Genomic DNA, 334,542 nt, shown 5'->3' on the forward strand with positions numbered 1-334,542 from the left:
AAGAACTGGTACATTCTATTTTAGAGAAAAGCATTTAATTCTATTCAACCGCAAAGTTCACAAAGAATTACGCAAAGTTCGCTAAGCGTTGCGTTCCTTGCGCTAACTTTGTGATCTTTGCGGTTAAGAACGCAAACTTTTTTCATAAATTAGCGCCATCAATCCAAACAAAAAATTTGTATCATGTTTCAAAAAACGACACTTTTATTGGTCTTTGTAGCGCTTGCGTCCTGTAACAACAACGCGAACAAAAATGAAAAAATCAAAGCTTCGCAATGGCTCTTGGGCACTTGGACCCAGCAATCTGAACAAGGGATTTTAGAAGAAACATGGAAATCTGTAAACGACAGCACCTTTGAAGGCACTTCGTATTTTATAAAAGGGAAAGATACATTGCACAACGAAATTATTGTGTTGCAACAAAATGGCCCTCATTTTATTTACAAAGCCACCATCAAAGGTCAAAACAATGACCAAACCATTGCGTTTCCGTTAACTTCAGCTACAGATAAAAACTTGGTATTCGAAAACCCTAAACACGATTACCCTCAAAAAATAACATATCAATTAGCAAAAGATTCGACTTTGATCGCCAAGATATCAGGGATTCAAGCGGGGAAACCTTCGGCTGAAACCTATACCCTGAAAAAGGTAAAATAACACTATCCCTATTCTTTTCATACCTCGATTCTAAAAAATCGAGGTTTTTTTTATCCGTAAAATACTATTGTTGAAACGGATAGAAGACTGTATCTGTTTTATTTTTATTTATTCTAAATAAACTTTGATTTTACCAAAGAGACTTTTATATTTGCACTATTATTTTTAATTAATCTAAATAAAATGAACAAAATACTACTAGCCACAACCGCATTGTTACTAAGCAATGCTTTTTATGGTCAAATCACCGAAAAAGATACCATTAACAAATTAAAATCAGTAGAAATTAGCAACAAGTACAAATACAAAAGGGAGAAAAGTACGACTGTTGCTAAAATGCCACTGAATAATATCGAAAACCCACAAGTGTACAACACCGTTACTGGTGAGTTGATGAAAGAGCAATTGGTTACCAACTTTAATGATGCGTTAAAAAATGCCACAGGAATTTCTCGTTTGTGGGAATCAACCGGAAGAGGAGGCGATGGTGCTGAGTACTTTTCGATGAGAGGATTTGCTGTGCAACCCACAATGATTAATGGTCTGCCAGGGATTAATAACGGAACCATAGACCCTATAAACATCGACAATATCGAAGTGATAAAAGGACCTTCTGGAACTTTATTTGGAAGCAGCCTCATCTCTTACGGAGGGTTGATTAATGTAGTGACCAAAAAACCATTTCAAAACTTTGGCGGAGAAGTAAGCTATACTTCAGGATCCTACGGACTCAATCGAGTAACTGCCGATGTAAATATCCCATTAAACCAAGACGCTTCAATTCGTGTGACTTCGGCTCATCAAAAAGAGAATTCGTTTCAAGATGCAGGTTTTGCGAAATCCTTTTTCTTAGCACCTTCGTTGAGCTATAAGATAAATGATAAATTGTCTTTCTTAATTACAACCGAATTTACCAATCGCACTTCTGCCAATGCACCAATGATTTTCTTAAGCCGATTTGCGCCTTTGTCATTTAATTCGATAGCTATTTTTGAAGACAATTACAAAAAATCATATACTTCGAATGAGTTAACGATCAACAACAACAGTTTCAACTTACAAGCACAAATGTTGTATAAGCTTTCTGAAAAATGGACTTCACAAACTGTATTATCAAGAAATAATAGCAAAACAAATGGTTATTATTCCTATTTGTGGGATTCAGCCAATGGAAATGAATTCACCCGATTCATTTCAAAAAGAAATGGTGAAACCTTAGGCACGGACTTGCAACAAAATTTCATCGGAGACTTTAAAATTGGCTCCTTAAGAAATCGTTTGGTCGTTGGTGCTGATTATTTAAAAATCAATACCATCAACGGAAGTACTGGTTGGGTTGGCAATGGTAAAGTATCACTTGTGAATCAAACCGATACAGGAGATGTTACCCAAGCAGGCGTTGATAAGTTACTCGTGGGTTCTTTCGAAGGTAACACAGATGCACAAACCGAAGTCTTGAGTGCATATGCCTCTGATGTTTTAAATATTACAGATCAACTTTCGGTTATGGCAAGTTTACGTATTGATAATTTCAAATCGTCAACAGCTAATGAAAGTAATTCTCAAACAACTGTTTCTCCAAAATTTGGCGCCGTGTATCAAATCATTGAAAACAAAGTCTCTGTTTTTGGAAATTATATGAATGGATTTACCAACGTGGCTCCAAAAGAAGTTAGCAATGTTGACGGAAGTAATCCAAGAATGAAATCTTTCGACCCCGAACACGCCAATCAATATGAATTTGGATTAAAAACCAATCTGTACAAAGACATCATATCAGCATCGATTAGTTACTACAATATTGATGTAAAAAACAAACTAATGACCAATCCAAACAACATCAACGATTCTTTTCAGGGCGGTGAAGTGAATAGCAAAGGAGTAGAAATTAGTTTTACAGCAAATCCAACCCAAGGACTTAACATCATCGCTGGCGTGAGCAACAATAAAAGTGAAATAACCAAAGACAACCCTGGAGATGGTTATTTAGGATTTAGACCAGAAGAAGCGGGACCAGAAACATTAATCAATCTTTGGGCAAATTATACCATTCCATCTGGCGCATTAGAAGGCTTTGGCTTTGGTCTTGGCGGAAATTATGCTAGCGAATACAAAACATTAAACAGAAGTACTACAGGCACTTTTGCTTTACCAGATTACACCGTGTTGAACACTGCTTTGTCTTACAATCACGATAAATTCAATTTTGTTTTAAAATTAAATAACGTATTGAATGAGAAGTATTTTTCTGGTTGGTCAACGGTAACCCCTCAACGATTAAGAAGCCTTACCGCTGGATTATCATATAAGTTTTAGTTTTCATAATTGTTTTTGTTTAACAAAACTCCTCATTTCGATGGGGAGTTTTAATCATTTAAAATGAAAAAAATTAATTTTAAAAAAAGCATTCGACTACTGCATCTTTGGCTGGGCTTGGGTTCAGGAATTATTGTATTTATCATAGCTGTAACTGGTTGTTTGTATGCTTTTCAGGAAGAAATTCAGAACATTACACAAGAATACCGCTTTGTAGAAAAACAAAAAGCACCTTTTCTTTTGCCCTCGCAATTACTACCAATTGCTAAAAAAGAATTGCCTAACAAAGTCTTACATGCCTTAAAATACAATACTCCTGACCAAGCTATAGAAGCTATCTTTTATAATTATGAACCTACCTATCATTATGTGGTATACTTGAACCCCTACTCGGGCAAAGTACTAAAAGTAGCCAATATGGAAGATGGCTTTTTTAGATTTATATTAGATGGTCATTTCTACTTGTGGTTACCTCATGAAATTGGACAAGTTGTAGTTGCTTCTGCTACTCTTATCTTCCTTGTACTACTTGTATCTGGTTTAATTTTATGGTTTCCAAAAAACAAGAAAGCAGCCAAACAACGTTTTTGGTTTCGATGGAAAGAAGGTCTAAAATGGAAACGAAAAAACTACGATTTACATAATATTACGGGATTTTATGTTTCAGCAATCGGTCTAATCTTTGCCATAACAGGACTCGTTTGGGGATTTCCTTGGTTTGCTTATGGCTATTACAAAATAATAGGAGGAGAAAAGTCATTACTCTATGAAGACCCCGTCTCAAAAGAAGTAACACTAGCAAAAAAAATAGAGAACCCTTTGGACAAAGTATTTCTGCTCATGCAAGAACAATACCCGAAGGCCGCTTATATTGAAGTACATCCACCTGAAAACCGAAAAAGCGCTATAACTACTAATGCTAACTTAGAAAAAGGAACCTACTGGAAAACCGATTATCGCTATTTTGACCAAAATACATTAGAAGAAAAAGAAGTAACTCACATCTACGGAAAATTATCTAAAGCAGATACATCAGACCGATTACTGAGAATGAATTATGATATTCACACAGGAGCTATAATGGGATTAGCAGGTAAAGTTTTTGCTTTTTTGATTAGTTTATTAATCGCCACATTGCCCATTACAGGTTGCCTGATTTGGTATGGCAGAAAAAAGCTAAATAAAACAAATATTTCGCTTTAAATTATGAAACTCCATTAAACCTTTTGCCTTTATTTGCATCTAAACAAGCATATAAAAAACGGTGCATAAAAGACAAATAAATATTGGTAGCTAATTTTTTATTTTTACTTTTGCTATTATTTTTATTTATTCTAAATAATACTCTAACCCTATCGTTTTACTTTTCCAAATATGAAAAAATACTTTATAACTCCATTAGCATTTGCTGTTACTTTATTATGCAGTGCCCAACAAAAAAATAGCTTACTCGATCAGTCCTTTTGGAAAAACGCACCAGATGTTGCAGCGGTAAAAGCCGAAATTGAAAAAGGGAACAGCCCTGCAGCAAATAATGCAAACGCCTTTGATGTGACCACTATCGCTATCAATTCGAATGCACCCACAGAAACTGTCAAATTTTTATTAGAACAAAAAGGAAACCCAGTTACCAAGCTCACTCACGACAGCAGAATTTATCTTCATTGGGCAGCTAATAAAGGTAATATTGATATTGTAAACTATCTACTTTCAAAAGGATCCGACATTAATTTAGAGGATAGTAAAGGCGAAACACCTTTGACTTTTGCTGCTTCAAATGGACAAACGAATCCTAAAATTTATGACGCTTTCTTTAAAGCAGGAATCGATCCTAAACAAAAATATAAAGATGGCGTTACCCTACTTTTAAAGGCAATCGCTTCTGATACAAATTTAACACTTGCTGATTACTTAAGCACCAAAGGTCTTTCACTAAACGACACGGATAATAACGGAAGTACAGCGTTTGATTATGCTGCAAGAACAGGAAATATTCCTTTCTTGAAAACACTTTTGAGTAAAGGAGTTAAACCTACTGAAGCGGCCCTTTTAATAGCGGCGCAGGGTTCTAGAAGAGAAACAACACCTTTGGCAGCTTATCAATTTCTGGTAGAGGAACTAAAAATCAATCCTAAAGCTACAAACAAATCCAACGAAAACGTGTTGCATTTGGTAGCTAACAAATCCAATCAATTAGAAATTATCAATTATTTTACAGCAAAAGGAGTGGATCCGAATGCAAAAGATAATGATGGCAACACGCCTCTACTCCTTGCATCGGCTGGCAATGACATAGAAGTGGTAAAACAATTTTCTATAACTACTAACAACATTAATGCTCAAAACGCTAAAAAAGAATCTGCACTAACGTTAGCCGTAAAATCGGGTTCACCAGAAATTTTCAATTATCTACTAAGCAAAGGTGCTGATCTTTCGGTGGTGGATAAAGACGGATACACTTTAGGATACTATTTAATACAATCCTATCGTCCACAGTCAACAGAAAGAAGAGGCCCGCAAACTGGAAATGAGTCAAAATCGGATCCGTTTCAAGCTAAAATCACTATTTTTAAAGATAAAGGATTCAATTTGGCTAGTCCTCAAAAAGACGGAAGTACCTTATATCACTTTGCAGTTGTCAAAAATGATTTAGCTTTGATTGAAAAATTGGCCGAACTAAAAATTGACATTAATACAAAAAACAATGATGGCTTAACAGCTTTACACAAAGCCGCTATGCTAGCCAAAGATGAAACCATCTTGAAATACTTAGTTGCTAACGGTGCACAAAAAGACAGCAAAACAGAATTTGACGAAACTGCATATTTACTAGCTAAAGAAAACGAAACGTTAACCAAAAAGAACATCGATTTAGAGTTTTTGAAATAGTTGAGTTAGTACTTAGTGATTAGTCCTTAGTAACTAGCAAGTAAAGTCAACAACATAATTCATAACTCATAATTTACCCTCATAATGAAATCATTTTTAAAAATAAGTTTACTCATACTAATTAGTTTTTTATCGTTTCAAGCCACAGCCCAAACTAGCAAATACAAATGCATGTTGCAAATGTCAAATTATGTGGGTGAAGGAGCTTACATTGTTGTATCGTTAATCAATCCAAAAGGTGAATACGAAAAAACCCTTTATGTAATGGGTGATGATAAAAAATGGTACAACACGCTAAAAGAATGGCATAAATACCAATCAAAGAAAAAAGAAAACATTAGTGCCAAAACTGGAGCTTCTGTAACTGGTGGAGACCGTAGCATTACCACTATCGAGATAGAAGATGCTAAAATCAACAAAGGCTACAAACTCCGTTTTGAAAGCGCCGTAGAAGATAATAAATACTATGTTACCGATGCCGAAATCCCATTAACATCCGAAGGTTTAACAGTCAAAACAGATGGTAAAGGGTATATCCGCTACGTACGTTTCAATAAAATCTAAAAACATCTTGTAAAAAATAGGCAAAGTCATTTAAGATTGAGGAATAACCTTAATCTTATTTGACTTCGTTTTTTTTCATTTTGTACATCATAAAAACTAAAAGTCCTTTTCTATGACTCTTTCCTTTTGGCGCTACGCCCATTTGGTCCTAGCGATTTTCTCTTCTCTTTTTTTAGTACTAGCCTCCGTAACAGGTACCATTCTAGCTGTAGATGCCATTCAAGAAAAGATCCCTTCTTACCAGGTTAGTAACTTCGATAAAATTACGTTAGCAGAAACGCTTCCTGTTTTACGAAAAACCTATCCTGAAATAACAGCGGTAAGTGTAGATCACAATCAATTTGTTACTTTACAAGGTATCGATCAAGAAGGTAATGATATTAATGCCTTTGTAGATCCAACCAATGGTAAAATTCTAGGGAAACCAAGTCCAAAAAGCGAATTCATTAAATGGACTACGGCTTTACACCGCTCTTTGTTTTTAAAAGAAACTGGACGATTTATCGTTGGTTTTATTTCATTTTTATTGGCGCTTATTGCGCTTTCTGGATTGGCGTTAATCATTAATCGTCAAAGAAGCATTCGAAGTGTGTTTTCAAAAGTTGTAAAAGAAAACTTCGCCCAATATTATCACATTATTACTGGAAGATTAGCGCTAGTTCCAATACTTATCATTGCGATTACTGGTGCGTATCTTACCCTTGAAAAGTTTCATTTTTTTATAGAAAACGATGCTTCAGCAACCGAAACGGTAGCCCTGCCTTCGTCCAAAAAACAAAATACTTCTATATTCAACACCACACTTTTGTCCGATGTCACCAAAATCGAATTTCCTTTTTCGGATGATCCTGAAGAATACTTTATCATTCATCTAAAAGATAAAGAAATAGAAGTACATCAAATAACTGGAGCTGTAGTCACCGAAAAAGCAATCGCAACCACCACACAATTTAAAGACCTAAGTCTCGATTTACACACCGGCAGAACCAACATTCTGTGGGCTGTAATTCTTGGTTTGGCTAGTATCAATCTATTGTTCTTTATTTATTCTGGATTTGCGATGACGTTGCGACGCAGAGCCAGTCGCATCAAAAATAAATTCAAGACCAAAGACAGCGAAATCATTCTCCTTGTAGGTTCCGAAAATGGAAGTACCCTGCGATTTGCTAATGCCGTGCAACAGCAATTTATTGCTCTTGGCAAAAAAGCCTATCTCGCCGAGATGAATTCCTATACCCTGTTTCCAAAAGCAGAACAATTGCTAGTTTTTGCTGCAACTCACGGTATGGGCGATGCTCCATCTAATGCGAATCAATTTATTGAATTACTGAGCAAAACTACACAAAAACAAAAAATCAAAACCGCTATTATTGGTTTTGGGTCTAAATCCTATGCGGATTTTTGTGGTTTTGCTTATGATGTAGAAGCTGCATTAGCAAAACAAAATTGGAGCGAAACCATAGTGCCGTTACATACCGTAAACGACAAATCTACAGAAGAATTTGTGGCTTGGATTCAGTTATGGAATACCGCAACTTCCTTACCGCTCGCTACTACTCCATCGCTATACAATGCAATACCAAAGGGTTTACAGACTTTTGAAGTTGTGTCCAAAACACAAGTATCAACGGACGAAGACACCTTTTTGGTCAGCTTCAAATCCTCTAGATGGAACAAATTCCAATCGGGAGATTTGTTAGCCATCTATCCTGCTAACGACAGTAGAGAACGTTTATACTCCATCGGTAAACACGAAGGACAACTACAATTGGTGGTCAAATTACACGAATACGGATTAGGTTCGGGTTATTTGAATCAACTTGAAATAGGTACCAAAATAAAAGCACGAGTAATCACGAATACCGCTTTTCACTTCCCTAAACAAGCTACCAAAGTTGCTTTAATTTCTAATGGAACTGGAATTGCACCGTTCTTAGGAATGATTCAAGAGTCGACACCCAAAACGGAAACGCATTTGTATTGCGGTTTTAGAACCGAGACTAAAAGCGTTACAAGCTATACAAAACTCGCACAAGAAATGATGAACCAACAAAAGCTCCAAAGCTTTAATTTGGCCTTATCCAGAACAGTAAACGGCTGTCGTGTGACACAGTTGATAGAACGTGATGCCGCTTTTTTCAAAGCGCTGTTGAATGAAAATGGCGTTATAATGATTTGCGGTTCTTTGGCGATGCAAAAAGATGTAGAAAAAGTGCTCGAAACCATTTTAGAGGAATCCAATAGAAGCGTTTCAGATTATAAAGCCAAAGGGCAAATTTTGACCGATTGTTATTAGAATGCCTCACCCTGACCCTCTACAAAGGAACGGGAGAAGTTATTTAAAGATTAATCGTTTTGTAACAATTTCCTGCAAAGTTTTCAAAACCTTGTAGGTATCTTTGTTTAATTGAAATACCTACAAGATCAAAAAAAGACCTTGCAGGAATACAAAAAATAAGGAGCGTCTATGATAGTTTTTAGCGCTTTACATCGTCCCGTTTTTCGATACAATTCGAATGGTTATCAACTCATTTTCTTTAGGAACGGTTGTGTGAGGGATGGTAGTGGAGCTCTTTTTTGAGCATTTTTTTTGCTCAAAAAAAGCGGGAACGTACAGCCCGACCCGACCTTTTCGGGAGGGGCACACCCAAAATCAATATATTTATCTGAAATAAAAAATATGTCACTCAAAAATCTTTTCCTTTTGCTACTCGTTTGGAGTGTTTCGTGTCACAGTCAGGTGCTACGAAAAAAAACGACTTTGCTTATGGGCGGGCGTTTTGACATTACGATTGTTGCCCAAGATTCGGCCACGGCAAAAGAAAATATCGATGCTGTTGTTGCCGAAATCACTCGTATTGAGCATTTGATTTCGGACTGGAAACCCACTTCTCAAGTTTCGGAAGTGAATCAAAATGCGGGTATTCGCCCCGTAAAAGTCGACAAAGAAGTATTTGAATTGACGCAAAGAGCGCTTGAATTTTCAAAGATTACCAAGGGTGCATTTGACATTAGCTTTGCGGCTATGGATAGGATTTGGAAATTTGACGGGTCGATGACCGAGATGCCAACGGCAGAAGCCATTAAAAAATCGGTTGAAAAAGTGGGCTACCAAAACATCATATTAGACTCCGTTCAATCGACCATTTTCTTGAAAGTAAAAGGAATGAAAATTGGTTTTGGCGCTTTGGGCGAAGGCTACGCCACCGATAAATGTCGCGCTATGATGCTTGCAAAAGGCATTCCCGCTGGAATCATTAATGGCTCTGGCGATATGAGTACGTGGGGAATACAGCCTAATGGCAAACCTTGGAATATTGGCATTACAAACCCTTTTCGTCCCGAAAAAATTATGGCAGTTGTTCCCTTAAGGCAAGAAGCCGTAACCACTTCTGGGAGTTACGAAAAATATGTCGTTTTTGATGGCAAACGCTATTCACACATTATTAATCCCGCCACGGGATATCCTGCTTCGGGTTTGTGTAGCGTAACCGTTTTTGGTCCCAATGCCGAAACTGCGAATGGTTTGAGCACTTCGCTTATGGTTTTGGGACAACAAAAAGGATTGCTTTTGCTCGAAAAATTCGCGGACTACAGCTGCATTATGATTACGGATAACGGAAAAGCGATTCGGTCCAAAAACTTCAAAAAGAAATTGAAGACGCGATTGTAGCCATTTTCATTTCAATTAAGCATTAAAAAAGCAATCTTTTATCATAAAAAAGAGACATGACGTTACTATAAAATTCAACTCAACAAAGAACACAACCTCACAAACTGTTACTAATCAGTAATTTACATATTTTTTAAGTTTTTATTGATATTTAATCTAAATAAGCTTTGTGATTTCATAGAAGGAGTTTATATTTGCATAGTTATTTTTAATTATTCCAAATAAACAAAATGAAATATATTTTACTCCCCGCAATACTATTAAGCTATTTTGCTAGTAGTGCACAAGATACAAATCAAGCACAGGCTACTACAGCCGATAAAAAAACTGAAATTGAATCGTACGAGTTTGAAAATGATACGGTAAAAAACAAGAAAGGTGGTACTTTGAACGAAGTTATCGTTACGGCACATAAACAAAGAAAGCCCATTTCTGCTATCCGTTCGGGTTTAAAACCTATGGATAATCCACAAACGGTACAGGTAATTGGAGCCGAAATTATCGAGCAGCAACAATCCATTCGTATGAGTGATGTAATCAAAAATGCTAATGGTATTTATGTTGGATCAGCACGAGGCGGAGCACAAGAGTCATTTTGGTCCAGAGGTTATGATATGACCGCGAACAATATGTTCAAAAACGGATTCAGATTTAACGGCGGATCTATACCAGAAATTTCAGGACTTGAAAAAGTAGAATTCTTAAAAGGTGGTGCAGCTCTACTTTATGGCAATGTAGCTCCAGGCGGTATCCTAAACATGATTACCAAAACACCAAAATTTAATGAAGGCGGGGAATTCTCTATGCAAATGGGAAGCTACAATTATTACAAACCAGCCTTTGATGTATATGGTCCTTTGAATCAATCCATCGCCTATCGCTTCAATGGTTCTTATGAAAAATCAGAAAGTTTTAGAGATTTTGTGACTAATGATAGAATTTATTTTAATCCTTCGTTCTTGTTTTTACTTTCTGAAAAAACACAAATTACATTACAGGGAGATTATCTAAGTGCCGATTGGACACCGGATTTTGGAACAGGATTGGTTGGAAAAGAAATTTTAGATTTACCAAGAAATCAATTCTTTGGCGCCAAATGGTCCAATGGAAATACGAAATCCTCAAGTGCTTCTGTTTTAGTAGAACATGATTTTAACAGCAATTGGAAATTGAATTTCAATAGTTCCTATCAAACCTACAGAAGAATGCAACTATCTACAGCTCAAATGTCTGGTTTAGTATACACTACAAATGCTGCTGGAGTAAAAGAAGTAAATTGGAAACGTGGTTTAACTCGCTTAGATGCTTCAGAAAATATATTTGGAAATCAATTGAGTTTACAAGGAACATTTAAAACAGGAAAAATTAAACACCAAATTTTTACAGGTGCAGATTTCGAAGACTCAATGGCACCTAATTATACTTTTGGATTCTTTAACCCTTCAAAACCTGCTGACTTAATAACAACTGAATCGACTGCTATTAATATCTTAAACTACGATTACAATACTCAAAGTAGAAATGTACCTTACGACAGCAGAATTACACAGCTAGCTACAACCTTCACTCAACGTTTTGGTGTTTATGCGCAAAATTTAATCACGATTAATGATTATATTAAAGTTTTGGCTGGAATTAGATGGTCATGGCAAGAAAATTATGTTACGACTACCAAAGAAACTATCGAAAAAATAAACAATGTTAATACCATTACCACCTCATACCAAAACGCAAAACCTGTAGAAGGCGCAAAAACAATCAACACGGCATTTTCGCCAAAAGGTGGTATTGTAATTCAACCTAACAAAACAACAAGTTTGTTTGCTAGTTATTCCAACTCCTTCACAACAAACACTGGTACGACAGTAGATTTAAAACCACTTGATCCTTCAATTATTGACCAATACGAGGTTGGAATCAAAAAAGACTTTATGAAAGGTTTAATTACTACAAATGTAACTGCTTACATTATAGAAAACAATAATCTAGCGCAAACTGCAGCATTTGGTTCAGATGGTGTTACACCAAACGTAAATACCAATTTAAAAGAATTAGTTGGTGGAACTAAAGGAAAAGGAATTGAAATTGATATCAATGCCAATCCGATGAAAGGACTTAACTTGATGGCAGGATACAGCTTTAATGAAACAAAAATCACCAAAACTTCAGGCACAAGTGGAAGTTTAATAGAGGGAGATTTATTAACCAGAACTCCAAAGCATACGGCTAATTTTAGCGTTTTTTATAAAATTCAAGAAGGCTTTTTTAAAGGTATAAGCTTAGGCGCTATGGCCAGCTATATTGGTGACCGTGTAGGAGGTTGGAATGACCGTTACGTATGGACTGAAAACAAGCCAGCAACAAATCCAAAATCCTATACTGTTACTATCGAAGATAGAGATATTCCTTTGGAAGGTTATGCTACCGTAGATTTATCGATAGGATATGAATGGAAAAAAGTTTCATTGTTATGCAAAGTATCCAACATCACCAACGAATTGAACTACACCGTACACGAAAACTATAGTATAAATCCAATTGCGCCAACTCAAGTTATGGCGACCTTGAAATACAGATTATAACAGTTTTTTATATTAAAATTTAATGCCTGCGGTTTTTGCTGCGGGCATTTTTTATGTCAAAAAAAGAGTAGAGCACAGCTTCTGAAATATTTTTAAAAAAATTACCAAAATATAGTACATTTGATTACGTTATCTCACAATAAAACAATGACCACTATGAATTCATTTAGAACGTTACTTTTATTCGCATGTAGTCTTACTCCTTTTTTACAGTACGGTCAATATACTGATCAAATTAACTCCAATCGTCCTGGCGAAACCATGTCGGCTTATGGCGTAGGAAAACATGTTATTCAAATAGAAACGGGTGTGTATGGTATCACTTCCAATCATAGTTTACTAAATTATGATGTAAATGGATTTGGTATAGATGCCACTCTACGTTGGGGAGCTTTTTTAGAACGATTAGAAGTTATTGCTGATATACAATACCAAAACGACCAATATGTGACTAATTTTAGCACGATCAACCGAGCCAATTTCAGACAAACCAATTTAGGAGCGAAATATTTAATTTATGATCCTTTTAAAAACTACGAGAAAAAAATAAATTTATACAGCTGGAAAGCCAACCAACGATTTAATTGGAGGCAATTAGTACCTGCAGTTTCCGTGTATGCAGGCGCCAATTTTGTGTTCGAGGGAAATCCATATGCTTTTTCACTGGAATCTGGCATTTCTCCAAAAGCCATGCTGATTACTCAAAATCATTTTGGCGATGGTCGTTGGGTTTTTGTAACTAATATCATTGCCGATTACATAGGTACAGACTATCCAAGTTATGGCTACGTAGTCACTTTAACTCGTGGATTCAGTAAAAGATGGTCCGGTTTTATTGAGAATCAAGGCTACAATTCCGATTTTTATAGCGACATGATTGTTCGTGGTGGAGCAGCGTATCTAGTGAACAACAACTTCCAAATTGATGCCTCTGTAAGCACCACTTTCAAAGACACACCTTCCTTTGTTTATGGTGGATTTGGGGTTTCTTGGCGTTATGATGGCTTTTACAAAAAAGCAGAAGCAAAAGACCGAAAAGAACACCTTTCTCAAACCAAGAAAAAAAAATCACAGTTTAATTAATTCAAAAGCCCTAAATAGGGCTTTTTTTCAAGAACAAAAAGCTATATTCGCAGTTGCACATTACATTAAAAACACATGATTACGATTCACGAAGCCAAAAGCAAAAAAGAAATTACCAAGTTTATCAAATTTCCTTTTTCTCTGTATAAAGACAACAAATATTGGGTACCACCACTAATTGCAGATGAATTAGAAACTTTTGACAAATCAAAAAATCCTGCTTTTGAAAATGCCGAAGCTTATTTTTTTGTAGCCAAAAGAAACCAAGAAATTGTTGGAAGAATCGCTGCTATTATCAATTGGGATGAAGTCAATAATCAACAGAAAAAAAAGGTGCGCTTTGGTTGGTTTGACGTTATTGACGACATAAAAGTAACCCAAGCGCTACTTGAAAAAGTGTATGAATTGGGGCGCAAAACCAACCTAGAATACGTAGAAGGCCCAATGGGTTTTTCTAATCTAGACAAAGTGGGCGTACTAACTGAAGGCTTCGAAGAAATTGGCACGATGATTACTTGGTACAATCATCCTTATTATGCGCAACATTTTGAACAATTGGGCTTCGTTACCGAAAAAGAATATGTAGAAAACAAATTCCCTTTTTCGAATGTAAAACCAGAAACTTTCGAGAAAGCAGAGGAATTGATTAGAAAGCGATACCAATTAAAAGCCATCAATTTTACCAAAACCAAAGATGTACTTCCGTATGTAGACAAAATGTTTGATTTATTCAATGAATCGTATGCCAAACTTTCCTCGTTTGTAGCGATTACAGATATTCAGAAGGAATATTTCAAAAACAAATACATCAACTTCATCAATCCAGAATATATCAAATATGTAGAAGACAAAGACGGAAATCTAGTCGCTTTTGCCATAGTAATGCCAAGTTTTTCAAAGGCGCTACAAAAAGCTAAAGGCAAATTATTTCCTTTTGGTTTCATTCATTTATTACAAGCAAGAAAAAACAGCAAAGACGTTCTTTTTTACTTAATTGGCGTTCATCCCGACTACCAAAACAAAGGAGTTCACGCTATTATTTTTAAAGAATACCATACCACTTTTACCGAAAAAGGTATTCAAAACTGCATCCGCACTCCTGAATTGGCAGACAATCTAGCCATTCAATTGCTATGGAAAAACTTCAACCCCACCATTCATTGTAGAAGAAAAACGTTTAGAAAAGAACTTCTTTAAGAAAAAAGTAGTCAGTTTTCAGTCCTCAGTGGTCAGTTTTAACCTCAGTAAAACAAAAAAAATCCATTCGCCAAAACGAATGGATTTTCTATATAAGTGAAAACCTAAAAAAATTAAGCTTCCATATCTACTGTAGTGCGTGCTGCAATTTCTTTATACGTACCGTTAACCAATTTCTCACGAATCGCTTCGAAAGCAGCCAAGGTTTCTGCAATATCTTCTAAAGTATGAGAAGCCGTTGGAATCATACGTAATAAAATAATGCCTTTCGGGATTACTGGATACACAACAATCGACAAGAAAATACCGTAGTTTTCTCTCAAGTCGTTCACCATCACCATCGCTTCTGGAATACTTCCTTCTAAGTAAACAGGAGTAATACAAGTATTAGTATCTCCAATATTGAAGCCTTTTTCTTTTAATCCGTTTTGCAACGCATTTACGTTTTCCCACAATTTATCTTTAATCGCAGAAGACTCACGCAACAATTGCAAACGTTTCAGCGAACCAATAGTTTGGATCATTGGCAACGCTTTGGCAAACATTTGAGAACGCAAATTGTATTTCAAATAATCGATAATGTCTTTATCTGCTGCAACGAAAGCACCAATATTCGCCATTGATTTAGCAAACGTAGAAAAATACACATCAATTTCGTCTTGACAACCTTGCTCCTCACCTGCTCCAGCACCTGTTTTTCCAAGCGTTCCAAAACCATGTGCATCATCAACCAATAAACGGAAATTGTATTTTTCTTTCAAGGCTACAATTTCTTTCAATTTACCTTGTTGTCCACGCATTCCAAAAACACCTTCAGTAATGAACAAAATTCCTCCACCTGTTTCTGTCGCCATTTTAGTAGCACGTTGCAGGTTTTTCTCCATACTTTCTAAATCATTGTGTTTGTAGGTAAAACGTTTCCCCATATGCAAACGCACCCCATCAATAATACAAGCGTGTGAATCTACGTCATACACAATGATATCGTTTTTAGTCACCAAAGCATCAATAATAGACACCATTCCTTGGTAACCAAAATTCAACAAATAAGCCGATTCTTTCATCACAAAAGCAGCTAATTCTTGCTCCAACTGCTCGTGATATTTCGTGTGTCCACTCATCATACGCGCACCCATTGGGTAAGCTGCACCGTAAGCGATAGCAGCATCCGTATCTGCCTGACGCACTTCTGGATGATTGGCCAAACCTAAATAGTCGTTCAAACTCCAGTTCAATATATTTTTTCCTTGAAATTGCATTCTTGGTCCCAATTCTCCTTCTAGTTTAGGAAAAACAAAATAACCTTCTGCCTGAGAAGCCCATTTCCCTAAAGGCCCTTTATTGTTTTGGATTCTTTCGAATAAATCTTTTACCATAATATAATGACTTAATACTACATTTTTATTAATGCGCAAAATTAAATATTTAAAATTTATAATTACTCCCTAACTCCTTTTATTTTATTTAAAAAAAAAGCTTAATTTAAGAAACCTTTTTATTTAACAATAAATTTTTACCCCATATTATCTATATAGAAAATACTCTTATTACAAATAATTAATCGTAAGAAATACCCTTGGATTATACTACATAAAAATTCATTCTTCAAACCACAAATTATCTCCTTTTTTAAATTAAAATACTAATAATAAATTCCATTATATTAAAAATTGGAGTTCCAAAAAAAACAAATGCAACTTTAGAGAATTTCACATTTATAAAATTTTATTTACACAAACAACCTAATAGTTTGCATAAAAAAAGGCTGTCCTTACTATTGGACAGCCTAATCAAATTAATCTATTTTCGTTCAATGTAACAATATTAAATTTTAAAAATTGTCAATTCATAAAATTTTATATAGCCATTAAGCTAATTAAACAACCATGCTTTTTTCTAAACTCTCTCCAACGGCATCTCCTTCCGCATCTATTGGAGTTTCTATAACAGTCACTATAATATCTGTAGTATTACCTCCAGCATATTCTCCGTAAGTATAATAGCTAAAAGTTTCATTTCCTCCTACCAATGTAATTTCTACAAGCCCTGTGTACGATAACTTACAATGACCACTATAGTAACTCATTTCAAGTGAAACAGAAGTGTATGGAGGAACAATTACTGGATAGACTGAATTTACTTCCTTGGTGGTAGATTTTTCTGTGCTTTCCATAGTCTCGTATGAATAAACCCAACTAGCTGTAGCTTCTGCACCAACTTCAAGCTCGGGCACTTCAGCAGAAATAGATACTGAATAACTTTGTTCAAAACCACTATTTGATTCCCAACTATAGCTATCATACTCAGTATAAGAATAGCTATACTCATACTCTTGTGGTTCAGAGGTGTCATTATTATATGTAATATTTGTTAAGTCAACATTATTAGGTTCCGGAAGCTCTTTTTTCTCATAAATCACATCAGAAAGTTCAAGAGCTCTTGCATCTTTAATAAGATAAAAACCTAATTTATCTAAAGCATTCCCAGATCTTCCTGCAACACCTACAACCGCTCCATATCCTACATTCAAAACATATTCCTTATGCGAACTGGTTTTTTCCTTTGGATAAAAAACATTACCCAAAGAAGTTACCATTTTAAATGCACCAACAAATGTATTACCATCCCATTTTGTATTCCAAATCGAAAGTGATTTAATCAATTCACCTGGTTGAAAGATAAAACTACCTTGTTGTCCTCCTGCTTGTTGTCCAAACATAAAACTCTCATCACTATCACTGTATCCATTCCTTGAATTAGCATAATAAATTTTAATCCCACGCATTCGATTATCGTTTGCGGCTATGCGAAGTGCCTTCTTTCGCCGCTTCACTAATGATAGCTAAAATAGCCAAATTTTTTAATTTGTACTATTTTTATCTAAAAAAGCGGAAGGCATTTTGCATAGCCGCTGTTGGGGGTAGTTACTTAATTATGCACAACCATCGCTTAATTAAGTAACGGAGTTGGATAGACTACTCCTCTCTTTTTTTTTCAACACAATGCTATTCAATGAAACCAATTATTTATTGCGCTTAGCAAGCCTGCTAGGCGAAGTCAATAATAGGGGTTTTAGGGCTCTATTTTCTTGGTGATGTTTAAGTTAGCAAAAATAAATATAGTATTGACTTTGTCATTTATTTTCGATAACTTAGCCAAGTCTTTTACGTTGTCAAACGTATTGAAAGTGAACTTTCTACGATTCCCAATCGAAAGACTTGAAGCCTAAATGCTTTATTCTTCTAAACATCCCAAAAAAATATCCCGAAAATTCATTGTGAAAAAACGTCGTAGTCTAAGTGGCACGGTCCAATTACCTCCAACATCTGCCCAGGTATCAATTCGAGAGATAAGACTTCCATCTTCTTTGAAGTTGTCAAATACTCCTCCCCCATCACCTCCTACTAATTGGAGATCAATGCATTTTGTTTTTGTAAAATCTTCCATAGTGTTTTTTTTTAAGGTTAATTAAATAGATTTGATATTATATTTCAAAACTAAAATTTAAACTACAAACACAAAATAAGTATAATTACCTGATTTACAAATCAAAAGAATTAAGATTACATTAAAAACTATTCTTCTTTTTTTTGTATCCGATAATTTAATTTCAAAATCAGTATTTAAAAATTTTATCTGTTCGAACCAATCAACAGAAAGCACCAACCATAAAGTTTGTATCTTTGAACACCAAAGCATCAAAAATGTCAAACAACACCAAAGAATTAAAACTAGCCGTCCTTATTGACGCCGACAACGTTCCGTATAGCAACATCAAAGGTATGATGGAAGAAATCACCAAATACGGCACACCAACCACCAAACGCATCTATGCCGATTGGACAAAACCCAATTCTAATGGATGGAAATCGGTCTTATTAGAACACGCCATTACACCTATTCAACAATATAGTTATACCACGGGAAAAAATTCCTCCGATTCCGCTTTGATTATTGATGCAATGGATTTATTGTACTCCGATAAAGTTGATGGTTTTTGTATTGTTTCAAGTGACAGTGATTTTACCCGTCTGGCCATTCGGTTACGAGAATCAGGTATGAAAGTCATTGGTATAGGTGAAAAGAAAACACCAAATGCCTTTATTGTGGCCTGTGATCGTTTTGTCTTTATAGAAGTTTTAGAAGGCGCTACCAAAAAGAAAAAACCAAAAGCTACTACCACTACCACTCCATCTGACACCAAAAAAGTAGTAGAAAAAGAAACGACTATCAAAATAGACAATCCAACTATTGACCTTATTGAAGATGCTATAGACGCCATAAGCGATGATGATGGCTGGGCATTTTTAGGCGATGTGGGAAATCTAATCGTCAAAAACAAACCCGAATTCGACCCTAGAAGTTATGGCTTTAGCAAACTTACCCCAATGCTCAAATCCCTAACCGACATTCTCGAAATCGACGAAAGAGATTCTGATAAAAAAGGAATTAAACACGTCTATGTAAGGCTTCGTTATTAAATCATTATAAATCTTAACCCAAATGAAAATAGTATTCGCCACCAACAACGAAAACAAGATCAAAGAAATCCAAAGTATGCTTCCCGATAACGTCACGATTGTGAGTCTTGAAAGCATTGGTTGTTTTGAGGAAATTCCAGAAACGGCAGAAACTATCGAAGGAAACGCTATTATGAAAGCGAATTACATCACCGAAAAATATGGTTATGATTGCTTTGCTGATGATACTGGCCTTGAAATAGAAGCTTTAAACAACGAGCCTGGGGTTTATTCTGCTCGTTATGCCGGAGAACAACGTTCCGCTGAAGACAATATGAACAAAGTATTACATCTTTTAAATGATAAAAGTAACAGAAACGCTCAATTCAAAACGGTGATTTGCCTGAATCTTAAAGGAGAACAATATTTATTCACTGGCATTGCCAAAGGAAACATTACTTCAGAAAAAAAAGGTGAGGGTGGTTTTGGATACGACCCTATTTTTCAGCCTGAAAATTACAAAGAGACTTTTGCAGAACTTTCACTTGAAACTAAAAACAAAATCAGTCACCGAGGTATCGCCACACAATCCTTACTTACTTTTCTGAACACAACTCATTAACAATCAAAATTGTACCTTTTTTTATAACATTTTTTACAATTTCTTGCTGTAATTTCACATCTAAAAAGACTATTAAAACATAAAAATCAAAAATCAAAAAGCTAACTTTCTGACAATCAATTTATAATAATTCATTAAAACTTAAAATAGCATTAGTTAATCTGATAAATTAACACTAATTTTGCACCCTATTTTAAAAATACATAATGAACAAATTTGAACAATTAGGATTGAATGAATCGTTACTGAAGGCGATTTTAGATCTAGGATTTGAAAATCCGTCAGAGGTACAGGAAAAGGCGATTCCCCTATTATTGGAAAAAGACACAGATATGGTTGCGTTGGCTCAAACAGGGACAGGGAAAACGGCAGCTTTCGGTTTTCCGCTAATCCAAAAAATTGATGCCGACAACAGAAATACACAAGCATTAGTTTTATCGCCAACACGCGAACTTTGCCTACAGATTACCAACGAGTTAAAAAACTACGCAAAATACGAAAAAGGTATCAACGTAGTAGCTATTTATGGTGGAGCTAGTATTACAGAGCAAGCTAGAGAAATTAAAAGAGGAGCACAAATTATTGTAGCTACTCCAGGAAGAATGCAAGACATGATCAATAGAGGTTTGGTAAACATCAAAAACATTGATTACTGTGTACTTGATGAAGCAGATGAAATGTTGAACATGGGATTCTACGAAGACATTTGCTCTATTTTATCAGATACTCCAGACGAAAAAAGCACATGGTTATTCTCTGCAACCATGCCAGCCGAGGTAGCAAGAATTGCAAAACAATTCATGAGCAGCCCAGTTGAAATTACAGTGGGAACTAAGAACTCAGGTTCTGCAACAGTATCACACGAATTTTATTTGGTAAACGCAAGAGATCGTTACGAAGCCTTGAAACGTTTAGCCGATGCTAATCCAGACATTTTCTCAGTAGTATTTTGTCGTACCAAAAGAGATACGCAACAAGTAGCTGAAAAATTAATCGAAGACGGATACAGCGCTGCAGCATTACACGGAGATTTATCACAAGCACAACGTGATGGGGTAATGAAATCGTTTAGAGGAAGACAAATCCAAATGCTAGTAGCTACCGATGTAGCAGCACGTGGAATTGACGTAGACAACATAACTCACGTTGTTAACTACCAACTTCCTGACGAAATCGAAACCTACAACCACCGTTCTGGCCGTACCGGTCGTGCTGGTAAATTAGGTACATCGATTGTAATTGTTACCAAAAGTGAATTGCGCAAAATTTCTTCTATCGAAAGAATCATCAAACAAAAATTTGAAGAAAAAACAATCCCATCTGGAATTGAAATCTGCGAAATTCAATTATTGCACTTAGCCAACAAAATCAAAGAAACGGAAGTAGATCACGAAATTGACAACTACCTTCCAGCAATCAATGATGTATTAGAAGGCTTGAGCAAAGAAGAATTAATCAAGAAAATGGTATCGGTAGAATTTAACCGTTTTATCAACTACTATAAGAAAAACAGAGATTTATCTAGCCAATCATCAGGCTCAGACCGACGTGAACGTGACGATAGAGACGGTGCTTCAAGAGAAAACAATAGCGGTGCTACTCGTTACTTCGTAAACATCGGTTCTAGAGATAACTTTGACTGGATGACTTTGAAAGATTTCTTAAAAGAGACTTTAGACTTAGGTCGCGATGACGTATTCAAAGTAGATGTAAAAGAAGGATTCTCTTTCTTTAATACTGATGCTGAACATACTGATAAAGTAATGGACATCTTGAATAATGTACAATTAGAAGGACGTCGTATCAATGTAGAGATTTCTAAAAATGATGGTGGTGGAAGACGCGACCATAATGGCAGAAGTTCTGGAGGTTTTGGCGGTAGAAGTGCTGCTCCAAGAAGAGAAGGTAGCTTTGCTCCAAGAAGAGAAGGATCAGGCGGATTCCGTAGCGACAGAAACTCAGCTCCAAGAGAGGGAGGATTCAGAAGCGAAAGAGGAAGTGCTCCAAGAAGAGAAGGTGACGCATCAGGAAGAGCCCCTAGAAGATCTGAAGGTTTTGGCGACACACCACGCCCAAGAAGACCAAGAAGAGATTAATAATGCATTGTTAATTTTCTTATAAATATCCAAGAAAACTACAAAATATTCAATTGCGATTTACTACTTTTAAAACTTTAAATTCGTATATGAAACATTTTGTAGTTTTCTTTTTTTTATTACTTACCGCTATCGGATTCGGACAAGAATCTAATGAATCTTTAAAAGTTTCTGGAACTATTGTGAATGACAATACCAACCAACCTTTGTCGTATGCCAACATCATCAATGTCAACAAAGTAAAAGGAACAACTACTGATACCAAAGGAAATTTTGAAATTGAGATTTCAGTCAGTGACACAATACACGTTTCGTTACTTGGTTTTCAATCCATTAAAGTTCGTGTTACTAACGACTGGGTAAAAAACAAAACTACAACCATCAAACTTACCGAAAAAGCGATTGCTTTAGAAGAAGTAGTCATACGCCCTTTTAACCTAACAGGATATTTAGAGGTGGATTCTAAATTAATACCCATCAAAGAAAACTTCAGATACAGTATCTCAGGACTAACTGCAGGATACGAAGGAGGCCAATACTCACCAGATGCCTTTGGAAAAGTACTCGGTTCAATTTTTAATCCAGCAGATATGCTGTATAATTTTTTCGGAAAAAAACCTAAAGAATTAAAACGTCTAAAGGAACTAAAAAAGGACGATACCGTGCGCAAAGCTTTGGAATCCAAATATGATCGCGAAATGATCGCTACATTATTAGGGATTGACAAAAATGAAATTCCTGATATTTTGAAGCGTTGCAGTTACTCAGATTCATTCATACAAACTGCTAACGACTTACAAATTATGGATGCTATAAGTGGTTGCTACGAAGAATATAAAATACTCAAAAAAAAGTAATTACTCCCCCACTGCTTTTCGCAACTTCTTAATTCGTTTTGCTACTTTTTTAACAGCATCTACCACTGCTGTTTCACTAAATGGCTTAAGAATAAAATCAGCAGGATCATACACCTTAGCTTTAAAAAAATAACCTGGAAATGCCGTAGCAAAAACAATTTGAAAATCAACTTCTTCAAGTTGATCTAATAACTCAAATATCTGTTTTTCACGGATATTAATATCTAAAAAAACAATATCAGGCTTTTTTTGAGTGATTTCAAGCATAGCAGTTTCAATTGTTTTGGCTGTTCCAACAATTTCAAGTTTTAAACAATGTGTGGATATTATCTTTTTTAAAATTTCAATGTTGATCATTTCATCATCAACAATAACTACAGAATAGTGATTCATTTTTTATATGGAAATAAAGTGTGGTATTATTTATTTTGAGCTAAATTTAACCAATTTATCTATCAATAAAACATAAGTACTATATCATTTATTAAAAACTTATTGTTAATATAATTGTAATTTTCACTCGCTCAAAGTATTAAAGTTTTAGAGGTCAATATTTAGTTTCATATCTTTGAAGTCAACAAAAAAGCTTTTTTATGGATATTTTTAAAGGACAAAACCTCATAGAGTTTGCTGAACGCTTCAAAACAGATGAGAATTGCAAAGAATATTTGTCTGTTTTGAAATGGGAAAATGGGTATACTTGTCGAAAATGCGGTCATAAAAAGAGTCAAATCCGTAAGGATTTTTCAAGAACATGTAACATATGTAGTGATACAGAATCCAGTACTGCAAATACCTTATTTCACAAAGTAAAATTTGGTTTACGAAAAGCATTTTTCATTTGTTTTGAAATGGGAACCACCACAAAAAGTCTTTCGGCAATGCAGATGAGTGTGCGCTATGGTGTTCAGGAAAGTACGGCCCGATTATTTATGCATAAAGTAAGAGAAGCTATGAAATCCAGTGGTAATAATCCCATTGATGGGATTGTTCATGTAGATGAATTTGTGGTTGGAGGATATGAAGAATCTAAACAAGGAAGAAGTTACGATAGTAAAAAGAAAAAGTCCGTTTGTGCAGTAGAATTAACCCCTGAGGGGAAAGTGAAACGATTTTATGCTTTAAAAATAAACGATTTTTCGGCAAAATCACTCAGAAAGATATTCGAGAATCACATCGGTAAAGAAGCAAAAATAACCACTGACAATTGGAAAGGGTATAGACCGATTGCAAAGGATTATAATATCACACAAATCCCGAGCGAATCAGGTAAAAACTTCAAAGCTTTACACACGATGATACATCAAATTAAAACTTGGATAAGGACAACATATTCATGGGTTAGTGAGGGAAATATTGAACGCTATTTCAATGAGTTCTGTTATAGAATAAATCGTTCACAAAACAAAGACACAATATTCAATAACTTAATCAAAAGAATGGTCAAGTCTGACAATATTACACATAAGCAAATTATATGTAATTAAATATTGACCTCTATAAAGTTTTTGTAAAAAAAATTTTGTTTTCTAAATTGTTGCTCTACATTTGCGCCATAATTATTCCATCTTTTGCAATTGAAAAAAATTGGCGTACATCTTTTAACTCTTACATTGCTATTCCCTATTTTTGGGAATCTAGCAATATACACCCAATTTAAAGCCAATCAAGAGCAAATCATCAAAACCATTTGTGTACAGCGAAAATTAGTCAACAATACTTGTAATGGTCGTTGTGAATTACAAAAAAGCCTAAAAAAATTTGATGAGAATGAGAAAAAAATGGAAAATATTCTGAAAGAAAAAGCAGATTTCGTTTATCTCATTCATTCAACACCTACATCATTTGTAAGTAACACTCTGATAACTTCAACAACCAAGTTGAACGTTTTTCATACGTCTGGAAAAACCATTTCCAAAACAAATTCAACTTTCAGACCTCCCTCCTTTTTACTATAATCTTATTCAACATTCATTTCAATCTCAATTGAAATAGATCGCCTTGTATGAAAATACAATGTCTCGCAATGATTGCCTCTGAAAGATTTCATGCGTTTTAATTCGAAAATGCGCTATAATCATTTCAAAAAAGAACATATATCAAGTTCTTTTTCAATACAATCATGCAAAAAAATAAATGAATATCATAATAGTAAAAACCAACTCATGAAAAAATATATTTTAAAAGCAGCTTTAGCTTTAGCAGCAATAATTACAATAACAGCTTGTTCTAACGATAACGACGAAGCAATCACAGGAACAGGAGCTTTAACACTTGAATTTGATAACGCTTTCAAAGCAAATGACCTTATTCTAACTTCACAAGCGAATACAACAGCCAACAACGAAGTATTGAAAATCAGCACAGTAAAATACATCGTTAGTAACATTGTGTTGACCAAAGAAGACGAAACAACGTTCACATACCCAAAAAGCGAAAGCTATTTCATTATAGACGAAGCTACTCCAGCTAGTTTAGAAGCTCAATTAAAAAACATTCCAGCTGGTAACTACACCAAAGTAAAATTCGGAATTGGAGTAGACAAAGCACAATGGGAACTTGGTGCCACAGGACAAGGCGATTTCTTAGCCAAAGCACAAGCAGCAAAAATGATGTGGAGCTGGACTGCAGGATACAAATTCTTAGCTTTCGAAGGTACTTTTACTTCAAGTACAGTAACAACTCCTACTTCGTTTATGATTCACACTGGACAAACAGGAACCGATTACAACTACACTGAAATCACTTTGGATTTAGCTACCAAAGCATTAGTGAGAACCAACATTACCCCTCAAGTACATATCATCACAGATATCTCTAAAGTGGTAGACGGAACCAACACCATCAAATTGACAGACAACAATATGGGTGGTATGGGCGCTATGATTATGAGTGGTTCAAAATTAGCTTTAATCACCGCTAATGTTAACCAAATGTTCAAAGTAGATCACGTTCATAACGACTAATCCACTTCACAAAAAGCGATTGAAAGTCTTTATCTATTAAGAATAAGGAGCGAATCATCAGGCATTTTTGTCAACAAGATTCCCGCCATCATTCCAAAACTTGTGAGCTGAACGCCAGCTCACAAGGTTTTTCCCTTCTGTCGGGGCTAGAAGACCAACATTTAGGATGTTTTGGAAACATTCAAAAGAAAACTGCTTTCAATCGTTTTTTCACCAAAATCGCTAACCCAAGTTATCGAGATTCCCTTTTTAACAACAAAATGTACACATACAAATGAAAGCAAAATACCTATTGTTGTTCATTTTTCCTATTCTTTTGAGTTGTTCCAACGACAACGACGAAGACTATCAAAATGTACCTATCGACTTCAAAGTCCCCTCCAACTTTCCGCCAGTTGCCTATAATTTTGCCAATAATCCATTGACAAAAAAAGGATTCGAATTAGGAAAAAAATTATTCTATGACGGACGATTGGCTTCAGACGGAATCGTTTCTTGTGGTTTTTGTCACGAACAAGAAACAGCGTTTACGCACCACGGACACACCGTAAGTCACGGAGTAGACGGCGCTGTAGGCACACGAAATACGCCTTCCATTCAAAATTTAGCCTATCAAACTACCTTTATGTTTGATGGCGCTACCAATCATTTGGACTTACAAGCCATCATCCCTTTTACCAGTCCAATAGAAATGAATGGCGATTTCAACAAAGCGCTTGCAATGATGAAAAATGACCCTGAATACCGAAAGTTATTCAAATCCGCTTTCACTGACGGATTAATTAATGCTGAAAATATGCTAAAAGCCTTGGGACAATTTATGGTAATGGTTACCTCAAGCAATTCAAAATTTGATAAATTCAGAAGAAATGAAGGAGGCATCACACTCAGCACGACCGAAAAAGAGGGCTATGCTGTTTTTAATGCCAAATGCGCCTCTTGTCACGCTACAGATTTAATGACCGACCATTCTTTTAGAAACAATGGCCTACCCGTAAATCCAGCAGTAAACGATGTGGGACGTTACCGAGTGACAGAACTAGCCACCGATTTATACAAATTCAAAGTACCAAGTTTAAGAAACATCGAAAAAACAGCACCTTATATGCACGACGGACGCTTTGGTACACTAGAAGCCGTTTTAGATCATTATGCCAATGGAGTCGAAAACGCAACAACTTTGGATCCTATTTTAAAACAAAATGGAAAAATAGGTATCGTACTTTCTGTTCAAGAAAAAGAACAACTTATTGCCTTTTTGAAAACATTAACCGATTACGAATACCTCACCGACAAACGATTCTCGGAATTTTAAAAAGTTAGTAAAAATTGTCAACACACATAAAAACACCCCATCAAGAATGAAAAAAATATTCCTATTACTTCTTATTTTATGCCATCAAATAGGATTTAGTGCAACGACAGAAGACCCAATTTCGGGATTTACTTTTCAAAAGAAGCTCATAGAAAGCTATGATGATTTTTGTGATGCTTGTGGCTGTTCAGCAAGTGGTGGAAGTATGGGCTTCAGTTCTATGCTGAACTCTAATTTTGTAGGAATTCGGTATTTTTATCAAAGTTACGCTAGCCAAGACGGCATATTTGCTAATTCGCCTTGGGTAGACGAACACTTTAATACCCTTCAAATTTGGAGTAAAATTCCCGTTACAGAGCAATTACAACTTTCGCTATTGGTTCCGTACCAATTTCACAACAGAGAGAGAACCACTGGCAACGAATCCATCAAAGGTTTGGGCGACATCACCCTTATGGGATTGTATACTATTTATAAAACACACAAAGACAGCACTCTTTTGATTCATAAATTACAGCTTGGAGGTGGGGTAAAAATGCCCACTGGGAAGTTTAATGAAACTAACAATGCTGGAAATATCAACCAAAGTTTTCAAGTCGGAACTGGAAGTTGGGATTTTTTGTTTGCCACAGAATACATCCTCAAAAAAGGGAAATTAGGATTGCATACTATGGCCAATTATACCGTAAAAACAGAAAACAAAAAGCAATACCAATTTGGAAATCAGTTCAATTATGGCAGCACGCTGTTTTATTTATTTGATACTTCCACTGTTCAATTTGTACCACAATTAGGAATTGCAGGAGAAGTTTATGCTACCAATAAACAGTATGGGTTGAATTTACCTAATACTGCTGGAGACGTTTTGTTTAGCAAACTTGGTGTAGAACTAGGAAAAGACAATTTTTCTCTTGGAATTAATGCTATGCTCCCTATCAATCAACACTTGGCCAATAGTAAAATGGAAGCCAATTATCGTTGGAGTATTCACTTGAATTATAGTTTATAAAAAACATAACCATAATTACATTTACAAAAAATTTCTTTCCCAATCTCATTTTCAAATTAGGTTCTTCTTAATCTGTACTAACTGCACTAAATTAACCTACCTTTACCTGATTCACTAAAGAAAGTAATTATGGCAAAAAGTCTAAATGCTAAAAAAACAGCAAAAAAAGAACCGCTAAAAACGGCTAAGGAAAAGAAAGAAGAAAAACGAGATAAAAAAAATAGTCCCAAAAGGGACTAAACTAGTGTTCAGTTATCAGTTTATAGTGTTCAGCAATTCACTGAACACTATACAACTGAAAAACTAATTATTTCGCAGGAATAATTGCTAAAATTTCTAAGAAGAATTTCCAGAATTTTTGAGAAGAAGGAATACTTGCTCTTTCGTCTGGCGAATGGGCTCCGTGAATCGTTGGTCCAAAAGAAATCATATCCATTTCAGGATAATTGGTTCCTAAAATTCCACACTCTAATCCTGCGTGGCAAGCCACTACATTAGGTTTAGCATTGTTTTGTTTTTCATAAACACCAACCAAAACATCCAAAATTTCAGATTTTGGATTAGGTGTCCATCCCGGATAAGCTCCAGAAAACTCTACTTCGCATCCCATCAATTCAAAGGCAGAACGCAAAGCATTCGCTAAATCCATTTTAGAAGACTCAACAGAAGAACGGGTTAAACATTGTACAGTTAACTGTCCTTCGCCTACAATTACTTTGGCAATATTGTTAGAAGTTTCTACTAAATTGTCAAAATCAGCACTCATACGATACACGCCGTTGTGCGCCGCATACATCGAACGTACAAAATAAAACTGCGCTATAGAAGGCATTACTTTGGCAGGTACCTCAGTCAATTTTTCAAAAACAATTTCTAAGTTAGGCTCAGTCGTTTTGAACTCGGTTTTAATCTCATTCACGATTTGTTGCATATCAAAAACAAAGGCTTCGTCATAAACTGCAGCAATAATCACTTTGGCAACACTCTCTCTTGGAATCGCATTACGCAAACTTCCTCCAGCTATCGAAGCAATTTGTAATCCGAAGTTATCAAAGCCGTCAAACAACAAACGATTCATTATTTTATTAGCATTCCCCAACCCTTTGTGAATATCCATACCTGAATGTCCGCCTTGCAAACCTTTTACCGTAATACTATAGCCAACAGAACCCTCTGGCGTATCCTCTTCGTCGTATTCGGCTGTAGCGGTTACATCGATACCACCTGCGCATCCAATGTCGATTTCGTCATCTTCCTCGGTGTCTAAATTCAATAATATTTGACCTTGTAAAATCCCGCCTTGCAGGTTCAAAGCACCTGTCATTCCTGTTTCTTCATCAATAGTAAACAAGGCTTCAATAGCAGGATGTGGCATATCAGTACTTTCTAAAACAGCCATAATTGCAGCTACACCCAAACCGTTATCGGCTCCCAAAGTAGTTCCTTTAGCACGAACCCAGTCGCCATCAACATACATATCGATTCCTTGAGTTTCGAAATCAAAAACGGTATCATTGTTTTTTTGGTGTACCATATCCAAATGACCTTGCAACACGATAGGTTTACGGTTTTCCATTCCTGGAGTAGCCGGTTTGCGAATGATTACGTTTCGGATGTCGTCTTCAAAGGTCTCTAACCCCAAACGATTCCCAAAATCTTTCATAAATTGGATCACTTGCTCTTCTTTTTTAGAAGGTCGTGGTACGGCATTCAAATCAGCAAATTGATTCCAAAGTGCTTTAGGCTCTAAATTTCTTATTTCTTGACTCATTATTTTGTAGTGTTACTTATTCGATTCCCTCTATCCTATCTTTAAAAACATTGACTAATTTGTGAGCAGCATTCATTTCTAGAACGCTATCCCAAACTTTGCTAATGTTCTCGTGAAAATCTTTCATCTTCATATTTCCAAATCGGATATGAATTACTTTTGGAGGAGGATTGTTTAACATTATTTTATTGGAAAAATCAACATCTTTAGTAATTATAGTCAGGTTGTTTTCCTTAGCGTATACCCAAATTTGTTCATCAAACCATTCATCGTTTATATTCTTTTGATGAATAAAATTATCCGAATTCCAAATGGACAGGTGGTACGGTAGATTGACGTCTATTAAAAATTTTAGCATTTAGGCAACCTCTTTAATAGTAAAATTTCTGTTCATTAATTCGGATGCAAATTTAAGACAGGCATCAATATCTTCGTTTTCGAGGCTTGGATATTGCAACAAAATTTCTTCTCTAGAATCTCCAGAACTCAAAAACCCAAGAATAGTATTAACGGTAATTCTCTTGTTTCTTATGGTAGGTTTTCCGTTGCAAATTCTATCGTCAATTGTAATTCTATCAGCAATAGTTTCCATAGTGAAGTATTTTAAGGTTCAAATTTACAAAAAAAGAAAGTGCACGACGGATTTAATCCTTATTTTTATGCCAAAAGTCAAGCCTTGAAAAGAAAATACCTTTTACCGTTATTCCTCGTATTTCAGATTGTAGTACTAAAAATCATCCGATTTTTTCCAGAATTCATCGAACGTTGGTACAGCAATAGCCTCTATGTCTTTATCTCGAATAGTTTACGAATCAGTTTAGGGAAAGTTCCTTTTTCGTTGGGCGATGTTTTGTATGCTTTGCTAATTATTTGGGCAATTCGTTGGTTTTGGTTGTTCAAAAAAAATAAAACCATACAAAGTTTAGCACCAAGACAAAAATGGAAAGCCATATCGCTTTCTATTTTAAGTTTTTTATCGGTGGTTTATTTTCTTTTTCATTTGCTTTGGGGACTCAATTACTACAGAGAACCACTATATGAAAAAATGAAAATTGAAAGAGAATATTCTGATGCAGATTTAGCATTTTTTACTCAAAAGCTAATTACCAAAACCAATGCGATTCAGTTGAAACTAATGAAAGACAAAAATCGTAAAGTAATTGTCCCTTATTCCAAATCTCAATTGTTTCAAATGAATACGAATGGATACCAAAACTTGGCTCGAGAACATTCGATGTTTCGATACAGCCATTTGAGTATCAAAAAATCGCTTTTTAGCATTCCGCTGACGTATATGGGATTTGGTGGTTATTTGAATCCGTTTACCAATGAAGCGCAAGTGAATGGTTTGGGCCCTTTGTACAGTTTTCCGATGACTGCGAATCACGAAATGGCGCATCAAATAGGTTTTGCCAGTGAAAGTGAGTGCAATTTCATTGGTTTTTTGGCTTCGATTAAAAATGAAGATGCTTACATTCAATATTCAGGATACAGTTTGGCCTTGCGCTATTGTTTGCGAAATTGGCAAGCACGTGATGAAAAAAAAGTGGCGCAATTTTTAAAAACTATACATCCTGGAGTAGTAGCCAACTTTAAAGAAAGTGAAACCTTTTGGAAACAATACGACACTTTTATCGACAAAGGATTTCATATTTTTTACGACAACTTCCTAAAAATGAACCAACAAAAAGACGGTATGGAAGGCTACAGTAAATATGTGGATTTGATGGTTAATTATTTTAAGCAGCATTCGTTGTAACTCGTATTTCTTATGAAAACAAAATGTTCTAACCTAGCCCCGATAGCAGTGAAAATCCTCTAGTGCCAGGGTATGGCACTAGAGATTGTAACGGATAGCGGGACGACTCGTTTTTGTACTCCTAAAAGTTGTGCTCCTACTAAAAAATTTTTTTATTTGTAACAAAAATTGGTTTTGAACCACTAATGTTTATATGGCCGATAATTTAGAACAATCCTTTGTGTCGCAATTGCAAGCAAACCAGAATATCATCCACAAGATTTGTAGGTTGTACACGTCTGGTGAGGATGCGCATAAGGATTTGTTTCAGGAAATTACCATTCAGTTATGGAAAGCTTTTCCAAAGTTTAGAGGCGACAGTAAGTTCTCTACTTGGGCATACAGAGTCGCTCTTAATACCGCCATTACGCTGTATCGAAAAGACAAAAGAGCAGTGACTACAACAGAATTTGAAGCAAGGCAACATTATACTCCAGAAGTTGAATATGACTATGAAGAGGAAGAACAATTAAAATTAATGTACCAAGCAGTTTACCAATTGAACGATATCGAAAAGGCTTTAATCTTTATGTATCTTGAAGACAAAGATTATACTGAAATATCCGAAACATTGGGAATTAGCGAGGTCAACGCAAGAGTAAAAATGAATAGAATTAAAGGAAAATTAAAAAAAATACTAAATCCATTAGCCTAATGAAAGAACTGGATTTGTTAAAAAAAGACTGGCAAAAGAACGAAGCTTCTTTTGTACAAGTTAGTGAAAAGGACATTTACAACATGATTCATAGAAAATCTTCTTCAACTGTAAAGTGGATTTTGATATTGAGTATTTTGGAACTGGTTCTATGGTCACTCTTATCTATAGGCGTTAATATAGATGACTATTTCAAAAAAATGAAACACGAAGAATTCACATTGTATTTTAAGATGTATGATTATTTCGATTACTTTGTTTTATTGGTATTTATTTATCTATTTTATAAAAATTATCGCACTATAACTAGTACAGCATCTACCAAACAGCTGATGCTAGACATTATTAAAACTAGAAAAACGGTCAACTATTACGTATATTACAAATTGGTTCAAATAGTTTTAGCATTCTTCATTGGTTTTTATATTGCTTTCAAATACAATCCAGAAACGATTGAACTCACTAACAAAATTGGAAACAACATGACAATCACGATAGTTACATTCTTATTTTTAATACTTTTTGTCGCGCTATTTTTGGTCGTTTTTTGGTTCTTGTACCGAATTATATATGGACGATTATTGAAACGATTACTAGATAATTACAAAGAATTAAAGAAAATAGATTTATAAAAAAAAGCGGTCAAAATTTTGACCGCTTTTTTTATATTAATATTCCCATTTTCTCAATTTGTTCAACTCGTTTTCCGCCTCTAACTCCTCTGCGGGTATTACTTTTAAGAACGATGGATGCTGTTCAATGGCATATTCAACTTTTTCTACAATTTCATCAATGGTTTCGTTTTCATAATCAATTTCGAGGGGCTCTTTGATGATAAACGATTGTAGGATGCCTTTCTTTTTTAATCGCAACCCTTTTTTGTCGAAAGAACGTCGAAAACCGTCAATCACAATGGGTACCACAATAGGTTTGTGTTCTTTAATGATATAAGCAGTGCCTTTTCGAACAGGCTTAAAAGATTTGGTAGTGCCTTGCGGAAAAGTAATCACCCAGCCATCGGCCAAAGCAATCTTTATATTCTCTGTATCATTAGGATTTACTTCTCTTTTTTCTGTCACATCTTTCCCTTTAGCTCTCCAAGTGCGTTCTACGGTTATCGCACCTACATAAGCCATAATTCTTGGAAGAATACCTGCTTTCATGGTCTCTTTGGCAGCTACATAATAAATATTCATTTTGGGTTGCCATAGATACCCCACATTAATAATACTATCATCTCGACCACTTAAACTAGCATTGAACACATGAAACATGGCTACAACATCGGCAAAATAGGTTTGATGATTAGAGATAAAAAGCACATTTTTATCGGGTAAATTGCGAATAATTTCAGAACCTTCAATTTGCAATTCATTAAAACCTCTATATCGTCGGTGGGTAATAACCCCAAAAATTCGAATTAACCATTTCTTGATAAAAAGAATGTGACCAAAAGGATTTCTCTTAAATAATCCCATTATACTTTATTTTTAAAATTGGAGTGCAAAGATACGACATATTTTCTTAACGTTTAGAAAACGCTAAACTTGCAATAAATTTACAATAAATCAAGAAAAACAGCGCTTATTTATGATTTTTTAAGCACAAAACACAAGACTTCTTTTAACTCACTCAGCATCATAGCTGTAGCTCCCCAAACGATATGGTCATTGATTTTGAATGCTGGAATTGCAATATTAGTAGCATAAGAAGTCGTCAGTTTAGTCTCATGTAAAAGCACATCACTTAAAAAATCAGACAAAGGTAATTCGATAACACTAGCTACTTCCTTGGAGTCTAAAGTAAATTGCAAAGGTTCTACGGCAATACCTAAATAAGGATGCACTAAAAAATTACTAGGCGGGATATACAAAGGAGAAAAAGGTCTGATTACTTCTACTTGCTCACGCGATACTCCAATTTCTTCTTCGGACTCTCTCAAAGCTGTAGTTTCGTATTCCACATCTTCATTTTCAAACTTACCACCAGGAAAAGCAATTTGAGCCGAATGAACGCCTTCATAAGAATTTCTTTCAATCAATACCAAATGCGTTTGCTCTTGTTTTGGGTACAACAACATCAAAACCGCAGCTTTTCGTGGATTTTTATCTGTATAACTAAACGCTTTCAACGATTCGATTCGTTCTTTTGGCGCCATTTTTATATGTGAAGCAAAAGCAGGAAGCGGAGCCTCAAGTATTTGAGGGATATATTGCTGAAAATCTTGAAAATTCATAGGTAAAACTTATTTTTGCAAGCATTCCAATAAATATACTATAGTTTTGTTTGGAATACAAACCAAACTTTCTAAATTCAATTCAAATGTACAGTAAAGCAGAAAATCAGCGGTTAAAACACGATTTTTGGGTAGCCTTCGCCGAGAAATACCCCAGAAAATGGGTATTGTATGATACAAAAATTAAAGATTTCTCTTTTAAATTTTTCGCAGATAACAAAAAAGCCCAAGTACTCATTGATATCGAGCATCGAAATGATGACTTACGTTCTCAATATTTCGAAAAACTTGAAGCTTTGAAAGCTATTTTGGAAGATGAATTCATCAAAGATTTGGTTTTTGAAAAAGACTACACTTTAGAAAATGGCAAAACCATCAGCCGCATTTGGGTTGAAAAAAATGGGCACAGTATAAGTAATCGCAATCACTGGGACTACATTTTTGACTTTTTCTTCGAAAAAATGAATGCTTTAGAACTTTTCTATCTCGAATATGATGAGTTTATAAAAGATATTGAAAAAGGGTAAAGGGTTTTGGTTTGTGGTTTCTAAGCTAATTACTATTCACTAATGACTAATTACTAATTACTATTCACTAATAACTAAGGACTAAATATTATACAAATAAATCCTATTCTCATAATTGATATACAATTGCTTGCGATTGTCTTGTTGTTTGCGAGTAATAATCATCAAAGTGCAGGCATCACCATTTTCGTCTTTGCATTCAAAAGAATAAATGATATCGGTTTTGTTTTCTTCAATTTCTGCATACGAAAGAATGTTGTACAATTGAAGCATTGGGGTATAGACCACAATTCGATGTTTAGATGTATCTAACGTAATTGGAATATTGATTAAATCCAATTCGGACCAATCTCCCCATTTTCCTTTTTCATTTTTCTGTAGAACACTGTAACCCGAAGTTTGAAACTTATAGGTTTGAGCATTCGACAGCTGAAAACAAAAAAACAGGACAAAAGACAAAAATAAAATAGTAGGTTTTGACATGGGAGGCGTTTGGGGTTGGAGTTAAAACTGGAGTTGTCCGATTTCAATTTGGGCTTGCTTGAACTCGGAAATCATAGTATCAATAATTTCTTTTACAGGTTGAATTTCGGTAATTAATCCCGCAATCTGACCAATTTCTAATTCGCCCTCGACCAAATCACCTTCAAACATCCCGCGTTTGGCTCGAGCTCTACCTAACAAAGTAACTAACTCTTCTTTGGTAGGACATTTTGCATACAATTCCTGAACGTCATTATAAAACTTATTTTTCACCAAACGAACAGGCGCTAATTCTTTTAATGTCAATTGGGTATCCCCTTCTTTTACATTCACAATTACTTCTTTAAAATTATCATGAGCTGATGATTCAACCGAAGCAGCAAAACGACTTCCCACCTGAACACCATCGGCGCCTAAAGCCATTGCCGCAAGCATTCCCCTTCCTGTGGCAATTCCACCAGCAGCAATCAACGGAATACTGATTTTTTGCTTCACCATCGGAATCAAAGTCAATGTCGTTGTTTCCTCTCGACCATTGTGTCCTCCAGCTTCAAAACCTTCGGCAACAACAGCATCTACTCCTGCATCTTGTGCTTTCAAAGCAAACACAGAACTACTCACCACATGCACCACTGTTATTCCTTTTTCTTTCAAAAAAGCGGTCCAAGTTTTGGGATTTCCAGCTGAAGTAAAAACTATTTTTACACCTTCTTCTACAATGATATTCATTATTTCTTCCACATTCGGATACAACATTGGAACATTCACGCCAAAAGGCTTATTAGTCGCTTTTTTGCATTTTTGAATGTGTTCCCTAAGTACGTCAGGATACATAGAACCAGCACCTATAATGCCTAATCCTCCCGCATTGCTAACGGCACTTGCCAATTTATAACCACTGTTCCAAATCATTCCTCCTTGAATAATTGGATATTGAATGCCAAAAAGCTGTATAACTGAATTCATTGAATTGTAAATTAATATTTGATGATTTTTCCTTGAGCTGAAAAATTTCCTCCTTGAATAGTGTACAAGTATACTCCATTCCACAAGGTTTCTACAGAAAAAGAAGGTGTTGATTTTGAAAAAGGCACCTCCATTATTTTTTTTCCTAATAAAGAATAAATTGTAAGCTGCACCTCTTCTACTGTTGAAGGTAAAGTCATATAAACCGTTCCCTTGCTAGGATTGGGGTACAACGAAAATGAAACATCTTGATTGTCTATTGTAACTAGAAGCCCTTTATTTACTGCCGCACTAAAATCCGGAATTCCATAGCCTAGTTGTGGCGTTGGTGTAAAATATTTATCAGCAGATTGAATAATCAAATCTCTAATTTCTTTGTTGGTTTTATCGGGTAAAGCTTGCCATAAGCACGCCACCATTCCAGCCAAAATTGGACTCGAAAAAGAAGTTCCGTCGGCTGTACCAATATTTCCAAATTCATTAGAAACCACAGAAGATTTTCCTTGTGCCATAACTTCTGGCTTTACCCTACCATCAAAAGAAGGGCCAATTGAACTAAATACAGCTCTAGTTTTCGAAGCATTAACTGCACCTACCGTAAGAACAGAAACCGCATCTGCTGGTGCAGCAATATTGGGATTAGTTGTGTTCCCCGAGTTTCCTGCAGAAGCCACTACAAGCATTCCTCTACTAAAAGCAATTTCGGCCCCACGGCTGATAAAAGTTGTAGTGCCATTCATATCGGCATAAGTATAGCTATATTTAGAATTATCAAAATCAAAGTAGCCCAACGAACTATTAATGATATCTACACCCAAACTATCCGCTTTCTCTGCCGCTTCTACCCAAAGCGTCTCTTCAACAGGATTTTCTGAAGCATCATTTTCGGTAACAAAAAGATAGTAAGACGCATCTGGAGCCGTTCCGACCAAAGCTTGGTCTTGATTCCCTCCCATAGTCGAAAGCACTAATGTACCGTGATTGTCTCCAATATAGTAATTCGTACTTCTGTTTACATAATTATAACCGCCCAAAATCTGATTATTATCTCTCAATTTTTTAAACGGTAATTGGGTATCCACGCCAGGAAAACCCGCATCTAAAACAGCAATGATTTTACCACTCCCCGTATAATTTTGCTGATGCAATAAATGCCCATTCAACATCTGGATTTGATTGGCTGAAGCGCCATAATTATAAGTAATTGCGGTGTTGTATTTTTTTTGAACCTGCTGATTTTTTGACACAGCAGTTGTCTTTTCTGTCGCATTTAAGGACTTATCTGCGAAGCTAATTTTAGCAACAAAAGCTAAATTTTTTAAGGAAGTAATATCCACTTGAGTACCGCGAACATGCAACGCATTCAACCATTTTGATTGCCCCATAACTGTAATTCCAGCGGACGCTTTTACAGCTTTTATATACGAAGCCGGAATGGGAACATCTTTACTGTCCAAAGCGATTTTTTGTCGCGTTCTTCTATCAATAGCGCGATGTGAGAGCATCAATTGAGGGTTGTCCAAATAGTTCTGAACATTGGTTTTATCCACAAAATACACCCAAGCATCTTGTTGTGAAAAAACCAAAAAAGATTGGAATAAGAAAAATAAAAAAACTATTTTTTTCATGCCGAAATGTACTCAAAAAAACATTATAAATTATAATTTCAAGCGTTTTTAGGAGCACAAAATTTGGGATTTCATCACGTTTGCTCCCGCTGTCCTTCCTATCTTTTTATCCCGAAAAAGGATAAAAAGGATATTCCCTCCCATCGGGGCTAGGCGACACTATCTTTTTTTTCAGAAGATTTTTTTATAGTTTTTACTAAAGACCAATCACTAAGAACTAAAGACTAAGAACTAAAGACTAAGAACTAAAGACTAAGAACTAAAGACTAAGAACTAAAACTAAGCTATAACCCCAGAACCTAACAACTCGTCCTCTTGGTACCAAGCCACAAATTGTCCTTCAGTAATAGCCGATTGCGGTTCGTCAAAAATTACATACATTCCTTTTTCTTCTTGATGTAACCTAGCTTTTTGCAACGGCTGACGGTAACGAATTCTCGCCATTACTTCTTTAGACTCACCCACTGACAAGGCTAAATCGGTACGAATCCAATGCGTTTCAGAAGCATCAATAAACAATCCTCTTCTAAACAATCCCTGATGATTGCTAGATAAACCAGTATAAATTGTATTGGTCACCACATCAGTAGCAATAACAAATAATGGATCAGTAGTTCCACCTACGTTAAGCCCTTTTCGTTGACCCACCGTAAAATAATGAGCGCCTTGGTGCTTTCCAACTACCTTGCCCATATCTGGAGTATAGGTTATTTTATGAGACAAAGAAGCTAAAGTTTCAGCTTCATCTGTTGAAGTATAAATAGGATGATTTTTATCGATTTGTATAATTTGACCTTCTTTGGGTTGCAATTTTTGCTGTAAAAACTCTGGCAAACGTACTTTACCAATAAAACATAAACCTTGAGAATCTTTTTTTTCTGCAGTAACCAATTCCATTTCAGTTGCTATTTCACGAACCTGAGGTTTCGTTAATGCACCAATTGGAAACAAGGATTTAGCCAACTGTTCTTGCGACAATTGACATAAAAAGTACGATTGATCTTTGTTAGTGTCAGCACCTGCAATAAGGTGATACAACGGTTTACCGTCAATTTCAGTAGTTCGCTTTTGGCAGTAATGACCAGTGGCCACATAATCTGCTCCTAAACTCAACGCAATTTCTAAAAAAACAGCAAATTTAATTTCGCGATTACACAATACATCAGGATTTGGAGTACGTCCTTTCTCATATTCACTGAACATGTAATCCACAATTTTTTCTTGGTATTGTTCACTAAGGTCAACCGTTTGGAAAGGGATTCCTAATTTTTCGGCTACCAACAAAGCATCGTTGCTATCTTCCAACCAAGGGCATTCGTTGGATATCGTTACAGAGTCATCGTGCCAATTTTTCATAAATAGCCCAATAACTTCATATCCTTCTTGTTGCAACAAATAAGCTGCAACACTAGAATCTACACCACCTGATAGACCAACAACCACTCTCTTTTTCATCAGAATCCTTTTTTAAAATAGGGTGCAAAGTTACAAAAGATTTAGTTGAGAAATTATCCAAGCAAAAGTTAATTCGTTTTGCGATTAGATAGTGGCTCTTGAAAACTCATATTTCGTTTTTTTATCAACTTATCTTTTTCATAAAACTCCCAAACCCCTTCTTTTTTACCCCATACAAAATTCCCTTTGGAAGCAATAAAACCATTAGTGTCCCTAAAAATAGCTGGTCCGTTATACTGCCCCTTTTGATACACTGTTTCTTCTAAAACAATACCTTTATCTGAATAAATCTTACTACTTCCATCCTTTAGCCCATCAACATAATGGGTCTCTTCAGCCACTTTGCCATCAGGAAAATAAACCGTTTTCAATCCTGATAATTTACCAATTTTATACAACTCTTTCGTCATTATTACTTTCGACTTGAAATGATAATAAATCCATTCTCCTTCAAAAAGTTTATTCACCACCTTGCCTTCGCTTACCTTAAATTTATTTTGATTGTAAAAAATAGTATACGCCGAATTGTCTTTTTCGTTAAACTCTCGAGTGGCAATCACATCGGCTGCTTTCGTATCATCAAAATACTTAAAAACGCCTACTTCTTTACCGTGTAAAAAAGTTCCTTCATAACGCAACCTTTTGGATTCTTCATAATAGCCTCTCCAAAGCCCATTTTTCTTACCATCACTATCAACTTGATTTGTAATCGCAGTTTGCGCTAACAAAGCTGAAACCTGTATAAAGAAAACCAAAAGCCATACTTTCTTAATCATACTATTTAAAATTTATTGTAATGTAAAAAAATCAATTACTTCAAACATCAAAAATACAAATTCATATTTTCCAAATGAACGCAAAGGTACAACTACTTTCTTTCCTAAAAATTATTCAGATGAAATGAAATAACAAAACCAACCTTTGTTCTAAGATTTGTTTAATACTGACACTATTAAGTTGAACAAAAAAAGCTTATTCAATGCATTATCAATCCATTATACCAATTCAACAAATTATAAATATTTTTTAAAGGTAATTTTGTTTAGTCTTTTGTAAATATATTTGAACAACAAAAAAACATTAACTGTAACTCAATTAAAAAAAAACGATTATGAAAATTGCATCAAAATTAAAAATGGCTTTGGCTTGTATTGCATTTTTATCATTCGCAGTTTCTTGCGACGATGATGATAATAATGATCCAAAACCGGTAGACAATACTATTACTGGTATTGCGGTGAACAATTCCAACTTAAAAATTTTAGTACAAGCGCTAACAAGAGCTGAGTTAGCCGCTACTCTTCAAGGCGCTGGTCCTTTTACTGTATTCGCTCCAACAGATGCAGCTTTTACAAAATTTTTAACCGATAACAAATTTGCTTCTGTTGCTGATGTACCAAAAGATGTTTTGACACAAATTTTATTAAACCATGTAGTAAGTGGTACTGTAAAATCAACAGCATTGACTACTGGATACGTTAAAACATTAGCAAAAAGTACGGCTTCAGGAAGCAATACCATGAGTATGTATGTAGACCTTACTTCGGGTGTGAAATTGAATGGCGGTGCCAAAGTTACTACAGCTGATGTAATGGCTTCGAACGGCGTGATTCATATCGTAGACGCTGTAATCAATCTACCAACCATTGTTACGCATGCTACTGCAAATCCAAACTTTACTACATTAGTTGCTGCTCTTACTTTTAACCCAGCTTCTGGTTTTGCAGCAACTTTATCGGGTACAGCTAGTTCACCTTTCACCGTTTTTGCACCTACAAATGACGCATTTGCATCATTTTTAACCGAAACTAAATTTTCTGGTCTAGCTGCAATACCTCCAACTCTGCTTGAAACTGTATTGAAATACCATGTTGTTACTGGTGCAAACGTTTTATCAACGCAGTTAACAAACGATCAGGTAATTAATACTTTTGCCGGTCAAAATGTAACGGTAAAATTTACTCCAACTCGATTGCAAGATGCAAGTGCAAGAAACTGCAATATTATTGCTGTTGACGTACAATGTTCAAACGGTGTGATTCACGTATTAGACAAAGTGTTGTTGCCAAAATAATAAAATTAGTTGCAATACTTATTAAAATGATTTATACAAAAAGAGGCTGTCCTAACTTGGACAGCCTCTTTCATATACAAAAAAATTTATACTATATTATTTTTTCTTTTGCTGAGCTGCTTTTTGAGCTTCAGCTTGTTCCATTGCTTCTTGCAACTTTCTTTGAAACTTACCTTGTTTTTTAGGTTCTTTCAATTTATTTTCTTGAATTTGTGCGTGAATTTTATCGCTATCAATGAAGTAATTTTTGATGACCAACATGATCAAAATTGTTACCAAGTTAGAAATAAAGTTATACAAACTCAATCCAGCGCCATAGCTATTGAAAAAGAATAACATCATCAATGGCGAAACATAGATCATAATCTTCATCATTTTCGCCATATCAGGCATCCCTTCTTGTTGTGGAGCTGCCATTTGTTGATCACCTGAAGTCATTTTCATGTAAAAGAAAATTGCGATGGCCGCCAAAATTGGAAACAAACTAATATGATCTCCATACAATGGAATATGGAAAGGCAATTTCACGATCTCATCAAATGAAGACAAATCATCTGCCCAAAGGAAACTTTTTTGTCTTAACTCAAAAGCCGAAGGAAAAAATTGAAACGAAGCCATTAAGAACGGCATTTGGATCAAAGCTGGAATACAACCTGCCATTGGATTTACACCGGCTTTGTTGTACAACTTCATCGTCTCTTGTTGTTTTTTCATTGGATCTTTGGCGAATTTTTCACCCAACTCAGTAATTTCAGGACGCAATACTTTCATTTTGGCTTGTGACAAGAATGATTTGAAAGTAATAGGCGACATTGCCAATTTGATTAAAATAGTAAAAAGAATAATCGCAATACCATACGCCATGAAAGAACCTAATAAACCAAATAAAGGCACAAAGATAAAACGGTTGATCCAACCAATAATACCCCAACCCATAGAGATGATTTTCTCAAGATTTTGATCATAATTATTCAAAGTCTCATAATCAGATGGCCCTAAATACCAACTTAATTTATGATCCAACTCACCATTGGTAAAAGTCAAAGGTAAATTCGCTTTGAATGATTTTGTAAAAGTAGTATCCACTTTTTCATCATTCATAAGATTAGTTGAAACCAATTGTGCTTTTTCAAAAGGCGTTTTGGATACTAAAATTGAAGCAAAGAAATGCTGTTTAAAAGCTATAAATGTAGGCTTTTCAAGAGTTTCTTCTTCTTTTGCACCTAAGCCAGCGTAATCAACCTTACCTTCTTTATGTTCAAAATAAATCTCAGTGTATTTATTTTCGTAAGATATGCTTTTTTCATTTCTGAAAGCTTTCAAATCCCATTCTAAATCCAAAGGCTTAGCTGTATTCAATACTTGGTTCAAGCCTTGAGAACGCAAATCAAAACCAATCATATAATCGTTTGGCTTCACTATGTATTTATATTCCAAAAATGAATTTGGACCCGACTTTAACTTCATAGACAACACTTGATCCGCTCCTATTTTGGTTAAAGTAGGCTCAAAAAACAAGTCTTTGGTATTTAAAGTTCTGTTGTCATTGGTTTGCAAAACAATATTCAAATTAGCATTATTGTTTTTTATCAATTCTACCAACTGACCAGAACCTTTTTTAAACTTTTCAAAGTTTTTCAAAGTTGCCTCGGCAATGTATCCCCCTTTATTAGCAATTTTTAATTTTATCACTTCATTTTCAATCGTAGTAAAATCATTTTTTGCAGAAGGCAAAGTCGCAGAATAAGCAAAATTTCCTAATGTTTTTTGCAAAGCAACCAATTGAGTAGTATCACCTGTGGCAACAGCAACAGTTGCTTTTTCAACTGCTTTATTAGCCAATTCTTTTGCTTTTTGCGCTTTTAAAACCAATTCCTTTTGGGCTTTTTCAGCAGCCACCACTTTAGGATCAGGTTGGTTTTGGAACATAATCCAAACCAAAATACCAAAAATCAGTATAAAACCGATAATTGAATTAATGTCAATCTTTTTTTCTTCCATTATAATCTATCTTCAAAATTCAAAACAGGAGTAGTTTACCCCTGCTTAGTGTTAGAATCTAACTCAAATACTTTGTTACAGCTATTGCACTATTTCTTTTTAGCTTTTACCGCCGCCGCTACAAAACTCACAAAAATTGGATGCGGATTAGCTACCGTACTTTTGTACTCTGGGTGGTACTGAACACCAATAAAAAACGGATGATTTTCAATCTCAACGATTTCTACCAAACCAGTATCAGGGTTCACTCCAGAAGCTATCAAACCTGCTTTTTGCAATTGCTCTACATAAGCACTGTTGTACTCATAACGGTGACGGTGACGCTCCGAAATTTCGGTTTTACCATATATTTTATGCGCTAACGAGTCTGGTTTAATTTCACACTTCCAAGCACCTAAACGCATGGTGCCACCTTTATCCGTTACTGTTTTTTGATCTTCCATCAAATTCACAACTGGATGAGGCGTATTCTCATTCATTTCAGTAGAATTGGCGTCTTTGTAACCCAAAATAGTTCTTGAATATTCTATAATTGACATTTGCATTCCTAAACAAATACCAAAAAATGGAATGTTATTTTCGCGAACATAACGAACCGCTTCTATTTTACCTTCGATTCCTCTTTCACCAAAACCTGGCGCCACTAAAACCCCATCCAAACCAGCTAATTTCTCAGCAATATTTGAAGGGTCCAAATGCTCTGAATGAATCGAAATCACATTTACTTTTGTTTCATTTGCCGCTCCTGCGTGAATGAAGGCTTCCAAAATAGATTTGTAGCAATCTTGCATTTCGACATATTTACCAACCAAACCAATATTTACGGTATGCTTAGGATTTTTTAAACGTTTCAAGAAGGTGTTCCAATTTTTTAAATCTGGCGCTGCTTTTTTAGGTAAGTCTAATTTCTTTAAAGCTACTACATCTAGACCTTCTTCTAACATTAAATTAGGCACTTCATAAATAGTAGAAGCATCAATAGATTGAATAACTGCTTCTCTTTTTACATTACAAAACAAAGCCAATTTGTTGCGAATTTCGTCTGAAATTTCATGCTCAGTTCTACACACCAAAATATCAGCTTTGATTCCGCTTTCCATTAGGGTTTTTACAGAATGCTGTGTTGGTTTCGTTTTTAACTCACCAGCGGCAGCTAAAAAGGGCACCAAGGTTAAGTGAATAACGATAGCATTGTTTTCTCCTAAATCCCAAACCAACTGACGAACAGACTCGATGTATGGCAAAGATTCGATATCTCCTACAGTTCCACCAATTTCTGTAATTACAATATCATAATCGCCAGATTTACCTAGCAATTGCATTCTGTCTTTAATTTCATTGGTGATATGAGGTACTACTTGAACCGTTTTTCCTAAAAATTCTCCTCTTCTTTCTTTTTCAATAACCGAAAGGTAAATTCTACCCGTAGTAACGTTATTCGCTTGAGAAGTAGGCACGTTTAAGAAACGTTCGTAGTGACCTAAATCCAAATCTGTTTCGGCTCCATCATCGGTAACATAACATTCCCCATGTTCATAAGGATTTAAAGTACCAGGATCGACATTAATGTAGGGATCAAATTTTTGAATGGTTGTCCTGTAGCCTCTTGCTTGTAATAATTTTGCCAATGAAGCTGCAATAATTCCTTTTCCTAAAGAAGAAGTCACACCGCCTGTAACAAAAATATATTTCGTTTGATTCATTCTGTTGTATTTGTAAAGTAGTTGTGTAAAAAACGTGGCAAAAGTACAAATTTAATTGGAATACACTAGCGCTTGTTTCAGTAGAATTTCAAAAGCCTTGTTTGAACCAATCATTAGAATACTTTGCAAATATTCAAAACCGTTGCTCCTAATAGTAAGATCACGGTTTTGGATATTTCTTTTTGATATTGCGAATTAAATCTTCGAGACCGTTGAGTTTTAATTCATAAATTAATTGCAGTTGTTCGCCTAATTCTCCTTTTGGAAAACCTTTATTACTATACCAAACGATATAATATTCTGGAATGTCAATAAGATGCCAGCCTTCGTATTTACCAAAAGGCATTTTGGTATGAGCCAACTTGATGAGTTGTTTTTGATTTTGATCCAAAACGATTAATTGGCTTGTTTGATGGTCATATCCGCATCATAATAGAGCATGTAAACCCCTTTATTATTATACGCTCCACCCTCATTTTTAGAGTAATCAAATCGATTTTCTACTTGTTCCGTTGCCGTACTCTCCATAGTTTCTTGGAAAGTTACATCTTGCGCCATACGCATCAGTGTATCAAAAGTCACATCAAATCCACGAGTAGCAAATGAACTAGGATAGACATTGTTTTCTTTACGGTATTTTTGTGCAAAAACTTGTGCTTCATCCGAATTATTTTCTCTAATTGCAGAAGGATACAACAATTGCAGCTTTACTAAATTTGCAAATGAAATTTCATCCGTATCCAAAGTAGGGTTAGGTTCCAAGATCACCAATTGCACTTTATGGGTTTTCATTACTGAAATCATGGCAGCAATTGTCGCCCTAATCATAGTTGTACTGCCGGTTTCAAGAATTACATAATTCATGCGATCCAAACTCAACAAGCTTTTCAGTGCTTCTACATTCACACCTCCTGTTGGAGTCAAAGGTGCAATTTTGACGTCTTTCTGTTGTTGAGCAAAATAAATCCTAGACGATTCTTTTTTCTTATCAATAACTGCGATCATATTCCCGTTTTTCTTTTTCATAAAATCAAAAGCGGTATTTTTCAATTCATCAGAAGAAACAATAGATTGGTATAAATTAGCATACGATTTACCAAATTCCTTAGACAAAGGAGAGATCACTGCTATATTATCATCCAGCAATAATTCAGCTGCTTTTTCAACATTATTCTGATAAAACGGACCAATTACTACTTGCGCTGTGTTAATTGAATGGTTTTTTATTAACGTAGGAACTTGAGAACTGTTTTTAGTTTCTTGAGAATCAAAAACTTGTACATCAACCTGAATTCCCATTTGTTTTGCTGAGTCAATTGCCATCAAAGCGCCAGCATAAAAATCCAAAGTCATGTTTAAAAACTTATCTTTTTTCAAACGCTCAATACTTGAATTTACGGTGTCATTTGCAATTTTAGCGGTATTAAAAGGCAATAACAACACTATTTTTTTAGCAGTTCCTGCATTTTGCACACTCAATTGAGTCTTGTTTTTTTGAATCAACGGAACCGTTTCAAGTTTTACGTTCGAAGGCAATTTTAAAAGCATGCCTTCTTGTACTCCATTTTTCAAATCAGGATTCAAAACTGTTAATTCCTCTTGCGACAACCCTGTTAATTTGGATAAGCTGTAGAAGGTTTCTTTGGGCTTGACCGTATAATTTTGATACACTAAAGGGCTTGTGTTTTTAGCATCGATATCATTTTTTTCTGGTTCTATTTTAGAAGCAGTAACGGAGACATCTTTTATTTCTTTAGGTCGATTCCCTTTAATTAACAAAGTAAATCCAATAGGAAGATTTGTAGCTACTTCAGGGTTTTTTTTCTCTAATTCTTCAATAGTAATATTATACTTTTTAGCAATAGAGAATTTAGTTTCTTGAGCTTGTACTACATGCAAAACAGGAGCAACAACTTTTACTGTGGCTGGTGTAGCAGCTTTAGCCATAACAGCATTAGGAATCAACAACTTTTGACCTATTTGCAAGCCGTCTTTTTCTAAAAAGGGATTTGCTTTAAACAAAGCAGCTTCAGAAATGTCATATTTTTTTTGAATACCGAATAACGTTTCTTTTGCCACAACCTCATGCATGATTGTTTTGGTTGCAACCATTGGCTTGGCAGTAGTTTTGGAATCATTTTTAACGGCTGCTTTTGAAATCAACAATACCATATTGGTACTAATTCCGGACTGTGCATCTGGATTCAATTGATAAATTTCATGAGGACTCACTTTGTACTTTTGTGCAATTTGAGTAATAGTTTCTCCCTTGGCTACTTTATGAGTAATCACCTTCTCTTGAGCAAACACAGCAGTGCCAAAAAACACACAACTTAATAAAAAAGCAAAAAAACGATTCATTGGATTACATTAAAAAATTAAAGACTTTCAAAGATACGAAACGGTGCTAGATTTTATATAAATCTAACACCGTAACTGTATTTAAACAACTAAATTATATAGTGGTAAAAAAGAAAAACTTTTTATTCCCACTCAATTGTGGCCGGCGGTTTCGAACTAATATCGTACACCACTCGATTCACTCCTTTTACTTTATTGATAATATCATTAGAAACTTTCATCAAGAACTCGTAAGGCAAATGAACCCAATCTGCCGTCATACCATCGGTAGATTCAACCGCTCTAAGCGCCACTACTTTTTCGTAAGTACGCTCATCACCCATTACACCAACACTATTTACAGGCAACAAAATAGCTCCTGCCTGCCAAACTTTATCGTATAAGCCCCAAGATTTTAAACCGTCAATAAATACTTTATCAACATCTTGTAAAATTTGTACTTTCTCTGGGGTAATATCGCCTAAAATACGAATCGACAAACCTGGCCCTGGGAAAGGATGTCTTCCCAAAAGTTCTGGGTCGATTCCTAAAGTAGCACCAACTCTACGTACTTCATCCTTGAAAAGCATACGCAAAGGCTCTACTATTTTCAATTTCATATAATCAGGCAAACCACCTACATTATGATGTGATTTGATAGTTGCTGATGGTCCTTTTACAGAAACCGACTCGATTACGTCAGGATATATAGTTCCTTGGGCTAACCAAGTAACATCTTCAATTTTGTGTGACTCATCATCAAAAACTTCGATAAAGGCATTCCCAATTGCTTTTCTTTTTAATTCTGGATCAGTAACTCCAGCCAAGGCATCATAAAAACGCTGAGAAGCATCTACTCCTTTCACATTCAATCCCATTCCTTCGTATTGATCTAAAACGCTTTGGAACTCATTTTTACGGAGTAATCCGTTATTTACGAAAATACAATATAGATTTTTACCAATAGCCTTATGTAATAAAACCGCTGCTACTGTTGAATCTACTCCTCCTGAAAGTCCTAAAACAACTTTGTCGTTTCCGATTTTCTCTTTCATTTCCGCTACGATTTCTTCAACAAAAGCACCTGGTGTGAAATTCTGAGGGACCTCAGCAATTTTTACCAAGAAATTCTCTAGCATTTTGGAACCATCGGTCGAGTGAAAAACCTCTGGATGGTATTGAATCGCATAAGTAGTTTCGCCTTCAATTTTATAAGCCGCAAATTCAACATCGTGCGTACTTGCTAATTTAACACCGTTTGTAGGCAAAGCTTTGATACTATCACTGTGGCTCATCCACACTTGGCTGTTCTCAGAAACGCCTTCAAAAAAGACTTCATTTTCTTTGATATAAGACAAGTTGGCTCTACCATATTCTCTTGTATTTGAAGCAGCTACTTCACCTCCGCTAAAATGCGAAAGATATTGTGCTCCGTAACATACGGCAAGCAAGGGTAGTTTTCCTCTAATTTGAGATAAATCAGGGTGAGGCGCATCTTCTGAACGAACAGAAAATGGGCTACCGCCAAGAATTACTGCTTTGTAAGGAGATAGATCACTTGGAAAGTGATTGTAAGGGAAGATTTCGCAGAATATGTTTAATTCTCGAACTCTTCGCGCAATAAGTTGAGTATATTGCGATCCGAAATCTAAAATAAGTACGTTGTGTTGCATGCGCAAAAATACTTTTAAATTTCGGAAATGAAAAGTTGAATTTTGAAAATTTTTATTTTTTTAGAAAACCACAAAAATTATTCTTTTACCAAAAGTATAGTTCCTTTAAAACCAGCCGCTAAATTGTCCCAATAGTTTTTAGAAAGTACTTTTTTCTGATCGTCAATTATGATGATTTCAGCCGTATTTCCACCACTTGTCCCTGTATTGAGTGCTTCAAAATCCAATTTATTAAAGCCCTCGCCTAATAAAATTTTTATTTCCGTGTAATTGCCACCCAAATACACCTCTTCTTTTAATATAGTAGCATTTTGGTAAATACGCAGCAAATCACCATCTACATAAATATAATCTCTCACCTTCACAATCACATATTTCGATTTGGTATGGATTTGTCCAAAATCAAAATTACGTCGTAATAACGGCATGTTATTTTCGTTCAAGGTTTTATCTACATCCTTTTGCATCTTCTTGAGATATTCTTCTCCAGGATTGATGAATTTTTCTTTTGGAAACATCGACACATCATTTGATTTCGATATAGTCGTAGATGTTTTAGTAGGATTTTCAGGTGAATTAAAAACGTTGGGTTGATCAATTTTAGGCAACTCAGCAGGAGGAATTACTTTTTTCTTAGGAGCCGCAGGAAACTTTGCTGGAGGAATAGGTTTAAACTTAGGTCCAAATTCCACTTGTGCATAACCGTTGGAGGCCAATACAAATAATAAAAAAACGAATATGATTTTCTTCATATACTTTACATCTTTAATCATTACTGAGCTATTCATCTAAAAAAATATGACATAACCGTCTACAAAACTAATCTATTTCTGATTTTATACTAATGGATTAGAAAATACTTAACATTTTAACAGTTCTAACACTCTAACGAGAGAAAAAAACATCAATCCTACTACACCACGAATAAACTCCATTATAGAATTCAAAATCAACGCTTTTGAATGCCCATTCCCTACTTTCTAGACGAAAAAAAACAGCTTTAAAAAGCATTAACAAAAAATTATAAAAAGTAAGAAGTCCAGAAGTCCAAATCAACAATTTATTGAAACAAAGCAAAATACACTCACAAGTATTATACCACCCTATAAGTAAGACAAAAAATTCTTGAAATTGATGTTTTTTCAAATTCAGCCCCCTTAAAGAGCCCCTAAACAAAAATCGAACCTTTATTAATAAAAATCGAAAAACCGAAACAGATTAACTAATATTTAACCACTTTGAAATTGTACACATTTAACGAATTATATACCTTTACAATGTGAAAAAAGCAAAAAAAATAGCGATTTTAACCTTAATATTTTCATATTCCTTAATATGGACAATATGCTCTTATTTTGAACTCACTAATAAATACCAATCTGAATGGTCTTTTAGTGGTGAAACTAATTCGGAAAAAGAACTTGAAACATTGTACATTAACGGAACTGAATCACTTTTTGCTATTGGATACCATTTAAAAGAAGAGCAAAAGCCAATCGCTTTTTGGAACACATTACAACTAACAGGTATACTCCTAAAAAAAGATGATCCGCCACCGGAAAGAAAAGGAAACAACACGCAACACTTATTTAGAACAAAAAAATATACATAACTCAATACATATAATACAATGAAAAATTTTATCACATTTTTATTCTTTACTTTCTCATTAACAGTAATGGCTCAATCACATGTTATAGTTAAACACAACGGTGAAAAATTAAATGTTAATTACATCAAAAACGAAAACAACACGCTTTATTTTAATTCTGGAAAAGATCAAGTAGAGCAAACTATAAGTGCTTTTGCTGTTGCCGAAATCATTAACAACGCAACTAATGAATCTACTAAAGTTTCAGATAAGATTGTAATTAATGGTGAGCAAGATTACAACAAAGTAATGGTAATTGCCCCTAAAGCATCTACTGGATTAACGACTACCAAAAATACTGTAGTATCCAATAGAATAAAAGGACAAACACCTCTATCAGTTCAACAACAAAACATCGTTGCACTGAAGAGAAAAGCAGCTAAAGAAGGACTTCCGTTTGTTGCTATCGTTGAAAAAAACAGATCAGAATCAAGCGCAACCATGTACGCTTACTAAATACCACATTGTTTTCAATAAAAAAGCCGTTTCAGTTTTGAAACGGCTTTTTGTATTATAAATAATTCGTCTTAGCTTTTTGCTGTAGCTGCAACTACTGTTCCTTTGATGGTTAATACTTTTGGAGTCGCTTCTGCATTAGAAGTTACAGTAACTGTTTTGGTAAAAGCACCCATAGCTGCTGCATTGTAAGTAGCTGTAACAGTTCCTGATTTACCTGGAGCGATTGGTTCCTTAGTATAATTAGTAGCTGTACATCCGCATGAACCTTGTACATTAGTTAAAATCACAGGCGTTTTTCCAGTGTTTTTAAACTCAAAAACAATCGGTTTTGGTGTTCCTTGAGGAATTGAACCTACATCAATCGTTTCTGATTTCCAAACCAAAGCGCTAGCATAACCTGCCACTTTGCTTACCATAGATTGTACCGGAGCACTAGTAGTGAAGGACATTAATCCAAAAGCTACTGCCATTAAGGAGATTTTTAAAATTTTCATAGTTTTAATATTTAATTGTTTAATATGCTATTTTTATTCGATTCAAATATACTCACTCTATTTCATGTGGCTGTTAAACACTTTCAAATGATTGTTAACGACTTGTTAATGGCCAAATTTAAATATAATTTTACTTAATATTACAGCAGAATTAAAAAATCATTTGTGAAAATCAATCACCTTAATAGCATCATTGTAATAGGATTACTAGCCATTATTGGTATTTTATTGGCGCAATTGCTATGGACGAAAGAAGCCTTTAGAATTGAAGAAAAAAAATTCAATCAAAAAGCCTATATCGCACTTTATGAAGTGGCCAAAAAAATATACAAAGGCAACAACCAAGAAATCCCTGTGCAAAATCCGGTTCAAAAAATCGCAAATGACTATTATATTGTCAATGTTGAGAATGATTTCGAAGCCTCCATTTTAGAATTTTACCTCAAATCAGAATTTAAAAAAATTGGCCTTACTACCGATTTTGAATATGCCATTTACAATTGTCAAAGCGACGAAATGGTTTATGGCAACTACGTTTCTTTGGACAACAAAGACCGTTCTACGCACTCCATTCATTTTTCTAAGCACAAAAATTTAGTATACTACTTTGCCATACGTTTCCCCAACCAAACTAATTTTTTATTCAGTTCGTTAAAATTTTGGTTTGTGTTATCATTAGCGCTCATCTTGATACTTTTGATCTATGTCTATTCGATTTACACACTTTTGCAACAAAAAAAATACTCCGAATTGCAACGTGATTTCATCAACAACATGACTCACGAATTCAAAACACCATTGTCATCCATCCTAATCGCTTCGAACTATTTAAAACAACAAAAACCCATTACAAACGATCGAAAATTAGAACAATACACCCAAATCATCATTGAACAAAGTAACAAACTCAACCAGCATATCGAGAAAATTTTAACGGTTGCAAAATCGGATGCTACTCCGTTACAACTTCAAAAAACTAATTTTGATTTTGTCCCTATCGTAAAAGAAATCATCGAAAATTACCAACTTAAACATCCTAAAGTGGTGTTTCGATTAGACAATCAAAGTTCCAAAAATCAACTAAATGCAGATGTTTTTCATTTTTCGAACCTCATTTATAATCTATTCGATAATGCCATAAAATATTGCGAAAAAACACCCGAAATCACTCTTCGTTTTACCGATACCAAACAGCATTTACAAATAGACTGCATCGATAACGGAATCGGTATTGAACCTCAAAAAATTCCTTTTATTTTCGATAAATTCTACCGTATTCCATCCAAAAAAAGCAATGAAATCAATGGTTTTGGACTCGGATTGTATTATGTGAAAAAAATTTGCAACTTGCATCATTGGAAAATAAGTGCCCACAATAACGAGCCTTTTGGAACAACCATAACTTTACTATTGCCAATCAAAAATGAATAATCCAAAAATTTTATATGTCGAGGATGATGCTACTTTGGCTTTTTTGACAAAAGACAATTTAGAACAACATCAATACCATGTACAACACTGTAGCGATGGAGAAATGGCTCTGGAATACTTTCAAAAAGAATCTTTTGACTTATGCCTTTTGGATATCATGTTGCCCAAAAAAGATGGCTTTGAATTGGCCGAAGCCATACGAAAAATCAACACTCATATTCCCATTATTTTCCTTTCGGCCAAAACGCTCAAAGAAGACCGCATCAAAGGACTGCGTCTAGGCGCCGACGATTATTTGGTGAAACCTTTTAGCATTGAAGAATTATTGCTCAAAATTGAAGTTTTCTTACAAAGAAGTCGAAAATCAACGCAAACCAAAAAAGAGCAATATCACCTAGGAAAGTATGCTTTTGACACCAAAAACTACTTGCTTTGGAATAGTACTGAGAAAATTAAACTAACCCAAAGAGAAGCCGAACTATTGAAGTATTTTTTAGACCATAAAAATGTTATACTGAAAAGAGAGGAAATTCTGAAAGCATTATGGGGCAATGATGATTACTTCATGGGCAGAAGTTTAGATGTATTTATATCTCGCTTAAGAAAAATTTTAATACACCAAAACAACATTACTATTGAAAACATCCATGGTATAGGATTTAGATTTATGGATGAATAAATTCAATTGTTCGATTTTTTTTTGGAAATTTGGAGATTAACAGCACAAAATCCCTCTAATGATGCCATTTAAAAATAACATCTTGTTTTTATTCCTAGCTGCTCAACTGCTATTTTTTTCTTCCGAAAGCATTGCTCAATCTACTGCTAATATGGAAATTTCACCTTTTACTTCGCTACAAAAAGGATTGGCATTTATAGGAATTACAGGAGGTGCCAATACCAGATCCAGTCAAAACGAAAATTTCTTAATCACCAATGTCATTGATAAACAAAAAGATGGATTCAATATTCAAGCTAATGGTGGTTATTTTTTAAGTAAAACATTTGCCATTGGAACTGCCTTGCGTTATGACTGGGCCAAACTCAATCAGATTTTAGAAGACACAGATGGCGTTCAAACCTTTGTCAAAGAAGCCAAAAGTAGCCTTGGCGGATATTTCTTCATTAAAAACTATATCCCCATTACTCCCAACGGGCGATTTAATCTTTTTAATGTGGTGAGCCTTGGAATGAACAAAGAGAATAAAGTAACCGAAAATACCAGCAATGATGTATTAACCCGTTATTATGCTGTTACCAACAATTACAATCTTGGAATCAATCCTGGGATACAAGTATTTATCATTAAAGGTTTTGCGACTGAAGTAGGAGTAAATCTAGCAGGACTTTCGCATACCTATAAAAGGACTACAATAAACGAAGTAGAAAACACAGTTATCAAAAGCAATGATTTAGATTTAAAACTAAACATTTTATCGTTAAACATTAGCTTTTTTTATTTCTTCAAATCCTAGCCATATGAGAACAAAACTTTTATTCTTAACCCTAATTTGTCTTGTTTTGTCCAACTGCGTCTCAGAAGATTATTTTGGAAATTCAGATCAAAAAAAAATATTGAGCTTCGTTTTGATGAACCAAGTAGGCAATACCATTATAGAAGAATCTACGGGAGTTATCAGTATAAATGTTGCCGCTACTGCAAATATCCAACAACTAAAACCTCAAGAAATTGTACTCTCTACCTTTGCTACAATTAGCCCAACTATCGAGGAAACAGTAGATTTTACTAACCCCGTAAAGTATACAGCAACAGCCGAAGATGGTTCTACCAAGACCTATACTGTAACCGTAAAACAAGAAGGAAGCGAACCTCAACTGGAAAACAGCACTTTTGATGATTGGTATATGACACCGAAAAACTATTACGAACCCGGAAAAGACGCCAACTCCGTATGGACTAGCGGAAATGCTGGAGTTACAACATTAGGAAATGCAAATGTTAGTCCTTTCACTATTAATGGAACCAATTTGGCAGCTAAGTTGGTTACCCAAGATATGGGAAGTTTAGCAGGATTAGTCAACCAACGAATGGCTGCTGGCTCCATGTTTACGGGTAAATTTGAATTAGATCTATCGAATCCAATAAATTCTGCAAAATTTGGAATCCCATTTGCCGCTAGACCTAAAAAATTCTCTGTGGAATATGCTTACAGCCCAGGAACACCTTATTTAGATAGAAAGGGACAAACTTTAACCACTAAAGATGCTTGCGATATTTATGTTTTATTAGAAAACAGAAGTGGAACAGAAGTCAAAAGAGTAGCTACAGGTTGGTTTCGTTCAGAGGAAAAAGTAATCGACGCTTTTAAAACCATCACCATAGCAATAACCTATGGCGAATTAAATAGCTCTTTCCCAGCCTATCAAAAACCTAAAAACGGTTTGTATGCGAATGCAAACGAAGCGGTCACTCACATTTCAGTAGTTTTCTCATCAAGCTTTAATGGTGACCAGCTAGAAGGAGGCACAAATAGTACCTTATTGGTCAACAATTTCAAATTGATATATTAATGAAAAATCCAAAGCTAAGGAAAAAAGTAGCTTTGGATTTTTTACTAATAAACGCTCACAATTGTAATCTTTCAAACAAAACATTACAACGGAATATTGCCGTGTTTTCTGTCTGGTCTGTTGACTGTTTTTCCTTCGAGCATACTGAAGGCTTTTAACAACTTTCGACGGGTATCTTCGGGAAGAATAACCTCATCTATAAATCCACGTTGTGCTGCGGTATACGGATTGGCGAATAATTCCGCATATTCAGCTTCTTTTTCTAATAACTTCGCTTCGTGGTCTTCGGCTTCGCTAATTTCTTTTTTGAAGATAATTTCAGAGGCTCCTTTGGCACCCATAACTGCAATTTCTGCCGTAGGCCAAGCAAAATTCATATCGGCACCAATGTGTTTTGAATTCATTACATCATAAGCACCTCCATAGGCTTTTCGAGTAATCACCGTCACTCTTGGCACGGTCGCCTCACTAAAAGCATATAATAATTTAGCACCGTGTACAATGATTCCGTTCCATTCTTGGTCGGTTCCTGGTAAGAAACCTGGAACGTCTTCCAACACCAACAACGGAATATTGAAACTGTCGCAAAAACGAACAAATCTCGCAGCTTTGATAGAACTCTTCACATCCAAACAACCTGCTAAAAACATTGGATTGTTGGCTACAATTCCGATACTTCTTCCTCCCAAACGGGCAAAACCAACAATGATATTTTCGGCATACTCTTTATGAATTTCATAAAAAGAATCGGCATCAATAATTCCTCGAATCACTTCGTGCATATCATAGGGTTTGTTGGCACTGTCTGGAATAATTGTAGCCAATTCCATTCGTACTTCATCACTCAAAACATAAGGAACTTTTGGAGTCGTTTCTTTATTATTTTGTGGCAAATAGCTCAAAAGATTTTTAATACTGTTCAACAAAGCCACTCCGTTGGGAGCTGTTAAATGTGCCACTCCCGATTTGGAAGCGTGCGTTACGGCTCCACCTAAAGCTTCTGAAGTTACTTCCTCATTGGTTACCGTTTTCACAACATTAGGTCCTGTAACAAACATATAACTGTTGTTTTCTACCATCATAGTAAAATCGGTCATCGCTGGGGAATACACCGCACCACCCGCACAAGGTCCCATAATCGCAGAAATCTGAGGTATAACCCCAGAAGATTGTACGTTGCGATAAAAGATATCAGCGTAACCTCCCAGAGAACGGACACCTTCTTGAATTCGGGCACCTCCAGAATCGTTTAGTCCAATCATTGGCGCACCCACTTTGAGGGCCATATCCATCACTTTGCAAATTTTCTCGGCGTGCGTTTCGGACAAAGACCCACCAAAAACAGTGAAATCTTGTGCAAAAACATACACCAATCTGCCATTAATAGTTCCGTAACCCGTAACTACACCGTCACCGTAAATCAAGTCCTTCTCCATTCCAAAATCGGTAGTTCTGTGGGTAACCAACATCCCAATTTCTTCAAAAGAACCTTCGTCCAACAAATACATAACACGCTCTCTTGCGGTTAGTTTCTTACTAGCGTGATGTTTATCAATTCGCGCTTGGCCACCGCCCAATTGGGCTAGTGCTATTTTTTCGTTTAATACTTTAATTCTAGATTCCATACTTTTCTGTTGTTATTAAAATGTACCTATCGCCTATTTAATTAGGCAATCGAAGCACTTTTTGGTCCTGTAAATACTGTTTCAACGCCAATTTTGCTGCAATCAATGCTTCTTTTTGGGTTTGCTCTTTTAAAATTTCAGGATTGTAATATTTTTTCACAAAATTGGTGTCAAAATCTCCAGAACGAAAGGCCTCGTGCTGCATTACAAAAGCACCAAATGGCAAGGTCGTTTGCACACCCACCACTTTATAATCCGCAATAGCTTGCTCCATACGCTGAATAGCTTCTTCACGAGTAGCTCCGTAAGTGATTAATTTGGCCAACATCGGGTCATAATAAATAGGGACATCCATTCCTTGAGCATATCCGTTATCCACTCGGACACCTTCGCCTTCGGGCAATTGGTACACTTCTAGATTACCTACACTCGGTAAAAACCCATTCAAAGTATCTTCGGCATACACACGTAATTCTACAGCGTGACCGTGAATTTTCAAATCTTCTTGTTGCAATGTAAGCGCTTCGCCTCTCGCCACACGAATTTGCATTTCGACCAAATCAACTCCAGCAATAATTTCAGTCACAGGATGCTCTACTTGCAAACGCGTATTCATTTCTAAGAAATAAAAGTTCAGCTGTTCATCCACCAAAAACTCAACCGTTCCTGCACCTAAATAATCACAAGATTTGGCTACCAATACCGCGGCTTCTCCCATCTTTTTTCGAATTTCAGGCGTGATAACCGCAGAGGGTGCTTCCTCCACTACTTTTTGATGACGACGTTGAATACTACATTCTCTTTCAAACAAGTACAACACATTGCCGTGACTATCCGCCATCACTTGAATTTCGATATGTCTTGACGACGCCACATATTTTTCAATAAAAACCGCTCCATCTCCAAAAGCAGCCACTGCCTCGCTAATGGCGCGGTTCATTTGCGCTTCAAAATCGGCTTCATTATCCACCACACGCATTCCTTTACCTCCACCTCCTGCAGAAGCTTTGATTAAAATAGGAAAACCAATTGCTTTCGCAGTTCGCTTAGCCTCATCAATATCAATAATCGCGTGGTCCACTCCTGGAACCATTGGAATATCGTATTGTAGAACGGCTTCCTTGGCGGCCAATTTACTACCCATTATTTGAATGGCTTTGGATTTTGGACCAATGAAGATGATGTTGTTTTTTTCGGCTTCTTCGGCAAATTCAGCATTTTCACTCAAGAAACCATAGCCTGGATGAATGGCATCAGCTTGTACCGCTTTGGCCACTTCAATAATTTTATTTCCTAACAAATAGGACTGGTTAGATGGCGCTTCACCGATACAAACGGCCTCATCTGCAAAGGCTACGTGAGGTGCATTTCGGTCTACAGTAGAATACACCGCTACTGTTTTGATTCCCATTTTTCGAGCAGTTTTCATCACGCGAATCGCGATTTCTCCTCTATTGGCAACTAGTATTTTTTTCATATAATTATTTTTTTAGAAGAAAGAAAATAGAATAGAGAACAAAGACAAAAAGGAAGAAGCTTTGAGAACATTACCAAAGAAAAACATTCAAATCAAAAATATATTTTCTATGCTCTTTAATCTTAATTCTATTTTCTATGCTCTATATTCTTTATTCAAATTCTACCAACAATTGTCCTTTATCTACAGCATCGCCAACAGCTACAGCAATCGATTTGATTACTCCATTTCGTGGCGATTGAAAACTGTTTTCCATTTTCATCGCTCCCAAAATGAGTAAATTATCGTTTTCTTGAACGGTTTGTCCCACACTCACATTGATTTCTAAAATTAAACCTGGCATAGGTGCTTTGATGGCATTTACTTTTTGTACCGTGCTGGTATCAAATCCCATTTCTTTAATCAAAAGGTCCAAAGCGTCAGCAATGGCGACAGTATACACTGAATTGTTCACTTCAATAGTGTATTCCTTCTTATGAAAATCAGCAGCTATAATCTGAGCTTGATACCGCTTGTTTTCACTTAAAATATGAAATTGATTGTCAGTTGTCGCAACCACATCTAGCGCATTGGCTGAGGCTGCATCGCATTCGAAATGAAAAGTATCATTTACTTTTAGTTGATAACTACTACTCATGTTTACGTTTTTAGTACTGGTAAATGTAATTAAAGAAAACGTTTTCGTAACACAGTTGAAGTAAGTTTTATACAAAAAATACTAAGTAGCAAACTGTTTTAAAAGAAATAATGAAAATTGGTTTTTCTAACGATAGATTTCGAAAGAAAAATGTAAATAAATTACAAAATTAATAATCCAAAGGAGTATAAAACAGAAGATACAAAACTACCTGCTTTGTTATTATAAGTTCAACACAGAGAATTTTTAAGTAGTTCTTTTTTTGTAATTATCTAAAACAACTTACCCTTATAAGTTCCATTTTCTTTTCAATTTACTGAACTAAAATTTGCTTTGACTTTCTATATATAAAAATAATTTACTAACTTTCAATAACTTAAAACCAAAATAAACATGAAAACCATCCTTTCCACTTTTGTTTTTTGCTTTGTTTCGTATTTTTCAGCTAGTCAGACCGCGAATTCAGAAACTTCAAAAGCGACTATCGATGGCATTCCGATTACAGAATTAAAAGAGCTCTGTAGAAATGATACGCCAAGATTGGAGGCTATTTTTAAAGATTTACACAGCAATCCAGAACTTCCTTTTATGGAAGTGCGAACCTCAGGAATTATTGCTAAAGAGTTAAAAGCATTAGGTTTTCAAATTACAGAAAAAGTTGGCAAAACTGGCGTTGTTGGTGTCCTGAAAAACGGTAATGGACCAACGATTATGTATCGTGCTGACATGGATTGTATTGCAGTCGAAGAAGCAACAAATCTTCCCTACAAAAGCATCAAAAAAGGAAAAAATGAAGAGGGTAAAGATCTACCAGTAATGCATGCTTGCGGGCATGACGCTCATGTCACTTGGATGCTAGGCATTGCCAAACAAATGGTAAAGTTAAAAGACAAATGGAAAGGCACCCTCGTATTAGTTGGACAACCCGCTGAAGAAAACGGATTTGGTGCAATAGCCATGGCAAATGAAATGTATACCAAAGGAGTCCCAGTTCCAGACTTACTTTTAGGTATGCACACAGGCCCTGCCCCAGTAGGAGTGTACTTGAACAGACCGGGTGAGCGAATGGCAGGTGCAGTACAATTAGATGTTACCTTTTTTGGAGTTGGCGGACATGGATCGACGCCCGAACAAACTAAAGATCCTATCGTTATGGCAGCTAATGCTATTCTTCAATATCAAACTATTGTAAGCAGAAACTCCCACCCTCAATTTCCAGTAGTATTAACGGTTGGCGCTGTTGAAGCAGGAATAGACAACAATGTAATCCCTAATAAAGCGTTATTGAAATTGAACCTACGTTGGTATAGACAACAAGACAAAGAACTTCTATTAAAAAGAATTAGTGAGATAAACGAAGGTATCGCCGTTGCCAATAATCTTCCTAAGGATCTATATCCCAAAACAGTAATCAAACAAAACCTTGGCACGTTGAAAAATAATGAGGCATTGACAGCTAAAATTAACGGTGCGCTAGAGAAAATGGCTGGACCGAATAAGAATTTATCCATTCCGCCAGTTATGGGATCGGAAGATGTTCAAGAATTACTAAAAGACCATCCAGAAGTACCTTACAATTACTTTATTGTTGGTATTGCTAATCATGAAGTTTTTGAAAAGGCAATGAAAGAAGGAAAACAGTTCCCTTTTTCGAATCATAATCCAGATTTTTGGGTAGATTTATCTGCAATTCCTTTTGGTACGACCCTCGGATTAGCGGCTGTTTTAGAAGCGTTTGCCCAATAAGAGAAATCAAATAAATAACTAAACCAGCAGCAGTTTTATATCTTTTAATTTGATTTGAAAAAATCGCCGTCATTTTCGTGGTAGCAAGGAAACTGCTTTGATTGGTATGGGTATATATAATAGATTCAAAGGAAAAATGTTCTCTCTATAAAATCAACAATCCAAAGGCACGCAACGTTTGCATCGGCTTTGAGTACCAAAACAACTCAAAATCGGGTAAATGTTGTTCAAAATCAGTTTTAATCTCTTGAAAAGAATACACTTTGGATTGTGAAACCGCAATTTTATCTAAAATAGCAACCAACCATTCGCCTTCCGCTTTATTGGTTTGAATAGCAAAACTTTCTTTTTTATCGTGAAAAGTCAATTTAGTGAGTTCCCAAGAATTGCCTTTTTTGGATTTAGTAAAATATTCAACCGAAGGTTTTCCTCCCAACCAAACTACTTTGGCTGTAGGTTTTGTGGTGAAATTTTCTTCTTCTTGAAGTGCATTAAAAATAAAATCAGGGTGAATTTTGGTTTTTGGAATCTTAAAGTCAAACCATTCTTGCAGCTCAAAGTCGAAACAAATACCATGCATAAAATTGAACAACGATTTCTTCAGTCCGAAACTAAATTTTTCGTGGTCAATACCTGTTTTGTCGGTATAATTAATGTCATTGATGGCAAAAATTCCTTTCTCTGAACCTTGTAATGGAAGGAGTTCTGGTGTAACCTCAAATTTTTCTGGATACAATCCCACGGGGCTGTGGGCAGTCATGGCAAACTGATGCCAAAATCCGGATTGCAACACTCCCGCTTCAAACAATTGACGCACCATTTCGAGACTGTCTATCGTTTCTTGAACCGTTTGGGTTGGGTACCCGTACATCAAATACGCATGCACCATAATACCTGATTCCGTAAAATTGCGAGTCACTTTGGCCACTTGCTCAACCGTTACTCCTTTATCAATTAATTGCAACAATCGGTCAGAAGCTACTTCCAAACCACCCGAAACCGCTATACAACCTGAAGCTTTGAGTAATCGACATAAATCGGCCGAAAAACTTTTCTCAAAACGGATATTCGTCCACCAAGTAACCGATAATTTTCGGCGTAAAATTTCGAGTGCTAAAGCTCGCATTAAAGCTGGTGGGGCTGCTTCGTCAACAAAATGAAAGCCATTCTGACCTGTTTGTGTCATCATTTCTTCCATTCGGTCGCACAACAAATTGGCAGCTATAGGTTCGTAGATTTTGATGTAATCCAAAGAAATGTCACAAAAAGTACATTTGCCCCAATAACAGCCATGCGCCATCGTCAACTTGTTCCAACGCCCATCGCTCCACATCCGATGCATCGGATTTACCACTTCGATTACCGAAATGTATTTATCCAACAGCAAATCCGTATAATCTGGAGTACCAACTTGCGATTGTTTATAATCAGGTCTTGAAGCATTGTTTTTATAAACTACTTTTCCTTCTTCTAGAATAAAAGTTCGTTTGAATTCTTTGGTATTTGGATTTTGAATATTAGAAATTAGTAATTCAACCGGAAGCTCCCCGTCATCTAAAGTAATAAAATCGAAAAACTCAAACACTCGAGCATCAGAAAGCGAGCGCAATTCGGTATTAGGAAAACCACCTCCCATTGCAATTTTGATATTCGGATAGTGCTTTTTCACCCACTGTGCCGAACGAAAAGCACTATACAAATTCCCAGGAAAAGGCACAGAAATCAGAAACAATTCAGGCTGAATTCTGGCTATTTTTTCTTCCAAAATAGATAGTAAAATACCATCAATATAGCTAGGTTCCTTTTGCAAAGCCTCGTATAATTCGTCGAATGAATTGGCGCTTCGACCCAAACGCTCGGCATAGCGACTAAAACCAAAATTTTCATCGACACATTCCACTATAAAATCCGAAATATCTTCAAGGTACAAAGTTGCCAAATGTTTGGCTTTATCCTGTGTTCCCATCGTACCAAAAGCCCAATCCAACTCCTCCAATTGCGCAAAACGTGACGCTTCTGGCAAATAATCTTCTTGACAAATTTGCAAAGCCAAGGTTGGATTTTTGCCTTGCAAAAAAGCAATCACTGAATCTATGGTTTTGAGATATTCGTCTTGTAGAGCAATTATACGTTGACTGTTTATGGTTTTTGGTTTATGGTTTGTTGTTGCTTGAGCAAAAACTCCTTGCAATCCCTCTCTCGAAAACAATTTCAAAATCACCTCAATACCCAAATCCGCTTGCTCTGAGGGCACTTCAAAGGTATTCAAAAATCCTTTGATATACGCCGTCGCTGGATATGGGGTATTCAGTTGCGTAAACGGTGGCGTGATGAGGAAGAGTTTTGGTTTCAAGACGGTATTATTTTGATGCAAAAGTAAGAGCAAAAAAGCAGATAGCAATGCAATGAAAACCTAACTTTTCATAAAACTAAACTTTATCTGACACTAAAACTGATGACTTTTTCTAGAAATCATAAAAAGAGAACCTAAACTCAACAAAGCAGCCCCCGTCAAATAATACCCTACATACGAAATATCATAATCCGTAGCCAGCCAAATGGCAATCATAGGAGCAAAAGCGGCACCAAATATTCCTGCTAAATTAAAGGTCAAGGAAGCTCCTGAATAGCGGACTTGTGTGGGAAACAACTCCGACAAAAAGGTGCCTAAAGGGCCATAAGTGAATCCCATCAACGCCATTCCGATACAAACAAAAACAGTTACTAGTACAGCACTTCCTGAACTGAGAAAAAATTGGAAGAAAAAACCAAAAACAGCTATGGCAATAGTAGCCAAAACCAGCATTTTGCGACGCCCAATGGCATCTGCAACCACTGCAGAAACAGGAATAAACAGCGCAAAAAAGAGCACAGAGAACAACTGAGTCAACAAAGCATCTCTTTTTGTGAAACCTAAATCAGAAGTCGCCCAACTTAACGTAAATACCGTCATTAAGTAAAAAACCAAAAAAGTAGTCACTGCCGCCAATGTTCCAAAAATCAATTGATTCTTATAAGAAGTGAGTAACGTAAGAAATGGGATTTTCACTTCTTTTGCTACTTTTTTAGCCTGTTCAAAAGAAGGTGTTTCAGAAATTTTAGTCCGAATATAAAAACCAACCACTACCAAAAGTGAACTAGCGATAAAAGGAATTCGCCAACCATAATTCATAAAATCATCGTTGCTCATACTGTCTGTTAAAAGCAAAAAAGTAGCTCCCGAAAGCAACAAACCTATAGGAGCACCTAACTGTGGGAACATTCCGTACCAAGCTCTTTTATTCGGTGGCGCATTTTCGATGGCTAGTAAAACAGCACCACCCCACTCTCCTCCAAGACCAACGCCTTGCCCAAAACGACACAGCATCAACAACAAAGGTGCGGCAATACCTATACTAGCATAACTTGGAAGAAAACCAATAGCAACAGTAGAAACTCCCATCGTTAGTAATGCGGCTACCAAGGTAAATTTACGACCTATCTTATCCCCAAAATGTCCAAAAAAAGCAGAACCCAAGGGTCTTGATAAAAAAGCAATAGAAAACGTAGCTAGTGACTGCAACGTAGCCATAGTAGCATCTGTGCTCGGGAAAAAAAGTTGGGGAAACACCAATACCGCGGCATTAGCATAAATATAAAAATCAAAAAACTCAATGGTCGTTCCTATCAAACTGCCAAAAAGTACATGTTTTAACGAGTTTTTCCGACAATGTTCTGGTTTCAAATTCATATGATAAAAAAAATAACAAAATTTAACATTAAAAAAACTTCTAAAACCTAATCAAAAGTAATAATAAAACGCTCCATCAATAAAGCTCCAGCCTAAATAGTTGTTTATGCTAAACTATGTTATTAAAATCAATTACAAAAGCACTATTGCAGACACTATTAATAAAACAATAATAAATTAGCAGTATTACTATTATTAGTATTAGAAAAATATATTATTTTAAATTACAAACACACAAAAATAGTTTAATTTGTGTTTTTTTGATATTAATTGTATTATTACAAAATATTAACAAAAACCTAACACTAAATACTAAAAGTAAAATTGAAATCAACCACCGAACATATCAAAGAAATTGACGATGCAATAGTATGGAAACAATTAATTAATGGCAATGAAAAAGCTTTTTCAACTCTGTTTGATAAATACTTTAACCAATTAGTTTTGTACGGAAATTCCTTTTCTTCAAATGAAGAAAAAGTAAAAGATTGTATACAAGACGTTTTCGTTGATGTTTGGTTGTACAGAAACTCTTTAAATGAAAATATTGCTCCAAAAACTTATCTTTTATCTTGTGTACGCAAAAGAATTGCTAGACAACACGGACGTGATAGAATTTTCACAAAAGCTACTTCTACAAAAACATTAGAATTTCTATTCGACTTTTCTGTTGAACACAAGCTAATTATAGATGAGGATAGTAAAAACAAAGTAATTCAATTAAACAAATTAATAAACCTACTTCCTTCAAAACAGAAAGAAGTTTTATACCTTAGATATCATCAAGAACTAAGTATTGATCAAATAGCCGAAATTTTAAATATCAACTATCAATCAACAAGCAATTTACTACATAGATCGCTACTCAAACTTCGTAAAGATTGGAGTTCCATTATTTATACTTTACTCATTTTCTCAAAAATTTCTTCTCTTTTGTAAGAAAAAGAGACTCTTAAATCCTTTAGTAAAAAACATTTGATATTAAAAATTCAAATCAAGATCTTATTGTTTTAATTTAAAAAAACTAGAAAAGGTAAAATCTTTATCAACCAAATATCAGTGTTTTCCTCAAAAAAAACCTATCTGCAACAACTTCTCAAAATAATATTATTTTTTTTGTTTTTTTTCACAATTTGATGAGTATATTTTAAAGATATTACCCTTTATGTATTAGTAACTATATTTCACTGATGCAAAAAAGAGACTTTTATACTGAGATTGATGATTTTTTAATGGACGAATCATTCAAGTTATGGGTACATAACAACCAAGACAATAAAAACTGGGAAGAATGGACTTTAGAAAACCCAAAACGAGCCAAATTAGTAGAAGAATCTAGGCTTTGGATTTTAGCATTAAAAACTAATGAACAAAAACTGACCCGAGAAGAACTGCAATCTGCACTACTTTCTACTTGGGACAAAATTGAAATAAAAGAGAAGCAAAAAAAAGGCAAAAGAACCTTCAATATACAACATATTAAATGGACACAATTAGCAGCATCCCTTTTACTTTTCGTTTTTCTCGGATACAGCTTTTACAATTTACATCTTAAAAATACTGCTTCAAAAATCGATAATGTTTTAACAAAAAACATTCATGACGGCATTATTGTGCAAATTAACAACAGTAACAAACCTCAAATCATAACATTATCTGATAAAAGTTCAGTATTACTACAGCCCAACAGTAAACTAAGCTATCCAATACATTTTACTGGAAATGAAAGAAAAGTTTATTTATCGGGTGAAGGTTTTTTTGAAATTAGTAAAAATCCCAAGAAACCCTTTCTTGTTTTTGCTAATGAAATTGTTACAAAAGTTGTCGGGACAAGCTTCAGAATTAGTGCTTTTGAAAACCAACCCAACATTGAAGTTTTAGTTAGGACTGGTAAAGTAAAAGTGAAGTCACAAAAAAATAGTACTATTAAAAATGAAGAAATCACTTTATTACCTAATGAAGCAGTTCGTTTTACTAAAAAGGATGCAACATTTAACAAAGTTACTAATATCATTAAAGACAAATCTTTATTTCAATCTAGTACAAATATTGAACAACTAAGTTTTGAATTTAATGACATTCCGGTTTCTCAAATCTTCAACACTATTGAACAAGCTTATCAAGTTAAGATAGTCTATCCAAAACAAAAACTTAAAGATTGCTTTCTTACCACATCCCTTAGCGACGAACCATTGCAGGAAAAACTTAAGATTATATGCAATGCATTAGGAAAAAATACCAGCTACGTAATGAATGAAAATCAAATAATCATAACAACCGAGGGTTGTAATTAAACTAATGCCTATGTGAAATTTTTATAAAAAAAAGGTGCCAACATGCTGTAACATTTTGACACCTGTTAAAAAACTAAATTACTTTCTGTAAAAAGTAATTAAAAGAGTTTAAAATACCCGTAATAAGTACTAATAAAAACCCAACCAAAATTATGAAAAAACCTGTTGTTAAACAACGATTACTTTATCGAATCATGAAAATAACATTATATCAAATCCTGTTAGCATTTGTGTTTTCAACAATTACCCTTGCAAATAGTGCTAAAGGACAAAAAAAATTAGACACTAAGATTTCTGTTAGCCTAAATAACATGAACTTAAACAGAGTAATTAAGAAACTAGAAAAATCCGCCAATGTAAAGTTTTCATATAATTCTAGAATTAGTCAACTTAACTCTATAGTAAATTACCAAGCAACAAATGAGTCACTTTCTAGCGTACTAAAAAATATTCTAAGTCCTCTTGATATAGAATACTTTGAGGTCAGCAATCAAATCATCTTACAAAACAAACCACAAAAAGTAAGTTCAACTGAATTTGAAATATTGAATTCGACTAATCAAGATAAGCGAACCATTAAAGGAAAAGTTGTAGACGAAGACCAAAACCCTCTACCTGGAGCAACCATTCTAGTTAAAGGAACTAAAATTACAACGCTTACCGACTATGATGGTAAATTTGCGATTTCAGTACCTGAAAACAACACTACACTTGTCATTTCATATATTGGAATGGAAACAAAAGAAGTAAGCATAAACAACTTACCTCCAACTATTATTCTAAAAGAAGTTGGTGAAAAACTTAAAGAAATAGTTGTAACTACAGGATACGAAAAAACATCTAAAAGAACATTTACTGGTGCAGTAAGTAAAATCACTGAAAAAGAATTATTAGTTGAAGGAGTTGTTGATATCAGCAGAATGATTGAAGGAAAAGCAGCTGGTGTAACAGTTCAAAACGTAACTGGAACTTTTGGAACTGCTCCAAAAATTACAGTTAGGGGATCTTCATCTATTTTTGGTGACACAAAACCACTTTGGGTAATTGACGGTATTGTTCAGGAAGATATTGTGAATCTATCTTTTCAAGACCTAGCTTCTGGTAACTCAGAAACACTACTAAGCTCTTCAATAGCTGGATTGAATCCTAATGACGTTTTGAGTATTGAAATTTTGAAAGATGCTTCTGCAACTTCTATTTATGGTTCAAGATCCTTAAATGGTGTAGTTGTAGTTACCACTAAACAAGGAAAAAGAGAATCTCCATTAAACATAAACTATTCGTTAGAACAAACTGTAAGAACAGTACCTAATTATAGTCAATATGACATTTTAAATTCTCAAGAAACTATGAGTATTCTTAAAGAGATTGAAGCAAAAGGGTTCCTAGACTTACCTTCGACTTCTCAAGGCCGATATGGAGGTGTTTATAATATTCTTTCTAGAGCAATTAATACCTACAACACAACTAATGGTACTTTTGGAGTTAAAAATGATGCAGCAGGCAGAAATGCTTTCTTACAAAAGTATGAATTAGCAAATACAGATTGGTTCGCCGCTTTATTCAGACCTTCAATTACACAAAATCACTCTTTGAACTTATCTGGAGGAGGTGTAAACAATTCTTATTTTGCATCACTTGGATTTTACAATGATCCTGGATGGACATTAGCAGACAATGTAAAACAATTTACTTCAAACATTAAAAACACTTTTTTTATTAATGATAAATTAAGTCTTACATTATCAACACAAGCCTCTTTGAGGAACCAGTCTGCGCCAGGAAGTTATGACAGCCTCAGAGATGGCGTAAGCGGAAGCACAACAAGAGACTTTGATATCAACCCATTTAATTATGTATTGAATACCAACAGAACTTTAAGACCATATGACGAAAATGGTAATTATGAGTACTATAGAAACAACTGGGCGCCCATAAATATAATTGAAGAATTAGAAAACAATTATATGGACATCAAGGTGAAAGACATTCGTTTTCAAGCAGATTTAGAATACAAAATAAGTCCAAAATTCACTTACAATTTCACAGGAAATATTAGAAGTGCTAATACAACAAGAGAACATAATATTTTAGAAAAATCTAATATAGTTGGTGCTTATAATGCTCAAGAAACTACTATTGTAAGAGATCAAAACATCTTTTTGTACCAAGATCCAGACAACTTAACAGCACCAAAAGTTTCAGTATTACCAAATGGAGGAATATTAAGAAAATTTTCTAATGATTTAACCTCATTTAATATTCGTAATAGCTTTAGCTACAAAAATGTGTTTAATGAGATTCATGAATTTGATGCTTTATTTGGTCAAGAACTTAGATCTGTTGATAGAAATAGTAACAATTTCACATCATACGGAATACAATATAATAAAGGTTTAACCGCATTTACAGATCCTAGAATATTAGAAAAACTAATAAATGGTGGCGAATCATATTTTGGTTTTAATGAAGAAAGAGAGAGAACCGTTGGTTTCTTCGGAAAAGTAGGATACACTTACGATAGACGTTATACAGCATCTATCACAGGAAGATATGATGGTTCTAATAGACAAGGAAATAGCGGTTCTTCTAGATGGCTGCCAACCTATACTTTTAGTGGAAAATGGAATATTAAGGAGGAATCCTTCATGAAAAATATGGAAAAATTGAACACCCTAAGCTTAAGAGGTTCATATGGTTTAACTGCTACGGCTGGACCAGCAACAAATTCATTAGCTATCTATAGAAGTTTTGTAACTGACCGTCTTAATCTTGGAGATAGAGAAACTGGTTTGAATATTGATGAACTTCAAAACGGAGACTTAACTTGGGAAAAACAATTTGAAACCAATATTGGTTTAGACTTGGGTGTATTTAATAATAGAATACAATTCACAACTGATGTTTACAGACGTAAAGCGTTTGATTTAGTTGATTTTGTTACTACTTCCGGTATTGGAGGTCAAAAATTAAAGCAAGGAAATAATGCCAATATGGAAACTAAAGGTATCGAGCTTGCCATTACAACAAGAAACTTAAACAATACTAGACTAAAATGGTCAACTTCTTTTAATTTCTCCATATTTAATCAAGAAATTACAAAATTACAAAACACACCATCAGTATTAGGTTTAGTAGATGGAACTGGAGGAAACACAATAGGTCATCCAAGAAATGCCTTGTATTCTTATCAATTTACAGGATTAAACAGCCAAGGATTGCCTACTTTCATCATGCCTGAAGGTCAATTAGATAATGTATCTGGAGCAAATTTTCAAGATTCAGATAATGTAACTAAGTATTTAAAATACGAAGGATCCATTGAACCTAACAAATCTGCAGGTATATCCAACACCTTTACTTATGACAATTGGTCTTTAAGTGTTCTTATTGTTGCAGCAGGAGGAAACAAAGTTCGTTTGAATCCTATATACTCTGACAGTTATGACGATTTAACTGTTTTTACTAAAGAATTCACAAATAGATGGATTAATCCAGGTGATGAAGCATTAACAACAATTCCAGTTATTGCTGACAAACGATTAATTGCCAACTATGCGGCTGAATCAAAAGATTTAACAAGAGCATACAATGCCTATAACTTTTCTGACGAACGTGTTGCTGATGGTACTTTTGTAAGATTAAAAAATGTAGCAATTAGCTATGAATTCCCTAAAGATTTAAAGAAAAAATTAGGACTTAATATTTTTACCATGAAAGCATCAACTGCTAACCCTCTTTTAATCTATTCTGACAAAAAACTAAACGGACAAGATCCTGAATTTTACAGATCTGGTGGAGTATCTCAGCCGATAACTAGCCAGTATACATTCTCTCTTAACGTATCTTTTTAATAAACCAAAAAAATGAGAAAACTAAATATAACACTAAGTCTCTTATTGACATTAGTACTTTCAACTAGTTGCGATGATTTCCTTTCTGAGATTCCTGACAACAGAACACAATTAAATACACCAGAAAAAATATCTGAAATATTAGTTAATGCATATCCACAAGCCAACTATATGGAATTTGCTGAAACAATGACGGATAATGTTTTTGACAGTGGTGATTTAACACTGACAACTATAAAAAATAGTCAAAATTACAACTGGGAAATGCAGGATGATATTCAAAGAGACACTCCTTCTTTTTATTGGGATGCTTGTTATGATGCTATTGCACATGCCAATCAAGCACTAGATGCCATAAAAAAATTAGGCAACCCAAGTAATTTAAATCCTCAAAAAGGAGAAGCACTTATTGCCAGAGCTTATTCTCACTTTATGCTTGTTAGCTTTTTCTCTCAAAGGTATAATCCTGCAACAGCAAAAACTGATTTGGGAATACCATATGTATTAGAACCCGAAGACGTATTGATAAAAAAGTACACTAGGAATACCGTAGAAGAAGTTTTCAATTACATTAAAGCAGATTTAGCAGAAGGCCTTAAATATGTCAATAGTGATTACAAATTGCCAAAATTCCACTTTAACAAAGCTGCAGCAAACACTTTTGCAAGTCGTTTTTATGCCATTACAGGCGAATGGAATAAGGTTTTAGAAGTTTCTAATGAATTATCTTCAAATAAAATTGATCAATTAAGAAACTATCAATCCTATTTAGATGTTGATTTTGAAACAGGTACAAGAAAATATTCTCAAGAAAGTGAAAACACTAACCTATTGATTGTTTCTGCTTCATCTACTTACTCTAGAAGTTTTAGACGAAACAGATATCAATTAACAGGCGCCAATAGAGACGAGCTTTTTGGAACAACAACGAATTTAGTAAACAAAGAATATTTATATCGCCCGTTATCGTATAATGGTCAAATCACTATTTTCGTTCCTAAATTTACTGAATACTTCAGATACACCAATGCAAATGCTGGAATTGGTCTTCCGTTTACCGGTCTTGTATTATTAAGTAATGACGAATTGTACCTCAATCGAATCGAAGCACTGATTATGACGAATCAAATCGATTTAGCCAATCAAGAATTAGATTATTTCATGTCTATTCGTGTAAAAAATTATAATGCCACTACTGACAAAATTACACAAGCTAAAGTTATAGCCAAGTATCCGGTCATAGAAAATGAATACACTCCGTTTTACTCACTAACTCCAATACAAACTTCTTACATAAAAGCAATTGCTGAAATTAGAAGAAGAGAGTTTATTCACGAAGGCTTAAGATGGCTTGATATTAAAAGGTTTGCTTTAAAAGTAACCCATCAATCATATAATCAAGCGGATAATATTTTAACAAAAGACGATAAACGAAAAGCTATTCAAATCCCATTACACGTATCTAATACAGGAATCGAAAAAAATCCACGTTAACAAAACCACAGAACTATGAAAATATTAAAACAAGTAAAAAAAATAGCATTACTTACTTTAGTAGCGCTACTGTTTAATGCCTGTTCAAGCGAGGAAGGCCTTAAAGAAAGTCAATTAGATTTGTCAACACCCGCTAAATCAGAATTAGACAACTGGATTGATACTAATTATTTGAATACATATAACATTAATATTATTTATAAATGGAATCAAAACGTAGTCGATAATAATCGTTTTTTATACCCTCCTTTGCAAACAAAAGTACAACCTGCACTAGAAATCGTTCAAAAAATCTGGTTGGAAAGCTATAAAGCCATCGCAGGCCCTGATTTTGTAAAAAAAATAGCTCCAAGAGAGTTTGTGCTTGTGGGGGAATTAACTTAAATACTACAGGAACCATAACACTAGGTTTAGCTGAAGGTGGTCAACGCATTACATTATTTGAAACCGACAATGTCAACAAAAAAAATCGTGAAAACGTGAAACGTTTTATTCATACAATACAGCATGAATACATACATATTCTCAACCAGACTAAACCTTTTGATGAAAAAACATTTTCAAAAATTACACCTACAGGATATACCTCTAACTGGTATGCGACTTCTACAGCTGTAGCTAGAGAACAAGGTTTTATAACAGATTATGCAAGGTCAAACATTAATGAAGATTTTGCAGAAATGGCATCTATTATGTTGGTTAACTCAAAAGCAGAATACGAAGCTATACTAAATGCCATAACAAGCAGCACTGCAAAAGCTAGTATAAAAAGTAAAGAAGCTGTTGTAGTAAAGTATTTCAAGGATGCTTTTGGTATTGATTTCTACAAACTTAGAGATGAAGCTGAAAAAAACACTAATGCGGTAATTAATGGATAATGTTAGTTTCTAAACACAATTTGTTTAACCAAAAAACATATTTCAACTACACAATTTATAAATATAAATTTAAAAATTATGAAATTAAAGAAAATATTTAATCACTTATTGGTTGCTTTCTTAGTATTCCAATTTCTTTCTTGTGATAATAAAGAATCACTAGATTCTCCATTTAACGCTACTCCATCGGAACGATTAAATGCACAACAAAAAGAGCTTAATGACCTATTAGAATCCGCACAATATGGATGGAAAGCTGTTTATTTTACAGATACTACACAATTGGGAGGTTACACACACTTATTTAAATTTAAACAGGGAAAAGTAGACATGGCCTCAGATTTCGATAGCGATACTGGAACGTATTCTAGCGAATACAGCATCGAATTAGGAAGTACAGTAAGTCTTGTTTTTACAACAAAAAACAGAATACATTTATTGTCTGATTCTAACAATTATCCTGTAGCAAGTTTGAGAGGAAAGGGGTACAAAGGAGACTTTCAATTCCTTTATTATGGTAAAGAGAATGATCAAATCATTTTCAAAACGAATAGAAGTTTTAAAGAATTGCGTTTTGTAAAAGCTACGGCCGAAGACTGGTCAAACTTAGCTAAAAACATCGCTATGATCCCTAATGTTATTGGTAGTAACACAAGACCTCTATTCAGGCTTCTCGAAACTTTCGATGGTTCAAAAACAAGTCAATTTGATTTTAATTTCACTGGAGCCACTAGGTATGCAACAGCTAATTCGATAGAATCAGGTTCTAACATGACTAGTAATATGGGTATCGCTTACACGCCAACTGGTATTATTGTAAGTCCGCCTGTCAAAGTTGGTAATCAAAAACTAACCGACTTTACTTATGATAGTGCGAGCGGAGCCTTTACTGCCACAGGAACAAACAATGTTACTGCAACCATCAAGTATAGTAACAAACCATTAATAATAACAGATGATTACAAAAAGTTATTAGCAGGAAATCCGAATAATGTATATGCATATATTTACGACTTAACAAATACTGCCTCAACTAATTCATTACTATTCAATACCATTTTGACCGAACTTAAATTAAGTTTACCAGCCGGAGCTCAACTAACTAGAATACAGCCTTGGTTTAATAATCCTGATGGTAGTAACTATATTGAATATCGTTTTGGAAATGCTACAGGAGCAACTATTGCCAGATATTACCATTATTTTACTGTTAAAGAAGACGCTACAAATAAAGTTATTATCCTAAATCCTTTACAATGGAAAACTAGTACACTGGGTACTGCGCCTGTAATTACAGCACCTGCTTTTCTAAAAAAACTAGATGACCAATTAATGAATCCAAACGGTTTGTATTTTATTAAACAAGGTGGACTACCTTATCCTGCATTTACGTTGACTGGATTTAATAGCACTTTTAGAATGACGGTATATCCATTTCAATAAATTATAATCTTAAATAAAAAATTATGAAAAAAATAATCTTAACAACTAGTATCCTAATTTGGATAAATTCTTTTGCTCAACAAACTAATAATGACTCAAAAGATTGTCTTGCTTTTGATAGAGAAAAAGCAGAATGGGTTGCTGTTAAATGCTCCGAATATGGATTCTTAATGAAATCAAATACGGGGTTCGGTACAAACTCAACAAAACCAAATCAATATCTATATCCGCCTGAAGAGTCTAAAATTTTGGAATATTCACCTTCAGCTGAAGAAGTTGAAGGACTAAGCCTTTTACAAATTTTAATTTTACGCTTTGGGGGCAATCCAGGATGGAGTCCTTTAATATTTTAAAATGTTTAGCATATAAAAATCAAAAAAGGTGATTAAAAAGTATTAAGCTTTACTTTTTACTATGATTATTTTTTTTAAACTTTACTGCTAAAAAATAAAAAAAACATAAGCTCGCAAAAATAAATTTAATATTTACGGGCTTATTTTTACAAATGTACTAATACACATAAAGCAACTCAAATTGAGTTGCTTTATTATTTTAATCTTATCTGATGAATCAATTTTTACAATTTATAAAACTTAACTTAGAAGAAGCAACTTCACAGTAAACGATTCAAATAAATATTCATGAATTAAAATAAGCACTCCTATTAAAGAGAAGTTTTTTACAATGTCTTATAATATTTTTTGATATTTTAGCATCAAATAACAATATTATGCCATCCGACTGTATCAGCTTTCAAAATTCTGGGTATTTTTCCTCATTAATCAATGACTATTTAGACCAAAAACCAAACGTACAGCCTTTGTACCATCGATTCCCAACTCTTGAAAACTTTGGCACTCAAATAGATGAAAAGAAAGCCAACTTTGATGACTCTAAAAGAGCTGTTTTAGTTGCTTCTCTAGAATCCCAATATGCCAAAATAAATGCTTCTGAGACTACGCTTCATAACATTAAACTGTTAAACCAATCGAATACGTTTACGATTACAACAGGTCATCAACTGAATTTATTCACTGGGCCTTTGTATTTTCTATATAAAATCATTTCAACCATCAATCTGACTAAGGAATTACAACAAAAATATCCTGAACAAAATTTTGTTCCAATATATTGGATGGCTACCGAAGACCACGATTTTGAAGAAATCAATTACTTTACTTTTAAAGGAAAAAAATTCTGTTGGAACAAAGAAAGTACTGGACCAGTAGGCCGATTATCTACAGAAGGTCTTGAAGATTTTTTAACCATTTTTGCGCTAGAATTAGGAAGCAGTACCAATGCCGAAAAGCTAAAAACACTATTTCAAGAAGCTTATTTGAAGCATCCCAATTTAGCTGATGCGACCAGATATTTAGCCAATGCTCTATTTAGCGATTACGGATTAGTCATTTTAGATGCTGATGATGCCAATCTAAAAAGACAATTTATTCCGTTTATTAAGGAAGAGATACTTAATCAAACGGCTTTTTCAAAAGTGAATGAAACTATCCATCAAATGGGTAATTATACCGTTCAAGTCAATCCTCGTGAAATCAATTTGTTTTATATAGAAGACAACTTGAGAGAGCGTATTATTTTTGAAGACGGATTGTACAAAATAAACAATACTAAAATTCAGTTTTCAGAACAAGAACTACTCGCTGAATTGGAACTCCATCCTGAAAAATTCAGCCCCAATGTAGTGATGCGTCCTTTATATCAAGAAGTTATTCTACCAAATCTAGCCTATATTGGTGGTGGTGGAGAAATAGCGTATTGGTTAGAATTGAAATCATTTTTTGATGCAGTAGAGGTGACTTTTCCAATACTCATTGTACGTAACTCCGTAGTATTGGCTACTGAAAAACAGCTAAAAAAAGCCGATGCCTTAGCCTTGACTTGGAGCGATTTATTCCAAAAACAAGCGCAATTAATCAACAACAAAACCAAACAATTATCCGAATTCGCCATCGATTTGAGCGATTTGAAACAGCAATTACAACAGCAGTTTCAAGCTCTCAATGAACTCGCTTACAAAACCGACCGAACTTTTGAAGGCGCCGTAAAAGCGCAAGAAGTAAAACAAACCAAAGGACTAGAACAACTTGAAAAACGATTGCTAAAAGCACAAAAACGAAAATTAGCCGATAGTTTGAGCCGAATCACAGCACTTCAAAATGAACTTTTTCCTAACCAAAGTTTGCAAGAACGTCAAGCTAATTTTGCTGAATTTTATTTAGAAAATGGTGAACAACTACTTCCAAAACTGATCCAAAAAATACAGCCACTAGCAACGCATTTCACAATAATAACATTCTAAAGCATATAGATTGTTAATTAAATTCGTCTTTTACTAATCGGAATTGATAAAAAAGTATATTTTTGCTCCGAATTTAAAAAAAACCAAATAATGACTACGAATAGAACATTCACAATGATCAAACCTGATGCTGTAGCAAACGGACACATCGGAAACATTTTAGCAATGATTACCAATGCAGGTTTCAAAATTGTTTCTTTGAAATTAACGCAATTAACAGTTGCTGATGCAGAAGCTTTTTACGCTGTACACGCTGCAAGACCTTTTTACGGAGAATTAGTAGCATTCATGTCTCGTGGTCCTATCGTTGCTGCCATTTTAGAAAAAGAAAATGCAGTGGAAGATTTCAGAACTTTAATCGGAGCGACTAATCCAGCTGAAGCTGCAGAAGGAACTATCCGTAAAGCTTACGCAACTTCTATCGGTGAAAATGCTGTTCACGGTTCTGATAGCGACGAAAATGCTGCTATCGAAAGTGCTTTCCACTTTGCTGGAAGAGAGCAATTCTAAATCAGTGTTCAGTAAACAGTTTTTAGTGGGCAGTAAAATGCACTAAAAATAATTATCTCATAAAAAAATCCCATTTTGCTATAAACAAAATGGGATTTTTTATTACCTGAAAATTATAATTCAATAAAGAGTATATAGTCGCTACAGCAAACTGAATACTTATTACTGACCACTGAACACTCACATTCTACCTCAACACCACATCTCTAACCACATCACGACGCAATTCCTCATTAATCATGGCAATTATTTTCGATTTCCCGTGACTCAATTCCTCCCTCAGTACTGAAGACGTTAAGGCAACATATAATATATTACCTTTCAAAACCACATCTTGAGTATATGAATTTACACCATTGCCCATCAAATTTTTCCAAGCCTCACGAACATCAATCTGATTAAGACCTGTTTGCAATTTATTCGCCTCAATAATATGCTTCAACACATCCCCTACCGTATTCTGATTATTTAGTCGTTTTGCCATTGTCAATAATTTTTATCGGACCTGTTTTTTTATAGTGATACTCTTTTTGCTCTGCATTTTTTAAGACCAATTCCTTTGCATCAATCTTTATCAATTCCTCTGACCATTGCGCAAAATCAGTCTTGAAATCTAGAAAAATTTGATCATTTTTCTCTCGAACACGAATCGTTTCTACCAAATCATTCGCCTGAAACGTACCGTCCAATTGCGGCATTACTTTCTTTCTAAATCCAGTATCGCCTTTTATTTCAAAATAATCAAAACTATCATTGCTCGGGTATTCTTTATCCGCACCCTCTTCAAAAACCACCTTCTCAATCTCCCAATACCCATTCAACAAAGTCACCGATTCTTTCTCAACTTTAGATTGACACCCTAAAAAAAACAAACAAAGGGTTACTACTACAACTACTTTTTTCATAGAATATTTTTAATTTTTATAAGGAGCTATTTCCTGCTGTCCACTATATCTTGTCGTCCCGAACCCCGGGACCACAAGGATGCCGTTCCCATCAGGGCTAGAAAAACAGTGTACAACAACACGTCTACTCTAATTACAAAGTACGCGTAAATCAAGTAAAGAAACAAAGAAAAACAGTTCGCATTCCACATTTTAAAACAAAAAGGAAAGCAACTAAAAGAAAATTAAAAAGATGGAAAAACAATAAATTAGTATAGAAAAAGCAAGGAAAAATCAGCTTTTATCAAATTTTACTTAGCACTAAACTTCTTGTAAATACCAATTAAAAAAAGAACCCCGCCAGCTCCTAGAAAAAAGCCATACGCATAATCCATTTTACCTCTAACAAAATTAGCCAAGACAAGACAAATCATACTGATGAAGTACAAATATAAAGGGCTAAAATTTTTCACATCAAACTATTTAAAGAAAGAATCTACGAACTCATACTTATTAAAGACTTGTAAATCTTCAATTCCTTCACCTACTCCAATATATTTTACTGGAATCTGGAACTGGTCCGAAATACCAATAACAACGCCACCTTTGGCCGTTCCGTCTAATTTAGTAACCGCAAGAGAAGTAACTTCGGTAGCAGCCGTAAATTGTTTGGCTTGTTCAAAAGCGTTTTGACCTGTAGAACCATCTAATACCAAAAGTACATCATGAGGCGCATCAGCAACCACTTTTTGCATCACACGTTTCACTTTTGATAGCTCATTCATTAAATTGATTTTATTATGCAAACGTCCAGCGGTATCAATAATCACAATATCGGCATTTTGTGCCACCGCTGATTGCAAAGTATCAAAAGCTACAGAAGCTGGGTCACTTCCCATCTCCTGACGCACTATAGGCACTCCAACACGATCTGCCCAAATTTGTAACTGATCGATAGCTGCCGCACGGAAAGTATCCGCCGCTCCAAGAACAACATTGTATCCTGACTTTTTAAACTGATAAGCCAATTTACCAATAGTAGTGGTTTTACCCACTCCATTTACGCCTACCACCATCAATACATAAGGTTTAGTATTGATTGGTACTACAAATTCTGAAGCTTCTCCGTTATTAGTTTCAGATAACAAGCCAGCAATTTCTTCTTGAAGAATCGCATTTAACTCATCAACCCCTAAATATTTATCTGCTGCAACACGATTTTCAATACGTGTAATAATTTTCAAAGTAGTAGCAACTCCAACATCTGAAGCTACTAAAATTTCTTCTAAATTATCAAGCACATCATCATCTACTTTTGACTTACCGGCAACAGCTTTTGTTAATTTTGTAAAAAAATTAGTCTTTGTTTTCTCGAGTCCTTTATCTAAAGACTGCTTCTTATCGGAGGAAAAAATACGTTTAAAAAAACTCATTTGGGTTAGTTTAAGTAGGTCATGAAAAAAATCACTGCAATATTTGAAAGCGTAAATATAAAAAATAAAAAAGCTACTTCCGAAAGAAAGTAGCTTTTATATAAATTGTATGAAAATTATTTCTTTTTCAAGAATTCATCAACTGCTTCAGGAGCCATAATAGATTCTACGAATGTATATGCACCAGTCTTAGGAGATTTCACCATTTTAATGGCTTTTGATAATCTCTTAGAAGCGGTTTGTAACGATGCTACGGTTTTCTTTGCCATGATTCAAATGTTATTTGTATTTTAAAAATCTCTAATTAAACAATTGAGACTTTAAAACCACTTGTTATTACTTAATTTCTTTGTGAACAGTTACTCTTTTCAAGATTGGATTAAATTTTTTAATCTCTAATCTGTCTGGAGTATTTTTTTTGTTCTTTGTTGTGATGTATCTTGAAGTCCCTGCAACACCAGTTGTTTTGTGCTCAGTACATTCTAAAATTACTTGGATTCTATTACCTTTCTTTGCCATCTTGCTATATAGTTATTATTGGAAAAAGATTATTTGATAAATCCTTCTGATTGCGCTTTTTTCAATACAGCAGCAATTCCATTTTTATTAATTGTTTTTATCGTAGATGCTGCTACTCTAAGAGTAATCCATCTATCTTCTTCTGGAAGATAAAAACGCTTTTTCACTAAGTTTACAGAAAACTTTCTCTTAGTTTTATTCATAGCGTGAGAAACGTTATTTCCTACCATCGCTCTTTTACCTGTAAGGTCACAAACTCTTGACATTATCTTATCTTTTATCGTTATTCAAAATCAGGGTGCAAAGAAAAGAAAAATAAACGGATGAAACAAAAAATTATTACACATTTTTTAAAATTTCTTTTTGCATCATTTCCAAACTCTTAGTTACCGCTCTATCGATAACTTTCTCACGGGGCTGACCAAAATTAAACGCTTCCACTAGTACACCATTTGGTGTAGCCAAGGCAATAAAAACACTACCAACACTAGCCTCAGAGTCACCTTTTGCTGGTCCAGCATTACCAGTAGTCGCAATAGCATAATCCGTTTGGAATATTTTTTGAGCATTCACCGCCATCTCTTTTGCCACCTCTCCACTAACCACACTATGCTGTTCAATCGTCTCAGGACACACTTCCAACAACTTAATTTTCATCGCAGTAGCATATGCCACCACACTCCCTTTATAGTAACCAGAAGCACCAGGAACACTTGCGATTAATTGTGCTATTTTACCTCCCGTACAACTTTCAGCCGTAGCGATTGTCCTATTTTTTTGAACTAACATACGACCAACAACAACTTCCAAAGTTTCTTCCTCATCAAACCCCACAATAATATCACCAATAAGATTTTGTAAAGATGCCAACAAATCGTGCAACGCCGCTTCCAAAAAATGCTTATCTTTTCCTCTTGCCGTCAACCGTAAACGCACCCGACCTGGAGCTGGCAAATACGCTAAGCTCACAAAGTTAGGCAAATCATCCTCCCATTGCTCAATGCGTTCAGCCACCAAACTTTCGCCTTGACCATAAGTAAGCACCGTTTTATGTATAATAAAGGGACGCTCATATTCGCTAACTATTTTAGGTACCACTTGATAATCCACCAAATACTTCATTTCATAAGGCACACCAGGCAGCGATACAAAAACGGTATTTTCTTTTTTGAGCCACATTCCCGGAGCCGTACCCACTTCATTATGCAATACCGTAGCCTTCGAGGGCACCAAAGCTTGGTCGATATTCATTTGCGAAGCTTTTCGCTGTAATGCTTTTTCAATTAAAGCTACAACATGCAACTCAACCTCAACATTACGAATAAGCGTATCTTCAAAATAATCACAAATCGTTTTTTTAGTAATATCATCTTTTGTCGGCCCTAAACCACCAGTAATCACCACCAACTCCACCTTATTCTGCAAAGAAGCAAACGTATCCAAAATAGCTTTTCTATCATCACTAATAGAAAGCATCTCTTTAACCTCAACCCCTATTCGATCCAGTGCTTTTGCAATGTAAGCTGAATTGGTATCAATAATTTGCCCAATAAGAATTTCGTCACCGATAGTAATTATGGCTGCTTTCATATACTAATAAAATTGAAATGAATATCCTTTTCGAATCAGCTGTTACAAGTCAAAATCCTTTTTGATTTCCTTAATAGCATCTTTTACTCTTTTTTTGAGGCTCTTGAAAGTTTCTATAATATCTTTTTTTCGACCTTCGGTTTTAGTCCAAGCTTCTATTTGAAGAATTTCTTCAAATGCGACATTTAATCCGATTAAATCAAGAGTAGGTTTGGTCTTGTGCGCGTAGGCGTATGCTAATTTATGATCGCTCTCATCAATTCCTTCTTTGATTTTTTTCAAATCTTCTGGAACTTCAGTAACAAAAAGAGTTAAAATTTGCAACACAAATTCTGGATCATTGTCCGAAAGCGCATACACTTTGGAAAGGTTGTATTTTAAAGCCATTATTTTACTTGTATTCTAAATAATTGTTGTCCTTCTAAAAATCCTTCTAAAACATCATTGGGTTGCACAGCAGCAACTCCAGCCGGTGTTCCCGTAAAAATGATATCTCCTATTTTCAACGTAAAAAACTGCGAAACATAAGCAATCAACTCATCAATAGACCATAACATATGACTAGAACAACCTTTTTGAACGCTTTGTCCGTTATTAGTTAACTCAAATGTAAGATTTTCAAGTGAACTAAAGTGAGTTTTAGGCAAAAAATCTCCAATCACTGCCGAACCATCAAAAGCCTTTGCTTTTTCCCAAGGCAATCCTTTTTGTTTTAGTTTTTCCTGTAAATCTCTTGCCGTAAAATCGATTCCAACACTAATTTCTTCATAATATTTATGTGCAAACTTAGGTTCGATGTATTTTCCAACTTTACTAATTTTTACAATCAACTCAATTTCGTGATGAATATCCTCTGAAAATTCTGGAATCACGAAAGGATGCTGCTTTAGCAAAATAGCCGAATCAGGCTTCATAAAAACCACTGGCTCCTCTGGACGTTCGTTTTTTAACTCTTCAATATGGTTGACATAGTTCCTGCCAATGCAAATTATTTTCATAACTTAAGTGAATAGTAATTAGTAAAAAGTAATTAGCAAACACATACTATTCACTAATTACTTTTCACTAATCACTCTATTTTGTGTTTAACCTTCTTAATTTAATGGCTGTAAGTACTTTTTTGGTATACAAAGGAAAATCAGCGTTTTGAATCCAGCTAAAATAACCAGGCTCCGACTCTAATACCTTTTCAACCTTAACACCTTTATGCTTTCCAAAAGTAAAAATCTCTTCATCGTCTTTATCAAAAGCAATCATTCCAGCGAAATCGGCTATTTTTTTTCTTGTCGTAAATTCGGACAACACTTTCATATCGTTTTCCAACTCAGGATAGCGATCCAATTGTGCTTTTAAAATTTCGTAAGTAGCCATCGTATCTGCTTCGGCTGAATGAGCATTTTCGAGTGAATTACCGGTGTAAAATTTCAATGCCGCTGCTAGCGTACGTTCTTCCATTTTATGAAAAATAGTCTGTACATCCACAGAAACTCTATTCTTCATATCAAAATCAACTCCCGCTCTCAACAGTTCCTCAGCCAATAAAGGAATATCAAAACGATCTGAATTGAATCCAGCCAAATCAGCATCCTTTATCAAATTGTATACCTGCGAGGCCAATTCTTTGAAGGTGGGCTCGTTGGCTACTTTTTCGTTAGTAATCCCATGCACCGCAGTTGTCTCAGCAGGAATAGGAATGGTTGGATTGACCAACCAGGTTTTACTTTCTTTGTTTCCGTTGGGGAAAACTTTAAAAATTGAAATCTCTACAATGCGATCTTTCCCAATATCAATACCTGTTGTTTCAAGATCGAAAAAACAAATGGGTCTATTTAATTTCAGTTCCATTTCATCCTATTATTTACAATTGCAAATATACTTTTTTAAGCAGGACTAAAAAGACTTCTCTTTAATAAAATGGAACAAACAGAATGAAATCCAAATCTTTACAAAAAAATTAAAATAAAAAAACCGACATAAAATACATTATGTCGGTTTTGGATTGTTAGTTTTTTATTAAAAATCCCTATTTGGATCAAATGCCTCTAAATATTCTGCTACCCTTTTCACAAAGCTTCCTCCTAATGCTCCATCTACCACACGGTGATCATACGAATGAGACAAGAACATTTTTTGACGAATTCCAATAAAATCACCTTCTGGTGTTTCGATTACCGCTGGCACTTTTCGAATAGCCCCTAGTGCCAAAATACCTACTTGTGGCTGGTTGATAATCGGTGTTCCAAAAACAGAACCAAAAGTTCCCACATTAGTAACTGTGTAAGTTCCTCCTTGTGTATCGTCTGGTTTTAATTTTCCAGCTTTCGCACGATTTCCTAAATCATTTACTGCTTTCGCCATACCTACCAAATTCAATTGATCGGCATTTTTAATAACAGGAACAATTAAATTTCCGTTTGGTAAAGCTGCTGCCATACCCAAATTGATGTTTTTCTTTTTGATAATAAAATCACCATCCACCGAAATATTCATGCCTGGAAAATCTTTCAAAGCTTTCGCCACAGCTTCCATAAATATAGGAGTAAAAGTCAATTTCTCACCTTCTCTCTTTTCAAAAGCAGTTTTTACACGATCTCTCCATTTTACAATATTCGTCACATCAACCTCAATAAATGATTGTACGTGAGCCGAGGTTTGAACAGAAGCTACCATATAACCCGAAATTAGCTTACGCATTCTGTCCATTTCTACAATTTCGTCTCCACCATTAACAGAAACTGGAGCAGCTTTTGTAGCAACAGGAATTGGCGACACAGACGACACTGTATCCACCATTAATGATGGTGTAGCAACCACTTTAGGTTGATTCCCTCTATTTTTAATATACTCTAAAATATCAACTTTGGTAATTCTACCCTCTTTACCTGTTCCAGAAATAGTTTGTAATTCTGCAACAGAAATACCTTCTTCTTTGGCAATATTTTTTACCAAAGGAGACAAAAACTTATCCGATTCCGTAAAATCTACTGGAGCAAGCACGGCTTCTTTAGCCAATTCAATTGACTTTTCGATTGCTACCACCTCTTCTGGAACTGCATTAGCAACAACAGATTCTGCAACTGCACCACCTTCGGTTTCAATAATAGCAATGGTTTGACCCACCTGAACCAAATCATTAATTTGAAACAATTGTTCTACTAATACCCCTGAAACTTCACTAGGCACCTCGCTATCCACTTTGTCTGTAGCAATTTCTAATACTGCTTCGTCTGCTTCAATTGTTTCCCCTACTTGTTTCAACCAATTGGTAATGGTTGCTTCTGCAACACTTTCTCCCATTTTTGGAAGTTTTAATTCAAATCTTGCCATATCAGTAACCTAAACGGTGTTTTTTATTTTCTGTTTGCGAAATTAACAAATAAATCGAATGTAAATTACATTTTATATAAATTATTCGGAATTTTCAAAACCGTACCTCTTTCGTTATTATTATCACTTCCTATTAAAAAATTAGAACTTTTAGGAAGAATTTTAAAAGCAAATCCTCTATTCTTTAGTAATTCCAAAAAAGCGATGCATTCTTGAAAAGAAATATAATTATTATCCAGAAGTATTTCGATTCCTTTTTCCTTTATAAAAGAAGACGAATTTACCATTTTTTCTCCTTTTAAAGCATGAAACGCCACTTTTTTTCCCAAAGCCAACTGTAATTCCTGCGCCACTTTTTCATCTTCAGAAAAAAGACAATAGGCATTGAATTCTTTTTTATGTTTTGGTTTTCCTTGAAACATTTTCAAAATGGAAAACAAAAAAATCCCTAACTCCATGAAAATTTCAAAGAAAATGGAAACTCTAAAATGTTTTTGATAAAAAAAACGCATGGCTTCTTGAAAGCGCTTCATGTAAGTACCATCTTTTACGGTACTTTCGCCTTTGTAATGCAAGACTGTCGTTTCGTGAAAATAAAAATTGTCTTTTCCTTTTTGTAACACCTGATAGGATAGGTCAATATCGTCAGAGTACATAAAGCAATTTTCATCAAAACCACCCACTTCTAAGTACAATTCACGAGAGAGGAACATAAAAGCACCCACTAAAATATCGACTTTACCGGTTTGATCAGGCTGTAAATGTTGCGCATAATACTTCGTGAAAATTGAAACAGAAGGAAACCATCTGTACAATCCCATGACTTTTGTAAAAGCCACCCAAGGCGTGGGAACCCCTCGTTTGCTTTCGGGTAAAAAATTCCCAGAACCATCAATGAGTTTTACACCAACAATGCCGAGATTTTTTTGAGCTTTGACAAAAGCCAATACCTTCTCAAAAGTATCTTCGGCTACGACGGTATCGGGATTCAAAATACAAAGATAGTCCCCTTTGGCGGCAGCAACTCCAATGTTATTGCCTTTTGAAAAACCCAGATTCTCTTTATTTTGAATCAATTGTATGGCTGGAAATCGGGTTTGCATCATCGCGCAACTATCGTCAGAGGACGCATTGTCGACCACAATAATTTCGCCATCGATATTTCCTAACGCTTTTTGAACACTAAGTACACATTGTTCCAAGAAATAGCGCACGTTGTAATTGAGAATGATAACAGATAATTGCATGATGCAAATATAATGAGATAAAATGCTTTCAAAAGCGTTACCAATCCTTCTTGTTATTAAAAGTCTATTACAACTATATTTCCGTATTTTTACCTTTCCCTTAGCATCAATGTTTATGAAATTCTTGTTGTACTTACTGTGCTGTTTTTCGTTCGTTTACCCTCAAACGAATAAACTTAATGATGTTGCTATCCTAAAAAACAAAAAAAATAAGCACTCAAGGATCAAAACAAAACACTTGCATTCTGCTCCACTATCCGATTCCTTAAAAGAAACTTCTGGGTTAGTATTTTTTGAGGGTTTATTTTGGACACACAATGACGACCACGACACCACGCTTTATGGTTTGGACGCCTCAGGAAAAATCAAAAAGAAAATCAAACTGCACGGAGTAGTGAATCAGGATTGGGAAGAAATCACTCAAGATAGTTCCTACCTATATATAGGAGACTTTGGCAACAACAATTCTGGGAATCGAAAAGATTTGAGTATTTTAAAAATAGAGAAGACATCCTTTCTGAAAGAGCAACCTCATATTGAAACCATCACTTTTTCTTATAGTAACCAAACAGATTTTAATCCACAAAAACCCAACACCACCGAGTGGGATTGCGAAGCTTTTATAGCAACGAAAAACAGTATCTATTTGTTCACTAAAGTATGGAAAACTTCGACTACAAACCTTTATGCTTTGCCCAACACCACAGGCCACCAAATGGCACAACTAAAAGCTTCTTGGGATTGCAAAGGCTTACTCACTGGCGCTACTTATTTGGAGCGTGAGAAAAAAATAGTACTGTGTGGCTACACTAAAAAAGGAAGCCCTTTTTTATATCTTTTGTCTGATTTTACGGGAAATCAATTTTTTTCGGGTAGCAAAAGAAGGATCAATCTAAAAATGCGATTTCATCAAATTGAGAGCATTGCTACGATGGATGGCAACACCTTTTATTTAACCAATGAAGCTTTGGTCAGAAAACCTTTTTTGAAGATTCCTCAACAATGGCATGTGGTAAAGCTGAAGGATTGAAAGAGTAATAACACGAATAACAACTACAATTAAGCACTACACTTTTTAAGTCACATCGAGCAGTTTATTCTGAGCGAAGTCGAAGTACAGTCGAAAGGCACTATTGGTTCTCGACTGCGCTCGAACTGACAAATCAGACTAATGTATAAAAACCATTGATACTCCTTAACACGAATGTCATTAAGTTAAAAGATTTTTGATTGAAGAGTAACGATTTTTGATTTTGGTCAAGTAAATAAAAATCAAATGATTTTCAGTATTTTTTACATCAGCAATCAAAAATCATTAATCAAAAATCAGCAATCATTTCCTCGTTTAATCTTTAACTTAACGACAGCGGGACCCATGTTTCCTGACAATGCCTTTTGCCGATGTCCCTAAAAACAACCTTAACCCTTTGAGAAATAATTCGCAAATGGCTATAGAATAGCTTACTTTTGCAAAATGTTACGATTCTTAAACCAATCCTAACCCATAACTCATAACCCATACCTTATCAAGTGAATTACTTATCTGTCGAAAATATCTCTAAGTCTTTTGGAGAAAGAACCCTTTTTGAAAACCTTTCGTTTGGGATTAATAAAGACCAAAAAATTGCCTTTATTGCCAAAAATGGTTCAGGAAAAACCTGCATCATGAAAATTATTAATGGCGAGGACGAACCCGATACGGGACAAGTGGTGATTCGTAAAGACATTAAAATGGCGTTTTTGTCGCAAGATCATAATTTGCAAGACGAATTGACGATTGAGGAAAGTATTTTCGCTTCGGATAATGAAATTTTGAAAGTGATTGAACGCTACGAAAAAGCGTTGGAAAATCCCGAAGATGAGGAAGCCTACCAAAAAGCGTTTGATCAAATGGATCAATACAATGCTTGGGATTTTGAAACGCAGTTCAAACAGATTTTGTTCAAACTGAAGTTGGAAGACTTCAAGCTGAAGGTCAAAAATTTGTCAGGTGGACAGAAAAAAAGATTGTCTTTAGCTATCATTTTAATCAATCGTCCTGACTTGTTGATTTTGGATGAACCTACCAACCACTTGGATTTAGAAATGATTGAATGGCTGGAAAGTTATTTTGCCAAAGAAAACATTACGCTGTTTATGGTGACGCACGACCGTTTCTTTTTGGAGCGTGTGTGCAACGAAATTATTGAATTAGACAACGGGAAATTACACCAATACAAAGGCAATTATTCCTATTATTTGGAGAAAAAAGAAGAGCGTATTGCCTCTGAAAACGCTAGTGTGGACAAAGCGCAAAACTTGTTTGTAAAAGAATTGGAATGGATGCGCAGGCAACCTAAAGCCCGAACCACCAAGTCGAAATCGCGTCAAGACGATTTTTACATCATTAAAGAAAAAGCCCAAAGTCGCCGTCGAGAGAACAAAGTCGAGCTCGAAATCAACATGGAGCGCATGGGCAGCAAGATCATTGAGCTGCACAAAATCTCGAAAAAATTTAAGGATCATGTGATTCTGGATAACTTTAGTTTTGATTTTCAACGTGGTGAACGCATCGGGATTATTGGAAAAAACGGGACAGGAAAATCTACTTTTTTGAACGTTCTAACGGGTACTTTACCTCTGGATAGCGGAAAAGTAATTGTGGGTGACACGATCAAAATTGGCTATTATACCCAATCCGGAATCAACCCAAAACCCAATCAAAGGGTTATAGATATTATTAAGGAATACGGAGAATACATTCCACTAAGCAAAGGGCGCATTATTTCGGCTTCGCAATTGCTAGAGCGCTTTCTGTTTGATGCCAAAAAACAATATGATTTTGTAGAAAAATTAAGTGGTGGCGAATTGAAGCGTTTGTATTTGTGTACCGTTTTGATACAGAATCCTAACTTTTTGATTCTAGATGAACCTACCAATGATTTGGATATTGTAACCTTGAATGTGCTCGAGAGTTTTCTGCTAGATTATCCTGGATGTTTGATGGTGGTGTCGCACGATCGTTATTTTATGGATAAGATTGTCGATAATTTATTTGTATTTAGAGGACAAGGCGAAATTGAAAACTTTCCCGGAAATTACTCTGATTTTAGAGCCTATGAGGACAGCGCTGATGTGGCACAAAAAGAAGAAAACAAAGCCGAGAAAAAAGATTGGAAACAAAACAATCCAACAGGTAACCTGACTTTTAACGAGCAAAAAGAATTTCAAAAAATTGAAAAAGAGATCAAAGATTTGGAACTGGAAAAAGCAAAAATAGAGCAGCTTTTTGCCGATGGCCAAGTGGTTGAAATTGAGAAAAAAGCGAAAGAATTAGAAGTTATTATTCAGAAAATCGAAACCAAAGAAGAGCGTTGGTTTGAACTTTCGGCCAAATTAGAAGGATAACACTTTTAAAATTTTCTTAAAGATTCTTGCTTAAAATAATGAATGCTTATTTTAGCGACTATTAAAAATTACAGTAAAAATGAAAAAATTAGCATCAGCATTTATGCTCCTAACCTTATTTGTTTCTTGCAGCTTGGATAAAACAGAAGCTATTGATTACAGCGCACAAAACGAACAAGAAATTAAAGATTATTTGACCAAAAACAACCTAAAGGCCGAACGCACTTCATCAGGCCTATATTACATCATCAATGAAGAAGGCACGGGAGAACATCCTAAAGCCACTTCTAATGTTACGGTAATTTATAAAGGATATTTTACTGACGGAAAAGAATTTGACAAGAGCAAAGACGAAGGCGCAACTTTTGGATTAAATCAAGTGATAAAAGGATGGACAGAAGGCATCCCTTATTTTAAAACAGGTGGTAGCGGACAACTGTTTGTTCCTGCACATTTAGGATATGGCAGTTTTGGATACGGTCCAATTCCGGGTGGATCCGTTTTGATTTTTGACGTGAAATTACTTTCGATTAATTAATTTGTAAACAACATTTATAAATAAGCCATACTACTTTTTTTGTTATGGCTTATTTTTTTTATCAACTTTAGCAGTAGCGTTGTTGTTTTTATTGCTACTTAATGATGAAAATAAAAAAGCACCCAAGCTTCGTTTATAGCCCCGATAGCAGCGGCATCCTTTGCTTTTTTTTTCAAAGCAAAGATATAGCGGATAGCGGGACTTTGCTAGTAAATAAGCTTTTTGTGGGTTGCTTCAAAAAAAACCAATAGTATGTTTTTTCAACTCAAATCGTACCTACACTTTCTATGGCTCTCCAAAAATGAACACGGGGTACATTCGCCTTTTGTGTTTACTTTGGTTACGCAATGCTTTTATGACAAAGCAAAACATGCTGATTATGCCGTTTTAAACCAATACAGATCGTCTCTTTTGGCCGATAAAAACGCGATTGAAGTGACGGATTTCGGCGCGGGATCAAGAGTTTTTAAATCTACTACTCGGAGCATTGCGCAAATTGCGGCAACGGCTGGGATTTCGAAAAAACGAGCGCAATTACTGTATCGAATTACCCGTTACTTTGAGCCCCACTCGGTTTTAGAACTAGGAACATCCGTGGGTTTAGCAACCGCTTCAATGGTGTTAGGAAACAAAAAAGCCCAAATTACAACGCTTGAAGGCTGTCCTGAAACGGGAAAAATAGCCCAACACCAGTTCAAAAATTTCCATTTCCATCAGATTGAAGCGATAACTACTCGATTTGAGGATTTTTTACAGCAAGAACAATTGGCTGCCAAAAAATATGATTTGATTTATTTTGACGGAAATCATGCCAAAGAAGCAACTGTAAAGTATTTTGAGCAATTACTCCCTACGACTCACAATGAAACGGTTTGGATTTTTGACGACATTCATTGGTCAAAAGAGATGCAAGAGGCTTGGGAAATGATACAAAATCATCCTAAAGTAACAGTAACTATTGATACGCATCAATGGGGTTTGGTATTTTTTAGAAAAGAACAAGCCAAAGAGCATTTTGTAATTAGGATATAAATGTAAACCAACAACTTTGGTTTAAACAAGAAACGAAGTGAATAGCCGAGATCTAATCACGATCGAAATAAAAAATAAGAGCATGAAGATTGAACAACTTTTTAAAAATAACAAAGAATGGATCCAAAAACACTTGAAAGATGATCCTGACTTTTTTGAAAATTTAGCTAAAAAACAAACACCCGAATTTTTATATATTGGATGTTCCGATAGTCGAGTAACGGCAGAAGAACTGATGGGTTTGCGCCCGGGAGAAGTTTTTGTGCATCGCAACATTGCCAATTTGGTACCTAACAACGATTTGAACTCCATGTCAGTGATTAATTATGCTGTAAATCATTTGAAGGTAAAACACATTATTGTGTGTGGCCATTATGGTTGCGGAGGGATTGCTGCCGCAATGCAACAGTCGGATTTAGGCTTATTAAATCCGTGGTTGAGAAATATTAGAGACGTGTATCGATTGCATTTTAAAGAACTCGAAGCCATACCTAATGAAGAAGCCAGAAACCGAAGATTGGTAGAACTTAATGTACAAGAACAATGCATTAATATTATAAAAATGGCCGAAATACAGCAAGCCAATTTGGAGCGAAAATTAGTGGTCTATGGATGGGTCTTTGATTTAAAAACAGGGGAATTGAAAGATTTAAAAATTGATTTTGATGCCATTTTACAAAGAATTACCACTGTTTACAATATCATTAAATAGATTTTGTAAGTCTATAGCTATTAGATGGTGTAACAAAAATCAGCTTTTGGATACTTATACTTTCAAAAATACCTTTTACATTTAGGGAAAAATAAAAGTCACTCATTCTAATATACTTTCTAATGACAGAACCACTTATAAAAATCACCAACATTAAGCGAAATTTTCAACTAGGCAACGAAACGGTTTATGTATTAAAAGGCATTGATTTAGAAATAAACAAAGGCGAATACGTGGCCTTAATGGGACCTTCGGGATCAGGAAAATCAACTTTGATGAATCTTTTGGGTTGCTTAGACACCCCAACTTCTGGTACTTACATTTTGAACGGCAAAGATGTCAGCAAAATGAAGGATGATGAATTGGCCGAAATTAGAAACAAAGAAATTGGCTTTGTGTTTCAAACTTTTAACCTCTTGCCAAGAACAACCGCACTAGACAATGTAGCTTTACCAATGATTTATGCAGGACATTCAAAAACGGAACGCACCACAAGAGCCACCGAAGTATTGAACCAAGTGAATCTTGGCGACCGCATGGATCATCAACCTAACCAACTTTCGGGAGGTCAACGTCAGCGTGTAGCCATTGCTAGAGCCTTAGTCAATAAACCATCGATTATTTTAGCCGATGAGCCCACAGGAAACTTAGACAGTAAAACATCAGTAGAAATTATGAAATTGTTTGGAGACATTCACGCCCAAGGCAATACCGTAATTTTAGTAACGCACGAGGAAGATATTGCTGCCTACGCGCACCGCGTGATCCGTTTACGAGACGGATTAATCGAAACCGACACCACTAAATGATTAAAAGATTGAATAATTAAACGATTTAACCATTAAACTATAAAAAAAAGCCACTAACCCAAAAACCATAAACTATGTTACAAAAAACCCTTTTTTCCTTATTCATTTTATGCAGCGTAGCCTCAACGGTTGCGCAAGATCAAATAGAATGGAAAGAAACTACTAGCAATGGATATACGTATAAAACAGTAACCAACGACCCTACCAAAGCCCGTTTTTATACCTTAAAAAATGGGTTAACGGTAATTTTGAGTCCTACCAAAAAAGACCCTCGTATCCAAGCTTACATCGCTATTAAAGCCGGAAGCAAAACCGATCCCGCTACCAATACTGGATTAGCGCACTACTTAGAGCACATGCTTTTTAAAGGAACAGATAAATACGGAACCTTAGATTGGGCTAAAGAAAAAGTTGAATTAGACAAAATTGATGCTTTGTATGAGCAATTCAATCAATCCAAAGACAGTGTAGAAAGAAAAGAAATCTATAAGAAAATCGATCAAACTTCAGGAGTTGCCAGTAAATATTCCATTGCCAATGAGTATGACAAAATGATGTCTGCTATGGGCGCACAAGGAACGAATGCTTTTACCTCTTTTGAGCAAACAGTATATACGGATGATGTTCCAAGTAGTTCTTTGGATAAATACTTAGCCGTACAGGCGGAACGTTTTAGAAATCCAATTCTAAGAATTTTTCATACTGAACTAGAAGCGGTTTATGAAGAAAAAAACAGAACACTAGACAATGATGGTCGAAAAGTTTCGGAAGCTTTATTTTCCAACTTATTCAAGAAACACAATTATGGTTTACAAACCACTATTGGAACAGTTGAGCATTTAAAAAACCCTTCGCTAATTGAGATTCGAAAGTATTTCAACAAATATTATGTACCCAATAATATGGGAGTAATTATGTCAGGCGATTTTAATCCGGATGAAGTAATTGCAAAAATAGACAAGGCTTTTGGGTATATGCAACCTAAAGCAATTGAAAAATATACTTTTGAACCAGAAGCACCAATAACAACACCAATAACTGTTGAAATTGTTGGCCCAGACGCAGAGAGTTTTGCCATCGGTTACCGTCTTCCTGGCAACAAAGATAAAGATGCTTTATTGGCAAATTTAGTGGGGCAAGTGCTTACTAATGGCAAAGCTGGTTTGTTGGATCTTAATTTAGTTAAGAAACAAAAAATGCTTCGCGCGAGCGCATTCAACTACAGCCTGATCGATTATAGTGTTCTGTATTTATCAGCAGCACCTACTTCTGGTCAAACCTTAGAAGAAGCCAAAGCATTAGTCTTAGCTGAGATTGAAAATTTAAAGAAAGGAAACTTTGATGATGATTTAATCCCTTCGATTATCAATAACATTAAAAAAAGTAAAATCTACGAAACTGAAAAATACGGAGATCGCGCTAGCAATTTGATGAGCAATTTTACCTCAGAATTAGACTGGAGAGATCAAGTTGCCTATGTAAACGATTTGTCAAAATTAAAAAAAGAAGATATTGTAGCTTTTGCTAATAAATATCTCGGCGAAAATTATGTAGTGATTTACAAAAGAAAAGGCGAAAACAAAAACAAGGTTAAAATTGAAAAACCACAAATTACTCCTGTGGAAACCAATGCGGACAAACAATCTGACTTCTTAAAACAAGTCAATGCTATTCCAAGCATTGCTTCTACACCAGTATTTTTAGATTATAACAAAGACATTCAGAAATCGAAAATTGAAAAAGCGGAAGTGCTTTATGTTCAAAACAAAGACAACTCTATTTTTAGATTAAAATACCGCTACAAAATTGGTACACTAAACGACTTAAAACAAGCTTTAGCCAGTCAATACATACAATTTTTAGGCACAGATACAATGACAGCCGAACAAATTTCAAAAGCATTTTATAAAATTGCTTGTAGCTTTAACATCAACACTAGCGAAGAATATACAACCGTAAGCATTGAAGGTTTACAAGAAAATTTTGAAAAAGCAGTTCAATTGTACGAAGAAGTGATTGCAAAGACCAAGGCAGATGAAAATGCTTTGAAAGCTTTGAAAGCTAGAATTGCAAAATCTAGAAAAGATTTAAAATCGAATAAAAATGCTATTTTGCAAGGACTAACCAGCTATGCTACGTATGGGACTGTAAATAAATTCAATAACATTCTAACTACCGCTGAATTAGAATCATTAACAACAGAGGACTTAATGAGTCGTTTGAAAAACTTAAATAATTACGAACAAACCATTATTTATTATGGACCAGCACCGTTAGTTACTTTTGTTAATCAACTTAAAACATTACATAAAGTTCCTGCCACTTTTGCTGCTACACCAACCACGAAAGTTTTCAAACCTTTGGCACAAACCCAAAATCAAGTATTTTTCACTAATTATGACATGGTACAAGCTGAAACGCGTTGGGTAAGAAATTCGGAAACCTATGATGCCAATAAAAACACTATCATAAACGTATTCAACAATTATTTTGGCGGCGGTATGGGATCTATAGTTTTTCAAACCATCAGAGAAAGTAAAGCTTTAGCTTATAGCACCTATGGATACTATGTAGAACCTCAAAAGAAAGAAGACAACTATCTTGTTTTAAACTATGTAGGAAGTCAAGCAGACAAATTCAAAGAAGCTTCGACTGCCATGAATGAACTTTTGAACAAATTACCCGAATTAAGCGAAAATTTAAATTTAGCCAAAGGTCAAGTTAAAAAAGACATTCAAACCGAAAGAATCACCCAAGACAATATCATCTTTAATTACTTAGCCGCCAAAGAACTTGGACTAAAAGAGGATGCAAGAAAAAAAATATTCTCAACCGTAGATCAAATTTCTATGACTGACCTCAAAACTTTTCACAACAACTTCATAGCCAACAAACCTTACAGTTATGCGATTGTAGCCTCTGAAAATAAGATTGATATGAATGAAATGAAAAAACTAGGAGAAATAAAGAAAGTATCGTTAGAAGAAATTTTTGGCTTCTAACATTCATTTAATAACAAAAAAAAGACTGCTTTTCGGCAGTCTTTTTTACATTTACAGCGTTTAACAAACATTGTTATCCTCAATACATTTAGCACTATTCCATCAAAATGAAAGTATATACTAAAACCGGTGACTCCGGAACCACAGCCCTATTTGGCGGTACCCGTGTACCGAAAGATCACGCTCGCATCGAGTGCTACGGCACTGTAGACGAACTCAACTCATACATAGGCCTAATTCGGGACCAAGAAATGGACAATCACTACAAAAACACACTCATCGAAATTCAAGATCGTTTGTTTACTATTGGAGCGATATTGGCAACGCCACCCGAAAAAGAGGTACTTAAAAATGGTGAATTGCGCCTGAAAAAACTAGGTATTGTAGATCAAGATATTGAATTTTTAGAAGTTGAAATTGACACCATGGAAGCGCTTCTTCCTCCTATGACCCATTTTGTATTACCTGGCGGACATACAACCGTGTCATATTGTCATATCGCACGTTGCGTATGTCGACGTGCCGAGCGGTTGGCTGTGCATTTGAGTCACAATGAACCCGTTGCTCCTATTGCTATTCAGTACTTGAACCGACTTTCTGACTACCTTTTTGTGTTGGCACGAAAGTTGACTCTAGATTTAAACGCTGAGGAAGTAAAATGGATTCCTAGAAAGTAAAAACTTTCTTAAAATTCCAATTTAAATCCCAAATTCCAATCCTTCAAAGTTTAAATTTAGAAATAGGAATTTGTTTCTTGGAATTTGGATTTTCTTTCTTGGAATTTGGATTTTCTTCTTTAGAATTTTAAAAAATAACGTTCTTAACTTTACGCAAAAATAAATTACTTTTTACTTGTTTTATTCCGTAAAAAATTTATTTTTGCACAAATTAAATCGACAAAATATGTATTGGACATTAGAATTAGCATCTTATTTAAGTGATGCACCATGGCCTGCTAACAAAGACGAACTTATTGACTACGCTATTAGAGCTGGTGCTCCATTAGAAGTAGTAGAAAACCTTCAATCTATAGAAGACGAAGGCGAGATATATGAATCAATGGAAGAAATTTGGCCAGACTATCCAACCGACGAAGATTATCTTTGGAACGAGGATGAGTATTAAAAAACAACCCCAAGAAAAAGTCTCCAAAAAGAGGCTTTTTTTTTGTTATAAATAACACAAAAAATAAAACAGAAATACCGATAAATCATGAGTTTCATAAACAGCATACTAAAAGTATTTGTAGGCGATAAATCTCAAAAAGACGTTAAAGCATTACAACCTTATTTAACTAAAATAAAAACTTTTGAGAGTAGTTTACAGGCCTTGTCACACGATGAATTAAGAGCTAAAACCGCTTTCTTCAAAGAAAAAATCAAACAAGCTAGAGCCGAGAAAGATGCCAAAATCACTGCTTTGAAAGCAGAAGTAGAAACCATCTCAGATATCGACAAAAGAGAAGATATTTATATCGCTATAGATGCTTTAGAAAAAGAAGCTTATGATATTTCTGAAAAAACCTTAATGGAAATTCTTCCTGAAGCTTTTGCAGTAGTAAAAGAAACAGCTAGACGATTCAAAGAAAACACTACCATTAGCGTTACTGCTACTCCAAAAGACAGAGAATTATCCGCTACTAAAAGCTATATCAACATTGTGGGCGATACGGCTAATTGGGCTAATTCATGGAATGCCGCTGGTAAAGAAATCACTTGGGACATGATTCATTACGACGTTCAGTTGATTGGTGGTATGGTCTTACACCAAGGTAAAATTTCTGAAATGCAAACGGGTGAAGGAAAAACGTTGGTAGCAACACTTCCATTGTATTTGAATGCTTTGACTGGAAATGGAGTACACTTGGTAACTGTGAATGATTACTTAGCCAAACGTGATAGCACTTGGAAAGCGCCTTTATTCGAATTTCATGGTTTGACGGTAGATTGTATCGATAATCACCAACCGAATTCTGAAGAAAGAAAAAAAGCATACGAAGCGGATATTACTTACGGAACTAATAATGAATTTGGTTTTGATTACCTAAGAGATAATATGGCGCATTCGCCAGAAGACTTGGTACAACGCAAACACAATTACGCCATAGTCGATGAGGTGGATTCTGTTTTAATTGATGATGCTAGAACACCTTTGATTATTTCTGGTCCAGTTCCACAAGGAGACCGTCATGAGTTTAATGAATTGAAACCAAAAATTGAAAACTTAGTTAGTTTACAACGTCAATTGGCTAATGGATTTTTGGCAGAAGCTAAAAAATTAATCAAAGAAGGTAACACCAAAGACGGTGGTTTCAATTTATTGAGAGCTTACAGAAGTTTACCTAAGAACAAAGCATTGATTAAGTTTTTGAGTGAAGAAGGTATCAAACAATTGCTTCAAAAAACCGAAAACCAATACATGCAAGACAACAATCGCGAAATGCATATTGTTGACGAAGCTTTGTATTTTGTAATTGAAGAGAAAAACAATCAAGTAGAATTGACGGATAATGGAATTAAATTCCTTTCTGGTGATACAGATGCAGACTTTTTCGTTCTTCCAGACATTGGAACTGAAATTGCCGCCATCGAAAAACAAAAACTAGACAAAGATGCTGAAGCGGAAGCTAAAGAAAAATTGTTCCAAGATTTTGGAGTAAAAAGCGAGCGTATTCATACTTTGACACAATTATTAAAAGCCTATTCTCTTTTCGAAAAAGATGTAGAATATGTGATCATGGACAATAAAATTCTTATTGTAGATGAGCAAACCGGTCGTATCATGGATGGCCGTCGTTATTCTGATGGATTACACCAAGCTATTGAAGCCAAAGAAAATGTAAAAATTGAAGCAGCCACTCAAACTTTTGCTACTGTTACGTTGCAAAACTACTTCAGAATGTACAACAAACTAGGTGGTATGACAGGAACAGCTGTAACAGAAGCAGGAGAGTTATGGCAAATCTACAAACTAGACGTAGTTGAAATCCCTACCAATAGAGGAATGGCTAGAATTGACAAAGACGATTTGATTTACAAAACGACTCGTGAAAAATTCAATGCCGTAATCGAAGATGTTACTGAATTATCTAAAGCTGGAAGACCTGTATTAATTGGGACAACATCAGTAGAGATTTCAGAGTTATTGAGTAGAATGCTTAAAATGCGTGGTGTAACGCACAACGTATTGAATGCAAAAATGCACAAACAAGAGGCTCAAATTGTTGAGGAAGCAGGTAAACCAGGTGTGGTAACTATCGCTACCAACATGGCGGGTCGTGGAACGGATATCAAATTAACACCAGAAGTAAAAGCAGCTGGTGGATTGGCCATTATCGGTACGGAACGTCACGATTCTCGTCGTGTGGATCGTCAGTTACGTGGTCGTGCAGGTCGTCAAGGAGACCCAGGAAGTTCTCAATTCTATGTTTCGTTAGAAGACAATTTAATGCGTTTGTTTGGCTCAGAAAGAGTAGCCAAAGTAATGGATAGAATGGGCTTACAAGAAGGTGAAGTGATTCAACATTCTATGATGACCAAATCTATTGAACGCGCACAGAAAAAAGTAGAAGAAAACAACTTTGGTGTTCGTAAACGTTTGTTAGAATATGATGACGTAATGAACGCACAACGTGAAGTAGTGTACAAACGTCGTCGTCATGCTTTACATGGAGAGCGTCTAAAACTAGACATCGCCAATATGTTGTATGATACTTGCGAATTAATTGTTTCAAACAATAAACTTAGCAACGATTTCAAAAACTTCGAATTTGAATTGATTCGTTACTTCTCTATCACGTCACCAGTTAGCGAAAGTGATTTTGCCAAACTGAATGAAATGGAATTAACTGGAAAAGTGTACAAAGCTACTTTGGATTTTTACACTGAAAAAACAGCAAGAAGCGCTAGAGAGGCCTTCCCTATTATCAAAAGTGTATATGAGGACCCAAACAATCAATTCGAACGTATTGTAGTGCCTTTCTCTGACGGAATCAAATCATTGAATGTGGTAACTGATTTGAAAAAAGCTTACGATTCTGAAGGAACTCAATTGGTAGCTGATTTCGAGAAAAACATCACTTTAGCGATTGTAGACGAAGCTTGGAAAAAACATTTACGTAAAATGGACGAATTGAAACAATCGGTTCAATTGGCAGTTCACGAACAAAAAGACCCATTGCTTATTTACAAGTTAGAAGCCTTCAACTTATTCCGTTCTATGTTGGATAATGTGAATAAAGAAGTGATTTCATTCTTGTTTAAAGGTGACTTACCTGCTCAAGAAAACCAAAGAATTCAAGAAGCCAAAGAAGTAGAACGTCCAAAAGACGATTACCAATTGAATAAAGACGAAATCGAGAACAGCGAAAGTATCAATCGCGAGGCAGGGCAAACACAAGCCCGTCAAGTGACTGAAACTATTGTTCGCGACCAGCCTAAAATTAATCGTAATGACACGGTAACTATTCAAGAAGTAGCTACTGGTAAAACAGAAACGATGAAATACAAAAAAGCTGAAAGCTTATTAGCAGCTGGAACTTGGGTTTTAGTAAGCTAAACCCAATTTATATAACATAACAAAGGCTACCTTTCGGGTAGCCTTTGTTATTTTGGTAAAGGTAAAAAGTCAAATTCTATACCGATTGCTATCGGGACCAAATTCCAAGGCTAACAGCTAAAAGCCAAATGCTATTTTTTCTCCTCAAAATAGCGCGCCTCGATGCGTTTGATATCTTTGATGGATTTTCGTGTCCAATCGAGTCTTTTTTCGAGAACTTGGGCTTCGGTTAATTGCCAAGGAATATCGGAATTGCGTAATCGATTGGTTAGATTTTGCAAAATAATTGCTGCGGATACTGAAATATTCAAACTTTCGGTGAAACCTACCATAGGGATTTTGAGAAATCCATCGGCTTTTTGCATGATTTCTTCGGATAAACCTTCTTTTTCGGTACCAAAACAAAAAGCACTAGGTTTAGAAATATCAAAATGGTCTAACAAACAATCATCAGTATGTGGTGTGGTAGCAATAATTTGATAGCCTTTATTTTTTAACGTATCAATACAATTTCCTACCGAATCAAAAGAGTTGATATCTACCCATTTTTGAGCGCCCATAGCAATTTCCTTGTCGATACTTTTACCATAGCGTTGCTCAATTACGTTCAGATTTTGTACGCCAAAAACTTCACAACTACGCATTACAGCACTAGCATTGTGCATTTGAAACACATCTTCGACTACTACTGTAAAGTGATTGGTTCTTTCTTGAAGTACTTTTAGGAATTTTTCTTTTCGGTTATCGGTCAAAATATTTTCTAGAAAATGGAGATAGTCTAAATCGATCATGTAACGTTTTTTTTATTTGGACAAAAATAAGAAAAGAATGGTCTTAAGTGGGAAGTGAAAAGTGAAAAGTGAGAAGTGAGAAGTGAAAAGTGAGAAGTGAGAAGTGAAATGTGAAATGTGAAATGTGAAATGAGAAAAGTGAGAAGTGAAAAGTGGTTGAAGAATAGTATTTGAAATTTGGTTCTTGGAATTTGGATTTTGAGTTTTGAGTTTTGGAATTGGGAATTGGGAATTGATTGAAAAAATGATTTTATTTGAGTAATGATTTTATTTGAGTAATGATTTTTTTTTGCGTGAGGGATAGGAATAAACTACCGAAGTAGTATGGATAGCCCGGCCGCAGCTTCGCAAAGGGGCGCCTAACACAGTTGCTATATGCCCCTTTGGGGAGATGGGGTCACGCCCAAATAAAAATTAAAGAATAACTTATATGAAAAAGAAATTAGTGATATTAACAGGAGCTGGAATAAGTGCTGAAAGCGGCATAAAAACCTTTAGAGATAGCGATGGATTGTGGGAAGGGCACGATGTAATGGAGGTAGCGACGCCAGAAGGATGGCGAAAGAATCCGACCTTGGTTTTGGACTTCTATAATCAACGTAGAAAACAATTGTTGGAAGTACATCCTAATTTGGCGCATCAGGTTTTGGTGGATTTGGAACAGGATTTTGAAGTTCATATTGTCACACAAAATGTAGATGATTTGCATGAACGTGCGGGAAGTCAAAACGTATTACACTTGCACGGTGAGTTGCTTAAAGTACGAAGTACGCGAAATGAATCCTATGTTTTGGATTGGACAGGTGACTTGCAACTTGGGGATTGTGATGCGAACGGAGCCCAATTGCGTCCGCACATTGTATGGTTTGGTGAGGCAGTTCCTGCACTAGAAGCTGCGATTGATTTGGTAGAACAAGCGGATTATATCGCGATTATTGGGACTTCATTGCAAGTGTATCCTGCGGCAGGGCTGACGGATTTTGCTCCAAAAAATGTTCCTATTTTTTATATTGACCCAAAAGCGACCAAGATTTCGAATGTAAAAAATCCGCTGACTTGTATTGCAATGAAGGCTACTGAAGGAATTCTTGTATTGCAACAAAAGTTATTGAATTTAGAGAAAAAAAACTAAGTCTTGAAAACTGAATACTGAACACTTATGCTTATTTTTGTGCCTTTCGAACAAAAAACACAACAATGACTACTTTAAACGAATTGAATGCCATTTCTCCTATTGACGGAAGATATAGAAATAAAACAATTGCATTAGCGCCTTTTTTCTCAGAAGAAGCGTTGATTAAATACCGCGTTTTGGTTGAAATTGAGTATTTCATTGCTTTATGCGAACAACCTTTACCACAATTAACTGGAGTAAACCCAAGTGTATTTGAGAGTTTACGCAACATCTACAAAAACTTTAGTACTGAAGATGCGCTTTGGATTAAGGAAACTGAAAAAGTTACTAATCACGACGTAAAAGCGGTAGAATATTTTATAAAAGATGCTTTTGAAAAATTAGGGCTTTCGGCTCACAAAGAGTTTATTCATTTTGGATTGACTTCTCAGGACATCAACAACACGGCTATTCCGCTTTCTACAAAAGAAGCGTTTGAAAAAGTATATATGCCCTCTTTAATTGGTTTAATCGCCAAATTGAAAGAGTTAAGTCAAGAATGGGCTCACGTTCCTATGTTAGCACGTACGCACGGTCAGCCTGCCTCTCCTACTCGTTTAGGAAAAGAGCTTGGGGTTTTCGTTGAACGTTTAGAAGAACAAATGCGTTTGTTGTTCAACATACCTTTTGCGGCTAAGTTTGGTGGTGCTACTGGAAATTACAACGCACATCACGTAGCGTATCCACAAATTGATTGGAGACAATTTGGTAAAAAATTCGTAGAAGATATTTTGGGATTACACCACTCTTTTCCAACGACTCAGATTGAACATTACGACCATTTTGCTGCATTTTTCGATGCTTTAAAAAGAATCAACACTATCATTGTCGATTTGGACCGTGACATTTGGACGTATGTTTCGATGGAGTATTTCAAACAAAAAATCAAAGCGGGCGAAATTGGTTCTTCGGCTATGCCACATAAAGTAAACCCTATCGATTTTGAAAACTCTGAAGGAAATTTAGGCATTGCCAACGCGATTTTTGAGCATTTGTCTGCCAAATTACCTTTGTCAAGACTACAACGTGATTTAACAGATAGTACGGTTTTGAGAAATATTGGTGTACCTATGGGCCATACACTTATTGCTTTTGAAGCGACTTTGAAAGGATTGAACAAATTACTATTGAACGAAAGTAAATTCCACGAAGATTTAGAAAACAATTGGGCAGTTGTAGCAGAAGCTATTCAAACGATTTTACGTCGCGAAGCCTATCCAAATCCTTATGAAGCGCTAAAAGGTTTGACCAGAACGAATGAGGCAATTACTAAAGATTCTATGCATGCATTTATTGCTACGTTAGATGTTTCTGATGCTATAAAAGCTGAATTACTACAAATCACACCAAGTAATTTTATTGGGATTTAATCGTCCAAAAAAATATTTTTACCTAAAGAAGCTATCCTAATCGATAGCTTTTTTTTAGTTTTAACTTTTTGTTGTAGCTCAAAAACAGGATTTCAAAAACGATTTTTGTAAATTAGCAAAAATAGAGATTGTATAACTTTGAAAATAAAAAACAATGAGTGCAGTTGCAGAAGCATCAACCCATCTAGAACCATTGATTACGGATTTGGGTTTAATACTCCTGACTGCTGGAATAGCAGTACTTATCTTTAAAAAACTAAAGCAACCTTTAGTATTAGGATATTTAGTAGCTGGTTTTTTGGCTGGCAATCACTTTGATTTTTTTCCATCGGTTCAAGATATTAAAAGTGTCGAAGTTTGGGCCGAAATTGGTATCATCTTTTTGTTGTTCAGTTTAGGACTTGAATTTAGCTTTAAAAAGCTTATAAAAGTTGGCGGAACCGCCTCGATAACGGCACTAACGCAAATAGGCTTTATGGTCTATTTTGGCTATACCATAGGCGATTTAATGGGATGGTCCAAAATGGATTGTTTGTTTCTCGGAGTGATATTATCAATTTCATCTACTACCATTATTCTAAAAAGTTTTGACGAATTGGGAGTAAAAGTACAACGCTTCGTAGGAAATGTAATTGGCTCGTTGATTGTTCAGGATATTGTGGCGATTTTGTTGATGGTTTTATTGTCCACCTTAGCTGTAAGCGAAAATTTTTCTGGTGGTGAGTTATTACAATCCATATTAAAGTTAGTTTTCTTTTTAGTGTTGTGGTTTTTGAGCGGAATTTTCATCATTCCAACCGTACTTAAAAAAGCAAAACACTTGTTAACCGACGAAATGTTACTAATCATCTCGATTGCTTTATGTTTAATGATGGTAATTTTGGCTGCAAAAGTTGGATTTTCTCCTGCTTTGGGTGCTTTCATTATGGGATCTATCATTGCCGAAACTACTCAAGCTGAACATATTGAACATCTACTAAAACCCGTAAAAGATTTATTTGGTGCCGTATTTTTTGTTTCGGTCGGAATGTTAATAGATCCAAATACGCTAGTAGAACATGCAATACCCGTACTTATTTTATCAGTAGTAACCATATTTGGACAATCCATAAGTTCAACCATTGGATCCCTTATTTCAGGTCAGCCCTTAAAAGAATCGGTACGAACTGGTATGAGTTTGTCTCAAATTGGCGAATTTTCATTCATTATAGCCACCTTAGGAATTACCTTAAATGTTACGAGTTCATTTTTGTATCCAATAGTCGTTGCTGTTTCGGCGATTACTACATTCACGACTCCCTATATGATTAAATTTTCTGGTCCGTTTTCTGAGTATTTAAGCTTAAAATTACCTCGAAAATGGCTAAAACGAATCGAACGATACAGTGCAAGTACGCAAGCCATCAAAACGGTAAACAACTGGAAAACGGTAATTAATGCTTATTTAATGCAAATTATTGTACATTCCATTATCATTATAGCTGTAATACTGCTATCGTCTTCCTATATTTTACCTTTGGTAAAAACTTTCCCTTTTGGTTCCGTTTTGGGTGCGCTTATAACGCTGCTGTTTTTAGCTCCTTTTCTTTGGGCTTTATCGCTAAGAAGAGTGGCGATTGCTGAAGTAACGCTATTATTGGAAGATCGAAAATCAAGAGGACCGATGGCAATGTTGTTCCTGCTACGAATCCTAATTGCGGTGGTTTATATTGGTTTTTTACTTAATATTTTCTTTTCTCCGAAAATTGCATTGGTGGCTTTTGTTGTAGCGATTACCCTTTATTTTCTGTTTCAAAAAAGATTAAATCATCACTATCACAAAATAGAAAATCATTTCTTATCCAATTTAAATGATAGAGAAATAAGTCTCGCCAAAAGAAGCCGAAGCGATTTATCACCATGGGACGGACACATGGCTATCTTTGATATCGCGGCTGAGTCGAATATAGCTGGAGAAACCTTAAAAAACTTACAATTAAGAGAAAGTATCGGAATTAATATTGCTTCCATAAAAAGAGGAGAAATTACCATACATATTCCTGATGCTAATGAGCGCTTGTTTCCTGGCGACGAAATCAACGTTATTGGCACCGATGCTCAAGTACAGGAATTCAAAAAATACTTGGATCAGCACGAAATTGAAGCTTCTCCAGAAATCTCAGAACCCGATATTGTACTACGACAAATTGAACTTAAAAACCATGTTTTTATTGGCAAAAGTATCAAAGAATCCAAACTCCGAGAAAAAACCAAAGGACTTGTAGTGGGAATTGAAAAACGAGGCAAACGTTTATTAAATCCAGAATCGAATATTGTACTTGAACAAGATGATATTCTTTGGATTGTTGGAGATAAAAAACTACTTGCCGATTTAGTTCATGAATAAAAAATTCAATCCATAAAAAATGCCCTCATGATGTATTTCAGAGGGCATTTTTATTGTTTTGAAAAAGCTACAAGCTTGTCACTATAAATTCACTTCTTCTATTCATTTGATGTTGCTCTTCGGTGCAGTTAGACTGGTTTGTTGGTTCGCAACCACAGTCGTTTACCAATTGTGATTCTCCGTATCCGCGTCCGGTTAATCTGGATTTGTCGATACCTTTTGAGACCAACCAAGCAATTGTTGCTTTGGCTCTGCGTTCAGATAAAGCCATGTTGTATTTGGCTGTTTGTCTGCAATCGGTATGGGAACGGATGTCTAGTTTCATCGTTGGGTTTTGTTGTAAGACATCAAGTATTTTGGCCAAATCCAAAGCCGCTTCACTACGAATATTGGACTTGTCTAAATCAAAATAAATCATTTTGATCCCAAAACATTTCCCTAAATCATCGCCAATAGCGACTTTGCATATAGCACTTTCTAATGCCAAATTCACCATACTTTCACCTGATGTGGCTGGGATTTTTATCTTGCTTTCATTGGTTTTATAGTCGGTTTTACTTGCTCTTACGCTGTAGGTACGTCGACACTCAATGGCAAATGTATAATTACCTTGATCATCTGAGGTGGTGGTGCCAATGACTTTGTATTGCTTGTTGAGCAACGTAACTGCTGCTCCTGCTAAAACTTCTCCAGTATCGCTATCGGTGATTTTTCCTTTTAAAACTTGTTGACAACGACTCTTGCTGGTAAAGCGATAAATATCATCGGAACCCATACCACCTTCACGATTCGAGGTAAAAAATCCTTTATTGGTCTCGCTATCGCGGTAATATGAAAAATCATCTTTGGGAGAATTCACCTCTGCTCCATCATTCTCTACTTCGCCAAAAGTTCCATCAGCATTGATTTTGGTTGTAAAAATATCCAAACCTCCCAATCCAGGATGACCGTCTGAAGCAAAATAAAACTGATTATCATTGGTCACAAAAGGAAACGTTTCTCTCCCCTCGGTATTGATCTCGGGACCTAGATTGATCGGTTCACCAAAAGTTCCATTGCTATTAATAGCTACTTTATACAAATCAGATTGTCCAAGAGTACCTGGTCTATCTGAAGCAAAATAAAGGGTTTGCTCATCAGGACTCAACGCTGGGTGAGCCGTACTGAATTGATCGCTATTGAAAGGCAATTCGGTAACATTGGTCCATCTTTGGTTCACTAGCGTGGCTTTGTATATTTTAAGTAGTGTAACCTTATTGGCATCTTTACCTTTTTTACCATCCAAATAGTTGTTTCGGGTAAAATACATGGTGTTCCCATCTTTGGTAAACACAGGGGTAGCTTCATGAAATTTAGAATTCACATTCGCATCATAGCGTTGTGCAAGGGTTGGCACCAGTTCACCATCTACGGCTGCTGCGTACAAATTGGTAAAGTGTTCTCCGGTCCAAGCGTGTTTGTGTTGGCCTACTCCGCCGGTATCTCTAGCTGATGCAAAAACCAATTTATTGTCCACAACTGCACTGCCATAATCTGAATATTTAGAGTTGATACCCGCATTGGCAATGGTATACATTCCCACATTGGCTTTGATGTCTTCTAAATAATCCGTGTTATTTTGTAAGCGCTTGGCGCGGCTGTCGTTACTAGCTTTTGCTTCAAATTTGGATAAAACTTGCGCTGCTTCTTTGGTCTTGCCCACGGCCTTTAACGATTGTGCATAACGATAGTAATATTCTGGCGCCAATTCTGTTGCCATTTCATACAATTGTCCATACCATTGAGAGGCTTTCTCAAAATCAGCATTAAAATAATAGGCATTCCCTAATTTCTCGAACATCTCGGCAGATTGATATCCTTTGTTAGCTAATCGCTCGTAGGTTTGAATAGCATCTACATAGGCATAGTTACCGTAGTTTTTGTTGGCCGAAGAAACTTTGGCTTTTTGAGCATAACTTACGCTACTCAAAACAGTGGTTAGGACTAAATAAAAAAGTACTCTTTTTCTCATGATCTAATGGTATAAATCGGGTGTGTTTATTTTTTGTTTTCGCTTTGTAACAAAGCTTCATATGTTGCTAATAATTCTTTAGATCTTTTCTCTTGCCCTATGTTCTTTAAGGCCATGGCATATCTAAAGTAATATTCAGGTTTAATCTTTTTGCCAATTTTAAAGAACTCAAGATAATATTGAGATGCTTTTGTATACTCATTTTTATAAAAATATGCATCGGCTAGTTGACTCAATAATCCTGCTGAACGTATTCCCTGATCTACCATTCTTTCATAAGTATCCAAGGGATCAATGGATATCGTTTTTACAGCATTAACTTGTTGATCCACAACAAGCACAACTTCTTTTATTTCTTTTGTTTTGTAAATAGATTCTTGATCTCTACTTTTTTTCTTGTACACTATGATTTCTTTAACTTCTCTAGTATTATTGGGTCCCAAATCATTAGTATTAATCAAGTTTTTATTACTCACCGTATACATGACTTTGGTACTTCCAAATCCAGAATGAATGGTCTCTGTTACTTCATACCTTTTCGACTTAATTTCTTTATCGGAATGGATCGTTGGGACTAGATTGTTTTGACCACACAACAACATGGGAGCTATGAGTATAAGAACCGTGACTTGTGATGGTCGTAATCTCATAGGGTAAAGTTTTTAAAAGAATCGAGGCGTTAGTATTTTGTTACTGTTCTTAAAAATCTCGTAGCGTAAAAATATCTCATGAGAGCCTGAATTGTAATTCTCTAAATTGGTCGTTTCTAAATCATAACCGTAGCCAATATACATTCCATCGCTAACTTGAAAACCAACCATGGCACTCATGGCAGCGCTCCATCGGTAAGCAACTCCAAGCGTAAGTTTTTCAACAAACATAAAGTTGGCAGAAACATCCACTTGCAAAGGCGAACCTTCTACTACTTTGGTTAAAAAAGCGGGTTTGAATTTGATATCGTTCGACAAATCAAAAACATAACCTCCAATGAAATAGTAATTTATTTTTTCTTTGAAAATCGCTACTTCATTATCATTATAGCGATTGGTTTGAATGAAGTTTGGAACCGAAAGTCCCAAGTAGGCTTTGTCGGAATGGTAGTAAATCCCCGCTCCTACGTTAGGAGTAAATACATTTCGCAAATTTTGAAATTGTGCATCGCCTTGGTTCACTGGATTCAATTTACTCACGTTCAAATTAAACAGATTAGCCGTAGCTTTCATTCCAAAAGACAATTTGAAATCCGCTGATGTTTGAATGCTATAGGATAAATCGGCTGAAATGGTGTTTTCATTGGTTGGTCCTATTTTGTCATTCACAAACGACACGCCCAATCCTAAATTGCTATTGCTAATTGGAGTATTAATCGAAACGGCATTGGTCGTGGGTGCTCCATCAAGTCCTACCCATTGGGTACGGTGCAAGGCAAAAATACTCATGGCACCACGACTTCCTGCATAGGCAGGATTGATGTTAATGGTATTGTACATGTATTGGGTAAACTGTGCGTCTTGTTGACCATAGCTCGCCGCCGCTACTACCAATAAAATGAAAGAGGTTAATCTTGTTTTCATATGCTTTTATTTTTGGCCTGAGAGCAAGCTCTCAGGCTCTTTTTTCTTTTTTTTGAGTTAACTATCGTGATAGGTAAAGGAATCCTGCTTTTTGCTTCATCACGCCACTAAGTGGTTTTTTATATTTTACCACATAATAGTAGGTACCATTAGGCAAGGCATCGGCTTTGTTTACCGTTACACGACCTTCGGAAATTCCGACAAACACTTTCGATGTATTGTCATAACCCTCTACTTCAAAAACCAATACACCCCAACGGTTGTAGATCTCTACGGTATTCTCTGGATAGTTTTCTATACGATCAATAGTAAAGACTTGATTATCCCCATCATTATTAGGTGAAAATGCATTGTGCACTAAAATATCACAAGAACTATCACTGTCATCAAAATCACACGGATCTTTCACTACAATAGTTACTGTTGCCGTAGCACAATTGTTTGGATTAATGACATCACAAATACTATACGTTAAAACATATGTCCCAACCGGTGTGCCTACTGGAATAGTGATTTTTCCTTGTGCATCTACACTTACGCCTGCTACTCCATTACTATCAACAATACTCACTACTACTTGAACTGAATTAACCGATCCGTTGTTTATTCTATCATTAACTAAAACATCTAAAACAGCTCCTTTGGATGAATTAATAGGTTGGTTGCTGTAATCGTCGTTGGTTGCTGTAATTATAGGTGCTACTACTGTGATTCTGACTGTGGCTTGATCACAAACAATAGGAGATTTTTTAGTACAAATTTCATATACGATAGTATAAGTATCGGCTGGCATTCCCTTCTTCACTTCTATTGATCCATCATTACGTAACGTAAATCCTGCTGGAACGGATATAGGTGTTAAAGTAATGGTATTATACGTTTCTGGAGTCAAAACAACACCATCAAGAGTATCATTCAACAACACACTAGCTATAGTTTTGTCAAACAAACTTTCCATCTCATATAATCCATCATCTGCAGCCTCAATTGCAGCAACTTTTATTGTAACTATAGCTTCATCACAAACTGTTGGATTGATTTTATCACAAATAGAATATGCTATAGTGTAAATACCAGCTGGTGTATTCTTTGGAACTTCTACATTACCGGTTGTTGTATTCAAAACTGGAACCAATGCTCCATTCACAACAGGCAATGCTGGACTTACAATCGAAATATTTACTAAACTAGTAGTAGCTGAAACTCCATTAATTGTATCAAACTTAGTCGAATTAGCTTCTAATACATTTCCAGCATTTGATGAACCAATTGTTCCAATTACAGTAGGTAAAATATCATCCTCAGCTTTAACTACTGGGTTTTTAACCGTAATGGTTATAGTTGCATCAGAGCAATTCGTTGGATTTAATTTCTCACAAATCGTATAGAAAATGGTATAAACTCCTGCTGGTACACTTGCTGGAATTACAATTTCTTTAGTAAGACTATCAACCTTTGGAACAGGAAAACTTTGTCCACCAGGTAACACTATATCTGTTACTGTAACAGTAATTTGATCAAAAGTAATTGACTTACCATCAAGTGTGTCAAATCCATTTCCATAATCCGAATTGAATGGCCTAAACTTAATCTCTTTTATGGTATTATCAACTGTAATTTCATCATTTTTTGCAATTATTTCTGCCACTCCAACAACAACAATACTGGTTACAATATCACAATTTAATGGATTATTCACCTCACAGATTTTATACTCAACATTGTAGTTTCCTGCTGGAGTATTAGGATCAACAGTTACTGTACCATCAGCATTCAAAGTCAATCTTGAAGGAACATTTACTGAAGTTAATGTTACTTGACCTGGATTCGTTCCAATCACTACTGGATTGCCATTTACTGTATCATTTGCTAACAAAGTCGCTGTAGTTCCTCCTGGTAAGCCGTTGATAACTACAGTCGTTTCGGTTACGGCATCGATCGTTGGTGCAGTAACAGTTAGCGTTACGGTTGCTGATTCACAATTCGTTGGATTTAATTTTTCGCAAATTTCATATACAATTGTGTAGTCTCCTGCTGGTGTGTTTGTTGGTACACTTACTTGTCCTGTCGCAACATCAATACTTGGTACTGGTGCTCCAAGTACTTTTGAAGCTGCTGGTGTAGTTACCGTTAGGTTTACTAAACCAATAACTACTGCGGTCCCATTTAAGGTATCTGGATTGGTTGGATTATTACCTAATACATTACCTGCATTTGATGTTCCTGTCGTTCCATTACCACCTGAAATAGTATCGTCTTGTGCAACTATTGTTGGAGCTTCAACTTTTACCGTTACGGTAGCTGATTCACAATTCGTTGGATTTAATTTTTCGCAAATTTCATATACAATTGTGTAGTCTCCTGCTGGTGTGTTTGTTGGTACACTTACTTGTCCTGTCGCAACATCAATACTTGGTACTGGTGCTCCAAGTACTTTTGGAGCTGCTGGTGTAGTTACCGTTAGGTTTACTAAACCAATAACTACTGCGGTCCCATTTAAGGTATCTGGATTGGTTGGATTATTACCTAATACATTACCTGCATTTGATGTTCCTGTCGTTCCATTACCACCTGAAATAGTATCGTCTTGTGCAACTATTGTTGGAGCTTCAACTTTTACCGTTACGGTAGCTGATTCACAATTCGTTGGATTTAATTTTTCGCAAATTTCATATACAATTGTGTAGTCTCCTGCTGGTGTGTTTGTTGGTACACTTACTTGTCCTGTCGCAACATCAATACTTGGTACTGGTGCTCCAAGTACTTTTGGAGCTGCTGGTGTAGTTACCGTTAGGTTTACTAAACCAATAACTACTGCGGTCCCATTTAAGGTATCTGGATTGGTTGGATTATTACCTAATACATTACCTGCATTTGATGTTCCTGTCGTTCCATTACCACCTGAAATAGTATCGTCTTGTGCAACTATTGTTGGAGCTTCAACTTTTACCGTTACGGTAGCTGATTCACAATTCGTTGGATTTAATTTTTCGCAAATTTCATATACAATTGTGTAGTCTCCTGCTGGTGTGTTTGTTGGTACACTTACTTGTCCTGTCGCAACATCAATACTTGGTACTGGTGCTCCAAGTACTTTTGGAGCTGCTGGTGTAGTTACCGTTAGGTTTACTAAACCAATAACTACTGCGGTCCCATTTAAGGTATCTGGATTGGTTGGATTATTACCTAATACATTACCTGCATTTGATGTTCCTGTCGTTCCATTACCACCTGAAATAGTATCGTCTTGTGCAACTATTGTTGGAGCTTCAACTTTTACCGTTACGGTAGCTGATTCACAATTCGTTGGATTTAATTTTTCGCAAATTTCATATACAATTGTGTAGTCTCCTGCTGGTGTGTTTGTTGGTACACTTACTTGTCCTGTCGCAACATCAATACTTGGTACTGGTGCTCCAAGTACTTTTGAAGCTGCTGGTGTAGTTACCGTTAGGTTTACTAAACCAATAACTACTGCGGTCCCATTTAAGGTATCTGGATTGGTTGGATTATTACCTAATACATTACCTGCATTTGATGTTCCTGTCGTTCCATTACCACCTGAAATAGTATCGTCTTGTGCACATATAACATTTGAGATAACAATAGGATCTGATGCTAAAGAAACACAACCTTCACTTGATTTAGCTGTTACTGAATAAGTTCCAGCAGCAAGCAAATTGAATACTCCAGTAGTGTTGGTATAAGTTGATCCATCAATACTATAAGTCATACCTACACCTGTAGGAGCAGTTATGGTTATTGTTCCAGCTACTACAGCACAAGTTGGTTGCAAAGTTGCAGAGGCAGTTGGTTTAGCTGGCAACGCATTTATAGTTAAAGGCGTTGTTACTTTTGTTGAACATCCTGAAGTGGTAACCGTATATTCTACCGTTACTGTTCCAGCCGTTACTCCTGAAACTACTCCTGAGGCATTGATTGTCGCTGTTCCTGTTCCATTTGCAATAGTCCAAGTTCCGCCTGCTGTTGTATTGGTGAATGCAGCTGTTGTTGCTCCAACACATACCGTAGTAGCTCCTCCTGCAATGGCTGCCACTACTGGCAACGCATTTATAGTTAAAGGCGTTGTTACTTTTGTTGAACATCCTGAAGTGGTAACCGTATATTCTACCGTTACTGTTCCAGCCGTTACTCCTGAAACTACTCCTGAGGCATTGATTGTCGCTGTTCCTGTTCCATTTGCAATAGTCCAAGTTCCGCCTGCTGTTGTATTGGTGAATGCAGCTGTTGTTGCTCCAACACATACCGTAGTAGCTCCTCCTGCAATGGCTGCCACTACTGGCAACGCATTTATAGTTAAAGGCGTTGTTACTTTTGTTGAACATCCTGAAGTGGTAACCGTATATTCTACCGTTACTGTTCCAGCCGTTACTCCTGAAACTACTCCTGAGGCATTGATTGTCGCTGTTCCTGTTCCATTTGCAATAGTCCAAGTTCCGCCTGCTGTTGTATTAGTGAATGCAGCTGTTGTTGCTCCAACACATACCGTAGTAGCTCCTCCTGCAATGGCTGCCACTACTGGCAACGCATTTATAGTTAAAGGCGTTGTTACTTTTGTTGAACATCCTGAAGTGGTAACCGTATATTCTACCGTTACTGTTCCAGCCGTTACTCCTGAAACTACTCCTGAGGCATTGATTGTTGCTGTTCCTGTTCCATTTGCAATAGTCCAAGTTCCGCCTGCTGTTGTATTGGTGAATGCAGCTGTTGTTGCTCCAACACATACCGTAGTAGCTCCTCCTGCAATGGCTGCCACTACTGGCAACGCATTTATAGTTAAAGGCGTTGTTACTTTTGTTGAACATCCTGAAGTGGTAACCGTATATTCTACCGTTACTGTTCCAGCCGTTACTCCTGAAACTACTCCTGAGGCATTGATTGTCGCTGTTCCTGTTCCATTTGCAATAGTCCAAGTTCCGCCTGCTGTTGTATTGGTGAATGCAGCTGTTGTTGCTCCAACACATACCGTAGTAGCTCCTCCTGCAATGGCTGCCACTACTGGCAACGCATTTATAGTTAAAGGCGTTGTTACTTTTGTTGAACATCCTGAAGTGGTAACCGTATATTCTACCGTTACTGTTCCAGCCGTTACTCCTGAAACTACTCCTGAGGCATTGATTGTCGCTGTTCCTGTTCCATTTGCAATAGTCCAAGTTCCGCCTGCTGTTGTATTGGTGAATGCAGCTGTTGTTGCTCCAACACATACCGTAGTAGCTCCTCCTGCAATGGCTGCCACTACTGGCAACGCATTTATAGTTAAAGGCGTTGTTACTTTTGTTGAACATCCTGAAGTGGTAACCGTATATTCTACCGTTACTGTTCCAGCCGTTACTCCTGAAACTACTCCTGAGGCATTGATTGTCGCTGTTCCTGTTCCATTTGCAATAGTCCAAGTTCCGCCTGCTGTTGTATTGGTGAATGCAGCTGTTGTTGCTCCAACACATACCGTAGTAGCTCCTCCTGCAATGGCTGCCACTACTGGCAACGCATTTATAGTTAAAGGCGTTGTTACTTTTGTTGAACATCCTGAAGTGGTAACCGTATATTCTACCGTTACTGTTCCAGCCGTTACTCCTGAAACTACTCCTGAGGCATTGATTGTCGCTGTTCCTGTTCCATTTGCAATAGTCCAAGTTCCGCCTGCTGTTGTATTGGTGAATGCAGCTGTTGTTGCTCCAACACATACCGTAGTAGCTCCTCCTGCAATGGCTGCCACTACTGGCAACGCATTTATAGTTAAAGGCGTTGTTACTTTTGTTGAACATCCTGAAGTGGTAACCGTATATTCTACCGTTACTGTTCCAGCCGTTACTCCTGAAACTACTCCTGAGGCATTGATTGTTGCTGTTCCTGTTCCATTTACAATAGTCCAAGTTCCGCCTGCTGTTGTATTGGTGAATGCAGCTGTTGTTGCTCCAACACATACCGTAGTAGCTCCTCCTGCAATGGCTGCCACTACTGGCAACGCATTTATAGTTAAAGGCGTTGTTACTTTTGTTGAACATCCTGAAGTGGTAACCGTATATTCTACCGTTACTGTTCCAGCCGTTACTCCTGAAACTACTCCTGAGGCATTGATTGTCGCTGTTCCTGTTCCATTTGCAATAGTCCAAGTTCCGCCTGCTGTTGTATTGGTGAATGCAGCTGTTGTTGCTCCAACACATACCGTAGTAGCTCCTCCTGCAATGGCTGCCACTACTGGCAACGCATTTATAGTTAAAGGCGTTGTTACTTTTGTTGAACATCCTGAAGTGGTAACCGTATATTCTACGTTACTGTTCCAGCCGTTACTCCTGAAACTACTCCTGAGGCATTGATTGTCGCTGTTCCTGTTCCATTTGCAATAGTCCAAGTTCCGCCTGCTGTTGTATTGGTGAATGCAGCTGTTGTTGCTCCAACACATACCGTAGTAGCTCCTCCTGCAATGGCTGCCACTACTGGCAACGCATTTATAGTTAAAGGCGTTGTTACTTTTGTTGAACATCCTGAAGTGGTAACCGTATATTCTACCGTTACTGTTCCAGCCGTTACTCCTGAAACTACTCCTGAGGCATTGATTGTCGCTGTTCCTGTTCCATTTGCAATAGTCCAAGTTCCGCCTGCTGTTGTATTGGTGAATGCAGCTGTTGTTGCTCCAACACATACCGTAGTAGCTCCTCCTGCAATGGCTGCCACTACTGGCAACGCATTTATAGTTAAAGGCGTTGTTACTTTTGTTGAACATCCTGAAGTGGTAACCGTATATTCTACCGTTACTGTTCCAGCCGTTACTCCTGAAACTACTCCTGAGGCATTGATTGTCGCTGTTCCTGTTCCATTTGCAATAGTCCAAGTTCCGCCTGCTGTTGTATTGGTGAATGCAGCTGTTGTTGCTCCAACACATACCGTAGTAGCTCCTCCTGCAATGGCTGCCACTACTGGCAACGCATTTATAGTTAAAGGCGTTGTTACTTTTGTTGAACATCCTGAAGTGGTAACCGTATATTCTACCGTTACTGTTCCAGCCGTTACTCCTGAAACTACTCCTGAGGCATTGATTGTCGCTGTTCCTGTTCCATTTGCAATAGTCCAAGTTCCGCCTGCTGTTGTATTGGTGAATGCAGCTGTTGTTGCTCCAACACATACCGTAGTAGCTCCTCCTGCAATGGCTGCCACTACTGGCAACGCATTTATAGTTAAAGGCGTTGTTACTTTTGTTGAACATCCTGAAGTGGTAACCGTATATTCTACCGTTACTGTTCCAGCCGTTACTCCTGAAACTACTCCTGAGGCATTGATTGTCGCTGTTCCTGTTCCATTTGCAATAGTCCAAGTTCCGCCTGCTGTTGTATTAGTGAATGCAGCTGTTGTTGCTCCAACACATACCGTAGTAGCTCCTCCTGCAATGGCTGCCACTACTGGCAACGCATTTATAGTTAAAGGCGTTGTTACTTTTGTTGAACATCCTGAAGTGGTAACCGTATATTCTACCGTTACTGTTCCAGCCGTTACTCCTGAAACTACTCCTGAGGCATTGATTGTCGCTGTTCCTGTTCCATTTGCAATAGTCCAAGTTCCGCCTGCTGTTGTATTAGTGAATGCAGCTGTTGTTGCTCCAACACATACCGTAGTAGCTCCTCCTGCAATGGCTGCCACTACTGGCAACGCATTTATAGTTAAAGGCGTTGTTACTTTTGTTGAACATCCTGAAGTGGTAACCGTATATTCTACCGTTACTGTTCCAGCCGTTACTCCTGAAACTACTCCTGAGGCATTGATTGTTGCTGTTCCTGTTCCATTTGCAATAGTCCAAGTTCCGCCTGCTGTTGTATTGGTGAATGCAGCTGTTGTTGCTCCAACACATACCGTAGTAGCTCCTCCTGCAATGGCTGCCACTACTGGCAACGCATTTATAGTTAAAGGCGTTGTTACTTTTGTTGAACATCCTGAAGTGGTAACCGTATATTCTACCGTTACTGTTCCAGCCGTTACTCCTGAAACTACTCCTGAGGCATTGATTGTCGCTGTTCCTGTTCCATTTGCAATAGTCCAAGTTCCGCCTGCTGTTGTATTGGTGAATGCAGCTGTTGTTGCTCCAACACATACCGTAGTAGCTCCTCCTGCAATGGCTGCCACTACTGGCAACGCATTTATAGTTAAAGGCGTTGTTACTTTTGTTGAACATCCTGAAGTGGTAACCGTATATTCTACCGTTACTGTTCCAGCCGTTACTCCTGAAACTACTCCTGAGGCATTGATTGTCGCTGTTCCTGTTCCATTTGCAATAGTCCAAGTTCCGCCTGCTGTTGTATTGGTGAATGCAGCTGTTGTTGCTCCAACACATACCGTAGTAGCTCCTCCTGCAATGGCTGCCACTACTGGCAACGCATTTATAGTTAAAGGCGTTGTTACTTTTGTTGAACATCCTGAAGTGGTAACCGTATATTCTACCGTTACTGTTCCAGCCGTTACTCCTGAAACTACTCCTGAGGCATTGATTGTCGCTGTTCCTGTTCCATTTGCAATAGTCCAAGTTCCGCCTGCTGTTGTATTGGTGAATGCAGCTGTTGTTGCTCCAACACATACCGTAGTAGCTCCTCCTGCAATGGCTGCCACTACTGGCAACGCATTTATAGTTAAAGGCGTTGTTACTTTTGTTGAACATCCTGAAGTGGTAACCGTATATTCTACCGTTACTGTTCCAGCCGTTACTCCTGAAACTACTCCTGAGGCATTGATTGTCGCTGTTCCTGTTCCATTTGCAATAGTCCAAGTTCCGCCTGCTGTTGTATTAGTGAATGCAGCTGTTGTTGCTCCAACACATACCGTAGTAGCTCCTCCTGCAATGGCTGCCACTACTGGCAACGCATTTATAGTTAAAGGCGTTGTTACTTTTGTTGAACATCCTGAAGTGGTAACCGTATATTCTACCGTTACTGTTCCAGCCGTTACTCCTGAAACTACTCCTGAGGCATTGATTGTCGCTGTTCCTGTTCCATTTGCAATAGTCCAAGTTCCGCCTGCTGTTGTATTAGTGAATGCAGCTGTTGTTGCTCCAACACATACCGTAGTAGCTCCTCCTGCAATGGCTGCCACTACTGGCAACGCATTTATAGTTAAAGGCGTTGTTACTTTTGTTGAACATCCTGAAGTGGTAACCGTATATTCTACCGTTACTGTTCCAGCCGTTACTCCTGAAACTACTCCTGAGGCATTGATTGTCGCTGTTCCTGTTCCATTTGCAATAGTCCAAGTTCCGCCTGCTGTTGTATTGGTGAATGCAGCTGTTGTTGCTCCAACACATACCGTAGTAGCTCCTCCTGCAATGGCTGCCACTACTGGCAACGCATTTATAGTTAAAGGCGTTGTTACTTTTGTTGAACATCCTGAAGTGGTAACCGTATATTCTACCGTTACTGTTCCAGCCGTTACTCCTGAAACTACTCCTGAGGCATTGATTGTCGCTGTTCCTGTTCCATTTGCAATAGTCCAAGTTCCGCCTGCTGTTGTATTAGTGAATGCAGCTGTTGTTGCTCCAACACATACCGTAGTAGCTCCTCCTGCAATGGCTGCCACTACTGGCAACGCATTTACGGTTACTGTCACAAACGCTGCCGCTGCTGATTCACAATCTACTCCATTCAAAGTAGAAACGGTTATACGTCGGTATTGAGTGGTTGCAGTTAAACCTGTTGGCGCATCATAAGTTGCTAAAGTAGCTCCTGATATTGTATTCCAAGTACTAAATGGACTTACAGAGCTCTCCCAACGGTAACTGATAGTTCCGAATCCTGTACCATCTGTAGTGCTAGTAAAGGCTGCTGGGTTACCTGAATTACATATTATTTCGTCTTTTGAAATTGCTCCCGCAGTAGGAGGACAACAAATATTAACTAAAGGATTTTTACTATCTCCAAGAGCTTGAGGAGAGCCAGCTTTAGTCGGCACCCCATTAGCATTGACAACATTACCTAAATTACTTTTAATAGGCAAATTATATGTACCAGATGTTGCTCCTACATTACCTCCAGAAATAGTTGAAGTAACAAGATCCGAACCTGTAAAATTAGCTGCGCCTTCTATAGCATCTGGGCAACCATCATTATCTGTATCAAGATCTAGATAATCTGGAATACTATCACCATCTGTATCAATAGCCGTAACACAAGTTCCTTTTGAAACTATAATATTATCCGTGTATTCATCAAACGAAACACCTATAGCTGCATTGGACAACCAAGGATAATTACTAGCAGGACCAAAATTAATTCCATTAGCAGTATATGAAGTCTCTGGAACACCAGCGGCAGAGTATCTATAAGACTCATTATCAGCGTAAAGGGTTAAAATCCCTGAAGCATTTGGTCTTATATAGTATGATGTTTTTTGATGAAACCATCCTGCTACTCTTGAAGGAACACTAATAGTAGACAAAGCTGAATTAGGCTCTCTAATTAACGGCGCCATTGTATTATTTGTATCTGAAGATGAGTGACCATATATAAAAACAGCATCTGGAGCACCTACATAGTCATCTGCCCAAACGAAATCTTGCCCTGAAGCACCTAATGCAGTTCCAAATTCATTATTATTATTAGAACCGTCACTTTGAAACAAAGAAAAATCGCCTTCTACAGTATATTTAGCTCCATCATAAAGATTTAAACCTTTATAGACTACAAAGGAGGACATTGCTAGATTATCACCAAAATCAGTTCTATTGGCAAGAGCAACATTGGTAAGTGCCCCATTATAACCAGCTACATTAGCAAAAATTCCCGAATAAGAAGAGCTAGCATTATCTGGATCCGAATTATATCCTTCCAAAAAACCTTCTGTACCGGTAACTCCAGAAAAAGAACCTTTTGGAATACCTACACCAACAACGGCGTTTTCAAAAGCACTTGATTTAATAACAACCGATGATGAAGGAATACAATCATTCTCTAAAGCATCCAAAATCCCATCATTATCATCATCTAAATCACAGGCATTTGAAATTCCATCACCATCTGTATCTAATCCTAAAGCAGGATTCGAAGTTACAACCACATTGGCAGATGCAGCAGAAACACAACCTCCCGAATTAGTAACCGTATAAGAATAAGTATTTCCTGCTACTAAACCCGTTATAGTTTTTGTAGTGCCAGTTCCCGTAATTCCTCCTGGATTAATGGTCCAAGTTCCAGTAGTTGGCAAACCATATAATTCTACACTTCCTGTTACCAAAGCACAAGTAGGCTGAGTAATTGTCCCTATTATTGGAGCCGCTGGATTTACACACGAAGAAACCCCCAAAGTAAACACATCACCAGAGTTGAAGGTAATGTTATTAAATACAGCTTGGCTACCAACAAAAGAACTTACTGGTACTCTAGTTACTGTACCTGTCGTAAAGTCTCCATTACCGTCGGTATCAATCAATAAAACCAAATTAGAAGCGGTAGCACCCGTTAAAGTGATCCCAGTAAGATTAAAATTCAAACTTACATTTGAGATATTACTACCATCCGTATTGCTTAACTGCGTTTTCCATTCCCTATTTAATCTAGTGGAAATTGAAGATGGCAATTCTGTTCCTTGCTGTACAGGAAGGGCAGCACTACCCGTGTTGTTGGCAATAAGCATAAATTCTTTATCGCCGTTTATGGCAGTTCGGGCAGCATCCAGATTTAAACTAGTTAAATCCGAGTTGGTAGAAACAGTTAATATTGTGTTGTTATTTATACTTTTTGAAATGCGTTGATTCAATCCATAAAGATCATCACTCCCTAATCCAAAGACATCATATTTATAAGTTGCATTTGATGTCCAAACATCAGATCCTGCAGAATTTACATAATTATATGACAAATTCCCTACCGTAGCACCCAATACGTCAGTCCCCCCCGTAATGGTTACTCCATATTTAATAGCTAAATATGATTCTACAATCTTTCTTTCAGCCTCTGTTAAAACCCTATCGTAAACTAAAACTTCTGCAATTACACCATTTAATTTACCTTCTACACCACTAGCAGAGAAATGTTTTCCCAACCTTACCATAGAAGGCAATGGTCTACCTGATCCAGTATTTGTAATATTAACCACTGCCTCATCTGTAGAACCATTTGCATACAAGCTATAAGTAACTGAACTTTCACCAGCGACATTTCTTTTTAAAACCCCTATCGAAGGCAATGTAAGCAAATTAAAATCGCCTGGGTTATAATAATCGCCTTCAGATCCTCCACCAAAAGAAAGTCTTCCGGTAGAAGGCACTCCCAAAGACATATCCGAATTAGTAGTCGCAGAACTACCACTAGGGTCGGAAATATCACCACCATACAACAATCCCGTAGAGTATTGACTAGAACCTACACCCGCAGTTTTAAAAACAACAAAAACGGTTTGGTTATTTAATGCCGGTGTACTCATCTGTACGGCATTACCCGCGCCCACGTTATTAACAAATTGAACAACCGGATTAAAATTGATATTATTATTACCTGCATCATAACGATAGGTTGGCATCGTTGGCAGAGGAGGTTCAGCATTTTCTCCTGGATGCTTTGTGGCAGCCACTCCATTTTGAGCGGTACCTCCCGACAGATCGTACCAAGTAGTAAGAGTTGTTCCTGTTGCTGGAACACCAGCTAGAGAATTTACCCCCTTATCCCCCTTAAACCATAAAACATTGTTTGCAACTTGAGAAAATAAAAAGGTTTGATAAAGAAAAACAAGAGAAAAAAAGAAAATTCTCTTGAGAGAAAAAGTAGTTTTTGGCATAATTAGATGATATTATCCTTAGTATTAGCATTTTAACCAAAACAATGATTTAAAAGAAAGATCAACACAATGTTTAACAATGTTTATTGTGTTAAAATATTTAAAATACTTAATTGGCGGCGCAAAAATAAATATTAATATTTTAAAATTGCTTTAAATCATTAATTATTAACCAAATCGCATGCTTTTATCGATATACTACACATTTAATCGATGAAATACACTTTATCAACTTCATAAGACTAAAATATTTCATGTTAAATAACTTATATCACATAGTATTAGACATGTTAATTACTACTAAAATTGTAGTAAACAATTGTGAATAAAAAAGAAGGGAAACAATAATTTTAATGAAGAATATTCTTTCTTTTTAATAAAATATAAATCACAATCATTATAACAATTCCAGACTTTAAAAAAGAAAAAAAATAAAGCATTCCTGCCTTAAAAAAACACAGCGGAAAAATATATTGCATTTTTAAAAACCAACTCCAACAACAAAACAATTTGAAATCTAGTCCCTATAATTTGTAACTAATCCACTAAAACTAACCTTCTAATAGACAAGGTTAAAATAACTTTCAAATAAAAAAAATGCATTGAAACGAATTTCAATGCATTTTGAAGGGAATACTATTTTTGCTTTTTTCTATACTCTTTACAGAAAAAGTAAAACTATACTATCTAGAATAATTAGGCGCCTCTTTAGTGATCGTTACGTTATGAGGATGACTTTCATTAATTCCACTTGCCGTGATGCGAACAAAACGACCTGTTTCTTGTAAAGTTGGAACGTCTTTTGCACCGCAATATCCCATACCTGCACGAAGTCCACCGATGAATTGTTGCATGCTTTCGTTCAACTCGCCTTTATATGGTACGCGTCCAACAATTCCTTCTGGAACCAATTTTTTCACATCGTCTTCTACGTCTTGGAAATAACGATCTTTCGATCCTTCTTGCATGGCTTCAACAGAACCCATTCCTCTGTAAGATTTGAATTTTCTTCCTTCAAAAATAATAGTCTCACCAGGAGATTCCTTGGTACCTGCTAATAATGAACCTAGCATCACACAATCCGCACCCGCTGCAATGGCTTTAGGAATATCTCCTGTGTAACGAATTCCACCATCAGCAATAACCGGAACACCAGAACCTTTGATAGCAGCTGCTACTTCAAGCACTGCAGAAAACTGAGGAAAACCAACACCCGCTACAATACGAGTCGTACAAATCGAACCAGGGCCAATACCTACTTTTACACCATCTGCACCATTTTCTACCAAGTACTGAGCTGCTTCTGGTGTTGCAATATTACCAACAATAACATCAATTTGTGGGAACTTGGATTTTACTTCTTTTAATACATTAACCACTCCTTGGGTATGACCGTGAGCCGTATCAATAATAATAGCGTCTACTCCAGCATGAACTAAAGCTTCTGCTCTTTGCACTGCATCTCCAGTAACACCAATGGCTGCTGCTACTCGTAAACGACCATAAACATCTTTATTAGCGATAGGTTTTTGAGTCAACTTAGTAATATCTCTAAAAGTAATCAAACCCACCAATTCGTACTGATCATTTACTACAGGCAATTTCTCGATTTTATGACCTTGCAAAACCACTTCAGCTTGTTCTAAAGAAGTTCCTTCAGCAACCGTAATCAAATTATCTTTGGTCATTACCTCAACAATAGGTCTTGAACTATTTTTTTCAAAACGCAAATCTCTGTTGGTAACAATTCCTTTTAGAATTTTATTTTCATCAACGATTGGAATTCCTCCAATACCATATTCTTTCATAGCCATTTTAGCATCGGCAACCGTAGAAGTCAACGGCAAAGTTACAGGATCAATAATCATTCCTGACTCAGCTCTTTTCACTTTTCTTACTTTGGCTGCTTGTTGCTCAATAGTCATGTTTTTGTGCAACACTCCAATACCTCCTTCTTGAGCCATAGCAATAGCCATAGCACTTTCGGTCACTGTATCCATAGCTGCAGATACAATAGGTACATTTAAAGTTATGTTTCTTGAAAATTTGGATTGAATACTCACTTCGCGAGGAAGAACGCTGGAGTAATTTGGAACTAATAATACATCATCGTAAGTTAAACCTTCGCCGATAATCTTGGAATTGTGTGCTTTCATGGTGCAATTTCTAGTTGAATTGCGTGCAAATATAGACAATCTTAAGCAAAAAAACAGACAAACCCACTATTAATTAATTAAATTAGCATGGGCTAACAAACTTGTAGCTATTTTTTTTCAATACTAAAAACAACACTTATTAATTATAATCATGTTCGAATCCAGTTCAACCTCTATCCAAGGGCTTTCTTCAGAAAAAGTTATTGCCTCTAGAACAAAAAACGGTGCCAATTCAACCGAACATCAACAAAAAAACAACTTTTTGCACTCGCTCTTCGAATTGATTAAGGAGCCTATGTTCATATTATTACTCACCGCTACGAGTGTGTATTTTGTAACTGCAGATTATAATAATGGAATTTTTATGCTTTTGGCTATTATTTTGGTCGTATCCATTTCCTTGTACCAAGAATCAAAAAGTAGAAATGCCATTGAAGCGCTGTCTAAATTAACACAACCCAAAAGTAAAGTCATTAGGAATGGAATTGTTGTTGAGATTCCGAGTGAAGAAATTGTTTTGGGCGACTTAATACAGACGGAAGAAGGCACTTTTGTTCCCGCCGATGGAATCATCATCCAATCCAATGACTTTTCGGTCAATGAATCCATATTAACAGGAGAATCTCTATCGGTTTCAAAAAATGAACAATCCGAAAACAAACAAGTGTATCAAGGAACCATAGTCGCAAGTGGACTGGCTATTTGCCAAGTTACCGCCATTGGAAGTCAAACACAATTAGGAAAAATTGGAAAAAGTCTAGACAACATCGTCGAAGAAAAAACGCCATTACAAATTCAAATTAGCAATTTTGTCACCTATATTTCTTTGATTGGTTTGGTTGCTTTTATCATTGTCTGGGGAATCAATTATTGGAATTCAAAACTAATTTTAGATAGTTTGCTTAAAGCATTAACGCTTGCCATGAGTATCATCCCAGAAGAAATTCCTGTAGCTTTTACCACTTTTATGGCACTTGGTGCTTGGCGACTACTTCGAATGGGAATTATTGTAAAACAAACTAAAACAGTTGAAACTTTAGGAAGTGCCACCGTAATTTGTACCGATAAAACAGGCACCATCACCGAAAACAAAATGAGTCTTGCCGAATGGTTCACTCTTGATGCCTCAACTGTTACAACAAATCATTCCAACTTAAACCCCAAAGAACAAGAACTAATTAACTCTGCGATGTGGGCGAGTGAACCCATTCCGTTTGATGCTATGGAAATAGCATTGCATGAAGCCTACACCAATTCCATTGCAACTGACGAACGTCCTCAATATAAAATGATACACGAATATCCTTTGAGTGGAAAACCACCTATGATGACACATGTATTCGAAAACAAAGAAGGACATCGAATTATTGCAACAAAAGGAGCACCAGAAGCCATTATTGCCTGTTCTAAACTATCTGAAACTGAGAAAGAAAAAATCAACACGGCTTTTCTCGCTATGACCAAAAAAGGATTTCGAGTATTAGGCGTTGGGACAACCGATTTTAACGGAACCTATTTCCCTAAAACACAGCAAGAGTTTGAACTAGATTTTAAAGGTCTTGTTGCTTTTTATGACCCTCCAAAAAAGAACATCAAAGCAGTTTTAGAAACTTTTTATAAAGCCGGAATTGCCGTTAAAATAATCACAGGTGATAATGCCGAAACCACCGCTACGATTGCTCAACAAATTGGTTTTAAAAACCCTGAAAAAATACTCAATGGAGACGAACTAATGCAAATGAGTCCAGCTAGATTGAAAGAGAAAGTAATGGAAACTACTATTTTTACTAGAATGTTTCCTGAGGCTAAACTCAAAATCATTCAAGCGCTAAAAGACAATAATCAAATTGTAGCTATGACTGGTGATGGAGTAAACGATGGACCCGCTTTAAAATCAGCACACATCGGAATTGCTATGGGCAAAAAAGGGACAGAAATTGCCAAACAAGCCGCGAATTTAATTTTGGTTGACGATGATTTTTCTAAAATGACCGACGCCATTGCTATGGGAAGAAAAATCTATATGAATCTCAAAAAAGCCATTCGCTACATTATCTCTATCCATATTCCTATCATTTTAATCGTGCTTATTCCATTAGCTTTGGGATGGATGTATCCCAATATATTTTCACCAGTCCACATCATTTTCTTAGAAATGATTATGGGTCCCACCTGCTCTATCATTTATGAAAATGAACCGATGGAAGACAATTTGATGACACAAAAACCAAGGCCATTGAGTACCACTTTTTTCAGTTGGAAAGAAATCACCATTAGCTTAATTCAAGGACTATGGATAACTGCAGGATTGTTGTTCATTTACCAATTTGCCATAGCCAATCAGTATAGTGAAAGTAGTACACGAACTATGGTGTTTTTGACCTTGATTTTCTCGAATGTGTTCTTGACATTAGCCAATCGCTCTTTTTATTATTCGGTTTTTACTACTTGGAAATATAAGAATAATCTTGTAGTGCTCATCATCGGAATCACGCTTTTCATTACAGCATTACTGCTTTTTATTCCACCATTATCTAAATTTTTCTTATTCGAAAAAATCACTTTACTTCAAATAGGATGGTGTACTCTGGTAGCTATAATTGCAGTCTTTTGGATTGAAATTTATAAATTCTTCAAAAGAAGAAAGAGCTAAAAAACACAAATTTCAAGAATAAAAAATCCCAAATTCCAACTATAACTTTGGAATTTGGGATTTACTATTTAGGATTTGCCCTTCGACTGCGCTCAGGATGATAAATTGGATTTTGGATTTTGTTTATTCCATTCTTATTCCCCATCCTTTTTCTCAGCAAAAATCAGATTAAGTCCTAATTGAAAAGAGGCACTTTGCGCCTTGACAACATCTCTAAGTTCTAACAAATTATCTGCCATCAAATAAAAATTTACAGGACCTATTTGTGTCGACAAACCCAAACCAATATTCTTACTCGAAAAAGAATCTACGGTATACGTAGCTTTGGCTTCTAAACCCGTGAAGAGTTTCTTTCTATAAAAAGCCGTCAACGCCATCATTGGAAGTCTTGGAGTAGACATAGCAAAATATTGCAATCCAACAGAGTTATTATATTTTGCAGTACCATCACTGGATTTACAATTGCAATCTTCTTCTTCGGTTTGCCCGAAAGAATATTGTGCAGAAGCATTAAATTTCACCGGTCTCCACGAAGTATAACTTCCTTTTAAGGTATCTCTAGGAAAAGCATCTTCAAATTCTTGCGACACATTATTGCCTCCTGTTCCTGTAAAAAAATCTGGAAGAATACCTTCATAATTATAAATCCCTTTCGCACGATAGCTTTCTACTTCTTTTGAATGACGAATAAAACCAACATCAAGCACACTCGCGGTAATTTGAATGTCTTTTTTGGGATAATACGTGATTCCAGCATCAAAACCCAAACCTAAATTACCTCCTAAAAATGCTCTTTTTTTGATGTCTTTAGCCACATCCGAGTCGTCATCTTTATCATCATATTTTGCAATTCCAGAGGTATTCAATAACATGTCAGCCGAGATCACTTGGTCATAAATACTTGCATTGTCGACAGAAGGAATGGTGTACAAATAACCAGAGTTTTTAGTAGAACGAGCATCGAAAATACTAGAATAAATCTTTCCTCTCACTCCCCAAATCAATTTTTCGCTTTGTCGTTTATTGTACCCTACATGAAAAACGGTTAACATTTCGGCACGAGCATTCAAATCACTCAGATTAAAATATTTTCCTAAATAATTTTGATTTCCGTCTAATGCCAAAAGAGCAAAATCTTTTGGAACATAACTCAATACATCTAATTCTTCATACATTCCAAAAGAAATATATGCAGTATTGTTCCAATCACCAACTTTAAATCCTCCTTGAAAAACCTCTGCTTGTTGGTTTACACTCACTTTATCATTTCTTGAAGTTGAAAAAATGACCTTGCGTAATTTGGCATTAAAATCAACGCCATCATCTGCAAACAAATCATAGGCAGAAAAGCCCGTAGAGCCTACATTTGCTGAAAATCCTGACAATAACGGAATTCCTGCATACCATTTATAGGTAACATCAGCTCCAGGATTTAAAGATAATGATTGAGGAATTGCCGTAAAATTATATAAAACGGCTTTGTTTTGAGCGAAAAAAAAGTTGCCTACTGAAAGAAGTACAATCAAAGTAATTTTTCTCATTTAATATCAAAATAGGCGGTTATACTAGAACGTAATTTCAAATTTCCAACACTAGCAGCGCTCAACGGAGGGCCTGGCAATAGTGTAATTACAAAGGCAATTTTTTTGGATTGCTTTAGCAAATCAAGATTCGCTCCTTGATAGACTACTGTTCGTTTGGTAACATTAGAAGTTCCAGCATAAGCCGGAATATCCATTCGAATAGAACTTACGGGTGCATTGGCATTATCCAAAAAGAAAAGTTGAAGTTCAAAGGCTCGATTAATCGTGTTATCCACTTCAAAAAACAAATCCGTTTGGATTAGATTTTTTTTAAAAAAAGTATCATCAAAAACTCCTAATTCTGGAGTGTCAATACTCACTGTTTGTTCCAAACCATTATTTACAAACTGATTTGCTACAAGATCAAAACTCGCCAAATTTCCAATAACTACAGGGCGAAGTTCAATATCATTGGCTTGGTCAAAATCAAGATCGCTGCTACAAGAAAAAGAAAACAGTATCAAAAAAAACACGAGTAGGGTTTTGTAGGCTTTCATTGCATTCACATTTTAATTATGGTTAAAAACGTATGTCCCTTTATTTTAGTATTCTAGATTAATGAAACTCCCCAAACAATTTAGAGGCTTCGTTGTAAGCACTCTCAAAACTCATCGCGCTCAAATTGGTGTTTTCCTTTTTAGCGGTAAAAAAAGAGAGTAGTTTTTCCGTAGGCATATTTCCAGTTAAACGATCTGTAGCCATTGGACAACCACCAAAACCCTGAATCGCTCCATCAAATCGTCTGCAACCAGCATGATAAGCGGCATCAACTTTTTCAAACCATTTATCTGGAGTAGTATGCAAATGAGCCCCAAATTCTATCGCGGGATATTTAGGAATCAAATTAGAGAACAAATGCGTAATAACTTCGGGGTGGAACTACCAACCGTATCGGACAAAGAGAGAATTTTTACCCCCATTTGCGCCAATCGTTCTGTCCATTCGCCTACAATTTCTTCATTCCAAGGATCTCCGTAAGGATTTCCAAATCCCATAGAAAGATAGGCAATCACTTCTTTTTGGTTTTGGTCGGCAATTTCGAGGATTTCTTGTAAGGTAATTAATGATTCTGCAATCGTTTTGTGCGTATTTCGCATTTGAAAATTCTCAGAGATCGAAAAAGGAAAACCCAAATATTGAATCGGTTGATGCGATGCGGCATCTTTAGCTCCTTTTACATTAGCGATAATTGCCAAAAGCTTACTATCGGTTTTGGACAAATCCAATTGTGCTAAAACCGCAGCGGTATCCTGCATTTGAGGAATCGCCTTAGGAGAAACAAAACTCCCAAAATCAATACTATCAAAGCCTACTCGCAACAAAGCCTGTAAATAGGAAACTTTCCGAGCCGTAGGAATCCATGTTTTGATTCCTTGCATCGCATCACGAGGGCATTCGATAATTTTTATTGGCTCCATATGCTTCAAAGATAGCAAAAGGAATTAAAGTTCAAAATCGAAAAATAAGAAAGTAAGGGACTAATTAGTGATTAGTAACTAGTCCTTAGTTACTAGTTATTTATCGACAGCCAATAGCTAAAAGCCAATTAGTCCTTTAACTAGCTTTTATGTGCTTAGTTTTAAATAATTTTCAATGACATTCAAAACATAATATAAATGTTTTGATTTCAGAATTGATCCAAAAAGGCACTATTTCATTTTCTTCAAAATCGCTTTATTGATCGCCTTAATCAAAGCGGGACCTTCATAAATAAATCCAGTGTACAACTGAATCAAACTCGCTCCTGCGTCTAATTTTTCCAAAGCATCTTCTGCAGAATGAATCCCTCCTACTCCAATAATTGGAAAAGCATGGTTGCTTTTTTGTGATAAAAATCGAATCACTTCCGTAGATCTTTTAGTCAAAGGCTTACCGGACAAACCACCCGCTTCCATTTTGGCTTCAGAAACCAATCCTTCTCTAGAAAGTGTAGTATTGGTAGCAATCAAACCTGCAATTTTGGTTTCGGCCATGATATCAATGATATCCAATAACTGATCATTGGTCAAGTCTGGCGCGATTTTCAATAAAATAGGTTTAGGATTAGCTCTTTCTAGATTTTTATTTTGCAACGTTTGCAACAATTGAGTCAAAGGCTCTTTATCTTGCAAAGCTCTTAAATTTGGCGTGTTTGGCGAACTTACATTGACCACAAAATAATCCACATAATCAAACAAAGCTTCAAAACAAATTTCATAGTCCGAAGTAGCGTCTTCATTGGGTGTCAACTTATTTTTTCCAATATTACCGCCTATCAGCACATTGGTATTTGATTTTAAACGCTCTACAGCCTCCAAAACACCTCCGTTATTGAATCCCATTCGATTAATAATGGCTTCGTCAGAAATCAATCTAAAAATTCGTTTTTTAGGATTCCCGTCTTGTCCTTTAGGTGTTAAGGTTCCAATCTCAATAAATCCAAAACCAAAATTTGAAAACTCTTTATACAAACGAGCTTCTTTATCAAATCCAGCTGCTAAACCAACAGGATTTTTAAATTTCAATCCAAACACTTCTCGCTCTAATCTTGGATCTTCCACACAATATATCATTCTGAAAAGAGCAGAAAAACCAGGAATTTTAGATATGAATTTGATAAAAGCAAAAGTAAAATGGTGCACTTTTTCGGGATCAAAACAAAAAAACAAAGGGCGGATGAACAATTTATACATGTGAGGTAGGATATAATTATTTTGAACTGCAAAAATAAAGAATTGATTTCAGAAAGCACTTAAGTATCCCAGAAATGAAAACAAAAAAACAAGTCGAAATATGTACCTTTGCTCAAAAATTAAGTACCATGCAACATATTATCGATCGTTTTATTAGTTATGTAACTGTTGATACAGAATCTGATCCAAATTCTGAAACCACCCCAAGTAGCGCCAAACAATGGGATCTAGCCCACCAACTTGTGGCTGAATTAAAACAAATAGGATTACAAGACGTTACTATTGATGACAAAGCCTATATCATGGCCACGCTGCCAAGCAATATAGACAAAAAAGTGCCAACCATAGGATTCATTTCGCATTTTGACACGACTCCTGATTTTACAGGCGCGAATGTAAAACCACAAATCATTCCGAACTACGACGGCAAAGACATCGTACTCAACGAAGCACAAAATATTGTGCTTTCGCCAAAATATTTCAAAGATTTATTGCAATACAAAGGACAAACCTTAATCACCACCGACGGAACTACGCTTCTTGGTGCCGATGATAAAGCCGGAATCACCGAGATTGTTTCGTCAATGGAATTTTTGATTCAAAATCCGGATATCCAACACGGAACCATTAAAGTTGGTTTTACTCCAGATGAAGAAATTGGTCGAGGCGCACATCATTTTGATGTAGAAAAATTTGGAGCCGACTGGGCTTACACTATGGACGGCAGTCAAGTAGGCGAATTAGAATACGAAAACTTTAATGCAGCTGGAGCCAAAATCATTTTCAAAGGAAAAAGTGTTCACCCTGGTTACGCTAAAGGAAAAATGATCAATTCAATGCTTCTTGCCAATGACTTCATAAGTGACTTACCAAAAGATCAAACCCCTGAAACCACCAAGGGCTACGAAGGTTTTTTCCATGTACATCACTTAAAAGGGAGTATAGAAGAAACCGTTTTGGAATTAATCATCAGAGATCACTCTAAGACTAAGTTTGAAAAAAGGAAAGAACGCATTGAAAAAATGGTTCGAAAAATCAATAAAAAGTTTGCCAAACAATTCGGAGAACCTATCGCTATTGCCGAAATCAAAGATCAATACTCTAATATGAAGGAAAAAGTACTTCCTGTAAAACATATTGTAGATATTGCCGAAGAGGCTATGAAACAAGTTGGCGTAAAACCAATCATCAAACCGATTCGCGGCGGAACGGACGGTTGTCAACTTTCTTACAAAGGATTGCCTTGCCCAAATATTTTTGCAGGTGGCCACAACTTTCACGGAAAATACGAATATGTTCCCGTAGAAAGCATGCAAAAAGCAATAGAAGTTATTGTAAAAATTGCCCAACTTACCGCAAGCACCGATTTTGAAAATCCTGCCCCAAAAACAAAACGCAAAAGATAGGTAACAGCCCATTTGTAGTCCGCAATTTAAAGAGTCTTGAAAATTAATACCTCCAAAAAGTCGTTCCACTTTTTGGAGGTTTTTTTATGTTCAGTTTCTAATTCAAGTTCAACAAAAAACTTAACATTGAAATTGATTAATGTTTGATATATTTGTTAACAATAAATAAACAATTACTTAACATTAACAAATAAGTCAATAAAACCATAATTAACAGCCGACACAATGATAGACAAAACAGAAAACCATAACACTCCAGAGGCTACACCTCCAACACCAGAACAAGCAAAATCGGAAAAGCCGATTGTAAGAAGAACGAGAACAACAAAAACAGCAACACCTGCTGCAAAAAAGGTCACACAAGAGACTACAAAAACAAGCGTTGCTAGGCCAAAAGCAAGAACACGCAGCACAAAAGCAATCACTCCCTCTTCTACTACTGAAGAAAGTATCAGCCCAGAAATTGAAGAAACTGTAACGGTAGAAAAAACAGAAATCACGGCACTTGATCTAATCCCTACTAAAAAATCAAAGGACAAAAAAAAGAAAAAAAACAAAGTAAAAATGAGCGAAAAGGAAAAGAAAAAAACCAAAAAAGCTAAGGCAAAAGAGAAAGCCAAAGCAAAAGCCAAGAAAGCTAAAAAGGCCAAAAAAGAGAAAGCAAAAAAAGCAAAACTTAAAGCGAAATTAAAAGAGAAAAAGGCCAAAGCCAAAGCTAAAAAAACCAAAAAAAGCAAAAAGAATAAGAAAAAATAACCCGATTGTTCCAAACTAAAAAATCCCAAATTCCAATTAATTAGGAATTTGGGATTTTTTGTATTCGATTAGTAAAACTACTATTTCTTAGCTAAAGCTGCACTCATTTCCATTGAAATAGCAGAACGCTCCATTTTCAATTTTCCTGACATAGTTTCGATAATAACTGTCGTTTCAGCTAACTCCGCAACTTTTCCGTGTAAACCACTTTTAGTCACGATTTTATCTCCAACTTTTAAACTGCTTTCAAATTCTTTTTCGTTTTTAGCACGTTTTTGTTGTGGTCTAATCATGAAGAAATAAATCACCACAAACATCAATAAAAACGGCAAAAACTGTTGTAATTGTTCCATAATAAAAATCTTAATTTGTTATTCTTAGTTTTGTTTTAATTCTGTTTATTAATTACTAAAGACGATCGGCGACAACACCAGCACTATAGCAATCCTCTTCCTACTTTAACCAATTTCTTGCTTTCAGTCAATTCTTTGACCAAGTTATCTAAAATTCCATTGATAAAAATACTACTTTTTGGAGTAGAATACTCTTTGGCAATCTCTAAATATTCATTCAAAGTTACTTTTACTGGTATCGATGGAAACTTCAAGAACTCACAAATTGCCATTTTTAAGATGATCGTATCGATTTCTGCAATACGATCACTGTCCCAGTTAGGTGTTTTATCGTCGTAAGTTTTGGCCAATTCCTTTTCGTTCAAAAGGGTTTTTCGGAATAAATCGCGAACATATTCTTTATCTTCGGTATCCTTGTATAGTTTTGGCACTCTAAAATTATCCTCTTCAAGTGGTTTTAAAGCTTTTAATTGCTTTAAAATATGAGTATTCACCATCGGAATATCATCAATCCAAGTCAACTTATCATCTTCCAAATATTCATACAATTTCTCGTTTGGAACAATAACCTCTTCAAAAATTGCTGCAATAAAATCGCGGTCTTCCTCAAAAGTATTCACCGAATTTTTCATGTACTCTGCATACAGCTTACTTTGTTTTACCGCATTCAACAAAATGATAATATAATCATCATTTAAAGTCCAATTGTTGATTTTGCGATTTTCCATAGCAATACTCAAAGAATTATTCTCTGCCAAAATCTGAAAAACAGCATTTTTGATAAATTTTTCGTTAGGATTACGTTCTTGGGCAGTTGCTAGGTGTTTTTTACTGGAGAGGTGTAAAAAAACTTGTTCTTTTTTACATATTTCTAACAAAGAAGAAACCATTGTTAGATATAAATCTAGAATGCTATCAATACTGTAAAAAAGAAATTTTTCTTCTTTTTCAAGCGTATCCGAACCATTTTGATGGATTGCATAAATGGATTGCATGACTTTAACTCGAATGTGTCTTCTGTTTACCACCTTGTAAGAACTTTAAAAATTAGCTGGCAAAATTAAGAATTTCATCTCTTAAATGAAAATTTGCAAGGTATTTTATTTTATAAATAAAAAAGCGCCCCAATTAATGAATGACTCGAAAAAACATTCACTAATTGAAGCGCTGTACAATCACAAAATTCTTATTTGCTGTTAGCTAACTTACGCTCTGCAATACGTTGCTGTGCGATAGTTAATGCCGCCTGATGAGTTGTCATTTTATTTGCTAATGCAAAATCAAAAATTTCTAAAGTAGTATTATAAATATTTTCAGTTTTAGCCATGATTTCTGCTTTTCCGTAATGTGCTAATTCCGCATATACATTGATGATTCCACCTGCATTGATTAAGAAATCTGGCGCATACAAAATACCTCGTTCTTGCAAAATTGCACCGTGAACCACTTCATTAGCTAATTGATTATTGGCTGCGCCAGCAATTACTTTGGCTTGTATTTTACGTACTGTATCATCGTTAATTGTGGCTCCCATAGCACATGGCGCGTAAATATCTACTGCTTCTGAATACACATCACTACCTGTATACACCGTGGCATTGTATTTTTTTCCTACTTCATACAAACGCTCTTCATTAATATCTGTAATCGTCACCAAAGCGCCTTCTTTAGTCAAATATTCTACCAAAGCTTCTCCTACGTGACCAATTCCTTGCACCAAAACCTTCTTTCCAGTTAGCACATCCGAACCAAATTGTTGTTTTGCTGCAGCTTTCATTCCCATATACACACCAAAAGCAGTTACTGGCGATGGATTTCCAGCTCCACCTCTTTCTTCTGAGATTCCTGTAACATAAGGAGTCACATCTCTCACGATGTCCATATCGGCAGTTTCCATTCCAACATCTTCGGCTGTAATATATCTTCCACTTAATGAATGTACAAATTCACCAAATTTACGCATCAATTCTGGAGTTTTTTGCGTTTTGGCATCACCTATAATTACCGCTTTTCCTCCACCAATATTTAACCCTGTAATGGCCGATTTAAAGGTCATTCCACGTGACAAACGCAAAACATCATTTAAAGCTTCCCACTCATTGGTATAATTAAACATTCGTGTACCTCCTAAAGCAGGCCCCATTACCGAATTATGAATACCAATAATTGCTTTTAAACCTGTATCTTTGTCATTGCAAAATACAATTTGTTCATGGTCATCAAATGAGATTTGTCCAAAAACTGGGTCCATTTTTTGAATTTCCTTAGCGGTTGCTAGTGTTGCATTCATAAGAAAGTTGTTTTTTTTGATTTTATAAATATGATAAAATTTCGATTCAAAAATATAAAATAATTAAACATAACCTAATTTTATAGCTACATTTTAAATATATCATAATTATACATCCTTCAAAACTTTCATAAACTTCTTTTTATTATCAAAAAACATTCAGACAGCACCTTATAAAAATGAAAGAATTACGTTATTTAGACAAGTACTTTTTAAAATACAAATACAGCTTTTCACTTGGAATAGTTATTACAATAGTAGCACAGATTTTTTCATTGTTTACTCCCAAACTAATCAGTAGTTCTTTAGAAGCCATTGAAAAATTTGATCAACTTTCTAGTATTGAAAAAGCCCCTACACTGGTTATTCGTGATTTCAAAGAAGAACTCATTCACAATGTGCTGCTGATCATTGCCACCACGATCATTGCGGGATTTTTGACCTTTTTAATGCGTCAAACTTTAATTGTAATGTCCCGCCATATCGAATTTGATTTAAAAAACGAGGTGTTTCGTCAATATGAAAACCTATCCCAAAACTTCTACAAACAAAACCGCACCGGCGATTTAATGAACCGTATTAGCGAAGATGTCTCCAAAGTACGAATGTATGTTGGCCCAGCGGTAATGTACTCGATCAATACTTTTATTCGTTTTGCTATCGTGATCGCTTATATGTACAACGTTTCGCCCACGCTTACGCTATACACCTTATTACCATTACCACTTTTATCTTATGCCATTTTTAAAGTAAGCTCGGAAATCAATAAAAGAAGTACTATTTTTCAGCAATATTTATCCAAAATCTCCAGCTTTACGCAAGAAATATTCTCAGGCATACGCGTCATCAAAGCCTATTCCCTAGAAAACCAACAACAAAACAACCTAGTGGATCTTGCAGAAGAAAGCAAAAGCAAAAGCTTGAATCTCGCACGTACGCAATCCTTATTTGGCCCTTTAATGCTAGCACTAATTGGCGTTAGCAACTTGGCTGTTATTTATTTTGGAGGAATGTTGTACATAGATGGCACCATAAAAAGCATCGGAACAATAGCCGAATTTATACTATATGTCAACATGCTTACTTGGCCGGTAGCCTCTTTAGGATGGGTTTCATCCATGGTACAAGAAGCCGAAGCTTCTCAAAAAAGACTCAACGAGTTCTTAAAAATCGTTCCAGACATTCAAAATAAAAACGAAAACGCTAGCAAAATAGAAGGCCATATTGCTTTCGAAAATGTAAGCTACACCTATCAAGACACCAATATCGAAGCCTTACAAAACATTTCATTTACCGTAAAAAAAGGAGAAACACTTGCCATTTTAGGTAACACCGGTTCCGGAAAGTCAACAGTACTAGCCTTGATTTCTCGAATGTACGACGTAACCAATGGACAACTCAAAATAGACGGAAAAGAAATCAGTCAATTGAACTTATTCGATCTTAGAAACAGTATCGGAATTGTACCTCAAGACGCCTTCCTTTTCTCTGACAGCATCAAAAACAACATTAAATTTGGTAAAGAAAACGCATCTGACGACGAGGTATTCCAAGCCGCGAAAAACGCGGTAGTTCATGATAATATTGAAGGCTTCAACAAAGGATATGACACCGTTCTTGGAGAGCGAGGCATCACACTCTCGGGCGGACAAAAACAACGTGTATCTATTGCTAGAGCCATCATTAAAAATCCAGAAATATTATTGTTTGACGATTGCTTATCTGCCGTTGACACCGAAACGGAAGAAGCTATCCTCAATAATTTATTCGAAATTTGCAAAGACAAAACCACCATTGTGGTAAGTCACCGCATTTCGTCAGCCAAAAATGCTGACAAAATTATCATCCTTGAAAACGGCAAAATCATACAACAAGGAACTCATAATCAATTAATAAACCAAGAAGGCTATTATGCAGCCCTATATTTAAAACAACTTTCAGAAAAAGAATTACTCTAAATGTTGCTAAATAGATAATTTTTTATCATTTTTGATTACTATTAATAAAAGGATCGAAAGAATTATGAGAGAAAATGACATGCTAGAAAAAGAAGAAATTTACTCTAAAGTGCTTCGCGCTGGAAGAAGAACCTACTTTTTTGACGTAAGAGCCACCAAGGCAGACGATTACTACATTACCATTACCGAAAGCAAAAAATTCACCGAAGAAGATGGGTCTTTCCACTTTAAAAAACACAAAATTTACTTATACAAAGAAGATTTTGCTGCTTTTGAAGAAATTTTAGGCGATATGACTTCATACATTTTGAACCATAAAGGCGAAGAAGTAATTTCTGAAAGACATCAAAAAGATTTTAAACGCGAATTCAATACCGAGACAACAGAGCTTGAAACCACTCCAAAAGTATCCAGCTTTACCGATATCGATTTTGACGACATTTAAGAAAACAAACTACAAAACGAGTCCAAAAGTCATTTGATTTTTGGACTTTTTTTTTGAAGCACCTCAACCCTTTTTTACCAGACAATCCCTCCTGCTGTACACTATATCTTGCTCGGCGAACCCCGCCAAGCAAGGATGCCGTTCCCATCAGGGCTATAAAAGAAACCCTCTTTTTCATAACTTTTTAACTCCATAAAAACACAAAATTGAGTATATTTAGGTTTTAAAAAAAACAGCATGAAAAAAACACTTGTACTACTCCTATCACTATTAATTTATTCCGCCAACTGGGCCCAAAAAACCGAATACGTTCAAATCAACAATCTTCCCTATTACCCGAATACAACACCAAACAAGATGCCTACCTAAAAGAAAGATGTGTATTGGACTTGTATTACCCCAAGAATACCAAAAATTTCGCTACCCTTATTTGGTTTCATGGCGGCGGGTTAACGGGGGGAAATAAAGAAATTTTAGCAGGCTTAAAAGAAAAAGGGTTCGCAATTATTGGCGTAAACTATCGTCTTTCCCCTAAAGTAAAAGTCAAAAATTGCATTGAAGATGCCGCAGCAGCAATAGCATGGACTTTTAAAAACATTGAGAAATATGGCGGAAACAACGCACTTTTATTTGTTTCAGGACATTCTGCAGGAGGCTATTTGGCCATGATGACAGGCTTAGATAAAAAATGGTTACAAGCACACAACATAGATGCCAACAAAATCGCAGGACTTATTCCACTTAGTGGCCAAGTCATCACCCACTTCGAAAACCGAAAAGAGAGAGGCATACCCGAAACACAACCATTTATTGATGAATTCGCTCCTCTTTATCATGTTCGAGCAGACGCACCACCTTTACTATTGATTACAGGTGATCGCGAATTAGAACTGCTAGGCCGCTACGAAGAAAACGCTTACATGATGCGCATGATGAAGATCAAAGGCCATTCCGCCACCACACTATACGAACTGGATGGATACGATCACGGTATGATAGAACCTGCTCTACCCTTGGTCATAAAAGAAATCAACAAAAGAAATCAATTCCTATCTCAAACCAAATGATACCACATTTTCTTATACTCTCAGGCCTTGGCGACTCAGGACCAAAACATTGGCAAAGCTATTGGCTCAAACAGCTACCAAATACCACCAAAATAGAACAGGACAATTGGGATAAACCTCAGCTCGACGAATGGCTGGATCGGCTTAACCAAACCCTTCAAACTTTGGAACATCCTACAATTCTTATTGCACACAGTTTGTCTACAATTTTAGTAGCGCATTGGACTCAAAAATACCAGCATCCCAACATCATCGGAGCATTACTAGTAGCACCGGCCGATGTTGAATCTGTAAATCATACGCCTGAAATAATTTGGAACTTCGCTCCCATTCCAAGAGAAAAAATGCCATTTCCTACAATTGTAGTTGGTAGCGAAAATGATCCTTACATGACCTTACCCCGAGCCAAACAACTTGCTAGTACTTGGGACAGTGAATTTATTAACATAGGAAAGAAAGACCACATTAACTCAGATTCTAACTTAGGCGATTGGGAAGAAGGCAAAAACATAGCCTTCCGTTTGACTGAAATGGCCCTTACAAAATTCTCAAACCATTCTCCACTTTAAAATCCGGAGCTAATAACACCACATCACCTGAGTTTCCTACAGCCCCAAAACCAAACATTCGCTCATAAACTTACCAATTTGTTTTTTGGGAAAGTTAACCACTGCAACAACTTGTCGTCCTACCAAATCCTTTTTTTGGTAACGCATCGTAATTTGCGCCGAAGATCTCCTAATACCTAATTCAGTGCCAAAATCAAGAATAAGTTGATACGCTGGTTTTTTGGCTTCAGGAAAATCAAGGACATCTATCACTGTAGCTACCCTCATTTCTACCCGTTCAAATTCCTGCCAATTGAGCGGTGTTTGATTTTCAAAATTCATAACCTCTTATTTTTATAATAATCAATACTACAAAAAAAATCTCAAAACAGTACTGCTTTGAGATTTCTAATTTATATCAGATGAACTGATTACTTATAAGAAGTTCACTAAAAACTATTATTTCACGTCCATCAATTCTACGTCAAAGATCAAAGTAGCGTGTGGTGGTATTACACCTCCTGCTCCACTTGGTCCGTAAGCCAAATCAGACGGAATTACAAAACGAGCTTTATCACCTACTTGCAACAAAGCAATACCTTCGTCCCAGCCTTCAATTACTTGTCCTTGACCTAAACGAAATTCGATTGGTTTTTTTCTTGGGTAAGATGAATCAAAAACTTTTCCATTTTCAAGAGAACCTTCATAGTGAACCGCTACCGTTTTTCCGTTTTCGGCCTTTTTTCCAGAACCTCTTTGAATGAATTGGTAACGCAATCCACTAGCTGTTTTCTCAAAACCAGCAGCTAATTGCTCCATTTTCGCTTCTGCTTCAGCTTTCAAAGCTGCTTCACGTTGCATTCTTGCTCCTTTTAAACTAATAAACGCTTCGATTGCATTCCAGTTTTTAGCCTCATCCCCAACACGAATAATCTCTAAAGTCTCTAGTTGATCACCTTGAGCTACTGCATCCACAACAGACTGACCTTCTATTACATGACCAAATACGGTATGTTTATTATCCAACCAACTTGTCGGAACGTGTGTAATAAAAAACTGAGAACCATTGGTACCTGGCCCAGCATTAGCCATAGACAAAACCCCTGGACGATCATGTTTTAATGAAGGATGAAACTCATCATCAAATTTATACCCTGGATCCCCTGTACCTGTACCTTGTGGACAACCACCTTGGATCATAAAATCAGGAATTACACGGTGAAAAGACAAACCATCATAGTATTTTACGCCTTGAGGCTTTACTTTATTTTCCATGTTTCCCTCTGCCAAGGCAACAAAGTTACCTACGGTTCCTGGAGTTAAGTCATGCGTTAATTTTACTAGAATTTCACCTTTTGAGGTATTAAATTTAGCGTATATTCCGTTTTCCATTATTCTTTTTTTTTATTGAGCAGCAAATTTACAAAATAAACTCGATATCAATTTCTACAAATTCAAATTAATAGTTACAACTTACTCCTACTGCATTTCATTAAAAATAAATTTTAAATCTTTTTGCATTGGAAAAAAAACAACCATTTCAAGATCTAAATCAATTATTCCCTCTTGCATTTGCCCTATTACCTCCAGCTGGTCGCGAAACAGGATTTGATGCCGGTCTAGCTGCGGGTCTAGTTACTGGACGACTAGAAGAACTAGCGGGTCTAGTGGTAGGCCTAGTAGAAGGTGTACTCGGTCTTGTACTTGGACTTACCGGTCTAGTAGAACCCGTATTTTGATTGGACGGTAAAGTAACGGGACGATTTGCGCCTGTATTAGGAGCAGTAGGTCTGTTCGTGCCAGTAGACGGCAACGTAGTAGGGCGATTCGTGCCTGGGCGATTCGTGCCAGTATTTGAGCCAGAAGGTCTATTTCCTGTGGTAGACGGCAATGTAGTAGGTCGATTGGCTGTAGGTCGATTAGAACCACTAGGACGAACACCCGGATAAACCGGTTTTTTATACACCTTGCCATTGTAAGTAGATCGATATAAACCATTGACACGGTTATTGACTACAATAGGTGAATACACTCTACGATTGGAATAATAGGTGCGATAGTATGGCGCCCTAAGTATAGCTGTACGACGATAATAATAATGATTATGATAACGTCTGTGATACCCCCAATAATCGTAATAATATACTGGTCTCCAAGGTCTCCAATACGAAGGATAATAACCCCATCGCCAAGGAGAATGCCATGCAATGAAAAATGGTGAAAACAAATGGATAATTACTGGCCAAGCACTCACCGTGGTACCCGAATCAGAAGAATAGTTATTCGTTGTATTGTTGATAATTGTAGTGCTATTCCCTGTATACCCAGGATTAGGGGTATCCAACCTTTGCGAGACATCATTTGGCTCTACAATGTAATTTTTGCCATACAATTCCTCATCACCAATAATTTGAACAATAATTTCGCCTTTTTTATTTCTTTCTACTTCAATAACGGCAACATCTTGTTTTTGACTTTGATTCACAGCAATTTGCAAAACGATAAAGTGGGTGTTGTCTTTTTTTTCACTTACCACCTGAATGTAGTCAATTGTGTTATCATTATTCAAATCCAAATTATTGATTTTAGTTTCAGGATTGTTGATGGCGGTCTCAAAATCCTCTAATGTTTTCGATTTTTGAAAAACATCCAAAACCGCAACTAAATTCAAATTATCTCCCGGTAAATCCAAAGCTTCTGGCTCATCTGCATACTGAGCATAACCAGAAAAACTGATACTACTGACAAAGACAAGAGTAAGAAAAGTGAAGAAATGTTTCATTTTATAATGTTTTAAAATGTTTATGAATGTCTAAGATAAAAAAAACACTCCTAGGTTTAATGCAAATACCATGTTAAATACAAAAAAAATACTCGCATTTTTAGTAATTTTACGGAACAACAAACAAATTCAATGCCACTTTTTATATCAATTTGAAAAAAAAACTATGAAAAAATTGATTTTTGATCCGTCAACATTCTTTCGGATTACAAAAAACGTTCTTTTTTATTTAGGCTTTACTTGGGCTAGTTATGGGCAAATTACCGTTTCTACAAGCTTAAATGAAGCCATCAATCAAGCATTAGAAAAAAATTACGCGCTAAAAAACAAATCTTTAGAAATTGAAAGATTGCAGCTTCAAGAAAAAGAAATCTGGAACAAGTATATTCCCAAAATTGAAGCAAGCGCGCTATACTCTTATTTTGACAATAAACTAACCGTTGATTTGCCTACTACACAAGTACCAATAGTCAACTATCCTCTATTTGACGGTAAAACTAGCTTTAACAACTACGGAAACCTTTTCAATGGTAGTGTAATGGCCAAAACGATACTGTTTAGTGGTTTTCAAATTCCAAATGCTGCAAAAGCCATTAAAGCAAAAACTAAAGGATCAGAGTACTTACAACAATCCGAAAAAAACAGCATTATCAAAGAGGTCATCAATACTTTTGACCAACTAGTCCTTTTAAAAACCATAGAAAACCTAATTAACGATAGCGATCGTCGACTTGAAACCGAGAACAAAAGAATCTCTAAGGCTATCGCCCAAGGTTTGGCCATTCCCTATGATAGAGATAAAATAAAACTAGCTTCGCTTGAATTAGAATCTAAAAGAATAGAATTAACAGGCAAAAGAAAACTAGTCTATAAAAAAATTGAACAATTGACCGGTTATACAGAAGCCGAAATTGATAAAGTCATATATACCTTGTCTCCGTTCCTACTTTCAGACATTAGTTTAGGCATTGAAAACAAAGAAGAAATTAAAGCTTTAGAGTCCTTTAAAACGGCTTATGAATTTTTGTTAAAGAAAGAAAAAGGCGCTTATTTACCCACACTAGGTGCATTTGGAGGTGTTGCCTACTCTAGTCTGTTTGATGCCAAAGCAACAACTCCTGTTATTACTGGAATTAACGAAGCTTTGTATTTAGGACTTAATGAACTAACCATTAGCAATAATTGGATGATTGGAGCAGCACTAAAATGGGAAATTTTTGCCGGATTTGAAAGAGAACACAAAGTACATGAAGCCAAAATCAACATTAAGCAAGTTCAGAATCAAATAGATGATTCAAAAGAAAAATTAGGCTTATTACTAGAAAACAACCTAGTAAACTACTCCGTTTTGAATCAAAAAATCAATATTACTTCACAACAAGAAAAGATAGCTTCCAATAACCTAATACTAGCCGTAAAACAATACAAAGAAGGCCTAATTACCATATCGGAGCGTTTAGAAGCAGAAAATGATGTATTCAAAAGCGCGGTAAGCAAAATCAACACCATCATTGAACAACGACTAGCCACTATTGAAACTATAATCACAACAGGAGACTTGTCTAAAAAGATCAAGACACAATAATTTATTATTTGAGACCTATTATTATGAAAAAAATAGCTACACTATTACTTTTGACCCTTACATTTTTTAGCTGTCAAAAAACAAAAAAAAATACAATTATTCAAGGCAAGGTAGAATACGAACAAATTGCTGTGGTCAGCAAGGTGCCTGGTAAGATTGTCCGCTTGTTTGTAAAAGAAGGAGATTGGGTCAAAAAAGGAGATACATTAGCGCAATTGGACATTCCAGAAGTTGACGCAAAGAAAAACCAAGCTAAAGGAGCCGTAGTGAGCGCTAAAGCACAATACACAATGGCTTTAAAAGGAGCGACAGACAATCAAATGAAGCAGTTAGAGGCCAAAAGAATGGGACTAAAAGAACAATTTGAATTCGCTCAAAAATCCATTCAAAGACTAAAAAACATGCTCAAAGACTCCTTAGTTTCCCAGCAAACCTACGACGAAACTTTTGCCAAATACCAAGGCGCTTTAGCACAATATAATGCAGTACAAGCCGAAATAGACGACGCTAAAAAAGGCGCAAGAATAGAGCAACAAACCATGGCCTTAGGACAACAAGAAAGAGCCTATGGCGCATTATTAGAAGTAGAAACTGCAGAACAAGAACGCTTTGTTATTGCGCCACAAGATATGTCAATCGAAACCATAACATTAAGTTTGGGCGAATTAGCTTTACCAGGCTACACCCTTTTTAATGGCAACATCAAAAACAGTGTTTCCTTTCGTTTTACACTGCCTGAAAGTAAATTGAACCTATACAAAAAAGGAGAAACAGTTAGCGTAACCATTCCGTACTCTAAACAAAACATTCAAGGTGTTGTAACATCTATAAAACAATTAAGTGCTTATGGAAATATTGCAACAGCATATCCAGATTATGAATTACAAGAAAGTCTTTTTGAAATTAAAATCACCCCTACCAACCCTTCTGAAACCAAAGACTTAATTTCGAAAACCACCGCAACCATAGCTCTTAAATCATGAAAAATTTCCTTTTTTTATTCAAAAGAGAATTTGGATTGTTTTGGCAAAACAATATTCTCCGAATGCTATTTATTGGGGCTCCATTACTTTATGCCATCTTGTTAGGATATGTCTATAGCAAAGGAAAAGTAACCGACTTACCGATACTCGTAGTAGACTTGGATCAATCTGAAATGAGCGCCAAAGCCATTGAAATGTTTAACGACGACGAAGTCATAAATGTTGCTAAAGTACTTTATGACCAAAACAACCTATCCGATCATGTCATTGAACTCGAAGCCAATAGCGTTGTCATTATTCCAAAAGGATTTCAAAAAATGGTGTTCACCAAAAAATACCCCGAAATCACTACTATTGTCAACACGGCCAATATTTTAACAGCCAATTATGCCTCAACAGCCATACAAGTGTGCTTAGGAACGTTGAAAGCTGGCGTTCAAATGGAAACGTTGCGTAAACAAGGAATCCCCGAAAAAGCCATTAGCTCACAATACGAACCATTCAAAACTACCTTTATAAAAAAATTCAACCGTAGCACCAACTACATGTATTACTTGTGGCCCGGAGTATTGGCTGCAGTATTACAACAAGTCATGCTTTTGGCATTAGCCTTGTCTTTTGCTTCAGAATTTGAAAATGGAACGTTTTCTTTTTTAGTACAAAAAAGCAATTCTATAATACAAATGATGGTGATCAAAATACTCCCATATCTAATCATGAGTTTTGGCGTGTGGCTGATGTATTGGTTTTTTACTTTTTATTTCCGAATTCCCTTCTTTACTAACTTACCAGAACTGACACTAGTCGCGGGAATTTTTATACTTTCGGTTTCTTTTATTGGCATTTTGGTCTCCATATTGATCCCAAGTCAACTAAAAGCCACCGAAATTCTAATGGTCATTGCCACACCTAGTTTTATTTTGAGTGGTTTCAGCTGGCCGCTAAGTCAAATGCCCAATTGGGTTCAGGGTGTTGCGAATGTAATTCCATTAACCCACTTTTTAAAAGCTTTTAGAACCTTAATCATTGAAGAAGGATCGCTCTACCAAGTACGAAGCTCCATTATAAACATGATCATTATTGGGCTCGTCTGCTCCATATTATCTTTCATTGCCTTGTATTTCAAAAGCAAAAAGGTAACACAAGCAGAATCATAAAAAACACAAAAAAGGCAAGTGAACGAACCACTTGCCTTTTTTTATATTTTAGAAAAACTAAATTATTTCTTTTCGATTTCTCGCATACTATCCATTTTCTTATGAGCAAGAAAACCTTTGATGTCTTCAAAATGTTCTATCACTCGTTTGTTTCCAAACTCGAAAACTTTTGTGGCCAATCCGTCAAGAAAATCCCTGTCGTGCGAAACTAGAATTAAAGTTCCGTCAAAATCACGCAACGCATCTTTAATAATATCTTTAGTTTTCATATCCAAGTGATTGGAAGGCTCATCCAGAATTAGAAGATTTACGGGTTCTAATAACAATTTAATCATGGCCAAACGCGTTTTTTCTCCCCCAGAAAGCACTTTTACTTTCTTTTGAATATCATCTCCTTGAAACATAAACGCGCCAAGAATATTTTTTATTTGAGTTCGAACATCACCAACTGCAATTCTATCAATGGTTTCAAATATGGTAGCATTTTCATCTAACATTGCTGCTTGATTTTGAGCAAAATAACCAATTTGTGCATTGTGCCCAACTTCTACAGAACCTCCATTAATTTCAATTTCTTTCATAATGGCTTTAATCATCGTAGATTTACCTTCACCATTTTTACCTACGAAAGCCACTTTTTGTCCGCGCTCAATGACTAAATTGGCATCTTTAAAAATCAATTTATCACCATACGACTTTTCCAAATCTTTAACAATAACTGGATATTGACCTGAACGAGCCGATGGTGGAAATTTCAATTTTAAAGCCGAAGTATCAATTTCATCTACTTCAATTGGAACAATTTTCTCTAACATTCTGACACGAGATTGCACGGCATCGGTTTTAGAAAAAGTACCGCGAAAACGCTCAATGAATGCTTGATTATCTGCTATAAATTTTTGTTGCTCATCGTATGCCTTTTGCTGGTGAACGCGTCTGTCTTTTCGCAACTCTAAATAGTGAGAATATTTGGCTTTGTAGTCGTAAATTCTTCCCATTGTCACTTCGATCGTTCTATTTGTAATATTATCTACAAAAGCTCTATCGTGAGAAATTACCATTACCGCTTTGGCTTGATTAATCAAAAAGTCTTCCAACCATTCGATACTATCCATATCCAAGTGATTGGTGGGCTCATCGAGTAGAATCAAATCAGGTTTTGTCAAAAGAATTTTCGCCAATTCAATTCGCATTCTCCAACCACCAGAAAATTCTTTGGTGGGACGACTAAAATCTTCTCTTTCAAAACCTAAACCTTTTAATATTTTTTCAACTTCAGCTTCATAATTAACCTCTTCAATAGAATAATACTTCTCCGATAATTCTGAAACTCTTTCAATCAACTTCATATACTCATCACTTTCATAATCCGTACGAATCGTTAATTGCTCATTGATTTCGTCAATTTCTTTTTTCATATTTAAAACACCCGCAAAAGCTTTGGATGTCTCTTCCATAACAGTACAATTATCTTCCGTCAATAAATGCTGTGGCAAGTAAGCCACCACCGCATCACTTGGCGCCGAAATAATACCGCGAGTAGGCTTATTTGCACCTGCAACGATTTTTAACAAAGTAGATTTTCCTGCTCCATTTTTACCCATAAGGGCAATTTTATCGGTTTCATTGATAGCAAATGTAACTTCGCTAAACAGCGTTGTGCCACCAAATTCAACGGCAATATCGTTTACTGTAATCATTAATTTAAAAATAAAAGGTTAGAGGTTAAAAATCAGATGATTTCGAACGCCAAAATTTTGAAGGTGCAAAGATAGCTTAAATAAAGAATTGCGCAATTGCTAACCTGATTATGTACAATAAAAAATGCCTCTCCAAAACGAAAAGGCATTTTCTATAAATAGTTGAAGCGCTAACTATTCTTTGCGATATTTTTTGGTCACTTCAAAAACATGTTCTAAAATAGCTGCTTCTTTTTCATCAAAAGCCACATTGCGACGCGACATGACCAATCGTGCAGTTTCAAAAGCTTTTTTGGTCAAATATGTCGTAAATCCAGAAGCTCCTCCCCATGAAAAACTCGGAACAAAATTTCTAGGAAACCCACTGCCAAAAATATTAGCACTAACTCCTACTACAGTCCCAGTATTGAACATAGTATTGATACCACACTTACTATGGTCGCCCATCATTAAGCCACAAAACTGAAGCCCTGTTTTTGCAAAACCCTCAGTTTCATAGCTCCACAAACGAACTTCTTCATAATTATTTTTAAGATTTGAATTGTTACTATCAGCACCAATATTACACCATTCTCCCAAAACCGAATCTCCTAAAAACCCTTCATGGCCTTTATTGGCGTTGGCAAAAACAACCGAATTTTTAACCTCTCCACCTATTCGAGACCCTGGTCCTACTGTGGTAGCACCGTACACTTTTGATCCCATTTTTACTTGTGCCTTTTCACATAAAGCGAAAGGGCCACGAATCACAGAACCTTCCATAATCTCGCTATCTTTACCAATATAAATGGGCCCAGACGAAGCATTCAACGTCACAAACTCTAATTTCGCACCTTCTTCGATAAAGACATTCTCGGGAGCAATGACATTGACACTTTTAGGTATTTGTTGCGATCTTCTATCTTGAGTCAAAAACTCAAAATCTTCTCGAATAGCAGCATCATTTTTTGAAAAAATATCCCAAGTATTTTCAATAGTAATACAATCGTCGTTGTATTCTATAATTTCATACGTATCAAAATCGACTTCTTCTTGATTTTCGGATGTATAAAAAGCAATGATTTCATCTTTCTTAAAAATGGCTTGATTGGCTTCAAGGTTACTCACTAATTCGGCCAAAATAGCATTAGGCAAAAAAGACGCATTGATCATGACATTTCCTTCTAATTCAACCATCGGATATTTGTCCGATAAATACTCTTCGGTCAAAGTTGTGGTAGTCGACCCAAGGTGCAATTCCCATTTTTGACGAATGGTCATAATACCCACCAGAATATCTGCAACGGGTCGGGTAAAGGTAAACGGTAACAAAGCATTTCGAGCGGGTCCGTCAAAAAGTATGTAGTTCATAAAAATTTAATTTGGCTATTGTTTTATTTCGATTTGGTTATCGCGCACAAAGTTAAATTATTTTATGGTATAAACTAAAGACGCCAGGTCTGTAAACCGAATTGCGATCACAAAAAAAAGCCTCTCTATAAAGAAAGGCTTTGCTGAATTTAAAAACGAGTTAAAATTATTTAACGTGTTTTGCGTATTTAGTTTTGAATTTATCAATACGTCCTGCAGTATCGATAAGTTTAGATTTACCTGTGTAAAAAGGGTGAGAAGTTCTAGAAATCTCCATTTTTACTACTGGATATTCAACGCCTTCGTGAATAATTGTTTCTTTAGTTTCTGCTGTAGATTTAGTAATAAAAACATCGTCATTTGACATGTCTTTGAAAGCAACTAATCTGTAATTCTCTGGGTGAATACCTTTTTTCATCTTAAATCTTTTTTTTATTAGTTCAATTATAATTTGTTTTGCAGCTTTTCTTCTGAGTGAAAAGGTATAAACATCTTATAACTTTTTATTTACACTATTATTTTTGAGTGTGCAAATTTACACTTATTTTTAGAATTACAAACCTTTACTTTGTTTTTTTTTAGCTTTTCCTAGGAAACATTTTTTAGCCTCAATAAAAGCAGAATTGCTATATTTGTGGACTAATTAAAAACCAAACCACTATGATCAACGAAATTATTAAAAAAAACGGTATTACTTTTGGCATTATCAGCGGGATTATCTCATGTTTAACTATTGCAATAATGTACGCAATAGATTTAAATTTATTTCTTAATTCTTGGCTTTTCCTTATCAACATTACCATTTCGTTGACTCTATCTATCATTTTACTTACCAAAACCAAAAAAGAATTACAAGTTGACTTTTCATTTAAAGATGCTTTTACCACCTATTTTATTTATACCGTTATCGGTCTTTTGATCGTGACACTTTTCAACATCGTACTTTGGAACTTCATAGATCCTGCGGCCAAAGAAACGCTAGAAGAAATGACCATCAAATTCACGGTAAATATGATGAAAAAATTTAACACACCTGCCACCGCAATAAACGAGGCAATCAAAGGCATGAAAGAAAATAGTCAATTCAGTATTGCTTCGCAATTTAAAGGTCTTTTTACTAATATTGCCCTAAGCTCTATTTTCGGATTACTTATGGCTGCCTTTTTCAAAACAAGAAAAACACATCAAGAATAAAACAATTAAATGAATTTAACTATCCTAATACCACTTCTTAACGAAGAGGAATCCTTACAAGAATTGTACACTTGGATCCTAAAAGTGATGCAATCCAATAATTACTCCTATGAAATCCTTTTTTTAGATGACGGAAGTACCGACAATTCTTGGACTATTATTGAAAATTTTGCCGCAACAAATTCCAACGTAAAAGGAATTCGTTTTATGAAAAACTTTGGTAAATCGCAAGCACTACATGCTGGATTTGCTCAAGCCAAAGGCGAAGTGATCATCACTATGGATGCCGATTTACAGGATAGTCCTGACGAAATTCCAGGATTATACAACATGATTACCGAGCAAAAATACGATTTGGTATCAGGATGGAAAAAGAAACGTTATGATTCGATAGTTGCTAAAAATCTTCCTTCTAAATTATTCAACTGGGCGGCCAGAAAAACTTCTGGTGTACAACTGAATGATTTCAACTGCGGATTAAAAGCGTATAAAAATGTAGTAGTCAAAAACATTGAGGTTTCTGGCGAAATGCACCGATATATTCCAGTTTTGGCTAAAAATGCTGGATTTGGAAAAATTGGAGAAAAAGTTGTACAACATCAAGCTAGAAAATACGGAGAAACTAAATTTGGAATGGACCGTTTCATTAATGGCTTCTTAGATTTGATTACCATTTGGTTTTTATCGCGTTTTGGCAAAAGACCTATGCATCTTTTTGGCGCTATTGGCTCTTTAATGTTCATTATCGGCTTTTTTGCAGCTGCTTATATTGGTGTTTCAAAACTGTATCATTTGTATAACGACATGAAGTATACTTTGATCACCAATAATCCTTGGTTTTACATTGCTTTAACTACAATGGTTCTAGGAACTCAACTATTTTTAGCAGGTTTTCTGGGTGAAATTATTTTGAGAACCAAAAACAATGAAGCGCGATACAAAATTGCAAATCAAATTAATTTATAATTGAGTTACACAAAAAAGCAATCACAAATTATTGTTTCATATAAAATCAATAAAAAATGAATATCCCACAAAACATTCTAGACGCACTAAATATCTGGCTTACCCCAACCTTTGACACCGCTACTCAAGATGCTGTAAAAGAATTAATGACTACCGCTCCAAAAGATTTAGAAGAGAGTTTTTATAAAAATCTAGAATTCGGAACCGGAGGAATGCGCGGCGTTATGGGCGTAGGTGACAATCGAATTAACAAATACACCTTAGGAAAAAGCACGCAAGGATTGTCTAATTACTTGAAAAGTGTTTTTCCTGGTGAGCAAATAAAAGCAGCCATTGCTTTTGACTGTCGTCATAATAGCAAAACACTAGCAAAAGTTGTAGCAAATGTATTTTCTGCTAACGGAATCGAAGTGTTCCTTTTTTCGGATTTACGTCCTACACCAGAATTGTCTTTTGCCTTAAAACACCTGAACTGTCATTGTGGAATCGTACTCACTGCCTCTCACAATCCCCCAGAATACAACGGATACAAAGTATATTGGCAAGATGGCGGACAAATTGTTCCTCCTCAGGATGGAGCCATCATCGATGTGATTGAAAATTTAAAATACTATGAAATTAATTTTTCGGCTAACGAAGATTTGATTCATTTTATAGATACTGAGTTAGACCAAGCCTTCATTCAATCCTCTATTGAAAACTCTAGTTTTAACACTCCCGCAGCCGCAAAAGAAAACTTAAATATCGTATTCACTTCTTTGCATGGAACATCCATAACGATCATCCCAGAAACATTAAGCAAAGCAGGCTACACTAACGTTAATATAGTTGAAGAGCAAGCCATTCCTAACGGAGATTTTCCAACGGTAAAATCTCCAAATCCAGAAGAACCAGAAGCTCTTACTATGGCTTTGGCATTGGCCGATAAAACCAACGCTGACATTGTGGTAGGAACAGATCCAGACTGTGACCGTTTGGGAGTTGCTGTTCGCAATAACGAAGGAAAAATGGTATTGCTAAACGGAAATCAAACCATGATTTTGATGACCGCCTTTTTGTTAGAAAAATGGAAACAAGCCGAAAAAATCAACGGTAAACAATTTGTAGGTTCTACCATAGTTTCCACTCCAATGATGATGGAATTAGCCACTGCTTATAACGTAGAATGCAAAGTGGGCTTGACAGGATTCAAATGGATTGCCAAAATGATCAAAGATTTCCCTGAACTACAATTCATTGGTGGTGGAGAAGAAAGTTTTGGTTTCATGGTAGGCGATGCTGTACGAGACAAAGATGCTGTAGCTGCTACCCTATTGGTATGTGAATTGGCTGCTCAAGCCAAAGCCAAAGGAAGCTCTGTTTACAACGAATTGATTCAACTTTATGTGGATCACGGTTTTTACAAAGAACATTTGGTTTCATTGACCAAAAAAGGAATGGACGGCTTGCAAGCCATTAATCAAATGATGATTGATTTGCGCGAAAATCCTGTAAAAGAAATCGACGGACAACGTGTAATCATGGTGGAAGATTACCAATCCTCAATTGCTAAAAATTTATTATCTGGTGAAGAACTGGCTATGGATATTCCAAAATCTAATGTGCTAATTTATTATACTGAAGATGGTTCGAAAATTTGCGCAAGACCAAGTGGCACAGAACCTAAAATTAAATTCTATATCAGTGTAAATACTACACTAGAAGCTGTGGAAGATTTTGTGGAAGTAGAACACATTTTAGATCAAAAAATAAAAAATATTATTGCTGCAATGCAATTAAACTAATGGATAAAAATTTAATAAAATTACTACCTTATACAAAAAAATACCAGTCAAACATTGTTTGGAACGTGACGTATAATATTTTGTATGCCCTATTTAGTACCATTTCAATGCTGACTTTATTACCAATGCTGGAAGTATTGTTTGGCAAAAATAAAGCAATAGAAAAAGCTCCTGTTTATAAAGGAATAGGCAATATAATGAGTTTTGGAAAAGATTTATTGTATTATCAAATTTCAGAAATTACCAAAGATAGTGGCAAACAATTTGCTTTATTATTAGTGGTCTCTTTAGTAATTACTACCTTTTTATTAAAAAATATTTTTAATTACCTAGCCTCTTATCACATCATGCACCTTAAAAATGGGGTATTAAGGGATTTGAGAAAAAAAATGTTCAACAAAATAATTGAATTACCCATATCCTATTATTCTGAAAAAAGAAAAGGCGACGTGATGGCCAGAATGTTGGGAGACGTTAATGAGGTACAAAATTCTTTTTTTTCTATTTTAGAATTAGTTGTAAAAGAACCACTAACGATAGTTTTTGCATTAGTAACCATGTTTGCTATTAGTGCTAAACTAACCTTATTCGTTTTGGTTTTCATTCCGCTTTCTGGGCTAATTATATCCAAAATTGGAAAAAACCTAAAATCAAAATCATTAAGAGCTCAAAACGAAAGTGGGTTATTGATCTCAATTGTTGAAGAAAGTCTAGGGGGCTTGAAAGTAGTAAAAAGCTATAATGCCGAACCAGCTTTTAAAAAGAAATTCAATGATTCGATAACAAGATTACTTAATTTATCCAACAGCATAGGAAACAAAAACAACCTAGCCTCACCTTTAAGTGAATTCATGGGCATTACTACTATTGCTGTTTTACTTTGGTACGGAGGAAATTTAGTTTTGGTTGATGAAACGCTAGATGGTGCTTCTTTTATAGTTTATCTAACATTAGCCTACAACATACTTACACCTGCAAAAGCGATCTCTAAGGCATCATATTCTGTAAAAAATGGTTTAGCCGCCGCAGAACGAGTTTTTGAAGTATTAGAAGTAAAAAATGAAATAACTTCTAAAGAAAATTCGATACAAAAAAACACTTTTGATGATAAAATAAGCCTTCAAAATATCAACTTCCGATATGAAAACGAAAATGTACTTAAAAATTTCTCTTTAGAAGTAAAAAAAGGACAGACGGTGGCTTTGGTAGGACAATCGGGTAGCGGAAAAAGTACGATTGCCAATTTACTGACACGCTTTTACGATGTGAACGAAGGCATAATTTCTATTGACAATCACAACATCAAAGATTTTGATTTGCATTCGTTAAGAAGCCTAATCGGACTCGTTACTCAAGATAGTATATTATTTAACGATACTATTAAAGAAAACATAGCACTTGGCAAACCTGACGCAACCGATGAAGAAATCATAGAAGCTTTAAAAGTGGCGAATGCTTATGAATTTGTAGTTACCTTACCAAAAGGAATTTACACTAACATTGGTGACAGCGGAAACAAACTTTCAGGTGGACAAAAACAACGCTTATCTATCGCGAGAGCAGTCTTGAAAAATCCTCCTATAATGATTTTGGACGAAGCTACCTCAGCTTTGGACACTGAAAGCGAAAAATTTGTTCAGGTGGCACTCGAAAATATGATGCAAAACAGAACTTCGATTGTTATTGCACACCGACTTTCTACTATTCAGAAAGCTGATGTAATTGTGGTAATGAAAAAAGGAAAAATAGTAGAGCAAGGAACTCATGAAGAATTAATCGCTATGAATGGCACTTATAACAAATTAGTAACCATGCAATCCCTTGAATAGCCTGAAAATTTTGTATCTTTAAAGTAGTTTACTACTCTTTAAATTTTACAAATGTACCTTGACAATCCCAACATACAATTACCCGAAGATCCAGAAACTATAGTATGGAAATACCTAGACTTGTCTAAATTTTTAGATTTATTATTATCTAAAAAATTATTCATGTCTAGGTCGGATAAATTTGAAGACCAATACGAAGGCACCTTTAGCGAACCAACTTTTGAGGAAATCAGAAAATTATCCAAAGACAAGCCTGACTTTTTAAATTACTACAAAACCCATCGTGAAAAGGTAGCCATTAGTAGCTGGCACATCAATGAATATGAATCGTTTGCGATGTGGCAAATTTTTACGCAAAACAGTGAAGGTTTAGCCATCCAATCCACAATTGGCAGATTACAGAAAGCATTGGAGCCAGAGCATCATTTTGATCAATACATTGGAGAGGTCAATTATATTGACTACAAAAAAGAATACATTCCGTTTGACGATTTGTTTTTTCCTTTTTTATACAAACGGAAAAGTTTTCAGTACGAACGCGAAGTCCGTATTATCAGTGATGTTAGTCAAAACAACATCAAATTAAATGACGGCTTAAAAATCAATGTAGTTGTAAATGAATTGATCGAAAAAATTTACATCCACCCAAAATCAGAGAATTGGTATAAAAATTTAGTGATTGAATTGGTGGATAAATTAGGCTATCATATCGACATTGAAAAATCGGATTTAGAAAGTGATATTTTGATTTAAACTAAAGTGTTATTCGAATCGATATTGCGTTAGGGATTACTTCACTCATACTATTTTCATAGGAGTTCAGTGAACTTCGTTTGTAGTGAAAATCCTTTTTGAGGCTTTTTCGGCCTCAAAAAGATTGTAACGTAAAGCCCGCCCCCTGTGGTAACGCCCAAAAAAACTATGTCCCTTAATTTGTTGAAACTCGAAACGTTCGGAAATTAAATAGGGGAATATCTTACTACTTCCCAACTGGTTTTGGTCAAGTCGATGTAATTGTAATGCACTACATCTTTGGGGTCAAATTGGCCATTTTTATTGGTGTCTTCGATGGTTCTAAAATAGAGCCTGTTCATAGATTCTATCAACTCCCAATCGATTAATTCTTCCAAATCGGCCGACATTTTAGTAAATTTCTTTCCACTAATAAAACTCAAATATAAGGTATTGATATCGTTGGTATCGAGTTTTCCGTCTTTGTTGGTATCGGCATCGACCATGGTGTAGACCATGATTTGTTTTTGAATGCGATCTGAAACGGATTTCAAATAAGTTGCTGTTTCAATCACAATCGGCTCAGTGGATAAGGGACGTAGAGAGTCAGAATTTGTTTTTTGGAATTTTAAATTTTGTAAAAAACCGGTGATTTCATTTTGTGCTACATTGCTGATGGTAAAACTCACATCATTGACCGCTGATGAACCAAACTTGGATTTTTGGGCTCGATCAGAAACACGTAAATCTCCCACGGGATGGATCAAATAATCCGTTCCTTCCATTTGAATTGGCAAATCAGCTATGGCTACTTTTGAAGAATCTCTTCTAGTCTCCACAGTTACTTTTGGAATGGTATCATAGATCACTTTGGGTTTTTCGGCTTCTTTTTGACAACTTACCATCAAAAGAACACTTGACACTAAACCAACGATTGTTTTATTTTTCATGCTAACATTATTTATTCAAAAGTAATCATTTCTATTAAATTCGTACTTGATAAGTTTTAAAATCGAGCATTCAAGGTAATATTAAACACACGAGTTGTCATATAATTTGGAATTCCATACTGCGTTTTGGTATACACATCGCGAACCCAAGTATTGGTAATGGCGTTTTGATTATTAAAAATATTAAAAACCTCTAGCCCTAGAGCCAACTCTTGAAAGCTATTGGCCCATTTTCCATATACTTTATTAGAGCTTTTATCGATTAAAACTTTAGAAAAACCAACATCGGCACGACGATAATCTCGTAATCTGTTTTGATACAAATAAGGATCAGCATAAGAAGGCGAACCTCCTGGTAAACCAGTATTATAAACCAAATTAAGATACAATTTCACACTTGGAATATTGGGCATATAATCCTGAAATAGCATGGCAAACTTTAAGCGTTGATCGGTGGGACGAGCAATAAAACCTTTATTATCGGCATTTTCCTCGGTTTTCAAATACCCAAAACTAATCCATGATTCGGTACCAGGAACAAACTCACCATTCCATCTTATATCGACTCCCTGCGCATAGGCTACCGCATCATTAGTAGCGGCATACCGAATACGGACATTATCAATGGTATAAGTATTGACAGCTGTAAGTGATTTATAGTACAACTCGGTCACTAATTTAAATGGTCGATCCCATAAAGAAAAGCTGTAATCATTACCCAAAACAACATGTACAGACTGCTGGGCTTTAACATTGGGTCGTACCACGCCATCAGCTCCTCTGAGTTCGCGATAAGAGGGCGGTTGATGATAGAGCCCACCCGATAAACGAAACAAAAGATTCGCATTACCATTGGGTTTTATACTGAATTGCGCTCTTGGACTGACCGTCAGCTGGGAATCTCCTGCAACAGAAGCACCCAGTACTTGCCAACTATGCATTCTAACCCCAAAATTATACCAAACAAGACTTCGACCAATAATGTCTTTGCGACTCCATTGTGCATAGCCCGAAAAACGATTAACAGTATTAAAATTAATCGCTCTTACTTCTTGATACGGCACTAACGGCCCATTGAAAACAGTATACGGCTCATCTTTGTTGGGTAAAAATTTAGGCGGATTGATGGGAAATCCAGCCGAATCAATCACTTCCCATTCGCTAATTCTGTCTCGAATAGATTCTCGAGTGTACTTTACACCCCACTCCATGATATTATTGTTCCAATTATGAATACCTTTTACTTCGGCATTAGCAATCAGAGCATCTAAATCATTGCGTGCATGATTCAATTGCGACCCAATACCTCTTGAAAAAGAAACATCACCCAAGCTTTCGGACCCAATATTGGTATCTATTTCAGCCAAACGATATTCTGCCAAAATATCAAAATGTTCTTGCTCTAGTGTATGAAAAACAGCACCAATAAATTTGTAGGTTGAGACATCTGAAGTCTTAAATGTAGTTTTCAAAGACCCAAAAAAGGTTTGATACTGATCGCGTTCCTGCCCTTCATAAAAAACTAATAAGGCTTGAGGATTATCAATCGTGCCAAAATTTGTCTGTCGTGTTAGAGGCTCATAATTGTATTTATTTTGAGAAATATTTCCTAAAAAACTCCATTGCCACTTTGAAGAAGCTTGGAAATTTACAGCAGTTTGAACATCAACAAATGAAGGCGTAAAATTAGTCTGTGTTTCTTGACTATTGACCAATAAACTATTATTTCTGTAACGAACGCCTGTAATAGCGGTCCATTTTTTGTCTTTAGAAATAACATCCATGGCAACACTTCCTCCTAAAAAACTAGCGTTGACACTAGCTCCAAATCGTGTAGGTGTGCGATAGGTAATATCCAAAACAGACGATAATTTATCACCAAATTTAGACTGAAAACCACCTGCTGAAAAATCAATATTCTGTATCAAATCGGTATTCGTAAAGCTCAATCCTTCTTGTTGCCCCGAACGAATCAGGAAAGGACGATACACTTCCACTTCGTTTACATATACTAAATTCTCATCATAATTTCCACCTCTAACAGCGTATTGCGTACTCAATTCATTATTAGAATTGACTCCTGCCAAAGATTTTAATACATTTTCGATACCTGGATTAGCGCCTGGAATATTTTTTAACGTTTTGGGATCCATCGTCAATATGCCTTGAACACTTTTTTTATTATTGGCACTCACGATCACCTCTCCCATTTGTTCTTCTCTTTCGTTCAAAACCAAATTAAAATCGACGACTTCGTTTGAAGCGACATTCAATAATAACGTTGCTTTTTTGAACGTAACATGACTAAAAATTACTTTTAAATCAACATTAGCAGACAAGTCGATCGAATAAAACCCTTTTTCGTTAGACTTCGTCGTAAAACTAGACACTGAAACATTAACATTCTCTATTGGCTTATTCTTTGTGTCAAAAATATAACCTTGCATTTTGGCCTTTTGAGCATAAAATGGAGCTAAAAAGAAGAAAAAGGCTAAACAAAAAAAGTATTGATATCGTTTCAAAAGAAGAAAATTTAAAAATTAACGTTTGTAAAAACGTGTTTCAAAGATAGAGGAATTACCCATTTGATCTACCACTATCACTTTGAGTTGATTGGAACCGTCTACCAACTTCCCTTCATTAACCGCATGTGTTAATAGCTTGGTTTTATTATCGTATTCCATCAAAATCCATTGATCATTTACAAAGGCATTGTACGATTTAATTCCCGAAAGAGTATCATTAATTTTGACTTGAATAACGTCATTTTCACTAACTGTTTTACCAGCAAGAGGTTTAATCATTGTAATCACGGGAGGAACATTGTCTAAAAAAAGCCCATATTTACCTAAGGTTTTAACTTTGGTCGTCAACACATTCTCTTTACGGTACGTTGAATTGTAAACTACACGTCCTCCTTCGATTCTTCCAATAAAGATTTTTTCCAATTCCTCATTGGTATGAATGGAATCAACGGCTTGAATCGAAAAATTGCTATGAACAGGCACTGTATCATCATGAAGCGTTAGTACTTTATTGGCTACAGAAAAATTAATATCAAAATCATTATAAAACGTTTGGGCTGGAAAAGTGACCGTCCAGTTCTCTTTTTCAAAAATCGCTTCTTTTTTGGCTTTAATAAAATAATTAGATCGAATAGCTTCTTTTGGAACTAGGACTGGCTTTGTATCGTAGGCAATTGGAACCGTAATTACCGTTTTGTTCTTAAAAAAATCAGCTATTTCAATATGATAAGTACCTGACAAATTGGGCACAACAGCTATCGCACCATTATTCTGATCGGTTTTGATGATGCTTAAATCAAATGGTTGGGTTCGAAACAAGCGCTGAATACGTTGTTGTGATTTTTTATATCTTGAATAATCAATCAAAACGTTGATGTAACGCATTTCATCGAACGAATAAGTATCAAATTGAAACGCATAAGTTGGCGTCCCGTTGTAAAAAGATTGCACATCATACACCCCATTTTTGTTAAAGGAAACATCATCCGAATCGGTAGCAATTATTCCAAAACCTATTTTTCCATTCGCCAAAACTCGATCAGCAAGGTAAGATCCGTCTTTTTGCAATGTCACATTAATGGGAATGGGACGCAAAGACTGATTTACGCTAGTTTGGTTATCCAATGGAAAAACATAAACCGCTGAAACCAGTGGCCTTTTAGTATCTTTCAAAAAAGCATCAAAACCAAAAAACAAAGGATTGATGATGAATTCTGTTTTAGAATCTCTAATTTCAAAATGAAGATGTGGTCCCTCAGAAGCTCCAGTATTTCCAGAAAGAGCAATTTGCTGTCCTTTGGTTACCACAAGCTCATTCGGTTTTAAGAAAATTTCGACTTCAAAGGATTTCTCTTCATATTGTCTACTTTTTATCAATTCTTGAATAGGCCCAACGGCCTTTTGTAAATGTGCATAAACTGTTGTATAACCATTGGGATGCGTGATATAAATAGTCTTTCCATTCCCGAATGTAGAGATTTTGATTCTAGAAATATAACCGTCAGCAGCGGCATAAACTGCTAATCCTTCGCGTTGTTGTGTTTTATAATCCAAGCCCGCATGAAAATGATTGGGACGTAATTCACCAAAATTACCCGACAACTGCATCGGAATATCCAATGGTGCTCTAAAATAATCTTTAGGGTACTGAGACTGAGCCATCAAAACATGACCGAAAAACAACAAAAAATAGAATACCTTCATTTTAATCTTTTTGCTAAGGTAACCAAAACTGTTAAAAAGCAAAAAAAGATTTTATTTTCACAAGTATCTATTTATCAATTATTTAAATAATTTAGCACAAAAAAACAAATAAAATATTGTAATAATAAAAAGGAATACTAACTTTGTAAGATTAAGAAATGAATTGGCCCAAAAATGAGTGTAATTGCAGAAATAATTGATACTCTTGAAAATAAGATTGCAAAACTTTTTTCTAAAATACAATTTCTAGAGAAAAACAATCATGAATTAGGAGCAAAATTAAACCATGCAAGCCAAATCATATCGCAGCAGTCTCAAGAAATTGAAGTGTTGAAAAAACAATATGAGGCACTCAAATTAGCCAACACATTGCTAGGCAGTGAAGACAACAAAAGAGATACAAAGCTTAAAATAAATTCATTAATTCGCGAAATTGATTACTGTATAGCCCAGCTATCAGACTAAAAAATGGAAGAAAAGCTTAAAATAAAGATATCGATTGCAGATCGAATTTACCCGCTAACGGTTGATGCGAATCAAGAAGAAGGATTGCGAAGTGCATCCAAAAAAATAGATATCATGATTAAGCAGTTTGAAGAAAATTATGCTGTTAGAGACAAACAAGATGTACTGGCCATGTGTGCCCTACAATTTGCCTCACAAGTGGAACAAAAAAGTATTGATAACGCAATGAATGGTAGCGAAACTATCGATCGTTTACAAAAAATCAATACATTACTGGATCACTATCTCGATTAACGTTCATACAAAAGATTAAGATACTGCCTACATTAGTTCTTATTTGGTAAACTCAACACTAACAATTTAGAATGAGCAAATCATCGTTACTATAGCAAGCCAATTCAGTTTGGAAGCTTGAACAACGAGTTAGCTCAAAACTTGTCTTTTCGAGTTTATACAATCCCACTAATGTAGGTTTTTTTTATATATAATTTAAATACAAAATGGATAGCACACTACTAATAATTGTTTCAGGTATAATAGGTATTGCGGCTGGTTTTGGAATTGCCAAAATCATAGAAAAAAGCAATATTTCTAATTTAATAAAAAACGCAAAAAAAGAAGCTTCTTCTATTTTGAAAGATGCCAATTTAGAGGCAGAAAACATTAAAAAAGATAAAATTCTTCAAGCAAAAGAAAAATTTATCGAATTGAAATCGGAGCACGAGCAGGTGATTTTGGCTAGAGATAAAAAAGTAGCCGAAGTTGAAAAAAGAGTTCGTGATAAAGAATCTCAAGTTTCGAGTGAATTGTCTAAAGCAAAAAAAATCAACGATGATTTCGAAGCAAAAAAAGCTGAATTTCAAGCCAAAATTGAAGTTCTAGACAAGAAACAAGTAGAAGTTGAAAGATTGCATAAAAGCCAATTACAACAACTTGAAGTAATTTCTGGATTATCTGCTGAAGAAGCTAAAGAACAATTAGTAGAAGGATTAAAGGCTGAAGCTAAATCAAAAGCGATGTCTCACATTCAAGACACTATTGAAGAAGCCAAATTAACTGCGCAGCAAGAAGCTAAAAAAATCATCATCAACACTATTCAACGTGTTGGAACAGAAGAAGCTGTTGAAAATTGCGTGTCTGTTTTCAATATCGAATCCGATGATGTAAAAGGTAGAATTATTGGACGTGAAGGTAGAAACATTCGTGCACTAGAAGCTGCTACAGGGGTTGAAATCATTGTAGACGATACGCCAGAAGCGATTATTCTTTCTTGTTTCGATCCTGTTAGAAGAGAAATAGCTCGTTTATCGTTACATAAATTAGTAACTGATGGACGTATTCACCCTGCAAGAATTGAAGAAGTTGTAGCCAAAACCACCAAACAAATTGATGACGAAATCATAGAAGTTGGTAAACGTACAGTTATTGATTTAGGCATTCACGGATTACATCCTGAATTGATCAAAGTAGTAGGACGTATGAAGTACCGTTCTTCTTATGGACAAAATTTATTGCAACACTCTCGTGAAGTTTCTAAGCTTTGTGGAATTATGGCAGCCGAATTAGGCTTAAATGTTAAACTAGCCAAAAGAGCTGGCTTACTTCACGATATTGGAAAAGTACCAGATGCAGAAAGCGATTTGCCTCACGCCTTATTAGGAATGCAATGGGCTGAGAAATATGGTGAAAAAGAAGAAGTATGCAACGCCATTGGTGCTCACCACGATGAAATTGAAATGAAATCGTTGCTATCACCAATCATTCAAGTTTGTGATGCTATTTCAGGAGCTAGACCAGGAGCTAGAAGACAAGTTTTAGACTCATACATACAACGTTTAAAAGATCTTGAAGAAGTAGCTTATGGCTTTAACGGTGTTAAAAACGCATACGCCATTCAAGCCGGTAGAGAATTACGTGTGATTGTAGAAAGTGAAAAAGTATCAGACGATAATGCAGCGACTTTATCTTTTGAAATCTCACAAAAAATTCAAACTGAAATGACCTACCCAGGACAAGTAAAAGTAACAGTAATTAGAGAAACTAGAGCGGTGAATATTGCAAAATAACACCAATCTATATTCATAAAAAGGCTTCTATACGGAAGCCTTTTTTTATGCAATTAAAACAAGCCTCACGTTGTTTTCTTGAAATAAATTTTAAATGTAGACCCCACGTGTAAAGTACTTTCTACCTCAATCTTACCTCCCATATTTTCAATTTGATTTTTAGTAAGATACAGTCCCACTCCTCGAGCGTCATTGTTTTTATGAAACGTTTTATACAGTCCAAAAATAGAATCCTTATATTTATTCAAATCGATACCCAAGCCATTATCTTTGATGTTTAAAATAATAAAATCATCGTTTTCTTCAGAGGTGAAAATAATTTTAGGAACTTTTTTACTGTCCGAATATTTAATAGCATTGGTCACAGTATTTAGAAGAATACTTTCCAAATAAGCAGGCAAACAGTCTATAGTTACACTCGTTTGAATGTAATTCAACACCAATATATCTTTTTGCTTAATAGAATCATGCAGTACATCCAAAACTTTATTGATGTATACATTCAAATTCAATTCTTCTATCTCCTTATCTTTTACGGTGTGTATATTGACCAACTCATTCAAATTCTCAATGGTAGAAAACAATTCATCAGAAACAATTTGAATATTACTCAAGGTATCAGCGTCCGAAAGTAAATCTTCCTTATGTAAATCCAATAAAGATTTGATATTACCACTATGCGTACGCAAATTATGAGACACAATGTGAGCAAAATTGAGTAACTTATTATTTTGAATATTCAAAATTTCAAGCATTTTTGCCAATTCCAGTTCTTTTTCTTTTTGATCAGAAATATCAGTATGTGTACCAACAATACGCAAGGGCTTACCCTCAGCATCTCGCTCAATGACTTTACCTCTATCCAAAATCCATTTATAACGACCGTTACATAAAACTCTATGACAGGTTTCGTAGAATGGAATTTTATTTTCAAAATGCAAATTTATATTTCCATAATACTCCCCTCGGTCGTCAGGATGCACTCGTTCGTCCCACTCTTCTGGACTAGCCACCAAATCCGATTCGGTGAGCTCTAAAATTTTCATAGACTCTGAGGAATAATACACTTTTCCTGTAACCATGTCCCAGTCCCAAACCCCACGATCAGAAGCTTGAACGGCAAAATGATATCGTTCATCAGCTACTTTCATTCTTATTTCTTGTTCTTTAACATCCGTAACATCCGAGATTAATCCATAAAAGACGATCTCGTCAAGTTCATTTTTCTTCGGAGTGGCTTCAATTCGGATCCATTTATAACTACTATCAGGCAATAATAATCTAAATTCAACATCCCAAACTTCAATGTTAGCCACTGAACGCTCATAGGATTCTAAAAAACCTTTAAAATCAGGTTCGTAAATCGTGTAATTGGACAAATTATTAGCATCTTCCAGAAATTCATTAAAGGAAAACTCATTAAAAAAATCAATAGGTTTACTCAGAAAATCAATCGCAATTTTACGATCAGCATTAATACGGATTTGAAAAATAATATTAGGCAGTTGCTTGATTAAGCTTTCGTATAATTTATTTAAATCTTCGGGATTTCTGTTTTTTGTAAATATCATCTTTGCACAGCTTACATTTTGATAAAAATAGTAAATGTTTTCCTGAATCCAGCATTCAAAAAACTATTAGTGTAAAAACAGTAACAGACTACTTATCGCCTAGGATGATAGGTTTGCATTACCTTCTTTAAAAAGGTACGATCCAAGTGTACATAAATTTCAGTAGTAGTGATCGATTCATGTCCTAACATTAATTGAATCGAGCGCAGATCTGCTCCATTTTCAAGTAAATGTGTGGCAAAAGAATGCCTAAAAGTATGAGGGCTAATTTTTTTATTCAACTCTATTAAAGCAGCTAAGTTTTTAATTATGGTAAAAATCATAGCTCTAGTGAGTTGTCTACCTCTACGATTTAAAAACAAAGTGTCCTCATGACCTTTCTGAATAGGTAAATGTACCCGAACGGTTTCTTTATAGATTAAAATATACTGCTGAGTGTGTTCTCCAACAGGAACGAAACGTTGTTTATCTCCTTTACCACTGACTTTGATAAAACCTTCTTCAAAAAAAAGATCTGAAATTTTTAAACTAATTAATTCGGTTACCCGAAGACCGCAGCCATATAAGGTTTCAAGCATAGCTCGATTGCGTTCACCTTCGTTCGAACTCAAATCAATAGCCGAAATTAGATCATCAATTTCTGAAACCGACAAAACATCCGGCAATTTCCTGCCCAATCTAGGCGATTCAATCAACTCCATAGGATTATCGGTACGGATGTCCTCAAAAATTAAATACGAAAAAAAGCTTTTTAACCCCGATATGATTCGAGCCTGAGAACGCGCATTTACTTCTTTAGAAATGGCATAAATAAAAAACTGCACTGTTTCCTCAGAAATTGTCAGAGGTGTTTCCTCAATTCTTTGCTCGGTCAAAAACAAGCACAAGCGTTCCATATCAAAAGTATAATTGGCTACAGTGTTGACTGACAGCCCTCGCTCAATCCTAAGATAGGACTGGTACTGCTTGATATAATTACTCCAACTCATACCACAAAGAAACATAATTTTAAGGCATAAAAAAACCTCCTTTTTAGGGGAGGTTTAATAATTGAAATACAATAATTACAATTTAAAAGCTACTCCAAGATTTAAAGATGATAATGTTCCATTATTGGAAATTCCTTTGTATCCTAAAAACAATTCTGTCTGACCGAAAGAATAACCTACTTTAGGTTGATATAAGAATCCTCCTTCGCTTCCACTAGGCGCAACAGCAAGTGCATATCCTAAATCTAAGCCAAAGAAAAAGTTTTTTGACAAAGAGTATTGCGCTGTACCATAAACAGGAATAACACTAAAATCCTCAATATCAAAACTAAAAAAACCTACGTCAACAGATTCCCCAAAATAGTGTGAGTAACCAGTACCTACACCTGCTTCAAAATTATCCGCTACTTTCCAAGTGTAAACTGCATCAACTCCAAGATTTAAAGAATAACTATCTTTTATATCTCCTGTAGGCAAACCAACATGAGCACCTAATTTAAGACCACCATCTTGTGCATTAGCAAATGCAAATCCAAATACTGCCACAGCAGTTAACATAATTTTTTTCATTTTTTGTTTTGTTTATTAAGATTACACAGCTAATATATACACATTGAATGAATTAACAAAAAAGTATAAATGAAGAATTTGCAAACAAATACCTCTAAAACCAAGAAAAAAAGAAGATTCACAAACACAACTCTCTATACAACAAGTTGTTAAAAACTACTCCATCACTAAATTCAGGTATTTTTCACACAGAACAAAAAAAAATATATTTAACCTGTTTTTTCTGAAAAATAAAATTGTAAAAAAGCATTAAAAGTGCTTACTTCGCACCAAAATTTAACAGAAGACAATCGCCCTTTTTGAACTATACTATTGCAACAAAAACAGCGTTATTTGTCTTAAAATCTATACATCATGAAAAAAATTATTATTGTTGCAGCTTTTGCCTTGCTAGGCACATTGGACTCACAAGCACAATTATTACGTTTAGGAGCAAAAGCGGGTATTAATTACGCCAACCTTACCGGATCAGACATTACTGTTAACAAACAAAACTACAAATCAGATGCTATTACAAGTTATCATATTGGTTTATTAGCAGAGGTGAAGTTAACCGAAAAACTTGGCATACAACCTGAGTTATTGTATTCAACACAAGGAGCTTCTTATAAAAATGCCATTAAGGAATTCACTAATGAATTGGGATATTTATCTATTCCTGTCATGGCCAAAATTTATTTAAACAATACTTTTAGCTTAGAATTAGGACCTCAAGCTTCTTTCCTTTTGAGTGAAAAGAAAAATGTAGATTTTGAAGATTCCAAAACATTTGACTTTGCCATTGCAGGTGGTCTAGGAGTAAAAATTACCAAAAGTATCTTTGTTCAAGGGCGTTACGGCTTAGGTTTAACTGAAGTTTCAACGAATGCAAAAGCAAAAAATTCGGTAGTTCAAGTATCTGCTGGATTTATGTTTTAAGAAAAATAAAAAATCAACCTTAAAACCGTACTAGTATTTAGTACGGTTTTTTTATTTTTACCAAAAACAAAAATCATGAAAATTGCTATAATTAACGGACCCAATCTTAATTTACTCGGAAAACGCGAACCCGAAGTGTACGGAACCGCTACCTTCGAAGACTACTTTGAGACCCTAAAATCAACGTTCCCGAAAGTTGAATTCACTTATTTCCAAAGTAATATTGAGGGCGAATTAATTGACAAAATTCAAGAATTTGGCTTTTCTTATACCGGAATCATTCTCAATGCTGGCGCTTACACCCATACCTCGATTGGTATTGGCGATGCCGTAAAAGCCATCACTACCCCAGTTATCGAAGTACATATTTCTAACACATTTTCGCGAGAAAGTTTTAGACATCAATCTTATATTTCCGGCAATGCCAAAGGAGTCATTCTTGGCTTTGGCTTAAAAAGCTACGAATTGGCTATTCAGTCCTTTTTATAGTTTTTTAACCAACACCAAATAAATTAACAAAATTTTAAGGTGTAAGTTTTTTCACATATGTATTTTTACAGAAAAAACATATGAAACATTTGTACTTGATTGCCTTTGTATTAATTAGCACTTCCTATACCGCTCAAATTAAAGGAATCGTTAGTGATGAAAAGGGTAATCCATTGCCTTTTGTTTCTGTTATCATTCAAAATTCCTATTCAGGAACTACTACCAACGACAAAGGAAAATACGAACTGAACCTCAAAAAAGAAGGTGATTACACCCTATTATTCCAGTTCCTTGGTTACAAAACCGTAAAGAAACCGATTCATTACGAGAAAACACCAATTACAATTGACATTCAATTATCTGAAGAAAATTACACCCTCAACGAAGTAGTCATCAATCCAAAAAATAATCCTGCCAACGCCATTATCAAAAGTGCGATTGCAGCACGAAAAGAAAACGCTGAAAAAACAGCTCGATTCACCGCCGATTTTTATTCACGTGGATTATTCAAAATCAAAAATCTACCTAAAAAGATTTTAGGAATGAAAATAGAAATGCCAGACGAAATGACCACTGGCTTAGATTCAACTGGAAGCGGTATTTTGTACTTATCTGAAACCGTATCAAAACTAACCTTCGAAAAACCTAACAATTATAAAGAAAGAATTATTGCTTCTAAGATTTCGGGCAACGACAAAGGCTTTAGCTACAATACCGCACGCTCTTCATTTTACGATTTTTATGACAATACAGTCGATTTTGATGTAAAAATGATTTCGCCCATAGCTAGCAATGCCTTTCAATATTACAAATACAAACTCGAAAGCACTTTTTTTGACGAAAGCAATCATCAAATCAACAAAATTAAAGTCATTCCAAGACGCGACAAAGAACCCGTTTTTGAAGGTTACATTTATATTGTAGAAGACAGTTGGGCGATTTATGCCGTTGATTTCGACATCAAAGGCTATCGCATGCGCAATGAATTCACCGAAGTGATGACCTTAAAACAGAACTTCAATTACAATTCCAAAACTAAAATTTGGAGTAAAAATGCTCAAAGTTTAGCTTTTACAGCTGGTGCTTTCGGAATCGGATTCTCAGGTACTTTCAATTATGTGTACAGCAATTATGAATTCTTTGATGCTTTTGATAAAAAGACCTTTGGCAATGAAATTGTTAGTTTTGAAAACAATGCCAACAAAAAAGAAGATACTTTCTGGGAGAGCACAAGACCCATTCCACTCACCGAAGAAGAAAGCAAGGATTATATCAAAAAAGATAGCATTCAAACCATACGCTCGTCCAAAACCTATTTGGATTCTATCGACCAAAAACGAAACAAATTCAAACTATTAGACCCAATAACAGGCCATAATTATAGGAACACTTTCAAAAAATGGTCGTTCGATTATGCTGGATTAATGGACATAAGCTCACTAACTTTCAATACGGTTCAAGGTTTCAATCTAGACTCTGGCTTTACTTATCGCAAATGGGATGATGAATCTGGAAAAAGCACAGCCATTGCAACTACTTTCAATTATGGTTTTTCAGACGAACGTCTTCGAGTGGTCGGAAATTTTAGTCACCGATTTAACAATCAAAATTATGCCACAATTTGGGTTTCTGGAGGAACGGCGGTTAAACAATTCAACGAAAACAATCCAATTTCCCCTTTTATCAATTCGATAAGCACGCTCTTCTTTAAAAACAATTTTATGAAATTGTACAACAAAGAGTTTTTCAATGTGGCTTATTCACAGAATATAGCCAACGGTATCAACTTTACCGGAAAACTAGAATACAGCCAACGCAAACCTTTATTTAATACTACTAACTATACCTTTATCAAAAATGACGACCTTTATTCTTCAAACAATCCTTTGGATCCTAATGATTATTCAACTGCTGGTTTCTCAACTCATCAGTTACTAAAAGCTAATTTGAACTGGCGCATTAACTTTGGCAACCAATACATTTCGCGCCCTGACGGAAAATTCAACCTCCGAAACGACAAGTATCCAACCGTGCTTTTAGGCTACGAAAAAGCCTTTGCCGCTAGCCAAAAAAACTACGAGTACGACTTAATTAGTGCACGTGTTCTGTATGACCTTCCATTGGCCAACAAAGGCGATTTGGGTCTAAATCTAAGAGCGGGCAAATTCTTCAATGCCGAAAATATTGCCTTTATGGATTACAAACATTTCAATGGCAATCAAACACGAATTGGCCAAACCGAACGCTATTTAAACGTTTTCAACCTGTTACCCTATTACAGCAATAGCACAAACGATGCGTACTTTGAATTCCATTCAGAGTACAGCGACAATGGCTTTATCATGAACAAAATACCAGGACTCAACCTTTTAAAAAGCAGTTTAATGCTCGGTTTTCACAACTTAGCCATTCCAAATCGCAAACCTTATCAAGAAATCAGCATAGGACTCGATAACTTAGGAATCGGGAAATTCAAACAGTTCAGAGTAGATTATGTCCGCTCTTACCAAAATGGTTTTCAAGGTGATGGTGTGATTTTTGGACTAAAGCTTTTGAATATTTTAGATTAGGAGCAGAAAGAATAGGCTTTCTTGTGGGCAAAGTCCCGTCATCCGCTATATCTTTTTTTAATACCCCAAACAAAACCCTTCTAGAATTCAAAACTCCAGAAGGGTTATTAAAAAAAGGATGCCGCTACTACCGGGGCTAAAAGGAAGCATTCTACCTTTTTGCTTTCGTAGTGACTTAAAATTAATTAGGTTCTACATGAATCAAAACATGTCCCAAAGAGGGGATTTGCGCTCGAAGGGTATCTTTTAAGTCATGCGCAATATCATGTCCTTCTCTCACTGTAATCGTACCTTCTACCCTTGCGTGCAAATCAACATGATACTGCATTCCTGCTTTTCTTATAAAACATTTCTCAGTATCTAGAACTCCTGGAACCGTTAAGGAAACAACTCTAATTTCCTCAACCAATTCATCATATAGATGTTCATCCATTATCTCGCTCAAAGCGGGTCTAAATATTTTATAGCTATTGAATAAAATAAAACCAGAAGCAAAAAGAGCCGCCCAATCATCGGCAGATTCGTATCCTTTCCCAAAATAAAGTGCAATAGAAATTCCCAAAAAAGCCGCTACCGAAGTGATAGCATCGCTTCTATGATGCCAAGCATCGGCTTTCAAAGAAGAACTATTGGTTTCTTTACTTCTTTTCATCACCAACTGAAACGAATACTCTTTCCAAATAATAATGGCTCCCAAAATATAAAGAGTCCAAGATTTGGGCAAATCATGAGGTGTCCCAATGTTTTGAATACTCTCATAAGCAATGATAGTAGCCGAAGTAATCAAAAAACCGACCACTAGAAAGGTAATCAAAGGTTCCGCACGACCATGACCATAAGGATGATTATCATCGGCAGGTTTATTAGAATATTTGATACCAAAAAGCACCAAAAAAGACGCAAAAATATCAGTAGTAGATTCAATCGCGTCGGCAATTAACGCATAAGAATTACCGAAAAAACCTGCCAATCCTTTTACAATAGCCAAAGAGGTATTACCAATAATACTGAAATAAGTTGCTTTTATCGCCGTTTGTTCTTTAGACATAAGTAGCTATTAGTGATTAGTATTTAGCAATTAGTCCTTAGTAGTTAGTCTTGAAAAAGAACTAATCACTAAGGACTAAACTATAGGTTAAAAAAAATTAAGCTCTTACAATATTGGCTCCGATAGCTCTTAAACGCTCATCAATGCGCTCGTAGCCTCTATCAATTTGCTCAATATTTTGAATAGTGCTTGTTCCTTTGGCAGAAAGTGCAGCAATCAATAACGAAATACCCGCACGAATATCTGGTGAAGACATCGTAGTAGCTTTCAATTGGGATTTAAAATCATGACCAATAACTACCGCTCTATGAGGGTCACACAAAATGATTTTTGCTCCCATATCGATTAACTTATCTACGAAAAACAAACGGCTTTCGAACATTTTTTGGTGTATCAACACATCACCTTTAGCTTGAGTCGCTACTACCAAAACAATACTCAATAAATCTGGAGTGAATCCAGGCCAAGGAGCATCAGCAATGGTTAAAATAGAACCATCAATATCAGTTTTAACTTCGTAACCATTCACGTGAGCAGGAATGAAGATATCATCTCCTTTTTTCTCTAGTGTAATCCCTAGTTTACGGAATACATTTGGAATAACTCCAAGATTTTCCCAACTTACATTTTTTATAGTAATCTCAGATTTAGTCATTGCTGCTAATCCTATCCAAGAACCAATCTCAATCATATCCGGAAGAATACGGTGTTCACATCCACCTAATGCTTCTACTCCTTCAATAGTCAACAAATTAGATCCAACACCAGAAATTTTAGCTCCCATGGCGTTCAGCATTTTGCATAATTGTTGCAAATAAGGCTCACAAGCAGCGTTGTAAACTGTAGTTGTACCTTTAGCCAAAACGGCAGCCATTACGATATTTGCCGTACCTGTAACAGAGGCTTCATCCAATAACATATCTGTACCTGTAAGTCCATCTGGAGCTTCTACTCCATAGAAATGATCTTCTCTATTGTATCTAAACTTAGCACCTAAATTGATAAATCCTTCAAAATGGGTATCCAATCTTCTTCTTCCAATTTTATCTCCACCTGGTTTCGGAATATAACCTTTACCAAAACGAGCTAATAATGGACCAACAATCATAATCGAACCACGCAAAGAACCACCTTCTTTCTTAAAGGCTTCAGTCTCTAAATAGCCCATATTTACTTCATCCGATTGAAAAGTAATAGAACTGTTGCCGTTTTTTTGAATTTTAACTCCTAGATTGCCCAACAAAGTGATTAACTTGTTGATGTCAATAATATCTGGAATATTATTGATTGTTACTTTTTCTGGAGTAAGCAATACAGCACATAAAATTTGTAATGCCTCGTTTTTTGCTCCTTGTGGGGTGATTTCTCCTTTTAACTGGATGCCACCCTCGATTTTGAAAATTCCCATTTTACTATATTTATATTGTCCAATAATTATCGTTAGATCAATTACTGCTGTTTTCTATTTTGATTTTTATGCATGGGTGTTTTACCCGTTTTTATTTTGTTATTCTGATTTTTCTGTTGATTGGAAGGAGTGATTTTATTCGACATTCTTTTATTGGTTCGAAGCAAATCTGTAGTTCCCAAAAGCTCTTCATTGCTTTGCAACAAATTCAATTTTCCGCCAGAGAGTTCATACAAGTGCTCAAAAATAACATCGTCTTTTACGGTGTCTTTATTCCAACTCAAGTAGGATTTTTTCATATGATTGGCGATTACCTTTACCAAAGCACTTTTCATTTCGCCTTCTTCCCATTTATTGGCCACATCTATCATGTACTTAATATTATTTCCATAATACCTGTACTTAGGATAGTTCTGAGGATATTGCAAAATCTCAGGTTTCAATTGCAAAACTTCACGAGAAGGGATAGGATATGGAGAGTCTACCGCCAAACGAAAATCGGACATAATAAACAACTGATCCCATAACTTGTGCTGAAAATCAGGCACATCACGCAAATGAGGATTTAAACTTCCCATTACTTGAATGATGTATCTAGCAGCTTTGTTACGCTCTTCATCATTCTCTATAATGGTTGCTTGTTCAATCAATTTTTGCAAATGACGACCGTACTCAGGAATGATTAAATGTTTTCTTTCAGAATTATATTCTAAATGATACACTACATCATTGGCGATTTCTTTTTTATACTTTTCGATCATATTTATAGGGAAACAATACCTTCAATTGTAGATAATTCTTGGTATTTTTCAATAATTTCTTGTGAGTTTTTCATGGTAACATCAACAGAAACACTTGTAAACTTGCCCGTTTTCGATTGTGTCGTTTTAATCACGGCGCCCATACAATCAAATGCATCTTGCACCTTTTTCACATTACCTTCTACCGATGGAACAATAAATTTAAACAAATATTCTGCTGGCCAACTGTTGCTTTTATCCAACTCAACTTGCAATCTTTCGTAAAAAGCGGCAATCTCTTTTTCTTTGTCTTTATCCATTACTAAATTAAAATAAACGCAAATATACATTTTTGAACGCAGATTATAGAATTTAGTTCTTGGATTTGATGTTTTTTAGCCCGATTACTACTCAAATAAAGTGTATTCTGAACAAAAAAAGCAAACACAAAAAATCTCTTAAAAATGATTACCACTAACGATAACGATAAAGTAGCGAATAACCTTTAAAGAGAAGCACTCCATTGACAAACAAAATCAACTTCAAAAAGACCTGAGCAAAAAAAATGTTTTAGAAACCAATAAGTTTCGGTAAATTTGCATTTTTATTTTCAAATCGTGCAAAAAGAAATCATCGTAATAATAGGCGGCCCAGGAACAGGAAAATCAACCCTTATTAACCAACTAACATCATTAGGACATTGCTGTTATCCAGAAATATCCCGACAAGTTACCGCCGAAGCCCAAAAATCAGGAATAGACCAATTGTTTTTAACTGACCCTCTTTTGTTTAGTCAAAAACTTTTAGAAGGAAGAATTCAACAATTTAAAAGTGCGAAAAATGAAAATCATGCTATGGTTTTCATTGATCGTGGGATACCTGATGTTGTGGCTTATTTAAATTATATCGGAGACCAATATCCATCTCATTTTGAAGAAGCTTGTTTGGAACATACCTACACACAAATATTTATGCTTCCACCTTGGGAAGAAATTTACATAAGCGACAATGAACGCTATGAAGATTACGAACAAGCACAACAAATTCATGTACATTTGAAAGAGACTTACCAAAAATACGGTTATGCTATTACTGAAGTTCCAAAAGATACGGTAGACAACAGAATTCAGTTTATATTAGACAGAATTAGCTCTCGATAAACCCTAAACCATCGCTGCTTTTATTGAACAACAAAATATTTATCCATGGAAGAGGCCTTAGCTATTTTAAGTAAGTATTGGAAACATGATCGTTTCCGCTCTCTCCAAAAGGAAATTATTGAGTCAGTAGTTAACGGAAAGGACACGCTAGCCATACTTCCAACAGGTGGAGGAAAATCAATTTGCTTTCAAATTCCAGCTTTAATGAAAGAAGGAATTTGCCTTGTAGTGTCGCCATTGGTAGCCTTAATGAAGGACCAAGTCAACAATTTACAACAACGCAATATAAAAGCAATCGCACTTACTGGAGCCATCGGTACGGAGGAAATGATTGATTTATTGGACAATTGTCAATATGGCAACTATAAATTTTTGTACCTTTCGCCTGAACGTTTACAATCTGAATGGATTTTAGATCGTATAAAAAGTTTACCGATCAACCTAATCGCAATTGACGAAGCACATTGTGTTTCGCAATGGGGGCATGATTTTAGACCGGCTTATTTAAAAATAAAACAACTAAAAACGCATTTTCCAAACACCCCTTTTTTAGCGTTAACCGCCACTGCAACTCCAAAAGTTAAAGACGACATCATTAAAGATCTCGATTTAAATGCACCTACAATATACCAAAAATCATTTGCCAGAGAAAATTTGGCCTACATGACTTTTGAAACCGAAGACAAGTTGTATCGCGTACAGCAAATTCTCAAAAAAAATCCTGCTCCTTCTATTATATATGTAAGAAATAGAAAATCGTGTTTAGATATTGCAGCACAACTTAATGCTTTGGGTTTTAATGCAACCTATTACCATGGCGGTTTACCTCATAAAGAAAAAGAAAAAAACATGCAGCGCTGGATGCAAGAGCAAGTGCAGGTAATGGTCGCAACCAATGCTTTTGGGATGGGAATCGACAAAGCAAATGTAAAAACAGTTATTCATATTCAATTTCCTGAAAATCTTGAAAACTATTATCAAGAAGCAGGAAGAGCAGGAAGAGACGGCAATAAAGCTTTTGCAATTTTACTCTACAGCCCGTCCGATACTGCACAAGCCATCACACAATTCACCAATAATCGCCCAGATCGATCTTTTGTAAAAACAATTTTCATTAAACTCTGTAACTATTTTCAAATTGCTTATGGAGAAGGAATCAATGAGAAGTTTACCTTTAACTTAAACCATTTTTGTACAAAATATACTTTTCCTATTTTAAAAACCTACCATGCCTTACAATTCCTAGACCAACAAGGCATCCTTAACTTATCACAAGAGTTTTCAGAAAAAGTAACATTGCAATTCCTTATCTCATCTAAAGAAGTCATGCGTTTTATTAGCCTCAATCCAAATGACGAGGGAATTATCTTGACTATCCTTAGAAACTACCCAGGAATATATGAACTTCCCACAGCGTTCAATCATTCATTGATTGCAAAAAAAGCAAACGTTAAAGAGGAAACTGTTCATGCTGTTTTAAAAAAAATGGCCGAAAAAGAAATCATATCCTACCAAGCAAAAAATAATGATGCCACCATCATCTTCAATGAAGTAAGAGAAGACGATCGTACCATAAACCGTGTAATCAAACACTTAGAACAACAAAACCAACTAAAAGAAAAACAATTACAGTGTGTTATTGAATACATTAACAACAAAGAGCAGTGCAAAAGCCAATTACTACTAGCCTATTTTGGAGAAAAATCAAGTCAAAAATGCGGAGTTTGCTCCTACTGTATTGTAAGATCCCAAAAAAAAGCCACACCTGAACATCTAGCCAGTACAATACTTTCGCTCTTACAAGACCAAGATTTAAACTCTCGAGAACTCGAAAAAGTGACTAAAAATAAGAGTGAGGCTATTATCTTTGCACTACAACAATTATTAGAGCAAAACAAAATTAGCCTTCAACCCAATAATAAATACACTATACTATAAATGGAAAAATTACGCATCGTTTTTATGGGAACTCCAGAATTTGCAGTAGGCATTCTAGATACAATACTCAAAAATAATTATGAAGTAGTTGGCGTAATCACAGCTGCAGACAAACCAGCCGGAAGAGGTCAAAAAATCAAACATTCCGCTGTAAAAGAATTTGCCTTAGAAAAAGGACTCACTATATTACAACCCACCAATTTAAAAGACGAGGGATTTCTTCAGGAATTAAAAGACCTACAGGCCAATCTTCACATTGTAGTAGCTTTTAGAATGCTACCAAAAGTAGTTTGGGACATGCCAAAACTAGGCACCTTTAATTTACACGCATCACTATTACCAAACTATAGAGGCGCAGCGCCAATTAACTGGGCGATCATTAACGGCGAAACTAAAACCGGTGTAACTACTTTTTTTATCGACGATAAAATTGATACTGGCGCCATGATTCTGAGTAAAGAAACAAACATTGAACCAACAGAAAACGCGGGTCAATTACATGACAGGCTCATGCATCTTGGTAGTAAAACCGTCATTGACACACTACAACTCATCGCAGCTAATGAAGTGAAGACAACCACACAAGAAGACAATGAGAAAATAAAAACAGCTTATAAACTCAATAAAGAAAATTGCAAAATAGATTGGCAGGCCTCAGCCACCACCATTCACAACCTGATTCGAGGACTAAGTCCCTATCCTGCTGCATGGTGCCATTTTAAAGACGATAAGGAATATAATATCAAAATTTTCGAATCTAAAATAATCGAAGAACCGCACACAAAACCTATTGGAAGTATTATATGTAGCAAAAAAGAAATTAAAATAGCTGTTAGAGACGGATACATTCAAATTTTAACCTTGCAATTCCCAGGAAAAAAACAAATGAAAGCAGCAGATCTCTTAAATGGAATTGTTTTTTCAGAAAAAGCAATAGCCCTATAAAGTCAATAAAAACAGGCTTTCCCACCAATACACATCGATTTCGAAAGACTTTTATGAACAAAAAAAGTAAGTTATTAACAAATTTCACTAAAAACACCAAAATTACTTGTAAAGAATGTAAATCCTACTAAATTTGCTTTGATAACATTTTTAACCAACAATTAATAACTATTTATTATGAACAAATCAGAATTAATCGACGCTATTGCTGCTGATGCAGGTATTACTAAAGCAGCTGCAAAATTAGCATTAGAATCATTTTTAGGAAATGTAGGTGAAACTTTGAAAAAAGGAGGAAAAGTATCTTTAGTAGGTTTTGGATCTTGGTCAGTTTCTGCTAGAGCAGCAAGAGATGGTAGAAACCCACAAACTGGTAAGACAATTCAAATTGCAGCTAAAAATGTTGTAAAATTTAAAGCTGGAGCAGAACTAGAAGGAGCAGTAAACTAATCTTTTCTAACAATAATACAATCAAAACCTTTCTCATGAAAGGTTTTTTTTGCTTTTTAACGATTGTTTTTGGGAAACCATTTGTTTTTTTGTTAAATTTATTTAAAAAACAGGGGTTATGATTACAGAAAAATTAAAAAAAGGACATTTGCTCATTGCAGAACCTTCATTAATAGGCGACTTATCTTTTAATAGATCTGTAATACTTTTGGCAGATCACAACCAAGAGGGCTCGATCGGGTTTATCATCAACAAACCTCTAAAATACACCATTAATGACTTAATCCCAGAGATTGAAGCTCGTTTTAAGATTTACAATGGCGGACCAGTAGAGCAAGACAACCTATACTTCATTCATAATATCCCGCAATTAATTCCCAATAGTGTTGAAATTTCTAACGGTATATATTGGGGTGGTGATTTTGAATCAGCAAAAGAGCTCATCAACTCAGGATTAATAAGCAAAAACAACATTCGTTTTTTCTTAGGCTATACTGGCTGGGACGAAAAACAATTAGAAAACGAAATGGAAAGCCACTCCTGGATTATTGCCAAAAACCCGTATGAAAACAAAATTATAGGCAAGTCGTCGTCTCGTTTTTGGAAAGAACAACTTATGGAACTAGGAGGCGATTATCTAATTTGGTCCAATGCACCAGAAAATCCGTATTTAAACTAAATTCCAGCATTTTTATTAAGTGCAGCGGTAAGCACTATTGCTGTCTGAACGGAATAGATTTTTTTCCTGTATTTGGTTATGGGCTGTAGGCCTTTTATGACATTAGTTACAAACAACTCATCCGCTTTTTGTAAATCGAAAGGCGAAATTATAGCTTCAACTACTTCTAAATTCGTCTCTTTTTTTGCTAATGCTAAAACTTGTTTTCTCATAATTCCATTCAAACAACCTTCAGAAATTGGAGGAGTCATCAATTTATTTCCCATTCGCATAAACAAATTTCCTTGCAAAGCCTCAACCACATTCTTACTATCATTCAATAACAAACAGTTTTGCAAATCATTTTCTTTTGCAAAAATACTTCCTGTAATATGAATCATTTTATTGGTCGTTTTTAACGAGGAAAGCAACTGCTTGGTGATATAAAAATCCTTAAACAAATCTACTTCATACTCACCTTTGCTAATACTATATGCCGCATTGGGCAATACAGATGTTTGTATTATAAATGAAACCGAATTATTTGTTGGCAAATAAAATCCGCCATCGTTTCTGTAAACCGTTATTCTCACTCTAGCTGCCGAATCTAGATTGTTGTATTTAACCAATAACAATATTTGTTCTTCCAGATATTCTAAGGTGAAATCCATAGGGATTTCCATGCGAACAATACGCATAGTGGCCATTAACCGAAAATAATGATCTTCAAAAAATAAAATTTTTCCATTTACCACTTTTAGTGTTTCAAAAACACCATCCCCGTAAAGAAAACCCCTATTTTGCACTAACAAATTTGCATCAGTTTCCTGTAATGAACCATTAAAATTAATCATAAAAAAAGCCCTAAAATTTATTAGGGCAAATATAGAATATAAAAAAGACTTTCCTAGACAGAACCTATGAGATGTTTTAAATCAGAAATTTGATTTTCCCATAATTGCGAAGCTTCTTTTACCTCATCTTGTTCAGCAAAATCAACAATTAACAAAGAAACATCCTTAGTTAATTCATCTTCTAAAATATGCAGTTCAAAGAAGTAGTCTGTATCTTTATTTTTGTCATCAATCCATCTAAACTTAACCTTCTCGCCAGATTTTTTTGAAGCTAAACGCGCTTTCTCTTGTGTATCATTCCAAATAAAGGTAAAAAACTCACCTCGTGAATTAACATCATCAGCAAACCATTCTGCTAATCCAGAAGGCGTAGAAATATATTGATACAATAACTGAGGGGATGAATTTATAGGGAATTCAATCTCATATCTAACTTTTTGAACCATAAGAGCTTTTTTTTTTGGAAATATAAGGATTAAATACTAATCGAAAAGTGTTTTTCAAAAAAAATATTTTTTTTTGAAAAACACTTGCTAGCTCTAAATTTATTTCTATATTTGCACCCGCATTCAGGAAGCAATATAGATCCTGATAATGGCGAGATAGCTCAGTTGGTTAGAGCGCAGGATTCATAACCCTGAGGTCCCGAGTTCAAATCTCGGTCTCGCTACTAGGTTGAAAGACTAAAAAATGTAGATTTTATGCGGCTTTAGAGTGATTTAAAGCCGCTTTTTTTATGTCTAAAATTATCGCCCTTTTAACAAATGAACACGCTAGCGCACACGTTTTGAGTTTAAAAAAGAAATATTCGACACCAAATATATACGATGCAAACGGTGATTTATCGAAGCGTTGGTATGTATATTATTCCTACAGAAATCCTGCAACTGACAAGCTAGAAAGACAAACTCATATCTATGCTGGCGTTAATAAATTCAAAACTCTCAAAGAACGCAAAAACGCAATTAAAATTTTAGCTCAAGCAGTTGAGAATATTTTAGAAAACGGATACAATCCTTACGAGGATGAAGAGATCAATTCTACTAGCAATGAAAAAAACTACTCCATTGCTGATGCTGTTACCTTTTCTTTAGAACTAAAGGAAAACATATTAAAGGAGAATAGTTATAAAGATTTCAGAATTCGAATTAAATCATTTGAAAAATGGCTTTTGGCCAACGGTTTTGAAAACAGATACATTACAGCGGTTAACAAAAAAACAATTGTAACGTTTTTGAATAGCGTCTTATCTAAAACCAGTGCCAAAAATCGAAACAACACAAGAGCTGTTTTATCTATGTTTTTTCAATCATTGGAGGATAACGAAATTATTCCTGACAATTTTGTCAAAAAAATCAATGTCTTAAAATCCAATCCCGAGAGAAACAAAACCTATAGCAGTAAACAAGAAGTAGATATTTTCAACTACCTAAAAAACAATGATGAATTAATGTTGCTGTTCATTCAATTCATTTCTTACAATCATTTACGCCCTGTTGAAGTGGTTCGTTTACAAATAAAAGACGTAAACGTAAAAGATAGACGACTTTATGTGAGAGCAAAAAACAAAGCTGTAAAAGTGAAAATCATTCCCGAGATACTACTTTCTTCATTACCTAATTTGGACAAATTCAATCCGAGAGTTATTTATTTACTCCTAAGGGAATTGGGCAAGAGTGGACAACTAATGAAACGGACAAAAGAGATTATTTCAGTAAACGTTTCAAAAAAGTAAAAGATAGCTTAGGCTTAGGTAAAGATTATGGATTGTATAGTTTCCGACACACTTTCATTACCAAACTTTACCATGAATTTGTAAAAAACAGCACTCCATTTGAAGCTAAAAGCAAATTGATGTTGATTACTGGTCACGAAACTATGGTTGCTTTGGATAAATATTTACGTGATATTGATGCGGTTCTTCCTGAGGATTATTCACAACATATTAATAATGCTCAATAAATAGTTTTCTTCTATTTTTTGAGCATTTTATTATACGTTTCAAGATCCCATTTTTGATTTTTTAAATGAACATAATTGGAGCTTTCGATTAGTTTGGGTTCTAAATTGAATTCTTTCAAGGTTTCAGCCAACATTAATTGTTCGAAATAAATTGGCATAAACCGTAGAATTCCCTTTTTTGCAAATTTTTGATAGTTCTCCGCAATAAATTGATGCGCTTTTTTACAAAATTCAGCATTGAAAATTAAATCTTTACAACCATAAACTCCCATATTAAAGGCATGAGTATGATGTTTTTCAGCTTGTCTGTAGCTTTCTTTAAAAAAAGCACCATTATCAATACTTTCAACCAAAACAGAATCAAACTCGGGTTGATGTCCTAAAATCACATCTAAATCAAGGAATAAAAAAGGCGTGTTTTGTGCTTCATAAGCAAAAATTTTAGGCATAGCCCAAAGCTCTTTATCAAATGGTCTTGGTTCTTGAATGATAATATGTATCCCTTGAATGTCTTTGATTTGCTTTGCAAATTCATCGTTGGTATAAAAATAGACCTCTGAATAAAACCGCAAAGCATCTTTGATAGATTTTCTAAGGAACCATTGTTGAAAATCAGGTTTTACCCATTCTCTACTTAGAATTGTGGGATGAAAAGTATAAATCACTCTCATTGAAAACTATTACCAAACAGGTTGAAAATTCACTGGTGAATATTTAAAATGACTAACCAAAAAATTGATCTTCACATTGGAATAAGCCTCCGTTACAATGATGTTCGCATTTCGCCAGTATTCAACATTAATAAATCGAAAAGGAATGTTATTTCCTGATGCATCTCGAATACTTAACACATCTATTACTTCTCCAAAAGCCGTATCAGGTAAAGCAACGGTATTGAGGCCATTGACCAAATCCGAATATTTAAAAGCAAATTCAACTACACGTTCCACTGTAGCTAAACTCATCAACGCTTTATAAACACCATCCGTATCAATCATTCCCAACGTTCCCGAAGGAATTCCTTGCTCATTGAATAGACTGACAAACGTTTGTCTATCGCCATTTGCAGTTATATAATCCATTAATGAATACCCATCATAGTTTGGACTATACCCAGAATTAGGTTCAAATCGGTTCGGAATTGGTCCCGAAGTTCCTGTTCCTGGTACTCCTTGTTCCCCCTTCTCTCCTTGGATGCCTTGAATACCCTGATCGCCTTTGTCACCTTTATCTCCTTTTACGCCTTGAAGTCCTTGTTCCCCTTTGTCTCCTTTTACGCCTTGAATACCCTGTTCTCCTTGAATGCCCTGAAATCCTCGTTCTCCTTGAACGCCTTGAATGCCCTGCTCGCCCTGAATGCCTTGTTCTCCCTTTTCTCCTTGGATTCCCTGAACACCTTGTTCCCCTTGGATTCCTTGTTCTCCTTGAATGCCCTGTTCTCCAGTTCCTCCATCACAACAGTTCTCAGTAAAAAAGAATTTTTCAGCTAATTCAATCAGAAAAGCATTGAAATTTTGAGCCAAAATCATAGGTACACACAATTCTGTATCCACTTGTAAATAATCCATAACAAAAGGATTATTTCCATAGGAAGCCTCTGATTGGATTTTAAACATATTGGGAGTAGAGGGAACACCAACAACGTTTTGTGCCGGACTAAAAGAGGTAATTAATAAATTGTCTTGTATGCGAAACAACAAGACATTTCCGTTTTTATCTTTTACAAATTTTACAATTTTGCTCATATTCACAAATTAAGCCGCTCTTCTAACTTTTCTTTTTCGAACTACTCTCCTTTTTGGTGTTTTGGCTTTAGCAACTCTTTTTACCACACGTTTTTTTACTGGCTTTTTTGGCTGTGCCACTTTGACTACTTTACCGCCTTTGATGTATTTGTAGCCTTTTTTTAGCGTACCATCTACTTTCAAGCCTGTGGCTTTTACTACTCTTGTACACACGGTTTTTAAACCTCTAACACTTGGTTTTTTTAATCCTGCTTTCATAATTTCAATTTTAGTTCTAAGTTCATTTTTACTTTGGTCAGCTAAATCAATTAATGTTTGCCAAGCTTTTTGTTGCTTTATAGATTTGGCATTGTTCCTTTTTAATCTAAATGCATTTGATTGTTTAGTTTCAAATAACAATTGTGCTTCGAGCTGTTTTATCGTTGCCATACTTAATTCACACTAAATGATAATCGTCTTTTATTTGTTGGAGCGGTTTGAGTTTCGGAGGAATCCCTTATTAATCGCTTATTGAAAATATTGAACTTCAAGCCGTCCAATGGTTTGTCTTGATAGCGGTTTTTGTCGGCATAGACATAATTCTCTCGATAATCCGTTTTCTTTTCAGTAAACAAAACAATATCTGCATCGAATTGACTTTTGCTACCGCCACGCATTTTTCCATCGGTAGTTTGTTGAAAAATCACTAGAAACAATTTACCATCGTATTTTTTTCGCAAGTCTTTATCTACCTCAAATCCTTTGTTCATTTCCTGCATTTTGGTAAAACTATCAATGACAATCACATCATTTTTCGCAATGAGCTGTTCTAATTCCTGCACCGATTTTACTTCGGGAGCTTCAATATGATTCAAGGCTTTGCTGTTTAAATATTGCTCAGCTTTGTCAAAATATAAATTACTCTCAGGATGCTCTTCGATACTGGCATGACCCACTTTATAATTTTGCGCCATTGCATTCATAAACTGAAAAGCCATTCTGGTCTTCATCGAGCCTTGTCCACCTGTTAAGGAAATCACCACACTTTCTTTTTTCTTGCGTTCAATTTGACCTAAAAATTGCGCCATTTCTGTATTGTCAATCCTGAAATAATTAACGTTTTTAGATTTGTTTGCCATTTTATAAGCCAAAGTGTTTCGGTTTGATTTGTTTCCTTTAACTGCTCCAAAAAGCGCATATTGCCCGCCTTCAATTTTTGGTTCCTCTACCGTTTCAATTTTATCAACTATTGGTTTTGGTTTAGCCACTTTCTTAGTGGTTTTGGGCTTCACCGACATATCAATAATTTTCTTAGGCTTTCTATTATTACCTTTAATGAGTTCTTTCAAAGCCATAACAAATTGCTTGGTTTCTAAATACACCCAAATTTGGTCTTCCTTTTTACCTGCTTGCAATTCTGCAACTTCAAAAATTTTGGTTTTGGTGTTGTAGTTAATGAGCAAACCATCCAGCTTGATTTTACCAAAACTTCTCGGCTCAAAAATCACTTCGTTACTTTCTTTATACTCTGTGACTTTTAGCTCAATTTTATGCATCATCAAAAAACCGTTTCCAATATCTCTTAAAGAAGCAATTGCATTCGTATCGATTTTTGATGTTGGCTTTTTAACTGTCTTTTTAACTTTGGATTGGGTTGACTTTTTTGCTGGTATTACTGATGCTTTTTTAGGGGTTGGCGCTTTTGAAGCGTGCTTGGTTACTGTTTTTTTTACTTCTCCATTTTTATTCAAAAGTTCTTTTACAAACAAGAAATCACCATTAGCATCGGGTTGCAAAATAAAGTCTGCTGCTTTTTGAGCTTGGCTACTAGCTTTCATCAAGAAACGATTGTCGTTTTCTAAATTTGGTAACAACACATCGTTCCATCCTTTCAAATAGCCCGCATGGTTTTTATTGGTGTAAAACATAATCCCTGCTTGTGCCGATAAAAAAACGGCTCCAAACTCTGCAATCAACTCTTCAAAAGCATATTCAGCCGACCCAAATTCATTGGCTAAATCTCTTTTCAATCGACTAAAGTGTCCTGTACTGTGACTTAACTCGTGGAAATAGGTTCTATAAAAATCCTCTGAAGTTTTGAATTTTGACAATTCAGGCATACTTAACAAATCCTTTGCTGGAACATAAAAAGCTCTGCTTCCTGTAAATCGAATTTCAGGTTGTGGCTTGGGATAGTTTCTCACTATAGCTTCGGCAACCTCAATTTTCTGATTGTTTCCAGTTTCTATTTCATTATTGACTACTTTGCCTAACAACGGAAAATTTTCTAAATCAAAATCGATTCCTTCTATATCTTGTCCGTTGAAGACATTGTAGTATTTCAAGAAATAAATGGTGCGTGAAGCGCCTTTTTCTAGTTTATTTTCTTCAATTACCGTATTCAATTTTTCAATCTCATCATCGGTATATTGTTTGTCATAGGTCGAATAATAAATCACACGAAACCCGTGACTCCCTTTTTTTATTTTCCCTCCTTTTTCTTGAATTTGCTTGAATGTCAAAAAATAAGGATTGTCCAACATCCCAAAAAGAGGAGTTAACATCACCACATTTACCCCTCGATAAGCTTTTTTGGAAATGAAATTATAAGGAACCAAATAGCCTTCTTCCTTCCAAGCTCTTTTGTAATCCCCTTTGTTGGCATCTTTAATTAAATCAATCATGCGCTTAGTCACCATATCATAGATTTCATCGGGCGAAACGGGTTTTCCAAGTCCTAAATCTTCGGATTCTGGAATAAAATCCAAACCATTCAACAAGCCAGTATGCCCTTGAACATCGACACCGTTCAATCCATAAGCGGATTCGGTATGTTGCAATTCAATTAAAAAAGTATCGGCTGTATAAGCCTGCAATACTTTTCTAATTCGATTGGAGATAGTGGAACTTTGCTCTTTTTCGGCTTTGACTAATAGACTCTCGAGTGTTTCTCTAGTAATCACTTTTCCGTTTAAACTGTTGAATTCTTCTGCTAAAGTCATATTATGAAAGTGTATAATCGATTCCTAAAATGCTTACTACGGCTTCTGTTCTTATTTCGTTTATTTTGAAACCATCATTTCGTAAAATGGTGATTGCGGTTGTAATGGCGGTTTGTAAATCTAGTTTGACTGGAATTTCTTTGAGTACTATACTGGAATTCGCAGGAATATTAATCGCATTAATATTGACTTCTGAGCTTCCAAAAAGCATGTTTCGTTTATCATAGAACAAAATGCGTTTTAGAGTCACCGCTACGATATTAGCATCAAAAGTTACCCCTGTTGGATTGACCATTTTCAAGTCCAAAAGAAATGTTACAAATGGAACACCATCATTCCATTTGACATCAAACTTTTTGAAGGCAACTGGATAGACTTTCACGTTTTGGAACTGTTCCACAATTCTTTTGATTTTGTTACCCAACAAATAATATCCAACTACTGCCACTATTCCCACACCGATGATAATTTTTCGTACACTCATTTTGTGCTTATTAAATCTATTACACCCAAATTTTAGCTACTCGCCATACTACAACACCAAGGCTTATTCCTCCTAAAACCGCCAAAATCTTAACCCAAAAGGGAATATATTTTACAGGTACTTCAACGCTTTCTTTTTCAATAGCTATAGCGTTTGTTGTTTTGTTACTTGCTGACTTTTCATTTTGGGTTTTAGCCATTTTCTGCCAGCCCACAATCATCTTTTTGATCGTATCGTAATAAATCCCCATTGCATTATCCCCTGATTTCTTTTTACTATTGAGCTGTACTAAGAGTTGGTCAAGGGTGATTTGAGTGATGCTATCACACTCGGGTTTTAGTGTTTTTACTTTGGAAACCTGAATAAACAAACTATCTAAGACGGCTTGGTTAACTACAGTTACTTTCAAGCTATCCGCTTTGTATGTTACCACTCGTTCAATGGTATGTGTTTTTTCTAAAGGTTTTGAAGCGCACCCATTCATCAAAAGGGTAAGCATGAAAACCAATGCTAAAACCAATAACGTTTGCAAAAAGGTTTTTAAGGGGTTTTCAGATTGATAATTTGGATTCATGGTTATCTAAATTTTGATTTTATGACGCTTTTAAGCACATCAAAAAAGCTACTGATTAAGTCTTCGACTTCACTATGGATTAAAGTTGACAAGGAACCGCCCCAAGCACAAATGACATAAATGAGAATTTTATTCAGATTCAAGTATTGGTCACAAACGGCATACACCGAGAAAGCCACAAAAAAACTCACAATTCCTTCGGCTAAAAACCAACTGAGCGTAGGCTTCTTTCCTTTTGATATGGCATTATAAATTTTGGTAAAAACACCTGCCAATACTACGATGAGGAATAGAAAATAATCCTGAAAATCCTTTAAACTATTTATAATGGTACTTTTCATCTTTGGAATGCTTTTTTGTTAGTAAATACGAGCCAATCCCAAGCGTGGCTATAACTAGGCTTGACAATAGTAGTTGCGTTATTATTCGGTTTGGGCTTTTTTTTTTCGAATACAAAACGAGACAATCGATTAAGCCACCCTTTTAAATTCACTCCGCCCAAGCTTCGGTAATACTTCTCTCTTGATTTTTTTAATTCGAAATGCAGAAATTCTGGATTCGATGCATTTATGAGTGCTATGGTATCTCTTGAAATCTTGCTGTCTACTTTTATTTTGGCTCCAAATCGGTCTTTCAACACTTGCTTGACAAACATTCGTTTTCCTGAGTTGAAATAGTGATCTACAATGAGATTCGCCACCGATTGATTTTCGATTTCATCGGCATTACAAGCATCCCAATAGTATTTTTTGGCAATCAAAACCGCTGTTGACAATGGTAAATTTTTCATGTCGGCTACCGTTGGCGGGCGTTTGATAAATGCTTCGTAAACGGGTGCTGATATTCCGTATTTGGTTCCCACCATTTGCCCTAAGGAATTGGTGTTGCCTTTGCGGTCAGAAAGTTTGTTTTGATACCCTCCTTCCGCTTTTAATAATTCTGGTAGAAATAAATTGAAATTAGCCATTACAACATCACTTTTTGGGGTTCACTATTCTTATTCCCCATAAGCAACAACAATCCAATAATGGCTACTGCTCCTATGGCTATTTTGGTTTCTGATTTCATCTTAATACGGTTTTACTGCATTGCCATTCACAAAATAATACACCCCATTGCGCTCTATTAAATACTGCCCTCCAACTTTGGAAGCGACAAACACACCTATATGCTCTCCATAATCAAAGCTTCCACCAATAAAGGGTTTCGTTCCTGTATTGAAATAGGTTCCTTCGGCTGTTTTTTGGGCATTAAAAACACTCACATCATTCTGAATTGCCATTACTTTTTGTCCTTTTTTGGGCAAAACATAAGCCGTTGGTTTTGCTTTACTGGCTACTTTTTTTTTAGCATAGCCGTTAAGACTTATCTTGGTAACTCCTTTTTTAGCTAATAGTGCTGCTTTGGTAATATTCCCAAAATCACCATCTATTTTGACTCCCAACAAGCGTTGCAATTCGCGTACTTCAAGGCCTTTACTTCCTTTAAACAATAATTTGTTTTTGTCTAAAACGGCTCCAACTGTGGGTTGTTGAATGGTTACTTTTGGGGTTGCTGGTGCTACGGGTTCAGGAGTATAAACCATCGAATCCTCTTCGGCTTCTTTTTTCTTTTTCTTCCAATACAAAAAACCTAAAATTCCCGCCCCAACTACTGCTGTTCCAAGTAGTACCTTATTTTCTTTACTCATCTTCATACTCTTTCTTTATAAATACATTGGAAATTTTTTTCGCAACAAATGATAATCGGCATCATTCAGTTCTTCTCTTAACCACGTTTTCAAAGGCAATTGGGTTCCGCCAATGGTATTGTACCCCAAATAGCGATTGTAATTTCTAAGTCCAAAGGCTTTACTGATTAATCCGAATTGGGCTTGTGAAACACCTGTCAATTCCTCAATAATGGTTTGCTCGTCTGTGCCGGTGTAAATATTCATGGCATTGTACAAAGCAGTTGCTTTTTGACTGGCAGAAAATACTGGAATCATATTCACATCGCCTTCATCAATATATTTGGTTCCACCTCCTAAAACAGATTGTCCGTTTTTGTTCTTTTTAGTGAGAAAAAAAATTCCTGCTCCAAAAACCAAAACCGATACACCAAGTAGTACTTTCGTTTTATTTGTCATTAGAAAAATCCTTTTATTAAAAATCGCAATTTGGCGATGTCGGTTTCATTGAACTGGTCTTGTAACCATTCCACTAAATTCATCTTGACCAACGTGGCACTTCTACGCTCTCCAAATTCATTGTACACCATTATAAAACCGTTGTGATTTAATCCTGTTAAGTTATTTTCAACAGTTTTGTAATTAGCTCCAAAACCCAACAAAGCGGTATAAATAGCCTCAGCTCTAGCTTTGGCTTGGGTCACATTAATATTGCTTGGTTTGTATCTTTTGTCCTCCTTGATTTGTTGGAATCCTTTGAAAATTTTATAGTAGGCAATGGCGAATATTCCGCCCAAGAGTGCCACTTTCAAAACGGTCATTCCCATTGGACTTAACATCATTTTCCTTTCCATTATCTACTGAAATTTAAGTCGTTAAAAAACCTTTTATCATCTCAAAATTGGTTTTCAATTGTTTGATAGCTTCTTTACTTTTGGATAGTTCCACCAATTTGGTCAATACTTCGGTATCGAGTTTGGCTAGTTCTTTTATTGCCGATGTCTTTGGCTTTATTTCAAAGGGTGTTTTGGCAACCACTTCGATTTGAATGCTTTGTTTTACGCTTCCCATAAGTGATGTTTTTTTAATAATTCCGCTAATTCATTTGAGAACTCAACATTAGAATTCAATCCATTGTTGATACTATCGAGTACGTTCACCACCGAATCATCAATGCTTTGCAAAGCCGTTGCAAAATGTTTTTTAGCTGGCGAAGTATAACTTTCCACCGCATTTCCCAAACCTACAGGCGGTGTACCTTTGACAAAACTCATCAGGGCAGGCAATTGTTGAATTGCCCCTAACAACATTTCTTGATTTCCTTTGCTTTTATTGATGTCGTATTTGGAAGCCAAGCGTTCTTCTTTCAGCTCTTCATTTTGCTTTTTAAACTCCTTGTTTTCGGCTTTCAAGACTTCATTTTCGGTCAACAATCGTTGTGCATCGCCTTTGGCTACAAATAAATTAATCATGTCTAGCGTTCCTAAACCATACGAGTTCTGAAAAAAATCGGTTGGCTGTTGTGGCACATTTGGTGCTTGTGGTGCTGGCATTGGCTCGGAATTATCTTTTGAAAAATTGACTTCAAAACTTTGACCATCAATTTTGAAAGTACTTCCGTTTTTGCGCTTCAAACTCAGACTTAATCGCTTGTGACCATTGGCAAAAAGGGTTTCAAAAAACTGTTCTGCCGTTCCTTCATCTGCCGTGATTTCAGCATGGGTTTTATTGCGAAACACAAACGAATTGGTATCTAAATCGAAAACCGAAACTGCCGAATACTGGTCGGTGTTTAATTTTTCTATGAGATGGTCTAATTCCTGCATCGTATTATTTTTTTATAGACAATGTCTAGTTCTTTTTTGTTCCAACTGAATTTTGAAAACTCCTTTGAAACGTTGGTATCTGTTGTTGCAAATCGAACGGACAATTCTACTTTTGAAGTCGAACCATCCGAAACTACAATCGTTAATCGCTCCTTACTGGCCAATTCCAAATCATTGATAAATACAGGTACAAATCCATTATTGATTACTTGCAAAGTCGTTACATCATCAATGGTGATGTCCTGGTCTTTTTTGAGTTTTAAAAAAACTACTCCTGTTGTAATGATTAGAATATCTTGTGTCATTTGGGTGGTCTTAACAGCTAGATGGATTTATTTTGTACATCAAAATCAAATGAAAATAAGTGTCCTTAGCTACTGATTTTGCTGTCTTTACTTTAAAAGTGAAGGTTTTGGATTCGGTGTCAAAAAGCAAGGGTTTGTAACTGTCCTCAAATCCTGCGCCTTCTCTTCGTTTCCAATGATTCACGTGAGTAGGTTTTGAAAACGCCACTCCACTATCATCATAAATACCAAATTCGGCAAAATTATCAGGGTCATTGTGGTTGGTGTGCAATTCAGCTCCCAATACAAAACCTACGTCTAAAGCCGTGGTAAGCATTGCTTCATTTTCTTCGGTTGGAATCAATAAATTGATTACTTTTTCTCTTACTGCCATAGCGAATAGTGTTGAAAAAAAGCCGTAAACATTACGGATACGGCTTTATAAATTGAACCTTTACGGATTAAACTTGTGCTTGATGCGCTCGTACCTCAATGCGAATGTTGTACTCTTGGTCTACTGGAACCGAAACACCTTTTGGGTATTCGATTTCCATTTCAAACTCCATATTCGAACGAATTAATGGCGATGTAGATAAACTTCTGAAAGAAGACACAAATCCATCTTGACATAAATCGGTGATTGGCATATCTACCAATTGATTTCTATCTTGGTTAATTCTGAATTCTGCCCCTAAAAAGGCTTTAGGCAAACTGTTTTGTCCTGTAATGCTCCATGGACTTACCCAACTTTCATTCTTCAAATCGTCTGAACCTGTGGCTCCCACCAATACACGCATGCTATCCAAAATGTAGTCACGACCTGCATTCAATTTGTTTCCATCAATATTGGTAATCCCTACTTCTCGTCTGGTGTTGACATCTACAAGATTGACAATACCTGCATTGCCTTTAATCTTTACATTCAAGTAAAGGGTTTTGTCGGTCAATTTTAATTGTCCTACTCTTGGAATTCCACCATTTCTTTTAGCCTTAATTGTCGCTACCGCTGACGCTAATTCTACTCTTCTAGTCATTTGATTGTTTTTTGATTGATGATTGATTGTTTTTTCCTCTCCCCCGACCCCTCTCCAAAGGAAAGGGGTGTCATAAGTGAGTTAGTTTGATTTTGCTATTGGTATAATTCCGAATACAAATCTTCTTCATCGGAACCGTTCAGACCACTTTCGTCTTCCATTCCGTAAATACTGGATTCTGGTCCTTGAAGTCCGTGGTCATACAATTCGTCTTCCAATGCACCATTGAGACCATTATTCATTTCGAAAACATTTCCTGCTTCGTCAATGAATGTTCCGTTCAAGCCGTTTTCATCGTACTGGTAAATTTGTCCGTCACCACCCATGAAAGTGCCTTGCAAACCTTCATCACAAGGACAAGCCAAACCCACCGCTCCTTTGATGAATCGCGTGGCTTTACTGTCGCCTGTAAGTCTGCTACTCAAACTTTTATCGGCAATTTTCTTGATACTTGTCAAAGCCTGCACTAGAGCCGAACCCATCAAAGCTCCTTTTAACAGATTATCCTTGGTAGTTGTTCCTCTCACTTTTGTGGCTCCAAAAGCCGAAGCTCCTGCCAAAACGATATTGATAATCGGACTTTCAGATTGAGGTAATAAAGTGCTAACGCCATTAGATACTGCTCCTCCAACAACTCCACCGCCAATGATTGCTACTTCTTTATTCATGTTACTTTTTGATTTAATTACGTTTTACTTTTTTGTGGCCATATAAATTCCTCCTCCCAGTACCAATGCTCCTACGACATACAACATCGTATTGTCTTTCGGTTTTGGGTCAATGGGTTTCACAGGCATTAATTCGCCTACAGGTTCTTTCTCAGTTGTACTGCTTTCGCTTACCTCACTTTGAAAAGTGCTAGTATCGGCACTTTGACTTTGCTCATTTCCTTGTTCAGAAGTAGCAAAAGATGCGGGTGTGATTTCGCTAACCGTAGTCAATTGCGGTCTTGGACGGTTTTTAATCGTATCCATCACTTGCTTTCCTACTGGTGTTTTTGAAAGTTGAACCGCCTTGGTTACTGCCTTGGATTTGGCAACTCTTCGAACTAATTTCCCCGTTTTAGAATCCATTAATTTGGAAGCTACTCCGCCACCTACAGGAATAAAACTCGCTGCAATGGGTGCAGCAAACTTGGCTACTTTGATTGTGTTTTTTAAGCTCACGTCTCGAAGCCTAATTTTTCTTAGGAATTTGGATTTTCCTAATCCTACCCCGCCATCATTTATAATTATCATACTACATAGTTTAATTTGATTTTCCAAATACAAACGCTCCTCCAATTACCGCCACTATAGCCGATACCAACACTACATTTGAAGAAGGCTTTGCAAAGAAATGCGGTTTCTTTGCAACGGTTTTGCGATTGCCTTTGGGGGCATTTAATCCAAAATGCGGTAAATTAACTTCGGTGTCGTGTGCCATAGTATGTATGGGTTCTCGGTTATTATTAGTCGTTCCGTCAATGATAAAATAGCCTTCACTAATATTGCCTGTTTCTTGATTCAAAGGCACAATTACATATACGTGGGTAAATAAATCAGGGCGAAAACTCGGTTGTTTTATTTGTCTTATGTAATGTCTAATCCCTAAATTCACTAGTAAACAACTGGCAAAAATTGAATAGGTTTTACAATCTACTCCCTCAGCTCGTTGCTTGAACGCACAGGCTGGACTTCTCAAATTTTGCTCCATGCCATCAGCCTTGTACTGAATGTGATGGTACAAAAACCAATAGATTTTGTCGCAGGCTTCTTTTAAAGTCTCCTTTTGCAAAAGCGTTGCAACTTGTTTGGTTTGGTCGTTGTACTTAACTACCATTTCCTTAATCAGCCGAACGGTATCAAAAGTATTGCCGTTGCCTAACTTTGTTTTATCACAAGCAACTTTAGGAAACAACGGCTCGTACTCTTGACCGCCTAATAGTTTTCGTTGTAACAAGCTATCAATATCCATTTCCGTTTCGTTCTTGCTTTGAGTATCAGGCTTTCGTTTGTTTCTTGATTTCAAATATCAAAAGCTTTTTTTTAGGAATTGGACGGTTGGAGAGGATGGAACCACTTTGCAAAGGATAGTGTAAAGTTGCGAAGGGTTTGCAAAGGGATTGTGTGAAACTGGTGCAAAAAAAATCCCCTCAACTTTGAAATTGTGGGGAATGAAGCGAATAACAAAACGGCATTTATTGACGTGATAAACTCGAATAATCTATAGGTTGAAAGAAATAACTGCGCTGAAAAGTTTGAATATGAAAAGCAAAAAATTGAATCTTTAATTTTTTATAAACCCTTTTTCAGAAGCTAAAAAAATAAGAGTGGCAAACGTTGCTCTATTAGAATGATTCAAATTTCTGTTATTGTAACAATATTTTAATAATTCTTTACTTTTAAACTCATTATGTTTGACTGAATCTATTCTACAAATACTCAAAAAATAATCCTCGCCAATATCATAACTAAAACTATTTGAAATTATCACCGCAACTTTAATCCATTTATCATAAGTATCAGTAATAGAAAAATTTCTACTTGATAAAAATTTTATAATTTTCTTTATTTGCTTCCTATCATTTGAATTATTCATCCCTTCTGTAGCAAAAGCACTTTTACTCAAGGATATATTTTGTTTTTCTTTTACTCTGTCATCCTTTTTTACAGGAATAACACTCATATTATCTACCTCTATATTGATTAATTCCGTAAATATTTTAGAATCATAATTTATATAAATATTTTCATCGAAAGAGACATAACACAGTCTTGTAATATCACTACCACTTTTATCTAATTCAATATTATATTGTTGCAAAAAATAAATGCTCAATGAAAAAAAGAAATCTTTATGATTTTCTATAGTAGATTCAACTTTCACCAATCCCTTGATTCCTAAAGAAGAAGGCGAATCCCATAAAGCCATAATGTATTCATCTTTTAATAATTTTGCTTTGACATCGTTGATTTGTTCGATATTAATGTTGTCAATATCAATTACTATCAATTTATTGTAATGTGTCAGATTAGATAGCTTTCGCCCATTTTCAAACATCCCGCAAAATGTGACTGCTTTTAATTGAGATTTATATTTCTTATATAAATCTTTATTATTTTTATTAATTAAAGAATAACGACAATTTATTATTTCAGTTTTGTACGTTCCATTTTTTATGTCATCAAACTCTTTTAACAAAGTAGTTTCACTCCCAATTGATTGGAAAGCGTTGTTGAATATAGATAATTTATATGGTGCCATTAAATTTTATCTTTTTGACAAAAATAACATACTTTTGCTTTAAAGTGTCGTGTAGGTGTGATTAATCATTTGATAAATCATTCAGTTGAAGCAGCATTATTTACAAGTGACTCTAGGTTGCTGTTTGTTTATAGTCACTGACGTATGTCAATATCTTTGCATAAAACAAATTTCGACGACACTTTTATTTTTATATGAGCGAATTATCCAAATATTTTACAGAAGAAATAATTATTAAATTACTCTGCAGCTATAGAGCTAATCACTCTCATAGACGCCATAAGCTTCACATGATGAGAGAAGTTAGTTTACACAAAAGAACTAATAAAATACAGATAAAAAAGAATAATCCTGAATTTGAGATCCTTCAAAGTATATTTCCATCAAGACGTAATTGGGTAAAACTGAATGAAAAGGAAAGAAAAATTCACAATGACAGTATAAAGAGAACTTCTGCTAGATTATATAAAACTTATAAATTCTACAAAAAGAAAAATATAGCACCCACAGAATCTGAAGTATGGTATCTGAATTTGTTAAAATTCACAAAAGACATAATCAAATCTTTTAATGATTCGGAAAATTATGAAATGCAATCACCTAAAATTTTTGGGATACTAAAAAAGACTGGGGTTAAGGAGACCGAATATAGGCCTATTGCAATATATGAATTAAAAGATAGAATCATTAGTTCCCAAACAGCAAAATATTTAACCGACTTTTTTGATTCTTACTTTTTTGATTGCTCCTTCGCTTTTCGTTCTACTAAAGGGGAAAAAAAATATACTCATCATAAATCTATCGAAGAGATAATTAATTTTAGAAATCAAAACAATCCTATTTGGGTTGCAGAATGTGATATTCAAAAATTTTTTGATGCTGTTAATCAAACCCACATAAATACAGTTTTTGAAGAGCATATTGAATTAATTTCAAAACAACAAGGCAAGGTTATTGATGAAAAAGCAAAAAAAATATTCAAAACTTTTTTAAAATCGTTTGCTTTTAACAAAGATGTATTTCCTAAAAATAAAGAAAAAAATTGGTGGGGAGAAAATAACTTAAAAGAAAATGGCTATTTTAAATGGATAGAAAAAAATTTAACAGAGGAGTATGGCGTAGATTATCTTGATAAAAGAATTGGAGTACCTCAAGGAAATGCAATTTCTTGTTTTATATCTAATTTACTTTTACATAATGTAGATTCTAAAGTTTTGGATGTTGATAAAGGTATTTTTTATGTTAGATTTTGTGATGATATGATTTTAATGCATACCGACAAAGATGTATGCAAAAAAGCATTAGAAATTTATAAATCCGAATTACGTGAAAATTACCTCTCATTTCACAAACCTACAGAATGTTTAAACTATCTGGAAAAGGAAAATTGCAAAAAATTTTGGAAGAGTAAATCTAAAGAGCCTTATTTGTGGGACAATCCAAAAGAAAAGACAAATGCTGTTCCTTGGCTGTCCTTTGTAGGCTATCAGATAAAATATAATCAGGATATACGAATTAGAAAACAGTCTATTGAAAAAGAAAAAAGAAAGCAAGTCAAAGAGGTTCAAAATATTTTAGATGCAATAGGTCACAGAGAAAACAGATTAAACGAAACTTCAAGAAAGTCTAAAAAGCAAATTGTTTTTAGCCTTCAACAAAGATTGCATTCTATGTCAATTGGTAGAATTAAACTACATAATTATAAAGAAACTAAACAAGGTCTTTGTTGGACTAATGGTTTTGAAAAAATCAAGGCTAATAAAACCAAAAACATATCAAAACAACTAAAAGAATTAGATTCCTTTAGAGAAAAACAAATTTGGAGATTAAATAAAGAATTGGAAAAATTAGATAAACCAAGTACAAATTCCAACTTCCCTGATGATGAGGATGAAATTTTTTATGGTTCGCCTTTCAGTTATTACAACTATTTGAACGATTTTGATAATACTATTGTGTCTTGAGACAAAATAAAATTACCTAAACTATAGCACAAAACTTCTAAATATACTTTTGAGACATCTTATTTGTCAAGTTTTTTGAACAAAAAACTTGACAAATAATCATTAGAAATTTACGCCTCGCAAACTATTGAAAAGTTATTTTGAGCAAAAATCAATTCTAAGCCTACTTCTTATCAAAAAGGTATATTTATCCTTTCCACCATCTAAAACCTTATTAAAAAGCTTTAATTTAAGTTGTTCATCATTTATGAAGTTAGAAAGCTTGTTCGCAGAAGTTAATTGGGTGTTTTTTATTGGATTCTCTTTGGGGTTTTCGAGAATTCGAATAATGAAATTTCGATTGATTAAAGCGTTTGTTGGGTTGTTTGACGGGATAGCGTATTTACGAGACATGGTTGATTTTCTTTAAAAATAGTTTCTTTTTTTGTACTTCTTCTCTATAATCATTGAGCTTAATTTTCAACTCTTCGGATAATAAATACCCATCGGGAGTACCATTGCGCTCAATGAAAATGATTGCTTCATCAGTTCTAATATTTTTTGCATTCAATCGCATACCAGGGGAAATATCTTTTCGGGTTTCGTTTAGTATAGAATTGATTTCACTTCGGATATACAACTCGGGCATTTGGCTCAAATAAAGCTCTTGCAACTCTTTTTTGTTTCGGATGTAGTACAATGTTTTTAGCATATTCCTTGGGATTTAATTCAAATTGGTTAGTTGTTGATCGATACTATTTCGGGTTTTCATAAGGACGTTTTTTTGGTACGCATTCAAAAAACGTAGCTCCCAATTGCACACCAATAAAAGTGCAGATGCTTCAAAAATTGGTATTCTTATTGTCACTTGATACTTGCAACTCAACTCGATCTTGTTGCGAATTTTTATGGACAATCGTTTTAAAATATCCATCAAAATACAACTGACATAAAAATCAACGTTGCCTTTGCTTCTACTAATTGGCCTTTCATCTCGTTGCTGGATAAAAGCGTTAATTTGCTCTCGTAGCACCTCTAGTTCGTCTTTGGTGCACTTTTTCAATAGGATGCTAGTCATAACTTTTTTTCAGCAATTAGGTTTCCATTTTCATAGAACTGGATAACATTAGTAATTTTTGCAAGGGCGTGTTTCTCAAAACGTCTTAGCATACTTTCTATAATGCGCTGTGAATTCCTTTTGTTTTGATTGATTGGCGACCACCAAACCGCATTCTCTTGCTTGCTTTTGGTAAGGATTACCATTTTAATTTTGGAAGCTTCGGGTGCAAATACTGGCATAGTTATAATAAAATTAGGTTAAAAATCACTCAAATCGTATTGTCCAAAATCATAGGTATCCACTACTCTTTCATTGCTTTTCAAACATTTTTTTTCAATCATTTGGGGTAACTTTTCCAAGTATGACGCAGGCAAATTCTTTTCTACATAATCAAACAATTGGGGCAATGTGATTTTATTTTTGAGAAAGCGGTTGACTTCATTTTCACATTTTTTGGCATGATTGATGGCTTCTTTTCGTCTTTGGGCATTACATTCCTGTTTCTTTTTTATGGCTTCATACTTTGCTTTTCCTTGCAAATGTTCGTTCCATTTTACTTTGGTGTATTCAAAACCCACTTCTTTGGAAGTTTTACGGGTCATATCGAAATAATCAAAAGGAAATAAAGGCGGGAATTCATTTTTAATAAACCATTTTCTAGCCCATTCCGCACGCCAACGCATTTGCTGAATATCATCCACAATCGAAGCTTTGTTGAAGGCTTCTCCAGTAAAAGCAATCCATTTGTATTCCATGTATAACGAAATGGCTTTTTTCCAAGAACCCGCAAATGGCGTTGTATTTTTGTATATTTTAGAAATACTCTTGAAAAAATCTTGGATCACTAATTGCCTAAAATCTTCTTTGAGCATGGTTCCAGAATACGCTTCTTTGAACAAATAGCGAATATCTATCGGTTTGTAATTGTTGTATTCCTTGTTAGCCAAGTTTACCGCCAATTCCTGCGGGTGCAAGATTAAATTTTGAAGCTTATCCGACAAAGTAGCTTCATTTTTAACAGTTTCCGCGCCCGCCACCTCGGTTGGATTTTGCATCTTGCTGGCTGGTGTTCTAGTAAAAAACAAATGAGAAGGCGTGACCGAAGGGAACTCCTTTTTAAAAAGAGAAATGTTTTTCACATTCTCTTTCTTTTGAGATTCATTTAAAGATGTTCTAGTACTCTCATTGTTATCAGGTAAAACTTTCTCGCTTCCAGAGATAAAGCGTTGATTTTCAACGGTTGTCAATTTTGAGGTTTTGAGGTCTAAAACGGTCAAAATTTCAGGATTGATATGCAATTCTACGGGTCTATTTTGTCCTTTGAATACATAATCGACAAATACTCCACACTCTTCCAAACGTTGTCTGTGATTCCGAACCGTTTTAGTGCAAAGGGATAAACTATTCACTCCGTTGCGCTTCAACTCGGTTACTAAAAACGAGTTGATTTTAAATTCTTCTATGGGTCGAATGGCTGTCACTCCCAATTTCATATACTGTTCATTGCGCTTCATTAATTGTGAATTGTACAAATGCAATAGATTTTGAAAAACGAGTTCAGTTGCATATTTAACCGTTTGGATTTTCTTTTTGCAAATAATCATTCCGTATTCTTTGCAAAATTCATCCACTTTTTGATTAAAAGCTCTTGGTTTGAGCGATTGATTTTTCTTTACAAAAAGGATGGAAAATGTTTTTTGAACCTCAGTTAATTCATTTTTATGCAGAAATAGTCTAACATTGGCATTGTGTTTATCTATCAACTCATTCTCGGCTTGGGTTTGAAAATTATAGCCTGCAATATACTTTCGATAATTATCCATAGTTATGGCAAAAGCTTCCATGGATATTACAGGATAAACCGCCATGATTCTGTTTTCTAGTTGCAAAGACTTTGCAATGGTTGTTGAAATGCGGTCAAGAGTGTTATTTTTTTGTGCCGTGGTTCCAAAGCCAAAAAGATGGGAAGCCAATGAAAAAACATTGCTATCTAAAGAGTTATTTTTCATAGTGTCAGTATTTATCCTTGCTGAATCGGGCAAATAGTACCCGATTACAACAAAGAATTTTCAGCATTTGCTGGAGGTATTTTTAGGATCTACGTTTGCTCTTGAATTGGGTAGCCAATAAATTTTCGGTTACACTTTCTATAGTCCAATTCGCTAATGGTTTTGATTTTTTGATTTTTCGGGGTGCAGGTCTTCCCACTTCTTTATCTATACACAAGGCGAGTTCTTTCAATTCCTCGGGGGAAAGAAAGATTTTCGCGTTGTTGAATATGGATAAGACTTTGGGATTGTTCATGGCGACTAAACCTTAAATAATCGTTGACGTTTGAGTTGGAGTGCTTTTTTAGCTTTTACAGTTTTGTTGACCAATTGCATAATCGCAATTTCAACTTGTTCGTTTTCACGCATACCATTTACAAAAGTTCGGATGCTTTGTCTTGTAAAGTCTTCGCCAATAGCGTTTTTGATTTTCTTTTTTTTCAAATGCAAGGAAATTGTAGCTGAGTACTGCTTTCCTAAAGTTTTAATAATACTGGTTCTTTCTTGGTTGTTAATCATATTTCAAATTGTATTTGGTAACTATAATCGTCTTGTAATTCTTTCAAGTCAGCATTTTCAATTTCAAAATCCCACGGTACATAAATAGTTCGAAGCGTTGCACTATAGCGCAACCCAGCTCTTCTTAATTTTTGATGCAATCGGTATCGTCTATTCTCTTTTGAAGTTCGTATCATATTGCCAGTGTACTATTTATACTTTGTGACGAATAATAATTCAATTATCTGCAACATTTTATACCATATAGCAATAAACTGCAATATATATTTGTTACATTTGCGGCTACAATTACGCTACAAAGGCGTACAAATAGCAATTTCAACTATTGCAAATATATGCAACAATTGCAATATTTTGCAATTTTTATAAAAAAATACCACAAATTTCCAAAAACAAATTTCATGCAACTGATTATCAAAGAAGTAAGAGAGAGCAAAAAACTAACTCAAGATGAAATTGTTGAGCTTTCAGGCATAAAGAAGCGAACTTATGTAGATTACGAGAACGGAAAATCAGATATTCCACTCTCAAAATTGCAAAATATAGCAAACGCTTTAAAAGTAAACTTGTTTGAATTATTTGAAGGCTACAATGAAACTTTGGCCGAAATGAGCCAAAATAGCTTATTAACAAAATTGCAATTTGAGAATGAAGCTTTAAGAAAAGAAAATGCTGAATTAAAAAAAGACAAAGCCTTTTTACAATCACTCTTAAAACCGAATGACCACGATAAAAGTCAACCCGCATAGTGATATGCGAGTGGTTTGGAAGAGAGAGGAAGAGAAAGTAAATAGTGATTAAAGTATAAATAATGAGTGCCGGAAATAAAAAAAGTTTCATAAAGCAAAAAGGAAAAGAACATCTTGATAAAGATTTTCTTGAAGAGTTAAAGCATAAAATATGGTCAACAAAGGGCACAAGATTTAATGCCGATATTCGAAATAAAACTACAGCAAAGTATTCCAACTTAGGACTCACTTTTCTTTCTGCCTATCTAATAATTTTTGGTTTCCTATCTGTTTATAATTTATACAATGAAAAAGTTTATAGCCCGAATTTATTAGCCTTTGCTATAACTGCAATATCTATATTCCTTTTGATATTTTCAGTTTTTGAAAACACTCAAAATTATTTAGTAAAAGCTAAAAGTTTCCACGATTGTGCTCTTGATTTAGCTGATGTATACAATGAATTACAGAATTACAAATCTTATGAAACAGAAGCTTCTGAAAAAGAAAAAATGCTATTTTGCTTTAAACTTCAAGAAAAATATCAAATTATTTTGAGAAAATACGAAAATCACGAGCCGATTGATAATAAGATGTTTAAACTAAGTTATCCTGATTATTACAAAATAAAATGGCACGAATATATAACAGTTCCTGTGACTTATTTTGTAGTAACTAAACTAATTTATCTACTACTAATGATTGTGCCAGGAATAGTTATATTGAAAATAATCACGTATAAATTATAAAGGCGTTTAGGTTTTTCAATTTTATGGGATTATAAGAAAAAAGGGGAATCATACATTTCAGAATAAAAATTGATTTCTAGTTATTTTTTCCACTCATACATTATAACACCGCAACCACAACTAATTTTATTAGTTACTTTATTATAGTTTAGAAGAGCTACCTTGGGTCTAGTACATTTACTTTCTTCACAATTAAAAGTTTTTTCTAATTCAATAATATCTGCCCAAAAAGAACTAATATCTCCTGAACTTGCATTGATTGGATTATCATGAGAAAGTGTATTCCCAAATAAGGCAGAACTTTCAATTCTATCAAATAAAGAACTCTTCAATTTTAATTCAGTCGATTTCTTTATTTCAGACCTAATTGCCATTATTAACTCTTTTGACATTCGGTGCTCATTAATATCATTATATTTAAAGGATAATTTAGCTTCTAAATTAAATGCAATTTCTTTTAAAAGCTTTTCTAAATATATCCTCATTGGATTACCAATATTCTCAATATCACCTTCAGACAATCTATACAATATTGATTCTTTCAATTCTTTAGGTTGCTCTTTCAGATGAGTACCTTTTTCGGCAGTCCACTTAATTTGATTTGTAAGCCACCCTTTATTGTTAGCTTTTGGACTTACTATATTTGTAAACCATTCTTTCTCATGCGTAAGTAAAATAATCTGATAGCTCGAAAATTTATCAAAAAGCAAATCAGCAAATCTTCTTCTGTGATTAGAATCAAAACTAGAAATCACATCATCTAAAATCAAAAATTTATTTACTTTATTAAAAGCATCAACTGACGCTAAAAAGAAAGATAATCCCAAACAATTCAAATGAGATTCACTAAAATGTTTCAATGGATTTATCTCCCACTTCTGATTATATTTATATTTTATAGTAAGACCATCTAATTCATCTTCTTCACCTTTAGTTATAATTTCTATGTCTTGAAAAGGTTCATCAGGATTCATAAATTGATAATATTCATTAATTTTAACAGAGAACGTATTTATGAAGTTATTGAGACCTTCTTTTTGTTTTTTCTCAAATTCATTGTAAATCAATTCAAAAGATTTTTTTTGTTTTTCTAAAACTGTTTTTTGAGATATAAATTTTTGAATATTTAAAAAAGCATCTCTCGCAGTAGTAATTTTTGAATATAGAACAGTTATAGTCTCTCCTTTTTGCAATTCTTTAATAGCTAATATTCTGGTATTTATATTTTTTAAAAATTCAAAATCCTTCTCAATTAATTTGATAGTTTCTGAAATCGGCAATTTCTCTCCGGAGGTTACTTTAACATCAGTTGAATCAATTAATTTTTGAATCTTTGACTTGATAGAAATTAAACCCGATTTGATACCTTCATTACTTTCTTTAAGAATTTCAGTATTGCTCAATAATACATCAATCCTTCTAATTCTTTCAATACTTATTTCCTTAATATTTTTCTGAGCGTTGCCAAATTTTACCTTTTTCTTAGAAGATTCTTCAATTTCATTTAATCTTATTTTAATTTCAGATAATAGCTCCTCTGATTTTTTTGACTGCAAACATAAGGGACAATTTTCTTCTTTTAACTTTAAATACTTATTAGATAAAATTTTTGCTCCCGCATTAAGTAAATCTTGAAAAAAAGTTTGTTTAATGGCCTCAACATCATTTGCAATAATTTCAAATTCACTGTAATATTTTAAATATTCTTCTTCTAAAAAACCAGTTTCTTTTTGCAAAATTGTCAATGCACTATTTGAATCTTCTAAAAACTTTAATTCAAATTGTTGATTTGCATTTACACCTTTACTTAAATGAATAATTAACTTATTAATATCTTCTAATGAATTTACTTCAATTCCTGTATTTAATTTTTTTATTTTCTCATTAATTGTATCAAAAAGATTTTTTTTAGTAGAAATTGATGCTTCTAAGGTTGTAATAAGCTTTTGTTTTTCATTATTAATTAACGTTTCGAAATTTTGACTTTTCAAGGCAGTATTTGCAGAATTAAAAGATTTTAACAAAACGCCTTTCGTTTTAGTAACTTCTTCAAAACCAATAATGTCTGATAAATATTTAAGTTTTTCTCCTTTTGTACTATCCACAAAATTTCTTATATATTGATAACGTGATATTAAGTTTTCACTTTCAGAATCATTTAAGTAACTCTTAAAAGCCTCACCAACATTAGAATTTTTGGAAAGTAATTTACCGCTTTTTAATGCTAGTGTTTTTCTAGAATCGAAGCTAGAATCCGAAAAAGCTATACAAACTTCTGAATTTTCTTCCTCTGTAATTGTAGCATTTCTTATTGCATCGCTTGTATCAATTTCAGGTGTTGCAAGATGTTTAATTTTATTTGTATAAAACCACTCAATAGCGTCTGAAATACTGCTTTTACCAGTTCCATTATCTCCATAAATCAAGATAGATTTTCCATTTAAGGGTAACTCTAAAGTTCCTTTAGCTCCTCTAATTCCCGTAATTTTAAGATTATTTATTTTAATTGCCATCTTTTAAATTCAGTTTGGGAAGTTCATTTTTTATACTTGTATCAGTAAGTTTATTTTGTTTATACAAATCAGCCAGCATTTTCGCTATATCTTTATTAACATCCTTAATACTTTCTATATTTTCAAAAAAATCGTCTAAAATTTCTTTACCTGACTTTACATTACTTTCCATAGTTTTTATTTAAAATAGTCCCAATCAATTTTAAAATTTGTTGCTAATTTATTGTTCAGAATTTCGAAACCTGTTTTATTATTACAAATTGGATAAACTCCAAAATGTTTAACAAAGTTCAATAAAAAATAACTTTCTAAATCTTCAATCCTAAAATGCCATATATTTTCAAGCATTTCAAAATTTATATAAGTAAACAAAAGAGGCTCAATTTTTCTATAGTTTGTTAACCCTATATTTTTAGATTTACCATCAAAATGCCCTGATAATCTACTGGAAATACTATTTGTTTTTTTTTCACTCATTCCGATATACAACAATTTTGATTTTTCAAACGGATATTGAATATCTATCGACTGACTAAAAATAAAATACAAACCAGCAACACCATTTAAAGGTTTAATATTATTGAGTTCAAATGTTTTTGGACTATCAAAAAAAATAGTTACTTCATTAGTCATCCCTAAAACGCATTAAATTTATCTCCCAAATAGTGCTTCAAATTGTATTTTTTGGTGGTATCAAGCGCACGCTCCAAGCAAATAAACTTTTGTCCTGTATTCGATTTAAAATAGTCAACAGTTTCAGGTTCTATACTCACGTCAAGACAAATCAAAGTTTCCTTGTCGCCATCTGTTACAAGTGAAATTTCATTTTTCTTAAATTGTACTTGTGCCGTTACAGTATAATTAAGCGTAAAATTATTTTTCAATAAAATCTCAGTTAACAACTCTTCTTTATTGAAAGCATTGACTAACTGGCTTTCTTTTTCAGCTATATACTTTTTTAGCAATTCTAAATTTTCTTGCTCAGATAATTCTGGGTCAGGTGCAAACTCTACCCTTGGAAAATTTGATTTTTGAAGTTTAAAAACTTTGAAACCTAAACCAGAAATCTGATTTCCATAATTTTCAAATGATTCTTCTACACTTTCAAGCTGTAATTCTCCTTCTTTTTTCTTGACATTTTCTACTATCTCATTTTTAATTCTAGTTACTACCCTTTTATTCCTTTCGATTGTAATGTCACTTATTTTTTTGAAACCTGATTTATATGCTTCACTTTTTTCGTCAATTACCTCTGGAATCTGTACTAAAATGAATTTACGATTACCTCCATCTTCTTTATTTAGTTCCATTACAGCCTGACCTGTAGAACCCGAACCTCCAAAAAAGTCAAGTGCAATAAAGTCTTTATCTTCTTTTCCATTAAAGTAAAGACTTAAAAATCTTTTGATTAAAGAAGGTGGCTTAGGAAAATCAAAAAGACTTCTACCCATTAGACTCTCTAATATTTTACTCCCTTGATCTGTCGTTCCTGTTTCTTTATGTTTCCATAAATTTGAGGGTACCATCCCTCCATCCATCTCAAAAAGAAATTTCTTCAATCTTGGATATGAATTTTCACCATTAACACCCCAATATAATTTTTCATCCTCTACGTGTTGCAGGTAGGTTGAATATTCATACTTCCAAGCGTTGGTAGCATGCTCAACCTCTTTTTTTGTTTGTGGATTTTGAATTTTATATACTAAATTAGGTCTTTCGTCTTTTGTTGCAGGGTTGACGTATGATACGCTTGTCCAAACACCTCTTTTATCATTATCTGGATTTGAATAAATTGAATCAGATTTCTCATTTCTTGGCTCTTTTACAGAACTTAAACTTTCGCTTTTCCTGTAACAAACAAGATGTTCGGTTATAGAACCAAAAAGTTTTGAATTGTTACTTTTTGTAAATCTTTTTTCCCAAATTATATTTACCAAAAAATTTAGCTCCCCAAAAACTTCATCACAAAGTTTTCTTAAATTATGAACTTCGTTATCATCAATTGAAATAAAAATCACCCCATCTTCACGAAGTAATTGTCTCGATATTAGTAAACGAGAATAAATCATATTTAACCAATTGGAATGGTAGCGACCATCAGTTTCGGCATTGGTATCAATTTTTACCCCATTTTCTATAACTTCTGCCTCTTCCCAATAGGCTTTTTTATCTTGTGTAAAATTATCATTGTACACAAAATCATTCCCTGTGTTATATGGTGGGTCTATGTAGATGCATTTTATTTTTTCACGATAGCTCCCACTTAATAATTTCAACACTTCCAGATTTTCTCCTTCAATGATAATGTTTTCACTTTCGGTTGGATTTACACTTCGATTTTCGTCATAAACCAATGTAGCATTACTTGGAGTAAAAGCATTGCGCTTGGCTTGACTTTTACCAAACCAACGAAATTCATAGCGTTCCGTTTCGGATACACTATCAGGATTAACCGCTTTTTTTACTTCATCAATATTGAGATTACCCTCACTGGTAAACCAATCAGGAAATTGTTGCTTTAAAATCTGTAATCGTTCGTTGTTCCAATCGGTACTTAATGGCATATAGTCGTTGATAGTTTCCATTTACTTCAATTTATTTAAAGAATTGTTGTTTATTAACGATTGCATTTGGCTAATGGCAAGCGTATTTAAGGTTTGTAATCTTTCAGGCTGGCCTAGTCCTTGTTGAATAAGCATTGCATTAATGCTTTCCAAATTAGACAATACTACTAGTTGTTCTATTGAGGCTTCGTCTCGGATATTACCTTTATGATTTGGATTTTCGTCTCTCCATTGTTTAGCCGTTTTACTGAATAAAGCAATATTAAGAACATCTGCTTCGTCAGCATATACCAAACTTTTTTGAGCCGATCCAATCGCCAATGGGATCAATCTTTCCTTGATTGCATCAGTATGGATTTTGTAATTGATTTTGGAAATGGTTCTTTGTAAGTTCCATTCTAGTTTTTTGGTGTTGCTTTCATCGTCTTTTAATCGCTGGAATTCCTTAATGAGATAAAATTTGAATTCGGCACTTAACCAAGTTGCAAATTCAAAAGCAATATCTTTGTGGGCAAAAGTGCCACCATACCTTCCAGTTTTAGAAATGATTCCGATAGCGTTTGTTGTTTCAATCCATCTCTTAGGTGTTAGTGAAAAGCTGTTTGAACCAGCCATATTTTTAATTCCATCGAATTCGATGGAATTAAAATTTGGGTTATTGAATTTTTCCCATAAACCAATAAATTCAATCGTACTTCGGTTTCTCATCCAGTTTTGCAAAATATAATCACTGCGTTCTTCATCACGATGACGGGCAATATCTGTTAAAGAAATAAAATCTTCCTTATTGTCTTCATAAACAACAACGCTAATCCCTTGCACATTTATTTTTTTATTTTTCGCCATATCTTTTTTTATTAAATTCCTAATTCCATCGAATTCGATGGAATTAGGATTATTTTTTCAGACCATTTTCCTAATGTTGGGAATATGGTTTTTTCTTTTCCCTTTTTTGACTCTTTTATTATCACTTTCCTGACATCAGGAAAGTGATAATCAATTACAATATTGCGTTAATAATTTTATCCGCTTCGGTTTTAAAATATGTAAATTCTTTTACTGGAGCTTTATAATGCACCTCTAATCCAAGCTTTTCAAAGTGCTTCATAGCGCATCTTATCTTGTAAATCTCGCTTTCGGTCAATGCTTTTTTGTCGTTGATATCATTTGTTCCTTTGGTTTCAATTACAAAATAGAACTCATTTTCATTACCACTTTTCAAGTTTTTACGTTTCATTACGAGCCCAAAATCAGGCTCATAATTTCCAATTGGCGTACTTATTTTATACCAACTTGGTAATTTTAAAAAACACACCACTTCCGCATCCTTATCGGCTCCTAATGAAAAATTACGCTCCACATCGCTATCAACTATCATTTTATCAAAAACACCTTTATTTGGGGTTTCAACATAACGAGTATTCGGCATATTCTTTACAAAATCATCAAAATCAAAAGGGTAACTTTCTCCAGTTAAATTATAATCTAATCCACGAATCATTTCATCTAATTCAACATTGCGAATTATTGTTGAAGCTTCGTGAATAAAACGAGGTGGGTTTTTAACCATTTCATTTAAGTTGGTCAATCTAGTAACAATACTAAATAAAGTAGTATAACTTAAACCTGTATTCTCGCTTAACTCTTCAATCAAATCCAAAGGAGTAAAATAGGACTTTTGTTTTATCTTATCGGTTCCTCCAAAAGTATCAGTTCTTCCTTCTTCAGTAATACTCTGAATTAAATGGCTCGAAGCTTCAATTACAAAATCTGGAATTGTTATCTTGGAAATAAATTCACTTGCTGTTGCAATCAAACTTTCTTCATCAAAAGCAATGGTATATTCAGTTTTCTTGGCTAAAGCTGTCCAATACTCTTTAAAAGCTTTGTTCATTTCTGTTGAACTATTTCTTTTGAATTTTACCACGTCCATCGCATCACCTTTGTGAGTATGGGTCATTCCAGCTCCCGCATTTGTTGTGCCATAAACCGATTTTATTTCTTCTTGATATTGCGTAACAAAGGTTTCATACGTTTCATTAGGAATAACAGTAAGTTGATTGATACGTTCATTATCATCAACATCTAAAGCATCATAAACCCTTTGTCCTTCTTGATTCACACAAATACGCAATCCACGCCCAATTTCTTGACGTTTTTTAATCTCAGAATATGAATTGTTCAATGTGGCAATATTAAAAACATTAGGATTATCCCAACCCACACCAAGAGCAGAATGAGAAAATACAAATTGAACTGGATTTGAAAGGGTCAATAATTCTTCTTTCCCTTTTAAAATCAGTTCATAAATTTTACTTTGTTCTTTAACTCCTCCTTCATTATCAGCAAATTCTCCACTTGCTTTTTGAGCGAAATAATACCCTTGAATATTTTGGATATGCTCACTTGATGGAACTTGACCTTGATGATATTCGGGATATATCCCTTTATATTTTTCTACAAATAGATTTTTTATAATTGGGGTCTCTCCCATATAATTAGAAACTCTATCAATAAAAATAAGCGACAAACATTTTATATTTTTGGATGCTAATTTTTGAGATTTTGCAAAATGTCTATGAATCAACCATTCAATTTGTAAAGCCCAAATATTCTCTAAGCCACCTGAAATTTGCTTCTCCAATATTTCAGTTCCATTTGAAAATGTTACTGTTGTCAAACCCGATTTCAAACTCTTATTAATGTTTGAAATAGTGTAATTTAAATAACTTGGGTTGTTAGTTTTTTCTCCTAAATTATCATTTTTATTAAGCCATCCAGTTACTTTAAAATCGATTTTATTAGTCGATTTATTTAAATGCCATGCTTTTAATTTTACTTTTGGGTCTCCTTTACCAAATTGAATATCCGACAACTCAATTTTAAGTGTTGCCTCATCATTTTTTTCAGTAACCGTTAATACTTCTATTTTTTTTACTAACCCATCTTTGTAACTATCATAAGGAGTTAATCTATACAACAAGTTTTTCATCACTTTATGAGTTGCAGAATACCTGATTTTATATAATGGATTCAGTTTTGCAATTTGTTTTATTGAATTTTCGGTATCCATTCCTTCCTGCGGTTCATCCATTATAATAATTGGATTGGTATCAGCAATCGCTTTGATGAAAGGCTTGTTATCGAATAAATCTTCTCTTTGCGCTTGATTTAAAATTTTATCCTCAGAATTAAAAGAGGCTAAAGTCATAATCATCACTTGTGGATGCTGGTCTTCTATAAATTGAGTAACCTTTTGAAGCTTCTTACTATCATATTCAAAAGCATTTGGAGTTATCCCATAAATACTTTCAAGCTGTTTACTAAAAGTTTTAAAAGTACCAATGATGTTTTGACGGATAGCAACTGAAGGAACTAAAATTATAAACTTGGTAAAACCATAATGTTTGAATAACTCATAAATGGTTTTAACATAAACCAATGTCTTTCCTGTTCCCGTTTCCATCTCAATACAAATATCATTATCATTTGAGAGATGGGCGACTTCTTCATTTATTCCATTTTCTAAAATAATCTTTTGGATATTACTTTCAATTTCAAACTTTGAAAGTGAATTAGTATTTGAACGAATACCTTCTTTACATGAATTATCAAATGTATTTTTTTCTGTTCCTTCAAAAATTCTAACAACAGATTGAACGGCTAAATCTTGATATTTAAGGCTTTCTAATTGTAACTCCATTAATTACTGTAGTATTGATTTGATAAAAAATAATTATCCCAAATGTAATCAGGAAAATCAATATATTTGATAGATTAGTTGAAAACTATTAAACATAAATGCTAAAAGTTACACTATTTTTAAGCTAATATCATCATTAAAATTTACTGATTAAAAAAAAATATTGTCAAAAGTTAAGGTTTTAGATTATCTATGTCAGGAATAAAAGAAGAAAATGAATATGCCAAAAACATCAAAGATGAAGTGATTTACATTGGTGATGCTGAAAGCGGCAGAAAGGGTTATTGGTGCTTAGGATGTAAAGAAGAAATGGATGCCGTCAAACGAAAGAACATTCTCCATAAATCATATTTTAGACATTCTGCAAAAGGTGTTGATAATGACAGAAAATGTACTTTTAGTAACCAAAACTATAGGCACAAACTAGCAATTGAAATACTCCAATTTACAAAACGCATAAAAGTACCCAATCTATATTCGTTTTCTCCTGATGGAAAGAAAGCTGTATTACTAAAAGAAGCCGAATTTATTGAAGCAAATCATGTAAGAGCTGAACTTACTTTTTATGAAGATGATGAAGGGAATGTGCACAGTGGGAAGAATCCAGACTTAGAGAATAAAAATCTTTTAATTCGACCCGACATAACTTTTTTTAACATTCAAAATGAACCTATTCTTCTAGTAGAAATTGTGGTTACTCATAAATTAGATGATGAAAAAAAGGTTAAACTAAAAAGACTCGGAATAAATACAATTCAAATTGTAATCCCTAAAGATTCAGAAAAAAATATTGTAAAAAGCCTACAAACAACAACTAACACAAAATGGGTTTATAATTATGACCAAGAACGCATTAACTACTTTCAAGCATCCAAAGGAAATAGAGAGGAATTATCATCAATTGATGAACTCCAAAGAAAGTTTTTTGGAGAATCTATCGCATGCAGAACAAGCCAAATTAAGAACCTCATACGATCTATTGAGAGAAGCATGGGATCTGAACAATACAGAAGAATTGAACAACAATTTGAATCTGAATTATCAAGAGTTAAGGCAAACACAAAAAGAAATAGAGAAAGACTGGACGAACTGGAAAGAGGATTTGAAGACGAAGTATATTCAATCTTTAGAGAACAAGAAGCAGAAGTTGAAGAAGGACTTAGAGACCTTGAAAAACAACAAATTGCATTTGAAAAAGAGTACACAGACTTGGAAGGAAGATATACTAAAAAGGCAACAGAACTTAGAAAATCAGAAGAATTACTTGAAAGAGAAATCAGCGAGTATATTAGTCGTGGAGAAATTGGAGAAAGACTTAGAGAAGACTTTGAAACCCGAAAAGAAAGACTTAAAAATGATTCAGAACGAATTAAAGTTGAAATCGAAAGAATTATCGGAGAACAAGAGCAACTCAGAAATTTTACTGAACAACTTGAAAGAGAAGAACAGAAACGATTTGAACAACTTAAAAATTCTGAACTTGAAAGCTTTGGAAGAATCAAGACTGAACTTGAAAGCGAAACAGATGATATTGAATCAAAAATTAACAATTTTGGAGAGTTTACTGAAAAAGAAGGAAGAAGAGTTGAAATTGAGTTTGAAAAATGCAGAGACGAATCAATTAAAAGAATTAACGAAAACAATACTTCAGGAAACACAGAACTGTCCGTCAGAATTGAGTCAATACTTAAAATTCGGGGATTTCTCAGCGATTATGATGATAGAAAAAAAACTTACGAAAGATACAGAACATATCTTGAATTTGTTAGAAAAGGAGCTTGGAAAGAATGGTAAATCTTATGAATGGTTTATAGAAAAATACAATTTAAGCAACAAAAAATAATTCTCAAAGCAAAAAAAACATACTTTTGAGTACAAATTATTGAAACAATTAATATTAATTTAAGAACACTCTAACGCACACGATTTACATCATTTTTAACATATTTATGCCTTGCGAACCCCAGTAAACACTGGAACAAAAATACAGGCCTCAAATTCATAACCCTGAGGTCCCGAGTTCAAATCTCGGTCTCGCTACCAAAAGCCTCAAATTTTGTATTTGAGGCTTTTTTTTTGCATCATGATAAAGATCTCCCTGTCAGTTTAAACAAATACAAAAATTTCAAAGAAAGATAAAATTATAACACTACAGTATGCGAATCATTTAATTCTTATATTTGGGCGTAAAAATAGTCTTTAACTCTATTAATCAAAATTCAATGAAAAAATTAGCCACTATTCTAGCCGTTTCATTCTTTGCTTTATCTATTCAAGCACAAGAAGCTCCAGCTAAAGAAAAAACAAAAAAGGAAGCTGCAGCAACTAAAAAAGAAGCTACAAAAACAAAGTCTTCTTGTAAAACAGAAGGTAAAAAATGTTGTTCTTCTAAAAAATCAGAATAAAAAAATGCCTCGATTGAGGCATTTTTTTTTGCATTCTCCAAAGCTGAAGAATTATTTCACTCGAACACTCCACTCAAAATCCATTTCAGAAACCTGAACTCCTTTTTCATCGCTTCCAATGGATTTCATCCAAAAGGTTTGCCCCTCACCTGTCGCAATAGTTTGTTTTATTGCTTCTTCTATCAAATGTCCATCATTACAGATAAATGTAATTCTGCCTGTGGCTTTCTTGGTAAAATTCCCTTTGTTGTTAGCTACCAACATGGATATTTTTCTACCACTCTTTTGAATTTGATACATAACTAATGCTCCTGTAGACAATTCAGCCGCCATAGCTTGAACCGCAAAGTACATTGAATTAAACGGGTTTTGATTGATCCAACGGTGTTTTACACTTACCACACATTGCTTTTCATCAATAGCCTTTACTCTTACTCCACAAAAAAAAGCAGATGGCAATTTGAATAATAAGAATTTATTCAATTTTGATACATTTATTTCCATTATTGGTTGGTTTTTGGGTAAAAATACAAAAAAATACTATGCGTACATATAAAAAATAGGCTAGACCTTTATCAACCCTTTTAAATCCAAAAGATTCAATTCCCTTTTTTACTTTTCTACTACAGTAACAGCTCATATTTAGTAATTTCCATTCACCAAGGACAAAAAAGTAGCCCCTATTTTGTTTCGTTTTTGTTAATTTTTTGTTAACATTTACTACTATGCGATACAAGATACTTTCTTTTAGACATATATTTGCATAAGAAATTACTATATACTTTAAATCATGGAAACATCATCAGAAAAAAACATCGCAACCTTTACTCATTTGAGTACATTGAGCCAGTATATAATTCCGTTTGGAAATTATATTTTCCCTATTTTGATTTGGACTTCAAAAAAGGATCAATCAGAATTTGTAGACCATCACGGAAAACAAGCTATTAACTTTCAATTGAGTATCCTTATTTACTCACTGGTTATGGCGGCAATTGCTTTACCCATTTTAATTTTTACTGTTTTTAACAATATGACCTTTGATGAATTCTACCACAATCAAGGATTAGTGATAAGAAATTTTAATTTTGAAGACCATATTGGACTTATTACAGTTGGAATCATCGCTGCGCTTGCCTTTGTTGGATTTAAAATAGCAGAATTCTTCTTAATAATTATTGCAGCTGTGAAAACATCAAATGGAGAAAAATACCAATATCCATTCACTATTCCCTTTATAAAGTAATCAATTATAAAGTAGTATATAGTAGTCTAATCAACGCTATAAATCATCTCAACTATCACCAGTAATGGAAAGTAATCAAAAAACGAACAGTTCTAATCAAACAAAAAATCAAAACGAAAATTATGAACATTGAAAACACAAAAGCCCAGATGCGTAAAGGTGTTCTCGAGTTTTGCATCTTATCAGTTTTAAAAGAAAAAGATGCCTACACTTCTGAAATATTAGACACTTTAAAGGACGCAAAATTGTTAGTAGTTGAGGGAACCATTTATCCTTTGCTAACACGATTAAAAAATGACGGATTACTCAACTATCGTTGGGAAGAATCAACCTCAGGACCACCAAGAAAGTATTATGGTCTAACTGAAATAGGTCAAACCTTTTTAACTGAATTAAGCGGCACTTGGAATGAATTATCCGAAGCCGTAAGTCTAATAACCAACCAAAAACAATAGTCATGAACAAAACTGTAAATATAAACCTAGGAGGAATGTTCTTCCATATTGATGAAGATGCATACCAAAAATTAACTCGTTATTTTGAAGCTATCAAACGCTCTTTGTCTCAATCTTCTGGACAAGAAGAAATCATAAAAGATATCGAAATGCGTGTTTCAGAATTATTGAATGAAAAACAAAAAAGCGAAAAACACGTTGTAGGGCTGAAAGATGTTGACGAAGTTATCGCAGTAATGGGACAACCTGAAGATTATATCATTGAAGAAGAAACTACACAGTCTCAAAATTTCAATAATTACAACGCCAGAAGCACAAAAAAACTATATCGTGATAAAGAAAAAGGAATGATTGGTGGTGTAGCTACAGGTCTTGGACATTACTTTGGTATCGATGCGGTTTGGTTAAAAATCATGTTCCTAATCTTTGTTTTTGCTGGATTTGGTTCAGGTATATTGGCTTATATCATTCTTTGGATTGTAACTCCAGAAGCCATCACCACTTCAGAAAAACTAGAAATGACGGGGGAGCCCGTAACGATCTCCAATATTGAAAAAAAAGTTCGTGAGGAATTTGAAAATGTATCTGGCAAATTCAAAAATGCCGATTACGATAAAATGGGAAACCAAGTAAAATCTGGAGCCGAAAAGTTGGGAAACTCTTTAGGTGATTTTATCATGACCCTTTTTAAAGTGTTTTCTAAAGTCTTGGGTGTTATTTTAATCTTAATAGGACTTTTTACTTTAGTTAGCTTATTCATTGGGTTGTTTACCTTAGGATCTTCTGCTTTTATTGATTTTCCATGGCAAAACTTTATTGAAGCAGGGAATTTTGCTGACTATCCAGTTTGGAGTTTCGCGCTATTGATGCTTTTCGCTGTTGGCATTCCATTCTTTTTCTTAACAATCTTAGGATTTAAATTATTATCCCCAACAATTGGATCAATTGGAAACATTGCTAAATATAGTTTGTTGGCTTTGTGGTTAATATCTGTTGCCATCTTAATCTCTATAGGAGTAAAAACAGCAACTCAAGTAGCGTATGACGGAAAAACTGTAGCCAAACAAAATATTCCTTTGAATACAAATGATACTTTATTCGTGAAATTCAGATATAATGATTATTATACTAAAGATATCGACGATCATACTGAATTTGAATTTGTACAAGATTCTGCGAACAACAAATTGATCTATTCTAATAATGTAAGCTTAAGAATTTTGTATACTGATGAAAAAACACCTTACATCCAAATTGAAAGAACGGCTAAAGGAAAATCCTTTCAAGATGCTAAATTCAGAGCTGAAAAAATTCAATATGGTATAAAAGTAGAAGGAAATCATTTGTACTTAGACAATTATTTATTGACCGATGTAAAAAACAAATTCCGTGATCAAGAAGTAGAATTGTATTTGTATTTACCAGAAGGTACTTTATTAAAACCAGATGCATCAGTACAAAACTACGATCGTTCAGATAATGATTTCTTCAATTTACACTATAGCTCTGACAATTACGTATACAAAGTAACAAATTCACAGATAAAATGTTTAAATTGCCCTGAGGATGAAAACGAATGGGATGATGTAGAAAACAACAACGATTCGGCCAATGTAACAATTAACGAAGAGGGCATCACGATTAAGAAAGACACTGTCATTAAGTCGGATAAAGATTTCAAAGAATTGAAAATTAACAAAGACGGTATTATTATTAAAACCAAATAGTCATGGTAAAAATCATCACCATAGTAGCAAAATTTATCATTGTTACCTTAGTTGCTTTACTTTTTGCTTCTTGCAATTTAGTAACCAACATGAATTCGATTACCGGCAGTGGTTCTGTAACTACAGAAAAAAGAATCGTTAATGGCGATTTTAAAAGTATTGAAGTAGGAAACGCTATCGATTTGGTACTAGAACAAGCCGATAAAATTGAGATCATAGTAGAAGCCGATGATAATTTGCAAAAAGAAATCACTACCAAAGTAGAAAACGGTAAGCTTATTATTGGATGTAAATACAGTTCTTTCTTGAATATCACTTCGAAAAAAGTAATTGTTCGAGCTCCTATTATAGAAGGTATTGAAGCCAATAGTGCTTCGACTGTAAATAGTAAATCTACCTTTAAAGCTACAGAATTTAAGATTGATGCATCGAGTGCGGCCTCACTAGATTTGAACATAGAATCTGAAAAAATAATTTGTGATTCTGGAAGCGGAAGTAGTATTGAATTGAAAGGTAAAGCCATTAGTTTACAAACCAATTCTTCGAGCGGAAGTTCTATTAATGCTGGCGAGTTGTTGGCAAACGATATCAAATCACAGGCTTCATCAGGAAGTATTCAATCGCTACATCCGTTGGTGAGTCTTGATGCCGAAGCGTCTAGTGGAGGAAATATCTCCTATAAAAACAATCCTAAAAGACTAAAGAAAAGTGAAAGTTCTGGCGGTTCGATAAGCCAAGAATAGTTTTTAGTTGAAACAAAAAAAAAGTCCTTCGCTGTGAAGGACTTTTTTTTGTAATACAAATTTCAGTATGTAACTAAATAAGAGACCATTGCTGTTCTTTAGCCTCGATCGCAGTGAAAATCCTTTGTTGCCGGGGTTCGGCAACAAAGATTGTAACGGAGAGCGGGACTTTGAACACAAAAAAGCGCTTTGAATACTGCTCCGAAAAAAATTACTCTTTGGCTGCCAAATAACGCTCGGCATCCAATGCAGCCATACAACCTGTACCTGCAGCGGTAATGGCTTGGCGGTACACGTGATCGGCGGCGTCTCCTGCTACGAAAACTCCTGCTACATTCGTTTTTGAACTTCCTGGAACGTTAACGATATAACCCGTTTCGTCTAAAGTCAAGTAATCTTTGAAGATATCGGTGTTGGGTTTATGACCAATGGCTACGAAAAATCCAGTTGCTGGAATGTCATACACTTCATCGGTGGTTTTGTTTTTTACTTTGATAGCCGAAACCACTTGCTCATCTCCTAAAACTTCAACGGTATCGTGGTTTAAAAGGATTTCGATGTTTTCGGTTTTGCGTACTCTTTCTTCCATAATTTTGGACGCTCTGAATTTTTCGCTTCTAACCAACATCGTAACTTTTTTGCACAACTTAGATAAGTAGTGTGCTTCTTCGCAAGCTGAATCTCCTGCTCCAACGATTACCACTTCTTGATTTCTATAGAAAAATCCATCACAAACGGCACAAGCTGAAACTCCACCACCCATTTTTAAATAATGTTGTTCTGATGGTAAACCTAAATATTTTGCAGAAGCTCCTGTAGAAATAATTACGGTTTCGCAGTGCAATTCGATAGTGTCATTAATCCAAACTTTGTGGATATCACCAGAGAAATCAACTTTTGTAGCCCAACCGTCACGCACATCAGCGCCAAAACGTTGTGCTTGTTGTTGCAACTGAATCATCATTTCTGGTCCAGTTACACCGTCTACATAACCTGGAAAATTTTCAACTTCATTGGTCGTTGTCAATTGTCCACCAGGTTGCATTCCTTGGTACAAAACTGGATTCATATTGGCTCTAGCAGCATAAATAGCCGCGGTATAACCCGCAGGACCTGAACCTATAATTAGGCATTTTATTTTTTCGATAGTATTTGACATTGTGTTTTGAGTTTTTTAAAATACACGCAAAAATAGGATTTTAAAAAATAATAACTCGATTTGAAGTATTTGTTTTGATTATGGGGTAATAAAAAAAAACCTTTTTGAATTTCAAAAAGGTTTTTTGTCGGGGTGGCAGCGTTTATTCCGTTTAACGGAAATTCGATATTTATCAGCCGATTTTGAAAATAATATGTAAACTGTAAATTCCATATATACAAAAAATCCCTTCTGAAAATCAGAAAGGATTTAGTCGGGGTGGCAGGATTCGAACCTGCGACCTCCTGCTCCCAAAGCAGGCGCGATAACCGGGCTACGCTACACCCCGTAACGCGGGTGCAAATATAGAATACTTTTTTGGCTATCACAAGTAATTTCAAAAATAAAATCACTTTACAATTTAATAAATTCATTAAAAAAATGTATTTAAATCAATAACAAGCACTTATACAGACTTTGAACAACCTACTTAAAAATCATTTATTGCGAGTAGAATTGGGATTATTATTTCATTTTCATTAACTTTAATCTTCTAACCAACTAAAAACAATTATTTCAGATGAAAAAAAATATTTCAACCAGCTTAGTCTTATCCTTAACCCTTTTATCAATTAGTTGTCAAAAGAAATCGGAAACAGTAACATCTAGTGAATCGAATCAAACAAAAGATACTACCACTACCTCCATTTTAAAACCGGAAGAACAAAAAGCTGATTACACAAAAACGGTCACCTATAAAGATATAAGCTTCGCTATTGCAGTAACAGGAAACACTTTGACCATTCAACCAAAAGGTTTTTTGGAAGACAATTCTATTATCACAAAAACAATTGATGGCTCAATTAATAACATAGAAGTTGACGATGTTAATGCAGATGGTTCGCCAGAATTATTGATTTATGTCACCAGTGCTGGAAGTGGAAGCTACGGAACTGCAATTGGTTTTTCAGGAAATAATAATAAATCAATGAGTGAAATCACAATTCCAAGCATAGTCGAAAATCCAAAAACGAACAAAGGATATATGGGGCATGATGAATTTGCACTTGTTGAGGGTACATTAATACAACGCTTTCCAGTCTATAAAGAAGGAGATAATAATAGCAAACCCACTGGAGGCACTCGACAAATTCAATACAAACTTAAAAATGGTGAAGCCTCAAGAGTATTTGTAATTGATAAAATAATTAAATACTAACATTCAATATATGTAACTGTTTTTTATGTATCAATAAACAAGTTTTATGAATTAAGTTGATCCAATTTTAATAAAAAAAATTTAAAAATCTATTTACCTCATTTAATTAAATACTTCTAAAAAAAGTGGAGTCTATCAAATGAGGCCACTGAAAAAGTACTTTAAGGAATAAAAGCGATAATTAAAGGAGTAGAAAGCTTAGCTTTCCTGCTCCTTTTTTATTATATTTAGCTGTAATTTTAATATTTTTTAAGTGTTAGTACAGCAACAAACAATACGATTCAGCGAGCATTCTACATTGTATGATTTAATCGTTCCAAAGGAAAATATTTTAAGAAAGATCAATGATTTGATTGATTTTTCCTTTATTTACGACGAGTTATTGAATAAATACTGCGCCGATAATGGGCGTATGGCAGAAAGTCCTGTTCGTATGTTCAAGTATCTGCTTCTTAAAACAATTTATACCGTTTCTGATGTTGATGTAGTAGAGCGTTCGCGTTACGATATGTCCTTTAAATATTTTTTGGACATGAATCCAGAAGACGATGTTATCAATTCTAGTTCGTTGACAAAATTCAGAAGACTGCGTTTAAAAGACACCGATTTATTAAATCTGTTGATAAACAAAACGGTAACCATAGCTATTGAAAAAGGCATCATCCGCTCTAAGTCTATTATTGTTGATGCCACACATACTTTATCAAGATCCAATCCATTTTCAGCAATCGAAGTATTGAGAGAACGTTCAAAACTGCTTCGAAAAACAGTATACACCTTTGATGACCAATTCAAAGAACGTATGCCTCAAAAAAATACCGACAATGATTTAGGAAAGGAACTGGCTTATTGCAAAGAGTTAGAAAAACGTATAGAAAATGAGCCGTCTATAAGTTCAATACCAGCTGTGAAAGAAAAATTAAACCTGTTAAAAGAAACGGTAGAAGATACTCAAGAAAATTTAACCCTATCAAAAGATACCGACGCAAAAATAGGTCATAAGTCTGCCGAGAGTTCCTTCTTTGGCTATAAGACTCATTTGGCTATGACCGAAGAGCGCATCATTACTGCAGCTGTAGTTACATCTGGAGAAAAAGGTGATGAACCAGAATTGCCTAAACTTTTAGAAATTAGTCAAGAAAACGGAATTGATGTAGACACCATTATTGGCGATGCGGCTTATTCTGGAAAAGAAAACCTTAAAATCACAAGTGAACAAAATATTAAAGTAGTAGCAAGACTAAATCCATCGATAACACAAGGATTTAGAAAAGATGAAGATAAATTTGATTACAATAAAGATGCCGATAGGTTTGTTTGCCCAGCAGGACATTTGGCAATACGAAAAGCACGTCAAGGAACCAAAGATGTTGGAAAAAACCAAACAGACACTTATTATTTTGATGTCGAAAAATGCAAGTCTTGCCCTTTAAAAGAAGGTTGTTATAAAGATGGAGCCAAAACAAAAACGTATTCGGTATCTATAAAATCAAAATTACATCAAGACCAAATAGATTTTCAAGAAACAGAATATTACAAGGAAAAAGCAAAACATCGATACAAGATAGAGGCTAAAAATAGTGAGTTAAAAAATGTACACGGTTATGACAGAGCACTATCGTACGGTATAGACAATATGCAAATGCAGGGTGCAATGGCTATTTTTACAGTCAATTTAAAAAGAATACTGAAATTAATGTAGCAAATCAGGTCTACTTCCAGATTCATCTAAAATGAACTTAGATAAATCGAAATGTAGCCACAATAAAATCTCAAATAAAATTAATCAAAAAGAGAAAACGCTTATAAAAGGAAGGTAAAATTCCAATTATAAGCGTTTTTTTATTGTCTAAAAACAATGCCTATCAAATTCGACGAGGTTTTTCAGTGGCCTCCTATCAAATAGCTCCTCTTTTTTTTACAATTAAAATTTAACAAATAGCTCCAAAAGAAACAGTAAAAAAAATAATTCTGTAATTAGAAGCGCTTTCGCTTGTAAAAAATATAGTCTTGAAAAAAGATTCAGAAAACAATCACAAATGTTCTAAAAATAGATTTTCAATAACCATAAAAAATTGTATTTTTACCGCTCAAAATTAAAAAAACAAATGGGCAAAATCATTGCTATTGCTAATCAAAAAGGAGGAGTTGGAAAAACCACAACATCCGTAAATCTTGCAGCTTCCTTAGGAGTTTTAGAAAAAAAAGTATTATTAATTGATGCTGATCCTCAAGCTAATGCCACATCAGGCTTAGGAATTGATGTGGAATCTGTGGAAATTGGTACCTACCAAATCTTAGAACACAGCCACACACCAAAAGCAGCGGTTTTAAAATGTACCGCACCTAATGTAGATGTGATTCCTGCTCACATTGACCTTGTGGCTATCGAAATTGAATTGGTAGACAAGGAAAATCGTGAATACATGCTTAAAAAAGCATTAGAAAGCGTCAAAGATGAATATGACTACATATTGATCGACTGCGCGCCTTCATTGGGTTTATTAACTTTGAATGCACTTACAGCAGCAGACTCTGTTATTATTCCTATTCAATGTGAATATTTTGCACTCGAAGGATTAGGCAAGTTATTGAATACCGTAAAAAGTATTCAAAAAATACATAATCCAGATTTGGATATTGAAGGACTATTGCTAACTATGTACGACTCTAGATTGCGTTTGTCTAATCAAGTATTAGAAGAGGTTCAAAAACACTTCAACGATATGGTTTTTGAAACTGTAATTCAACGTAATGTAAAATTGAGTGAAGCGCCAAGTTTTGGAGAGAGCATAATTAATTACGATGCAACTAGTAAAGGTGCAGTAAACTATATTCATTTAGCGCAAGAAATAATAAAGAAAAATAGCAAATAGGTTTTATGACAAAAGCAATAAAAAAACAAGCACTTGGAAGGGGTTTATCCGCATTATTAAAAGATCCTGAAAACGACATAAAATCGGTTGAGGATAAAAATGCTGACAAAGTTGTTGGTAATATTATTGAGCTTGAAATTGATGCTATTGAAATAAATCCATTTCAACCCAGAACAAATTTCAATGAGGAATCATTGCGTGAATTGGCCACTTCTATCAAAGAATTAGGCGTAATTCAACCCATTACGGTTCGTAAATTAGATTTTAACAAATACCAATTAATTTCTGGGGAACGTCGTTTGCGTGCTTCAAAATTAGTAGGACTTACTAGCGTACCTGCTTACATTCGTATTGCAAATGATAACGAATCTTTGGTTATGGCTTTGGTGGAAAACATCCAACGTCATGACTTAGACCCTATTGAGATTGCACTTTCGTACCAACGATTAATGGACGAAATACAATTAACTCAAGAACAAATGAGTGAAAGAGTGGGTAAAAAACGTTCTACGATTGCCAATTACTTGCGTCTTTTAAAACTAGACCCGATTATTCAAACAGGTATCAGAGACGGTTTCATCAGTATGGGACATGGTCGCGCCATCATCAATGTTGAAGATTTGGATGTACAAGCCCAAATGTATCAAAAAATTGTGAGTCAGAATTTATCGGTACGTGAAACGGAAACTTTAGTAAAAAACTACCACGAAAGTTTGTTGCCAAAATCTAGCGCTCCCGCAAAATCAGCTGCATTTGAGATCGATGACGAACAACAATACAGTTTTAATTCTTATTTTGGCACCAAAGTAGATTTAAAAGTAGATCCAAAAGGAAAAGGAAAAATAACCATCCCTTTTCATTCAGAAGAAGACTTAAACAGAATTTTAAAATTAATCAAAGGGTAGTGAATATATTGCGTACCATATGCATCATTACACTTTTGTTGCTACACCACACTGCTTTTTCACAAGAAAAAAAAGCAGTAGCCCTAGTTGCAAAAGATACCGTTGCGCCTCTTGATATCGATCCTTTAACCCCAGCAAAAGCTGCATTTTATTCAGCCATTTTGCCGGGATTAGGTCAAGCCTACAACAAAAAGTATTGGAAAATCCCTTTAGTATATGCCGGTATTGGAACCAGTTTGTATTTTTATATTGACAACAATAGAAAATACAATCAGTACCGAGATGCTTATAAAAGAAGATTAGAAGGGTACACGGATGACAAATTTTCTTTTTTAGACAACAGTAGATTGGTTGCCGCACAAAGAGTATTCCAACGCAACAGAGATTTATCGGCATTAGTTACCGTTGGGTTTTATGTATTGAATATTATTGATGCCAATGTAGACGCGGCTATTATTCAATTTAATGTCAACGAAAATCTCTCATTAAAACCAGAAATTTACCCCAACGATGTAACTTTTCGCCCCAATGTGGGTCTAACCTTCAATTATACTTTTTAAAAAGTACTTATTTTAAATCAAAAAAAATGAAAATTGCGCTTTTAGGATACGGAAAAATGGGCCAAGTAATAGAGCGAATTGCTTTAGAAAGAGGTCATGAAATTGTTTTGAAAAAAGATGAATTCAACACTTATGATGGCCTAGAAAATGCTAATGTTGCCATCGATTTTAGTGTGCCAGCAGCTGCTATAGCCAATATATCTGCGAGTTTCCACGCCAATGTGCCCGTGGTTTCAGGCACCACAGGATGGCTAGCACATTATGACGAGATGATTGCGCTTTGCAAAGAGAAAAACGGAGGATTTATTTCAAGTTCCAATTTTAGCTTAGGAGTGAATCTTTTTTTTGAATTAAATTCATACTTAGCAAAAATCATGGCTCCTTACCATTCATACAAAGTTGCTATGGAAGAAATTCACCATATCCATAAATTAGATGCCCAAGCGGAACAGCTATTACCTTAGCAGAAGGCGTACTAGAACATAGTAACTATTCCAATTGGACCATGGACGCTAGCCCCAAGGACAACGAAATCCAAATTGAAGCTGTCAGAACAGGCGAAGTTCCTGGGACACATACCGTAACCTACAATTCACCCATAGACGCAATAGAGATAAAACACACTGCACACAACCGAGAAGGTTTTGCTTTAGGCGCTGTTATTGCAGCAGAGTGGTTGGCAGGAAAACATGGTGTTTTCACCATGAAAGATGTTTTAAATTTCAATTAATCATAGCTTAATTTAGCTTTTAACATACAGTTTTTATGACACTATATTCTTGGTTTGTTTTCTTTTTAGTTATTCAAATTATTCATTTTTTAGGTACATGGAAAATGTACGAAAGTGCAGGAAGAAAACGTTGGATCGCAGCTGTACCAATCTACAATGCAATTGTATTAATGAAAATTATTGGTAGACCGACATGGTGGACAGTATTACTTTTCATTCCAGTAATCAATTTGATAATGTTTCCTGTTGTTTGGGTCGAAACCTTACGCAGTTTTGGAAAACGCTCTACTCTAGATACTATCCTAGTAATAGCCACTTTTGGGTTGTACTTGTACTACGTTAATTACACACAACCACTCAATCATGTAACCGACAGAAACTTAAGCCCAGATCACAAAGCTGCCGATACCGTAAGTTCATTACTTTTTGCCGTTATCGTAGCTACGATTGTGCATACCTATTTCATTCAACCGTTTACCATTCCAACTCCATCTTTAGAAAAATCATTATTGGTGGGAGATTTTTTGTTTGTAAGCAAAATGAACTATGGCGCAAGGGTTCCAATGACAACCGTTGCTATGCCGATGGTTCACGATACGATTCCGCTAACTAAGAAAAAATCTTATTTAAATTGGCCACAATTGCCTTACATGAGATTCCCTTCTATTGAAGATATCAAACGAAATGATATTGTGGTATTCAACTGGCCCGTTGACACCGTGTATAAATTCAGAGACAAATCTGGCTTGCGTGTAGAAAAACCTATCGACAAAAAATCAAACTATGTAAAACGTTGTGTAGGTTTACCTGGAGATCATTTATCTATAAAAGACGGTTTAATTTACATTGACGGAAAAGAACTTATCTTACCCGAAAGAGCCAAACCTCAATATTCCTATAAACTTGCCCTAGATGGCAAAACACCTATCGATTTTGAATCTTTATTCAAAGAATTAGACATTACCGATCCGGCTGGATTCATGGACAATGAAAGACGCGACACCTTATATATTAGTGCCTTAACAAAAGATGCAGCCGAACGATTCAAACAAGTGCCTGGCATTACAGCAGTTACTAGAATAGTATCGAAAGAGACTGAGAAAGGCGTTTTCCCGCATACCAAAAACTGGAACCAAGACAATTATGGGCCAATTTACATTCCTCAAAAAGGAAAAACTGTAGATTTAAACCTAGAAACATTACCCTTTTACAAAACCATTATTGACGATTACGAAAACAGAACCTTAGAAATCAACGGTACAGAAATCCGAATTGACGGAAAAGTAGCCACAACCTATACTTTTGGTCAAAATTACTACTGGATGATGGGAGACAATCGTCATAACTCGGAAGACAGCCGCTATTGGGGATTTGTTCCAGAAAACCACATTGTAGGAAAACCTGTTTTTATATGGATGAGTTGGGATACTAACGGAAAAGGTATCAACAAAATCCGTTGGGACCGCGTGTTTACAACTGTTAACGGTGAAGGTCAACCACAATCTTATTTCAAATATTTCTTGATCGCTTTGATTGCCTTTTTTATCGGAGAATATTTCTGGAAAAAAAGAAAAGCAAAAAACGAAATTTAAAACTAAATTTTAAGTATATTCAAAAGTCATATTTTCCAAACGGATGGTATGACTTTTGACATGTAATGACGCTACTATGAACACTCTTTTACACCCTTCCTATTTCCCATCGATTAGCCAAATGGCCGCCATGATTCAAGCCGATAGTATTACTTTTGAAATGGACGACAACTTTCAAAAGCAAACCAATCGCAACCGAACCTATATTTATAGTCCAAACGGCATCCAAATGCTCAACATACCGGTGAAACATACCAGCATGGTACACCAAAAAACGAAAGACGTGCAAATTGAAAATGATTTTGATTGGCAGAAACAACACTTCAAATCATTGGAAGCCGGTTACAGAAGCTCGCCTTTCTTTGAGTTTTTTGAGGACGATATTTACCCATTTTTTGAAAAGAAACATACTTTTTTGATGGATCTAAATTTCGAAACGCTGGCCTTGATCGAAAAATGCCTCCGCTACCCACTGACTTATTCAAAAACCAATGAATATTTTCATAAAGTTGATCCCGGAGTCCTGGACTACAGAACCTTGGTTAATGGAAAAAAAGACCCAAACCTATTTGTTACTTACCCACAGGTTTTTGATGACAAACATGGCTTTATCAACAACTTGAGTGTATTGGATTTAATTTTTAACGAAGGAAAATTTGCTTTAGAGTACTTGCAAAATCAAAAGTTAGTACTATAATCTAAAAAACACTTCTTTTCTTTCTCAAATTTTTAGGATAACACACGGGTGAAGCTACACAGCTACATCCCAATGTCATGAAGTTAAGGAATAATCAATAATTTGATTGCTGATTTTTAAATAACGATTCTTGATTTCTGATGTGTAAACCATTGAAAAAACTAGTTTTTTTTATTTATTGGCACAAAATCTAAAATGCTTTACCAGTTCGCTACCGCTCGGGTCAAGAATCGTTAATCTACAACCAAAAATATCTTAACTTAACAACATTGAGTTACATACAGCACACAAAGGCTTTTATGTAATGTATCCATTTGGGCGTTACCACAAGGATCTGGCTTTACGCTACAATCTTTTTGAGGCAAAAAAACCTCAAAAAGGATTTTCACTGCAAACAAAGTTCATTGAACACCTATGAAAATAATATAAGTAAAATAATCCCTAACGCATAATACCGTAAAGAATAGAAGCAACGGTTATTATCACTACAATTAATAGTTCTTATCGATTGTTAGTACAAAAAAAAAGTACCAAAAGCCATACTCATTAAAAGACTCATGGCTTTTCATTTGTTTAAAAACTCAACTTAGCCATAATAGGATAATGGTCTGAGTTTTGAAACTTTGGAAAACTCTCAAATTCTTTGACTTCTAGCAGAGGATCTGCAAAAATATAATCTATACGGGCAGGGTAATATCTAAAAGTGTACGTTTGTCCAAAACCTTTTCCAGCTTCTTCAAACGCGTCTTTCAAAGTGCCTTTTACATTGCGATACACGTACGAAAACGCACTATTGTTTAAGTCACCACAAATAATGACAGGATATTTGGATTCTTTTTTATGATCCATTAATATTTTAGCCTGTTCTTGTTGTTGCTTGAAGGCTTTGCTAATGCGATTGAATAATTTATGGGATTTTTGTTGATCCATCACTTCAATATTTTCTGAAATTTCGTGAACATCTGGCGAAATTTTGATGGATTGAAAATGAATATTATACACCCGAATAATGTCTTTTCCACGCTTAATATCTGCAAAAATGGCGTTATTATTTGAATTAGGAAAGACGATATTACCTTGATCCAGGATTGGGAATTTAGAAAAAATAGCCTGCCCAGTACGGATTTTATCACCTTCAATAAAAATATAACGATGTGGATATACTTTCAAATCGATATTTCCGTGATTGGAATATTCTTGTATACAAAGAATATCAGGATTGTTATGATTGATAAATGATAAAATCTCCTGCGGGATACCATCGCGATCAATCCATTTAAACACATTAAACAAACGCACATTATAACTCATAATCTTAAAATCCTTGGGAGAATCTTGATACGGTTTAGTGGAGAATTTATAAAATTTATTGATAAAAGTGATGCCCATGAGCAGAACCAATCCCGAAAGGATCATTCTTTTTTTGAACTGAATTCCCCAATAGATAAAAAACAATCCATTGAGCACAAAAAACACCGGCATAAACAACGTAAACACCGCCAACAAAGGAAAAACTTTGGGAGATAAAAAAGGAAACAGATAAGCAGTAAACGTGAATACAGTGAGTACTATATTCAAGAAAAACATCACTTTATTAAACCATGAAAGGTTTCTCATTATTACTTTATATTTATTGTTTGTTGAAGATCTTTAGAGGCAAGTAGCACCATTTTTAAAATAATATTGGATCAAAATGCATCAAAGACCCCATTCAACTATTTTCCAGCTTTGAACAAAAATTCTTTTTCTTCTTTGGTCAAACAATCGTAACCCGATTGACTGATTTTATCTAAAATTTCATCAATTTGTTGTTGTGTCTTGTCTTTGGTTACAATTCTAGACACTGTCTTAGGAGCTTCTTTTCTGGCATAATTAACGTGTACTTTTTTAAATGGCGTTTTGTTTCGTTTTTGAAACAACGACCAAAAAAAATCAACAACTCCAGAAACTAATTTACTTAAATCCACCCCGCTTACCAAGAGCTTTATATAAACAAAACCAAATAAGGCTCCTGCTAAATGAGAGATGTGTCCCCCCATATTCTCTACACGAAATTGTAACACATCCAACAACAAAACCACTGCCGTAATGTACCACAATTTGATATTGCCAAACAAAAACAATTGCACTTGCATTAGAGGCTGGTAAGTCGTGGTAGCCACTAAAATGGCATAAATAGCAGCCGAAGCTCCAACAATCATTGAGGTATATTGCAAGAAGTAATACGACAACACAAACACTATCCCTGAAAAAATGGCGCTCAACACATACAATCCCATAAATTGTTTGGTAGTGAAAAACGTCAAAAATAATTGACTACAAAAATGCAGCACCATCATATTGAAAAACAAATGACCAATACCGTCATGAAAAAAAGCATAGGTTAGAAAGGTCCAAGGACGACTCAAAGACACCAAAGGATCCGAAGACAAAGCAAGCCAATTTGGAAACAAAAATTGCCCCGATTTGAACTGATAAAAAAACAATATAGCGATCAAAAACACCCCTATATTCCAGAAAATTAGCTGCAACGCAACATTCCCCAAGCGATAACGAGACTTTAAATCATTGAAAATTGTCATAAAATAAAGCTTTTATAAATCAAATATAAACAAAACTACTGAACAGTACTTGCTTAATTTAATTCCAACGATTGTTGTTGAATTGATTTTTTTTCCAATACCACATCATCAAGAACCCAATTAATGCGCCGCCTAAGTGGGCAAAGTGAGCAATCCCAGATGAACCGCCAAAAATAGAACCACCAGACACACCCGAATATAAGTCGATCAACAATAATCCTGGCACAAAATACTTTGCTTTGATGGGCACAGGAATAAACAGTAAAGCTAATTCAGCATTAGGAAACATGAACGCAAAAGCAACTAAAAGACCATAAATTGCTCCTGAAGCTCCTACCATTGTCCCCATGTAAGCACTAATAAACTCTCTAAACTCGGTCACGGTTAACAATTCTTGCCAACGTGTATCCATTTTCCCTTCACTTAAAATCTGTAAAATTTCGGGTTTTGAAAATCCATTAGCCACTAAGGTATCTATTGCATTTTCGAAGAAATAATAATTAACTCCAGTATGCAACAAGGCTGCACCTAAACCACAGGAAATATAAAAAAACAGAAATTTTTTACCTCCCCAAAAATGTTCTAAGGCCGATCCAAACGAATACAACGCAAACATATTGAACAAAATGTGCATTACATTTGGTAATGGAGCATGCATAAACATGTGGGTAAAGATTTGCCATGAATGAAAATCAGGATTCCCAAAATAATACATGGACAACAAGTGATATGCAGGTTCTCCCACAATCATGGAACCTACATAAAACAATACGTTAATAATCAACAATTGCTTAACGGTTGGGGTAATATTCATCATACAGCAAATTTTTTATCTAAATCTTCCACACGCATCGTAATGAAAGTAGGTTTATTAAAAGGAGAAATATTGGGCTCTTTACAAGCAAAAAGTCCGTTGACTACATTTTCTTGTTCTTTTTCATTCAAATACGTTCCCGTTTTTACTGCTAAGCTTTTCGCCATTGACTTGGCTATGGTATCGCTTTGACTAAAACTGTTTTCGGGAATTCCATCGTGCAAATCGGCTAATAATTGTTCGATAACCAAAGCCACTTCACTTTCGGAAATGGTTACTGGAATCCCAGAAATCACCACATGATCTGTAGCCGAAGTATCAAAAACAAAACCTGTCGCAGTCAATGTACTTTGTAATTCCGTAATTAAAACCATTTCATCATTAGAAAAAAACAAATTCAACGGAAACAACAATTGCTGACTAGCCGCTTGGTGCATCGTCATATTGGTTAAAAACTGTTCGTATAAAATACGTTGGTGGGCTCGTTGTTGATCTACAATTAGCATTCCTGATTTTATAGGCGAAACAATATATTTTTTATGGATTTGATAGGTTTTTTGAACCGCTTGCTCTACTTCAGTATCTGAAAATAGCGCAGAGGAAATGGCATCCGTTTCAAAAGCCATACTTACAAATTGCTCCGGTTCTGGCTCGGGATCTTGCGTTAAACCAACATACAAACTCTCCCAATTGGAAGTGCTTTCAGGCTTTTTGTAAGTCGAAAAAGATTTTTTTGGCGCAGCATCAACCACTGCAAAAGGATTAAAATCACCATTTACTTCGATAGTAGGAAAAGAACCTTCTACATCTTTGTAATGATAGGGCGTGTCTAAATTAGCATCACGATCAAAATCCAAAACTGGAGCAACGTTAAACTGTCCTAAACTATGCTTGATGGAAGCCCTAAGAATCGCGTACAAGGCATGTTCATCGTCAAATTTTATTTCGGTTTTGGTGGGATGAATGTTGATATCAATAGTATTGGGCTCCACAGTAAGGTACAAAAAGTAACTGGGTTGCAAACCGTCTTTTAGTATGCCGTCAAAAGCTGCCATCACCGCATGGTGCAAATAACCACTTTTTATGAATCGGTCATTGACAAAGAAAAACTGTTCACCTCTACTCTTTTTGGCAAATTCGGGTTTGCTAACAAAACCTTGAATGGTGACAATTTCTGTCTCTTCGTTGACGGGTACCAATTTTTCGTTGGTTTTACCCGCAAAAATACCCACAATACGTTGGCGCAAAGTAGCTGGAGGCAAATTAAACATTTCGCTTCCGTTGTGGAAAAAAGTAAAGTGAATATTGGGATGTGCCATCACAACGCGTTGAAATTCATCGACAATATGACGAAACTCAACCGTATCAGATTTTAAAAAGTTACGACGCGCAGGAATATTGAAAAAAAGATTTTTTACAGCAAAAGAGGTGCCTTTCGGCAAAACAGCCACTTCTTGCGATACAAACTTACTACCTTCGATAATAATATGCGTACCTAATTCTTCTTGATCTTGTTTGCTTTTCATTTCCACATGCGCAATCGCAGCAATGGATGCTAAGGCTTCACCCCGAAATCCTTTGGTGTTTAACGAGAATAAATCTTCGGCCAAGCGTATTTTGGATGTGGCGTGTCGTGCAAAACACAAACGCGCATCCGTTACACTCATACCTACTCCATTATCTATAACTTGTATCAAAGATTTTCCGGCATCTTTAATAATCAATTTGATATCGGTAGCTTTGGCATCGACAGCATTTTCTAGTAATTCTTTTACTACAGAAGCAGGTCGTTGCACTACTTCACCAGCAGCAATTTGGTTAGCGACATGATCGGGAAGCAATTGAATAATACTAGACATTAAAAATTATAGATTAGGGTTTTCTGATGGTGGTTTATGTTTTAAAACCAAGGAGGACAAATTTAAGTAAAAACTATTCGATTTTACTAGCGATCTACTCATAAAAAAAAACAAAAAACCTACACTATTTTGGGTAGTGTAGGCTTTGTAAAAAAGTGCTCTACCACATTATTCTTCAAGCTGTAAAGGCTTGTCTTCGATTTGAAGTGCGCCAGCTCCTAACAAATTTTGAGGTTGAAATTGGTGCGTTAAGGTAGCTTGATGACGAATGTACGCCATTTTAATAGCAGCAATCGCGGCTTCAGTACCTTTGTTGCCATGAATACCTCCACTACGGTCAATGGATTGCTGCATGGTGTTGTCCGTTAACACACAAAAAATAACCGGAGTATCGGTTTGTACATTAAGATCTTTAATGCCTTGCGTAACGCCTTCGCAAACAAAATCAAAGTGCTTGGTCTCGCCTTGAATAACGCATCCAATCACAATAACTGCATCTACGTTTTGCGTTTGCAACATTTTTTTTGCACCATAAATCAACTCGAAACTCCCTGGCACGTTCCAACGTATGATGTGTTGTGGGGGCACTTGATTTTCAATGAGCGCTTGAAAAGCACCATTGAACAATCCTTCTGTTATGGTTTCATTCCATTCGGCCACAACGATTCCGAAGCGGAAATCTTTGGCGTCTGGTACTTCGTTTTTGTTATAATCCGATAAATTTCTGTTTTCGGTTGCCATTGTATTATTTCATTTAAATTAAACGCTTGTCAAATGGTTGTTTTTCTTTGGATGCTTATAGATAAGAAACCATGTTTCCTGATAGCCCCGATGGGAGGGAATATCCTTTTTTTACATCTGTCAGGTTTTAAAACCTGACAGATGTAAAAAAAGATAGGAAGGACAGCGGGACGATGTTGGTAAAAAGGCCCAATTCCTGCTGCTCCAAACAACACCATAAATATAGGTATAAAAAAAGAGGTTAAAAATAAAAGGATTCAAAATTTACTTCGAATTCTTTTGCTTTCTAACCTCTTTTGGTTTGAAAAAATTAGTACTGTTACTGTGCTAATCCTATCAATCCATCAACTGAAGCTGCTTCAGGAGATGCATCAAAATTTTCTTTGATGTCTGTAAAATATTTTAAAGCTTCTTCTTTTTTACCTAAGCTCAAAGCTGTTTTACCTGCTTTTAATAAGAAACGAGGCGTTGTAAAGTCGTTTTTGTTGCTTTCAGCTGCTTTTACATAAAAACCAAGAGCTTCTTCGGCTTTGTTGGTTTGAGAGTAAGCATCACCAATTGCACCTTTGGCTAAAGCACTTAAAATAGCGTCTTTTGAACTGAATTTTTCTAAATAACTGATCGCCTCAGCGTATTTACCTGTATTTAGGTAAGCGATACCTGCGTAGTAATTCGCCAAATTTCCTGCGTCTGTTCCTGAATACTCATCTGCAATTTTAACAAATCCGAATTTACCTTCAGAACCATTCAAGGCCAATTTGTATAACGAATCACTCGCAACACCATCGGTTGCTTTTTGAAAGTTTTGTTGCGCTACGAACATTTCGTTAGCTGCCTCTTCTTCTTTTGGAGTAGCAATAAATTTTTGATATGCTAAATATCCTACAGTTATCAAAGCAATACCTGCTACGATACCAATAATGATTTTTTGGTTTTTGGCAACAAAATCTTCAGTTTTTGATGCTGTTTCGTCTAGCTTAGAGAAAACTTCAGCAGTAGCGCTGTCTTTTTCATTAATTTGAACTTCTTCTATAGGTTCTTTAACTTCTTTCTCTTTTGGTGTTTTATATCCTCGTTTGCTGTAAGTAGCCATTTAAAATTAATTTAGTGAGTCGCAAAAATAAAATTTTTATTCAAACCCACACAAAAAAAATCACTTTTATATTCAGTTTAAGATTCATTCTTGCTTCAATGCATGAAAAACCAAATAATATGGATAATTTTCAATAATTTGCACCCCTTAAAAATAGCACTCAAAAAAGAGGTTATTACCAATACAAGAGAAGCTTAAAACATGTATTTAAAAAAAATTTCTTTATTCAATTATAAAAATTTTACCGAAGTTGAATTTGAATTTGACAACAAGATTAATTGTTTTGTTGGAAGAAATGGCGTTGGAAAAACAAATGTTCTGGATGCCATCTATCATTTGGCGTATGGAAAAAGTTATTTCAATCCATTGGCGATTCAAAACATCAGACACGGTGAAGATTTTTTTGTAATTGATGCTTTGTTTGAAAAAAATGAGCGCAACGAACAAATTGTTTGCAGCATCAAAAAAGGGCAAAAAAAGATTTTAAAAAGAAACGGTAAAGCCTATGACAAATTTTCTGACCATATTGGTTTCATTCCACTGGTCATTATTTCGCCTGCCGACCGTGACCTTATTATAGAAGGAAGCGAAACCCGACGTAAGTTTATGGACAGCGTGATTTCGCAACTCGACGCGACCTATTTGCAACAATTGATTCAGTATCAAAAAACCATCAGTCAGCGCAACGCTTTATTGAAGTATTTTGCATTAAATCATGTATTCGACAACGATACTTTATCTATTTATAACGAGCAATTGGATGGTTTTGCATCCTTACTTTTCGAAAAAAGAAAAGCCTTTATTGCTGAATTTTTACCTATTTTCAATAAGCATCATCAAGCCATTACAGGAAGTGCAGAACAAGTGCAACTGGTTTATGAAAGTCATCTTTATGAGAATACACTCTTGAATTTACTAAATGAAAATTTAGCCAAAGACCGAGCGTTACAGTACACCAGTGTTGGCATTCACAAAGATGATTTGTCGTTTGAAATTGATTCGTTTCCTATCAAAAAATTTGGATCGCAAGGGCAACAAAAATCATTTTTGATTGCGCTTAAACTCGCTCAATTTGATTTCCTAAAACAACAAAGTGGCGTAAAACCGATACTACTTTTTGATGATATTTTTGATAAGCTAGATGAATTTCGGGTAGCCAAAATTATCGAAATGGTAAAAGACGATTCTTTTGGACAACTCTTTATATCGGACACTCATCCCGAAAGAACCGAGGCCATATTGCAATCGACTTACCAAAGCTATACGGTTTTCAATTTGTAGCAACCAAAAAGAACGCGCTGTAGCATTCAAGATTTGAAGTGTTTTATTTCATCCAAAGCTTAAAAAATAATTACTTTTACATAAAAAAAAATAGGACTATCCATAATTCATACCAAGAGATTAAATATTGAAAATATCCTTTGCGTCTCTGCGCCTTTGCGAGCCAAATTTCACGCAAAGTCGCAGAGACGCAAAGAATAGAGAGAATAAAGGTTAATGAAAAACATTCCACAATTAATTTATTCTCCAAAATGGTACCAGTCGAGGATAGTCACTTAGAAAAACAACTATAAACAACTATGAAGAACATTTTTATCATCGCATTGGCAATGCTTTTTAGTTTTACTTCTTGCCAAAGTCAAACTTTAAAAAACACACAAGTAGTAGAAGCTTCAGCTTTTGCAGAGAAAATAAAAAACAACCCTAACGCACAAATCCTTGACGTAAGAACCCCTCAAGAATTTGCGGGCGACCATATTGAAAATGCCAAAAACGTCAATTGGCTCAATGCTGATTTCGCCACAATTGCTGCAACATTAGACAAAACAAAACCAGTTTTTGTGTATTGCAAATCGGGAAATCGCAGCAACAAAGCAGCAACAAAACTTTCGGAAATGGGATTCAAAACCATTTATGACCTTCAAGGTGGCATCCTGAAATGGGATGCAGTTGGACTTTCAAAACCAAGCGAAAAACTCGTTGGAATCAATCGCCAACAATTTGAAGCACTTTTGAACTCAGACAAAAAAGTACTAATCAATTTCTTCGCCCCTTGGTGTGCGCCTTGCAAAAAAATGGAGCCTTTCATTTTAAAAATGCAAAAAGAAAATAGCGACAAAGTTGTTATTGTTCGTTTGAACGCCGATGAAAACAAAACCATTATGAAAGAATTAAAAGTAGAAGAACTTCCAACCCTACTTTTGTACGAAAACAACAACCTAAAATGGAAAAGTAGCGGATTTGTAAACGAAGAAGATTTGAAAAAACAAATACTATAAATTATGGTTTCGGAAAGTACGATACAATTCTTAAAAGATTTAAAAACCAACAACAACAGAGAGTGGTTTTTAGATAATAAAAAACGATACGAAGCGGTAAAAAAAGAATACTATCAACTAACCGCTGATTTCCTAGATAGTATGAAGAATTTAGATCCAGCTTTAGCACTTTTGGAAGTAAAAAACTGTGTATTCAGAATCAATCGCGATATTCGTTTTTCAAAAGACAAATCACCATATAAAACCCATTTGGGCATTTGGCTATCCACCGGTGCCAAAAATGCTGAAGCGGCTGGATATTATTTACAAATCGATGCCGAAAATCCTTTTGTTGGCGGCGGAATGTATTGTCCTCAACCCGAACAAATTCAGAAAATCCGAAAAGAAATTAACTTTTTTTATGACGATTTAATAGCCATAACTAGCGACAAGGATTTCGTCTCCAATTACAAAGCACTGAATCGTGACGAAAATTCAACGTTAAAAAATCCGCCAAGAGGCTACGAAAAAGACAACCCAGCGATTGAATTTTTAAAATTGAAAAGCTACACCGCCACCGAAAATTTCAATCCTGAACTTTTGACGCACAAAGATTTTATTCCGTTAATGGTTCAAAAAATGATTGCTTTGCGCCCGCTAAACGAATTCCTCAACAGAGCTTTAGAAATAGAATAACCTGTTTGCAACAGACAAAATAATAATCCCTATGGAAATCCTTGAAAATTTTTCGTTAAAAAAATACAACACTTTTGGCATTGAAGCCAAAGCCAAACAATTCATTGCCGTTCACTCTACAGAAGAACTACAACAAGTTTTAGCAAAGCATCCCAACGAAAAAAAATTCATTTTGGGTGGAGGTAGCAATATGTTGTTAACCCAAGACATTGACGCCTTGGTCATCCACATCGATTTGAAAGGAAAAAAAATAATCGATGCCAATGACGATTTTGTTTGGGTGGAAGCCCAAGCTGGCGAAAACTGGCACGAGTTCGTACTTTGGGCCATCGACCAAGATTTTGGTGGACTTGAAAACATGTCGCTTATTCCGGGTAATGTAGGTACCACTCCCGTTCAAAACATTGGCGCTTACGGCACCGAAATCAAGGATACTTTTGTTTCGTGCCACGCGATGCACATAGCCACCCAAGAAATCAAAAGTTTCACCAATGCCGATTGCCATTTTGGATACCGCGAAAGCATTTTCAAAAACGAAGTAAAAGACCAATTCGTCATCACCAGCGTGATTTTCAAATTAACCAAAACAAATCACCACATCAACACCTCTTATGGCGATATTACTGGAGAATTAGCCAAAAACAACATTGAGCAACCTACGCTAAAAGACGTGAGCAACGCCGTAATCGCCATCCGACAAAGCAAATTACCCGACCCAAAAGAACTAGGCAACAGCGGTAGTTTCTTTAAAAACCCAATTATTCCAAAAGCCGATTTCGAAAGCATCCATAAAAAATTCCCCGAAATGCGCTTTTTTGAGGTCTCTCCTACCGAGGTCAAAGTGCCTGCTGGTTGGCTTATCGAGCAAGCGGGCTTCAAAGGCAAACGCTTTGGCGACGCCGGAATCCACAAAAATCAAGCACTGGTGCTTGTCAATTATGGCAACGCAACGGGTCAAGAAATCGTGGCGGTCTCCAAAAACATCCAAGAAACCATTTTCAACACCTTTGGCATCCACATCGAAGCCGAAGTGAATATCATTTAGGAGCAAAACAATAGGCCATTCAGGAAACAAGGTTCCCGCTTTTCGCTATAATCTTTTGTGCCGAACCCCGGCACAAAAGGATTTCCGCTTCAATCGGGGCTAGCGAGCCACAAAAGGCATTTTTGTAAACATCCAAAAATCTCAAAAAAATGTACACACCCGATATTTACCAACTAGAAAATCCCGATAGCATTCGCGCCTTTCTAAAAGAAAATGCTTTTGGTATATTAATCAATCAGACCAACGGAAAATTATGGGCCACGCACATCCCAATGGAATTGGATTATAATAGCGAAGGAAAAGAAATCTTGCACGGTCACCTCTCCAAAGAAAACCCACAAGGCAGCGCTTTTGAAGACAATGCTGAAGTTTTAGCCGTTTTTACAGGTCCACACGCTTACATTTCGTCTTCTTGGTACGACCACGAAAACGTCCCAACTTGGAATTACACCGCCGTTCACGTATACGGAAAAGTAAAAATCATTCACGGAGAAGCCGTAATCGAATCTCTAACAAAATTGGTAGACAAATACGAACAAGCCTCAGCCTGTCCGGTAAAAGTTAGCGAATTATCCAAAGCTACGATGCGACAAGCCAATGGCGTAATTGGCTTTGAAATTGAAATCACCCAAATCGAAGCGACACAAAAAATGTCTCAAAATCGCGACGACCACAATTATAAAAACATAATTCAAGAGCTAGAAAAAACGCAATCATCTTCAGCTATTGCCGTTGCAGAAGAAATGAAAAAATTAAGAAAGTAAATGACCGATTGTATGGAAAGTTTGCAATTGATAATTAACTTTGCAGCCATCTTATCAGAAACCAATTAGCACAATGTTTTTATATCTACTATACTTTTTTATCGCCTTAATTGTAATACAATTTGTATACTATATCGGTGTTTTTAGTAAATTTTCCTTCACAAAACCAGAAGCAATTACCCCAAAAAACATTCCTATTTCGGTAATCGTTTGTGCCAAAAATGAAGAAGAAAACGTAAAAGAATACATTCCTATTCTTGCACAACAAGACTATCCAACCTTTGAATTAGTGCTGATAGATGACGCTTCTAGCGACGAAACATTAGAGGTTTTTGAAGCCTTTGAACAACAATACCCAAACATTCGATTAGTTAAAGTAAAAAACAACGAAGCTTTTTGGGGTAATAAAAAGTACGCCATGACCTTGGGTATTAAAGCCGCAAAATACGAGCATTTGCTATTCACAGATGCCGATTGCTTCCCGCTTACCAAAGACTGGATTACCAATATGTCCGCTCATTTTGACCGTGACAAAAAAATAGTTTTAGGCTACGGAGGTTATACCAAAATCGCCAATTCTTTTTTAAACAAAATCATACGCTACGAAACCGTATTAACGGCGATTCAATATTTTTCTTGGGCAAAAATCGGAAAACCCTATATGGGCGTGGGACGCAATTTGGCCTACAAAAAAGAAGTTTTTTTTAGTGTAAATGGTTTCATTGAGCATATCCAAATCCGATCTGGAGACGATGATTTATTCATCAACCAAGCAGCGAATGCAGACAATACAATAATCGCAACTTCGCCAGAAAGTTTCACTTATTCTGAGCCTAAAAAAACATACAAAGAATGGTTCAATCAAAAAAGAAGACATGTTACCACTGCCGAACATTACAAAACCAGTGATCAAGTGCAATTGTCCGTGTTTTATGCTGCACAATTACTCTTTCTACTTGTTGGGGTAACTTTGTTATGTTTTCAATACCAGTGGATTTTGGTGGCTAGTTTGATGGCCTTTCGCTATCTATTTTCTTGGATTAGTTTTGGGTTTGGAGCTAAAAAATTAAAAGAAAAAGATATTATTTATTGGTTTCCTTTACTTGAAATCTGGCTTATATTCATGCAAATGAATATCTTTATTACCAATATTTTTTCAAAACCCGTACATTGGAAATAACCCACAACATTGACAAAGCCAAAAAAGGCGATCAAATTGCTTTTACCTTTTTATTAGACCACTTTTGGAACGAAGTGTACGGCTTTATGCTCAAAAGAACCGAAAACGAAACAGACGCCGAAGACATCACCATAGAAACTTTTTCGAAAGCCTTCGACAAAATAAGCACCTACAACAGCGAATTTCAATTTAACACTTGGCTAATTGCTATCGCCAAAAATGTACACATTGATTTGCTTCGTAAAAAAAAATCGAACCTATTTGTCGAAATCACAGACGAGCAAGATCGCCAAGCCTACAATATTGCCGACACTACTCCTTCTGCAGAGGACGAGTTAATCATAGAACAAAACTTATCTCAATTACTTCTTTTTATCAAAGAGTTAAAACCACATTATCAAGAAGTCATTCAATTGCGTTACTTTCAAGAATTAAGCTACCAAGAAATCGCCAATAAAATTGACGAACCCATTAGTAATGTAAAAATTAAACTCCTGAGAGCTAAAAAGTTACTAGCAGAAATCATTCAGCAAAAACGCTAGTTTCATCAAAAACCAGGATTTTTTATTTTTATTTTTTCAACAAAAATACCGCTAAACTACATATTGAATACAAAAAAAGTTAAATACTTAAAACTATTTTTATAATTTAACACAATAACAAAACACTTATCAACGTTGTTAAATATAAAAATACAGCTTATGATACTATAGTTACTTAACCTCTAAAACTATACACCATGAATTCAAGTATTTACGAAAGCCGTTGGATTGAAATTGTTTTTGCCGACAGAAACAAAACGTATGGCGCCTATCAATTGCGTCAGGAAAGCACCAAGAACACTATTTCCGCATTTTTTCTTGGAGTTGTAGTAGTTTTATCCGTGATTAGTGTTGCAGTACTAATCAACAAACTCAATTCGAACACCCTTACCGAACCTGAGATTCCAGAATTCGTGGTTCGTCCGATAGATTTAGACGCAATAATTCCTGTAACTCCAGACGAGCCCGTTAAAAAAACGACCCTTCCAAGTGTGAAAAACCCAGTTGAAACAGTGGTAACCGCAAAGCAAATGACGAATCCTCAAATAGTAAACGCACAAGCAGCGACTACAGAAGTACCAACAAACAATGAGTTCACGCAATCGAATACTACAACCGCTGTAAGTGGTGAGGCAACAACTGGAACGGTGACTACTGCAACACAAGGCACAACTCCCGAAGCAGAAGCACCCAATAATAGCATTGTCAACACCACTATGTTAGACAAATCACCAGAATTTCCTGGTGGAATGAAAAAATTCTATAGCTACGTGGGGAATAACTTTGCAAAACCAGACATCGAAGGATTAGAAACTATCCGTATATCGGTAGCTTTTGTAATCGAAAAAGACGGAAGTTTGACTGACATTCGCGTATTAAAAGATCCTGGTTACGGATTAGGACAAGAAGCTGTTCGAGTTTTGAAATCACTGAAAACGAAATGGACGCCAGGGATTTTAAACGGTAAGCCCATGCGCACCGCATACACTCTACCAATTATAATAAAATCAGAATAAAAACCAAACAAGGAGGTTGCCTAAACCAACCTCCTTATACTTTCAAGATAAAACACTTCGCTCCTAGTCGATCTTAAAACTATCCACTTAATTCTATTTTACACAGCATTTTGCGCTAGGAATTACTTCACTTATACTATTTTCATAGGAGTTCAGTGAACTTCGTTTGCAGTGAAAATCCTTTTTGAGGCTTTTTTTGCCGCAAAAAGATTGTAACGTAAAAGCCCGACCCATGTGGTAACGCCCAAAAAGTGAAATTTAAAAAAAGGGCTGTTTAGTGAAGATTAAACGAAAAAATCTATTTCTGAGAACGCTCGGGAAAATCTGTAATTACGCCACTTACTTTCAAACGCTTCATCTGAGCAATATCCTCAGGATTATTAACCGTCCAAGGGAAAATTTTAAAATTATTTGCTTTCAAAATGGCTACGTTTTCGGCATTTAAGAACTTAAAATTTGGATTAATAGCTTGTACCTGCAATTCCTTTCCTGTAGCAATAATCTTTTCTATTGGATCTTTATGCACCAATAAACCAATTGCAATGGAACGATTCAAGTTTCTCATTTTTTGCAACTCTTCAACCCTAAAACTTGAAATGAAAAAATGTTTGATTTTCCATCCTTTTTTCAAATAACTTTCGATGATTTTATAAGTATCAACTGCTGTATGCTCTCCTTTTAATTCAATATTAAGCACGGCTCGTTTATCAATTTTTTCAATCACCTCTTGCAAAGTAGGTATTTGATGCTTTCCTGCAACTTTTAACTCACGTAACTCCTTAAAATCAAAATCTTCAATTTTACCTTTTATTCCCGTAAGCCTTTCTAAATTATTATCATGAAAAACGACCAACTCCCCAGATTTTATTTTAAACACGTCAATCTCTAACATATCTGCTTTTAACTCCACTGCTTTCCCTACAGATGCTAAAGTGTTTTCCGTTTCATGTCCCATAGCACCACGGTGGCCACAAACCAGAAACTGATTCGAACTACAACTCATAAATAAAAAAGATCCTGCACAAAATCCCAACAATGTAAAATACTTCATGTTTTTTTTAGTTTTATTGAAACAAAAATATAAAACTTCATTCGCGCAACCTACAAATTTTCAAGAGCATTCAAACTTTTATTTTTAACAACAAAAGGATCTAAGTATCGCTCTTATTTAGCATAACTTTACTTTATTTCACTAAGCCCATACCACAACTTCTTTTTTTTTCAATGCAACTTTACCTTATCTTTGTGCTTCTGAAAATTGAACATATGGAAACTGCTACAGAAAATACATTACCCGTAGGAAAACCAAAATGGTTAAAAGTTAAATTACCTATTGGTCAAAAATATACTGAATTAAGAGGATTAGTTGACAAATATAGCTTAAATACGATTTGCACCTCAGGAAGCTGCCCCAACATGGGAGAATGCTGGGGAGAAGGCACCGCTACCTTTATGATTTTAGGAAATATCTGTACCCGCTCTTGTGGTTTTTGTGGTGTAAAAACAGGTCGTCCAGAAACCATCGATTGGGATGAACCAGAAAAAGTAGCTCGATCAATAAAAATCATGAAAATCAAACACGCGGTCATTACCAGTGTAGATAGAGATGATGTGAAAGATGGAGGCTCGATCATTTGGAACGAAACGGTTAAAGCCATTCGAAGAATGAATCCAACCACGACACTTGAAACACTTATTCCAGATTTTCAAGGAATAGAACGCAACATTGATCGTATTGTTGAGGCAAATCCAGAAGTAGTATCGCACAACATAGAAACCGTTCGTCGCTTAACGCGTGAAGTACGTATTCAAGCCAAATATGACCGTAGTCTTGAAGTGTTGCGCTATTTAAAAGAAAAAGGCATCAACAGAACCAAATCTGGCATTATGCTGGGACTTGGAGAACAAGAGGAAGAAGTTTTTCAATCCCTAAGAGACTTGCAACAAGCCAATGTGGACATCGTTACTATAGGGCAATATTTACAACCTAGCAAAAAACACCTTCCGGTAAAAGAGTTTATCACACCAGAACAATTTGCCAAATACGAAGCCTACGCTTTATCACTAGGCTTTAGACATGTTGAAAGTGGCCCACTAGTACGTTCATCATACAAGGCTCAAAAACATATTTTGTAGACCCTATATAACAAATCTCATTAACCAAAAAAAACAAAACCAACTCATTGAAAACAAGAATTGCTATAAATGGTTTTGGTCGAATTGGCCGTAACTTATTTCGCCTTTTATTGGATCACCCTAGCATTGAAGTTATTGCCATCAACGATATTGCCGATATTGCTACGATGGCGCATTTAATTAAATACGATAGCATTCATGGGGTTTTGAACAAAAAGGTGAACTATGACGCCACGGGTCTACTAATTGACGAGACTCATTACTTGTTTTTTAACGAAAAAAAAGTAAGTGATCTAGATTGGAAAAAGCACAATATCGATTACGTCATCGAATCAACTGGAAAACACAAGACTTTTGAAGAGATCAATGCCCATATTGTAGCGGGAGCTAAAAAAGTGATTCTATCTGCTCCCGCCGAAGTAGAAAACATCAAAACAGTCGTGCTAGGAGTAAACGAAGCAATCTTAGACGGTTCGGAAACTATAATTTCTAACGCAAGTTGCACCACCAACAATGCTGCTCCAATGATTAAAATTATCGATGAATTGTGCGGCATAGAACAAGCGTACATAACAACGATACATTCATACACTACCGATCAAAGCTTACACGACCAGCCTCACAAGGATTTACGAAGAGCACGTGGAGCCAGTCAATCTATCGTTCCTACGACTACAGGAGCAGCAAAAGCATTGACCAAAATATTCCCTAAACTAGAAGGTAAAATTGGAGGTTGTGGAATCCGAGTTCCAGTGCCCGATGGTTCGTTAACCGATATTACTTTTAATGTAAAACGAGCCGTAAGTATCCAAGAAATAAATGAAGCATTTAAAAAAGCTTCTCAAAACGAACTCAAAAACATCCTCGATTATACAGAAGACCCAATCGTATCTGTTGACATCATTGGCAATACCCATTCGTGTTTATTTGACGGTCAGCTTACTTCTGTTATCGACAAAATGGTAAAAGTAGTGGGCTGGTATGATAACGAAATTGGATATTCATCACGAATTATAGATTTAATACTCCACACAAGATAGACTGTACCAATGATACAAAAATTGAAATACTTACTTCTTTTATTTTTTGCCAATAGCTTTTTATTGTTTTCAGCTACGCAATCGATAGATAGTATAAGTATTTATCAAGAGTGGTCAAATTACAATACTAAAATCAACAATTACTCAAAATCAGTACACTTTGCAAAAAAAGCTTTAAAATATAGTCAGTTAAGCAAAAATATTGAAGCACAAATTGAACAAAACTTTCTAGTTGGCAAACTGTATTTTGATTTAAAAAATTTTACAGAAGCGAGTGCTTACTTCGAACAAAGCCTACAGCTATCACTTGGAAAAGCATCAGATTTTAGAAAAATAAAGACGTATTATTTTCTTGGCTTTTGTGCTATTGAAAAAAAAGAATGGAAAAAGGCCGAGCAGTACTTCATGAATGCAGATCAAGCATCCGCATTGAACCCTACTAATCAAAAAAAAGTAACTCATTTGCTTAGTACTAAAGCAAAACTGTATTACTCCAAAAAACAATTTCAAATAGCCTCAGAAAACTTCAACCGAGTGCTATCTGAAGCTGATGTTGCGCTAGAAAAACACTACATAGAGGAAGCGTATTTATACTCCGGTTTCATCGCGATGCGCAACAAAAAATACAGTGCCGCCCAAATCTATTTTGCAAAAGCACATAGCATCAATCGTGCAACTAAAAACTTAATAAACAAACAAACGATTTTACTACAGCTAAGCAAATGCTATAAAGCTATGGGCAACAACGATCGCGCCTACTCATATTTGGAAGAATATTATTTACTCAAAATTCATTTATTACAAAAAATTAATGCCGCACAGAATTTAGAAAACTTCAAAAAATTCAAACAAGACCAAGAATACAAAGCCTCAATCAAAAAAAATAAAGACCGACAAAAAGAAGAAGATAATGATAAATATTCTAAAGTAATCAACATCTTAGCTATTGCATTGATCACTATTTTATCATTATTAAGTTTGTCATTATACAAAAACAACATCATCAGAACCGAGACTAATTCTCTTTTAAAAGAAAAAAACCAAGAATTAATTATCGCAAAAAACAATGCAGAAAAAGCTTCGAAAGCTCGTTCAGAATTTCTATCTACAGTAAGTCATGAATTAAGAACACCATTGAATGCTATAAATGGCATCACGCATTTACTTTTAGAAGAAAATCCAAAAAAATCACAATTAAAATACCTCAATTCACTGCAATTTTCAGGCAATTATTTAGCCACTTTTATTAATGAAATACTTGAGATCAATAAAATTGATGCCAACAAAATAGAATTAGAATACATTCCTTTTCAACTGAAAGAATTAGCAACCAACATACAGAGTTCACTGCAAAAATTTGCATTGACCAACCAAAATGAATTCATTTTAGAATACGACGAAAACATACCTGAACTTATCATTGGCGACCCTACAAAACTGTCTCAAGTTTTTCTGAATTTAATCAACAATGCCTTAAAATTCACTCATAATGGAAGAGTGACCATCGTAGTGAATTTAGTCGAATCCAATAACGAAAATTTAAAAATCAATTTTCAAATTATTGATACTGGTATCGGAATCCCTGAAGATAAACTGGCGTTAGTTTTTGAAAATTTCTCACAAGGATCCGTTGAAATCAACAGAAAGTATGGTGGAACAGGACTTGGACTAACCATTGTCAAAAAACTAGTACGAGTTTTAGGTGGCAAAATAAAACTCAAAAGCACCCCTGGAAAAGGATCAACATTTGAATTCACTCTTCCTTTCAAGAAAGCAGAAAATCTTGAAAAAGTACCCGAAAAAGTATTCAACTACGATGAGAAGAATTTTAAAAGTAAAAAAATTCTGTTGGTAGAAGACAATAAAATCAATCAAATGATCACCAAAAAAATGCTGGAAAACAAAGGCATTATTTGCTTGATTATTGATAACGGGGAAGGTGCGGTTCAACTAATGAACAATCCTGAACACGAGTATGACCTAGTATTAATGGATGTTCATTTACCAGGAATAAACGGAACAGCAGCAACAGCACAAATCAGAAAATTTGATTCAAAAACACCGATCATAGCTTTGACCGCAATTTCATTAGATGAGAATAGAGAAATGCTACTTTCTTACGGAATGAATGATGTGATTACCAAACCATTCATTCCAGAAGAATTTTATACAATTATTTCAAAATACTTACAAAATTAATACGTAATAATTAGTTCTCTGATCAATTCCCTAACTTTAGGTTCCGCTCCTTTGGCTGCTTCTAGTACTTCGTCGTGCGAAATGGTGTCAATACTATCCGCATCCCCCATATCCGTGATTACCGAAACACCAAAAGTCTCGACATCCATATGACGGGCTACGATAACTTCGGGCACAGTTGACATTCCCACACAATCAGCACCTAGAATTTTGACCATTTTGTATTCAGCCAACGTTTCAAAAGTAGGCCCTTGCAAACCTAAATATATTCCAATATGCACTTTGATGGCCAATTGTTCCGCCAAAGAAGCAGCGTGAGCAATCATTTTTCGGCTATAAGGTTCACTCATATTGACAAAACGAGGACCAAAACGTTCGTCATTTTTCCCACGTAAAGGATGCTCTGGCAAGAAATTGATATGGTCTTTCAACACCACTATTGAACCCACTTGATACTCTGAATTTACTCCTCCAGAAGCATTAGAAACAATCAATTTGGTTATACCTAAATATTTCATCACTCGAACAGGAAAGGTCACTTCCTTCATGGAATAGCCTTCGTAAAAATGGAAGCGCCCTTGCATTGCCACTACCTTTTTGTCCCCAATCGTTCCAAACACCAAGGCTCCTTTATGACCTTGAACGGTTGATACTGGAAAATTTGGAATTTCGGTATACGGCAAAGTGTACACAATTTCCATTTCTTCTGTAAAACTTCCTAATCCTGAACCTAAAATCACCCCATACTCAGGCGTGAAATTGATTTTATTTTGAATAAAACTAACGGTTTCTTGAACTTGTTCCCACATAATCTAAAATAGTTTGATCGAATTCTTTTTCATTACTGATAAAAGAACTTCGAATTGGTAAATAATATAATTGTTCGGAAAGAATGGAATCTTTCAATCGAACATAATCTTTTTCGGTAGTAATAATCTTTCTACCCTTGGCTTGCTTTTGAATAGCGCCAATTTCGCTTTCGCTAAAATGGTGATGGTCTGGAAATGTCAAACATTCATCATCCTCAGCTTTGAGATGCTCAAAAAAAGATGCTGGTTTTGCAATTCCTGCCAAAAGCAATTTGGATTCTTTTCCTAAATCAGCCAATTTTAGCTTGGTCTCTTTTGAGTAAACCGAATCCTCATAATCAATAAAGGTAAAATATAATTGCTGATTTTCGGCTAAATTGAGTTGGTTTTTTATCCTTATTTGCTCCGAGGCGGAAAGGTTTTTAGGACATTTAGTAACCACTACAATAGCTGCTCTTTCAGCTCCACTTCTACTTTCTCTTAAATTTCCAGTGGGCAATAGGTAATCATTAGCATAAATATCTCCGTAAGCCGTTAGTAGAATATAAAAACCTGCTTTTACTTTGCGGTGTTGATAAGCATCATCTAACAAAATAATTTCAGGAGATTTTTTTTGAGACAACAATTGTTCGATACCATTTTTCCTGTCAGCATCTACAGCTACTTGAATAGCAGGAAACTTTTGAAAAAACTGAAAAGGTTCATCTCCCAAAATCGCTGCATTTACAGATGAATCCGCTAGTAGAAAACCTTTAGATTGTCGCTTGTACCCACGACTCAAAGTTGCCACTCTATATTTGCTCAAAAGCAACCGAATCAAATATTCAATTTGTGGTGTTTTGCCCGTGCCACCAACACTTAAATTTCCAACAGCTATAATGGGCATTGAAAACGAATACGATTTTAAAATTCCAACATCAAAAAGAAAATTTCGGATAGTAGTAATAAAGCCATAAACAATAGCAAAAGGAAAAAGTAATTTTCGGAGTAATTTCATAGTACGAAATTAGAACAAAATATTAAAACATCCCCAAACAACAATCAATTTATAGCAACAATTGTGCTAATTTGAACTTGTTCTTCTTTCTGAATATTCTTTATGCTTTTTAAATAAAAAATCCAGCAAAGTCAATTCATTTTTATTAATAAACACCTTTTTAGACTCAGGATCTTCCGAACAAAAAACTAAAAAATTATCGATTTCCTGTTTTTCAAATTTCAATTTTTCTTTGAAAAAAGCGTCATTTAAACTGCTTAAAGCATATGATTTAAAATCTTCAATCGGTATTTTTTTAGTTTTTACATCATCAGGATTTTTAAATAGACTGATGATCTTTCTTCCTATCTCCATCAGATCTGCCCCATTAGTAATGGTACCATCATACACCGCAGGATTTTTAAGATTAGGGTTTTGTCTTGTGATTCGATATTCAGTCGCTTGTTCATAATTTAATTGTGGTACTTTAATTTTATTGTTTTTAACAACAACTTCATCTAATTCAATGGCAGAACGAAAAAGTTTCACAACAAATTTATTGGGTTGAAAACAAGCAGGAGTTATTACAATTTTTTTTAAAATATACTCTTTTGAGTAAAACGCCAAAACATCATTATTCTTACCAAAAATTTCAAAATAACCTTGACTATTTGTTTTGGTACTTTGTTCCGTATTCAAATTAATAACTTCAACGCTTATTGCGGCTAATGTGTCACTTACGACCCATCCTTTCAGCAAATTACTGGTTTGCGCACTTCCAAAACAGAAAAATAAGGCATTTAAAATCAATAGGAATTGCTTCATGATATAAATAATATTTAGACTACAAAAGTATCTAATTCCTGATTTATCTTTCAAAAATTATCTTAATCTACTGTTAACGAATACTTAAATATTCAAATCGGGTAAAAAAACGTTATTTACAACATTCTTGTATTTTTAAATAAAAATCTAAAAAGCAGTATATTTGTTTGCTATTACAAGTACTCCCGACCTTGATGAACGTAATTAGATTGAACTCAAAAATTAATTCCTGAATGAAAATAAAACAAATTCTATCCCTACTTGAAGAAATGGCCCCACTTGGTTATGCCGAAGATTTTGACAATGTGGGTTTATTAGTAGGCAATCCAGAAGACGAAGCCACTGGTGTTTTGGTTTGTCACGACGCCCTAGAAACCGTAATCACAGAAGCAATTAATAAAAATTGCAATTTGGTCGTGTGTTTTCACCCTATTCTTTTTTCGGGCATAAAAAAAATTACGGGCAAAAATTATGTTGAAAAAGCGATTCTAAAAGCGATTAAAAACGACATTGCCATTTATGCCGTCCACACTGCTTTAGACAACCATCCTGAAGGTGTAAATCAAATTTTCTGTAATGCATTGGGTTTAACAAACACTAAAATATTGATCCCAAAGCAAAATTATATACGCAAATTGATCACCTACACTATTCGTGAAAATGCCGATGCTGTTCGCAACGCTTTGTTTCAAGCAGGCGCAGGAACTATAGGCAATTATGATAATTGTAGTTTTAATTCTGAAGGAACCTTTACCTATAAAGGCAACGAAAACAGCAATCCTGTTGTGGGAGAAAAAGGCGTTTTATCAACAGGAACCGAAACCAAAATAGAAGTCGTTTTTGAAAAACATTTGCAATCCAAAATTCTAAAAGCACTATTTACTACTCATATCTACGAAGAAGTAGCTTACGAAATTTATGATTTGCAAAACAATTACCAAAAAATTGGCTTAGGAATGATTGGTGAACTTGAAGAACCGATGGAAGAATCTTCGTTTTTGCATTATGTAAAAGAAAAAATGCAAGCAGAAGGCATTCGGCATTCCGCTTTTTTAGGTCGTCCCATCAAAAAAGTAGCGGTTTTGGGTGGTGCAGGAAGTTTTGCCATTTCACAAGCCATACAAGCAGGAGCCGACGCTTATTTGACCGCAGATTTAAAGTATCATCAGTTTTATGAAGCGGAAAACCAACTCCTTTTGGCCGATATCGGACATTTTGAAAGTGAACGGTATACAAAAAATTATATTGTTGAGTATCTTCGAAAAAAAATCCTTAATTTTGCACCCGTCTCGCTACCAAGCGGAATCGTTTTATCAGAAGAAAATACAAATCCAGTTAAGTACTTATAGAATATGGCTACTACGAAAGAATTAAGTGTTGAAGAAAAGTTAAGAGCAATCTACGATTTACAACTTATCGACTCAAGAATTGACGAAATCAGAAACGTAAGAGGAGAACTTCCTTTAGAAGTAGAAGATTTAGAAGACGAAGTTGCAGGTTTAAGCACACGTACTGAAAAATTAAAGGGAGATCTTGAGGTGATCGAAGACATGATCAAAGCAAAGAAAAATGCTATTGATGAACACAAAGAAGCCATCAAAAAATACACCAAACAACAAGAAACAGTTCGTAACAACAGAGAATTCAACTCTTTGACCAAAGAAGTAGAGTTTCAAGAATTAGAAATTCAATTGGCTGAAAAGCAAATCAAAGAAATGAAGGCTTCTATCGAACACAAAAAAGAAGTAATCACCAATTCTAGAGAAAAATTAGAAGCAAAATCTTCTCACTTAAAACATAAAAAATCTGAGTTAGAAGCGATCATGGCTGAAACTCAAAAAGAGGAAGAGTTTTTAACTCAAAAATCAGCAGAATTTCAAGCAACCATCGAAGAGCGTTTATTAGCTGCCTACACCAGAATCAGAACAAGTGTTCGTAACGGATTAGCGGTAGTTTCTATTGAAAGAGGTGCTTCTGCAGGTTCATTCTTTACCATTCCACCACAAACGCAAGTTGAAATTGCTGCAAGAAAGAAAATCATCATCGATGAGCACTCAGGAAGAATCTTAGTTGATAGTGTCCTTGCTGAGGAAGAAAGAGAAAAAATGGAACAATTGTTCTCAACAATCTAAATCTAACAAGCCTCCTTTTTAGGAGGCTTTTTTGATATGAAAAAAACCGCACTTTATCTTTATATCAAATGCTTAGGTTTAGGACTAAATCTACTAAGTTTTGCGTTCCCAAAAAAAGCAACCAAAATTGCTTATGGTTTATTTAGCGAACCAAGAGCTGGGAAACTAAATAACGAACAACTTCCTGAGATTCTACAACAGGCACAATCCGAAAAAATAAGTTATAAAGACTCTTTTTTTCAAACCTATACTTGGAAAGGGAATGACACCATAATTTTATTAGTACACGGATGGGAAAGCAATGCTTCTCGTTGGGAAAAACTATTACCGTTCCTAAAAAAGTCTGGCAGCACTATTGTCGCTATTGACGCACCTGCCCACGGTCTGTCTAGTGGAAAAGAATTTAGTATTCCACAATATGCAGCATTCATTCATCTTGCGGTTCAAAAATTCAATCCTGATTACCTTATTGGTCATTCCATTGGAGGTCAAACGTGTTTGTACTACCAATCGATGTATCAAAACAAAGCGATAAAAAAAATGGTAATTTTAGGTGCTCCAAGTGATTTTACCATTATACTTTCCAATTTCATCAAATTATTACGACTCAATACTACCATTGCCAATAATATCGAGAATCACTATTTAAACCATTTTAAGCTAGACATTAATCAATTCTCAAGTCAACTGTTTGCTAAAAAAGTGGATACAAAAGGTTTTATTGCGCACGATACATTAGACCCTGTGGTTAAAATTGCAGAAGCTAAAAAAATTGCTGCCACTTGGAAAGATGCCATTTTCTATGAAACGAATGGTTTGGGACATAGTATGCACGACAACCAACTGTATCATAAAGTAAGTGTTTTTTTATTCGGAAAAGAAAACTAAGAATCCTCCCAAAACACAATTTTAATTATAAAAACAAACAATTGTATTAGTATCATAAACTGCTATTCAATTTTGTATTTTTGCATTATGGAAGAAAATCTAAAACGACTCAATAAATTCATTGGAGAAACAGGATATTGTTCTCGTCGTGAAGCCGATAAACTAATCGAAGAAGGCCGAGTAACCATTAACGGAGTTGTTCCTGAAATGGGAACCAAAGTTTCGCCTCAAGATGAAGTACGCATAGACGGTAAATTGATTACCGAAAAACATGAAAAACCAGTGTATTTAGCGTTCAACAAACCCGTAGGCATTGAGTGCACAACTAATCTAGAAGTTCGTAATAATATCGTAGATTATATTAATTACCCTAAACGTATTTTTCCTATTGGCCGATTGGATAAAGCCAGTGAAGGCTTAATTTTTATGACCAATGACGGAGATATTGTGAACAAAATTTTGCGTGCTAGAAACAACCACGAGAAAGAATATACAGTTACCGTAAACAAACCTATTACCGATCGTTTCATTCAACGCATGGGGAATGGCATACCCATTTTAGAGACCGTTACCCGAGAATGTAAAGTAGAACAAATCAGTAAATACATTTTCAAGATCATTTTGACTCAAGGTTTAAATCGTCAAATTCGAAGAATGTGCGAATATTTAGGCTATGAAGTAACTGCTTTGAAACGAATCCGAATCATTAATATCTCATTGGATATTCCAGTAGGACGCTACCGAGATTTGACCGATGCTGAGATTAAAGAACTCAATGCATTAATCGAACCTTCAAGTAAAACAGAAGAAGCCAGCTTACCCAAAGCTGAAGCTCCAAAACGAAGAGCCGAGTTCATCAAAAAAGAAGACCCTAGATTTAAGAGAAGAGGAGAATATTAAAAGTCTTTCTTATTTGTAAAAAACATTAGTCATAAATAAAGCCCGTTCTAAAAGAAGCGGGCTTTATTCATATACAACAAAACGGTTATTCGTTTGTTTGTTTGTTTGTTTGTTTCTTATCATATAAAAACAGAATCTGCATTTTGCGAACCATCAAAACCATCTTTTTTTCTTAAACAAGAACACGCCAAAAGTAGAGAGCAATACTGATACAAAAATCAAGATAAGCATTCCATAATTATTGTCTTCCAAATTATTAGGCACATTCATTCCATACAAACTTGCTATTACTGTAGGAATCATCAAAATAATAGAAATTGAGGTCATTTGCTTCATGATCGTATTCATATTATTGGATATTACCGAGGCATAAGCATCCATCGTACCCGTCAAAATATCACTATAAATATTAGTCATTTCTTGCGCTTGACGCAATTCAATTTCAACATCCTCTAATAAATCAAGATCATAGGTTTCTCTTTGAGCTTTTAAATTTTTCAATCTATGAAGCAAAATATCGTTACCTTTTAATGAAGTCACAAAGAAAACCAAACATTTCTCAATTTGAAGTAAGGCTTGTAATTCTTCGTTTTTGATAGACTTTTCCAAATTATCTTCTGCTAATTTTATCTTTTGATTGACTTGCTTTAGATATTTCAAATACCAAACACTAGAAGACAATAACAGTTTCAAAACCAAATCAAAATAATCTTTGACATTGTTGTTTTTACGTTGCGAATAGGCGACAAAATCAGTTAACATTTCTGTTTTATAAAAACTAATCGTAACACATATCTCCCCTTTAAAAACCACTCCAACTGGAATGGTATTAAATGGTAATTTTACATTATTTGTGTTTACTGGAATTCTGAGGATAATTAAGGTCCAGCCATTCTCGATTTCGATACGGGGTCTTTCATCAATATCCTCGATATCATTGTAGAATTCTTCTGGTACTTTAAGTTCTTCTAGTAGGTATTTTTTCTCTTCTTCTGTTGGACATTCAACATTAATCCAACAATTAGGAGTCCACTCTTTGGATTCAAACAATCCGTTATTGTTTTTGTAAAACGCTTTCATTTCAAAATTCTATAGGTTAAGTTATAGCTTCTTGAAATGATTTCAAGAGCTTTATTTCTTCAATTTTTCCGAATAATAATCGTCCATTGGGGCTAATTCTTTTAAGTTTTGCAAAAGTATTCTTTAATTTTTAAAAAACTGACCTATCGCAGAATTAATCAATACATTAAACAAAAAAACCTCAAACTTTCATTTGAGGTTTTAGAGTAGTATAGTATATTTTGTTATTTCATTCTCATTTTTCGGGCCAATAAAGTATTCTGTAACAACATAGCGATAGTCATTGGTCCCACACCACCCGGAACCGGAGTAATGAATGACGATTTTTTGCTAACCCCATCAAAATCAACATCGCCAGTAATTACATATCCTTTTGGATGTGAAGCATCAGCTACACGAGTAATTCCCACGTCGATTACTACTACTCCATCTTTTACCATATCGGCTTTTAAATAATTAGGAACTCCTAAAGCAGTGATAATGATATCCGCATTTTTAGTAAATTCCTCAATATTTTTAGTGCGGCTATGCGTTAAGGTTACTGTAGAATCGCCAGGATTTCCTTTACGACTCATCAAAATACTCATGGGTCGCCCCACAATATGACTTCTGCCAATAACCACAGTATGTTTGCCCACTGTGTCAACATTGTAACGTTTTAACAATTGCATGATTCCAAAAGGAGTGGCAGGAATAAATGTTTCCATATCCAGAGCCATTTTTCCGAAATTAGTAGGATGAAAACCATCTACGTCTTTGTCGGGATCAATCGCTAATAGGATTTTTTCTTCATTGATATGTTTAGGCAACGGTAACTGAACAATAAAACCATCTAAGTTATCATCTTCGTTTAACTCCTTGATTTTGGCTAACAATTCGTCCTCGGTAATGGTTTCAGACAAACTCACCAAAGTAGAATCGAAACCAATTTGCTGACAAGAACGCACTTTACTACCTACATACGTTAAACTCGCCCCATCATTTCCAACAATTACAGCAGCCAAATGAGGCACTTTCTCCCCATTCGCTTTCATTTGTTGTACTTCAATGGCGATCTCTTTCTTGATATCCTCTGATGTTTTTTTTCCGTCTAATACTTGCATTTTTTGTATTTAAATTTAGTTATGTTTGGTTTTGGTTGATGTAAATGACAAAGGTTTAAAAACTCATCTTACTGATTTTTTAAACCTTTGCTTTTTATCTTGGCATTCCTCCAGGCATCCCTTTCATGCCGCCCATCATTTTCATTAAATTCTTTCCGCCTGGACCTTGCATCATTTTCATCATTTTGCTCATTTGGTCGAATTGTTTCATCAATTGATTGACTTGCTCTACTTTGGTACCAGACCCTTTTGCGATTCTAATTTTACGCTTGGCATCAATTAGAGCCGGTTTACTGCGCTCGATTGGAGTCATGGAGTGAATGATCGCTTCAATATGTTTGAAGGCGTCATCTTCAATTTCGATATCTTTCATGGCTTTAGAGGCACCTGGTATCATTCCAACCAAATCCTTCATGTTACCCATTTTCTTTACTTGTTGAATTTGCGTTAAGAAATCATCAAAACCGAATTCGTTCTTAGCAATTTTCTTTTGTAATTTTCTAGCTTCCTCTTCGTTGAACTGCTCTTGTGCACGTTCTACTAACGAAACAACGTCACCCATCCCAAGGATACGCTCGGCCATACGTACCGGATAGAAGACATCAATCGCTTCCATCTTTTCGCCAGTTCCTACAAACTTAATTGGTTTATTGACAACAGTCTTGATAGACAAGGCCGCTCCACCTCGAGTATCACCATCTAATTTGGTTAAGATTACCCCATCAAAGTTCAGGCGATCGTTGAAGGCTTTGGCTGTATTCACCGCATCTTGACCCGTCATGGAATCCACTACGAAAAGGGTTTCTTGAGGCTGAATGGCTTTGTGAACACGTTCGATTTCGTTCATCATTTCCTCATCTACCGCTAAACGACCTGCGGTATCGACGATGACTACATTGAAACCATTGGCTTTGGCGTGTTGGATTGCGTTTTGGGCAATCTCTACAGGATTTTTGTTTTCTGGTTCAGAATATACCTCAACGGCTATAGAATCTCCAACAACATATAATTGTTGAATCGCTGCTGGACGATAAATATCACAAGCAACTAAAAGTACTTTTTTATTTTTTTTGGTTTGAAGATAGTTGGCTAACTTTCCAGAAAAGGTAGTTTTACCAGAACCTTGTAAACCTGACATTAAAATCACGGATGGATTTCCTGAAAGATTAATGCCGGCTACATCGCCACCCATTAATTCAGTTAATTCGTCTTTGACTAATTTTACCAATAATTGTCCTGGTTGCAAAGTCGTTAACACGTCTTGTCCGATGGCTTTTTCTTTTACTTTGGCGGTAAAATCTTTGGCAATTTTAAAGTTAACATCGGCATCCAATAAGGCACGACGTACTTCTTTTAAGGTATCGGCTACGTTGACTTCGGTAATTTTTCCGTGTCCTTTTAAAATATGAAACGCTTTATCTAACTTATCGCTTAAATTATCAAACATGATTTTCTATTTTTTTGAAATGCAAATATACTATAAAGGTTTAGAGGCACAAAGATTTGAAGTTTAAACTTTGTAGAATTTAGCCTTTTTTGAGCACAAAAAATGACTGTATAAAACCGCTAGATTTGATGGTTTTATAGGCACAAAGACAATCCAAAATGCAACTCTATAGCCCCGATTGCAGTGGAAATCCTTTTTTTGGACCTGACAGGTTTCTAAAACCTATCAGGTCTAAAAAAAGATTGTAACGGAAAGCGGGAAACTTGCCCATAAACAAGCCCTTTGTGCTGCTCCTAAAAAAAACAACAATGTTTTAAAACTGGAAATAAATAAAGGGGACTAATTCACTTGATGCCATTGCTGCGACCAACCAAAACGTAAGGGCGAGTACCAAAGCTTTCAATACCATGGGTAATTTATCAAACAATCCTTTTAAAGATTGGGTGATTTTTGCTGGTACAAAATGCAATACATACCCGATGGCAATCATTATGAAAACGTTTTGATAGCCTGAAATTACAATGGCCCATTGTTCCCAATTGAATTGTAAATCGCCTATTAAAGTAATCATGTCTATGGCGACTGAAAAATCTTTGGCTCTAAAAAAGATCCAACAAAAAACTACAAAATGAAAAGTCAGCAACACGGAAAGTACCGTAGTAATAGCTTTCCAAAAAGTGAATTTAGCGTTTTTGGGCGATGGAAAATAATCCGAAAATAATTTATTAATAGCTAATGCCACGCCATGTAAGGCGCCCCAAATGATGAATTTTAGACTTGCGCCGTGCCAAAATCCTCCTAGTAACATGGTGGTCATTAAGTTGACATTGGTATACAAGGTTTTTTGGCGGTCTTTGGCCAACAAAAATGTTAAGCAAAAAACAAGGAGCGATGCAATAGCAATGATGAATGGTATCGGGCTTGTGGCATAATAAAAAGTTGCCCATGTAATTAATCCTGCAAAAAACAAAACAGGAAACAAAAATCCTCCAATACTTCCTTTGCGGTTTCCTCCTACTGAAATATACAAGTAATCGCGCAACCAAGTGGAGAGCGAAATGTGCCATCTTCTCCAAAATTCAGTAATCGAGGCGGACTGATAAGGCGTTCTAAAGTTAATAGATAAACGGAATCCCATTAAGAGCGCGATTCCGATTGCCATGTCCGAATAGCCCGAAAAGTCACAATAAATTTGAATCGTATAGCCATAAGAAGCCATCAAGTTTTCGAAAGCGGTATAGCTTTTGGGTGCATCGAAGACGCGGTCGACAAAATTCAAAGATATATAATCCGAGATGACTGTTTTTTTGATTAATCCACCGATGATCAAAAAGATGGCCGAATCAAAATCTTCTCGTGAGAGTTTGATTTTGCTATAAATTTGTGGAATAAACTCAGAGGCTCGAACGATAGGCCCCGCCACCAACTGCGGAAAGAAGGATACGAAAAACATATAATCCAACATGTTCTTGGTGGGCTCCAGTTCTCGTCTATAAATATCGATGATATAACTCATAGATTGAAAAGTATAGAACGAAATTCCGACAGGTAAAATCACATCAATAAAATGAATTTGCCCTTCGAAAAGCAAATTATAATTATCAATTAAAAAATTAGAATATTTAAAATAGCCTAAAAATGATAAGTTAAAAATAACACTTATGATCAGAAAGAATTTACGGTAGCTTTCTTTTGTTTCTTCGTATAAAAATTTAGCCAAGGTATAATCGACTAATCCCGAAAAAACCAACAAACAAAAGTATATGCCACTGGATTTGTAATAAAAGAACAAGGAAAAAGCAAACACATAAATATGGCGATACACCCTAGTTTTGGCCTTGGTGGTCAAAATATAAATAGGATAAAACAACAAAAATAATCCTAAGAAAAAAGCGGTATTAAAAAGTATGGGTTCTTTGGGATTGAAGGTTATCCAATCTTGCACTCTTGCGGCATCAATAACGCCAAAAGTAGTATTCAACCAATTTGTTATATCTGAAAAAGTAATCAAAGTAATAGTTATTTATTAAATTCTTTAAAAGTAGTCATCAACATATTCGAGAGCATATTGCCTTGTAATTGATAACCGTTTGTGGTGTAATGTACGCGGTCAGGACTCATTAGTCCTTTACCATACATTTTATTCACGTCATGCATCCCGCCCAAAGTTTGAAACAAATCCCAAACTGCATAGTGTCCTAAAGTAGCGTAGTTCACCAAAATCTTGGCGTACTCATCCACAAAAGTATTTAGCTTATGGTGTGCCAAATAGGAAGGTGGTGGCGTTATGATCAAAACATCGACATTGGGTTGCTGTGTTCTGACTTTCAACAAAAATTCTTGCACTTGTTTTAAATACACCAAAGGAGCAATTTTTCCGTAGGATTCATTGGTACCCAAAGAAACAATAATTAAATCAGGCTGTAGTGCATTTAGTTGTTCAAAAAACAACGGATGTTTATTGTAATCCGAATATTTAGCGCCGTTAACACCTATGTTATGATACAAAATACCTGGTTCATTATTCTCTAAAACAATACCATTCAGAGCGTACAAAGACTCCTCTTTATTGGGCAAAATCACAAAACGATCCATGGCTTTATCCGAGGTACAAAAATGATAATTTGCAGCTTTCTCCAACGGATTTGCGTGGTACTGCGTGCGCACCATCGATTTTTCGGTGGTTTGATCGGTTGGAATTTTCAAGGTCTTCCCGGCAGTGATTTTGGTATTCGTTAGTTTATTTTCCTTTTTAAGTTGCGCTACGCTGATGTTGTATTTATCGGCTATAGTTGACAAAGATTCCCCTTTTTTAATAGTATGCACTACTTTTTTGGGCACCGCTTTGACGGTTACTTTTTTCTCAATATCGCCCACTTGTTCAAAAAGCGTGGCATTGTTTGGCGTGATTATTTTTAAGGTAGTAAAGTAATCTTCTTTGTTTTTAACTTGTAACGAAAGTCGCAAACTCTTGGACGTACTGGTCAATGAAAACCCACAAATCCCCACTGGACTGTCATTGAGAGGCAAGATGTTTTTATAGTTACTCCATTTTACATTAGAGGAAAAACGAACATCAGATGCTCCGTTGGTATGAGCCAAGGAATGCGGAAATACTAATCCGCGACCTCCATTGCCAAAGTATTGCTGTAAATTATCTCTGGTTACCGAAGTCATCACATCGCCTTGGATATGCGAATCACCTACGTGAACAATGTTTATTTTTCCTTTTTTATCGGTTTGCAATGCTTTTAATTTTGAAAAAAAGGTGGATAATTCAACCCCATTTTGAATTCTTTGTGGGTAAAATTCTTGTCCAGAAAACTCATTTGTTGTCAAAAAAACCATAAGCACAAGTATAAATGTGTTGCTAAAAAACTTGTCAAAACTCAGCACAACCTTAGAAATAGCATCAGTTTTCATTTCCTTCGTCCGTTTTTGTCCCCTCGGGTACTAAATTTAAAGTATCGACAACTGGTTTTGCGTTCATCACTTTGACCTTACTGCGGAGTCTTTTATATTCTTGATATCCATTCATAAGATGTTGGTACAACATACCCGCCACTTTTTTAGAACCTCGCATGTTAAAATGCGTATAATCCTTGTTGGCCATCACGGGCTCTTCATCCGCCCATTTGATCATGGAGCCATCGCCTCCCATCAAAGTATACAGATTAACATAACCCGATTGGGTTTTTAATGCATAATTACGTTGCGCATGGGTTAAGGGTACTACGGCCGAATCGGTTTTCATTTCGGTCTTATATTTCGTGGCTTTATCGGCTGTAGAAATAATCAATATTGAAGCGCCGGGAAATCCTTCACGCAGACGGTTTACGGTTTTGGTCATGCTTCGAGCGTACCAATTATAATCTTTGGTTCCATAATTTAGCACATTCGTTCCGTAATGAAGGACAATCAAATTGTAATTTAATTTTTTATGAAAAGCCTGCATCAATGCGGGATCAAATTTTGAGATTGGAATTCCTGAATTACCTCTTTGGGAAAAATTATCAACATGAACTCCTTTACCATTGTCAAAATTAAATCCATAGATGGGTACCGATTTGGCATTGGTAAAACTCAAGCGTAAGCTTTTCAGACTTCCTTTTTTTAATACAATCGTATTGAGTCGATTGACAGCCGCTAAGGTTTTATGAATCGTATCCTTATCAATAGCATATTGTACTTGACCAAATAAATGATCAGAACTACCATAGAATAAAGTAGGATTATGTAACATATTCGTGTTCTTGGAGCGGCCAGCGGTATATTTAACCCAAGTTTCTTCCGAAGGATGATTGGCAAAAAACACTTGACCGTTGACACCAAAAGGACGAATTGGATTTTTTACATTCAAATACGATTGTTTCTTCCAATTGTTGGAAAACTCATGCAATACTGAACTTCTTGAGGCTGCCGATTCTGAACTGATCGATACAAAACCCACACCTTGCCCGCCAAAAGTATTTTGAAACGAGGAGCGAATGTCTTGCACAATCATATCGCCATCGGTCATAGAATCGCCAAAATACGCAATACGAACTTTGGCTTCTGGATTCTTTTCAACTTGGTACAATTGTTCAAAAAATGGAATCAAAAACTGATAACCTTTATAATTCTCTACGGTTTCTTCGGGAAAGGTAACGCCTAATACTTCTTCAAAAACAACCTTTTGATCCGACATGGTATCATTAGGCGTAGCCTCAGCTAGCTCAGGTTCGGACTCAAAAGCATCAATCAGCATACTATCAATAAGTACACTTTTGGTAGGCGATTTTGAAGCATCAAATATCCTTTTGGGCAACACTTCTTTAATGCCTAAAAAAAAGATAGCGGCTAATAAAAGGATACAAAAGGATCTAAAAAAATATGATTTTGGTGTTTTCACAAGTTTTGAATTGAAAAAGAATAAACTTATTAGTGTGACAATTTACATGCGTTCTGGAACATTAATTCCTAATAAACGGAAAGCTGCCGCAATCGTATCGGCTACTTTTTTGGACAATTGTACTCTAAAGGTTTTCTTTACAAGGTCTGCTTCACCTAAAATAGAAACGGCTTGGTAGAACGAATTGTACTCGCGCACCAACTCATACGTATAATTGGCAATCAACGCCGGACTATGATTTTGAGCCGCATTCTGAATCACTTCTGGAAACAACTCCAATTGTTTGATGAGTTCTTTTTCTTTTTCATTCAATTCGTTTAGAGCACTTGGCGCAGAAAAATCAAAAGCCGCTTTACGAATAATCGACTGGATTCTGGCATAAGTATATTGAATGAAAGGCCCTGTATTTCCAGCAAAATCTACAGATTCTTCTGGGTTAAACAAAATACGCTTTTTAGGGTCAACTTTTAGAATGTAATATTTCAAAGCTCCTAATCCAATGGTGCTATATAAAGCAGCCTTTTCTTCGGCTGAATATTCGTCTAATTTACCCAAATCTTCAGCAATTTTTTGAGCGGTATCCGTCATTTCTTGCATCAAGTCATCGGCATCTACAACAGTTCCTTCACGGCTTTTCATTTTTCCTGAAGGCAAATCTACCATTCCATACGAAAGATGATACAAGCTAGAAGCCCAGTCAAAACCTAGTTTTTTTAATATCAAAAACAATACTTTGAAATGGTAATCTTGCTCGTTTCCTACTGTGTACACCATTCCTCCTACATCAGACATGTCTTTTACACGCTGAATGGCGGTTCCAATATCTTGCGTCATATAAACCGCTGTCCCATCTGAACGCAAAACAATTTTACGATCCAAACCTTCATCGGTCAAGTCAATCCAAACCGAACCATCTGGGTCTCTTTCGAAAATACCTTTATCTAATCCTACTTGCACGACATCTTTTCCTAGCAAATAGGTATTGCTTTCGTAATAATAACTATCAAAATCAACTCCCAAATTCTTATAGGTAGTCGCAAAACCATCATATACCCATTGGTTCATTGTGCTCCAAAGTGCTTTCACCGCAGCATCACCCGCTTCCCATTTCAATAGCATTTCTTGGGCTTCCAAAAGAATAGGCGCTTGTTTTTTAGCTTCTTCTTCGGTTTTACCTTCGGCCATTAATTGGTTGATTTCTTCTTTATACGCTTTATCAAAAGCCACGTAATAATTCCCCACCAATTTATCTCCTTTCAAGCCTGTGCTTTCTGGAGTGGCGCCGTTTCCGAATTTTTGCCAAGCCAACATCGACTTGCAAATATGGATTCCTCTGTCGTTGATGATTTGTGTTTTGTATACTTTTTTTCCAGAAGCTTTGATAATTTCAGCAACGGAATATCCTAAAAGATTGTTTCTAACATGTCCTAAATGCAAAGGTTTATTAGTGTTAGGCGAAGAATATTCTACCATTACCGCTTTCGCATCTGGATTTGGCGTTACAAAACCATAATGAATATCGTCTTTGATTCCGTTGAAGAAATTCAAATAGTAGGCATCGGCAATGACAATGTTCAAAAAACCAGATACCACGTTAAAACGAGCCACTTCGGCTACATTTTCTACCAAATAATTTCCAATTTTGTTTCCTAACTCTACCGGACTACTTTTGATTACTTTCAATAAGGGAAAAATAACCAAGGTAATGTCTCCTTCGAATTCTTTTCGAGTCGCTTGAAATTCAACTTTATCAAGAGAAACGTCAAATAAGGTTTGAACGGCTTTATGAATAGACGGGGTAAGAATATTTTGTAATGACATGTAAACTGTGTTTTAAAAGTGGGCAAAGATACTGCTTATTTAGCAATTAGAAAACCGCTTATTTTATGAATATGTTCGATTTTTCCTAATACTATTCAAAAAAATAACAGTGCTTTCTGTTTTTTTTGAAATGGAATCAAAAAAAGATTTTACAGTGCTCTTTTCCAGCAATAAATCTCTGACTTAAAATCAATTAAAAGTAAATATTGTTTAATCAAAACGAGCCCGAAAAGCCTACAAAAAAGGGAATAATCGTCTCTCAAAGTAAACATTTCTTAATTTTTCTTGTAACATATCGCAAGCTTTAGCGTCTAAATAAATCATCAATCAAAATCAATCCATCATGAAAATCAAACTAATCACTTTTCTACTACTATGCGTAGTTGGAATAGGAACGGCACAAAATTCTGGAAAAATCACCGGAAAAATCACTGAAAAAACTTCAAACGCTCCGATATCTTATGCTATCGTTTCACTAAAAGATAACGGAAAAGTTGTCTCGGGCGCAAACACTGATGACAATGGCGAATTCACCATTAAGAATTTGGCTTTAAAAAGCTATACCATCGAAATTCAATACATCGGATTTAGAAAATACATCGGGTCAGCCATTTTAAGTGAAAACAAAAAAGAAGCCTCGTTCAAAGTTAGCTTAGAAGAAGAAGCAACACAATTGAAAGGCGTAAACATTGTTAGCGAACGCTCTACTATTGAACAAAAAATCGACCGAAAAGTAATCACTGTCGGAAAAGATTTGACCACGGCAGGTGCATCGGCTTCTGACATTATGAACAATATTCCTTCTGTAAATGTGGACCAAGACGGAAAATTATCGTTGCGTGGCAATGAAAATGTGCGTGTCTTAATTGACGGTAGACCGACCAACATTGACCCAGCGCAATTGCTAAAACAAATCCCATCGACTTCTATCAAAAAAATAGAATTGATTACCAATCCTAGTGCTAAATACAATCCTGAAGGAATGTCGGGCATCATCAATATCATCTTGCACAAAAATGCCAATACTGGTTTTAACGGAAGCTTTAGCGGTGGAATTACCTTTGGTGAAACTGCCAAATACAACCAATCTTTGGATATGAATTACAAAGTAGGCAAAGTGAATTTCTTTGGTAACGGAGGACGCAACTTTGGTACTTATTTCAACGATGGAAAAATCGCGAGATTGGACCAAGATTTAGTGCAACGATTAGATATTGCAAATGAAAACGATTCGTATTTGTACAAAGTGGGAATGGATTATTTAATCAACGACCACAATACCTTGTCTTTTTACACCAACCAAAACAAAGCGGATGGAACTGGAAATGTAAATACCAACATTGACTACAACAACGGTGGAACGATTGACAAAATTCTGCAAAAATCGACTTACGAAGGACCCAATCAAACAGGAACTTACAACTTGGCGTACAAACATATTTTCAAAAAAGAAGGCCACACGCTAGATGTAGAAGCCAACTTTAACGATTACAAAGAAACCCAAAGAGCAAGTTTTGATACCGAAACGACTACGACTAACAATACAAACAACACTGTTTTTTTCAAAGACAATATCAAAGATGCTCAAAAACTGAGTACTTTCAATGTGGATTATGTTAATCCAATCAACGAAAAATCAACACTTGAAGCAGGAGCCGAAGCCAGAATCACTAGAACAGAGAACAATTACAGCACTGGAAATCCATTAGTAGCTCCAGCCGACCAACAATCGAATTACACGTACGATATTGATATTTATTCTGCCTATGCCACTTTTGGTCAAAAATTCAAAAAGATTAGTTACCAATTAGGGCTCGTTTTGAAAGTTACAAAGTAGCTGCTAACCTAAACAGAGGAAAAACCACCTTTGATGACGATTACATTACTGTCTATCCTTCTGCTTATTTGACTTATAATTTGAATGAGAAAAATACGTTGCAATTCAGTTATAGCCGTCGTGTAGACCGTCCAGGTTTAGAGCAAACCAAACCTATCCGTGAATTTGCAACTCCTTTGGTGACTTCTTTTGGAAATCCAGAATTGCGTCCACAATTCACCAATTCGATTGAAGTGAATTATACCAAAGTGTTAGAAAAAGGAAGCATTACCGCAGGTGTATTCGTGAGAAGCATCAACGACCAAATCAGTCGTATCTTGTACCCTGATGAAAATGACCCAAGTGGACAAAGACAGATTTTGACTTACACCAACTTCGATAACAATACGGCTTCTGGATTTGAAGTGTCTGCCAATTATAAAATCACCAAATGGTGGGACATACAACCAGCTATTGATTTTTCGAGCATCAAACAACAAGGAGTAGTTTTTGCTTTTGACCCAGTAACCAACACCAGCAAACCTTTGGAAAGAAATGTAACTGTTTCAGCTTTCAACGGTCGATTGAATTCTAACTTCAAAGCCAACAAGCGCTTAAGCTTTTTACTTTTCGGATTCTACAGAGGAAGTGTGGATGGATTGCAAAATAACAGCAAAGAAATGTACAAAATTGACAGTGGTGCTCGCTATACTTTGCTAAACAACAAAATGAACATTAGTGTGCGTTTCAATGATATGTTCAACACTATGCGTTATGCTTTCGATGCTGAATATCCTTATCCACAAACTGGAGCATTTACTTGGGAAAGCCGAACAGTATACTTGGGTGTAACCTACGGTTTTGGTGGCGGAAAAAACAAAAGTTTACAACGCAAACAAAGAGATGACAATACGAATAAAGGAGGCGGAGGTATGTTTTAATCCAGAATCCTTTCCTTATTTTTTTTATTTTTTACTTGTAGAAAAAGAACCCCTAGAGACTGCCAACTCTAGGGGTTCTTTGTTTTGAAATGCACGGTGTAAAACAATAGTTACAATCGCATTTACTATTTAGGGCTTGCTGAAAAATTGCAAATCCAATAAGACACAGGTGTTTAGAGCTACTTTTTCTTGTTTAAATGCAAAGAATTCTTTATTTTTAAAGAAAAAAGCTTGCAGTTATGTTCAATTATACGGCACAAAACCAGTTGGAAATTTTTGATTTTAAAACCGAATTCCAGAGCAAATTAGACCCTAATAATAGATGGGTAAAAATGGCAAAACTCCTTGATTGGGACAGACTTGCAGAGGTTTATAGTCAGAATTTCAGTTCAACAATGGGTGCCAAAGGTATTGATGCCCGAATCATAATCGGTGCTTTGATAATCAAGCATATAGAGGCTAAAGATGATAGAGGCACCATAGATGCAATCAAGGAAAATCCATATATGCAGTTTTTTCTTGGTTTTGACCATTTCAGTTCAGAAGCAGTATTTGATCCGAGTCTCTTTGTACATATCAGAAAGCGTTTAGGCAATGGGGATTTTGACAAAATGAACCAAGTAATAATAGCCCAAGCGTTGAATTTAAACGAAAAAGACAAGACCAAAGAGGAACGAAAAAATACCGACGAAGATAATTTTTCGCACAATGACTCCAGTCACGAACCGACAAACAAAGGAAAGTTGCAGATGGATGCAACCATTGCAGATGCCCATATCAAATTTCCTACCGATTTGAGTTTATTAAACGATAGTCGTGAAAAATCAGAAAAGTTGATTGACAGACTATGTTTGTCACTAAGGCTGCCCAAACCAAGAACTTACCGCAGAGAGGCAAGAAAAAAATGGTTGAATTTATCCAAAAGCAAGAAGAATAGTTTTAAACAAATACAAAACGGCATCAAACAACAGCTCAATTATTTAAAAAGAAACATCAAAAGCATTGATAAAATACTGGAAGAAAATCCGTTGTCACTATGTTGTTTTGACAAGAAGGAATACAAATATCTGTTGGTCATAAAAGAATTGCACAGACAGCAATTGGAAATGTTCCAAGAGAAAAAGCATACCGTCTCGAACAGAATCGTGAGCATTCATCAACCCCATATTCGTCCGATGGTTCGAGGAAAACAAGGAAAGAAAGTTGAATTTGGAGCAAAGATAAACGTCAGTCTGCAACAAGGATATGCAAGAATAGACCAGTTCAATTATGAGACATTCAACGAAGGAACTTGTTTGATCGAACAAGTTGAGAATTACAAGAAACTCAACGAACACTATCCAGAACTGGTTCAGACAGATGAAATTTATATGAATCGTGAAAACAGGAAGTTCTTAAAAGACAGAAACATACGACACACTGGAAAACCATTGGGCAGAAAGCCCAAAGAAGATTTAAGTCGATATGAAAAAACCAAATTGAAAAATGAACGAGGGGAACGAAATCATATAGAAGGCAAATTCGGGCAAGGGAAATCAAAATACAAACTCAATAAGATTATGGCAAGATTGGCACAAACCAGCGAATCTTGGATAGGTGCCATATTCTTTGTGATGAATATTCTAAAGCTAAGCAAGGAATATTTTTGGCTCTTTTTGAATGGCCTGATTTTATCTCTTTTCTTAAGAAATCCCAATTATGAAAGTGATTATTTGGTGAAATTAAATCCAGTTATATGAAAATTGAGAATACTTTTTCAGCAAGCCCTATTTAGTTCTCTTGATTTTGATTGGATTTTGTCTAGTATCAAAAACATCAACTACTTCAATCGTATTCAGTTGATTATTGACGAAATAAATGATTTTATAATTTTTAAAAACTATATATCGAAACTCTTTAATTTATAATTCAAAAAAAACAACTAATTCTTAGAAAAATCGGTCCACTTGACTTTTAACTCCATTTTTCAATTTCTGTTAAAAGGTCATTCGCATCTGTTACTTTACCATTTTTAACATCTTCCAAAGACTTATTAATTCTTTTATGAAATTCATCTACTGTCATTGGATTCAGTTCTTCCTCATTCGCAGCTGTGTTCCTAAGTAACTTTTCAAATTGAGCAATCGTTTTCTCACTCTCTACTTTTAGAAAGTCTTGGATGAAATTTAATTTTCGTGTTTGTAAATCCATTTTCCAATCTTTTTTTCAAAATTACAAATTAAAATAACTCCTAAATTGCTTTATGACTATTTTAAAAATAAAGATTATACAACCTAATGAATTAAAAGACATTTTTTAGATAACTTTTTGCTCTAAAAACGAACAATAAAAGGCTACCTAAAGTAAGGAAAATACAACCACTATTCTTCACGCAACAACTCCACCAACTTAGTCAATGTTTTTTGAAAAGCTAGAAGCTCCTCTTGGCTGATAGAAGCATTCGCAAAAGATTCCATAATCTTTTGCGGAATGCAAACGGCTTGTTCTTTGAGTGCTTGCCCGCTTGCTGATAAAGTAACCAAAACGGCTCGTTCGTCTTTCGAAGAACGTGACCTAGTGAGCAATTCCTTTTGTTCCAGTCGTTTCAATAGAGGCGTCAATGTATTGGATTCTAAAGCCAAACGAGTGCCTATTTCTGTTACGGTTTGTGCGTTCTTTTCCCATAAAACCAGTAACACTAAATACTGTGGATACGTAATCCCCAAGTCTTCCAAAAAAGGAGTATACAGCTTTGTGGTCAAACGAGAAGCCGCATACAACGGAAAACAAAGTTGGTTCTCGAGATATAACGTGCTAAAATCTTTTTCCATTGTTAGAGGATTTCTTGAAGGTATTTTTCGATGGCTTCAGGGGTTGTAATCGGTGCAAAACGTCGTACAGGACGTCCGTTTTTATCGATAACAAATTTAGTGAAATTCCATTTTATGGTACTTCCCAAAATACCTCCTAAACTTGCTTTCAAATACACAAACAAAGGATGCGCTTGGCTTCCATTTACCTCAACTTTCGAAAACATTGGAAAACTAACACCATAATTGACTTGACAAAAGGTTTCAATTTCTGTCGCGTTTCCTTTTTCTTGCTTCCCGAATTGGTTGCAAGGAAATCCCAGAATCACCAAACCTTGACTCTCATATTTTTGATACAACTTTTCAAGACCTTCGTATTGAGGTGTTAATCCACATTGACTGGCGGTGTTGACAACGAGTATCGTTTTTCCTTTATAAGCACTCATTGGAATGCGTTTGCCTTGAATGGATTCGGCTTCAAAATCATAAAAAGACTGTTGCGAAATAGCCTTTCTCTTTTTCAATAAATAAGCCAAAGCTCCAGTGGACCAAAGTGCCCAAAGCACTAAAACAGGTTGAAAAAACAAACGAGTCAAACGCTTGTTATCAGTATTCAAACCAAAAGAATCGATGCCGTAATAGTACTGTGAAAGATTCCCAGGAAAAATCAAAATAAAGAATATACCAAGCGCTATTCCAACGTATAATTTTTGGCTCACCCAAAAAATAAGTGCTAAGCCCAAAGCCATTTCGACTATCCCTGAAGACAACACCACAAAATCCATAAAACCAGGGTCTGTTGTAAGCCATTTGGGAACTTGTGCTAAAAATGCCGTTCTGTTAAATGTTAAGTGACTTACACCTGCGTAAGTCATAAATGCGCCCAAAAGAATGCGCATACTGTTTTGAAAGAATGTTGTTTTCATTTTTATATCTTTTACGATTAAATCGTGTGCGATACAAATATAAATCATTTTATTTATGATTTATAAAAAAATCTAAAAAACTTGAGTGAGAAACTTCAAAAAAAAAACTGCTCCTTATTTGATAAAAAAAAGCAACGAAATACAATCCGTTGCTTTTATGGTTTCGTCTGATGCGTTTATTTTGAATTCTATTCTTTAGCCCCTTTACGTTGTGTGGCATAATACACTGGAATTCCAGTAAGCATAATCAATACACCCCAACCACAAGTAGAGAATTTGGTAAACAATAACGAAATACAAATGGCCGACGCGACAACAATGTACAAGCCTGGTAAAAAAGGATAACCAAATGCTTTATAGGGACGCTCAGCATTAGGCATTTTTTTACGTAAAATAAAAATTCCGTAAATGGTCAAAATATAAAAAATCAAGACAATGATGATCACAAAATCTAATAAATCACCATATTTACCCGTCAAGCACAAAGCCGAAGCCCAAATACATTGTGCCCAAAGTGCCCATTCTGGTACGCTATTTTTATTAAGTTGTGCTGCTTTTTTGAAAAACAAACCATCTTTAGCCATAGTATAATACACTCGTGATCCTGCCATGATCAGCCCGTTGTTACAGGCAAAAGTCGAAATCATGATCATCACCGCAATTATCACCGTGCCATAATCACCAAAAGTATATTGTGAAGCAACTACTGCTACCCTATCAGATTTGGCAGTGGCTATTTCTTGAAACGGAATTACCGCCAAAAACATCAAATTCGTTAGTACATAAATTATAGTAACTGTGAAAGTGCCCAAAAACAAACTCAACCCAACATTACGTTTAGGATTTTTCAATTCGGCCGCAATAAACGTAACACCATTCCAAGCATCACTAGAGAACAGAGAACCAACCATCGCCATTGAAATTCCGCTCAATAAAGCCACGCCAGTTATGGATTTCCATTCTCCGCTTGCAACGTCAAAAGACTTGGTGTTCCAAGTATCAGCCCAGTTTTGATTCCAAATGTCTGCCTTCGCGGCAAGCAAAAACCCGAAGATAATCAAGCCGAAAAGCGATAGAATTTTAATAATGGTCATTACTGTTTGCAACGTTTTACTGTCCTTTACCCCGCGGCTATTGAGATACGTTAAGAAAATAATGGTAATAATAGAAACAATTTGAGCAGCGTTGAGTTGAAAAGCTCCCAATTCGAATAGCAAATTTTCATCACTTAAAGAAGGTATTAAATACGCAGCAAATTTTGAAAAACCCACACCCACGGCAGCAATCGTACCGGTTTGAATGACTGCAAAAAAACTCCAACCGTAAAGAAACGCAATCAATTTGTTGTAGGCCTCTTTTAGGTATACGTATTGTCCGCCTGCATTGGGCATCATGGCACTCAATTCACCATAGCTCACGGCGGCAATCATGGTAATTAATCCAGAAATGAGCCATATTAAAATTAGCCAAGCCGATGATCCCACTTGTCGAGCAATATCGGCACTCACTATAAATATTCCTGAACCGATCATGGAACCAACTACGAGCATGGTGCCGTCTAAAAGTCCGAGTTCACGTTTAAAATCTTGGGGATTGTTGTCTTGCATGAGGTTTTTCTGTTTTGGTTTTAGTTGACTAAAGATATACTTTTTTGTGAAAAATCAGGAATTTTGAAAAAAGAATAGGATTCGAATGGATATAGAAAAATGCACAAATCATCCTATAAACTCAAAAGAGAGTGAAAGTTTTTTTAGTATTTTTGAAGATGTCTCCAAAAGGGTACTATGATGACTTTTAGCCCCGGGAGGAGCGGCATCCTTTGCTTTTTTTCTAAAGAAAAAGCAAAGATATAGCGGATCACGGGACTTTGATGGCTAAAAAGCCTCTTGTTACTGCTCCTAAAAATTAGCAAACTTAAAAAAGGAACTATTATCAATACTATTTTCCTCCCATGAAAAAACTTCTCCTGTCCCTATTCTTTTTGGTTTTTGCCGTTTCTGCTGCTACTGCACAAACGCAGTTAGAGATGAACGAAAAAGCTTCACTAGACTATAAAAAAGCCGATGCGGAACTCAACAAAGTCTATAAAAAGTTGGTTTCGCTTTTGGACAAAAATGAAAAAGTGTTACTCATTCAAGCGCAAAAAGACTGGATAAAATACAGAGATTCGCATTGTAAATATGAAGCCGACCCTTATACGGGTGGAAGCATAAAACCTTTAATTTTGTTGACTTGTTTGGAGGAAATCACCAAAGAAAGAACCAAGCATTTGAAAGAAAGTCTCAAAAATCAAAACCAATAAGTTATGGAAACCATAGCCTCTTATTTAGCGAAATTTCCCGAAGCGAGTCAGAAAAGAATGCATCAAATTAGAGCGCTCATTTTGGAAAAAGCACCCGAGGCTCAAGAAAGTATTAGCTACGGAATGCCCGCCTACAAAACCAATGGGAAGCCGTTGATTTACTTTGCGGCTTTCAAAAATCACATTGGTTTGTATGCCACGCCTTCTGGTCATTCGCATTTCGCTGAAGCATTTTCGTCCTACAAACAAGGTAAAGGCTCCGTCCAATTTCCGAATAAACAACCGCTTCCACTTGATTTAATCGCAGAAATAATAGCTTTCAGGGTAGAAGAAAACAAGAAATAGCCTTTTCAAAGCAACTATCATAGTATGAAATATTCTTTTTTAGTCCTTTTTTTTATCCTTCATTTTTCAGTTCAAGGGCAAACAATTTTAAAACAAAGTGCGCCTTTGACGATTGGTGAAGTGAAAACTATTTCCTCTTCGATTTTAAAAGAAGAGCGAACGTTAAATATCTATTTGCCACAAAATTATGATGTGACCAAAGCCTATCCTGTAATTTATCTTCTTGATGGAAGTAGGAATGAAGATTTTCTGCATATTACAGGCTTGGTTCAGTTTTTCAACCTTCAATTCAAAATGCCTGATTGTATTTTGGTAGGCATTGCCAATATTGACCGTAAAAAAGACTTTACTTTTTTTACCGATAAAAAAGACTTTCAAAAAGAATTTCCAACTACAGGACATTCGGAAGAATTTATCAATTTTATTGAAAAAGAGTTACAGCCCTTTATTCAATCGCAATACAAAACCAACGGAACCAACTACTTAATTGGTCAAAGCTTGGGCGGACTTTTAGCCACTGAAATCGTCCTAAAACGCCCCAATTTATTCTCGCATTACTTAATTGTGAGTCCAAGTTTGTGGTGGGATGACGAAAGTTTACTAACACAAGCGCCAGAATTACTATCAAAATCAAGCCTTCAACCAAAATATATTTACATAGCAGTTGGAAAAAAAGAGCATCCTGTGATGCAAAAAGATGCCGAAACATTGTTTGCAATTTTGCAGAAAGCACAATTAAAAGACACCAAAATAGATTTCAAGAGTATGCCAAATGACAATCATGCTACTATTTTGCATCAAAGTATCTATGAAGCTTTTCTTTTGTTGTTTCCGTTTAAAGAATAAAAAAACCTCACTTCGCTATGGCAGCAGCAAAATGAGGTTATTACAACAAACTACAAGTAACAAATTAAACTATTAAAACAAACTCTTCTATTTTTTTAAGCAATCCCGCAAAGCGAAATCGAGTTTTTTAAATTGAAAGCGGAAGCCTAAATCGAGTAATTTATCATTAGAAACCCGACGCCCCGTGAGCAACAGAAGTGCCATTTCACCTAAGGCTAATTGCAACACAAAAGCAGGAACTTTGGGCAACCAAACCGAATATCCATAAATATGAGCTAAGGTTTTAGAGAAAAGCGTATTGGTTGTACTGTCTTCTATTGCCGCATTGTAGGCGCCTTGCATTGCTTCATTTTCTAGTGCTTCTAAATAAATGGCACACAAATCGTGAATATGAATCCAAGGCATATATTGATTCCCCGAACCCAATGCCGAACCGAATCCGTATCGAAAAACAGGTACCATTTTTTGTAAAAAGCCAGAACTTTCTCCCAAAACCAAACCTGTTCTTACTTTGACCGTTCGGATACCAAGTGGCGCAATTGCATCTACAGCTTTTTCCCATTCTAGACATACCTTACCCAAAAAATCGTGCGCAGCTGGTGAAGTTTCAGTACAAATTCCTTCGCCATTCAACGCGCCGTAAATTCCGATTCCAGATGCAGAAATAAAAGCTTTAACATTATGCTTATTTGACTGTAAAACCGATGCCAATAAAGCCGTAGATTGAACTCTACTATCTAATATCGCTTTTTTGCGTTCTACTGTCCAACGTTTCTCTGCAATAGATTCTCCAGCAAGATGAATAATATAATCGGCATCCAAAACGGCTTTTTCTTCTATACTCCCTGTTGTAATATCCCAAGTATAATAGGATACTGTTGAAGTATTTTTTTTAGGAGTCCGAGTCAATACGCTTATTGCAAACCCTCTTTCGGTCAATGTTTTTATCAAAAAACGACCAATAAAGCCTGTACCACCTGTTATTAAAACTGTCTTTTTCATCTTATTTTTTGTGTTATCAAAATAACTTATGCAAACATAGGTTAAAATTTTGTTTAACATTATTAATAATAAGTTAAACAATAGTATCTTTATACTCTAAATTAAATCAAACAACAATGGCAACTAAAAAAAATGAACTAACAAAAGAGAAAATTATCTCCTTATATATGAACTATGTATTGGAGCACAATGCTAAACCCAAATCCATTTATCAGTTTACCAAAGAAAATGGTTTTAGTGAAGCACAACTTTATGCCTACTTTGGTACTCTTGACGCTATAGAAAAAGAAATTTTTATTCAATTCTTTGACAAAACCATCGAATTGTTAGACAAAAATCCTTCTTACACTGAGTATGACATGAGAGGCAAATTACTAAGCTTCTATTTCACTTTCTTTGAACTACTTACCGCTAACCGAAGTTATGTTTTATATGCATTGCAGCAACATAAAAATCAGTTAAAAAATGTAATGCTTTTGGCTGATATTCGAAAAAAATTCAAAAATTACATTGGTGAAATTACCACCGATGATTTCCGTATTCAAATTGAGCGTTTTCAAGAATACCAAGAAAAAGCGACTAAAGAATCGTTGTGGATTCAGTTTCTACTCACCTTAAAATTTTGGATGGAAGATCATTCGGCAGGATTTGAAAAAACAGACATCTATATAGAAAAATCGGTAAAAGCTGCCTTCGAACTAATGAACATCACTCCTATTGACAGTTTAATCGATTTTGGAAAATTCCTATTCAAAGAAAAAATACAAAAAAACTAATGAAAACTATAGACTATATTCCTACTTCAAAGATTGAAAGAGCAACCAAATTGGTGCAAACGGGAGCAAAAGTAGGCGTGAATTACCTAAAATATTACGGCGAAAAAATAGTCAACTCAGACTTGACAAGAGATAAACTCAACGAAGACAATGCCGAAGATATTTATGACGGACTAAAAAGCTTGAAAGGAAGTGCGCTGAAAGTAGCACAAATGCTGAGTATGGATAAAAATTTTCTACCGCAAGCTTATGTAGAAAAATTTTCATTGTCGCAGTTTTCTGTTCCGCCGCTTTCGGCTCCTTTGGTACTCAAAACCTTCAAATCGAATTTTGGCAAAACCCCTTATGAAATTTTTGACGAATTCAATGCCGAATCGGTAAACGCAGCAAGTATTGGTCAAGTGCATTTGGCCAAGAAAAACGGAAAAAAATTGGCGGTAAAGATTCAATATCCAGGCGTAGCCAATAGCATTTCTTCGGATTTGGCTTTGGTAAAACCAATGGCGATTCGAATGTTTAATCTACAAGGCAAAGATTCTGATAAATACTTTAAAGAAGTAGAAGACAAATTGATTGAAGAAACCAATTATACGCTTGAACTAAAACAGAGTCAAGAAGTCGTCGCTGCTTGCCAAAAGATAGACAACTTGGTTTTTCCTGCTTACTATCCTGAATTTTCATCCGAAAAAATCCTGACAATGGATTGGATGACAGGCAAACATTTATCTGAGTTCACTGCTAGAAATGCCAATCAAGAAACAGCTAATAAAGTAGGACAAGCACTTTGGGATTTTTATATGTATCAAATTCACGTCTTACGAAAAGTGCACGCCGACCCACATCCTGGTAACTTTTTGGTAGATAACAACCAGCAATTGGTCGCATTGGATTTTGGCTGTATGAAAAGCATTCCGAATGACTTTTATGTGCCTTACTTTGAATTAATCAACAAAGAAATCATCGACAACAAACAGCTTTTTAATGCTAAGTTATTTGAACTTGAGATTTTAAGAAAAGAAGATACTCCAGAGGAAATTGCGTATTTCACCAGTATGTTTTATGACTTGTTGTCCCTATTCACTTTACCGTTTCAAGATACGCATTTCGATTTTTCAGACGAAGTCTTTTTTAACAATATTGCGCAATTGGGTGAGCGATTTGCCAAAGACACCAACCTGCGCAAGATGAATGGTAATCGCGGTTCCAAGCATTTTATTTATATGAATAGAACATTCTTTGGCTTGTATAATTTGATGTTTGACCTTAAGGCTTCCATTGCCGTAAATCAATACCAAAACTATTTATAAAATTGAAAAAAACGCACTTGCCTTCCAAAATATGCGTGGTATGTAATCGCCCTTTTGATTGGAGAAAAAAATGGGGAAAAGTTTGGGACGAAGTAAAATATTGTAGCGAAAAATGCAAAAGAAACAAAAAGGAATCGTTTGGTTCAAAAATGACCTAAGAGTCGCGGATCATCCAGCGCTACGCAAGGCTATTGCCGAAAATGAAAGCGTAGTTGGAGTGTATTGCTTTGACCCAAAACAGTATGCAACCACGGCATTTGGATTTAAAAAAACGGCGCATTTTAGAGCACAGTTTACCATAGATTCGGTTCAAGAATTAAGGGCAAATTTGGCAACCCTTGGCATTACGCTTTTGGTGTATCACGATTCGGCTGCACAAATCATTCCGACTTTGATTGATTCTTCTATCCAAACTACGATTTACTTTCAAAACGAATGGACGAGCGAAGAAAAAGAGGAAATCGATAGCGTGAAAAAAAATTGCGGTTCAACTGTAGAATTTGTCGCAACTTATCATCAATTTTTATTTCCGCCAGAAGTCATTCCGTTTTCGATAGCCGAAATACCAGCTGTTTTTACACAATTCAGAAATGCTTGTGAAAAAAAAGCCCTCGTTCCGAAAATTGTCAAGCTAACCGCTCTACCCGAGTCCAATATAATTGACATACAAACCACAATTCCTACTTTGGAAGATTTAGGATTTACAACATTTGAAGAAGATAGAAGAACCGCTTTCCCTTTTCGTGGTGGCGAAAATCAGGCTTTGGCAAGACTACAAGAATACCTTTGGAACACCAAAAAAATCAGTAAGTACAAACAAACCCGCAACGGATTAATTGGCACAGATTACAGCTCAAAATTTTCGCCTTGGTTGGCCAATGGATGCCTTTCGCCCAAAACCATTTATTGGGAAATCAAGCACTACGAAAAAGAAGTAGAAGCCAATGAGTCCACGTATTGGTTGGTTTTCGAATTGCTTTGGAGGGATTATTTCAAATACATTTCGCTGCAAAACGGTAATGCAATCTTTAAAATTGGAGGCATTCAAAACAGAAAGTATCAATGGTCGCAAGACAAAAAAACCATTCAACAATGGATTAACGGTACTACGGCAGAACCTTTTGTAAATGCAAATATGCTGGAACTGCAACAAACAGGTTGGATGAGCAACCGCGGACGACAAAACGTAGCTTCTTACTTTGCCAAAACGTTACTCTTGGATTGGAGAATTGGAGCTGCCTATTTTGAATCGATGTTATTGGATTATGATGTACACAGCAATTATGGCAATTGGATGTATGTTTCAGGTGTAGGCAACGACCCTCGAGACCGAAAATTCAATGTCGCCTTGCAAGCCCAAAACTATGACAAGCAGTCGAAATTTCAACAACGCTGGCTTCAACAACAACTTTTTTAAAAGATGAATTCAAATAAAAAACATATCAATATCGTTTGGTTCAAAAGAGACCTTCGTTTGCAGGACAACGAGGCTATCCATAATGCAATCCAATCTGGTCAGCCTACACTTTTACTGTATGTTTTTGAAAAATCATTGCAAAACGATACGCACTACAGCGCAAGGCATTGGAATTTTATCAAGCAATCTATCGTAGCCCTCAACGCAGAACTGCAACCGTATCAAACTAAAGTACTAGCTGTAAATGGCGAAGTCATTAGCACCATTAATAGCATACTCGAACTATACACCATCAAAAATGTTTACTCGCATCAAGAAACCGGAATAAGAATTACTTACGATAGAGACAAAGCTTTCAAAAGATTTTGCAAAAACAACCAAATTAATTGGGTCGAAAATAGCAACAATGGCATCTTTAGAGGGCTAAAAAACCGAAGCAATTGGGTGGTGCAATGGGAAAAATATATGAATGAACCGCAATTTGCATTCTTGCCAAATGACAATAGCTTTTTAGAATTGCCCCAAATTGAGCAGCTAGAACGCTTGTTAGAAAAGACAATTTTAGTAACCATTCCCGATGCTATTTTTCAAAAAGGTGGGACAGAAATGGGACAGAAATATTTAGACTCCTTCTTCAAAAACCGTTATTTCAATTACAGCAATCATATTTCGAAACCTTTACTGGCGAGAAAAAGTTGCAGCAGAATCTCACCTTATATTGCTTGGGGAAATTTATCTACCCGAGAAGTATTGCAGCGAGCCGCTACTTTTCGATTGATTTGTACCAATAAAAAGCAAATTGATTCTTTTGTATCACGACTCACTTGGCAAGCTCATTTTATTCAAAAATTTGAAATGGAAGAAATTATGGAGTTTGAAAGCATCAATAAAGGCTATCACGATTTAAAAAAGAAAATCAATTCCACTTATGTCGAAGCTTGGAAAAAAGGACAAACTGGTGTACCTCTCGTTGATGCAGCAATGAGATGTTTGAACGAAACGGGCTACCTCAACTTTAGAATGCGAGCACTTTTGGTGTCGTTTTTTACCCATAACCTTTGGCAACCTTGGCAAGAAGCTACACAACATTTATCGCAAATGTTTTTGGATTTTGAGCCAGGCATTCACTACCCGCAATTGCAAATGCAAGCTGGTGAAACGGGTGTCAACTTATTGCGCATTTACAATCCAATAAAGAATAGTTTGGAACACGACCCACAAGGAGAATTTATCAAACAATGGGTACCCGAGTTACGAAATTTGCCATTGCCTTTCGTTCATCAACCTAGTAAAATGACTTTTTTGGACCAAAAATTCAACAACTTCGAACTAGGAAAAGACTATCCAAAACCGATTGTTAATATAGACAGAACTAGAAAATTTGCTTCGGATTATTTATGGAAAATGAAGAAAAATCCATTGGTTAAAGAAGAAAGTAATCGGATTTTAAAATTACATACCCTAGCCGATATTGGCGATAGCGATTAAAAATACTATTCATAAAATAAACATTTAATACCAAACATATAAGCCAATTAAGTTTTTTAAAAAAGCCAATTCATCCAATTAGTTAAAAGTAAAAATAAGATACCAGTAGTTTCAATTGCTTATTTGAACTATTAATTTCACTTTAGTAATTAAACTAAAACTAATTTGACTTATATGTTTTAAATATTTTTTTTGATAAAAGGGGTTCAGATATAACCAAAAAAAATCATAAAAAGCTTTAGCTATGCCCAACAAAACAGCCCTTACCGAATTAGAAATCGACCGAATTATAGAAATGGCTTGGGAAGACCGAACCACTTTTGAAGCCATTCAATTGCAATTTGGATTAAAAGAACAAGAAGTCATCGACTTGATGCGTGCCGAAATGAAGCCTTCGAGTTTCAGACTTTGGCGCGCAAGAGTACAAGGTCGAAAAACCAAACACGAGAAACTTCGAAATTTTACCGAAGGAAGATTCAAATGTACTTTACAGCGACAAATCACGCATAACAAAATATCAAAACGATAAACCAAACTCAACACATTATGAAATCGCCATTAACAATAGGTTTGTTGCAAACAAACACCGATAAATAAAGGCGATACCATATATGACCACTAACAAATAACTTTTACATATATGAAAAACATCGTAATTATTGGCGGTAGCAAAGGAATTGGTAGCGCGATACTAATGCAACAATTGCAATCGAATCAAGTAATCAACATCAGTAGAACAGCGCCAGATTTGTCACATCCTAATCTGACGCATTATGCCGTTGATATTTTACAAGATGAACTTCCAGAGATCGAAAATGTGGATACTTTGATTTATTGTCCGGGTTCTATTAATTTAAAACCAATCGGAAACCTCAGCATATCGGATTTTAAAAACGATTTTGAAATCAATGTTATTGGGGCTGTAAAAGCCATACAAAAATATTTGCCAGCCTTACGAAAAGGCAAACAACCCTCTATTCTATTGTTTAGCACTGTTGCTGCAAAATTAGGAATGCCTTTTCACGCAAGTATTGCAACTGCCAAAGCTGGAGTAGAAGGATTAGTAAAATCATTAGGAGCGGAACTGGCTTCAGTTGTACGCGTAAACGCCATTGCGCCCACAATTACCGAAACTTCATTAGCAGCGGGTATTTTAAGAAATGACAGAATGAAAGAAAACATGATTGAACGCCATCCGATGAAAGGGTATCTAAAACCAGATGAAGTAGCACAGATGGCAAATTTTCTAATTTCGGAAGAAGCCAAATCCATTTCGGGACAAGTTTTTGCCATGGATTATGGTATGGTCAGTTTTAAAATCTAAAACTAAACTTCACAAAGACAAAAAAGCATCACAAAACAGTTTTTATAGATAAAAAACATAAAAATATCGATTTTACTTACCTGTAAATCAATATTTTAACTATATTTAAAAGAAAATAAAAACCTCAGCATGAATATTCTATTAACAGGAGCCACAGGATATATTGGAAAGCGACTATTGCCTTTGCTAGTGGCTCAAGGACATCATGTGATTTGCTGTGTAAGAGATAAAAATCGTTTTTATTTACCCGAAAATTTAATTGATAAAGTACAAGTTATAGAAGTCGATTTTTTGAATCAAGAAAGTTTAAGTGCTATTCCCAACGAAATTGATGCCGCTTATTATTTGATTCATTCCATGTCAGGTTCGGCTAAGAACTATGATGAGCTGGAGTATGCCTCGGCTATGAATTTTGTAGACCGAATGAACCTTACCCAAGTCAAACAAGTCATTTACTTGAGTGGCATTGTCAATGACACTATTTTGTCTAAGCATTTGGCTTCTCGCAAAGCCGTAGAGGATGTCCTGAAAACAGGTCTTTTTGCCATAACCACTTTAAGAGCGGGCATCATTGTAGGTTCTGGAAGTGCTTCTTTTGAAATCATCCGTGACTTGGTCAACAAGCTTCCGATCATGATTACTCCAAAATGGCTCAATACCAAATGCCAGCCTATAGCCATTACTGATGTTCTCGATTTTTTGATTAAAAGCCTAAATCAACCTAAAACTTTTGATCAAAATTTTGACATAGGTGGTCCGGACATACTCACTTACAAAGAAATGCTTTTGGGGTATGGAGAGGCTGCGGGTCTAAAACGATACATTTATACCATTCCAATAATGACGCCAAAATTATCGTCCTATTGGTTGTATTTTGTTACTTCAACAACTTACAAACTCGCTGCTGCTTTGGTAAGTAGTATGAAAGTAGAAGTAGTTTGCAAAGACAACCGAATTAACGCATTACTAGGAGTTGTGCCTATGACCTACAACGAAGCGGTTGCAAGAGCGCTTGTCAAAATAGACAAAGACGACATTGTGTCAAGTTGGAAAGACGCTATGATTAGCGGTCAATTCACTGGGAGTGTTGCCGATTACCTCAAAGTACCTAAAAAGAATTGCTTCATCGATCGTCGCAAAAAAGAAATCCTCAACCGCTCCTATACCACGGAACGCATTTGGTCTATTGGTGGTGAAACTGGTTGGTACTATGGCGACTGGCTGTGGGAAATACGCGGTTTTCTTGACAAATTAGTTGGAGGTGTGGGGCTTCGTAGAGGACGTACTAACAAACACGACATTCATTCAGGTGACGTTTTGGATTTTTGGCGGGTTTTGTATGCCAACAAAAAAGAAGGCAAGCTCGTTTTGTATGCCGAAATGAAACTCCCAGGAGAAGCTTGGCTAGAATTCAAAATAATACACAATACACTATACCAAGCCGCTACTTTCAAACCGCATGGTTTTTGGGGCAAATTGTATTGGTACTCCGTTCTCCCCTTTCATGGCTTTATTTTTGAAGGCATGATTAATAAATTGATTAAAAAATAGATTTAATTCTTGAAAGAAATTTCAAATTCCAAAATTTAAATTCCAAATTCCAAGGCTTGTGCAAAACCTTAGGATTTGGAATTTATTTATTCTGGAATTTAGCTCAGCTATGAAGAAACATCACAAAATCATTTACGCAAATCTTTTGTAAAAAAAAGAATATATTTGGTTAGGATTAAAGAAAAGGATTTAATTATCTGAAAATAAAAAGTATGGCGAAAGACAATTGAAAAATCAACACTAATAGAGAATTAATACTACGTTCTTCTTCAGCAGAATCTTTGACATTTATTGCAGATGAAACTATTTGGCTGACACAAAAAATGATGGGAACACTTTATAATGTAAATAATAAGAAACATTAGCGACCATCTTCAAAAGTATTTATAGACAACGAATTAGAAAAAGATTTAGTTATCCGAAAATTTCGGATAACTGTCACTGACAACAAAAAATACAATACTAAGCACTACAATCGCAAGTATAAAACGAAACCTAAAATATGACATTTAGATACGCAAGACATACAACTGACATAAAACAGATTCAAAAATTTTACACAGAAATCGTTGGGCTTGAAAAATTAGGTGGCTTTGAAAATCACAACAATTATGATGGACTTTTTTTGGGACACAAGAATGCTAATTGGCATTTAGAATTCACGACTTCCATAGAAAAACCAGAAAGTAAGTTTGACGAAGACGATATTCTTGTATTTTATGTAAACTCCGAAATTGAATTTAAGAAAATAAAAAAAACACTACACCAAAAAAATATAAATCTTGAAATTCCTAAAAATCCATATTGGGTAGAAAACGGAATTATGATTTCGGACCCTGACAATTTTAAAGTAATTTTTTCGGTAAGACATCTAAACTTCAATTCTACTGATAATTTAACGACATTTGTCAAAGACAATGGAATTGAAAATTGGAGCGAATTAATTGAATTTATACAAAAGTTACCCTATGGAAGAAATCAAAATCGTGAAGATTTTTCACTTGTTATAAAAGAAAAAAAAGGCACGTGTAGTTCTAAACATTCATTTTTAAAAAAAGTTGCTGAGCTAAATAATTTTGACAATGTAAAACTAATTTTAGGAATGTATCGAATGAACAATTTGAACACACCAAAAATTGGAGAGACCCTTTTAGAAAGTGGTTTAGAATATATTCCAGAAGCACATTGTTATTTAAAATTGAATAACCAACGTATTGACATAACAAATTGCAACTCTGACATTGAAAATTTAATTTGTGACATCATTGAAGAAATTGAAATTGAGCCTGAACAAGTGAATACGTTTAAAGTAGATTATCACAAAAAATACATGCAAAATTGGGTTATTGAAAACGAAGTTAGAATGGACTTTGAAAAGATCTGGGAAATTAGAGAGCAATGTATAAAGAAACTCGAACAATAATACCAGCACCGAACACACGGTAGTATTGCTGTTGGATATAAAGTAAATTCTGAGCAAGCTGTTCAATTTAAAAAAGCAAAAACACAAATAGTGAAAGAGTTATGAAGATTTAGTAAAATTATCCATTTTATTTGTAGTTTCGTTTAGAAAAAAAAATCCGCTAAAAAACACCAAACTCAAACAAGCAATTAGAATTAATTAGATTGAACAAAAACATAAAATATCTTCTTTCTCTCATTCTAGTTTTTGGACTAGTTGTTAATGATTGTACTTTACATTCTCAAACAAATTCAGCAGCTTATTATCAATTCTCGAATGTAATTCGCAAAACAGAATTAAACACGAAAGATTCCGGATTATACTTCTTCAAGCAAGTAAATTCATCTAAGATTACCTCCTTTCCAATTCTATTTTTATGTCTAGACATCAAAGATTTTATTAATCTTCAAGTCAAGGTTCTTTTAAAAATTCAAACACTACTTTATCAAGAAGTAAGTGCTATGATGTCCCAAAACATCTTTATAAATGAATTGATTACTTCAAAAAACGCATACAAAAGTTTATACATAGCATAAATTAATTTTTAAGCATTTATGCCAATCAGCGCATAAGAATATAAAAAATGTATAATCTTTTATCATTTACTAAATGTATAAACATAATAACAAAACACGTTTAGAGAAATCTAAACGACCTCTTCTTTGGATAAAAAGAAAAATTATTCTAATTATTACAGCATTTATGGTCGGAATGTCAAACGGACTAAACGAGGGAGACACAATGCTTAATGGAAATCAAAATCATACCGAACAACAACATAAAAAAGATTAATTTTTAATTTGACAAATCCCCATCCCGAAGTTTCGAGATAAATCCCAAGATTTTAATTCCAAATTCCAAGGCTCCTGCGGCCACTTGGAATTTGGAATTTGTTTTTTTTAAAGCTTACTTCCCTACAACTTTTTCAATTTCAATAGCAAACTATTACTTACCACACTCACGCTGCTAAGCGCCATAGCTGCACCTGCAAGCATTGGGTTAAGTAAAAATCCATTAAACGGAAATAAAATACCTGCCGCGATAGGAATCCCAATTACATTGTAAATAAAAGCCCAAAATAAGTTTTGGTGAATCGTAGCAACAGTAGCTTTAGACATGCGTATCGCTTGCGGAATCTTATGCAAATCGGAGGTCATTAGCGTCATATTGGCGACTTCCATCGCAATGGCGCTTCCTTTTCCCATAGCAATACTGACATCGGCTTGGGCCAATGCGGTGCTGTCGTTAATTCCATCACCCACCATCGCTACTTTTTTGCCTTGAGCTTGCAATTCTTTGATAAAATCGGCTTTTTGTTGAGGCAACACCCCGCCTTTGTAATGAGTAATTCCCGTTTGGGCGGCCATCGCTTGGGCTGCTTTTTCAGCATCGCCGGTTAGCATATAGACAGCAATGCCCATGTGTTCCAACTCACGAATCGCAGCCACCGAAGTGGGTTTTACCGCATCCGAAATGGCCAAGAGCGCTAAAACACTAGTTGCATTAGCAAAGCCAATTACGGTTTTGGCTTCGGCTTCCCAAGCGGTACTTTTTTGAAGGAAGTCATCGTTTATTTTGATTTGGTTGGCTTTTAAAAAAGAGGGATTCCCGATAAAATACTCCTCACCTCCTACTTTGGCTCGAACGCCTTGCCCTGTTATACTCTCGAAATTCGCAATTGGAACCGTTGGAACTCCTTGGAAATGTTGCACCACGGCTTCCGCCAAAGGATGCTCTGATTGCGATTCAATACTCAACAAAATAGAACGTAAATGAGAATCGACAGTACTCCAAAGTTCATCAGTTACTTTGGGTTTTCCTTCGGTTATGGTGCCTGTTTTATCTAGAACGATGGTGTCTATCTTTTGTGCCAATTCTAAACTCAGTGCATCTTTGATGAGTATCCCATTTTCGGCACCCTTGCCTACTCCAACCATAATGGCGGTGGGAGTTGCCAATCCCAAGGCGCAAGGACAAGCAATCACCAAAACGGTGACTAAAGCCAAAATCCCTTGTGTAAAACCATTATCTCCTCCTAAAATCCACCACAAAACAAAAGCTAAAACTGCAATCACCATAACCACAGGCACAAAAATACTAGAGATAAAATCGACCTTTTTTTGGACTGGGGCTTTACTTCCTTGTGCGTCTTGGACTGTTTTGACGATGTGTGCCAAAAGGGTTTCGGAGCCAATTTGGACCGCTTGGAATACCAAACTCCCTTTTTGATTGAGTGTTCCCGCCCAAACTTTTTCATTTGCCATTTTGAGTACGGGAATGGGTTCGCCGCTTAACATACTTTCATCTACATAGGAATCGCCACTTATCACGACCCCATCGACCGCAATTCGCTCACCGGGTTTTACCAGCAATTTATCCCCTACTTTGACTTGGGCAATAGGAATTACTTTTTGTTGCTCGTTGTCTAGCCACAAAGTCACCTCATTAGGTTGCAACGCCATCAACTTTTTTATGGCGGTGGACGTATTGGATTTGGCGTTTTCTTCCAACCATTTGCCTAATAAAATAAAAGCAATCACTACAGCTGCTGCTTCAAAATAGACGTGTCCGTGTAGGCCTTTTTGATGCCAATACTCCGGAAATAATGTATTGAATACACTAAATATATACGCGACTCCCGTACTCAGCGCCACGAGTGTGTCCATATTGGCCGAACGATGTTTAGCTTGCTTCCAAGCATTTACAAAAAAACTACTTCCAAATCCGAAAACAACAGGAGTTGCTAACACCCACATAATTTCGTTAGCATAAGGCATTTCCATAAAAAACATTCCAATAATTACAATAGGCAAAGCCAATAGCAAAGCCCAAATGGTTTTGTTTTTTAAAGTGGTCATTTTTTCTTCTTGTATCGAAGACAAGGTTTTGTTTTCATTGGCTCCTTCTTCAATAAACAAATCATAGCCTGCATCTTGCACTGCTTTTTGGACTTCGGTTAGGGTAATGATTTTTGGAAAAAACTCAAGGGAAAGCATCGCCGAAGCATAGTTGACTTCGGCTGAAACAATCCCATTTAAGACTTGAACCTTTGAAGCGATTTTATTGGCGCAAGACGCACATCCCATTTGTAAAACAGGAATTTGTCTCTTTATAGTTGTTCTCATAGTATACTGTTTTAATTTTCTTCTTGTATCGAAGACAAGGTTTTGTTTTCATTGGCTCCTTCTTCAATAAACAAATCATAGCCTGCATCTTGAACTGCTTTTTGGACTTCGGATAGGGTAATGATTTTTGGAAAAAACTCAAGGGAAAGCATCGCCGAAGCATAGTTGACTTCGGCTGAAACAATCCCATTTAAGACTTGAACCTTTGAAGCGATTTTATTGGCGCAAGACGCACATCCCATTTGTAAAACAGGAATTTGTCTCTTTATAGTTGTTCTCATAGTATACTGTTTTAAATTACAGTACAAAATTACTTGGAATCAAATTGAGAAGTATTACACAATTATCCAAAAGAATTACAACAATTTCAGAAGGTGAACTATAAAAATTATGCTTTCACTTGGTCTAAGGGAATGCGGCGGTCAGCGCGAAGATTTTTGAAATAACTCGGAGTTAATCCCGTTACGCTTTTGAATTGATTGCTCAAATGTGCCACGCTGGAATACTGCAACTGAAAGGCAATTTCACTCAATGTTAATTCGTTGTACACCAACAATTCTTTGACTTTTTCGATTTTTTGAGCGATGAAATATTTCTCAATCGTAGTGCCTTCGAGTTCAGTAAATAAAGTAGTAATGTATTTATAGTCACAATCCAATTGGGTGCTCAAATAGTCGGAAAGGGTGTTTTTGAGTGTCGAATTTTGATTTTGAACCAAATCAATAATCAAGTTTTTTACTTTTTCAACGCCTTGCTTTTTTTGGTCTTCGATGATTTCAAAACCAACATTTTGAAGTGTTTTAGCTATAATTTCTTGGTCATTTACAGCAAGTTCCTTTTCAAAAACTACTTCACCAAGAGATACGGAAAGTGGCGTAAACCCGCTCTTTTCCAACTCAGATTGTACCACCATAATGCAACGAGGGCACACCATATTTTTGATATAGATTTTCATTTGTTTTTTTACCATTAGTTTTGATTCTCTTTAATAATTCAAATTAATTCCAAATCCAAGCCCCATATCACTATCATAGTGTGTAGTAATACCAAAATTCCTTCCGGTAATATAGCGTAATCCTGCCATATACTCTTTATCCGTATTCCACATCACATTCATTCGTAAGCGTTTCGAAATTGGGATATCCTTTCGTTCTAATTGTAGTCGAACATTTCCATCCGAATACACTTCAGTTTGTAGTTTTACCAACATAGGTAATACATATTCTATTCCCAAACTTACTACAGAACGGTTATCTTTTGTATTAGATTGTCCGAACAGATTTTTTTCCTGTTGTCCTAAATTCATTTTTCTGTATCTCCAATCAAATCCAACAAAGGGCATTATCCATTGCATTTTACCCAAGTACCGCCCAATATGAGTTTCTGTTTCGTACCCATGATGATCGTTATAGCCCAATCTCCATTCGGTTCCAATACTCCACCGAGTATTACTAAACATGACTTCTCCATCGTTTCCATTGGTGGCAAAGTCATTTTCAGACATAAAATGAAACATTCGATCTTCGGCAAACAATTGCTTTTGCGCCAATTTAGGATTGGGAATCAAAGGATTTGCAGCCTGATTTTCATAAGTAAAAACCCTACCCATTCCTGCCATCATGTGGTACAAGATATGACAATGAAAAAACCAATCTCCTTCCACATTAGCATTAAATTCCAACGTATCTGTTTCCATTGGCATGATATCAACCACATTTTTCAAAGGAGCATAATCACCTTGATTGTTAAGTAACCTAAAATCATGACCATGCAAATGCATTGGATGTCTCATCATGGATCCATTATAAATGGTAATCCGAACGTTTTCTCCCTTTTTAATCAATATTTTATCGGTTTCAGAAACTACTTTATTATTTAAGCTCCATACGTACCGATTCATATTTCCAGTAAGTTCAAAACGCAATTCTTTTACTGGAGCATCCTTGGGCAAACTAGTTTTCCAAGGTGATTTTAACATAGCATAATTGAGCGTTACAATATCGGAAAGGGCATTACTATCATAGTCACTTTCAGACATATTCATAGTCTTTTTACTCGTAGCTTTTTTTGCTTCACCCGTAATTTCAGGATACATTACTACATTCATATCCATTTGATTCAAACTCATGCTCATTCCCATATCATCTAAATCCCCATTCATTTTCATCATACCATTCATCATTTTCATTCCCTCAAAATACTTTAATTTAGGTAATGGTTTGGCTAATTGCTTTGGGCCATTTCCTAAATACAATGAAGTTGATTTCGTTCTGTCTTCAGCGGTTGCCAAAAATTCGTAGGACGCTCCATCATTTGGTATAGTAACTACTACATCGTAGGTTTCAGAAACAGCTATAAGCAAGCGATCCACCTCGATAGGTTCAACATCATTTCCGTCGTTAGCCACAACTGTTATTTTTCCGCCAGCATAAGTTAGCCAAAAATAAGTAGAAGCGCCTCCATTTGAAATGCGTAAGCGTACTTTATCACCGGCCTTGAATTGCGATAATTGCGTTTCCTTTTTACCATTAATTAAAAAAGCATCATAGAAAACATCGCTTACATCCATAGCGTTCATGCGCTTCCATTCATTATTCAATTTAGTACCAAAGTGTCCTTGGTTAATTGCTTCAGCATAACTTTGAGTAGTCCCTTTTTTTATAGCAAACCAATCGGTCGCATTATGCAACATTCTATGCACATTATTAGGATTGATATCGGTCCACTCACTTAAAATAATGGGTACAGTAGGCAGATTATCTATTCCATCTCTAAACCGCTCATCCGTCGAACGCTTTTTCAAAACCATTGATCCATACATTCCTATTTGCTCTTGTAAACCTGAATGGCTGTGATACCAATGGGTTCCGTTTTGTATAATGGGAAAAGTATATTTGTGTGTGGTATTAGGAGCAATTGGCATTTGAGTCAAATTGGGAACACCATCTTCTTGGTTGGGCAAAAACAAACCGTGCCAATGCAAAGAGGTGGATTCCTTTAGCTCATTATGCACATAAATTTCTGCAATATCCCCTTCGGTAAAAGTTAAAGTCGGCATTGGAATTTGACCGTTTACTGCAATAGCTCTCTTGGGGTTACCGGTAAAATTGACTACAGTATCACGAACATACAAATCATATCGAACCACATTTTGAGCAAAACTTACAACTGAAAACAGCATTAACAGTAAAGAGACTTTTAGTAGTCTCATCCTTTTTTTTATATCTATCATAGTACATCTAATTAATAAGGCGAAATGAAAACATTTCGCCTTAAAATTATTTTATAGTTTCCACTACTTTACCACAAGTTAGCATCATTGATCCATAATATGGATTTTTGACAGTACTCTCTTTACTAAGCCAATTGGCTCCTTTTCCACCATTTGCCATTGGACAATGTTGGAAGTAAACAGGCTCAGCTTGTTTGGATACTTTCATTAATTGATAAACATTTTTAGACAAAGTAATAAAATGATCTCTTTGGTGTTTTGGATCTTTTGTCTCTGAAATATGTTCAGCATCTTCAGTCAAATCTTTCACAACCTTCATCCAAACCATATGAACTTTCATGTCTAATTTTTCCATTTTAACGCTTTTAATAGCCAAAAGCATTTGCTTTGCTTTTCCCGCCACATCATTACCGTTACTACTAACTAAAGCGTCTTTAACTGTAAAATAAGTATCAAAAACTGGGGTGAGCTGATCCACTTTTTGCGTCTCACCCATTGATTTGATACCTACTGACTCGTTATTAGTATTTTGAAATTGGTTAATTCCTTTTGCAGGAATTACTTGTTTTGCCTGTGAAGTTACGGTTGATAATAATACAGCGATTACTACCAACATTTTTGATGTTTGTTTCATTTTTTTTCTATTTAGATATAATACAATTTTTTCTCATAAGTCTCCATTCTCAAGAAAACAGACCTATGGCTAGGAACAAAAAAATTATATTATTTTTGGGGGTAACCAAATAGAAACATGACCTGTAGAAACGAAAGGATCTACATAATAAAAAGTAGTTTTTTGAATGAAATTTTCAAAGATGCTTGATTCAAATGTAAACTCAATATTTAGAAATAAATTAAATGAAGTGCAAGAAGTTAAGCATTTGGTGCTTCCACATTTTCCTGAACATGGATTAGACTTCTTATTTGAATGATTTTCGCAACACGTTTGCTTTTGTGTTTTTGAAGACTCGCATTTTGAAGTACTGATTTTATCAGTCGATTTCTTTGTAGTACAAGCATAGCCTTTCATTGGAACACAAAAGAGTCCAAAAAAAACAAGCAATAGCACAAAAAACCATTTTTTCATGATGCAAAACTAATCATTTATTTGTTTTTATTCTAAATTGTAAAATTAATTATCATTTAAAATAAGTATTCACTTCAAAATTCCCGCTTTATACCTTGCAATGGCACGATCTCTTGCCATAGCGTGTTCGACCATAGGTGCGCCGTAGCCTAAGTCAAATTCAGGTATCCATTTTCGAATGTAGTGGCCTTTAGAATCAAATTTTTGTAATTGAATATCAGGATTAAACACTCTAAAATAAGGAGCAGCATCGCAACCTGTACCGGCAGCCCATTGCCAATTACCTACATTGGCAGACAAATCATAGTCTAAGAGCTTTTGAGCGAAATAGGCTTCACCCCATTGCCAAGGCAATAACAAATGTTTGCACAAAAAGCTTGCTACCACCATACGCACTCGATTGTGCATATAGCCCGTAGCGTTGAGTTCACGCATACCAGCATCGACCATTGGATAACCTGTAGTTCCTGAACACCAACGTTGAAAATCAGCTTGGTCATTGCGCCATTCTATGCCGTCGTAAGCCGATTTAAAATTGTGCTGCACTACTTTGGGGAAATGATACAGAATTTGCATAAAAAATTCTCTCCAGATGAGTTCGCTCAAGAAAACATCATTTTTTCGTGCGGCCCAATTCACTAATTTACGAACACTAACGGTACCAAATCGCAAATGTGGAGATAAATATGAGGTAGTATCTAATGCGGGAAAATCTCGCGTTTCGTGATAGGTAACAATTTTAGTCAAATTATGGGGTTTGACTTTGATGGCACTGGTTTCAAAACCAATAGCAGACAAAGCAGGAAATGCAAAAGTACTTACCAACCAATTCTTAGAAAAAACAGTAGTATCATATTCCACAACGGGAGCTAGTGTACGATATTTTTCTAACCATTTGTTTTTATAAGGCGTGTAAACGGTGTAAGGCAAACCGTCAGCTTTGGTGATTTCGGCTTCTTCAAAAATGACTTGGTCTTTGAATGCCTGCACTTTTATCCCATTTTGAGCTAACAATTCGGTAATCTCTTGGTCTCTTTTTATAGCATAGGGTTCGTAATCTTTATTGTAAAAGACTTCTTTGATATCAAATTCAGACAACAATTGTTGCCAAACTTCGTGTGTTTTTCCTTTTTTTACTAAAAGAGAACTGCCCAATTCGACTAATTTTTCGTTGATTTTCGAAAGTGATTCGTAGATAAAAGTGACTCTAGCATCGTCTTTAGGCAAATGCTCCAAAATGGCATCATCAAAAATAAAAAGAGGAAGTACTGGATAGCCACTTTGTAACGCCTGATACAAGCTTACATTATCTTCTAACCGCAAATCCCGACGGAACCAAAAAAAAGTAATAGGCTGCGCAGTCATTATTTGGTATTAAAAAGTTCATCTACGGCTTTTTCTCGATAAGAGAATATTTCTTTTAACTTGCTTTTGACCACAAGAGTGTTCATAATGCGACCCAAAAAACCTAAAGGAAGGGCGTAATGAACAACATCCGTCATTTTTACTCCGTTTTCAGTGGCTTCAAAAAAATGTTTGTGGTGCCACAAAGTGTAGGGACCAAAACGTTGCTCGTCTATAAAATAGCTTTTGTCTTTTACGGCAGTAATGATGGTCATCCAACTGAGTTTTATTCCTGCCAATGGCGACACTTTGTATTGTATCACTTGACCAGGATAGGCGGTTCTTCCGTCGAAATCTACGATTTGAAACCCCATATCCAGAGGCGTAATTTTTTGCAGATTTTGTGGACTAGAGAAAAAAGCCCAACATTCGTCCAATGTAGCATTTACGTGTTGAACAGTTTCTAATTTATATACTTTCATAATGTATGCAATAAATGATGTTGTTTTCCCTGCGTGAGGGGTAGTAATGGAGCTCTTGTTGTAGTGGCGATAAAAGCCACTACAACAAAGCGGGAATGGATGACCCGACCCCCGATTGGAGAATGGTGTCGGTAGTATATTCGTGTTTCGGGGGGCACGCCCAAAAACTACATTTTATAATATTTGAAGGGTACGAATAGCATTCCGAAACATTCGCCGTGTTCTTTCCCTAAATGTTTGTGGTGTACTTTGTGGGCTTTTCTGAGTCCGATTAGATATTTATTGTTGGTGTTTTTGAACCACTTGAAGCGTTGATGAATCAATACATCGTGGATTAGAAAGTAACACAATCCATAAAAAAAGATACCCAATCCGATAAAAAACAAATAATTAAGACCACCTTCTGCACCAAAATAAAAAAGGAGAATACTAGGAATGGCAAAAATGACAAAGAAAATATCGTTGCGTTCAAAGATATGAGCATATTTTGGCTGATGATGGTCGGCGTGAAAATACCACATAAAACCGTGCATCACGAACTTATGTGTACACCAAGTGACGCACTCCATAAAAAGAAAAACTCCAAGAAATATTAAAAAATTAAGCATTGTAAATATTTTTAAAAAAAATTTAAATTAAACCATTCGTAATTTATACGTCACAAATGACTGTGCTAGCAATCCGGCTTTTGAATAATTGGATACTCGAATTCTTTCGGTTCCGATTTTGTGGCAAGGCGTATTTTCGAGTTTTCGAAGTAATTTTAGATAATAGATATAAGCGGTAAACACTCCAAATTTGGCCTCGAGCGGTAATTTTTTTATACCTTCACGAGCGACTCTAAAATCCTCTCTGATCTCGTCAATGATCGCTTTTTTGGAGTCTTCATCAAAAGAACGCAAATCGACTCCAGGGAAATAGTTACGGTTTAAGACTAAGTTATCGTCTTTTAAATCGCGTAGGAAATTTACTTTTTGAAAGGCTGAACCTAGACGCATGGCTTCGTCTTTGAGTAGATTATATTTTTCATCGTCGCCTTTCACAAAAACTTTAAGACACATTAAACCTACCACATCTGCTGAACCATAAATGTATTCGGCATATTCAGCTTGGGTGTGATACGCTGACTTTACTAAGTCAAGTTTCATACTTTTTAAGAAGGCTTGCACTAAATCGTCAGAAATATTATTTTCTTTTACCGTCACTTGAAACGCATTCAGAATCGGATTCAGACTTATACCAGTTTCTAAAGCTTTGTAGTATTCGATTTCAAATTCGTTAATAAGAGTTTCTTTGTCAAAGCCATGAAATGAATCTACGATTTCATCGGCAAAGCGCACAAAACCATAAATATTATAAATATCGCGTCGGATGCTTGGCGCAAGCATATACACGGCTGTCGAAAAGGAAGTGCTGTAATTTTTAGTTACTAATTTACTGCACTTGAAGGATACCTCGTCAAATAATTGTTTCATAATTAGGCTAGTGAAAATTGGTTATTGATTAGTTCTGATACTAGTTTTCCTGATATTAAAGCGGGTGGCACTCCTGGCCCCGGAACGGTTAATTGTCCTGTGAAAAATAAGTTCTTCACTTTTTTACTTTTCAATTTTGGTCTTAAAAAAGAGGTTTGCAACAAGGTATTTGCCATTCCATAGGCGTTTCCTTTATATGAATTATACTCTGAAACAAAATCATTTTTACAAAACGATTGTTTAAATATAATATTTTTTCGGACATCTTGTTTCGTAAGTTGCTCAAAACGAGTCATTATCACATCAAAATATTGTTCACGCAAAGCTTCGGTGTCTTCGATTCCTGGCGCTAAGGGCACCAAAAAGAAAGCAGATTCCATGCCTTCAGGAGCTGCAGTTGGATCGGTTAGTGAAGGAAAATTGGCGTAAAACAAGGGTTCTTTGGGCCATTGTGGTGCATCATAAATATCTTTGGCATGTTGGTAAAAATCAACATCGAAGAATAAAGCATGATGCGAAATATTTTCTATTTTTTTATCGAAACCAACATAAAATAACAAGGAAGACGGTGCAAAAACACGGCTATCCCAATACGCTTCAGAATAAGCTCTATGTTCAGAATCTAACAAAGTTTCCGTATGATGATAATCGGCGCCACTTAACACCAAGTCGGAAGTTATGGTTTGACCGTTGATTACTATGGCTTTGGCTGTTTTGTTTTCGACAACAATCTTTTCGATGGCTGCATTGGTTACAAACTTCACGCCTAACTCTCTGGCTAAACTTTCCATGGCACGCACCACATCAAACATTCCTGTTTTGGGATGCCAAGTTCCTAAACCAAAATCGGCAAAGTTCATGAAACTATAAAAAGAAGGCGTGTCCGAAGGTTTAGCACCTAAAAAAAGAACCGGGAATTCAAGTATCTGAATCAATCTTGGATTGGTAAACTTTTTACGAACATCTCTGCTGATATTGCTGAAAAATTGCCCTACTTTTAGAGCGGTTTTGGTAGTTACTAATTCTAAAGGAGAAACACCTGGTCTATATACCAAATCCTTGATGGCGATATCATAATTACTTTGTGCTTCGGCCATGAATTCCCGCAAGACTTTTCCACTTCCTTTTTCGATGGATTCAAAAGTGTTTACTATTTCATCTAAATTATCGGCTATGGCTATAAAATCTTCTACACCAAAGTACACTCTGTAAGCAGGTGACAACTTGATTAACTCATAATAATCTGAAGGCTTTTTGCCAAAATCAGCAAAAAAACGTTCGAAAATATCTGGCATCCAATACCAACTTGGGCCCATATCAAAAGTAAATCCTTGCGCTTTTAATTGTCTAGCTCTCCCTCCTATTGTTTCATTTTTCTCAAAAACAGTAACATCATGACCACTCTCGGCCAAGTAACAAGAGGCGGATAAAGCAGAAAATCCAGATCCAATAATTGTAATCTTTTTCATTTAGTATTTGGAGCGTTAGTTTTTATATTTTTAAATAGCATCAATTAATTCTGAGATAGATTCGAACACTCGACTATCATTGGTTAATTGTTCCTGAGTAATGGATTCCACTAGTCTACCTATGAACCATAGCTGTGTGCCATCACCTAATAATTCTTGTTGCATAGAGGCCACATAACTATCTACAGATTCCCGATCCGGCTGCACAGTCATGTAGGTGATATAAGTGATCGAGTCGAAACTGTTCTTTAACATGGGTAAATTATCTATAGGCATACTTTCACCCAAATAAACCGTTTTGTATCCGTTCAATAATATTTCGTAATGGAGATACATCAAGCCTAGTTCATGAATTTCATTCATGGGTAGTGACAATACAAACACCCTATCGTGATTCGTTACGGGTTGTTTTTGTAGTTGTTCAATGTTTACCAATAGTTTTTGTTTGATTAAATAACTCACAAAATGTTCATGTGCTGGAGTAATAGTATCCGTTTGCCACAACAATCCCAATTCATTCATTAAAGGAACAAAGACTTGCATAAAAACTTCCTTGAAGGTCTTTTTTTCAATTAACCAGTCATAAGTTTTAAAGAACAAATCTTGATCAAAATTCATCATGGCTAGTTTAAAATCACTAATCGCATGATTATTTGCATTTTTAGACGTTACAATTTCTCGAACGAGAGAAGGTATTTTCTCTTCAGAATAAGTAGCTATTTTAGATATTTTGTATCCATAATCGTGAAGCAAAGTGATATTCAATAACTTTTGCAAACTATGTAAATCATACAAGCGAATGTTAGTATCCGTTCGCATAGGTTGCAAAACATTGTAGCGCTTTTCCCAAATACGAATGGTATGCGCTTTGATACCGGAAAGATTTTCAAGATCCTTTATACTGAATACATTTTTAACATTGTTCATCGTTTTGAGTTTTTCATTAAACAAATGTAAAATATTATTTTTGATAAACAATGCAAAAAAAGACTAAACCTTATATTTTTTTATAATCGCTAAGGGCGTCCAAATGTATTAAAGTGTATTGGTGTTTATCACTACTTTCAAAAATTGGAGTAAACTTAGCACCAAAGACCAATTCCGAAAAAACATAAGACGTTCTAGTAGCAACAGTCGTGCTGTACATATCATCAAAAGTTTTGACAAAAACTAAAATTTCGCCTTGTACATTTTGAAAATCCTGTTCAGTAAATTGATACAAAGGACTTTTCTCAGTAATAGGATGCACTATGGTCCAACTTAACATTAGCGTATTTACTTTACTAATTTCTAAGTCTAAAGTGTAAAATTTATTGGTCAAAACTCCATTCTCCTCTATGCTTAATCCCAAAGTTACGTTGACTTCGGTGTCGAGATAATTCGTGTTTTTGTAAGGTGCTAGTCGAAACATCAAAGCCGTTCCATTTTGATAAGGTGCAATAATGACGTTATCTGAAAATTTCAAATAAATTTTAGGTTTACTAAATCGACCGAAAAATAATCCTGTTGCAATGGCAAAACTTAACAATCCAATTAAAGCTTCGGCAGCAGATAGCGAACTGGTTAAAAACCCAACAGGACTAATATGACCATAACCAACCGTTGTAAATGTTTGAGCACTAAAAAAATAAGCTTGACCAAACTGTTCCCATCGGCTTTGAGTAGTTGCTATCCCGTTTAAGTGTTCTATTCCAATGGCAAAATACAAACATGCAAAAACAAAATTAATCCCGATGTAAAACAACAACAATAAACCCAAAAACTTCCAAGAAGGCAAATCCAATAGCGTATGGTACCAACTTTTACTTTCAAAAAAAGAAAGTCCTAATCGTTTTACTCTTGCATTACCATCTTTGTTCAAAAAACGTTTCCCGTTACTGGTTGCATTCGAACCAAATCCCGAATTAATAATTGGTATTGATTTAGAATTCAATCGTTGAAAAAGTGCCATAAAATTTAATGATTATTTACTAAAAACTCTGCTTTAGTCCTTTTTTATGCAATAAAAGTAACGAATTAACACAAGAAATTAAATTCAAATTTAAAGTAACCGAAAAAAAGTTATTTTTATGTACCAAAAAATCCACCCATGAAAACATTACTTTTTCTTTTTGTGCTAGCGACTTCCCAACTGTATTCTCAAAACCTCAAAATGACTATTCCAGCGGCTAATTTTCAACCAAAATTAGCTTTCTCAAATTACAATGGCATCCATTTTACTCATCCTAATTTTAATTTCAAAACACAGACAAAACCCTATTTATTGAATATTTATAATCCCGCGAGTGGCTTGAACGATAGTTTTTACTTAAAAAATCAAGAGGCCAAATACAGCAAATCATTATACATCCCACAAAATGCTGTTTTTGCTAGAGCCACAAAAATAGACTCCTTCAACCCTTATGGAACCAATAATATTGGAGCTGCTGTAGCTCTTGGAGTTATAGATTTATTATTTAATAAATAAAACAGTATACTAACCAAAAAATGACCAAATGAAAGAAATTACCAAAGCTGACATCAGTCAAGAAGTTTTTGATTTATATGATGATTATGCTCATAACAAAATAGAAAGAAGGCAATTTATTGAAAAATTATCGTTGTTTGCCGTAGGCAGTTTGACGCTTCCAACGCTTTTAAATTTTATGACACCAAATTATAAGGACACTCAAACTATTGCTGCAGATGATCCGAGATTACAATCAGAAATGATTAGTTATCCTTCACCAAAAGGAGGCGGAACAATCAAAGGATTGCTTTCGAAACCTACTGACAAAAAGAAAAAACTCCCTGGTATAATTGTCGTTCATGAAAACAGAGGTTTAAATCCCTACATTGAAGATGTTGGAAGAAGAGGAGCCCTAGAAGGCTTTATTACATTAGCTCCCGATGCCTTGAGCCCGCTTGGTGGCTATCCCGGAAATGATGATGCTGGTCGTGAATTACAAAAAAAACGTACCCGTGAAGAAATGCTCGAAGACTTTATTGCTGCCTACGACTTTTTAAAAAATCATAAAGATTGTAACGGTCATGTAGGCGTGGTAGGATTTTGTTTTGGAGGATGGATTGCTAATATGATGGCCGTTCGGATTCCAAAACTAAGCGCTGCTGTTCCGTTTTATGGAGGACAACCAAGTTCAGATGATGCCGCTAAAATAAAAGCACCGCTTTTGATACAATATGCTGCTTTAGACACTCGAGTAAACGAAGGTTGGCCCGCCTATGAAACCATTTTAAAACAAAACAAAGTTGATTACACAGTCTTTATCTATCCTGATGTAAATCACGGTTTTCACAACAATACTACACCAAGATACGATGAAAAAGCAGCAACATTGGCATGGACACGAACCATCGCTTTTTTCAAAGAACAGTTAAAATAAATGAAATAGTAACACACATACCTCCTTTCCAAACGTAATTAGACTACCTTGTCCAAAAAAATGGCAATTATCCAAAAAGTACAGTTGGTAGAAGAATTATTCGAAGCCCTTGAAAATGAAATTGCTAGTTTTAAAAACCACACCAAATTAGACTGCATTGCTGGGTGCGGAAATTGTTGTAATAATGCAAAAGTAGACGCCTCTCCTTTAGAATTTTTTCCATGGGCTTTTCATTTATTCGTAAAAGGACAAGCCGAAAACACTATAAAAGCGCTACAAAATACAACAGATGCTCGTTGTTTTATGTTTAAAGCACTTTCTTTTACAGATGTCAGAGCAGGAAAATGTACCGATTATAAGTATAGAGGTTTAATTTGCAGATTATTTGGTTTTGCTGCCAACCGTGACAAATACGGACAAATGCGAATGGCTACCTGCGCAAGAATTAAAGAAGAACAAAAACAACAATTTACAGAAGCTGAAATAGCGATTTCAAACGGGCTTTATCTCCCTGTTTTTAGCGATTATTACACCAAACTATCCTCTATCGATGCTAGGCTTGGAAAAGATTTGTATCCAATTAATCAAGCGCTTCAAATAGCACTCGAAGAAATTTTACATTACTACGCCTACAGACCTTTCCCCGATGGATTAAAAGATAGTGCATAATCTAGCTATTCCGTCTTTAGCAAAACAACTAAAATTTAGCTAATATTTTTACTTTATCTTCCAGAAAAGCATTTCAAAACGTCTGATTTCTTATCATTTGACACTAATTTGAAGGGATTAGAATAGTCACGATCAAGAGTAAAAAAATTCGTGAATTCGTGACTAAATTGCTAATAAATCAATCGTTACTTTATAATTTAAAAAAAACAAAATTTCTAATTAATTTTTAAATTATATTTGAGATAAAGTTGCATAGACTGTTTTTTATTATAAATTTTTCTGTTTTCAACCGTTTATTGATGAATTATCCCAACAAAAATTTAAAATTTCCACTCGGAAATTACAATAGATTATGTTTTTTAAAAAACATAATCACCAATCCCAACATTATCGTTGGTGATTACACGTATTATGACGATTTTGAAGATGTGTCTAATTTTGAGAAAAATGTAAAATATCATTTTGATTTTATAGGCGATCAATTGATTATTGGCAAATTTTGCATGATCGCTTCCAATGTAACTTTTATAATGAACGGGGCCAATCATCTCACAGATTGCATTAGCTCCTTCCCTTTTGCCATTTTTGGAAAAGAATGGAAGCATGCAATGGATGGCAAATCATATCCCAATAAAGGAAATACGGTAATTGGGAACGATGTTTGGATAGGATATAATGTCACAATTATGCCAGGAATAAGCATTGGAGATGGGGCAATAATAGCAGCAAATACAACGGTAACCAAAAACATTCCTCCGTATGCGGTGGCGGGTGGAAATCCGTCGAGAATAATCAAAAAAAGATTCTCGAATGAAGAAATTGAAACACTCTTAGCCCTTAAATGGTGGGATTGGAATATAGAAAAAATTACTAGCCATGTCGCTGATCTAACTGGAGATGCTATTACTAATTTGAAAGCTATCGCAAATGAAGAATAATCTCTTTCTTGTATTGTTTATTTGTTTCACTACCTATTTATATTCACAAGAAAAGGCAATAAATATTGATCCAGAAGACATCATTATAGAAGAAGTTACCAATGGAAAAATTGAAAACAACGTATTCATCTGCAATCTGTTTGATTGGAAAATTGCTATCCCTCAAGGATTTATAGTCACCGAATCCTCAAGAATAGATGAACTCGAAAAAAAAGGATATGCTTTTATCAATAATAACAATCCTGAAGCAACAAAAATCAATCCTCATCCGTCACATTTAATTGGTTTTGAAAGAAATAAATACAATTATTTTAAATCGAGTTACGAAACTTTAAAGAGAACTAAAAAAATTAATTTGGATGAACATAAAAATTTTTCGGTACAAGTATTAACCAACACTTATTCAAAAATCAAAGAGTTAAAATCCGAAATAAACACCTCCAATTTACAATTAGGATCCCATCAATTCTACAAAATCATGATCAGGCTATATAACATCAAGAATGATCAATTAGTAATAACACAAGAAATTTACAATACTTTCATTAATGGTCATTTGTTTAGCGCTTCCATAAACTATACCAATGAAATTACGGGAATGCTATTGTATTATAGTTTAAAAAAATCATTTGAATCCAAATAATAATTAAACATGTCAGTATCCACTATTATAAACGCAACCGAGTTACTAACTATTTACAAAACCGAAAACATCCTTTTAGTTGATGCCAGCAATGGACCAAACACCAAACTCAATTACGAAAACAAACATTTGGAAGGTGCCCTTTTTGTTGATGCAAATACACAATTGGCCACTATCGAAACTGATGTTGCTGTTGGTGGCAGACATCCATTGCCTAGCTTAGAAGATTTTTCAAAAACTTTGGGAGATCTAGGCATTACTCCTCAAACGTGGGTAGTGATTTATGATGATAAAAATGGGGCAAACGCCGCCGCTCGTTTTTGGTGGATGCTACGCGCTGTAGGCCATGAAAAAGCACAAGTACTTAATGGTGGCATTCAAGCGGCAGAAAAAATAGGTTTCCCGGTAAATTCAGAACCCGTTCATGTGGTAAAAAAGGAAAAATATCCTTGTACAACTTGGCAATGGCCTTTGGCTTCGATGGAAGAAGTTGAGAATGTAGCCGAACTCCCTTCACATACTGTAATAGATGTAAGAGAAGCTTTTCGCTATAACGGAGAGAGCGAACCCATTGACCTCATAGCTGGACACATTCCGGGTGCCATCAACTTTCCTTTTACACAAAATCTGGATGAAAATGGATTGTTTTTACCAAAAGAAGTGTTACAGGAAAAATACACTGCAATCCTTTCGGATACAAAATCAGAAAACACCATTATTCATTGTGGATCAGGCATAACGGCTTGCCATACTTTATTAGCCATACATCAGGCTGGTTTTGCTATGCCTAAATTATATGTGGGTTCCTGGAGTGAATGGAGCAGAAATCATAAACCAATCGCACCTCATCAACAATAGAAATAACAAAAAGGGCTGTCTCAAAAACGAAACAGCCCTTTTTTATGATCATCAAACAATACTTATTGTTGTTGTTTTTTCATTTCTTTTTCGATCATATCATAGAATTGATCAATTTTTGGCATCACAACAATTCTTGTTCTTCTGTTTTTTGCTTTGTTTTCTGGTGAATCATTTTCAAACAAAGGCACGTAAGAACTTCTTCCTGCTGCGATCAATTGCGCTGGTTTTACCCCTAAATCATTAGTTAAAACTCTAATAATTGAAGTAGAACGTTTTACACTCAAATCCCAGTTATCCAATAATACTCCATTACTTCTGTAAGGAACATTATCTGTATGACCTTCAACCATACATTCAAAATCAGGTTTATCGTTCACTACTTTCGCTACTTTGGCTAACACAGCTTTTGCTTTATCCGTTACATCATAGCTACCGCTTTTGAACAATAATTTATCTGCAATCGAAATAAACACTACTCCTTTTTCTACGTTAATTTCGATATCTGGATCTGAAATCCCAACAGAACTTTTCAAACTTGTCACCAAAGCCAATGTTACACTGTCTTTTTTGGTTAAAGCATCTTGCATTCTACTAATTTTCAAATCTTTTTCTTTGATTGACTCTAAAGCCTTCTCGATATTCTCTGCTCCTTTTGTAGTTAGAACCGTCATATCTTTTGAAGTATTGATCAACAATTGATTTTTCTCTCTCAATCCTTCTACTGTAGCAGCAAGTCCAGCTCTTTCTTCTAAACAAGAATTTAATTTTACAGTAGCTGTATTCAACAAATCTTGAGTTTCCTTATTTTTTGACTCCAATTCACTGTATTTTTTCTTAGAAACACAAGAAGTTAACAACGTCAAAACTGATAAAGCTAATACTACTTTTCTCATAATTATAATTTTAAAATGTTTTACAAATTTAAATGAAATTCTAAATCCCTAGGTATAAAATATTGTTAAACTAGCTTTTCAAAAATGGTGCCATTCTTAATAAAATAAGAAAAAACAACGCTCTTTACCTTGTAATACGCTTCCTTTTGAACCGCACCCCTTTTACCAAAACACTTACTAAAGTACTGATAAAAAGCCACATGTGCTTTCAAAACAGAAAAAAAATGTTTTGGCTTTCCTTTTGCTAAAAATTGTAATCCCGCTATTCCATCGAGTAACATTCGAATAAAGAGTCGGCTGTATAATACTTTTTTGGGTAAATTTTTAGTGAGCATAAAAAGTGAATTTCGAAAATTCAACTCCGTTTTTTTAGGATTCCCTTGCTGTAAGGTAGCGCCTCCTACATGATACACTACCGATTTCGGATTATATTTAATGGTATAACCTTTATTAATAGCCCTCCAGCACAAGTCAATTTCTTCTTGATGTGCAAAAAAACTCGCATCAAAACCCGCTAATGTGGTATAAACTTCAGATCGAATAAAAAAACAAGCCCCTGAAGCCCAAAAGATTTCGGCAACATCATCATATTGCCCCAAATCTTTTTCGATGGTATCAAAAATACGTCCACGACAAAAAGGGAAACCATACTTATCGATATAACCACCAGCCGCTCCTGCATATTCGAAGTATGCTTTGTTTTTAAAATCTAAAATTTTGGGTTGTAAAATAGCCGTTTTAGGTTCATTTTCAAAGGTAGAAATCATCGGTTCCAACCAATTGGGCGTCACCTCAACATCTGAATTGACCAATACAAAAATATCAGCTGTTACCTTTTTCAACGCTTCGTTGTATCCACCAGCAAAACCATAATTGGCTTTATTTTGAATAATCTGAACCGATGGAAAATTTGCTTGAACAAAAGATACCGAAGCATCTGTCGAAGCATTATCGGCTACGTAAATAGTTGCCTGAGGTGAATGTGCAATGATGGTGGGCAAAAATTGCTCCAATAAAGAAATTCCATTCCAATTTAAGATAACTACAGCTACGGTCATTTACTATTATTAATGTGATAAAAAACTTGGGTTTTGATACTCGGGAAGCGCTCTCAAAAAATCATATTTTTCATTCTCAAAGTCCATGGTACAATAAAAATGATGCAATCCATTAGTCACCATCAAATATTGAGATTTTAAAGTCATGTTGTACTGCGCAATTTGATCAAAGGTATTCTGACTAATGGTAATATGAGGTGCTTTACATTCTACAAGGGCAAAAATAGTTCCGTTGGGATTAAAAATTACAATATCATACCGCTTTCGCAATCCGTTAACGTGCAACACTTTTTCAACATTAATCAAAGATTTTGGGTATTTTTTTTCTTGAATTAAAAAGTGAACAACATGTTGTCGGACCCATTCTTCTGGGGTAAGTATTATGAATTTTTTACGTATTTCATCAAAAATAGCCACTTTATTTTCGCTATTTTTGAATCGAAATGTGTACGATGGAAAATTGAGTTCTTGCATGTAGCAAAAGTAACGCTTTTGGCATAGAGAAAAAAGAGAATAAAAGATAGACGAAAAGATAAAAAACTGCAGTAGTAATATGACAATAACAAAAGAAGTTTTAGGCATTAACCCATTAAAACCGGTAAAATAAACTAGTAAATTACTATGGACGAAGTAATAAAAATTGTCAACGATATAAAAGCCGGAAACCTAAAACCGATCTATTTTTTAATGGGCGAAGAGCCTTATTATATCGACAAACTATCCGATTTTATTGAAGACAACGTGCTAAGTGAAGACGAAAAAGGTTTCAATCAAACCGTGCTTTATGGTCGAGATGTCTCAGTAGAGGATGTTGTCAGCACCGCTAAACGCTATCCAATGATGGCCGAGCGACAAGTGGTTATTGTTAAAGAAGCCCAAGAACTTTCAAGAACCATTGATAAATTTGAAAGTTATGCCAATAACCCGATGCCTACCACAGTTTTGGTACTTTGTTACAAATACAAAACACTAGATAAACGTAAAAAAGTGACCAAAGTTTTGGCTAAAAATGGTTTGGTGTACGAAAGCAAGAAATTGTACGAAAACCAAGTTGGAGATTGGATCAAAAGAGTATTAGCCGGCAAAAAATATGCTATCGAACCCAAAGCCTCAGCTATGTTGGTGGAGTTTTTAGGTACCGACTTGAGTCGGATTAATAATGAATTAGAAAAATTAAAAATAATACTACCCGCAGGCAGCACGATTACGGCTCATCATATTGAAGAAAACATTGGTTTTAGCAAAGATTTTAATGTTTTTGAATTGCGAAAAGCCATAGGCGAACGCAATCAATTAAAAGCCTACACTATCGCAGAAAACTTTGCCCAAAATCCCAAAGACAATCCAATTGTAATGACTACAGGATTGGTCTTTAGTTTTTTTATCCAATTGCTAAAGTATCACGGACTGAAAGATAAAAACCCAAAAAATGTCGCCGCCGTTTTAGGTGTAAACCCCTTTTTTTTAAAAGACTACGATTTGGCTCTTAAAAACTATCCTATGAAAAAAGTCAGTCAAATCGTGGGCTCTTTGCGTGAAATCGACGTCAAAAGTAAAGGTGTGGGAGCCAATGCACTTTCGAATGGTGATTTGCTAAAAGAAATGTTGTTTCATATCTTTAATTAAACACTTAAAGTAGCATTTATACTTTTATTTTGTGAAAAAAAAATATAAAAAATAACGATATTTGCAGTTCCGAAAAAAATAAAATACCACAAATATGGGAATGAATAAAAACACCATCCTAGGATGGGCCGCATTTATAATGTTTTTAATGGGCATTTTGCTCATTGGTCTAGGCGCATTTCGCTACAGAGATGTTTCTGGCTGGGGATTTGCCGCTGTTGGCATTGGTTTTTTAGCCAACGCTTGGGTTTTCAGTTCTCTGAAAGGACGCGTGTAGCTTGGTGAAATAAGTCATCAATTACAAACAATACACATTAATCTAAATAAACTAAAAATATGTCAGACGATAAGAAGGTCATTTTCTCGATGCAGAAACTGAGCAAAACCTATCAAGGTGCAGATAAACCAGTATTAAAAAACATTTATTTGAGTTTCTTTTATGGAGCAAAAATTGGTATTTTGGGTCTCAATGGATCCGGTAAATCTTCTCTTTTAAAAATTATTGCTGGGGTTGATAAAAATTACCAAGGTGATGTAGTCTTTCAACCAGGATACACAGTTGGCTATTTAGAACAAGAACCCATTTTGGATGACTCCAAAACAGTCATTGAAATCGTTCGTGAAGGAGCAGCCGAAACCATGGCAGTGCTTGAAGAATACAACCAAATCAACGATTTATTTGGTCTTGAAGAAAACTATTCTGATCCAGACAAAATGGACAAATTGATGGACCGACAAGCAGCCTTACAAGATAAAATTGATGCCTTAGGAGCTTGGGAAATTGATACCAAGTTGGAAATTGCTATGGATGCGTTACGTACTCCAGATGGTGATACCCCGATCAAAAACCTTTCTGGTGGTGAGCGTCGTCGTGTAGCTTTATGTCGTTTGTTGTTGCAACAACCTGATGTATTACTTTTGGATGAGCCTACCAACCACTTAGATGCTGAATCTGTATTGTGGTTAGAGCAACACTTAGCGCAATACTCAGGAACCGTAATTGCCGTAACGCACGATCGTTATTTCTTAGATAACGTTGCGGGATGGATTTTGGAATTAGACCGCGGAGAAGGTATTCCTTGGAAAGGAAATTATTCTTCTTGGTTGGATCAAAAATCAAATCGTTTGGCACAAGAAGAAAAAGTAGCTTCCAAACGCAGAAAAACTTTGGAACGCGAGTTAGACTGGGTACGTCAAGGTGCCAAAGGTCGTCAAACCAAACAAAAAGCGCGTTTGCAGAACTACGACAAACTTTTGAATGAAGATCAAAAACAACTCGACGAAAAATTAGAAATTTACATTCCTAATGGACCACGTTTGGGAACCAACGTAATCGAGGCCAAAAATGTAGCGAAAGCTTTTGGCGAAAAATTACTCTATGACAACCTTAATTTCACCCTACCGCAAGCCGGAATTGTTGGAATTATTGGACCAAACGGTGCGGGTAAATCCACCATTTTCAAGATGATCATGGGTGAACAACAAACCGATGCAGGTGAGTTTTCGGTAGGAGAAACGGTAAAAATCGCATACGTTGACCAATCACACTCTAATATTGATCCAAACAAATCCATTTGGGAAAACTTTGCCGATGGACAAGAATTGATCATGATGGGCGGAAAACAAGTAAATTCAAGAGCCTACTTATCTCGTTTTAACTTTGGAGGAGGCGAGCAAAACAAGAAAGTATCGATGCTTTCAGGTGGAGAACGTAACCGCTTGCACTTAGCCATGACTTTGAAAGAAGAAGGAAACGTACTGCTTTTAGATGAGCCTACCAATGATTTGGACGTAAATACATTACGTGCACTTGAAGAAGGTTTAGAGAATTTTGCAGGTTGTGCAGTTGTTATTTCGCACGACAGATGGTTCTTAGACCGTATTTGTACGCACATTTTAGCGTTCGAAGGCGACTCTGAAGTATACTTCTTCGAAGGAAGTTTTACAGAATATGAAGAAAACAAAAAGAAACGATTAGGTGGCGACTTGACTCCAAAACGTTTGAAATACAGAAAATTAATCAGAAGCTAAACATCTTCAAAACACTATTTTCAATCCACTATTTGCTAAAAGAGCAAATAGTGGATTTTTTTTTAGGAGCTAATCCTGCTGTACGCTATATCTTTATTTTACGGCTGCCCTCTAAAAAAAGGGCAGCCGCAAAATAAAGGATGCCGCTCCCATCAGGGCTATGGCAGTTGCTTTCTAAACAAGTTCTTTCTACTCTCAAGAAACGAAAAATAAGCCAACATTTATAAACTCATAAATAGTATCTCTCCTTTCATTTCAAGCAAAAATTTAACAAAATAAAAAAATTTTCTTTTTTAACATTGATTTTTATACTTCATAATTCTTAGCCAAAATTAAAATTATATCACAGAATAATAAATTGTTTTTTCTTATTTTGCATTAAAATTTGAGCCTCGATTCGAGCAAAAACAAAAAAAACAAACTACCCAAAAAAAGGGGTAAAATGTAAAAAAACTGTCACTTCCTTTTTTATCTATGTTTGATACAAACTTACCCAAACAACCACCACTAATTGTATCCTATCTAAAGGTAGGAGAATTGCTGTATTATTCGTTAATCCTTTTCATCCTAGAAGCCTGGATTTATGGCATTCAATTGCTGCATGCCATCCAACATAGAGGAACCATAGCGATACTCTTTTGGATAGGCTGTTTTTTGTTTTCCTTTCTACACATTTTTTTGGTACTAGCCGACGGTTGGTCACGCTTTCAAAACTACAAAAGAGCCAAAGATCAATTTTTTATTCATGGTTTTAACCGACGCATTTGCGACACCTACATGGTTTCAAAATGCCAACGCATAGCCGCAACAGTTGCCGCCGACGAACTGGGTTTTAAAGATGAAATCGTCGATTATTACAAACAAAAAGGTGTAAAATGGTATCATTTCATCCCCTACTTTATGGTCAACGACCCCTTGTTTTTTTTCAAAAAAAAATTCTGGAATCGCACTTTTCTAGAACCCAGCTATCAATCAAGATTTGATTATAACGCGATTCAAACAAAGCTTACCCAATAATGGAAATACATAATATTTACAAATCCTACGGCAATTTGGAAGTTCTTCGTGGAGTTTCAATGCATTGTCCACCCGGAGAAATCATAGGCTTATTAGGCGCTAATGGTGCAGGAAAAACAACCTTGTTTAAAATTATTTTTGGTTTAATACAACCCGACAGCGGAACGGTGATATTACCACAACATCGCGCAAAACCCTTAGGCGGTATCATTGAGAAGCCCGGTCTGTACGAATATCTTTCGGCTGCAGAAAACCTAAAACTCTTTGCCGGTATGCAAGGACTAAAAACCTCCACAAATTTCACCAATGATTGCCTCATACAAGTAGGACTGGATCCAAATCGGAAAGATGCGGTAAGTCGTTTTTCCATGGGAATGAAACAGCGTTTGGCTATCGCCATTGCGCTACTCAATCAACCTGCTGTGTTGGTTTTAGACGAGCCCTTCAATGGTTTAGACCCGATTGGTGTAGCCGCATTGCGTCAACTTATCCTTGATCTTTGCGAAAAACAACAACTTTCTATTGTACTCTCCTCGCATATTACTGAAGAAATTGCTAAAACCTGCCATCGTCTCTATGTTTTAAAAAAAGGAGAAATGATACACAGTGGACCAACGCAAGAATTACTTTCTGCACACACCATAGGCTATGCCATTTACGGAAAAGGAATCGCCAATGCTAAGGCACTTCAAAGCTACACGTACCAAATTCGAGGGCAAATGGCATGGGTAGCCATAACATCAGACCAAATAAGTGATTTGATAAGAGCTTTGTTAAAGGAAGGGATCGCGATTGAATCCTGCATACCCGATTACAGCATGAAAGAACTTTTTGAAATTTAATTTATGATGTGGCAATTAATCAAAATCGAGTGGTACAAACTATTCAAACAAAAGAGAACCTATTGGGCACTTGGAGCCATTGTAATTATTGAAGCAATGGTCTTAGTGGGCGCCTATTTTCAGGGTACCGATATTATTGAACTTCTTTTAGAAAATTTACGTAAATCGTTCTATTTTAAAGGCAATTTATTGAATGGAAACCTAATGGTGTATTTGTTATTGAATACACTTTGGTTTCATTTACCTTTAATCTTGATGATTTTGGTTTCTGGAATGATAACAACGGAATATAAAGACAAAACACTACAAGCTATTTTTCTGCAACCCGTAAGCAAATTGAAATTTATCACAGCAAAATACCTCGTTGCCATGCAGCTTACAATTGTTGTTTTGCTATTTCTTGCTTTTACTTCTATTGTGTTTTCCAATGCTATCTTTGGTCATGGCGATTTGATTGTATATCTAGAATCGCTCAACTTTTTTACAGATGCGATAGCCAAACAACGCATCCTCTTGGCTTTTGTCTCTGGTGGATTCTCTATGTTATTCTACACCGTTGTGAGCATGACGCTGGCTTTAGTCATTAAAGAAGCTACCGCTACTTGGATTGCTTCTTCATTTTTTTTAGTATTTACCAATTTATTGCTCAAAATAGATTTAAGTTCGACTTTCTTAAATCAATGGTTTTATGTAAAATTAATCGACAGTTGGCAATATTTCTTTTATCCTGAAATCGCTTGGAATCAAGTATATTTCAATACCATTTTATTATTCATTTACACTCTGATAACAGCCGTTTTAGGTGGCTATTTATTCATCCGAAAAGACCTTGACTAATGCGACTAATTTTATATATAGGATTATTTTTTCTATCCGTAAATTCCTGCTTTTCTCAACCAATAGACAAACAGCTATTGGCTTTGAAACAACGAATGGATTCGGTGACTTATTTCAATGCAACATTGAATTTGAAAGTCGATATTTCGTTTATTAATATGCCCAATAAACAAGCAAAAATCACTTATACCAAAGGCAAAAGAATGAAAATTGATACCGATGATTTTGTTCTTTTACCCAAAAGAGGATTGGATTTTTCGTTGAACAGCCTCACCGAATATCCATATATTACCGTCGATCGAGGAAGAGCAATTAAAAACGGCAAAAACTGTAAAGTCCTCAACATTATCCCGATTGACCCCAAGGCCGATTTTTCGATAGCAACCGTTTGGCTGGATCAAAAGTCAAAACGTCTTCATGCCACAGAAATTAATACCAAAAAAGATGGAGCCTATCAAATGCTTATGGAATATCAAAAAAACAAAGATATTTTACCTGAAAAAGTAGCCATTAGTTTTGAAATTGAAAAACTAAAAATTCCAATAAACTTTCTAGGAAAAGGAACTACCATTGACAAAAAGAAAATGAAAACGGAAGCCACCAAAAAAGGAAAAATCTATCTACAGTTGATGTATGCCACGATCAAAATGCAGGGCAACTAATTGTTTTTTTCTGTTGCTTTGGGATGATCTTCGTACCAATTTTTGAAGGTTTTAGTGGTACTATAAAAATCTTTCAGCACCTTGTATACCATCAAAACAATCAAGAGATTGCCTATTACAAACAAAATACTCATCATTTTTAAGGAAGTATCTATTTGACAAAAAGCAATAAAAAAGACCCAATATAAAGTAGTAAATCCAACTAAAAAAAAGGCAGTATTTTTCATGAGATCAAATTTAAAATAGTAAATCAAGTTTTAAAAAAGCTGCACTAATTTACATAAATGACTGTATTTCAAATTACAACAATAGTTAATTTACACACAAATTAAAATGTAGTGTAAGAAGAAAGGTTATGCCTACCTTATTTTTTCAAAATCAACTTTTTAAATTTTTAACTACCTTTAATTAAAAATGAATACAAAAAAAGACAAAGAAACGATCCTATACGACAACAAGGAATTCAATTGTCCCTTAGCTTTTACTTTGCGCTTAATTGGAGACAAATACAAAAGCCTCATTTTATTTCACTTAAAAGAAGGTCCCGTCCGATCCGGTGAATTGCAAAAAAGCATCACTGATATTTCAAATAGAATGTTTATCTATTCTTTGCGGGCACTAGAAAAAGATGCCTTAGTTAAACGAACTGTTTTTCCGGTTACTCCACCCAGAGTCGAATATGAATTAACGGCTGCTGGCAAAAGCATCATCCACATTATTCTGCAATTGAACCAATGGGGACAAGATTTTGCAAAATCAAATTATTTGTATGCGCCTTGTGAATAATGAAGTTCATAAGAGTGCGTATAAATCTCGAATACGGTTCCAAATGGATCTTCTACATAACACATGCGATAGGGTTTTTCGCCTGGATAATACTCTCGGATAGGCATTCTTTGTTTGCCACCGGCTGCTACAATTTTTTCAACCAATCCTTCAATATCTGGATCCTGAATTGAAAAATGAAACAACCCAGAACGGAAAGGTTCAAAATTGGGTTTTAGTTCTTTACTTTCCTTAAATTCAAACAATTCTATCCCAATTCTATCTCCTGTTGATAGATGAGCAATTTTAAAGGTGCCCCAACCTTCTCCAAAAACATCAATACACATTTTTCCGATGGCAGTTTCGTTTTCTTCTTTAACAACGGTAGGTTGCATAATAACATAAAAACCTAAAATTTCGGTATAAAACTTTACCGCTTTCTCGATATCTGGAACTGTAATTCCGATATGAGAAAAGGTTTTAGGAAATGGGTTCAAAACTTCATTTTCATTTTTCATAATTAATTTTTTTTGTGAATAACTCAGTGTGGTGAGTAACAATAAAGCTACTCCTAAAATTAATTTATTTTTAAACATAACCAATGATTTATGGTGCAAAATTAAAGCTTTAAATACTGTAAAACAATACATTACACCCAATGCAGCTAGTAACACAAATGTGTATTTTTATGATTCACGGGGAGTTGTAGTCGAAAAAAAATACAAAAAAATAGGACTGTCCTAATTCTTAAAAAAAACAAAGCACCAAGATGAAATGTATTTCTTAAAAAAAGAACACTAGTTCACTCTCAATTGTTTAATTTAGAGTCCATAAACGCAATTAATAAAATGGAAATAGACTTCATAATAAATAATATTTATCCATTACCTGAATCTTCCATAAACTCTTTTAAAGAGGCCATTTCTTTAGTTACATTTCCTAAAGGCCATATTTTAATGCATGAAAATAAAATCGAAAACCATATTTATATCATTAAAAAAGGGATTGTTAGAGCTTACACCAACTTTGACGGTAAGGAAGTCACATTCTGGTTCGGAAAAGAAGCTGATACGGTACTTTCGCTAAAAAACTATGTTTTAAATCAAAAAAGTTACGAAAACATTGAATTACTTGAAGAAAGTAGTTTCTATAAAATTAATCAATCCATTTTGAACCAGCTTTTAACCAGTGATATTCACATTGCCAATTGGGCCAGAAAAATGGCAGAATTGGAGCTAATCAAAACCGAAAAACGATTAATTGACATACAATTCAAGAAGGCTTCTGACAGATACGAGGATTTGATCAATCATCGCCCAGATCTTTTTCAACGCGTTCCGTTGGGAATTATCGCTTCCTATTTAGGTATTTCACAAGTTAGTTTAAGTAGGATCAGAGCAACTCAAAACATTAAAAGTATTTAACATTTGTAAAATTTTAATTGAAAACGGAGCTATAACTTTGTCAAAAAAAATAAATCATGAATTGGATTCTACTCATCATCGCAGGATTATTTGAAGTAGCCTTTGCTGCTTGTTTAGGCAAAGCCAAAGAAACAAACGGTACCGAAATGTATTATTGGTATGCCGGTTTTTTACTCTCATTATTAATCAGCATGGCTTTATTAATAAAAGCTACACAAACCCTTCCCATTGGTACTGCCTATGGAGTTTGGACAGGCATTGGAGCCGTAGGTACGGTTTTGATTGGAATTTTTGTTTTCAAAGAACCAGCTAGTTTCTGGCGATTATTTTTTATAACCACCTTAATTGCTTCCATCATCGGCTTAAAGGTAGTTTCACATTAACCATTACAATCATGAAAAAAATCATCATTATTGGAGGAGGATTTGCAGGACTAAACTTAGCTAAAGATATTACAAACAAAGCCTACGAAATCACTTTGGTGGACAAGAACAATTATGTGTTCTTCCCTCCTTTGCTGTATCAAGTAGCTACTGGTTTTTTGGAACCTTCTAACATTAGCTATCCATTTAGAAAACTATTACGAGACAAGAAAAACGTGAATTTTGTAAATGGTGAACTTTTAAAAATTGAGGCTAATCAGAAAAAAGTGATCCTTTCTACTTGCGAGCTTACGTATGATTATTTAGTATTTGCCACAGGAACAGTTACGAATTATTTTGGAATGAAAAATGTTCAAAAGAATGCCATTCCAATGAAAACGTTGAATGATGCTTTAGAAATGCGTAATTTTTTATTGCAGCAAATCGAAGAAGCCACAAGACTACTCGACAACAAAAAAAAGTTAAAAGAAAAACTTACCATTGTGGTTGCGGGAGGTGGACCTACAGGAGTTGAAATTTCAGGCATGCTGGCAGAGTTACGCAAAACCGTTTTCAAAAAAGATTATCCAGAATTCAACAAGCATCCTTTTAAAGCACATATTTACTTAGTAGATGGCAGCGCACAGCTATTATCTCCTATGAGCAAAAAAGCACAAGAAAGCACTCTAATAGATTTGAAAAAACTAGGCGTCAAAGTGTATTTAAATACGCAGGTCACCGATTTTTCAAATCAAAAAGTACTATTAAGCAATGGAAAAATAATAGAAACCGAAAATTTAATTTGGGCAGCAGGCGTTACGACTCAACAGTTTGAAGGGATTCCATCAGATTGTTTTGGTCGAGGAAAAAGACTTCAAACCAATGGCTATAATGCTATTGAAAATTTAGAAAACTGCTATGCTATCGGTGACAATAGTATTCAGCTTACAGACAAAAATTTTCCAGATGGACATCCTCAAGTGGCACAAGTCGCCTTACAACAAGCTGAAAATTTAGCCAAAAACTTTGATCAGTTAGCCAATGGAAAACCTTTAAAAGAATTTTCATATACAGATAAAGGCTCAATGGCCATCATTGGAAGAAATAAAGCCGTAGCTGATTTACCGAAAAACTTGCATTTCAAAGGCTTTTTCGCTTGGTTTATTTGGGTATTTGTGCACCTAATTTCTTTAATGCATTATCGAAATAAAATGGCTACATTTTATAACTGGTCTATTGCCTACTTCACCAAAGATCATGATTTGAGAATGATTATTAGGCCTAATGCTCCAAATAAAGACAACTCCTAAAATCAAAAAGCAGTGATTCACACCACTGCTTTTTATTTGCATTACATCGATTTTAGACTAAATAACCATGAATATTTCTAAAGCGTACTAAATTGTAAATTACTTAAGTTTTTGTAAATTCCATTTTCCAATGCAATTAGTTCTTGGTGCGTACCTTTTTCAGCAATTTGTCCTTGATCCAACACTAAGATTTGATCCGCACTACGAATCGTTGATAATCGGTGTGCAATGATGATACTCGTTCTTCCTTCCATTAAAATTTCTAAAGCTTCTTGAACTAATTTTTCGCTTTCGCTATCCAAAGAAGAAGTAGCTTCATCCAAAATCAAAATACTAGGATTTTTAAGTAACGCTCTTGCTATAGCAATTCGCTGTCTTTGCCCTCCAGAAAGTTTGATGCCTCTTTCGCCAACAATTGTTTCAAATTGTTCTGGAAATCCTTGAATAAATTGCAGCGCATTGGCTTGCTTAGCGGCTAACATAATTTCTTCGTCGGTGGCATTGGGCTTCCCATAAGCAATATTTTCTTTGATCGTTCCACCAAACAAAATCACATCTTGAGGTACTATACTCATATTACCACGCAAAGCCTCTAAATCGTAGGCCAACATATTTTTATCATCAATGGTAATTGTTCCTCCTGTGGTGTCGTAAAAACGGAGTAGCAAGGAAGCAATAGTTGATTTTCCTGCACCACTTGGCCCAACAATAGCAATTTTTTGTCCGGACAGAGCCGAAAAACTAACTCCTTTCAAAACTTCAATTTCTTTTCGGGAAGGATAGGTAAACGCAACATTTTGAAAAGCAACATCGCCTTTTATTTTAGGAAAATTTTGAATTTCAGTACTATTGATTTTTTCTGGTACTTCTTCTAACAATTCAAACACACGCTCGGTTGCTCCGATGGCTTTCTGCATTTGTGCATACAACTCGGCTATTCCACCCGAAGAGGCACCCACATAACTAGAATACAAAATAAAAGTAAACAATTCGCCCACGGTAATTTCGCCAGCAATACTCAATTGTACGCCATACCAAACTACAGCTACAATGGTTCCGAACAAACACACAATAATAAATGAGGCAAAATAACCGCGCAATTGCCCTCCTTTAATCGCCACTTTGACTACCTCGCGAATTTTTGTAGTATAACGGTCGATCTCGTACCATTCATTTGCAAAAGCTTTGACAATACTAATCCCTTGCATTGTTTCTTCAACTACCACTTGGCTTTCTGCTACTTGATCTTGAACTTTTTTAGAATATTTACGAATGTATCTACCAAAAAACACAGCCGCTACTCCAACCAATGGCACTACAGAAACCATCATAATAGTCAATTTCACATTAATGCTAGCCAGCATAATAAAACTACCTACGATAAGAATAAATTGACGTAAAAATTCGGCAATAGTAGTGGTTAAGGTATCTTGAATTTGACTAATATCATTGCTTATACGGCTATTTAACTCTCCTACTCTTTTTTGAGAAAAAAACGACATGGGCAATTTGACCAAATTGGTATACAACGCCAGTCTAACATTCGCTAAGGTGTTTTCTGTAAAATTCACAAAAAGTGACAATCTAAAAAAAGAAAAAACGGATTGCAAAACCAGTACTAAGGCCAATCCCAAAGCAATTTGATTGGCTAAATCAGCATCTTTCTTGTTAACACAATCCACAAGCATTCCCATAAACTTTGGAAAAGCCAATGCAGTAACACTCGTTAGCAACAGAAACAATAAGCCTAAGTAAAACTTCCATGTATTATTGCCCGCATATCTAAAAATAATCTTGGCTTTGTTGATTGATGTTGCGGTAATTTTTGCTTTAGGCAAATCATTTTCTTTAAATCTTCCCATAATCTTATTTTATAAAGGCCAAATGTAATACTATGGGAAGCGAATACAAAAAAATAAATGCATTTACACCCAAAACTAAACACTTGACTTTTAAGGAATAAAGAAAAAAGCACTGTTTTATTTTATTTTTTTTCAAAAAAACGCTTGCAAATACAAAATCTAGATGTATATTTGCACACGCAATAACGCAAGACATTGCAACCCGAAAGGGCGATTAGCTCAGCTGGTTCAGAGCACCTCGTTTACACCGAGGGGGTCGGGGGTTCGAACCCCTCATCGCCCACAGATAAAATCCGTAACGACTTGAAACATCAAGTTTTTACGGATTTTTTTTATTTTATTTATCCCGAAATTTTGGGACTTCCCTTTTTTTGAAAGGATCAAAAATCATAAATAAAAGCGCTACAATAACTTACCATCTACTTAATTTGTAGTATATTTCAAGCTCTATATATTCATTTATGAAATTTAATGCAAAAATATTACTAGTCATCTTATCAATTGCAGTTTATGGATGCAGCATCACAAGAAACCCTTTGAAACAAACTCTAAAAACTAAAAAAGGGATTATTCATCAAGTAATGCAAAATCCATCAGCCTTTGAAGTTCAAATTATTTACTCTCAAATTACCAGAAACAAACAAGGAAAAGTTTTATTTAAGGATTATAAATATCATGTAGACGCCAATCAGTATTTTTATCCAGCTAGTACGGTCAAATTCCCTATCGCAGTTATGGCGATGGAAAAGTTAGATGCCATACCAAATACTTCAGTTAATTCAACATTTTCTATCGGAGACGCTACTTCAAAGTGGAAGTTTTCTGAGGAGATTTCAAAATTATTTGCTGTAAGCGATAATGAGGCCAGCAATCATCTTTTTGAATTTATTGGATTTAATGCCTTAAACAATGGCTTGAAACAAAAAGGATTGTTTCCTTTTAGAATAACACATAGATTATCAACCCGAACTCGGGTAGTTTACTCATAAAACCCATAACTTTATATAAGGATGACAACACCATAACCGTTTTTCCTTCAACAACTTCTCAAAAATTTGAGCCATTGATGATAAATAATGTCGTTAAAGGAAAAGGTTATTTTAATGATGCTACTAATGCAATAGTTGAAACTCCTTTTGATTTCTCACAAAAAAATTACTACCCGCTAGAAACTTTGCACAATACACTCAAAAGAATTGTCTTTCCTGAAACTTTTAAGGAAAGTGAAAGATTCAAACTTTCTGAAAAAAGCAGAGCTTTTATCTTGTTTTCGATGCAAAATTTACCAAGAAACGCGGGTTATAACCCTAAAGAGTATTATGATGGTTATGGTAAATTTTTCTTATTCGGTGACTCTAAAGAAACCATACCCGATCATATAAAAATTTACAACAAAATAGGACAAGCTTACGGCACAGTAACGGATTGTGCCTATATTGTGGATTCCAAAAACAATATTGAATTTCTACTATCTGCTACTATTTTGGTCAATAACGACAAAATTTTTAATGATGGAATTTATGAATACGATACCATTGGACTTCCTTTTTTAGCAGAATTAGGGCGTCAATTGTATGAAAAAAGCAGAAAATAATCTATATCAAAGTCAAAGCACCTAAAATTTCCTCTGACAAAAATGGTCCTCCAGGATATTTTGCCGTATAATCTAAATTCATCCAAACCTGTCCTCGTTCATCAATATGGTAATGGATTTCTTTGTTAGCACTCTCCTTGGGAAATAATTCGTTTTTAATCAAATAATTTACTTTTTCTAAATCTTCTTTGGTGCCAATTAAAATTTCCGGGTAAATATGCCCTTTGGTATGAATAAGTCGTGGAGTGCCACCAATAGCTCGAACGCAAGCAGCCATCAAAATGGAGTGATCGTCACAATCCCCGGAAAAATAGAGCAAGGATTCAGTAGCTGTCGCAATATAATCGCCATCTTTAGGATCATGTACATAATTCCAACGCGCATTGATTTCTTTGAACACTGCAAAACATTGTATTATGGTTCTATAATCAGAGTAGCCTTTAATGCTTTTAAAATGCTTACTTGTAGCCATTACCGCAAAATTCCTAACCTTAGGGCTTTGGTATTCAATAGCGCGTCTAATTTTTGTTTTATTAGGAAAAGGAAGGAGTTTTGCCACAATAATATCTTGAGGATAAGGGCTATCGGACATAGTGTACACCATTGAATTATAGTCTTCTACTATACTTTCAAAACCATAATTTCCAAAAACACTTCCATAAATTAGCACAAAAAAATACAGAATAATCACTATTAAGGTCAGTGTTTTCATCGCATTCAATATAAAATGAATCACCATAAAAACCAATGCAAAAATAAGTAGTCTATCAAGATTAAAAGCCCAATCTGGATCAATTACATTGTGATGTGCAATAATAAAAACAGGAAATGTAATAATTAAATTTAAAATAGATATAAGCACAACATCCCAAGGTTTCTTGACTTGTAGTTGGGTTTTCAGCTTAGTGACATCAATTTTTTTAGGTGCTATCATATCATTGAAAAGCAGTACGATTATACCTCTTTTACTATAGCAGCAAATGTACTTGTTTTATCAATAATTCCGAGTTCCAATAATTGATTTTGGACATTGTTTAACACATTTTTACTTAGTTGTTTTTGCGACCATTCGGTTAAAGCTAACCATTTTTCAAGATCTTCTTCTTTTTGATGATAGCGTGATGCAAGCTTTGTAACAATGTTAGGTATCAATTTAAATTGTGACGTATTATGGTTGATTATTTCTAGAATTTTGGTAATCACATTTGGGTTTTGGTCTAAAATTTCGTCTCGAACTGCAATAACAAAACAAGGCCAAGGTGTGGGACAATCAGCGATTCTCCTAAAAATTCCTTTGTCAACAAGAGGTTGCGTCATGAATCTTTCCCACATAAAATAATCAGCCGTACCTTCGGTCAAAGCAATGACAGCTCCATCAATCGTATTGACAATTTCAAATAACAAGGAATTAGCATCCCACTTTTGATTACCAGCATTGACATACGCCATTAATTGAGAACCAGAACCTATTCTTGAAATGGCAGCTTTGGTGCCTTCAAGTTGCGCTAAGGTCTCGTATTTAGATTGAGCTGCAACGTGAATTCCCCAAATTAATGGAGTTTCAACATACACTTGAACTATTTTTGAAGGATTGCCAGCGGTAATATCTTTTACGATACCTTCGGTTAAAATAATAGCAATATCCGTACTTCCATCGCGAAGCATTTGGCACATTTTACCCGTCCCTTCTGGAACATCTGTCCATTGCAAGTCGATGGCTGCTTTTTTAAAATCTCCATTTTCTATGGCTAAATGCCAAGGTAAATTAAAATGTTCTGGAACACCAGCTATTCGTATTGTTGTCATTTATTTTTGATTTGGATTAAATAGTTGCCACCATTTCCAATTGATGCCATCTTCAGCCGTATATTCTTCTACAAATTGCATCCCACATTTACTCAGGATATGATTGGAAGCACCATTTTGAGCGTGCGTGTAAGCATTCATTTCTTTAATATTCATTTGATTAAAACCATAATCCAGCCAAAATTTTGTGGCTTCGGTGGCGTAGCCTTTGTTCCAAAAGCGCTCGTCCAAGCGGTATCCATAATCGTAAAAGTTGGTGTTTCCGTTTTCTATATGGTCGTTGATGAACTTAATACCTGTCCAACCGATAAATTGTCCGTCTTCTTTTAAAAAAGTAGCAAAACGGCCAATTTTATTGGTTGCATATTGTTTTTGAAGCGATTCAATCACCGGATAGATTTCTGTAATATCTTGAACGGGTTTGTTCCATAAATATTTATGAACATTAGGATTGGAATCCATAATAAACATGGCTTCGGCATCGTCAAGCGTAAATGGGCGAAGAATTAATCGGTCAGTTTCGAGAAGTACATCCATTTGTGGTAATTATTGGGCTAGTTTATTGAGTGTATACAAAATAAGTTCGTCTACGGCTTTATAAGGATCTTGGCTAAAAGTACCGTTGGCGCGGTTGGCAATGATGGCATTCATAGATAAGCAATGATGTCCTAGTAACTTACCGAGTCCATAAATAGCACTAGTTTCCATTTCTAGATTGGTAATGCGATGCCCTTCAAAACTAAAGGAATCCATTTTAGAATTCAATGCTGAATCTTGAATTCCTAAACGCAACACACGTCCTTGTGGACCATAAAAACCACCAGCTGTTGCCGTAATTCCTTTATGAATTTGTTCACTTGCAATTAATTGCTCCAACTCAGTGGAACAACCTATAACATAAGGCGTTCCTTTTTTCAAATCCCAGTGGGTTTGTTCGATAAAGGCTTTTTCCAAACGAGTCTCAGAAATTGAATCAATCAAATAAGAGCGAAGCATATTGTCTAATCCTAGTCCGTATTGCGCCATCACAAAATGATCTACTGGGATATCAGCTTGCAGAGAACCTGAAGTTCCAATTCTGATGATTCGTAACGCTGTTAGGGTGTCTTTTATCTTTCTGGTTTTTAAATCGATATTGACTAAAGCGTCGAGTTCGTTGAGCACAATATCAATATTATCTGGACCAATTCCAGTCGAAATCACACTAATTCGCTTGCCTTTATAGGTACCAGTTTGCGTTTTGAATTCTCTTTTTTGAACGGTAAACTCGATAGCATCAAAGTGCTTAGTGATTTTTTCTACACGATCTTGATCACCCACAAACAGAATTGTAGTTGCAATTTGTTCTGGCTTTAAGTTAAGATGATAGACACTACCATCAGGGTTGAGTATTAATTCGGAATCTTTTATCATAACCTATGTTTAAATTGTTTAAGGTTTAATCGTTTAATGTTATTAAAATGAGCACTAAAGCCTACATTATGAAGACTAGAGTACGTGCTTTTGTGTTTTTTATCTATGAAACTGAACACTAAAAGCTGCATACTGAAAACTTACTATTTACCCTCCAACTCTTTTTGTTTTAAAGCCTTTCTCCTGTAAAAGTGCCATTATCTTATCGCGGTAATCCCCTTGAATGATAATTGCTCCTTCTTTGAAAGTACCGCCAACACTCAATTTTGTTTTTATTTCTTTGGCTAGAATTTTGAAATCTTCATCGCTTCCTTCGTAGCCTTCTATAATCGTGGTGGCTTTGCCTTTTCGTTTTTCGTATTTGCAAATCATCGGTTCTTTTTGCACGTACAATTCGTGCGCTACTTCCTCAATAGGTTCGTCAGGAAGGGATTGATGATCTGGAAAAAGATGTTTTAATTGGTCTTGTAAATCCATTTTTTGTGTGTTTTGTGTATGTTTTTGAACGCTGATGCCGCGGATTTTTCAGATTTATGAAGTCTTATTTTCTATTATTTTTATATACTTTTCTAATGAATTCAGGTTTTTTGCCAAAATTTAAAAGCAAACCAACTTCACACGAAGTTGCTTTTAAATAATTCAGTATTTGAAATTCATTCGCTTCAACCAAATAATCTTGCGCTTTTAATTCTAAAATTACTAAATCATTTACAATAATGTCAGCAAAATAATCCCCAACTTCAATCTCTTTATAATAAACTTTGATTTTCTTTTGAGCTTCAACGTGAAATCCATTTGCTTTAAGTTCATTATACAAAGCATTTTGATACACTCTTTCTAGAAAACCGTATCCTAACTCATTATAAACTTCAAAAAATATCTTTAATATTGATTTGGTTAATTCTTGATGTAAAATACTACTCATAAATAAATTAATCTGCGCAAATCTGTAAAATCTGCGTTATCCGCGTTCCTTTTTTTTATAAAAACAAAAAGACATCAAGCGAGCTTGACATCTTTTGTATTGTATAAAAGTAAAAATTATTTTTTGATTAAACCCAAATCCACCAAACGCTCATATAAATAATCGCCAGCAGTGATATCATCAAACAATTTAGGGTGTTGATCATCGATACAATTTTCCAAGCAATTTAGTTTCATATCGCTAACAGGATGCATGAAAAACGGAATAGAATAACGTGAGGTTCCCCATAATTCTCTTGGTGGATTCACTACTTGATGAATCGTTGATTTCAAACGATTATTGGTGTGACGGGATAACATATCACCAACATTAATCATTAATTCGTCAGGTTGTGCCATAGCATCCATCCATTCGCCATCGTGATTTTGCACTTGCAACCCTTTTCCTTGAGCACCCATTAATAGGGTAATCAAATTAATATCTCCGTGAGCTGCTGCACGAACGGCGCCGTCTTTTGGCTCATCTGTAATTGGAGGATAATGAATAGGTCTTAAAATGCTATTACCATCTTTTACATATTGGTCAAAGTAAAATTCGTCTAAACCAATAAACAAGGCTAATGCTCTTAGTACATAAACTCCTGTTTTCTCCAACATTTGATAGGCTTGTTTTCCAACTGTATTAAAATTGGCTAATTCTGAAACTTCAACATTGGCAGGATATTCACCAGCGTATTTTGAACCTTCGCTTACATATTGGCCAAAATGCCAAAATTCTTTCAAATCTCCAGCTGAGCGTCCTTTGGCATGTTCTTTTCCAAAAGAAATATAGCCCCTTTGCCCACCAATACCTGGAATTTCATATTTTTCTTTTACTTCGAGAGGAAGTGAAAAAAAGTTACGAACTTCGGTATACAAGTTCTCAACTAATTCGTCATTCAAAAAATGACCTTTTAATGCTACGAAGCCTATTTCTTCGTAAGCGGTTCCGATTTCATTTACAAATTTTTGTTTACGTTTCGGGTCATCCGAAAGGAAATCACGCAAGTCAACACTAGGAATGTTTTGCATATTATTTGAATTTTGATAATTTAGAAGCTTTTTAAAACTTCTAAGCACAAATGTAAAGAATATTTTGATTTGTAATTTTAATTAATCCAAATCAGAACTAAAAAATATAACAAAAAAACAAGAAACTGTTATATTTTTATATCTTTGAAAACTATCTAAAACCTAAAAACAAATGATTTTTGACAGAAAGCAACTTACCAACGATCAATTAATTAGTCTCTATAAGAAAATACTACTTCCCAGATTAATCGAGGAGAAAATGCTCATTCTTATAAGACAAGGTAAAGTGTCTAAATGGTTTTCAGGCATTGGTCAAGAAGCAATTGCTGTAGGTATTACCGCTGCTTTAGACCAAGATGAGTATATTTTGCCAATGCATAGAAATTTAGGAGTTTTTACAGGAAGAGCTATTCCATTACACCGATTATTTTCTCAATGGCAAGGTAAAGCAAATGGTTTTACAAAAGGTAGAGATCGCAGTTTTCACTTCGGTACCCAAGAATATAAAATTATTGGAATGATTTCGCATTTGGGACCTCAATTAGGGGTGGCCGATGGGATTGCTCTGGCCAATACTTTGAAAAAAAACAATAAAATCACAGCCGTTTTTACAGGTGAAGGAGCGACAAGTGAAGGAGACTTTCACGAAGCTTTAAATATTGCCGCTGTTTGGGATTTACCCGTTCTTTTTGTCATTGAAAACAATGGTTATGGCCTTTCTACGCCAACGAATGAACAATACCGTTGTGAAAACCTAGCCGATAAAGGAAAAGGTTACGGAATGGAAAGCCATATTGTGGATGGTAATAATATTTTGGAAGTTTTTACTTTGATTAGTGAATTAAAAGCCTCGATGGTTGAACGTCCTCGTCCTATTTTACTAGAATTTAAAACCTTTAGAATGCGAGGTCACGAAGAAGCAAGCGGTACTAAATATGTTCCTCAAGAGTTGATGGATTTATGGGCAGTGAAAGACCCTGTTGCGAATTATAAAGACTTTTTACTTCAAAATGGCATTCTTACAGAAGCAGAAGATTCTAAAATCAAAGCAAAAATAAAACAGGAAATCGATACCGATTGGGCTTTGGCGAATGCCGAACCGGAAATTGAAGCTAGTTTCGACGAAGAGTTAAATGATGTTTATAAACCCTACGTTGCAGAAATTGTTGAACCTTCAGGAGCTACCGAAAATATTCGTTTTATAGATGCCATTAGTCAAGGATTAAGACAATCCATGCAGCGCTATGAAAACTCTGTTATCATGGGGCAAGATATTGCTGAATATGGTGGTGCTTTTAAAATAACTGATGGTTTTGTGGCTGAATTTGGTAAGGAACGTGTTAGAAATACGCCTATTTGCGAAAGTGCAGTGGTCTCAGCGGCTATGGGATTGTCAATTAATGGGTATAAAGCCATCATGGAAATGCAATTTGCAGATTTTGTGTCTACAGGTTTTAATCCAATAGTAAATCTTTTGGCTAAATCGCATTATCGTTGGTTGGAAAAAGCCGATGTTGTTGTCCGCATGCCTTGTGGTGGAGGAACTCAAGCTGGACCTTTTCATTCGCAAACCAACGAAGCTTGGTTTACCAAAACACCAGGTTTGAAAGTAGTGTATCCTGCTTTTCCTTATGACGCCAAAGGTTTACTCAACGAATCCATTAATGACCCTAATCCTGTTTTATTTTTCGAACATAAATTATTATACCGTTCCATTTATCAAGAGGTTCCAAAGGAGTATTACACTATTCCTTTAGGGAAAGCAGCCGTTTTGAAAGAGGGTGAACAAATTACCATTATTGCTTTTGGAGCTACGGTACATTGGGCATTAGAAACCTTAGCTAAAAATCCACAGCTTAGTGCCGATGTGATTGACTTACGAACCTTGCAACCGTTGGATACCGAAACTATTTTTGCTTCTGTAAAGAAAACAGGAAAGGCCATAATTGTTCAAGAAGACAGTCTTTTTGGCGGAATTGCAAGTGATTTGTCCGCATTGATTATGGAAAATTGCTTTGAGTATTTGGATGCGCCAGTAAAACGAGTAGCCAGTTTGGATTCGCCTATTCCTTTTACCAAAGCACTAGAAGACCAATACTTACCTAAAGGCAGATTCGAAAAAGAATTGCTGGATTTAATCGAGTATTAATTCTAAAATAATAAGCAACCCCCACAAGAGTCATTTTCATCCCACATGGTTCCCGCTATCCGCTAAATCTTGCTTGGGCTTTATTCGCCAAAGCAAGGATACCGCTGCTATCGGGGTTAAGGAGCTACAATGGGCCTATTTATAGGCATTGTTACAACCAAAAAACTCCATTAGAGGTTCTCTAATGGAGTTTTTTTTTGTTTTTGTACTCAGAGCGGGACTTGAACCCGCACGAACATTGCTGTTCACTGGATTTTAAGTCCAGCGTGTCTACCAATTTCACCATCCGAGCAATGTGGTACCTCCAGGGATCGAACCAGGGACACATGGATTTTCAGTCCATTGCTCTACCATCTGAGCTAAGGTACCCTACTTTTAGGAGTAGTTATAAAAAAACCCTTCACTTTTGATGAAGGGTTTTCTAAAGAAAGGCGGCGACATACTCTCCCACAAATTGCAGTACCATCTGCGCAGGCGGGCTTAACTTCTCTGTTCGGAATGGGAAGAGGTGAGCCCCGCCGCAATAACCACCTTAAGGTCGTTTTGCAATGGGTAACCAGTTTGTACTGATTAACATTACATAATATCTTAACATACTGAGATAAAGAATATAAAAAGTTTCAACTTGCCTTGAGCGAAGTCGAAAGGAGAAAGTTCTCTCCCGAGAGCTTTCGCTCTCGGGAAAAAGGTGTACATAAGCTTACGGGTTATTAGTACTACTCGACTATGACATTACTGCCTTTACATCTATAGCCTATCAACGTGGTCATCTCCCACGACCCTTAAAAGAAATCTCATCTTGTGGTGGGTTTCGCGCTTATATGCTTTCAGCGCTTATCCCTTCCAAACGTAGCTACTCTGCGGTGCCCCTGGCGGGACAACAGATACACTAGAGGTTTGTCCAATTCGGTCCTCTCGTACTAGAATCAGATCCACTCAAATTTCTAACGCCCACAGTAGATAGAGACCGAACTGTCTCACGACGTTCTGAACCCAGCTCGCGTGCCACTTTAATGGGCGAACAGCCCAACCCTTGGGACCTTCTCCAGCCCCAGGATGTGACGAGCCGACATCGAGGTGCCAAACCCCCCCGTCGATATGAGCTCTTGGGGGAGATCAGCCTGTTATCCCCGGCGTACCTTTTATCCTTTGAGCGATGGCCCTTCCATGCGGAACCACCGGATCACTATGCTCTACTTTCGTACCTGATCGACCTGTATGTCTCTCAGTCAAGCTCCCTTATGCCATTGCACTCTTCGCACGGTTACCAAGCGTACTGAGGGAACCTTTAGAAGCCTCCGTTACTCTTTTGGAGGCGACCACCCCAGTCAAACTACCCACCAAGCAATGTCCTCTCTATCGAGAGTTAGGCCTCAGATAAACAAAGGGTTGTATTTCAACAATGACTCCACAACGCCTAGCGACGCCACTTCACAGTCTCCAACCTATCCTACACATCATTTATCCAAGGTCAATACTAAGCTATAGTAAAGGTGCACAGGGTCTTTTCGTCCCACTGCGGGTAAACGGCATCTTCACCGTTACTACAATTTCACCGAGCTCATGGCTGAGACAGTGTCCAGATCGTTACACCATTCGTGCAGGTCGGAACTTACCCGACAAGGAATTTCGCTACCTTAGGACCGTTATAGTTACGGCCGCCGTTTACTGGGGCTTCAATTCAATGCTTCTCCGAAGATAACATCTCCTCTTAACCTTCCAGCACCGGGCAGGTGTCAGGCCCTATACTTCATCTTACGATTTTGCAGAGCCCTGTGTTTTTGATAAACAGTCGCCTGGACCTCTTCACTGCGGCCCGATTACTCGGGCGACCCTTCTCCCGAAGTTACGGGTCTATTTTGCCTAATTCCTTAGCCATGAATCTCTCGAGCACCTTAGGATTCTCTCCTCGACTACCTGTGTCGGTTTACGGTACGGGTACTAATTACCTGAAGTTTAGAGGTTTTTCTTGGAAGCCCTTAGGCGCACTATCTCTTTGACCGAAGTCTCCGAGTACTATCGTATTTCCCCAAGCCGCGTGGATTTGCCTGCGCAGCTTATAGGTAGGTACTTCAACGAACTATTCCGTCAGTTCGCGGCGCTTTCATCACTCCGTCACCCCATCACAGTAATCAGTAGTACGGGAATATTAACCCGTTGGCCATCGACTGTCCCTTTCGGGTTCGCCTTAGGTCCCGACTAACCCACAGCTGATTAGCATAGCTGTGGAAACCTTAGTCTTTCGGTGTGCGGGTTTCTCGCCCGCATTATCGTTACTTATGCCTACATTTTCTTTTCTAACCAGTCCAGCATGCCTTACGACACACCTTCAACCCTGTTAGAATGCTCCCTACCACTTACAATTGCTTGTAAATCCATAGCTTCGGTAATATGTTTATGCCCGATTATTATCCATGCTCGTCCGCTCGACTAGTGAGCTGTTACGCACTCTTTAAATGAATGGCTGCTTCCAAGCCAACATCCTAGCTGTCTGGGCAGACAAACCTCGTTCTTTCAACTTAACATATATTTGGGGACCTTAGCTGATGGTCTGGGTTCTTTCCCTCTCGGACTTGGACCTTAGCACCCAAGCCCTCACTGTTATCAATCATTATATAGCATTCGGAGTTTGTCAGGAATTGGTAGGCGGTGAAGCCCCCGCATCCAATCAGTAGCTCTACCTCTATATAACTAAAATAACGCTGCACCTAAATGCATTTCGGGGAGTACGAGCTATTTCCGAGTTTGATTGGCCTTTCACCCCTACCCACAGGTCATCCGAAGACTTTTCAACGTCAACCGGTTCGGACCTCCACACTGTGTTACCAGCGCTTCATCCTGCCCATGGGTAGATCACACGGTTTCGCGTCTAACACTACTGACTAAAGCGCCCTATTCAGACTCGCTTTCGCTACGGATCCGTGGCTTAACCACTTATCCTTGCCAGCAACGTTAACTCGTAGGCTCATTATGCAAAAGGCACGCCGTCACCCCACGAAAGGGCTCCGACCGCTTGTAAGCGTATGGTTTCAGGATCTATTTCACTCCGTTATTCACGGTTCTTTTCACCTTTCCCTCACGGTACTGGTTCACTATCGGTCTCTCAGGAGTATTTAGCCTTAGCGGATGGTCCCGCCAAATTCAGACAGGGTTTCACGTGCCCCGCCCTACTCAGGATACCACTATCCTTTACATTCATTACTTATACAGGGCTATCACCTTCTTTGGCTCTACTTTCCAGTAGATTCTAATTCTTTATGCAAGAAATCTCGTGGTCCTACAACCCCAACATTGCCGTAACAACATTGGTTTGGGCTAATCCGCGTTCGCTCGCCACTACTTACGGAATCACTTTTGTTTTCTTCTCCTCCGCCTACTTAGATGTTTCAGTTCAGCGGGTTTGCCCACCTATCGGTGTACTATGTCTTCAACATAGTGGGTTGCCCCATTCAGGTATCTACGGATCAATTCGTGTGTGCCAATCCCCGTAGCTTTTCGCAGCTTATCACGCCTTTCTTCGCCTCTGAGAGCCTAGGCATCCCCCATACGCCCTTATTTTGCTTATTGTACCAATCATAAAATTAATTATGACCGTTTTTTTTCGCTTTCTCTAATAAATCAGAGAAAACTGCTTTCTACTTTTTATTATTTCTTATCTCAATATGTCAATGAACTTTAAATAAGTATTAAGTATTCTGTATTAAGTACTAAGACCTTATTGTCTTAATTCTTGATACTATCATCTTGATACTATCTTGTGGAGAATAACGGAGTCGAACCGTTGACCTCCTGCGTGCAAGGCAGGCGCTCTAGCCAGCTGAGCTAATCCCCCATTTTTTGTAAAATTCCAAATTTTTAAATTCCAAATTCCAAAAAAAAAGGATTTCAACCTCTAGAATTTCCTAATTAAGTGTAAATAGTAGTCCCGGGCAGACTCGAACTGCCGACCCCTACATTATCAGTGTAGTACTCTAACCAGCTGAGCTACGAGACTCTGTTTTTTACTTAATTCTTTATTCAATTTCTTTAAATTAACAGCAAGAGTAATATAATCGGTGTCATAGCACCTTTAAAATCTTCTTCTTTTTCCTTAGCGTGCTTTACGCTAACACTAAGGCTCTAGAAAGGAGGTGTTCCAGCCGCACCTTCCGGTACGGCTACCTTGTTACGACTTAGCCCTAGTTACCAGTTTTACCCTAGGCAGCTCCTTGCGGTCACCGACTTCAGGCACCCCCAGCTTCCATGGCTTGACGGGCGGTGTGTACAAGGCCCGGGAACGTATTCACCGGATCATGGCTGATATCCGATTACTAGCGATTCCAGCTTCACGGAGTCGAGTTGCAGACTCCGATCCGAACTGTGACCGGCTTTGTAGATTCGCTCCTGGTCACCCAGTGGCTGCTCTCTGTACCGGCCATTGTAGCACGTGTGTAGCCCAAGGCGTAAGGGCCGTGATGATTTGACGTCATCCCCACCTTCCTCACAGTTTGCACTGGCAGTCTCGTTAGAGTTCCCGACATGACTCGCTGGCAACTAACAACAGGGGTTGCGCTCGTTATAGGACTTAACCTGACACCTCACGGCACGAGCTGACGACAACCATGCAGCACCTTGTAAATTGTCTTGCGAAAAGTCTGTTTCCAAACCGGTCAATCTACATTTAAGCCTTGGTAAGGTTCCTCGCGTATCATCGAATTAAACCACATGCTCCACCGCTTGTGCGGGCCCCCGTCAATTCCTTTGAGTTTCATTCTTGCGAACGTACTCCCCAGGTGGGATACTTATCACTTTCGCTTAGCCACTGAACTTGCGCCCAACAGCTAGTATCCATCGTTTACGGCGTGGACTACCAGGGTATCTAATCCTGTTCGCTACCCACGCTTTCGTCCATCAGCGTCAATCCATTAGTAGTAACCTGCCTTCGCAATTGGTATTCCATGTAATCTCTAAGCATTTCACCGCTACACTACATATTCTAGTTACTTCCTAATAATTCAAGTCTAGCAGTATCAATGGCCGTTCCACCGTTGAGCGATGGGCTTTCACCACTGACTTACTAAACCGCCTACGGACCCTTTTAAACCCAATGATTCCGGATAACGCTTGGATCCTCCGTATTACCGCGGCTGCTGGCACGGAGTTAGCCGATCCTTATTCTTACAGTACCGTCAAGCTCCCTCACGAGGGAGTGTTTCTTCCTGTACAAAAGCAGTTTACAATCCATAGGACCGTCATCCTGCACGCGGCATGGCTGGATCAGGCTTGCGCCCATTGTCCAATATTCCTCACTGCTGCCTCCCGTAGGAGTCTGGTCCGTGTCTCAGTACCAGTGTGGGGGATCTCCCTCTCAGGACCCCTACCCATCGTTGCCTTGGTAAGCCGTTACCTTACCAACTAGCTAATGGGACGCATGCTCATCTTTTGCCGTTGTGACTTTAATGTGAAAATGATGCCATTCTCACATACTATGAGGTATTAATCCAAATTTCTCTGGGCTATCCCTCTGCAAAAGGTAGATTGCATACGCGTTACGCACCCGTGCGCCGGTCTCTAGTTCCGAAGAACTATACCCCTCGACTTGCATGTGTTAAGCCTGCCGCTAGCGTTCATCCTGAGCCAGGATCAAACTCTTCATCGTATATTGTGCGCTTAATAAATTAAGCTATTTTTATGCGAATCCAATTCTATCGGTGTTTATTCTAATCTCTCGATTATCTTACTCTTTTTTTCTTTGTCTTATCTTTCAATAAGACGGCTGTCAATTCAATATGTCTAGGAACGTATTCTTCTTGTTTTCTGCGCTTTTCGTTGTCGCGATTAGCGGGTGCAAAAGTAGAAATTCTTTTTTTAACTGGCAAGAAAAAAATGAAGTTTTTTTTGAG

294 protein-coding genes, 7 tRNA genes, 3 rRNA genes, 1 other RNA gene and 5 pseudogenes (1 of these 310 running past the window's edge) are annotated in these 334,542 nt (G+C 35.5%); 151 read left to right on the top strand and 159 right to left on the bottom strand.

Going from position 1 to position 334,542, the window contains the following annotated elements; genetic code table 11:
• The 11 genes from BXU11_RS09140 to BXU11_RS09190 form a co-directional block, all read left to right on the top strand.
• Positions 1-38 carry the end of a DNA topoisomerase 3 gene (locus tag BXU11_RS09140; RefSeq protein WP_078212315.1) on the top strand. It extends 2,254 nt beyond the left edge of the window, so 38 of the gene's 2,292 nt are visible here — the last part of the coding sequence; the start codon falls outside the window, past its left edge; it ends in the stop codon at positions 36-38.
• Positions 39-183: 145 nt separating this feature from the next.
• A complete protein-coding gene (locus BXU11_RS09145; RefSeq protein WP_078212316.1) occupies positions 184-660 on the top strand; it encodes a DUF6265 family protein in 477 nt (158 codons plus the stop codon).
• Positions 661-843: 183 nt separating this feature from the next.
• Entirely contained in the window at positions 844-2,976 is a 2,133-nt protein-coding gene (locus BXU11_RS09150) for a TonB-dependent siderophore receptor (RefSeq protein WP_078212317.1), read from the top strand.
• 63 nt (positions 2,977-3,039) lie between these two features.
• Positions 3,040-4,179 carry a PepSY domain-containing protein gene (locus tag BXU11_RS09155; protein ID WP_078212318.1) on the top strand — a complete coding sequence of 380 codons (1,140 nt, stop codon included), beginning with the start codon at positions 3,040-3,042 and terminating at the stop codon, positions 4,177-4,179.
• Positions 4,180-4,350: 171 nt separating this feature from the next.
• Entirely contained in the window at positions 4,351-5,865 is a 1,515-nt protein-coding gene (locus BXU11_RS09160; RefSeq protein WP_078212319.1) for an ankyrin repeat domain-containing protein, read from the top strand.
• 84 nt (positions 5,866-5,949) lie between these two features.
• Positions 5,950-6,429: a DUF2271 domain-containing protein gene (locus BXU11_RS09165; protein ID WP_078212320.1), complete on the top strand. Its 480-nt coding sequence runs from the start codon at positions 5,950-5,952 to the stop codon at positions 6,427-6,429.
• 112 nt (positions 6,430-6,541) lie between these two features.
• Positions 6,542-8,725: a PepSY domain-containing protein gene (locus tag BXU11_RS09170; RefSeq protein ID WP_078212321.1), complete on the top strand. Its 2,184-nt coding sequence runs from the start codon at positions 6,542-6,544 to the stop codon at positions 8,723-8,725.
• A gap of 384 nt (positions 8,726-9,109) precedes the next feature.
• A complete protein-coding gene (locus tag BXU11_RS09175; protein WP_078212322.1) occupies positions 9,110-10,102 on the top strand; it encodes an FAD:protein FMN transferase in 993 nt (330 codons plus the stop codon).
• A gap of 230 nt (positions 10,103-10,332) precedes the next feature.
• The gene (locus BXU11_RS09180; protein ID WP_078212323.1) at positions 10,333-12,684 is read left to right on the top strand and encodes a TonB-dependent siderophore receptor; all 2,352 of its coding nucleotides are present in this window, start codon (positions 10,333-10,335) and stop codon (positions 12,682-12,684) included.
• Positions 12,685-12,840: 156 nt separating this feature from the next.
• The gene (locus BXU11_RS09185) at positions 12,841-13,767 is read left to right on the top strand and encodes a transporter (RefSeq protein WP_024980203.1); all 927 of its coding nucleotides are present in this window, start codon (positions 12,841-12,843) and stop codon (positions 13,765-13,767) included.
• Positions 13,768-13,842: 75 nt separating this feature from the next.
• Positions 13,843-14,964: a GTP cyclohydrolase gene (locus BXU11_RS09190; RefSeq protein ID WP_078212324.1), complete on the top strand. Its 1,122-nt coding sequence runs from the start codon at positions 13,843-13,845 to the stop codon at positions 14,962-14,964.
• A gap of 113 nt (positions 14,965-15,077) precedes the next feature.
• On the opposite strand, the gene BXU11_RS09195 is transcribed toward BXU11_RS09190, so the two are convergent.
• From BXU11_RS09195 to BXU11_RS09205, 3 genes are all read right to left on the bottom strand, one after another.
• Positions 15,078-16,340, bottom strand: coding sequence for a pyridoxal phosphate-dependent aminotransferase family protein (locus BXU11_RS09195; protein ID WP_078212325.1), 1,263 nt, complete (start codon positions 16,338-16,340; stop codon positions 15,078-15,080).
• A 500-nt stretch (positions 16,341-16,840) separates the two neighbouring features.
• Positions 16,841-17,797: a jacalin-like lectin gene (locus tag BXU11_RS09200; RefSeq protein WP_139363481.1), complete on the bottom strand. Its 957-nt coding sequence runs from the start codon at positions 17,795-17,797 to the stop codon at positions 16,841-16,843.
• Between the two features lie 401 nt (positions 17,798-18,198).
• Positions 18,199-18,411 carry a hypothetical protein gene (locus BXU11_RS09205; protein WP_078212327.1) on the bottom strand — a complete coding sequence of 71 codons (213 nt, stop codon included), beginning with the start codon at positions 18,409-18,411 and terminating at the stop codon, positions 18,199-18,201.
• A gap of 257 nt (positions 18,412-18,668) precedes the next feature.
• Here BXU11_RS09205 and BXU11_RS09215 point away from each other — a divergent pair, with 257 nt between their 5' ends.
• From BXU11_RS09215 to BXU11_RS09230, 4 genes are all read left to right on the top strand, one after another.
• The gene (locus BXU11_RS09215) at positions 18,669-19,445 is read left to right on the top strand and encodes an NYN domain-containing protein (RefSeq protein WP_078212329.1); all 777 of its coding nucleotides are present in this window, start codon (positions 18,669-18,671) and stop codon (positions 19,443-19,445) included.
• Positions 19,446-19,467: 22 nt separating this feature from the next.
• A complete protein-coding gene (locus tag BXU11_RS09220; protein ID WP_024980209.1) occupies positions 19,468-20,046 on the top strand; it encodes a non-canonical purine NTP diphosphatase in 579 nt (192 codons plus the stop codon).
• A gap of 206 nt (positions 20,047-20,252) precedes the next feature.
• The gene (locus tag BXU11_RS09225; protein ID WP_024980210.1) at positions 20,253-22,142 is read left to right on the top strand and encodes a DEAD/DEAH box helicase; all 1,890 of its coding nucleotides are present in this window, start codon (positions 20,253-20,255) and stop codon (positions 22,140-22,142) included.
• Positions 22,143-22,231: 89 nt separating this feature from the next.
• Complete coding sequence (locus tag BXU11_RS09230) at positions 22,232-22,999, top strand: carboxypeptidase-like regulatory domain-containing protein (RefSeq protein WP_024980211.1); 768 nt, start codon at positions 22,232-22,234, stop codon at positions 22,997-22,999.
• On the opposite strand, the gene BXU11_RS09235 is transcribed toward BXU11_RS09230, so the two are convergent.
• Positions 23,000-23,392 (bottom strand): LytTR family DNA-binding domain-containing protein, encoded by a 393-nt coding sequence (locus tag BXU11_RS09235; RefSeq protein WP_078212330.1) that lies wholly within the window; start codon positions 23,390-23,392, stop codon positions 23,000-23,002. It abuts the gene before it with no gap.
• A gap of 200 nt (positions 23,393-23,592) precedes the next feature.
• On the opposite strand from BXU11_RS09235, the gene BXU11_RS09240 reads away from it, so the two are divergent.
• From BXU11_RS09240 to BXU11_RS09260, 5 genes are all read left to right on the top strand, one after another.
• On the top strand, positions 23,593-24,486 hold the full coding sequence (locus tag BXU11_RS09240; protein WP_078212331.1) for an IS1595-like element ISFsu1 family transposase: 894 nt from the start codon (positions 23,593-23,595) through the stop codon (positions 24,484-24,486).
• Between the two features lie 84 nt (positions 24,487-24,570).
• Positions 24,571-24,957 (top strand): hypothetical protein, encoded by a 387-nt coding sequence (locus BXU11_RS09245; RefSeq protein ID WP_223253713.1) that lies wholly within the window; start codon positions 24,571-24,573, stop codon positions 24,955-24,957.
• Between the two features lie 207 nt (positions 24,958-25,164).
• Positions 25,165-25,965: an MbnP family protein gene (locus tag BXU11_RS09250; RefSeq protein WP_078212524.1), complete on the top strand. Its 801-nt coding sequence runs from the start codon at positions 25,165-25,167 to the stop codon at positions 25,963-25,965.
• Between the two features lie 274 nt (positions 25,966-26,239).
• A complete protein-coding gene (locus BXU11_RS09255) occupies positions 26,240-27,280 on the top strand; it encodes a cytochrome-c peroxidase (protein ID WP_078212332.1) in 1,041 nt (346 codons plus the stop codon).
• A 46-nt stretch (positions 27,281-27,326) separates the two neighbouring features.
• Positions 27,327-28,289 carry a hypothetical protein gene (locus BXU11_RS09260; RefSeq protein WP_078212333.1) on the top strand — a complete coding sequence of 321 codons (963 nt, stop codon included), beginning with the start codon at positions 27,327-27,329 and terminating at the stop codon, positions 28,287-28,289.
• A gap of 307 nt (positions 28,290-28,596) precedes the next feature.
• On the opposite strand, the gene BXU11_RS09265 is transcribed toward BXU11_RS09260, so the two are convergent.
• The 3 genes from BXU11_RS09265 to BXU11_RS09275 are packed head-to-tail and all read right to left on the bottom strand — an operon-like array spanning position 28,597 to position 30,652.
• The gene (locus tag BXU11_RS09265; protein ID WP_078212334.1) at positions 28,597-30,060 is read right to left on the bottom strand and encodes an aminoacyl-histidine dipeptidase; all 1,464 of its coding nucleotides are present in this window, start codon (positions 30,058-30,060) and stop codon (positions 28,597-28,599) included.
• Between the two features lie 16 nt (positions 30,061-30,076).
• The gene (locus BXU11_RS09270; protein WP_078212335.1) at positions 30,077-30,418 is read right to left on the bottom strand and encodes a DUF5615 family PIN-like protein; all 342 of its coding nucleotides are present in this window, start codon (positions 30,416-30,418) and stop codon (positions 30,077-30,079) included.
• Positions 30,419-30,652 carry a DUF433 domain-containing protein gene (locus BXU11_RS09275; RefSeq protein ID WP_024980219.1) on the bottom strand — a complete coding sequence of 78 codons (234 nt, stop codon included), beginning with the start codon at positions 30,650-30,652 and terminating at the stop codon, positions 30,419-30,421.
• A gap of 39 nt (positions 30,653-30,691) precedes the next feature.
• On the opposite strand from BXU11_RS09275, the gene BXU11_RS09280 reads away from it, so the two are divergent.
• The 3 genes from BXU11_RS09280 (at position 30,692) to BXU11_RS09290 (ending at position 33,145) form a co-directional block, all read left to right on the top strand.
• A complete protein-coding gene (locus tag BXU11_RS09280) occupies positions 30,692-31,819 on the top strand; it encodes a DUF3810 domain-containing protein (RefSeq protein WP_369803202.1) in 1,128 nt (375 codons plus the stop codon).
• A 193-nt stretch (positions 31,820-32,012) separates the two neighbouring features.
• Positions 32,013-32,513, top strand: coding sequence for an RNA polymerase sigma factor (locus tag BXU11_RS09285; RefSeq protein ID WP_024980221.1), 501 nt, complete (start codon positions 32,013-32,015; stop codon positions 32,511-32,513).
• Positions 32,513-33,145: a hypothetical protein gene (locus BXU11_RS09290; protein ID WP_024980222.1), complete on the top strand. Its 633-nt coding sequence runs from the start codon at positions 32,513-32,515 to the stop codon at positions 33,143-33,145. Before BXU11_RS09285 ends, BXU11_RS09290 begins: the two co-directional genes overlap by 1 nt.
• A gap of 36 nt (positions 33,146-33,181) precedes the next feature.
• On the opposite strand, the gene BXU11_RS09295 is transcribed toward BXU11_RS09290, so the two are convergent.
• A complete protein-coding gene (locus BXU11_RS09295; RefSeq protein ID WP_078212336.1) occupies positions 33,182-33,991 on the bottom strand; it encodes a 1-acyl-sn-glycerol-3-phosphate acyltransferase in 810 nt (269 codons plus the stop codon).
• 110 nt (positions 33,992-34,101) lie between these two features.
• A complete protein-coding gene (locus tag BXU11_RS09300) occupies positions 34,102-34,749 on the bottom strand; it encodes a CoA pyrophosphatase (protein ID WP_078212337.1) in 648 nt (215 codons plus the stop codon).
• Between the two features lie 86 nt (positions 34,750-34,835).
• Here BXU11_RS09300 and BXU11_RS09305 point away from each other — a divergent pair, with 86 nt between their 5' ends.
• Positions 34,836-35,276, top strand: a complete 441-nt coding sequence (locus BXU11_RS09305; RefSeq protein ID WP_078212526.1) for a DUF4268 domain-containing protein — start codon at positions 34,836-34,838, stop codon at positions 35,274-35,276.
• A gap of 81 nt (positions 35,277-35,357) precedes the next feature.
• On the opposite strand, the gene BXU11_RS09310 is transcribed toward BXU11_RS09305, so the two are convergent.
• The 5 genes from BXU11_RS09310 to BXU11_RS09330 form a co-directional block, all read right to left on the bottom strand.
• Positions 35,358-35,759 (bottom strand): hypothetical protein, encoded by a 402-nt coding sequence (locus tag BXU11_RS09310; protein WP_078212338.1) that lies wholly within the window; start codon positions 35,757-35,759, stop codon positions 35,358-35,360.
• Positions 35,760-35,780: 21 nt separating this feature from the next.
• A complete protein-coding gene (locus BXU11_RS09315; RefSeq protein ID WP_078212339.1) occupies positions 35,781-36,725 on the bottom strand; it encodes a nitronate monooxygenase family protein in 945 nt (314 codons plus the stop codon).
• Positions 36,726-36,736: 11 nt separating this feature from the next.
• Positions 36,737-38,353: a S8 family serine peptidase gene (locus BXU11_RS09320; protein ID WP_078212340.1), complete on the bottom strand. Its 1,617-nt coding sequence runs from the start codon at positions 38,351-38,353 to the stop codon at positions 36,737-36,739.
• 279 nt (positions 38,354-38,632) lie between these two features.
• Positions 38,633-39,808, bottom strand: coding sequence for a tRNA 2-thiouridine(34) synthase MnmA (gene mnmA, locus BXU11_RS09325; protein ID WP_078212341.1), 1,176 nt, complete (start codon positions 39,806-39,808; stop codon positions 38,633-38,635).
• Between the two features lie 68 nt (positions 39,809-39,876).
• Positions 39,877-40,584: a toxin-antitoxin system YwqK family antitoxin gene (locus BXU11_RS09330; protein WP_024980229.1), complete on the bottom strand. Its 708-nt coding sequence runs from the start codon at positions 40,582-40,584 to the stop codon at positions 39,877-39,879.
• A 335-nt stretch (positions 40,585-40,919) separates the two neighbouring features.
• Between BXU11_RS09330 and BXU11_RS09335 the strand changes: the two genes are divergently transcribed.
• Positions 40,920-41,882, top strand: a complete 963-nt coding sequence (locus BXU11_RS09335) for a fasciclin domain-containing protein (protein ID WP_078212342.1) — start codon at positions 40,920-40,922, stop codon at positions 41,880-41,882.
• Between the two features lie 96 nt (positions 41,883-41,978).
• Here BXU11_RS09335 and yidC read toward each other — a convergent pair whose 3' ends face one another.
• From yidC to BXU11_RS09365, 6 genes are all read right to left on the bottom strand, one after another.
• Positions 41,979-43,883, bottom strand: a complete 1,905-nt coding sequence (gene yidC / locus BXU11_RS09340; protein WP_078212343.1) for a membrane protein insertase YidC — start codon at positions 43,881-43,883, stop codon at positions 41,979-41,981.
• A gap of 89 nt (positions 43,884-43,972) precedes the next feature.
• On the bottom strand, positions 43,973-45,586 hold the full coding sequence (locus BXU11_RS09345) for a CTP synthase (RefSeq protein ID WP_078212344.1): 1,614 nt from the start codon (positions 45,584-45,586) through the stop codon (positions 43,973-43,975).
• Between the two features lie 160 nt (positions 45,587-45,746).
• Positions 45,747-45,977 carry a DUF3820 family protein gene (locus BXU11_RS09350; protein WP_024980233.1) on the bottom strand — a complete coding sequence of 77 codons (231 nt, stop codon included), beginning with the start codon at positions 45,975-45,977 and terminating at the stop codon, positions 45,747-45,749.
• 5 nt (positions 45,978-45,982) lie between these two features.
• Positions 45,983-47,947 carry a LysM domain-containing protein gene (locus BXU11_RS09355; RefSeq protein ID WP_078212345.1) on the bottom strand — a complete coding sequence of 655 codons (1,965 nt, stop codon included), beginning with the start codon at positions 47,945-47,947 and terminating at the stop codon, positions 45,983-45,985.
• Positions 47,948-48,069: 122 nt separating this feature from the next.
• Complete coding sequence (gene guaA, locus BXU11_RS09360; protein ID WP_078212346.1) at positions 48,070-49,599, bottom strand: glutamine-hydrolyzing GMP synthase; 1,530 nt, start codon at positions 49,597-49,599, stop codon at positions 48,070-48,072.
• 77 nt (positions 49,600-49,676) lie between these two features.
• The gene (locus BXU11_RS09365; RefSeq protein ID WP_024980236.1) at positions 49,677-50,351 is read right to left on the bottom strand and encodes a hypothetical protein; all 675 of its coding nucleotides are present in this window, start codon (positions 50,349-50,351) and stop codon (positions 49,677-49,679) included.
• Positions 50,352-50,878: 527 nt separating this feature from the next.
• Between BXU11_RS09365 and BXU11_RS09375 the strand changes: the two genes are divergently transcribed.
• Both BXU11_RS09375 and BXU11_RS09380 read left to right on the top strand, forming a co-directional pair.
• Positions 50,879-51,211: a hypothetical protein gene (locus tag BXU11_RS09375; RefSeq protein ID WP_078212348.1), complete on the top strand. Its 333-nt coding sequence runs from the start codon at positions 50,879-50,881 to the stop codon at positions 51,209-51,211.
• Between the two features lie 18 nt (positions 51,212-51,229).
• On the top strand, positions 51,230-51,706 hold the full coding sequence (locus tag BXU11_RS09380; RefSeq protein WP_139363482.1) for a hypothetical protein: 477 nt from the start codon (positions 51,230-51,232) through the stop codon (positions 51,704-51,706).
• 71 nt (positions 51,707-51,777) lie between these two features.
• Here the strand turns inward: BXU11_RS09380 and BXU11_RS09385 are convergent, their stop codons facing one another.
• Positions 51,778-52,203, bottom strand: coding sequence for a DUF1573 domain-containing protein (locus BXU11_RS09385; RefSeq protein WP_024980239.1), 426 nt, complete (start codon positions 52,201-52,203; stop codon positions 51,778-51,780).
• Between the two features lie 165 nt (positions 52,204-52,368).
• Here BXU11_RS09385 and BXU11_RS09390 point away from each other — a divergent pair, with 165 nt between their 5' ends.
• The 4 genes from BXU11_RS09390 to BXU11_RS09405 are packed head-to-tail and all read left to right on the top strand — an operon-like array spanning position 52,369 to position 56,166.
• Positions 52,369-53,634 (top strand): sensor histidine kinase KdpD, encoded by a 1,266-nt coding sequence (locus tag BXU11_RS09390; protein WP_078212350.1) that lies wholly within the window; start codon positions 52,369-52,371, stop codon positions 53,632-53,634.
• On the top strand, positions 53,627-54,313 hold the full coding sequence (locus tag BXU11_RS09395) for a response regulator transcription factor (protein WP_078212351.1): 687 nt from the start codon (positions 53,627-53,629) through the stop codon (positions 54,311-54,313). Before BXU11_RS09390 ends, BXU11_RS09395 begins: the two co-directional genes overlap by 8 nt.
• A 58-nt stretch (positions 54,314-54,371) precedes the next feature.
• Positions 54,372-55,109: a hypothetical protein gene (locus tag BXU11_RS09400; protein ID WP_139363483.1), complete on the top strand. Its 738-nt coding sequence runs from the start codon at positions 54,372-54,374 to the stop codon at positions 55,107-55,109.
• Positions 55,110-55,113: 4 nt separating this feature from the next.
• The gene (locus tag BXU11_RS09405; protein ID WP_078212353.1) at positions 55,114-56,166 is read left to right on the top strand and encodes a PCMD domain-containing protein; all 1,053 of its coding nucleotides are present in this window, start codon (positions 55,114-55,116) and stop codon (positions 56,164-56,166) included.
• Between the two features lie 83 nt (positions 56,167-56,249).
• Here the strand turns inward: BXU11_RS09405 and BXU11_RS09410 are convergent, their stop codons facing one another.
• The 3 genes from BXU11_RS09410 to BXU11_RS09420 form a co-directional block, all read right to left on the bottom strand.
• Positions 56,250-57,791: an acyl-CoA carboxylase subunit beta gene (locus BXU11_RS09410; RefSeq protein ID WP_078212354.1), complete on the bottom strand. Its 1,542-nt coding sequence runs from the start codon at positions 57,789-57,791 to the stop codon at positions 56,250-56,252.
• 37 nt (positions 57,792-57,828) lie between these two features.
• Entirely contained in the window at positions 57,829-59,268 is a 1,440-nt protein-coding gene (locus BXU11_RS09415; RefSeq protein ID WP_078212355.1) for an acetyl/propionyl/methylcrotonyl-CoA carboxylase subunit alpha, read from the bottom strand.
• A gap of 151 nt (positions 59,269-59,419) precedes the next feature.
• Positions 59,420-59,905: an acetyl-CoA carboxylase biotin carboxyl carrier protein subunit gene (locus BXU11_RS09420; RefSeq protein ID WP_078212356.1), complete on the bottom strand. Its 486-nt coding sequence runs from the start codon at positions 59,903-59,905 to the stop codon at positions 59,420-59,422.
• 393 nt (positions 59,906-60,298) lie between these two features.
• Here BXU11_RS09420 and BXU11_RS09425 point away from each other — a divergent pair, with 393 nt between their 5' ends.
• Positions 60,299-61,651, top strand: coding sequence for an amidohydrolase (locus BXU11_RS09425; protein ID WP_078212357.1), 1,353 nt, complete (start codon positions 60,299-60,301; stop codon positions 61,649-61,651).
• Between the two features lie 145 nt (positions 61,652-61,796).
• On the opposite strand, the gene BXU11_RS09430 is transcribed toward BXU11_RS09425, so the two are convergent.
• Both BXU11_RS09430 and BXU11_RS09435 read right to left on the bottom strand, forming a co-directional pair.
• A complete protein-coding gene (locus BXU11_RS09430; RefSeq protein ID WP_078212358.1) occupies positions 61,797-64,004 on the bottom strand; it encodes a radical SAM protein in 2,208 nt (735 codons plus the stop codon).
• 93 nt (positions 64,005-64,097) lie between these two features.
• Complete coding sequence (locus tag BXU11_RS09435; RefSeq protein ID WP_078212359.1) at positions 64,098-65,381, bottom strand: MFS transporter; 1,284 nt, start codon at positions 65,379-65,381, stop codon at positions 64,098-64,100.
• 324 nt (positions 65,382-65,705) lie between these two features.
• Here BXU11_RS09435 and BXU11_RS09440 point away from each other — a divergent pair, with 324 nt between their 5' ends.
• The 9 genes and pseudogenes from BXU11_RS09440 to BXU11_RS09480 all read left to right on the top strand — a co-directional run bounded on the left by BXU11_RS09440 (position 65,706) and on the right by BXU11_RS09480 (position 78,174).
• A complete protein-coding gene (locus tag BXU11_RS09440) occupies positions 65,706-66,320 on the top strand; it encodes an RNA polymerase sigma factor (RefSeq protein WP_024980250.1) in 615 nt (204 codons plus the stop codon).
• A 251-nt stretch (positions 66,321-66,571) separates the two neighbouring features.
• Positions 66,572-67,675 carry a FecR family protein gene (locus tag BXU11_RS09445; RefSeq protein ID WP_078212360.1) on the top strand — a complete coding sequence of 368 codons (1,104 nt, stop codon included), beginning with the start codon at positions 66,572-66,574 and terminating at the stop codon, positions 67,673-67,675.
• Between the two features lie 152 nt (positions 67,676-67,827).
• Complete coding sequence (locus tag BXU11_RS09450; RefSeq protein WP_024980252.1) at positions 67,828-71,529, top strand: SusC/RagA family TonB-linked outer membrane protein; 3,702 nt, start codon at positions 67,828-67,830, stop codon at positions 71,527-71,529.
• A gap of 12 nt (positions 71,530-71,541) precedes the next feature.
• Complete coding sequence (locus BXU11_RS09455; RefSeq protein ID WP_078212361.1) at positions 71,542-73,023, top strand: RagB/SusD family nutrient uptake outer membrane protein; 1,482 nt, start codon at positions 71,542-71,544, stop codon at positions 73,021-73,023.
• Positions 73,024-73,038: 15 nt separating this feature from the next.
• A pseudogene (locus BXU11_RS09460) lies at positions 73,039-73,901 on the top strand (putative zinc-binding metallopeptidase).
• A gap of 78 nt (positions 73,902-73,979) precedes the next feature.
• Positions 73,980-75,344, top strand: coding sequence for a DUF4302 domain-containing protein (locus tag BXU11_RS09465; RefSeq protein ID WP_078212362.1), 1,365 nt, complete (start codon positions 73,980-73,982; stop codon positions 75,342-75,344).
• A 23-nt stretch (positions 75,345-75,367) separates the two neighbouring features.
• Entirely contained in the window at positions 75,368-75,697 is a 330-nt protein-coding gene (locus tag BXU11_RS09470; protein WP_078212363.1) for a hypothetical protein, read from the top strand.
• Between the two features lie 377 nt (positions 75,698-76,074).
• On the top strand, positions 76,075-77,664 hold the full coding sequence (bshC, locus tag BXU11_RS09475) for a bacillithiol biosynthesis cysteine-adding enzyme BshC (RefSeq protein WP_078212364.1): 1,590 nt from the start codon (positions 76,075-76,077) through the stop codon (positions 77,662-77,664).
• A 90-nt stretch (positions 77,665-77,754) separates the two neighbouring features.
• Positions 77,755-78,174 carry a nucleoside-diphosphate kinase gene (locus tag BXU11_RS09480; RefSeq protein ID WP_024980259.1) on the top strand — a complete coding sequence of 140 codons (420 nt, stop codon included), beginning with the start codon at positions 77,755-77,757 and terminating at the stop codon, positions 78,172-78,174.
• Positions 78,175-78,361: 187 nt separating this feature from the next.
• On the opposite strand, the gene BXU11_RS09485 is transcribed toward BXU11_RS09480, so the two are convergent.
• The 12 genes from BXU11_RS09485 to BXU11_RS09540 form a co-directional block, all read right to left on the bottom strand.
• Positions 78,362-78,658, bottom strand: a complete 297-nt coding sequence (locus BXU11_RS09485) for a DUF721 domain-containing protein (protein WP_024980260.1) — start codon at positions 78,656-78,658, stop codon at positions 78,362-78,364.
• Positions 78,639-79,079, bottom strand: a complete 441-nt coding sequence (locus BXU11_RS09490; protein WP_024980261.1) for a lipocalin family protein — start codon at positions 79,077-79,079, stop codon at positions 78,639-78,641. The genes BXU11_RS09485 and BXU11_RS09490 overlap by 20 nt, the downstream gene beginning before the upstream one ends.
• A gap of 458 nt (positions 79,080-79,537) precedes the next feature.
• Positions 79,538-80,491, bottom strand: coding sequence for a signal recognition particle-docking protein FtsY (ftsY, locus tag BXU11_RS09495; protein ID WP_024980262.1), 954 nt, complete (start codon positions 80,489-80,491; stop codon positions 79,538-79,540).
• Between the two features lie 116 nt (positions 80,492-80,607).
• A complete protein-coding gene (locus BXU11_RS09500; RefSeq protein WP_066310049.1) occupies positions 80,608-80,760 on the bottom strand; it encodes a DUF4295 domain-containing protein in 153 nt (50 codons plus the stop codon).
• 67 nt (positions 80,761-80,827) lie between these two features.
• Positions 80,828-81,010 carry a 50S ribosomal protein L33 gene (rpmG, locus tag BXU11_RS09505; protein ID WP_007805817.1) on the bottom strand — a complete coding sequence of 61 codons (183 nt, stop codon included), beginning with the start codon at positions 81,008-81,010 and terminating at the stop codon, positions 80,828-80,830.
• A 29-nt stretch (positions 81,011-81,039) separates the two neighbouring features.
• Entirely contained in the window at positions 81,040-81,276 is a 237-nt protein-coding gene (rpmB, locus tag BXU11_RS09510) for a 50S ribosomal protein L28 (protein WP_024980263.1), read from the bottom strand.
• A gap of 73 nt (positions 81,277-81,349) precedes the next feature.
• On the bottom strand, positions 81,350-82,600 hold the full coding sequence (locus BXU11_RS09515; protein WP_078212365.1) for a CinA family nicotinamide mononucleotide deamidase-related protein: 1,251 nt from the start codon (positions 82,598-82,600) through the stop codon (positions 81,350-81,352).
• A gap of 42 nt (positions 82,601-82,642) precedes the next feature.
• Complete coding sequence (locus BXU11_RS09520; protein ID WP_024980265.1) at positions 82,643-82,987, bottom strand: Hpt domain-containing protein; 345 nt, start codon at positions 82,985-82,987, stop codon at positions 82,643-82,645.
• The gene (locus tag BXU11_RS09525) at positions 82,987-83,598 is read right to left on the bottom strand and encodes a fumarylacetoacetate hydrolase family protein (RefSeq protein ID WP_024980266.1); all 612 of its coding nucleotides are present in this window, start codon (positions 83,596-83,598) and stop codon (positions 82,987-82,989) included. The genes BXU11_RS09520 and BXU11_RS09525 overlap by 1 nt, the downstream gene beginning before the upstream one ends.
• Positions 83,599-83,674: 76 nt before the next feature.
• A complete protein-coding gene (locus BXU11_RS09530) occupies positions 83,675-84,445 on the bottom strand; it encodes a 3'-5' exonuclease (protein WP_078212366.1) in 771 nt (256 codons plus the stop codon).
• Positions 84,446-84,613: 168 nt separating this feature from the next.
• Positions 84,614-85,927, bottom strand: a complete 1,314-nt coding sequence (locus BXU11_RS09535) for a dihydrolipoamide acetyltransferase family protein (protein ID WP_078212367.1) — start codon at positions 85,925-85,927, stop codon at positions 84,614-84,616.
• A gap of 65 nt (positions 85,928-85,992) precedes the next feature.
• On the bottom strand, positions 85,993-87,174 hold the full coding sequence (locus BXU11_RS09540) for a glycosyltransferase family 2 protein (protein WP_078212368.1): 1,182 nt from the start codon (positions 87,172-87,174) through the stop codon (positions 85,993-85,995).
• Between the two features lie 238 nt (positions 87,175-87,412).
• Between BXU11_RS09540 and BXU11_RS09545 the strand changes: the two genes are divergently transcribed.
• From BXU11_RS09545 to secA, 10 genes are all read left to right on the top strand, one after another.
• Complete coding sequence (locus tag BXU11_RS09545) at positions 87,413-88,204, top strand: T9SS C-terminal target domain-containing protein (RefSeq protein ID WP_139363484.1); 792 nt, start codon at positions 87,413-87,415, stop codon at positions 88,202-88,204.
• A 500-nt stretch (positions 88,205-88,704) separates the two neighbouring features.
• The gene (locus BXU11_RS09550) at positions 88,705-90,561 is read left to right on the top strand and encodes an ABC-F family ATP-binding cassette domain-containing protein (protein WP_078212370.1); all 1,857 of its coding nucleotides are present in this window, start codon (positions 88,705-88,707) and stop codon (positions 90,559-90,561) included.
• Positions 90,562-90,640: 79 nt separating this feature from the next.
• On the top strand, positions 90,641-91,099 hold the full coding sequence (locus BXU11_RS09555) for an FKBP-type peptidyl-prolyl cis-trans isomerase (RefSeq protein WP_024980272.1): 459 nt from the start codon (positions 90,641-90,643) through the stop codon (positions 91,097-91,099).
• Positions 91,100-91,351: 252 nt separating this feature from the next.
• Positions 91,352-92,131 carry an O-methyltransferase gene (locus BXU11_RS09560; RefSeq protein WP_078212527.1) on the top strand — a complete coding sequence of 260 codons (780 nt, stop codon included), beginning with the start codon at positions 91,352-91,354 and terminating at the stop codon, positions 92,129-92,131.
• 82 nt (positions 92,132-92,213) lie between these two features.
• Positions 92,214-92,843, top strand: a complete 630-nt coding sequence (locus BXU11_RS09565; RefSeq protein ID WP_078212528.1) for a carbonic anhydrase — start codon at positions 92,214-92,216, stop codon at positions 92,841-92,843.
• A gap of 122 nt (positions 92,844-92,965) precedes the next feature.
• Positions 92,966-93,652, top strand: coding sequence for an ABC transporter ATP-binding protein (locus BXU11_RS09570; RefSeq protein ID WP_024980276.1), 687 nt, complete (start codon positions 92,966-92,968; stop codon positions 93,650-93,652).
• Between the two features lie 74 nt (positions 93,653-93,726).
• Complete coding sequence (locus BXU11_RS09575) at positions 93,727-96,654, top strand: pitrilysin family protein (RefSeq protein ID WP_078212371.1); 2,928 nt, start codon at positions 93,727-93,729, stop codon at positions 96,652-96,654.
• Between the two features lie 107 nt (positions 96,655-96,761).
• Positions 96,762-97,331, top strand: coding sequence for a cob(I)yrinic acid a,c-diamide adenosyltransferase (locus BXU11_RS09580; protein ID WP_078212372.1), 570 nt, complete (start codon positions 96,762-96,764; stop codon positions 97,329-97,331).
• A 226-nt stretch (positions 97,332-97,557) separates the two neighbouring features.
• Positions 97,558-97,779, top strand: coding sequence for a DUF2795 domain-containing protein (locus BXU11_RS09585; protein ID WP_007138072.1), 222 nt, complete (start codon positions 97,558-97,560; stop codon positions 97,777-97,779).
• Positions 97,780-97,866: 87 nt separating this feature from the next.
• Complete coding sequence (gene secA / locus BXU11_RS09590) at positions 97,867-101,211, top strand: preprotein translocase subunit SecA (RefSeq protein WP_024980279.1); 3,345 nt, start codon at positions 97,867-97,869, stop codon at positions 101,209-101,211.
• Positions 101,212-101,342: 131 nt separating this feature from the next.
• On the opposite strand, the gene BXU11_RS09595 is transcribed toward secA, so the two are convergent.
• Entirely contained in the window at positions 101,343-102,002 is a 660-nt protein-coding gene (locus BXU11_RS09595; protein ID WP_078212373.1) for an RNA methyltransferase, read from the bottom strand.
• A gap of 430 nt (positions 102,003-102,432) precedes the next feature.
• On the opposite strand from BXU11_RS09595, the gene BXU11_RS09600 reads away from it, so the two are divergent.
• The 3 genes from BXU11_RS09600 to BXU11_RS09610 all read left to right on the top strand — a co-directional run bounded on the left by BXU11_RS09600 (position 102,433) and on the right by BXU11_RS09610 (position 106,932).
• Entirely contained in the window at positions 102,433-103,134 is a 702-nt protein-coding gene (locus tag BXU11_RS09600) for an NAD-dependent deacylase (protein ID WP_078212374.1), read from the top strand.
• Positions 103,135-103,199: 65 nt separating this feature from the next.
• A complete protein-coding gene (gene purB / locus BXU11_RS09605; RefSeq protein ID WP_078212375.1) occupies positions 103,200-104,546 on the top strand; it encodes an adenylosuccinate lyase in 1,347 nt (448 codons plus the stop codon).
• Positions 104,547-104,700: 154 nt separating this feature from the next.
• Entirely contained in the window at positions 104,701-106,932 is a 2,232-nt protein-coding gene (locus BXU11_RS09610; protein ID WP_078212376.1) for a cation:proton antiporter, read from the top strand.
• Positions 106,933-106,999: 67 nt separating this feature from the next.
• Here the strand turns inward: BXU11_RS09610 and BXU11_RS09615 are convergent, their stop codons facing one another.
• The 6 genes from BXU11_RS09615 to guaB all read right to left on the bottom strand — a co-directional run bounded on the left by BXU11_RS09615 (position 107,000) and on the right by guaB (position 125,441).
• A complete protein-coding gene (locus BXU11_RS09615; RefSeq protein WP_078212377.1) occupies positions 107,000-108,943 on the bottom strand; it encodes an OmpA family protein in 1,944 nt (647 codons plus the stop codon).
• A 26-nt stretch (positions 108,944-108,969) separates the two neighbouring features.
• On the bottom strand, positions 108,970-109,593 hold the full coding sequence (locus tag BXU11_RS09620) for a tol-pal system YbgF family protein (protein WP_078212378.1): 624 nt from the start codon (positions 109,591-109,593) through the stop codon (positions 108,970-108,972).
• 12 nt (positions 109,594-109,605) lie between these two features.
• The gene (locus BXU11_RS09625; RefSeq protein ID WP_078212379.1) at positions 109,606-110,517 is read right to left on the bottom strand and encodes a type IX secretion system membrane protein PorP/SprF; all 912 of its coding nucleotides are present in this window, start codon (positions 110,515-110,517) and stop codon (positions 109,606-109,608) included.
• 61 nt (positions 110,518-110,578) lie between these two features.
• The gene (locus BXU11_RS09630; RefSeq protein ID WP_189318520.1) at positions 110,579-116,890 is read right to left on the bottom strand and encodes a gliding motility-associated C-terminal domain-containing protein; all 6,312 of its coding nucleotides are present in this window, start codon (positions 116,888-116,890) and stop codon (positions 110,579-110,581) included.
• The gene (locus BXU11_RS17855; protein ID WP_189318521.1) at positions 116,806-123,285 is read right to left on the bottom strand and encodes a thrombospondin type 3 repeat-containing protein; all 6,480 of its coding nucleotides are present in this window, start codon (positions 123,283-123,285) and stop codon (positions 116,806-116,808) included. Before BXU11_RS17855 ends, BXU11_RS09630 begins: the two co-directional genes overlap by 85 nt.
• 683 nt (positions 123,286-123,968) lie before the next feature.
• Positions 123,969-125,441: an IMP dehydrogenase gene (gene guaB, locus BXU11_RS09635; RefSeq protein WP_078212381.1), complete on the bottom strand. Its 1,473-nt coding sequence runs from the start codon at positions 125,439-125,441 to the stop codon at positions 123,969-123,971.
• A 151-nt stretch (positions 125,442-125,592) separates the two neighbouring features.
• On the opposite strand from guaB, the gene BXU11_RS09640 reads away from it, so the two are divergent.
• Positions 125,593-128,094 carry a cation-translocating P-type ATPase gene (locus BXU11_RS09640; protein WP_078212382.1) on the top strand — a complete coding sequence of 834 codons (2,502 nt, stop codon included), beginning with the start codon at positions 125,593-125,595 and terminating at the stop codon, positions 128,092-128,094.
• A 134-nt stretch (positions 128,095-128,228) separates the two neighbouring features.
• Here BXU11_RS09640 and BXU11_RS09645 read toward each other — a convergent pair whose 3' ends face one another.
• The 4 genes and pseudogenes from BXU11_RS09645 to BXU11_RS09660 all read right to left on the bottom strand — a co-directional run bounded on the left by BXU11_RS09645 (position 128,229) and on the right by BXU11_RS09660 (position 132,349).
• A complete protein-coding gene (locus tag BXU11_RS09645; protein ID WP_078212383.1) occupies positions 128,229-129,635 on the bottom strand; it encodes a DUF5723 family protein in 1,407 nt (468 codons plus the stop codon).
• Positions 129,632-130,174 (bottom strand): hypothetical protein, encoded by a 543-nt coding sequence (locus BXU11_RS09650; protein WP_078212384.1) that lies wholly within the window; start codon positions 130,172-130,174, stop codon positions 129,632-129,634. The genes BXU11_RS09645 and BXU11_RS09650 overlap by 4 nt, the downstream gene beginning before the upstream one ends.
• A gap of 58 nt (positions 130,175-130,232) precedes the next feature.
• Positions 130,233-131,095, bottom strand: a pseudogene (locus BXU11_RS09655) (hydroxymethylglutaryl-CoA lyase).
• A gap of 231 nt (positions 131,096-131,326) precedes the next feature.
• On the bottom strand, positions 131,327-132,349 hold the full coding sequence (locus BXU11_RS09660; RefSeq protein ID WP_078212385.1) for a quinone-dependent dihydroorotate dehydrogenase: 1,023 nt from the start codon (positions 132,347-132,349) through the stop codon (positions 131,327-131,329).
• 128 nt (positions 132,350-132,477) lie between these two features.
• Between BXU11_RS09660 and pepT the strand changes: the two genes are divergently transcribed.
• Positions 132,478-133,755 (top strand): peptidase T, encoded by a 1,278-nt coding sequence (gene pepT, locus BXU11_RS09665; protein ID WP_078212529.1) that lies wholly within the window; start codon positions 132,478-132,480, stop codon positions 133,753-133,755.
• A gap of 225 nt (positions 133,756-133,980) precedes the next feature.
• Positions 133,981-134,511 (top strand): hypothetical protein, encoded by a 531-nt coding sequence (locus BXU11_RS17670; protein ID WP_139363485.1) that lies wholly within the window; start codon positions 133,981-133,983, stop codon positions 134,509-134,511.
• 80 nt (positions 134,512-134,591) lie between these two features.
• Here BXU11_RS17670 and yajC read toward each other — a convergent pair whose 3' ends face one another.
• From yajC to BXU11_RS09685, 3 genes are all read right to left on the bottom strand, one after another.
• Positions 134,592-134,864: a preprotein translocase subunit YajC gene (yajC, locus tag BXU11_RS09675; RefSeq protein WP_024981372.1), complete on the bottom strand. Its 273-nt coding sequence runs from the start codon at positions 134,862-134,864 to the stop codon at positions 134,592-134,594.
• Positions 134,865-134,947: 83 nt separating this feature from the next.
• A complete protein-coding gene (gene nusB, locus BXU11_RS09680) occupies positions 134,948-135,859 on the bottom strand; it encodes a transcription antitermination factor NusB (protein WP_024981371.1) in 912 nt (303 codons plus the stop codon).
• Positions 135,860-136,050: 191 nt separating this feature from the next.
• A complete protein-coding gene (locus BXU11_RS09685) occupies positions 136,051-137,154 on the bottom strand; it encodes a Glu/Leu/Phe/Val dehydrogenase (protein ID WP_024981370.1) in 1,104 nt (367 codons plus the stop codon).
• Positions 137,155-137,333: 179 nt separating this feature from the next.
• Here BXU11_RS09685 and BXU11_RS09690 point away from each other — a divergent pair, with 179 nt between their 5' ends.
• From BXU11_RS09690 to BXU11_RS09705, 5 genes are all read left to right on the top strand, one after another.
• Positions 137,334-139,112 carry an ABC transporter ATP-binding protein gene (locus BXU11_RS09690; RefSeq protein ID WP_078212386.1) on the top strand — a complete coding sequence of 593 codons (1,779 nt, stop codon included), beginning with the start codon at positions 137,334-137,336 and terminating at the stop codon, positions 139,110-139,112.
• Positions 139,113-139,176: 64 nt separating this feature from the next.
• Positions 139,177-139,557, top strand: a complete 381-nt coding sequence (locus BXU11_RS09695; RefSeq protein ID WP_024981368.1) for a PUR family DNA/RNA-binding protein — start codon at positions 139,177-139,179, stop codon at positions 139,555-139,557.
• Between the two features lie 237 nt (positions 139,558-139,794).
• Positions 139,795-139,926 (top strand): hypothetical protein, encoded by a 132-nt coding sequence (locus BXU11_RS18420; RefSeq protein ID WP_255373935.1) that lies wholly within the window; start codon positions 139,795-139,797, stop codon positions 139,924-139,926.
• A gap of 14 nt (positions 139,927-139,940) precedes the next feature.
• Entirely contained in the window at positions 139,941-140,624 is a 684-nt protein-coding gene (locus BXU11_RS09700; protein ID WP_255373936.1) for an alpha/beta hydrolase, read from the top strand.
• A complete protein-coding gene (locus BXU11_RS09705) occupies positions 140,621-141,193 on the top strand; it encodes an alpha/beta hydrolase (RefSeq protein WP_078212387.1) in 573 nt (190 codons plus the stop codon). The genes BXU11_RS09700 and BXU11_RS09705 overlap by 4 nt, the downstream gene beginning before the upstream one ends.
• On the opposite strand, the pseudogene BXU11_RS09710 reads toward BXU11_RS09705, so the two are convergent.
• From BXU11_RS09710 to BXU11_RS09720, 3 genes and pseudogenes are all read right to left on the bottom strand, one after another.
• Positions 141,162-141,514 (bottom strand): annotated as a pseudogene (locus tag BXU11_RS09710) (tRNA-binding protein). The gene BXU11_RS09705 and the pseudogene BXU11_RS09710 overlap by 32 nt on opposite strands.
• 117 nt (positions 141,515-141,631) lie before the next feature.
• Positions 141,632-142,564: a peptidylprolyl isomerase gene (locus tag BXU11_RS09715; RefSeq protein WP_078212388.1), complete on the bottom strand. Its 933-nt coding sequence runs from the start codon at positions 142,562-142,564 to the stop codon at positions 141,632-141,634.
• Positions 142,565-142,724: 160 nt separating this feature from the next.
• Entirely contained in the window at positions 142,725-143,954 is a 1,230-nt protein-coding gene (locus BXU11_RS09720) for a hypothetical protein (RefSeq protein WP_078212389.1), read from the bottom strand.
• A gap of 166 nt (positions 143,955-144,120) precedes the next feature.
• Between BXU11_RS09720 and BXU11_RS09725 the strand changes: the two genes are divergently transcribed.
• From BXU11_RS09725 to BXU11_RS09735, 3 genes are read left to right on the top strand one after another with little or no spacing between them, the layout of a single operon-like run.
• The gene (locus BXU11_RS09725) at positions 144,121-145,539 is read left to right on the top strand and encodes a TolC family protein (protein ID WP_078212390.1); all 1,419 of its coding nucleotides are present in this window, start codon (positions 144,121-144,123) and stop codon (positions 145,537-145,539) included.
• Between the two features lie 23 nt (positions 145,540-145,562).
• Positions 145,563-146,522: an HlyD family secretion protein gene (locus tag BXU11_RS09730; protein ID WP_078212391.1), complete on the top strand. Its 960-nt coding sequence runs from the start codon at positions 145,563-145,565 to the stop codon at positions 146,520-146,522.
• Positions 146,519-147,679, top strand: a complete 1,161-nt coding sequence (locus BXU11_RS09735; RefSeq protein ID WP_024981360.1) for an ABC transporter permease — start codon at positions 146,519-146,521, stop codon at positions 147,677-147,679. The genes BXU11_RS09730 and BXU11_RS09735 overlap by 4 nt, the downstream gene beginning before the upstream one ends.
• Before the next feature lie 62 nt (positions 147,680-147,741).
• Here the strand turns inward: BXU11_RS09735 and BXU11_RS09740 are convergent, their stop codons facing one another.
• The 3 genes from BXU11_RS09740 to BXU11_RS09750 all read right to left on the bottom strand — a co-directional run bounded on the left by BXU11_RS09740 (position 147,742) and on the right by BXU11_RS09750 (position 151,147).
• Positions 147,742-149,379 carry an ABC-F family ATP-binding cassette domain-containing protein gene (locus BXU11_RS09740; RefSeq protein WP_024981359.1) on the bottom strand — a complete coding sequence of 546 codons (1,638 nt, stop codon included), beginning with the start codon at positions 149,377-149,379 and terminating at the stop codon, positions 147,742-147,744.
• Positions 149,380-149,553: 174 nt separating this feature from the next.
• On the bottom strand, positions 149,554-150,729 hold the full coding sequence (locus BXU11_RS09745; protein WP_024981358.1) for a GlmU family protein: 1,176 nt from the start codon (positions 150,727-150,729) through the stop codon (positions 149,554-149,556).
• Between the two features lie 166 nt (positions 150,730-150,895).
• Positions 150,896-151,147 (bottom strand): type B 50S ribosomal protein L31, encoded by a 252-nt coding sequence (locus BXU11_RS09750; protein ID WP_024981357.1) that lies wholly within the window; start codon positions 151,145-151,147, stop codon positions 150,896-150,898.
• Between the two features lie 242 nt (positions 151,148-151,389).
• Between BXU11_RS09750 and BXU11_RS09755 the strand changes: the two genes are divergently transcribed.
• From BXU11_RS09755 to BXU11_RS09775, 5 genes are read left to right on the top strand one after another with little or no spacing between them, the layout of a single operon-like run.
• Positions 151,390-151,923, top strand: coding sequence for a DUF4199 domain-containing protein (locus BXU11_RS09755; RefSeq protein ID WP_024981356.1), 534 nt, complete (start codon positions 151,390-151,392; stop codon positions 151,921-151,923).
• Between the two features lie 9 nt (positions 151,924-151,932).
• The gene (locus BXU11_RS09760; RefSeq protein WP_024981355.1) at positions 151,933-152,889 is read left to right on the top strand and encodes a glycosyltransferase family 2 protein; all 957 of its coding nucleotides are present in this window, start codon (positions 151,933-151,935) and stop codon (positions 152,887-152,889) included.
• Positions 152,890-152,945: 56 nt separating this feature from the next.
• On the top strand, positions 152,946-154,673 hold the full coding sequence (locus tag BXU11_RS09765; RefSeq protein WP_078212392.1) for a phospho-sugar mutase: 1,728 nt from the start codon (positions 152,946-152,948) through the stop codon (positions 154,671-154,673).
• Positions 154,673-156,502, top strand: a complete 1,830-nt coding sequence (locus tag BXU11_RS09770; RefSeq protein ID WP_024981353.1) for an ABC transporter ATP-binding protein — start codon at positions 154,673-154,675, stop codon at positions 156,500-156,502. The genes BXU11_RS09765 and BXU11_RS09770 overlap by 1 nt, the downstream gene beginning before the upstream one ends.
• Before the next feature lie 51 nt (positions 156,503-156,553).
• Positions 156,554-157,255, top strand: coding sequence for a DUF2971 domain-containing protein (locus BXU11_RS09775; protein ID WP_078212393.1), 702 nt, complete (start codon positions 156,554-156,556; stop codon positions 157,253-157,255).
• Positions 157,256-157,461: 206 nt separating this feature from the next.
• Here the strand turns inward: BXU11_RS09775 and BXU11_RS09780 are convergent, their stop codons facing one another.
• The 3 genes from BXU11_RS09780 to BXU11_RS09790 form a co-directional block, all read right to left on the bottom strand.
• Positions 157,462-158,184: a hypothetical protein gene (locus BXU11_RS09780; RefSeq protein WP_078212394.1), complete on the bottom strand. Its 723-nt coding sequence runs from the start codon at positions 158,182-158,184 to the stop codon at positions 157,462-157,464.
• A 56-nt stretch (positions 158,185-158,240) separates the two neighbouring features.
• Positions 158,241-160,631, bottom strand: a complete 2,391-nt coding sequence (locus BXU11_RS09785) for a carboxypeptidase-like regulatory domain-containing protein (protein WP_078212531.1) — start codon at positions 160,629-160,631, stop codon at positions 158,241-158,243.
• Positions 160,632-160,724: 93 nt separating this feature from the next.
• On the bottom strand, positions 160,725-162,413 hold the full coding sequence (locus BXU11_RS09790; RefSeq protein ID WP_078212395.1) for a M23 family metallopeptidase: 1,689 nt from the start codon (positions 162,411-162,413) through the stop codon (positions 160,725-160,727).
• A 174-nt stretch (positions 162,414-162,587) separates the two neighbouring features.
• Between BXU11_RS09790 and BXU11_RS09795 the strand changes: the two genes are divergently transcribed.
• The 4 genes from BXU11_RS09795 (at position 162,588) to rny (ending at position 164,944) form a co-directional block, all read left to right on the top strand.
• Positions 162,588-162,878, top strand: a complete 291-nt coding sequence (locus BXU11_RS09795; RefSeq protein WP_024981348.1) for a hypothetical protein — start codon at positions 162,588-162,590, stop codon at positions 162,876-162,878.
• Between the two features lie 3 nt (positions 162,879-162,881).
• Positions 162,882-163,172, top strand: a complete 291-nt coding sequence (locus BXU11_RS09800) for a cell division protein ZapA (RefSeq protein WP_024981347.1) — start codon at positions 162,882-162,884, stop codon at positions 163,170-163,172.
• Between the two features lie 50 nt (positions 163,173-163,222).
• A non-coding RNA gene (gene ssrS, locus BXU11_RS09805) (6S RNA) lies at positions 163,223-163,329 on the top strand.
• A 49-nt stretch (positions 163,330-163,378) separates the two neighbouring features.
• Positions 163,379-164,944 carry a ribonuclease Y gene (gene rny / locus BXU11_RS09810; protein ID WP_024981346.1) on the top strand — a complete coding sequence of 522 codons (1,566 nt, stop codon included), beginning with the start codon at positions 163,379-163,381 and terminating at the stop codon, positions 164,942-164,944.
• A 65-nt stretch (positions 164,945-165,009) separates the two neighbouring features.
• Here the strand turns inward: rny and BXU11_RS09815 are convergent, their stop codons facing one another.
• The 3 genes from BXU11_RS09815 to BXU11_RS09825 form a co-directional block, all read right to left on the bottom strand.
• Complete coding sequence (locus BXU11_RS09815) at positions 165,010-166,515, bottom strand: PAS domain-containing protein (RefSeq protein ID WP_078212396.1); 1,506 nt, start codon at positions 166,513-166,515, stop codon at positions 165,010-165,012.
• A gap of 92 nt (positions 166,516-166,607) precedes the next feature.
• Entirely contained in the window at positions 166,608-167,504 is an 897-nt protein-coding gene (locus BXU11_RS09820) for a site-specific tyrosine recombinase (RefSeq protein WP_078212397.1), read from the bottom strand.
• Between the two features lie 75 nt (positions 167,505-167,579).
• On the bottom strand, positions 167,580-168,074 hold the full coding sequence (locus BXU11_RS09825) for a hypothetical protein (protein WP_078212398.1): 495 nt from the start codon (positions 168,072-168,074) through the stop codon (positions 167,580-167,582).
• Between the two features lie 354 nt (positions 168,075-168,428).
• Between BXU11_RS09825 and BXU11_RS09830 the strand changes: the two genes are divergently transcribed.
• From BXU11_RS09830 to BXU11_RS09840, 3 genes are all read left to right on the top strand, one after another.
• Positions 168,429-168,992, top strand: coding sequence for a porin family protein (locus BXU11_RS09830; RefSeq protein WP_024981341.1), 564 nt, complete (start codon positions 168,429-168,431; stop codon positions 168,990-168,992).
• Between the two features lie 75 nt (positions 168,993-169,067).
• Positions 169,068-169,481 carry a type II 3-dehydroquinate dehydratase gene (gene aroQ / locus BXU11_RS09835; protein WP_078212399.1) on the top strand — a complete coding sequence of 138 codons (414 nt, stop codon included), beginning with the start codon at positions 169,068-169,070 and terminating at the stop codon, positions 169,479-169,481.
• 80 nt (positions 169,482-169,561) lie between these two features.
• Positions 169,562-172,051 carry a DUF5686 and carboxypeptidase regulatory-like domain-containing protein gene (locus BXU11_RS09840; protein WP_078212400.1) on the top strand — a complete coding sequence of 830 codons (2,490 nt, stop codon included), beginning with the start codon at positions 169,562-169,564 and terminating at the stop codon, positions 172,049-172,051.
• 181 nt (positions 172,052-172,232) lie between these two features.
• Here the strand turns inward: BXU11_RS09840 and BXU11_RS09845 are convergent, their stop codons facing one another.
• The 4 genes from BXU11_RS09845 to BXU11_RS09860 form a co-directional block, all read right to left on the bottom strand.
• On the bottom strand, positions 172,233-173,099 hold the full coding sequence (locus tag BXU11_RS09845; RefSeq protein WP_078212401.1) for a cation diffusion facilitator family transporter: 867 nt from the start codon (positions 173,097-173,099) through the stop codon (positions 172,233-172,235).
• 97 nt (positions 173,100-173,196) lie between these two features.
• Positions 173,197-174,507, bottom strand: coding sequence for a UDP-N-acetylglucosamine 1-carboxyvinyltransferase (gene murA / locus BXU11_RS09850; protein WP_078212402.1), 1,311 nt, complete (start codon positions 174,505-174,507; stop codon positions 173,197-173,199).
• Positions 174,508-174,548: 41 nt separating this feature from the next.
• Entirely contained in the window at positions 174,549-175,268 is a 720-nt protein-coding gene (locus tag BXU11_RS09855; protein ID WP_024981336.1) for a DUF4290 domain-containing protein, read from the bottom strand.
• Positions 175,269-175,270: 2 nt separating this feature from the next.
• The gene (locus BXU11_RS09860; protein ID WP_024981335.1) at positions 175,271-175,567 is read right to left on the bottom strand and encodes a DUF493 family protein; all 297 of its coding nucleotides are present in this window, start codon (positions 175,565-175,567) and stop codon (positions 175,271-175,273) included.
• 297 nt (positions 175,568-175,864) lie between these two features.
• On the opposite strand from BXU11_RS09860, the gene BXU11_RS09865 reads away from it, so the two are divergent.
• The 5 genes from BXU11_RS09865 to BXU11_RS09885 all read left to right on the top strand — a co-directional run bounded on the left by BXU11_RS09865 (position 175,865) and on the right by BXU11_RS09885 (position 180,419).
• On the top strand, positions 175,865-176,407 hold the full coding sequence (locus tag BXU11_RS09865) for an AAA family ATPase (protein ID WP_078212403.1): 543 nt from the start codon (positions 175,865-175,867) through the stop codon (positions 176,405-176,407).
• Between the two features lie 45 nt (positions 176,408-176,452).
• Complete coding sequence (locus BXU11_RS09870) at positions 176,453-178,345, top strand: ATP-dependent DNA helicase RecQ (RefSeq protein WP_078212404.1); 1,893 nt, start codon at positions 176,453-176,455, stop codon at positions 178,343-178,345.
• Positions 178,346-179,290, top strand: coding sequence for a methionyl-tRNA formyltransferase (gene fmt / locus BXU11_RS09875; protein WP_078212405.1), 945 nt, complete (start codon positions 178,346-178,348; stop codon positions 179,288-179,290). It begins immediately after the preceding gene.
• A 177-nt stretch (positions 179,291-179,467) separates the two neighbouring features.
• The gene (locus BXU11_RS09880) at positions 179,468-179,740 is read left to right on the top strand and encodes an HU family DNA-binding protein (RefSeq protein ID WP_024981330.1); all 273 of its coding nucleotides are present in this window, start codon (positions 179,468-179,470) and stop codon (positions 179,738-179,740) included.
• Between the two features lie 118 nt (positions 179,741-179,858).
• The gene (locus tag BXU11_RS09885) at positions 179,859-180,419 is read left to right on the top strand and encodes a YqgE/AlgH family protein (protein ID WP_024981329.1); all 561 of its coding nucleotides are present in this window, start codon (positions 179,859-179,861) and stop codon (positions 180,417-180,419) included.
• Here BXU11_RS09885 and BXU11_RS09890 read toward each other — a convergent pair.
• Both BXU11_RS09890 and BXU11_RS09895 read right to left on the bottom strand, forming a co-directional pair.
• Positions 180,416-181,252 (bottom strand): aminotransferase class IV, encoded by an 837-nt coding sequence (locus tag BXU11_RS09890; RefSeq protein WP_078212406.1) that lies wholly within the window; start codon positions 181,250-181,252, stop codon positions 180,416-180,418. The two genes, BXU11_RS09885 and BXU11_RS09890, sit on opposite strands and share 4 nt — an antisense overlap.
• A 53-nt stretch (positions 181,253-181,305) precedes the next feature.
• Entirely contained in the window at positions 181,306-181,698 is a 393-nt protein-coding gene (locus BXU11_RS09895) for an START-like domain-containing protein (RefSeq protein WP_024981327.1), read from the bottom strand.
• Positions 181,699-181,848: 150 nt separating this feature from the next.
• On the opposite strand from BXU11_RS09895, the gene BXU11_RS09900 reads away from it, so the two are divergent.
• Positions 181,849-181,922 (top strand) — tRNA-Met (locus tag BXU11_RS09900).
• 66 nt (positions 181,923-181,988) lie between these two features.
• Positions 181,989-182,987, top strand: a complete 999-nt coding sequence (locus tag BXU11_RS09905; RefSeq protein WP_223253714.1) for a site-specific integrase — start codon at positions 181,989-181,991, stop codon at positions 182,985-182,987.
• Positions 182,988-183,225: 238 nt separating this feature from the next.
• Here the strand turns inward: BXU11_RS09905 and BXU11_RS09910 are convergent, their stop codons facing one another.
• The 20 genes from BXU11_RS09910 to BXU11_RS10005 all read right to left on the bottom strand — a co-directional run bounded on the left by BXU11_RS09910 (position 183,226) and on the right by BXU11_RS10005 (position 197,057).
• Positions 183,226-183,885: a DUF6734 family protein gene (locus tag BXU11_RS09910; protein WP_078212407.1), complete on the bottom strand. Its 660-nt coding sequence runs from the start codon at positions 183,883-183,885 to the stop codon at positions 183,226-183,228.
• Positions 183,886-183,894: 9 nt separating this feature from the next.
• Entirely contained in the window at positions 183,895-184,959 is a 1,065-nt protein-coding gene (locus BXU11_RS18550; protein ID WP_078212408.1) for a collagen-like protein, read from the bottom strand.
• 9 nt (positions 184,960-184,968) lie between these two features.
• On the bottom strand, positions 184,969-185,388 hold the full coding sequence (locus BXU11_RS18070) for a hypothetical protein (RefSeq protein ID WP_078212409.1): 420 nt from the start codon (positions 185,386-185,388) through the stop codon (positions 184,969-184,971).
• A gap of 2 nt (positions 185,389-185,390) precedes the next feature.
• On the bottom strand, positions 185,391-187,940 hold the full coding sequence (locus BXU11_RS09925; RefSeq protein ID WP_078212410.1) for a zincin-like metallopeptidase domain-containing protein: 2,550 nt from the start codon (positions 187,938-187,940) through the stop codon (positions 185,391-185,393).
• A gap of 1 nt (position 187,941) precedes the next feature.
• Positions 187,942-188,424 (bottom strand): hypothetical protein, encoded by a 483-nt coding sequence (locus BXU11_RS09930; protein WP_078212411.1) that lies wholly within the window; start codon positions 188,422-188,424, stop codon positions 187,942-187,944.
• A 19-nt stretch (positions 188,425-188,443) separates the two neighbouring features.
• Complete coding sequence (locus BXU11_RS09935) at positions 188,444-188,998, bottom strand: hypothetical protein (protein WP_078212412.1); 555 nt, start codon at positions 188,996-188,998, stop codon at positions 188,444-188,446.
• 2 nt (positions 188,999-189,000) lie between these two features.
• Complete coding sequence (locus BXU11_RS09940; protein WP_078212413.1) at positions 189,001-189,339, bottom strand: hypothetical protein; 339 nt, start codon at positions 189,337-189,339, stop codon at positions 189,001-189,003.
• On the bottom strand, positions 189,336-189,965 hold the full coding sequence (locus BXU11_RS09945; protein WP_078212414.1) for a glycoside hydrolase family 108 protein: 630 nt from the start codon (positions 189,963-189,965) through the stop codon (positions 189,336-189,338). The genes BXU11_RS09940 and BXU11_RS09945 overlap by 4 nt, the downstream gene beginning before the upstream one ends.
• 102 nt (positions 189,966-190,067) lie before the next feature.
• Positions 190,068-190,688, bottom strand: coding sequence for a peptidoglycan-binding protein (locus tag BXU11_RS09950; RefSeq protein ID WP_078212415.1), 621 nt, complete (start codon positions 190,686-190,688; stop codon positions 190,068-190,070).
• Between the two features lie 15 nt (positions 190,689-190,703).
• A complete protein-coding gene (locus tag BXU11_RS09955) occupies positions 190,704-191,126 on the bottom strand; it encodes a hypothetical protein (protein WP_078212416.1) in 423 nt (140 codons plus the stop codon).
• Positions 191,126-191,521 (bottom strand): hypothetical protein, encoded by a 396-nt coding sequence (locus BXU11_RS09960; RefSeq protein WP_078212417.1) that lies wholly within the window; start codon positions 191,519-191,521, stop codon positions 191,126-191,128. The genes BXU11_RS09955 and BXU11_RS09960 overlap by 1 nt, the downstream gene beginning before the upstream one ends.
• 13 nt (positions 191,522-191,534) lie before the next feature.
• Positions 191,535-191,738, bottom strand: a complete 204-nt coding sequence (locus BXU11_RS09965) for a hypothetical protein (RefSeq protein WP_078212418.1) — start codon at positions 191,736-191,738, stop codon at positions 191,535-191,537.
• Complete coding sequence (locus BXU11_RS09970; protein WP_078212419.1) at positions 191,726-192,493, bottom strand: hypothetical protein; 768 nt, start codon at positions 192,491-192,493, stop codon at positions 191,726-191,728. The genes BXU11_RS09965 and BXU11_RS09970 overlap by 13 nt, the downstream gene beginning before the upstream one ends.
• A complete protein-coding gene (locus BXU11_RS09975) occupies positions 192,481-192,798 on the bottom strand; it encodes a hypothetical protein (protein ID WP_078212420.1) in 318 nt (105 codons plus the stop codon). Before BXU11_RS09975 ends, BXU11_RS09970 begins: the two co-directional genes overlap by 13 nt.
• Positions 192,799-192,808: 10 nt before the next feature.
• A complete protein-coding gene (locus BXU11_RS09980) occupies positions 192,809-193,171 on the bottom strand; it encodes a hypothetical protein (RefSeq protein ID WP_078212421.1) in 363 nt (120 codons plus the stop codon).
• Positions 193,172-193,238: 67 nt separating this feature from the next.
• Positions 193,239-193,811, bottom strand: coding sequence for a hypothetical protein (locus BXU11_RS09985; RefSeq protein ID WP_078212422.1), 573 nt, complete (start codon positions 193,809-193,811; stop codon positions 193,239-193,241).
• Positions 193,812-193,906: 95 nt separating this feature from the next.
• Positions 193,907-194,479: a hypothetical protein gene (locus BXU11_RS09990; RefSeq protein ID WP_078212423.1), complete on the bottom strand. Its 573-nt coding sequence runs from the start codon at positions 194,477-194,479 to the stop codon at positions 193,907-193,909.
• 24 nt (positions 194,480-194,503) lie between these two features.
• Entirely contained in the window at positions 194,504-195,049 is a 546-nt protein-coding gene (locus BXU11_RS09995; RefSeq protein WP_078212424.1) for a hypothetical protein, read from the bottom strand.
• Positions 195,050-195,059: 10 nt separating this feature from the next.
• The gene (locus BXU11_RS10000) at positions 195,060-195,821 is read right to left on the bottom strand and encodes a hypothetical protein (RefSeq protein ID WP_078212425.1); all 762 of its coding nucleotides are present in this window, start codon (positions 195,819-195,821) and stop codon (positions 195,060-195,062) included.
• A gap of 258 nt (positions 195,822-196,079) precedes the next feature.
• A complete protein-coding gene (locus BXU11_RS10005; protein WP_078212426.1) occupies positions 196,080-197,057 on the bottom strand; it encodes a BT4734/BF3469 family protein in 978 nt (325 codons plus the stop codon).
• A 290-nt stretch (positions 197,058-197,347) separates the two neighbouring features.
• Between BXU11_RS10005 and BXU11_RS10010 the strand changes: the two genes are divergently transcribed.
• The gene (locus tag BXU11_RS10010) at positions 197,348-199,021 is read left to right on the top strand and encodes a reverse transcriptase domain-containing protein (RefSeq protein ID WP_189318522.1); all 1,674 of its coding nucleotides are present in this window, start codon (positions 197,348-197,350) and stop codon (positions 199,019-199,021) included.
• A gap of 382 nt (positions 199,022-199,403) precedes the next feature.
• Here BXU11_RS10010 and BXU11_RS10020 read toward each other — a convergent pair whose 3' ends face one another.
• The 6 genes from BXU11_RS10020 to BXU11_RS10050 all read right to left on the bottom strand — a co-directional run bounded on the left by BXU11_RS10020 (position 199,404) and on the right by BXU11_RS10050 (position 202,803).
• A complete protein-coding gene (locus BXU11_RS10020; protein WP_078212429.1) occupies positions 199,404-199,712 on the bottom strand; it encodes a hypothetical protein in 309 nt (102 codons plus the stop codon).
• Between the two features lie 362 nt (positions 199,713-200,074).
• Positions 200,075-200,299, bottom strand: coding sequence for a hypothetical protein (locus tag BXU11_RS10030; protein ID WP_078212431.1), 225 nt, complete (start codon positions 200,297-200,299; stop codon positions 200,075-200,077).
• A gap of 18 nt (positions 200,300-200,317) precedes the next feature.
• A complete protein-coding gene (locus tag BXU11_RS10035; protein ID WP_078212432.1) occupies positions 200,318-202,069 on the bottom strand; it encodes a hypothetical protein in 1,752 nt (583 codons plus the stop codon).
• 82 nt (positions 202,070-202,151) lie between these two features.
• Complete coding sequence (locus tag BXU11_RS10040; protein WP_078212433.1) at positions 202,152-202,364, bottom strand: hypothetical protein; 213 nt, start codon at positions 202,362-202,364, stop codon at positions 202,152-202,154.
• A gap of 5 nt (positions 202,365-202,369) precedes the next feature.
• On the bottom strand, positions 202,370-202,627 hold the full coding sequence (locus tag BXU11_RS10045; RefSeq protein WP_078212434.1) for a hypothetical protein: 258 nt from the start codon (positions 202,625-202,627) through the stop codon (positions 202,370-202,372).
• Positions 202,624-202,803, bottom strand: coding sequence for a hypothetical protein (locus BXU11_RS10050; RefSeq protein ID WP_078212435.1), 180 nt, complete (start codon positions 202,801-202,803; stop codon positions 202,624-202,626). Before BXU11_RS10050 ends, BXU11_RS10045 begins: the two co-directional genes overlap by 4 nt.
• A gap of 225 nt (positions 202,804-203,028) precedes the next feature.
• On the opposite strand from BXU11_RS10050, the gene BXU11_RS10055 reads away from it, so the two are divergent.
• Positions 203,029-203,376 carry a helix-turn-helix domain-containing protein gene (locus tag BXU11_RS10055; protein WP_189318523.1) on the top strand — a complete coding sequence of 116 codons (348 nt, stop codon included), beginning with the start codon at positions 203,029-203,031 and terminating at the stop codon, positions 203,374-203,376.
• Positions 203,377-203,438: 62 nt separating this feature from the next.
• Positions 203,439-204,104: an SLATT domain-containing protein gene (locus BXU11_RS10060; RefSeq protein WP_078212436.1), complete on the top strand. Its 666-nt coding sequence runs from the start codon at positions 203,439-203,441 to the stop codon at positions 204,102-204,104.
• A gap of 80 nt (positions 204,105-204,184) precedes the next feature.
• Here the strand turns inward: BXU11_RS10060 and BXU11_RS10065 are convergent, their stop codons facing one another.
• The 6 genes from BXU11_RS10065 to BXU11_RS10090 all read right to left on the bottom strand — a co-directional run bounded on the left by BXU11_RS10065 (position 204,185) and on the right by BXU11_RS10090 (position 212,884).
• On the bottom strand, positions 204,185-206,617 hold the full coding sequence (locus BXU11_RS10065; RefSeq protein ID WP_078212437.1) for a hypothetical protein: 2,433 nt from the start codon (positions 206,615-206,617) through the stop codon (positions 204,185-204,187).
• Positions 206,607-206,789, bottom strand: coding sequence for a hypothetical protein (locus BXU11_RS10070; protein WP_078212438.1), 183 nt, complete (start codon positions 206,787-206,789; stop codon positions 206,607-206,609). Before BXU11_RS10070 ends, BXU11_RS10065 begins: the two co-directional genes overlap by 11 nt.
• Before the next feature lie 5 nt (positions 206,790-206,794).
• Positions 206,795-207,250: a hypothetical protein gene (locus BXU11_RS10075; protein ID WP_078212439.1), complete on the bottom strand. Its 456-nt coding sequence runs from the start codon at positions 207,248-207,250 to the stop codon at positions 206,795-206,797.
• A gap of 2 nt (positions 207,251-207,252) precedes the next feature.
• Entirely contained in the window at positions 207,253-209,202 is a 1,950-nt protein-coding gene (locus BXU11_RS10080; RefSeq protein WP_139363486.1) for a site-specific DNA-methyltransferase, read from the bottom strand.
• Positions 209,203-210,027, bottom strand: a complete 825-nt coding sequence (locus BXU11_RS10085; protein WP_078212440.1) for a KilA-N domain-containing protein — start codon at positions 210,025-210,027, stop codon at positions 209,203-209,205. It abuts the gene before it with no gap.
• A gap of 154 nt (positions 210,028-210,181) precedes the next feature.
• On the bottom strand, positions 210,182-212,884 hold the full coding sequence (locus tag BXU11_RS10090; protein WP_078212441.1) for a DEAD/DEAH box helicase family protein: 2,703 nt from the start codon (positions 212,882-212,884) through the stop codon (positions 210,182-210,184).
• 192 nt (positions 212,885-213,076) lie between these two features.
• Between BXU11_RS10090 and BXU11_RS10095 the strand changes: the two genes are divergently transcribed.
• Both BXU11_RS10095 and BXU11_RS10100 read left to right on the top strand, forming a co-directional pair.
• On the top strand, positions 213,077-214,678 hold the full coding sequence (locus BXU11_RS10095; RefSeq protein WP_078212442.1) for a hypothetical protein: 1,602 nt from the start codon (positions 213,077-213,079) through the stop codon (positions 214,676-214,678).
• A 428-nt stretch (positions 214,679-215,106) separates the two neighbouring features.
• Entirely contained in the window at positions 215,107-215,289 is a 183-nt protein-coding gene (locus BXU11_RS10100) for a hypothetical protein (RefSeq protein ID WP_024981326.1), read from the top strand.
• A 51-nt stretch (positions 215,290-215,340) separates the two neighbouring features.
• Here BXU11_RS10100 and BXU11_RS10105 read toward each other — a convergent pair whose 3' ends face one another.
• Complete coding sequence (locus tag BXU11_RS10105; protein WP_078212443.1) at positions 215,341-215,793, bottom strand: DUF4442 domain-containing protein; 453 nt, start codon at positions 215,791-215,793, stop codon at positions 215,341-215,343.
• Between the two features lie 286 nt (positions 215,794-216,079).
• Here BXU11_RS10105 and BXU11_RS10110 point away from each other — a divergent pair, with 286 nt between their 5' ends.
• The 4 genes from BXU11_RS10110 to BXU11_RS10125 all read left to right on the top strand — a co-directional run bounded on the left by BXU11_RS10110 (position 216,080) and on the right by BXU11_RS10125 (position 219,460).
• Positions 216,080-216,535, top strand: coding sequence for a DUF4870 domain-containing protein (locus tag BXU11_RS10110; protein ID WP_078212444.1), 456 nt, complete (start codon positions 216,080-216,082; stop codon positions 216,533-216,535).
• 122 nt (positions 216,536-216,657) lie between these two features.
• The gene (locus BXU11_RS10115; RefSeq protein WP_078212445.1) at positions 216,658-216,990 is read left to right on the top strand and encodes a PadR family transcriptional regulator; all 333 of its coding nucleotides are present in this window, start codon (positions 216,658-216,660) and stop codon (positions 216,988-216,990) included.
• A gap of 2 nt (positions 216,991-216,992) precedes the next feature.
• Positions 216,993-218,717 (top strand): PspC domain-containing protein, encoded by a 1,725-nt coding sequence (locus BXU11_RS10120; RefSeq protein WP_024981322.1) that lies wholly within the window; start codon positions 216,993-216,995, stop codon positions 218,715-218,717.
• Between the two features lie 2 nt (positions 218,718-218,719).
• Complete coding sequence (locus BXU11_RS10125; RefSeq protein ID WP_024981321.1) at positions 218,720-219,460, top strand: head GIN domain-containing protein; 741 nt, start codon at positions 218,720-218,722, stop codon at positions 219,458-219,460.
• Between the two features lie 211 nt (positions 219,461-219,671).
• Here BXU11_RS10125 and trxB read toward each other — a convergent pair whose 3' ends face one another.
• Positions 219,672-220,619, bottom strand: a complete 948-nt coding sequence (gene trxB / locus BXU11_RS10130) for a thioredoxin-disulfide reductase (protein WP_024981320.1) — start codon at positions 220,617-220,619, stop codon at positions 219,672-219,674.
• A gap of 253 nt (positions 220,620-220,872) precedes the next feature.
• Positions 220,873-220,947, bottom strand: a tRNA-Pro gene (locus BXU11_RS10135).
• A 231-nt stretch (positions 220,948-221,178) separates the two neighbouring features.
• On the opposite strand from BXU11_RS10135, the gene BXU11_RS10140 reads away from it, so the two are divergent.
• The 8 genes and pseudogenes from BXU11_RS10140 (at position 221,179) to BXU11_RS10175 (ending at position 229,177) form a co-directional block, all read left to right on the top strand.
• Positions 221,179-221,817, top strand: coding sequence for a PliI family lysozyme inhibitor of I-type lysozyme (locus tag BXU11_RS10140; protein ID WP_078212446.1), 639 nt, complete (start codon positions 221,179-221,181; stop codon positions 221,815-221,817).
• 253 nt (positions 221,818-222,070) lie between these two features.
• Positions 222,071-223,519: an IS1182 family transposase gene (locus tag BXU11_RS10145; RefSeq protein ID WP_078212447.1), complete on the top strand. Its 1,449-nt coding sequence runs from the start codon at positions 222,071-222,073 to the stop codon at positions 223,517-223,519.
• Positions 223,520-223,925: 406 nt separating this feature from the next.
• A complete protein-coding gene (locus tag BXU11_RS10150) occupies positions 223,926-224,693 on the top strand; it encodes a ParA family protein (RefSeq protein WP_024981318.1) in 768 nt (255 codons plus the stop codon).
• Between the two features lie 5 nt (positions 224,694-224,698).
• A complete protein-coding gene (locus BXU11_RS10155) occupies positions 224,699-225,598 on the top strand; it encodes a ParB/RepB/Spo0J family partition protein (RefSeq protein ID WP_024981317.1) in 900 nt (299 codons plus the stop codon).
• Between the two features lie 5 nt (positions 225,599-225,603).
• Complete coding sequence (locus BXU11_RS10160; protein ID WP_369803205.1) at positions 225,604-226,158, top strand: DUF5683 domain-containing protein; 555 nt, start codon at positions 225,604-225,606, stop codon at positions 226,156-226,158.
• A 26-nt stretch (positions 226,159-226,184) separates the two neighbouring features.
• Positions 226,185-226,888, top strand: a pseudogene (gene dapB / locus BXU11_RS10165) (4-hydroxy-tetrahydrodipicolinate reductase).
• A 35-nt stretch (positions 226,889-226,923) separates the two neighbouring features.
• A complete protein-coding gene (gene lepB, locus BXU11_RS10170; protein WP_078212449.1) occupies positions 226,924-228,480 on the top strand; it encodes a signal peptidase I in 1,557 nt (518 codons plus the stop codon).
• 76 nt (positions 228,481-228,556) lie between these two features.
• The gene (locus BXU11_RS10175) at positions 228,557-229,177 is read left to right on the top strand and encodes a WbqC family protein (protein ID WP_078212450.1); all 621 of its coding nucleotides are present in this window, start codon (positions 228,557-228,559) and stop codon (positions 229,175-229,177) included.
• Positions 229,178-229,750: 573 nt separating this feature from the next.
• On the opposite strand, the gene BXU11_RS10180 is transcribed toward BXU11_RS10175, so the two are convergent.
• From BXU11_RS10180 to BXU11_RS10205, 6 genes are all read right to left on the bottom strand, one after another.
• Positions 229,751-230,794: an endonuclease/exonuclease/phosphatase family protein gene (locus BXU11_RS10180; protein ID WP_078212451.1), complete on the bottom strand. Its 1,044-nt coding sequence runs from the start codon at positions 230,792-230,794 to the stop codon at positions 229,751-229,753.
• 98 nt (positions 230,795-230,892) lie between these two features.
• Positions 230,893-231,759, bottom strand: coding sequence for a rhomboid family intramembrane serine protease (locus BXU11_RS10185; RefSeq protein ID WP_024981311.1), 867 nt, complete (start codon positions 231,757-231,759; stop codon positions 230,893-230,895).
• Between the two features lie 58 nt (positions 231,760-231,817).
• A complete protein-coding gene (locus BXU11_RS10190; RefSeq protein ID WP_139363487.1) occupies positions 231,818-232,576 on the bottom strand; it encodes a rhomboid family intramembrane serine protease in 759 nt (252 codons plus the stop codon).
• Entirely contained in the window at positions 232,573-234,432 is a 1,860-nt protein-coding gene (gene mutL / locus BXU11_RS10195) for a DNA mismatch repair endonuclease MutL (RefSeq protein WP_078212452.1), read from the bottom strand. The genes BXU11_RS10190 and mutL overlap by 4 nt, the downstream gene beginning before the upstream one ends.
• Before the next feature lie 168 nt (positions 234,433-234,600).
• A complete protein-coding gene (gene ribH / locus BXU11_RS10200; RefSeq protein ID WP_024981308.1) occupies positions 234,601-235,173 on the bottom strand; it encodes a 6,7-dimethyl-8-ribityllumazine synthase in 573 nt (190 codons plus the stop codon).
• 319 nt (positions 235,174-235,492) lie between these two features.
• The gene (locus BXU11_RS10205; protein ID WP_078212453.1) at positions 235,493-236,266 is read right to left on the bottom strand and encodes a tol-pal system YbgF family protein; all 774 of its coding nucleotides are present in this window, start codon (positions 236,264-236,266) and stop codon (positions 235,493-235,495) included.
• Positions 236,267-236,467: 201 nt separating this feature from the next.
• Between BXU11_RS10205 and BXU11_RS10210 the strand changes: the two genes are divergently transcribed.
• The 8 genes from BXU11_RS10210 (at position 236,468) to BXU11_RS10245 (ending at position 243,767) form a co-directional block, all read left to right on the top strand.
• A complete protein-coding gene (locus tag BXU11_RS10210) occupies positions 236,468-237,547 on the top strand; it encodes a DNA replication/repair protein RecF (protein WP_078212454.1) in 1,080 nt (359 codons plus the stop codon).
• A 299-nt stretch (positions 237,548-237,846) separates the two neighbouring features.
• The gene (locus BXU11_RS10215) at positions 237,847-238,545 is read left to right on the top strand and encodes a thioredoxin domain-containing protein (RefSeq protein WP_078212455.1); all 699 of its coding nucleotides are present in this window, start codon (positions 237,847-237,849) and stop codon (positions 238,543-238,545) included.
• A gap of 3 nt (positions 238,546-238,548) precedes the next feature.
• The gene (locus BXU11_RS10220; protein ID WP_078212456.1) at positions 238,549-239,220 is read left to right on the top strand and encodes a DUF2461 domain-containing protein; all 672 of its coding nucleotides are present in this window, start codon (positions 238,549-238,551) and stop codon (positions 239,218-239,220) included.
• A gap of 31 nt (positions 239,221-239,251) precedes the next feature.
• Positions 239,252-240,265, top strand: coding sequence for a UDP-N-acetylmuramate dehydrogenase (gene murB, locus BXU11_RS10225; protein ID WP_078212457.1), 1,014 nt, complete (start codon positions 239,252-239,254; stop codon positions 240,263-240,265).
• A 149-nt stretch (positions 240,266-240,414) separates the two neighbouring features.
• Positions 240,415-241,029 (top strand): FMN-binding negative transcriptional regulator, encoded by a 615-nt coding sequence (locus BXU11_RS10230; protein ID WP_078212458.1) that lies wholly within the window; start codon positions 240,415-240,417, stop codon positions 241,027-241,029.
• A gap of 73 nt (positions 241,030-241,102) precedes the next feature.
• The gene (locus tag BXU11_RS10235; protein ID WP_078212459.1) at positions 241,103-242,209 is read left to right on the top strand and encodes a glycosyltransferase; all 1,107 of its coding nucleotides are present in this window, start codon (positions 241,103-241,105) and stop codon (positions 242,207-242,209) included.
• Positions 242,200-242,751, top strand: a complete 552-nt coding sequence (locus BXU11_RS10240; protein WP_078212460.1) for an RNA polymerase sigma factor — start codon at positions 242,200-242,202, stop codon at positions 242,749-242,751. Before BXU11_RS10235 ends, BXU11_RS10240 begins: the two co-directional genes overlap by 10 nt.
• Before the next feature lie 197 nt (positions 242,752-242,948).
• Positions 242,949-243,767, top strand: coding sequence for an energy transducer TonB (locus BXU11_RS10245; RefSeq protein WP_078212461.1), 819 nt, complete (start codon positions 242,949-242,951; stop codon positions 243,765-243,767).
• Between the two features lie 298 nt (positions 243,768-244,065).
• Here the strand turns inward: BXU11_RS10245 and BXU11_RS10250 are convergent, their stop codons facing one another.
• Positions 244,066-244,818 (bottom strand): glycerophosphodiester phosphodiesterase family protein, encoded by a 753-nt coding sequence (locus tag BXU11_RS10250; protein ID WP_024981297.1) that lies wholly within the window; start codon positions 244,816-244,818, stop codon positions 244,066-244,068.
• A 215-nt stretch (positions 244,819-245,033) separates the two neighbouring features.
• Here BXU11_RS10250 and lipA point away from each other — a divergent pair, with 215 nt between their 5' ends.
• From lipA to BXU11_RS10265, 3 genes are read left to right on the top strand one after another with little or no spacing between them, the layout of a single operon-like run.
• Positions 245,034-245,903 carry a lipoyl synthase gene (gene lipA, locus BXU11_RS10255; RefSeq protein ID WP_024981296.1) on the top strand — a complete coding sequence of 290 codons (870 nt, stop codon included), beginning with the start codon at positions 245,034-245,036 and terminating at the stop codon, positions 245,901-245,903.
• A 47-nt stretch (positions 245,904-245,950) separates the two neighbouring features.
• Positions 245,951-246,943, top strand: coding sequence for a type I glyceraldehyde-3-phosphate dehydrogenase (gene gap / locus BXU11_RS10260; protein ID WP_078212462.1), 993 nt, complete (start codon positions 245,951-245,953; stop codon positions 246,941-246,943).
• Between the two features lie 21 nt (positions 246,944-246,964).
• A complete protein-coding gene (locus BXU11_RS10265) occupies positions 246,965-249,142 on the top strand; it encodes an ATP-binding protein (RefSeq protein WP_078212534.1) in 2,178 nt (725 codons plus the stop codon).
• Here the strand turns inward: BXU11_RS10265 and BXU11_RS10270 are convergent.
• From BXU11_RS10270 to BXU11_RS10280, 3 genes are all read right to left on the bottom strand, one after another.
• Complete coding sequence (locus BXU11_RS10270; protein WP_024981293.1) at positions 249,139-249,951, bottom strand: purine-nucleoside phosphorylase; 813 nt, start codon at positions 249,949-249,951, stop codon at positions 249,139-249,141. The genes BXU11_RS10265 and BXU11_RS10270 overlap by 4 nt on opposite strands.
• A complete protein-coding gene (gene lpxK / locus BXU11_RS10275; protein ID WP_078212463.1) occupies positions 249,923-250,948 on the bottom strand; it encodes a tetraacyldisaccharide 4'-kinase in 1,026 nt (341 codons plus the stop codon). Before lpxK ends, BXU11_RS10270 begins: the two co-directional genes overlap by 29 nt.
• A 66-nt stretch (positions 250,949-251,014) precedes the next feature.
• The gene (locus BXU11_RS10280; protein WP_078212464.1) at positions 251,015-251,752 is read right to left on the bottom strand and encodes a hypothetical protein; all 738 of its coding nucleotides are present in this window, start codon (positions 251,750-251,752) and stop codon (positions 251,015-251,017) included.
• Positions 251,753-251,985: 233 nt separating this feature from the next.
• Between BXU11_RS10280 and BXU11_RS10285 the strand changes: the two genes are divergently transcribed.
• The 4 genes from BXU11_RS10285 to rluF all read left to right on the top strand — a co-directional run bounded on the left by BXU11_RS10285 (position 251,986) and on the right by rluF (position 255,672).
• Positions 251,986-253,101 (top strand): Nif3-like dinuclear metal center hexameric protein, encoded by a 1,116-nt coding sequence (locus BXU11_RS10285; protein WP_078212465.1) that lies wholly within the window; start codon positions 251,986-251,988, stop codon positions 253,099-253,101.
• Positions 253,102-253,104: 3 nt separating this feature from the next.
• The gene (locus tag BXU11_RS10290; protein ID WP_024981289.1) at positions 253,105-253,884 is read left to right on the top strand and encodes a zinc ribbon domain-containing protein; all 780 of its coding nucleotides are present in this window, start codon (positions 253,105-253,107) and stop codon (positions 253,882-253,884) included.
• Between the two features lie 36 nt (positions 253,885-253,920).
• Positions 253,921-254,772 carry an alpha/beta fold hydrolase gene (locus BXU11_RS10295; protein ID WP_078212466.1) on the top strand — a complete coding sequence of 284 codons (852 nt, stop codon included), beginning with the start codon at positions 253,921-253,923 and terminating at the stop codon, positions 254,770-254,772.
• 87 nt (positions 254,773-254,859) lie between these two features.
• Positions 254,860-255,672, top strand: coding sequence for a 23S rRNA pseudouridine(2604) synthase RluF (rluF, locus tag BXU11_RS10300; protein WP_078212467.1), 813 nt, complete (start codon positions 254,860-254,862; stop codon positions 255,670-255,672).
• A gap of 153 nt (positions 255,673-255,825) precedes the next feature.
• Here the strand turns inward: rluF and BXU11_RS10305 are convergent, their stop codons facing one another.
• The 7 genes from BXU11_RS10305 to argS form a co-directional block, all read right to left on the bottom strand.
• Positions 255,826-256,752: a magnesium transporter CorA family protein gene (locus tag BXU11_RS10305; protein ID WP_024981286.1), complete on the bottom strand. Its 927-nt coding sequence runs from the start codon at positions 256,750-256,752 to the stop codon at positions 255,826-255,828.
• Between the two features lie 224 nt (positions 256,753-256,976).
• Positions 256,977-257,855 (bottom strand): bifunctional 5,10-methylenetetrahydrofolate dehydrogenase/5,10-methenyltetrahydrofolate cyclohydrolase, encoded by an 879-nt coding sequence (locus BXU11_RS10310; protein WP_078212468.1) that lies wholly within the window; start codon positions 257,853-257,855, stop codon positions 256,977-256,979.
• Positions 257,856-257,949: 94 nt separating this feature from the next.
• The gene (gene ffh, locus BXU11_RS10315) at positions 257,950-259,302 is read right to left on the bottom strand and encodes a signal recognition particle protein (protein WP_024981284.1); all 1,353 of its coding nucleotides are present in this window, start codon (positions 259,300-259,302) and stop codon (positions 257,950-257,952) included.
• A gap of 313 nt (positions 259,303-259,615) precedes the next feature.
• Positions 259,616-261,310, bottom strand: a complete 1,695-nt coding sequence (locus BXU11_RS10320) for an MBOAT family protein (protein ID WP_078212535.1) — start codon at positions 261,308-261,310, stop codon at positions 259,616-259,618.
• A gap of 11 nt (positions 261,311-261,321) precedes the next feature.
• Positions 261,322-262,650 (bottom strand): LysM peptidoglycan-binding domain-containing protein, encoded by a 1,329-nt coding sequence (locus BXU11_RS10325; RefSeq protein ID WP_189318524.1) that lies wholly within the window; start codon positions 262,648-262,650, stop codon positions 261,322-261,324.
• A 64-nt stretch (positions 262,651-262,714) separates the two neighbouring features.
• A complete protein-coding gene (locus BXU11_RS10330; RefSeq protein WP_024981281.1) occupies positions 262,715-264,193 on the bottom strand; it encodes a membrane protein in 1,479 nt (492 codons plus the stop codon).
• Between the two features lie 42 nt (positions 264,194-264,235).
• Positions 264,236-266,014: an arginine--tRNA ligase gene (argS, locus tag BXU11_RS10335; protein ID WP_078212470.1), complete on the bottom strand. Its 1,779-nt coding sequence runs from the start codon at positions 266,012-266,014 to the stop codon at positions 264,236-264,238.
• A 343-nt stretch (positions 266,015-266,357) separates the two neighbouring features.
• On the opposite strand from argS, the pseudogene BXU11_RS10340 reads away from it, so the two are divergent.
• Both BXU11_RS10340 and BXU11_RS10345 read left to right on the top strand, forming a co-directional pair.
• Positions 266,358-268,771 (top strand): annotated as a pseudogene (locus BXU11_RS10340) (TonB-dependent receptor domain-containing protein).
• Between the two features lie 239 nt (positions 268,772-269,010).
• Positions 269,011-270,510 (top strand): IS5 family transposase, encoded by a 1,500-nt coding sequence (locus BXU11_RS10345; RefSeq protein WP_078212471.1) that lies wholly within the window; start codon positions 269,011-269,013, stop codon positions 270,508-270,510.
• A 214-nt stretch (positions 270,511-270,724) separates the two neighbouring features.
• Here the strand turns inward: BXU11_RS10345 and BXU11_RS10350 are convergent, their stop codons facing one another.
• The 4 genes from BXU11_RS10350 to BXU11_RS10365 form a co-directional block, all read right to left on the bottom strand.
• Positions 270,725-270,961, bottom strand: a complete 237-nt coding sequence (locus BXU11_RS10350; protein ID WP_078212472.1) for a hypothetical protein — start codon at positions 270,959-270,961, stop codon at positions 270,725-270,727.
• Positions 270,962-271,131: 170 nt separating this feature from the next.
• Complete coding sequence (locus tag BXU11_RS10355) at positions 271,132-271,581, bottom strand: MarR family winged helix-turn-helix transcriptional regulator (RefSeq protein ID WP_078212473.1); 450 nt, start codon at positions 271,579-271,581, stop codon at positions 271,132-271,134.
• A gap of 2 nt (positions 271,582-271,583) precedes the next feature.
• Positions 271,584-272,066 carry a glutathione peroxidase gene (locus tag BXU11_RS10360; protein ID WP_255373938.1) on the bottom strand — a complete coding sequence of 161 codons (483 nt, stop codon included), beginning with the start codon at positions 272,064-272,066 and terminating at the stop codon, positions 271,584-271,586.
• Between the two features lie 608 nt (positions 272,067-272,674).
• Positions 272,675-274,093: an APC family permease gene (locus tag BXU11_RS10365; RefSeq protein WP_078212474.1), complete on the bottom strand. Its 1,419-nt coding sequence runs from the start codon at positions 274,091-274,093 to the stop codon at positions 272,675-272,677.
• 344 nt (positions 274,094-274,437) lie between these two features.
• Between BXU11_RS10365 and BXU11_RS10370 the strand changes: the two genes are divergently transcribed.
• The 3 genes from BXU11_RS10370 to BXU11_RS10380 are packed head-to-tail and all read left to right on the top strand — an operon-like array spanning position 274,438 to position 275,979.
• Positions 274,438-274,788, top strand: a complete 351-nt coding sequence (locus tag BXU11_RS10370) for a lysozyme inhibitor LprI family protein (protein ID WP_078212475.1) — start codon at positions 274,438-274,440, stop codon at positions 274,786-274,788.
• A gap of 3 nt (positions 274,789-274,791) precedes the next feature.
• The gene (locus BXU11_RS10375) at positions 274,792-275,133 is read left to right on the top strand and encodes an iron chaperone (protein ID WP_078212476.1); all 342 of its coding nucleotides are present in this window, start codon (positions 274,792-274,794) and stop codon (positions 275,131-275,133) included.
• 24 nt (positions 275,134-275,157) lie between these two features.
• Positions 275,158-275,979 carry an alpha/beta hydrolase gene (locus BXU11_RS10380; protein ID WP_078212477.1) on the top strand — a complete coding sequence of 274 codons (822 nt, stop codon included), beginning with the start codon at positions 275,158-275,160 and terminating at the stop codon, positions 275,977-275,979.
• Between the two features lie 87 nt (positions 275,980-276,066).
• On the opposite strand, the gene BXU11_RS10385 is transcribed toward BXU11_RS10380, so the two are convergent.
• Complete coding sequence (locus BXU11_RS10385) at positions 276,067-276,981, bottom strand: TIGR01777 family oxidoreductase (protein WP_078212478.1); 915 nt, start codon at positions 276,979-276,981, stop codon at positions 276,067-276,069.
• A 116-nt stretch (positions 276,982-277,097) separates the two neighbouring features.
• On the opposite strand from BXU11_RS10385, the gene BXU11_RS10390 reads away from it, so the two are divergent.
• From BXU11_RS10390 to BXU11_RS18080, 9 genes are all read left to right on the top strand, one after another.
• A complete protein-coding gene (locus BXU11_RS10390; protein ID WP_078212479.1) occupies positions 277,098-277,757 on the top strand; it encodes a TetR family transcriptional regulator C-terminal domain-containing protein in 660 nt (219 codons plus the stop codon).
• Positions 277,757-279,064, top strand: a complete 1,308-nt coding sequence (locus tag BXU11_RS10395) for an AarF/ABC1/UbiB kinase family protein (protein ID WP_078212480.1) — start codon at positions 277,757-277,759, stop codon at positions 279,062-279,064. The genes BXU11_RS10390 and BXU11_RS10395 overlap by 1 nt, the downstream gene beginning before the upstream one ends.
• Before the next feature lie 2 nt (positions 279,065-279,066).
• Positions 279,067-279,222, top strand: a complete 156-nt coding sequence (locus BXU11_RS10400; RefSeq protein WP_078212481.1) for a DUF2256 domain-containing protein — start codon at positions 279,067-279,069, stop codon at positions 279,220-279,222.
• A complete protein-coding gene (locus BXU11_RS10405) occupies positions 279,177-280,481 on the top strand; it encodes a DASH family cryptochrome (protein ID WP_078212482.1) in 1,305 nt (434 codons plus the stop codon). Before BXU11_RS10400 ends, BXU11_RS10405 begins: the two co-directional genes overlap by 46 nt.
• Before the next feature lie 3 nt (positions 280,482-280,484).
• The gene (locus BXU11_RS10410; protein ID WP_078212483.1) at positions 280,485-281,969 is read left to right on the top strand and encodes a cryptochrome/deoxyribodipyrimidine photo-lyase family protein; all 1,485 of its coding nucleotides are present in this window, start codon (positions 280,485-280,487) and stop codon (positions 281,967-281,969) included.
• Positions 281,970-282,213: 244 nt separating this feature from the next.
• A complete protein-coding gene (locus BXU11_RS10415; protein ID WP_078212484.1) occupies positions 282,214-282,498 on the top strand; it encodes a TIGR03643 family protein in 285 nt (94 codons plus the stop codon).
• 111 nt (positions 282,499-282,609) lie between these two features.
• Positions 282,610-283,293: an SDR family NAD(P)-dependent oxidoreductase gene (locus BXU11_RS10420; protein WP_078212485.1), complete on the top strand. Its 684-nt coding sequence runs from the start codon at positions 282,610-282,612 to the stop codon at positions 283,291-283,293.
• Positions 283,294-283,422: 129 nt separating this feature from the next.
• On the top strand, positions 283,423-284,844 hold the full coding sequence (locus BXU11_RS10425; protein WP_078212486.1) for an SDR family oxidoreductase: 1,422 nt from the start codon (positions 283,423-283,425) through the stop codon (positions 284,842-284,844).
• 502 nt (positions 284,845-285,346) lie between these two features.
• Positions 285,347-286,267 carry a VOC family protein gene (locus BXU11_RS18080; RefSeq protein WP_223253715.1) on the top strand — a complete coding sequence of 307 codons (921 nt, stop codon included), beginning with the start codon at positions 285,347-285,349 and terminating at the stop codon, positions 286,265-286,267.
• 953 nt (positions 286,268-287,220) lie between these two features.
• Here BXU11_RS18080 and BXU11_RS10445 read toward each other — a convergent pair.
• The 12 genes from BXU11_RS10445 to BXU11_RS10505 form a co-directional block, all read right to left on the bottom strand.
• Positions 287,221-289,431, bottom strand: a complete 2,211-nt coding sequence (locus BXU11_RS10445; RefSeq protein WP_078212487.1) for a heavy metal translocating P-type ATPase — start codon at positions 289,429-289,431, stop codon at positions 287,221-287,223.
• An 11-nt stretch (positions 289,432-289,442) separates the two neighbouring features.
• Positions 289,443-289,712: a cation transporter gene (locus tag BXU11_RS10450; protein WP_078212488.1), complete on the bottom strand. Its 270-nt coding sequence runs from the start codon at positions 289,710-289,712 to the stop codon at positions 289,443-289,445.
• A gap of 107 nt (positions 289,713-289,819) precedes the next feature.
• A complete protein-coding gene (locus BXU11_RS10455) occupies positions 289,820-290,401 on the bottom strand; it encodes an AraC family transcriptional regulator (RefSeq protein WP_223253716.1) in 582 nt (193 codons plus the stop codon).
• A gap of 15 nt (positions 290,402-290,416) precedes the next feature.
• Entirely contained in the window at positions 290,417-292,642 is a 2,226-nt protein-coding gene (locus BXU11_RS10460; RefSeq protein WP_223253717.1) for a multicopper oxidase family protein, read from the bottom strand.
• A gap of 67 nt (positions 292,643-292,709) precedes the next feature.
• Positions 292,710-293,297: a DUF3347 domain-containing protein gene (locus BXU11_RS10465; RefSeq protein ID WP_078212489.1), complete on the bottom strand. Its 588-nt coding sequence runs from the start codon at positions 293,295-293,297 to the stop codon at positions 292,710-292,712.
• Positions 293,298-293,819: 522 nt separating this feature from the next.
• Positions 293,820-295,115 (bottom strand): deoxyribodipyrimidine photo-lyase, encoded by a 1,296-nt coding sequence (locus BXU11_RS10475; RefSeq protein WP_078212491.1) that lies wholly within the window; start codon positions 295,113-295,115, stop codon positions 293,820-293,822.
• A complete protein-coding gene (locus BXU11_RS10480; protein ID WP_024981256.1) occupies positions 295,115-295,576 on the bottom strand; it encodes an SRPBCC family protein in 462 nt (153 codons plus the stop codon). Before BXU11_RS10480 ends, BXU11_RS10475 begins: the two co-directional genes overlap by 1 nt.
• A 167-nt stretch (positions 295,577-295,743) precedes the next feature.
• On the bottom strand, positions 295,744-296,184 hold the full coding sequence (locus BXU11_RS10485) for a sterol desaturase family protein (protein WP_078212492.1): 441 nt from the start codon (positions 296,182-296,184) through the stop codon (positions 295,744-295,746).
• A 27-nt stretch (positions 296,185-296,211) separates the two neighbouring features.
• Complete coding sequence (locus BXU11_RS10490; protein ID WP_024981254.1) at positions 296,212-297,051, bottom strand: phytoene/squalene synthase family protein; 840 nt, start codon at positions 297,049-297,051, stop codon at positions 296,212-296,214.
• Between the two features lie 2 nt (positions 297,052-297,053).
• Positions 297,054-298,520, bottom strand: a complete 1,467-nt coding sequence (locus BXU11_RS10495) for an NAD(P)/FAD-dependent oxidoreductase (RefSeq protein WP_078212493.1) — start codon at positions 298,518-298,520, stop codon at positions 297,054-297,056.
• 30 nt (positions 298,521-298,550) lie between these two features.
• Positions 298,551-299,447: a MerR family transcriptional regulator gene (locus BXU11_RS10500; RefSeq protein WP_078212540.1), complete on the bottom strand. Its 897-nt coding sequence runs from the start codon at positions 299,445-299,447 to the stop codon at positions 298,551-298,553.
• 70 nt (positions 299,448-299,517) lie between these two features.
• Positions 299,518-300,471, bottom strand: coding sequence for an ion channel (locus BXU11_RS10505; protein ID WP_078212494.1), 954 nt, complete (start codon positions 300,469-300,471; stop codon positions 299,518-299,520).
• 138 nt (positions 300,472-300,609) lie between these two features.
• Between BXU11_RS10505 and BXU11_RS10510 the strand changes: the two genes are divergently transcribed.
• From BXU11_RS10510 to BXU11_RS10535, 6 genes are all read left to right on the top strand, one after another.
• Positions 300,610-300,987, top strand: coding sequence for a hypothetical protein (locus tag BXU11_RS10510; RefSeq protein ID WP_024981250.1), 378 nt, complete (start codon positions 300,610-300,612; stop codon positions 300,985-300,987).
• Positions 300,988-301,015: 28 nt separating this feature from the next.
• Complete coding sequence (locus tag BXU11_RS10515) at positions 301,016-301,903, top strand: dienelactone hydrolase family protein (protein ID WP_078212495.1); 888 nt, start codon at positions 301,016-301,018, stop codon at positions 301,901-301,903.
• A 60-nt stretch (positions 301,904-301,963) separates the two neighbouring features.
• Positions 301,964-302,572, top strand: coding sequence for a YkgJ family cysteine cluster protein (locus tag BXU11_RS10520; RefSeq protein ID WP_078212496.1), 609 nt, complete (start codon positions 301,964-301,966; stop codon positions 302,570-302,572).
• 299 nt (positions 302,573-302,871) lie between these two features.
• The gene (locus tag BXU11_RS10525) at positions 302,872-303,510 is read left to right on the top strand and encodes a CatB-related O-acetyltransferase (RefSeq protein WP_078212497.1); all 639 of its coding nucleotides are present in this window, start codon (positions 302,872-302,874) and stop codon (positions 303,508-303,510) included.
• The gene (locus BXU11_RS10530; RefSeq protein WP_024981246.1) at positions 303,500-304,153 is read left to right on the top strand and encodes a hypothetical protein; all 654 of its coding nucleotides are present in this window, start codon (positions 303,500-303,502) and stop codon (positions 304,151-304,153) included. Before BXU11_RS10525 ends, BXU11_RS10530 begins: the two co-directional genes overlap by 11 nt.
• Positions 304,154-304,162: 9 nt before the next feature.
• Entirely contained in the window at positions 304,163-305,011 is an 849-nt protein-coding gene (locus BXU11_RS10535; protein WP_078212498.1) for a sulfurtransferase, read from the top strand.
• 62 nt (positions 305,012-305,073) lie between these two features.
• Here BXU11_RS10535 and BXU11_RS10540 read toward each other — a convergent pair whose 3' ends face one another.
• The 3 genes from BXU11_RS10540 to BXU11_RS10550 all read right to left on the bottom strand — a co-directional run bounded on the left by BXU11_RS10540 (position 305,074) and on the right by BXU11_RS10550 (position 307,439).
• Positions 305,074-305,907 carry an OmpA family protein gene (locus BXU11_RS10540; protein WP_024981244.1) on the bottom strand — a complete coding sequence of 278 codons (834 nt, stop codon included), beginning with the start codon at positions 305,905-305,907 and terminating at the stop codon, positions 305,074-305,076.
• A gap of 65 nt (positions 305,908-305,972) precedes the next feature.
• Positions 305,973-306,965 (bottom strand): glycosyltransferase family 2 protein, encoded by a 993-nt coding sequence (locus BXU11_RS10545; protein ID WP_078212499.1) that lies wholly within the window; start codon positions 306,963-306,965, stop codon positions 305,973-305,975.
• Positions 306,966-306,974: 9 nt separating this feature from the next.
• Positions 306,975-307,439 carry a type I restriction enzyme HsdR N-terminal domain-containing protein gene (locus tag BXU11_RS10550; RefSeq protein WP_024981242.1) on the bottom strand — a complete coding sequence of 155 codons (465 nt, stop codon included), beginning with the start codon at positions 307,437-307,439 and terminating at the stop codon, positions 306,975-306,977.
• A 147-nt stretch (positions 307,440-307,586) separates the two neighbouring features.
• On the opposite strand from BXU11_RS10550, the gene holA reads away from it, so the two are divergent.
• From holA to BXU11_RS10585, 7 genes are all read left to right on the top strand, one after another.
• The gene (gene holA / locus BXU11_RS10555; RefSeq protein ID WP_024981241.1) at positions 307,587-308,591 is read left to right on the top strand and encodes a DNA polymerase III subunit delta; all 1,005 of its coding nucleotides are present in this window, start codon (positions 307,587-307,589) and stop codon (positions 308,589-308,591) included.
• Between the two features lie 94 nt (positions 308,592-308,685).
• A complete protein-coding gene (locus tag BXU11_RS10560; RefSeq protein ID WP_035717520.1) occupies positions 308,686-308,868 on the top strand; it encodes a CAL67264 family membrane protein in 183 nt (60 codons plus the stop codon).
• A 59-nt stretch (positions 308,869-308,927) separates the two neighbouring features.
• Entirely contained in the window at positions 308,928-310,622 is a 1,695-nt protein-coding gene (gene ettA, locus BXU11_RS10565) for an energy-dependent translational throttle protein EttA (RefSeq protein WP_024981240.1), read from the top strand.
• A gap of 474 nt (positions 310,623-311,096) precedes the next feature.
• A complete protein-coding gene (locus BXU11_RS10570) occupies positions 311,097-311,639 on the top strand; it encodes a hypothetical protein (protein WP_024981239.1) in 543 nt (180 codons plus the stop codon).
• The gene (locus BXU11_RS10575) at positions 311,639-312,481 is read left to right on the top strand and encodes an ABC transporter ATP-binding protein (protein WP_078212500.1); all 843 of its coding nucleotides are present in this window, start codon (positions 311,639-311,641) and stop codon (positions 312,479-312,481) included. Before BXU11_RS10570 ends, BXU11_RS10575 begins: the two co-directional genes overlap by 1 nt.
• Before the next feature lie 3 nt (positions 312,482-312,484).
• A complete protein-coding gene (locus BXU11_RS10580) occupies positions 312,485-313,318 on the top strand; it encodes an ABC transporter permease (RefSeq protein WP_223253718.1) in 834 nt (277 codons plus the stop codon).
• Positions 313,319-313,401: 83 nt separating this feature from the next.
• Entirely contained in the window at positions 313,402-313,980 is a 579-nt protein-coding gene (locus BXU11_RS10585) for a hypothetical protein (RefSeq protein WP_223253719.1), read from the top strand.
• Here BXU11_RS10585 and BXU11_RS10590 read toward each other — a convergent pair.
• A complete protein-coding gene (locus tag BXU11_RS10590) occupies positions 313,977-314,207 on the bottom strand; it encodes a hypothetical protein (protein WP_078212503.1) in 231 nt (76 codons plus the stop codon). The two genes, BXU11_RS10585 and BXU11_RS10590, sit on opposite strands and share 4 nt — an antisense overlap.
• 187 nt (positions 314,208-314,394) lie before the next feature.
• Here BXU11_RS10590 and BXU11_RS10595 point away from each other — a divergent pair, with 187 nt between their 5' ends.
• Positions 314,395-314,766 (top strand): helix-turn-helix domain-containing protein, encoded by a 372-nt coding sequence (locus tag BXU11_RS10595; protein ID WP_078212504.1) that lies wholly within the window; start codon positions 314,395-314,397, stop codon positions 314,764-314,766.
• Here BXU11_RS10595 and BXU11_RS10600 read toward each other — a convergent pair.
• Positions 314,742-315,263 carry a lactoylglutathione lyase family protein gene (locus BXU11_RS10600; protein ID WP_035717539.1) on the bottom strand — a complete coding sequence of 174 codons (522 nt, stop codon included), beginning with the start codon at positions 315,261-315,263 and terminating at the stop codon, positions 314,742-314,744. The genes BXU11_RS10595 and BXU11_RS10600 overlap by 25 nt on opposite strands.
• Before the next feature lie 330 nt (positions 315,264-315,593).
• Here BXU11_RS10600 and BXU11_RS10605 point away from each other — a divergent pair, with 330 nt between their 5' ends.
• The 3 genes from BXU11_RS10605 to BXU11_RS10615 are packed head-to-tail and all read left to right on the top strand — an operon-like array spanning position 315,594 to position 317,841.
• Positions 315,594-316,169 carry a Crp/Fnr family transcriptional regulator gene (locus tag BXU11_RS10605; RefSeq protein WP_078212505.1) on the top strand — a complete coding sequence of 192 codons (576 nt, stop codon included), beginning with the start codon at positions 315,594-315,596 and terminating at the stop codon, positions 316,167-316,169.
• A 56-nt stretch (positions 316,170-316,225) separates the two neighbouring features.
• The gene (locus BXU11_RS10610; RefSeq protein ID WP_024981230.1) at positions 316,226-316,552 is read left to right on the top strand and encodes a multidrug efflux SMR transporter; all 327 of its coding nucleotides are present in this window, start codon (positions 316,226-316,228) and stop codon (positions 316,550-316,552) included.
• An 11-nt stretch (positions 316,553-316,563) separates the two neighbouring features.
• Positions 316,564-317,841 (top strand): NAD(P)/FAD-dependent oxidoreductase, encoded by a 1,278-nt coding sequence (locus tag BXU11_RS10615; protein ID WP_078212506.1) that lies wholly within the window; start codon positions 316,564-316,566, stop codon positions 317,839-317,841.
• A gap of 77 nt (positions 317,842-317,918) precedes the next feature.
• On the opposite strand, the gene BXU11_RS10620 is transcribed toward BXU11_RS10615, so the two are convergent.
• On the bottom strand, positions 317,919-319,703 hold the full coding sequence (locus tag BXU11_RS10620) for an ABC transporter ATP-binding protein (protein ID WP_078212507.1): 1,785 nt from the start codon (positions 319,701-319,703) through the stop codon (positions 317,919-317,921).
• Positions 319,704-319,911: 208 nt separating this feature from the next.
• On the opposite strand from BXU11_RS10620, the gene BXU11_RS10625 reads away from it, so the two are divergent.
• The 3 genes from BXU11_RS10625 to BXU11_RS18095 all read left to right on the top strand — a co-directional run bounded on the left by BXU11_RS10625 (position 319,912) and on the right by BXU11_RS18095 (position 321,297).
• Positions 319,912-319,986: transfer RNA gene (locus tag BXU11_RS10625), tRNA-Val, on the top strand.
• A 178-nt stretch (positions 319,987-320,164) separates the two neighbouring features.
• The gene (locus BXU11_RS18090) at positions 320,165-320,692 is read left to right on the top strand and encodes a serine hydrolase (RefSeq protein ID WP_223253720.1); all 528 of its coding nucleotides are present in this window, start codon (positions 320,165-320,167) and stop codon (positions 320,690-320,692) included.
• 77 nt (positions 320,693-320,769) lie between these two features.
• Positions 320,770-321,297 carry a hypothetical protein gene (locus tag BXU11_RS18095; protein ID WP_223253721.1) on the top strand — a complete coding sequence of 176 codons (528 nt, stop codon included), beginning with the start codon at positions 320,770-320,772 and terminating at the stop codon, positions 321,295-321,297.
• Between the two features lies 1 nt (position 321,298).
• Here the strand turns inward: BXU11_RS18095 and BXU11_RS10635 are convergent, their stop codons facing one another.
• The 7 genes from BXU11_RS10635 to BXU11_RS10665 all read right to left on the bottom strand — a co-directional run bounded on the left by BXU11_RS10635 (position 321,299) and on the right by BXU11_RS10665 (position 326,511).
• Positions 321,299-322,231, bottom strand: coding sequence for a transglutaminase (locus BXU11_RS10635; RefSeq protein WP_078212508.1), 933 nt, complete (start codon positions 322,229-322,231; stop codon positions 321,299-321,301).
• A 20-nt stretch (positions 322,232-322,251) separates the two neighbouring features.
• Positions 322,252-323,103, bottom strand: a complete 852-nt coding sequence (locus tag BXU11_RS10640; protein WP_078212509.1) for a substrate-binding domain-containing protein — start codon at positions 323,101-323,103, stop codon at positions 322,252-322,254.
• Complete coding sequence (locus tag BXU11_RS10645; RefSeq protein WP_078212510.1) at positions 323,104-323,640, bottom strand: GNAT family N-acetyltransferase; 537 nt, start codon at positions 323,638-323,640, stop codon at positions 323,104-323,106.
• Between the two features lie 9 nt (positions 323,641-323,649).
• Complete coding sequence (locus BXU11_RS10650; protein WP_024981223.1) at positions 323,650-324,516, bottom strand: nucleoside phosphorylase; 867 nt, start codon at positions 324,514-324,516, stop codon at positions 323,650-323,652.
• Between the two features lie 147 nt (positions 324,517-324,663).
• Entirely contained in the window at positions 324,664-324,993 is a 330-nt protein-coding gene (locus BXU11_RS10655; protein ID WP_078212511.1) for a translation initiation factor, read from the bottom strand.
• A gap of 64 nt (positions 324,994-325,057) precedes the next feature.
• The gene (locus tag BXU11_RS10660) at positions 325,058-325,441 is read right to left on the bottom strand and encodes a GxxExxY protein (RefSeq protein ID WP_078212512.1); all 384 of its coding nucleotides are present in this window, start codon (positions 325,439-325,441) and stop codon (positions 325,058-325,060) included.
• Positions 325,442-325,557: 116 nt separating this feature from the next.
• Positions 325,558-326,511, bottom strand: a complete 954-nt coding sequence (locus tag BXU11_RS10665; protein WP_078212513.1) for an isopenicillin N synthase family oxygenase — start codon at positions 326,509-326,511, stop codon at positions 325,558-325,560.
• A 172-nt stretch (positions 326,512-326,683) separates the two neighbouring features.
• Between BXU11_RS10665 and BXU11_RS10670 the strand changes: the two genes are divergently transcribed.
• The gene (locus BXU11_RS10670) at positions 326,684-328,660 is read left to right on the top strand and encodes a thiamine pyrophosphate-dependent enzyme (protein WP_078212514.1); all 1,977 of its coding nucleotides are present in this window, start codon (positions 326,684-326,686) and stop codon (positions 328,658-328,660) included.
• A gap of 206 nt (positions 328,661-328,866) precedes the next feature.
• On the opposite strand, the gene BXU11_RS10675 is transcribed toward BXU11_RS10670, so the two are convergent.
• The 7 genes from BXU11_RS10675 to BXU11_RS10705 form a co-directional block, all read right to left on the bottom strand.
• Positions 328,867-328,952, bottom strand: a tRNA-Leu gene (locus BXU11_RS10675).
• Between the two features lie 4 nt (positions 328,953-328,956).
• Positions 328,957-329,029, bottom strand: a tRNA-Phe gene (locus BXU11_RS10680).
• 57 nt (positions 329,030-329,086) lie between these two features.
• A 5S ribosomal RNA gene (gene rrf, locus BXU11_RS10685) occupies positions 329,087-329,195 on the bottom strand.
• Between the two features lie 155 nt (positions 329,196-329,350).
• A 23S ribosomal RNA gene (locus BXU11_RS10690) occupies positions 329,351-332,227 on the bottom strand.
• A 191-nt stretch (positions 332,228-332,418) separates the two neighbouring features.
• Positions 332,419-332,492: transfer RNA gene (locus tag BXU11_RS10695), tRNA-Ala, on the bottom strand.
• Positions 332,493-332,580: 88 nt separating this feature from the next.
• Positions 332,581-332,654 (bottom strand) — tRNA-Ile (locus tag BXU11_RS10700).
• Between the two features lie 129 nt (positions 332,655-332,783).
• Positions 332,784-334,298, bottom strand: a 16S ribosomal RNA gene (locus BXU11_RS10705).
• Together the 16S, 23S and 5S rRNA genes with 4 tRNA genes alongside form the textbook arrangement of a ribosomal RNA operon.
• Positions 334,299-334,542 lie beyond the last annotated feature (244 nt).

This window comes from Flavobacterium sp. LM5, assembly GCF_002017945.1.
GTDB classification, from domain to species: domain Bacteria; phylum Bacteroidota; class Bacteroidia; order Flavobacteriales; family Flavobacteriaceae; genus Flavobacterium; species Flavobacterium succinicans.

What these genes read in the sequence shown, in the direction of transcription:
- BXU11_RS09815 (WP_078212396.1), bottom strand. Translation starts at nt 166,515, where the DNA reads ATGATATTTACAAAAAACAGAAATCCCGAAGATTTAAATAAATTATAC.
- BXU11_RS09855 (WP_024981336.1), bottom strand. Translation starts at nt 175,268, where the DNA reads ATGATCGAAAAGTATAAAAAAGAAATCGCCAATGATGTAGTGTATCAT.
- BXU11_RS10090 (WP_078212441.1), bottom strand. Translation starts at nt 212,884, where the DNA reads ATGGAGTTACAATTAGAAAGCCTTAAATATCAAGATTTAGCCGTTCAA.
- BXU11_RS09690 (WP_078212386.1), top strand. Translation starts at nt 137,334, where the DNA reads ATGAAAGAATTACGTTATTTAGACAAGTACTTTTTAAAATACAAATAC.
- BXU11_RS10325 (WP_189318524.1), bottom strand. Translation starts at nt 262,650, where the DNA reads ATGGTTTTTTTGACAACAAATGAGTTTTCTGGACAAGAATTTTACCCA.
- BXU11_RS18090 (WP_223253720.1), top strand. Translation starts at nt 320,165, where the DNA reads ATGAAATTTAATGCAAAAATATTACTAGTCATCTTATCAATTGCAGTT.
- BXU11_RS09740 (WP_024981359.1), bottom strand. Translation starts at nt 149,379, where the DNA reads ATGATTACAGTAAACGATATTGCCGTTGAATTTGGTGGCACAACGCTG.
- BXU11_RS18070 (WP_078212409.1), bottom strand. Translation starts at nt 185,388, where the DNA reads ATGGCAACGATAAAACAGCTCGAAGCACAATTGTTATTTGAAACTAAA.
- BXU11_RS09800 (WP_024981347.1), top strand. Translation starts at nt 162,882, where the DNA reads ATGGAAGAAAAGCTTAAAATAAAGATATCGATTGCAGATCGAATTTAC.
- BXU11_RS09175 (WP_078212322.1), top strand. Translation starts at nt 9,110, where the DNA reads ATGTCACTCAAAAATCTTTTCCTTTTGCTACTCGTTTGGAGTGTTTCG.
- BXU11_RS10510 (WP_024981250.1), top strand. Translation starts at nt 300,610, where the DNA reads ATGAAAACATTACTTTTTCTTTTTGTGCTAGCGACTTCCCAACTGTAT.
- BXU11_RS09845 (WP_078212401.1), bottom strand. Translation starts at nt 173,099, where the DNA reads ATGTCTAAAGAACAAACGGCGATAAAAGCAACTTATTTCAGTATTATT.
- BXU11_RS09230 (WP_024980211.1), top strand. Translation starts at nt 22,232, where the DNA reads ATGAAACATTTTGTAGTTTTCTTTTTTTTATTACTTACCGCTATCGGA.
- BXU11_RS09160 (WP_078212319.1), top strand. Translation starts at nt 4,351, where the DNA reads ATGAAAAAATACTTTATAACTCCATTAGCATTTGCTGTTACTTTATTA.
- BXU11_RS09420 (WP_078212356.1), bottom strand. Translation starts at nt 59,905, where the DNA reads ATGAGTAGTAGTTATCAACTAAAAGTAAATGATACTTTTCATTTCGAA.
- BXU11_RS09965 (WP_078212418.1), bottom strand. Translation starts at nt 191,738, where the DNA reads ATGGGAAGCGTAAAACAAAGCATTCAAATCGAAGTGGTTGCCAAAACA.
- BXU11_RS09315 (WP_078212339.1), bottom strand. Translation starts at nt 36,725, where the DNA reads ATGAATTCAGTTATACAGCTTTTTGGCATTCAATATCCAATTATTCAA.
- BXU11_RS09975 (WP_078212420.1), bottom strand. Translation starts at nt 192,798, where the DNA reads ATGACACAAGATATTCTAATCATTACAACAGGAGTAGTTTTTTTAAAA.
- BXU11_RS09165 (WP_078212320.1), top strand. Translation starts at nt 5,950, where the DNA reads ATGAAATCATTTTTAAAAATAAGTTTACTCATACTAATTAGTTTTTTA.
- BXU11_RS09425 (WP_078212357.1), top strand. Translation starts at nt 60,299, where the DNA reads ATGAAAACCATCCTTTCCACTTTTGTTTTTTGCTTTGTTTCGTATTTT.
- BXU11_RS10290 (WP_024981289.1), top strand. Translation starts at nt 253,105, where the DNA reads ATGGCTACTACGAAAGAATTAAGTGTTGAAGAAAAGTTAAGAGCAATC.
- BXU11_RS09170 (WP_078212321.1), top strand. Translation starts at nt 6,542, where the DNA reads ATGACTCTTTCCTTTTGGCGCTACGCCCATTTGGTCCTAGCGATTTTC.
- BXU11_RS09625 (WP_078212379.1), bottom strand. Translation starts at nt 110,517, where the DNA reads ATGAAAACAAGATTAACCTCTTTCATTTTATTGGTAGTAGCGGCGGCG.
- BXU11_RS09780 (WP_078212394.1), bottom strand. Translation starts at nt 158,184, where the DNA reads ATGAAAAATAAAACAATCGTTGGTTTAGTGTCAAGTGTTCTTTTGATG.
- BXU11_RS10310 (WP_078212468.1), bottom strand. Translation starts at nt 257,855, where the DNA reads ATGCAAGTATTAGACGGAAAAAAAACATCAGAGGATATCAAGAAAGAG.
- BXU11_RS09685 (WP_024981370.1), bottom strand. Translation starts at nt 137,154, where the DNA reads ATGAATGCAACACTAGCAACCGCTAAGGAAATTCAAAAAATGGACCCA.
- BXU11_RS10215 (WP_078212455.1), top strand. Translation starts at nt 237,847, where the DNA reads ATGAAGAACATTTTTATCATCGCATTGGCAATGCTTTTTAGTTTTACT.
- BXU11_RS10125 (WP_024981321.1), top strand. Translation starts at nt 218,720, where the DNA reads ATGGTAAAAATCATCACCATAGTAGCAAAATTTATCATTGTTACCTTA.
- BXU11_RS09870 (WP_078212404.1), top strand. Translation starts at nt 176,453, where the DNA reads ATGGAAGAGGCCTTAGCTATTTTAAGTAAGTATTGGAAACATGATCGT.
- argS (WP_078212470.1), bottom strand. Translation starts at nt 266,014, where the DNA reads ATGTCATTACAAAATATTCTTACCCCGTCTATTCATAAAGCCGTTCAA.
- BXU11_RS09905 (WP_223253714.1), top strand. Translation starts at nt 181,989, where the DNA reads ATGTCTAAAATTATCGCCCTTTTAACAAATGAACACGCTAGCGCACAC.
- BXU11_RS09570 (WP_024980276.1), top strand. Translation starts at nt 92,966, where the DNA reads ATGACAGAACCACTTATAAAAATCACCAACATTAAGCGAAATTTTCAA.
- BXU11_RS09355 (WP_078212345.1), bottom strand. Translation starts at nt 47,947, where the DNA reads ATGAATCGTTTTTTTGCTTTTTTATTAAGTTGTGTGTTTTTTGGCACT.
- BXU11_RS09320 (WP_078212340.1), bottom strand. Translation starts at nt 38,353, where the DNA reads ATGAAAAAAATAGTTTTTTTATTTTTCTTATTCCAATCTTTTTTGGTT.
- BXU11_RS10520 (WP_078212496.1), top strand. Translation starts at nt 301,964, where the DNA reads ATGGCAATTATCCAAAAAGTACAGTTGGTAGAAGAATTATTCGAAGCC.
- BXU11_RS09410 (WP_078212354.1), bottom strand. Translation starts at nt 57,791, where the DNA reads ATGGAATCTAGAATTAAAGTATTAAACGAAAAAATAGCACTAGCCCAA.
- BXU11_RS09695 (WP_024981368.1), top strand. Translation starts at nt 139,177, where the DNA reads ATGAGAGAAAATGACATGCTAGAAAAAGAAGAAATTTACTCTAAAGTG.
- BXU11_RS09345 (WP_078212344.1), bottom strand. Translation starts at nt 45,586, where the DNA reads ATGAATCAAACGAAATATATTTTTGTTACAGGCGGTGTGACTTCTTCT.
- BXU11_RS09765 (WP_078212392.1), top strand. Translation starts at nt 152,946, where the DNA reads ATGAATATCCCACAAAACATTCTAGACGCACTAAATATCTGGCTTACC.
- fmt (WP_078212405.1), top strand. Translation starts at nt 178,346, where the DNA reads ATGGAAAAATTACGCATCGTTTTTATGGGAACTCCAGAATTTGCAGTA.
- BXU11_RS09860 (WP_024981335.1), bottom strand. Translation starts at nt 175,567, where the DNA reads ATGGATAAAGACAAAGAAAAAGAGATTGCCGCTTTTTACGAAAGATTG.
- BXU11_RS10495 (WP_078212493.1), bottom strand. Translation starts at nt 298,520, where the DNA reads ATGAAAAAGATTACAATTATTGGATCTGGATTTTCTGCTTTATCCGCC.
- BXU11_RS10040 (WP_078212433.1), bottom strand. Translation starts at nt 202,364, where the DNA reads ATGAACAATCCCAAAGTCTTATCCATATTCAACAACGCGAAAATCTTT.
- BXU11_RS10490 (WP_024981254.1), bottom strand. Translation starts at nt 297,051, where the DNA reads ATGAAACAATTATTTGACGAGGTATCCTTCAAGTGCAGTAAATTAGTA.
- BXU11_RS10515 (WP_078212495.1), top strand. Translation starts at nt 301,016, where the DNA reads ATGAAAGAAATTACCAAAGCTGACATCAGTCAAGAAGTTTTTGATTTA.
- BXU11_RS10115 (WP_078212445.1), top strand. Translation starts at nt 216,658, where the DNA reads ATGAACATTGAAAACACAAAAGCCCAGATGCGTAAAGGTGTTCTCGAG.
- BXU11_RS09620 (WP_078212378.1), bottom strand. Translation starts at nt 109,593, where the DNA reads ATGAGATTACGACCATCACAAGTCACGGTTCTTATACTCATAGCTCCC.
- BXU11_RS09310 (WP_078212338.1), bottom strand. Translation starts at nt 35,759, where the DNA reads ATGTCAAAACCTACTATTTTATTTTTGTCTTTTGTCCTGTTTTTTTGT.
- BXU11_RS09275 (WP_024980219.1), bottom strand. Translation starts at nt 30,652, where the DNA reads ATGGAAACTATTGCTGATAGAATTACAATTGACGATAGAATTTGCAAC.
- lpxK (WP_078212463.1), bottom strand. Translation starts at nt 250,948, where the DNA reads ATGAAATTACTCCGAAAATTACTTTTTCCTTTTGCTATTGTTTATGGC.
- lepB (WP_078212449.1), top strand. Translation starts at nt 226,924, where the DNA reads ATGACACTATATTCTTGGTTTGTTTTCTTTTTAGTTATTCAAATTATT.
- BXU11_RS09395 (WP_078212351.1), top strand. Translation starts at nt 53,627, where the DNA reads ATGAATAATCCAAAAATTTTATATGTCGAGGATGATGCTACTTTGGCT.
- BXU11_RS10060 (WP_078212436.1), top strand. Translation starts at nt 203,439, where the DNA reads ATGAGTGCCGGAAATAAAAAAAGTTTCATAAAGCAAAAAGGAAAAGAA.
- BXU11_RS09880 (WP_024981330.1), top strand. Translation starts at nt 179,468, where the DNA reads ATGAACAAATCAGAATTAATCGACGCTATTGCTGCTGATGCAGGTATT.
- BXU11_RS09485 (WP_024980260.1), bottom strand. Translation starts at nt 78,658, where the DNA reads ATGGCAAAACGACTAAATAATCAGAATACGGTAGGGGATGTGTTGAAG.
- BXU11_RS10445 (WP_078212487.1), bottom strand. Translation starts at nt 289,431, where the DNA reads ATGAGAACAACTATAAAGAGACAAATTCCTGTTTTACAAATGGGATGT.
- BXU11_RS09760 (WP_024981355.1), top strand. Translation starts at nt 151,933, where the DNA reads ATGAATTTAACTATCCTAATACCACTTCTTAACGAAGAGGAATCCTTA.
- BXU11_RS09925 (WP_078212410.1), bottom strand. Translation starts at nt 187,940, where the DNA reads ATGACTTTAGCAGAAGAATTCAACAGTTTAAACGGAAAAGTGATTACT.
- BXU11_RS10065 (WP_078212437.1), bottom strand. Translation starts at nt 206,617, where the DNA reads ATGGCAATTAAAATAAATAATCTTAAAATTACGGGAATTAGAGGAGCT.
- BXU11_RS10580 (WP_223253718.1), top strand. Translation starts at nt 312,485, where the DNA reads ATGATGTGGCAATTAATCAAAATCGAGTGGTACAAACTATTCAAACAA.
- murA (WP_078212402.1), bottom strand. Translation starts at nt 174,507, where the DNA reads ATGGGAATTTTCAAAATCGAGGGTGGCATCCAGTTAAAAGGAGAAATC.
- BXU11_RS09380 (WP_139363482.1), top strand. Translation starts at nt 51,230, where the DNA reads ATGAAAAATTTTATCACATTTTTATTCTTTACTTTCTCATTAACAGTA.
- BXU11_RS10525 (WP_078212497.1), top strand. Translation starts at nt 302,872, where the DNA reads ATGAATTATCCCAACAAAAATTTAAAATTTCCACTCGGAAATTACAAT.
- BXU11_RS09790 (WP_078212395.1), bottom strand. Translation starts at nt 162,413, where the DNA reads ATGAAGGTATTCTATTTTTTGTTGTTTTTCGGTCATGTTTTGATGGCT.
- BXU11_RS10385 (WP_078212478.1), bottom strand. Translation starts at nt 276,981, where the DNA reads ATGAAAAAGACAGTTTTAATAACAGGTGGTACAGGCTTTATTGGTCGT.
- BXU11_RS09195 (WP_078212325.1), bottom strand. Translation starts at nt 16,340, where the DNA reads ATGGTAAAAGATTTATTCGAAAGAATCCAAAACAATAAAGGGCCTTTA.
- BXU11_RS09515 (WP_078212365.1), bottom strand. Translation starts at nt 82,600, where the DNA reads ATGAAAGCAGCCATAATTACTATCGGTGACGAAATTCTTATTGGGCAA.
- BXU11_RS10070 (WP_078212438.1), bottom strand. Translation starts at nt 206,789, where the DNA reads ATGGAAAGTAATGTAAAGTCAGGTAAAGAAATTTTAGACGATTTTTTT.
- BXU11_RS09270 (WP_078212335.1), bottom strand. Translation starts at nt 30,418, where the DNA reads ATGCTAAAATTTTTAATAGACGTCAATCTACCGTACCACCTGTCCATT.
- guaA (WP_078212346.1), bottom strand. Translation starts at nt 49,599, where the DNA reads ATGCAACACAACGTACTTATTTTAGATTTCGGATCGCAATATACTCAA.
- BXU11_RS10035 (WP_078212432.1), bottom strand. Translation starts at nt 202,069, where the DNA reads ATGAAAAATAACTCTTTAGATAGCAATGTTTTTTCATTGGCTTCCCAT.
- BXU11_RS09295 (WP_078212336.1), bottom strand. Translation starts at nt 33,991, where the DNA reads ATGGGATTATTTAAGAGAAATCCTTTTGGTCACATTCTTTTTATCAAG.
- BXU11_RS10500 (WP_078212540.1), bottom strand. Translation starts at nt 299,447, where the DNA reads ATGAACAATGTTAAAAATGTATTCAGTATAAAGGATCTTGAAAATCTT.
- BXU11_RS09775 (WP_078212393.1), top strand. Translation starts at nt 156,554, where the DNA reads ATGTACCTTGACAATCCCAACATACAATTACCCGAAGATCCAGAAACT.
- BXU11_RS09405 (WP_078212353.1), top strand. Translation starts at nt 55,114, where the DNA reads ATGAGAACAAAACTTTTATTCTTAACCCTAATTTGTCTTGTTTTGTCC.
- BXU11_RS10270 (WP_024981293.1), bottom strand. Translation starts at nt 249,951, where the DNA reads ATGTGGGAACAAGTTCAAGAAACCGTTAGTTTTATTCAAAATAAAATC.
- BXU11_RS09530 (WP_078212366.1), bottom strand. Translation starts at nt 84,445, where the DNA reads ATGGAACTGAAATTAAATAGACCCATTTGTTTTTTCGATCTTGAAACA.
- BXU11_RS18080 (WP_223253715.1), top strand. Translation starts at nt 285,347, where the DNA reads ATGACATTTAGATACGCAAGACATACAACTGACATAAAACAGATTCAA.
- BXU11_RS09330 (WP_024980229.1), bottom strand. Translation starts at nt 40,584, where the DNA reads ATGATTAAGAAAGTATGGCTTTTGGTTTTCTTTATACAGGTTTCAGCT.
- BXU11_RS10665 (WP_078212513.1), bottom strand. Translation starts at nt 326,511, where the DNA reads ATGCAAAACATTCCTAGTGTTGACTTGCGTGATTTCCTTTCGGATGAC.
- BXU11_RS10350 (WP_078212472.1), bottom strand. Translation starts at nt 270,961, where the DNA reads ATGGATTTACAAACACGAAAATTAAATTTCATCCAAGACTTTCTAAAA.
- BXU11_RS09435 (WP_078212359.1), bottom strand. Translation starts at nt 65,381, where the DNA reads ATGAATTTGAAACCAGAACATTGTCGGAAAAACTCGTTAAAACATGTA.
- BXU11_RS10250 (WP_024981297.1), bottom strand. Translation starts at nt 244,818, where the DNA reads ATGAAGTATTTTACATTGTTGGGATTTTGTGCAGGATCTTTTTTATTT.
- BXU11_RS10235 (WP_078212459.1), top strand. Translation starts at nt 241,103, where the DNA reads ATGTTTTTATATCTACTATACTTTTTTATCGCCTTAATTGTAATACAA.
- BXU11_RS09235 (WP_078212330.1), bottom strand. Translation starts at nt 23,392, where the DNA reads ATGAATCACTATTCTGTAGTTATTGTTGATGATGAAATGATCAACATT.
- BXU11_RS09490 (WP_024980261.1), bottom strand. Translation starts at nt 79,079, where the DNA reads ATGAAAAAAGTAGTTGTAGTAGTAACCCTTTGTTTGTTTTTTTTAGGG.
- BXU11_RS09705 (WP_078212387.1), top strand. Translation starts at nt 140,621, where the DNA reads ATGATACCACATTTTCTTATACTCTCAGGCCTTGGCGACTCAGGACCA.
- BXU11_RS09995 (WP_078212424.1), bottom strand. Translation starts at nt 195,049, where the DNA reads ATGATAATTATAAATGATGGCGGGGTAGGATTAGGAAAATCCAAATTC.
- BXU11_RS09820 (WP_078212397.1), bottom strand. Translation starts at nt 167,504, where the DNA reads ATGAGTTGGAGTAATTATATCAAGCAGTACCAGTCCTATCTTAGGATT.
- BXU11_RS10110 (WP_078212444.1), top strand. Translation starts at nt 216,080, where the DNA reads ATGGAAACATCATCAGAAAAAAACATCGCAACCTTTACTCATTTGAGT.
- BXU11_RS09785 (WP_078212531.1), bottom strand. Translation starts at nt 160,631, where the DNA reads ATGCAAGGTTATATTTTTGACACAAAGAATAAGCCAATAGAGAATGTT.
- BXU11_RS09750 (WP_024981357.1), bottom strand. Translation starts at nt 151,147, where the DNA reads ATGAAAAAAGGTATTCACCCAGAGAATTACAGATTAGTTGCTTTCAAA.
- BXU11_RS09305 (WP_078212526.1), top strand. Translation starts at nt 34,836, where the DNA reads ATGTACAGTAAAGCAGAAAATCAGCGGTTAAAACACGATTTTTGGGTA.
- BXU11_RS09535 (WP_078212367.1), bottom strand. Translation starts at nt 85,927, where the DNA reads ATGGCAAGATTTGAATTAAAACTTCCAAAAATGGGAGAAAGTGTTGCA.
- BXU11_RS09560 (WP_078212527.1), top strand. Translation starts at nt 91,352, where the DNA reads ATGTTTTTTCAACTCAAATCGTACCTACACTTTCTATGGCTCTCCAAA.
- rpmB (WP_024980263.1), bottom strand. Translation starts at nt 81,276, where the DNA reads ATGTCAAGAGTTTGTGACCTTACAGGTAAAAGAGCGATGGTAGGAAAT.
- BXU11_RS10150 (WP_024981318.1), top strand. Translation starts at nt 223,926, where the DNA reads ATGGGCAAAATCATTGCTATTGCTAATCAAAAAGGAGGAGTTGGAAAA.
- BXU11_RS09220 (WP_024980209.1), top strand. Translation starts at nt 19,468, where the DNA reads ATGAAAATAGTATTCGCCACCAACAACGAAAACAAGATCAAAGAAATC.
- ftsY (WP_024980262.1), bottom strand. Translation starts at nt 80,491, where the DNA reads ATGAGTTTTTTTAAACGTATTTTTTCCTCCGATAAGAAGCAGTCTTTA.
- BXU11_RS10055 (WP_189318523.1), top strand. Translation starts at nt 203,029, where the DNA reads ATGCAACTGATTATCAAAGAAGTAAGAGAGAGCAAAAAACTAACTCAA.
- nusB (WP_024981371.1), bottom strand. Translation starts at nt 135,859, where the DNA reads ATGCAATCCATTTATGCAATCCATCAAAATGGTTCGGATACGCTTGAA.
- purB (WP_078212375.1), top strand. Translation starts at nt 103,200, where the DNA reads ATGACTACTTTAAACGAATTGAATGCCATTTCTCCTATTGACGGAAGA.
- BXU11_RS10615 (WP_078212506.1), top strand. Translation starts at nt 316,564, where the DNA reads ATGAAAAAAATCATCATTATTGGAGGAGGATTTGCAGGACTAAACTTA.
- BXU11_RS09830 (WP_024981341.1), top strand. Translation starts at nt 168,429, where the DNA reads ATGAAAAAAATTATTATTGTTGCAGCTTTTGCCTTGCTAGGCACATTG.
- BXU11_RS10425 (WP_078212486.1), top strand. Translation starts at nt 283,423, where the DNA reads ATGAATATTCTATTAACAGGAGCCACAGGATATATTGGAAAGCGACTA.
- pepT (WP_078212529.1), top strand. Translation starts at nt 132,478, where the DNA reads ATGCAACATATTATCGATCGTTTTATTAGTTATGTAACTGTTGATACA.
- BXU11_RS09575 (WP_078212371.1), top strand. Translation starts at nt 93,727, where the DNA reads ATGTTACAAAAAACCCTTTTTTCCTTATTCATTTTATGCAGCGTAGCC.
- BXU11_RS09795 (WP_024981348.1), top strand. Translation starts at nt 162,588, where the DNA reads ATGAGTGTAATTGCAGAAATAATTGATACTCTTGAAAATAAGATTGCA.
- BXU11_RS10365 (WP_078212474.1), bottom strand. Translation starts at nt 274,093, where the DNA reads ATGCAAGACAACAATCCCCAAGATTTTAAACGTGAACTCGGACTTTTA.
- BXU11_RS09155 (WP_078212318.1), top strand. Translation starts at nt 3,040, where the DNA reads ATGAAAAAAATTAATTTTAAAAAAAGCATTCGACTACTGCATCTTTGG.
- BXU11_RS10505 (WP_078212494.1), bottom strand. Translation starts at nt 300,471, where the DNA reads ATGGCACTTTTTCAACGATTGAATTCTAAATCAATACCAATTATTAAT.
- BXU11_RS09415 (WP_078212355.1), bottom strand. Translation starts at nt 59,268, where the DNA reads ATGAAAAAAATACTAGTTGCCAATAGAGGAGAAATCGCGATTCGCGTG.
- BXU11_RS10620 (WP_078212507.1), bottom strand. Translation starts at nt 319,703, where the DNA reads ATGGGAAGATTTAAAGAAAATGATTTGCCTAAAGCAAAAATTACCGCA.
- BXU11_RS09895 (WP_024981327.1), bottom strand. Translation starts at nt 181,698, where the DNA reads ATGGTTCAAAAAGTTAGATATGAGATTGAATTCCCTATAAATTCATCC.
- BXU11_RS09500 (WP_066310049.1), bottom strand. Translation starts at nt 80,760, where the DNA reads ATGGCAAAGAAAACCGTAGCATCGTTACAAACCGCTTCTAAGAGATTA.
- BXU11_RS09240 (WP_078212331.1), top strand. Translation starts at nt 23,593, where the DNA reads ATGGATATTTTTAAAGGACAAAACCTCATAGAGTTTGCTGAACGCTTC.
- mnmA (WP_078212341.1), bottom strand. Translation starts at nt 39,808, where the DNA reads ATGAAAAAGAGAGTGGTTGTTGGTCTATCAGGTGGTGTAGATTCTAGT.
- BXU11_RS09615 (WP_078212377.1), bottom strand. Translation starts at nt 108,943, where the DNA reads ATGAGAAAAAGAGTACTTTTTTATTTAGTCCTAACCACTGTTTTGAGT.
- BXU11_RS10155 (WP_024981317.1), top strand. Translation starts at nt 224,699, where the DNA reads ATGACAAAAGCAATAAAAAAACAAGCACTTGGAAGGGGTTTATCCGCA.
- BXU11_RS09450 (WP_024980252.1), top strand. Translation starts at nt 67,828, where the DNA reads ATGAAAAAACCTGTTGTTAAACAACGATTACTTTATCGAATCATGAAA.
- BXU11_RS09985 (WP_078212422.1), bottom strand. Translation starts at nt 193,811, where the DNA reads ATGACTAGAAGAGTAGAATTAGCGTCAGCGGTAGCGACAATTAAGGCT.
- BXU11_RS09610 (WP_078212376.1), top strand. Translation starts at nt 104,701, where the DNA reads ATGAGTGCAGTTGCAGAAGCATCAACCCATCTAGAACCATTGATTACG.
- BXU11_RS09980 (WP_078212421.1), bottom strand. Translation starts at nt 193,171, where the DNA reads ATGGCAGTAAGAGAAAAAGTAATCAATTTATTGATTCCAACCGAAGAA.
- BXU11_RS10600 (WP_035717539.1), bottom strand. Translation starts at nt 315,263, where the DNA reads ATGAAAAATGAAAATGAAGTTTTGAACCCATTTCCTAAAACCTTTTCT.
- BXU11_RS09385 (WP_024980239.1), bottom strand. Translation starts at nt 52,203, where the DNA reads ATGAAAATTTTAAAAATCTCCTTAATGGCAGTAGCTTTTGGATTAATG.
- yidC (WP_078212343.1), bottom strand. Translation starts at nt 43,883, where the DNA reads ATGGAAGAAAAAAAGATTGACATTAATTCAATTATCGGTTTTATACTG.
- BXU11_RS09930 (WP_078212411.1), bottom strand. Translation starts at nt 188,424, where the DNA reads ATGAGTGTACGAAAAATTATCATCGGTGTGGGAATAGTGGCAGTAGTT.
- BXU11_RS10635 (WP_078212508.1), bottom strand. Translation starts at nt 322,231, where the DNA reads ATGATAGCACCTAAAAAAATTGATGTCACTAAGCTGAAAACCCAACTA.
- trxB (WP_024981320.1), bottom strand. Translation starts at nt 220,619, where the DNA reads ATGTCAAATACTATCGAAAAAATAAAATGCCTAATTATAGGTTCAGGT.
- BXU11_RS10560 (WP_035717520.1), top strand. Translation starts at nt 308,686, where the DNA reads ATGGGAATGAATAAAAACACCATCCTAGGATGGGCCGCATTTATAATG.
- BXU11_RS10450 (WP_078212488.1), bottom strand. Translation starts at nt 289,712, where the DNA reads ATGAGAACAACTATAAAGAGACAAATTCCTGTTTTACAAATGGGATGT.
- rpmG (WP_007805817.1), bottom strand. Translation starts at nt 81,010, where the DNA reads ATGGCAAAGAAAGGTAATAGAATCCAAGTAATTTTAGAATGTACTGAG.
- BXU11_RS10190 (WP_139363487.1), bottom strand. Translation starts at nt 232,576, where the DNA reads ATGATGAATATTACCCCAACCGTTAAGCAATTGTTGATTATTAACGTA.
- BXU11_RS09180 (WP_078212323.1), top strand. Translation starts at nt 10,333, where the DNA reads ATGAAATATATTTTACTCCCCGCAATACTATTAAGCTATTTTGCTAGT.
- BXU11_RS10295 (WP_078212466.1), top strand. Translation starts at nt 253,921, where the DNA reads ATGAAAAAAACCGCACTTTATCTTTATATCAAATGCTTAGGTTTAGGA.
- BXU11_RS09150 (WP_078212317.1), top strand. Translation starts at nt 844, where the DNA reads ATGAACAAAATACTACTAGCCACAACCGCATTGTTACTAAGCAATGCT.
- BXU11_RS09265 (WP_078212334.1), bottom strand. Translation starts at nt 30,060, where the DNA reads ATGAGTCAAGAAATAAGAAATTTAGAGCCTAAAGCACTTTGGAATCAA.
- BXU11_RS09940 (WP_078212413.1), bottom strand. Translation starts at nt 189,339, where the DNA reads ATGAAAAGTACCATTATAAATAGTTTAAAGGATTTTCAGGATTATTTT.
- ettA (WP_024981240.1), top strand. Translation starts at nt 308,928, where the DNA reads ATGTCAGACGATAAGAAGGTCATTTTCTCGATGCAGAAACTGAGCAAA.
- BXU11_RS09640 (WP_078212382.1), top strand. Translation starts at nt 125,593, where the DNA reads ATGTTCGAATCCAGTTCAACCTCTATCCAAGGGCTTTCTTCAGAAAAA.
- BXU11_RS10660 (WP_078212512.1), bottom strand. Translation starts at nt 325,441, where the DNA reads ATGAGTAGTATTTTACATCAAGAATTAACCAAATCAATATTAAAGATA.
- BXU11_RS09290 (WP_024980222.1), top strand. Translation starts at nt 32,513, where the DNA reads ATGAAAGAACTGGATTTGTTAAAAAAAGACTGGCAAAAGAACGAAGCT.
- BXU11_RS09910 (WP_078212407.1), bottom strand. Translation starts at nt 183,885, where the DNA reads ATGAGAGTGATTTATACTTTTCATCCCACAATTCTAAGTAGAGAATGG.
- BXU11_RS10535 (WP_078212498.1), top strand. Translation starts at nt 304,163, where the DNA reads ATGTCAGTATCCACTATTATAAACGCAACCGAGTTACTAACTATTTAC.
- BXU11_RS09565 (WP_078212528.1), top strand. Translation starts at nt 92,214, where the DNA reads ATGAAGATTGAACAACTTTTTAAAAATAACAAAGAATGGATCCAAAAA.
- BXU11_RS09470 (WP_078212363.1), top strand. Translation starts at nt 75,368, where the DNA reads ATGAAAAAAATAATCTTAACAACTAGTATCCTAATTTGGATAAATTCT.
- BXU11_RS09480 (WP_024980259.1), top strand. Translation starts at nt 77,755, where the DNA reads ATGACTACGAATAGAACATTCACAATGATCAAACCTGATGCTGTAGCA.
- BXU11_RS09465 (WP_078212362.1), top strand. Translation starts at nt 73,980, where the DNA reads ATGAAATTAAAGAAAATATTTAATCACTTATTGGTTGCTTTCTTAGTA.
- BXU11_RS18420 (WP_255373935.1), top strand. Translation starts at nt 139,795, where the DNA reads ATGAAAAAAACACTTGTACTACTCCTATCACTATTAATTTATTCCGCC.
- BXU11_RS10650 (WP_024981223.1), bottom strand. Translation starts at nt 324,516, where the DNA reads ATGATAAAAGATTCCGAATTAATACTCAACCCTGATGGTAGTGTCTAT.
- BXU11_RS09955 (WP_078212416.1), bottom strand. Translation starts at nt 191,126, where the DNA reads ATGACAAATAAAACGAAAGTACTACTTGGTGTATCGGTTTTGGTTTTT.
- BXU11_RS10655 (WP_078212511.1), bottom strand. Translation starts at nt 324,993, where the DNA reads ATGGATTTACAAGACCAATTAAAACATCTTTTTCCAGATCATCAATCC.
- BXU11_RS09580 (WP_078212372.1), top strand. Translation starts at nt 96,762, where the DNA reads ATGAAAGTATATACTAAAACCGGTGACTCCGGAACCACAGCCCTATTT.
- rluF (WP_078212467.1), top strand. Translation starts at nt 254,860, where the DNA reads ATGGAAGAAAATCTAAAACGACTCAATAAATTCATTGGAGAAACAGGA.
- BXU11_RS17670 (WP_139363485.1), top strand. Translation starts at nt 133,981, where the DNA reads ATGATAGACAAAACAGAAAACCATAACACTCCAGAGGCTACACCTCCA.
- BXU11_RS10080 (WP_139363486.1), bottom strand. Translation starts at nt 209,202, where the DNA reads ATGGAAACTATCAACGACTATATGCCATTAAGTACCGATTGGAACAAC.
- BXU11_RS10595 (WP_078212504.1), top strand. Translation starts at nt 314,395, where the DNA reads ATGAATACAAAAAAAGACAAAGAAACGATCCTATACGACAACAAGGAA.
- BXU11_RS10020 (WP_078212429.1), bottom strand. Translation starts at nt 199,712, where the DNA reads ATGCTAAAAACATTGTACTACATCCGAAACAAAAAAGAGTTGCAAGAG.
- BXU11_RS09935 (WP_078212412.1), bottom strand. Translation starts at nt 188,998, where the DNA reads ATGAATCCAAATTATCAATCTGAAAACCCCTTAAAAACCTTTTTGCAA.
- BXU11_RS10405 (WP_078212482.1), top strand. Translation starts at nt 279,177, where the DNA reads ATGCAAAAGAAACAAAAAGGAATCGTTTGGTTCAAAAATGACCTAAGA.
- ribH (WP_024981308.1), bottom strand. Translation starts at nt 235,173, where the DNA reads ATGGCAACCGAAAACAGAAATTTATCGGATTATAACAAAAACGAAGTA.
- BXU11_RS10175 (WP_078212450.1), top strand. Translation starts at nt 228,557, where the DNA reads ATGAACACTCTTTTACACCCTTCCTATTTCCCATCGATTAGCCAAATG.
- BXU11_RS18095 (WP_223253721.1), top strand. Translation starts at nt 320,770, where the DNA reads ATGATAAATAATGTCGTTAAAGGAAAAGGTTATTTTAATGATGCTACT.
- BXU11_RS09745 (WP_024981358.1), bottom strand. Translation starts at nt 150,729, where the DNA reads ATGAACTACATACTTTTTGACGGACCCGCTCGAAATGCTTTGTTACCG.
- BXU11_RS09335 (WP_078212342.1), top strand. Translation starts at nt 40,920, where the DNA reads ATGAAAATTGCATCAAAATTAAAAATGGCTTTGGCTTGTATTGCATTT.
- BXU11_RS10120 (WP_024981322.1), top strand. Translation starts at nt 216,993, where the DNA reads ATGAACAAAACTGTAAATATAAACCTAGGAGGAATGTTCTTCCATATT.
- BXU11_RS10550 (WP_024981242.1), bottom strand. Translation starts at nt 307,439, where the DNA reads ATGCAAGAACTCAATTTTCCATCGTACACATTTCGATTCAAAAATAGC.
- BXU11_RS10475 (WP_078212491.1), bottom strand. Translation starts at nt 295,115, where the DNA reads ATGACTGCGCAGCCTATTACTTTTTTTTGGTTCCGTCGGGATTTGCGG.
- BXU11_RS09225 (WP_024980210.1), top strand. Translation starts at nt 20,253, where the DNA reads ATGAACAAATTTGAACAATTAGGATTGAATGAATCGTTACTGAAGGCG.
- BXU11_RS10375 (WP_078212476.1), top strand. Translation starts at nt 274,792, where the DNA reads ATGGAAACCATAGCCTCTTATTTAGCGAAATTTCCCGAAGCGAGTCAG.
- BXU11_RS10480 (WP_024981256.1), bottom strand. Translation starts at nt 295,576, where the DNA reads ATGAAAGTATATAAATTAGAAACTGTTCAACACGTAAATGCTACATTG.
- BXU11_RS10570 (WP_024981239.1), top strand. Translation starts at nt 311,097, where the DNA reads ATGTTTGATACAAACTTACCCAAACAACCACCACTAATTGTATCCTAT.
- BXU11_RS10645 (WP_078212510.1), bottom strand. Translation starts at nt 323,640, where the DNA reads ATGGATGTACTTCTCGAAACTGACCGATTAATTCTTCGCCCATTTACG.
- BXU11_RS10460 (WP_223253717.1), bottom strand. Translation starts at nt 292,642, where the DNA reads ATGAGACTACTAAAAGTCTCTTTACTGTTAATGCTGTTTTCAGTTGTA.
- BXU11_RS09735 (WP_024981360.1), top strand. Translation starts at nt 146,519, where the DNA reads ATGAAAAATTTCCTTTTTTTATTCAAAAGAGAATTTGGATTGTTTTGG.
- BXU11_RS10075 (WP_078212439.1), bottom strand. Translation starts at nt 207,250, where the DNA reads ATGACTAATGAAGTAACTATTTTTTTTGATAGTCCAAAAACATTTGAA.
- rny (WP_024981346.1), top strand. Translation starts at nt 163,379, where the DNA reads ATGGATAGCACACTACTAATAATTGTTTCAGGTATAATAGGTATTGCG.
- secA (WP_024980279.1), top strand. Translation starts at nt 97,867, where the DNA reads ATGAGTTTCATAAACAGCATACTAAAAGTATTTGTAGGCGATAAATCT.
- BXU11_RS09520 (WP_024980265.1), bottom strand. Translation starts at nt 82,987, where the DNA reads ATGGCTTTAAAATACAACCTTTCCAAAGTGTATGCGCTTTCGGACAAT.
- BXU11_RS09730 (WP_078212391.1), top strand. Translation starts at nt 145,563, where the DNA reads ATGAAAAAAATAGCTACACTATTACTTTTGACCCTTACATTTTTTAGC.
- BXU11_RS10100 (WP_024981326.1), top strand. Translation starts at nt 215,107, where the DNA reads ATGAAAAAATTAGCCACTATTCTAGCCGTTTCATTCTTTGCTTTATCT.
- BXU11_RS10245 (WP_078212461.1), top strand. Translation starts at nt 242,949, where the DNA reads ATGAATTCAAGTATTTACGAAAGCCGTTGGATTGAAATTGTTTTTGCC.
- BXU11_RS10305 (WP_024981286.1), bottom strand. Translation starts at nt 256,752, where the DNA reads ATGAAAGCGTTTTACAAAAACAATAACGGATTGTTTGAATCCAAAGAG.
- BXU11_RS09555 (WP_024980272.1), top strand. Translation starts at nt 90,641, where the DNA reads ATGAAAAAATTAGCATCAGCATTTATGCTCCTAACCTTATTTGTTTCT.
- BXU11_RS10095 (WP_078212442.1), top strand. Translation starts at nt 213,077, where the DNA reads ATGTCAGGAATAAAAGAAGAAAATGAATATGCCAAAAACATCAAAGAT.
- guaB (WP_078212381.1), bottom strand. Translation starts at nt 125,441, where the DNA reads ATGAAAGCACACAATTCCAAGATTATCGGCGAAGGTTTAACTTACGAT.
- BXU11_RS09190 (WP_078212324.1), top strand. Translation starts at nt 13,843, where the DNA reads ATGATTACGATTCACGAAGCCAAAAGCAAAAAAGAAATTACCAAGTTT.
- murB (WP_078212457.1), top strand. Translation starts at nt 239,252, where the DNA reads ATGGAAATCCTTGAAAATTTTTCGTTAAAAAAATACAACACTTTTGGC.
- BXU11_RS10590 (WP_078212503.1), bottom strand. Translation starts at nt 314,207, where the DNA reads ATGAAAAATACTGCCTTTTTTTTAGTTGGATTTACTACTTTATATTGG.
- mutL (WP_078212452.1), bottom strand. Translation starts at nt 234,432, where the DNA reads ATGTCTAGTATTATTCAATTGCTTCCCGATCATGTCGCTAACCAAATT.
- BXU11_RS10395 (WP_078212480.1), top strand. Translation starts at nt 277,757, where the DNA reads ATGAAAACTATAGACTATATTCCTACTTCAAAGATTGAAAGAGCAACC.
- BXU11_RS09960 (WP_078212417.1), bottom strand. Translation starts at nt 191,521, where the DNA reads ATGGAAAGGAAAATGATGTTAAGTCCAATGGGAATGACCGTTTTGAAA.
- BXU11_RS10030 (WP_078212431.1), bottom strand. Translation starts at nt 200,299, where the DNA reads ATGCCAGTATTTGCACCCGAAGCTTCCAAAATTAAAATGGTAATCCTT.
- BXU11_RS10465 (WP_078212489.1), bottom strand. Translation starts at nt 293,297, where the DNA reads ATGAAACAAACATCAAAAATGTTGGTAGTAATCGCTGTATTATTATCA.
- BXU11_RS09825 (WP_078212398.1), bottom strand. Translation starts at nt 168,074, where the DNA reads ATGAAAAAAATTATGTTAACTGCTGTGGCAGTATTTGGATTTGCATTT.
- BXU11_RS10355 (WP_078212473.1), bottom strand. Translation starts at nt 271,581, where the DNA reads ATGGAAAAAGATTTTAGCACGTTATATCTCGAGAACCAACTTTGTTTT.
- BXU11_RS09400 (WP_139363483.1), top strand. Translation starts at nt 54,372, where the DNA reads ATGATGCCATTTAAAAATAACATCTTGTTTTTATTCCTAGCTGCTCAA.
- BXU11_RS09990 (WP_078212423.1), bottom strand. Translation starts at nt 194,479, where the DNA reads ATGAATAAAGAAGTAGCAATCATTGGCGGTGGAGTTGTTGGAGGAGCA.
- BXU11_RS09145 (WP_078212316.1), top strand. Translation starts at nt 184, where the DNA reads ATGTTTCAAAAAACGACACTTTTATTGGTCTTTGTAGCGCTTGCGTCC.
- BXU11_RS10390 (WP_078212479.1), top strand. Translation starts at nt 277,098, where the DNA reads ATGGCAACTAAAAAAAATGAACTAACAAAAGAGAAAATTATCTCCTTA.
- BXU11_RS10045 (WP_078212434.1), bottom strand. Translation starts at nt 202,627, where the DNA reads ATGATTAACAACCAAGAAAGAACCAGTATTATTAAAACTTTAGGAAAG.
- BXU11_RS09645 (WP_078212383.1), bottom strand. Translation starts at nt 129,635, where the DNA reads ATGAGAAAAATTACTTTGATTGTACTTCTTTCAGTAGGCAACTTTTTT.
- BXU11_RS09445 (WP_078212360.1), top strand. Translation starts at nt 66,572, where the DNA reads ATGCAAAAAAGAGACTTTTATACTGAGATTGATGATTTTTTAATGGAC.
- BXU11_RS10280 (WP_078212464.1), bottom strand. Translation starts at nt 251,752, where the DNA reads ATGAAGCAATTCCTATTGATTTTAAATGCCTTATTTTTCTGTTTTGGA.
- BXU11_RS10370 (WP_078212475.1), top strand. Translation starts at nt 274,438, where the DNA reads ATGAAAAAACTTCTCCTGTCCCTATTCTTTTTGGTTTTTGCCGTTTCT.
- BXU11_RS09890 (WP_078212406.1), bottom strand. Translation starts at nt 181,252, where the DNA reads ATGATTAATTTTAATGGTTCATTACAGGAAACTGATGCAAATTTGTTA.
- BXU11_RS09525 (WP_024980266.1), bottom strand. Translation starts at nt 83,598, where the DNA reads ATGAAAATAATTTGCATTGGCAGGAACTATGTCAACCATATTGAAGAG.
- BXU11_RS10230 (WP_078212458.1), top strand. Translation starts at nt 240,415, where the DNA reads ATGTACACACCCGATATTTACCAACTAGAAAATCCCGATAGCATTCGC.
- BXU11_RS18550 (WP_078212408.1), bottom strand. Translation starts at nt 184,959, where the DNA reads ATGAGCAAAATTGTAAAATTTGTAAAAGATAAAAACGGAAATGTCTTG.
- BXU11_RS09540 (WP_078212368.1), bottom strand. Translation starts at nt 87,174, where the DNA reads ATGCAATTATCTGTTATCATTCTCAATTACAACGTGCGCTATTTCTTG.
- BXU11_RS09250 (WP_078212524.1), top strand. Translation starts at nt 25,165, where the DNA reads ATGAAAAAATATATTTTAAAAGCAGCTTTAGCTTTAGCAGCAATAATT.
- BXU11_RS09300 (WP_078212337.1), bottom strand. Translation starts at nt 34,749, where the DNA reads ATGAATTTTCAAGATTTTCAGCAATATATCCCTCAAATACTTGAGGCT.
- BXU11_RS09600 (WP_078212374.1), top strand. Translation starts at nt 102,433, where the DNA reads ATGAAAAAGAAATTAGTGATATTAACAGGAGCTGGAATAAGTGCTGAA.
- BXU11_RS10485 (WP_078212492.1), bottom strand. Translation starts at nt 296,184, where the DNA reads ATGCTTAATTTTTTAATATTTCTTGGAGTTTTTCTTTTTATGGAGTGC.
- BXU11_RS09755 (WP_024981356.1), top strand. Translation starts at nt 151,390, where the DNA reads ATGATCAACGAAATTATTAAAAAAAACGGTATTACTTTTGGCATTATC.
- BXU11_RS10540 (WP_024981244.1), bottom strand. Translation starts at nt 305,907, where the DNA reads ATGAGAAAAGTAGTATTAGCTTTATCAGTTTTGACGTTGTTAACTTCT.
- yajC (WP_024981372.1), bottom strand. Translation starts at nt 134,864, where the DNA reads ATGGAACAATTACAACAGTTTTTGCCGTTTTTATTGATGTTTGTGGTG.
- BXU11_RS09185 (WP_024980203.1), top strand. Translation starts at nt 12,841, where the DNA reads ATGAATTCATTTAGAACGTTACTTTTATTCGCATGTAGTCTTACTCCT.
- BXU11_RS10455 (WP_223253716.1), bottom strand. Translation starts at nt 290,401, where the DNA reads ATGGTAAAAAAACAAATGAAAATCTATATCAAAAATATGGTGTGCCCT.
- BXU11_RS10410 (WP_078212483.1), top strand. Translation starts at nt 280,485, where the DNA reads ATGAATTCAAATAAAAAACATATCAATATCGTTTGGTTCAAAAGAGAC.
- BXU11_RS09585 (WP_007138072.1), top strand. Translation starts at nt 97,558, where the DNA reads ATGTATTGGACATTAGAATTAGCATCTTATTTAAGTGATGCACCATGG.
- BXU11_RS10545 (WP_078212499.1), bottom strand. Translation starts at nt 306,965, where the DNA reads ATGACCGTAGCTGTAGTTATCTTAAATTGGAATGGAATTTCTTTATTG.
- BXU11_RS10005 (WP_078212426.1), bottom strand. Translation starts at nt 197,057, where the DNA reads ATGGCACCATATAAATTATCTATATTCAACAACGCTTTCCAATCAATT.
- BXU11_RS10085 (WP_078212440.1), bottom strand. Translation starts at nt 210,027, where the DNA reads ATGGCGAAAAATAAAAAAATAAATGTGCAAGGGATTAGCGTTGTTGTT.
- BXU11_RS09285 (WP_024980221.1), top strand. Translation starts at nt 32,013, where the DNA reads ATGGCCGATAATTTAGAACAATCCTTTGTGTCGCAATTGCAAGCAAAC.
- BXU11_RS10010 (WP_189318522.1), top strand. Translation starts at nt 197,348, where the DNA reads ATGATGAGAGAAGTTAGTTTACACAAAAGAACTAATAAAATACAGATA.
- BXU11_RS10530 (WP_024981246.1), top strand. Translation starts at nt 303,500, where the DNA reads ATGAAGAATAATCTCTTTCTTGTATTGTTTATTTGTTTCACTACCTAT.
- BXU11_RS09770 (WP_024981353.1), top strand. Translation starts at nt 154,673, where the DNA reads ATGGATAAAAATTTAATAAAATTACTACCTTATACAAAAAAATACCAG.
- BXU11_RS09725 (WP_078212390.1), top strand. Translation starts at nt 144,121, where the DNA reads ATGAAAAAATTGATTTTTGATCCGTCAACATTCTTTCGGATTACAAAA.
- BXU11_RS09720 (WP_078212389.1), bottom strand. Translation starts at nt 143,954, where the DNA reads ATGAAACATTTCTTCACTTTTCTTACTCTTGTCTTTGTCAGTAGTATC.
- BXU11_RS09885 (WP_024981329.1), top strand. Translation starts at nt 179,859, where the DNA reads ATGATTACAGAAAAATTAAAAAAAGGACATTTGCTCATTGCAGAACCT.
- BXU11_RS09205 (WP_078212327.1), bottom strand. Translation starts at nt 18,411, where the DNA reads ATGGAAGATTTTACAAAAACAAAATGCATTGATCTCCAATTAGTAGGA.
- BXU11_RS10220 (WP_078212456.1), top strand. Translation starts at nt 238,549, where the DNA reads ATGGTTTCGGAAAGTACGATACAATTCTTAAAAGATTTAAAAACCAAC.
- BXU11_RS10285 (WP_078212465.1), top strand. Translation starts at nt 251,986, where the DNA reads ATGAAAATAAAACAAATTCTATCCCTACTTGAAGAAATGGCCCCACTT.
- BXU11_RS10415 (WP_078212484.1), top strand. Translation starts at nt 282,214, where the DNA reads ATGCCCAACAAAACAGCCCTTACCGAATTAGAAATCGACCGAATTATA.
- BXU11_RS09715 (WP_078212388.1), bottom strand. Translation starts at nt 142,564, where the DNA reads ATGGAAAACGGAATATACGCTAAATTTAATACCTCAAAAGGTGAAATT.
- BXU11_RS17855 (WP_189318521.1), bottom strand. Translation starts at nt 123,285, where the DNA reads ATGCCAAAAACTACTTTTTCTCTCAAGAGAATTTTCTTTTTTTCTCTT.
- aroQ (WP_078212399.1), top strand. Translation starts at nt 169,068, where the DNA reads ATGAAAATTGCTATAATTAACGGACCCAATCTTAATTTACTCGGAAAA.
- BXU11_RS10380 (WP_078212477.1), top strand. Translation starts at nt 275,158, where the DNA reads ATGAAATATTCTTTTTTAGTCCTTTTTTTTATCCTTCATTTTTCAGTT.
- BXU11_RS10205 (WP_078212453.1), bottom strand. Translation starts at nt 236,266, where the DNA reads ATGGCTACTTACAGCAAACGAGGATATAAAACACCAAAAGAGAAAGAA.
- BXU11_RS09970 (WP_078212419.1), bottom strand. Translation starts at nt 192,493, where the DNA reads ATGCAGGAATTAGACCATCTCATAGAAAAATTAAACACCGACCAGTAT.
- BXU11_RS10180 (WP_078212451.1), bottom strand. Translation starts at nt 230,794, where the DNA reads ATGAGAAACCTTTCATGGTTTAATAAAGTGATGTTTTTCTTGAATATA.
- BXU11_RS09455 (WP_078212361.1), top strand. Translation starts at nt 71,542, where the DNA reads ATGAGAAAACTAAATATAACACTAAGTCTCTTATTGACATTAGTACTT.
- BXU11_RS10605 (WP_078212505.1), top strand. Translation starts at nt 315,594, where the DNA reads ATGGAAATAGACTTCATAATAAATAATATTTATCCATTACCTGAATCT.
- BXU11_RS09260 (WP_078212333.1), top strand. Translation starts at nt 27,327, where the DNA reads ATGAAAAAAATATTCCTATTACTTCTTATTTTATGCCATCAAATAGGA.
- BXU11_RS09255 (WP_078212332.1), top strand. Translation starts at nt 26,240, where the DNA reads ATGAAAGCAAAATACCTATTGTTGTTCATTTTTCCTATTCTTTTGAGT.
- BXU11_RS10050 (WP_078212435.1), bottom strand. Translation starts at nt 202,803, where the DNA reads ATGATACGAACTTCAAAAGAGAATAGACGATACCGATTGCATCAAAAA.
- BXU11_RS09595 (WP_078212373.1), bottom strand. Translation starts at nt 102,002, where the DNA reads ATGATCGATTTAGACTATCTCCATTTTCTAGAAAATATTTTGACCGAT.
- BXU11_RS09945 (WP_078212414.1), bottom strand. Translation starts at nt 189,965, where the DNA reads ATGGCTAATTTCAATTTATTTCTACCAGAATTATTAAAAGCGGAAGGA.
- BXU11_RS10105 (WP_078212443.1), bottom strand. Translation starts at nt 215,793, where the DNA reads ATGGAAATAAATGTATCAAAATTGAATAAATTCTTATTATTCAAATTG.
- BXU11_RS10575 (WP_078212500.1), top strand. Translation starts at nt 311,639, where the DNA reads ATGGAAATACATAATATTTACAAATCCTACGGCAATTTGGAAGTTCTT.
- BXU11_RS09660 (WP_078212385.1), bottom strand. Translation starts at nt 132,349, where the DNA reads ATGTATAAATTGTTCATCCGCCCTTTGTTTTTTTGTTTTGATCCCGAA.
- BXU11_RS10610 (WP_024981230.1), top strand. Translation starts at nt 316,226, where the DNA reads ATGAATTGGATTCTACTCATCATCGCAGGATTATTTGAAGTAGCCTTT.
- BXU11_RS10640 (WP_078212509.1), bottom strand. Translation starts at nt 323,103, where the DNA reads ATGACAACAATACGAATAGCTGGTGTTCCAGAACATTTTAATTTACCT.
- lipA (WP_024981296.1), top strand. Translation starts at nt 245,034, where the DNA reads ATGGAAACTGCTACAGAAAATACATTACCCGTAGGAAAACCAAAATGG.
- BXU11_RS10210 (WP_078212454.1), top strand. Translation starts at nt 236,468, where the DNA reads ATGTATTTAAAAAAAATTTCTTTATTCAATTATAAAAATTTTACCGAA.
- BXU11_RS10140 (WP_078212446.1), top strand. Translation starts at nt 221,179, where the DNA reads ATGAAAAAAAATATTTCAACCAGCTTAGTCTTATCCTTAACCCTTTTA.
- BXU11_RS09840 (WP_078212400.1), top strand. Translation starts at nt 169,562, where the DNA reads ATGAAACATTTGTACTTGATTGCCTTTGTATTAATTAGCACTTCCTAT.
- BXU11_RS09650 (WP_078212384.1), bottom strand. Translation starts at nt 130,174, where the DNA reads ATGAAAGCCTACAAAACCCTACTCGTGTTTTTTTTGATACTGTTTTCT.
- BXU11_RS10185 (WP_024981311.1), bottom strand. Translation starts at nt 231,759, where the DNA reads ATGACAATTTTCAATGATTTAAAGTCTCGTTATCGCTTGGGGAATGTT.
- BXU11_RS10420 (WP_078212485.1), top strand. Translation starts at nt 282,610, where the DNA reads ATGAAAAACATCGTAATTATTGGCGGTAGCAAAGGAATTGGTAGCGCG.
- BXU11_RS09950 (WP_078212415.1), bottom strand. Translation starts at nt 190,688, where the DNA reads ATGAGTAAAGAAAATAAGGTACTACTTGGAACAGCAGTAGTTGGGGCG.
- bshC (WP_078212364.1), top strand. Translation starts at nt 76,075, where the DNA reads ATGCCATCCGACTGTATCAGCTTTCAAAATTCTGGGTATTTTTCCTCA.
- BXU11_RS10345 (WP_078212471.1), top strand. Translation starts at nt 269,011, where the DNA reads ATGTTCAATTATACGGCACAAAACCAGTTGGAAATTTTTGATTTTAAA.
- ffh (WP_024981284.1), bottom strand. Translation starts at nt 259,302, where the DNA reads ATGTTTGATAATTTAAGCGATAAGTTAGATAAAGCGTTTCATATTTTA.
- BXU11_RS09365 (WP_024980236.1), bottom strand. Translation starts at nt 50,351, where the DNA reads ATGAAGAAAATCATATTCGTTTTTTTATTATTTGTATTGGCCTCCAAC.
- holA (WP_024981241.1), top strand. Translation starts at nt 307,587, where the DNA reads ATGGACGAAGTAATAAAAATTGTCAACGATATAAAAGCCGGAAACCTA.
- BXU11_RS09215 (WP_078212329.1), top strand. Translation starts at nt 18,669, where the DNA reads ATGTCAAACAACACCAAAGAATTAAAACTAGCCGTCCTTATTGACGCC.
- BXU11_RS10670 (WP_078212514.1), top strand. Translation starts at nt 326,684, where the DNA reads ATGATTTTTGACAGAAAGCAACTTACCAACGATCAATTAATTAGTCTC.